Here is a 461373-nt window from a genome sequence, read left to right as displayed (position 1 = left end):
TCGGAAATGAAGGCGGCAGGCAGCATCACCGAGACCACCACCGACACGGTGGACGCATCGCTGTTGCGCGACTGGGCATGTACGGGGGCGCTCAGGAGGGCGGCGATCAAGACGCAGGAAAGCGTGAGGCGATGCAGCAGCGGGCTGTTCATGATGGACTCCTTGTTCTTTGACTGATGAGGGATGTGTGAATGACGGCTTGCTGGTCCGCCTTGGCGGGTCAGCGGGACGCACTGTAGCAATGCCCCTGCAGAACGTGGATCACCTCATCAGAAAGCGCAGTTCCTGTCGCATCCGGTATCGAAATACAATACCGGCCAAACATCGCGCGCCACGCGCATCACAAGGAGGAAGGACATGGCCCAGGCCGAATCGCTGGTCAATGCATTGAAGAATCTGCTCAAGGCGCGTGGCATCACCTATGCGCAACTGGCCAAGGGACTGGGCCTGAGCGAGACCAGCGTCAAGCGCATCTTCGCCGAGCGCAGCTTCACATTGGAGCGGCTGGATCTGGTCTGCACGCTGCTGGGCATCCAGATCAGCGACCTGGCGCGCATGGTGGTGGCCGAGCAGCCGGTGCCCTCGCGCCTGACCGAAGAACAGGAAAAGAAACTGGTGGCCGATCCCAAGCTGCTGCTGGTGGCCGTGCATGCCCTGCACCAGTGGACGCTGGAAGACATCCTCGCCAGCTTCGCCATGAGCAAGGCCGAATGCATCCGCCTGCTGGCGCGGCTGGACAAGCTGGGCATCCTCGACCTGCTGCCCAACAACCGCATTCGCGTGCGCGTCGCGCCGGACTTCACGTGGTTGCCGGGCGGGCCGATCCAGCAGTATTTCCGCGCGCAGTTGCGCAATGATTTCTTCAACTCCCATTTCGACAAGCGGGGCGAGAAGATGATCATGGTCAGCGGCACGCTCTCCGAGGAAAGCAATGCCGCCGTACAACGCGCCATGAACCGGCTGTCCTCCGACTTCCTCAGCGCGCATCAGCAGGATCTGTCGCTGCCGCTGGAACGGCGTCATGGCACGGCGCTGATCGTGGCCCTGCGGCCCTGGACACCGGCGCAATTCCGCGATCTGCGCCGCGTAGAAGACGAATAGGACGATTACTTCGCCACCGCCACCGGCCGGCCGCCCGGCGCATGATCGCGCCGCTCGGCCAGCACGCCCCACACCACCAGTGCCAGCAAGGCGATCCCGGTCAGGGCCGCAAAGGCCGCGCCATAACCGTAATGCTTGGCCACCACGCCGGCCAATGCCGGGCTCATGGCTGCACCGATGGACTGGATGGTCGTGACCGCACCCAGGCCGATGTTGATGTGGCCGCTACCCTGCAGGATGCGCGCCACCGAGCCCGGCAGGGCCACGCCCAGCAGACCCGCACCGACGCCATCGAGCATCTGCACCGGCAACAGCGCCCAGGCCGAATCCCATACCCCGGCCACCAGGCCGCGCACCGGCAACGCCAGCAGTGCCACGGTAATGAGCAGCCAATAGCCCTTGCGGTCGGCGAAGCGGCCCGCAAAGAGCGCCGTGGGAATCATCACCAGTTGCGCCACGATCACGGTCAGCGCCGTATAGAGCGCCGGATCGGCATGGCCGCGCGAGACCACCGACTGGCTCAGCAAGGGCAGCATGGCTGCATTGCCCAGGTGGAAGAGCATCATCGCCAGCGCCAGCAGCATCAGCGGGCGCGACCCGGCCAGCACGCGCCAGGTGGACACCTGCGGCTGGTCAGCGGCACGTTCGGGGTCGAGGCCACGGGCGACATCGTGGTCGATGTCCTCGGGACGGATGCGCGAGAGGCACACCAGCGACGCCATCGCCATCACCGCCATCAGCACGAACACCGCCGGCAAGCCCCAGAAGTAGCCGAGTGCACCGGCCAGCGCCGCCGAGAAGACATTGCCGCCGTGGTTCCAGGCCTCATTCTTTCCCAGCTGCGAAGGCAGGCCCTGCTGGCCGACGATGCCCAGCGTCAGGCCGGCAATGGCCGGTCCGATGATGGCCCCGACGATGCCGGTGCCGACCTGCGACACCGCCGTGATCGTGAAGCTGGGCGAGACCAGCAACAACAGCGAGCCCGCCACCACCAGCACCGAGCCGATGCCGACCACCAGCCGCTTGGCGCGCACCGCATCGGTCAGCGCCCCGGCGGGCGTGGTGGCCAACATGCCGGCAATGCCGCCCAGCGTCATGACATAGCCGATGTCGTCCGCGGCCCAGCCGTGACCCATCAGGAACACACCGAGGAAAGGACCGAGCCCGTCGCGCACATCGGCCAGGAAGAAGTTCAGCCTGGAGAGCCAGGCGATCGAGCCCGCTTTGGTGTTCATCCGATGGGCCCCTTGAAGATGAAGAAGGCACCCAGGCAGATGCAGCCGAAGCCGACCAGGTGATTGATGGTGAACTGCTCACCCAGGTACAGCACCGAGAAGATCGAGAACACCACCAGCGTGATGACCTCCTGCATGGTCTTCAGTTCGGCGGCGTTGTAGACCGAGTGGCCGATGCGGTTGGCAGGCACCGCGAAACAGTATTCGGCCAGGGCGATGCCCCAGCTGACCAGGATCACCAGGTACAGCGGCCGGTTCTCGAACTTGAGGTGGCCGTACCAGGCAAAGGTCATGAAGACGTTGGAGATGATCAGGAAAACAATGGGAAGGATTTTTGGCGACATGGTTCTTATTCTTTATCAGGTGGATGAAATGACACGCGGAGAATCGGGCAGACCGCCGGCCTGCCCTGCCGCAACCCCTTATCGGACGCGGCTGTACAGCGGTTGCAGGGAATCCGCGCTGGCCCCGACATCAATGGCCTCGATGGCGGTACCGAAACTGTTGCGGGTCCCCAAGCCATTGGCAGCAAACGGCGCGCCAGGTTCCAGCGGCGTGCGCAGACTGTCGGGGGCGAAGCGCACGATGCTGCCGTCATCCAGGATGACGCCATTGGCTTCGCCACGCGGGCCGGTCAGGACCATGGCGATCTTGCCGCGCACCGAGAGCTGGCGCAGTTGCGCAGCGCGCAGGTGCGGCGGCAGCGGCGGGTTGGCATCGAAGGCGGGCGGGCGGTCGATCACGGTCTGGCCGTTGGCCAGATTGACGATGGCATCGGCCTTGATCACGCCGGCCGCTTCAGCCTGGCCGAAGATGCGTACCGACTGGCCCGGCTTGACCGCGTTCTGCAGCGTCTGCGACAGGTGCGGCGGGAACTTGATCACGGTGCGCTCGCCCACCATCAGGCCATCGACTTCGCCGTAGGGATTGATCAGGAAGCGGCTCACGCGGCCTTCGGTGATGGGAGCCTGGGCGGTCATGGCGGCGTCATAGGTGGCGGGCGGGACCGGGGGTGCCATCGGGCCGGCGACCGGCGCGGCACCCGGCGGAGGCGGAGCAGGCGGCAAGGCCTGGGCTTGCGCCGCCATCATCGAACCCAACAGGGCCAGGGCCGAGAGCGCGGCCAGCGAACGGGGGAGGAAGGTGGAACGGTTCATGACAACTCCTTTGAGGTGAGAGGGGTACACCCTCTTTTGCAAACCCCGTGCCTGCCACGAATCCCATTTAAATCAATGACTTGCGAACTTCCCCTCAGGCACATGTGTCCGTTCCCGTGACACCTTGGCGTCCGCTGCCGGACACTGTCCGCGCCGCCGTCACATGTCTTCGCCCAGCACCGCCTGTCCCTGGCTGCTCAACAACTGGCCGAAGCGCTCGCCTATCCATTGCGCGGTACTCCCCAGCGGGCGGCCCGGCAGCCACAGCATCTGCACCGACAGCAGCGGCAGGGCCAGCGCCGGACAGCGCAGCGGCACCAGTGCCTTGGCATGATCGAAATATTCGGCGACGTTGACCGGCAGGATGGCCCAGCCCAGGTTGTCGGCCACCATCTCGGCGATGCTGTAGTGATTGTCGGAGCGCCACAGCTTGGGGCTGTAGACCGGTTCTTCGACGCCATCGGCCTGCAGGATCAGTTGCCGGTATTGCGCCAGGTCGGTCTTGCGCAGGCGTTCGCGTGCGGCCAGGGGATGGCGCGGCGAGACGAAGATGCCTTGCGCCACCGAGCCGATGTGGCGCTGGTCGAAGCCGCTGGCCACGCGTCCCCGGTCGAAGTGAAAGCCGATGTCGGCGCGGCGCTGCTGCACGGCTGCCACCACTTCGGCCGGGGTGCCATCGAGCAAGGTCAGTTCCAGCGCCGGCGCGCGCGCCGACAATTCCCGCAGCAGCACGCGCAGGGCGGCATAGGGCAAGGCCTCGTCCAGCACCATGGTCAGGCAGGCTTGATCGCCCAGCGAAAAGGACCGGGCCCGTTCGTCCAGCGCATCGGCCTGGCGCAGCACCTCGCGCGCTTCCTGCAGCATGGCCGCGCCGACCTCGGTGAGGCCGGCCTTGTGGGCCGAACGGTCAAAGAGCGTGACGCCGAGATCGACTTCCAGCAGCGCGATGGCCGTACTGACGGCTGATTGGGCCCGGCCCAGGTGGCGTGCGGCGGCGCTGATGGAGCCCTGTTCGGCTGCAGCGACGAACTGGCGCAGTTGATCGAGATTCCATTGCATGTGGCACTCCATCTGAATTATCGATAGATATTATCTTTGTCGATCTGCCCTGACGGTGGATCATACTGGTTTTCCCACAAGGAGATTCCATGCAGAAATCACATGACCTCACCTGGACCGTGCGCCTGCGTCCGCTGGAGCGCGAAGACCTGCGCTTCGTCCATCACCTGAACAACAATGCGACGGTGATGCGCTACTGGTTCGAAGAACCTTATGAAACCTTCGCCGAACTCTCGGCCCTGTTCGAGGCGCACATCCACGAGCAGAACGAGCGCCGCTTCATCGTCGATGCCGATGGCGACAGCAGCGGCCTGGTGGAACTGGTGGAAATCAACACCGTCCACCGCAGTGCCGAATTCCAGATCATCATCGCGCCCGCCTCCCAGGGGCGCGGGCTGGCCGTAGAGGCCACGCGGCTGGCGCTGGACTATGGCTTTTCAGTGCTGAACCTGCACAAGATCTACCTCATCGTCGACCGCGAAAACGAGAAGGCCGTGCATGTCTACGCCAAGGCCGGCTTCCGGCAGGAGGGTGTGCTGAAGGAGGAATTCTTCATGAACGGCCAGTACCGCGACGTGATCCGCATGGGCATCTTCCAGCGCGATCACCTGGCCCGCATGCAGGCCGAACCGGCGCAGGAACACGCCGCACCCGCCATCGTGGAGACGGCGGTGCATTGAACCGCGCTCACTGAACGCACTGAACTCACTGTTTGCGTCGAATTGATTTATCCACAGGAGAATCCAGCATGTCCGCTTACCTGACCCTGGCGGTGGCCATCGTGGCCGAGGTGATCGCCACCACCGCCCTCAAATCCTCACAGGGATTCACGCGCCTGTTGCCTGGCATCATCGTGGTGCTGGGCTATGGAGTGTCCTTCTATTGCCTGTCGCAGACCTTGCGCACCATGCCGACCAGCGTGGCTTACGCGATCTGGTCGGGCGTGGGACTGGTACTCATCACGCTGGCCGCCTGGCTGATCCATCAGCAGCGGCTGGACTGGCCGGCCGTGGCCGGCATCGCGCTCATCGTTGCGGGCGTGATGGTGATCAACCTGTTCTCGGCCAGCGCGGCGCACTAGCGCACATCAGCACATATCAAGCGCGCACTTCGCGCCGCATCGATTGCGGTGCCACCCCAAAGCCGCGCAGGAAGACTTCGCGCATGTGGCGGCGATCCCGGAAACCGGTCTCGCGCGCCACCACTTCCAGCGGATGGCGGCTTTGCTCGATCATCAGGCGCGCCGCTTCCAGCCGCAGGCCCTCGATGGCCTTGGCCGGGGATTGCCCGGTCTCCGCCGTGAATACGCGGGTGAACTGGCGCGCACTCAGGTTGGCCTGCTCGGCCAGTTCTTCCACCGTCAGCGCGCGCTTGAGATGGCGGCGCGCATAGTTCAGCGCATCCTGGATGCGATCCGTCTTGGGGGCCAGCGCCAGCATTTCCGAATGCTGCGACTGGCCACCGGCGCGATGCTGGTGCATTACCAGCTTGTGCGCCACGCTGCGCGCCACTTCCTCGCCCAGGTCCTTGCCGACCATGGCCAGCGCCAGGTCCAGCCCGGCAGTCATGTCGGCCGAGGTCCACAGCGGGCCATCGACGATGTAGATGCGATCGTCTTCGATCTGGATGTCGGGAAAGCGCGCACGCATCGCCGCAGCAAACGCCCAGTGCGTGGTTGCGCGGCGGCGTGCCAGCAGCCCCGACTCGGCCAGTACGAAACCGCCGGTACAGATGCCGGCGATGCGCCTGGCCTTCTTTGCCGCCCGTTGCAGGAAGGCGCGCTCCTCCTGGCTCGCCGGCGACTCAAGCGGATTGCCCACCCCGCACACCACCCAGGTATCGATGGTGGCTGTGGCAGCCGCCCTGGTGGTGCTCACGCGCATGCCCAGGGATGACGTGATCTCGCCACCCGCGACCGAATAGTTGTGCATGCGGTAGAAGTCGTGGCCCACGACCTTGTTGGCATATTCAAAGACCGACTGGGTGGCCAGGCCCATGACCTGGAAACCTTCGGTGAGCAGGTAGCCGATGTGGTGCATGTCCGGACTCCGTGATGATGTCTCAAAACACTACCATATACGTCATTCAGGAAGTCCGCAAGCGGCCTAAGATGCACTCCATCGACAACCCACACCGAAGGAGAACAGCATGAACCAGCCGCACACCCAAGTCCGTCGTGGTACCGCCCTCGTCACCGGTGCCTCATCCGGCATCGGTGCCATCTACGCCGACCGTCTGGCCCGCCTGGGCTACGACCTGATCCTGGTGGCCCGCAGCCGCGACCGCCTCAATACCCTGGCCGCGCGCATCACCACCGAAACCGCCCGTAACGTCGAAGTGCTGGAAGCCGATCTTGGCCAGGCTGCATCGCTGGCTCAGGTGGAAGAAAAACTGCGCAGCGATGCCAGCATCACCCTGCTGGTCAACAACGCCGGCATCGGTACCCACACGCCGCTGCTGCAAAGCAAGGTCGAGCACATGACCGACATGATCGCGCTCAACGTCACCGCACCGACCCGCCTGACCTATGCCGCCGTGCCCGGTTTCGTGGCCCGTGGCCGGGGCGCGGTGATCAACATCTCCTCCATCGTGGCCGTGGCGCCGGAAGTGCTCAATGGCGTCTATGGCGGCAGCAAGGCCTTCGTGCTGGCCTTCTCGCAATCACTGCATCATGAACTGGCTACCCAGGGCGTGCAGGTCCAGGCCGTGCTGCCGGGTGCCACCGCCACCGAGTTCTGGGCCATCGGCGGCCTGCCGGTGGAACACCTGGACCCGGCCATCGTGATGTCGGCCGAGCAGATGGTGGATGCGGCGCTGGTCGGCTTCCAGCGCGGCGAGCTGGTCACCATCCCCTCGCTGCATGACGAAACGGCCTGGACCCGTTTCGACAGCGCGCGCCAGCAGATGGCGACCCAGCTCTCTGCCAATACCCCGGCACCGCGCTATGCCGGTAGCGATCTCCACTGAGCAGCCCGCAAGGCCCCCGGTTCCTGCCTTTTTTGCCCTGATATGAAGCTTGCCGCCACGGCCCCCTGCGGGCGGGTGTGTGCGGCCTGTCCCAACTGACCTGGTGAAGGAAAATCATGAAACTCACCGCCGGCACCTGCGCACTGGCGGGCCTGCTGCTGGAGCAGCGCCTGCACCGGACCTAAGCGACTGCGCCGCCCTGCTCTTCCAGCTTGCGATACAACTGCTGACGCGAGATGCCCAGCCGGCGGGCGGCTTCGGCACGATTGCCGTTGGCCGCTGCCAGCGCGCGCTGCAGCATCACGCGTTCGACCTGCGCTATGGCCACGGCCAGCTCACCGTCCCAATCGATGGCGACGTCGCTGGCATTTTCCGTGACGCTGCGGTCGGCCAGGGCGATGTCTTCCGGTTCGATGCAGGCACCATGGCTCATCACCGCCGCGCGTTCCATGGTGTTGCGCAACTCGCGCACATTGCCCGGCCAGGCGTGCTGCAACAGGCGACGCGCGGCGGCAGGACTGATGCGCTTGGGGGCATCGCCGCCCTGCTGGCGCAGGAAGTGTTCGGCAATGGCGAGGATATCGCCGGGACGCTCGCGCAGCGGCGGCACCTTGATCGGCAAGACCTGCAGGCGATACCACAGATCTTCGCGGAAACGTCCCTCGCTGATTTCCTGCGGCAGGTCGCGGTGCGTGGCGGCGATCACCCGCACGTCCACCTTGACCGCCTGCTGGCCGCCGACCGGCGTCAGTTCGCGTTCCTGCAGGACACGCAGGATCTTGGCCTGGGTCGGCAGGGCCATGTCGCCGATCTCATCCAGGAACAGCGTCCCGCCATGGGCCTCCTGGAAACGTCCCAGACGCGCGGCGGTGGCCCCGCTGAACGCGCCCTTGACGTGGCCGAACAGTTCGCTCTCGATCAGCTCCGCCGGAATGGCCGCGCAATTGATGGCCACGAAGGGACGTGCGGCACGCAAGCCATTGCGATGCAGGGCACGCGCCACCAGCTCCTTGCCGGTGCCGGTCTCGCCCAGGATCAGCACGGTGGCGTCGCTGGTGGCAGCGCGCCCGATCTGCTTGAAGACCTGGCGCATGGCTTCGCTGTCGCCGACCAGGGCATTGCGCTCGTCACCGGTTGCGCTCTGCGTGACGCTGGCGTCTTCGGTTGCGGCCGGGCTCTGGCGCAGTGCGCGCTCCAGCGTTTCCACCAGGGCCGCGCGCGGCACCGGCTTGGTCAGGTGATCGAAGGCCCCCAGGCGGATGGCTTCGATGGTGTTGTCGCCGCTGGCGTAGGCGGTCAGCATGATGCAGGGGATGGCGGCGATGGCCGGGGCGCGCTGCAGGAAGACCAGGCCGTCTTCCTCGGGCATGCGCAGATCGACGATGGCGGCATCGACCGCATGCGCGGCCAGCAGGGTCAGGCCGGCAGCCGTACTGCCGGCTTCAAGGACTTCGTGGCCGAGGTCGCCGACGGTCTCGGCCAGGCTGCCGCGAAAGGCAGCATCGTCATCGACGATCAGGATGCGCGCCATGGCAACTCCATTTCAAAACGGGCACCGCGTTCGCTCGCGGCCAGGTGGATGACGCCGCCATGCGCATGCACGATCTCGCGCACCAGCACCAGGCCCAGGCCGGTGCCGCCAGTACGCTGGCTGACGAAGGGGTCGAACAGACTATCACGCAATTCCGCCGGCACGCCCGGACCATCATCGGCCACCCACAGCAGCAGTCGCCCGTCCTCGCGCAAGCGCGCACCCAATCCGATGTCGCCGCCTGCGGTGCAATGCGCCAGGGCGTTGAGCAGCAGGTTGTCCACCGCGCGCGCCATCTGCACCGGGTCCAGTGCGCTGGTGACAAGACTGCCGCCAAAGCTGGCGGCATCGATGGCCGAGGCCAAGCGCACCTGCTGGCGCTCGGCCAGTTCGGCGTGGGCCTGGCAGCGGGCCTCGATCCAGCTGGCCAGATCGACGGCCTGGCGCTGCACCTGGAACGGTTGCGCCAGTGCCAGCAGGCTGGCCACCAGCGTATCGAGCCGCTCGGTCTGGCTGACCACCATTTCGAGCGCGCCGGTCACGCGCGTCTCGCGCACCTGGGCGGGGGCGGCCAGGGCATTCTCGGCTTTCATGCGCATGGCCCCGATGGGATTGCGGATTTCATGGGCCATGCCGGCCGCCACCCGGCCCAGCGTGGCCAGCCGTTCGGCGTGGGCCAGCTGGCTGGCCAAGCGTTCGGACTGGCTGCGCCAGCGCGTGAGCGTGGCCCCCAGCCACACCCCGCTGATGATGACGAAGGCCAGCAGCAAGGCGCTGGCCACCAGCAACTGATTGAGCACGCTGGCGCTCATCACCGGCACGCGCTTGAGGGTCCACGCCGCCAGCGCCACCTTGCCCAGCGGCACCGGGCAGGCGGCGAACACCACCGCCTCGCGCAAGCCGGGCCGCACGTCGGTGACGGTCGTGCCGCCATCGAGGGCGCGCTGCGCAGTCGAGACGATGCGTTCCATTTCCGCACCCGGCGGATCACGTTTGATTCCGCTGCCGTCATAGGTCGGGAAGGCATAGGCCACGACGTCGCGCTGGGGATGCCAGAAACCGCCCTCCACCCCGGCCTGATCGCGCAGGGACAAGTCGATCACCGCCTGCATGATGGAGCTGCCGGGCAGGCCATCGCCATCGGCCGCCGTGCGGGACGCGCCGCTGCCGGAAGAGAGCGCATGGGCCAGGCCCGCGCTCATGGTGGCGCAGCTGACGGCGGCCTGGCCGGTGGCCTGGCTGATCTGCGAAGACGCGCCCTGGCGGCTCAGCTGCAGCAGCAGGAAGGCGAGAATGAGAGCGATCAGGGCGATGAAGGCCCACAGGATGACGAGGTCGCGCTTGATGGTGTTCTTGATGTTCAGGGAGCCTCCGGTGCGGCACAGATTCGGTTGACGACGCTCGCATTTGAACACGAAGCGGGCCACGCATTCTGCGATCAGACCGGCAGGGCTGCGCGGCGGTTCATCTTTTGTTGCAAGACAATCACGTTGCCGGCGATCAAGATGGAAGCGCTTTTTGCTTTATGCGTTAATTGCGCCTGGGGATTCGTGGGGGAACAAAAATCAAGCAGTTGAAGAAATACCTGGTCGTGGTATTGGGTATCGCCATGCTGATGGTGGTGGCCATGTGCGCCAGTACGCTTTATCAGAGCTATCGCCAGACTCGTCTTTCGGCGGTGGCCAACGCCGGCAACGTGACGCTGATCTCCCAGCGCGCCATTTCGCGCAACCTGGAGGTGCTGTCGCTGTCGCTGGATACGCTGGCCTACCGCTACCAGCATCCGCTGGGCGCACGCCGGCTGGAAGAGGCGCAGCGCTATGCCTATCTGTTCGGCAGCGCCGCCAGCGTCAGCCATATCGCGGTGATGGCCGTGATCGGCCCCAAGGGCGAGGTGCTGGCCAGTTCGCGCCGCCGCCCGGGCGAACCCGCTCCCAACTATGGCGACCGTGCCTATTTCACCGCGCACCGCGATGCGGACAATGTCGGCCTGTACGTCTCGCGGCCGATCCAGGCCAGCCTGGGCAATGAGCTGCAGGTGGTGGTGCTGTCCAAGCGGCTGTTCAATGACGATGGCAGCTTTGGCGGAGTCGTCGTCATGGCACTGGACCTGGCCTATTTCCGCGATCTGTTCGAGGGACTGTCGCTGGGTGCCGATGGCGTCATCTCGCTGTATTCGGATGATGGCGTGGCCTACATGCGGGTGCCGTATCGGGACGACGTCATCGGCCGCGATCTCAGTGGCAGTGCCAATTTTCAGCGCATCAAGAGTTCTCTCCAGCATGAGGAAGGCAGTTTCTTCGCGCGCGCCAACAGTGATGGCGTAGAGCGGCTCTATACCTTTCGGCGCATTCCCGACTCGCCGCTGATCGTCTTTGTCGGCTATTCGCAGGAGGCGATTTTCAAGAGCTGGCGCAAGACGCTCTATGCGGTGATCCTCTCGCTGTTCATCTTCACGCTGCTGCTGGCCTATCTGCTTTCGCACGTACGCCACGAGCTGCGCCGCCGCGTGAGCATCGAACGGCGGCTGGAAGAACTGGCCCTCACCGACGGCCTGACCGGCCTGCTCAACCGGCGCGCACTGGACGACGCCTTGCAGGCCACCTGGGAGCGCTGCCGGCGCAATCGCAATTCCACCTTCTCGGTGCTGTTCATCGATGTGGACTACTTCAAGCTCTACAACGACAGCTATGGCCACAAGCTGGGTGATGAGGTGCTGCGCGAAGTGGCGCAGGCCATCAACGAAAACCTGCCGCGCAATACTGACTGCGCCGGCCGTTACGGCGGCGAGGAATTCGTGGTGCTGCTGGAGCTGACCGAGGAACAGGGCGCGCTCCTGATGGCCCAGCGCCTGTGCGATGCGGTCTACAGCCGGCTGATCGTGCATGCCACCAGTCCCCTGCGCGTGGTCACCATCAGCGTGGGCGTGGCCACCCTGCAGCGCGGCCACCACCGCCGCGTGGAGGACGTGCTCAATGCCGCGGATGCCGCCCTGTACCGAGCCAAGCGGGATGGGAGAAATGCGGTGAGGGTCACCGGGGTGGAGTGAGGCAGGGGTGGCGAGCTCGTCATGTGACGATATTGCGCACCATCTTGCAAGCCGCGGCTTGCATGCAACTTGACATAACTTGACGCGGTGCGATGGTCTGCCTACCATCAGTCCACCATGCTCAATATCCCCTTGATCCTGCAATCGATGCAACAACGCGGCCTGACCAGAACCGCGTTGGCCACTGCCTGCGAAGTCAGCAAGGAAGCCGTGTCGAACTGGCTTTCCGGGCAATCTCTGCCCCGGCCACGCAAATTGCTGCGGCTGGCGGAGATTCTTCATATCGAAGTGACGCAACTGATGGCCCCCGATGATGAACCCGTCATCGCCTTTCGTACCACGGGTGGCCAGCGCGCCAGTGATGCTGCCAGGGAAGCTGCGGTTACGGCGGCAGAACATCTGCAGGAATTGCTGCCGCACTTGCCGCACCCCCGGCTGTTTTCCCCGGCGGTTCTGGAATCTCCCTCGCTGGAAGAAGCTTATCTGCTGGAAGCCACCCGCCAGGTACGGGACCGGCTGGGACTGGCCGATGATGCGCCAGTACAGCGCCAGGAGCTGCTAGCCCTGTTGCAAGGTTTCGGAGCCATCATGGTGCCGGTTTACTGGAACCGGCAACGGCACGGACATGAAAATGCTTTGAGCATCTACCTGCCGCGCAGCAAGACCACCTGGGTCTTCGTCAATCTGCATGCGTGTATCGGCACCTTCAATGCCTGGCTTGCCCATGAGTTGGGGCACTGCTACACCCTGCACCGGCTGGCTGCCGATGAGGGTGAACTCTTCGCGGAACGCTTCGCCCAAGCGCTGCTGTTTCCTCCCGCTGCGGCTGCACGGGCCGCAGCGGAATTGGGCAAGGTCTCGGGCGATGAGGCCTTGCGTCTGCTGGCCTGGTATGCAGGCAAATACGAGGTACCGATGTCCACCATCGTGGCCCGGGTCGATCTCTGGCTGGCGCACCAAGGCCGCAAGGTCAGCGGGCTCAAGCGCAAGCAGCGAGGCTGCGATGTGCATGGAGAGGGAAGACAGGAAACGCTCTCCGTCAGCGCAGCGCTGTTCGGCGCTGAACAGTTGCCAGCGGAGCACTATATCCGCACCGCCGCTGACTTCTTCCGTACCCCTGTATTCGAGGCGCTGGCGTGCTGGCAACGCCGGCAAGGCGGCGGCTCGCCAGCCTTCGTGGCCAGCGCACTCAATGTCGATATCGGCCACGCGGTAGAAATCTCGTTTGCCCTCTCCCCGGCAAGCGGCATGCTTGCGTCATAGTGCCTCGGCTGATTCGCCGAACAGCTCCAGATATCGCCTGCGCCAGCCAGCTGGAAGCAAGGTTTCCATGCGCACCCAGGTCGAGACTGTGTCGCGACGCTGTTGCGAACTCAAACGCCCGTGCTGCTCCAGCAAATGCAGAAGGGTCAGGGAATCAATACAGGCCTGGGGTGCTTCCTCACCCGCCGCCATGAGGTCTCTGATCAATTCTGTCAGCGCTTTCTCGTCAGTTGCGATCACGCCGCGCAGCACGATGCCTGTGGCCAGCAGCTCTGTATCCTCGCACGACAGCGGCGTCAGCCTGGCGCCGCGCGTGTTGCGATGCTGGACGAACAGCCTCGCGTAGACCGCAAGCGGTCCGCGCTGCGCTTCGACCAGACGCTTCTTGGGCTGTGTCAGGCGCAACGCACCCTGCTCCAGGTCCACCGAGCGCGGGGGAATACCGACCTGCGAGAAGATCTGGCCGAGCCGGGAATTGGCCTTGAATTCATCAATGAGAGACGCCAGTGTCAGCAGCCGATAGCCGCCTACCACCTGTCCCAACAGCGGAAGGACCGGCGAGCAATAGAGACGAAGGAAGCAATTGGTATCGAGCAGAAGTATGCGGGGACTCGGCGCTTTCGGCATGGAAGAGCAGGCAGATTGACGAGGAGAAACAGGAGTCAAAAAGTATAGCCAGCCATGCTGCTGTCCCCGGCTGCTCTACCCGCTTCATCCAGCAAAAACCGATGAATGTGGATGATGGACTCCGGTCGTCCTGCATTCCGGCGCTGAAAATGACGAAGGGCACCACATGCATGGTGCCCTTCGCTCATCCAACACGGCAGTGACTGCCGCCTCCAGTCTTTCAAACGATCAGACCTCGCTCACATCCAGCGGCGCTTCGGTCTTCTCGATCACTTCTTCCTTGGTCACGCCGGAAGCCAGTTCGATCAGCTTCAGGCCGCCCGGGGTCACGTCGATCACGCCCAGGTCGGTGATGATGCGGTTGACCACGCCCACGCCGGTCAGCGGCAGGTTGCAGTCGTTCAGGATCTTCTTGGAGGTGCTGCCATCCTTGGCCTTGGCCACGTGCTCCATCAGCACCACCACGCGGCCCACGCCGGCCACCAGGTCCATCGCGCCGCCCATGCCCTTGACCATCTTGCCGGGGATCATCCAGTTGGCCAGGTCACCCTTGGCCGAGACCTGCATCGCCCCCAGGATGGCGATGTTGATCTTGCCGCCGCGGATCATGCCGAAGGAGTCCGCCGAGCTGAAGAAGGACGAACCGGGAATGGTCGTCACGGTCTGCTTGCCGGCGTTGATCAGGTCAGGGTCGACCTGGTCTTCGGTGGGGAAGGGGCCGATGCCCAGCAAGCCGTTCTCGGATTGCAGCCACACTTCGATATCGTTCGGAACGTGGTTGGCTACCAGGGTCGGCAAGCCGATACCCAGGTTCACGTAGAAGCCGTCCTGCAGTTCCTTGGCTGCGCGCGCAGCCATTTCATCTCTGGTCCATGCCATTTTCTGTGTCTCCTTATGCGCGCACGGTGCGTTGTTCGATGCGCTTCTCGGGCGTGGCATTGACCACGATGCGATGCACGAAGATGCCGGGGGTGTGGATCTGGTCCGGATCGAGCTGGCCCACTTCCACCAGTTCTTCCACTTCCACCACGGTGACCTTGCCGGCCATGGCGACGTTGGGGTTGAAGTTGCGCGCGGTCTTGTTGAAGACCAGGTTGCCGGCCTTGTCGGCCTTGTGTGCCTTCACCAGCGACACGTCGGCCACCAGCGAGCGTTCCATCACGTAGCGCTCGCCGTCGAACTCGCGCACTTCCTTGCCTTCGGCCACCAGCGTGCCCACACCGGTCTTGGTGAAGAACGCGGGGATGCCGGCGCCACCGGCGCGCAGCTTTTCGGCCAGGGTCCCTTGCGGGGTGAACTCCAGTTCCAGTTCGCCGGCCAGGTACTGGCGCTCGAACTCCTTGTTCTCGCCCACGTAGGAGGCGATCATCTTCTTGATCTGGCGGGTGGTCAGCAACTGACCCAGGCCGAAACCATCGACGCCGGCGTTGTTGGAAATGGCGGTCAGGTTCTGCACGCCCGAATCACGCAGGGCGGCGATCAACGCCTCGGGGATGCCACACAGGCCAAAGCCGCCGACCGCAATGGTCTGACCGTCCTTGACGATGTCTTTCAACGCGGTGGCCGCGTCTGGATACACTTTGTTCACGAGTCTCCTTTCGGCTCTTGTCTTGCGAGCAGGGTTGCAAGCGGGCCGGCGGACATGCCGGCTTCAACAGGGATGGGCGCAGGGGCTTCTCTTGCGCAACGTCCGCAGACGTCGCCGGGCCCCGTTCGGCTCCAAATAGCGCCAATTATCATAGGGCAGCTGAAATAGGCCATACAATACGGTAAAAATACCTGGCGCAATGCAGCATGGTACCGTCAGACAGACGGTCCCGCCAGTTGCGAGGGACCAGCCAACCATTGCAGCAACTCATGACCCAGCCACTCCCCATCGATTTCGAACAGGTTTTCATGCACGCGCCCATCGGCATGTGCGTCTCGCACAATCGCGTGATCCAGCAGGCCAACCTGGCCATGGCCGACATGTTCGGCTATGAGGTCGATGCGCTGCGCCAGACTTCCTTCCAGGAGATCTACCCCACCGCCGACGAATTCGAACGCACCGGCCTGCGCCTGGTGCCCATCCTCAACGAAAAAGGTTTTTATTCGGACGAGCGCATCATGAAGCGCTCCAACGATGAAATGTTCTGGTGCCACGTCACCGGCCATGCGCTCAACCGCGACAACCCGCACGCGGCCGGTATCTGGACCTTTGAGGATGTCAGTGCAAAACGTCCCATCGCGCCCGGCCTGACCCCGCGCGAACGCGAGATCGCCGCACTGCTGGTGGAAGGCAAGACCAGCAAGCTCATCGCCCGCCAGGTCGAACTGAGCCCGCGCACGGTGGAAATGCATCGCGCCCGCCTGATGCGCAAGTTCGCCGCTTCCACCTCCTCCGAACTGGTGCACAAGCTGCTGAGCATCACGCCCTGATCACCCTTGATCAGAACGGCAGGCCCGCAAAACGCTGCGCCAGGAAATCGAGCATCGTGCGCAAGGTCGCCGGCATGTGCTTGCGCGAGGCATAGACGCCATAGATGCCCAGCTGCAAAGGCTCGTAATCGGGCAGCAATTGCACCAGCTGGCCGCTGGCTACCAGCGGCGCCACCGTATAGGCCGGCATGTGGCCGATGCCCACACCGGCCAGCACCGCCTGCAGCAACACCGTCACCTCATTGGCGCTGATCGTGCCGCCCACCGCCACGCTTTGCGTCTGCGTCTTCATCTTCGCGGCGGCAGCGCCCTTGCCCGCCCGGGCTTTTTTCTTTTTCGGATCGAACTGCCACAGGCTGCGCCCCACATAGGAATGCGTCAGGCAATTGTGCAAGGCCAGGTCTTCCACCTTGCGCGGCATGCCATGGCGCGCAAGGTAATCCGGCGTGGCGCAGATCACCGAGTGGCAGACCCCCAGCGGACGCGCAATCAGGTTGGGCTCCAGCCGGTTGGTCATGCGGATAGCCAGGTCGATGCGTTCTTCCACCAGGTTCACGGTGCGGTCCAGCGCCAGCAGGTCCACCGCCACCCCCGGATAGCGGCGGCCATACTCGACCACGGCCTGGATCAGCTGGGTCTGCGCAAAGGAGGTACTGGTCGTAATGCGCAGGAGCCCGCGCGGCGTTTCATCGGGCGTATCGAGAACATGGCGCATGTCCTCGGAATACTCCAGCATCTGGCGGCAGCGCGGCAGCAATTCATTGCCGGCGGGCGTGAGCGAGAGCCGCCGCGTGGTCCGATGCAGCAGGCGCGCACCAACCCAGTCTTCCAGCTCGGCCACGTAGCGCGACACCACCGGCCGCGACAAGTCCAGCTGCTCGGCCGCCGCCGACAGGCTGCCGCCATCCACCACCGTCACGAAAACCTGCATGGCCATCAGGCGATCCATCGGGGCCCCTTTTTCATTTGAACGATTTCAGAAACAAACTGTGATCGATTATGCTGTTTTTCGAAATCAAAAGCGATCCTATGATGGCGGCTCCTGACACCCATCCACCTCTTTCCGGAGTCGCCATGTTTTCCACCCGTCGCCTGCTGCGTCCCCTGCTGGCCATCGCTGTCACCGGCCTGCTGGCCTTCTCGGGCGCGGCCGTCCAGGCTGCCGCACCGCTCAAGCTCGACATCTACAATCCCGGCAAGCAAGCCATCTTCCCGGTCAGCTCGGTGCTGGTCACGGGTGAGCGCGAAGCGATCCTGGTCGATGCGCAATTCGGCCAGCGCGAAGCGCAGCAGGTCGTGGACAAGATCCGCGCCAGTGGCAAGAAGCTGACCACCATCTACATCAGCCACGGCGACCCGGATTACTACTTCGGCCTGGAAACCCTGCACTCCGCCTACCCGGACGCCAAGATCGTGGCCTCCGCGCCGACCGTGGAACACATCAAGGAAACGGCTGCCGGCAAGCTGGCCTACTGGGGCCCCAAGCTGGGTGACAACGCGCCCCGCGCCACCATCACGCCGGAAGTGCTCAAGGGCAAGACGCTGATGCTGGAAGGCCGCAAGCTGGAAATCGTCGGCCTGGACGGCCCGCAGCCAGATCGCAGCTTCGTCTGGATTCCCTCGCTCAAGGCCGTGGTTGGCGGCGTGGTGGTGGCCGGCAACATCCACGTATGGGTGGCCGATACGCAAAGCATGAAGTCGCGCCTGGACTGGCTCGGCACGCTGGGGCGCATCGAGAAGCTCAAGCCGGCCGTCGTCGTGCCCGGCCACTATGCCGCCGGTGCGCCGCTGGATATCGCCTCGGTGCGTTTCACCAGCGACTACCTGAAGGCCTTCGACCAGGAAGCCGCCAAGGCCGCCGATGGCAATGTCCTGATCGCCGCCATGAAGCAGCGTTATCCTGACCTGGGCGATACCGGCTCGCTGGAGCTGTCCGCCAAGGTCATCAAGGGCGAAATGAAGTGGCCCTGATCTGAACTGCATTGATCCGAAGCTGTTTGTCCTCCCTCTCCACCAGAAAGGAAACACCATGAAAATCGCACTCATCGGCGCCTCCGGCAACGTCGGCACCCGCATCGTGGACGAAGCCCTGCGCCGCGGCCACAACCTCATCGCCATTGCCCGCGACGCCGGCAAGATCGCCCAGCGTACCGGCGTGACTGCCGTCTCGGCTGACGTCAAGGACGCAGCTGCGCTGGCCACCGCCATCAAGGGCGCGGACGTGGTCGTCTCCAGTGGCCGCTTTACTGCCTTCGGTGCGGACGACCTCCTGCCGGCCCTGAAGGCAGCCGGCGTCAAACGTCTGGCCGTGGTCGGCGGTGCCGGCAGCCTGGAAATCGCACCGGGCAAGGCGCTCATCGATACCCCGGAATTCCCCGCCGAATACATGCCCGAGGCATCCGGTGGCCGTGACTTCCTCAATGCCCTGCGTGAAGAGACCGAGCTGGAGTGGACCTTCCTTTCGCCCTCGGCGCTGTTCATCGCCGGCGAGCGCACCGGCCAGTTCCGCCTGGGCCAGGATGCACTGCTGGTCGGTGCCGATGGCAAGAGCTGGATCTCCTACGAGGACTACGCCGTGGCCCTGCTGGACGAGCTGGAACAACCGAAGCACGTGCGTGCCCGTTTCACGGTAGGCTACTGATCCACTAAGCTTGACGGGCCTGACGGTGCAGAAAACGTCAGGCCCTGTGCCGATTCATTCAAGAGGAAATTGCATCATGACCACCCCCGCTGCCCCGCACGAGACCGTGCTTCACTACATCCACGATCCGCTGTGCGGCTGGTGCTACGGTGCCGCGCCGCTGGTGGCGGCGGCCCGCGCAGTGCTGCCGGTGCAGGCGCACGGCGGCGGCATGATGGCCGGCCGCAACCGTCGACGCGTGGATGCGCAACTGCGCGATTACGTGATGCCGCACGATCAGCGCATCGCGCAGATGACCGGACAGGCGTTTGGCGAGCCTTACTTCAACGGTTTGCTGCGCGATACCGAAGCGGTCTTCGACTCGGCCCCGCCGATTGCGGCCGTGCTGGCGGTACAGGCGCTCAAGGGCGAGGCCGCAGGACTGGACATGCTGGCAGCGATCCAGCGTGCGCATTACCAGCAAGGGCGGCGCATCTCCGAAGTGGCCACGCTGGTCGAACTGGCGCAGACGCTGGGCATCGAGCCCGCTGCCTTCACTGGCGAAATGCAGCGGATCGAACAGGAAGAGCTGGCCAATCACATCGAGGCCAGCCGTGAACTGCTCAACTATGTAGGCGGCCGCGGCTTCCCGACCTTCGTGCTGCAGCGGGGCGATACCCTGGAAGTGCTTGATACCGGGCGCTGGCTGGGGCAGCCGGAAGAGTGGGCGAGTTATCTGCGTGAAGAAACGGCCTCGTCGGGCGCGGCCGTTGCGGCAGCCGACAACGGGCTGGCGCAATGTGATCTGCAGACCGGCCGCTGCGACTGACCCGGCGTTCGTCCAGTCCTCCGACAAAACCTGCCGCACGCAAGCCTGCGCGGCAGGCACCTTCTGTCTCTCCTCGCCCCCCTCCTCTGGTTGCCGATCCGCCGTGTCAGGGCGCAATCGCATCCTTCTTCTGCCCCCGTCCAATCTTGTCCTGGCACACTTCCCTGCTTGACGCAGCCCGTCCATTGGGCGGTTTTTCTGAAGACTGCCGTTAAGTTTTCGGTGCTAATCAAACAAGCGCGTTTGCTCTACAGTGTGCGGTTTTCCCGGGGAAGGCGGCCGGCCCGCCGGGAAAAGAACAGCATCCCTTGTCTTCATCCTTAGTTCACGGCGGGCGGCGTTCCCACAGGAATCGCCCAACTCCACTGAATCAAGATCCGCACTTCCCGACGTTGCCTGTGGCATCAGAACGCCACATCGTCCACCCTTGCCTGCATGGGGTGGCGTCGGGAACGTACTACGAATAACTGCAAGTGTTCACTGGAGTGTGTATGGATTTCACCCGTCTGACGGTTTCTTCGCGCCTCAAGTTCGGCTTTGGTGGCGTGCTCGTGCTCATGCTTCTGATTGTCGGCATCTCGCTGAAAAAACTGGATGATGTGAACCAGCAACTGCTGTCCATCACCGAAGTCAACAATGTGGAGATCCTGCATCTCTCGACCATGCGTGCAGCGGCCTATGAGCAGTCGCTGGCCTCGCGCGGGATCGGACTGGCGACGACCCCGGAAGACATGAAACTCAACGCCGACAATCTGCAACGGCAGATCACCATCTATGCGCAAGCGGAAGCGGCACTGGCCAAGCTCTTTACGGAATTGCAAGAAACCACCGAGACCGAAAAGAATTCCCTCGTGGCGATCCAGAAGATGAGCAAGGAAATTCTGCCCGTCGTCTCGGGCCTGATCGAGTTGGCCAAGGCGCAAAAGAGTGAAGAACTCAAGCCTATCCTGGACGGTCCGCTGGGCAAGATGCAAGCGGAACGCCGCAAGGCGCTGGCCGAGCTGTCAGCATTCGAAGACAAGCTCAACGACGATGCCAAAAACGAGGCGCTGGCCGTCTATGCGGCCGCGCGCAGGCTGTTGATCGCACTTGGTGTACTGGCCCTGGCAAGCGGCATCGTGGCTGCCGTGCTCATCACCAGAAGCGTACTGCGCCAGCTGGGTGGAGAACCGGCGGTGGCCGCTGCGCTGGCGGCACGGATCGCGCAAGGCGACCTGCGCAGCGAGGTGGATGCCGACAGCCGTCTTCCCAACAGCCTGATGATGTCGATGAAGAGCATGAACGCCGGCTTGCGCGAGATCGTGCGGGAAGTCCGCTCCGGCACGGATGCCATTGCAACGGCCAGCAGCCAGATCGCTGCGGGCAATCTCGACCTTTCCTCGCGCACCGAAGAGCAAGCCAGCTCGCTGGAAGAGACGGCCTCGGCGATGGAACAGCTGACGGCGACGGTGCAACAGAACGCCGACAGCGCCGGCGAAGCCAACCGGCTTGCCACCGAAGCCTCGGTGGTGGCCGCCGAGAGCGGACAGCTGGTCAAGGATGTGGTGATGACGATGGCGGCCATCGAGGACTCGTCCAAAAAGATCGTGGACATCATCAGCGTCATCGACGGCATTTCCTTCCAGACCAACATCCTTGCCCTGAATGCAGCCGTGGAAGCCGCGCGCGCGGGCGAGCAAGGTCGTGGCTTCGCGGTGGTGGCGTCGGAAGTGCGCAGCCTCGCGCAACGCAGTTCGTCGGCAGCCAAGGAGATCAAGACGCTCATCGACGACTCGGTGGACAAGGTCGCCAGCGGCAGTGCGCTGGTCAACCGGGCGGGAGAGAGCATGAGCAATGTTGTCTCCAGCGTCGACCGGGTGGTGTCGGTGATCGGGGCCATCAGCGATTCCAGCGCCGAGCAGAGCAAGGGGATCCACGAGATCAACCATGCGATCTCGCAAATGGATCAGGTCACGCAACAGAATGCGGCGCTGGTGGAACAGGCCGCAGCAGCGTCGCAGGCACTGCAGGCGCAGGCGCGGCGGCTCAGTGGTGTGGTGGAAGTGTTTGCGATTGCCTGATGGCCCCGACACCGCACCTGCGAAAACAAATCGATCTGGCGGAAGCGTTCTTGCAGCGCGCCTCCGCCGGACTCAGATGGGCGGCATCACTGCCTCGGCAGTATGGCGCAAGATGTGAACCTTGCTCTGCGCGGCCCAATGTATCGCCCTCTCCTCTATGCCCGGCGACACGAAAAAGAAGTGGCAGGTGTCATCCCCGCTTTCGAGGAATGCGCACGCCAGCTCCGGCAATACGACATGCCATTCCCTATGTCTCAACGACTTGGCCCCGTTCGGCCTGCAGTAGTTCGTCAGCGCATCGCTTGAGTTGAAGGTGCGAAAAACGAGCCTGTCCTTTTTCCGTCCCCGCAACGCGTACGACAGCACCTCCGTCTCGGCGATCATCCTCTTGCAGAAGCTTTCCATGAGCGCATCCCTGCGCTTGCGCTCGTCGGGAGGGACCGCCTCCAGCAACTGGCAAGCTTCTTCTGGCGAGAGCCAATGGTCGAAGACTGATACCGAGATCACCTGGACTTGCGGGTCTTTCTCGTTTTCGTGAACCCGCGGCAACCACGCAAACCGGGCGGCCAGTTCTTGTTGACGATGACGAGGAACATTAAGGAGGCGACGGTGAGACATCGGTTTTCCTGAACCGCGGATCAGGCCTCGCACGGTACGCCAAGCGCACGCAATGCAGCCCGTGTAGCAGTCACATCCACGTGATGAATGCCCTGCCATCCCAGCGCCCGGCACCCATCGATATTCTTTTTCACATCATCGATGAAGACCAGCTCTTCGGGCTTGAGGCCCGGTAGGTGACGTGCATAGCGCTCCAATGCTATCTGGTAGATGCGCGGCTCAGGCTTGATGCAGCGTTCCTCACCGGAGACCACGATATCGCAGAACAGCTGCATGAAATCGTGGTGGTCGCGCGCATGCGGATAGGTTTCCGACGACCAGTTGGTGAGGCCGAATACCGGCACCTGCTGCGCATGCAGTTCGCGCAAGAGCGCTACGCCCTCCGGCAACGGGCCGCGCAGCATCTCGGTCCAGCGACCGTAGAAGGCACGGATCAGTGCTTCGTATTCGGGATGCTGCCGGACCAGATCCGCCGTCCCGTCCGCCAGCGTGCGGCCGCCGTCCTGCTGTACGTTCCAGTCGGGCGAACAGATGTGCGTGAGGAAATGGTTGCGCTGCTGCTCGTCGGCGATCAGCTGCTGATACAGGTGCTGCGGGTTCCAGTCGAAGAGCACGCCGCCGAAATCGAAGACGACGGCGCGGATGGGGCTTGGTGCAGAAAACGTCATGGTGAAAATCCTTGGCAACGGCCGGAAATGTGATGTCAAAACTCCCCTGGAACCATCAGGTCTTCGGGCAAGGGGCCCGGTACGGCAGCCAGCAATGGCTTGGGAATGAATTCCACCAAGTGCCTTTCATCAGCGGCCAGACAATCGTAAGCAAGGATGAACTGCGCCACATGCGCAAGATAATCATGCACCAGCCCGCGATAAGGTTCGCTGACTCGCTCCGGTGTGCTCCTGCCGAGTTGCTCGTACGCCCGCTGCAGGAATAAAGGAATGACGCAGTAATTCTTGCTCAGGTAGAGCGCCGTGACCTGATTCACGTGGCACACCAGCGGGTACGTCGCGCTGGACATGCGGTAGCACTGATCGGGCACAAGGCGTGGCGAATTGAGATAGTGCTGAAACTGCTTGATCGTTCGGCGAGCCTCTTTGGCTCCTTCATTCAGCGTTGGCATGGGGCTGGGTCAGCGAAAATGGATGGCCGTCATCTTATCGAAAATCACCGGCAAGGTAAGCACCGGCTTCCAAAACATCTCTCACTGCGCCTGCAGTAGTGATGAATCAGCATCAGGACAGGGAGAGTGCCCGGGCAATGAAGGCTGCTTTGGCCTGCCGATAAGCCTGCATGGGTTGTCCATCCCATTGCCTCTTGAGCTGATTGTAATCAGCTCTGAGCGCCGCATCTTGCCTGAGCAGACAGAGGAAGGCATCGAACATGTCGTAAGCGCTGTCGCGGACGATCAGTTGCAGCGCAAGATCCACGGAAGACGCCACTTTGTATCCCTGGATACAGTCGTCAGATAGCTGATCGGGATTGCGGGCGAAATGCTTGTCGAGCGTGGTCCTCGCCTCCTCGAACTTGTCCGCCGTCACCTTGACGGCAAAATCCAGATCCTGCTTTCCAATCACGCCTGGCACCGCCGTGCTACCGACTTCGCGCACCTCGGCATCGGGGAGACATTGCTGAAGCCAACGCACGATGCGCACGCGCTCGCGCCGCAGGCCGCGCAGGTCCGGGGCTTGAAGACGAAAGACAGCGTCCTCTTCAGCTGTGGCCCGCACCTCCTGCACAAGATTGAATGCTTCATCCAAAATCTGTATCGCAGCAAACCCTTCCGCCAGCAACGGCGGCTCGAAAAGATGGAAGACGTTGGCAATCGCGTCCTCCGGTATCACTTCGTCCTTGGGGCGATTCGCGTTGCGGGCCAGCGCAGTAGCCAGGCTGACGCGTACCCATACCGCCGAGACAGGTACGCCGGCCTCCTGCGCCACACCGATCACGCGCGCACGGCGCTGCGCGGTAGCAAACGTGGCGTCGACATGAATGCACTGCTGCGGCGATGCGAGCCGTCTGCCGACCCACGTTGATTTTCCCGAGCCCTGAACGCCCATCACCATGACGAGCTCGCGGGGTGCTGCCTTGAGCGACTCTGCCAGCTCGCTGTACAGGCGCTCCCAGGCAGCGGCATTGCGTTCCATCGTGAAATGGCGCCCGGCCTCGGTCTGCAGGTAATGATCGGGATTGAAGTGCCGCCGGTCCGCCGGATTGATCAGAGAATGCAGGACATGATCCCGCCATTGGCCATCAATCTTCAGATAGTCACGCGCACGCCCTTCCTGCTGGAATCCCAGGCGCTGCAGCAGGGCCTGACTGCGCCTGTTCTCGGTGCGCGTGTTGGCCATGATGCGATGCAGGCCAAGCTGCGAAAAGACATGGCCGATGGCCTGCGACAGGGCTTCCTGCATCAGGCCCCGGCCTTGCGCTGCGTGATCGAGCGAAAAGCCGAGATGGCAGGCCTGGAACGGGCCGCGGACGATATTGGTGAATCCGCACTCGCCCACCATGGCACCGGTCGCGTTGTCGAGCAGGACCAGGTGCAATGCCTGTCCGGCGTCCATTGCGCAGGCCATGTCGTGGATACGTTTTTCCATGCTGTCCAGGGTAAAGAAGCTGCCGGATCTTTCCGGCTCCCACGGTTTCAGGTGGAGTCTGTTGCGCACATAGTAGGCCAGCAATTCCGGCGCATCCTGATGCGACGGTGAACTCAGAGTCAGGCGAGATGTCCGGAGCATGATCGCGGTGTCCATTCAAGCCGTCTCCTGATCCGTGGCGCGCGCCTGCAACGCCTCCACCAAATAATCGATGAGCACCCGCATCTTGGGCGCGATATGGCGCGACGCCGGAAAGAGCAAATAGGCCAAGCCCTGATAGTTGCTATCGACAGTCCACGCCGGCAAAAGGCGGACGACACGCCCGGCCGCCAGGGACTCCCTGGCCACGAAATCCGGCACGCACCCCACGCCCAGGCCCGCTTCAATGGCCGCCAGCCGCATTTCGCTGTGATTGACCGCACATCGTCCAGTCACGATGATCTCTGCCGCCTGGGTGCCGGAAAGGAAACGCCAGCGATTATCGCGTTCCTCCTCCCCCAGCGTGAGGCAACTATGGCTCATCAGGTCTTCCGGGTGATGGATCGCGCCATGGCTTGCAAGATAATCCGGGCTCGCCAGCAGGCACTGGCTGACCGGCAGCAATGGCCGCGCCACCATGCCTGGCGGCGGCGTATCGGTCAGGCGGATGACCAGGTCGACACCTTCACGCAGCGGATCGACCAGCCGGTCCACCACCATCAGATGCACATCCACGTCCGGATAGCGGGCCAGGAATTGCAGCAGCACCGGCTGCAGCAGATGGCGGGAGACGGCCTTGGGGGCGCTCATCCTGACCAGCCCCCTGGGCGTGCCGGCATGGCCTTCGGCCGCCAGCATGGTGGCGCGTGCGGCGGCCAGCATCTTGCGTCCGTGCTCCAGCACGTCCAGTCCGGCTTCGGTCAGGCGCAACTGGCGGGTGGTGCGCTGGAACAGCGCCACGCCCATCATCTTTTCCAGACGGGCCACCTGGCGGCTCACGGCCGAGGGCGTCATGCCCTGCAGACGGGCCGCTGCCGAAAAACTGCCGGCGTCCACCACTTGCACGAACGTGACCAGCTCATGCAGTACCTCGGCCAACTCATTTGTTCTCATGCGGCACAACTCCTGTTCTTCGTTCCTGGCTAGTCAGGTCTCATCGGTCCCAAGACAATACACCAGCTCCGCCCAACGCCACGATGAGACCTCATGAACAAGACCTCCCTGCTGCACGCTCCCACCCGGCCGGCAACCCTGCTGCGACTCAATCCTGTTGAATGGGCGCTGCTGCTGGTCGCCGTGATCTGGGGCGGAAGCTACAGCGCCGCAAAAACCGCCACGGAGCAGTTGCCGGTACTGCAGTTCCTGGTGCTGCGGTTTGGCCTGACGTTTCTCCTGCTGGCACCTGCCTTGCGCAGCATCACTTCCGTTCCCGCGTGGAAGAGATCGCTGGCGGGGGCGCTCGTGTTGGGTATGGTCCTGCTGGCCATCTTCATCTGCGAGACTGTCGGCGTCTCGTTGACGACGGCCTCCAATGCCGCCTTCCTGATCAGCCTGTGCGTCGTCTTCACACCATGGTGCGAGTGGCTGCTGCTGGGCCAGCGGCCCGAGCGTTCGGCGCTGATTGCGTGCGCATTGTCGTTTGTGGGCGCTGCCTTGCTGGCATTCCAGGATGGCATCACGCTCTCGCACCTGAGCTGGGGCGACGCACTGATGGTAGTGGCCGCGCTCCTGCGTGGTGTGATGGTGTGCCTGACACGCCGCCAAGGCCTGCGGTTCGGCTTGCCGGCACTCACGCTGACGGCGGTGCAGATGGGTGTCATGACGGCGGGATCGCTGGTACTCATGGCGGTGCTGCCGGGTCAGCGCTGGATGCCCCTTCCGGCCAGCGCCTCCTTCTGGTGGGCGATGGCGTTCCTGGTCTTGCTGTGTACCATCGTGGCCTTCTTCGTACAGAACCATGCGGCCGCACGCACCAGTGCGTCACGGGTGGCCCTGCTGATGGGCAGCGAGCCGCTGTGGGGGGCGCTCATCGCGGTGGTGTGGATGCAGGAACAGATGTCCCTGCAGGGCTGGATGGGCGGCCTGCTGATCGTGGGGGCCACGGGGTGGGTGCTGCGGCCGCGTACCCATTCCACCTAGCGCAGCCTACAAGCCCCGCAAGAAATCAAACAACTCCGGCACATCCGCATACCCCACATTGAAGCGGAAGCTGGTCTTGTGCGGTGCCGACAGGTGAAAGAAATCCCCCGGTGCCAGCCAGATGCCCTTCTGCCGCGCCCGGTCCGCGATCTCGCGCGCTGACAGTTCGCAGCCCTCGATGGTGGCCCAGCTGAACATGCCACCGCGCGCTGCCGTGAAGGGCGTCAGGCCCACCTCGGTGAGCTTGGCATTCAAGGTGGACTGGGCATTGAGCAGCGTCGCATTGAGCGTCTGCACATGGCGCCGGTGATGGCCTTCGGTGAGCACGTTGTGCACCAGCCGCTCGTTGATCTCCGAATTGGTCAGCGTCAGGACCATCTTGGTATGCACGATCTGCCGCGCCAGTTCACGCTGGCAGGCGATGTAGCCCACACGCAGCGAAGGGGCGATGGTCTTGGAATAACTGCCCACGTAGATCACCCGCTGCAGTCCATCCAGCGCAGCCAGCATGGGATCGGTGGCCTGCCCCAGTTCACGGAAGATGTCGTCCTCCACCACCCAGAAACCATAGCGCTCGGCCGTCTGCAGCACGCGCATGGCGCAGGCCGGCGTGTAGGACGTGCCGGTCGGGTTCTGCAGCACGCTGGTGGTGAAGAACATCTTGGGATGATGCTGGCGCGCCAGCGTCTCCAGCATGTCCGTGTCCACCCCGCCAGGCGTACGCGGCACGCCGATTACGTTCAAGCCCGCCAGGCGCAGCATCGCAATCAGGTTGCAGTAGCCGGGATCATCGATCATCACCGTATCGCCCGGCTGGGTCATGGTGCGAATGATCAAATCCAGCGCCTGCGTGGCGCCATGCGTGGTCAGCACCTGCTCGATGCCCAGCTCCAGCGCCCAGTGGCCAAGAAACTGCGTGATGAGCTGGCGCAGCGGCGCGTAGCCATAGGGATGGCCATAGCCGACCTGCTGCGCACCGGGCGAGCGGATGATGCGGCGCTCGGCCTGGTGCAGGCCTTCGTCGTTGAGCCACTTGCCGGGCAGCCAGCCGCAGCCGGCCTTGATGGGCACGCGCTCATCGGCAAACATTTCCGAGAGCAGCCAGGCCGAGTCGATCACTGGCTCGGGCGGCACGAACACCGCACGCGCCCCGGATTGCCCGGGCCGCGCGGCCACGAAGAAACCCGCCCCGCGCCGGGCCTGCAGCATGCCGCGCGCCACCAGCTGCTCATAGGCCTCCACCACGGTGGAAGAGCCGATGTCGTGATGCTGCGCGAACTGGCGCACCGAAGGCAGGCGCTCGCCGGAGCGCAATTCGCCGCACTCGATCAGGCCAGCCAGGCCATCGGTCACCTGCTCCACCAGGCGGGCGGCTGTCTTGCGTTTCAAATCCAGTTGCAGCGGCGCGCTGGCGGGCTTGGCCATGGCGTCCTTTCTCAGAGTGTATCGGGCGGACCGGCGAGTGCATTGCTCCCGTCCACCAAAGTGTAAGCATAAATCCTGAACTGTATTGGTCACTGTCATGCTGCGACCGAACTACCCGAATCAAGCCGCATCCCGTATGGATACAGGGATATTCAAGAACCAGCCAGCGTGAGCGAAGCACACGCTTCTCACCGGACGGAGCAATACAGTTTGCCCCATAGACCAATACAGTTTCCAGTGAAAATCAAAAGTGTAGCTAACAATACGGGCGCTGTCTGGCAATAATCAAGCACTCCCGATTTTTTCCAGACATTTCCCTTTTTCACGGTGCCTGCCATGTCCAGCCAAGACCAAACGCATCCCTCCAGCCTGTCGGCCTACTGGATGCCCTTCACTGCCAACCGCAACTTCAAGGCCGCGCCGCGCATGCTGGTGTCCGCCGAAGGCATGCACTACCGCGACGATGCCGGCAACAGCATCCTGGACGGCACTGCGGGCCTGTGGTGCGTGCCGCTGGGCCACGCCCATCCCAAGATCGTGTCGGCCGTGCAGAAGTCCGTGGCCACGCTGGACTACGCGCCCTCCTTCCAGCTCGGCCACCCGAGCGCCTTCGAACTGGCCGAGCGCCTCAAGGCCTATACCGGCAACCGCTTCGCCAACGTGTTCTATACCGGCTCCGGCTCGGAAGCGGTCGATACGGCCCTCAAGATCGCCCTGGCCTATCATCGCGCCAAGGGCAACGCCACTCGCACCCGCCTGATCGGCCGCGAGCGCGGCTATCACGGCGTGGGCTTCGGCGGCATGTCGGTGGGCGGCATCGGCGGCAACCGCAAGACCTTCAGCACCGCACTGCTGCCGGGCGTGGACCACCTGCCGCATACCCACAACCTGGAAAAGAACGCCTTCACCAAGGGCGAGCCGGAATACGGCGCGCACCTGGCCGATGAGCTGGAACGCCTGGTCACCCTGCACGACGCCTCCAACATCGCCGCCGTGATCGTGGAACCGGTGGCCGGCTCCACCGGCGTGCTGATCCCGCCCAAGGGCTACCTGAAGCGCCTGCGCGAGATCTGCACCAAGCACGGCATCCTGTTGATCTTCGATGAAGTCATCACCGGCTTCGGCCGCCTGGGAACGCCCTTTGCGTCCGACTACTTCGATGTCGAACCGGATATCTTCACCACCGCCAAGGGCCTCACCAACGGCGTGGTGCCGATGGGCGCGGTGTTCGTCAAGAAGGAAATCCACGACGCCTTCATGAACGGCCCGGACGGCATCGAGCTCTTCCACGGCTACACCTACTCCGGCCACCCGCTGGCCTGCGCCGCCGGCCTGGCTTCGCTGGAAGTGTTCCAGACCGAAGGCGTGCTGGAAAATGCGCAAGCGGTGTCGGATTATTTCCAGGAAGCGGCGCATGCCCTGCGCGGCCTGCCGCACGTGATCGACGTACGCACCATTGGCCTCATCGCCGGCATCGAACTGTCCTCCATTCCCGGCCGCGTCGGTGCCCGCGCCTATGACGCTTTCGTGCGTGCCTTCAATGACGGCATCCTGATCCGCGTCACCGGCGACATCATCGCCCTGTCGCCGCCGCTGATCATCAACAAGCAGCAGATCGACGAACTGTTCGGCAAGCTGGCGGCCATCCTCAAGACCCTGGCCTGATCCCCTTCACCCAAGCAATGACGCAAGAAAGATTCATGGAAAAGATTGCACACTACATCGGCGGCAAGCGCGTCGATACCCAAAGCGGGCGCTACGCCGATGTCTTCAACCCGGCGCAGGGCGTGCCGGTGGCGCAGGTTGCGCTGGGCACGGCCGACGAGGTCGATGCGGCAGTGAAGGCCGGTGTGGCCGCCTTCCCGGCCTGGTCCAACACCCCGCCGCTGACCCGCGCCCGCGTGCTGTTCCGCTTCCTGCACCTGATCCAGCAGCGCGCCGACGACTTCGCCCGCATCATCGTGCGCGAGCACGGCAAGACCTTCTCGGATGCCCAGGGTGAAGTGGCGCGCGGCATCGAGATCGTCGAGTTCGCGGCCGGCATCCCGCAGATGCTCAAGGGGGAATACACCGACCAGATCGCCCGTGGCATCGACGCCTGGTCGATGCGCCAGGCGCTGGGCGTGGTGGCCGGCATCACGCCGTTCAACTTCCCGGCCATGGTGCCGATGTGGATGTTCCCCATCGCCATTGCCTGTGGCAACTGCTTCGTGTTGAAGCCCTCCGAGCGCGACCCGTCGGCGGCGCTGCTGATCGCCGACCTGCTGCAGGAAGCCGGCCTGCCCGATGGCGTCTTCAACGTCATCCAGGGCGACAAGGTGACGGTCGATGCCCTGCTCGATCATCCGCAGGTCAAGGCCATCAGCTTCGTCGGTTCGACCCCGATTGCCGAATACATCTATGCCCGTGGCTCGGCCAAGGGCAAGCGCGTGCAGGCCCTGGGCGGTGCCAAGAACCACATGGTGGTCATGCCCGACGCCGACATGCAGCTGGCCGTGGATGCCCTGATGGGTGCGGCTTACGGCTCGGCCGGCGAGCGCTGCATGGCGATCTCGGTGGCGGTGGCCGTGGGCAGCGCCGGTGATGAGCTGGTGGCCGCACTGGCCGAGCGCGCACGCAACCTGAAGATCAACGAAGGCATGGCCGCCGGTGCCGAGATGGGCCCGGTGGTAACAGCCGCTGCCAAGGAACGCATCGAAGGCCTCATCGGCCGTGGTGTGGAAGAAGGCGCGACGCTGGTAGTGGATGGCCGGGGCTACCAGGTCCCGGGTTTCGAGAAGGGCTTCTTCGTCGGCGGCACCCTGCTCGATCATGTGACGCCCGAGATGACGGTGTACAAGGAGGAGATCTTCGGACCGGTGCTGTGCGTGCTGCGCTGCCCGGACATCGCCAGCGCAGTCGAACTGATCAATGCGCACGAGTACGGCAACGGCGTGGCGGTCTATACCCGTGACGGCGGCGTGGCGCGCGAGTTCGTGCGCCAGATCGAAGTGGGCATGGTAGGGGTCAACGTGCCGCTGCCGGTGCCGATGGCCTTCAGCAGCTTCGGCGGCTGGAAGCGCAGTCTCTTCGGTGACCATCACATGTACGGACCGGAAGGCGTACGGTTCTACACCCGGGCCAAGGCGGTGATGCAGCGCTGGCCCAATACGGCCAGTGCCGGTGCGGAATTCGCGTTCCCGCAGATGAAATAAACAGGATCAACGGCATGAATTTTTCATGCCGTTTTTCTTTGGCGGGTGCGTATCATGAAGGGCCTGTCCCGCCCTGCCCAGACGGTGTTGGTGCAGAAAACGTCAGGCAAGGTGCAGAAACGATCAGCCATCCCCAGCCCGCAGGAAGTCAAATGCGGGCTTGCACCAAAAGCAGCAAACCTTAGAAAACCAGACCGTCGTGGCCGACCGGTGGAGACACACCGGCAGCACGGGAGAACGGCAAACCACATTTGGAGACACGCTCTGCGGAGCGGCAGGAGGAGCCCCATGACGGCTCACGCCATGCGGCGCAAAAGCGCGCTGCAACAGCGTTTACGGCTTGTCACGCCCCGTATTGCAGCGACTGCGCAAGACGGTGCGACCCTGTTGACCCACCCTTTTCCGCCGGTTCGTGGCGGAGGATTCCACACGTCCATGCAAATCATCCCTGCCCGGCTTTCCTTAGTTTTTCAGGAAGCACGGGCATGGAACTTGCGTTGACGGGCAGTACTGCAGCATTGCGCAATTCCATGGATGTCATCTGTCAATCGTAAGCTTCGAGGGAGAAACAAGCATGATCAGCCGTCGCAATTTCCTGAAACTGTCCGCACTGGCCGCACCCGGCGCATTGAGCTACCACGATGTGTTTGCCCAGGCCGAGAGCATTGCCTTCGGCTGTCCGGTGCCGATGTCCGGCCCCTTCGCCGCCAACGGCAAGTTCGCCGACATGGGCATGAAGCTGGCCCTGCAGAAATACGGCAAGGTGCTCGGCAAGAGCACCAGCTACGTGACCCTGGACACCGAAGGCAAGCCCGCCACGGCAGTGCGCAAGATGCAGGAGACCATCGAGAAGGGCACGCGCTTCTTCGCCGGCGGCATCCTCTCCGGCGAAGCGCTGGCCATGGGCAAGGAAGCCGACAAGGCCGGCGCAGTCTTCATCACCACCGCCGGGGCCGACGAGATCACCGGCAGCGATTGCAACCGCGCCACCTTCCGCTGGTCGGTACCGACCTTCGGGGCCATCGAACAGACCGTGCGTCCGCTGCTGGAGAAGCTGCCCAATGCCAAGCGCTGGTACACCATCACGCCCCAATACGTGTTCGGCGAAGGCCTGCTGTCGGCGGCCAAGAACATCTTCAAGGAAAAGGGCATCGAGCATGTGGGCAACAGCTACCACTCGCTGACCGAGAAGGAATTCTCCGGCTATCTCACCAATGCCATGGCGGCCAAGCCGGATGTGCTGCTGCTGCTCAACTTCGGTTCGCAATCCTCGGACACGCTGCGCCAGGCGGTCAGCTTCGGCATGAAGAACAACTGCACCATCCTCATGGCCTGGGCCTCGGGACTGGAACAGTTCGAGACCCTGGGGGCCGATATCTGCGATGGCGTCTACTTCGGTGCGCAGTACTGGCACGCCATCGATTCGCCCTTCAACAAGGAATTCGTCAAGCTGGTCAACGACAATCTCAAGATCGATCCCAACTACAGCCTGGCCGGTTCCTACATCTGTACCAAGATCATCCTGGACGCCATCATCAAGGCCAACAGCACCGATCCCAAGGCGGTGATCGCGGCCATGGAAGGCATGAAGTACGAGGGCCTGACCGGCACCGAGGAAATCCGCAAGGGCGACCACCAGGTCATCAAGAACTACTACCTGCTCAAGGGCAAGGCCAAGGCGAAGATGGCCAACAAGAATGACTATGCCGACATCGTTTCCTCCGGCAAGTCCTTCCTGCCGCTGGAGAAGACGCAGTGCAAGCTGTGATGTGGCGTTGATGGGATGCTGCATTCCGGCACTCCCCTTTCCGTTCGGACTGAGTAGCCGCGTCAGCGGCGTATCGAAGGCGTGGCTTCCCCTGTATTGACGACGGCGCGCCTTCGATACGACCCTGCGGGTCTACTCAGTTCGAACGGTGATTTGGCTTGACTGAACTTCCTTGTTCTTCTCACGAGGTTCCATGAACATCTATCTGCTGCAGATCGCCAATGGCGTGGGCATCGGCATGCTCTACTTCCTGCTGGCAGTGGGCTTGTCGATCGTCTTCGGCCTGCTGCGCTTCGTCAATTTCTCTCACGGTGCCTTCTTCCTGCTGGGCGCTTATCTCTGTTACGAGGCCACCAGCCGCGGCCTGGATTTCTGGTGGTCGCTCTTCATTGCCCCCGCCGCCGTGGGCCTGTTCGCCTGGGTGGTGGAGCGCTTCGTGCTGCGCCACGTGTACGCCCTGCCGCATCACTTCCACATCCTCTTCACGGTCGGCATGGCGCTGGTGATCCAGGAAGCGGTGATCTCGGTCTGGGGACCGCTGGGCAACAATGTCTCGCCGCCGGATCTGCTGCAAGGCGTGGTGATGTGGGGCGGCTTCGTCTATCCCAAGTACCGCCTCTTCGTCATCGGCCTGACCGCCGTCATGGCGCTGCTCCTGTGGTGGGTGCTGGAAGGCACGCGCCTGGGCTCGATCGTGCGGGCCGGGTCGGAATCGACCGAAATGGTCAGCCTCCTCGGCCTGAACATCCAGCGCATCTTCAGTCTGGTCTTCGCCCTGGGTGCCGCTACCGCCGGGCTGGCCGGGGCGCTGGCCGCACCGATACGCGGGGCCGATCCCTTCATGGGGGTCGAGGCGCTGGGCATCGCCTTCGTGGTGGTGGTGGTCGGCGGGCTGGGCAGCTTCTGGGGTGCGCTCATCGGCGGCATCCTGGTCGGCATCGTGCAGAGCGTGATGAGCACGGTCTGGTCCGAAGGGGCGCACCTGATGATCTACGTGGCCATGGCCGCCGTGATGCTGCTGCGTCCGAATGGATTGCTGGGCCGGCCCGGCGCGGCCTGAGGCCGCATTACGTCACCTGACGCCACCTGACGTTTTCTGCACAGAGGCTTTCATGAAACAGATTGCGCATTTCCGTTACACCCTGCTGGCCGCCGCCGTGGTGCTGTTGCTGCCGCTGCTGCTGCCTTCCGGCACGCTGGCCACCGAAGTGCTGGTGTTCGCCCTGGCCGCGCTGGGCTGCAACCTGCTGCTGGGCTATACCGGCCTGATGTCCTTTGGCCAGGGCATCTTCTTTGGCGTGGGCAGCTATACCACCGGCGTGGTGCTGCTGCAGTTGAAACTCGCGCTGCTGCCCGCATTGGCCCTGGCGGCCGTGGGCGGCGCGCTGGTAGCGCTGCTGGTGGGCTGGTTCTCGATCCGCCAGCGCGGCACCTACTTCGTGATGCTCACGCTGGCCTTCGCCCAGATGTTTTATTTCCTGGCCTATACGTTGAAGGACGTGACCGGCGGCGACAACGGCCTGCTGGACATCCCGCGTCCGCCGCTCTCTCTGTTGGGCTTCACGCTGCTGCCGACCGCTTCCTCGTGGCAGTACTACACGGTGGTGGCCATCCTGTTCGTGCTGGTGTTCTGGCTGCTGCAGCGCGTGGTCGATTCGGTGCTGGGCAAGACCCTGCTGGCGGTGCGCGAAAACGAAGCGCGCGCCTCGGCGCTGGGCTATGACGTAAGGCTGCTGAAGCTGGCGGCCTTCGTCATCTCGGGCGCGGTCACCGGTCTGGCCGGTGGTCTGCACGCGATGATGACCGGCGTGGCCCCTCTATCCAACATCGAATATCACACCAGTGAAGCGATACTCGTGATGACCGTCATCGGCGGCACCGGCAACCTGTTTGCCTCGGTGCTGGGCGCGAGCTTCTATGTGCTGGTGGGCAACTGGCTTTCCACGCTGTGGCCACGCTGGCTGATGCTGCTGGGGCTGCTGTTGATTGCGGTCAGCCTCTACATGCAGAAGGGCCTGTTCGGCCTGGCCGTGAAGTTGATCGATGCCGCGCGCGGCCGCAAGGATGACGCGGCGCAAGCCGCCACCGTGACCAAGGAGAAGCACTCATGAGCCGCCCCATCCTGCAAGCGGTCAACGTCACCAAGCGCTACGGCAAGTTCACCGCCGTCAACGGCATCACGCTGGACATCGAGGCCGGCACCGTGCATTCGGTAATCGGTCCCAATGGCGCGGGCAAGACCACGCTGTTCCATACCCTGACCGGCACCACGCCCATCACCGAGGGCAGCATCCTGGTCGAGGGCGAGGAAGTGGCGCACCTACCGGGCAATCGCCGGGTGCAGAAGGGATTGGCGCGCTCCTTCCAGGTGACCAGCCTGTTCCCCAACCTGAGCGTGCGCGAGAACCTGCGGCTGGCTGCGCAGGGCCGTTCGCCGCTGGCCGCACTCAATCCCTGGAAACGTGCCGAACAGTTCACTGCCGCATGCACACTGGCCGATGAGCTGGTGGCGCGCCTGTCCCTGCAGGCGGTGGCGGAGCGGGCCTGTGCAGAACTTTCACATGGACAGCAACGCAGGCTGGAGGTGGGCATGGCCATGGCCGGACGGCCCAAGGTGATCTTCTTGGACGAGCCGACCTCGGGCATGGGCATCGACGACATCGCCGAGATGAAACAGCTCATCCACGGACTGCGGCGCGACTACACGGTGGTGCTGATCGAACACAACATGGATATCGTGATGGATATCTCGGACCGCATCACGGTGATGCAGCTGGGCCAGATCCTGGCGCAGGGCAAGCCGGCCGAGATCCGCAGCGATGAACGCGTGCGCCGGGCCTATCTCGGCAGCATGATCACGGGAGGCAAAGCATGATCCTGCAAATGGAAGACGTTCACGGCTACTATGGCAAGAGCCACATCCTGCAGGGCGTGTCGCTGCAGGTCGATGCCGGGGAAGTGGTGACCCTGCTGGGACGCAATGGCGCGGGCAAGACCACGACCTTGAAAAGCATCGTCGGCGTGGTGCCGCCGGCGCAGGGACGCGTGCTGTTTGAAGGCCAGGTCATCAGCGGCCTGCCCTCCTACAAGATCGCGGCCCGCGGCGTGTGCCTGGTGCCGGAGCATCGCGGCATCTTCAAGCTGCTGACCGTGGAAGAGAACCTGACCATGGCCGCGCGCAAGGAATCCGCATGGGGTCTGGACGAGGTCTACACCATCTTCCCGCGCCTGAAGGAGCGCCGCAGGAATGGCGGCGGCCAGCTCTCCGGCGGCGAGCAGCAGATGCTGGCCATTGCACGCGCGCTGATGACGCATCCACGCGTGCTGATGCTGGACGAACCGGTCGAAGGCCTGGCCCCGGTAATCGTGGACGAGATCGTGGCGCAGCTGCGGCAGATCAAGGCGACCGGGATGTCCATCATCCTGGTGGAACAGAATCTGGAAGTGTGTACGCAACTGGCGGACCGGCATTACATCGTCGAACAGGGACGCATCGTCTACAGCGGCAGCAATGCCGCCTTCCTGGCCGATGATGGCGTGAAGGACCGTTATCTGGGCGTGAATCTGGCGGCATGATGGCTGCCGCGCACCAACCCGAACAAGGACTCGATATGGACATGAAAACACAAGCCTCCACCCTGCGCATCGACGGCACGCGCCTGTGGGATTCACTGATGGAACTGGCCCGCATCGGCGGCACTGCCAAGGGCGGCGTCTGCCGCCTGGCCCTGACCGACCTCGACAAGCAGGGCCGCGACCTGGTCACGTCCTGGGCGCGCGCTGAAGGCATGAGCGTGGTGGTGGACCAGATCGGCAACATCTTCATGCGCCGCCCGGGCCGCAACAATGCGCTGCCGCCGGTGATGACGGGCTCGCACATCGATACGCAGCCCACTGGCGGCAAGTTCGACGGCAACTACGGCGTGCTCTCCGGCATCGAGGTGATCCGCACCCTGAACCAGTACAACATCCAGACCGAGGCTCCCATCGAAGTGGCGGTATGGACCAACGAAGAAGGCTCGCGCTTCGTGCCGGTGATGATGGGCTCGGGGGTCTTCTGCGGGGCCTTCACGCTGGAGCATGGCTACAACGCCACCGATATCGACGGCAAGAAGGTGCGCGACGAACTGGAACGCATCGGCTACATCGGTGAGCAGGTCTGCGGCGACCATCCCATCGGTGCGTATTACGAGGCGCACATCGAACAGGGGCCGGTGCTGGAAAATGCCGATACCGTCATCGGCGTGGTGCCGGCGGTGCTGGGGCTGTCGTGGTACGACTGTACGGTGACCGGTTTTGAATCGCATGCCGGGCCGACCCCGATGGAAATCCGCAAGGATGCGCTGCAGGTATCGACCTTCATCATGCAGGAAGTAGTGGCCATCGCCAACCGCTATCCGCCTTACGGACGCGGCACGGTGGGCCAGGTGCAGGTGATGCCCAACAGCCGCAACGTGATTCCGGGGCAGGTGAAATTTTCCATCGACCTGCGCAACGTCAGCGAGGACTCGCTCACGCGCATGCATGAAGACCTGCTGGCCTACCTGGAAGCGATGCGCAAGAAGACCGGGCTGTCCATCGAACTGGAGCGGGTCTCGTACTTCCCGCCCTGCCCCTTCCATCCGGATTGTGTGGACAACGTGCGCGCGGCCTCGGCCGCACTGGGCTACAAGACCATGGACGTGGTCTCCGGCGCGGGACACGACGCCATCTATGCCGCACGCCTGGCACCGGCAGGCATGATCTTCGTGCCCTGCAAGGATGGGGTCTCCCACAACGAGATCGAAGATGCGCGCCCCGAGCACCTCGAAGCCGGCTGCAACGTGCTGTTGCAGGCCATGCTGGCCAGCGCGGGCGTGGTCGCCGACTGATCATTGCATGAATTTGGATTGATGCAAAAAACTGAACATGAAACCGAAAATCGTCATTGCACGCATGAATCACGAGACCAATACCTTCTCGCCGATTCCCACACTCCTTGAAGCCTTCGCCCCGCAATGGGATGCCGATGCGTATCGCGACCAGAAGGGTGCGCGCACCGCGATGGGCGCCTTCCTCGAACTGGCCGAACAGACCGGCGCCGAGATCGTCACGCCGCTGGCTGCATGGGCCAATCCCAGTGCGGCGGTGGCGGCCGATGCCTACACGGTGATGTGCGACGCCATCGTGCGTGCCATTGAAGGTGGCTGCGATGCCATCCTGCTGGACCTGCATGGCGCCATGGTGGCCGAGAACGCCGAGGATGGCGAAGGCACGCTGCTCGAACGCATCCGCCGCATCGCGCCCGATACGCCCATGGCGGTGGCGCTGGACCTGCATGGCAACGTCACGCGAAAGATGGTCACGCATGCCGATGTGATCGTCAGCTTCAAGACCTATCCGCACATCGACATGTTCGAGACCGGCGAGCATGCCGGCCGCCTGCTGCTGGCGCGGCTGCAGGGCAAGTCGCAGCCAACGATCGCCTGGCGCCAGGTACCGGTACTCTCGGCCACGCTGACCAGCAATACCTCGGCCTCGGCCATGCAGCGCGCCGTGGAAGCGGCCAAGGCGGCGGAGCAGGAAGCGGGCGTGCTGGCGGTGTCGGTGCTGGCGGGATTCCCGCTGTCGGATTTCCGCGATGCGGGGATGTCGGTGGTGGTGGTGACCGAGAACGACACCGCACTGGCCGATGCCGTGGCCGAGCGCATCGCGCGGCAGATCTGGAATGAACGTGACGACTTCGTCTATGACAGCCTGCCGCTGGCCGAATCGCTGGCGCAGGCCCGTGCACTGAGCGAGGGACCGGGACAAGGGCCGGTGCTGCTGCTGGATCACAGCGACAACGTCATGTCGGGCGGTACTTGCAACACTATGGACGTGCTGGAAGCCGCTCTGCAGGCGGGTCTCACGGGCATTGCCGTGGGCCCCGTGAGCGACCCGGAAGCGGTGGCGCAGCTGGTGCAGGCCGGGGTGGGTGCGACCGTCACGCTGGCCGTGGGCAACAAGGTGGACCTGGCTGCGCAGGGCATCAGCAAGACGCCGCCGGTTTATACCGGAAAGGTATCGGCCATCAGCGATGGCCGTTTCACCGTCACCGGGCCGATCTACACCGGTTCGACCTTGCAGATGGGGCGCAGCGTGCTGCTGGACATCGGTGCGGCGCGCATCGTCATCACCGAGGAGCGGGTCGAACCGTATGACCTCGGGGTCTTCACCAGCCTGGGCCTGGACCCGGCGCAGCAAGCCTTCCTGATCCTGAAGTCGCGCATGTATTGCCGTCCGGTCTTCGTGCCCATCAGCCGCGCGCTGGTGGAGTGCGATTCCGACAGCGGCGGCCCGACCAGCGCCAATTTCCGGCTGTTCCCGATCAAGAAGGTGCGGCGGCCGATCTATCCGCTGGATCCGGCCATGGACTGGTAACACGCACCGGGCTTGCGCTGCGGGCCGATGGGCTTTGCCGTAATACAACACCCCGGTATCGGGATATTCCCGAGTTGTGTCGTGCCGGGGAGGGCCTGTGTTAGCCTGCAAAGACAGCAAGGATGGGCTGCCCGTCCTTGCTGCCAGCGCCCGGCTCACGATCACAACAGAAAAACAGCACACCAGCCGCCGGTCGCCTCACTCAATCAGGGGAGACGGAATGAAAAACCTCAAGATCGGCGTACGCCTGGCCATCGGCTTCATTGCCTTGCTGATGTTGATGGCCGTGATGGTCGGCCTGGGCGTGTGGCGTCTGGGCAGTATCGGGGACGCCACCGACGAGATGACCCAGATTGCGCTGAAGAAAGAGCGCGATGCCGTACAGTGGCATGCGGCCATCAAGGAAAACGGCGTGCGCACCTTCGCCGTCATGAAGAGTGATGACGATGCCTTCCAGCAATACTTCCAGAAGCAGATCGATGCGCAATCGGCCAAGATCAGCCAGCTGCAGAAGCAAGTGGAAGCGGCCATCACCGATCCCGAGGAAAAGCGTCTCTTCGCGGAAGTCGGCAAGCTGCGGGCCGCCTATCGCGATACGCGGCAAAAGATCTTCGACATCAAGACCGCCGGCGACGATGCACGCGCCCGCGAGATGACCGATACCACGCTGGTGAAGATGATGGATGAGTACGCCGACAGCGTGCTGCGCTATGCCGATTACCAGAAGAAGGTGATCGACCAGGCCGCCACTGAGATCAACGGCGACTATCGTTCAGGCCGCAGCATGCTGCTGATGCTGGGTGCGCTGGAAATCGTGCTGGGCGCGGCACTGGCCTGGCTGCTCACGCGCAGCATCACGCGCCCGCTGAACCAGGCGGTGAGCATCGCGGAAACGGTGGCCGCAGGCGACCTCACCTCGCGCATCGAGGCCAATAGCCGCGACGAAACCGGCCAGCTGCTGGCCGCGCTCAAGTCCATGAATGGCAACCTGCAGGACATCGTGGGGCGCGTGCGTTCCGGCACCGAGACCATCAACGTCGCCTCGCGCGAGATTGCCACCGGCAACCTCGATTTGTCGGCGCGCACGGAACAGCAGGCCGGTTCGCTCGAAGAAACCGCATCGGCCATGGAACAGCTCACCTCCACCGTCAAGCAGAACGCCGACAATGCGCGCCAGGCCAATGCGCTGGCCGCATCGGCCTCACAGGTGGCCAGCCAGGGTGGTGCGGTGGTGGAGCAGGTGGTGGCGACCATGGGCGAGATCCACGCTTCGTCGCAGAAGATCGCCGACATCATCGGCGTGATCGATGGCATCGCCTTCCAGACCAACATCCTCGCGCTCAATGCGGCAGTAGAAGCGGCGCGCGCCGGTGAGCAGGGACGCGGCTTTGCGGTGGTGGCCTCCGAAGTGCGCTCGCTGGCGCAGCGCTCAGCGTCGGCGGCCAAGGAGATCAAGCAGCTGATCGGGGATTCCGTGGAAAAGGTCGGCGATGGCAGCCGCCTGGTGGCCCAGGCCGGTGACACCATGCAGGAGGTGGTGCACAGCGTGGCGCGCGTGACCGAGATCGTGCGCGAGATCACGCTGGCCAGCCAGGAACAGAGTGATGGCATCGAACAGGTCAACCTGGCCATCACCCATATCGATGAAGCCACGCAGCAGAATGCCGCACTGGTGGAAGAAGCGGCCGCGGCGGCGCGCTCCATGCAGGATCAGGCGGCCTCGCTGACCGAGGCGGTCAGCGTGTTTCGTCTCGATACCACCTTGGTAGCGGACGCGCCAGCGCGCCCTCAGTAATCGCTCAACGCGGCACGTCGCCTTCGACGGTGGTGCGATAGAGCGTGCGGCGCAGGTGTTGCGGGGTGATCGCGGCGTAGTGCTGGGTGCTGCGGTTGTCCCAGAACACCATGTCATGCGCCTGCCAGTGGTGCGTATAGACATTCTCAGGGCGCGTGATATGGGCGTGCAGTTCCTTCAAGAGCGCATCGCTTTCGTCACTGGGGATGCCGATGATGTGCGAGGTAAAGCCTTCGCTCACGAACAGGATCTTGCGGCCGCTTTCCGGATGGGTGATGACCACCGGATGCTCCACCGGCGGCACTTCATCGATCTGCTGCTGCGTCAGCGGCTGGCGCCACGGCGAGAGCTTGCGCAGGCGCTCGTAGCGGTAGACGTAGGAGTGCACGGCGCGCTTGCCTTCGAGCTGGGTCTTGAGCGCGGCGGGCAGGCTGTCCCAGGCGGCAGCGGTATTGGCGTAGAGCGTATCGCCGCGTTCAGCGGGCAATTCTTGCGAATGCAGCAGCGCGCCCAGGCTGGGCTTGGGCATGTAGGACAGGTCCGAGTGCCAGTCCGCGCCGGCATCGACCAGGCCGATGGGCTTGCCGTTCTCGACCACGTTGGAGACGATCAGAATTTCCGGATGGCCGGCCAGGTGGAAGCGGTTCAACACATGCACCTGCAGCGGACCAAAGCGGCGGCTGAAATCGATGTGCTGCTGCGGCGTGATGCGCTGCTCGCGGAACACCACCACGCCATGCTCGACCAGGGCGCCGCGGATGCGCGCCAGCTCTTGCGCCGAGACCGGCAGGTTCAGGTCCAGGCCAACGATTTCCGCGCCCAGCAGGGCGTCGAAAGGACGGATCTCGAAGTGTTGTTGCGTCTGCTGCGTGCGTTCCAGTGTGGCGACCGACATGGGGACTCCTGTGTAGGCGGTGCCAGCCCGGCGCATGTCCGGCTGGCCAAACGCTCATTACACTCCCCCGGCTACCCCGGAACAAGGAAGAAGAATTCATATCCTTATGCGGCAATCGAGATAGGGACTGCAGCAACCCCATTAAAATGGCGAGGATGAAACCGTCCGAGCCTTCTCCTTCACTTCACCCCGGAACCGCCCATCCTGCGGCACGGTCCCTGCCGCCACGCCCCGACGTCAGCGGCCTGAGCGCGGAAGAAGCCGCGGCACGCAAGGCGGCGCGCGACCAGCGCGATGCCCAGGTGCGTGGCGTGAGTTCGGTGGCCGAGATGCGTGAGGCCATCCGTGCGGCCAGTGCGGCGTTGCCCGTGGTGCATGAGATCGCGCGCATCGGGCCGCAGAAGACGGCGGCCTTCCGTGAACGGGCACGGGCGGGGTTGCCCTTCATCATGACGGGCATGGCCGGCCGCTGGCCGCTCTCGGCGATGTCGGTGCAAGCGCTGCGGGAACACTTCGGCCAGCTGCCGGTGCGGGCCCGCGTGGGCGACTACATCAACACCGCCTTCGCGCCGGACCGCGCCATGCAGGACATGACGCTGGTCGATTACCTGGAACAGGCGCTGGCCGATGAGAGCGGGCTGCCGCCCTATCTGGGCAATCTGGAATTGCGGGAATTGAATCGCCTGTGCCACTGGCCCAACTTCTTCGAGAAGATGGGGCCGCCGCGCTTCTGGATCGGCCCGGCCGGCTGCATCACGCCGCTGCATTGCGACTATGACGACAATGTCTTCGCGCAGGTATGGGGCAGCAAGCGCGTCTGGCTGGCACCGCCGCATCATGACCAGTATCTCTATCCGAAGGAGGCCAATGCCATCCTGTTCGGTTCTCCCTTCGACCCCGATCATCCGGACCTGGAGCGTTTTCCGCTGGCGCGCCAGGCGGCACTGGTGTGCTGCGAAGTGCAGCCGGGAGAGATGCTCTACATCCCGGCGGGTTGGTATCACCAGGTCAGTTCATTGACCTTCTCGCTGTCGAGCAATCGCTGGGCGCGGGGGCGGCCATTGGTGTTGGACGCCGCAGAATCGCCATGATCGAAACATTGACGAGATAAACGTCGATCATTTTCTAGCTTCCGCTTCTTTTTCTTCCCTTTACGCCTTCCGCAGATATTGGCCCCGCATGATGTGCGGCCTTGCTGCGGCCTGATGCAGACACGCTTCTGCACCTGTTTTCACTTCAACTTCACCAACAGTCCAGATCGCAGCTTCTTCCTGAAGACCTGACGACGAGGAAAACCGTGAAGTCCCAATCGCAACCCGCACGATCAACCAGGCGGCTCGCTGCGCCGACACCTGCGACATCAAGCACATGGACTACGTGAGCCGCCAAGCGCCAGCGGTGGCTGGCGGCGCTGATGTGCTGATCCAGCATCTGCACCGCCATTTCAGCGCTCATTCGGACAGTCGATGCCTGCTGTGGATCAATCCTGTGCTTCAAGATCCCTTCGACGCCGGCGAAGTGGAGCAAGACAGGCGCGTGCGCCTTCCTGTGGCGCATGCCAACTTCGACCCGCTGCTAGGGCCCTATCTGGTGACGCTGGATCTGGCGCGCCGTCACGACTCCGATCTGCTGGAACGCAGCGTGCAATGGGCTTGGGCCGACTGGACACTGGAGCAGCTACAAAGAATGCGTGGGCATTCGGTATGTGGATGGATCACCTGCTCCGTCAGTGCCGAGGATCTGGCCCGACATTGGGCTGCAAGCTGCTATCTCCACAGATGGAACGGACTGGACACCTTGCTGCGGTTTCATGACCCCGGGGTGCGCGAATGGCTTTGGCCCATGCTCGATGCTCAGCAACGCCACACCTTGCTTGGCCCGGCCCAGGCCATCTGGGCCATCGGACGGCAACACAGCTTGCTGGTTCAGGACCGTTCTCCAGAAGACCTCTCTGCCATCGACAGCGCGCCATCCATGATGCGCCTGAAACTGAGTGTCGACCAGTGGGCTGGCGTCAGTGACTTTGCCAACGTCCATGCCGCATGGCTGCAGCTGTGCTCGCAAGACAGCCTGTGGGCTGACCGGCTCGCCATGCAAGCCGGCTGGCCCCAGCGCACCTTCCACCGTCTGCAACATGCCAGCCGTTACGGTTTGCGCGACGCCCGTTGCCGCACCCTGTTTGCCAGACACGCGCTGGAGATTGGCATGGACTTCCATCTTGCCCCCTTGCTGGCCCCGGTATGGCTGAAGACGGCGGAGGGTGTGCCATATGGACGGGCTCTGGAAGACGTCATCCACGACCGCCCTGACCTGCTGGCAGGGATTTTTCGAAAGGCGCTTTGATCATGGCTTGTACCAATCCTCAGAATCCATCCTGCCCGAACTGCAACAAAAGCGGTCTGGCCATCCTGCCGGTACGCTATTGCGTGGTCCCCAAGGAGGTTGATGCATTTGTCCCCGCTCCGTTGGGCAACAAGGTCTTGACGGTTCCTCTGCGCAATCACAACTATGCGCTGCGCACCTTGAGACAGGGTTTCCTCTATCTCTTCCACGAGAAGCATCCCAGCGGCAGCCACATCAAATGGGAAGTCTTTGCGGTCTCCGAGGCCGGCACGCTATGGAAGATGCCATCGGCGAGCGCCATCCGGCTCGTCAGCGAGGAACCCCAGTGCGCGCGCAATGGGCACAATCTCCCGGCATCGGTCATCACGATCGAAGAGCCACAACACTGCAAGCGAGTCTGGCTGGCGTTTTCCGAGCATATGTGGAGTGCGGAGACACTGGCCGACTTTGAGCGTGACGTCAAACTCCGTGACCGCCGGATGCAGTGCTTGGAGCCGGCGACCTGGATAGCCGCTGGCGGCTATCGTCACGGGCTTGCCGCGAGCAAACGCAACATCGAGCAGATATTGGAATATCGCCCGCGGTATGACGCTGGCACGCTCAACAGAAGCGGCATGAGAAACATCAGCAAGCCGGCCAAGGATGGCAGCTACTTCAAGGAAGTACTCACGCGGGAAAGCACCGTCCATGTCTCCTTTTCCCGTGCGGATCAGAGCGAGACCATCGCTAGCCTGATGCAGCAGATCGGCAAGCAGGCAAAGGGAAAAGATCATCCGCCCATGATCATGGGGCTGTGGGATGCGGTAGGCATCGTGCATGAGCTCAATGGCTATCGCAATGACGTGGTCGGTTGGTCGGAAAAGTACGTGGACGAACTGGAGCAGCAGGTCTCGGCGATGATGACCATTGACGGCTTGCGGGAAGTACTGGGGGAACGCGCGGCTCAATTTCAAGAGGCGGTTCAGCAGGCACAGCCTATCAGGCAACCTGATACCGGGCCGATACGGGCCCGTGCCGCGACTCGTCCGATGCAGGAGCGGCAGAAGCTTGAGGAAATCTGCGACCTCATCGATGACTTGCGCATGACGGACATTTCGCCCCGGGTCATCGATCCTGACCATCTGCTCCACCGCGTCAATCGACTACCTGAACCGCAGCGTAGCGAAGAACTGGCAAAGGTGCGCGTGAAGGCTGACGAACTGGTGCGTGCACGGGGAAAAGCGGGCCGCAAGAATGTTGCCTACGCGCGTGCCGGTGCATGGAAAAAATATGAAAGCCGGCTGGACAAGCCGCTGCTGGAAAAATTCAAGAAGAACTACCAGGCTTTCCAGGACGAGGTCGCTCGCATCGCCGAGGAGCGGACGGAAGACCTGGTGCTCTGGCTGGAATCGAAGAGTCTGCTGGACGCCTTCAGCGAGTTTCATGGAAAGAACGTCCATGACGGCATGGTGTTTGACGATCAGGTCGGCCGTGCGCTCTTTGGCATGAACCACAGCCTGGTTGGTCAGCGCAAGATCGCCGCCTGGGTGGACGACATGCAGGCCACCGAGAGCAATCTGCTATGGAGGGCCATGGCGCTCAATCAGGTCGAAGCGATGCACGAACTCGATGCCTACCTGAAAGAGGCCAGCGCCCACAACGACAAGCAGGTGCTGGCGTCCAGCCTTGGCTGGGACACCGTCTTTCAAAAGAGCCTGAAGTCGGTAGCCGACGTCTACAAGAAGGCTAACAGCCTCTACGTCGCTAACGACAAGGCGGCCTCCGCGAAAGGGTCGATGGCCTTCGATGTCGCACTCAAGGCATATCCCACACGGGGCATCGATCGTCAGATCATGACGACGGGTGACGCCATCATGCGGCGATTCCGGATCGACAGCGCGCTCGATTATGGGGGCGAGAAAATGATCCAGCACCTTTTGAGCATCCGGGCGCTGGTGGATCCGGCGGACTCGCTGCAGCTGATACGGGTGCAATCGAAGGAAGAAGGCATTGCGCGACAGCAGACTATGGAGCGGCTGCGCACGGCCCGGACCTTCCTGATGGAAGACAAGCCGGAGATGAGAACGGTGCAGGCGGAGAAGTTGCGCGCGGCCTGGGAAGGATTCAAGAACAGCGGCACGCACACCAATGCCGTCAAGGACATCCGGTTGAACCTGCTGGTCATGTTCATCGAGGGGGGCAACTTCGCCAAGATGATGGGCGAAGTCCTGAAGAAGAATGACAAGAAAAGCTGGCTGGCGCTGGCCGCTTCAGGCATGACGATTACGGCGGGCCTGTTCGATATCACGGCGACGCTGGTGAAAGGGATTGCGCAGGATGCGGCAGGTGATTTTGACAAGGGCGCTTCGCTCTGGAGCTATCAGCGGTTGAAGTTGGCGGGGGGATTGTTGAGTGCCGGGGGATCGACGATTGGGGCTTATTTGGACTATGAGGAATTTGCTAAGGCTGCGGATAGAAAGCAGTGGGGAGTTAGCTTTTTATACGTATTGAAAACCGGCGCAGGAGTAGCTAGCACAATCATCTCCATAGCAACTGCATTCACTTACTCTGCCCCATATATACGTCATTTAACTACTAATTCAGTTCTTCTTCTCGCTGCAAAAAAGGTAGGTCAGAAGGAAGTTCCTTTACTTGTAGCAAGGGGTTTATTGATGACGATGGGAGGGGCGCTCTCTATCGGACTATTCGCCCTACAAGTCCTAATATGGATTTTCGCTGACGACGAGTTGCAAGTCTGGTGCTCCCTCTGCTCATTTGGAGAAAAGCGTGAGACCCCCGCTGGGTACGCGTCTAATAGGGAACAAATGCTGGCTCTCAACAAAGCCCTGGTGGAGCTTGCGCTAGCACCTCCTGCCAAGGAAGCGAATTCCGAGAGAGCTTGGGGATCTCTTGAAGATCCCACATTGGAAGAATTGCGGATATATTTTTGAAAGACAGAAATGACCGAATTTATAGACATCCCCAACGACGATGATTTTCAGAAATTGGCAGGCCATATAAAGAATTTCAGGAAGTCACGCGAGACAGCCAATTTCTTCTTCACTGCACGCGATCAGAGCAACATGCGCCTCGGAGCCATTCTGTCGGCCTTGATCGGTGACTCCGGGCAGGCGGCGACTCTGTCTAACTATGCCTCTTCCATGGAGGGCATCGGAGACTATGTTCAACTTGAGCTTGACGGGCGTACTCTCGGTGGATGGTTATGGGGAAGTCCTTTCAAGGACGGCGACTATGTAGAAGCCGCCGTCAGACGACAAGGAAACTGCTACGAGCTGTTCGCTTTGTATAAACCGGGGGAACGCACTATTGCCCTTTATCCCCATTGCATCAAAGGCACGCGTGCTTTCTTACGTAGCGCCGTAAGAAAGACCTTGGTTACCAACGCTCTCTTTCTCACAGCCATTTCCCTCATCATCCTTTTGGGCGGAAATCAGTCGCTGAGCTACCGGATAGAATTCATTTCTTCAATAGAAGCGAGGTGGGGATTCTTGCTTGCCATCGCACTCACCACTGGTATTTGCTTCGCCATACTTTGGAAATGGCTCCCCTTTGCAAAGCTCGCGGAAAAAATATTTCGTGCTCTAGATTTTCCGCGACCCGCCGAGGTCAATTTGTCGGAATCCACCAAGCGTCTAACCGCACAGGATGAGGATGACGAAGATGAGGAAGACAACGGCCTCTATTTTAAATATTAGAAGAGCCGGCTATCCGAGCACAAAGTTAAAAGTTGACCGCCTTTATAGACATCCCCAACAGCAATGATTTTCAGAAATTATCAGGGCATATAAAGAATTTCAGAAAGTCACGCGAGACAGCCAATTTCTTCTTCACCGCACGCGATCAGAGCAACATGCGCCTCGGAGCGATTCTGTCGGCCTTGGTCGGCGACTCGGGGCAAGCGGCGACTCTGTCGAACTATGCCTCTTCCATGGAGGGTATCGGCGATTATGTTCAATTTGAGTTGGAAGGACGTCGTGTCTATGGGTGGTTGTGGGGCAGCCCATTCAAAGATGGCGACTATGTAGAAGCTGTGATCAAGAAGCAAGGTGGCAGTTACGAATTGTTCGCTCTGTACAAACCAGCAGAACGAACTATCGCGCTTTACCCCCATTGCATCAAAGGAACCCTGAGACGGACCTTGTTTGCCAACGCTATTTTCATCACTGCGCTTTCTCTTTTATTTCTGTTTGGCGGAAAGCAGTCACTGGAGCAAGGAATCAAATTTATTTCCTCAAGGGAAGCCCTGGGGGGTCTCTTCCTCGGCATTATAATCACCTCGGGAATTTGCTTCACCATGCTTCGAAAATGGCTTCCGTTCGCCAAGCTGGCAGAAAAGATCTTTCGTGCGCTGGAGTTTCCATCACCCTCCGACATCAATTTGTGGGAGTCAACCAAACGGCTGAGCGCACCGGATGAGGATGACGAGGATGAGGAAGACAACGGCCTCTATTTCAAATATTAAAATCGCCCCCTCTTTCCAAGCCCCCAATAACAAACCCCACGCCCGTTGCCAGGCGTGGGGTTCATCCACCAACTTGTTGCGCTACCAGGCAACGGGCGTGAATCAGCCCGCCAGCTTCTTGCGCAGCAGTTCCGTCAATTGCGCCGGATTGGCCTTGCCGCGCGTGGCCTTCATGGCCTGGCCGATCAGGGCGTTGATGGCCTGTTCCTTGCCGGCGCGGAATTCCGCCACCGACTTTTCATTGGCCGCCAGCACCTGGTCCACGATGGCTTCCAGCGCGCCGCTGTCCGAAATCTGCTTCAGGCCCTTGGCTTCGATGATGTCATCGGCCAGGGAATCCTTGTCGGACCTGGCTTCCCACATGCCCGCAAAGACTTCCTTGGCGATCTTGTTGGAGATGGTGCCGTCGGCGATGCGCTTCAACAGCAGCGCCAGTTGTGCGGCCTTCACGGGCGCATCGGCGATGTCGGTGTCTTCGCGGTTGAGCGTGGAGGCCACGTCACCCATGAGCCAGTTGGCGGCCGGCTTGGCCTGGTCCTTGCCCGCGGCAGCCACCACAGCTTCGAAGTAGGAGGCCATGCCCTTGGATTGCGTAAGCACCATGGCATCGTATTCCGGCAGCGCATAATCGGCCACGAAGCGCTCGCGCATCGCGGCGGGCAGCTCGGGCATGGTGGTCCTGACGCGCTCGATCCACTCCTGCGAGATGGCCAGCGGCGGCAGGTCGGGGTCGGGGAAGTAACGGTAATCCTGCGCGTCTTCCTTGCTGCGCATGGAACGGGTTTCCTTCTTGTCCGGATCGTAGAGGCGGGTTTCCTGGACCACTGTGCCACCGTCCTCGATCAGCTCGATCTGGCGGCGCACTTCGTAGTTGATGGCCTCTTCCAGGAAGCGGAAGGAGTTCAGGTTCTTGATCTCGCAACGGGTGCCGAATTTCTCCTGGCCCACCGGACGCACCGAGACGTTGGCGTCGCAGCGGAAGGAACCTTCCTGCATGTTGCCGTCGCAGATGCCCAGCCACACCACCAGCGAATGCAGGGCCTTGGCGTAGCCGACGGCTTCGGCGGCGCTGCGCATCTCGGGTTCGGTGACGATTTCCAGCAAGGGCGTACCGGCGCGGTTGAGGTCGATGCCGGTCATGCCCTGGTAGTCCTCGTGCAGGGACTTGCCGGCGTCTTCTTCGAGGTGGGCGCGGGTCAGGTTGATGGTCTTGATCTCGGTCTTGCCGTCCTTCTCGACGGCGAAGGACATGGTGCCGCCTTGCACCACGGGGATCTCGAACTGGCTGATCTGGTAGCCCTTGGGCAGGTCAGGATAGAAGTAATTCTTGCGCGCGAACACCGAGCGCGGGGCGATGGTGGCGCCGATGGCCAGGCCGAACTGGATCGCACGTTCCACCGCGCCCTTGTTCAGGACCGGCAGCACGCCCGGCAAGGCCAGGTCCACCGGGCTGGCCTGGGTGTTGGGCTCGGCACCGAAGCGGGTCGAGCTGCCGCTGAAGATCTTGGATTGGGTCGAAAGCTGCGTGTGCGTTTCGAGGCCGATGACGACTTCCCACTGCATGATGTTGTCCTTGCGAATGCTGTTGTAGTTGACGAGAGCCAGCGATCAGGCCGGTTCGCGCAGGTGCCAGTCGGTGGCCTGCTGGAACTGGTGCGCCACGTTCAAGAGGCGCGCTTCGTCGAAATAATTGCCGATGATCTGCAGGCCGACCGGACGCTTGCCGTTCTTCTCGCCCTGTCCGAATCCGCAAGGAATGGACATGCCCGGCAAACCGGCCAGGCTGGTGGAGAGCGTGAAGATGTCGGCCAGGTAGTTGGCCACCGGGTCGTCGGTCTTGTCGCCCAGGTCCCAGGCGACGGTGGGCGAGACCGGGCCCATGATGACGTCGCACTGGCGGTTCTCGCCGGCCAGGGCGCGCTGGAAGTCCTCGGCGATCAGGCGGCGGATCTTCTGGGCCTGCAGGTAGTAGGCGTCGTAGTAGCCGTGCGAGAGCACATAGGAACCAACCAGGATGCGGCGCTTGACCTCGTCGCCAAAGCCTTCGGCGCGCGACTTCTTGTACATGTCAGCCAGGTCCTTGTAGTCGGCGGCACGGTGACCGTAGCGCACGCCATCGAAGCGCGACAGATTCGACGAGGCTTCGGCCGGGGCGATCACGTAATACACGGGAATGGACAGCTCGGTCTTGGGCAGCGAGATCTCGACCAGGGTCGCACCCAGCTTCTCGAACTCGGCCAGGGCAGCGCGCACGGCCGCTTCCACGTCAGCGGCCAGGCCGGCACCGAAGAATTCCTTGGGCACGCCGATGCGCAGGCCTTGCAGGCTCTGGTTCAGCGAGCGGGTGAAATCTTCCTTGGGGCGTTGCAGGCTGGTGGAATCGCGTTCATCGAAGCCGGTCATGGCGTTCAACAGCAGGCCGCAGTCTTCGGCCGTCTTGGCGATCGGGCCGCCCTGGTCCAGCGAGGAGGCGAAGGCGATCATGCCGTAGCGCGACACGCTGCCATAGGTCGGCTTGATGCCGGTGACGCCGCACAGCGAGGCCGGCTGGCGGATCGAGCCGCCGGTATCGGTGGCGGTAGCGGCCGGCGCCAGGCGCGCGGCCACGGCAGCGGCCGAGCCGCCGGAGGAGCCGCCAGGGATGGCGGTCTTGTCCCAGGGATTCTTGACCGCGCCATAGAACGAGTTCTCGTTGCTGGAGCCCATGGCGAATTCGTCACAGTTGAGCTTGCCCAAGGTGACGGTACCGGCCGCGTTGAACTGCTCCACCACGGTGGCATCGAAGGGGCTCACGTAGTCCTGCAACATGCGCGAACCCGCTGTGGTGCGCCAGTTGCGGGTGACGAAGATGTCCTTATGTGCAATGGGCACGCCGGTCAAAGGACCGGCATCATTGCCTGCCAGGCGTACATCGGCGGCCTTGGCCTGCGCCAGGGTGAGGTCGCGGTCCACATGCAGGAAGGCATTGAGGTCGCTGGCCGCAATGCGGTCCAGGAAAAGGGTCGCCAGTTCAGTGGCGGAAATCTTGCGCGCTTGCAGTTGCGCGGACAGTTCTTTGAGGGTGAGCTTGTGCATGGAGTCGGTTACGCTGCGGTCTTGCGGGCCGGCTGGGCCGGAAGCGGACGGTGGCTGGCGCGAAGCGCCGGATTCATTCAATGACCTTGGGCACCAGGTACAGGCCATCCTGGGTGGCCGGGGCCGGTTGCTGGTAGTCCTCGCGGCGATTGGATTCGGTCACGGCATCTTCGCGCAAACGCAGTGCCAGCGCCGGCTCGATGGCGGCGATCGGGTGCGACAGCGGTTCCACGCCGGAGGTATCGATGGCCCGCATCTGTTCCACCAGGGCGAAGATGCCATTGAGCTTGTCCAGGGTGGCATCGGCCTCGGCCGGGGTCAGCTCCAGTTGGGACAGTTTGGCGATGCGTTGGACGTCGGAAAGGACTAGAGACATGGTCGAAAGGACGCGCAGGGCGCGCCGCGTGATGTTGAAATTGGAAGACCCGTAGCCGCTGCGGCCGCAAGGCGTTTTCCGCAGCCTCGTTGCCGGGGCAAGTTCGCTTGCGCGGCGGGTCGACCGGGTCATGGCGTGAATCGCTTGAAAAACGGCAAACCCGCGCCAGATGGCGGCCGGAAGCTCCCGTAAAGCGGACGTTTTTGGCAAACTGGCTTGCTGGTTTCTCGAGAATTATAAGGTAGAATGTCGGATTAATGCCTTGCAGGCGCCTGATTTTCGCGTCGCCGCAGCATGAACGGACACCTCCCCCTATCAAAAAGCTAGGCGCCCCCTCGCGGGCGCATCAGGACAACTCATGTTTGGATTTCTCCGCAGTTACTTCTCCAACGATCTGGCGATCGACCTCGGCACCGCGAACACGCTGATTTACGCGCGCGGCCATGGCATCGTGCTGGACGAGCCGTCGGTGGTGGCGATCCGCCAGCAAGGCGGCCCCAACGGCAAGAAGACCATCCAGGCGGTCGGCAAGGAAGCAAAGCAGATGCTGGGCAAGGTGCCCGGCAACATCGAGGCGATCCGCCCGATGAAGGACGGCGTGATCGCCGATTTCACCGTCACCGAGCAGATGTTGAAGCAATTCATCCGCATGGTGCATGACTCCAAGCTGTTCCGCCCCTCCCCGCGCATCATCATCTGCGTCCCCTGCGGTTCGACCCAGGTGGAACGCCGCGCCATCCGCGAATCCGCACTGGGCGCGGGCGCATCCCAGGTCTACCTGATCGAGGAACCGATGGCTGCAGCCATCGGCTCGGGCCTGCCGGTCTCCGACGCCACCGGCTCGATGGTGGTCGACATCGGCGGCGGCACCACCGAAGTGGGCATCATCTCGCTGGGCGGCATGGTCTACAAGGGTTCGGTGCGCGTGGGCGGCGACAAGTTCGACGAAGCCATCGTCAACTACATCCGCCGCAACTACGGCATGCTCATCGGCGAACAGACCGCCGAAGCGATCAAAAAGGAAATCGGCTCGGCCTTCCCCGGGTCGGAAGTCAAGGAAATGGAAGTCAAGGGCCGCAACCTGTCCGAAGGCATCCCGCGTTCCTTCACCATCTCCAGCAATGAAATCCTGGAAGCCCTGACCGATCCGCTGAACAACATCGTCTCGGCCGTCAAGAACGCGCTGGAACAGACCCCGCCGGAACTGGGTGCCGACATCGCCGAAAAGGGCATGATGCTGACCGGTGGCGGCGCCCTGCTGCGCGACCTGGACCGCCTGCTGATGGAAGAAACCGGCCTGCCGGTGATCGTGGCCGAAGATCCGCTGACCTGCGTGGTGCGCGGCTCGGGCATGGCACTGGACCGCATGGACAAGCTGGGTTCGATCTTCTCGGCTGAATAAGCCGGCCGAAAGTCGCAGAACAGCCACAGCACCAAAGTACAGCAGTATCAAGGTACATGGGCCTGCCGGACAGCAGGCCCGGGCAGCAAAGCATGAACCGGCAGCGATGTACTGCCGGATGAGTGGGGAACCGAACCGTTCGATATGACGCCGTTCACACCGACCAGCCACAGGATGCGCACCCCGCGTGCGCACCCGATGCAGCGTCGGCGGGTACGGGGTCGCCAGAGCGCCTCGGCTCCCCTTTTTGTTACCGTTTTCGACGCAGGAAGTGAGTTATCCGCCTGCAGCCGGTCACCTGGTGTGACCCTGCAGTCGGCCTGACGCCATGGAAATCCCACCACTCTTCAAGCAGGGCGCTTCGGCCCGGGTGCGCGTGACCGTCTTTGCATTGATCTCGGTCGTGATGCTGGTGGTCGACGCCCGCATGCACGTGCTGGGCACGCTGCGCCAGGCGCTGGGCACGGCCCTCTATCCGTTCCAGACGGTGGCCATGGTGCCGCGCGACGCCTTCACCAATTCGTCCGAATACTTCTCTTCGCTGGCCTCGCTGCAGAAGGAAAACCGCGAGCTGCGCCAGCAGCAGATCGTCAACGCCCAGCTGATGCAGCAGGAACGCCTGCTGGCGGCCGAGAACGTGCAGCTGCGCAAGCTGCTGGACATGCAGCAGAAGGTGCCGGTCAAGTCCATCGTCGGCGAGATCCTCTACGATGCGCGCGATCCCTTCACCCGCAAGATCATCCTCAATCGCGGTTCGCAACAGGGCGTCACGGCCGGCCAGCCGGTCATCGACGAGGTCGGCATCGTGGGCCAGGTGACGCGGGTATTCCCGTTCTCCTCCGAAGTGACGCTGCTGACCGACAAGGACCAGGCCATCCCGGTGCAGGTACTGCGTAACGGCCTGCGCAGCGTGGCCTACGGCCGCGGCCAGACCGGCGCGCTGGACCTGCGCTTCATGCCGGCCAACGCCGATATCCAGAAGGGTGACGTGCTGGTGACCTCGGGCATCGACGGTGTCTATCCGCCGGGCCTGTCGGTGGCCAGCGTGGCGCTGGTGGAAACCCGTTCGGCGGACTCTTTCGCGCGCATCGTGTGCCGTCCGCTGGCCGGCATCGACCGTCATCGCCAGCTGCTGATCCTGCTGGTGGAACAGAACCTGCCGCCGCGTCCGGAGCCGGACGTGATCGATGAAAAATCGGCCAAGCTCTTCAAGCGCCGCCTGCGTGACAGCACCCGCGACAATAGCGCCGAGGATGCCAACGCCACGCCCAAGGACAAGCCCGCCGAAGACCGCAAGGGCGCCGCCAACGTGACACCGCCGGCCAAGCCTGCGGCAGCGGCCGCTTCAGCTACCCCGGCCGCGCCGGCTGCAGCAGCCGCCACCGCCAAACCGGCCGCCAAGGAATCCGCACGATGAACAACCAATACATCCTCCTGCCGGCCAGTCCGCTGTTCATCGCCTTCAGCCTCATCGTGGCGTTCGTGCTGAACCTGATGCCCTGGGGGCAGATGGTCGGCGTGCCCGACTTCGTGGCGCTGGCGCTGGTGTTCTGGAACATCCACCAGCCGCGCAAGGTCGGCATCAGCGTGGCCTTCATGATGGGCCTGCTGATGGATGTGAACGAAGCCACGCTGCTGGGCGAGAACGCGCTGGCCTACACCCTGCTGTCGTATTTCGCCATCATGATCCACCGCCGCGTGCTGTGGTTCCCGCTGCGCACCCAGGCGCTGCACGTGCTGCCGCTGATGCTGCTGGCGCAGGCGGTGCAACTGGTGATCCAGCTGCTGGTGACGGGCAAGTCGCCGGACTGGTTCTATTTCAGCGAGAGCCTGGTCTCGGCCCTGCTGTGGCCGGTGGTAAGCGTCCTGCTGCTGGCGCCGCAGCGCCGCGCGGTGGACCGCGACGAGAACCGCCCCATCTGAGGGGCCAGGTGCAAGCAGCATGACCGAATTCAAGAATACCGCGCATGAGCTGAGGCTGTTCCGGATGCGCCTGCTGGCTGCGAGCGTCCTGGTACTGGTGTGCTTCAGCCTGCTGCTGGCGCGCTTTTTGTGGCTGCAGGTGGTGCGCCACGACGCCTACGCCGCCCAGGCCGAGGAAAACCGCATCTCGGTGGTGCCCATCGTGCCCAACCGCGGCCTGATCCTGGACCGCAACGGCGTAGTGCTGGCGCGCAACTATTCGGCCTACACGCTGGAAATCACGCCCTCCAAGATCAAGACCAACATCGATGACCTCATCGATGAGCTGGGCACCATCGTGGAAATCCAGCAGCGCGACCGTCGCCGCTTCCGCCGCCTGCAGGAAGAATCCAAGAACTTCGAGAGCGTGCCCATCCGCACCCGCCTCACCGATGAGGAAGTGGCCAAGTTCACCGCCCAGCGCTATCGCTTCCCCGGCGTGGAAGTGCAGGCCCGCCTGTTCCGCCAGTATCCCTACGGCAAGACTGCTGCGCACGTGATCGGCTACATCGGCCGCATCAGTCAGCGCGATGCCGAACGCATCGCCGACTCCGACGACGAAGCCAACTACAACGGCACCGACTACATCGGCAAGGAAGGCCTGGAAAAGAGTTACGAAACCCAGCTGCACGGCACCACCGGCTACGAGGAAGTGGAAATCTCGGCCAGCGGACGCGCCGTGCGCTCGCTCTCGCGCACCCCGGCCACGCCCGGCAAGAACCTGATCCTGTCCATCGACATCGAGCTGCAGAAGGTGGTCGAAGAAGCCTTCGGCGACCAGAAGGGCGCGCTGGTGGCGATCAACCCGGCCACCGGCGACATTCTGGCCTATGTCTCCCAGCCCTCCTACGACCCCAACTTGTTCGTCGAAGGCATCGACCAGCAGAGCTGGGATGAGTTGAACAAGTCGCCCGACCGTCCGCTGCTGAACCGCCCGCTGTCGGGCCTCTATTCGCCTGGTTCGACCTACAAGCCCTTCATGGCGCTGGCTGCGCTGGAACTGGGCAAGCGCCGCCCGCAGGATGCCATCCGCGATCCGGGCTTCTTCGTGCTGGGCAATCACCGCTTCCGCGACGACAAGGAAGGTGGCCACGGCGTGGTGGACATGTACCGCTCCATCGCCATCTCCTGCGACACCTATTACTACATGCTGGCCAATGACATGGGGGTCAATGCCATCCATGACTTCATGAAGCCCTTCGGTTTCGGCCAGATCACCGGTATCGACCTGGAGCACGAGAAGCGCGGCATCCTGCCCTCTACCGAGTGGAAGCGCACCGCCTTCCGCAAACCCGAGCAGAAACGCTGGATCGCCGGTGACACCGTCTCGCTGGGCATCGGGCAGGGCTACAACAGCTTCACCCCGCTGCAACTGGCGCAGGCGACCTCCATCCTGGCCAACAATGGCGTGGTGATGAAGCCGCACCTGGTCAAGATCATCGAGGACGGGGTGTCCCACGAGCGCACAGAGACCGTGCCCAAGGAAAGCTATCGCATCCCGCTGAAGCAGGAAAACATCGACTTCATCAAGCGCGCCATGGTGGGCGTGGTCAAGGAAGGCACGGGCGCAGCCGCCTTCTGGGGCGCGCCCTACGAGTCGGGCGGCAAGACCGGGACGGCGCAGGTGGTCAACATCGCCAAGAACCAGAAGTATGATTCCAAGAAGCTTTCGCGCATCTACCACGACAACGGCCTCTACATCGGCTTTGCGCCGGCCGACGCGCCGCGCATCGCCATTGCGGCCGTCGTCGAGAACGGTGGCTGGGGCGCCGGCGTGGCCGCCCCGCTGGTACGCAAGGCCATGGATTACTTCATGCTGGGCAAGCGCCCCAATGAGCCGATCAAGTCGGTCGCGCCCGAGGCGGTGAGCCCGGATACCCCGGTCGAAGGTTCCACCTCCGAAGACGCCGGCAGCAGCAATACGCCGACGGTCCAGCCGGATGTGCAGGAATGAGGCCTGACATCGCAACAAGCAGTACGCACGAGGAGCCGGCATGAGCCTGCAACGTCCGCCCCTGTGGCAAATCATCAAGCCGCACCTGACGGTGTTCGACGGCGCGCTGTCGCTGATCGTGTTCCTGATCCTGTCGGTGGGCATCGTCACCCTCTATTCGGCTGGCATGAACTTCCCCGGCCGGGTGGAAGACCAGCTGCGCAACATCCTGGTGGCCTTCATCGTCATGTGGGTAGCCGCCAACGTCTCGCCCCAGCTGCTGCTGCGGCTGGCCGTGCCGGTCTATACGGTGGGGGTGACGCTGCTCATCGCGGTGGCGCTGTTCGGCATCATCAAGAAGGGCTCGCGCCGCTGGCTCAACATCGGCATGGTGGTGCAGCCTTCCGAGATCATGAAGATCGCCATGCCGCTGATGCTGGCCTGGTACTTCCAGAAGCGCGAAGGCATGCTGCGCTGGGATGCCTTCCTGGTGGCGGCGATCCTGCTGCTGATCCCGGGCTTTCTGATCATCCGCCAGCCTGACCTGGGCACCGGTCTGCTGGTGCTGGCGGCCGGCTTCTACGTCATCTTCTTTGCCGGCCTGCCCTGGAAGATCCTGCTGGGACTCTTCGTGGCAGGCGCGGCCAGCCTGCCGGTGGTGTGGTCCTTCATGCACGATTACCAGCGCCAGCGCGTCATGATGCTCATCGACCCGACCTCCGATCCGCTGGGCAAGGGCTTCCACATCATCCAGTCCACCATTGCCATCGGCTCCGGGGGCGTCACGGGCAAGGGCTGGCTCATGGGCACCCAGACCCACCTGGAATTCATCCCCGAACGTACCACCGACTTCATTTTCTCGGTCTATTCGGAGGAGTTCGGACTGATCGGCAACTGCGTGCTGCTGGTGCTGTACCTGCTCCTGATCGGGCGCGGCCTGATGATCACGGCCAATGCGCCTACGCTGTTCACGCGCCTCTTGGGCGGGGCGATCACGATGATCTTCTTCACCTATGCCTTCGTGAACATGGGCATGGTCAGCGGCATCCTGCCGGTGGTGGGCGTCCCGCTTCCCTTCATGAGCTATGGCGGCACCGCGCTGGTCACGCTGGGCCTGGGCGCAGGCATCCTGATGAGCATCCAGCGCCATCGCAAACTGGTTCAAAGCTGATCCGGACGCACACCCTTCTTGTTGCAGGAATGGCAAGTTTGCGAGGATTCGTGAACTTGCTGTACTGACGAGTTGTCAGCCTCGGTGCATTGCAGTCTGGTATCGTTGCGAACATTCCGGCCGGGACCCGCAAGCACCAGGCCCCGCGCATCGACTGTTGACCAAGGACAGCCCATGGAAACACCCACTCTAGACCATCACCACCCGCGCGCCTCCCTGGGCCGCGCCCTGCGCTGGGGCACGCTGCTGCTGCCCTTGCTGCTGGCCGCTTGCGGCACCACCCAGCAGGCCCCGCGCCAGACCGCCCAGGCACCGGCCACCCCCACCAAGTCCGCCAGTACCCGGCCCTCCAACGTCCCGGCGCTGCCGGCGGCGGGTTCGGGGCGCGGCGGCTACTACAAGGATGACGGCCCGGGCGATCACATCCCCGATGGCCTCCTGGACGTGGCCGATGCCGAACCCCAGGTGGAACCAGTCTCCAAGGCCGCCAGCCGGCCTTATGCGGTGTTCGGCAAGACCTACGTGCCGATCACGGACAACAACCAGCCCTTCATCCAGCGCGGCGTGGGCAGCTGGTATGGCAAGAAATTCCATGGCCAGAAGACCTCTTCGGGCGAACTCTACGACATGTACAAGATGACGGCCGCGCATCCCACGCTGCCCATCCCGTCCTACGCCCGGGTGACCAACCTGAAGACCGGCAAGCAGGTCATCGTGCGCATCAATGACCGCGGGCCCTTCCACTCCAGCCGCATCATCGACCTCTCCTACACGGCCGCGCTCAAGCTCGGCTACCTCGGCACCGGCAGCAGCGAACTGGAAGTCGAGCGCATCCTGCCGGAAGAAGCCCAGCGCATGGCCGATGCACGCCGCAATGGCGGCGGCACCACGCTGGCGGCGGCCGATCCGATCAACCGGGCTGCCGATACCGGGGCCGGTGGACAGGGTGTCTCCACCGGACCGGTGGAAATCAATACGGTCAGCGCGCAAAGCCTGCCACCGCAGCCGACCGTGGCGGCGGTACAGCCCATCAACGCCAGCACCAGCAGCGCCGCCGGTGGCGCGGGCATGGCCGGGGGCGGTGGCATCATCAATGCCGTGGCCAGCGGCTCGGCCCCTTCGCCGGCCATGCCGCAAGCGGTTCCGCTGACGGCCGGCTATTACCTGCAGTTCGGTGCCTACTCGCAGGAAGCCAATGCCCTGGTGGCGCGCGACAAGCTGCTGCCCAGCCTCTCCGGCATCGTCGACAGCATGCAGGCGGTGCAGGTCAACGGACTCTATCGCCTCTATGCCGGCCCCTACCCGACCCGTCCGGCAGCGCAGAACGCGGCCATGCTGGTGCGCCAGCGCAGTGCCGGCACGCCGTTCATCGTGGAGCGTTGAGCCGACTTCGGTTTTTGGGAATTTTCTTCACCCGCCCTGCAGAGGCATTTCAACGCAGGGCGGCGTGGCGGGCGATGCAGGGGTGGCCCCGCAAAAAACTTCATTTGATCGCCCGAACGGGCTGAGCCGGGGGCCTGTGCGGCTTCAGGCGTCCTCGTCCTCTTGTGCGCCTTGGCGGATCTGCAGGGCGCGTTCATACAAGGCATTCTTTTTCTGGCCGGTGATCTGCGCGGCCAATGCCGTCGCCTGCTTGACCGGTAACTCTTCCAGCAGGATGCGCAAGACGCGCTCGCCCTCGGCATCTTCCCCCTCGACCGGCCGCGCCCCTTCCAGCAAGACCACGAATTCACCGCGCTGGCGGTTGGCATCCTGCTCCAGCCAGGCCACGGCCTCGCCCAGCGGGCAGCGGTGGATGTGCTCGAAGAGTTTGGTCAGCTCGCGCGCCAGCACCACCTGGCGGGTGGGGCCGAAGACCTGCAGCATGGACTGCACGGTCTCGACGATGCGGTGCGGAGCCTCATAGAACACCAGCGCGGCCTGCAGCGCCACCAGTTCCTGCAAGGCGGTCTCACGCTGGCGGGTCTTGGCTGGCAGGAAGCCGACGAAGTGGAAGCGGGCATCGGTCAGGCCGGAGGCCGACAAGGCAGTCACCGCCGCCGAGGCACCGGGCAAGGCGATGACCTGGAACCCTGCGGCGCGCACGGCGTCCACTACACGGGCGCCGGGGTCGGAGATGGCCGGGGTACCCGCGTCCGAGACCAGGGCCACGCGCTGGCCGGCCTGCAGGCGTTCGATGATCTTGGCGGCGGCTTCGCGCTCATTGTGTTCGTGGGTTGCCAGCAACTGCTTGGAAAGGCCATAACGCTGCAGCAACTGGCTGGTATTGCGGGTATCCTCGCAGGCCACCGCGTCAGCAATGGCCAGCACATGCAGGCCGCGCAGGGTGATGTCGCAGACGTTTCCGATGGGCGTGGCCAGCACATATAATGCCGACACCGGATAGCTTTGCTGGGCGGCATCCTGCAGGATGGAGGCGGCGACGCTGGAATTCTGATTCATTGGAGGGGGCGGGATGTTCACAAGTTGGAAGAAAATGACCGCGCAAGCGGCCCTGCTGGCAGGCATGCTGGCACCATGGATGATCACGGCCAGCGCCGCAGCAGCCGACAGTGTACCTCTGCTGGCCCAGGCTGCCACGCCTGGTGCTGCCGACCCCGCCCCGCTGGCCCTGCCGCCGGGCACCTCCCCGGAGATGGAATCAGCCGCCATCGGCGCACCCGCTGTGCCGCCACCCCCAGCTACCCCGACACCCGTGCGCGTGGCCCTGCTGCTGCCCTCGCGCAGCGGTGCCTTCGGCGCGGCTTCCGATGCCGTGCGCACGGGCTTCCTGACCGCCTATTCGCGCCAGAAGGAAAATATCCAACTGGCCATCGTCGAAACCGGCGACTCCGCGCCTGACATGCAGCGTGCCTATGACGACGCATCCGCCAAGTTCGACATCGTGGTCGGCCCGCTCTCGCGCAGCGCCGTCACCGCCGTGGCGCAGAGCGGGCGCGTGAGCAAACCCACGGTGGCGCTGGCGCAGCCCGACATGAATGGCGAAACCGAATTGCAGTTGCCACCGCAGATGCTGGCCGTGGGCCTGTCCATCGACGAGGAAGCGCGCCAGGTCGCCAACTGGGTCGAGAAGGAAAAGGCCCCCGGCAAGATTTTCGCCATCTCCACCGGCACCGCCTGGCAGAAGCGCGCCGCCCGCTCCTTCCAGCTGCGCGCGCGCCAGCTCGGACTGCAGGTGGAAACACTGGAACTGAGCACGCCCTCCAACGCCCTCTCCGCGCCCGGCCTGGCGCAACTGGCCAAGCGCGTGGAGCAGGAAAAGCCGGCCCTGATCTTCGTCGCCCTGGATGCGGCGCAGACCGTGCAACTGCGCAGCGCCGTCGGCAACGAGCTGCCGCTGTACGGGACTTCGCAGATCAATCCCTTCACCCTCAAGCGTGACAACCCGAATGACAAGCTGCCCGAACTCGATGGCGTGCGCCTGATCGACATCCCCTGGCAGCTGCAGCCGGACAACGTGGCCGTGGCCCGCTACCCGCGTCCGGCGGTCAACGACAACGAGCGCCCCAATCCCGACCTGGCGCGCCTGTACGCGCTGGGCATCGATGCCTACCGGGTGGCCTATGGCATCGCCCAGAAGCAATCCGGCTTCGACATCGACGGCGTCACCGGCCGGCTGAACGTGAACATGGTCAGCGGCGGCACCACCTTCTTCCAACGCCAGGAAACCCAGGCCGTCTACCAGGATGGCTGGCCGGTGCCGATGGCCGACCAGTACTGAGGCCATCATGGCGCCAGGCAGCTCGCTGCGGCGCACGGCGCGCCAGCGCACCGGGGACGACGGCGAAGACCGGGCGCTGGCCTACCTGCAGGCACAGGGCCTGCAGCTGGTGCAGCGCAATTTCCGCTGCAAGGGCGGCGAGATCGACCTGATACTGCGTGAGGGCAGCACCATCGTCTTCGTGGAAGTGCGCGCCCGCGCCAGCAGCGCCTATGGCGGTGCGGCCGCCAGCGTCACGCCGCCCAAGCAGCGGCGCCTGCTGGTGGCCGCCCAGGTCTGGCTGCAAGGACAAGCGCGCCTGCCGGCCTGCCGCTTCGACGTGGTCACGCTGGAAGGCGGCCGGTTGCAGTGGCTGCGCAACGCCATCGAGGCCTGAACAGCGGACGGTTTGGCGCGACAGCGGGCGGCTGGAGTATCATGTGCGACCGGATTCCGGAAACTTCTCTTTACGAATTGCCCGGACTTGGCCGCGTTCAAGTCCTCTATAATCGCAGGCACTATGACAAATCCCCGCATCCTCGCCCATTTCCAGGAAAGCGCCGACCTGAAGATGAAGGCCGCCAGTGTTCTGGCCCAACCGATCGAACAGGCGATTGAACTAATGTTCACTGCACTGTCGAATGGCAACAAGATTCTTGCCTGTGGCAATGGCGGATCGGCCGCCGACAGCCAGCACTTCGCCGCCGAACTGGTAGGCCGCTTCGAACGCGAACGCCTGCCGCTGCCGGCCCTGGCGCTGACCACCGATACGTCCATCCTCACCGCCGTCGGCAACGACTACAGCTACCAGGAAATTTTCTCGAAGCAAGTCCAGGCCTTCGGCCAGGCCGGCGACATCCTGCTGGCCTTCTCGACCTCGGGCAATTCGGGCAACATCCTGGCCGCCATCGAAGTGGCGCACGAACGCGACATGCGCGTGGTGGCCCTGACCGGCAAGGGTGGCGGCAAGATCGGCAAGGTCCTGAACGACGCCGATGTGCATATCTGTGTGCCGCATGAACGCACTGCGCGCATCCAGGAAGTGCATCTGGTGTCGCTGCACTGCATTTGCGACGGTATCGACGTCGCGCTTTTTGGAGATGATGCGAATGAGTGATGCACGATCCTTGTTGACCCGTATGCGCCGCCCGCTGGCGGCCGTGGCCCTCGGCGGCATGGTGGCCCTGAGCCTGCAGGGCTGTTTTGCGGTGTTTGCCGGCGGTGCGCTGGCCACCACCTTCGCCGCCACCGACCGCCGCACCCTGGGCGCGCAGACGGAAGACAAGTCCATCCTGGTCAAGGGCGAAGCCCGCATTCCCGAAGTGGTGGCCTCCGGCTCCCACGTCAACGTGACGGCCTTCAACCGCAAGGTGCTGCTCTCGGGCGAAGTGCCGGACGAAGCCTCCAAGGCCGCCGCCGAGCGTGAAACCAAGGCCATCCAGAACGTCGACACGGTGTACAACGAACTGGAAGTGGGCCCGTCGTCCAGCTTCGGTTCGCGCTCCAGCGATGCGCTCATCACCAGCAAGGTCCTGGCCAGCCTGGTGGACGACAAGACGCTGTACTCCAGCGCCTTCAAGATCACCACCGAGCGCGGCATCGTCTACATGCTGGGCCGCGTGACCCAACGTGAAGGCCAGCGTGCGGCGCAGATCGCCAGCGGCGTCTCCGGTGTGAACAAGGTCGTGACCCTGTTCGAATACATCACCGAGGACGAACTGAAGGACTACCAGCGCAAGCCGGCCAGCGAGAACAAGGCCACCAGCTGATGGCAGCTGCGTAGCTGATGCAGGTCAAACCGCCGGCGAGTCCGGCGGTTTTCACGTGCAGGGGCCGCCCGCAGAATTCTGCGGCGAGGTCTATAATGCTTCAGTTCAACGAGGCTGCCGTATGCAGTGGCAGGCCTCTTCCCGCAGTCCGGATCCGGAGTTTCCCATGCAAGCACAGGCCAACGCGCCCAAGAGCGGTCTCATGATCAAGCTGGCAGCCGTCCTGGTGGTGGCCGCTGTCGCCGCCTTCGCCTATTTCAAGGTCAATGCCGGCAATGCCGCGCCCGACGTCACCTTCACCAAGCTCGATGGCCAGCAGGTGGCACTGAAGGATTTGCGCGGCAAGGTGGTCATGGTCAATTTCTGGGCCACCAGCTGCACCACCTGCGTGGGCGAAATGCCGCAGATGATCGACACCTACAACAAGTTCAAGGACCGTGGCCTGGACTTCGTGGCCGTCGCCATGAGCTATGACCCGCCCAACTACGTGCTGAACTACACCGAAACCCGCAAGCTGCCCTTCAAGGTCGCGCTGGACCCGCAAGACACGCTGGCCAAGGCCTTCGGCGACGTCAAGCTGACCCCGACCACCTTCGTTATCGGCAAGGATGGCAACATCATCAAGCGCTATGTCGGTGAGCCGCAGTTCGCCGAACTGCACCAGTTGCTGGAAAAGGCGCTGGCTGCCTGAGCCCGCAGCGCTCTTCCCCGCTTGCAAGCCGGCTCCGTGCCGGCTTTTTCATTTCTGATTGCAGGATGACAACTGCACGGAACATCCCCGTGCTTGCCGTAGTCCAAGATATTCATATCGTCGTCATGACAAGCGCTCGCGTGCCTCTGCCGACACCTTCACAACAAAGGAGGCTGACATGAAATTCCGGACCATTTTCCTCATCGTGCTGCTGGCGCTGGTCGCCATCTTCGCCGCCGTCAACTGGACGGCCTTTACGGCCACGACCACGCTCTCGCTGATCTACACCGAATTCCAGGCACCGCTGGGCGCGGTGATGCTGGGCGTGGTGGTGGTGCTGACGGCCTTCTTCCTGCTCTACATCCTGGCCCTGCAGACCAGCGTGATGCTGGAAAGCCGCCGCCTGACCAAGCAGCTGGAAGCCCAGCGCGCCCTGGCCGACCAGGCCGAGCATTCGCGCTTCAATGACCTGCGCGGCTACCTGAAGACCGAGCTGGAACAGCTGCAACGCCGCCAGACCGAACAGCAAACCCTGCTGGCACAGCGTCTGGATGCCTTGCAGCGTGACATCCACCAGCGCGTGGAACAGACCGAGAACGCCGTTGCGGCCCAGGTCGGCGAGCTTGATGACCGCCTGCAGCGCCAGCGCGTGACCACCGTGCCTCAGAATTTGGCATAAACCTTCCAACGCCCACGCAAAAAAGGCTGGAACCTCGCGGATCCAGCCTTTTTCTTCATTTAATGCCTTTTAGCGGCAGTTCCAGGGCACTTAGACGCCGTAACGGGTCCGATACGCTGCTACCGCATCCTTGTACTGGCTCAGGCGAGCATCGCCGCCGTTGGAGATGTACTCGAAGAGGTCATTGAGGTTGCCGATGGAGATGACCGGCATATCGTACTCGCGCGCCACTTCCTGCACGGCCGACAGTTCGGAGAGTGCGCCATCCTTGCCCGAGCGCTCCATGCGGTCCAGCGCGATCAGCACGGCGCAGGGGGTGGCACCGGCGGCGCGGATCATGTCCACCGACTCGCGCACCGAGGTGCCGGCCGAGATGACGTCATCAATGATGACGACCTTGCCCTGCAGCTTGGCACCGACAATGGTGCCGCCTTCGCCGTGGTCCTTGGCCTCCTTGCGGTTGAAGGCAAAGGGGACATTGCGGCCCATGCCGGCCAGCGCCACCGCGGTGGCCGAGGCCAGGGTGATGCCCTTGTAGGCGGGGCCGAACAGCATGTCATATTCCACGCCCGAATCCTGCAGGGTCTGGGCGTAGAAGCGGGCCACCTGGGCCAGGGTCGCGCCCTCGCTGAAGAGGCCGGCGTTGAAGAAGTAAGGCGAGGTACGGCCCGCCTTGGTGACGAATTCGCCAAAGCGCAGCACGCCGGCCGATACCGCGAATTCGATGAATTCCTGTCTCAAGTTGCTCACAATGCATTTCCCGGGAAGAGTCAAAACGGAAGGTGCGGACCGCGCCCGCTTGCCGCCAGGCAAGGCTGCGCGGTGGCAAAGCCTTCATCAGGCCGACATTTTAAATGATTCATCCTATCGGTTATGCTACCGGCCTGATTGAACACACTTCTGCAGCAAGCAAACAGGACATCCATGCCAAAAATCGTCTCCGCCAACCTCAACGGAATCCGTTCGGCCGCCAAGAAGGGCTTCTTCGAGTGGCTGCAAAAGGAAGCGCCGGACTTCGTCTGCGTGCAGGAACTGAAGGCCCAGGCGGCCGACATGACCGAAGACTTCCTGGCCCCGGCCGGCTATGTCGGCCATTTCCACTACGCCCAGAAGAAGGGCTACTCGGGCGTGGGCGTCTACAGCCGCCGCCAGCCGGATTCGGTGCGCATCGGCTTCGGCAATACCGAATTCGATGACGAAGGCCGCTATGTCGAATGCGACTACGGCGACCTGACCGTGATCTCGCTCTATGCGCCCTCGGGTTCGTCCAGCGAGGAACGCCAGGAAGCCAAGTTCCGCTTCATGGAAGCCTTCCTGCCGCACCTGATGGAGTTGGAAAAGAGCGGTCGCGAAGTGGTCATCTGTGGCGACTGGAACATCGCCCACAAGGAAATCGACCTGAAGAACTGGAAGAGCAACCAGAAGAATTCAGGCTTTTTGCCTGAAGAACGCGCCTGGATGACGCGCATCTTCGACCAGCTGGGCCTGGTGGACGTGTATCGCCGCCTGCATCCGGAGACCACCGGCGAAGCCTACACCTGGTGGAGCAACCGCGGCCAAGCCCGGGCCAACAACGTGGGATGGCGTATCGATTACCACGTCTCCACGCCGGGCATTGCGGCCAAGGCGGTCAGTGCGGCGATCTACAAGGAACAGCGCTTTTCGGATCATGCGCCGTTGACGGTGGTGTACGGCGACTAAGCAGCCGCCGAACCAGATCGGCCTCGCCAAGAAAAAGCCCTCGCACCGTAAAGTGCGAGGGCTTTTTCGTTTCTGGCGCCGGAGGATCAGGCGTCCGGAGCCGCAGCCTTTTTCGGCGTCGCCTTGCGCAGGGCCGGCTTCTTGGCCGCTGCCGCCTTGGTCTTGGTGGCCGTGGTCTTGGCCGCCGTCTTGGTCGCCGTCTTCTTGGCGGCCGGCTTGGCTACTGCCTCGTCGGCACCGTCATCGGCGTCCGCTGCTGCAGCCTTGCCCTTGGCGGGAGCTTTGGCCTTGCGTTCCTCGAACTCGAAGCTGATCTTGCCATCCTTGCCGCGCACCAGGAAGGCCTTGAAAGGCCGGCGCGTCCGTTGCGAGATGAAGCCCGGCAGCAGGTCGGTCTTGCCGTCGTTGAGGAGCTTGGCCATCTGCTCCGGCAGGATCTCCTGCTGCAGGATGATGCGGCTGCTGCGGAAGTCGCAGGCCTTGGGCTTGGCCACGGTCTTCTCGCAGACATAGGCCAGGCCCATTTCGTAGACGCCACTGCCGCACTTGGGGCAGGCGCCCAGCGGGGTCTGTTCGCTGAAGTCCACCGGCTCGCCGCCTTCGCCATCGGCCTGGTCCTGGCCGAAGTCGAATTCCAGCTTGAAGTTCTTGATCTCTTCGTCGCGCGAAATCTTCAGGATGGCCGCAAACGGACGGCCCATCTTGGAGCGGAAGCCCTGCAGCGGACCAATGGTGCGGTTCTGCAGCAGCTCTTCCACTTCGGCGATTTCGAACTGGCGGCCACCGGGCACCTTGCTCATCGAGAATTCGCACTTGGTGCAGGCGAAGCGACGGTAATTTTCCTTCACCACGCCACCGCAGTTGGGGCAAGGCGTCTGCAGGGTCGCGTAGTCGCCGGGGATGGTGTCGTTGTCGTATTCCTTGGCGCGCTTGACGATGATCTGGGTCATCTGCGCGATCTCGCGCATGAACTCGTCACGGCTGATCTTGCCGCGCTCCATCTGGGCCAGCTTGTGTTCCCACTCGCCGGTCAGTTCGGGTTCGGTCAGTTCATCCACACCCAGGCCATGCAGCAGCGTCATCAGCTGGAAGGCCTTGGCGGTAGGCATCATTTCGCGGCCTTCGCGCAGCAGGTACTTTTCGTTGAGCAGGCCTTCGATGATGGCCGCACGCGTGGCCGGCGTGCCCAGGCCCTTGCCGGCCATGGCTTCGCGCAGTTCATCGGAGTCCACCAGCTTGCCCGCGCCTTCCATGGCCGACAGCAGCGTGGCTTCGGTGTAGCGGGCGGGCGGCTTGGTGACCAGGCCATTGGCGGTGACCTTGTCGGTCTTGACCTTCTCGCCCGGGGCCACGGCCACCAGGTTGCCGCCGCCTTCCTTGTCCTTGTCGTCTTCCTCGACCTGCTTGCCGTAGATGGCCAGCCAGCCGGGGTTGATCATGACTTTGCCTTCGCTCTTGAACTGGTGGCCCGACACTTCCGTGAAGCGGGTGGTCACCTGGAACTCGGCCGGCGGGAAGAACACCGCCATGAAGCGGCGCGTCACCAGGTCGTAGAGCTTCTGTTCCGGCTCCGACAGGTTCTTGGGCACCTGGGTGGTCGGGATGATGGCGAAGTGGTCGCTGATCTTGGTGTTGTCGAAGATGCGCTTGTTCGGCTTGACCCAGCCTTGCTTGAGGATCTGCTTGGAGAACTGGTGGTAGTTGTTGTTCTCCGCCAGCGCCTCCATGGTGTCCTTGACCGTGTTGATGTAGTCCTCGGGCAGGTGGCGCGAGTCGGTACGCGGATAGGTCAGCACCTTGTGCTTTTCATACAGCGCCTGGGCCAGGCCCAGGGTGTTCTTGGCCGAGAAGCCGAAGCGCGAGTTGGCCTCGCGCTGCAGGCTGGTCAGGTCGAACAGGCCCGGCGACATCTGCGTGGTCGGCTTGGATTCCTCGGTGACATTGCCCGGCTTGTCGCGGCAGGCGGCCACGATGGAATCCGCTGCGGCTTTGCTCCACAGGCGCTCGGGACGCTTCTCGGGATCGGCTTCATCCTTCTTGTGGCCCTTGTCCAGCCAGCGGCCCTTGTAGATGCCGGCAGCGCAGACGAATTCGGCGTGCACTTCCCAGTAGTCACGCGGGATGAACTTCTTGATCTTCTCTTCACGCTCGACCACGATGGACAGGGTCGGCGTCTGCACGCGGCCCACGGTGGTCAGATAGAAGCCGCCCTCCTTGGAATTGAAGGCGGTCATGGCGCGGGTGCCGTTGATGCCGATCAGCCAGTCGGCTTCGCTGCGGCAGCGCGCGGCATTGGCCAGCGGGAGCATTTCTTCATCATCGCGCAGATGGGCGAAGCCCTCGCGGATGGCGCCGGGCGTCATCGATTGCAGCCACAGGCGCTTCACCGGCTGCTTGGCCTTGGTGTATTGCGCGATCAGGCGGAAGATCAGTTCACCTTCGCGGCCCGCGTCACATGCGTTGATGAGGGTGGTGACATCCTTGCGTTTGATGAGCTTGGAGAGCACCTTCAGGCGCGACTCGGTCTTGGCAATCGGATTGAGCGCAAAGTGCGGCGGAATCATCGGCAGGTGGGTAAAACTCCACTTGCCGCGCTTGACGTCGTATTCCTCGGGAACTGCGATTTCCAGCAGGTGACCGACGGCCGAGGACAGGATGTACTCGTCGGATTCGAAATACTCATCGTGCTTGGTGAAGCCGCCGAGCGTCTTCGCGATGTCGTTCGCGACAGAGGGCTTCTCGGCAATGATGAGGGTCTTGCTCATAGGTATGGGTCTCGATGGTGAGAGGTCAGTTGCTGGTGTGCTGCGGGAGTTGCATCAGCCTCACGTGGGGCCGGACTGCTCCGAAACAACACCATGCCATCCCAGGCGGTCAACGATAGGCGGCGGCAAGCTACGCAAGTGGCCGGCGTTTCATTGCCTGTGGACAACGGAATTTTTATATAGTAGCCAATATCGGGCCAATGCGGGGGAATGATAAGCGTGATGCAAATGAAACGGCAAGCACAAGGGCTTGCCGTTTCATTGATTCATGCGCTTTCGCCGGCTTTTATGTTCATTCATGCCGAAATGGCTTGAAATGAAGCAACAGCACGGGGATGCGGCGTCAGCACGTTGTCAGCAAGGCTCCCTCCCAGCCCTGTCGCTCGTGCCAGGCCGGTGCGTTCAGTGCAGCAGGCGCGGTTCGGTATCGTCTTCGTCGAGGAACAGCTCCTCGAACATCAGGCCGTCCGGTTCCTTGCCCTGGCTCCACAGCACCATCAATACGATGACCTTGAGTTTTTCCAGGGTGATCGGCGCTTCACCGGCGGCCAGGGCGCGCTCGATGACGATCTCGCGCTGGATCGGGTCCAACATCTTGGCCGATTCGAGGAACTGGATGAAACCGATGGCTTCCACGCCCAGAATGTCACTTTCCTGGGTCGCATAGATGCGCGTACCGAAGGAAAAGGCGGTCTGTCGGGGATAGTTGTCGGCGAATTCGTGATTGGCGACTTCAAGATCAGTCAGCCATCCGAGTGCCTGGGAGATTTCATCTTCTTCGAAACCGATCGCGGACAACTTTTTGACGAGCGCCTCGGGTTCGGGGCAGGCATCAGGGCGATAGTAGGTTTCGTACAGGTAAACGAGGACATCAAACATGTTCGTACTCTATCGCGAAGGTTATGAATGTACAAGTCAGCCAAGTCCAGTATGGCAGGATTTGCGGCGCTGCGGGGATAATTTCTTCACACGATGCGGCGATAACGTGCACCCGGCAGCAGGTCCACCCAACCCTGCAGTTCCAAGGTTAGCAAACTCCCTGCCAGGCCCGCTGCATCAAGGCCGCAGCGCAACGCGAGGGTATCGGCATCGACCGGGTCATGGCCCAGGCTCTGCAATAACTGTTGGCTTGCCGCATCGAGCTCATCCATGGCGCGCGATGAAGTTGCCTGCACGACAGCTTGCTGCTTCGGCAACGTCGACCAGCCGGGCAGCTCATCGAGAATATCCTGCGTGGTCTCGACCAGCTTGGCCCCTTGGCGGATCAGCTGATGGCAGCCTTTGGACAGCGGCGCGTGGATCGACCCCGGAATGGCAAACACATCCCGCCCCTGCTCGGCCGCCATGCGCGCGGTGATGAGCGAGCCCGACCGGGCCGCCGCCTCCACCACCAGCACGGCGCGCGACAAGCCCGAGATCAGGCGGTTGCGGCGCGGAAAGTTGGCTGAAAGCGGCGGCGTGCCCAGTGCATATTCGCTGACGATGCAGCCGCCCTCGGCGATGCGTTGTGCCAGCGCGCGATTGCGCTGGGGATAATCCAGATCGATGCCGGTACCGATGACGGCCACCGTCGAGCCCGGCCCGGCCAATCCGCCCGCATGGGCTGCGGCGTCGATGCCCAGCGCCAGTCCGGAGACGATGGTGATGCCCGCACGGCTGAGCTCCTCCGAAAACCGGCCCGCATGCTGCACGCCCTGGGCCGTGGCATTGCGGCTGCCCACCACCGCCAGCGCATTGCCCGCCAGCAGCGCCGGATTGCCGCGCACGTACAGCAGCAAGGGCGGATCGGCAATCTGCAGCAAGCCCGGCGGATAGCTTGCATCGGCCAGCGTGATGACGGATTGCCCCGGCACCTGCGCCCAGGCCAGCGTGGCGGCGATGCGCTCGCGCTGCTGTGCGGTCGGTGCGCACACCAGGCGAGCCGCCACCGCCGCTGGCACCACCGCCCGCACGGCCTCCTGATCGACCTGCCAGATACCCTGCGGCAAACCGAACACCGCCAGCAGCCGGCGCGCCAGCACCGGTCCGATGCCCTCGGTCATGGCCAAGCGCAGCCAGGCAGTCAGTTCTGTGGCCGGATCGGCAATAGTGTCGTGGAAAGGCTCTTGCATGAGGATAGATGAAGTGTTGTACATCGGCCGCCCGCTCAAGGCCGTGCGGCGCGGCTCTCCGGGCGGGCCTGTGGCGGGCTGTGATACACTTTTCCAAAAAACGGGAATCTCCTGGCCGCCGCGCCACGCCGCACAGGCCTGCCAGGACCGGCATTGTGCGGTGGCCGTGCTTGAAGCGTCGCGCTTCGGCCGCATTTACATGACAAATCCCGAAATGAATTTCCCGCACGCTCGCAAAATGACGAGATCCGGCCCGAACCAGGTCCCCCGAGACCGAACCCCAAGCTTACCGAGAACACACGTATGGCCCTGCTGAACATCCTCCGTTATCCCGATCCGCGCCTGCACAAGGTTGCCGTCCCCGTGACCGTCTTCGACGAGCGCATCAAGAAGCTGGTGGCCGACATGGCCGAGACCATGTATGCCGCCCCCGGCGTGGGCCTGGCGGCCAGCCAGGTGGATGTGCATGAACAGGTGGTGGTCATTGACGTCTCCGATGAAGGCAAGAACCTGCAGGTCTTCATCAACCCCGAGATCCTCTGGGCCAGCGAAGAAAAACGCGTCTATGACGAAGGCTGCCTGTCGGTGCCCGGCATCTACGATGGCGTGGAACGTCCGGCCCGCGTGAAGGTGCGCGCTTTTGATGCCGACGGCAAGGCCTTCGAGGTCGATGCCGATGAGCTCTTGGCCGTGTGCATCCAGCATGAGATGGATCACCTGAAGGGCAAGGTCTTCGTCGAATACCTGTCGCCGTTGAAGCGCAACCGCATCAAGACCAAGCTGCAGAAGGAAGAGCGCGAGATGAAGAAGAAGGCGGGCTGATACGCCGCCCGCATCTGAGATAAAAAATAACGCCGGCCGGGTCATCCCCGCCGGCGTTTTTCATTGATGCGTCACTTGCATCAATACCATCGATTGATGCAAGAAGGCTTACACCGCCACAAACCGATACACCCCATCCTCCCCCAGCAAGCGCTTGACCGCACCGTCATACCAGAGCTTGTGCAAGTGCGCCACCGCCTCCCCCAGCGCAAAGGACAGCTGATGCGTATCCAGCGGCCGCTTGAACATCACCGGCAGGATATCCACCCCCGTCTGCGGTGTGGCACAGGCCGCCAGCACTTCGGCCAGACGCTCGCGGTGATGGTCGTTCAACTGCTGGATACGGGTATGCAAGCCACGGAAGGGCTTGCCATGCGAAGGCAGCACCAGCACATCGCCCGGCAGGTGCGCGTATTTCGCCAGCGAATCCAGATACTGCTGCACCGGATTGCTCTCCGGCTCGATCGCAAACACCGACACATTGGTCGAGATGCGCGGCAAGACCATGTCCCCCGAAATGAGTACATTCAGCGCCGCGCAATACAGGGATACGTGCTCCGGCGAATGCCCGAATCCGGTAATGATTTCCCAGTCGCGTCCGCCGATGCGCACCGCGTGGCCATCCTGCATGCGGTGATACGCGTGCGGCACCGCCGGCACCAGGTCCTGGTAATACGTATTGCGCCCCTGCAGCGTCGCCACCGTCTCGGGATCCGCCAGGCCATGCCGCTGGAAATGCGGCGTGGCCGCCGTGCCCTCGGCCCCCGGCAAGGCCGCCGACATCACGCGCGCAAAAGCGTAATCACCGGTACTCATCCACAGCGGTGCCTGCCAGCGCTGGCACAGCCAGTCGGCCAGCCCTACGTGATCGGGATGGCAATGCGTGACCAGCACGCGCAGGATGGGCAAGCCATCGAGTTCTTCGGTGAAGATGCGCTCCCAGGCCGCGCGCGTGTCATCGGTGGCGATGCCGCAATCGACCACGGTCCAGCCGCGCTGGCGGCCTTGCGGGGTGTCGAGCTCGTCTTGCAGCAACCACAGGTTGATGTGATTCAGGGCAAAGGGCAGCCCCATGCGCAGCCAGCGCACGCCCGGCGCCACCTCCATGGTGTGGCCGGTGTCGGGCAGGGTGTCGCCGAAGGCGTAGTCGAGCTGGGATTCAAGAGCATTCATCAGTAAGCCTGGCGATCATCGTGAGGGGAGTCAAAGGCGTCGCACCAGCCCTGCATTTTTTGCTGGACGACAGGGCACAATATACTTTACGTTAACGTAAAGTGCCAGACCAACCCAATCCATCCCGTCCATGCCAACCTACACCATCACCGAACTGGCGGAAGAATTCGCGATCACGCCGCGCGCGATCCGGTTCTACGAAGACCACGGCATCCTCAATCCCAAGCGCGAAGGGGTGGGCGGTCGGCATCGCGTCTATCCGGCGCGCGAACGCACGCGCCTGAAGCTCACGCTGCGCGGCAAGCGCCTGGGCTTCACGCTGGCCGAAATCAAGGACCTGATCGACATGTACGAATCGCCCAAGGATACGCAGCCGCAGCTGCAGCGCTTCCTGGGCCTGCTGCAACAGCATCGCGAAAAACTGGAACAGCAGCGCGAAGACCTCGAACTGACCCTCTCCGAAATCGCCGCCCACGAAGAGGAATGCCGGCAACTGCTGGCCGATGCCAAACCGAAGAGCAAACGCAAGGCGGTAGCGGCCTGACGCAAACGGCATTTGCCGCCGCACAGATCGCCCTCATTGACGTTAACGTCAAGCAACAGAAAACGTTTTACACCACAACAAGAAACACCAAACACCCAACGAGGAGACACCCATGATCCACCTGCCCGGCCTCAATTTTGACCATGGCGAAGACATCGCCGCCCTGCGTGAAGCGGTTGCCGCCTTCGCCCAAACCGAGATCGCCCCGCGCGCAGCCGAGATCGACCGCAGCGACCAGTTCCCAATGGACCTGTGGAAGAAGCTGGGCGACCTGGGCGTGCTGGGCATCACCGTCGGCGAGGAATACGGCGGGGCCGGACTGGGCTACCTGGCGCACATCATCGCGATGGAAGAAATCTCGCGCGCCTCGGCTTCGGTGGGCCTCTCCTATGGTGCGCACTCCAACCTCTGCGTGAACCAGATCAAGCGCAACGGCAATGAAGAGCAGAAGCGCAAGTACCTGCCCAAGCTGATCTCGGGCGACTTCATCGGCGCACTGGCCATGTCCGAACCCAACGCCGGCTCGGATGTGGTGAGCATGAAACTGCGCGCCGACAAGAAGGGCGACCGCTACGTGCTCAACGGCAGCAAGATGTGGATCACCAATGGCCCCGATGCCGACGTGCTGGTGGTCTATGCCAAGACCGATCTCGACGCCGGGGCGCGCGGCATGACTGCCTTCCTGGTAGAGAAAGGATATAAAGGATTTTCCGTCGCGCAGAAACTGGACAAGCTCGGCATGCGCGGTTCCCACACCGGTGAACTGGTGTTCCAGGATTGCGAAGTCCCGGAAGAGAATGTGCTAGGCGGCGTCGGCCGTGGCGTCAATGTGCTGATGTCAGGCCTGGACTTCGAGCGCAGCGTGCTCTCCGGTGGTCCGCTGGGCATCATGCAGGCCTGCATGGATGTGGTGGTGCCCTACGTACATGACCGCAAGCAGTTCGGCCAGGCCATCGGCGAATTCCAGCTCATGCAGGGCAAGCTGGCCGACATGTATTCCACCATGATGGCCTGCAAGGCCTACGTCTATGCAGTGGGCCAGGCCTGTGACCGTGCCGACAGCGCCGACAAGGTGCGCGCCCTGCGCAAGGACGCCGCCGGTGCCATCCTCTACTCGGCCGAGAAGGCCACCTGGATGGCGGGCGAAGCGATCCAGTCGCTGGGCGGCAATGGCTACATCAACGAGTATCCCGTGGGCCGCCTGTGGCGCGATGCCAAGCTCTACGAGATCGGTGCCGGCACCAGCGAGATCCGCCGCATGCTGATCGGCCGCGAACTGTTTGCCGATACGCTGTAAGCACCCTCCCCTCTTTTGAAACTCCAAACAGAACGGACATCATGAGCACACCCATCGATTTCTACTTCGACTTTAGCTCGCCCTACGGCTACTTCGCTGCGGTCGAGATCGACAAGCTGGCCGCGAAATACAGCCGCACCGTCAACTGGCATCCCATCCTGCTGGGCCCCATCTTCAAGGCACTGGGCACCAATTCGCTGGCCAACATTCCGGTCAAGGGCGACTACTCGCGTCACGACATGGAGCGCACCGCGCGCTTCCACAATATCTTCTACAAAGCCCCGAGCCAGTTCCCCATCGGCACGCAAGTGGCTGCGCGCGCCACGCTGTGGGTGCAGCAGACCCAGCCGGCCAAGGCGGTGGACCTGATCAAGACCTTGTACAGCGCCTATTTCACCGAAGACATCGACATCAGCGTGCCCGAAAACGTGCTGCGCATCGCCGCCGACAACGGCATCGACCGCGCCGCGCTGGAAGCGGCGCTGGGCACGCCCGAACTGAAGGAGCAGCTGCGCGCAGCCACCGAAGCGGCCGGCAAGGCTGGCGTCTTCGGCTCGCCCTTCATGATCGTCGATGGCGAACCATTCTGGGGCTTCGACCGCTTCACCCAGCTGGAAGCCTTCCTCAAGAACGGAAAGATCTGATGAGCACCAAGAAAGACAAGTCCGGCCCCTGCCCCTGCGGCCAGCCCAGCTTCGAGAAATGCTGTGGCCGCTTCATCACCGGTGGCCAGGTGCCGGCCACGGCCGAACTGCTGATGCGCTCGCGCTATACCGCCTTCGCCCTGCGCGACGAAGCCTACCTGCGCGCGACCTGGTTCCCGGACACCTTGCCGGAAGAAGAACTGACCAGCGAAACCGACGTCAAGTGGATCGGCCTGGACATCAAGAAACACCAGCACGCCAGCGGCAGCGATGAAGCGACCGTCGAGTTCGTGGCGCGCTTCAAGGTGGGTGGCAAGGCGCACCGCCTGCACGAGATCAGCAACTTCGTGCGCCAGCCTGACGACAGCGGCCAGGCGCGCTGGTATTACGTGGATGGGCGCTTCCCGGAGGACTGACGTTTTCCGCACCATGCCCCGCTGCGCCAGCACCGGTGCGGCCGACAGCACAACAAGAAACTGAACAGAGAGACCAAACCATGCCGCAGATTGAAAGCAAGCTCAACCCGCGCAGCGAGGAATTCCAGCACAACCGCGATGCCATGCAGCGCATCGTCGACGACCTGCGCCAGAAGGTAGCGGCCATCGCCGAAGGCGGCGGCCAGGCCGCGCGCGAGAAGCACGTGGCACGCGGCAAGCTGCTGCCGCGCGACCGGGTGCAGAGGCTGCTGGACCCCGGCACGCCCTTCCTGGAATTCTCGCAACTGGCCGCCTACGGCATGTACCGCGAGAAAGACCGCGAAGGCAACCTCAAAGATGCCGCCCCCTCGGCCGGCATCATCACCGGCATCGGCCGCGTGGCCGGGCAGGAGTGCGTGATCGTCTGCAACGATGCCACCGTCAAGGGCGGCACCTACTATCCGATGACGGCCAAGAAGCACCTGCGCGCGCAGGAGATCGCCGAATTCAATCACCTGCCCTGCATCTATCTGGTCGACAGCGGCGGGGCCAACCTGCCCAACCAGGATGAGGTCTTCCCCGACCGCGACCACTTCGGCCGCATCTTCTACAACCAGGCCAACTTGTCGGCCAAGGGGATTCCGCAGATCGCGGTGGTGATGGGCTCCTGCACTGCAGGCGGTGCGTATGTGCCGGCCATGAGCGATGAGTCCATCATCGTCAAGGAGCAGGCCACCATCTTCCTGGCCGGCCCGCCGCTGGTCAAAGCGGCCACCGGTGAAGTGGTGACGGCTGAAGAACTGGGCGGCGGCGACGTGCACACGCGACTTTCGGGCGTGGCCGATCACCTGGCCCAGGACGATACCCATGCCCTGGCCATCGCGCGCAACATCGTCAGCCACCTCAACCGCCGCAAGCCGCAGCAGTTGGCCCTGCGCGAGAGCGTGGAACCCAAGTATCCGGCGCAGGAACTGTATGGCGTGATCCCGACCGATACGCGCAAGCCCTTCGACGTGCGCGAGGTCATCGCCCGCATCGTCGACGGCAGCGAGTTCGATGAATTCAAGGCGCGCTACGGCACCACGCTGGTGTGCGGTTTCGCGCACCTGCACGGCATGCCGGTGGGCATCATCGCCAACAACGGCATCCTGTTTTCGGAGGCGGCCGAGAAGGGCACGCACTTCATCGAACTGTGCTGCCAGCGCAAGATCCCGCTGATCTTCCTGCAGAACATCACCGGCTTCATGGTCGGCAAGAAGGCCGAGAACGAGGGCATTGCACGCCATGGTGCAAAAATGGTCACGGCCGTCTCCACCGCCAAAGTGCCCAAACTCACCGTCATCATCGGCGGCAGTTTCGGTGCGGGCAACTATGGCATGTGCGGCCGCGCCTTCTCGCCGCGCTTCCTCTGGATGTGGCCCAATGCGCGCATCTCGGTGATGGGCGGCGAGCAGGCCGCCAGCGTGCTGGCCACCGTCAAGCGCGATGGCATCGAAACGCGCGGTGGCAGCTGGAGCGCAGAAGAGGAAGCCGCATTCAAGGAGCCCATCCGCGCCCAATATGAAACCCAGGGCCATCCGTATTACGCTTCGGCGCGCCTGTGGGACGACGGCGTGATCGATCCTGCCGATACCCGCCAGGTATTGGCGCTGGGATTGTCGGCCGCCCTGAACGCACCCATCGAAGAGACCCGATTCGGCGTCTTCCGCATCTGAAGCGCGCCACCGAGGAGACACCATGTTCACCAAGATCCTGATCGCCAATCGCGGCGAAATCGCCTGCCGCGTGGCCGCCACGGCCCGCCGCCTGGGTATCGCCACCGTGGCCGTCTATTCCGACGCCGATGCGCAGGCCAAGCACGTTGCCGCCTGCGACGAGAGCGTCCACCTGGGCCCGGCGCCGGCCAAGGAAAGCTATCTCTGCGCCGACAAGATCATCGCCGCCGCACTCGCCACAGGTGCACAGGCGATTCACCCCGGCTACGGTTTCCTGTCGGAGAACGCCGGATTCGCCCAAGCCTGCGCCGATGCCGGCCTGGTTTTCATCGGCCCGCCGGCCTCGGCCATCGATGCCATGGGCTCCAAATCCGCCGCCAAGGCCTTGATGGAAAAGGCCGCCGTACCGCTGGTGCCGGGCTATCACGGCGAGCGCCAGGAGAGCGATTTTTTACGCGCGGAAGCAGACCTCATCGGTTACCCGGTGCTGCTCAAGGCCAGCGCCGGTGGCGGCGGCAAGGGCATGCGCGTGGTCGAACGCAGTGAAGATTTTGAAGCGGCACTGGCCTCCTGCAAGCGCGAGGCGATCTCCAGCTTTGGCGATGACCGCGTGCTGGTGGAGAAATACCTGACCCGTCCGCGCCATATCGAAATCCAGGTCTTTGCAGATGGCCATGGCAATTGCGTCTATCTGTTCGAGCGCGACTGCTCGGTGCAACGCCGCCACCAGAAGGTGCTGGAAGAAGCCCCGGCGCCCGGCATGAGCTGCGGCCGCCGCGCCGCCATGGGTGAGGCGGCCGTCGCGGCGGCCCGTGCGGTGGGCTACGTCGGTGCCGGCACGGTGGAATTCATCGCCAACCAGGATGGCAGTTTTTACTTCATGGAGATGAACACGCGCCTGCAGGTCGAGCACCCCGTCACGGAAATGATTACCGGACTGGACCTGGTGGAGTGGCAATTGCGCGTGGCCTCGGGCGAACCGCTGCCGCTGAAGCAGGAGCAGCTGCGCATCCAGGGCCATGCCATCGAGGCGCGCATCTATGCGGAGAATCCCGAGAAAGGCTTCCTCCCCGCCATCGGCACGCTCACCCGCATGCGCAGCGCTCCTGCGGTGGAATTCACGCTGGCCGCACCCGGTGCCACGCAACCGGCGCCCGTGCGCATCGACGCCGGCGTGCGCGAGGGCGACGCCATCTCGCCCTTCTATGATCCGATGATCGCCAAACTCATCGTCTGGGGTGCGGACCGTGATGCCGCGCTGCGCAACATGGCGCGTGCGCTGGCGCAATACCAGGTGGTCGGACTGGCGACCAACATCGGTTTCCTGCAGCGGCTGATTGCAGGCCAGGCATTTGCGACGGCCGATCTCGATACCGGCCTGATCGAACGCCATCGCGATTCACTCTTCCCTTCCCCGGTTGCGCCCACGGCCGACACGCTGGCGCTGGCCACCGCTGCCCTGCTGCAACAGGAGCAGCGCCATCAGGACAGCCGCGATCCCTGGGCACAAACCAGCGGCTGGCGACTCAATACCCGCCTGCAGCGCAGCCTGAATTTCGAGGATGACTCAGGCAACAGCGAAGTCCGGATCGACTACGCGGGCGACGGCCGGCAATGGCAATTGCAGATCGGCGGCAACACGCACACGCTGGCCCTGCATGCGGCCAACTCCGACAGCGTGCGCATCTCCCTGGACGGCCGTACCCTGCAAGCCGATGTGGCCTGGGAAGGCGAAGGGCTACACCTCTTCGATGGCCGCAGCCAGCACAGCCTGCGCCTGCTCGACCCGATGGCCCACGCCGGCCATGCAGAGGCCGAGGGCGGACGCCTGACCGCGCCCATGCCCGGCAAGATCGTCGCGCTGCTGGTGGACCAGGGCGCGAGCGTCACGCAGGGCACGCCGTTGCTCATCATGGAAGCCATGAAGATGGAGCACACCATCGCCGCGCCCTCGGCCGGCACCGTGGAAGCGCTGCGCTATGCCGTCGGCGACCAGGTGGCCGAAGGTGCGCAGCTGCTGGACTTCAAGGCCGCGTGAGCCGCGCGCCGTGAACACGTCCGTACTGCACCTGCCCCCCTCGCTGCACGTACTGGAGCGGGGCTGGCTGTCGTCCAACAACGTGCTGCTGTTCGGCCGCGATGAAGTCGCCATGATCGACAGCGGCTACGTTGCCCATGCCGAACAGACGCAGACGCTGGTGCGCCACGTCCTGCACCAGCGCGGGCGGGAGCGGCTCGATGTGCTGCTCAATACCCATCTGCATTCGGACCACTGCGGCGGCAATGCCGCCCTGCACGCCGCCTATGGCTGCCGCATTGCCATCCCGGCTGCCGAGGATGCCAAGGTGCGCCAGTGGGACGAAGACGCCCTGAGCTACCGCGCCACCGGCCAGCGCTGTCCGCGCTTTACGCACGATCAGCTGATCCGCAGCGGCGATGTACTGCGCCTGGGTGATCTCGACTGGACCGCCCTGGCCTCGCCCGGCCATGACCCGCATGCGCTGCTGCTGTATTGCGCGCAGGAGGGCGTGCTGATCTCGGCCGATGCCTTGTGGCGCAATGGCTTCGGGATCATCTTCCCGGAGCTGGATGGCGAATCCGGTTTCGAAGAGGCGCGCGCCACGCTGGAGCTGATCCGCAGCCTCGATGTGCGCGCCGTGATTCCCGGCCATGGCGCGCCATTCACCGAGGTGGACGATGCGCTGGAAAAGGCCTTCTCGCGGTTGGATTATCTGCAGGCCGATCCGCTGCGCAATGCGCACAATGGCATCAAGGTCCTGGTGAAATTCCTGCTGCTGGAACGCGGCCGGATTGCACTGGCGGACTTGCCGACGATGATGCGGGAGATCCCCTTGTTGCGCATCACCAATGCGCGCTTCCTGCAGATGGAGGATGCGGCCCTGGCCGACTGGTGCGTGGCGCAACTGCAGAAGGCGGGAGCCGCCGCCAGCGATGGCGTGTTCCTGCTGGATCGCTGAATGCGGGCCTGCGCGGCAGAGGGGGCGGGGGTGCTGTTATCATTTCCGGCTTGTCCTGCTGCCGGCCTTGCGCCTCCTAGTCAAACGCCATGAACGCCATGAACGAACCTGCTGCTGTCCTGCCCTCTTCCGCCCAACGTGTTGCCGACCTGCTGGCGGCGATGGGCCATGACAAACCGGTCACGATGCTGCCCTCGACCGGCCGCACCTCTGCCGAAGCCGCTGCGGCCGTGGGCTGCAGCGTGGCCGAGATTGCCAAGTCCATCATCTTCCGCCGAGTCTCTGACGGTGCGCCGGTGCTGGTCATTGCCAGCGGTGCCAACCGGGTGGACGAAGCCAAGGTCACCGCCCTCACCGGTCCGCTCGGCAAGGCCGACGCCAAGTTCGTGCGCGAGACGACCGGTTATGCCATCGGCGGTGTCTGCCCGATTGGCCACGTGGTCAAGCCGGTGATGCTGATCGATCAGGACCTGTTCAACTTTGACAGCGTCTGGGCGGCGGCCGGCCATCCGCATGCCGTCTTCAACCTCACGGCCGCGCAGCTGGAGAAGATGACCGGCGGCACGGTGGCCGATGTGCGGCTCGATGCCGCGCCAGCGGCCAGCTGAACTGTTCGACAGCCATCCACGCCATACAACAACCCCAACGGAGACCCGCATGATGAGCCTGCCCAAGAAAGTGAAGATCGTTGAAGTCGGACCGCGCGACGGTTTGCAGAACGAGAAGGAAACCATTTCCGCCGAGGTCAAGATCGAGCTGGTCAACCGGCTTTCGGCGGCGGGTTTTCCGAATGTGGAGGCGGCTTCTTTCGTCTCGCCCAAGTGGGTGCCGCAGATGGCCACTTCCAGCGAGGTGATGCATGGCATCACGCGCAAGCCGGGCGTGGTGTATTCCGCGCTGGTGCCCAACATGAAGGGCTTCGAGGCGGCGCTGGAGGCGGGGGTGGATGAGGTGGTGATTTTCGGGGCGGCCTCGGAGGCGTTCTCGCAGAAGAACATCAATTGCTCCATTGCCGAATCCATCGAACGTTTTGCCGAAGTGGCCAAGGCCGCCAAGGACCACCGCAAGCGCCTGCGTGCGGCGGTGAGTTGCGCGTTCGGATGTCCGTACCAGGGTGAGGTGCCCCTGGACTCAGTGGCCGACGTGGTGCGGCGTTTCCGCGAGCTGGGCTGTGACGAGATCGACATCGCCGACACCATCGGCGTGGCCACGCCGGGCAAGGTGCGGCCGGTGATGGAGACGGCGATCCGTGAATTCCATATCGAAGGTTTGTCGGGTCACTTCCACGATACCTATGGGCAGGCGCTGGCCAATATCTATGCCAGTCTGCAGACGGGCATCAGCATCTATCACGCGTCGGTGGCGGGGCTGGGGGGCTGTCCGTATGCCAAGGGCGCGACTGGCAATGTGGCGACCGAGGATGTGCTGTACATGATGAACGGGCTCGGGATCGAGACCGGGATTGATCTGGATGCGGTGGCCGAGGCGGGGCAGTTCATCTCGCAGCAGCTGGGGCGCAAGTCGGTGAGCAGGGTGGGGAATGCGTTGGCGGCTAAGCGGGTGGGGTGAGGGTTATTGGGAGGGGCCGAGATATTGGGGGCGGGATCGGCTTCTGTAACCTCTGCCGCTTGCGGGGTGTTGGGGATGAAGGCGCTAGCTGAGGCATTTGCTTTAGCTGCTTGGGGTGAGCAGGTTGGGCTGGGTCATTGCATTGGCTCATTTTAGTCATCGGTCCTCTTCTGGCTTTTCGGCAGTGATATTTTCTATTACTTCCGCTCAAGATAGTCTTCAGGAAACTTATAGCCTTCAGGGATATCTGGCCACGTGAATCTAGGATCTCGATACATCACCTTGTCGATTTCGTCTTCAATGCTTCTGTATAGATTTTTTAAATTCTGTGCAAAGAGCCTGGCTTCAAGAAGGGCCACATAAGCCGTCAGATGGTCATTCGATTTCCGCGCTATCCGATGAATCTCAAAATACGACAAGAGCTTAGATAAGTCGTAATCATGTTGCTCATCAAGTGATGTTTCATAATCGATAGACCATTCAAATTGACCGTCATCTTTTATCTCCTCATTCATTTCATCGATAGTTAAACCGATACTGGACGTCAACTCCAAAAACGCTGATTGAATCAAATCTAATCCATCTAGGTTTTTCATTTCAATTTTCTTCCTTGAGCAAGAGCCAAATCTCGCTTATTAAAATTAACAGTGCCATCCCAATCTTGGCTGCTAGGGAGATTTCGGTACAAATTCGCGCAGCAGATATCCATCTATTTCCCCTTCTTATCCATCAATAAATGGATTTCTAAGATCAAAGCGACTCTCGTCTAAAATCTCGCCCGAAAATGCGCCGACCACAGCCAAGTCCAACCGCTCATAGAATTCCAAAATCTCGGAATCAGTAAGATTTTGTATCTTGAAAATATCATTGGCATTGAAGTGGGAGGAAATAAGAGATGCAATCTTTACGTACAGTCGAACAACGGCCGTTGCGATTTCCCACTCCACTTTCCGGTGCTTCATTAGCGTCGCTATGTCTAGGAGATCCTTATGAAATTTCCAAAACTCTTGCTCATCCCATATCCCATACTCGACAAGCCTCTCGTAAAAGCTTCCTTCCCAACTAGCATTGCCAGGCAGGCTGCGAAATAAATTTTTATAACATTTATTCATTTGGTCACTCACCGGATTCTGAAACAGTGTTGCCCTCCGACGTACCCGACCGCTCGCAAGCCTCTTGCCGCCCGAGTGAGATTGGGTCTTTGGAGGACTAAGGGACTGACGTCGATGAGACCTCGTTGATCAACAGCCGCCGCTCATCACCAGATGTTCTGGAAATCTGTAGTCATCAGGGATCTCTGGCCAAGCAAATCTTTCATCGAAAATGCTGACCTTATGCGCATCAGCCTTGATATCTCCGAATAACTCCGATATCGATCGGGCATGAGTTCCAACATCTTTGAGGGCCTGGTAAGCGGCCAGCTGGTCACTCCTGTGAGTAGCAATACGGTGGACCTCTACGCTGAGGAAGAGCTGGTCAAGATATCGCTCCAGACGATCACCCAGTGAGGAGTTGTAGTCAATACGCCATTCGAAATGATCATTTTCATCCTTCGCTTTATCCATTTCTTCTCGCGTGTCGCCTATGCTTTCAGCCAATTCGATGAACGTCTTGCTGATTGCGTCGATTCGATCCTTTCCCATCACTACAATTTCTCCTGTCGCGCCTTTCGATAACATCAGTCCGTCGCGACCCGCAGTGTCATCAGGACCCTTCACGCGCTTCATTGTGTCAGCTCCGGCCGCCAACAAATGCTGAGGTATCTGATATCCCTCCGGGATAGAGGGCCAGAAAAATCTTTTATCTCCGTACAGAACCTTATCGACATCGTTCATGATCTCTTCGAAAACATCCTGCAATATAAGCGCATGGAGCCCAGCTCGCATCAGCGCGCAATAGGCAGTCAAGTCATCACCGGAGAGCCTTGCTCTATTAGAAAACTCAAATAAAGAAGTCAGCGCTTGCAAGTTCTTACAGAACTCCAAGCTTAAGGATGCGTCGTGATTAATTGACCAGTGGCATCGTCCGTGCTCGTCTTCCTCGGACATGATCTCTTCTTTAGTCAAACCTACGGATTGGACCAGTGACAAAAAGGTCGTCTGGACGACGTCTAAATTTATGACCGTGTTCATTTTGGTTGCGAGCAATTCAGAACTGAACGATAGCCACAGATGCTCTTTTTCAGTTGGAAACATACGTGGAGAAAACCCAGCCTATCAAGAATGGGGTGACAAACCAAAATGTTTAGGAAGTTCGTAGCCGTCTGGTATGCAAGGCCACGAAAATCTCTTATCCAGAACAGCGACCCTATCGACCTCGTCCTTAATGTTTAGAAAAAAACCGGAAACATTCTGGGCATGGATTCCACAATAGAGGAGCGTTATGTACGCCGCCAACAGATCGTTCTGCTGGATCGCGATTGCCGGAGGCGCTTGCCGTGAAGAGCAAGCCGTCAGTCCCAATGGAAAATCCGACCGATCCCGACGCACCGCTGTTGCGGCTGTGTTGCTCCGATGTCTCCTGCGCTGCCATCAGCCGGACCTCATTGGCGGCCTTCAGCGTAGCGTCCACGCCCGCCTTGATGTCACTGCCCTGGACGAGGATGTGGCCGTCACCACCCTCGCCATTGGCAGTGATGGCGACGCTTCCGCCAGCCGATACGCTTGAACCGCGCACCGTCTTGTGGGTCTGCTCCGATCTGCCTTGGCTGCTGCTCGCACCCAGGCTGAAGGCCAGGTTGATGCCGCCGGCCTTGTCGGCGGCATTGGCATCGCGGGCCGGCGTCTTCCCGGTGGCGGGATCTGTCGGCCCCGTCGCAATCTGATTGGGCTTGTCATTGATGGTCTTGCCCTGGCCCGCGATGACGGCGTCCGCCGCATTGGATGCCGCCAATCCTGCTGTGGCTGCGGCCAGGGCTTGCGTGCGCCGGTCCCTGGTCTTGCCCGCCGCCTCCGCCATCTGCTGCACCGTCTGCACCGCCGACAACACCGGACTGGTCACCGCCACCGTCACCCCTTGCTGGCGGAACTTGTCCTCGGTCACGGTGCGGCTGCTCTGCTGGGCAGCAAGAATGCTGACCGTCCGGGCCACGATGTCGATATCGCCACCCGGTGCCAGCACATCACTGCCCACCTGCGTATAGCGATTGCCCGCCACGATGCTGACATCGCCTGCCACGCTCCCTACCGTGGAAGCAGAGGCCGTCTGCTGCTGCCCATCCACATCGCGGCTCTGCATGCGGCTGCCCACCGTCACGCCGATGCCCGCCCCCATCACGCCACTGGTGGTTTCCTGCCGGAAGTTGCGCTGGGTGCTGCTCTCGCTTGCGGCAACAATGTTCACGTCACGGCCCGCCACAATGGTCGTGCCCTGCGTCGAAGCGATCTGGCTGCCTTTGACATTCACATCGTTGCCCGAGCGCACCAGCACCGTCTCGCCAGAGAAGGTACTGCCCGCCTCGCGGCTGGTGCTGCTGGCGTCATCGGTGCGCACCGTCCTGGCCGTCAGGATTCCGCTGCTGCTGCGCTGCCCCTGGTCGCGTGCGCTGGCCGAGACGTTGGCGGTGCCGATGTGGATGTCACGCCCGGCCTCGACTTGCAACGCGTTCTCCGCCACCACCTGCGCGCCCTTGCTCGTCACATCCTGCCCCGCCTGGATGCGGATGCTGTTGCCGCTGACCTGCGTGGCGACCTCCTTGTTACCGGTCACCACGGCGCGATTGATGCCGACCTCGCTGGTGCCGTGTGCACCGTTGGCGCGATCCACGAAGTTAGGCCCGGTCAAGCGACTGACCCAGTTGCTGCCGCCCTTGTCATCGGCCCAGCGGGTCTCCTGCCGGAAATATTCCTGCACGACACCAAGACGCACATCCCGGCCCGCCGCCAACACGGCGTCACCCGAGGCGGCAATGACGGCAGCATCGGCCTGCAGGTCGCGGCCAGCAAGCAGCACCACGTCCTTGCCACTCACGCTGGCCACCTGATCGATATTGCGTCCCGTGGTGATGGCATTGGCAGTCGTGACGCTGGTACTGCGAAGCACGACATCCCGGCCCGCACTCAGCACCAGCTTGTCGTTGGCATCGATGACGCCGCCGGCATTCTCGATATCACTCTGCGCCACAACGCGAACCGAGCCGCCCTCGATGCGCCCGCCGAGACTCCGGACGTTGTCCGCGCGCAGCGTCACACCCGATCGTGCGGCGATGGTGCCGCCGCGATTGAGGATGTCCTGCACGGTCTGGAAGGCAACCTCATTGCCGGCGATCAGGGTCTGGCGACCACTGACACGCAGGCTCGACGGCTGCAGATAGACCTGCGGCACCAGCACTTCCTGCTCACGGCCATCGGCCAGCATCACCCTCCGCTGTACCAGCCAGACGATGTCCGTTTTAAGCTGGGCGATCTGTGCTTCGGAGAGTGCGATGCCCAACGCATAGCGCTGGACCTGTGCCTGCTGCATCCCGGCTTGCATCAGCGCCAGGTATTGCGCCTCGTTGTTGCTGAAGCCGTTCAGATAGCGCTGGCCGGTGGCTTCCTGGATCTGCCGCTGGATCAGCTGTTGCTCGTAGAAGCCATCACCGAAACGCTGGTACCCCGGCGCAGGACCGAAGCGGTCCTGATACGCACGCACCAGGAAGTCGGACGACAGCCAGTTGCGCTGGCCGATGAAGCGCGGATCGGTCTGCACCAGGGGTGCGGCCACGCTGCTCTGATTGACCTGGTACAAGGCATTGGCCGGCAGGCTCACGTCGACGGCGGGAGCACGCAGGTCAGCCGTCTTGCCCGCATCCGGCAGCGCTTGGGCGGGAACGGTGGCGGGTGTGCGAGGAGTACGGTCGCGCGTGCTGCCTGCCTCGTGCTTGGCGCTCACATCAAGCGGGAATTGAGTTTCTATCGTTTGAGAGGCGTAGGGTGCGCTCTCATAACGACGCTCATCGGCCTTGAGCCAATGTTCCCTGATGAAGGTCTTCTCTGCCGTGCCGGTGGAGGTGACCGTCTGCCTGCCCATGGGGCCGGTGTTGTTGATGGCCGTTCCATTGACGGCATCTCCGGCCAGCAGGCCACCGGCGATGAACTGGCTGGCGTAGTTGTTGACCACACCGGCGGCCAGGGTCATCGCGCCGCCGGAGGTGATCATGCCGGGGGCGCTACGGGTCACGGTGGTGCGCTGGATCTGCTCGGTGCCGTCGTAGATGATCCACTCGCTCGCCATGCGGGCGTAGATGGAACGGTTGAATTTCAGGATCGCCTTGTCGAGCTTGTCGTGGTACGGAAACTGCGCATCACGGATCGCTTTCCATTCGCCGTACCGTCGCCGGTAGTCCGCATCTCGGCAGGAGTCTGGAACGCTGCAGAGTTTCGGCAGAGCGGGCTCCGGCGGTATGGGAGCGGTAGGCCGTGCCAGGCCGAACACATCCCATATCCTGTCCTCAGGCTGATAGACAAAGCGCTCCGGCTCTGCCTCGAAACTGGAGGACTCGGTACTGACGGCAGCAAGCGGGCGAAGATAGGCACGGTCAACACCCACGCCACTATCGGAAGTGTCGCGCCTGCGGACATATCGGCTGTAATCAAACGGCGGTCCGTAGCGAGCAAAGGGATATTCCGCCGACGGCAGCAGCAGGCGGAAGTTGTCCTCATCACCCATCGCGCGCCAGTTCTCCGGCGCGATGATCTGGCCGCTATCCTGATGGATCAGCCGCGCATGGTCACCGGAGACGAAATCCGGCGATCCCACCAGGCGGTAGTTGATGATCCTGCGTCCCGGCTTGCTCTCTTCGGCGATCTCGAAGTGCGCATTCCGGTTGTTGATCGCATCGGCCGCAATGGTGAGCGCGCCATCAGCATTGACAGTCGCGCTGGTGTTGTTGACCTCGCGCGCGCGTCCGGTCGCGCGATGGTCGCTGCCGATGGCACCGCCAATGGACATGTCGCCGACCGAATACAGCAGCGCCTGCTCGCTGTTGTAGAGCAAGCCGGTGCCGATATCCAGACGCTCACGTGCCGCGATGACGGGGGCTCTTTGTACGCCATCGATGATTTCCGGTGCGTTGTGCAGCACATCTGCAGCAAGCGCGACGCGGTCACCGTAGATGCGCCCGGCACCGAGGTTGTAGAGCGTGCCAGCCTGAATGCGCGTGGTGACGCCATCGACCAGGCCGCGGTTGATGAAGTCCTGGCTCGCACCGGCAGACAGCGAGACATCGCCGCCCAGTATCGAAGCACCCGCATGATTCTGGAATCCCCTGGCAGTCACGCGCAACGCTGCCCCTGCGGCCAGCGTGCCGTAGTTGCTGAAGCGGCCGCCGGTGCGCAGATCGAGATCGCCACCGGCAACGGTTTCCCCGCGCTGCTCCAGATCGGTGACCACATCGATACGCAGATTCCTGTGACTCAACAGCAAGCCCTTGCCGATCAGGGAGTGCGATGTGAGACTGAGGTCGCCGCCTGCGAGGATCCGTCCGCCCTCGTTGTCGATCACCAGCCTGCGGGTGCTGGCCAGGTCATTGACTGACAGCGTGCCTTGCGAAGACAGGAGTCCGCCGCGATTGTCCACGCTGTCGCTGGCGGCTATCTGCAATGACTGGCCGGTGCGGATGGCACCGTTGTTGTTGTAGAGCGCGCCCGTGGTAACACTTACGCTGCGGCCTTCGATGCCCTGATCCTTGCCCTGGGTGTCGTCGTTGCGCAGGCTCTGGCTCTGCAGCGTTATGTCTTCGTCGGAACGCATCAGGCCACGGCGGTTATCCATGTCGCCTGCTGACACCTCCACTCGCATCGCGCCCTTCGACTGCAACTGCCCGCCGCGATTGTCCACGCTGCCGGCCTCGATGCGCAGCCCACCACCAGTGGCGATATCGCCACCCTGATTGTCGAGGGTGCTCACTTGAAGACGGGCTTCGCCACCTGCCACCACAACACCCGCGCCATTGCCGAGCGCGCCGGCCTTGATGTGCAGATCCGTGCCGGCACGCACACCTTGATCCTTGCCCGAATGCTGGTTGTACAGTGCCTGGCCGTGGGTATCGATGTCCAGGCTCTTCAGGGCCTGCAACAATCCGCCCTCATTGTTGACTTCACCGCTGGAGAGCGTCAGCTTGCCCCTGGCGGCGATACTGCCGGCACGATTGTCGAGCTCTGCGCTCTCTGCCTTCAGGTCTTGCCGCGCAAAGAGTACGCCGCGCTGATTGTTGAAACGCCGGTTGCGCGCATCAATCAGCACCTCGCCGCCGCCCAGCGTGCCGTCGCTGTTGTCGATGCCAGTGGCCGTGATCTCCAGCCGGGTGTCGGCGAGGATCTTTCCTTGGTTACTGGTCTTTCCGTCTGTCGTCAGTTCGAGAGAACTCTCGGCCGAACGGATCCTGCCCCGGTTCTCCAGCGTGGCCGCATTGACGGTGAGCGTATCGTTGGCGCCGATCTCTCCGGTGTTGCTCAAGCCCTGCTGCAGCGAGAGCTTCATGGTGCCCTCGGCGGTGAACGTCCCGCTGTTGTTCAGGGCCGCCGCCTTCAATGAGACGGATGTCTTGGCCTCAACAGTACCGCTGTTGGTGATGCTTTCTCGGGTCTGTATGTCGACACTCTTGGCCAGCGAATAGAGTGCTCCGCCATTGACCAGAGAGGCCGTCCGGAAATCCACCGTGCCGTCTGCGCCAATCTTGCCGCTGTTGAGTGCAGCACCACCGATACGCATCAGCAAGCTACCGTGCGAGAACAGCTTGCCGCTGTTGTCCAGTGCATCGGCATCGATCTGGAGGGTGCTGCCGGCACCGACGTTTTTTTCGTTGGTGAATTTGCCGGTCACTTTCAGGGCGAGCAATTGGACTGCACTGAGCGTGCCGCGATTGTCGAGGGTAGCAGCCTTGAAGTCGGCACCGGCCCTGCTACCCATGGTGCCAGCATTGGTGAGGGCGGCGCTTGCGCTGGCGTTGAGTGCCGCTTCCCCGATGAAGCGCCCCTGGTTTTCAATCGCTGCCGCCTCGGCATCGAGTGCCCGTTTTGCTTCGATGCTGCCGCTGTTGAAAATACGTCCTGCCACACGCAACTGGACGGAATCGTGAGCTGAATAAAGATCTCCCCGATTGGTCAGCGTAGCGGCCTGTACCTCAAGCAGGGCATTGCTGCCGAGCTTGCCGCTGCTGTCCAGCGTGTCGCGGATACGCAGTGCAAGCGGGCCCGGTGTCACTACGTTGCCGGCATTTTCCATCGCTGCGGCAGCCAGCGTGATGCCTGCATCGCCGAACACGCTTCCTGCATTGCGCACCGCGCCGCTACTTTGCACGCTGGTACCGCCGGCACTGCCGATGCGGCCGCTGGCGGTGTTCTCCAGCGCGGCAGCGTGGATCCGCAACGCGCTATCCGATCCGATCACACCGCTGTTGCTCACCGCGCCTGCAGCCGTCATCAACGTATCGCCGCGCGCAGCAAGCGTCCCGGTATTTTCCAGGCGACCGGCTGAGGTGACGACCAGTTGTCCTTCCGTCGCCGCCGAGGTGCCACCATGATGCACACCCACGCCATGCTCGGTGGCGGTCAGGTAGATGTGGCCGGCATACATGCCGCCGACTTCGGCCACATCTACCGCACGCACCGGTGCTGCATCGGCGGCGGGCAAACCCGGCGTGATCTGAGCATGATCAGCGCTGACCGTATTGAGCCCGGTGGTGAGCCGGATCTGTTTGGCCCGCAGCTCCGCATGTACGCGCACTGCACGGGCGATGACGTCGGCATAGGCGGTATCACTGGCTTGCAGGCCGCGTCCTTCAAAGCTGATCACGCCGCCGTTCACGCGATAGCTTTCCAGATTGCCCTGCCGGATGACGGGCGTGCCGGTGGTCATGGTGGCGCGTTGGGCGTTGATGAAACCGCAGCCCGCGCAGGTGATGCCGGCAGGGTTGGCGATGATCACCTGCGCCGGGTTGCCTGCCACCTCGATGAAGCCGCGCAGGTAGCTGGGGTCCGTTGCATTGACCTGGTTGACGATGATCTGTGCGCCACCGCCGGGCATCCACGGATTGCCAGCGATATAGCCGCCCAGTTCGGACTTGCTGGAGCCACCCGCGTTATTGAGGATGACTCCGCGTCCATCCACATCAAAACGCCGGTAGCTGTTGACCGACAGGCCCTTGGCGTTGGGCTGCCGGATGTTCACCACGGGCACGCCGTTGGCGGCCTTGAGCACCATCGGCTGCTCTTCGCGCGGCGCGTTGCGGTCTACCAGGATCTGCGCATGTGCCACGCTTTGCCACGTCAGTGCCAGGGCCAAGACCAGCGTGCAGAACTGCCACGATGCCGGTGCCACCACACCGGCAGCCCCGCATGCCATCGGTGACCTCTGGCCGCTGGTGGTCGAGGCGGTTTCCGCGACCGCCATCAGCATGCCGCGATGACGGTTGAAGACCAACTGATAGCGCTGACGGTTCATGGATCGCCCCTTTTGCGAGATCGACCCGGACCGGATGCCTCATCGATTCGAGGCGCAGTCTATTTTTTTAGAGCGGATTAAAAAATCAGAAAAGTCTGATTTATGTGCAGACGATAAAAAGAGAAATTGCGATCTCCCAAATTGTTGAGTGATCGCCACACGCGTGCCCGGTGTTGTTTTGCTCGCCGACCATTTCCTTATGAATCGCTACCACTTCCTTTCTCCGCTGCTGCTCGGCGCGCTCTCCCTCCCGCTCTACAGCGCAGCACAATCTCCCGGCATCCAGCAAGAACAACTGCAGCGCGAACGAGAGCGCGTCTTGCGCGAGGCCCTGGAGCAAGCGCCCGATGTGCTCACGCTGGGCCTGACCCCTCCCGCTTCCACGTCGTTGGACTACCCCGAGGACGAACAAGCTTGCAGCCGCATCGACACGATCATCATGGAAGGAGATTCTGCGGAGCGCTTCCGGCCCGCCCTGGGCACGGTGATGAAGGCGGCCGGGGATGGTGGTGCCGCAGGCCGCTGCCTGGGCAGCCAGGGTCTGCAAATCCTGCTGGCTCGCGTGCAGGCCGACATCATCGCGCGCGGCTACACCACCACCCGCGTGCTGGCGCAGCCGCAGGATCTTTCAGCCGGGAGGCTGGTACTGACCGTAATACCGGGCAGGCTGCGCAAGGTGCGCATGGCCGAGGGAGCGGACACGCGCGGCAATGCTGTCACGGCACTGCCGCTGTCTGAGGGAGATCTGCTCGACTTGCGCGCCATCGAGCAAGGATTGGAAAACCTCAGGCGCGTGCCGACAGCGGAGGCCGACATCGAGATCACGCCCTCGGAAGAATCCGACGCGCAAGCCGGCGACAGCGATCTGGTCGTGCAATACCGGCAGGCCTTTCCGTTCCGCGTGTCAGCCTCGCTGGACGATGGCGGTGCGCGCACCACTGGCCGCTATCAGGCAGGCGTGACGGTGGCCTATGACAACTGGTGGACGCTCAATGATCTCTTCTACGCCAGTCTCACGCGCAGCCTGGGGCGCTATGGGGATCGCGGCAGCCGCAGCCATACCGTGCATTATTCGCTGCCCTTCGGCTACTGGCTGCTCTCGGCGACGCTCTCGGGCAGCCGTTATCACCAGACGGTGGAGGGCGCCTTTGAACCGGTGGTCTACAGCGGCCATGCCGAAACGAGCGAAGTCAAACTGTCGCGCCTCCTGCAACGCAATGCCACCAGCAAGAGCCATGTCGCAGGCCGGCTGTTGCTGCGCAAGTCCTTCAATTTCGTCGACCAGATCCCGCTGGCGCCGCAACAGCGCAGGATGACGGCATGGGAATGGAGCGTGAATCACCGCCACTTCATCGGACCGGCCGTGGCCGAGATCAACCTGAGCCATCGCCGTGCACTGGACCGGCAAGGCCGTGCGCCCGAGGACGAACTCGACCTGCCGCAGATCACCACGCGCTATGGACTGTGGCTGGCGGACGCAGCGATCAATGCGCCCTTCACGCTGGGCGCAGCACGCTTACGTTACAACGCAACGGCGCGCGCCCAATGGAACCGGGGCAAGCTGCCGGCGCAGGATCAGTTCGCCATCGGCGGACGCTATACCGTGCGTGGCTTTGATGGCGACATGAACTTGCAGGCCGAGCGCGGCTGGCTGCTGCGCAATGAGTTGTCCTGGGGGATGGGAGAAGGCGGGCAGGAAGTGTACGCCGGCGTCGATACCGGCGCGGTAGCGGGACCACTGACGCAAAGCCTGAGCGGGCGCCGCTTGAGCGGTGCCGTTTTGGGCTGGCGTGGCAACGTGGACAAGCTCGGCATGGAGCTCTTCATCGCTGCGCCACTGACCAGGCCACAGGGATTCCCCACCGGTACGCTGACCGGCGGGTTCAGCCTGCAATGGTCGTATTGAATGAAAAGAATGCCGCGCAGGATGGCGGGCAAGCGCCGCGCTTCACTGCTGGCGATAACGCCGCAGGCCGCGCACCGGCAGCTTGTCCGATTCGATGAGCGCCTTTTTCAGTGCACGCTTGTGCAGCAGCGCGCCCCCAATCAGTGCGACGGCGGCCAGGACGATGATGAGGACATTGACGAGATCAAAGTGTTGCATGATTCCCCCCTACGGCTAATAACGATAGATAGATGGAACGCGGGCATGGCCCTTCCGGCTGAGCCGGTCCGCAAGACGCCCCCGGTAGCGCCCTGCATGGCCTGTTTTTATTGCAGGCTTGTGGAAAACATAGCACGCATGAAGGGAAGACAGTAAATCATATAAATAATTTCCTGAAAATTTCACCTTCGCGCAACAAAAAGCACGACCGTTATATTTTGTCGCTTTTTGTCCTATAATCGCCGGACAAAAGCGGCATGGGGTCCTGCCCTGTTGCCTTGAGATAATGACAACCCAAGAGAGACGACCATGCCACCAGCCCCTGCTTACCCCAAAGCATTGCAAGATCTGCGCCTGCCCATCATCTGCTCGCCCATGTTCATCGCCAGCGGCCCGGCCCTGGTGGCAGCCCAGTGCAAGGCCGGGCTGGTCGGATCGTTTCCTGCCCTCAACGCGCGCCCGGCCGAGCTGCTCGACACCTGGCTAACCCAGCTGCAGGACGAGCTTGCCCAATGGCAAGCGGAACACCCGCAACGCAAGGCGGGACCGATCGCGGTCAACCAGATCGTGCACCAGTCCAATGACCGCCTGGCCCAGGACGTGGCCACCTGCGTGAAGCACCAGGTGCCCATCATCATCTCCAGCCTGCGCGCACCGCCCAAGGAAATGCTGGATGCCGTCCACAGCTATGGCGGCATCGTGCTGCATGACGTGATCTCGCTGCGCCATGCCGAGAAGGCCCTGGAAGCCGGTGTCGATGGCCTGATCCTGGTGGCCGCCGGTGCCGGTGGCCATGCAGGTACGCTCTCGCCCTTCGCGCTGGTGGGTGAAGTGCGCAAGATGTTCAAGGGACCGCTGGCCCTGTCCGGCTCGATCGCCACGGGCGATGCGGTGCTGGCAGCGCAGGCCATGGGCGCGGACTTCGCCTACATGGGCTCGCGCTGGCTGGCCACGCGTGAATCCAATGTCGACGACGCCTACCGCCAGGCCATTGTGGAGTCGACCGCCGCCGATGTGGTCTACACCAACCTCTTCACCGGCGTGCACGGCAACTACCTGAAGAAGTCCATCGTCAATGCCGGCCTCGATCCGGACAACCTGCCCGAAGCCGACAAGACCAAGATGAACTTCGGTTCCGGCGGCGGCAGCAAGGCCAAGGCATGGCGCGATATCTGGGGCGCAGGCCAGGGCGTGGGATTGATGGAAGATGTGCCGACCGTGGCCGAAATGGTGGATAGGCTGGAAGAGGAATATCGCGCCGCGCGTGCGCGACTGTCGCTGTGAGGCGACGCTTTTGCAGTAACGGATGAGCTTCTCGCCATCATGAGCGGCGTGAAAAACTAAGTAAAAGGCGGACCGCTACCCGGGTCCGCCTTTTTTTTCATGTGCGGCCATTCACAGCAAATGGGGAACGCAGCCAGTCCTGGCGCGTCCAAGCGGGCATCTGCTCTTTTCTTTCCGCGCCTTGTGCGCCGGCTTGTACGAATTGTCTGTCGGACAAAATCTTATTTTTCATCTCACTTTGTAACTCGCGGCACTTCTGTTGTGAGGCCCGGTCGTACTTGTTCGCTTCATGCAGATGCAAGGCGTGATGATGCGCTGTGGCCACTCTCACACGGCATCGCCCTGCGGCAAAAGAAGAGTCAACCATTCAATTGCGAGGACCACCACCATGACCAGCTTCCTGAGAACCAGAAAAGACCGTCACCCCAAACATGACAAGCCGCGCCTGCCGCATGAGCATGACCAGCATGCGGACCGCCAGGACGCCGCCAACAGCGGCCATGCCGTCGAGCGCCCCGAGATTCGCCAGGCATATGACGATATCCGCAAGGGCCAGGTCGATACCGACCTGCGCGGCACGGGCGGACTGGATGAAGTGAACAAACGGCCCGGCAGCCGCTCTGCCGAAGCGCCCCGCAAGGAGCGCGACGAGGGCTGAAGCCCCCTTCAAGTCCTGCCGCGCCGGTCCCGGACTGGCCGACGCGCAGGCTTCACAGACCGGATTGCACGATCCAGTCAGAGATGATCCCGAACAATTCCTGCGGCTTTTCCATCGGCGTCATGTGACCGCAGTCGCCGATGATCTCCAGGCGCGAGTGCGGTATCTGGCGCGCCATCTCTTCCGATTCCTCCACACTGCGCAGCTTGTCTTCGTCACTGCTGACGATGAGTACCGGGCACTGCAGCCGTTGCAGATCCTCGGCGTTGCTGTCGCGCAGGGTCTGCAGCTGGCGCAGGAACACCTCCTTGCCATTGGCCAGGGCCATGGCCTGCAGCCGGTCCAGCAGGCCGCGATCGGTGCTGCGCGCCGGATGCAGCGAAGAGGCCAGTGCGCGCGATGTCAGTCCCTTGAAGGGGGTGCGCCGGGCCAGCTCGATCTGCGCCAGTGTGCCCGCCGATTCGCGCTCGGTCTGCGGGCGCGATGAGGTATTGAGCAAACCCAGGCCCAGCACGCGTTCCGGTGCCTTGAGCGCAATGGCTTGGGCCACGAAGCCGCCCATCGAAAATCCGAACAGCACGAAGCGCTCCGGCGCCTGGCGCAGCACGGCGTCGGCCATGGCCTGGATGCCGATATCCTGGCCGAGGTCGCCGAAGGTCAGTGCACCCAGCGTGGACAGGTCGGCCTGCATGTCATCCCACAGGTGGGCATTGAGCATGAAGCCCGGCAGCAGGACCAGATTGCGCATCGTATTTTTTCCTTGCATCAGAGGTAGTAGAAGTGAAAAGCGGAGGCCTTACTGCAGCCACTGCGCGCGGCGGCTGGACCCGGCCATGGCCAGGCACAAGACGCCCAGCAAGGCCAGTGCAGCCTGCAATCCCCAGCCATGGGCGAGGAAGCCGAACACCGGCGGGCCGATCAGGCTGCCGCTGTAGCCCAGCGTGGCCACCGCCGCCAGGGCGCTGGAACCATGCCGTCCGGCAGCGCTGAAGACGAACGGGAAGACCGCGGCCACGCCGGTACCGGCAATGGCAAAGCCAAGAATGGCCAGCGTCATGCCGGGTGCCGCCACGGCCAGGGCGATGCCCAAGCTCGCGATGAGCGTGCCGACCCACACCACGCGGCGCGCGTCATAGCGGGCCTTGAGACGGTCGCCGATCATGCGCATGATGAGCATCATCCCGGCGAAGGCAGCATAGGCCAGGGGCGTGGCACCATCGCTGGCACCGATATGATCCTTCATGTAGATACCGCTCCAGTCGGCCACCGAACCTTCGACGATGGCGCCGCAGAAGGCGATCACGCCCAGCACCACCAGATGTCCGTGCGGCAGCGCGAAGAGCTTGCGTGCGGGATCGTGCTCGGGGCGGTCATCGGGCAGCGCTTCATAGCAGGCGTAGAGCGGATAGAGGAACAGCGCGGCCACCAGCAGGAAGTGCCAGATCGGTGCGATGCCCATGCCCGCCACGGCACTGGCGGCGAGCGCACCGGAGAAGGTGCCCACGCAGAACCAGCCGTGCAGCATGGACATGATGGGTCGGCCGGCGTCGCGTTCGGCCTGGGCGCCCAGCGCATTGATGGCGACGTCGAAGCAGCTGGACGCCGCACCATAGAGCGTGCAGATCAGCATGAGCGAGGCCACGTTCGGCGCCAGTCCCAGCAAGGGCAGCGACACCAGCAGGGCCAGCCCCGCGTAGAGCGTGCTGTGGCGCGCGCCGTAATGGCCGGTGATCCACGCGGCCAGCGGGAAGGAGCCGACCGCGCCGATGCCGCCACACAGCAGCACCAGCGCCAGCGTGGCCGCATCGAGCTGCAGATGGTCCCGGATGGCGGGAATGCGGGCCGCCCAGGTGGAAAACACCACGCCCAGCAACAGGAAGAAGAGCGGGATGGCAAACTTGCGCCAGATCAGGCGCAGGGCAGAAGACGGGCGGGAAGTGGACAGCTTTGTTGTCATCGATCAGTCAGGAATGTAAACTGCGCAGAATCATTTCTTTCCTGAAATGAGTTTCAATATTGCAGACCGCTATTATCCGACAACCGGGAAAACGCATGCACATGCGTCGTCGGACCAGCGGGTCGGGGCCTCCCCAAGAGGGGCTCATTCAGAGAAAAGGAACCGGCAAAGGTTCACGGCAGGTGCATCGCCTGTCACCCTCCATCGAGCAACACCTCTGAGCGACCGTGCACGCTGCCAGCGGCTGCAATCACGCAGGGACAGGAATGCCAGTTTCAGAACCGAACAAGATCTACCAGGAAGTCATCGATGCATTGATCGCCCTGCATCGGCTCACTGACGGCTATACGCCCAACCACGAGGACCAGACCGCCGAGCTGGCGGTGATGATCGGCCGTCATCTGGCCCTGCCGGCCGAGCGCATCGACGTGCTGCACATGGCCGCCCAAGTGCACGACATCGGCAAAGCCAGAATACCGCTCGATTTGCTGACCAAACCCGGCCGCATTACCGCTGACGAATACGGCGTGCTCAAGACCCACGTGCAGTTCGGTTACGAGATCTTGAACAAGATCAGCTTCCCCTTCAACCTTGCCGAGATCGTCTGGTGCCATCACGAGTACCTTGATGGCAGCGGCTATCCGCGCGGCATCGGCGGCGATGCGCTGCCGCTGGAGGCGCGCATCCTGACCGTGGCTGACATCGTCGAGTCGATGTCGGCCGACCGGCCTTACCGCAAGTCGCTGGGCATGGCAGTCGCCCTGGAAGAAATCCAGCGCCAGAGCGGGTCTCGCCTCGATCCCGTGGTAGTGGATGCCTGTCTGCATGTGGTGCAGCAACACAACTGGCGGCCGGTCACCACCTAGGGCCTGTTCACATTAAATCTGCGAGATGCGTTGCCCCCCAGAAGGCGGGGTGGCAAGCCGCGCGTCAGGGCTGGTGGTGGTGCCACCAGCCCTGACGTGCAACGCGGCCAGCGCGCCTTCTGGGGGCAACCCTCCGGGAGAGGCCGCCAAGCGTCGCCTGCCGTTGTTGCAGCTCCTTGCCGTGGCACCACCACGGCGCGTCGCCGCGCCTAGGCAGTCAACGCTTGGCGACCTCTCGCACTCGCAGATTAAATGTGAACAGGCCCTAGCCCGGCGCAGCGGTTTGACCGCTTCGGCTACACTGGCACCCCACACCACAACAAGACCGCCAGGAGACGCCATTCCATGCCCCCGCACGCCGCGCATGCGCCCTCGCCTTTCCTCCTGCGCCATCCCATCCTGACCGCCCTGGCCCTGTCGCTGGGCACGGCCGTGGCGCTGGGGGTGGCGCGTTTCTCCTATGCCCTGCTGCTGGCGCCGATGCGCAGCGACCTCGGCTGGCCTTACCTCATCGCCGGCGGCATGAATACCGGCAATGCCTTGGGTTACCTGCTGGGCGCGCTGCTGACGCCGCGCCTGATGCGCCGCTATCAGGCGCACCGCGTGCTGATCGCGGGGGCCTTCGCCACCGCCCTGCTGTCCTTCCTGCCGGCGCTGACCACGGACACGCTGCTGCAATTGCTGCTGCGGATAGTAACGGGTGTGACCAGTGCGCTCATCTTCGTCTCGGGCGGATTGCTGGTGAGCCGGCTGGCGGCCTTGCATGCGCAGCGCGCCGGCCTGCTGCTGGGCTTGTATTACGGCGGTACCGGCATCGGCATCGTGGCCGCCTCGCTGCTGGTGCCACCGGTAATGGAGGCCGCAGCCGCCCGGGGTGCGCCCCATCCGTGGCAATGGGCGTGGATCCTGCTGGGTGCGCTGGCGCTGGTGGCCAGCCTGGTCATGACGCTGCCCGCGCGGCTGATGCCGACCTCCCCGGCGCAGGCGGCAGGAGGCGGGGCTTGGCGTCCGCGCAGTTTGTTGTTCGGGCTGATCGGTTATTTATTCTTCGGTCTCGGGTACATCGGCTACATGACCTTCGTCATCGCCTTGCTGAAGGAAGAAGGGATGGCACCGGCGCGCATCACGCTGTTCTTTGCGCTGCTGGGCGCGGCGACCTTTGCGTCTTCACGCATCTGGGCGCGCATGCTGGACCGCTTCCGGGGCGGACAATCGCTGGCCATCCTCAACGGCCTGCTGTGCCTGGCCACGCTGCTGCCGGCCACGACGGCCGCGCCGGTGGCGGTGTTTGCCTCAGGGCTGCTGTTTGGCGGCTGCTTCCTGTCGGCCGTGGCGTCGACCACGGCCATGGTGCGTCACAACCTGCCGCCCTCGGACTGGCCAGCCGGCATCAGCGCCTTCACCATCATCTTTGCCGTGGGGCAGATCATCGGCCCATCCATCGTCGGATGGATCGCCGATGGTGCCGGCGGCCTGCAACGCGGCTTGACGTTTTCTGCACTGATGCTGCTGGCGGGGGCGCTGGTGGCGTGGCGGCAAAGGCCGCTGGGCGCGGGAGAAGGACGCACCGCAGGCGCTTGACGTTTTCTGCACATCGGACCGCGCGACCAACACCGGCGCGGCCCGCAGAGGGGACACTTACTGCTGGCCGAGATGGCGGCGCAATGCCTCCACCAGGGTGCCGCAATCCTCATCGGTGCCGATGGTGATGCGCAGGAACTGCTTGATGCGCTCGCTCTTGAAGTGGCGCACGATGATGCCGTCGCTGCGCAAGGCAGCGGCCAGCTCGGCGGCATCGCGCTGCGGATGGCGGGCGAAGACGAAGTTGGCCGCCGAGGGCAGGACCTCGAAGCCGAGTGCTTCCAGCTGCGTCACCAGTGCGGTGCGGCTGGCGATGACCATGTCGCAGGTCTTGCGGAAATAGTCCTCGTCCTCGATGGCGGCGGTGGCACCGGCAATGGCGGGGCGGTCCAGCGGGTAGGAGTTGAAGCTGTTCTTGACGCGTTCCAGCGCATCGATCAGGTCAGCATGGCCGACTGCGAAACCGACCCGCATGCCGGCCAGTGCGCGCGACTTGGAGAAGGTCTGCACCACCAGCAAATTGGGATAGCGCTGCACCAGCGGGATGGCGCTCTCGCCGCCGAAATCGATATAAGCCTCATCGACCACCACCACGCGCTCCGGGTTGCCCTGCAGGATGCGCTCCACTTCGTCCAGTCCCAGCAGGCAGCCGGTCGGCGCATTGGGATTGGGGAAGATGATGCCGCCGATGGCATCGCCATGGCCGAGGTAATCCTCGGTGCGCAGGGTGAAATCCTCGGCCAGCGGCACGGCGCGATAGTCGACTTGGTACAGGCCGGCATAGGTCGGATAGAAGCTGTAGGTGATGTCCGGGAACAGGATGGGCTTGCCATGTTGCAGCAGGGCCTGGAAGGCGTGCGCCAGCACTTCGTCGGAGCCGTTGCCCACGAACACCTCGCGCGCGCTGATGCCGTCGGCGGCATGGCGGCGGGCGATGGCCAGCTTCAGGGGTTCGGCGTCGGGATTGGGATACAGGCGCAGGTTGTCGCTGACCTCGCGGGCGATGGCCTGCAGGGCCAGCGGCGACGGGCCATACGGGCTCTCGTTGGTATTGAGCTTGACCAGGCGCGCGATCTTGGGTTGTTCGCCGGGGGTGTAGGGCGTCAGGCGGCTGACGATGGGACTCCAGAACTTGCTCATGAGAAATCAGCCCGGACCGGGCCACACAGAATTGAGGGAAAGCGCAGATGGTAGCAAACTTGCCGCCACCCGGCCGCAGACGCCTCAGAAATAAGGGCGGTAGCGCGGCTGGCGGGCCTGGTCATCCTGCAGCACAACGGACGGCCGGGGATGGCTGCTCAGCAGCGACAGGGCACGGCCGGCAATCTCGGGCGGCAGGCCGATCAGGTCCTGGCAGGCGCGCTGCAGGGCCGACAGCGAGGCAAACCCGGCGGCGGCGGGACTGGCACCGGCATCTTCCATCCGCGCCAGTTGCGCCAGTACCCAGACCACGCGCTGCTCGCGCACCAGGCTACGCAATGACTCGCCCTCGGCAAACAGCAAGGCACGCAGCCGGGCCGTGGAGATCTGCCACTCACCTGCGATGCGCTCGGCGCACCAGTCGGCGCAAGGCTGCGCAAAGATGGCGGCGGCAAGGCGGCGGGCGTGGGGCTTGCTGGTGTCGGCGGCGCGTTCCATATCGGCGCTGGCCTGTGCCTCCAGCGCCAGCGACCAGACTGCGGGGCGCATGCCTTGTGCCGTCACGCGCGGATGGGCGAGGCAGGAAAAACGCACGAAGGGCGGCACCGTGAAACTTTCGCCCTCCTGCAGCTCGACCGCTACGCCCCCGCTCTTCAAGGTGGCCGCCCCCTTCCAGACACGCACGCGCGCCGGGGCGGCGAAACGCAGTTCTCGCAGCAGCAGGTGATGATGGGTGATGATGGCCATGGAGGGGGCGATGCAGTCTCAATGCAGGGATGCTCGCCTGATCTTAAGCCGGCAGCGGGGGCCTGACTGTCATCGTGGTGACAGGCCGCTCACAGCGAGGCCATGCCGAAGGCGCGCAAGCCATCGAGATCGACCACGCGGATGCTCTGGTAGGAAATCTCCACCAGCCCCAGCTCAGCCAGGTGGCGCATGGCCTGGTTCACGCGCTGGCGCGACAATCCGGTCAAGAGACCAATCTCTTCCTGCGACAGTTCCAGCACCTTGGAAGTACGCGGATACAGCATCGGGTGGAACAGCTGTGCAATGGCCTGCGCCACGCGGGCATCGACATCAAGCAGGCGTTCGTTCTGGACCGTGGCGATGAACTGGCCCATGCGTTCGTTCAACTGGCCGATGACGAAGGCGTTGAAGGGCAGGCTCTCGGCCATGAGGCGGTGGAAGGTATCGGCCGGCACCAGCAGGATCTGTGACGCCCGGATGGCGATGACGTCATAGCGGCGCGGCTCGCGCTTGATGACGCTGCCCTCGCCGCACCAGCCGCCCTCGGGTACGCCCGAGAGCGTACTGCTGCGGCCATCGATGTTGTAGACCGCCAGCTTGATCAGGCCCTCATGCACCCCGATCCAGTATTGCGAGAGTTCGCCGCGCCGGGCCACGAAGGCATCGGCCGAAAAGCGCGTCAACTGGGTGGTGGCGGCGACCAGCGCACGATGTTCGCCGGCCAGCGCGGCGAACCAGTCGTATTGCTGCAGAAGCTGCGCCATCGGACTGCTCATGGGATAGTGAAAGAGGGAAGGAAACGGCAAACATTGTCGCATGTCAGCCTTGTCGTCGTGATGACAAAGCGCAAGGCCGCTTCGGTGCTACCCTAGTGCAGAAAATAACAGGCGGCTGATAAAAAATGCACAGGCCGCGCCCCTCATCCCCGCCGCAAGGAGACAGACATGGCAGATTTCGACACCGGCCTTGGCCGCAACGCCGCCAATTACGCGGCCCTCACCCCCATCGATTTCATCGCGCGCGCCGCCGCCGTCTATGGCCAGCGTCCCGCCATCATTCACGGCGCATTGCGCCAGGACTGGGACCAGACCTATCGCCGCACGCGCCGCCTGGCCAGCGCCCTGCAGCGTCTGGGCATCGGCAAGAACGACACCGTCTCGGCCATGCTGCCCAATACCCCGGCGATGGTGGAGGCGCACTTCGGCGTGCCCATGGCCGGTGCGGTATTGAATGCCCTCAACATCCGGCTCGATGCCGAATCCATCGTCTTCATGCTGCGCCATGGCGAAGCCAAGGTGCTGCTGATCGACAGCGAATTCGCCGCGCTGGCGCAGCAGTTGCGCACGCAATTGCCGGCGCTCAAAATCGTCGAGGTGTTCGACGTGCTGGGTCCGCCGCCGGTACCCGGCGAGCGTTTCGGCCATCTGGAATACGAAGCCCTGCTGGCCGATGGCGATGAAAATTTCGAATGGCAATGGCCCGCCGACGAATGGGATGCCATTGCGCTGAACTACACCTCCGGCACCACCGGCGACCCCAAGGGCGTGGTCTATCACCATCGCGGCGCGGCCCTGAATGCGGTCTCCAACATCCTCGAATGGGATCTGCCCAAGCATCCGGTCTACCTGTGGACGCTGCCCATGTTCCATTGCAATGGCTGGTGCTTCCCGTGGACCGTGGCCGCCCGCGCAGGCGTGAACGTATGCCTGCGCAAGTTCGACCCCAAGCTGGTGTTCGACCTGATCGCCGAACATGGCATCACGCATTACTGCGCCGCACCCATCGTGCATGCGGCGCTGGCCAATGCCCCCGAGGGCTGGCGTGCCGGCATTCGCGGTCCGGTCAAGGCGATGGTGGCCGGTGCGCCGCCGCCAGCGGCCGTGCTGGCCAAGATGGAGGCGATGCAGTTCGAGCTGACCCACGTGTATGGACTCACCGAAGTCTATGGCCCGGCGGCCGTGTGTGCGGAACAGGATGAATGGAGCACGCTGTCGGTGGATCAACGCGCGGTACAGAAATCACGCCAGGGCGTGCGCTATCACCTGCAGAGCGGGGTAACGGTACTCTCGCCGGACACCATGGAACCGGTAGCCGCCGACGGCGAGGAGATCGGCGAGATCATGTTCCGCGGCAACATCTGCATGAAGGGTTACCTGAAGAACGACAAGGCCACGCACGAAGCCTTTGCCGGGGGCTGGTTCCATACCGGTGATCTGGGCGTGATGAACGCGGACGGCTACATCAAGATCAAGGACCGTAGCAAGGACATCATCATCTCCGGCGGCGAAAACATTTCCAGCGTGGAAGTGGAAGACGTGCTGTACCGCCATCCGGCCGTGCTGGCCGCAGCGGTGGTGGCGCAACCGGATGAGAAATGGGGAGAGACGCCCTGCGCCTTCGTCGAACTGAAGGACGGGGCCAACATCGATGCGGCCGAACTGACCGAATTCTGCCGGGGCCACCTGGCGGGCTTCAAGGTACCCAAGGCGATCTACTTCGGTCCGCTGCCCAAGACCTCCACCGGCAAGATCCAGAAGTTCGAACTGCGCAAGCGCATGAAGTCGGACAGCGCAATCAACGTCTGAGGCGCTGTCCCATCACATCGCCTCAGGCCTTGCGCACGGCGATGTGATACAGGCCCCAGGGGCACTGGCCGAAGCGCTCCGGCAAGGGGCGCGCACTCATCTCGGGGAAGCTGTCGGCGTCATACACGGCCCACAGCGGACCGAGTCCGCCCAGCGGGATGGGCTTGCCATCCAGATGGGTGGCGATGATGAATCGATACTTGGCGATATCCTCGGCCGAGACCAGCACCGCATAGCCATCGACGGCGCGCAGGGCACAGTTCTGCACGGTGGCGGGACCTCCGACGGCGCGCAAGACTTCCGAGAGCAGCGGACCGCGCAGGCTGTGGCGGCGGCCATCGTATTCCAGCGTGGGATGGATCTCCACCGAAGGCAGCGCGGCGAGCGCGGCAAAATCGAAGGTGTGGGCCCGGTCGAACGCCAGCTTCTGCTTGGCCATCATCTGGTCCAGCGCCGGATCAAGCGGGCCGCGATTGGCCTTGCTGATGTCGCCGGTCACCGTGAGCAACACCGGACCTGCGGCAGCACCAGGCTTCTTGTCAGCGGCCAGCGCCGGGAGAGCCACGGGCGCGGCCAGCAGCGAGGCACCGAGGCCGAGGAACTTGCGTTTTTGCATGAATAACCCTCCTGATGGAGATGGATGGGACGTGCGGTGATGGCGGATTGTAATCAGTTTTTGCGCTTCGCTGCGCACCAACGACAACGGCCCGCCTCTAGGCGAAGCGGGCCGTTGGATTCAGCGCTGCATCACTGCAACTGCGCTTCAGTCACGCGGCGGACGGCCGCGCCAGTAGCCGGCCAGCAGCGACCCCGAGAGGTTGTGCCACACCGAGAACAACGCGCCCGGCAAGGCCGCCACCGGCGTGAAATACAGCTTGCCCAGGGCGGCCGCCAACCCGGAATTCTGCATCCCGACTTCGATGGCCAGCGTGCGGCAGACTGCTTCGTCGAAGCCCAGCAGGCGGCCACCCCAGTAGCCGCCCAGCAAACCCAGGCCGTTGTGCAGGATCACGCCCACCAGCACCACCAGGCCGACCGAAGCGATGCTGGCCTGGCTGCCCGCAACCACCGCCGAGATGATCAGCAGGATGGCCACCATCGACACCAGCGACAGGTAGGGCTCGATGCGGCGGATCAGCTTGCCCGCGAACAGGTTCAGCACCAGGCCGACCGCGATGGGGACCACCACGATCTGCACGATCGACATCAGCATGGCGTGGGCGTCGAAGTGGATGGAGGCATCCACGTAGAGCTCGGTCAGCATCGGCGTGGCGAACACCGACACCAGCGCGGAGAGCGTGGAGATCGTCACCGACAGCGCCACATCGCCGCGCGAAAGATAGATCATCACGTTGGAGGCGGTGCCGGAGGCGACACTGCCCACCAGCACCATGCCGGCGGTGAGATCGGGCGGCATGCGCAGCACCTTGGCGATGACCCAGGCGGCCAGCGGCATGACCAGGTAGTGCAGGATGATGCCGGCAGCCACCGGTGCGGGGCGCTTGATGATGCGCTTGAAGTCGTCCACGGTGAGGGTGACGCCCATGGTCAGCATGATGAGCGTCAACAGCTGGGTGATGTATTTGCCGATGGGCGTGAAGGTCGGCGGCGAGAAGTAGGCAGCGGCGGAAAGCAGCAGCGCCCACACGGGAAAGAGGCGGGTGGTGGTGGCAAGCATGGCAATGGATGAATGATGAATACAGGCCCGCGCATGAAGACGCTCATGCCGGGATGGCGCGTTTTTTATGTTCATTGCGCGGATGACGCACACTGCGGCGGAGAGACTTCGTGCACCAGGTCCGGTGGCGGCCTCTTCTCTATCCTCGATCACGCGCCTTATGGGCGCGGCAAGGGCGTGATTCTACCCGCGCAGGCCGATTCCTGCCGGCTCCCGGGCCGTGGGACGGCCTACTGGCGAATAAGATCACATTTGAAACTAAGCATCACCTTGGGCGGCATCACGCCGATCACGCCTTCCGAACGTTCGCTGCCGATGATGCGCGCACGGCGGCCCTGCTGACGGCACCAGTCATCGGCCTGCTGCAGACCCTGTGCCGCTACGCCGTCATTGCCGCGCCAGCGTGAACTGGCCACCAGCAGGTAGGTGTCCTTGTCGATCTGCGTGACCGGTTGCGAGGAGGCGCAGCCGGCCAGTGCGGCCCCCATCGCAAGGGACAGCGTCGGCATCAGGCGGATTGTCATCGGGGCTCCCTTAGTCTTGTGATCCACGATGGTAGCCAGCGCGATGGATGGCGTCATGCGTCCCTACAACTCTTTACCTCCGCTGACGATCCACTGCACGGACGAAAAAAAACGCCGCTGGAAGCAGCGGCGTTTTCCCGACCATTTCAGTCAAGCCATCAACGCGTAACCGGTTTGTAACGGATACGCTTGGGCTTGGCGGCTTCTTCGCCGAGGCGCTTCTTCTTGTCGGCTTCGTATTCCTGATAGTTGCCGTCGAAGAAGGTGACCTGCGAATCGCCTTCGAAGGCGATGATGTGGGTGGCGATACGGTCCAGGAACCAGCGATCGTGGGAGATCACCAGCACGGTGCCGGCAAATTCCAGCAGCGCATCTTCCAGGGCGCGCAGAGTTTCCACGTCGAGGTCGTTGGACGGTTCGTCCAGCAGCAGGACGTTGCCGCCCTGCAGCAGGGTCTTGGCCAGGTGCAGGCGGCCGCGCTCACCGCCGGACAGGTTGCCGACCACCTTCTGCTGGTCGCCGCCCTTGAAGTTGAAGCGGCCCAGGTAGGCGCGCGAGGGCATTTCGAAACGGCCCACGGTGAGGATGTCGGCACCGCCCGAGACATCTTCGAAGACCGTCTTCTTGTTGCCCAGGTCTTCACGCGACTGGTCCACCAGCGAGACCTTGACGGTGGGGCCCAGCACCAGTTCGCCGCTGTCCGGCGTTTCACGGCCGGCCAGCATGCGGAACAGGGTCGATTTACCGGCGCCGTTGGGACCGATGATGCCGACGATGGCACCGGCCGGAATCTTGAAGTTCAGGTTGTCGATCAGCAGGCGGTCGCCATAGCCCTTGCTGACGTTCTTGAATTCGATGACTTCATTGCCCAGGCGCTCGGCCACGGGAATGAAGATTTCCTGGGTCTCGTTGCGCTTCTGGTATTCGTATTCGGAGAGCTCGTTGAAGCGCGCCAGACGCGCCTTGCTCTTGGCCTGGCGGCCCTTGGGGTTCTGCCGGACCCACTCCAGTTCCTTGGCGATGGTCTTCTGGCGCGCCGATTCGCTGGCCTCTTCCTGCTTCAGGCGGGCTTCCTTCTGTTCCAGCCAGGAGCTGTAGTTGCCCTTCCAGGGGATGCCGTGGCCGCGGTCCAATTCGAGGATCCATTCGGCGGCGTTGTCGAGGAAGTAGCGATCGTGGGTGATGGCCACCACGGTGCCGGGGAAGCGTTGCAGGAACTGCTCCAGCCAGTCCACCGATTCGGCATCCAGGTGGTTGGTCGGTTCGTCCAGCAGCAGCATGTCGGGCTTGGAGAGCAGCAGCTTGCACAGCGCCACGCGGCGCTTTTCGCCACCGGAGAGCACGCCGATCTTGGCATCCCAGGGCGGCAGGCGCAGTGCGTCGGCAGCCATTTCCAGCTGCTGGTTCAGGCTGTTGCCGTCAGCGGCGGCGATGATGGCTTCCAGGCGCGCCTGCTCGGTGGCGAGGGCGTCGAAGTCGGCGTCTTCTTCTGCATAGGCGGCATAGACCGCATCCAGCTTGGCCTGGGCTTCGAAGACTTCGCCCAGGGCGCTTTCGACTTCCTGGCGCACGGTCTTCTCGGCGTCGAGCTGGGGTTCCTGCGGCAGGTAGCCGATGTTCAGGTTGGGCATCGGGATGGCTTCACCCTCGATTTCCTTGTCGATGCCGGCCATGATCTTGAGCAGGGTGGACTTGCCCGAGCCGTTCAGGCCGAGCACGCCGATCTTGGCGCCGGGGAAGAAGGACAGCGAGATGTCCTTGAGGATCTGCCGCTTCGGCGGCACGATCTTGCCGACGCGGTTCATGGTAAAGACGTATTGAGCCATGGTATGAGTTGCCAGTGAGAGGGAAACGATAGGAGGCGGCGTCAGGCGCCGCCGGCGCTGGGCTCTGCCGAGCTTTGCGCGCGGGTGCGCAGGTAGCGCCACAAGCCTTCGGCGGAGTATACCGCGAGCGCCACCCAGATCACGCAAAAGCCGATGGCGCGCGCCCCGGTGAAGGGCTCGCCGTAGATCAGCACGCCGCCCAGCAGCTGGATGGTAGGCGAAATGTATTGCATCAGGCCCAGCATCGACAAGGGGATGCGGCGCGCGCCATGGGCAAAGAGCAGCAGCGGCACCGCCGTGATCGGGCCGGACAGGGCCAGCAGGATCTTGGCTGTGGTCGATGCATGGGTGAAGGCATTGCTGTCACGCAAGGTATCCACGCCCAGGATGGCCAGCACCAGCGGCAGCATCAGCAAGGTTTCCAGCGACAGGCCTTCAAGCGCGCCCAGGTGCGCGGTCTTGCGCAGCAGGCCATAGAAGGCGAAGGTCAGCGCGATCAGCAGCGAGATCCACGGCAGGCTGCCGTTGGCGAAGGTCAGCCAGATCACGGCACCGAGTGCCAGGAAGACCGCCAGCCATTGCAGGGGACGCATGCGTTCCTTCAGGATCAGGTAGCCCATGAAGACGCTCATGAGCGGGCTCATGAAGTAGCCCAGGCTGGTATCGACGATGCGCCCGGCGTTGACGGCCCAGACATACAGGGTCCAGTTGCCGGTCAGCAGCAGGGCCGAGAGCAGGAAGCCCAGCACCACCATGGGCCGCTTGATGACCTCGCCCACCCAGCGCCATTGCCGCCGCCAGGCCAGCACGGCCACCAGGAACACGCAGGACCAGAAGAGGCGATGCACGACGATATCGAAGGAGGGAATCTCCTTGAGCAACTTGAAATACAGCGGGAACAGGCCCCACAGGACGGAGGCGCAAACGGCGTGAAGCATGGCGGATCAGCGTTTCCCGAGGATCAATGCAGGGCCGGCGTCACCGGCTCATGCTTGGCCACGAAGTGATACAGCAGGAAGGCACTGACGCCGCAGATGGCCATCACCGACACCAGCGGCAAGGCGGTACCGTCATGCCACAGGCTCATCACCACCCCCGAAAGCACGCCCATGCCGAATTGCAGCGTGCCCATCAAGGCCGCTGCGGTACCGGCCTGGCGGCCCTGGTGCTTCAACGCAATGGCAGTGGCATTGGGACCCGTGAAGCCATAGGCCGTCAGGAAACCGAAGAAACCGAACAGCAACAGCGGCAGGCTCTCCAATCCGGCCAGAACGGCCAGCACCACCGCCAGCGACAGACCGGCCGGTACCCACAGCACCTTGCCCAGCACGCGTTCGGCCGAGCGCTTGACCACCAGGCGCGCATTGATCTGCGAAGCGGCGATCAGCCCGATGGCGTTGGACGCAAACACGAAACCGAAATACTGCGGCTTGATCCCGTGCAGCTCGATCACCACGAACGGACCACCTGCGATGTAGGCGAACATGCCCGCCTGCACCAACCCTCCGCACAGCACGAAGGACATGAACTGGCGATGGCGCAGCAAACCCCAGTACTGGCGCAAGGTGCGGCCCAGATGCAGCGGTTCGGCACGGGAGACATCCACCGTTTCGGTAAGGTACTTGCGCGTGCCGAGCATGCACAGCAGGCCGAAGATCGTCAGCACCACGAAGATGCCGCGCCAGCTGGCGAAGACCAGCATCAGGCCGCCGATGAAAGGAGCGAGGATGGGTGCCAGGCCAAACACCAGCATCAGCATCGAGAATGCCTTGGCCGAACCCTCGGCCCCCATGCGATCACGCACCATGGCGCGCGGGATCACCATGCCGGCGCTGCCGCCCAGCCCCTGGAACAATCTCAGCACGATCAGTGTCTCAATGCTCTGTACAAAAATGCACAGCAGGGAGCATACGAAATACAAGGCGATCCCGAAGAACAAGGGCGGCTTGCGGCCGAAGCGATCCGACAGCGGACCATAGAACATCTGCCCGACGGCCAGGCCGACGAGGAAAGAAGCGAGCGTGAGCTGGACCAGGTTGGTGCCCACGCCGAGTTCCTTGGCGATGGCGGTGAAGCTGGGCAGGTACATGTCGATGGCCAGCGCGCCCAGCGCAGTCAAGGCTGCCAGGACGGCCAGCCATGGGGGAAATTTGCCCATGGAGAGCGAAGTATCTTTGTTGTGCATGTGGAATTCGATGAGACAGCTGCATCGCCGGCAGTGAGGGCGATGCAGGCAGGTTGCAGCAAGGTGAAGCGCGATCGCCCCGCAAGGCGTGAGGGCCACATTATAAGGGCCTGTTCATTTTCGTTCAGGCGGCACATCAAGGCGGGCGCAATTGCGCCGTGGCAAAAGCTGAACAAAGACAAGAAATGCGCACGCGGTTCGTGCAGGGCGATCTAAAAACTGGCACACTTGTTGTCATTGTTCTCATGTGCCAGGATCGTGCAAAGGGAGCGGCAGGTAGGCGCAACGCGGGCTGCAGCGGGTTACGTGACGCAGATCACCATGACTGCGCGAAGGTCAACGCGGCACCATGCGCATTGCTGTAAAACAAGAAAAGTTTAGCCGCAGGGGAAATCGATGCGTGGCCGATATACGCCATCAGTAACAGGCGTGCCTGATCCGGGTTGCCACTCCAGCTGCGGGCAGTCAGGCATGACAGGGTACGCCAAGCGCGGACTCGGAATCTTCATCGCGGGGGTGGCGTCAGCACTCCTGCTGACGGCTTGCGAGCGTGGCGACGACAGCGGCAGCGCTGCCACGGCCACCGCAGTCGCCGAACCGGTGGTGCTCACCGCGCTGGTCTGGGCACCCGACTGGTCCGAGGAAATGCATCGCGTGGCCGATGCCTTCTCGCTCAAGCATCCCGAGGTGCGGATCAACCTGCAATTCATGATCGGCAATTCCGTCGAGGAAAACCTCAAACCGCGCGCCGCCACCGACAGCCTGCCCGACATCGTCTCGGTCAACGCCAATCCGTATACGGCCACCCTGGCGGACCAAGGCTTGCTGGCCGACATCGGCGATACCCAGGCCTGGGGCAACATGCTGGAAGTCCTCCAACGCGAATGGACCTCGCCGGGCGGGCGGCGCTACGGCATTCCCTCGGGCGTGGCCACCACGCTGATCTACTACAACCGCGACATGTTCGACCGCGCCGGCATCACTGCGCCGCCAGCCGACTTTGAGTCCTTCCTGGCGGCCGGCGCCGCACTGCGCAAGGCCGGCCTGGTGCCGCTGGCGCTACCGGGTGGCTTCCCCAACATGCTGGGCAATGGTCCCTTCAGCTACGGCTTCGCCAACCAGATCGCAGCCAAGGTCCCCGACTGGCGCGCCCGCATCGCCAATGGCACCCTGCAGCTGGACAATGCTGACGGCGCGGCCATCTTTGCGCGCCTGCGCACGCTGGTGGACCAGAAGATGGTGCAGGCCGACTGTCTGCGCGCGGGCTACGACACGACCCTGCGCCAGTTCGCCGAAGGCCGCGCGGCGATGACCTTCCAGGGCAGCTGGGCCGCCGGCACGCTGATGAATGCGCGCGGCATGCGGGTAGGCGTGTTCGTGCCGCCATGGAATGACAAGGGCCAGCCGCTCAAACCGGTGCTGGGCAGCGAGACCGGTTTTGCGGTAGCCCAGCGCAGCGGCGCGCGGCAACGGCAGGCTGCGGTGCAGTTCCTGGACTTCCTCTACGGTCCGGGGATGCCGATCTGGCAAGCCAAGCGGCAGAACATTCCGCCGTTCCGCGTGATCGCGGCCGATGTGAAAGGCGATCCCGCGCTCTTCGCGCTGGTCGACCAGATGACGCGCGATGCCGCCGCCAGCAATGCCCCGGGACTGTATTACTCGGTGCTGCCGGTCAATACCATCGAGGTCCTGCATCCGCTCCTGCAGGCCGTGCTGTCGGGCAGCCAGACCCCGGCGCGGGCCGCGCGCCTGCTGCAGGATTCCATCACCGAACAGGCACGCCTGTCGGCCAGGTAAGGGAGCGCGTTCGATGAAAAAACGGCTCGACTTTTTCTGGCTGGGTTTCCTGCGCAAGATCGAAATCCGCTACCGGCTCATCAATTCCTTCATCCTGGTCTCGCTGGTGCCGCTGGTGATCTCAGGTCTGCTGGCCTATCGCGAAACCACCCGTGCCACCCAGGAGAAGGTACGCACCTACTCGGTCCAGGTGGTCAAGCAGATCTCGCAGAACCTGATGCTGCGCATGGAAAAGATCGAGGACACCAGCGAGGAGCTGGCGCTCTCCGACAAGCTGCAGCGCCTGCTGGGCGACTATTACAGCGGCGACGAAGCCACCAGTGCTGCGGCCCGCAGCGGGGTGGCGCGCGTACTGCTGGACACCTATGGCTCGCTGCCGGACGTGAACCAGAAATACCTGCTGGACCGCAAGCGCCAGGTCATCGATCCGCAGATCTTTGCGCCGCTGGCCAGCAACATCACCCGCGTGGCAGAGGAGGCGCCGGACCTCGGTGGACGCGGCTGGTGGACGCTCTACAACGGCGGCCATGGCCAGAAGAGCGTGGCCATGCTGCGCGAGATCCGCTTCACGGGCAACAATCGCGGCGCCGGCGTGCTCTTCATCGGCGTGCGCCCGAGCTACTTCTTCAGCATCTTCGAGGGCGTGGACCTGGGCTATGACTCCAGTCTCTTCATCGTCGATGCGAGCGATGGCACGGTGGTCGTGCAGGGGCGCGACACCAGCTTCAGCAGCGCCGACCCGGCCCTGCTGGAGGGCATCACGGCCAGCGTGGGACAACGCCGCACCAGCGATTTCATCGCCTATACACGTGCTGACAAGACACGCTACTACGCCGCCATCGCCCAGTTGCCGCACACCTCGTGGTGGGTAGTCAGCGCCACGCCAAGCGACAAGCTCAACGCCGACACCCGCTCGGTGCGCGACAAGATCATCGCCATCGGCCTGCTGTGCTTTGCCGCTTCGCTGTTCCTCTCGGCGCTGATCGCGCGCAGTATCAGCGTGCCCCTGCAGCGCCTGGTGGGCGCCATGAAGGAAGCCGGCAGCGGCGATACCACGGTGCGCGTGGAACAGGCCGGCGGCGACGAGATCGCCATCCTCTCGCGCAAGTTCAACGAGATGGCCGGCAAGCTGCAGCAGAACAAGGAAGAACTGGAAGATCAGGTCGCCCGCCGCACGCGCGAACTGGAGCTGGCCAACCGCAAGCTGGAAGCGCTGTCGGCCACCGATGGCCTGACCGGGGTGGCCAACCGGCGTCGCTTCGACGAGGTACTCGACAGCGAGCTGCGGCGCTCGGTGCGCTCCGGCCATGCGCTGGCGCTCCTGATGCTGGACGTGGATTACTTCAAGAAATACAACGACCGCTACGGCCACGTGGCAGGGGATGAGTGCCTGCGCATCGTGGCGCGCGTGCTGCAGAAGAGTTCGCGCCGCGCTACCGACCTGGTAGCACGCTATGGCGGCGAGGAGTTCTGCGTCATCATCGCCGAGAGCGATACCGCCCATGCCCTGCAGCAGGCCGAGCACATCTGCCAGGCCATCTTCGAACTCAAGCTGCCGCATGCCGATTCGCCCTTCGGCTACATCACGGCCAGCATCGGCGTGGCCTCGCTGCAGCCGGATGAGCACACCAGCGCCGAACAACTGCTGCGCGTGGCCGACCAGGCGCTGTATCACGCCAAGTACCAAGGCCGCAACCGCGTGGTGCTGGGCAGTGACGCGACCAGCAACCTGTGATCGGGTAGAGTCGCACGGACCGGCTCACCTGACGAAATGCTGACGTCGCGCGACGCTTTGCAAAGTTGCGTCAAGACGCCGCCGGCGGCCCTGAACCAATGTCATCGCGCTGCATCATATCGCTATGCCCACCATCACTTTGAGAAGAGAGGTATAGCAGATGAACCCGAGTCGCCAAGAAAAAAAACACTGGACCATCGATGACATCGACCTGAACCGCATCGACCGCGAGCGGGTGCGGCAGAATGAAGACCTGTTCTACCTGGTGGCCTGCGCTTCCTTCGTCGAAAGCGGTTCCGACCTCTACACCCACAACCTGGTGGAATTCTACAAAGGCGATGCCGAGGTCGAGACATGGTTGCGCGAGCAGTGGGAACAGGAAGAGCTGCAGCACGGCGCGGCCCTGCGCGCCTATGTCGAGCATGTCTGGCCGGAGTTCGACTGGCCGCGCGCCTACCAGGGCTTCCTCGACGAATATTCGCAATACTGCAAGGTCGAGCTGCTCGAACCGACACGGGCCCAGGAGCTGGCCGCGCGCTGCGTGGTCGAGACCGGCACCTCCACTTACTACCGGGCGCTGGCGCGGGCCACCGACGAGCCGGTCCTGAAGCACCTGGCCGGACTCATCGCCAATGACGAGGTCAATCACTACAAGCATTTCTACCAATACTTCCGCCGCTATCGCCGCCAGGAAAACATCGGCCGCTCGCGCGTCTTCGGCACCCTCAGCCGGCGCACCCTGGAACTGAAGAGCGAAGACGCCGATTGCGCCATCCGCCACGTGGTGATGGTGTACAAGCCGGAACTGGCCGCCGATCCGGCACGCGTGAAGGAACTGGCCTCGCGCATGAGCCGTACCGTGCGCGTCAATCTCAAGCCCGAAACCACCATCAAGATGATCATGCGGCCGCTGGAGTTGCCGGTGACCCTGCAGAACATGATCGAATTCCCCTTGCGCCAGTTCATGCAGCACGTGCTGTTGCGCTGATCCCGCGCCGCAGGGTGGTCCGCCAGGACCATCTGAACCACCCCAAGCGCCAGGCAGGCACCGCAATGGATCACGCCGCCTGGCGCTTCATCATTCACGATGTGCTCACTATTGTGAACAATCCGTCTCACCCCTCAGGAAGTTGAGCCACCTGCCGTAAACCCGCCTCCACTGGCGCTTTGCGCGGCGCACCAAGATCGCGCACAGCCGAGCGCCAGGCTGGTGAGTGTTGCCGCAGCGACATGAGACTGTCGACAATGGCGCTCGGCTTTGGTGCGCAATCCTGGCGTGCCTGACAACATTCTTCCCGCACCGCGCCCCTCCCCGCCCCGCTTTGATGCAGCCCGCAGGCCCTTGGCGGGGCATTGGCACGCAATCTGCTAAAGCGACTGGGCAGTGAAAAAAATCTTCCAAAACTTTTCTCGAGGGAGCACCACATGTCACGTCGTACCGTACTGAAAGCCACCGCTCTGGGCGCATTCGCACTGGCCGCATCCTCCTGGCTGCCTTCGGCCTTCGCTGCCGACACCATCAAGGTCGGTATCCTGCACTCGCTGTCGGGCACCATGGCGATTTCCGAAACGTCCCTCAAGGACGTGGCCCTGATGACCATCGACGAAATCAACGCCGCCGGCGGCGTGATGGGCAAGAAGCTCGAACCGGTGGTGGTCGACCCCGCCTCGAACTGGCCGCTGTTCGCCGAAAAGGCCCGCCAGCTGATCTCCCAGGACAAGGTCTCGGTGGTCTTCGGCTGCTGGACTTCGGTGTCGCGCAAGTCGGTGCTGCCGGTCTTCAAGGAACTGAACAGCCTGCTGTTCTACCCGGTGCAGTACGAAGGTGAAGAACTGGAGAAGAACGTCTTCTACACCGGTGCTGCCCCCAACCAGCAAGCCATTCCCGCCGTGGAATACCTGATGTCCAAGGAAGGCGGCGGCGCCAAGCGCTTCGTGCTGCTGGGCACCGACTACGTCTATCCGCGTACCACCAACAAGATCCTGCGCGCCTTCCTGCACAGCAAGGGTGTGAAGGATTCCGACATCGACGAGGTCTACACCCCGTTCGGCCACTCCGATTACCAGACCATCGTGGCCAACATCAAGAAGTTCTCCGCAGGTGGCAAGACGGCCGTGATCTCGACCATCAACGGCGACTCCAACGTGCCCTTCTACAAGGAACTGGGCAACGCCGGCCTGAAGGCGACCGACGTGCCGGTGGTGGCGTTCTCGGTGGGTGAAGAAGAACTGCGCGGTGTCGATACCAAGCCGCTGGTGGGCCACCTGGCCGCCTGGAACTACTTCGAATCGGTGAAGAATCCGGTCAACACCGCCTTCATCAAGAAGTGGAAGGAATACGCCAAGGCCAAGAACCTGCCCAACGCCGATACCGTCGTGACCAACGACCCGATGGAAGCCACCTACGTCGGCATCCACATGTGGGCACAGGCCGTGGAAAAGGCCAAGTCCACCGACACCGACAAGGTGATCGCCGCCATGGGTGGCCAGACCTACAAGGCACCGTCGGGCTACACGCTGGAAATGGACAAGACCAACCACCACCTGCACAAGCCCGTCATGATCGGCGAAATCAAGGCAGACGGTCAGTTCAACGTGGTCTACAAGACCAAGACCACCATCCGCGCGCAACCCTGGAGCCCGTACATCCCGGGCAACGAAAGCAAGCAGAAGAACTAAGCTTGCGGTTGTTGTTGTAGTTCATGGCGTTCTTCGGAGCGCCTTCGATACGCCGCGCTGCGGCTACTCAGTCCGAACGGGTTTTTGTTGCACAATCTACAGACCGTTCGCCCTGAGTAGCCGCGTCAGCGGCGTATCGAAGGCGCTCCGTCCGCCCCGATGCATCTCCCTCCACAAGAAAACCGCCCGACGACTCGCTCCGGCCAGCCTATTGACCGGCCCGCGCTTCGAGGCGCACACCGACCATGAAACCAGCCATCCAGTTCCTACGCGGGCTGCTCGCGACCTGGCTTTGCGTCCACGCCCTGGGGGCGTTCGCAGCCATCGATCCGGCCCTGCTCAAGCCCCTTGGCGGAGACGACCCCGACGCGCGCATCGACGCCGTCAACCAGATTGCCGCGCTGGCCAATGATGACGCGCTCAAGATCCTCAATGCCCTGAACAGCGACGCGCTCTACGTCACCCCCGCCGGTGACGTGCTCATCGTCGACGACGCCGGCAAGGCATTCAATCCGGCCACCGACCAGACCGGCCCGGCCCCCGATGACGCCGAAGGCATCACCGTCAACAACCGCCTGCGCGGTGCTGTCGATGGCGCGCTCTCGGGTCTGAAACTGCTCTCGCCGCAGCGTGACCAGCGCCTGGCCGCCGCCGGTGAATTGCTCAAGAATGCCGACCCGGCCCAGATCCCGCTGATTGAAAAAGCGCTCGCCAAGGAAAGCGATCCGCAGATCAAGGACGTGCTGCAGCAGGTGCAAGCCACCGCCAACCTGCATTCGGCCGACCCGGCGGCACGCCGCGCGGCCGTCAAGAAACTGGCCGAGACCACCAATGCCTCGTTGAAGCCGGTGCTGGAAAACATGCTGGCCAAGAATCCCGATGGCTCCTACGTCGAAGCTGATGAAGGCGTGCGCATCGAAGCAGTCCGCACGCTCTCCGCGCTGGACCGCCACCTGGCCATCGTCGACTTCGCCGGCAAGCTGTTCTATGGGGTCTCGCTGGGCAGCGTGCTGCTGCTGGCCGCACTGGGCCTGGCCATCACCTTCGGCCTCATGGGCATCATCAACATGGCCCACGGTGAGCTGCTGATGATCGGTGCCTACACCACCTACGTGTGCCAGCTGGTGTTCCGCAAGTTCTTCCCCGGCGCCATCGATGCGTATCTGGTGGTGGCACTGCCGGCCGCCTTCATCGTGGCCGCGGCCGTCGGCATCGCGCTGGAGCGACTGGTGATCCGCTGGCTCTATGGCCGTCCGCTGGAAACCCTGCTCTGCACCTGGGGCATCAGCCTGATGCTGATGCAAGGTGTGCGCTCCATCTTCGGTGCGCAGAACGTGGAAGTGGCCAACCCGAGCTGGATGTCGGGCGGGGTGACCGTGCTGGGTTCGCTGGTGCTGTCCTACAACCGCATCGTGATCGTGTTCTTTGCGCTCTTCGTGGTCTTCGCCGTGTGGCTGATCCTGAACAAGACCCGCCTGGGCCTGTTCGTGCGCGCCGTCACCCAGAATCGCCGCATGGCCGACTGCGTGGGCGTGTCCACCGGCAAGATCGACATGATGACCTTCGGTCTCGGTTGCGGCATCGCCGGTCTCGGTGGCGTGGCGCTCTCGCAGCTGGGCAACGTCGGTCCCGACCTGGGACAGGGGTACATCGTCGACTCGTTCATGGTGGTGGTGCTGGGTGGCGTGGGCCAGCTGGCCGGGACCGTCATCGCAGCCTTCGGCCTGGGCGAAGTCAACAAATTCCTGGAACCGATGGCCGGTGCCGTGCTGGCCAAGATCGCCATCCTGGTCTTCATCATCGTATTCATCCAGAAGCGTCCGCAAGGCCTCTTCGCACTCAAGGGAAGGAGCGTGGAATGAGCACCATGATCATGCGCCCCTCGCTGTTCAATCGCCCGTCCTGGACCGGCATCGTCATCTGCACCATCGTGCTGGCGCTGCTGCCGGTCTGCAACCTGCTGTTCCCCGCAGATAGTGCGCTGCACGTCTCCTCCTACACCGTCGCTTTGGTCGGAAAGTTCATGTGCTATGCCATGGCTGCGCTGGCCCTCGACCTGGTGTGGGGCTACACGGGCATCCTCTCGCTGGGGCATGGCGTTTTCTTCGCACTGGGCGGATACGCCCACGGCATGTACCTGATGCGCGCCATCGGCCGTGACGGCGTGTACCAGAGCAACCTGCCTGACTTCATGGTGTTCCTGAACTGGAAGGCCTATCCCTGGTACTGGTGGATGACCGACCACTTCTGGTTCTCCATGCTGCTGGTGGTGCTGGTGCCGGGTCTGCTGGCCTTCGTGTTCGGTTACTTCGCGTTCCGTTCGCGCATCAAGGGCGTGTATTTCTCCATCATCACGCAAGCGATGACCTTCGCCTTCATGCTGCTGTTCTTCCGCAACGATACCGGCTTCGGCGGCAACAACGGCTTCACCGACTTCAAGCGCATCCTCGGCTTCACCATCACTGCACCGGCCACCAAGGCGGTGCTGTACCTGGTGACGCTGGCGCTGCTGTTCGGTGCCCTGGTCCTGTGCCGCATGATCGTCACCTCCAAGCTGGGCCGCGTGCTGCAGGGCGTGCGCGATTCCGAATCGCGCCTCATGTTCATCGGCTACAACCCGCTGTGGTTCAAGCTCTTCGTGTGGACGCTGTCGGCCGTGATCTGCGGCATCGCCGGTGCCCTGTACGTGCCACAGGTGGGCATCATCAATCCTTCCGAGATGTCGCCGGCCAACTCCATCGAGATGGTGATCTGGGCGGCCGTCGGTGGCCGTGGCACGCTGATTGGACCGATCATCGGCGCCTTCACGGTCAATGGCCTGAAGAGCTGGTTCACTGCGGCCTTCCCGGACCTGTGGCTGTATGCGCTGGGGCTGATCTTCATCCTGGTCACGCTGTTCCTGCCGCAGGGCATCCTGGGCCTGGTGCAGAAATTCAAGAAACGCGATGCCGCGTCCGCTGAGGGCAGCGCATCCAAGGAGGCCGCATGAGTGCCATCGAACCCGGCAAGAATCCAGTCGCCATCGGCGGCCTGGGCGGCAACGTCGATACGCCCCGCGCCGACCACGGCGCATCCTACGAACGCATCAAACCCGAAGGCGTCGATACCACCCACGGTGCCATCCTCTATCTGGAAAACATCACGGTGTCCTTCGATGGCTTCAAGGCCATCAACAACCTGAACCTGGATATTTCGGTCGGTGAACTGCGCTGCATCATCGGTCCCAATGGCGCGGGCAAGACCACGATGATGGACGTCATCACCGGCAAGACCCGGCCCACCGCCGGCACCGCCTTCTTCGGCCAGACCATCGACCTGACCAAGATGACCGAATACGAGATCGCCCACGCGGGCATCGGCCGCAAGTTCCAGCGCCCGACGGTGTTCGAGCAGCACACCGTGTTCGAGAACCTGGAACTGGCGATGAAGATGGACAAGCGCGTCAAGACCACGCTCTTTGCGCGCCTGTCCTCGGAGCAGATCGGCAAGATCGAGGAAATCCTCAAGCTGATCCGGCTGAACGGCCAGGAACATCGCGTCGCCGGCCTGCTCTCGCACGGGCAGAAGCAGTGGCTGGAAATCGGCATGCTGTTGATGCAGGAGCCGCAGCTGCTGCTGCTGGACGAACCGGTGGCCGGCATGTCCGACGCCGAGACCGCGCGCACCGCCGAGCTGTTGAACGAGCTGCGCGGCAAGCATTCCATCATGGTGGTGGAACACGACATGGGCTTCGTCGAAGAGATCGCCCAAGGTGGCAAGGTGACCGTGCTGCATGAAGGATCGGTGCTGGCCGAAGGCAACATGCGCCAGGTGCAATCCAACGAACGCGTCATCGAAGTCTACCTGGGACGATAAGAGCGGAGACCATCATCCATGCTGCAAGTCAATGAACTGAACCAGTACTACGGCGCGGCGCATACGCTGCGCGGCGTCTCGCTCGATGTGCAGAAGGGCAAAGTCTTGTCCCTGCTGGGCCGCAATGGCGTGGGCAAGACCACGCTCCTGAAATGCCTGATGGGCGTGCTGCCGGTGGCCAAGGGCAACGTCAGCTTCGAAGGCCAGGACATCACCCGTCTCAAGCCGCACCAGCGCGCCAAGCTGGGCATCGCCTATGTGCCGCAGGGACGCGAGATCTTCGCGCGCCTGACGGTGGAAGAAAACATGCTCATGGGCATGGCCACGCTGTCGGGCCGCCGTGCCTCCACCATCAAGGGCGAGGTCTATGAACTCTTCCCGGTGCTGAAGGAAATGCTGCATCGTCGCGGCGGCGATCTTTCCGGCGGCCAACAGCAGCAGTTGGCCATCGCCCGGGCACTGCTGGCCGAGCCCAAGCTGATCATCCTGGATGAACCGACCGAAGGCATCCAGCCCTCCATCATCAAGGACATCGGCCGCGTCATCAGCCTGCTGCGCCAGCGCGGCGACATCGGCATCCTGCTGTGCGAGCAGTATTTCGACTTCGCCCGCGAACTGGCTGATACCTTCGTGGTGATGTCGCGCGGTGAAGTCGTGGCCGCCGGTACCCAGGACCAGATGGATGGCGAGGACGTCAAGAAGCATCTGGCGGTGTGACCGAAGGATGTCCAGCAGAAACCGTTCGGACTGAGTAGCCGCGCAGCGGCGTATCGAAGGCGCTCCAAGGTTGCGCCCGGCACAGCGCCTTCGATACGGCCCTGCGGGCCTACTCAGTCCGAACGGGGAGCGAGGCACAAGACGAAGCTGCGCATTTGCAGCGGGTCTGCTATAAAGTCGCATGTTCGCGGCCAGGCAGTCCGCTTGCACACGCCGCCTTCCACGCAATGAAGAACCAGGTATGAAACGACTCCCCGGCCATCCGGAACCCGCCAGCATGCCGGCCCCCGCGACACCAGGCGCGCCCCTGCGGCATGCGCCGGACCAGGCACGCCTGGCGCTGGGCTTTGCCGACGACAAGGGCAGCACGCGCCTCATGCGCCGCCAGCACTTCGGCCCCCTGCGCGTGCAGAAGCCGCTCTATCCCGAAGATCCCTCCATCTGCCACGCCATCATCGTCCACCCGCCGGGCGGCATCGTCGGTGGCGACCAGCTCTCCATCACCGCTGAAGCGGGCGAACGCGCCCATGTGCTGCTGACCACGCCCGGTGCGGGCAAGTGGTATCGCGCCAATGGCCAATCCTCGCGCCAGGCCGTCAGGCTCGACGCAGCAGCAGGAGCCACGCTGGAATGGCTGCCACAGGAAACCATCTTCTTCGATGGGGCCGACGTGCGCATGGAACATGAAGTGACCCTGGCCGCCGATGCGGCGTACCTGGGCGCGGAAATCCTCTGCTTCGGCCGCACCGCGTCGGGCGAAACCTTCAACACCGGTGCCGTCAGCCAGCGCACCAGCATCCGCCGCGGCGGCAAGCTGGTGTGGTTCGAGCAGGGCCGCCTGCAGGCCGAGGCAGGGGCCATGCAAGGCCCGCTGGCGCTGGACGGGCAGACCATCTGCGGCACCCTGATCGCCGTGGGCGATGGCATGGATGCGGCGCTCCTCGGACGGCTGCGCGAGACCATCGGCGCCCTGCAGCTGGAAGGACGCAGCGGTGCCACGCTGATGAAGCAGGTGCTGATCGCCCGCTACATGGGGCAATCCAGCCTGGTGGCGCGGCAGTGGCTGCATACGGCCTGGCATGTGCTGCGCCCGGCGGTCACCGGCAAGGACGCGGCCATTCCGCGCATCTGGAATACATGAACACGACGTAAAACGCTGCATCAGGAAAACTGAATCAAGCCTCGCCCTGCGTTATAGAACCTGAAGGCCGCCCAACGGCCAGGAGCCAACATGGAACTGACACCAAGAGAAAAAGACAAGCTGCTCATCTTCACCGCCGCGCTGCTGGCCGAGCGCCGCAAGGCCCGTGGCCTCAAGCTCAACTATCCGGAAGCGGTGGCACTGATCACCGCCGCCATCATGGAAGGCGCACGCGATGGCAAGACCGTGGCCGAGCTGATGTCCGAGGGCACCACCATCCTCACCCGCGACGATGTCATGGAAGGCGTGCCCGAGATGATCCCCGACATCCAGGTCGAAGCCACCTTCCCCGATGGCAGCAAGCTGGTCACCGTCCACCATCCGATTCCTTGAGGAGCGCGTCATGATTCCAGGCGAAATGCTGGTCGAACCCGGCGACATCGAACTCAATGTCGGCCGCCCCACCGTGACGGTGACGGTGGCCAACAGCGGCGACCGTCCCATCCAGGTCGGCTCCCACTTCCATTTCTACGAAACCAATCCGGCACTGCGCTTCGAACGTGAAGCGGCCTATGGCATGCGCTTGAACATCGCGGCCGGGACCGCAGTGCGCTTCGAGCCCGGTCAGGAACGCACGGTGGAACTGGTGGCGCTGGCAGGGGACCGCCGCGTCTACGGCTTCAATGCACTGGTGATGGGCAAGCTGAAGGCCCGGCATGGCAACGTCAAGAAGGGGCAAACCCAATGAGCAAGATTTCCCGTTCGGCCTATGCCGAAATGTTCGGCCCCACCGTCGGCGACCGCGTGCGCCTGGCCGATACCGCACTGTTCCTGGAAGTGGAGAAGGATTACACGGTCTATGGCGAGGAAGTGAAATTCGGCGGCGGCAAGGTGATCCGCGACGGCATGGGCCAGTCGCAGCGCCCCCATGCCGAGGTGATGGATACCGTCATCACCAATGCGCTCATCGTCGATCACTGGGGCATCGTCAAGGCCGATATCGGCATCAAGTCCGGCAAGATTGCCGGCATCGGCAAGGCCGGCAATCCCGACATCCAGCCCGGCGTCACCATGGCCATTGGCGGTGCCACCGAGATCATCGCCGGTGAAGGCATGATCGTTACCGCCGGCGGCATCGACAGCCACATCCACTTCATCTGTCCGCAGCAGATCGAAGAAGCGCTCATGAGCGGCGTCACCACCATGCTGGGCGGCGGCACCGGTCCGGCCGTCGGCACGGCCGCCACCACCTGCACGCCCGGCCCCTGGCACATTCATTCCATGCTGGCTGCAGCGGACGCCTTCCCGATGAACCTCGGTTTCCTCGGCAAGGGCAACGTCAGCCTGCCGCTGCCGCTGGAAGAGCAGATCCGCGCCGGTGCCATCGGCCTGAAGCTGCACGAGGACTGGGGCTCGACGCCTGCGGCCATCGACAACTGCCTGACGGTGGCCGACCGCATGGATATCCAGGTGGCCATCCACACCGATACGCTCAATGAGGGCGGGTTCCTGGAGCACACGCTCGCGGCCTTCAAGGACCGCACCATCCACACCTTCCACACCGAAGGCGCGGGCGGCGGCCATGCACCGGACATCATCGCGGCCGTGGGCGAGGGCAATGTGCTGCCGTCCTCGACCAACCCGACACGCCCCTTCACCGTCAATACCCTGGACGAACACCTGGACATGCTGATGGTCTGCCATCATCTGGACCCGGCCATCGCCGAAGACATCGCCTTTGCCGAATCGCGCATCCGCCGCGAGACCATCGCCGCCGAAGACATCCTGCATGACATCGGCGCGATCTCGATGATGTCTTCCGACTCGCAGGCCATGGGCCGCGTGGGCGAAGTCATCCTGCGTACCTGGCAGACCGCGCACAAGATGAAGGTGCAGCGCGGTTCGCTCAAGGAAGATACGTCGCGCAACGACAACTTCCGCATCAAGCGCTACATCGCCAAGTACACCATCAACCCGGCCATCACCCACGGCATCTCGCACGTGGTGGGCTCGCTGGAAGTGGGCAAGATCGCCGACATCGTGCTGTGGAAGCCGGCCTTCTTCGGAGCCAAGCCGTCGATGATCCTGAAGAGCGGCATGATCGCGGCCGCCCAGATGGGTGACCCCAATGCTTCCATCCCGACCCCGCAGCCGGTGCATTACCGGATGATGTTCGGCGCCTATGGCGGTGGCCTGAAGACCTCGATGACCTTCGTCTCGCAGGCGGCCTTTGATGCCGGCATCGGTGAACAGCTCAAACTCAACAAGCCGGTGGTAGCCGTGAAGAACATGCGCAACCTGCGCAAGCGCGACATGATCCACAACGGTGCCACGCCGAAGATGGAAGTCGATTCCGAGACTTATGAAGTGCGTGCCGATGGCGAACTGCTGGTGTGCGAACCGGCTGTCTCGCTGCCGCTGGCACAACGTTATTTCCTGTTCTGATTTTCTTTAGATTTTTTCATGCTCACTCTCAATACCAAGATAGCCCAGGCCGAGCAGATCGACGGCGAACTGGAACTGCCCTATGACCAGCGCGAGAAGAGCCGCCTGCGTGCCACCCTGCGTTCGGGGGAAGACGTGGCGGTGTTCACCGTGCGCGGTACGGTGCTGCGCGATGGCGACCTGCTGCGCGGCGATGATGGCCGCGTGGTCAGGATCATCGCCAAGGCCGAAGCGACCTATCGCGTCGATGCCGCCGATGCGCACCTGCTGCTGCGTTGCGCCTTCCACCTCGGCAATCGTCACACCCAGGCGCATGTGGGGCACGAAGGCGGCGTCGGTTTCCTGCGCATCCGCAAGGACCCGGTGTTGAAGGAAATGCTGGAAGGGCTGGGTGCGCGCGTCTCCGAAGAGCTGGCGGCCTTCGAGCCGGAAGCGGGGGCCTATGGCGGCGGCCATCACCATCATGGCGATGACCATCACCACAATCCGCTGGCACCGATTCCGCTGCGCCAGAAAATCCATCGTCCCGGCGACAAGAAGGAAGAGGGCTGACCCCATGCAAGCTGCCGCCTTGCTGCATCTGCTGCAACTGAGCAGCCCGTCCTTGCCGATCGGCGCCTACAGCTATTCGCAAGGGCTGGAGGCGGCCATCGAGTGTGGGCGCGTGGGCAGCGAAGCCACGGCCCGCGCCTGGATCGGCCATGCGCTGCATGAAGTGGTGGCACGTTTCGAGGCACCCATCTTTGCGCGGCTGGTAGCGGCCTTCGAGGCCCGTGATGCAGAAAAGGTCACCTTGTGGACCGAGCGCTTCATCGCGGCCCGCGATACGTCCGAGTTTCGTGCCGAAACCATTCAGATGGGCTATTCGCTGGGCAAACTGGCGACCGACCTGAAGCTGGGCGATGAGGCCTTGCTGGCCATCCTGCAGGCGCAGCCGGAACTGCCGCTGCCCTCCTCCCTGGCCTTTGCTACCGTGGCCCTGAAGGTGCCGCGCGAGGCGGCGGTGCTGGGCATGCTGTTCGCCTGGGCGGAGAACCAGGTGCTGGCCTGCGTGAAGACGGTGCCGCTGGGCCAGGTGGCGGGGCAGCGCATCCTGCTGTCGCTGCAGCCGGAACTGGAAAAGGCCGCGGCCACCGCGCTGACGCTGGAGGATGACGAACTGTGCAACTGGGCACCGGGCCTGTCGCTGCTGTCGATGCAGCATGAGGTGCAGTACAGCCGCATCTATCGTTCTTAATTATTGAATTGTCGAAATCGTTTATATCGTTTTCGTTCCAACACGACCAAGAGATCAAGAGACCAACCATGAGCAACTCCACTTCCAATCCGCTGCGCGTGGGCATCGGCGGCCCGGTCGGTTCCGGCAAGACGGCGCTGTGCGAAATGCTGTGCAAGCGCATGCGCGACCATTACGACATGGCCGTCATCACCAATGACATCTACACCAAGGAAGACATGGAAATCCTGCTGCGCGCCGATGCGCTGCCGGCAGAACGCCTGATGGGTGTGGAAACCGGCGGCTGCCCGCACACCGCCATCCGCGAGGATGCCTCCATCAACCTGGAAGCGATCGCCCGCATGAGCGCCGATTTCCCGGACCTGGACCTGATCCTGGTGGAATCCGGCGGCGACAACCTGGCCGCTACCTTCAGCCCGGAACTGTCGGACCTGACCATCTACGTGATCGACGTGGCCGGTGGCGAAAAAATCCCGCGCAAGGGCGGCCCCGGCATCACCCGCTCGGATCTGCTCATCATCAACAAGACCGACCTGGCTCCCTATGTGGGCGCAAATCTGGATATCATGGCGGCCGATGCCAAGCGCATGCGCGGCGAACGCCCCTTCGTGTTCACCAACCTGCGCAGTGGCGACGGGGTGGAGAAGGTCATCGAATACATCCGCAAGCAGGGCTTGCTGGACGAGAAGCCGAAGAACTGAACCTGAACCCTGTCACTTCCCCGATTCAAGAATCTGCCGTATCAGCCCAAGGAGAAAACATGTTGACCCTCTCGACCAAGACCCGCGCCCGCCTGGGCGTCCTGGCCGTCACCGCACTGGCGGCCGGCACTGCCCTGGCGCACCCCGGCCATCCGGGTTCCACCATGGATGCCTCGGCCAGCATGGCCGCCGGCTTCGCCCATCCGTTCTCGGGCATCGACCACCTGCTGGCCATGCTGGCCGTGGGCCTGTGGGCGGCACAGAACAAGCAGCGCGCCCTGTGGGTGCTGCCGCTGGCCTTCCCGCTGATGATGGTGGCTGGCGCGCTGCTGGCCTTCGCCGGCCTGCAAGTGCCGGCCGTGGAAACCGGTATCGCCGCTTCGGTGGCCGTGCTGGGCCTGCTGATCGCCTTCGCCGTGCGCCTGCCGCTGTGGGGCAGCACGCTGGTGGTGTCGGTCTTCGCGATGTTCCATGGCTACGCACACGGCGCTGAACTGCCGCACGGCAGCTCGGCCGCCCTGTACGGTGCCGGCTTCATCGCCGCCACCGCACTGCTGCATGCCGCCGGCCTCGGTATCGGCCTGATCGCGGGCAAGCAGATGGCTGACCGCGTGGTGCGCATCGGCGGCGTCGGTATCGCCGCCGTGGGTGCTTACCTGCTGGCTGCCTGAAGCAACTCGCCCGCTTCGGCGGGTGGTTCCTGACCGGAAGACTGGCCGCCGCGCGCGGCCAGCCAGGCGTCCAGCACGGCCTCGCTGCCCTTGGGGAAATGCAGGCCGAGCTTGGAACGCCGCCACAGGATGTCGGCCGCATTGGTGGCCCATTCGTGGCGCAACAAGTAGTCCACCTCGGCGGCATAGAGCCCGCCCAGGATTTCTTCTCCCATCTCTTCCAAGTTCTTTCTTCCTTCCAGCAGCGCATGCGTGCGGCTGCCATAGGCACGCGCATAGCGTTGCAACAATGCGGCAGGCAGCCACGGATACTGCTGCTGCAAGCCTTCCACGTAATGACCGAATTGGCGCACCGAGCGATTGGACGGCTGCGCCCCATACAGGTCGCCACCCGGCAGGCAGCCGTGTTCGGTCCACGCGCCACGCTGGTTGCCCAGTACCGGCGCGATCATATCCACCGCTTCCTCGGCCAGCTTGCGGAAGGTGGTGATCTTGCCGCCGAAGATGGAGAGCAGCGGGGCGCCTTGCGTGTTCAGGTCGAGCTGGTAGTCGCGCGTGACGGCCGAGGCGTCGGCGGCCGCATCTTCCAGCAGCGGGCGCACGCCTGAATACGACCACACCACGTCGGCCGGTGTAATGGGCTTGGCGAAATAGCGATTGGCCAGCTGGCAGAGATAAGCCGTCTCATCCTCGGAGATGGCCACGTCTTCTACCTTGCCCTGATACTCGATATCGGTGGTGCCGATAAGCGTGAAGTCCTGCTCGTAGGGAATGGCGAAGACGATGCGGCCATCCGGGTTCTGGAAGATGTAGGCGTGATCGTGTTCGAACAGGCGTGGCACCACGATGTGGCTGCCCTTGACCAGGCGCACCGACTTGCTCGAATGCACGTGGGCCGCACCGCCCAGGAACTGCGCCACCCACGGGCCGGCGGCATTGACCACGCAGCGCGCGCGCACCTGCATGGCATGGCCGTCTTCACGGCGCAGCACCGCTTGCCAGCCGTTGTCCTGGCGCGTGAGCGATTCGCAGCGGGTGCGGGTCATGATGTGCGCGCCTTTTTCGGCGGCATCCATGGCGTTCAACACCACCAGCCGGGCATCATCGACCCAGCCATCGGAATAGACGAAGCCACGCGTGAACTGCGCTTTCAATGGTGCCCCCGAGGCGTGGCGGCGCAGGTCCAGTGCACGCGAGCCCGGCAACAGTTCGCGTCGGGCCAGGTGATCGTAGAGGAACATGCCCAAACGGATCAGCCAGGCGGGGCGCTGTCCCTGGTCATGCGGCATCACGAAGCGCAGCGGCCACATGATGTGCGGGGCGCTGCGCAAGAGCACTTCGCGTTCGATCAGCGCCTTGCGCACCAGCCCGAATTCATAATGTTCCAGGTAGCGCAGGCCACCGTGGATGAGCTTGCTGGAGGACGACGACGTATGCTGCGCCAGGTCGTGCTGTTCGCACAGCGCCACCGACAGGCCGCGCCCGGCCGCATCGCGCGCGATGCCCGCGCCGTTGATGCCGCCGCCGACCACCAGCACATCGTATTGCGGAGGATAGGTGATGCCTTCCATGCCACGTGCTTTCATGCTGGCTCCCGGTCAGAGTATGCGCTTGCGGATTTGCGTGACCACCACTTCGGTCACGATCACGATGGCGAAGATGGAAACCAGCACCGTCGCCACGCGCGGCCACTGGAACAGGTTCAACGCGGTATCGAGCACCATGCCCACGCCACCGGCACCGACGATGCCCAGCACGGCGGATTCACGCACGTTGATGTCCCAGCGCAGCAGCACGATGGACATGAAGGCGGGCTTCAATTGCGGCCAGTAGCCATACCAGATCTCGGAGAACTTGCTCGCGCCCGACGCCTGCAGCGCCTCGATGGGGCCGCGCGGCATCTGCTCGATGGTCTCGCCGGCCATCTTGCCGACGAAGCCGATCGAGCGGAAAGCGATGGCCAGCGTGCCCGCCAGCGGACCGGGTCCGAAGATGGCCAGGAACAGCAGCGCCCACACCAGCGAATTGACCGAGCGGCTGGCCACCAGCACGATGCGGGCGAACAGGTTCAGGCCGCGATGGCGGGTCAGGTTGGGCGCCACCAGCAGGCCAAAGGGAATGGCCAGCACGATGGAGAGCAGGGTACCGAGCGTAGCGATGTGCAAGGTCTCGATCAGTCCGGCCTGGACGTCGCTGCTGAAGTAGGCCCAGTCGATGGGCCACATGCGGGCGAGCATGTCGCTCATCTGCTCGGGCGCATCGTAGAGGAACTCGGGGATGATCTCGATGTAGCGCAGCGATTGCACCACGGCCAGGGCGATGACCAGCCACACGGTGAAACGCAGGATGCGCTGCAGGGGCGTATGGCGCTGCCATTCGCGCTCGGCCGGGTTGAGCGCGGCAGCGGGGCGGGGGAGGACGGTATCAGACATTGAAAACCTTCTTGACCGAATTGGCCAGCAGTTCGCCGACGACGATGATGGTGATGATGGTGACCAGGATGGTGAGCACGAAGTCGTAATCGAAGCGCTGGAAGGCGGAGAACAGCACGCCGCCCACGCCGCCCGCACCGACGATGCCGACCATGGTCGAGTTGCGCAGGTTGGAGTCGAGCTGGTAGGTCGAGAAACCGACGAAGCGCGACATCACCTGTGGCAGCACGCCGAAGAGGATCACGTTCATGAAGGAGGCACCGGTGGCGCGGATGGCTTCGACCTGTTTGATGGAGATCTCTTCAATGGCTTCGGCAAAGAGCTTGCCGATGAAGCCGATGGACGCCACGATCAGTGCCAGCACACCGGCCAGCGCGCCAAAGCCCACGGCCTTGACGAACAGGATGGCCACGATCACCGGATGCAGCGAGCGGCATACCGACACCAGCGCGCGTGCAGGCCAGGAGATCCAGGAGGGCATCAGGTTGCGTGCGCCCATCAGGCCGATGGGCAGCGAGAACAGGATGCCAAACAGCGACGCCAGCACGGCAATCTGCAGCGTCTCCTTGATGCCGCCCCAGAGAATGTCGCCCTTGGAGAGATCGGGCGGAAACATGCGGCCCAGGAACTTGGCGCCATTGCCGAGGCCCGAAGAGAAACGCTCCCACGAGAAACCCAGTTGCGTGGCTGCGTAGATCGCATACAGGGCGATCAGCCAGATCACCACGCGGGTGGCCAGTTGCGGCTTGAAGGCCAGGCTCACGCGGGGCGTGGAGGAAGTGGAGGAGGTCGTCATGCCAGCCAGTCCTCGCCGCCGTAGATCTGTTTGAGGAAGTCATCCGACAGGTTCTCTGCATTGCCGTCGTAGACCACGTGGCCGCCGGACATGCCGATGATGCGGTCGGCATAGCGCTTGGCCAGTTCCACGTCGTGGATGTTGACGATGACCGGGATCTTCTGGGCGCGGCCCTGTTCCTTGAGCAGCGAGATGATCTCGAAGGAGGTCTTGGGGTCCAGCGAGGACGTCGGTTCATCGGCCAGCAGCAGGCGCGGGCGCTGCATCAGGGCACGGGCAATGCCCACGCGCTGGCGCTGGCCACCGGAGAGCGCGTCAGCCCGCTGGTTGGCGAAGTTGCCCAGGCCCACGGTATCTAGCAATTCAAACGCGTGCGCGATGTCTTCCTTGGCGAAGTTGCGGCGCCAGGCGGTGAAGGCATTGACGTAACCCAGTCTTCCGCACAACAGGTTCTCCATCACGGAAAGGCGTTCCACCAGGTTGTATTCCTGGAACACCATGCCGATGTGGCGGCGCTGTTCGCGCAGGGCGCGGCCGCGCAGTTCGGCCAGGTTCACGCGCTTGCCTTCGCCCTCGAACCAGATCGCACCACGGCTGGGATCGACCAGACGGTTGATGCAGCGGATCAGGGTGGACTTGCCGGTGCCGGAAGGGCCGATGATGGCGATCAGGCCGGCGTCGCCAATCTTCAGGTCGATGCCTTTGAGGATGGGATGACCGGGCTTGTATTCCTTGACCAGGCCCTGGATTTCGATGGCGTGTGACATGGGAGACGCTTTCTCTGGTGATGTTTCTGGTGGTGCGCGGCGGACTGCGGGATGCGAGGGGCCGCAGCCCCTGCCGATGGGCAGGGGCCGTGTTGCTTGTGCTGGATGGAATCGTCTTGCGGCATCCGGACCGGAGGTCACGGATGCCTTGCGGTGATGCTTACTTCTTGCCGGCGTTCTGCTTGTCGTAGGCGGCACGGTTGAAGGATTCACCGGCGGACTGGGCGACGAAGCGCACCATCTCGAAGTCCTTCTTGTAGTTGATCGGGTAGAAGCGATCGGAACCGGCGAAGGCCTTCTTGAGCTCATCGGTGAAGCGATAGTCGTAGAAGCACTTGAGCATCTTGTCGCGGAAGTTGGGCTCCAGGTCATGCGCATAGGCGAAGTCCTGGGTCGGGAATTTCTCGCTGTGCCAGATGACGCGGAAGTTCTCGGCCTTGATGACGCCACGCTCCACCATGCGGTCAAACACGTCGGAGGCCACGGCGGCAGCATCGTAGTCACCCGAGTTCACGCCCAGGATGGACTGGTCATGCTTGCCGGAGAAGATGACCTTGTAGTCCTTGTCCGGCGTCACGCCCAGCTTGGGGAACAAGGCCATCGGGGCCATGTGGCCGGAGTTCGACGAAGGCGCGGTGTGGGCGACCTTCTTGCCCTTGAGGTCGGTCATCTTCTGGATCGGGCTGTCCTTGCGCACGATCACGTTGAGGGTATAACCCTGATAACCCTTGGCGTCACCGATGACGGCAAACGGCACGGCACCGGCGATGTTGACGGCGAAGTTGGTCGGTCCCGGCGAGAAGCCGCCGACGTGCAGGCGGCCCGAGCGCATGGCTTCGATTTCAGCGGCGTTGGATTGCACCTGGAAGAAGACCACCTTCTTGGCGGTACATTGCGACAGGTAGTCGGTGAAGGGCTTGAAGATCTTGTCGTAGACGGCCGGATCTTCCACCGGGGTGAAGGTGAAGACCAGGGTATTGGGGTTCTTCAGCTTCTTGGGATCGGTGGGGGTGTCGGCGGTCAGGTCGTGATTGGCGTCGCAGTATTGCTGGTCGAGGTCGCCGCGATTGCTGCAGGTGTCCTGGGCGAAGGCGATGGCCGGAGCGGCCAGGGCGAGTGCCAACAGGGTCTTGATCAGACGTGGGGTCATGCTGTCTCCTGGAGATGGTTTTGGTCTTGGTGCCGGTCGCGACGGCGGTGTTGATCAGTGCGTGGCCGGCGATGTGCGGGAGTGTAGGCGAGGGGGACGGCTTTTGCCATGGGGCGATGCCGCCGAGGAGGGGGTTTCCTGTCAGCTGCCTTTCCAGTGGCTTTCAATCTGCTTTCAAAGCGTGCGGAGCCGGGGCTCGCGCCCCGCGTGGATTGGCGGTATAAAGGCGGCTGCACAACGATAACGACACGGGAGATCATGCATATCCTGCTGGTAGAGGATGACATCGACATGTCGCGCGCCCTGGTGCGCGCGCTGGAGCGGCGCGGCTTTCAGGTCACGCATTGCGGCGATGGCATCAGTGCGCTCTCGCACATCAAGGACGGGATCGGCGACCTGGTGGTGCTCGATCTCAATATTCCCGGACTGGACGGGCTGCACCTGCTGCAGCGCATCCGCTCGCAGGACATCGGTACCCCGGTGATCGTGCTGACCGCGCGCGGCGCGGTGGGCGATCGCGTAGTGGGCCTCAATGCCGGTGCCGATGATTACCTGGCCAAGCCCTTTGATCTGGATGAGCTCGATGCGCGTATTCGCGCGCTGCTGCGGCGGCGGACCAATGCCGATGACGGTGGGCAGCGCTGCGGGCACTTGCGCTTTGATCGGGCATCGGGGGCGTTCTATTGTGACGATGAGCCGCTGGAATTGACTCCGCGCGAGCATACGCTGTTGAAGGCATTGATCGCCAAGCCGGGACATGCGGTGACCAAGGAGAAATTGTTCAGGCTGGTTTTTCCGATGGAGGAGAACACGCAGCTCGAAGCCATCGAAGTGGTGGTGCACCGGGTGCGCAAGAAACTCATGGAGACCGGTGCCGAGATCATGACCCTGCGCGGGCTGGGCTATCTGCTGCGGGATCGGCAGCAGCAAGGTGGCGAGGGCTGAGGACGTGGCACATCTGTTTTCGCGGCGTCGGTCGGTGCGCGCCTATCTGTTGGCGTGGATCATTTCGCCGATTGCCCTGTTCATCGTCATCGATTCCTTCTCGCTTTATCGCAATACACTGGAGTCGGTCAATACCGCTTATGACCGGATGCTGATTGCCTCGGTGCATTCGATTGGCGATCTGCTGCGCATCGAGAATGGCGAGCTCAAGGCTTCGCTGCCTTATGCGGCGCTGGAAATTTATGAGGCCGATTATTCGAGCCGCATGATTTATCGCATCAATGGCCTGGACGGCAAGTTCTTCGAGGGCGATCAGGATCTGCCTTCCTACAAGGGGAAGGCGGACAAGGAAGCCATCTATCCGGCCCTGGCGCATATCTACGAAGATACCTATAACGGCGTGCCGGTCAGGGTGGCAGCGCTGTTCCAGCCGGTGGTGACCAATGATCCGCGCGGCGCCGCACTGGTGCAGGTAGCCGAGACGATGGAGAACCGCAGTGCGCTGGCGCGCAAGATTTTCTGGGAGACGCTGATCCGGCAGGCGGCCTTGCTGGTGGTGATCGTGTCGGTGACCTTGTATGTGGTGCGGCGTGCGTTGCAACCGGTGGATGCCTTGCGGCGGCAGCTTGATGAGCGGCCGGCGGATGATCTCTCACCGGTGGCGCCGCCGATGGCGCCACGTGAATTGCAACCGTTCATCGATGCCTTGAATCAGTTGATGGCGCGCTTGCGGCGGCTGCTGGATCATCAGCAACGTTTCGTGGCCAATGCCTCGCATCAGTTGCGTACGCCATTGGCCGTGCTCAAAACACAGTTGCAGTCGGGCTTGCGGGGCGATGCGCCGGCACCGGTGATCTGGCAGGAGATGTCGGGTACGGTCGAGCGGGCCACAACGCTGGCCAATCAATTGCTGTCATTGGCTAAGGTCGAGCAGATTCGCGGTCGCGGGGCGCAGGAGGTGTGTGACCTGGGCATGCTGGCGCGCGAGACGGCAGTGGATCTGTCGCCGCTGATTGCGGAGAAGGATCTGGACTTCGAGCTGGAGGGGGAGAAGATCCTCGTGATGGGTCATCCGTGGATGATCGGGGAGCTGATTTCCAATCTGCTGCATAACGCGATCCGGCATACGCCTGTGCATGGGAAGCTGGGCATTCGCATCAGTGCTCGGGAAGATGTGGCGGAGTTGCTGATCTGGGATAGCGGAGAGGGGATCGATGACCAGGCGATGGAGAACGTGTTCAAGGCATTTTCTTCCAATGTCTCATCAGCCGGAGGCTTGGGTCTGACCATCTGCGGAGAGATTGTCGATTCGATGCAGGCAACCATCAGCTTGCGCAATCGGATCAGCAAGGAGGGGGCGCTTGACGGCTTGGATGCACTGGTGCATTTCAGATCTGTTGCGGGGTGAGGCTGGTGTGGCAAGAATGTGGAGGGTGTGGAAAACTTAGTTTTTTGTCGGTCTCGTTCGTCACTCAGCACAGCATGGGCGGGACGCCTCGAATGCCTGTGTATAAGTTTTTGTACACTGTTTCCACTTAGTTCAGGTTGTGGACAAAGTAGCTTGCGTCGCATCCGTGGCGGAATTGGGGATAAGTTGATTGGTTTCCCACGGAGATGGTGTCATCACTCATTTGTTAGAAAAGCCGGCTTTGCCGGCTTTTCTTTTGGTGTTGGGTTATGTTGACCTGAGACGAATTTTGTAGCCACCGGCTAAGTGAGTTCTTTATGCTAACGCCAAGGAGAACTCAATGAAGAAGCGATTTACGGACGAACAGATCATCAGCATCTTGCGAGAAGCAGAGAGCAAGGAGATTGCGACGGTAGATCTGTGCAAGCGCCACAACATTACTGAGCAGACCTTTTACCGCTGGAGAAACAAGTTTGGCGGTATGGATGTCTCGGACGCGCGGCGGCTCAGAGATCTTGAATCCGAGAATGACAAGCTCAAACGCATGGTGGCGGAACAGTTGCTGGTGATTGATGGCTTGAAGGAGTTAAGCCGAAAAAAATGATGACCTCCGCGGGCCGGCGCGAAGCGCTGGAAGTCCTTACTCGTCGGGGGCTGTCGCAACGCAAGGCATGTCGTTATCTGGAACTGAGCCGGCGGGTAGCGGGTTATCAGTTGCTACAACCTGAAAAGGATCGGAGCCTGACGCAGCAGCTGATCGCGGCATCGCAAGAGGTCCCTCGATTCGGCTATCGGCGTATGTCTGCCTGGCTGGCATTGGGCGAGTCCCGAGTGCGACGGCTCTGGAGCGCGCTAAAACTGGGCATTCCACGAAAGCGCCCTCGCAGGCGTCGATGCGGCAACGACATTCGGCTACCTGGAGCAACCAAGCCCAATTCGGTCTGGAGCTACGACTTTGTTCATGACCAGATGGTGGATGGACGCTCATTGAAGATGCTGTGCGTGATCGATGAATACACCAGGGAATGCCTGGCCATCGAAGTTGCTGCCAGTTTGCGCTCCCAGGATGTCATCCTGACGCTCTCGCGACTGATGCGGTTACATGGAAAGCCAGCCTACGTTCGGTCGGACAATGGAGCCGAGTTCACAGCGGCCAAGGTCATGCGCTGGCTGCGGGATGCCTCCGTTGGCCCAGCCTTCATTGCGCCAGGCAGTCCATGGCAGAACGGATTTGTAGAAAGCTTCAATGGCAAACTGCGTGACGAACTGCTTAACCGGGAGTGGTTCCGCAGCCGGGCAGAGGCAAAAGTGCTGATTGAAAGATGGCGTCAGTTCTACAACGAGCGCAGGCCGCATAGCGCACATCAGTACCAACCTCCAGCTACGGTCCGTCGAGCCTGGCTGGAATCGAATATGATCGACAACCGACTCACTGCCTGACTGGCTACAAATTACCGACGCAGGTCAATGTCTCTAATACTCCAGGAAACTTGGAAAATGATCCATTACCTTGTTCTGCAACGGAATGACGTTGACTTGAGAAGCGCAAGACGTCACCCAGCAGGATCGCTGTGGACAATTCATCCACGGCCAGTTCAAGAGAAGTTGGCCCTGTGGAAAACATAAGCTGGCTTTTCCTGTTGCTGGCCTGTGGAAAAGACAAACCGCGCGCGGTGTTGGGCGGTTCGGAGGTGATATGAAGAAGGAGGGCAGGACGGCCCGATATGCGGACGATGCGTAGAGAGCGCCTGTGGAAAAGATGAAGCAAGGCGCTGTTTTTTCAGTGCGGCGGACTGAGCTGAGCCGAAGATACGCCAGGCCATCTGCATCAATCAACAGCCTGGCGCGTTTCATGGCTTCCAAGCCGAGAGGACAGCATCGGAACCTCTGGCCACACAGGGATTTACTTCGCCTGCCGACCAAATGAAAACCGAGCGCACAAAGCAAAAACCCTCGCTACTTGCGTAACGAGGGTTCTTGGGAGTAACAAGCCTGACGATGACCTACTTTCACACTGGTTGCAGCACTATCATCGGCGCGAAGTCGTTTCACGGTCCTGTTCGGGATGGGAAGGGGTGGTACCAACTTGCTATAGTCATCAGGCATAACTTGTAAAGTCAGTTGCTCTCGACGGAGCAGCAACCAACCCAAACTGGAAGAAGTATTTAGTAGATTCTTGGGTGTGATGCACTAGGGCAAACACAATATATGCTCAACTTGTCTATAACAGAGCTAATGTTATAGGAACAAGCCGCACGGGCAATTAGTATCAGTTAGCTTAACGCATTACTGCGCTTCCACACCTGACCTATCAACGTCCTGGTCTCGAACGACCCTTTAGGGGAATCTGAGTTCCCGGGAAGTCTCATCTCAAGGCGAGTTTCCCGCTTAGATGCTTTCAGCGGTTATCTCTTCCGAACTTAGCTACTCGGCAATGCCACTGGCGTGACAACCGATACACCAGAGGTTCGTCCACTCCGGTCCTCTCGTACTAGGAGCAGCCCCCTTCAAACTTCCAACGCCCACGGCAGATAGGGACCAAACTGTCTCACGACGTTTTAAACCCAGCTCACGTACCACTTTAAATGGCGAACAGCCATACCCTTGGGACCGGCTACAGCCCCAGGATGTGATGAGCCGACATCGAGGTGCCAAACTCCCCCGTCGATATGAACTCTTGGGAGGAATCAGCCTGTTATCCCCAGAGTACCTTTTATCCGTTGAGCGATGGCCCTTCCATACAGAACCACCGGATCACTATGTCCTACTTTCGTACCTGCTCGACTTGTCAGTCTCGCAGTTAAGCACGCTTATGCCATTGCACTATTAGCACGATGTCCGACCGTACCTAGCGTACCTTCGAACTCCTCCGTTACACTTTGGGAGGAGACCGCCCCAGTCAAACTGCCTACCATGCACTGTCCCCGATCCGGATAACGGACCAAGGTTAGAACCTCAAACAAACCAGGGTGGTATTTCAAGGTCGGCTCCACGCAGACTAGCGTCCACGCTTCAAAGCCTCCCACCTATCCTACACAGATTGGTTCAAAGTCCAATGCAAAGCTACAGTAAAGGTTCATGGGGTCTTTCCGTCTAGCCGCGGGTAGATTGCATCATCACAAACATTTCAACTTCGCTGAGTCTCGGGAGGAGACAGTGTGGCCATCGTTACGCCATTCGTGCAGGTCGGAACTTACCCGACAAGGAATTTCGCTACCTTAGGACCGTTATAGTTACGGCCGCCGTTTACTGGGACTTCAATCAAGAGCTTGCACCCCATCATTTAATCTTCCAGCACCGGGCAGGCGTCACACCCTATACGTCCACTTTCGTGTTTGCAGAGTGCTGTGTTTTTATTAAACAGTCGCAGCCACCATTTTATTGCAACCCTTTTGTCCTTCTGGCGCAGGCCAGTCAAACTACTTGGGCGTACCTTATCCCGAAGTTACGGTACCAATTTGCCGAGTTCCTTCTCCCGAGTTCTCTCAAGCGCCTTAGAATACTCATCTCGCCCACCTGTGTCGGTTTGCGGTACGGTCTCGTTAGACTGAAGCTTAGAGGCTTTTCTTGGAACCACTTCCGATTGCTTCGCGAACAAGTTCGCTCGTCTCACACCCTTGAATTACGCTGCCGGATTTGCCTAACAGCCTTCTTCGATGCAAAAACCGACTATTCCAACAGTCGGACAACCTTCCGCGATCCGTCCCCCCATCGCATCTAACGACGGTGCAGGAATATTAACCTGCTTCCCATCAGCTACGCATCTCTGCCTCGCCTTAGGGGCCGACTCACCCTGCTCCGATGAACGTTGAACAGGAAACCTTGGGCTTACGGCGTGCGGGCTTTTCACCCGCATTATCGCTACTCATGTCAGCATTCGCACTTCTGATACCTCCAGCATCCTTTACAAGACACCTTCACAGGCTTACAGAACGCTCTCCTACCATATCCTTGCGGATATCCGCAGCTTCGGTGACTGGCTTAGCCCCGTTACATCTTCCGCGCAGGACGACTCGATCAGTGAGCTATTACGCTTTCTTTAAAGGATGGCTGCTTCTAAGCCAACCTCCTGACTGTTTTAGCCTTCCCACTTCGTTTTCCACTTAGCCAATCTTTGGGACCTTAGCTGGCGGTCTGGGTTGTTTCCCTCTTGACGTCGGACGTTAGCACCCGGCGTCTGTCTCCCAAGCTCGCACTCATCGGTATTCGGAGTTTGCAATGGTTTGGTAAGTCGCGATGACCCCCTAGCCATAACAGTGCTCTACCCCCGATGGTGATACTTGAGGCACTACCTAAATAGTTTTCGGAGAGAACCAGCTATTTCCAAGTTTGTTTAGCCTTTCACCCCTATCCACAGCTCATCCCCTAATTTTTCAACATTAGTGGGTTCGGTCCTCCAGTGCGTGTTACCGCACCTTCAACCTGGCCATGGATAGATCACTTGGTTTCGGGTCTACACCCAGCGACTGAACGCCCTATTCGGACTCGATTTCTCTGCGCCTTCCCTATTCGGTTAAGCTTGCCACTGAATGTAAGTCGCTGACCCATTATACAAAAGGTACGCAGTCACCCCTTACAGGGCTCCTACTGTTTGTATGCACACGGTTTCAGGATCTATTTCACTCCCCTTCCGGGGTTCTTTTCGCCTTTCCCTCACGGTACTGGTTCACTATCGGTCGATTACGAGTATTTAGCCTTGGAGGATGGTCCCCCCATGTTCAGACAGGATTTCACGTGTCCCGCCCTACTTGTCGCAAGCCTAGTTCCACACCATCGATTTCGCATACGGGGCTATCACCCACTATGGCCGGACTTTCCATTCCGTTTTGCTATCGTTGATGCTAAATCTTGCAGGCTGATCCCATTTCGCTCGCCACTACTTTGGGAATCTCGGTTGATTTCTTTTCCTGTAGCTACTTAGATGTTTCAGTTCGCCACGTTCGCTTCGTTACCCTATGTATTCAGATAACGATGACCTTACGGCCGGGTTTCCCCATTCGGAAATCTGCGGATCAAAGCTTGTTTGCCAGCTCCCCGCAGCTTATCGCAAGCTACTACGTCCTTCATCGCCTGTAATCGCCAAGGCATCCACCATGTGCACTTATTCGCTTGTTCCTATAACGTTAGCCTCTTTTGCAAGAGCGTTATATGAAGCGTTGAGTTTTAGCGTTTGCCGTATTCCAAAGTAAGTCTTCTAATTGCTAAGATCACTTCGTAATACTTTGATTGATACAATCACACCCATTTTTACTTTCGCAAGAACCGAAGTCCTGGCGATCGTTTAAATGAATCTTTACTTCTTCCAGATTGTTAAAGAACAAAAACAGCCATTGATCGTAAAAGATCAAACCTAAATCACTACGTCTTGCGTTTTGCGACGCTGACTTAGGTTTGACATTTCTTGGTGGAGGTTGACGGGATCGAACCGACGACCCCTGCTTGCAAAGCAGGTGCTCTCCCAGCTGAGCTAAACCCCGAAACCTTGGTGGGTCTGGTTGGGCTCGAACCAACGACCCCCGCGTTATCAACACGGTGCTCTAACCAGCTGAGCTACAGACCCGCTTGGATCAGTATCAGTAGCCAGTCAGTGACCTTGTGTCACGGACCGCGCTTCACCAAATAACTGTTCTTGATTTACAGCCGATAAGTGTGGACGCTTAACTTCGTGTGCACTCTAGAAAGGAGGTGATCCAGCCGCACCTTCCGATACGGCTACCTTGTTACGACTTCACCCCAGTCACGAATCCTACCGTGGTGAGCGCCCTCCTTGCGGTTAGGCTACCCACTTCTGGTAAAACCCGCTCCCATGGTGTGACGGGCGGTGTGTACAAGACCCGGGAACGTATTCACCGCGACATGCTGATCCGCGATTACTAGCGATTCCAACTTCATGGAGTCGAGTTGCAGACTCCAATCCGGACTACGATACACTTTCTGGGATTAGCTCCCCCTCGCGGGTTGGCGGCCCTCTGTATGTACCATTGTATGACGTGTGAAGCCCTACCCATAAGGGCCATGAGGACTTGACGTCATCCCCACCTTCCTCCGGTTTGTCACCGGCAGTCTCATTAGAGTGCCCTTTCGTAGCAACTAATGACAAGGGTTGCGCTCGTTGCGGGACTTAACCCAACATCTCACGACACGAGCTGACGACAGCCATGCAGCACCTGTGTGATGGTTCTCTTTCGAGCACTCCCAAATCTCTTCGGGATTCCATCCATGTCAAGGGTAGGTAAGGTTTTTCGCGTTGCATCGAATTAATCCACATCATCCACCGCTTGTGCGGGTCCCCGTCAATTCCTTTGAGTTTTAATCTTGCGACCGTACTCCCCAGGCGGTCTACTTCACGCGTTAGCTGCGTTACCAAGTCAATTAAGACCCGACAACTAGTAGACATCGTTTAGGGCGTGGACTACCAGGGTATCTAATCCTGTTTGCTCCCCACGCTTTCGTGCATGAGCGTCAGTGTTATCCCAGGGGGCTGCCTTCGCCATCGGTATTCCTCCACATATCTACGCATTTCACTGCTACACGTGGAATCTACCCCCTCTGACACACTCTAGCCGTGCAGTCTCAAATGCAATTCCCAGGTTGAGCCCGGGGATTTCACATCTGACTTACACAACCGCCTGCGCACGCTTTACGCCCAGTAATTCCGATTAACGCTTGCACCCTACGTATTACCGCGGCTGCTGGCACGTAGTTAGCCGGTGCTTATTCTTCAGGTACCGTCATTAGTAATAGATATTAGCTACTACCGTTTCTTCCCTGACAAAAGAGCTTTACAACCCGAAGGCCTTCTTCACTCACGCGGCATTGCTGGATCAGGGTTGCCCCCATTGTCCAAAATTCCCCACTGCTGCCTCCCGTAGGAGTCTGGGCCGTGTCTCAGTCCCAGTGTGGCTGGTCGTCCTCTCAGACCAGCTACTGATCGTTGCCTTGGTAGGCTTTTACCCCACCAACTAGCTAATCAGATATCGGCCGCTCCAGGAGCATGAGGTCTTGCGATCCCCCACTTTCATCCGTAGATCGTATGCGGTATTAGCTAGTCTTTCGACTAGTTATCCCCCACTCTAGGGCACGTTCCGATATATTACTCACCCGTTCGCCACTCGCCATCAGGAGCAAGCTCCTATGCTGCCGTTCGACTTGCATGTGTAAGGCATGCCGCCAGCGTTCAATCTGAGCCAGGATCAAACTCTTTAGTTTAATCTCTGTTTTGTGCCATTTCTGGCTACCCCGAAGGGCATCGCTCTCTCAAAATACTGACAGGTAATTTCTTGCGAACTTACCTATATTTCTTGTGAGCATTTAATATTTAAAGTTTCCAGAACCGAGGCTCTGTCGCACTTCATTAAACGCCCACGCTTATCGGCTGTTAATTTTTAAAGATCTGTCTGTCGCAAACGCGCTTGGCGCTGTTTGCATCGCTGCGAATCGTTTTGTTCGTCAGCAGCAGAGAAACGAGATTATGTAGCAGTTTGTTTATCGCGTCAACTACTTTTTTGCGATTCGTTTTAAATCTTTTCGTCTCGCTTAACTTCGGCTTTGACTACTTCCATTTAAAACGTACTTCACACTGCTTCATGCCTCTTTGCTTTCCGGTTCAACCTGGTTCGCTTTTCAGCGGTCACCGTTGTTCCGGCCAGCTCGGTGAAGACTCATTCATACGTCAGGGTCTCACACGTATACTTAAAAGCAAAAACCCTCGCTACTTGCGTAACGAGGGTTCTTGGGAGTAACAAGCCTGACGATGACCTACTTTCACACTGGTTGCAGCACTATCATCGGCGCGAAGTCGTTTCACGGTCCTGTTCGGGATGGGAAGGGGTGGTACCAACTTGCTATAGTCATCAGGCATAACTTGTAAAGTCAGTTGCTCTCGACGGAGCAGCAACCAACCCAAACTGGAAGAAGTATTTAGTAGATTCTTGGGTGTGATGCACTAGGGCAAACACAATATATGCTCAACTTGTCTATAACAGAGCTAATGTTATAGGAACAAGCCGCACGGGCAATTAGTATCAGTTAGCTTAACGCATTACTGCGCTTCCACACCTGACCTATCAACGTCCTGGTCTCGAACGACCCTTTAGGGGAATCTAGTTCCCGGGAAGTCTCATCTCAAGGCGAGTTTCCCGCTTAGATGCTTTCAGCGGTTATCTCTTCCGAACTTAGCTACTCGGCAATGCCACTGGCGTGACAACCGATACACCAGAGGTTCGTCCACTCCGGTCCTCTCGTACTAGGAGCAGCCCCCTTCAAACTTCCAACGCCCACGGCAGATAGGGACCAAACTGTCTCACGACGTTTTAAACCCAGCTCACGTACCACTTTAAATGGCGAACAGCCATACCCTTGGGACCGGCTACAGCCCCAGGATGTGATGAGCCGACATCGAGGTGCCAAACTCCCCCGTCGATATGAACTCTTGGGAGGAATCAGCCTGTTATCCCCAGAGTACCTTTTATCCGTTGAGCGATGGCCCTTCCATACAGAACCACCGGATCACTATGTCCTACTTTCGTACCTGCTCGACTTGTCAGTCTCGCAGTTAAGCACGCTTATGCCATTGCACTATTAGCACGATGTCCGACCGTACCTAGCGTACCTTCGAACTCCTCCGTTACACTTTGGGAGGAGACCGCCCCAGTCAAACTGCCTACCATGCACTGTCCCCGATCCGGATAACGGACCAAGGTTAGAACCTCAAACAAACCAGGGTGGTATTTCAAGGTCGGCTCCACGCAGACTAGCGTCCACGCTTCAAAGCCTCCCACCTATCCTACACAGATTGGTTCAAAGTCCAATGCAAAGCTACAGTAAAGGTTCATGGGGTCTTTCCGTCTAGCCGCGGGTAGATTGCATCATCACAAACATTTCAACTTCGCTGAGTCTCGGGAGGAGACAGTGTGGCCATCGTTACGCCATTCGTGCAGGTCGGAACTTACCCGACAAGGAATTTCGCTACCTTAGGACCGTTATAGTTACGGCCGCCGTTTACTGGGACTTCAATCAAGAGCTTGCACCCCATCATTTAATCTTCCAGCACCGGGCAGGCGTCACACCCTATACGTCCACTTTCGTGTTTGCAGAGTGCTGTGTTTTTATTAAACAGTCGCAGCCACCATTTTATTGCAACCCTTTTGTCCTTCTGGCGCAGGCCAGTCAAACTACTTGGGCGTACCTTATCCCGAAGTTACGGTACCAATTTGCCGAGTTCCTTCTCCCGAGTTCTCTCAAGCGCCTTAGAATACTCATCTCGCCCACCTGTGTCGGTTTGCGGTACGGTCTCGTTAGACTGAAGCTTAGAGGCTTTTCTTGGAACCACTTCCGATTGCTTCGCGAACAAGTTCGCTCGTCTCACACCCTTGAATTACGCTGCCGGATTTGCCTAACAGCCTTCTTCGATGCAAAAACCGACTATTCCAACAGTCGGACAACCTTCCGCGATCCGTCCCCCCATCGCATCTAACGACGGTGCAGGAATATTAACCTGCTTCCCATCAGCTACGCATCTCTGCCTCGCCTTAGGGGCCGACTCACCCTGCTCCGATGAACGTTGAACAGGAAACCTTGGGCTTACGGCGTGCGGGCTTTTCACCCGCATTATCGCTACTCATGTCAGCATTCGCACTTCTGATACCTCCAGCATCCTTTACAAGACACCTTCACAGGCTTACAGAACGCTCTCCTACCATATCCTTGCGGATATCCGCAGCTTCGGTGACTGGCTTAGCCCCGTTACATCTTCCGCGCAGGACGACTCGATCAGTGAGCTATTACGCTTTCTTTAAAGGATGGCTGCTTCTAAGCCAACCTCCTGACTGTTTTAGCCTTCCCACTTCGTTTTCCACTTAGCCAATCTTTGGGACCTTAGCTGGCGGTCTGGGTTGTTTCCCTCTTGACGTCGGACGTTAGCACCCGGCGTCTGTCTCCCAAGCTCGCACTCATCGGTATTCGGAGTTTGCAATGGTTTGGTAAGTCGCGATGACCCCCTAGCCATAACAGTGCTCTACCCCCGATGGTGATACTTGAGGCACTACCTAAATAGTTTTCGGAGAGAACCAGCTATTTCCAAGTTTGTTTAGCCTTTCACCCCTATCCACAGCTCATCCCCTAATTTTTCAACATTAGTGGGTTCGGTCCTCCAGTGCGTGTTACCGCACCTTCAACCTGGCCATGGATAGATCACTTGGTTTCGGGTCTACACCCAGCGACTGAACGCCCTATTCGGACTCGATTTCTCTGCGCCTTCCCTATTCGGTTAAGCTTGCCACTGAATGTAAGTCGCTGACCCATTATACAAAAGGTACGCAGTCACCCCTTACAGGGCTCCTACTGTTTGTATGCACACGGTTTCAGGATCTATTTCACTCCCCTTCCGGGGTTCTTTTCGCCTTTCCCTCACGGTACTGGTTCACTATCGGTCGATTACGAGTATTTAGCCTTGGAGGATGGTCCCCCCATGTTCAGACAGGATTTCACGTGTCCCGCCCTACTTGTCGCAAGCCTAGTTCCACACCATCGATTTCGCATACGGGGCTATCACCCACTATGGCCGGACTTTCCATTCCGTTTTGCTATCGTTGATGCTAAATCTTGCAGGCTGATCCCATTTCGCTCGCCACTACTTTGGGAATCTCGGTTGATTTCTTTTCCTGTAGCTACTTAGATGTTTCAGTTCGCCACGTTCGCTTCGTTACCCTATGTATTCAGATAACGATGACCTTACGGCCGGGTTTCCCCATTCGGAAATCTGCGGATCAAAGCTTGTTTGCCAGCTCCCCGCAGCTTATCGCAAGCTACTACGTCCTTCATCGCCTGTAATCGCCAAGGCATCCACCATGTGCACTTATTCGCTTGTTCCTATAACGTTAGCCTCTTTTGCAAGAGCGTTATATGAAGCGTTGAGTTTTAGCGTTTGCCGTATTCCAAAGTAAGTCTTCTAATTGCTAAGATCACTTCGTAATACTTTGATTGATACAATCACACCCATTTTTACTTTCGCAAGAACCGAAGTCCTGGCGATCGTTTAAATGAATCTTTACTTCTTCCAGATTGTTAAAGAACAAAAACAGCCATTGATCGTAAAAGATCAAACCTAAATCACTACGTCTTGCGTTTTGCGACGCTGACTTAGGTTTGACATTTCTTGGTGGAGGTTGACGGGATCGAACCGACGACCCCCTGCTTGCAAAGCAGGTGCTCTCCCAGCTGAGCTAAACCCCCGAAACCTTGGTGGGTCTGGTTGGGCTCGAACCAACGACCCCCGCGTTATCAACACGGTGCTCTAACCAGCTGAGCTACAGACCCGCTTGGATCAGTATCAGTAGCCAGTCAGTGACCTTGTGTCACGGACCGCGCTTCACCAAATAACTGTTCTTGATTTACAGCCGATAAGTGTGGACGCTTAACTTCGTGTGCACTCTAGAAAGGAGGTGATCCAGCCGCACCTTCCGATACGGCTACCTTGTTACGACTTCACCCCAGTCACGAATCCTACCGTGGTGAGCGCCCTCCTTGCGGTTAGGCTACCCACTTCTGGTAAAACCCGCTCCCATGGTGTGACGGGCGGTGTGTACAAGACCCGGGAACGTATTCACCGCGACATGCTGATCCGCGATTACTAGCGATTCCAACTTCATGGAGTCGAGTTGCAGACTCCAATCCGGACTACGATACACTTTCTGGGATTAGCTCCCCCTCGCGGGTTGGCGGCCCTCTGTATGTACCATTGTATGACGTGTGAAGCCCTACCCATAAGGGCCATGAGGACTTGACGTCATCCCCACCTTCCTCCGGTTTGTCACCGGCAGTCTCATTAGAGTGCCCTTTCGTAGCAACTAATGACAAGGGTTGCGCTCGTTGCGGGACTTAACCCAACATCTCACGACACGAGCTGACGACAGCCATGCAGCACCTGTGTGATGGTTCTCTTTCGAGCACTCCCAAATCTCTTCGGGATTCCATCCATGTCAAGGGTAGGTAAGGTTTTTCGCGTTGCATCGAATTAATCCACATCATCCACCGCTTGTGCGGGTCCCCGTCAATTCCTTTGAGTTTTAATCTTGCGACCGTACTCCCCAGGCGGTCTACTTCACGCGTTAGCTGCGTTACCAAGTCAATTAAGACCCGACAACTAGTAGACATCGTTTAGGGCGTGGACTACCAGGGTATCTAATCCTGTTTGCTCCCCACGCTTTCGTGCATGAGCGTCAGTGTTATCCCAGGGGGCTGCCTTCGCCATCGGTATTCCTCCACATATCTACGCATTTCACTGCTACACGTGGAATTCTACCCCCTCTGACACACTCTAGCCGTGCAGTCTCAAATGCAATTCCCAGGTTGAGCCCGGGGATTTCACATCTGACTTACACAACCGCCTGCGCACGCTTTACGCCCAGTAATTCCGATTAACGCTTGCACCCTACGTATTACCGCGGCTGCTGGCACGTAGTTAGCCGGTGCTTATTCTTCAGGTACCGTCATTAGTAATAGATATTAGCTACTACCGTTTCTTCCCTGACAAAAGAGCTTTACAACCCGAAGGCCTTCTTCACTCACGCGGCATTGCTGGATCAGGGTTGCCCCATTGTCCAAAATTCCCCACTGCTGCCTCCCGTAGGAGTCTGGGCCGTGTCTCAGTCCCAGTGTGGCTGGTCGTCCTCTCAGACCAGCTACTGATCGTTGCCTTGGTAGGCTTTTACCCCACCAACTAGCTAATCAGATATCGGCCGCTCCAGGAGCATGAGGTCTTGCGATCCCCCACTTTCATCCGTAGATCGTATGCGGTATTAGCTAGTCTTTCGACTAGTTATCCCCCACTCTAGGGCACGTTCCGATATATTACTCACCCGTTCGCCACTCGCCATCAGGAGCAAGCTCCTATGCTGCCGTTCGACTTGCATGTGTAAGGCATGCCGCCAGCGTTCAATCTGAGCCAGGATCAAACTCTTTAGTTTAATCTCTGTTTTGTGCCATTTCTGGCTACCCCGAAGGGCATCGCTCTCTCAAAATACTGACAGGTAATTTCTTGCGAACTTACCTATATTTCTTGTGAGCATTTAATATTTAAAGTTTCCAGAACCGAAGTTCTGTCGCACTTCATTAAACGCCCACGCTTATCGGCTGTTAATTTTTAAAGATCTGTCTGTCGCAAACGCGCCTGGCGCTGTTTGCATCGCTGCGAATCGTTTTGTTCGTCAGCAGGGGGCGAACTATAGCAACGCATCCGGCAGCGCGCAAGTACTTTTTGAAAAATAGTTCAAAATAATTTAGAAGGATATGGGCCAGGCTCCGTCCGGTACGCCGAAAAGCCTTACCCAGCTTGGGCCTCGGAGATTCTGGCCAGGACCGAAAAAAACCAAAAGAATCCGGGCCATCCCTGGCGGGACGGCCCGGATTCTTTTTTACTGGTCTAAATAATTCAAATAATTACCGGATTTTCTGCAAACCCAGGCGGCTCTGCTTAACCCGCCTTCACGGTCAGGTCGCTCTTCACGTCTCGCACTCCCTCGACCCCGGCGACCAATTGCAAGGCATGCTGGCCCAGCTCGGCGCTCGGGACGGAGCCCTTCAGGGTGACCACGCCATCCTTGGTGCTGACCTTGATCTTCATGGAAGAGATCTGCTTGTCTTCCACCAGCGCCGCCTTCACCTTGGCGGTGATCACGGAATCGTCAATATAGGCTCCGGCCTTCTGCGCAGAGGGCGCATTGGTGCTGGCGGAATCCGCCGCGTGGACTGCCGGTGCGGCAGCGGCCATCACCATGGCGGCGGCCAGCAGTCGTGCTGCAAGTGAAGATGTCTTCATGAAGTTCTCCTTGTTCAATGAGGTGGACCTGGCATTGCCCTTCCCTTCACCGAGGCGGGCAACTCTGGTCTGTTCGTTCGCAAATGCCATGCCACCCCAAGCTATCCTCAATGACATCAGTGACTTATCGCGCGAACTCAGCAGTACGGCAGCAAAGATGAGCCGGCAAACCCACCATTTCCGTCGGCCGGACCCGACATCATGTCGCAGCGACAAGCGCAACTCCTTGATTTCAAACGACTCCATCCTGTCGCTCCATCACGACGGCCTCCTCGCCACCCCGGAATCGCCTTGGATCCAGTCCATTCTTCTGCAGCAGCCGGTAAAACTCGGTTCGATTGCGGTCGGCCAGCCGGGCTGCGTCGGAGACATTGCCATCCGTCAGCTTCAGCAGCCGCACGAGGTAATCCCGCTCGAATTTCTGCTTGGCCTCTGCATAACGCAGCAGATCCAGCGTCGGCACCCGCAATGCGCGCTGCACCAGCGACGCCGGGATCAGCGGCGCGGTCGACAACGCGCACACCTGCTCCACGACGTTATAGAGCTGGCGCACATTGCCCGGCCAGTGGGCCAGGCTGAGCACTTCCAGCGCATCCGGGGCAAAGCCCGTCAGGCGCTTGGGATAGCGCGCGGCGATGGTCTTGAGGAAATGATTGGCCAGCAGCGCGATATCCTCACGCCGCTCTTCCAGCGGCGGCAGGCTGAGCGTGACCACATTGAGCCGGTAATACAGATCGGCCCGGAAGTGCCCCTCATTCATGGCCACCTCCAGGTCGCGGTGGGTGGCCGAGATCACCCGTACGTCGACCTCGGCAGCCTGGTTGGCCCCCACCTGCCGCACGGTCTTTTCCTGCAGTACGCGCAACAGCTTGACCTGCAAGGCCAGCGGCATATCCCCGATTTCATCGAGAAACAGGGTACCGCCTTCCGCCGCCTGGAATAAACCTTCACGATGCTCTACAGCGCCGGTAAATGCGCCTTTCACATGGCCGAACAATTCGGACTCCAGCAACTGCTCGGGAATGGCACCGCAATTGACGGCAATGAAGGGCTTGTCCGCACGTGGACTGGCACGATGAATGGCGCGGGCCAGCACTTCCTTGCCGGTACCGCTGTCGCCACGGATGAGGATGCTGGCGTCGGAGGCCGCCACCAGCCGGGCCTCGGCCAACAGTTCATCGACCCGCTGGCTGCGGCTGATGATGTCGGCGCGCCAGGCTTCATCCGGCGTCTCCTGGGCTGGCGCGGACAGGCTCAGGGCCTGCGCCACCTTGTCCAGCAGGACATGGCCATCAAACGGCTTGGTGAGATAGGCGAAGGCCCCCTGCGTGGTGGCCTCGACGGCATCGGGAATGGTGCCATGGGCGGTGAGCAGGATCACCGGCAAGGCCGGATAGCGGCTGCGGATCTCGGCAAACAGCGCCAGCCCATCCATGCCGGGCAGACGCACGTCGGTGATCACCAGCGCCGGCAGCGCAATGGCCAGCTGGGCCAGGGCGGCCTCGGCGCTTTCCACGGCCAGGATGCGGTAGCCGCTGGCGTTCAGGCGCAGCGTCAGCAATCGCAGCAGGTCGGGATCATCGTCGACCAGCATCAGGGGGGCAGTCTTTCCCATCGGGACTCCAGTTCCAGTAAAGGGAACGGCCCCGGCGGGATGGCGGCACCCCGGGTCTTCAGGGATGCAGATTACTTGCCGCCAGCCGGCAGGGTCCGTTCGATGTTCTTGAGCGCTTCCAGCTTGTCGTTGAGCTGATCGACCTTGCGCTGCGCTTCCTTCAGTTGCACCGAGGACTTCTCGGCACCGTCGGCCACGCGGCGCAGGTCGGAATAATGTCCAACCAGCAACTGCACCAGAGGCTTGAGCTTCTCCGCTTCGACGCTGCGATCGGCCATGACGTTCCATAGCTGGGCTTCGGCCTTGGCCAGGTCGATGGCGTCGCGCGTCAAAGACAGGGCCATGGCGCGGCGCACATTGGTCGCCGGACCGGCCGGATAGGTATTGACACGCTGCAACTCGCGGCCCAGTTCGGCCGGCGTCATCTTGCGCAGTTGGGCGTTGTAGGCCAGCAGTTCGTCGATGTTGCTGGAGGATTGGATGAGCTGGACGGTCGACGTCGGTGCGGACGGCTGCGGTCCCACACACGCGGCCAGCACGACGGAACAAGCCAGGATCAGGATCTTATTTTTCATCAGGCAACTCGATTCGGAAATGCGCCCCGCCCTCACGCGGGACCAGATAGACCTTGCCGCTATGCGCCTGTACGTACTCGCGCACCACGGACAGCCCGATGCCATTGCCACGGCGGGCACCGGTGGGCTGATGCAAGCCCTGGTAGAAGGGTTCAAAGATGCGGGCGGTATCGGTCGGTGCCACGCCCGGCCCCTGGTCCAGACATTCCACCCGCACCATGCCCGGAGCCTCGCTCAGCAGGAAGCGGATGAAGCCGCCCTGCGGGCTGAAGCGCACGGCATTGGACAGCAGGTTGGCCAGCACGATGGCCATCTTCTCGGGATCGACCACCACGGTACGGGCCGCACCCTCGATTTCCACCTTCAGTTCGCGCGCCAGCCATTGCAGGCGCTGGTCGTCGATCACCTTGTGCAGCAGCGCGCGCAGGTCCACCGGCACCGGATGGATACGCTGGGCATCGAAGGAGACTTCGTTATAACGCAGCAGATCCTCGATCTGGGTCTGCAGCGACTGGGTATTCTGGCGCAGGATGCGAGCGATCTCGCGCTGGTTCTCGGTCAGTTGCCCGGCCACGCCGTCATCCAGCAGGGCCGCGCCTTCGCACAGCGCCGCCAGCGGGGTCTTCAATTCATGGGAGACATGGCGCAGGAAGCGCGACTTCTCCGCCTCCAGATCCGCCAGCCGTTGGCGCAGCCAGTCCAGCTGCTGGCCCAGGCGGCGGATGTCGGCCGGGCCGCGCACGTCGATGGGCTGGTCGAAGCGATTGTCGCCCAGCCGGCCAATGGCCTGCTCCAGCCGTGCCATCGGACGCGACAGCCAGAGTCCGAAGCAGAACGCCAGCAAGACCGCCAACACGATGGCCCCCACCACCTGGGCGGTGAGCAGCTGGCGCTGCTGCTCCAGCGCCGCCGATAAAGCATTGTTGCGGCGATCCACCTCGCGTCGGCTCTCCAGCGCGATGCGTTCATTGAGCGCGGGCAGGCGCGCAAAGTCCTGGAACAGCTTGGCCTGCTCGCCCTTGTCCTTGCGCGACTCCGCCTCCAGCACGCCGGCGGCTTCATCCACATACACGCCCCACTGGCTGAACAGGTCGCGCGGGGCCATCGGCAGCGAATCCGACAATTCACCCAAAGCCTGGCGCGCCTGCTCGCGCGCCTCGTTGAAACGATCATGGAAAGCGCGGTCATCCAGCACCAGGTACTGGCGCGCACTGCGCTCCATGGCCACGGTGCGCTCGGCCAGCCGCTGGGCGGATTCGGTCAGCTGCACCGCCTGGCGCGCCGTCTCGCGGCTGTTGGCCGACATGCGGTCCAGTGTGAAGAGGGCGTGGATGGACGTACCGCTCAGGAGCGCGGCGATCAGCAGGAAAGCCGCCAGCAGCAACTGCCGGAACGACAATCCAAGATAGCCGGGCTTGCGGCCGGCGGGCGACTGGGGCGGATGAGTGTGCTCGATGGCGTTGAACATGCGATTGATCTCGGTCCCACAAGACTTGCCTGGTTATCCGGCTGGCGCACTGCCCTCCGGCCCGAAACATGCCGACAGGAAACGCCGGCCACGCTGTTGCGGGCACACATTGTAATCATTTGTCGGGCGGCCTGCGATGCGGCGACGTTTCCCCATGGCAATTCCGCGAGCGCGACCTGCCACGGAGGACCGCAGGCGCGCCCGGAACGGCGTCGGCCTCAGTCTTGCGGACCGAGGAAATCCAGCAGCATCAGGGCGACCACCTTGGTGGCCTTCTTCAGGTCATCCAGCGCCAGGTTCTCATCGGCCTGCTTGGCATTGGATTCCATGAGCGTGCGCGGACCGGCCCCGAACAGCACCACCGGAATGCCTGCTTCACCATACAGGCGGGCATCGGTATAGAGCGCCGAACCATTGGTGGTCAGGGTCTCGCCCATGACCTGTTCGGCATTGCGCAGCAGGCTGTCCACCAGCTTCTCGTGACCCGGCAGCGGGCGCAGCGCACGCGCCAGCAGCAGGCGGCGGATTTCCACGCGGATGCCCGGCAGGCCGGCCACTGCGTCTTCGATCAGCTTGCGCACGCCAGCTTCGACCTGCGCCGGATCTTCCTCGGGAATCATGCGGCGGTCCATCTTCAGCACCACCTTGCCCGGCACCACATTGGTATTGGTACCGCCATCGATGCGGCCGACGATCATGGTCGGATGGCTGATGCCCGGGATGGAGGAGCGGATGTCCTTCAACCCCGGCAGCGCGCCATAGATCGCATTGAGAATGGCATTGGCCGCCTGCAGGGCATCATGGCCGGTCTCGGGCATGGAGCCGTGCGTGGCGCGGCCATGCACGGTCACCTCGAACTGCAGGCAGGCATTGTGGGCAGTCACCACGTTGTAGCTGAAGCCGGCCGCCAGCACGTAATCCGGACGGGTCAGTTTCTGTTCCAGCAGCCAGCCCGGGCCGAGCACGCCGCCGAATTCCTCGTCATACGTGAAGTGCAGTTCCACTGCGCCGCGCAGCGCTGCCCCCAAGGACTCCAGCGCGCGCGTGGCGAAGATATAACTGGCGAAGTCGCTCTTGGAAACCGCTGCCGCACGGCCATAGATGCGGCCATCCGCCACTTCGCCCCCATACGGGTCATGGGTCCAGCCTTCGCCCGGCGGCACCACGTCGCCGTGGGCGTTGAGCGCCAGGGTCGGTCCACCGTCGCCATAGGGACGGCGCACGATCAGGTTGGTGATGCTCTGCATGCCATAGTCGCGCACCTGGTCGGCCGGTACCGCGTGCTTCTCGGCCTGCCAGCCCCAGGACTGCACCAGCTCGGCCACCGCATCGGCGTGCGGGGCGTTGTTGCCGGGCGGGGTATCGGTGGGGATGCGGATCAACTGCTGCAGGACCCCGACCTCTTCCTCGAAATGCTGATCGATCCATGCGCACAGGCGCTCCGACAACTGCTGTTTGGACATGCTTGCCACTCCGTGATCAAAGGCACCAGCCGCGCTGGCGCAAACCGCCATCATAGCGCAGCCGCCCCGCGTGTGGCCGCCGCCTGCGCATCCGGGCGTTCCCCGCTATCATTGACCGGCGCTGCCTTGCGGGGTGGCGCGCATTCCAGGACCTCCAAGACAACCACGACAACAAGCGGCAGCACCAGCACGCTTGCACCGCCAACACCCAACCACACCATGTCCTCGCAGCCTTCCACTTCCGGCACGTCCGATCCTGCCCATCACATCGTCATCGCTGGCGAGGGCCTGCCGCCCGAGCAGCGCGGGCGCGCCATCCTGGCGCTGGGCATCGCGGTCGGCCTGGCCACGCTCGACACCGCCATCGCCAACACGGCCCTGCCCGCCATGGCATTGGACCTCAACACCACACCGGCAGCCTCGGTCTGGATCGTCACCGCCTATCAGCTGGCGATGATGGTGGCGCTGCTGCCGCTGGCGGCGCTGGGGGAAATCGTCGGTTACCGCCGCATCTATATCTGGGGACTGGTGCTCTTTACCGCGGCCTCGCTGCTGTGCGCGGTGGCCTGGTCGCTGCCCACGCTGGTGATGGCGCGCTTCCTGCAGGGACTGGGCGGGGCCGGCATCATGAGCGTGAACACCGCGCTGATCCGATTCATCTATCCGACCCGCTCACTGGGCCGTGGCGTCGGGCTCAATACCCTGATCGTGGCCATCGCCTTCACGGTAGGACCATCGGTCGCCTCCGGCATCCTCGCCATCGCACCCTGGCCGTGGCTGTTTGCGGTCAACGTGCCGCTGGGCGTGGCGGCCGTCATCCTGGCCCTGCCCTCGCTGCCGCATACCGCGCTGTCGACACACGCCTTCGACCTGCGCAGCGCCGTGCTCAATGCGGCTGCCTTCGGCCTGCTGATCCTGGCCATCGGTGAAGGCGCGCACCAGGCAGAGGCCAGCGTGGTCGGACTGGAACTGGGCGCCGCCATCGTCTGCGGCCTGTTCCTGCTCAAGCGCGAACTGTCGCATCCGGCACCGATGCTGCCGGTGGACCTGTTCCGCCATCCCATGTTCACGCTCTCGGCGATCACCGCCGTGTGTTCCTTCGCGGCACAGGGCCTCGCCTTCGTCTCGCTGCCCTTCTTCTTCCACCATGACCTGGGCCGCAGCCAGGTCGAGATCGGTCTCCTGATGACACCCTGGCCGGTGGCCGTGGCGATCATGGCACCGATCGCCGGACGGCTGTCGGATCGCTATCCGGTCGGCATCCTCGGCGGCGTCGGGCTGGCGCTCCTGTGTGCAGGGCTGCTATCGATGACCTTCATGCCGGCTGCGCCCACCGTATGGGAAATCAGCTGGCGCATGCTGCTCTGTGGCATGGGCTTCGGCTTCTTCCAGTCGCCCAATCTCAAGGCACTGATGACCAGCGCCCCGCCGCATCGCAGCGGTGGTGCCTCCGGCATCGTGGCGACGGCACGGCTGCTCGGCCAGAGTGTCGGGGCCGCGCTGGTGGCGCTGTGCTTCAACCTGTCGGAGACCCAGGGCTCGCGCTTTGCCCTCGGCTTCGGCGCCGCCTTTGCGGGGGTGGCCTGCATTGCCAGCTTCCTGCGTTTGCTCACCAGCAACCCTTATGCGCCGCCACTGAAAAAATAAGTTTTTCTCACCATTCCTCACAGCCACCGTCGGCCGGATTCTCAGGCGGTGGCTGCCTGTCTCGGTATTACATCAATTTTTCAACGATCTTCAGATCAAACATTTTCCGCACATAAACTTCCGTGCGGACGCAGGTAAAATTCGTCGGCAAGATGACGACAAGCCGCGTAAAACTGATGCCATTCTGTTACGATAGCCCGTCAGTGGAATGATGTTCACAGAACATCGCCGAGCTTCATTCCTTCAGACAACAGGCGTCCATTTCATCAGGGAAATCGAACCGCTTTCAGTACGGGAACCAGCGACAGGCACAGACCTGAATTCGATATGTTGAAATCCATCGCCTTGGCTCAATTACGGTTGGGCATGTACGTTCATTCCATCCCCGGCGGATGGATCAATCATCCTTTCTGGCGCAAATCCTTCAAGATCGAAACGCTGGAAGACCTGCAAACCCTGCGCGAGTGCCCGGTCGACGAAGTGACCATCGACACGGCCAAGGGCCGCGACATCGCCCCCGAACACGATATCGACGACGAGACCGGCGAGGCGGAGCAGGATGACGCCGCGCCCCCCGCCGAGATTGCCATCGCCCACCAGGGTGCCAGCGCCACGGTGGCCGTGCGCAAACCGGCCACCCGCACCGAGACGGCGGTAGAACGTGAACGCGCGGCGCGCATCATCTCCTCCTCCAAGTCCACCGTGCTCAACATGTTTTCCGAAGCGCGCATGGGCAAGACGGTCGACGTCAAGGATGCCGCCGAACTGGTGACCGAGATCACCTCCTCGGTCTCGCGCAATGCCGATGCGCTGATCAGCCTGGCGCGGCTGAAGACCACCGATGATTACACCTACATGCATTCAGTGGCGGTCTGCGCGATGATGATCTCGCTGGCCGACCAGCTCGGCATGACGCAGGAACAGATCAAGCAAGCCGGGATGGCCGGCCTGCTGCACGATGTGGGCAAGATGGCCGTGCCGCTGGATATCCTCAACAAACCCGCCAAGCTGACCGAAGAAGAATTCGCCTCGGTGCGCTCGCACACCGTACAGGGCCACAGCATCCTCAAACAGATCGAAGGAATTGGCGAAGCCGCGCTGGATGTCTCGCTGCATCATCACGAGAAGATCGACGGCAGCGGCTATCCGTTCAATCTCAAGGCCGACAGCATTTCCATCATGGCCAAGATGGGCGCGGTGTGCGACGTCTACGATGCCATCACCTCCAACCGTCCCTACAAGGCCGGCTGGGACCCGGCCCGCTCGATCCGCCACATGGCCGCCAGCGCCGGGCATTTCGATCCGATCACGATGGAAGCCTTCGTCAAGGCCATCGGCATCTACCCGACCGGCTCCTGCGTGATCCTGCAATCGGGCCGGCTGGGCATCGTGGTGGACCAGCGGCCGGAGCACCTGCTCACCCCGCGCATCAAACTGTTCTACTCGACCACCAGCCGCATGCCGCTCAAGCCGGAGATCATCGACCTGGCCCGTGGGGGCGACAAGATCGTGGCCTACGCCGATCCGGCCAAGTGGGGCATCCGCAGCCTGCCCAGCATCGACCTGGATTAGGCCTACGAAAATCACGCAGCCAAGAAAAAACGGCACCGCAAGGTGCCGTTCTCACATCCGCGCGAACCTGCGCCATCAATCGCGCTGGGCGAAGGCCGCCGTCGAGGCCAGCTCATTGAGCAGCGCCACGGTGGAACAGCTGGAAACATCGTAGGGATTGAGTTCGCCCGTGACCGAATACTTCAGCAACAGCGAGCGGTTGATCTTGTCCAGGCGGATCTTGCCCATGGTCCAGGAGGAGTACTGGCGCTCGTCGATCGATTCATAAGCCAGCAGGATCACGTCCTGATGACGGTCATCACGCAGCAGGCGGCCATACAGGCGATTGACCTGATCGCGCCCGCCTTCGAGCACCTGCACGAAGGTCGTGTCGCTGTAGCACAGCACGCCGGTGATGCCCTGCTGCGGATTGCGCTGGCGCGAGGCAGCCAGGATGCCCTCGATGGTCTCGTGGGTGATGGTCTCGCGCGAGCGGCTTGCGTAGATCAGACGAACCAGCATGATTAACCTCGTTGACGTTGGGAAATCAGCGCCAGGAATTCGCGGCGCAGGTTGGCATCACGCAGGAAGGAGCCGCGCATGACGCTGTTGATCATCTTCGACTCAACATCCTTGACGCCGCGCCAGTGCATGCAGAAGTGATCGGCTTCCATGACGATGGCCAGGCCATCGGGCTGCAGCTTCTGCATCAGCAGGTCGGCGGCCTGGGAGACCGCTTCTTCCTGGATCTGCGGGCGGCTCATGATCCATTCCAGCAGGCGCGCGTACTTGGACAGGCCGATCAGGTTGGAATGTTCATTGGGCATCACGCCCACCCACACCTTGCCCATGATCGGGCACAGGTGGTGCGAGCAGGCACTGCGCACCGTGATCGGGCCGACGATCATCAGTTCGTTCAGGCGCTCGATGTTGGGGAACTCGGTCACCGGAGGCGCCGCCTGGTAGCGGCCCTTGAAAACTTCGTTCAGGTACATCTTGGCCACGCGCTTGGCGGTGTCCTGGGTGTTGTGGTCGCTCTCGACATCGATCACCAGGCTCTCCAGCACCGCGGCCAGCTTGGACTGCACCTCGGCCTGCAATTGCTCCAGTTCGCCTTCCCGGATGAAGGCGGCGATATTGTCGTTGGCGTGGAAACGCACGCCGGCCGCCTTGATGCGCTGGCGGATGCGGGCCGATACCAGCTGCTCGTGCACGCTGGGCGCTGCAATCTCGGCGCTGGTGGCGGCCTGGTTCTTGTCTGTTGCCATGATGGAGTGCGATCACGCCAGGCGGGACCGCTGAGTTGGGGGTGGCGTCATTATGCACGGAAAAACGCAGACGCATTGAGGGCAAACCAGCGTCAAGCCCGAGTCAAAGCGATCACAGCAGCGCGGCTGTGGCGTGCCGTCCACGGCAGCGCCTGCGGCGAAAAAGGGGGCCGCCGGATTCATCCGTATGACCTCCGTGCCCCGTGTTTAATGCTCGTTCGCAGGAGCATTCATCTGCGCTTAATGCTGCCCAGCGCACGACTTAACCGCCATTGATGATTGTTTGCCGCACTTTACACGGGCCTAACCGCTGCTTACGCCTGCAGCCACCATCATCCCTGCACGCGCCGCCCGCGCGTTCATGCTTCCTGCGAGGTGGCTGCCCGCCTCAGGCAAGCAGCAGGTCAGAAGCAGGCAACAGCGGGCGGTGGCTCGTGCCGGGCATCCAGCCTGGCCGCCATCGGGGGAGTACCATGACATTCCAGTATCGCCTTGCCGGTGCCTGCGCACTGGCCGTTTCGCTATCGGTCTCGCTGTCGGCCTGCAACAGCCCGGCGCCCATGGTGACCGGGCCCACCAGCGTGCGGCCGGCCTATCAGGTGGCCAACGTGGAAAACAATGGTGCCATCTTCCGCGTCTCCAGCGCGCAGCTGTTCGAAGAGCCGACCACCTACAACGTGGGCGACATCATCAAGATCGACATCTCGGAATCCATCAGCAGCAGCAACAAGGCGGCCACCACCAACAGCCGCGACACCACGCTCACGCAAAAGGGCCCGGGTTCGGGCGCGCCGCTGGGCGGACTGTTCACGCAACTGTACGACGCCAATTATTCGGCCAACGGCAGCAATACATTCAAGGGCTCCGGCGACAGCAGCAATACCAACACCATGACCGGCACGCTGATGGTCTCCATCGTCGAAGTGCTGCCCAACCGCAACCTGGTGGTGGCCGGTGAAAAGCGCATCGGCGTCAACGGCAACACCAACACGCTGCGCTTCTCGGGGGTGGTGCGCACCCGTGACATCCGCGGCGGCATCGTGGCCTCCTCCAACGTGGCCGATGCGCGGCTGGAACAGGTCGGCGGTGGCTCCATTGCGGATGCCAGCACCGATGGCAACTTCTTCCGCCGCCTGCTGACCATCTGGTGATCGCGTGATGGTGTGATCGGGTACGCGCTGCAGGCGCGAGATCACCCGGTCTGCAAACGACAACGGCAAGCGCGCAGCTTGCCGTTTTTCATTGGAGGCGCAACAGCGTGACCGCCGAGCGCGCCGAGTGCGCCGTATTTCTTCTTCCGAATCCGCCTTCAGAATCCGTTGGCCGCGCTGCGCATGTTGTCCGGCGAATTGTCCGCCACCTGCGGATTGCCCGGGAACAGCGCATCGATCAGCGGTGCCAGCTTGTCACCCGCGCTGGCCCACTTGTCCTGGCCGAAGGAACCGAGCCGGTACTGCGCCGTGCCCAGCACGCGGCCTTCGCGGCGCAGGGTCAGTGCGGCATAGGTGAGATAGGGGGTATAGGCATCGGTGAAGACCTTGGTGTCCCATTTGACGTAGCCCACATAGCTCAGCGTCACCGGGCAGGCCAGCGACTGGGTACCGGCATCGTAGACCCGGCTCTGTACGCCGTGTTTCTGCAGCTCGCCCTGCAGGCCGGGCACGAAGTCGCTCAGCGCCACCGAGCCATTCCACTCGATGCAGACTTCGTGGATCGGGTCCTTGCTGTAGACGATGGGATTCTGTACCGAGTTGGGCGTCATCGCGCGCACGCTGGAGGCGGTGGAACCGACCAGGCCCACGGCGTCGACCAGGGCATTGCCGGACGTGACGATGCAGCCCGACAGCGATGAAGCCAGCAAGGTGGCAATGATGATGGTGCGCATGATGCTCTCCCCGAGCGCAATCCCTTGGCTTTCACGATCCCTGCATGGCGCAGGTGGCCGGGATTACAGGCTGCCCATCATAGCGGCGCATATTGCAGCCTCAGGACCGTTTTACCTTGATTTACGCTGACCCTGTGCAGGCTTAACAGCCACGTACGTCACGCAAATACAAGGCTTGGCGGGGACCTGCACAGTACTGGCACAATAGCCGCCTGTGCCATTTCATGTGCTGCCTTACAAGGAGACTTCCATGCCCTCGCTCATCATTCGTTCCCTGCTGGCCTCCCTCGCCTTCACCGGCCTGCTGCAGGCCGCCCAGGCCGATACCCTCAAATCCGACACCGAAGTGCGCGCCCTGGCCGACAAGGTCATGGCCCAGGCTGGTGCCGGCCGCACCGATGATGCCTATGGCCTGCTTTCGCCCTATGCGCTGGTGGACATCCGCGCCTTCGAGGGCGCACGCACCAGTGCACGCAGCGCGCGCGCGGCCATCGAAGCCCTGGTCGGCAATTCGGTCGGCTACGAATTCATCCGTTCCGAGAAGGTGGGCGAATCGCTGATCAAGCTCACCTACATCGAAAAAACCGAACGCCAGGCCATCCCGTGGATGTTCATCTTCTACAAGACGCCTGGCGGCTGGGCCGTGAGCAGCTTCAGCAATGGCGACAATGTGGATGCGCTGTTTGATCGCTGATCATTGATCAGCGATCGGCAGCGCTCCGCTCAGAACGTGCGCTGCGGCTCCAGGTCGGCGCTCTCGATGGCGCTGGCCACGCCCGAGATCTTGTCGGCGATGATGGCCGAGGACCCGCAGGCCGTGGTCCAGCCATTGGAGCCATGGCCGGCGTTGAGCCACAGGTTGGCATAGCGGGTGGCACCGATGAGCGGTGCGCCGTCCGGTGTCATGGGGCGCAGTCCGGCCCAGTACTCGACCTTGGCCAGATCGACGCCCTGTGGATAAAGATTCTTCAGCGACTTCAGCGCGGTGGCGCAATCGCGAGGGGTCACCCGCGTATCCCAGCTGCCGATCTCGGCCGTGCCTGCCGCGCGGATGTGATTGCCCATGCGGGTGATGGCGACCTTGTAGTACTCGTCCATGACACCGCTGTGCGGCGCGCTCTTGGGATCGGCCACCGGCACCGTGATGGCATAGCCCTTGACCGGATAGATCGGCAGGTCCAGCCCCAGGGGTTTCAGCATCGGTACTGACGCACTGGCGCAGGCGACCACGTAGGCATCGGCGCGCAAGGTACCAGTGGGCGTGCGCAGGCCGCTGACCTGGCCACCGGCCACCTCGATGGCCTGCACCTCTGTGGACAAGTGAAACTCCACCCCATGCGCCTGCAGCCAGCCGGCCAACGCGCGCGCAAACAGCGGGCAATTGCCGGTTTCATCCATCGGCAACAGCAAACCGCCCTTCAATTCATGACGGGCCGCATGCAAGCCCGGATCGAAGGCCACGCAGCCATCGGCATCCAGCAGCTCGAAAGGCACGCCGGCTTCCGCCAATACCTTGGTCGACAGCCCGGCATTGTCCAGCCCTTCCTGGGTGCGGAACAATTGCAGGTTGCCGCCGGTGGTCTGTTCGTAGCGGATATCGAGACGCTCGCGGATCTGTTTCAACTGGCCGTGGCTGTAGCGTGCCAGGCGCCCCATGCGGGCCTTGTTGACGGCATAGCGCTCGGGCGTGCATTGCGCCAGGAAGGTCTTGAGCCACTTCCACTGATGCGCATCCAGGCGCGGCGTGAAACGCAAGGCCGCCTCGATCCCCAGCCAGCTCTGCACCGACCACTTCAGCGACTTGGCCGGCATGCCGGGAGCCGCCCACGGCGTGGCATACGAGGGGCAGACATGGCCGGCATTGCCGACGCTGGTCTCGGCCGCCACCTCGGCGCGGCGTTCCACCACGACCACTTCATGGCCGCGCTCGCGGAGGAAATAAGCAGTGGTGACGCCGACGATGCCGGCGCCCAGCACGATGATGCGCATGGTCTCAGTTCAACTTCCGAAAAATGTAAATGATGTTAATGGAGCTAATGATATAAATGATTTAAACGATTTAAACCATTTTTGCATTACAGGGTGAGTCCGCCATCCACGTGCCACACCTGTCCGGTGACGTAGGAAGCCGCCGGACTGAGGAGGAAAGCGATCACATTGGCGATCTCCTGCGGCTGTCCCAGGCGCTGCAGCGGGATACGCGCCAGCGCCGCCTGCCAGGCGGCCGGGTCGATGGCCGACTTGGCCGGGTCGCTTTTCTGAACGTAGCCGGGCGCCACCGCGTTGACCGTCACCCCGGCCGCGGCCACCTGCACCGCCAGCGATTTCACCAGGGCCTCGATGCCCGCCTTGGCCGCCGCCGATGCCGGGAAGCCCGATTCCCCCAGGCGGAACACGTGGGCCACGAAGGAGCTCACCGCCACCACACGGCCCTGACCGCTGGCCTGCAGCGGCTCGCGGCAAGCCGTGATCAAGCGGAAAAAGCCACCCAGGAGCGCATCGAGCGAACGCGACCAGTCCGCCTCATCGAGTTCGCCAATGCGCTTGCGATCGGCAAAGCCGGCATTGGCCACCAGTGCATCGAGCCTTCCGTATTGCGTCAGCGCAGCGTCACGCAACTGCGCTGCGGTATGCGGATCGGCCAGGTCGCCCAGCGCCAGCGTGCACTGCGCGCCCTGCGCGCGGCATTGCTGCGCCACCGCCTGCAACTCCGGCGATTCGCTGCGGGCATGCAGGACCAGGGCGACATCGGGTGCCGCCACGGTGGTGGCCACCGCCGCGCCGATGCCGCGCGCGGCACCGGTGATGAGGATGACACGCACAGAAAGGGGAGAACTGGCAGCAGGAATGGAAGAAAAAGGGGACGGGTTCATGATCCAAAAGGTGAAACAGCACGTTCCCGCTGACCGGGAATTTGGCATAACACTTCACTTGCGCAATCCCGTCATTTTAGCCAAAGCCCGCATCTACGGGGGTTCCCGGCGCATGATGAGACGTTTTGTTCAGTTCGTGCTCCAGGCGTTCTCCTTTACAATGGCCGGGTTCGCGGCACGCCGCAGCGTCGGTTGCGGTCGCCTGCAATCCATGCGCGGGCAGTTCTTCCCACGTCCTCCCTCCTCCCGGTACCCGGCGCACAACTGCCCCGGAGGGATAGGGCATGGTTCGTGCCTGCGCTGCACACCCTGCCCTCCCCGGGCTCATGCAATTGGCAACCAAGGAAAATCGCAGATGTATCAATGGGACTTCGGCTCGCTCTGGCAATTCAGGAGCATCATCGGAATCGGCTTCGTCTATACCCTCTCCTACACCGTGGCCTGTATCGCGCTCGGCCTGCTGGTCGGTCTGGTGGTGGGGCTGGGCCGGCTGTCGTCGAACCCCTTCATTTCCGGCCCGCTGCGCGCCTTCGTCGAAGTGTTCCGCTGCACGCCGGTACTGGTGCAGCTGGTGTGGTTCTACTATGCGCTGCCGGTGCTGCTGGGCATCGAGATGTCGGCGGGCACGGCGGCCATGCTGTCGCTGGCGCTGTATGGCGGTGCGTTCTATTCCGAGATCATTCGCGGCGGCATCGTCTCCATCGATGTCGGCCAGTCCGAAGCGGGCTGGGCACTGGGCATGACGCGTTTCCAGCTGATGAAGCGCGTGATCCTGCCGCAGGCCTTCAAACGCATGACGCCACCGCTGGTGAACCAGTCCATCATGCAGCTCAAGAACACCTCGCTGCTGTCGGTGCTGGCCGTGCCCGACCTGCTGTACCAGGGCCAGATCATCGCCCACGAAACCTATCGTCCGCTGGAAATCTACACCCTGGTGGCGATCATCTACTTCGTGATCCTGCTGCCGGCCACCATCTGGGCCAAGCGCCTGGAAAACCGCCTGTCGGTCCAGCATGGTTGAGGAGAAGACGATGAACAACCAACACTCGGACGCGATGATCCAGATCAGCAATCTCAAGAAGGCCTTTGGCGAGCACGTGGTGCTCAAGGACATTTCCATCGCCGTGCCCCGTGGCAGCGTGGTGGCCATGATCGGCCCCTCGGGCTCGGGCAAGTCGACGCTGCTGCGCTGCCTGAACCTGCTGACCGTGCCGGACCTGGGCACGGTACGCATCGGCGAGCGCCACTTCGAATTCAATGGCCGCAAGTCGCGCCTGCCCAAGGACCGCGAGCTGGCCGCCTTCCGGGCGCGCACTGGCATGGTGTTCCAGCACTTCAACCTGTTCCCGCACATGACGGCGGTGGAAAACGTGATGGAAGGCATGGTCACCGTGCTGCGCACGCCCAAGGCCGAAGCGCGCGCCAAGGCCATGGCGCTGTTGCAGAAGGTGGGCCTGTCGGACCGTGCCGACATGTATCCGCAAAAGCTCTCCGGTGGCCAGAAGCAGCGCATCGCCATCGCCCGCGCGCTGGCCATGCAGCCGGACGTGATGCTGTTCGATGAAGCGACCTCGGCGCTGGACCCGGAACTGGTCGGTGAAGTACTCAACGTGATCCGTGGCCTGGCCGCCGATGGCATGACCATGATCCTGGTCACGCACGAGATCGCCTTCGCCCGTGAAGTGGCGGACCAGGTGGTGTTCATGCGCGATGGCGTGGTGGTGGAAGCCGGACCGCCGTCGCAGGTGATCGACAATCCGCGCGAGGCGGCAACGCAGGCTTTCCTGGCCCGCTTCAATGCCTGACCGGGAGTGATGGAGATGGCATCGAAACCGCGCTGACAGCAGCTTTTCAGCCGGACGAAAAAATGGCGCGCAGATTTCTCTGTGCGCCATTTTTTTCATCTGCCGTCGCCGGTCTCAGGCGCGGGCCTTATCGGAGATGATGCACCTCCTGCAAGCCATACACCGGTGTCGGAATACCCTCCATGCGCGCCTTCAGCTGCAGCGCCAGATACAGCGAGTAATGGCGCGACTGGTGCAGGTTGCCGCCATGGAACCACAGGGCTGGCTGCTGCGTGGGCTTCCACATGTTGCGCTGTTCGCCTTCCCACGGTCCCGGATCCTTGGTGGTGGCCGATCCCAGGCCCCAACACTTGCCGACCTTGTCGGCCACCTCGTGCGAGATCAGGTCGGCGGCCCAGCCATTCATGGAACCGTAACCGGTGGCATAGACGATCACGTCGGCCGGCAATTCGCTGCCATCGGACAGCAGGATGGAGTGTGCGCGGATCTCCTTGACGTCGACGCCGCTCTTGAGACGGATCTTGCCTTCGGCGATCAGCTCGGAGGCACCGACGTCGATGTAGTAGCCGGAGCCGCGCCGCAGGTATTTCATGAACAGGCCGGAATCGTCATCGCCGAAATCGAGCAGGAAACCGGCCTCTTCGAGACGCCGATAGAAATCCGCATCGCGTTCGCGGATCTTGTCGAACACCTGCTTCTGCATCGACGGCAAGACCTTGTAGGGGATCGACGCAAACAGCAGGTCGGCCTTGGCGGTGGTGAGGCCGCTGGCCACTGCGCGTTCGGAATAGAGATCGCCGAGGGCCAGTTCCATCAGTGAATCGGACTTGACGATGTGGGTGGAGGACCGCTGCAGCATGGTCACGTCCACGCCGTTCTCCCAGAGCGCCGCGCAGATGTCGTGCGCCGAATTGTTGGAGCCGACCACCACCACCTTCTTGCCGCGATAAGGATCGGGGCCGGGATGGCGCGAGGAGTGATGCTGATCGCCCCGGAAGTTTTCCGCTCCGGGAAACTGCGGCACATTGGGCTTGCCCGACATGCCGGTGGCCAGCACCAGCTGGGTCGGCTGCAGCACGACTTCCTTGCCTTCGCGCTCGACCACCACGGTCCACTTCTGCGTGGCCTCGTCGAAGCTGGCGGACTTGCAGACGGTGGAGCCCCAGTAGTTCAGTTCCATCACCTTGGCGTACATCTCCAGCCAGTCACCGATCTTGTCCTTGGGCGCGAAGACGGGCCAGTTCTCGGGGAAGGGAATGTAGGGCAGATGGTCGTACCACACCGGATCATGCAGGCACAGCGACTTGTAGCGCTTGCGCCAGCTGTCACCGGCGCGCTCGTTGCGTTCGATGATGATGGTCGGCACACCCAGCTGGCGCAGCCGCGCACCCAGCGCAATGCCCCCCTGCCCGCCGCCGATGATGAGGCAATACGGTTGCTGCTGGTAGCCCAGTTCGCGCGCCTCCGCTTCGCGTTCTTCCTTCCAGGTACGGCGCTGCGTATGCACGCCATGCACCGCCCCGCGCGGGCGGTTCACGCCCTTGGGTTCTTCGTGGCCCTTCAGTTCGGCGGCGGTGGTCAGCAGGGTCCAGATCTTGCCGTCGCGCAGGCGCAGGTAGCCCTTGCCGCGGGCGACGGCGGTCTCCAGCAGGATCCAGCCCTGGGTTACACCATCGGCTTGCGAGGGCGTCTCATCGGGATCGGGACGCAGCTGTATCGATCCCAGCTGCGGCAGCTGCGATTGCAGCATGGCGCAGATCTGGTCGCGGCCTTCCAGGGTCTTGATGTTCCAGGTGAAGGCAATCAGGTCGCGCCAGTAGCCGTCCTCCCCGAACAGGGCGGCGGCCTTGGCGGCATTGCCTTCGCGCAGGGCGGCCTGCAGGGTTTCCAGCAGGTGCGCGATGGTCTGGCTGGGGGTTTCTTCGGGCATGACAAGTCTCCTCTATCTCGACAATAGATCTCGTGGTTGGATGGGGGTGGCGGTTCTGTGACCGCCTGGGTGAAGCCTGCCGCGCTAACGTCGATGCGGCGGCAGGATGCGGTAGCGCGCCATGCGCCGGTACAGCGTGGCGCGTGACATGCCCAGCAACTGGGCGGCGTGCGGCGCACGCCATTTGCATTCAGTCAGGGCGGCGACGATCTGGTCGCGCTCCTGGCGTTCATCGGCTTCGATGGCGGGGCTCTCGCTGGTTGTGGCCACCGGCGTCGCCGCCGCATGGGCACGGGCCGGACGCACCGCACGCGAGACGGGTGCGCGTACGCGGCCATAGAGCGTGCTGCCGCCATGCAGGCGCAGCAGATGCAAGCCTTGCAGGGCGCGGCTGTCGAGCAGGCGTTCGAACTGCAGGTCGAAGATCTCGCCCATGGGGCGCGGCAATTGCTGCAATCCCGCGATGCATTCGCGCGCGCGGCGATTGGCCGCGATGATGTTGCCCAGGGCGTCGAAGGCGATGAGGATTTCCGGTTGCGCTTCCACGTAATGGCGGCTGCGATGGACCAGCAGCACCCAGGCGCAGGCCATGGCATTGAGGAAATAACCGTCTTCGATCAGGGTGGCGCTTTGCTGGACGATGCGGTTGACCAGGTTCTGGCTGTCGCGCGCATCGGGCGAGCGGATCGCCGATGCATCGAGCACGCCGATCAGCTCACCCGACGGCGAGAAGATGGGGGCGGCGCTGCAGGTCAGTGTGGTGAAGGCGGCGCGGAAGTGATCGCTCTTGTGGACCGTGATCGGCAAGGCATCCTGCAGCACGGCGGCCACTCCGCAAGTCCCCTCTTCGCTCTCGGACCAGCAGGAACCGAGATAGAGACCGGCCCGCTTGAAATCATGCCGGCGCTCGCGGTCCACGCGATAGTCGATGGTGGTGCCGCCGGCATTGGTGAGCATCACGCAGTAATCGGCTTCGCGCACGGTCTGGTGCAGCACCGACAGGCACTGCCCTGATGCCCGCAGGAAATCTTCCTCGCCCTGCTGGACCTGGCGCAGCTCGCCGGAACTCAGCACGCGCGGACCGCGCATGTCGGCCGGGTCGAGATGGTGCTGGTCGAGCGAACGCAGGTAAGACGAGCTCAGCCGTTGCAGGTAGGGACTGGCGGCAGGATCGGGCTGGCCGTCGAGCAGGCGGCGCACGCGGTCGAGATGGCTGACTTTCGCAACGTAGGGCATGGGGGCTCCTGGCTGGACGGCACTGCGCGGATCCATCGGCATCAATGCGGATCAGGGCGCAAACGACGGTGAAGCGATGGGTGATGTTGTAGCACAGCGTGCGCGGCGAGTTGTCCTGCGGCGCAGCATCGGGGGATGGTGAGACGCTTGTCTCAAGGCGCGAAGGGGGGCTCATGTCGACGCTGATCGGAGCATGAGGGGCGGTTCACAGGCCCCGGCCAGCAAGACAAAAGCCCGGCAGCGGCGTTCTTGTGCTTGCAAATTGTCAGCAAATATTTTTCTGCTTCATGATGCCGGCTTGCAGAAAGACGCTACCAGCGTGCGAGAGATGCTCCGCAAAAAATCGAGACCCTCCTGCAAAAATCTGCAATGGCCTCGACTTCAGGCAGGGCATCAGGCAAGTTCGCGGTTCTCCCCTTTCCCTGTCAGGAGGTTCATCATGCGTACTGCTGCCGTCGCAACCATCGTGGTCGAAGCCACCGCGCAAGAAGAGAAAATCATCGCTGCCAAGGCCCGCAAACTGGGGCTGCAGATCTCGGAGCTGATGTGTCTCGGTGCCCTGGCGTATGAGGCTGCGCAATGGGAAGAGGAGCTGGACACACTGGCCATTCTGGCGCAGGAAGCCGCCGAACGGGCCGGAGCCAGCGCCGATGCGTCGCTGGCCTTCATCGAGGCCAGCAATGCACGGCTGGCTGCGCTGGACGCATCCGCCCGGTCCTGGAGCTCCTGATGTTCGGCATTACCGGCCGTATCTGGAGCGCTCTGGCGACCGTCATCAAGCTGGAGGACAAGGTGACCCGGCAGAGCGAAGCCCTGCGTCAGCAACAGATACGGATAGAAAACCTTACCGAGCGCATGATCAAGCTGGAAACCCTGCTGGAGGTGGTGCTCCATGCCAGCGAGCTCAAGCGAATCAAATGATGCAATTGCATCGGAGGCGATCCAACCTGCCATGAAAGATGCTCCGCAAAAAATCGAGACCTCCCGGCAAAAAATCGTCATGACCTCGACATTGGGGAAGGCATCTGGCAACTTCGCGGCTCTCCCTTTTTCCCCTGACTGGAGGTTCACCGTGCCTGCCGCTGCCATCGCTCCCCACGTGCTCAAGGCTCATGCGAAAAACAAGAACGCCATCGCGCCCGAGCCCCGGTCGCAAGCCACGCCTGGCATCTCTTCAGGGTCGATCCGGGCACTCAAGGGCTGCGTGCGGCCGCAGCAGCGCCCCGTGTCTCTGCAGGAAATGGAGCAAGCCATTGCCCGGCGAGGCGGGGCCGCGCAATGATCGGCTTGGACACCAATGTGCTGGCCCGTTACTTCGCCCAGGACCATCCGCTGCAATCAGCCCAAGCGACGGCAGTGATCGAATCGCTGAACGAGCAACAGCCGGGCTTCCTGTCCCAGATCGCCCTGGCAGAATTGGTGTGGGTGCTGCATGCTGCCTACAAGGTGCGCAAGCCTCAATTGGTGCGCATCATCGAGAAGCTCCTGCTGGCCCCTGAAATTGTTGTCGAAAATTCCGAAAGCGCATCGCAGGCGCTTCACCGCTTTGCTGAATCGACAGCAGGATTTGCGGATTGCCTGATCGAACGCAGCGGCTACCAGGCTGGATGCAGCGATACGCTGACCTTTGATCGCAAGGCCGCCAGAACCGCCGGCATGCGTTTGCTGGGCAACTGAAACGTCTGCCCACAAGCGCCCTCCGACCCGCCAATAAAAAACCCGCACTGGCATTTCAGCGCGGGTTTTCTTTGTCTGCAGCGCGGCCGATCAGGCCGCCCGGCATCACAGCGGAATCTGCGCCGGCACATCCTCCGGCTTCACCCCGGAGAGCTTCTGCAGATTGCCCAGCACGGTCGGCTTGATCTTGCCGGCGGCGCGCTCGGCGGCGATCCACTTGTTGATGGTCTCGACCCAGGCCTTGTCCTCTTCCTTGGGCACGCCGATGTTGGTGGAGGTCGCTTCCAGCGGCTGCGGCACGGTCATCTTGCCCAGCGCAGGATTCTTCTTGAGGATGTTCAGGGCCAGCAGCCACACCAGCACCTGCGCATCGACGCGGCCGGTCTGCAGCGCCAGGGTGGCGTCGTCAGCCTTTTCCAGGCGCACGATGGTGGCGTTGGGACAGACGCGGCTGATCATCTGGTCATGCGAAGAACCGATGTCCACGGCGATTTTGACTTCCGGCTTGTTCAGGTCGGCCCAGGTCTTGAACTCCTTCTTGGAGACCACCGTGAAGGCGTTCAGGAACAGCGGTTCGGTAAAGCCGATCACTTCGCGGCGGGCCGGGGTCGGGTTCATGCCGAAGAACAGGTCGATCTTGTGCGTCTGCAGGTCCAGCACCGAGTTGCCCCAGGTGGTTTCGGTGATGTCCAGCTTCACGTTCAGGCTGGCCGCCAGGCTCTTGGCGAAATCGATCATGAAACCGCCCCACTCGCCGCTGGCCAGGTCCTTGTTGTAGTAGGGTGCGGCACCGCGCACGGCACCGATGCGCAGGGTCTTGGTCCGCTGCACGCGGGCCAGGGTCGGTTCCGTGGAGCCGGTCGCAGCGGCGGCCTGGGCGAAGACGTTGGGGATGGCAGTGGCGGCGGCAAGGCCGGCCACGCCGGTGATGAAACTGCGACGGTTGGTCATTCTCGGTTCTCCCTGATTTGGCGGATGGTACCGCTGCGCTGTGGTCGGCAGCATGGCACACGTGGTCTGCCACCCGGCCCTGGCCGGACGGCGTCGATGATTTTAGCCCAGCCGCAAGCCGCTCGCGCAGGCAAATGCCATGCACGTGGAGCCACATGGCCCTGGCTCCCAGCAGGCAGGAAATTATTTACGTGCACATGAAGTAGCCAGCGCCCTGACACGCCTGTACGAAAATTGACAGGTCACGCTATTTTTCGAACGCCATTGAAGATTTTTTTACAGCCACGCCATCCGGGTAAAACCGGGTAAGCCACCCCCAACGGCAGCCATGCCGCGCGTAGGCTTGCCCTGTCGTGTTGATGCCGCAGGGCAATTCTGCCGACGGCACGCGTCACGAGCACAACGGGGGATCTCATGCGCACTCAACGTCAACATCATCGCCGCCGCGCCAGCCTGGCCGCAGCCTGCCTCGGTGCCGCCGCCTTGGGCGGCTGCGCCAACTTCAGCGAAGTCAGCGCCGGGCGTGGCGATCTCTACACGGTCTCGGCCACGGGGGTGAGCTACACCATGTCGATTCCGGCCCTGACTTCGGCCGCGCGCGAGAAAGCGACCGCCTTCTGCGGCAAGCAGCAGATGCAGGCCGACCTGCGCCAGCTCATCCGTGGCTGGCGTCCGATGCAGGTAGAGCTGATTTTCCGCTGCCAGCCTGCTGGAACCAGCCTGCAGGCGCTGCTGGACTGAGCCCGCTGATCAGGCCGCCGGCAGATCGCGCGCACGCACCGGCTGTCCGTGCTCATCAAAGCCATCGGCCAGGCGCACGGCCGTCACACCCAGCGAGGCCACCGCATCGGCGGCATCGAACAGCACCGCCTGCAGATCGCCCTCGACCAGATGTTCAGAGCGGGCCAACGTGGCTTGGGCATTGCGCAGTACGACCTGCAGGGTGGTCTCGTCGTCCTCGTCCACCAGCGCGATGTAGGCACTCGCCTCTGCCGCCTGTGCAGCGGATTGCGCCAGACCGGCTTCCAGTTCGGAGAGCATCTGCAGGGTGCGGTATTCGCCATTGCCTGTGTGCTTGGCGCCATGGAACAGATCCTGGTACAGGAAGTGCAACTGGCACTGCGCCGCCTCGCCGGTTTGCCCGGTCAGGCATTGCTGCATCAGCGGCGTGATCTCTTCGCTCCACTGGCGGAAGCGTTGCGCGCGCGATTCGAAGTAGGCATCGGCGGCCGCTTCTTCCTGTGGAATCACATAGAAGGGATCAGTCACCTCCTTGAGCGAAAAGCCCAGCAGGAAGCGCAGTTCCAGCGCCTCATCGTCGGCCGCGAAATGGCTGGCCGGCCAGCCGCGCATGCTGCGCTCGATGGCCGGCACGCTCAGGATCTTCTTGTCGGTCAGTGAGGCAAAGGCATCGCGATTCATGGCCTCCACTTCACTGAAGCTCAAGGCGTTGATCTCTTCCGGATGATAGAGATGATGCACCAGCACCACGCGCGCCTTGGGACTTTCCAGTCCGGCTTTCTGGATGCTCTCGCGCAGGGTGTCGAAGGCATCGCCATCGGCCAATGCCTGCGCCTCGCGCAGGCCACCGCGCGTGCGGACCAGCAGGGGGATCAGGAAGGCATTGATCTCCAGTTCCTTCTCGCCACGGCGCAGCACAATGATGTCGGCGCCCTCTTCCACCACTTCACGCAGGAAAGCGTGGCCGCGCGGATCGTCGTAGCGCAGCTGTTCCAGCGCTTCGTAGAGGGTGTCGTCATCGCGCTCGCGCAGGGTATTGCGCACCATGCGTTCCAGTTCATCCTGGCCGACGCGGCGGCCTGCGCGGTCCGGCGCATCGGCGGCCACCGCACTGGCCAGCGCCACCATCTGCTGCACGCGCAGTTCATCTTCATCCAGGCTCTGCGAGGCCGCATGCGCCTGGTGCTGGCGACGGCGGGCGGCTTCGGTGGAGACGTGGGTCTTGGGCTTGTCGCGTGCCGGGCCCGCGGTCGCGGGCTTGGGGCCCGCCTTCGCGGCTGGCTTGGCGTGGCCCGGGGGGGCTTTCTTGGGGCCGGGGGAATGTGGTTTGCCGGTGGGGCGTTTGGTTTGATTCATTTTTTTCCTCGCTCAGTTCAGCGGTAACTTGTCGGCAGTATTGCGGCCAGGCAGCGTGGCCAGGAACATCCCGGCCAGGGCCACGGCGAAGGCGCCGGCCTGCAGGGCCGAGAGGCTTTCACCCAGGGCCAGCACGCCGACCACCGCGGCCGAGACCGGCAGCATCACGGTAAAGACGCCGGCACGCGCAGCCGGGACCACCTTCAATCCCGTCATCCACAGCCACACGGTCCAGACGCTGGCGGCCAGGGCATAGAACACCAGCAGCAGCCAGATGTTGACCGGCACGGTGGAGAAATTGAATTGCAGCGCGGTGTAGAAGCCCATGGGAGTCATCAGCAGCAGGCCCCACAGGTTGATGACGGCGCTGATGCGCTTGGGCGTGAGGACCGTGGTCAGCTTCTTGCCGATGACGGCATAGGCGGCCTCGCACAGCACCGCGCAGAACACCAGTACGTTGCCCAGCCAGGCGCTCTGCCCGCCGCTGGCGGCGGCCGCGCCATGGCTGTCCTTGGCCAGCGACAGCAAGCCGATGCCGATGGCCCCGCAGGCCACCGCGCCCCAGACGCGCAGGCTGATTTTTTCCTTGAGGAAGACCCAGCTCATCACCGCCACCACGGCCGGAATGGAGGACATGATCACGCCCGCCGAGACCGCATTGGTCATCGACACGCCGGTAATCATGCACAACGTAAAGAGGAAATTGCCGAGGAAGGATTCGAGGAAGACCAGCCAGCGCGACTGCGCGGAGAGCGGTTTTTCATCGGCCGGTTTTTTCAGCCAGCGCAGCATGGCGACCGCGCCGATGGCGAAGCGCAGCCAGGCCAGCAGGAACACCGGCAGCAGCGCCGCCAGCGGCTTGGTCAGCGCGACGTAAGCGCCGACCAGGGACATGCTCAGGATCAGGCAGCCATAGCCCATGGGGCGGCTGGGGGTGTAGCTCATGTTCGGTTCGGATATCGTGTCGAGGCCGGCGGTATGGACGACGCTGGCTCCGGTGAATGGAGCCAGCATTTTACCTGCTCGAACGAGGGGAACCGGATGAGGGCGTGCAGCCCTGTGGAAAAGAAAAGTGCGGCGAGCTCAATGCCAGAAAGTCTCGATGAGTTTTTTGACACCGCCCAATAGCAGAAGCAGCAAAACGAACCCAATCGTGCCAAGCTCAGCCACCAGCGCACCGGCGTGCATTTCGCCGTTTTTAAGATCCTGCCAAAGCTTGCGGAAAAATGACATGAGCGAATTCCCTCTCGTGAACGTTGAACCGGCCGCATGCGGACATGCGCCGGGACTTCACTATAAGGGCCGCTCTCTCGACGTTGATGCGTTTCAAAAACTTTTGCCGCGCCATCAAAACAAATCAACGCCCGGCAAGAACGATCGCACTCACCAAGCCGCCAGAATCCCTCCCTTGAACTCCGTCTCGATATACCGCTTCACTTCCGGCGACTGATACGCCTGCACCAGCTTGCCCAGCCAAGGCTGCGCACGGTCCTTGTCGCGCACGGCGATCAGGCAGGCATAGGGGCTGTCGCCGCTTTCCACGAGCAGGCTGTCGCGCGCCGGATTGAAGCCGGCCTTGGAGGCATAGTCGGCGTTGATGGCCGAGGCATCCAGGTCATCGAGCGTGCGCGGCAATTGCGCGGCGTCGATCTCGACGAACTTCCACTTCTTGGGATTCTCGGTGATGTCGATGGGCGTGGCATTGGTGCCGGTCAGCGGATCGATGCCCTCGCGCAGCTTGATGAGGCCCTGCTTCTGCAACAGCAGCAGCACGCGGCTCTCGTTGGCCGGGTCATTGGGAATGCCGATCTTTGCTCCCACCGGCAGGTCCTCCAGCTTGCGATACCTGCGCGAATAGATCGCCATGGGCCCGATCATGGTCTTGCCCTCGGCATAGAGCTTGTAGCCGCGCGCCTTGATCTGCGCATTGAGGAAGGGACGATGCTGGTAGCTGTTGGCATCGAGCTCGCCTGCGTCCAGCGCCGCATTGGGCTGGATGTAGTCGTTGAACTCGATGATCTTGACCTTGTAGCCCGGATTGTCACGCTCGAAGACGCGGCGTGCCTGCTCGAAAATCTGCGCATGCGGACCACTGGTCACGCCCACGCGAATCACCTGGTCGGTGGCGGCCTGGGCCGTGATGCTGGCGCTGGCCAGCACGCCGATGGCAAGGTGCGAAAGCCAGTTGGTGACGATCGATTTCATTGTTTTCCCCGGTTGAAAAAAGGCCAATGTAGCGAGCCCTCAACCGGTGCGGAAGGAATCATTTCCGCTTTGCTTATGTGCTGCGCGCATGTGCCTGCGCGCAGCCACCAGGCGATTTTCTTCAGGCGTGCTCGACCGCCGCTCCCGCCCGGAAACCCGCACCCACGTGCTCTTGCGGCAAGGTGGCACCGCGCTGGAAAAGTTTTTCACGCAAAGTTCCCTGGGCGTATTCGCGCTTGTAGGAACCGCGTTCCTGCAGGACCGGAATGACCAGGTTCACGAAGTCTTCGAAACTCTCCGGCGCGACCGTACGGGTCAGGTTGTAGCCGTCGATGCCGGTGTCTGCGACCCAGCTTTCCAGTTCATCGGCGATGCGGTCGGGCGCGCCCACGATGCTGGCATAACGGCCACCCAGTTCGAGCTGTTGCAGCAGCTTGCGCTTGGTCCAGTTCAGCTCCGGTTGCGTGACCACCTTGGTCAGCGATTCGATGGCATTGGTCTTGGCCGCGCGGATCGGTTCATCGAACTCATACTTAGAAAAATCGATGCCGGTGCCCGCCGAGAAATGCGCGAGCCCCGCTTCGGGACTGGCGTAGCTGGCGTATTCGCGGAAGCGCTCCTGGGCCTCCTCGTCAGTGCGGCCGGTCACCACCGTCAGGCCCATGAAGATCTTGATGGCGTCCGGATCGCGTCCCTCGCGCACCGCCCCGTCACGAATGCTCTGCACCAGCTTGCGCGTGGCGTCCTTGCTCTGGCTGGAGATGAACACGCATTCCGCATGGCGTGCACCGAAGGCCTGTCCACGTCCGGACGAACCGGCCTGGTACAGCACGGGCGTGCGCTGGCGCGACGGCTCGCTCAGGTGGATGCCTTCGACGTGGTAGTAGTCGCCGTGATGCGCGATCTTGTGCACCTTGGCCGGGTCAGCATAGACGCGGCGCGCGCGGTCACGCACCACGGCACCGTCTTCCCAGCTGCCTTCCCAGAGCTTGTAGACCACTTCCATGAATTCATCGGCGCGGTCATAGCGCTGATCGTGTTCCAGCTGTTCATGCAAGCCCATGGCGCGCGCGGCGCTGTCGAGATAACCGGTGACGATGTTCCAGCCCACGCGGCCACGACTTAAATGATCCAGCGTGGACATGCGGCGCGCAAACAGGAACGGGGCCTCATAGGTCAGGTTGGCAGTGACGCCAAAGCCCAGATGTTCGGTGACTGCCGCCATCGCCGAGACCAGCATCAGCGGGTCGTTCACGGGCAGCTGGATGGTCTCGCGCAGGGTGAGATCGGTATTGCCCTGGTAAACGTCATAGACGCCCACGATATCGGCCAGGAACAGGCCGTCGAACTTGCCGCGTTCCAGCAGGCGCGCCAGGTCGGTCCAGTAGGCGATGTCGGTGTAGTCCTGCGAGCGGTCGCGCGGGTGCGTCCACAGGCCGTGGTTGATGTGGCTGACGCAATTCATGTTGAATGCGTTGAGACGGATTTCCTTCTTGGCCATGCGGGCTCCTCAGATCGCGCCGTGGCGCGGCGGCTTCTTGCCATTCAGGACGTAATTGCCGATGGCGTGATATTTCCAGCGCACCGGATCATGCAGCGTATGGGTGCGGGCATTGCGCCAGTGGCGGTCGAGATTGTGTTCGGACAGGGTCGATTGCGAACCGGCCAGCTCAAACAGTTTGCTGCCGGCCGCCAGCGAGACTTCGGTGGTCAGCACGCGTGCCTCGGCCACCGCAATGGACGCCTCTGCGATGCTGTCTTCCGTGGGCGCGGCAGCGGCGGCATCGACCTTGCGGCCGGCGCGGCGCACCAGTGCTTCGGCGGCGTGCAGTTGAATGGTCAGGTCGCCCACTTCGCGAATGGTGAGCGGATCGTCGCCGGCGCGTTCCACACCGCTGTCAACCCAGGGCCGCGAGCGGGTGCGCACGAATTGCAGCAGGTCCGCATAAGCTGCGCGGGCAATGCCCAGATCGATGGCCGCGTGCTGGATCTGCGCCATCGGGCCGATCTGCGTGGGCCGCGAGAAGGCAGTGGCAAACCCGATCACGGCATCGGCCGGTACATGGACGTTCTCGAATACGGCACTGCCGCTGCCGGTGGTGCGCTGGCCGAAGCCGGACCAGTCATCGATGATGGTCAGGCCCGGTGCATGGCGCGGTACGATGGCCAGCTGCTGCACACCCTCTTCGTCGATCACCGAGGTCGGGACCCAGTCGGCATAGAGCGCGCCGGTGGCGTAGAACTTGCGGCCGTTGATGCGGTAGCCGGGGCCATGTTCGTTGCGACTCAGACGGGTCTTGCGGTCATGCGAGGTCTTGGTGCCGAGTTCGGCCAGGGCGTTGCCGAAGCGGTCGCCCTGCAGCACCCGGTCGAAGAAGAAACGTTTCTGCGATTCGCTGCCGTTGACGCGGATCAGTTCCACCGCATAGAAATGGTTTTGCGGAATCTGTCCGATGGAACCATCGGCCGCAGAGATGGTAGCGATGACTTCGGCCAAGGTCCCGTAGCTGACACCCGCACCGCCGTATTCCTTGGGCACGGTGATGCCCCACAGGCCCGAACGCACGTAGCGTTCCAGCTCGTCCCAGGGCAGCTTGCGCTCGCGGTCGCGCAGCGCGGCTTCGCGGCTGAAGTCCTCGGCCAGCTTGCGCGCGGCGGCGATGGCTTCGGCGTCGTCGCGGATGCGCGCCACCAGGCGCGGTGGCGTGCCCGACGGCGGCGGCAGGGAATCGAGCGTGGTGTGGGTGGCCTGGGCGGCAGCGGTCTGGGTCATGATGGTTCGCGTTCGAATGAGGGAAGGCAGGGTCCGGGCATCAGCTCCAGGAGTGGCGCGGCGGCGGCGTGCCGTTCAGGGCGTAATTGCCGACCGCAAAATATTTCCAGCGCACCGGATCATGCAGCGTGTGCACGCGCGCATTGCGCCAGTGGCGGTCGAGGTTGTGGCTCGCCAGGGTCGCAGCCGAGCCGGAGAGTTCGAACAGTTTTTCCGAGGCCAGCAGGGCCACTTCGGTGGACAGCACCTTGGCCTCGGCCACGGCGACCGAGGCTTGCGCCATCTGCTCGAAGCTGATCTTGGCGGACAGGCTGTCGAGCACGGCGGCCGCCTCTTCCAGCAGCGCTTCGGCCGCATGCAGGCGCAGGCTCAGGTTGCCGATGTCGCGCAGGATGTAGGGGTCGTCGCTGGCACGCTCCAGGCCGCTGTCCACATAGGGACGCGAACGGGTGGTGACGAAGGCGATGGTGTCCTGCACGGCCGCATGGGCGATGCCAGCATCGATGGCGGCCTGGATCAGCTGCGAGACCGGGCCGATGTTGTTGGGCTGCTGCAGCACGTCCTTCAGGGGCAGCACCTGCGACGCCGGCACGCGCACGTTGTCGAACACCACCGTACCGCTGGCCGTGGTGCGCTGGCCGAAGCTGGACCAGTCATCGATCACCCGCAGACCCGGCGCATCGTGGCGGCTGTAGACCACCAGCGGCTGGCCCTCATCATCGATGGCGCGGCTGGGAATCCAGTGCGCATAGAGCGCACCGGTGGAATAGAAACGCGTGCCATTGAGCAGGTAGCTACCATCACCTGCTGCGGTGTCGAGGGTCGCGCGGGTACGCACGTCGAGCACGTTCTTGCCGTTGCGCTCGGGACCGGCATTGCCCAGTCGCGCGCCTTCGAGCACCTCGTTGAAGAAGAAGCGCTGTTGCTCTTCGCTGGCGAGCTTGGCGATCAGGTTGAGATTGCCGAAATGATTTTGCGGAATCTGGCCGATGGAAGGGTCGGCCGCAGAGATCAACCGAAACACCTCGGCCACCGTCTGCCATGATGCGCCGATACCGCCATGGGAGCGCGGCACGGTGATGGCCCACAGGCCGCTGTGCGAAAAGCGTTCGATCTGGTCGAACGGCAGGATGCGCTCACGGTCGCGCTCGGCGGCGCTTTGCGCGAACTCGGCGGCCAGCTCGACGCCAACCTGCAGCGCCTGCGCTTCACTGGTTATGCGCTGGGCCTGGCGCAGGCCGGGACGGCGGACGGTTTCTAGGATGTGCGCGGACATGAACCACTCCTGAGGGATAGTGCGGGCAGCGCCGAATGGCGCGCGCGAGGGGTCTCATTAGAGCAAAGCGAGGGGGGAATCCGAACGAAGCATTGCGCATGTGCTTGCTTGTTTTTCGCATGCTGCAGAGAACGCGGATGCTTATGCGGAAATTGCATGGAGGTCCGGCAAGCCCGGCCATACTGTGTTTTCAACCAGTATCGGCGGCTGAAATGGAGTAGAATGCGCCGACGTTTTACCTTACGTCTTTATCAAGAAATACCGCCATGCTCACCCTCACCGAACTCGAAGATGCAATCAACTACTGGCGCCACCAGCGCCCGGCCAGCGGAGAGGAGTGCGCACTGTCCCCGGAAGTCAATGCCCTGGCGGGCTTGTACGCGATGATGATTTTCCATCGCCGCCATGAAGTGGACCTGGAGCAGATCGATGCCCAGGCGCGCCAGCTGATCGAGGCCTGGCTGGCCAGCTGAACTCCAGGTTTTTAGTACGTCCGCGTACAGTGACGGTCACTTCCGTGTAAGCGCGTTATCCTAGACTCCTTCTGAACATTCAGAACGTTCACGTTGTTCCCGGATCAATCCGGTATCCCCAGAAAGGAAGAACGATGCGCAAGGATCAGGATCAGTCGCCGCCCTCCCCCCGCCGCAAATCCGCCCCCGCCGCCGTGGCTGCCAAGCCGCGCGTGGCGCTGGTGCTGCAGGGAGGCGGTGCGCTGGGTGCCTACCAGGCCGGGGTCTACCAGGCCCTGCACGAGAATGACCTGACCCCCGACTGGGTGGTCGGCACCTCCATCGGTGCCATCAACGCCGCCTTGATTGCGGGCAACCCGCGCGAGACCCGCATCGCCCGCCTGCGCGAATTCTGGGAGACGGTGGCGCATCCGGACGTGTTCGACCTGCGCCAGGTCCCGGACGCCTTGCGCCCCTGGGCCACCCGCCTGACCACGCTCGATACGTTTCTGCGCGGCACGGCCGGCTTCTTCCGGCCGCGTCCGCTGAACCCCTTTGCGCTGGGCCTGCCTGTGCCGCCCGACGAAGCCAGTTTCTACAGCACTGCCGAGCTGGGCGAGACGCTCTCGCGTCTGGTCGATTTCGATTACCTCAACGGTCCCTCCGGCATCCGCATGACGGTCGCGGCGGTCAAGGTCACCTGTGGCACGCTGGTCAATTTCGATTCGCGCCAGCGGCCGCTGGGACCGGAACATGTCATGGCCAGCGGCGCCCTGCCCCCGGGCTTTGCGCCGGTGCGCATCGACGGCGAGCTGTACTGGGATGGCGGGCTGTATTCCAATACGCCGCTGGAAGTCGTGCTCAACGATGAGCCGCGTACCAACCTGCTCTGCATGATGGTCGACCTGTGGCATGCCGACGGACCGGAGCCGCGTACCCTGGAAGAGGTGCAGACGCGCGAGAAGGATGTCACCTTCGCCTCCCGTTCCCAGCGCCACATTGATGCCTACCTGCAGCAATACAAGCTGCGCCGCGCGGCCCACGCGCTCTACAAGCGCCTGCCGCCCGACATGCTGACCCAGCAGGACCGCCAGATGATGGCCGAACTGGGTGCCGACAGCACCATCCACATCGTGCGGCTGGCCTATGCCGGGCGCGACTGGAACATGGCCTCCAAGGACGTCAACTTCGCCAAAGGCTCGGTGATGTGGCGCTGGGAGCAAGGGTATCAGGATGGTCTGCGTGCCATCGCGCTGGGCAAGGGCTGTCCGTTTTCCGAAAGCGATACCGGCATCGTGGTCCACGACCTCCCCAGCGGCGACACCCACGTCCGCCCGGAGAAAACGACCGAACGTTCGGCTTGATCGCCCGCAAAGCCGCTGCTGGTTCGGCGTAGCAAAATGTCCACGCGGCGGACTATTTTTTGTGCGCCGCACAAATAACACTTGATTTCACCAAAGAAGTGCATAAAATAAGAATTGTTGCGGCGCACAAATCATGATTGTTGATTGATTCTGGTCGAAAGCCGCGCTCGAACGCCGATTGTTTTGATCGTCACGCTCGTCGGCAAGCTCATTTGTTCATATCACCTAGGAGATGCACATGTTTTCGTACCAAGATCAGTTTTCCGCCGCCACCAAGGCCAACCTGCAAGCCCACCTGGACCTCATCAACAACCTGACCGCCAAGGCCTTCGAAGGCGTGGAAAAGATCGTTGAACTGAACCTGTCGGCCACCAAGGCCACCCTGGAAGAAGCCACCGCTGCCGCCAAGCAGCTGGCCGCCGCCAAGGACCCGCAGGAACTGCTGTCGCTGGCCGCCGCCCAAGCCCAGCCGGGCGCTGAAAAGGCCACCGCCTACAGCCGTCACCTGGCCGGTATCGTGTCCTCGACCCAGGCTGAATTCACCAAGGCTGCCGAAGCCCAGATCTCCGAAACCAGCCGCAAGCTGTCGGCCCTGATCGACGAGATCAGCAAGAACGCGCCCCCGGGCTCGGAGCAAGCCGTCTCCATCCTGAAGGCCACCCTCACCAACGCCAACGCTGCCTACGAGCAACTGTCCAAGAACTCCAAGCAAGCTGTGGAAACGCTGGAAGCCAACCTGGCCAACGCGACCAAACAGTTCACCGCTGCTGCTGAAAAGACCGTCGCTTCGGCCCGCGCCAAGAAGTAATCTTCACTTCAGGCCGTAAAAACAAAACGCCGCCCCGGGTCACCGGAGCGGCGTTTTGCTTTGGGCGGTCCGGGAGGATCAGCCCTGTCCCACCATGTCCAGCGCCAGCGCTTCGGCCACGCGGATGCCGTCGATGGCCGCCGACATGATCCCGCCCGCATAACCGGCGCCTTCACCGGCCGGGTACAGGCCCTTGGTGTTGAGGCTCTGCAGGGTGTGGTCGTCACGCTTGATGCGGATGGGCGAGGAGGTCCGCGTCTCGATGCCGGTCAGCACGGCGTCATGCATGGAGTAGCCACGGATCTGCTTTTCGAAAGCCGGCAGCGCCTCGCGGATGGCATCGATGGCATACGTGGGCAGCGACGGGTTGAGGTCGCCCAGGGTCACGCCCGGCTTGTACGATGGCTCCACGCTGCCCAGCTGGGTCGAGGGACGATTGGCGATGAAGTCGCCCACCAGTTGCCCCGGCGCATTGTAGTTGCCGCCGCCGAGCTCGTAAGCGCGGCTTTCCCACTCGCGCTGGAAGGCGATGCCGGCCAGCGGATGGCCCGGATAGTCGGCCGGCGAGATGCCCACCACGATGCCGCTGTTGGCATTGCGCTCATTGCGCGAATACTGGCTCATGCCGTTGGTGACCACGCGGCCCGGTTCGGAGGTCGCCGCCACCACCGTACCGCCCGGGCACATGCAGAAGCTGTAGACCGAACGGCCATTGGAGGCGTGGTGCACCAGCTTGTAGTCGGCCGCGCCCAGGATGGGATGGCCGGCACCGGGACCGAAGCGGCACTTGTCGATCAGCGACTGCGGGTGCTCGGCGCGGAAGCCGATCGAGAACGGCTTGGCCTCGATGTAGACACCGCGCTCGTAGAGCATCTCGAAGGTATCGCGGGCGCTGTGGCCGATGGCCAGCACCACGTGGTCGGCTTCGATCTGTTCGCCGGTGTTCAGGGTCAGGCCACGGATCTGGCCGTCTTCGATCAGCACATCCTCGACGCGCTGCTCGAAGCGGAATTCGCCGCCCAACTTCTCGATCTTCTCGCGCATGAGCTGGATCATCTTGACCAGGCGGAAGGTACCGATGTGGGGCTTGCTGACGTACATGATTTCGGGCGGCGCATCGGCGGCCACGAATTCGGCCAGCACCTTGCGGCCATAGTGCTTGGGGTCCTTCACCTGGCTGTAGAGCTTGCCGTCGGAGAAGGTCCCGGCCCCGCCTTCACCGAACTGCACGTTCGATTCCGGTTTCAATTCGCGCTGGCGCCACAGGCCCCAGGTGTCCTTGGTGCGCTCGCGCACGGTCTTGCCGCGTTCCAGGATGATGGGATTGAAGCCCATCTCGGCCAGGATCAGCGCCGCAAAAAGACCGCAGGGACCGAAGCCGATCACCACCGGACGCTTCTTGATGCTCGCCGGGGCGCGCGTGACGTAGTGATAGGAGGTATCGGGCGTGGGGCCGACATTGGTGGTCTTCGCATGGCGTGCCAGGACCGCCGCCTCGTCCTTCACCTCGACGTCGATGGTGTAGTTCAGGGTGATGGCCGTCTTCTTGCGGGCATCGTAGCTGCGGCGAAACAGCGTGAAGGACAGCAGGTCGCCGGCCGGGATGCCCAGGCGGTCGAGGATGGCGGCGTTCAGTTCGTCTTCCGTATGGCTCAACGGAAGGGTCAGTTCAGAGATGCGCAACATGTGCGGGGACTTTCAACAAGACTGGGGATGCAGGAGGTGGCGCAGGCCACGATGGCCGGTGTGCTCACGGCGGAAGGCTGCGCGAAAGGCGACATTTTACTCCAGCCCGGCAGGCGCTCCCAGCCCGGCCCTGCCAGTTGCGCAGGTGCGACAGCCAAGATGGCCCGGGCTGCTAAACAAGTTGCATAACGCAATCATCTGGCGCAGCATTGATTGCACTTCGCAACCATTACCGGATCTTGCCATGGACTATGACGGCCTGCACTCTCCCCCGCGCGACCAGACCATCCGCCAGTTGCGCGAGCTGTCGCGCAAGCTGGTGCGGGAACTGGGCTTCATGCGCAGCACCCTGGCCGGCAGCGACCTGGCGCCCTCGGCGGTACACGCGCTCATCGAGATCGGCCTCAAACCCGGCTTGCAGGCGCGCGAGCTGGGCGAGCTGCTGTATCTGGACAAATCCAACACCAGCCGCCAGTTGGCCAAGCTGGAGGCACTGGGGCTGGTACGCCGCAGCCCGGTGCCGGGCGACGGGCGCGCCTACAGTCTGGCGCTGACCGAAGCGGGGCAGGCGCTGCGCAAGAAGATCGACAAGTTCGCCACCGACCAGGTCTCCGGGGCCCTGCGGCGCATCCTGCCGGAAGACCAGCAGGGCCTGGTGCGGGCGCTGGCGCTGTATTCCGAGGCCCTGTCGCGCGACAACCCCAATGCAGCAGCTCGCCCGGCCAAAGGCGCGGCATCGGAATTGAGCACCGGCTACCAGCCCGGCTGCATCGGCGATATCGCCAGCCTGCATGCGCGCTACTACGCCGCAGCGGCCGGCTTCGGGGTGTTCTTCGAACACAAGGTGGCCAGCGAACTGGGCAGCTTCGCACAAACCCTGCCCCAGGCCGGCAAGCAACTCTGGACCCACGTCGAACACGGGCGCTGCCTGGCCTCCATCGTGATCGATGGCGACCTGGAGCGCCGGCAAGCACACCTGCGCTGGTTCATCGTCGACGACAGCCTGCGCGGCAGCGGCGTGGGACGGCGCTTGCTGGAACAGGCCATGGCCTTTGTCGATGCCCATCGCCTGGCCTGTTATTTGTGGACCTTCCAGGGACTGGATGCGGCACGCCACCTGTATCTGTCGGCCGGCTTCGAACTGGCCGAGGAGTCGCCCGGCGAGCAATGGGGCAGCCGCGTGGTGGAGCAGCGTTACGAGCGCCCGGCGCGCAGGAAATGAGCGCTGCATGGCTGGCGGCATGTATCGGTGTGCCGCGATTTGTTACCGGATTCCCCCGCGCGGTGCTGCCTTCGGGGCTGCCATACGCAGCGCTGGCAGGTACGGACACAACTGGAAACACAACATTACAGTCTTAAAGAAGCCCGGCTCCTACAGTGGTTTTCACAGCGCGGCCCCGCTTGCGCTGCATCCACGCACCACCACCTTGCAGGAGTCCACCATGAAAACCAAGATCACTCGCCTCGCCTTAGTCCTTCTCACGACCCTCTCAGCGCTCGCTGCCACCGCAGCCCTGGCGCCTGCCGCGCAAGCGCAGGTAGTCGGCGTCGATGTGCGCATCGGCACGCCACCGCCCGCCCCGCGTTATGAAGTGGTGCCCGCCCCGCGCCACGGCTATGCCTGGGCACCCGGCTACTGGGCCTGGAACGGCCATCGCCACGTCTGGGTCGGCGGCCACTGGGAACGCATGCGCCGCGACTACGCCCGCTATGAGCCGGCGCACTGGCAACCGGGTCCGGGTGGCTGGGTGTTCATTCCGGGTCACTGGGTGCGTTGAGGCCGATCGCTGAATCCGCGCCGAAACGGGCCGGGTCCAGCGCTGCCACCAATTCGCGCGGCAGCGGCAAGGGCTCGCGCTCGATCATCGCGGCCAGCAACTCGGCCATCAGCGGTGCCCAGATCAGGCCGCGCGAGGCATAGCCCAACAGGCCATAGATCCCCGCCTCACCCGGCAAGGCACCGACCAGCGGCAAGCGGTCCGGCGCGATGCAGCGCTGACCGACCCGCCCAGGAAGATCCGCATCCGCCTGCGGCAGCGACATGTGTGCCGCGATCTGCGGCAGCATGTGCTGCAGGCGGGCCAGGTTCTCGGCATGGCTGTCGGCACGCAGCGCAGGATCGTCGAAGCGATCATAGCTGGCCCCCATGCACACCTGCCCGGCATAGGGACGCGTGAGGTAACCGTCACCACACAGCGCATGCGGCAAATCGGGGAAGCCTGTTGCAGGCAGGTGCGTGACCTGGCCGCGTACTGCATTGAGCGGCAAACCCGCCGCCTGCTCCAGCACGCGCGCCTGCGCGCCCGCAGCGAGGATCACCACCGGCGCTTGCGCGATCAGCAGGCCAGCGGCATCGAGCGCCTGCCATTGACCATCCACGCGTACCAGACGGGCGACGGCGCGATTGAAATGCGTGCGCACCTCGCCGTGCGACTGCGCCACCGCCAGCATGCGGCGGCACACCGAGGGCGGATTGAGCCAGCCCGCTTCCGGGAAGAAATAGCCGCCGCCCATGGTCGGCATGCCCAGTGCGCTTGCCGTCTCACCGGCGGACATCCAGCGCGCATAACGCGGCGGATACTGCCACTCCTGCGCGCCCTGCTCGAAGGAGATCGCCTGCTTGGCATCGCGGCCGAATTGCAGGATGCCGCAGCGCTCGCCACGAATGGCGGCGCGATCATCCAGACCGACCCCGCCCAGATCATCGAGACGCTGCGAGGCAAACAGGAAGGCCGCCCGTGTGAGCCGCGCCAGCGGGCTGTCATCGCGTGCCAGCGCGGGCATGAAGAGACCACCGTGATTGCCTGAAGCGCGGGTGGCCACCTCCGGGCCCGCATCGATGAGATCGACGCACCAGCCGCGTGCCGTGAGCCGCTCGGCCGCAGCGGTTCCGGCCAGCCCGGCCCCGATCACCAGCGCCTGCCGTGCATGCGGCAGGTCGCGCCGCAACGGCGTATCGGATGCCGCCACGTGCGTGGCCGGACGCGCCCAGGCCGGTGCATAACGCAAGGCCAGCGCGCCGTCCTGCGCCTGTCCATGGAAACCGACCTGACGCATCGCCGCTATCAGCGCCACATCGGCCGCCGCACCGAACACCAGCGCCCGCGCCCCGGTCCAGGCCAACCGCGCCAGGCGCTTGCAGGCATGCGCATGCCAGGATGGCGCGGCGGGATCGAAGCGGGTCGGGTCCGCATGCAGGTAGAACAGGTCTACCGGCGCTTCCAGCCGGGCCAGCTCTTCTTCCAATGCACCCCAGATCAGAGTCAGCGTGACGCGGCCTTCATCGAGCAAGAGGCGGTGCGTGCCCGGCAAGGGCAGCGGCCATGCAGCGCGCAAGGCCTGTGCATAAGTCAAATCTTCATGGAGGACATCGGCGGTCGGCGGATGCGGCAGGATCGCAATGTAGTGCAAATGTGCGGCGCCCTCCCCTTGCGCGCGCTGGCGGGCGAAGGCATGCCAGGTGGCGAAGAAGGACTGACCCAGCCCGAAATGCAGGTCCAGCACGGTGGCGCTGCGCTGTTCGCGCAGGCAGTCCGGAACGCCCTGCAGTGCGGCGGTGATGGTATCGGCCTCGGCGCGCCAGGCGGCCAGCAATTCAGGGGAGGCAAGTTGAAGAGGACGCGCAGGCATCGTGAAAAGCCCTGTGGATAAATCAGACAAGGCCGCCATTCTACGCCGCCCACCCCGTGCGGCATTGCGCCTTGACAAAGCAGGAGCGGCTCCGTAGGGTCTGTTCCCACCTCCGACGCCGGTCAACCCGCCACGCCATGCTCGCCATCTTCAACATCGTCTTCCCGATTTTTTCGTTGATCTTCCTGGGCTGGATGTGCCGCAAGCGCCGCATCCTCTCGGCGGGCGCGGCCAGCGAGCTGAACCGCTTCGTGATCTGGCTGGCGCTGCCGGCGCTGCTGTTCGATTCCATGTCGCGCCTCAAACCCGCGGACTTCGCCAACCTGCGCTTCATCGCCGTCTTCGCCATCGGCGTGGCGGTGGTGTTCCTGATCACCGCCGCGCTGCGCCTGCGCCAGAAGGCGGCCGCCCCTGACGTCATCATCGATAGCCTCGGCAGTTCCTATGCCAATACCGGCTTCATCGGCATTCCGCTGTGCTACCTGGCCTTCGGCAGCGACGGCCTGCCGCCCTCGGTGATCGCCATGGTGATGACGGCCTGCCTGCTCTTTGCGGTCGCCATCGTGCTGCTGGAAACCTGCCTGCATGCCCAGGCCGCCTTCGGCCAGACCGTGGCCAAGGTGGGCCGCTCGCTGCTGCGCAATCCCATCATGATCGCGCCCGTGGCCGGCATCATCGTGGCCCTGAGCGGGGTGGCCATCCCGCCGGGCGTGCAGCAGCTCTTCAAGATTCTGGGCGGTGCGGCCGGTCCTTGCGCGCTGGTCTCGCTGGGGCTGTTCCTGGCCCAGCCGGTGCGCACGGCGGGAGGCTCGCCGGTGTGGCTGCTGGTGGCCTTCAAGCTGCTGCTGCAGCCGGCCGTGACCGCCGTGCTGGCCTACTGGATCCTGCCCATGCCGCGCCTGTGGGCCGACAGCGCGGTACTGCTGGCGGCGCTGCCCATCGGTACCGGCCCCTTCATGCTGGCCGAGCTGTATCAACGCGAAGTCACTGCCATGTCGCGCGCCATCCTGTACTCCACCACCCTCTCGCTGCCCACCATCGCGCTCATCCTGGCCTGGATTGCGCATCATTGAGCCCAATATGAAAAAGGCCGCAGCGGCATTGCCGTGCGGCCTGATTCCAGAACAGCGCGTGAAGAAAAATTACAAAATCACCCGCTCTTCGCGCAGGATCTGCTCGAACTTCTCGGCCGCCACCGGCGGGCTGAACAGGTAACCCTGGATCTCGTCGCAGCCATAGTGGCGCAGGTAGTCCAGCTGCTCATCGGTCTCCACGCCTTCCGCAATCACGCGCAGTTTCAAGTGGCGCGCCAGCGAGATGATGGAGGCGGTGATGGCCGCATCATCGGCATCGATGGTGATGTCGCGCACGAAGGAACGGTCGATCTTGAGCACGTCGATGGGGAAGCGCTTCAGGTAGGCCAGCGACGAATAACCGGTACCGAAGTCGTCGATGGAAAGACGGATGCCCAGTTTCTTCAAGCCCGCCAGGATGCCGATGGCGTGCTCGACGTCGGTCATCATGAGGCTCTCGGTGAGTTCGATTTCCAGCGAGGCCGGCGGCAGGCCGGTGTCTTGCAGCACATCGGCAATCGAGGAGACCAGATCCTTCTGCAGGAACTGGCCGACCGAGAGGTTGACCGACACGCTGATGTCCTCATGCCCGGCCAGTTGCCACTGGCGGCACTGGGTGCAGGCGGTGCGCAGGACCCAGGCACCGATGGGCAGGATCAGGCCGGTCTCTTCGGCCAGGCCGATGAAGCGCGCCGGCGAGACCATGCCCAGTTGCGGATGCAGCCAGCGGATCAGCGCCTCGCTGCCCACCACGCGGCCCGAGGCCAGGTCCACCTTGGGCTGGTAGTGCAGCAGGAATTCGCCGTGATCCAGCGCATTGCGCAGGTCGCCTTCGATGCGCAGGCGTTCCAGCGCCTGCTCGTTCATGGCCGGGGTGTAGAACTGGAAATTGTTGCGGCCGGTCTGCTTGCCGCGATACATGGCGATGTCGGCATGCTTGATCAGCGTCTCGCCATCGGTACCATCGTTGGGGTAGCAGGCCACGCCGATGCTGCAGGTCATGAACAGCGTATGGCCGCCCAGCGTCACGGGGGCCGCCACCGCATCCATGATGCGTTGCAGGCTGCGGGTATCGAGCGAGAGTTCGTCCTGCTCCGGCAGGATCATGATGAATTCGTCGCCACCCAGCCGCGCCACGGTATCGGCTTCACGCACGGCCGCACGCAAGCGACCGGCCACCGTGCGCAGCAGGGTATCGCCGGCCTTGTGCCCGAGGGTGTCGTTGACGAACTTGAAGCGGTCCAGGTCTACGAACACCACCCACAAGGCCTGCTTCTGCCGCTCGGCCGTGCCGATGGCCTGCTCCAGATGATGGCGCAGCATGTGGCGGTTGATCAGGCCGGTGAGCGTGTCGCGGCTGGCCTGGAATTCCAGTTCGGCTTCATAGCGCTTCATCGAGGTGATGTCGTAGAGCGCCGCCACGAAATGCGTCACCACGCTACTCTCGTCGCGCACCGGGGCGATGTAGAAATCGTTCCACAGCTCCGAGCCATCCTTGTGATAGTTGCGCAATACAACATTGTGTTCGCGCTGTTCGCGCATGGCGATCCACACAGTCTCGAAACCTTCAGGATCGCTGTCGCGGCCTTCCAGGAAACGAATGCTCTTGCCCACCGCTTCACCGCTGCTGTAGCCGGTGATGCGGGCGAAGGCCGGATTGACGTATTCGATGGCGTAGTCCGGCTCCTGCGCCGAGAGGATCAGGATGGCATTGGCACTGGCCTCGATGGCCTGATGACGCAGGCGCAGCGCACGTTCGGCCAGGCGGCGCGCCTTGATGTCATCCGACAGCAGGGCATTGGTCGTGCGCAGCTCCGCGGTCTTGTCTTCCACCAGTTGCTGCACGCGGTGCGAACGCATCGACAGCGCCCGCATGTAGGCCGCGCCCAGCAACGAAGCGATCACGCCGACCAGGCCGATGAGCAGCGAACCGTAGTGGTCCGAGAAGACCGACCGTGGCGGGATGCTGATCTCCATGTGCCAGGTCTGGCCGGCGATGTCGAAGCTGGTGATGGTGGTGGAGGGATGGCGGAAGAAGCTGCCCGGCTTGATGACCTGGTCCATCCACTGCATGGCGCGGGGCTGGCTGTCGTGGCGGTAGACCAGGTTGGCCGGATCGGCCTGGGGTCCGACGTAGAGGCGCAGGCCGATCTCATGGTCGGACATCAGCCCGGCACCGTCGAGGATCTTCTGCACCAGGCCGTTGAGTTCCAGTACGGCGGTGGTATCGCCGACCAGCAGTGCGCGCCGGGCCGCCGTGTCGGTCGGCTGTACGCCACCACGATAGACCGGCTGGATCACCAGCAGGCCGCGCTCATCCGGGCCGGTCTGGGCCAGCCGGATCGGCGGCGTTGAAGAAGGATTCCCGCTGACCACGGCGGCGTCGAGCGCGCCCATGATGGCGGGATTGCGCGAGACATCCAGCCCGAGCGCCGCTTCATTGCCGGCCACCGGTTCCACGTAATCGACCACCAGATAGGTCGGCTGCTGCGAGGCGCGCACGGTGCGGTCGCCATCGAGCGCGGTGATTTCAAAGCCCGGCTTGGCCCCCTGGCGCAGAGCTTCGAAGACCAGGCGGTCTTCGTCGGCCACGAAGCGCTGCACGCTGAAGGCGCGCACATAGGGATAGCGTTCCAGCAGCGGCCGCGTGAAGCTCTCGAACTGTTCGCGCGTGGGATCGCCCACGGTGGCATAGAAATGGTTCACCACCGACTGTACCTGCACCGCCTCTTCCAGACCGCGCTGTATGGTGAAGGCGCGCAGGCCCGCCCGACGCTCGAAGTCGAGCTGGACGGCATCCTCTTCCAGATGGCTGGTCGCGACGAACACCGTCGCAGTGGCACACAAACCCAGCATCAGCGTGAGCGATGCCGACAACGTTGCCCCCAGCTTGTTGATCACACGCTGCATAAACGAATCGTTATATCCCTTAGGAGAGCCCGATCATAATCCGGGACTCCCCTTGTTATCGGTCAAAGCGCATTTATTTTTAACCGGACCAGCCTGCTCGCATGTTTCCACATGGGAACAAACGCATTTGTTCAGCGTGACCGGGCTCAATAAACCGATGGTGACTGGCGCTGCTCGCGTGCTTCGCGCTCAATCGCTTGGGCCTGCATGAAGGCATCGAAGGAACGCTCGATGGTCGCGCGCTCGACATCGCGGGTGATGAAGACGATGCGGCTGCGGCGGTCTTCCGAGGGCCACTCCGGCAGCGTGGCCGTGGGGTGGAAGATGTGCTGCACGCCGTGGATGACGGTCGGCTTGTCCTCGCCCTTGAGATTGAGGATGCCCTTGATGCGCAGGATGTTGGGGCCCTTGAAGCCGACCAGCAAACTCAGCCACTCATCGAAGAGCACCGGATCGATGGGTTCGTCGAAGGTAAAGCAGAAGGCGCGGATGTGGTCATCGTGACGATTGACGTCATGGGCGTGATCGTCATGGTGGTGCCCATGATGATCGTGGTGTCCGTGCTCGTGGCCATGGCCGTGGTGATGGTGCGCATGATGGGCGTGCGCCTCTTTCTCGGCGAAGGCTTCCTCGTTGAGCCAGCGCGCGACGTCAGGCATCTTCTCGCCGGGCTTGAAGAGGCCCGCGTCGAGCAGCTCGGCAGCAGCGATCTGGCCGACCTGCGGCTGCAGCTGGCGCGCGCCGGGATTGAGCGTGCGCAGGCGCGCCTGCAGGGCCGACAGCGTATCGGCATCCACCAGGTCGGTCTTGGTCAGCAACAGGCGGTCGGCGACGGCGGCCTGCTGGATCGCTTCCGGGTGATGGTCCAGGGTCGACATGCCATTGACGGCATCCACCGTGACGATCACGCCATCGAGGCGATAGCGCTCCGAGATGAAGGCATCGGTCATCAGCGTATGCAGGATGGGCGTGGGCGAGGCCAGGCCGGTGGTCTCGATGACGACACGGTCGAACTTGCGCTGGCCGCCTTCGGCGAAGCGCCAGGTGATGTCCTTCAAGGTCTTCTTGAGGTCGCCACGGATGGTGCAGCACAGGCAGCCGCTGCTCATCTCGACGATGGTCTCTTCCTGGCTGTGGGCCACCAGCAGGTGATCCAGGCCGATCTCGCCGAACTCGTTGATGATGACCAGGGTGTTCTTCATCTCCGGCTGGGTGATGAGATGGTTCAGCAGCGTGGTCTTGCCGCTGCCCAGGAAACCGGTCAGCAGGGAAACGGGGATCGGCGCGCTGCCGGCAGGGACGGATGGATTCATGGTGTAAGGACGGGGAGTAAGGACGACGCAGCCGTCATGCTACCTGATGCGCCAAGCGGGCTGCTTCCGCGAGACAAAAAAAAGACGGACCGCATGGGGTCCGTCCTGACGGCAAGCCGCGCCCGGCGGGAACCGGTGTCTTTACCTGGTTTTACCGCACGGCAGGAATTCACGCTCTGAATGGCCGCCTGCCGTGTATTCACCCGCGTGATGAATGCGCGTTACTCGTTGTCGTGCGCATCCAGCGGCACTTTTTCCGTCTTCTCTTCGGTCTTGGCCAGTCCCGGCAGCAGGTGGCCCAGCTTGCGCGCCTTGGTGCCCAGGTAGCCGATGTTGAAGGGATTGTGGTTGGCGATCAGCGCAATGCGCTCGGCCACGGTGATGCCGCTGTCTTCCAGCGCCTTGACCTTGCGCGGGTTGTTGGTCATCAGGCGCAGGCTGGTGATCTTCAGGTGCGCCAGCATGGGCAGCACGATGGTGTAGCGGCGCATGTCGGCGGGGAAGCCCAGGCGTTCGTTGGCTTCGACCGTATCGGCGCCCTGGTCCTGCAGGTGATAGGCGCGGATCTTGTTCAACAGGCCGATGCCGCGGCCTTCCTGGCGCAGATAGAACAGCACGCCACGGCCTTCCTTGGCGATCTTCTTGAGGGCCGCTTCCAGCTGGGCACCGCAGTCGCAGCGCTGGGAGAACAGGGCATCGCCGGTCAGGCACTCGGAGTGCACGCGGCCCAGGACCGGCTCGCCGTTGCCGACATCGCCCAAAGTCAGGGCCAGGTGTTCCTTGCCGGAAACTTCATCGTAGAAGGCGTGCAGTTCGAAGGTCGCCCAGGGCATGGGCAACTTGCACGAACTGACGAAAACCAGTTTTTCTTCCGGCGCGGCAGCGGCCGGTGCGATCGGTGAGGACATGACAACCTGCTTTCGAATCGAATGCTCAGAACCGCGTATCTTACCTTGCGCCCGGGTTTATTTCAGCGCGCGGGCCGCTCCGGTGAAGGCAATTGTCCAATTCGTGCAGGGAATTTGAACAGGCCGGGCCGGCCGCGTCATAATGCCAGCCAGTCCGGGACACACCGGACACGGTGCCAGCCCCAAGGGCGGCATCCCCTTGAAAGCCGGTCAACGATAACAAAGGGAGACAACCGTGCTGTTCGATTACGTCATCGCCGGTGGCGGCTCGGCGGGTGCCACACTGGCCGCCCGCCTGTCGGAAGATCCACGCGTCACGGTCTGCCTGCTGGAAGCCGGCGGCCAGGGCGACAGCCTTCTGGTGCGCACCCCGGCCGCCGTGGTGGCCATGCTGCCCGGCTACGGCAAGCTCAACAACTGGGCGCTGCAGACCACTCCCCAGGCCGGCCTGAACGGCCGCCGTGGCTACCAGCCGCGCGGCCGCGCCCTGGGCGGCTCCTCGGCCATCAACGCCATGCTCTACATCCGTGGCCAGCGCCAGGACTACGATGGCTGGGCCCAGGCTGGCTGCCCGGGCTGGGACTGGGAGTCGGTCCTGCCCTACTTCAAGCGCTCCGAGAACAATGTGCGCGGGGCCGATGCCTGGCACGGGGCCAGCGGCCCGCTGCAGGTCTCGGAACAGAATCGCCCGCGCCCGATCACGCGTGCCTTCATCGAGGCGGCGCAAGCACGCGGCTATCCGCTGTGCCAGGACTTCAATACCGGCGACAACGAAGGCGTGGGCCTGTACCAGGTCACGCAATTCCACACGTCCGATCATCGCGGCGAGCGCTGCTCGGCGGCGGCGGCCTACCTGCATCCGGTGATGGGGCAGCGGCCCAACCTGACCGTGCTGCGCCAGGTGCGCGCACAACGTGTCTTGTTCGAGGGCAAGCGTGCCGTGGGCGTGGCCTATCGCCAGCAGCAGCAAGAAGCGCAGGTGCGCGCCACGCGTGAAGTCATCATCGCCGCCGGGGCCTTTGGCTCGCCGCAATTGCTGCAACTGTCGGGGGTGGGCCGGCCCGAGGACATCCTGCCGCATGGCATCGCTCTGCATCACGCCCTGCCCGGCGTGGGCCAGAACCTGCAGGACCACCTCGATTTCACGCAAGGATGGACCACCCGCGACACCGACAACTTTGGCCTCGGCGTGGTCGGCGGCCTGCGCCTGCTGGGCCAGCTGCTGCCCTGGAAGCGGCATGGGGAGGGCCTCATCGCCACGCCCTTTGCGGAAGGCGCAGCCTTCCTCAAGACCCGGCCGGAACTGGAGCGGCCGGATATCCAGCTGCATTTCTGCATCGCCATCGTGGATGACCATGCAAGAAAGCTGCATGCAGGTTATGGCTTCTCCCTGCACATGTGCATGCTGCGCCCCCATTCGCGCGGGCGCGTGGGGCTGCAATCGGCCGATCCCATGGCCGACCCGCTGATCGATGCGGGCTATCTCTCCGACCCGCGCGACCTGGCCACCATGATCGCCGGGGCCCGCATCGCGCGCCAGATCGTCATGACCGAACCGCTGCGCCGCTATTGCCGGCGCGAACTCTTCGGTGGCCGCGAGGGCATGGATGACGCGGCCTGGGAAGCCATGATCCGCCAGCGTGCCGATACCATCTACCATCCGGTGGGCACTTGCCGCATGGGCGAGGATCAGATGGCGGTGGTCGATGCGCAATTGCGCGTGCATGGAGTGCAGGGCCTGCGCGTGGTGGATGCTTCGGTGATGCCCACGCTGGTCAGCGGCAACACCAATGCGCCCACCATCATGATTGCCGAGAAGGCGGCCGACATGATCCGCGCCAGCCAGGCCCATGCCGAGACGGCCTGACACTGTTCGATGACACCATGCAAGGATGCATCAATGACTGATACCACCGCTGCAGAATTGCAGCAGCTTTTCATCGCGCAGCAACAGGCGTTTGCTGCCGACAGTGATCCCTCGCACGCAGTGCGCATGGACCGGCTGGCGCGCCTGCAGGCGCTGATGGACGAGCACGAAGCGGCCCTGATCGCCGCCATCGATGCCGACTTCGGGGGCCGCTCGCAGCATGAAACGCGCATGGCCGAACTGTTCGTGCTGCGCGCCGGCATCAACCATGCGCAATCGCACCTGAAACGCTGGATGCGTCCGCAGCGGGTGGCCACCGCCCTGCACTTCCTGCCCGGCAGCAATCGCCTGCTGGCGCAGCCGCTGGGCGTGGTGGGCATCATCTCGCCATGGAATTACCCGCTGCAACTGGCGCTGGGCCCGGCGCTGGCGGCCCTGGCGGCAGGCAACCGGGTACTGCTCAAACCCTCGGAACTGACGCCCCGGCTCTCGGCCCTATTGGCCGAGCTGGTCGCGCGTTACTACGCCCCGGAGGAAATGGCCGTGGTCACCGGGGACGCCAGCATCGGACAGGCGTTTGCATCGCTGCCGTTCGATCACCTGTTCTTTACCGGATCGACCCAGGTCGGGCGCCAGATCGCGCAACTGGCGGCGGCCAACCTGACTCCGGTGACGCTGGAACTGGGCGGCAAATCGCCGGCCATTCTCGATGCCTCGTGCCGCTTGCCGGCCAGCCTGCAGCGCATCGCCTTCGGCAAGCTGCTCAATGCCGGGCAGACCTGCGTGGCGCCGGATTACCTGCTGGTGCCGCGTGGCCAGGCGGCCAGTGTGGCGCAGCAACTGGCCGAAGCGATGGGTCGGCTGTATCCGCGCCTGCACGACAATGCGGACTACACCGCCATCATCAGCCCGCGCCATCGGGCGCGATTGCAGGCGCTGGTGGAAGAGGCGCGTGCGGCGGGTGCGCAAGTGATCGAGGTGAACCCGGCCGGTGAAGACCTGGGCCGGAGCCGCAAGCTGGCGCCCACGCTGATCCTGGGCGCGACTGCGTCGATGCGGGTGCTGCAGGAAGAGATCTTCGGGCCGGTGCTACCCATCCTCGAATACGAAACACCCGAGCAAGCCATCGCCCATGTGCGGCAAGGTCCGCGCCCGCTGGCGCTGTACTGGTTCGGCGAGGATGCGGCACGGCGCGAACAGGTGCTGCGGCAGACCCATGCGGGCGGCGTGACCATCAATGATTGCCTGTGGCACCTGGTGCAGGAGGAGCAGCCCTTTGGCGGCGTCGGCGAAAGCGGCATGGGCGCGTATCACGGGCGCTGGGGTTTCGATACCTTCAGCAAGCGCAAGCCGGTGTTCCGGCAGGCGCGTTGGAACGGCGGGTCGCTCTTGCATCCGCCTTATGGAAACAAATTTGAATGGGTGATGGAGCTGATCAGGCGATTGAGCTGACGCGGCTCATCCGGGAGCAGGCAGCAGATCCAGATACAAGCGCAGCGAACGCTGCACGCTCTCGGCCACGAGGGTGGTGATGGCCGCATGGTCGCCGCTGACGCAGGCCTCATCAAGGGCGTCGTAATACGCCAGCCGGTCTTCCTTGCGGATGACCGCCGGGGGATAGCCGGATTTCATCAGTTCCAGGTTCAACAGCAGGCGGCCGCTGCGGCCATTGCCATCGATGAAGGGATGGATCTTCACGAAGCGCGTATGCAATTGCGCTGCACGTTCGACCGCATGCAGGCTGCCGGCCTGCTGATACCACGCCAGCAAGGCGCGCATTTCATCGTTGAGATGCAGGAAATCGGGCGGGGTGGTGCTGGCGCCGGCGATCACCACGTTCTCGCGGCGATAGCGGCCGGCTTCATCGGCATCGATCCCCTTGAGCACGAGACTGTGGATGTCCTTGATGTGCGCTTCGCTCAGGGGCTCGCAGCCGGCCACGACCTGCTCGACGAAGAGGATGGCATCGCGGTGATTGATGGCCTCGAAGTGCTCGCGCAGCGACTTGCCGCCGACGGTGATGCCTTCCAGTACCACCTTGGTTTCGCGCAGGGTCAGCGTGTTGCCCTCGATCGCATTGGAGTGATACGTCCACTCCAGTACCAGCTTGTCGCGCAGCGAGGCGACCGTGTGTTGCGGCAGCGGGCGTGCCGCATCCAGCCTGGCCTTGTCGGCATCGATCGCCTGGTACCAGAGAGGGTGCAGCATCGCTTGCGGGGGGATGGAAGCGGAAAGCAGCGGGTCAGACCAACCCGTGCGCCTGCTGATCCGCATGGTAGCTCGAGCGCACCATCGCGCCCACGGCGGCATGCACGAAGCCCATCTTGTAGGCCTCTTCCTCGTACATCTTGAAGGTGTCGGGGTGCACGTAGCGGCGCACCGGCAAGTGGTCGCCGCTGGGCATCAGGTACTGGCCGATGGTGAGCATGTCGACGTTGTGCGCGCGCATGTCGCGCATGACCTGCAGCACTTCCTCGTCGGTTTCGCCCAGGCCCACCATGATGCCGGACTTGGTCGGCACTTCCGGATGCAGGTCCTTGAAGCGCTTCAACAGGCTCAGCGAATATTCGTAATCCGAACCCGGACGCGCTTCCTTGTAGAGGCGCGGGGCGGTTTCGAGGTTGTGGTTCATCACGTCCGGCGGGGCCATCTTGAGGATTTCCAGCGCACGGTCCATGCGGCCGCGGAAGTCCGGGGTCAGGATTTCGATGCGGGTCTCGGGCGACAATTCACGTACACGCTGGATGCAGGCTGCGAAGTGCGCCGCACCGCCATCGCGCAGGTCGTCGCGGTCCACGCTGGTGATGACGACGTAGGACAGGCGCAGCTGGGCGATGGTCTTGGCCAGGTTTTCCGGCTCGTTGGGGTCCAGCGGATCGGGTCGGCCGTGGCCAACGTCGCAGAAGGGGCAGCGGCGGGTGCACTTGTCGCCCATGATCATGAAGGTCGCGGTGCCCTTGCCGAAGCACTCGCCGATGTTGGGGCAGGAGGCTTCCTCACAGACCGTCACCAGGTTGTTGGCGCGCAGGATGTCCTTGATCTCGTAGAAACGCGTGGTGGGCGAACCGGCCTTGACGCGAATCCAGTCCGGCTTCTTCAGCTTTTCGGCGGCGACCACCTTGATCGGGATCCAGGCGGTCTTGCCGGCGCCCTTCTGCTTGTCCAGCGGATTGGCGCGCGCCGAGCCGGTGGCATTGGAGGAAGAATCTGCTGCGGGAGTGAGTTCGGTAGTCATGTCGGTCGTTCCGGCCCCGGGCGCTCGCGGCGCGTGGGGCTCAAGCCATGCCCGCGAAGCGGGCGATCAGTTGGTCGGCAAGCAAGTCCTGGACAGCGTCCAGCCGGGCATCGGCAGCCCCGAGGGTCTGCATGTCCACGGTGGCCAGGCCTTCGTAGCCGCAGGGGTTGATCCAGGAAAACGGTGCCAGGTCCATCGCCACATTGAGCGAAACACCATGGTAAGTGCAGCCGTTGCCCCGTATCTTCAAGCCCAGCGCGGCCACCTTGGCGCCCTGCCAGGGGCCGTCGGCGGCGTAGATGCCGGGCGCCCCCTCCTTGCGTACACCGGCCAGATTATACGCCGCCAGCGTGGCGATCACCGCCTCTTCGATGTTGTGCACGAATTCGCGGGCGAACAGGCGCGCCCCGCTGCGGTTGCGGCGCAGGTCCATCAACAGGTAGATCACCACCTGGCCAGGGCCGTGGTAAGTGACCTCGCCGCCACGGTCGGTCTGGACAATCGGGATGTCGTGCGGATTCAACACATGGGCGCGGTCTGCACCCAAGCCCAGCGTGTAGACAGGGGGATGCTCGACGATCCAGAGCTGGTCGGGGGTATCGGCGGTGCGCGCATCGGTATAGGCGCGCATGGCGGCGAAGCTCGCCTCGTAGGGCTCGACGCCGCGCCGGACGATCTCGGGCCGGCGGGCGCCAGCCACGGGCGTGCTGGCGGTGGGCAGTGCGGTTTGCATGCCCGCCAGTGTAGCGAAATTCCTCTTTGCCCGTATCAGAACCAGCGGATCAGGCCGTGCGGCAGGAGCTTGGCAATACGTACCGTATCGTCGCTGGCCCCCTTGGGAGGCAAGGGAGTGACCGTGAATTCGGCCGCACCGTTGACCGCTTCGAAGATGGCCTCGCCGCGCTCGTGAAAATCAAAGCAGCGGCCGGCCTTGAGCCAGATATCCTCGCGGCAGCCGGCAATGGTCAGCCACACCAGTCCGGAGGTCACACGGATGCGCACGCCGCCCTGCAGGCGACGGGTCTGTACCTGGCCTTCCTGCAACTGGCCCGGGAGGCTGGGATCTGTGAATGAAATTGTCATGGCGCTGGCTCCTTTGCTCGACTGCCTGATTCGCCAGGCAAGCCGCGTCCCTGCCGCGATGCCCTGGAGGGTGCGGCTGCAAGGGGGGAAATGCCTGGAATGATGTGTGATGAGTCATCATTGTAGGAAAGCCCGCAAGCGCGGCAAAACGATATATATTGGTTCTCCTTGCTAATTGAATTCACAAGGAGCCGTCATGGCCGATTTGCGCAAGCTCCCCAACCTGGCCGCCCTGCGCGCCTTTGATGCGGCCGCCCGCCATGGCTGCTTCTCGCGTGCGGCTGAAGAAGTGCACGTCACGCCGGGGGCGATCAGCCACCAGGTGCGCGCATTGGAGGAAGACCTGGGCCTGCAGCTGTTCCATCGCCATGGCAAGCGCATTTCCATCACCGAGACCGCTGAACGCTTCGCCGCCACCATCCGCAAGGCCCTGGGCGAGATCGCGCAAGCGGCCGACCACCTGCGCAGCCAGACGCGCCAGCAGCGGCTGGTGATCTCGGCCACGCCCTCCTTCGCTTCACGCTGGCTGGCGCCGCGCCTGTGGAAGTTCATCGATGTCCATCCGGAAATCGAGGTGGTGCTGCAATCGGGCAGCCATCTGGTCGACCTGCGGCTGGACGGGGTGGACATCGGCATCCGCTTTGGCCGGGGCCAGTACGCGGGCGTGGTCACCGAGAAACTGAGCGAGGACTACTACTACCCGGTGGCCGCGCCCGGCTATCGCGGCAAGCAGAACAAGAAGCTGGTGCGTCCCGCCGACCTGGTGCACTGCACCCTGCTGCGCATGGACACGCGCGAATCCTGGCAACCGTGGCTGACCCTGGCCGGGCTGGACCTGCCCGAGCCGCGCGGCACGCTGGTGGTGGAGGATTCTTCGCTGACGCTGCGCCATGCGGTGGAGGGCAAGGGGGTGGCGCTGTCACGCCATACGATTGCCTGGCAGGAGATCGCCAGCGGCACCCTGGTGCGGCTGTTCGACGTGGCGCAGCTCAGCGAGGAGGCGCACTACCTGGTGCACCTGCCGGAAGGGCTGGAGAAGCCCGGGGTGGCGGCCTTCAGGAAATGGATCGTGGAAGAGATGCGGCAATTCCAGGCGCAGTCGGAATGGCCGGCCAAGGTGCAGAAAACGTCAACCCGCAAGAAGTGATGCGGCCATGAAAAAACCGGCGCGCCTTGCGGGCTGCGCCGGTTTTCGCGAGGAGACTATTGACCTCAGAGCACGAACTTGACCATCTCGTGCGTGGAGAGCGCGCGGTAGATGTTGTCGAGCTGGGTGCGGCTGGTGGCGCGCACGGTCAGGGTCAGCGACAGGTACTTGCCCTGGGTGGAGGGACGCATCTCGACCTTGCCCGCGTGAAACTCGGGGTCGTGCTCGATGACCATGGCGACGATGGTCTCGGCGAAGGCATCATGGGTGATCCCGACCACCTTGATGGGGAAGTCGCTGGGATACTCGATCAGGGATTCTTCAGGGGAAATAGTGGGCATAGTCATGGCAAACCGCCTTGGCGTTGTCCGCCTGGCGCTCCGGTTTCAATCCTCCCAGATGGGGATGAACAGGCCGGGTTCAAGCGGAGGTGTTGGGTGGGGAATGCCTGCATTCTACGCCATGCGGGCGGGGCGGCGTGCAGAAAACCGCAGCGCCACCCGCTGGTCATGACAAGCTGCAAATGTCTTACAGCCGCGCCTTGGCCGCCTGATACGCCGCATACACCTTGGCAAACACCGGCCCCGGCTGGCCGCTGCCGACCGGCTGGCCATCGAGCGTGACCACCGGCAGCACTTCCTTGCTGGCCGAGGAAATCATGAGTTCATCAGCCGCCAGCACTTCCTCACGCGTGATGCGACGCGACTCCAGCACGATGCCCTGCTCGGCGCACAGCTCTTCCATCAGGCCATAGCGGATGCCTTCCAGGATCAGGTTGTCCTTGGGCGGCGCGGAAATCTTGCCATCCTTGACCACCCACACGTTGGAGGACGACGCCTCCGACAGATAGCCATCACGGAACTGGATCGCTTCGGTCACCTGGTGCTCGGCCGCAAATTGCGCCGCCAGCACATTGCCCAGCAGCGACGTCGACTTGATCTGGCAGTTCAGCCAGCGGCGGTCTTCCATGCTCACGCAGGCCACGCCCTTCTCGATGGACGCAGCCGGCGGCAGGGCCATCGGATTGGTCATGATCAGCACCGTCGGCACCACCTCCTTGGGGAAGGCATGCACCCGCTTGGCCACGCCACGGGTGACCTGCAGGTAGATCATCTGGTCGTCCAAACCGTTGGCCTCGACCACCTGGTCGATGAGGGCATTCCAGCCGGCTTCGTCATGCGGATTCGGAATACCGATGCTGTCGAGGCTGCGGAACAGGCGCGCCAGGTGTTGCTGGCCACGGAAGGCCTTGCGGCGATACATGGGGATCACCTCATAGATGCCGTCGCCAAAGATGAAGCCGCGATCCAGCACCGGCACGCGGGCTTCCGAGAGGGGCGTGAGTTCGCCGTTGAGGTAGACGATGGGATCGTTCATGATGGGCTTTCCGGTAATCGAGAGTGATCGGGTGAAGGCGGCAACCGTGCCGCGATGAATCCATTCTGTCACGCAGCTTCCGGCGCCCCCATGCAAAAACGGTATAACGTCGCCCTGCCCTCACGCCGCTATCGGCAGCGCCTCCACACGATGTCCGGCCCCCTCGCCGGCGGCGGGCGGCACGAATTTCCAGCGCACGTCATGGAAGCGCGCCAGCGTCTCGCGGTGGGCGATGCTGATCACGGTCACGCCCGGCAACTCGCGCGGCAAGGCGGCATAGAGTGCTTCCTCGGTCTCGCCATCCATGGCGCTGCTGGCCTCGTCCAGGAACACCAGGCGCGGACGGTTCAGGAACACCCGCACGAATGCCAGGCGCTGCTGCTCGCCCGGTGACAGCGCCTGGCTCCAGTTGGCCGCCACGTCCAGCCGCGATGCAAGATGCGCAAGACGGCACAAACCCAGGTAACGCGTAATGAGTGCATCCTCGAAACTGCCCTCGGCGGCGGGATACGAGAGCGCTGCACGCAGCGTGCCGATGGGCAGGTAGCTGCGCTGGGGCAGGAACATCGCGGGCGCATCCTGCGGCAGCGCGATGCGGCCCTTGCCGTAAGGCCAGATGTCGGCCATGGCGCGGATCAGGGTCGACTTGCCGCAACCGGAAGGACCGCTGATGAGCACGTGCTCGCCCGACTCCACGCGTGCATCCAGGCGGCGCAGCATGAGGCTGCCATCGGGGAAGGACAGCTGCACGCCCTCCAGCGTCACCGCACTGCCGCCATGCTGCGTGACGGCCAGCGTGCGCGGCATGCCGGCAGCGCGTTCGACATCCGCGTGGAAGCCCGCCAGCCGGTTGATGGAAGCCTTCCAGCTGGCCAGCGTGGTGAAGGCATTGATGAACCACGACAGCGCATCCTGCACCTGTCCGAAGGCATCGCTGATCTGCATCAGCACCCCCAGCGAAATGGCCCCGGAAAAATAGCGCGGTGCCGACACCAGCATGGGGAAGATCACCGCGAACTGCCCGTAGAAATTCACGGCCACGTTGAGCTTCTTGGTCAGCCGCATGATGTTCCACCAGTTCTCGCGGATGTCATCCAGCCGGGCGGTCAGCTGTGCGCGCTCCTGCGGCTCGCCGCGATACAGGGCCACGGCCTCGGCATGCTCGCGTACGCGGATCAGTCCGAAACGGAAATTGGCCTCGAAGCGTTCCTGGTTGAAGCTCAATCCCACCAGCGGACGGCCGATCCACCACACCACACCGGAGCCGATGGCGGCATAGGCGATCACGAACCAGACCATGTAGCCGGGAATGACCCACGATTGCCCCAGCGCCGTAAAGGACAGCGGCCCGCTCACCGACCACAGGATGTGGATGAAGGAGAACAGCGTCACGCTGCTGGAAATGAAACCCAGCACCAGCGACAGCGTATCGCTGGTCAGCGCATGCAGGTCCTCGGCAATGCGCTGGTCAGGGTTGTCGGAGAGGCGGCCCTCCTGTCCCTGCTCGATGCGGTAGTAGGCGCGGTGCGCCAGCCAGCGGTCGAGGTAGCGCGTGCTCATCCAGTAGCGCCAGCGGATCTGCAGCGCCTGCTTCAGGTAGACGCTGTAGATGGCGATGGCCACAAAGACGAAGGCCAGCCCCGAGAACTGCCACAGCAGCGATTTGAACTGCGGATAGTCGCGCGACTGCAGCACGTTGTACATGTCGCGGTTCCAGGAATTGAGCCGCACGTTGATGTAGACCATGCCCAGGTTCAAGGCCAGGATGGCCAGCAGCAAGGCCCAGGCCTTCCACTTTTCTTCGGAAACCCAGAAGGGCTTGATGAGGCGCCATATCTCCGCGCGGGTCGCGCGATTGGCGTGGCTGGCCTGGCGGGCAGGTGTTTGTTCGGTCATGGCGAATCCTGTGGATGTTGTCCTCTTTGCTGCCCAGCTTGCCGCAAAAGACTTAACTCAGGCTTAAAGCTGCATCAGGAAGGCCCTGGAAAGCATTAAGGAACGCTTAATGCTTTTGCAATTGAGCATTAAGGGCTATGGAATGCATCGAAACAATCAATCCCGCACGCCCGTGAACAAGGCTAGACTGCGGTCTTCGCCGATATTGCCGTGCGTCAATGCTGCTCATGGCAGCAGCGTGCATGGCCAGCGGCCCCTCTTTCGGAGAATTCCATGCAGACCCTTCCCCCCAAGCGCCGCTCGCTCAGCGTGGCGGCCCAACTGGCACTGAGCTTTGCGCTGGTGCTGGCGATGATGCTGGTGCTGACGGTGGCCAGCATTTCCAAAGTCAATGCCATCGAAGGCAGCCTGGCCACGGTGAGCGAGGACAACAGCGTCAAGCAGCGCTATGCCATCAATTTCCGTGGCAGCGTGCACGACCGCGCCATTGCCCTGCGTGACCTGACGCTGGTGGGCGACGCCGAGGTCAAGGACGTGATTGCCCTGATCAACAAGCTCGATGTCGACTACCAGCAATCGGCCCGGCCACTCGATACGGTCTTCTCCACCATGAAGGTCAATGCGGATGAACGTGCCAGCCTGGAACGCATCAAGGCGGTCGAAGCCCGCACCATGCCGCTGGCCGCCAAGGCCATCGCCCTGCGCACCGCCGGCGATGTCGACGGCGCACGCCAGCTGCTGCTGACCCAGGTAAAACCGGCCTTCGTCGAATGGCTGGCCACCATCAATCACTTCATCGACCTGGAAGAACGCATGAGCCAGATCGAATCCGCCAAGGCCCGCAGCACCGCCCACGGCTTCCAGGCCTTCATCCTGGTGCTGCTGGGTGCCGCGCTGGTGGCCGGTGCCGTGCTGGCCACGCTGATCACCCGCAGCATCCGGGGTGCGCTGGGTGCGGAACCCGATGAGGTCAAGCAGCTGGCACTGGCGGTGGATCGCGGCGAGCTGTATCACGCCGCTGCCGCAAGCCGCGCCGACGACGGCGGCAAACGCCAGAGCATCATGGCGGCACTCTCCGAGATGAGCGGCAACCTGCGCAATACCGTGACCCATGTGCGCGATGCCGCCACCGGCGTGGCCACCATCAGCGCCCAGATCGCCGCCGGCAACAGCGACCTCTCGGCGCGCACCGAAGACCAGGCCGCCTCGCTGGAAGAAACCGCCTCGGCCATGGAGCAGCTCACCGCCACCGTGAAGCAGAACGACGGCCACGCCCGCGAAGCCAATCAACTGGCACGCAACGCCTCCGATATCGCCAAGCAGGGCGGTGCCATCGTGGAAGAAGTGGTCGATACCATGGCGGCCATCAACAGCTCCTCGCGCAAGATCGTCGACATCATCGGCGTGATCGACAGCATCGCTTTCCAGACCAACATCCTGGCCTTGAATGCCGCCGTGGAAGCGGCCCGTGCCGGCGAACAGGGACGCGGTTTTGCGGTGGTGGCCACCGAAGTACGCAACCTGGCCCAGCGCAGTGCCGCCGCCGCCAAGGAGATCAAGCAGTTGATCGATACCTCGGTCGGCAATGTGGACACCGGTACCCGCCTGGTGGAACGCGCCGGCGAGACCATGGAGCAGATCGTGGCCAGCGTGCAGCAGGTCACCGATGTGATGGGTGAAATCTCGGCCGCCAGCCACGAGCAGAGCCTGGGTATCGAGGAAGTCAACAAGGCCATCGCGCTGATGGATCAGGTGACCCAGCACAATGCAGCCCTGGTGGAAGAAGCCACGGCCGCCGTGGCCACGCTGCAGGAGCAGGCCGTGAACCTGACACGGGCAGTCGGTGTGTTCCAGCTGGATGCGCCTGATGCAGCAGGACTGGTGGCAACCCCGGCACCCGCGCCCGTGCTCAACACCGTGCAGGTCCCGCTGCGCGTGGTGCCCAAGCTGGAAGTGGTGCGCAAGGCTGCGTGATCCAAAGCAGCAGTCAGCGTGATTCGTCGCACGGCGCAAGCAGGCTGACTGCACAAGGGCGAGGCTCTACATTACAGCTCGCCCAGGAATTGCTCCACAAACCCGCGCATCTTCTCCTGGCGCTCCTGCGCCATGGCGGCACCGGCAGCCGTCTGGAATCCTTCCTGCAAACGGAACAGCTTGGCCGGGAAATGATCCAGCGCATAGCGCGTATCCTGCAGCGGCCGTTGCTGCGCCTGCGGATCGAGCGCTTCATAGAGGCTCGATCCCATCCTCCCCGCTACATAGAAACAGCGCGCCACGCCGATGGCCCCGATGGCGTCCAGCCGGTCAGCATCCTGCACGATCTTCGCCTCCAGCGTCAGCGGCGTGATCTGCGCCGAATAGCTGTGGGCCTGCACGGCATGGGCCACGCGCTGTGCCTCCTCCCGCGTCCATCCCAGTGACAGCAAAATCTCCTGTGCGCGTTGGGCAGAGAGCGTGGACGCCTGGCTGCGCAGCGGCGAATTCTTTTCCACCCGCACGCAGTCGTGCAGGATGACGGCCGCCAGCAGAATGCGCAGGTCGCCGCCCTCCTCGGCCTGCAGGCGGCGGGCGTTGTTCCATACGCGCAAGAGATGCGAGAGGTCATGCGAGCCATCGCCGGCGTCATCCTCGACCTGCGGCAACAATTGCGCGGCCAGCGTGTCGAAGGGGCGGAAGGCGGCGGCAACCTGGGAAAGATTCATGATTCAAACAGATACAAGGGTGACAATTCATCAGTATCGCAGATCAATCACAGGGACCGGAAAATGCGGCCGGGTTCACCATTCCGATTTTCCGACAAGTGTTTTCCCAGGGCTCTGCTACACGCAAGCCAGTCGCATGTGAGATGATGCGGCTTCCATCAATTTCGCGGCCTGACCCGGGATCACGATAGCGGCCCTGCTGCCGCAGCGATCTGCCCGCCGCGCATGAACGGCGTACCGCCACGCGCAATATTCCCTTCCGGTATGCCACAGTAACAACGCCCGACCGCGCCGCTACGCTGGTGGCTGCCTCGCTGGCAGTCTGCCTGTCGCACCGCCGTCGGCCCTGATCCGATTTTTGGAGTTCCCTGATGTTCAGCTGGTTTGAAAAACTGGTCCACCCCTACCCCGAGTCGCAGCCGATGCCGCCGCCGCGCGGCTTCATGCGCTTCATCTGGTTCTGTACCAAGGGCGTGCGGCCCTACATCGCCGCCATGACCTTGACGACGGCCATCATCGGCATCTTCGAGGCACTGCTCTTTGCTGCGCTCGGCCGCATCGTCGACTGGCTGTCCAAGATCGAGCCGGCGCAGCTGTGGGCGCAGGAAGGCCATACCCTGGTGTGGCTGGTGGTGATCCTGGCGGCCAGTCCGCTGCTGATCGCGCTGCAGACCATGTACAAGCACCAGACCCTGGCGGGCAATTTCCCCATGCTGCTGCGCTGGAATTTCCATCGCCTCATGTTGAGCCAGAGCATGAGTTTCTATCAGAACGAGTTCGCCGGACGTGTCGCCACCAAGGTCATGCAAAGCGCGCTGGCGGTGCGCGACTTCTGCATGATCGTGGGCGACATCCTGGTCTTCATCGCCATCTACTTCGCTACCCTGATCGGTGTGGTCGGCAGCTTCGACATGTGGATGCTGGCCCCCTTCTTCATCTGGCTGGCGGCCTTCGCGGTGGCCTTGCGCTACTTCGTGCCGCGCCTGTCGGCAGTGGCACGCAACCAGGCCGATGCGCGCTCGCTGATGACCGGGCGCATCACCGATGCCTATACCAACATCGCCACCGTGAAGCTGTTCTCGCATGCCGGGCGCGAGGCCGATTACGCCCGCAGCGCCATGCGCGAATTCCTCACCACGGTCAATCGCCAGATGCGTCTGGTGTCGAGCTTCGAGGTGGTCAATCACATCCTGAACATGGTGCTCATCATCGGTGCCACCGGGGTCTCGCTGTATCTCTGGACCCAGGGCAAGGTCGGTGTCGGTGCGGTGGCAGCCAGCACGGCAATGGCGCTGCGCCTGAACGGCATCGCGCACTGGGTGATGTGGGAAATGTCGTCGCTGTTCGAACACGTGGGTACCGTGCAGGATGGCATCAACACCCTGGCGCGTGCACACGAGGTCAAGGATGCGCCCGATGCCAAACCGATCAAGGTCAGCCAGGGCGAACTGCGCTTTGAGGGTGTGAGCTTCAGCTATGGCGGCTCGGCCCCGCGCCCGGTGGTGGACAAGCTGGACCTGGTGATTCGCCCCGGCGAAAAGATCGGCCTGGTGGGTCGCTCCGGTGCCGGCAAATCGACCATCGTCAACCTGCTGCTGCGCTTCTACGATATCGAGGGCGGCCGCATCACCATCGATGGCCAGGACATCGCCCACGTCACGCAGGACAGCCTGCGCGCGCAGATCGGCATGGTCACGCAGGATACTTCCCTGCTGCATCGCTCGGTGCGGGAAAACATCACCTATGGCCGTCCCGATGCCGGCGATGCCGAGATGATCCACGCCGCTGAACGGGCCGAGGCGCATGACTTCATCGGCACCCTGGCCGATGCCAAGGGCCGCACCGGTTACGACGCCCACGTGGGCGAGCGCGGCGTGAAGCTTTCCGGTGGCCAGCGCCAGCGTATCGCCATTGCCCGCGTGATGTTGAAGGATGCGCCGATCCTGCTGCTGGATGAAGCCACCAGTGCGCTCGATTCGGAAGTGGAAGCAGCCATCCAGACCTCGCTCTACAAGCTCATGGAAGGCAAGACCGTGGTGGCCATTGCGCACCGCCTCTCGACCATTGCGGCGATGGACAGGCTCATCGTGCTGGACCAGGGCCGTATCGTGGAGCAAGGCACGCACGCTGAATTGCTGGCCGCCGGTGGTTTGTATGCGCGCTTGTGGTCGCATCAGAGTGGCGGCTTCCTCGGTGAGGAGGAAGAGGATGCAGCCGTGATGGCGTGATGGCGTGATGCCGCAAAGGCGTAACGCCTGATTTTTATAAATGATTTAGATCATTTTTGGCTACTGCAAAAAAAATGGGCGCACTGTCGAGTGCGCCCATTTTTCTTTTCTGTCCGGCTTTATTGCAGATTGAACGATGCCGTTTTCACGTCCTTGGAGTCCAGCCCGATCTGCACCTGGAATTCGCCCGGCTCGGCCACGTATTCCAGCTTGGCGTTGTAGAAGGACAGCGCCTTGCGGTCGATGCTGAATTGCACCTCTTTCTCTTCACCCGGCTGCAGCATCACCTTGCGGAAATCCTTCAACTCCTTGACCGGACGCACCACTGACGCGGCCACATCGCGGATGTACAACTGCACTACAGTCGCACCCGCACGGCGGCCCGTGTTCTTCACCGTCACGCTGGCCTGTACCTTGCCATCCGCCGTCATGGTCGGCTGCGACAGGCGCACTTCGGAGAGCTTGAACTCGGTATAGCTCAGACCGTATCCGAACGGATACAGCGGGCCATTCGGCTCATCAAAGTACTGCGAGGTGTAGTTGCCCGGCTTGCCTTCGGTATAGGGACGGCCCACGCGCGGATGGTTGTAGTAACTCGGGATCTGGCCAACCGAACGCGGGAAGGTGATGGGCAGCTTGCCGGAAGGATTGACGTCGCCGAAGAGCAGGTCGGCAATCGCATTGCCGCCCTCGGTGCCGGTGTACCAGGTTTCCAGAATCGCCGAGGCATTCTCGCGCGCCCAGTTCAGATCCAGCGGCCGGCCATTCATCAGCACCAGCACCAGCGGCTTGCCGGTGGCCTTCAATGCCTTGAGCAGATCCAGCTGGCTCTGCGGCAGCGACAGCGAAGTACGGCTGGAAGATTCATGCGACATGCCGCGCGATTCGCCCACGGCGGCCACGATCACCTCCGCATTGCGCGCCGCCTTCACCGCTTCATCGATCATGGCCTTGGGGCTGCGTTTGTCCTGCACCACTTCCGGATCATCCCAGTTCAGGAAGTTGAGGTAATCGACGATGTGCTTGTCTTCGGTGATGTTGGCACCGCGTGCGTAGACCAGCTTGCCCTGCCCTCCCATCGCCGCCTGCAAACCTTGGCGCAGCGTGATGGTCTGCTTGTCCTTGCCGGCGGCGGACCAGCTGCCCAGCATGTCGATGTGCGAATCAGCCAGCGGGCCGACGAGCGCGATGCGTGCGTTCTTCTTCAGCGGCAGCGCAGCGTTGCGGTTCTCCAGCAGCACCATGGACTGCTGCGCCACTTCGCGCGCATCGCGGCGATGCAGGCGGCTGTCGGCATAGACATCAGCCGGATCATCGGCCGCACGGCCGATGCGCACATACGGATCCTTGAACAGGCCCAGGTCGTACTTGGCTCCGAGGATGTCGCGCACGGCGTTGTCCAGTTCCTGCTGAGAGACCTTGCCCGAGCGCACCAGCTCCGGCAATTGCTTGATGTAGACCTGGTCGGCCATGCTCATGTCGGTGCCGGCCTTCATGGACAGGCGCGCGGCTTCGGCATCGTTCTGTGCCACGCCATGATTGACCAGTTCGGTGATGGCACCGTGGTCAGATACGGTCAGGCCCTTGAAGCCCCAATCCTTGCGCAACAGGTCCTGCAGCAGCCAGGTGTTGGAGGTGGCCGGTGCGCCGTTGATGGAATTGAGCGCGACCATGACCGCTCCCGCGCCTGCATCGATGGCAGCGCGATACGGCGGCAAGTAGTCGTTGTACATGCGCTGCGGGTCCATGTTGACGACGTTGTAGTCACGTCCGCCTTCGACCGCACCGTACAGCGCAAAATGCTTCACGCTGGCCATCACGCGGTTGGCGGCGATGGGCTTGGTGTCGCCCTGCAGGGCGCGTACCGAGACCTCGGCAATGCGCGAGACCAGGTAAGGATCTTCACCAAAGCCTTCAGACGTGCGGCCCCAGCGCGGATCGCGGCTGATGTCGACCATGGGTGCGAAGGTCATGTCGATGCTGTCGGCTGCGGCTTCCTCGGCGGAGATGCGCATGGCGCGTCCGACGATGTCCATGTCCCAGCTGGAGGCCAGCCCCAGGCCGATGGGGAAGGTGGTGCGGTGGCCATGGATGACGTCATAGGCGAAGAACATCGGGATCTTCAGCCGCGAGCGCATGGCCCCGTCCTGCAGCGGACGGTTCTCGGGACGGGTCACGGAATTGAAGGTGCCACCGACGCGCCCGGCGGCCAGTTCCTCGGCCAGTTTCTTGGCGGGCATTTCAGGACCGATGCTGATCAGGCGCAACTGCCCGATCTTTTCTTCCAGCGTCATCTGGCGCAGCAGGTCGTCGATGAAGGCAGTCTTGTCGCCGAGCAAGGCGGGATTGGCTTGCGCGTGGGCGGCCGGGCCGGTGAGCGCGGCGCTGCAGGCCAGCGCGCACAGGGTCATGGCCAGGGCCAGGCGGGGACGGCGCGCGGACGCGGCTTGCCGCTCGGTAAGCTTGTGGGACACGGGTTTCCTCTCTCTTTTTTAAACTTTGGCGGCAGTCTGCCCTCTACTCTGTGACCTGCACAAGCGGGACAGCAGCCGGAGCGGCGGGAGCAATTATTGCTTGCGTTGTTTGATGCTTAGCCAGCCGGACGGTTCGCTATATTATTCTGTTTTGATGCCTGCGGGACACGCAGGCGCATGGCGGCGACCCGGGTTCCAACGTCCGCGCGCTGCTTCTTCATGGAGAAATGCATTGATCAGACATGGATTGAAATGGCCCCTGCTGCAGGGCCTGGTACTCGCGGCATCCCTGCTGACGGCCTCGGTACAGGCACAGAGCGCGCAGGGCTTCGACCTCAACCAGGCGGTGGCACGCGCGAAGGAACTGGCCGCCAAGCCCTATCAGAAGCCGGTGAGCAATCTCTCGCCGACCTTCGCGGCGATGCAGTTCGCCGATTACATGAAGATCCAGCCCAAGAGCGAGAAGTTCGAATGGCGCGACCAGAAGACGCCCTTCAAGCTGGCCTTCTATCACCAGGGCATGCAATTCAATGCCCCCGTAGCCATCCACGAAATCATCGATGGCCGCGTGCAGGACGTGGGCTACAGCACCGACCGCTTCAACTTCGGTGACCTGGCGCTGGCCAGGGACAGCACGGCACACCTGGGCTATGCGGGCTTCCGCGTGGTCTATCCCCTCAATCGCGATGACAAGGAAGATGAAGTCATGAGCGTGCTGGGCGCGAGCTACTTCCGCGTGATCGGCAAGGGACAGGTGTACGGACTCTCGGCACGTGGACTGGCGATCGATACCGCCATGATGAGCGGCGAAGAATTCCCGCATTTCACCGAGTTCTGGATACAGCGTCCGGCCCCGGGCGAAAAGCAGCTGACCTTCTACGCGCTGCTGGATTCGCCGCGTGCGACCGGCGCCTACAAGTTCACGCTCACGCCCGGCAAGGATGCCCTGCTCGATGTGCAGGCCCGCGTGTTCCTGCGCGCCGAGGTGGGCCGCCTGGGCATTGCGCCGCTGACCAGCATGTTCCTGTTCGGACCGAACCAGCAATCCTCGCGCCGCAACTTCCGTCCGGCCATTCATGATTCCAACGGCCTGGCGATCCACACGGGCAGCGGCGAGTGGCTGTGGCGTCCGCTGAACGATCCGCAGAACGTGGAAGTGAGTTCCTTCGAGGTCACCAATCCGCGCGGCTTTGGCCTCCTGCAGCGTGGCCGCGAATTCTCTTCCTATGAAGACCTGAAGGACCGCTACGACCTGCGTCCCTCGGCCTGGATCGAACCCAAGGGCGACTGGGGCAAGGGTGCCGTACAACTGGTTGAAATCCCGACCGCCGACGAGACCAATGACAACATCGTGGCCTACTGGGTGCCTGCACAACAACCGGCACGCGGCACGCCGCTGGCTTATGACTATCGCATCCACTGGACCATGGATGAACCCGCCATCCTCAACAATGAAGTGGGCTGGGTGAAGCAGACCTTCCATACCGATGGCGAACTCACGCAAGCCAACCTGATCCGCGCCTTTGATGGCACCACGGCCTTGCTGGTGGACTTCACCGGTGGGCCGCTGGGCTCCCTGCCTGCAGGGACGGCGGTACAGCCGCAGGTGAATGTTTCCAACAATGGCGAACTGATCGATGCCCAGCTGCAGCCCAATCCGGCCATCAATGGCTGGCGCCTGACGCTGCGGGTGAAGATTCGCAACGTGGCGCAGGCGGTCGAATTGCGCGCAGCGCTCACGGCCAACGGCAAGCCGCTCACCGAGACCTGGAGCTATCAGCTGCCGCCGCGTTCGGATGTGCAGCGGACTTTCTGATGTCGCCGTAAATTATTTATATCAATCAAAAAAGGGGCTGTTCCGAATGGAGCAGCCCCTTTTGCTTTGATGCGGAAAGATGATGCGATCAGCTCTCCACCGACTCCCCGCGCAGGCGCGCGATGACACCATCGAGCGCATCGAGGTCGTTGAAGTTGATGATCAACTGGCCCTTGTTGCGGGCACCGGTCTTGATGCTGACCTGGGTGGCCAGCAGGTCCGAGAGTTCTTCTTCCAGGCGCGCGATATCGCGCGACTTGTCCTTGGCTTCGCGCGGCTTGGCGGCCTGCTCGGCGCTGGCGCGGGTGACCAGCTTCTCGGCATCGCGCACCGACATGCGCTTGGCCACGATCTGGTTGGCCAGCTGGATCTGCGTCGCCGAATCGACGGCCAGCAGCGCACGGGCATGGCCCATGTCGATGTCGCCGGCCATGAGCATGGTCTGCACCGGCTTGGCCAGGTTCAACAGGCGCAGCAGGTTGGAGACCGCACTGCGCGAGCGTCCTACGGCCAGTGCCGCCTGCTCGTGGGTGAAGGCGAAATCGGTGATGAGGCGATGAATGCCCTGGGCTTCTTCCAGGGGATTCAAATCCTCGCGCTGCATGTTTTCGATCAGGGCCATGGCGGCCGTGGTCTGGTCGTCCACGTTCTTGACCAGCACCGGCACCTCGGTCAGCCCGGCGATCTTGGCCGCGCGGAAGCGGCGTTCGCCGGCGATGATCTCGTAGGTATCTTTCCCGTTCTTCTGGCCGATGGCGCGGATCAGGATGGGCTGCAGCAAACCCTGTTCCTTGATCGAGGCCGCCAGTTCATTGAGCGCGCCTTCATCCATGCGGGTCCGCGGCTGATACTTGCCGGCCTGCAGTTCGGTCACGGCCATCACCGTGGGCAGGCCCTGCGCAGCTTGCGCCTGGGCTTCTTCAGTGATGTCGGAGGAGCCGCCGAGAAGCGCGTCCAGTCCGCGTCCCAGACCCTTGGATTTTTTCGGTAGAGTTGCCATGCGATTGCCTGATGAAAACGATGCGTGATTACGGCGTTGGGAGGTGCTGCCATTGGAGCGTGAATTCAAGCGTCAATTCGCGTATGAATTCACGCCTGAATTCGCGCTGTGATCAGCGCCTGAATTACAGCGTCTTGATGCGTTCAACCATTTCCGCGCCGAAGGCGATGTAAGCCTGTGCGCCCTTGGACGAAGGATCGAAGGTCACCCCCGGCAAACCATACGAAGGCGCTTCAGCCAGTCGCACATTGCGCGGGATGACGGTCTTGAAGACCTTGTCGCCGAAGTGCTGTTCCAGCTGGTCCGAGACCTGCTGCGACAGCGTCATGCGCGGATCGAACATCACGCGCAACAGGCCAATGACTTTCAGCTCCGGGTTCAGCTTGGCGTGCACCTTCTTGATGGTGTTGACCAGGTCCGACAAGCCTTCGAGCGCGTAGTACTCGCACTGCATCGGGATGATGACGCCATGCGCCGAGCACAGCCCGTTCAGGGTCAGCATCGACAGCGCAGGCGGGCAGTCGATGAGGATGAAGTCATAGTCCTCGGCGACGGCGGCGAAGGCGATCTTCAGGCGCGCTTCGCGCTGTTCCAGCTCCACCATTTCCACTTCGGCACCGGCCAGTTCGCGGTTGGCGGGCAGCACGTCGAAGCCGCCGGCTTCGGAACGCTTGCGTACGGCGCGGATGTCGGACATGCCCAGCAGCACTTCATAGATCGAGCCTTCCAGCGTCGACTTGTTGATCCCCGCCCCCATGGTGGCATTGCCTTGCGGATCGAGGTCGGCCAGCAATACGCGCTGGTTCAGTTGTGCCAGTCCAGCCGCGAGATTGACTGCGGTAGTGGTCTTGCCTACGCCACCTTTCTGGTTGGCGACACAAAATATTTTTGCCATAGTTCGTTCTTATGAGTGCGTTATTGCGTGGTCAACTTGATGCCGAAACCGATCAGGAACACGCCGGCTGCCCGTGAAGCCAGCTTGGCGATGGTGCGATTGCGGGCCATGCGGCGCGCGGCGGCATTGCCGACGATGACCAGCAAGCTGCCATACAGGAGGGTGCAACTGCTGATGACTGCGCCCATCGTGAAGAAGGTCAGCGCGCCTTGCTGCGTGGCCGGATCCAGGAACAGCGGGAAGAAGGCCATGTAGAACACGATGGCTTTCGGGTTGAACAAGGTGACCAAAAAGCCGCGCCGGAAATCTGCGGCATTGGAAAAGGGTACGACTGTACCACCGCCCTCGCCTCTTGCAAACAGGAGACGTCCGCCCAGGTAGGCCAGATAGGCCGCGCCCAGGTATTGCAGGCCATGGAACAGCAAGGGATTGGCATGCAGCAAAGCGGCCACGCCGGCTGCAGCCAGGAACATCAGCACGATGTCGCCCAGCATGAGACCCGCCTGCGCCATGAAGCCGCCGCGCAAGCCGCCCTTGGCCGCGCAGGTGAGCACGCAGAAGGTACCGGGACCAGGCAGGAGCAGGAACACCATGGTGGCCGCAATCAGTTGCCAGATGTCGGTGATGCCGAGGGAATGAAAGATCGCCTGCATGGTGGGTCTCCTTGAATGTGAGCGGCCCGGGTTGCTGCCCGGGCCGCTCGCCTGATGTGAGGTACCGTGTTACGGCTTGCTCTTGACCACCCGCGCGGTATCGAACCCTTGCTTGGTGGCGTTGTTGAGTGCGTTCTCGTATTGCTCGTCACTGATGGTGGGCGTGCGCGAGAGGATCCACAGGTATTCGCGCGAGGGGCTGCCCACGGTGGCCAGGGTGTATTGATCGTCCAGGTCCATGATCCAGTAGTCACCCCACACCATCGGGATCCAGGACAGCCAGGCCGGCGCAAAGCGCACTTCCAGCTTGCTGTTGTTGCTGCCCGGGACCACCCGCGCCACGCCCTTGGCTTCCTCCGTGCCATCGGCCGTCTTGCAGCGGTTGACGACATCGATCATGCCATCATCGCGCGCGGAATACTCTGCGCTGGTGCCGGAAATGCATTTTTTCTGGAAGCTGTTGGGAATCTTGGCGATTTCGTACCACTTGCCGGCGTAACGCTTCAGGTCTACCGACGGGACCGTCTTGACCTCCTGGGCGGAGGCGGATGCCATGCCCAGGCCGCCATAGGCTGCCATCGAGACCATGGTGGCCACCAGGGCCAGTTTCAGTTTGTTCATCAGGTCGTTCTTTCCATGAAGATGAGATGCCGTTCGGCATCCAGGCCCGGTACCTGCAGGGGCTGCACTTGCTGCACCTTCCACCCCGCCGGCAACCGGTCGATTTCCTCTTGCGGCAGCACGCCCTTGAGCGCGATGTACTTGCCACCTTGTTGCAGGAGGTGGTTCGACCATGTGACGAAGTCCTTCAGTTCCGCAAAAGCACGCGAAGTGATGACATCGTATTGTTGCTCGACAGGCAACTGCTCCACCCGGGCATGCAGCACCGTCACATTGCCCAGGTGCAATTGCGCCTTCACTTGATTGAGGAAGGCGGTTTTCTTCGAGACCGTATCGACCAGGGTAATCTGCATCTGCGGCTGCGCCTCGGCCGCCCAGATGGCCAGCACGATGCCCGGCAGGCCACCGCCGGCACCCACATCCAGCACACGCTGGGCACCGGCGAAGGCCGACACCGCCGAGAGCGAATCGAGCAGATGGTGCGTCACCATCAGCGCCGGATCACGCAAGGCCGTCAGGTTGTAGACCTTGTTCCACTTGGCCAGCAGAGCCTGGTATGCCATCAGCTTGTCGATCTGGGCAGCGGAGAGCGCCAGGCCCATGGCCGTGGCGCCTTCCTTCAGGGTGCGGGTCAGATTGTTCAGGTCTGCAGTGTTGCTCATCCGTGATGCCTTGGTATTGATCTGGTTCGGGACGGGTGTCCGGTATTTTTCTTCACGCCGCCTGGTTGTCAGCGCCAGTAGCCTGTTTCAGGCCACCCTTCTTCAGGTGCACCAGCAGCAGCGACAGCGCCGCCGGGGTCACGCCGGAGATGCGGGAAGCCTGGCCCAGGGTTTCCGGGCGATGCTTGTTGAGCTTCTGGCGGACTTCGATGGAGAGTGCCTTGACGTCCATGTAGTCGAGGTCGGCCGGCAGCTTCAGGTTTTCATTGTGATCCTGGCGGCTGATCTCGTTGGCCTGGCGCGCGATGTAACCGGCGTACTTGACCTGGATCTCGACCTGTTCACGCACCGGGCCCTCTTCGATGCCGGGGCCGGCCAGCGCCTGGCCTTCGGTGCCGGTCAGGCCCATGAGGCTGTCATAAGTCACGTTGGGACGGCGCAGCAGGTCCAGCAGGTTGTATTCGCGCTCGATGGCCTTGCCCAGCACGCGCTCGGCTTCAGCCGCGGCCAGGATGCGCGGGTTCACCCAGGTCGACTTCAGGCGCTCCATTTCACGTGAAACGGCTTCGCGCTTGCGCTCGAAGGCTTCCCATTGTGCATCGCCGACGCAGCCGAGTTCGCGGCCGATTTCGGTCAGACGCAGGTCGGCATTGTCTTCGCGCAGCGAAAGACGATACTCGGCACGGCTGGTGAACATGCGGTACGGCTCCTGCACGCCCTGGGTGACCAGGTCGTCGACCAGCACGCCGAGGTAGGCTTCATCGCGGCGCGGGGTCCAGGCTTCACGGCCCTGGGTCTGCAGGGCGGCGTTGATGCCGGCCAGCATGCCCTGGGCGGCCGCTTCTTCATATCCGGTGGTGCCGTTGATCTGGCCGGCGAAGAACAGGCCCTGGACCTGGCGGGTTTCCAGCGAGGACTTCAGGCCGCGCGGATCGTAATAGTCATATTCGATGGCATAGCCGGGACGCAGGATGTGGGCGTTTTCCATGCCCTTCATCGAGCGCACCAGTTCCAGCTGCACGTCGAATGGCAGGCTGGTGGAGATGCCATTGGGGTAGAACTCGTGGGTGGTCAGGCCCTCGGGTTCCAGGTAGATCTGGTGCGAATCCTTGCTGGCGAAGCGATGGATCTTGTCTTCGATGGAGGGGCAGTAACGCGGGCCCACGCCTTCGATGACGCCGGTGTACATGGGGCTGCGATCCAGCCCGCCACGGATGATGTCGTGGGTGCGGCTGTTGGTATGGGTGATCCAGCACGGCATCTGGCGCGGGTGCATGGCGGCATTGCCCATGACGGAGAACACCGGTACCGGATCGAGATCGCCCGGCTGCTCTTCCAGGATCGCCAGGTTGATGCTGCGGCCATCGATGCGCGGCGGGGTGCCGGTCTTCAAGCGGCCCTGCGGCAGCTTCAATTCCTTCAGGCGCGCCGACAGCGAGACCGCTGGCGGATCACCGGCACGGCCGCCGGAATAATTGTTCAGGCCAACGTGGATCTTCCCGTCCAGGAAAGTACCGGCGGTCAGCACCACGGCACTGCCGGCGAAGCGGATACCGGCCTGGGTGATGGCGCCGACGACGCGGTCGCCTTCCAGCATCAGGTCATCCACCGCCTGCTGGAACAGCCACAGGTTGGGCTGGTTTTCCAGGCGCGAGCGGATCGCCGCCTTGTACAGGATACGGTCGGCCTGGGCGCGGGTAGCGCGCACGGCCGGACCCTTGGAGGAATTCAGGATGCGGAACTGGATGCCCGCCTCGTCGGTGGCAATTGCCATCGCCCCACCCATGGCATCGACTTCCTTGACCAGGTGGCCCTTGCCGATCCCGCCGATGGAGGGATTGCAGGACATCTGGCCCAGGGTTTCGATGTTGTGCGTCAGGAGCAGGGTTTTCTGGCCCATGCGTGCTGCGGCCAGTGCAGCTTCGGTGCCGGCGTGACCGCCGCCAACGACGATGACGTCAAATTGTGTGGGGAATAGCATGATGCGGGCCTCGCGTAGAGGTGAGAACAGAGGCGAGATTATAAGACCTTTTATCTGGCGGGGTCGGAGGCAGGGTCCGTAGCTGTTGGTTTACCGCACTTCCCTGCCCTGCCAGACACTATCGGTCGACCGATTCGATAGTCTTGGCTGATCAATGAAACATCGATGGGGATTGTTTCACGTGAAACAGCGGGCTGGGTTTTGTGGCTGAAGCAGGAATATGAATGAAAAAACGGAGCATCGCGCTCCGTCGTTTGGGTCGGGGGGTCGGATGTTTCACGTGAAACACCAGGTGAAGTTTTTTGCTCTATTTGAGGAAGGCGTCGTAACCCGACTTCAGGATCAATGCCCCCACAACGACCAGGAATAACTTGCGGACAAAGACGCTGCCATGCTTCATCGCCAGTCGTGTGCCCACCAACGAGCCACCGATGTTGAACACGGCCATCAGCAAACCCAATTGCCAGATGACGTGGCCACTGTACCCGAACCAGCACAGGGCTGCCAGGTTGGTTGCAATGTTGACGAACTTGGAGACGGCCGAGGCCGACAGGAAGTCATAGCTGAACACCCGCACGAACAGGAACACCAGGAAGCTGCCCGTACCTGGACCGAACACGCCGTCATAAAAGCCCACTGCCCCACCGATCAGCGCGGCGTAGATGATTTCCCGGGTGCCGCTCAGCGTGGGCGCATGGGTGGTGCCGAAGTCCTTCTTCTTCAACGTGTAGAGTGCAACGGCGATCAGGACGAAGGGCAAGGCCTTGCGAATCAGGTCGGTCGGGATATGGGTGACGACATAGGCCCCAAAGAAGGAAAAACCAAAGGCAGCCATCGCGGCTGGTGTCACGGTGCTCCACCTCACCGCGACCTTGCGCGCGAAGTTGATGGCAGCAGCACTCGTCCCCATTACCCCGGCCACCTTGTTCGTCCCCAGCAAAGTCGCCGGGGCCGTATTGGGAAAGACGGAGAACAGCGTCGGCACCAACACCAGTCCGCCTCCTCCCACCACGGCATCGATCAAGCCGGCAACGAAGGCCGCGCCACACAACACTACATAATCCAGCATCACTTGCCCTCCCCGGTCGACGTGAAGAAATGAACTGCAAGATCGGCAAAGGATGAAACAGGGCTGAACATGGGATGAGGGGGGATGGATAAACGGTGAAATGAAGAATGGATCAGGCGGGCCACATTCTACCGCCCTGCCCCGGCTGGCATCAGCCACAGAGATGACGCTTTGGGCACTGTTGCGGAACACATCCCTGCTGTTCTGGCTGGCCCGTCATGAAGACAAAAAATTACCGCCGGGAAATCACCCTCAGGTGACTTGCCGGCGGCAGATGAAGTTTTAGGCTTCAGCTAAAAACTAGTGCGATCCCTTGGCTTGCCCCTTCCCGGCCAAGGCCAGGATTTCGCCCACGATGCCTTTTCGGAACGCCAGCACGCAGACGATGAAGATGAAGCCGGTCACAATCGTCACCGAATCTCCCAAGGTATTGAACCAGTCGATGCTGGTGACATTGGCCAGCCAGGCACCGATATCCCCGAGCTTGTTCTCCAGCATGATGATGATGATCGCGCCGACGATGGGACCGACAATGGTACCCAGGCCACCGACCAGGGTCATCAAGACCACCAGGCCGGACATGCTCCAGTGCACGTCAGTCAGCGTCTCGAAGCCCAGCACCAGCGTCTTGGTGGCACCCGCCAGACCCGACAAGCCGGCCGACAGCACGAAGGCCAGCAGCTTGTAGCGCGCCACGTCATAGCCCAGCGAGATGGCACGCGGTTCGTTCTCCTTGATGGCCTTGAGCACCTGGCCAAACGGGGAATGGATGGTCCGCACGATCAGCGCAAAGCCTGCCACCGCGATCGCCAGCACGACGTAGTACAGGGTCATGTCGCTGCCCAGGTCGATCACGCCCAGCAGCTTGCCGCGCGGCACGCCCTGCAAGCCATCCTCGCCACCGGTGAACGGTGCCTGCAAGGCCACGAAGAACAGCATCTGCGCCAGCGCCAGCGTGATCATGGTGAAGTAGATACCCTGGCGGCGAATCGCCAACAGTCCCATCACCAGGCCGATCAAGGCACCGGTCAGGGTACCGATGATCAGGCCCAGTTCGGTCGGCAAACCCCACACCTTCAGCGACTGGCCGCACATGTAGCCGGCCCAGCCGAGGAAAGCCGCATGGCCGAAGGACAACAGGCCGGTGTAGCCGATCAGCAGGTTGAAAGCGCAGGCGAACAGCGCGAAGCACAGCATCTTCATCAGGAACACCGGGTAGATGCCGAACGGTGCCGCCAACAACAATATTAGTAAAACAGCAATTCCGATTTTCTTGTTCATGCCGGTCTCCGATTATTTCTCTTTGCCGAACAGGCCGGCCGGACGGACCATCAGGACGATGGCCATGATGATGAAGACCACGGTGGCCGACAGTTCCGGATAGAACACCCGGGTCAGGCCTTCGATCAGCCCCAGCACCAGCCCGGTGATGATCGAACCGAGGATGGAGCCCATGCCGCCGATGACCACCACCGCAAAGACGGTAATGATCAGGTTGGAGCCCATCAGCGGCGAGACCTGGATCACGGGCGCGGCCAGCACGCCGGCGAAGGCCGCCAGGGCCACGCCGAAGCCGTAGGTCAGGGTCACCATCAGGGGCACGTTGATGCCGAAGGCTTCCACCAGCTTGGGGTTCTCGGTACCGGCGCGCAGGTAGGCACCCAGGCGCGTCTTCTCGATCACGAACCAGGTGGCAAAGCAGATCACCAGCGAGGCCACCACGACCCAGGCGCGATAGTTGGGCAGCACCATGAAGCCGAGGTTGGTCGCGCCCTGCAGCAGGTCAGGCACCGAATACGGCTGGCCCGAGACGCCATAGATGGAGCGGAAGATGCCCTCGATCATGAGCGTGATGCCGAAAGTCAGCAGCAGCCCGTAGAGGTGGTCCAGCTTGTAGAGCCAGCGCAGCATCGTCTTCTCGATCACGATGCCGAACAGGCCCACCAGGATCGGTGCCACGATGAGCATGACCCAGTAATTGAGTCCCAGATAGGTCAGGCCCATCCAGGCCAGGAAAGCGCCCAGCATGTAGAGCGTGCCGTGCGCGAAGTTGATCACGTTGAGCAAGCCGAAGATCACCGCCAGGCCCAGCGAGAGCATGGCGTAGAAGGAGCCGTTGACCAGGCCCAGCAGCAGCTGGCTCAACAAGGCTTGCAGGGGTATGCCGAATAGTTCCATAAAAACCCGTTCATCCAGATGGGTGAAGAACGCCACCGCTTACAGCAAAAATCTGCCATCCCCGCGTGAACAGAAATGACAGATTTTGCTGGCTGTGCGATGGCCTTACTGCTTGATGCGTGCAGCTCGATGCGAAAGGATTACTTCCAGGCCGCGCACTTGGATTCGGCCTTGGTGGTCCACGCCTGCTCTGCCGGAATGGTCTGCACCAGCTTGTAGTAGTCCCACGGGTACTTCGAATCCGCCTGGGCCTTCACCTGGTACAGGTACATGTCGTGCACCACGCGGCCATCGGCGCGCAGGTAGCCGTTCTTCTGGTACAGGTCGTTGAACTTGGCCTTGCGCAGCGCAGCCATGACCTTGTCGGAATCATCGGTACCGATTTCCTTGACGATCTTCAGGTACTGCAGCGCGGCCGAGTAATCGCCGGCCTGCAGGGAAGACGGCATTTTCTTGCGCACGGCGAAGTAGCGCTTGGCGAAGGCACGGGTTTCCTCGTTGGCATCCCAGTACCAGCTGTCGGTCAGGTACAGGCCTTCGGTGTTCTTCAGGGTCAGCGAGTGCACGTCGTTGATGAACACCAGCAGACCCGCCAGCTTGGCCGTCTTGGTGATGCCAAACTCGTTGGCGGCCTTCACCGAGTTGATGAAGTCGCCACCGGCGTTGGCCAGGCCGATGATCTGGGCCTTGGAGCTCTGTGCCTGCAGCAGGAAGGAGGAGAAGTCGGAAGCGCCCAGCGGGTGCTTGACCGCGCCCACCACGGTGCCGCCGGAGGCCTTCACGACGTTGGCGGTATCGGCTTCCAGCGAGTGGCCGAAGGCATAGTCAGCAGTCAGGAAGAACCAGCTCTTGCCGCCCTGCTTCACCACCGCCGAACCAGTGCCCTTGGCCAGGGCCACGGTGTCGTACGCGTAGTGCACGGTGTAGGGCGAGCACTCTTCATTGGTCAGGCGGGCCGTGCCGGCACCGACCGAGAAATACACCTTCTTCTTTTCGGCTGCGACCTTGGCGCTGGCCAGGGCAGTGCCGGAGTTGGTGCCACCGATCAGCACATCCACGCCCTGCTGGTCGAACCATTCACGGGCCTTGCTGGCGGCCACGTCGGCCTTGTTCTGGTGGTCGGCCACGACCAGTTCGATCTTCTTGCCGTTGATGGAACCGCCCATGTCGGCGATGGCCATCTTGATGGCTTCCGCGCCACCCTGGCCGTCGATGTCCGAATACACGCCCGAGATATCGGTAATGAAACCGATCTTGATCACATCCCCCGAGATCTGTGCCGAAGCCGGCGCGGTCGCGAATGCCGCAGCGGCTGCGGTAACGGCCAGTGCCATTGCCTTGAGTTTCATTTTCATCTCCTCTGTTATGAAGCCCGCTTGATGATTTCGATGCGAGACAACTTGGTGGAACGGGGAGAGGATCTGCTCACCCCGCGGACGTACTTGTTGGCAGTACTTCTTAGTCGTGAAGCTGGTGATACCGGAAAAATCTGGAGGCCGCCCTCGGCAGTGCAGTGCAATGCCGAGGCGCGATGCTTAAACGCCGAGCAGTTCGTTCAGGGTCTGCATCTTCGCTTCCAGCTGGGAGGAAGCGAAGGATTCGACGATCTGGCCGTGTTCCATCACATAGAAGCGATCCGCCAGCGGCGCGGCGAAGCGGAAGTTCTGCTCGACCATGACGATGGTGTAGCCCTTGGCCTTGAGCGTGGTGATCATGCGGGCCAGGGCCTGCACGATGACCGGCGCCAGGCCTTCGGAGATCTCGTCGAGCAGCAGCAGGCGGGCACCGGTGCGCAGGATGCGGGCCACCGCCAGCATCTGCTGTTCACCACCGGACAGGCGCGTGCCCTGGCTGTTGCGACGTTCCTTCAGGTTGGGGAACATCTCGTAGATCTCGTCGATGGACATGCCCTTGTCGGTCTTGGAGACGAAGGGCGGCAGCATCAGGTTTTCTTCGGCCGAGAGCGAGGAGAAGATGCCCCGCTCTTCCGGGCAGTACCCCACGCCATAGTGGGCGATCTTGTGGGTGGCCAGGTTGATGGTTTCCTGGCCGTTGATCTTGATCGAGCCCTTGCGGGTACCGACCAGGCCCATGATGGAACGCAGCGTGGTGGTGCGGCCGGCGCCGTTGCGGCCCAGCAGCGTCACCACTTCGCCCTGGTGGACGTTGAGGTTGACGTTGTGCAGGATGTGCGATTCGCCGTACCAGGATTGCAGATCACTGATCTGCAGCACCAGCGGCGCGGAAGAAGAAGACGTCGTCATGGCAGCAGCATTCATGGTGGCGGTACTCATCAGTGAGCCCCTTGCAGTTCGGCCGAGGTGCTGCCCATGTAGGCTTCCATCACCTGCGGATTGCGCGAGACTTCTTCATAGCTGCCTTCGGCCAGCAGCGCGCCGCGTTGCAGCACGCTGATGCGGTCGCAGATGCCGGAGATCACGCTCATGTTGTGCTCCACCATCAGGATGGTGCGGCCGGCCGAGACCTTCTTGATCAGGGCGGTAACACGGTCCACGTCTTCGTGGCCCATGCCCTGGGTCGGTTCGTCCAGCAGCATCAGTTCCGGCTCCATGGCCAGGGTGGTGGCGATCTCCAGGGCGCGCTTGCGGCCGTACGGGAGGTCCACCGTGGTGGTGCGGGCAAAACTGGTCAGGTCCACTTCTTCCAGCAGCTGCATGGCGCGCTCGTCGAGCTGCTTCAGGCTCTCGCCGTTCTTCCAGAAATGGAAGGAGGTACCGAGCTTGCGTTGCAGGCCGATGCGCACGTTTTCCAGCACGCTCATGTGCGGGAAGACAGCAGAAATCTGGAAGGAACGAATGATGCCCTGGCGCGCGATCTGCGCAGGCGCATCCATGGTGATGTCTTTGCCGTTGAACAGGATCTGGCCCGAGGTCGGGACCAGGAACTTGGTCAAGAGGTTGAAGCAAGTCGTCTTGCCGGCACCATTGGGGCCGATCAAGGCATGAATGTGACCGCGCTCAATTTGCAGGTTGACCGCGCTTACTGCCGTGAAACCCTTGAATTCCTTCGTCAGGTTTCGTGTCTCCAGAATGACGTCTGTCATGGTCTCTTCTTTCCCTTTGATGCCCGCGCCGGTGGATCCGGTCGTCAAGGCCTGCCTGCTGCAGAACACTGAATCTTTGGGATTCAGGAACCGCTTTGTTTACCTGGCGAATCGAGAAGCTAGTTTTAATATTTGGCGCATAGTAGCCGGTTCGTACCATTCATACAATACGTATAAGTACCGTATGGTCCAGCGCCTGAGAATTGCCGTCTTATGCCCGGGAAAGCAGGCTGGACGCGACTTTCTCGGCGATCATGACAGTCGGGGAATTGGTGTTGCCGGAGGTGATGGAGGGCATCACGGAGGCATCGGCCACGCTCAATCCTGATACGCCACGCACCCGGCATTGGGCATCGACCACGGCCATGGCATCATCGCTGCGCCCCATGCGGCAGGTACCGACCGGATGGAAGATGGTGGTGCCCACTTCACCGGCGGCGCGATACAAATCGGCTTCACTTTCATACTGCGTGCCGGGCTTGTATTCCTCCGGGCGATAACGCGAGAGTGCGGGTGAGGCCGCGATGCGGCGAGTCAGGCGCAGAGCGTTGGCGGCGACCTTGAGGTCTTCTTCGGTAGAGAGATAGTTGGTGGTGATGCGCGGGGCCAGTGCGTGATCGGTCGAGCCCAGGCGTACATGGCCGCGCGAAGTCGGACGCAGGTTGCATACGCTGGCGGTGAAGGCCGGGAAGGCGTGAAGAGGATCCCCGAATTTTTCCAGCGACAGCGGCTGCACGTGATACTGCAAGTTGGCGCTGGCCTGCTGCGCATCGGACTTGGCAAAGGCACCCAGCTGCGAGGGCGCCATCGACATCGGGCCGCTTTGCAGGAGCAGGTATTCCAATCCGATCTTCATCTTGCCGACCAGAGTGGACGCCATGGCGTTGAGGGTCCTGGCACCATCGACCTTGAAGACCATGCGCATCTGCAGGTGATCCTGCAGGTTCTCGCCCACGCCTGGCAGCGCATGCACCACCGGGATCTGGTGCTGTTGCAGCAGCGCGGGATCGGCGATGCCCGACATCTGCAGGATGTGCGGCGAACCGATGGCACCGGCACAGAGGATGGTTTCCTTGGCTTCGGCAAACCAGGCACTGCCCCCGCCGGTGAATTCGACGCCGGTGCACACCGTCCCCTGCTCGCCCTGCTCCATGCGCAAGCGGCTCACGTGGGAGCCGGTCATGATGGTGAGGTTGCCATCCTTCATGGCAGGCCGCAGGAAGGCCTTGGAAGCGTTCCAGCGCACGCCGCGTTTCTGGTTGACGTCGAAGTAGCCAGAGCCCTCGTTATCGCCGCAGTTGAAGTCCTCGACCTTGGGGATGCCATTCTCGGCGGCCGCATCGCGGAAGGCATCGAGGATGTCCCAGCGCAGGCGCTGCTTCTCCACGCGCCATTCACCGCCGGCACCGTGGAACTGGCTGGCACCGAGGTGATAGTCCTCGCTTTTCCTGAACAGTGGAAGGACGTTCTGCCAGCGCCAGCTGTCGTCCCCCGTGACTTCGGCCCAGTGATCGTAATCACGCGCCTGGCCACGCATGTAGATCATGCCGTTGATGGAAGAGCAGCCGCCCAGCACCTTGCCGCGCGGGTAGATCAGGCTGCGGCCATTGAGGCCCGGATCGGCCTCGGTGCGGAACATCCAGTCAGTGCGTGGATTGTTGATGCAGTAGAGATAGCCGACCGGGATGTGAATCCAGATGTAGTCGTCCTTGGCCCCCGCTTCCAGCAGCAGCACCTTCTTGCCGGTCTGGCGCGAAAGCCGGTTGGCCATGACGCAGCCGGCGGTGCCGGCACCAATGATGATGTAGTCGTATTGCCCTGCCGATTGCATGGTGTCTCCGCTGGCTTGTTCTTGTGATCTTGTCGTCTGCCGCCGCCCCCTGCCACGGCAAGAGGCGGCCGGCGCCCTGCTTACTTCGCCACCGGCATGGTGAACTCAGCCCCCTTGCCGATGGTGGCGGACCAGCGCTGCATGATGGACTTGTAGCGCGTATAGAAGCGGATGCCCTCTTCGCCATAGGCATGGGTATCGCCGAAGAGCGAACGCTTCCAGCCGCCGAAGGAATGCCAGGCCATCGGCACCGGGATGGGCACGTTGATGCCCACCATGCCGACCTGGATGCGGCGCGAGAATTCATGCGCGGTATTGCCGTCGGCCGTAAAGAGCGAGACGCCATTGCCGTACTCATGCGCGTTGATCAGCTGCACGGCCGACGCGAAGTCCGGCACGCGCACCACGCACAGTACCGGACCGAAGATTTCTTCCTGGTAGATCTTCATCTCGGTCGTGACATTGTCGAAGAGCGTGCCGCCGATGAAGAATCCTTCCTCATGGCCCGGCACCTTCAGGCCGCGGCCATCGACCAGCAGCTTGGCACCGGCCTCCACGCCGCTCTGAATGTAACCCTCCACCTTGGCCTTGTGGGCGGCGGTGACCAACGGGCCCATCTCGGCGTCCTCTTCCATGCCGTTCTTGACCTTGAGTGCCTTCACGCGCGGGATCAGTGCATCCACCAGCTTGTCGGCCACGCTGCCCACGGCCACCGCCACCGAGATCGCCATGCAGCGCTCGCCGGCCGACCCATACGCCGCACCGATCAGGGCATCGACGGCCTGCTCCAGGTTGGCGTCGGGCATGACCACCAGGTGGTTCTTGGCACCGCCCAGTGCCTGGGCGCGCAGCGGGAAGGTGCCCGCACGCTCGGTGGCCTTGCGGTAGATGTATTCGGCAATCGGGGTGGAGCCGACGAAGGACACGGCCTGCACCTCCGGATGTTCCAGCAGCGCGTCCACGGCCACCTTGTCGCCCTGGACCACGTTGAAGACGCCATCCGGCAGGCCGGCGCGCTTGAACAGTTCAGCCAGCATCAGCGAAGGTGAAGGATCGCGCTCGGAGGGCTTGAGCACGAAGCTGTTGCCGGTCGCAATGGCAATCGGCGCCATCCACAGCGGCACCATCACAGGGAAGTTGAACGGCGTGATACCGGCAGTCACACCCAGCGGCTGGCGCAGGTTCCAGTTGTCGATGCCGCCGCCGATGTTGTCGGTGAACTGGGTCTTGAGCAATTGCGGGATGCCGGTGGCGAATTCGACGATCTCCAGGCCACGCGTGACCTCCCCTTTCGCATCCGAAAACACCTTGCCGTGCTCCAGGGTGATGGCCTTGGCCAGCGCATCGTGGTTCTGCTCGATCAGCTCCTTGAACTTGAACAGCACCCGCGCCCGCTTCAAGGGAGCCGTCTCGGCCCAGGCCGGTGCCGCCGCACTGGCGGCTGCCACGGCCGCATTGACTTCCTGCACCGAGGCCAGCGAGACCTTGGCGGTGGCAGCACCGGTGGCCGGATTGAAGACATCCTGGCTGCGGCCGCTCTCGGAGCGGGAAATCTGGCCATTGATGAAGTGATCGATGTGCGGGAGGCTCATAAGGTTTCCTTTGGTGTTTTCAATGAAGGTGGAAGGCGCTGTCTCCTGCTCCCTCCTGCAATCTGGCCAGTCCGTCACCCCGACGGACCCATGGCATGGATGAGCAAGAATAGTCGCCCACCCGCCGGACATCCAATGAGGAATTATCAAGAGCAATATAAAGATTGCTTATAATCTGGACTTTCTTGTACACACGCTACCCACAAGATCCTCACAGCCTGATCACAGGGATATCCACGGGTTTATCCACATCCAGGTTCGTGAATAAGAAGGATCAATTGCGGGAGAAGACGATGGATCTGACCCAGTTACGCGCATTTATCGCAGTCGCCCATGAGGGCAACCTGACCCGGGCCGCTGAAAAACTGCATCTCACCCAACCCGCAGTGAGCTTGCAGATCAAGGCCTTGCAGGAAAGTCTTGGCATCGGATTGTTCAATCGGAGTGCATCCGGCATGGTCCTCACCGCCGAGGGCAACACATTGTTGCCGCTGGCCGAGCGCGTCCTGTCCGATGTCCAGGCTTTACGGCGGCACGCGACCGACTTGCGATCAAGTGAAAATATCGTGTCCGGGACATTGGCCATCGGCACGATCCTGGATCCGGAGTTCATCCGGCTCGGGGCTTTCCTGAAGTTGCTGGTCGAGCGCCATCCGCAATTGTCGACTCAGCTGGCGCATCACATGTCGGGATCAGTCCTCAATGAAGTCCGGGCTGGCCATCTGGATGTGGGATTCTTCCTGGGCGACCCCGGCAAAGGTTTTCATGCGATGACGCTGACCTCGTTCAGCTACAACGTCATCGCGCCCGCGGGCTGGAAGAACCGCGTCTCGGGCAAGGGATGGAAGGAACTGGCGCGGCTGCCGTGGATCTGGACGCCGCCAGAATCCGCTCATCATCGTCTATTAAGCAAGATCTTCGCTCAACATCAGATAAAACCACAGACTGTAGCCTTGGTTGACCAGGAATCATCGATGCTGGATCTGGTGAAATCGGGGGTGGGATTGTCCTTGGCGCGTGAATCGATCGCGCTCAACCAGGCTCATGCGCATGGCTTGGTCATTGCAGATGCGGTCGAACTGTCGACTGAACTGAGCTTCATTGCATTAGAAAAAAGACAACATGAAGCAGCGATCAGGGCGGTTTTCCAACTGCTGCAACAAGTCTGGCAGAACTGAGCGCTCCAAGAAAGTTGCCGCATTGACATCTCATTGGGTTGCATTACAGCAATATCTTTCAGAAATCTCCTTCTTCCTGCCGAACCTAAAGGACTTTTCATCCGTATCAGGAGCTTGCCAAGGCCTTTTGGTGCGGTTTTTGGGGTTGAAAGCCAATTTTTTGGAAAGATGTCCACTGCGCACGCGCTTTCGGTTCTTTAATTCAGATGTGGATATATATAAGTAGTAGTAGTTGTTAACGTCGCCAAAAACTGTGGATAACTCGGTTTACACGAAAAAAATCAAGACTTTAGCTTTCTGATAAACGCTTGGTAAGCTTCTGCATTATCGAGGCACAGATTCTGGACAAAAATTCGGCCGTGGATAAATCGGCGAGATATACCCAAAACGCCCAGCGGATATGCAGAGACTTATCCACAGGCGGCCTCCAAACCCCGCAAAATTACGGCATGGACTCCAAAAAATCTTTCCTGATCGCAATTCAGCCTTCGGGTTTGCAATTTGAACAAGTCGCCGGACTCTCGGTGTTGCAATCAGGCTTGCGCGCCGGCATCCGGCTGCCCAATTCCTGCCGGAATGGCACTTGCCGGACTTGCATGTGCAAATTGTTCACAGGCGAGATCGCTTATCAGATCGAATGGCCCGGCCTGACGCGAGAAGAAAAGGCCGAAGGCTGGATCCTGCCTTGCGTGGCCGAGGCCCGAAGTGACCTGGTGCTCGACGTTCCAGCCGCCGTCGACCTGAAGGCTTGATGTTTTATCCACAGCGGTCCCCGGGACCGGTCGATTTTTAGCCGACAAAACCAGATTACCTCTCCCTGTGGATAAAAAAAGCCGCCCAAGGCGGCGAGGAGCCCGCTGGCAGCATTTCTTTTCCACAGCGCTCTGCACCCTGCGTTCTCTCTGACGGCGTCGCCCAGGACGTCATTCAATGCCGTTGCCGACGATCAGCTGTAAAAACACCCGCACAGCAAGCTTTTCCTGGTCGACAAGCGCCTTGATCCACGAACACTTTTGTTTTGCCCACAGCCGGTAGTGGTCCTGATGGCCTGCAAACCAAGCCGCGTCGCGCGCGAAAGCTCGCGCGCTTAGGCTTTAAATCTAAGCTGTTTATAAAATTAGTAGTGATGGTTAACGTCAGTCTTGCGTTGTGGATAACCTTGTTTACGTGTGAAAAATCAGCTGTTTACGAAAAGGACAACGCCTTGGGCAAGGTCTGTATGAAGTCATAACCGATCTTGGATAAAAATCCGCCTTTGGATAACTTTTTGACTTTTCCCCAAACGATGAAAAAGTTATTCAGAACTTTATCCACAGGCTGAGCGGAAATTGACGGATTCGCGTCGTGAAGGCAGGGAATTTCGGGATGTCACCGATTTCAGGCAATTCGACCCCGATTTAAGTCCTTGGCATGGGGGAAACAGGGGGCAGGAAGGGGGATTTCGGGAAATTTGCCCACAGGTGAAAAAAGCAAACGGGAGCCGAGGTCCACTGCGACTCATCCGAAATCACACCAAAAGCCAGCGGGCCAGGAAAGTTATCCCCTGGCCCGCCGGCTTTTTTCATGGTGTTTTGAGGCTGCCTATTTTTTAGGCGTCGACTTCAACGGCAGGGATTTTCCCGGTGGCGGGGCCTGCGGCGCCTTCTTCACTTCCTCCAGCAGCTGGCCACATTCGGCCTTCTGATCACCGTCGATATTGATGAGGGGCAGGATGGCCGTTACCGGTGCCAGCAGGCCGAGCGCCACCGCACCGCCAGCACGCAGTGCCAGCACACCCTTGTTCACGCCGACATCCGGATTCTTGAAGCTGCCCTTCACGTACAGCGGCGAGCGCAGCGAGATGATGCGCAAGCCCTTGCTGCGTGGATGCACGTTCAGGTCCAGCTGTTCGTGCTTCATGTCGATGCTGCCATCGACCACGATCAGGGCGTCTTCGGTGTCCAGCAGCAGGGTCTTCACATTCATGACGCCATCGCGCACCGGCAAGTCGCCGGCCAGGCAATTGAGCCTGACCTCCTTGTCGCCAAACAGCTTGCTGATGACCACGTTGCCCACGTTCAGGCCCGCCGCTTCCAGCAGGAATTTGCTGATCGCACCCTGGTTGACCAAGGTCTTCACTTCGCCATTGGCCGAACCCAGCATGGCGGCGACCGAATTGCCCGTTGCGCTCAGCTTCGCATCGCCGTTGATCTCGCCGAAGCTGGTGCGCGAGGCATCGAGCTGGGGATAGAGTTTCTGGATCTTCAGCTTGCGTGCAGAAAGCTTCATCTCGGACTTCATGCGTGCCGCCTGCCCATCCAGCCGGATGGTGGAGGTCAGGTTACCGCCGGCCACGCCGAAATTGAGGGGATCGAGCGTCAGCACCTTGTCCTTGAGGATCAGATGCGCCTGCAGGTCGCTGATGGGGAGTCCCTGCTGGCGCGTGATGCTTTTGCCGGTGAAGCGCACATCCGCATCCAGTGCGCCCCAGGCATCGGTACTGAAGGTCTTGACCGGCAACACCTTGTCGCCGGGCTGGCGCTCCTCGGCACCGCGCTGGGCTTTCTCCGCATTGGAGTCGGCACCGATCAGCGGCGCCAGATCATCAAAGCGCAGCACGTTGGAGGTCAGCGCCCCGGTCAGTTGCGGGCGTGCGCCCCCGGTCAGGTAGTCCAGGCTGCCGTTGAGATCGCTGTCGCCGACCTTGCCGCTGAAGTCCTGGTAATGCCACTCGCTGCGATCCGGGGAGATCTTGCCGATCAGGCGGCCCTCGGTGGCGAAGGGCGGCGTTTCCGGCAGCAGCACGCCGGTCAGGGGATAGAGATTGCCCATGCTGGCCCCGGCAATCGACAGCCGCAGTTCCAGCGCGGCCAGTTCGGCCGGCTTGGTCAGGGTGCCGCGCACGCCGATGGCGGTCTTGCCGACCTTCACCTGGGCCTGCAGCGGATACGGTTGCTGCTGGTCCTGCAATGACAGCACGCCGCCGGCCTTGCCTTCACCTGCAACCGGCGCGCCGTTGAAACTGCCGCTCAGCTTCCAGCCCAAGCCATAGACCTTTTCCTTGTCGGGATCGAGGGTGTCGATGTCGGCCTTGATGTTGATCTTTTGCACAGCGTCGTTGAGGGCCAGCTTGCCCTGGCGCAGGCTGATGCGGCCCAGTTGCAGCTGCCAGGCCGATGGAGTGCTGCTATCGGTTTTGAAAGTCCAGTTGTTCACAGCCTCGCGGTTGCGCAGCAGAGAAACTGAAGGATCCTGCACTTCCAGCGACGGCAGGGAAATCTTGTGCACCAGCAGCGGCAAGGGATTGAGCGTAAAAGTGACTTGTCGCACTGTCGCCATCTGGCCTGAGGACGCGAACGCTGCCGGATTGCCCAGGCGCAGATTCTCCGCCTGCAAGCGCGGCCACGGCACCCAGCGCGCCCAGAAGCCAGCCGGCGGCGTGGTCGGCTCAGGCCGTTGCCAGTGCAGGGAGAGATTGCCGTCGATGGCGAACTCGCGCCCGGTGGCGGCCGAGACGCGGGTATTGATCCAGGGCTTGGCCCGGTTCCAGTCGAAGGTAAGAATGAAAATGACCGCGGCGGCGATCACGAGGACGAGGCTGGCAAGCAGCCAAAGGAGGATTCTGGTCAGGCGCGGCATCGGGTCGGCTTCCCTGGTTGGGGTTATCAACAGGCACCGATGCGCGCGGACGGGGGCTTTCCGGGCGTCTGTCTCCTGGACGCCTGTGGATGAGTCAGTTCGGAAAAGCCGGGTATCGCACGCGCTGCATCAGCGCTTCATGTTGATACGACCGAATTCATCATGGGTTGTTGCAGACAAGTGCGCACGCAGCCACTTGTGGGCGGGATTGCGGGCGTCTCGTTCATGCCAGAGCATGTCGACATGCTCTTCCGGCGTCTGGAAGGGCAATTCCTTCACCACCAGCGCCTCAGCCATGCCGGTGGCCGCCACCAGGTGGCGCGGCAGCACGGTGATGAGCTCGGAGCTGGCCACGATGCGCCCGGCCGTGAAGAACTGGTTCACCGTCAGCAGGATCTTGCGCTCGCGGTTCATGCCCGCCAGCACATCATCAATGACCGCATGGGGTTTGCCGGACAGGCTCACCAGCAGGTGATCAGCGCTGCAGTAGCTATCCAGCGTCAGCGGCTGGCCGGCCAGCGGGTGGTTCTTGTGCATCACGCAGACGTACTGCCCGGTGTAGAGCCGCGCATGGCTGATCTGGCTCTTGGCCATGCCCTGCCCATCGGCCAGCTGCGCGGTCACGCCGGGGAAAAAGCCGACGGCCAGGTCGATGTCCCCCCGCAGCAGCATGGCGCGCGGGTCGCGGGTGGTCAGCGGCATCATGCGGATCTTGATGCGCGGAGCGTCGCGCATGATGGTGCGCACCAGCGAAGGCAGCCACAGCGCGGCCGTGGCATCCACCATGGCCATGCGGAAGGTGTTCTGGGCACGCGAGATGTCGAAGCTTTCCGGCGCAATCACCGCTTCCAGCTCGGACAGCGCCCGACGCACGGTCGGCCACAGTTCTTCGGCGCGCGGCGTGGGCTTGACGCCGTGGGCGGTGCGGATCACCAGGTCATCGTTGAGGGTGTCGCGCAGGCGGCGTAGCGCATTGGAGACAGCCGGCTGCGTCATGGCCAGCAAATTGGCGGCGCGCGTGAGGTTCTGCTCGGTCATGACGGCGTCGAATACGCGCAACAGGTTCAGGTCCAGGGTGAGAAAGCTCATAGGGCGGGCCTTTGCGGCGGTAAGGAGAGGCAGTATGGACGCCGGTGATCGCCGGCAGAAAGATTATTCACAGATTATATAACTGATATCCGAAACGGAAAGTGGGCAAACAAATGTGAGTTCACTACACTGCAATGCAACATAACACACAACGTCAAGGATCGAATCATGGCAACCATCGCACAAAGCACCAACAGCACCTTCAAGAGCAAGTTCGCCGCCGTCATGCGCAACATCTTCATCCACTTCGTCAAGGCCCACGAGCTGCAAGCCGTTGCTCTGGTCGCCGCCGAACAGGATCGCGCTACCGGTGCCCGCCAGCTGAACCGCATGGCCGACAAGTTCGAAGCCACCCAGCCGAACCTGGCTGCTGAACTGCGCTTCATCGCTTCGCGCGGTTAATCGAAGGTTTCTGCTTTACCAGATTCAAGTTTTACCGGTCGCGCATGACTTCTGCGTGACCTTGGCATCAGCCCCGAGCGGCCGATGCCGGTAGTGAAGGATTTCGGTAGTTCCCGGCGCGTACGGCGCTTATGTTGACGCTGATTCGATCAACGCGTCAGGACACCGATCCGTTGTCTCCTCCTCCCTCTTTAGGAAGGATTAACCCCGCAGGCTCAGCCTGTGGGGTTTTTTTTCGTGGGTCGGCTACGAGCCCCGTCCGGCGGGCTTCCTGCCTTTGCAGGCTTCATTTCCGGATGGCCGGATGTGAGCGTTTTGCCCGATTTCCCCATGTCAGATATTCAGCGCCCTCGGGCTTGGCGTCAAACGGCGTTGTAAATCCGCATCGGTTCCGTCAAGAAAGGTGTGTCGGAGCGACTGCATCGGCGGCCCCTGACCGGCTTGTCTCGCGCTTGACGCGGGTTCCAGGGCGATATGAAGAGTTTTGCATGCTGAAAGCCCTTTATTCACAAACGCTATAACTGATATGAGAACTCTAAAGTAGTCATACAGGGTCCGAACCATCATACTGCGACGCAACAACAGTGAACTTGAACGCCGCGCAGTCGTGTCGCGGCCTGATTATCAGAGGTAGAAATATCATGTCCTTCCTGAACCTGGCCTTTCCCGCAGAAGCAGCCCTGCCCTTCGCGCAGTCCTTCTTTGGTTTGATCGCGGCTTATGTCCGTCCGGCGCTGGGTCTGGGTGCACTGGTGACCCTGGTGATGGTGTTCAAGCCGCTGATCCTGGGGCTGGCGCAAGCCGCCGTGCTCCTGGTCAAGCCGCGCAAGTCGCTGGAGCAACGCATCCTGGCGCACAAGTTCAGCGGCAAGATGATGCTGAACCGCATGGCCAATGAATACAGCCTGTCCCAACCGAGTTTTGCCGCCGAACTGCGCAACATGGCCGCGCGTGACTGATCCAGTCCCCGCCTGACCGTAGTTCGAGGCCCACCGGCTTCTGGTCGTGTAGTAGAAGTTTTGTAGGTCGTACTGTGTCTCCTCCTCCCTCTTTAGGAAGGATTAGCCCCGCCAGCGCAAGCTCGCGGGGCTTTTTTTTGTCCACAGCCCGCGTCATGGCCGGCGGCAATCGTGATAACTTGTTCATCTGACTATCATCACAGCCTCACCGCAAGACATCATGTGCCAGCTTCTCGGAATGAACTGCAACACCCCCACCGATATCGTCTTCAGCTTCACCGGCTTTGCCACCCGTGGCGGGCTGACCGATCATCATCGCGATGGCTGGGGGATCGCCTTCTTCGAGGGCTCCGGGGTGCGCACCTTCGTGGATCACCAGGCCGCCGTGGAGTCGCCGGTGGCCGAGCTGATCAAGCGCTATCCGATCAAGTCGCAGCATGTCATCGCTCATATCCGCAAGGCCACGCAAGGCCGCGTCACGCTGGCCAACTGCCATCCCTTCGTGCGCGAGCTGTGGGGCCGCTATTGGGTATTTGCCCACAATGGTGACCTGAAAAACTTCACCCCCAAGCTGGACGGGCCTTTCCGGCCGGTCGGTACCACCGATAGTGAACTGGCCTTCTGCTTCATCCTGCAGGAGATGCGCAAGCGCTTCGGTGACACCCTGCCCTTGCTGGCCGACCTGCGCGTGGCGCTGCGCGAGATCGTCGACGGCATCGCCAGCCATGGCACCTTCAACATGCTGCTCTCGGATGGCTCGGCGCTTTATACCCACTGCTCCACGAATCTCTATTACATCGTCCGCCAGCATCCCTTTGCCAAGGCCAAGCTGTCCGACGAGGACCTCTCGGTCGACTTTTCCGAAGTCACCACCACCAATGACCGGGTGGCCGTGATCGTCACCCAGCCGCTGACCGACAATGAAGTCTGGACCCAATATCAGACTGGTGAAATGAAGGTCTTTGTCGATGGTGCCGTGGTCGACTGAGGCCGGCCTTTTTGTTTTATCCACAGCCGGTTTTTTCCTTCAGTTCATGTTGCCCACAGGGGAAATCAGGGACAGAATTCGTCCCGATTTCCGGTTTTGCACAGGCTGTTACAAAAAACATCGTCCCCAAGGATGAGCTTGTCTTGTCCACAAGCGGGCTACTCTGTCCCCCTATCACCCGCCCCTCAAGCGCCTTTGCGTGAACGTCACGAAGATGGCTGCTGCGCAGCCTGTGGATAGATGAGGTTTTTCAGGGCTTTTTGACGGTTCGCCTGTGGATAACTTAAGTTTACCGGAGTAAAATGCGTCCCTCGTTTCGCGCCCGGACGACTTCGTCCACAGGCCCGTCCTTTGGATGCGGCAGTCGGGCGCCGCAATCATCCGACAAGAAAGCTTCATGGAAAACTTCTGGCAGGCCTGCTCCCACAAACTTGAGCAGGAGCTGACGCCTCAGCAATACAGCGCCTGGATCAAGCCGCTGGTCCCGCTCGACTTCGAGGACGGGCTGCTGCGCATCGCCGCGCCCAACCGCTTCAAGCTGGACTGGGTCAAGACGCAGTTCGCCAACCGCATCACGGCGCTGGCCTGCGAGTTCTGGGACGCGCCCACCGAAGTGCAGTTCGTGCTGGACCCGCGCGGCAACCAGGGCCGCCGCCCGGCCGCCAATGCGCAAGCCAATGGCGGTGGCGCCAGCGGCCTGGGTTTGCCCAACCACGAGCAGCTGCACCTGGATCCGGAACCGGCCCAGCCGGTGCGCGCGGTTGCCCCGCGCCAGGAACAGTCGCGCATCAACCCGGTGCTGACCTTCGACAACCTGGTGACCGGTAAGGCCAACCAGCTGGCGCGCGCGGCCGCGACCCAGGTGGCCAACAACCCTGGCACGTCCTACAACCCGCTGTTCCTGTACGGCGGCGTGGGTCTGGGTAAAACCCACATCATCCATGCCATCGGCAACCAGGTGCTTGTGGATAACCCGGGCGCCAAGATCCGCTACATCCACGCCGAGCAATACGTGCGTGACGTGGTGACGGCCTACCAGCGCAAGGGCTTTGACGACTTCAAGCGTTATTACCACTCGCTGGACCTGCTGCTGATCGACGATATTCAATTCTTCGGCGGCAAGAGCCGCACTCAGGAAGAATTCTTCTACGCCTTCGAGGCCCTGATCGCGGCCAAGAAGCAGATCATCATCACCAGTGATACCTATCCCAAGGAAATCAGCGGCATGGATGACCGCCTGATCTCCCGCTTCGACTCCGGCCTGACGGTAGCCATCGAGCCGCCCGAGCTGGAGATGCGGGTGGCGATTTTGATGAAGAAAGCTTCCGCAGAAGACGTGGTGCTGTCCGACGACGTCGCCTTCTTCGTGGCCAAGCACCTGCGTTCCAACGTGCGCGAGCTCGAAGGCGCGCTGCGCAAGATCCTGGCCTACTCCCGTTTCCACGGCAAGGACATCACCATCGACGTGGTCAAGGAAGCCCTGAAGGACCTGCTCTCGGTGCAGAACCGCCAGATCTCGGTGGAAAACATCCAGAAGACCGTGGCCGATTTCTTCAACATCAAGGTCGCGGACATGTATTCCAAGAAGCGCCCGGCCAACATCGCCCGTCCGCGCCAGATTGCCATGTACCTGGCCAAGGAGCTGACCCAGAAGAGCCTGCCGGAAATCGGCGACCTCTTTGGCGGGCGCGACCACACCACCGTGCTGCACGCGGTGCGCAAGATCGCCGCCGACCGCGCCAAGAGCCCGGAATGCAACCACGAGCTGCACGTGCTGGAACAGACCCTGAAGGGTTGATGCGCGCAACACAGCACGGGCGCGAAAACGCCTGTGGATAAATCGACATGCCGCCCGCTTCCAGCGTGAACCGGGCGGCATTTCTTTTCCACAGGGCAGCGCGGCAAAACGATGATGAATTTCACCAAAATCGCCTGTGGATAATTGAAAAAAGCCGCCTTCGGCGGCATATGAAAGAAAAGACAACACGGCCTGTTGCCCATCCTTTTTTCCCTTCCAACGCCCTCGCCTGTCCCCTGCCGCACTACTCTGAAGAGGGGATGATTGGTACAATGGAAGGCGTTATTTCGCAGGCGGACGCAAGGGCCGGCCATGGAGCAGGAAATCCGCGAAGTATCACGGAAACATCGAATAAAACCCCGGGAAGTTCCGGCAAAAGTATTCAAATGTTCCAAACGTATAGCCAAGTGGTTCTGGCTGCCCGGGTTTGTCAGGCGCAGATGGACAATGCCGGGTCGCTGTATCACCAGCTCTTCGGGAACGGGTATCGGACCGGCAGCGGCCGGTCATGCACAAGCAGGAGCGTTGCGTATTTCAGGAAGTGAGTTCAGCAGTGCGTAGGCAGGTTGCACTGCAGGCAGCAGCTGTTTTTCACCAGAGGAGGAACACGCGCGACATGGGCATGACTGAACGCCGGCCAACGGCGCCCTTTAAACCACTATTAGCAAGGACAAACTGACTATGCAATTGGTTAAAACCCAACGAGACACGCTCCTGCGTCCTCTGCAGATCGTGAGTGGTATTGTCGAGCGTCGGCACACATTGCCGATTCTGGCCAATATTCTCATTCGCAAGGACGGCGAGAAGGTGTCTTTTCTGTCCACCGACATCGAAGTGCAGATCACCACGCACGCCGACGTCGGTTCGGGTAGCGAGTCCACGGCCACCACGGTCGCGGCCCGCAAGCTGCTCGACATCCTGCGCGCCCTGCCGGATTCCGGCGAAGTGTCGGTCTCCCTCTCCAACAAGCGTCTGACCGTGCAATCCGGCAAGTCCCGCTTTGCCCTGCAGACGCTGGCCGCCGAAGAATTCCCGACGGTGGCCCAGGCCGAGCACTACAACGCCCAGGTCAACCTGCCGCAGAAGACCCTGAAGCACCTGTTCAACATGGTTCATTTCGCCATGGCCCAGCAGGACATCCGCTACTACCTGAACGGCCTGTTGCTGGTAGTGGAAGGCAAGAACGTCATTGCGGTCGCCACCGACGGCCACCGCCTGGCCTTCTGCCAGGTCGAGACCGAGCAGGACTTCCCGCGCGAGGAAGTCATCATCCCGCGCAAGACCATCATCGAGCTGCAACGCCTGCTCGACGACAGCGATGACGAAGTCCAGCTGCAGATCGCCAACAACCAGGTCAAACTGACCTTCGCCGACATCGAGCTGATTTCCAAGCTGGTCGAAGGCAAGTTCCCCGACTACACCCGCGTGGTGCCCAAGGGCTACAAGAACAGCTTCACCATCAGCCGCGACCAGCTGCTGCGCTCGCTGCAACGCGCGGCCATCATGACCAGCGACAAGTTCAAGGGCGTACGCTGGGTGATCGCCCCTGGCAGCCTGAAGATCAGCTCCACCAATGCCGACCAGGAAGAAGCGGTCGAAGAACTGGAAATCGACTACGGCGGCGACACCGTCGACATCGGTTTCAACGTCAGCTACCTGCTGGACGTGCTCAACAACCTCAAGAACGACTACGTCAACATCGCCCTGGGCGATGCCAACTCGTCGGCCCTGATCACCATCCCTGACAACGCCGACTTCAAGTACGTCGTCATGCCGATGCGGATCTGAGCAAACCCGCTCCACGCGCACGAGGGGCCGTCCCAGACGGCCCCTCGGTTGCTTTTAAGAATTCCAAAGATTCGTCCCCAGAATTCCGTTTTTTGCAGCTCCCTAGTCGTTTGGCTAGCATTTTCAGAAGGTAACCATGTCCTCCAGCCCCGCAGACAACACCAATTCCGCGCAACAAAGCTATGGCGCTTCTTCCATCCAGATCCTGGAAGGCCTGGAGGCGGTGCGCAAGCGTCCCGGCATGTACATTGGCGACACCTCTGACGGCACCGGCCTGCACCACCTGGTGTTCGAAGTGCTGGACAACTCGATCGACGAAGCCCTGGCCGGCTATTGCAGCGAGATTCACGTCACCATCCACGCCGACAACTCCATCTCGATCACCGACAACGGCCGCGGCATCCCCACCGGCCTCAAGATGGACGACAAGCACGAACCCAAGCGTTCGGCGGCCGAGATCGTGATGACCGAACTGCACGCCGGCGGCAAGTTCGACCAGAACTCTTACAAGGTCTCCGGCGGCCTGCACGGCGTGGGCGTGTCCTGCGTGAATGCCCTGTCGAAGAAGCTGAAGCTGACCATCCGCCGCGACGGCAAGGTCCACGCGATGGAATTCGCCAAGGGCATCGTGCAGAACCGCGAACTGGAGATGGTGGATGGCGTGCAGGTCTCGCCGATCAAGGTCGTGGGTGAATCCGACAAGCGCGGTACAGAAGTCCACTTCTGGGCCGACGAAGAAATCTTCACGCACGTCGAATTCCACTACGAGATCCTGGCCAAGCGTATCCGCGAACTGTCCTTCCTGAACAATGGCGTTCATATCAAGCTGACCGACCAGCGTACCGGCAAGGAAGAGGACTTCGCCTTCGAAGGCGGCACACGCGGCTTCGTGGAGTACATCAACAAGAACAAGAGCATTCTCAACCCGACCATCTTCCAGGCCACCGGCGAGAAGCAATCCGACCAGGGCACGCTGGTGTCGGTGGACGTGTCGATGCAATGGAACGATGCCTTCAACGAGCAGGTGCTCTGCTTCACCAACAACATCCCGCAGCGTGACGGTGGCACTCACCTGACCGGCCTGCGTGCGGCCATGACCCGCGTCATCAACAAGTACATCGAAGAAAACGATCTCGCCAAGAAGGCCAAGGTCGAGATCTCCGGCGACGACATGCGCGAAGGCCTGACCTGCGTGCTGTCGGTGAAGGTACCGGAACCGAAGTTCAGCTCGCAGACCAAGGACAAGCTGGTCTCCAGCGAAGTGCGCGGCCCGGTGGAAGAAATCGTCGCCAAGACCCTGACCGACTTCCTGGCCGAGAAGCCGAACGATGCCAAGATCATCTGCGGCAAGATCGTCGAAGCCGCGCGCGCCCGTGAAGCTGCACGCAAGGCACGCGAACTGACGCGCCGCAAGGGTGTGATGGATGGTTTGGGTTTGTCTTCCAAGCTGGCTGATTGCCAGGAACGCGACCCGGCGCTGTGCGAGCTGTACATCGTCGAGGGTGACTCCGCAGGCGGGTCGGCCAAGCAAGGGCGTGATCGCAAGTTCCAGGCGATCCTGCCGCTGCGCGGCAAGGTCTTGAACGTGGAGAAGGCGCGCTTCGAGAAGATGCTTTCTTCCGAGCAGATCACGACGCTCATCGCCACCCTGGGCACCAGCATCGGTGCTGACGAATTCAATCCGGACAAGCTGCGTTACCACCGCATCATCATCATGACCGATGCGGACGTCGACGGCGCCCACATCCGCACGCTGCTGCTGACGCTCTTCTATCGCCAGATGCCGGCGCTGGTCGAACGCGGCCACATCTACATCGCCCAGCCGCCGCTGTACAAGGTCAAGGCGGGCAAGGACGAGCGCTACCTGAAGGACGACTTCGAGGAAGCGCAGTACATGATGCAGATCGCCCTGAACGATGCCGAGATCAAGCCTTCTGAAGGTGCTGCGCCGATCAGCGGCGAGGCGCTGGTGGAACTGGCACGCCAGTACAACACGGCCAACGCGATCATCATGCGCCTGTCGCGCGCCATCGATGAATCGGCGCTGAACGCCATCATGACCGGCGGCGTGGCCCTGAAGATGGACAACATCGAGCAGGCCACCGCCACTGCGGAAGAACTGAAGAAGGCCATCAACGACATCAACATCGACGTGCAGGCGCGCGTGGATGAGCATAGCGAGAAGGTGGCGCTGCATATCCATCGCCGCCAGCATGGCAACATCAAGGCGACCGTGATCGATGCGGACTTTGTGAGCGGTCCGGATTACCAGCAGTTGTCGACGGCGGCCGAGACCTTCAAGGGACTCATCGGCAAGGGCGCCATCGTGGCGCGCGGCCAGGGCGAGAAGCGCAAGGAATCGGTCATCACCGAATTCCGCCAGGCCATGTCGTGGCTGCGTGATGAGGCCGAGCGCGGCGTGAACAAGCAGCGTTACAAAGGTCTGGGTGAGATGAATCCTGAGCAGCTGTGGGAAACCACCATGGATCCGACCGTGCGCCGTTTGCTGAAGGTGCAAATCGAGGATGCGATTGCTGCGGATCAGATCTTCATGACCTTGATGGGCGATGATGTGGAGCCGCGTCGGGCGTTTATTGAATCGAATGCGTTGCAGGCGGGGAATATTGACGTTTGATCAGTCTGTAGCAGGAGCCATAACCTGAGATTTTGAGATGCATCCTTTGAGATATCAATTGAGCGTGTCTCTCAATAGTTCAGATCAATTATCGAAAAATACATCGGCCATTTCTTTGAAGTGGCCGATTGTTTGTTCAGCTAGATCGCATTTACAAATTCTGCGTGCTCCAGTGCTTCTTGCGCACCGTCACATCGAACGATAAGCCAATCCTAACCTGTCACAGCCTAGTAACAGCTCCTGATCAAGATCGAATGGCAACACTTCCAAGGTCAGTCCGCCACTAAAGTCGAACGTATCTAATGGGCTCGTGAAAGTCTCTGTGAGCGGATAGATCAAAGCCATTCGCCCGGCTCCCCCTAGATACTTCTGCCCATAGGCAAAGAGTTGGTAGAAATCAGATTGACTTAGACCGTATTTATCCCCGCGCCTGCCCGCATTCAATAACTTCCATTTAGTATCTAGAACCCAGCACTGACCGTTATCGTGGATGAATATATCCGGCTCGAGGCGGAATATCGGCTTTTCCTGGTGCTCACACAGCGACTGGCTGCGCGCTGGCGTACGTATTTCCATGTCAGGCATTAGCGCTGCCCGAAACCAACGCGCGACAAAACGCTCGAAAAGCTTCTCCATCGGAAAAAGCAAGCTTATACCTTGGTAATCACCAGCTACGGCCAGAGGCATCTGTTGGTTCAGAATCAATTCGCACCATGGTTTGATTGCCCGGTATTGTGCCAGGAGCCGATCCTGCCCCCACGCTCGAAAGTCTTTCTCAACCTGGCAACTGGCTGGAATTTGCGCTAGCCGAAAACTCATCTCTTGCGCCAAGCGCCAATGGTTCGCGTTTTGTGTGTTCTGACGCACGCGATCTAGTGCCAGCTTCAATAGCCGGTTCTCTGGTCGATCTGGCAAATACACTTCGTGCCGGATGTGGAAATGATGTTCTTTCCCTGGAAATTGCCGTAGTTGCTGAGGCAAGTTAAGTTGCCCACGCAAGAAAGGCAGTTCCTCTTCCATCCGTTGGTAATCGAACCGCAGACCGCGGCTTATCAGTGAATCTAGTTCCTCCAAATAGCGTCCGATCACCCAATCAGACAACGGCGCAACAAATAGCTGCAAAGACGCTGTGCCAACGTCGCGAGTGGGCAAATCCAGCAAGGCGAGTAACAGCTTGCGCAGCAGCATACGGGCCTCGAATAAGTTTCCGCCATCAGCATGATGCTTCGGAAGGATCTCTAGTACCGTGCCGCAGGGCGTCTGCACAACCCCAACAAAGCCATCCAACTTCAGCCGCTGTCGCCCTTCTATTTGCAGTAGCCGCGCACCACTGGCTGAATAGCGCTCGCTAAGTTGGCACAAATAGTCAAACGCAGACTTGCTAACCTGAGCACAATCAAGACTTGCGGAGACTGGCTCCGTACAGAGCCAGGCGTGCTCACGAACGCTAATGGTTTGAAATTCGCCGGAAGTAGTCACACAGAGGCGTCCTCATGGTCGATAACGCCTAAATAGCTTTGCTCGCACAAAAAGGCATCTTCATTGATACGCCAAAGATTTTTTGATTGAGTAACGTTGACTATGTCACCAAATAACTCGGCTACGTTAACCTCATTTTCGATCACGAAACGATAGGCCGCATTGCGCTTCCGATGATCGTTAAGAACCCACTGAATGCGCTGCCAATCATCAAAGAAATATTCCTTCAAGAGAGGAAGCACCTGGCCCCGGAAAATCTCTGCCAGCTTTTGCATCGAAGGATCCTCTCGCAGCGGCAGGAAGTAGGCATGGCCCAAGCAATGGTCGCGATCAAGTAAGGCCTCGATTCGTTGATTTATTACCGTAAGCAATATATCAATCAAGATGGTGTCGACCTCTACACCTTGCAGAAGTGCTGGGCACGGAGGCATCTCCTTGAACAGGAAACGTCGCCGCAAGGCTACATCCATGCCGGTCAACGACAAGTCGGCGGAGTTCATCGTGCCGATCAGATATACGTTAGCGGGTACGCTGAAAGGCTTTTTCGAGTAAGGCAGCAGAACCTCCAGTGCCTCGGCAGCACCTGTGCGTTTAGACGGTTCGATTAACGTAATAAGCTCACCAAAAATCCGCGAAATGTTGCCTCTGTTAATTTCATCGATAATTAACACGTAGGGTAGCTTTTCTACGTCTGTGGTAGACGCTAGGGATTCCGGCAACGTACCTGCTGCTCGTAGGGCGTTCTCTAGTTGTGGCCACTCGATTCGTGTGAGTGGATACACAGCTTGCAAAGTGAGCTGCTTCCCACCGTTCAGGGCTGTGATATCGAAATCCAGCTGCGTATTCAGCCAACGTACCGCGCGACGATGTACATAGTCTTCGCGCACGCCTTCAGGCACGCTCGAGGAATACTGATATTCCCCTACCACGACGCCTACTGCCCGCACGGAGGTTTTGCTACCAAGGCAGAGAACAATATCGCCGACTTGCATCTCATACGCGAAATTTTGCAGCGATGCCTGCTCTTTCGTTCCGAGATGCAGTGCCGGATCAGCTAAATTGACGTGCCGTACGTCCCCAACGTGTTTCCATCCAATACGGGCCTCGTTATTATCCAAACAGTATTGCCGAGTGCCATCTTTGCTGCTGGCCTCAGAGATAGAAATCTTCCATACTGTTGGCGCGAACCCGATACCAATGCGGACATCTGCTTCCTGGTTACGTTTGGCATCTACACACAATGCTCCGAATACACCATGTTCAACTGAATAGCTCAGCGCTCCAGCGTTCGCCTCATCATCTGTAACGGCACGAATTCCTTCAACGAAGTCCTCGTAGCTGAAGCTCTGATGGAAAGTTACAAATCGCACTCGCCGCTCGCGTTCAAATTCTGCGAACCGGGCCTTTAAGGCCTTACGGTCGCTCAGATTTGCCGAAAGAAACGTGGGATCCAAAATTGCCAACGCCGCGTCAATCGTGGCATAGGTCTTGCCGGTTCCAGGTGGCCCGTAGAGAATTTGATTCAACGGTTGCGACATGACACTGTCGTCGCATGAAAGTACCTGGGCCATTTTCTTGGCCTCCGTAGCATCGTCAAGTCCAGCATCGTCGGCCACGTCGTCTTCCTTCGCAGGAGCCAGGCCTAGTCGTTCACTGTAAAGTGCTTTCATGAAGCCAAACGGGGTCAGTCCGTAAACTGACTGGCGAGCCAGATCGAAGTATCTGCGCAGCAGCAGCATGCGAGTGACCGGTTGACGCTTGGGAGGTAGATCATCAGCTGGCCAACCTAGAACCTCCAGGAAATGTCCAAGATGGCGCGACGAGGAAATCGGTAGCGTCTCTTCAGGGTGATAGCACGCCAGCAGGCGTAGCTTGCGCCCGTCGCCCATCGTCATGAGAGGCTCGACGCCTGCACGCTGATAGAGTTGAGCATCGCTGTCGATCCAGCTAGGGTCCTGACTCATATCTGCCTGCGCGATACAGGCTTGGATGCGCAAGGTATAACGTAGGGCCTCCTCATCGCTAAGCGACCTCAACCGCCGGTGCTTGTACAGCGTGCCATCCTCTCTTTGAAAGTACAGAATATGGCCACGAGATGTTCCCGGCACATAACGTCCCATTAGCGGCTGAAGGCCTCGCTCAAGCCACCAGCAGAAGGATTCGCCGTCACCCTTACCCACGCAGTATTCCGCAAGGCTCAGCTGCGGCAATCGGCTAGCAGGGAATCGTGCCAAGAACTGTTTATATAATGGCTCTTCAGCAGAATTCCGAGTAGCCTGATCACCAAGCATAGACAACTCGTGGAGCAATTTCTGAAAGTTTCCATTGGTTTGCAGGCTGCTGTTGTTTGGGCCTTCCATTGAATTTTCCCCTTATTCTTTGTGTGGATGCTCTTGTTTTCGCAACATGGCTCAATTAACCCATAAATCTTTTCTATCCGAGTCAAGCTCAAGTGCTAGCTGCCTCATGTTGTCCCAAATTATTTCTGGTTGTAGCAGCTCCTGACTAGCTTCCTCTGCAGCCAAGACCAGAAGTGGTAAGGGGGCTTCATCAAAAAAGTGAATCATGTTTGTGCGATACCGATCTGGAACTTTTGCAGTTTTCAATATCTCTTTGAGCTTGTCAGCATTCAATTCTTGTTTGTATCTGACGCTCGAGGAGCGCGCTGCCATTTCGAGCCCCCGCTTGGTAAGCCGTGCGTGAGGAGTAGGCAGGTCAAAGGCTAAGCCAATAATCGCCATCATCCGACAAAGACTGTTGTGGCTAATGTCCTGCAAATTTCCATTCTCTAGTTCAACAACATCGGCTTCTTTGACTAGGGCGAGTCTCGCCAACAGCGCCTCTGTCATTCCAAGTGAACGCCGGCGCTTAGCAATAACCCGTCCGATTTGATAGATCCACATTCTGCGGCCTATACCTCAATCAATATGCAAACAGTTTCCTTAAGAAGCAGCCCTTTAACTGGGAGCTGAGCTTCTCCATTAGACCGGTCAAGGTTAAGAATAACTGCGTTCTACAAGAAGGCGTTTGAAACACCAGAAGCCATGTCGTTAGCAAACGACAGCAGGGCACCCGCTTTAGAAATCTGACGGCTCTCGATAAGGATGCCTACGATTTGCACTGCATCGACCACAATCTTTTTAAAGACGATGCAGGTAGCCTCGCTGCGACATCACATCACTTGCGGCCAAAGCCCAAGTCTCAGCCACTGCTATCAAATATTCCGACACTCGCCAAGTATCCCCCAAGTAGCCAGGCGCATGTGCCTGACCTAGCTTGTGGTTGAGGCCTAAGCCGCAAGTACATCAATGGATTGCGCGTGCGATGGGTTCCAAGCTCTGCGTTTCGCAGGATTGGACTGGCGGCGATTTGCAGAAATAATTTGAGGAGAGAGGTCTTCGATCAGATGCACCAGCGAGCTTGTAGCAGATGCGTTGCTCATTTCTGGCGTCGGAAAAAGGAAAGATGAGATCCAGGGGGGGCAATATCTCCATCGCTAGAGAGATCTACTTGGCGCACCCAGTCTTACCCCTGCGAAATTTGCTGCAGAGCGGTAAGATTCGTCATCCATCTTTCCCCTAAACCCACCCGGCCGACAGGGCTTCCGCCTGCTGCAAAACTGTCTGGACGGCGGCGTCCTGCAAATCAGGCGGATAGCCGTACTTGCGTAGGATACGCTTGACCAACACGCGCATCCGGGCGCGCGCCGAATCGCGATGTGCCCAGTCAACCGAGACATTGCTTTTCAGACTTACCAGTAATTCATGGGCGATAACTTTGAGATTGTCATCGCCAATTACTTGTAGTGCCGACTCATTTTCAGCCAGCGCGTCATAGAAGGCTATTTCTTCGTCGCTGAGTCCGGACTCCTCTCCGCGCTGTCGCGCAGCTCGAATGTCTTTCGCTAACTGGATGAGCTGCTGCAACACCTCGGCGGTTGTAATGGCATTAGCGTGGTAGCGCGCCACGGCCTCCTCTAGCCGTTCCGAGAAGGTCCGAGTTTCGACGATGTTGGCCTTACTTCGCGAACGGATACCATCGTTGATGAGCTTGCGCAGTGCTTCAAGTGCGAGGTTCTTCTTCTGCATCTGCTGTACTTCGGCAAGAAACTCGTCGGACAGAATGGAAATGTCCGGCGACTGAATGCCTGCGGCTTTCAGGATGTCTACGATCTCTGTGCTGACCACAGCTCGGCTGACGATCTGCTGGATGGCGAAGTCACGCTCCTGCGAAGTCACGCCTGAGCCAGCGCTCGATTTAACCAGTGCGGCGCGAATAGCTTGGAAGAAACCGACTTCCTCGCGGATGCTGCGCGCCTCGTCGGAAGCTGACGCTAGCGAATACGCCTTCGACAAGGACAGCACAGCGTCCTTATAACGCCGCTGAGCGTTCTTCTTGCCTTCCTCGGTGGTTTCCGCCGCTGCCCATCGTTGCTGCCTGTCCAGAATCCACTCGATGGCTCCGGCCATCGTCGCCAGTCGTTGTTGTGGCGTGCCGCTTAAGGCCGGGGCGTAGTCGAAGCCATGGTACATGTCACGCACCACTTCGTACTTCTCCAAAAGCACGGCCACCGCCTGCGATTCATCGACACCCGTAGTTTCTTGATCGCGTGCCGAATACTGCGCCAGCGCCGACTTCAAGCTCTGCGCGATGCCGATGTAGTCCACGATCAGCCCCGCAGGCTTGTCACGGAACACGCGATTGACACGAGCGATGGCCTGCATGAGCCCGTGGCCTTGCATCGGCTTGTCCACGTACATCGTATGCATGCAGGGGGCGTCGAAGCCGGTCAGCCACATATCGCGCACGATGACCAAATTGAGCGGATCTTTGGCATCGCGAGCACGCTTAGCGAGCAGGTCACGTCGCGCCTTGTTGCCGATGTGCTGCTGCCATTCGGGTGCGTCGCTGGCTGTGCCCGTCATCACGATTTTGATGGCTCCCGCATTGTCATCAGTGCTGTGCCAGTCTGGGCGCAACCTAGCAATCTCTTTGTACAGCGCCACGCAGATGCGGCGGCTCATGCATACCACCATTGCCTTGCCATCCAGCGCGGCCAGTCTGTTCTCGAAGTGTGCCACTAAATCCTTCGCCACCAGAGCGACGCGCTTTTCGCTACCGACTAGTTGTTCGACCGTCGCCCATTTCGCCTTCAGCTTTTCCTGTTCGGTAACCGCCTCGTCCTCAGTTAACGCTTCCACTTCAGCATCGAGCTTGGGCTTCTCACCCTCATCTAGTTCAATGCGCGCCAGGCGCGATTCGTAGTAGATTGGTACCGTCGCGCCATCCTCTACTGCGCGGCTGATATCGTAGACGTCAATGTAATTGCCGAACACGGCCGGAGTGTTCACGTCCGTCGCCTCGATAGGCGTACCGGTGAAACCGATGAAAGAGGCATTAGGCAGCGCGTCGCGCAGGTATTTGGCGAATCCGTAGGAGACCTCGCCGGTCTTGGCATCCACCTTCGCGCGAAAGCCGTATTGCGATCGGTGCGCTTCGTCTGCAACGACTACTACGTTGTGGCGTGTGGTCAGCGGCGCGTTCACCTCTCCAAATTTCTGCAAGGTGGTGAAGATCACACCTCCAGAAGCCCTGGCAAGCAATTGCTGCAAATGATCGCGGTTTTCAGCCTGCACCGGTGTCTGGCGAATCAGGTCGCGGCACATCGAGAAGGTGGTGAACAACTGGTCGTCCAGGTCGTTGCGATCGGTCAGTATGACAAGCGTCGGGTTCTCCATCGCCGGATGCTTCACCAGCCGCCCCGCGTAGAAAGCCATCAGCAGACTCTTGCCGGAACCTTGCGTATGCCAAATTACTCCCGCTCGCCGGTCGCCTTTGTGTTGTGTCGCTAAGCCGGACAATCCGTAGGATGCCGGCTCTTCGGCCACGCCCTGCTGCGAGTCGGCGGCACGAATCGTGGACGCGATGGCGCGGTTGACTGCGTGGTACTGGTGATAGCCGGCCACGATCTTCGCCAGTCCGTTGCCAGTTTCGCCGAACACGGTGAAGTTGCGCAGGACATCGAGGAACCGCTGTTTCTCGAAGATGCCCTCGATCAGCGTTGGAAGTTCCGGCAAGCCTTTCTCCAGGACGGCCGTACCATCCGTAGTGCGCCACGGCATGAAGCGTTCCAGATTGGCCGACAGAGACCCCACGCGGGCCGCGATACCATCCGATGTAACTAGCAGGGCATTGGTGTGAAATAGCGCTGGGATCTGCTGCTTGTAAGTCTGTAACTGGTTAAATGCGCCCGCTAGATGCGCACCTATGCTACCAGGTGCCTTCAGCTCTATCACCGCAAGCGGCAAACCGTTGACGAACAGCACCACGTCCGGTCTACGCTTGACTTGGCCGTGAATGACCACGAACTGCGGCACAGCTAGCCAGTCGTTGCGCTCAGGTGTATCGAAGTCCAGCAACGCCACCTTGTCTGCCGTCAGCACGCCATCGTCGCCGTAGTATTCCACGTCTACGCCCTCGGTTAGCAGCCTGTGGATTCGGCGGTTTTCTTCCAGCAAAGCGGGAAATACGGATTGGGACAGCTTGTGGATGGCATCAGCCCGTGCTTCCGATGGTAGGTGAGGATTGAGACGCAAAACGGCATCTGCCAACCGTCGGTATAGGAATACGATATCGTGACTTTCGCGCTCCGGCGCGCTGCCGTCCGGGCTGATGACCTCATCAGATGCAATCGCGTATCCCAGCCTGCGTAGTTGCTCTAGCAAGGCTTGTTCGATTTGGGCTTCAGACAAAAAAGCCATCAGGCTCCCTCTTGCTTTTCGTTTGCTTTCGCCACTGAGATGGGAACGCCGCGAGCGGCGTTCAGGGCTTCGATGTAGGCGTCCCGATCAAGCTGGTAAAGCAAACGGCTGACCGAAATGTTCAGGGAAAGGTATTCTTCTCCAGGCAACAGAACCCTTAGTTCTGAATTGCCCTCGTCGTCCGTTACCAATTCCAAGCCGATATTCGTGTCGATCAGTTGATTGAATGCCTCGAACCGCTCCCACGGCTCACGCGAACTGACAGGATCGCGCTGCGCCTCCAGATAGGCCTGGTGCAAGAACGCCACTAGTGCATCTGACGACAAGACCGCAGAGCGCCGATGATGTATAGACAGCTTGGCGAGGAATCCGTCCCGACCGTGGCTGACTGGCCCGGATTCATTTCGCAGATCGCCTAAGGCCGTCGTCAGCTTGTGATGTTGGGAGACCAGCTTCAAGAACTTGCTGTTCTGGTTCTCACCAAGCTTCAGCACTCGCACTGCCGCGCCGACCCATTCGCCGAAGTCGGGAGCCGCAGCTTTCGGCTTGACGGGTTGGGTGGGCGAATCCAGTTCGTCCACGATAATTCGACAGAACACCTCGACGATGGATTTTGCGCAGTCAATGCAAGCATCGTTCTCCTGCTCCAGGGTACGCTCGAGCGCCTCGAAGGTCTGCTGCAACATCGGCGCATCGCGCCAGTGCAAGCAGGCCTCGCGAATACCGGGATACCAGTCAGGACTCATTCCACCACCTTCAATTTGCCGGCTAGAAGGCACGGTAGCAACGTATCACGTAGGCTGGCGAGAGTGCGAATTCGCAGCGCATTGTTGATCTTCTGCTCGAACAGTGGTGCGATCACGACATCGTGCTTCGTCATCTGGTCAGGCGGAGGTACGGCAATTTTGGCAGCGGACAAATGTCCACGTTGGATGTGACCCATGGTCGTCGCCTTGCCGGCCGCGATCGCTCGGAAGTCCGATAGATGCTGACGCGTGGCAAAGTAATAGAACCACTTGGGCACTTCGCAAGAAGTAACCTTGAACAAGTGCTGGTTCAACGCGCCGCGCCCTCCCGTCCACACTTCGACTTCCAGCGTACCCGACCACGAAAACAGCACATCGCCATCTTGGACGATGTATTCTGGCCTGAGCTTGGTGCTTGCCTTGTCCGCGCCGCCGGTATTGCCGGCGCGCAGCTGCGCGATCTTGATAACAGGTAGATATTCAGTGTCACTTTCGGGCGGAAACTTTTGTAGCGCCAAGCCGTTGAGGTAGTCGGCAATTGCGTCAAGCGAGGCTACCCGCCATCCATTCGGGATCAAGCCCAGTTCCGATTCCTGCATGTCTTCAGGTAACACACCGTCGAAGTTCACGAAGCGAGACTTGAACTGTGCGGCGGCGATAGCTTCCAGCGTGGCGTTGCTTTGGCGCAGGTTGTTGATGCGGTCGTCCAGCGTCGCCAGAACTTCCGCCGCTGCGCGGCGAACTTCTGGCCGTGGCAACTCGAATTCATAGCTGGCAATGGATTGCCACGTAACGCGCTGGCGCCCCGATGTCCCTTCCATACGGGAGATTGCGAAGTTGCGAAACTCTGGGTCGCGGCACAGGTAGTAAACGAAATCGTTGTCCGCCGCATCGTGACCACAAAGCACAATGAATTCAGTCGAGCCTTCGCCGATGGTGCCCTCTGGGAGCACATTAACCTGTGCTGTCTTACCATTTTCGAGGCACGGCGTGATTCGCGCGAGAAGCGTATCGCCATTCTGAAAATGCGCTCCAGCGGCCTTTGCGATGCGCGTGTCAACGGCTGCAGGAGAAATATCTCTCCCACTCAAGGGCAACGCAGCCATTTCGATAAATGGTACGAATTCGCCTTTCTTAACTTTTCGGGTCGGGTTGATGGTAGCTAAATCAGAAAGCTTGGCCATAGCCTAATGCCTCCAATCTTTCACGGATGACTGCATCTAGTTCTAAACCCCGCTCTGTTTGCTCTAACAGCAGAGCGGTCATCCGCCGCATCTTGTCCTCGAATCCCTCTTCATCCTTGCCCTGCTCCTCCGCTCCTACGTAGCGTCCCGGTGTCAATGCGTAGTCGTGTTTGCGGATTTCTTCGAGAGTGGCTGACTTGCAGAAGCCGGGAATATCCGAGTATTCACCCGCATCGGTTTCGCCACGCCACGCGTGGTATGTGGATGCGATGCGGGAAATTTCTTCGTCGGTCAGTTCCCGCCGCGTGCGGTCCACTAGTACCCCCATCTTGCGGGCGTCAATGAACAGCACTTCGCCGCGACGATCTCGCAGTTTTGTCTTCTTCACCTGACCGTTGCTTCGCCCTTTGGCAAGAATCCATAGGCAAGCTGGAATTTGCGTGGAATAAAACAACTGACCGGGCATTGCAACCATACAATCCACGATCCCTGCATTCTCTGCAGCTTCAAGCATAGCTTTGCGAATTTCACCCTCGCCACTTTGCTGGCTGCTCATGGAGCCATTAGCAAGCACTACGCCGGCGACGCCTTGCGGTGCAAGGTGATGGAAAATGTGCTGCAACCACGCATAATTTGCGTTACCCACAGGTGGTGCGCCGAATTTCCAGCGCACGTCTTCGCGTAAGCGCTCGCCGCCCCAGTCAGAAATATTGAACGGCGGGTTGGCGAGGATGAAGTCGGCTTTCATTGGCGCACCATCATTGCCGCGCTGAGAGGCAAACTCATCCTTGTGGAAGCTGCCTTCATTATTCCAAAAAATCTTGGAATCAATGCCACGCACGGCCAGGTTCATCTTGCACAGGCGCCATGTGGTGTAGTTGCTTTCCTGTCCATAGATGGCAATATCTCCGATGCGACCGCCATGTTCAGTGACGAACCGCTCGCTCTGCACGAACATGCCGCCGCTGCCACAGCAAGGGTCATACACGCGCCCGCTATACGGCTCCAGCATTTCCACAAGTGTTTGCACTACGGAGCGAGGCGTGTAGAACTCGCCACCACGCTTCCCTTCGGCACCAGCGAACTGGCCAAGAAAGTATTCATAGACACGGCCTAGCACATCGCGGGATTTGTCACTGCCATCATGCAGAGCGATGCCAGAAATCAGGTCGATCAATTCGCCCAGCATCACCTTATTGAGTGCGGGGCGGGCATAGTCCTTGGGTAGTACGCCTCTGAGCGACTCGTTGTCTTTTTCTATGGCGCGCATCGCGTTATCAATCAGTGTACCGACGGTACTCTGCTTTGCGTTGGCTTGCAGATGCGACCAGCGTGCTTCCTTGGGGACCCAGAAGATGTTGTCAGCGAGGTACTCGTCCTTGTCCTCGGCGGCAGCGGCATCTTCGGCCATCAGTTTGGCGTGACGGGCCTCGAAGGCGTCAGAGATGTACTTGAGAAATATCAGGCCCAGTGCGACGTGTTTGTAATCACTGGGTTCCATGTTGCCGCGAAGCTTGTCGGCGGCTTTGAACAGTTCCGCCTCGAAGCCAAGGTTGCCGCCGTTATTGTAGCTCTGTGCCATTGTGTCCCGTCCTACATAAGTGCTGGATTGTCCAGCGCCAACAAAAATTTCATTGCCGGTCCTATTCATGAACAAACACCGCCAACAAGCTGGCAAGGGCGGAGCGTGCCTGCTCTTTGTCTGGGCTGCCCAACGTCATGCGCACTTGCTGCGCTAGGTCGTCCGCTGATGGCACTGACATCCCATTACCGATATGCGTCTCCCGCATACAGGCATTGATCACCCTGGCAGGTGGATCGTATTCCCCCCGCTCATACCGGCTCAACTGGGACTGTGAAACGCCCAAAACAGTGGCGAACTCCGCCTGGGTTCGCCCATTGCGGGCGGCCCGGATTAGGTCAGCAACGCTGTTGGTCATAGGGTATCCTGGTGGCAGAAAATATGCTTATAAAGCATTATAGATCACTGTTAATGCGTAGTGAGCATTTTTGTTAGAGGCCTTGAGCCATTGGCTCGGGCTCCAACCGCGAGAGGGGCGTCAAGAAGATTACGTTCACCGACCCAGGTAGGCGGCAGCGACTTTCGTTCGCTCATGCCCTAACTCGCGGCTGATGGGATGAGCGAACCAGGCGACCAGCCGTTGTGTTTCGTCAGCAAAGTACGGGGCCGGATGGTTTCCAGGCAACCAGCTGGTTGCCCGGCACGCTGGGCGGGTACCCGAGCAGAGTGTCGTAATTGAGAATCGCGGTGCTGTCGCTGCCGGGCCGCGCGCGGAATGTCGGCCAGGCGTTGCGCTCCAGTGGTGTCAGCCGCTCATTAACCTAGAGGGCTTTCGGGTGAGGATATTCGAGGTTTGGTGCGATATTGTATGGCTTCTATCGGTATCGCCAACTGCCCCAAGGAGCCGTCATCTCACTCTGGCGTCACCGCTGCCTCAGCCATTAACCCGAACTGCACACCTCCCGGTATTTCGGCTGAGACAGGGCGCAACATCATTGGTGTGCCAGCTCAGGGGGGAAACAAGTTGCCTTCAGCGCATGATACATTGGCTAACGTCGATGGCTAGGCTCACTGCATCTGACCAGGCCGTCCGCTGACGTATCGCATTGGAAACGGGAGAACGGGAAGCGTCCAAGCAAGGCCCTCTGCCGCTACCAATGGACACGCCTGGTAGTTGGGTCCAAGAATAGGTCCAAGCTCGTTGCCAGACCGCTATGACTAATTTGGAAGTCAACGGCGTGCCGCAGAAATGCCGCGTCTGCCTCGTCACGTGAGGTCGGATCCAACGACCTCCGATATCTCAAAAGAAGAAAGATGCTTTCGCCTACTGGCCAAAATACTGCTAACGGCCCGCCCTTTAAAGCAAACGTCGCGTTGAAAAGCGTCGATGATTTTTTTTCTAGGTGGGCCGATGTCAAGATCAGGCCCTATCAACGGATCAATTGCAAGCGCGATGGCGAAGCCGCGTGTCCCGCGAAACACCCGGCACATTATGCGAACCTCTTCGGATGATGGTTTCAAGTGAGCACTCGTGCCAGTTGTATTGCCAGCGACCCGATGCAAAACATCGGCCCATAGAGAAAACGCATAATTATCCAAATAAAATCGCTGTTCGTTCCAGCAAACTTTATTGAAGACTCGCTCAACGTACAGATTAAATAAGTCGTCTCCAATTCTTCGGCATTCAAAGTGATGGCCGAGCATAAGGAGCACACGAAGAGTGCTTCGCGCAAACTCAGGCGCCAAGTCGAAGTTACGCCGATCCAAATTCACGAACACCAGTACCGTCAGGCATGCGAGTGCATCCATGCTGGCTCTATTCTCAATTTTCTCCAGCAGTCGAGGCCAGCCATGATCCCGAATTCTGGTCCCGCCATCGAATACTAGTATTTGTAATTCTGGTTCTATTTGCCGTAACCACCTTTGCGCATGTACTGACCTTTGCGTGCTCTCGCGCAAAATCTCCCACAACACATGGTTTAACTCCTCACTGGATCCAGGCACCGACAACTCCACTCGCGCTACGAGTGCCGGCTTTGGTGTGTGGTCACCCTTCTTATAGGTTACCCAGGTGGACCGATTAAATAGGATCCCGTCTTTATTCCTTCCGAAACCGTCCGGGACGAACAGTCGCTCAAGCGCATAGGCACTAGTTAGACCGGTCGCTTGGCGAACACCTTCGTACCAATAAATCCGCCTTATCCTCTCAACAGGGTCGGCTTTGGACGCAGAATTTTTGGTCATGCTGACTTTTGTGACGGATTACTAAAGGTCGCGTTCATTGTGCAAAACTTAATATTTTCAAAGAGTTAGATTCATAAGCTATCAAAAAATAGAGTGACATACTACTCTCGGCGTCTATCTAGGCCTTCACCAGCGGAGTTGCTAGTATTTGATGTGACTAATCGTGACAGAGCGAATGACATGAATCCAACGCATATCAATGAGCCGCTGGCGGTCCTTTTGGATAGAGAATTAACAAGTCGATACGGCCCCATTGTGTCAAACGACAACCTACGGCTGGTGCTTGGATACTCGTCGATGGAGGCATTCCGTCAGGCCGTTTCACGCAAGACAATTCCTATCCCGGTTTTCGAGATCGAAAATAGGCGTGGCAAGTTTGCGCTTGTTAAGGATGTTGCCGCATGGCTTGCGGCTCAACGGGAGCGCGCTTTGAGCGACGATATAGCAATCATGAATGCCGCAGAGACGCCGGCGGCCGGTTCCACAATTACATCTGGAGGCGACTGATGACATAACCTCAATTCAATCGCGGGTAAAGTTGGGGTGCTAGAACGGCCAAAGCCCAAGAGTTGGAGCTCTTGGGCCTTGTATTTACTGCTTGGATATTGACTGATCCGGCACTGAGTATGGTCCTTCCTGAATCCACTGTCAACGCCTTGAACTCCTAATGGGCCGTTCAAGTGGATTCGCACGTCCCCTGATATTTCATTTTCGTGCTGGCTCCTTAAATTCGGGCGCTTGGCACGATACGCCTATGTTGCCCCGATGCGTCAGGGCAACACGTGTGTGGAATCTATCTGACAGGAGGTCACATGACAAAGCGCAAGTTCATCCATCGGTGGGCGCCTAGAAATAAATGGCAACCTGCAAGCCTGTCATGGAGTAATGCTATTGCGGCAAAAACTATGGTGAAGCAAGCAAGAGCTGCCTGGAGGCTGGTATGAAAAGCTCACCATCCTATGGCACTCGCAGTCGTCGAAATGCGGCGAATGTTGGAGTCCGGTTCACCGCTCGGACATACGGTAAAGCTCGCATCGGCACCTATGCAGAAAAAGCCGATGGCCACATTACCGTCGAATCCGACGCAGAACGACTGGTTGCACACATACTCAGCATCGACCCGCGTGTGCGCTCATTTAAGCAACAACCGTTCACCGTTGACCTGGTCAGTGAACGGCTGCTGTTCACGCGCGAAGAAGTATCCGAGGCACGTAGCATGCGTGGATGCCGCACCGGAGAGATGGAGTACACACCAGATTTTTCTGTGGTTCAGACCGATGGTCTGCTTTGTGCGTACGAAGTCAAAATTCAGGGCTACGAGGGCGACGACCAGTACTGGATGAAACTCGAGCGTGCGCGGAAAATCATGGAGGCTTACTGCTATCCGCTATCTACGGTGATTGTACCTGCGGACGAACGGCATCCAGTCATCGTCAACGCTCAACTGCTAAAACCAGCGTTAGCGCGTGCCCATACATATCTGACGCCGGACATCATCGAGCGAGTCGAGCGCTATTGCGAATCCGGCCCGGTGCTTCAACACGCACTGTGCACCAGCCTCCAGATTCCGACGGCGCTGATCCCGCCACTGCTTGTTACTGGGGTGCTGCAGGCAGACTTGGCACGCCACCATATTTTTGCAGCACTGGAGCTGTCAGCTGGATATGGTGATCTGAGTCACCTTTGCTTGATAGAGGAGCTGCGGCCATGATGTCCGACCTGCGCATTGGTGACAGACTTACGTTGCCTGGCAATCCGGATAGCTACTTGGAGGTACTGGACGCTCGTATCCATGCCGGCACCATTCATATTTTCGATGCAAATAAACGTGAGGCCCGCTATGTCGACGAATCCGGCATTCGGGACCGAATCGCAACTGGATGCCTGATATTGCGTCGAAAGGGGCTACCTCGCGTTGGGATCGCCGCCCAGTACGATAATCCGAAACTTCATGCCCAGGTTAGATTGCTTCAGGATGCACTTCGGCGTATCGATGCTATCTGCTCGAAATGGAAACTATCGTTTAATGCAGCGATTTCCCATGCTCGTGAAGCCTACGAGAAAGAAAACGCAGACAAACTAATTTCCTGCAGATTTCCATCCCGTCCGACCCTGTTCCGAGCGCATAAGAACCAACTACTCGGCCTGCCGGTTCTTAAAGGAGACAAAAATAAGGGCAATCGAACGGCTAGGTACTGGAGCCAACGCTGAACATGATGGAGATCCCCTCCCCGACTCAGCAGCTTTCTTTTCTGGATCATGTCCAACGCTTGTTTGACGAGGGCGAATTTTCGGCCACCTACAAGTTCGCGCTGCTGCAGTCGATTACCGAACTGGCTGTCGAGCATGGAGAAGATTCTGGCGAATGCCTTGAGCTTTCCCACGAGCTAATCGCTGACAAGTTCTTGGAGATCTACTGGCCGCAAGTCGCGCCCTATACCCGCGACGGATTGGCAGCCGTCCTGATCCAGAACAGTGGCAGACAGGCAGCAACGATTACGCTATTGCAGGAACTGCGCAGTCGACACGGCACGCTTCCTAAGGCCCGTGCGTCTGAGGACTGGGCGAAGGCCCTGCGCAAGACGGTAGTGCTGTTGAAGGAAATGCCTTTGTGGCGACTGCAGATACTTCGTCGGGAGCAAGTCCGATTTCTCTATGAGCCTGCTTCAGAAGCCGCAATACGCCTGCTGCCAGGCGTGATGTTCAATCTTCGGCGCTTCCATGGACTGCTCCATCAATTGAGCCGCCATGCGTGGATTCAGCACTTGCATGCCAATCCGCTCAATACCGCCGTGCTGGGCACGGGATCGGATCTGGAACAGCTCCTGTTTGGTGCTGATCGCGCCAACTTGCGCGCCGCGCGCCCGGTCCTGAACACCATACAGAAAGGCCAGTGCTTCTATTGCCAGCAATCTCTTCAGGAGAATGGCGAGGTCGATCACTTCATCCCCTGGTCACGTTATCCACGCAATCTGGGCGAAAACCTTGTTCTGGCGCATCGCCGCTGCAATGGTGATAAAAGAGATCTGTTGCCGGCTGCCATCCATCTCGCGAAGTGGCAGGAACGCAACCGTACGCATGGAGCGTATTTGTCCGAGCAGCTAGGCGCGGGCTTTGTTTGCGATGAGCCCGCCATGCGGCGTATTGCGTATTGGGCCTATCACCAAGCCTATGCAACCTCCTCCCAGTGTTGGTCCGGCGTCGGGCAGACTGGCCCATTGAGCCGCGATTACCAGCACCTCCTGGCCGGGCAAGTGTACTGAGATGATGCGGCTCAAGAACTTGAATTCGCCCGAAGCCGTTCGTGCGGCAATGAGCGAATACGACCGCCTTGGCAGAACCTACTTCCTTGAGAAGTACGGTTACGGCAAGTCACGCGATTACATGCTCCGTGATCGTCACTCAGGCAAGCTCTACGATGCAGCGGCCGTCGTGGCGGTGGCTTATGGCGTTGCATTTCCAGATACTGGTCCCCTCCGATCGGAGACCTTTTCTGAAGGTGGCGTTTCCGCTGAAGCGATTCTTCGTGAACTGGACTTCGAGGTAGTCAGGATCGGTCAGGACTGGACTGCTGAAGAGGTGGAGGCCACCGTTCGTGACTACTTTAATATGCTCCGCGCGGAGGCATTCGGGCTTCCGTATAACAAAGCCGAACACAATGAACACCTGCGCCGCCAGCTGACGACTCGCAGCAAATCTTCCATTGAGCTCAAGCACCAAAATATTTCGGCCGTGCTGGATCAGCTGGGACTACCCTATATTCGCGGCTACAAACCGCGGACCAATTTGCAGGAATTGCTCCGTCGCACCGTGATTACCTTCATCGACGCACAGCGTGGCGAGCTCGCCAAAATGATGGATAGTTTTGACGCACAAACCGAGCCCGCGCAACAGCAGTTTCGTGGCGTGCTCGTTGCTCGACCAACAGTGGAGCCAACGATACGTATGCCCAAGCGGCTGAGGCTCCCGCGCAAGTTGGACTACGCCGCGCGTGAAGAGCGTAACCGCCAATTGGGTCACGCTGGCGAAGCGTGGACGGTGTCGTTTGAAAAATTCAGACTCCATGACGAAGGACGTGATGATCTCGCAGGCCGGGTCGACTGGATCGCTGACCGTATTGGGGATGGCGCCGGGTATGACATCCTGTCGTATGAGTCCGTGGATCAGGCGCGATTCATCGAGGTGAAAACGACCAACGGCGGTCCGCTGACGTCCTTCATCGTGACCCGGAACGAATTGGAGTTTTCGGAAGAGGTCGGCGACGCTTTCTGTTTATATCGTCTCTTCGAGTTCGCTACTTCCCCCAAGCTCTTCATTCTACGCGGCACGATTTCATCCAATCTTGAACTGGAAGCCGTCGACTATCGCGCTCGGCTCAAGGCGACCGCCTGAGCCATTCCCATCAGCAAAAAATCTCAATTCCTCACGACCGCAATTCCACTCCCTGTCGGCTTCGCAGCCGATTACCCCATCGCTGCCCCCACACCACAAAATCCTCACCACCCCACACAAATCCTTGCGATTCCCTCCCCGCTTGCATAACATCATCTGAACAATTCGAGCTCCCCACCGCCATGAGTAGAGACAAGTCGAGCGCCCGAAGCGTAGTCGCGGTCTTTCTCGTCCTGGCGATGAGTCTGCTCTGCGCCGCCTCCGCCCGCGCCCAATCGCCTGCCGCCAATGCGCAAGTCATCGAGATCAAGCTCGCCGATCTCCATGAGGACAACCCCCTCATCAACTACCGCAAGGCCGTCCTCGAACTGGCCATGCGTGCCAGCAGCCGGCCCTTCTCCATCAAGGGCTGCCGCGTCGCCAATGTCGCCACCTCCGACCAGCGCTACGTGCAACTGATCCAGGCCGGCCAATACTGCAACCTCATCACGACCTCCGCCGGCAGCGGCATGACCCGCAACCTCGAACCCATCCCCTTCCCCATCTATCTGGGCGGCGGCGGCTATCGGGTGTTGCTGGCCAACCGCGAAAGCTTCGAACGCGCCCGGTCCATCCGAACCCTGGACGACCTGCGCGCCTTCACCATCGGCTCCGGCATCGGCTGGGTCGACACCAGCATCATGCAGGCCAACCAGCTCAAGGTGGCGCAAAGCAACTACCTGAACCTGTTCGAGATGCTCAAGGCCGGCCGCTTCGACTTCTACAACCGCTCCATCTTCGAAGCCACCAGCGAACTGGAAACCTATGATTCCGGCCATCAACTGGCCATCGTCCCCGACCTGGTGCTGTACTACCCGACCGATCTCTTCTTCTACACCTCCCCGGGGCGCGACGATATCCGCGATGCCCTGCTGGAGGGCCTGAAAAAAATCCATCGCAATGGCGCCCTGCTGGACCTGATCCAGAAACACAGTTCCACCCGGCAAGTGCGCCAGTCCATGCGCGGCACGCATCCGCGCGTGATCGAGTTGTACAACGACAGGCTCACCCCCATCGAACGCCAGGCCATCGAGACTTACAAAATGGACTGGTTCAAATAGTCCACGCCGCCCTTCCATCCACCTTCTGACCCGCACGGCCCGCCATGATCAAGAAGACCACCAGCCTCGGCCTCTACATCGCCTGTGCCATGCTGGTGGCCATGAGCCTGCCGGTCGTGGTGGCGCTGACCATCCTCAACGGCACGCGCGAGCAGCAGATCAGCCAGGAAATGACCGCCCTGGTCGATGAAAAAAGCCAGACCCTGGCCCACAGCCTGGTGCTCCCGGTCTGGAGCCTCGACCAGAACGACATGATGGCTCTGCTGCAAGGAAGCATGCTCGATACCCAGGTGGTCTCTGTGGAAGTGCGCGACCCCGAGGAGCGTGTCCTCGTGCGCAAGGAAGAACCGCTGCGCCGCGCCGGCAGCCTGCTCACGCGTACCCTGCCGCTGACCATGCAGCAGCCGGACCGCATGGTCACGCTGGGCAGCGTGCAGGTGGTGGTGTCGGACGCCCAGCTGCAGCGCAAGCTCGCCGCAGACAAGCGCTTCCAGACGCGGGTGCTGCTGGCGCAGGCAGTGGTGGCGCTGCTCATCATCGGCTTCCTGGTCTATCGCCGTATCCTCGCGCCCATCCGCAAGCTGACCGTCGCGGCCGGCCGCATCGAACGCGGGCACTTCGATACTCGTATCGCACTCACGCAAAAGGATGAGATCGGCCTCCTCGCTCACCGCATGGAAGCCATGCAGACCAGCCTCAAGAACCTCTTCGACGAACAGGCGGCGATCCTGGGCAATATCCCGGCGGGCGTACTGTTCGTGCGCGATGGACGGATCGCCTTCGCCAATGATGCTGCGCAGTCCATGCTTGCGCTCAATGGCGCGGGACTCACCACGCTGGCCAGTGCGCAGATCTTCGAGGATGCGCAGCAGCAAAGCCTCTACATCAACCACACCCTGCTGCGCCCACATGGAGCGACCGGCGAGATCGTGTTGCTCAAGCGTGCCGATGGCCGCAGCTTCCCGGCCGAACTGCATACCTCGCTCATCGATGGCACGGGTCAGAACGACCAGATCTGGGTCATCATCGATGTCTCCGAACGGTTGGAAGCCGAGAGCCGCATCGACCGCCTGGCCTTCTATGATCCTGTCACCGAGCTGCCCAACAAGAAGCTGTTCCTCGATCGCTTGCGCCGTGGCCTGGGACGGCAGCAGGCACATGGCCTGCCGCTGGTGGTGTTCTACATGGAAATGCATCGCGCCGATCTCTCGCACGGCCTGGTCAAGGCCGATGATGCAGACCGGCTCTTCAAGGAATGTGCGCGACGTCTGGGGGCCTGTGTCGCCGCCGACCAGACGCTGGCGCGGCTCGATGGCGAACGATTTGCGCTGGGATGCGATCTGCCGGTGAGCGAACTGGCCGAAGGCATCCGCTTCTGCGAAACGCTCGCACACCGCCTCATCGCCGCGCTGGCCGAACCGCAGGGCAGCACCGTGAGTTTCCCCTACTCTCTCAACATCGGCATCAACATCCTGCGCGGTGACGTGCAATCGGCCGAGGAAGCGGTGATGCAGGCCAAGCTGGCCATGGTGCAGTCACTGGCCGCAGGCCGCAATGTGTTCCGCTTCTTCGATCCGGCCATGCAGGCCCTGGCCAGCCAGCGCAGCGCACTGGAAGTGGAATTGCGCACGGCGGTGGCGCAGCATCAGTTCGTGGTGCATTACCAGCCACAGGTTACCTTTGAGGGCAAGGTGGTCGGGGCTGAGGCGCTGGTGCGCTGGAAGCATCCGATGAAGGGCATGGTGCCGCCGGCACTGTTCATTCCAGTGGCCGAAGAATTGGGATTGATGGAAGAGATCGGCCACCAGGTGCTGGAAGCCATCTGCCGCGATCTCGAAGCCTGGCAGCGCGAGGGTCTGGCCAGGGAGCTGGTGGTGGCGGTCAATGTGTCGGCGCAGGAATTCAAGGTGGACCACTTCGTGGCGCGCTTCCACGAAACCATTCGCCAGCACCGCATCAGCTCCAAGGCCGTGAAGGTGGAACTGACCGAAAGCATGATGATCGACAAAATCGATGAGGTCATCGAAAAAATGAATGACCTCAAGTCGCATGAGGTCTCGATTTCGCTGGATGATTTCGGGACCGGCTATTCGTCCCTGTCCTACCTGGGACGCTTCCCCATCGACCAGCTCAAGATCGACCAGAGCTTCGTGCGCAGGATGCAGGACGATGCAGCCACGGCCAGCATCATCCGCAGCATCATCATGCTGGGCCAGAGCCTGGGGCTGTCCATCATCGCCGAAGGGGTGGAGACGATGGAACAGCGTGACCTGCTGCATGCGCAGGGCTGCACGCTGTATCAAGGCTATTGGTACGGCCGGCCCATGCCGGGAGAACAGTTCACGGCGCTGCTGGAGGGCCGGCAGCGCGCGTCCTGAGCAGAGACCCAGGCAGGTGCGATCACGCGCCGCTGTAGAGCGAGGTGTCGAGCGCCTGGCCCTGGGTGCTGCTGTCGGAGACCGAAGGTTTGGTGCCGGTGTTCTGCATCGGCTCGCCCAGGCGCGCTGCTTGCAGCTCGGCGACGACATCGGCGCGCGTCTTGCTGCCCTGGAATTGCACCACCGGATAGTTGCTGCGGGCGTTCAGGTTGGCCTGATCGCGTGCGGCTTCCGTGGTCACGTTCGATTGAGCGAAGGCTGACAGGGAGAAGGCGGTGGCCAGTGCGCCGAGGACGAGGTGCGAGGTTTTCATGATCAGATTCCTTTGAGTGCGTTTTCACAAGATCCCTGGTGCTGCACAGGATGTGCGCTGCCAGGGATGGCGCGATCGCCGTGCTTGGTTGGCGAGTCGTTGGAATGGATTCTAGGGAGGGGGTCCGTACAGAAACATTGCCCAGTCATTACACATTTGTAATGAATGCCGCATCCGGCTGGGTCACAATACGCGCTTGTCCGTCAGGAATTCCGATCATGCACATCTTGTTGGTAGAGGACGAGCCCAAATCGGGCGAGTACCTGCGTCGCGGCCTGACCGAGTCCGGCTTCGTGGTGGACTGGGTGCAGACCGGTGTGGACGGCCTGCACAATGCGCGCACGCTGGACTACAAGCTGATCATCCTGGACGTGATGCTGCCCGGCATGAACGGCTGGGACATCCTGCGCGAACTGCGCCGCACGCATGACACCCCGGTGCTCTTCCTCACCGCCCGCGACGAAGTCGAAGACCGCGTCAAAGGCCTGGAGCTGGGTGCCGACGATTATCTGGTCAAGCCCTTCGCCTTCACCGAACTGCTGGCGCGCGTGCGCACCCTGCTGCGGCGCGGTCCCAGCCGCGAGGCCGACCTGATCGAGTACGAGGATGTGGTGGTGGATGTGATTCGCCGCAAGGTCACGCGCGCCGGACAGCGCATCGATCTCACCGCCAAGGAGTTTGCCCTGCTGCACATGCTGATCCGCCGTCCGGGCGAGGTGCTGTCGCGTCCGCAGATTGCCTCGCAAGTATGGGATATGAATTTCGACAGCGATACCAACGTGGTGGACGTGGCCGTGCGCCGCCTCCGCGCCAAACTGGATGAAGGATTTGACCAGAAGTTGCTGCACACCGTGTGGGGCATGGGTTACGTGTTCGAGGTGCGGCGGTGAGACGAGCTACCGCGTCGATGAGCCTGCGGCTGGTGGTGCTGTTCGGATTGCTGGCACTGGTGCTGTTCACGGCCGTCGGCAGCTATCTGTCGCACTCGCTGCACATGCAGCTGGAGGCGCGCGACGATGAAGAGCTGGCCGGCAAGTGCCGCTCCATCAATCACCTGGTCGAGCATGCGGCGTCACTGGAGGACATCCTCGCTCGCCGCCACCTGGTGCTGGACACCCTCTCCGGCCATGACCAGCTGCTGGTGCGCATCGCCCGCGCCGATGGCAGCACCCTGCTGGAAAGCCATGACCCCACGCGCACCTCGCCGGATGTGGACCTGTCCACCGTCAAGATCCGCAGCTGGGACCACATCGAGGCCTTGCGCATGGGCGACCTGCGCGCGCGCTACATTGCCAGCATGCCGGTCACTCGCTCGGGCGAAAAGGCCATCGTGCTGGTGGTGCGTACGGCCTCGGATCGCATGCTGCTGCTGGCGGACTATCGCGCCGATGTGTGGTGGGCGGCGGCCATCGGCACCGTGCTGGCAACGCTCTTGAGTTACTTCCTCGTGCGCAGCGGCTTGCGTCCGCTGCGCATGATGGCGGCACAGACGCGCGCCATCTCGGCCAACAAGCTCGATACCCGGCTCGATCTGCAGGGCGCGCCGCGTGAACTGCACGAGATCGTACACTCCTTCAACGACATGCTGGACCGTCTGCATCGCAGCTTCCAGCAACTGAGCCAGTTCTCCGCCGATCTTGCGCATGACGTGCGCACCCCGCTCAACAACCTGATGGTGCAGACCCAGGTGGCGCTGGGCAAGCCGCGCAGCCTGGATGAATACCAGGCCCTGCTCAGTTCCAACATCGAGGAATACGAACGCCTCTCGCGCATGATGGAGAGCATGCTGTTCCTGGCCCGCGCCGACAACGCCCACGTAGTGCTGCAGATCCAGCCGCTGGACGTGGCCGAGGAACTCAATCGCATCGCCGACTATTTCGAGGGCATCGCCGAAGACGCGCAGGTACGCATTGCGGTGGCCGGCAGCGGCATCCTGCACGCCGATGCCACCCTGCTGCGTCGTGCAGTGGGCAACCTGGTCGCCAATGCCATCCGCTATACACCGCCGCAGGGCGTCATCAGCCTGGAGGCCACCGTGGTGGCGGGCGCGACCCTGATCGGGGTGGCCAACCCCGGGCCGGGGATCCCGCCGGACCAGATCGAACGCATCTTCGACCGTTTCTACCGCGCCGATCCTTCGCGCAGCAGCGCCAGCGGTTCCAGTGGCTTGGGCCTGGCCATCGTGCGGACCATCATGGCGCTGCACGGCGGACAAGCCAGCGCAAGCAGCGAACCGGGACGACGTACCGTGTTCACTTTGCGCTTCCCCGAAGCTGCGGTAAACGTGCCGGACAAAGCGTGACACAGGTGGCGAACAGCGCGCGTGCACTGTACCGGGAAACGTGCAGAGCGATGTACAGATGAACGTGCAGAAAAACGAACAACAAAACGAACAACAAACCTTGCAAGAAGACAGTCAACAAGAGTCGAAAAGCGCAGCAGAAAGCAAACATGGCGCGCACGCGCCATGCAGCTTCAAGCCGGGATGCCGGGGTTCAGCGCGAATCCTCACTGGGCAGCGAAATCAGGCTGGTCCGCATGAGATCGGGCAATTCCATCTCCAGCGCGAGGGCCAGAGCCTCCATGTTGTCGACGGAAATATTCCTTTCCCCGCGCTCGACTTCGCTCAGGTAGGTGCGACTGATGTCAGCGCGGAAGGCCAGCTCTTCTTGTGACATCTCTTTAAGCCGGCGCACCCTGCGGACGTTCTGTCCGAAGATGACGCGGGCGCTCTGTGGAGTCTCTGATTTTTTCATGAGCGCAAGGATCAATGCGGCTAGGGGTGACGGTCGATTAGCTACAATTACAAACGCACAAACTATCGGTGACAATCACTTATACCCTCGAATGTCTTGGTGAATAATCGAAATTTATCGAGATTCCGATCCTAGTTTCAGCGCGTATTTTTCGAAATTGTTCTAGTGGCGATTCGAAATTTTTCAGAACTTCCCGCCTTGTTTTGACTCCTCGTCTCATGCTGCGAGCATGCAGCCGGAAATTTCTCACTCTCTGCCATGGATAAACAACAAGCCTTGCGCCGTACCAAGCGTCTAGCCCTGGGTTGTCTGCTGGGCTCGGCAGCGCTGTTCGTAGCCGCCTCGCTGGCAGCGCCCTCCACCTGGAGCGCGTTGCTGCGTGCCATGGCCGAGGCCGCCATGGTGGGCGCACTGGCCGACTGGTTCGCCGTCACGGCCCTGTTTCGCCGGATTCCGCTGCCGCTGCTGGCACGCCATACCGCCATCATCCCGCGCAACAAGGAGCGCATCGCCGACAACCTCGCCGTCTTCGTGGAAGAGAAATTCCTGAGTCCGCAGTCGCTGGCCGGACTGGTGCGCCGCCATGATCCGGCGCAGCGACTCTCGGCCTGGATGGCTGCGCCCGAGAATGCCGCGCGCCTGGGCGGCTACATGGCGCAGGCGGTCGGTGGCGTGCTCACGCTCACCGATGACCGCCGCATCCAGGCCTTTGTACGGGAAGCTCTGCAGACCGCGCTGGGCAAGCTGGACCTGTCGCGCTCGCTGGCCAGCATTCTGGATACGCTGACGCTGGATGGCCGTCACCAGCAGCTGCTGGACCGCGCCATCGTGGCCCTGGCCGAGCTGCTCAACCGCGAACAGACGCGTGCGTTCATCGCCGAGCGCATGGTGGAATGGCTGCAGCGCGAATATCCCAAAATTGAAAAATTGCTGCCCTCGAACTGGATCGGCGAGAAGTCCGCCGATACCCTCGCCGACATTCTGGACAAGCTGCTCACCGGCATCGCCGAGGATCCGCAGCACTCGCTGCGCCAGGCCTTTGATCGCCAGCTGGCCGGCTTCGTGGCGCGCCTGAAGAAAGACCCGGCCCTGCGCGAGCGGGCGGAGGAGATCAAGCGCGAGATCTTGCAGGGCGAGGCCGTCAACGCCTATGTGGGTAGCCTGTGGGACAGCCTGCGCCAGTGGCTGCGGCAAGACCTGGCGCGTCCCGATTCGGCCCTGCACGCCCAGGCCGGCGCGGCCATGCAGTGGATCGGGCGCGCCCTGCAGGAAGATGCCGAGCTGCGTGCCTCGCTCAACGCCCATCTGGAACAGGCCATCGCCAGCCTCAGTCCGGATGTGGCCCAGCTGCTCACGCGCCACATCAGCGACACCATCAAGCAGTGGGACACGGCCGAGCTGTCACGCCAGATCGAACTCAACATCGGTCGCGACCTGCAGTACATCCGTATCAACGGCACGCTGGTCGGGGGACTGATCGGCGCGCTGCTGTTCGGCTTGTCGTGGCTGATGCAGTGGCTGGTGCACGGAGTTTGAGCGGCCTCAGGAGGATTGCTCGGCACGCTCCTTCAAGGCCTTGCGCATGATCTTGCCGGTGGCCGTGGTCGGCAGCGCGTCGACAAAGGCAATTTCGCGCGGATATTCATGCGCCGCCAGCTGTGAACGGACATGCTGCTGCAGGGCCGCCACCAGTGCGGCGTCCGGGGCATGTCCTTCCTGCAGCACGACAAAAGCCTTCACTACCTCCGTACGCAGGGCATCTTTCACGCCGACCACGGCCGCGATCCGCACTGCCGGATGGCGCATCAGGCATTCCTCGATCGGAGCGGGGCCGATGCGATAGCCGGCACTGGTGATGACGTCATCATTGCGGCCCAGGTAGCGGATGTAGCCGGCTTCGTCCATGTTGCCCAGGTCACCCGTGAGCAGGAAATCACCGGCGAATTTTTCGCGCGTCGCTTCATCATTGCGCCAGTAGCGCAGGAACATCACCGGATCCGGCGCACGGATGGCGATATTGCCGACTTCGCCGCGCGGCAGGACGGCACCCTCTTCATCGACGATCTGCACATCGTGTCCCGGGACTGCACGTCCCATGCTGCCCGAGGCACTGGGGTAGAGCAGCGACGAGGACGATACGACGAGGTTGCATTCGGTCTGGCCGTAGAACTCGTTGATGGTCACGCCCAGCGCGCTGCGGCCCCAGGCGATCAGGTCATCGCCCAGCGTCTCACCACCGCTGGCCACGCTGCGCAGCGCAAAATCCCATTGCGCACGTGGATCCGGCGTGCCGCGCAGCATCTTCAACGCAGTCGGCGGGAAGAACACATTGCGGATGCCATGCCGCGCCAGCAATCCGAAGACGGTGGACGCATCGAATTTTTCCAGACGGCGCGCTACCACCGCCACGCCGTGATACAGCGACGGCAGCAGCACATCCAGCAGGCCGCCGATCCAGGCCCAATCGGCGGGCGTCCAGAAGCGGTCACCGGGCTGCGGGAAACTGTCGTGCGAGACTTCCACGCCCGGCAGATGGCCCAGCAGGACGCGCTGTGCATGCAGTGCGCCCTTGGCCTTGCCGGTGGTGCCGGAGGTATAGATGATCATGGCCGGATCATCGGCCAGCGTCGTGACCGGTTCGAACGTGGGCGAGGCCGCATGCAGGCGGTCCCAGAAATCGGTAGTCTGCGGCAGCACGATGTCGGACTGCTCCACGCAGAACACCACTTTCAGTGCCGGCAGTTCTCCGGCGAGATGGAGCTTGTCCATGCCCGATGCGTCGGTGACCAGGGCGGCGGCCTCGCTGTTGTCGAGACGATAGGCGATCGCGTCCGGGCCGAACAGGTAGAACAGCGGCACCGTCACTGCGCCCAGCTTGTAGGCGGCGATGTGAGTGATGACGGTCTCGATGCGCTGCGAGAGGTAGATCCCGATGCGGTCGCCGCGCCGGATGCCGGCCTCGCTCAGCACGTTGGCGAACTGGTCGCTCAGGATCTTGAGCTGGTCGAAACTCCAGGTGGTGACCTTGCCATCGCCGTCCTCGGCAATGATGGCGGGACGCCCGCTGCCATCCGCCCAGCGGTCGCAGGCGGCGTGGGCGATGTTGAAGACCTCGGGGATCTGCCAGTGGTAGGCGGCGGTGGTATCAGCACGGTAGTGGGCCGGGGTGATCACGGGGCGTGGCGCGATGTCTGGGGGCACGTCTTGTCTCCTGTCGGGTGGCTGTGGGCCAGGCCTGCATGGGGCCGGGCTCCGGATGGCCGGTCATGCCGGCACGCCGCCTATCATAGCGCCCTCGGGGCGGATCAGCATGGCACAACAAAATGACAGTCGCGCAATGCGACTGGTCGAACTCTGACGAGTTTGCCTGGCAACCTCGGCCACTTCCTCCAAGCGCGCGCAGCCCTCCTTTAGCATGGCTCTCCTCTCGCCTTCTGCCGTTTGATGCCGGCATCGCCCGGGTTCCGGGATGCTGCGCGGATGGCTATTCCAGCAAGGATGTCCGTATGCCCGACCGCACGTTTTCCGCGCTACTCCAACCATGGTCCCAACAGGCCCGCGCCCTTCGGCTGCGCTTGCCGCAATCGCACGTGGCCTTGCCTGACCAGTCCGGACATTGTCATGCCCATCGTATTCGTACCCGGCATCATGGGCACACGACTCAAGCTCAAAGGTCGCGACAAGGGCCCGGCGTGGTTTCCTCCGGAGGGCGGATGGGAAACCCTGGCGCTGGCGCTCAAGCATGTCGTCCGCACGGCGGCGGACCGACAGCGATTGCTCAATCCCGATAGTACCGAGGTAGACGAAGACGGCCCGGCCTTTCCCGACGACATCAGCAAGACACTGCTGGCCTTCGCCCCCGGCAAGAGCGACGCCGAGCGCATCAAATGGCGCGGCTGGGGGCAACTCCACGCGGACAGCTATCTGCCCATTCTTTCACTGCTGGAGACCAGCATGGCCCTGATCTTCGACCCTGCAAGCCAGGGGAAGAAGCTCACTTCACATTGGCAGGAACTCGTGATGGCACGACAGGATGCAGGCAAGCTGGGTGCGCAGAAGCCCTTCACGCCGCTGCAGGAAAAGCAGCTGCGGGAGGCTGCTGAACTGCTCTATCCGGTGCACGCAGTGGGTTACAACTGGCTGCAGAGCAACAAGGTATCGGCACAGCGACTGGCCAAGGAAATCGAACGCATCACCGCCTATTACCGCAGCAAGGGAAGAAGTTGCGAGCAGGTGATCCTGGTCACGCACAGCATGGGTGGTCTGGTCGCCCGCGCCTGTGCGGAGTTGCCGGGGATGGCCGAGCGCATCCTCGGCGTGGTCCACGGCGTGATGCCGGCCCTCGGTGCGCCGGCGACCTACAAGCGCATCCGGGCGGGCTTTGAGGGAGCCGGGCAGGTCGTCCTGGGACGCAATGCCGCCGAGTGCACGGCAGTGATGGCCAATGCCCCCGGGCCACTGGAATTGCTGCCGACGGCGCAATACAAGACGTGGAGCAATCGCGGGGAACGGCATTGGCTGCGGGTGAGTTACGTGGGTATCGGGCAGCGTGGAATGGCTGAGGAAATGGAAAACTTTCTGGGCGAGGGCGATCCCTACCGCCACATCTATCTCAACAATTCGTCGGATTGGTGGAAGCTGATTCGGGAGGATTTGATTGATCCGGCGGGTAAGGAGGATCGCGTACCCTCGCGCGAGGGAAAGCAGGTCACGGGTAACGCCTACTCATCGGACTTCAAGAGATTTCGCGACAACTTGGAAATCGCCGCCAAGCTTCATTCGCTGATCAAAGATCGCTATCACGCAAATACTTATGCGTATTACGCCAGCGATCCCGAACAGCCGGCGTGGAATGAAGTGCACTGGAAGATTCGGTCCTCCGTACCAAAGGATCCCGCGAACGGAAAGCTGGTAGCCGATGATTTGAACGGTTCCGTCACATTGCTCTTCGACGGAGGAAAACGACGTACTTTTCGAATACAGGAGGGGACGGGGAACGGTGATGGAACCGTGCCCGCCGAGTCGGCTGAAAGCGCGACAAAACATGTGATTCAGATGTTCAAGCATGGAGGCAAAGCCAATGGGCATGACAGCTACGAACATCAATACTCGTACAACGCTCCGATCGCTCAATCAGTCTGTCTTTACTCCATCGTCAAGATGGTGGCGGAATCAGACCTGATTAAACACGCTTTCACAGAGCCATGAGGTTTCGCAATTTCGTCATTCTTGTATTGGCCTCTTTGTGCCTTAGTACTACAAGACCACTCTATCTTCACTCTGCGCTATCAGGACCAATCACGATGCACGACAGCTCGAACAGCAAGACCACAAACCCTGTTACCACATTCTGTACAGGCAGGTTCCTGATTGACCTTCCCGCAGGATCACTATCGAGTGGTGGCAACTATCGTTATGACTTCGCGCATATTGATCGGCCCAAGACGATGAGCAAGGATGATTTCGAAAGAGATATTCTCGCTCGTCAAACACTGCTGCAAACAACGAGGCATGATTCAGGGGCTTCGATGTTGGTCGAAGCTATTCGGCCGGATGAGCAAAGCGCGATTCTGGTGTCGTGGAATCATGATGCCAGCACTTCCATGATGTCGATGACAGGGCACCGGTGGATTGAAGGTCTCGCTTTTTCGTTCGCGATGAAGGTTGATGACGATCACAAGGCCGAAGGTTTGAAAGCAATGCATGAGATTCTCGGCCGATTGCACTCTCGCTCCGATAACAACATCCCCACCGACCCCGGCTATTGCTTCGAAGGCGGCTTCATCGCCAACCCCGAATGGGAAAACGAAGAAGCCGGCATCGATATCGACATTGCCGGCCACCCGGATGCCTTCGTGTCCGTCTGGTTCTATCCCCTGGCGATGAGCAAGCACGACCGCCCGTTGCTGGAGCGCATGCATAGCGGACTGCAGACCCTGGGCCGTTTGGCCACTGCCGTGCGCGTGCTGCGCAAGGGAAACCGTCAGATCGGTCCCTACCAGGGCCAGGAATTCCTGGTCACCGTCCTCAACAGCGGCGGTGGGCGCAGCCACAGCTTCATCTGGGAAACCGAAGGCCAGGGCACGCTCGATACCCCCGCCATCAAGATCGAACTGACCACCGGCCATCACGACCAGAACAGCAATGCGCAACAAACCACACTGAACGATGCGCAAGCGCTGCAGCTGTGGGATGCCGTGCTGACGAGTTTCCGGCTGCGGCCAACGCAGGTAGCACCCGCATCAACTACGTCAGGTACGCCACCATAGCCGCCTGCAGCAACATTTCAGACCCCTCGCCCGACCTTCACCCTGGCCCCGCCTCCACTCTCACCCTGCTTGAAAGGAATCCACCATGCCCAACATCATCCGCCTCGGCGACGCCACTTCCCACGGCGGCAAGGTCACGCAAGTGAGCGCGACCCATTTCAAGGTAGGCGGCCTGCCGGTCGCGCGGGTCGGCGATGCCTGCAGCTGCCCCCGGCAGGGGCACGACAACTGCACCATCGCCGAGGGACACCCGCATCACAAGATCGATGGCATCGCCGTCGCCTACGGCGGCCACAAGACCAGCTGTGGTGCCACGCTCATCGCCAGTGCCGGCAATTTCAGCGCGCAATAGCGCTATCCCTTTCGTGCGATCTTGCGTGAACGGTCTCACGCACAGGCCAGCCGCGCCGCCGTGGGTGCCGCAACGCGCTTGTGCTCCGGTGCCCCGCCCTCCAGCTTGAACACCGACACCAGCCTTGCCAGCTGCGCCGCCTGATCCTGCAAGGATTGTGCCGCGGCTGCGGCTTGCTCGACCAGCGCGGCGTTCTGCTGGGTCACCTGATCCATCTGCACGATGGCCAGGTTGACCTGTTCGATGCCTGCACTCTGTTCCTGCCCGGCGGCGCTGATCTCGGTGACCACTTCACCGACCCGCTGCACGCTTTGCACCACGTCCTGCATGGTGCGTCCGGCTTGCTCCACCAGCCGGCTGCCATTGCCGACCCGTGCCACCGAGTCGGCGATCAGCCCCTTGATCTCGTGCGCGGCGGTCGCGGAGCGCTGCGCCAGCGCCCGCACTTCCGAGGCCACCACCGCGAAGCCGCGTCCCTGCTCGCCCGCGCGCGCCGCTTCCACTGCGGCATTCAGGGCCAGGATATTGGTTTGGAAGGCGATCCCGTCGATGACCCCGATGATGTCCACGATCTTCTTGGAGGACGCATCGATGGCCCCCATCGTATCGACCACCTGGCTGACCACCTCGCCGCCCTGGCGCGCGATATCGGAGGCCGATCCGGCCAGCTGGTTGGCCTGGCCGGCATGACTGGCGTTCTGCTTGACGGTGGCGGTGAGCTGCTCCATCGACGAGGCCGTTTCCTCCAGCGAGGCCGCCTGCTCTTCGGTACGCGAGGAGAGATCCAGATTGCCGCGCGCAATCTCGCTGCTGGCCGTGGCAATCGTATCGGTCGAGACCCGCACCTGGCTGACGATGTCCAGCAAGCGGTCATTCATCTTCTTGAGCGCACGCAACAGCATGCTGGTTTCATCGCGGCCTTGTGCCTCGATGGCCGAGGTCAGGTCACCGGCCGCCACCGTCTCGGCCACGCGCACCGCGCGATCCAGCGGCGCGGTGATGCTGCGCGTGATCATCCAGGCGATCGCCGCCGCAGCAGCCAGCCCGGCGGCCGCCAGCGCCAGCAGCAGCGTACGGGCCTGAACGTAATTGCTTTCGACTTCATCGCCGGCACTCTTCATCATGTCGTGCTGCTGCTTGATGAGGGCGTCGGCGGCGCTCATGGTGGCGCTCTGCACGGGCCGCACCTCGTCGATCAGCATGTCGATCGCACCTTCCTTGCCGCCCTGCTGCACCATGGCCAGCACCTTGTCGCGTTTTTCGAAGTAGGCGTTCTGGGCTGTTACCAGCTTCTTCAGTGCGGTGCGGCTGTCTTCGTCGGTAAGCAGCTTCTCCAGTTGTGCCAGGTCCTCGCGAATGGCACGGTCCGCACCGGTGATGCGGTCGTATTCGCTCTTGATCTGCGGTTCCCGCTTCAAGAGCAGAATGTTTCGTACCGAGCGCGCGATCAGGTTGAGCTGGTCGACGATATCGCCCGCCACTACGGTCTTGGGATACTTGTCGTGGATTACATCCTTCATTTGCCCGTTGAGCTGCCCCAGGCGGGCGATGCCGCTGGCCGCCATGGCCAGCATCAGCACCATCAGCAGACCGAAGCCCAGCCACAGGCGCGCACGAATGGTCACATTGGAAAGTTTCATGGAATTCCCCCTTGTTATCGTTGATTGTCGGCAGGCGAGCCACTGGCGCGGCGTAACTGGAAAGCAACTAATGCGTGGCAACAAGTTGCGGCCTGCCCGCTTCAGCATAGGTGACGGGAGGGAGGAATCCAAGCGCGGCCGATGCCACGCAGCAGGAGTGCGGCTGGTCTCAGCCCGGCGCGGCCATGACCTCCACCCGTAGCGCTTGCGGCGCAGGAGAAAAACCGAAGCGCACTGGCAGAAAGGCCTCGATCACCTCGGCGTTGGAGGCCATGTGCGGGCTCAGTTGCGTGGTGGTAAAGCGCCCCGCGCCGGCCAGTGCCAGCGGCAGCATCAGTTGATCGGCCAGATGCTCGCCGACCGCCGCATTGCTCTGCAGATAGCGCTGCATGGGTCCCAGGGCATCCAGAGCAACCTGTTCGGCCGGCCGGGATTTGGCACCATGGCCGCAGAACAACTCGTCCACATGCGCATGCGTCACATGCAATTCGACCAGATTGCCCGGACCATCGCAGTCGCTCAGGGCGATCACCTTGCAATGATCCTGCAAGCCCTCCACGGCTTCGCCCAGGACCTGCAACTCCCGCTTGCCGATGGCACTCGGCAGATTGGCCACCAGGGCGCGCGCCCGCGTCTGCAGCAGCGCGCCGCGCTCCTCCAGGACCAATCCCTGCAAGCCATGGCCCGCCTCCACCTGCAGGCGCACCTGGCCGCCACCGGCCGGATGGAATCCGTGCCGCAGCAACTCCAGCGTGACCGCGGCCCCCATTCGCCGCAACAGCGGCAGGAAGCAGTGCTGCAGGAAATCGGCCGATGGGGCCAGGGGATTGTGCGTGCCGCCGCTGACTTCAATGCAGAAGCGCCCCGCTGGCGCGGCCAGCATGGCGGGCAGCAGGGTTTGCAGGACCAGCGTGGTACTGCCGGCCGAGCCGATGGCGAAACGGAAATCGCCGCTGCGCACCGCACCGGGCACAAAGCGCAGTGCGCTGCTGCCGGGCTCGGCACCTTCCACGACGGCGTCGCACAAGGTGGCGGCGGCCGTCACGGCGGCCAGGTGCTGGCGCATCAGACCGGGTTTGGGGCGTTGCGCGCGGATCGCGCCGAGCTCGAACGGACGGCCGGTGATCATCGCCAGGCTCAGCGCACTGCGCAGGATCTGGCCGCCACCATGGCGGCCATCCAGGGTCAGAGGAGAGGACATGTTTGTTCTTTTCTTTCTTCGTATGTTGCGTTTTGTTGCTGTGCGCGAGCGGGCCTCACAGGCAGCGCACCCAGTGCGTAATACGCTCTCGGCGCGCTGTATTTCAGCCTTTCACGCAGACGATCTGGCGCAGCGTATGCACCACTTCCACCAGGTCTTGCTGGGCCGCCATGACGGCATCGATGTCCTTGTAGGCCATCGGGATTTCGTCGATGACGGCTTCGTCCTTGCGGCACTCCACACCTTCGGTGGCGCTGATGTGATCCTCTACCGAGAAGCGCTTCCTGGCCTCGGTACGGCTCATGGTGCGTCCCGCACCGTGGCTGCAGCTGTGGAAGCTCTCGGCCTCGCCCTTGCCGCGCACGATGAAGCTCCTGGCCCCCATCGAGCCGGGAATGATGCCCAGTTCGCCGGCACGGGCCGATGCTGCACCCTTGCGGGTGACCAGCACATCCTGGCCGAAGTGATGTTCCTTCTGCACGTAATTGTGGTGGCAGTTGACCGCCTCCACGTGCGTCTGGAAAGGCTTGGCGATCACGCTGCGTACAGCGGCGATCAGGTTCTGCATCATCACTTCACGGTTCATGCGCGCAAATTTCTGCGCCCAGCCCACGGCTTGCAGATAGTCGTCGTAGTGCGTGCTGCCCTCCTTCAGATAGGCCAGGTCGCGATCCGGCAGGTTGACCATGTGCTTGCGCATGTCCTGCTGCGCCAGTTCGATGAAGTGGGTGCCGATGGCATTGCCCACGCCGCGCGAACCCGAGTGCAGCATGAACCAGACTGCGCCCTCTTCATCCAGGCAGATCTCGATGAAGTGATTGCCCGACCCCAGCGTGCCCAGGTGCTTGTAGTGGTTGGTCTTCTCCAGCTTGGGCGTCTTCTGGCACAGCACGTCGAACTCATCCTTCAGCGTCTGCCATGCGGTATCGACCGGTGCCGGCGGATGTTCCCAGGAACCCTGATCGCGGCCGCGATGGCTGCGCGTGCGTGGCGAGGAACCGTGCGGCACGGCGCGTTCGATGGCACTGCGCAAGGGACCCAGGTTGTCCGGCAGGTCGGCGGCGCACAGGGTGGTCTTGGCCGCCATCATGCCGCAGCCGATATCGACCCCCACGGCGGCGGGAATGATCGCGCCCAGGGTCGGGATCACGCTGCCGATGGTGGAGCCCTTGCCCACGTGCACATCCGGCATGACCGCAATGTGCTTGTAGATGAACGGCATCTTGGCCGTATTGCCCAGCTGGGTTTTTGCCTCAGCTTCCACCGGCACGCCGCGGGTCCACATCTTGACCGGCTTGCCCTGCCCGGTGGCCAGGGTGTCGTAGGTCGCTGATGCGATGTTGTCGAGTTTGTCCATTTTCGTTACTTTCTTGCTGAACATGAGGGAAGGCGAGACGCGACAAGAGTGCCAGCGACGGGTTTTCCGTGAAGGTAGTCGCTTGCGCATTCGCGCCTCACCTGAAAAAGTCGGGGCTCCTGCCCCTCGGCGGCCCGGCAATTCCGGGCCGCCCGCTTCATTCCGACCAGATCGGCAGGATTTGCGCCGATTCTTGCGAACCGCCGTCCCGGAGTTGAACCGGGCTACCCAATGTAATCCTGCCAGCATTCGGAATGATCAGGACCACTCCCGCCCGACCAGAATGTGCGCGATACGGAGATGTAATCGCAACGGCATTCGGGCGGCAGTGGCAACCTGTCTTGCACCATCAAAGCGGTGTGGACGCGATCTCCTGCACCCAGTGTCCCGCCTGCATCTGTCCGGCCGCAAAGCTGGCCAGCAGTTTGAAGACCTCGTCGGAGAATCCGCCGATGTTGAGGATATCGTCCGACTCCGGTGCCTGGCTGGTGGCGTACGGCGCCAGATCGATGCAGACCAGGCGCGCCTTCGGATTGCGGCGCTTGAACTGCTGCCATTGGCGCATCGTTTCGGTCGCGCCGCTGGCGTGATGGCGCAGCCAGGACTCGTTGTCCGACACCAGCACCACCAGATCCGCACGCTGCTGGCGTTCGTTCAACCAGCGCAGCGGCGCACTGCAGTCCGTTCCGCCACCGCCGATACGCGCCAGCCGCGCGGCGTTGGCCATGACCTTGTCATGGGGAACCAACGGGCAAGGCACCACGCGCTGTTCGAACGGCAGCACGCAGGCCGCAGGATTCTTGCGCACGATGGCCGCGGCCAGCAATGCTGCCACGTCGATGCATCGCACCGCGCTGGTACCGCCGGCACGCATGCCGCTCACGGGGCTCGACATGGACCCCGACACATCCGGGCAGACCACGACCGAGCCTTCCAGCACCGGCACATTGGCCAGCGCGATTTCCATGGCGCTCTGCAAGGCGTCGCGCACCAGCTCCGGCACTGTCCCGGCAGCAGCCTGCCACGCGGCCATCAGCTGATACGGGAACACCCGTGCCGCGGCAATGGCCTGTGGATCACACAGCTTGGCGGCGATCAGCTCGGTCATGCCGGGCAGCTCGAACACGCCGTGGCGCGCGAAGCTGTTCAGGTTCATGCGCACCATGTGCCAGCCACCCTGCCGCGCCATCCCGGCCCATTCTTGCGTGCCCGGCTGCAAGGCAGTGAGCAACTGGAATGGCACCGCCGGTACCGGCTGGCTGCGGTCACGCTGATAGGCCCGCAGGGCACGCGTCAGCGGCGGCAGTGCGGCCTCATCAAACGGACGGCCGATCAGCCAGGCGAAGAACGCGGCGCGCCACGGTTCGGCCGGCTTTGGATGCACCATGCGGACCACGTCGGCCAGCGACGGCGACTGCCCTATACAGGCGGCCAGCAGTTGCTGCTCCGTGGCCTGGTTCAGCCAGGCCTGCACCAGCTTCTTGGGACGAGTGCCCAGCGACTTGCGGCCGGTCACGCCGGAACGCAGGATCTGTACGAAATTGCGCAGCATCTTGCCCTGATCCACCACGCCGGCAAATGCCGGTGCCAGTTCATCGACACCACGGGCCGCCAGTACGGCCAGCAGCAGCGCCGGCATGTCCTTCATGTAGCTGCGGCGCCGAGCGTACAGCGCGGTCTGGGCGATGAAGCGCGGGGCGATGTCCTGGCTCAGGTCCAGCACGGTGGCCAGTTGCGCTTCGGCACTGGCGTAGAAGGTGCGGTTCAGACAGCCGGTGGCCGCGTACTGCGCCAGGATGTGCTCCTTGCTCAAGGCATAGGCAGCGCCGCCGGCGTGATTCATCGCATCGGCTGCCGGCAGCAGGCGGCGCTTCAGGGTCTGGAACAGTTGCACATTCGCCATTTTCTTTTCCTCGTTGATCGCTTGGTCTTGTTCCCTGTATTGCAACGGGTGTGCCAGCTCGGACTAGATGTGCGGAAACTCCTTTTAACTCATTGAATTGATTGAATAAATCTGATTTTGGCCTGATTTCCCGAGATTTGCCTGTACCCGAGAAAAACAGGATAATTTATCCATCAAGATAAGAAGTTATCTAAAAATATGGCAAAGAAAAAAGTCGTCATCGGTTTCGCCGGTACCCAGCTCGACCACGGACGTGGTGCGCCGCGCTGGGAAAAATGGCGTCCGACCATCGCGCTGACGCAGTACCCGGACGTGGTCATCGACCGTCTGGAACTGCTCTACATCGGCGAGCGCCATCTGGGGCTGGTCGGCCAGATCGGGCGCGACATCGCCAGCGTCTCGCCTGATACCGTCGTGCGGCCGCATGATCTGCCGATCCAGGACCCCTGGGATTTCGGTGAGGTCTACGCCAACCTGCTCGACTTTGCGCGCGCCTATCCTTTCGACACGGACAACGAGGAATACTGGATCCACATCACCACCGGCACCCACGTGGTCCAGATCTGCCTGTTCCTCATGACCGAGGCGCGCTACCTGCCCGGCGTACTGTTGCAGACCTCACCGCCGCGCCGGCAGGCGGCAGGCTCTCCTGGCAGCTATGCCCTCATCGACCTCGACCTGTCGCGGTACGACCTGATCGCGCAGCGCTTTTCGAGCGAACAGCGTGAAGCGCTGGCCTTGCTGAAGTCCGGTATCCCCACGCGCAATGCGCACTTCAACCACATGATCGAGGAGATCGAGCGCGTGGCCATCCGCTCGCGCGCACCGATGTTGCTGATGGGGCCGACCGGGGCCGGCAAGTCCTTCCTGGCGCGGCGCATCTACGAACTGAAGAAGTCGCGGCATCAGTTGGAGGGCCGCTTTGTCGACATCAATTGCGCCACGCTGCAGGGCGACGGTGCTGCCTCCACCTTGTTCGGTCATGTGCGCGGTTCCTTTACGGGCGCAGCCCATGATCGTCCGGGCTTGCTGCGTTCGGCGCACAAGGGATTGCTGTTCCTCGACGAGATCGGCGAACTGGGGCTGGATGAACAGGCCATGCTGCTCAAGGCCATCGAGGAGAAGCGCTTTCTGCCGGTCGGTGCCGATGTCGAGGCGCAGAGCGATTTCCAGCTCATTGCCGGCACCCATCGCGACTTGGCGCGCGAGGTCGCGGCGGGCCGCTTCCGCGAAGACCTGTTTGCCCGCATCAACCTGTGGACCTATGCCCTGCCCGGCCTGGCCCAGCGCCGCGAAGACATCGAACCCAACCTCGACTACCTGCTCGACCGCTTCAGCGCCGAGCATGGACAGGTGGTGCGTTTCAACAAGGAGGCGCGGATGCGTTATCTGGCCTTTGCCGTGTCATCGGCAGCCAGCTGGTCGGGCAATTTCCGCGACCTGTCGGCGTCCGTCGTGCGCATGGCCACGCTGGCCGATGCGGGGCGCATCAACGATGCGCTGGTGGAGGAAGAGACTGCGCGCCTGCAGCGTCAATGGCGCGCCAGTGCGCAGCCTGCGTCGGGGGAGCAGGACGTTGATCTGGACGCCTTGCTGGGTGAGCACGCGCAAGCGCTGGATCTCTTCGATGCGGTGCAGTTGCGCGCCGTGGTCGCCGTGTGCCGCCGTTCGCGCTCGCTGTCGGAAGCGGGACGCACGCTCTTCGCGGTCTCGCGGGATGCCAAGGCAAAACCCAATGATGCGGATCGGCTCAAGAAATATCTGGCGCGCTTCGGCTTGGCTTGGGATGATGTGGCGTAGACGCAGAACCCGGAGCCACTAGCATGAACATCTCCCTGGAATCGCCCACCCTGCCAGAGGTCAGGCAGCTCATTGAAGCGCTGGACGCTTATCAGCAGCCCTTGTATCCGCCCGAAAGCCATCATGGCATTGATATCGATGCGCTGGCGGCCGATGATGTGCTGTTCGCCGTGGCACGTGATGAGCATGGCCAGGCGGTAGCTTGCGGTGCCATGCGACTGGAGGATGGCAGGGCCGAATTGAAGCGCTTCTTCACGCTGCCCGCACAGCGTGGAAAAGGAACCGCCCGGCAACTGCTGGCTTGGCTTGAAGCGCGGGCCTGCCAGCTTGGATACCGGGAATTCCTGCTGGAGACGGGCTATCTGCAGCACGCAGCCATTCGCTTCTATGAAAGCTGCGGCTATCTCCCGTGCGGACCCTTCGGTACTTACGTGGACGATCCCAACAGTGTTTTCATGCGCAAATGCGTCGCCTGATTCACTGCCCTTGCATCACCACATCCCGCAGCAACCGATCCAGTACCGAATATTCGCCCCGCGCATCCTTGTGCGGCGTGGGCACATGCTCCAGCCGCTGCAATTCCAGTTCGATGAAACGATTGATCTCGGGAATGGCCGCGCCCTCTTCGGCTTCGCCCGCGCGCCGTTTGATGACCAGCAGCGCATCGATGGCCGCGCGCAATGCCGCATCGCTCACGATCGCCTCGACCAGGTCGAGGAAACGCATCGGCACCGGCCCGCGCTGCTGCTCCACCCACAGCGCTGCCATCAAGGGCCGCAGTACGTAGAGATATTTTTTCAGGCGTACGCGCTCGCCCTGCAAGTACTCGCGGTAATTCTTGCGCGCCATCTGCAGGTAGTGATGGAACACGCGATCCGGACGATGTACCAGGTCGGCCGCCGCATTGATCTTGTCGACGAAGCTGACGTCGGCCCGGTAGACCACCGGCGACGACAGCCATTCCACCACCGTGGCGTTGCCGTTGTGAAGGAGGGCCAACGTCTTGCGCAGGTCCCAGCCGCTGACGTCATAGGTGGCATTGACGGGCAATTCGATCACGTCGCGGCCGGGGAAGACGGTGAGATACCAGTCGGGCCGGTGCACGTAGATGAAGCGCACGTCGTAGTCACTGTCCGGCGAGGCAAATCCCCAGCCCCGGCTGCCTGATTCGCAGGCGAACAGCACGCGCACCTGATGCTCGGATTCGATGCGCGTAAGCGTCTTGTCGATCTCGGCACGGATCTGCGGATCAATCGGATGTTCATGGTGCTGCCAGTCGGCGGCAGCGGCGGGTGAGGTGGCGTCCATGCCGTGGATCATAGCAGGCAGGACCGGGCGGGAAGGCAAGGCCCTGGTGTTTCTCAGTCCCCCAGATCGATCGTCCCCGCCAACCGCACTGCCTCCGGAGTCTCATACATGGCCACCATCCAGGCCTGATCGGCATCAGCGGCATGTGCATTGAGCGTAGCCGCAACGAACTGGATGGAAGCACGATCCAGACTGGCGTAGGGATCGTCCAGCAAGGTCAGCGTGGCGTGGGCCGCGAAGGCGGCCGCCAGGTAGACCTTGCGCTTGCTGCCGGTGGAGAGCATGAAGAGCTTTTTCTCCAAGTGCGGCGTCAGTGACAGACCTTCGGTGAGAGCCGGCAACAAGCCATGATCGAAATGCGGATACCGTTGCGCCAGGGCTGCAAAGACTTCCGGCGGCGTCATCTGGTCATAGGCCTCGGTCCGCGGATCGATGAAGAACACTTGCCGGCGGTAATTCTCGGGCTCGCCATCGAGTCGCAGACCATTCAACTCCAGCACGCCATCGCGCGCCGGCATCAAACCACCCAGCAGATTGAGCAGCGTGGTCTTGCCGCGGCCATCGCCGCCGCGCACCAGCGTCACGCCGGCCGTGATGCGGGCCGAGAAGTCCTGGAACAGGTCCAGGCCGGGATAGGAAAAATTCAGGCGCGATACCAGCAGCAGCGCTGCGCGGTCAGAAACTTGGGTCATCGGTGAGGGGCGTGGGGAATCGAAGGGAGAGCGGATTGCGCTCAGGAGCGCTGGCGGCGCGCCGCCTGGCGTTTGGCTTCCTCGGCGGCCTGCTTTTCCTTGCGGGCATCGGCCAGCATGGCCAGGGCCAATGCCAATGGCGGATACAGCAGGATCAGGCCGCTCCAGTCATGGTCCGACAGAAACATCAGCGCGGCAATGCATAGGTCGACCGCCATCAGGAACATCAATGGCCAACCCACGGGCGCACCCAGGAAGGTCTTCTGTCGCTTGTTCTTGAAATACAGTGCCATGCCGTTCACCCTGCTTTGTGTTTCGCTGCATGGCCGCCGGGCAGCGCCGCAGGGCGCATTGATGGGCGGGCAACATGCTGGCGATGGGTTGTCTCCTGCCCCGGATTATAAAAGATGTGGACCCGGGGAGGGAGCCGGCAGCACATCTTCCCATCCGGCAAAAATGGTCCAGCCTGTGGAAAAAATATAAAAAAAAAACGGTCCCGGCAAACGCCGGGACCGTTGTCCTTGGCAAGACCACCGCAGGGCGCCAACTCAACGGGCCTTGGCTGCCCCCGGCCACATGCGTACCACCAGGGCCAGCACGGCCGCCGCCACTGCCAGTGCCACCACCGCAATCCAGCCCCACTGTGCCAGCGCCAGGCTGCCCAGCGCCGCACCGGCGGCCATGCCGATGAACATGCCCACGAACAGCACCGCATTCAGACGGCTGCGGGCACCGGGTTCGATGCTGTAGACGATGGTCTGATGCGCCACCAGCGTCGCCTGCACGCCCAGGTCAAAGCCGATGGCGGCCAGTGCCAGCAAGACCAGTTGACCTTGCGTCGAGAACCACGGCGACAGCGCCATCGAGGCGAAGGACAGCGCCGCCAGGCTCACACCCAGACGGGTCACCAGCTCCGGACCTTTCTTGTCCGAGATGCGGCCCGCCAGGGGCGCTGCCAGCGCACCAGCCGCACCGGCCAGACCGAAGGCACCGGCCGCCGCACTGCCGAGGTGAAACGGTGCGCCATGCAGCATCACCGCCAGCGTCGACCAGAAGGCCGAGAACCCGACCGACAGCAAGCCCTGGGCCAGCGCCGCGCGGCGCAACGCGCCATGCTTGCGCACCAGCGTACCCAGCGAGCCCAGCAGTGCGCCATACGACAGATGCGTGGTCGGATGGAAACGTGGCAGCCCGCGCCACGCGGCCAGGCCGATCAGCGCGATGCTGGCCGAGGCCCCCACGAACATGGCGCGCCAGCCAAAGTGCTCGGCCACGAAACCGCTGACCACGCGCGACAGCAGGATGCCCAGCAGCAAGCCGGTCATGACGGTACCGACGATGCGGCCGCGATGCTGCTCCGGTGCCAGGGTGGCGGCGGCCGGGACGATGTCCTGCGCCAGCGTGGCCGTCAGGCCGATGGCCAGGCTGGCGGCCAGCAGGGTAGCGATGCCGGACGCCGCACCCGCCAGCAGCAGCGCCACCGTCAGGATGGCCGCCTTGATGAGGATGATGCGGCGGCGGTCATAACGGTCGCCCAGCGGTGCCAGCAGCAGGATGCCCAGTGCATACCCGAGCTGGGTCGACATCGGCACCATGCCCACGGCGCGCTCGGAGGCACCGATGTCATCGGCCAGCACGCCCAGCATGGGCTGCGAATAGTAGAGCGAAGCCACGGCCAGGCCGGCCCCGGTGGCCAGCAGGCCGATCAGCCCGGTCGACAGGCCGTGGGCAGGAGAGGAAGCCGCAGCGGGAGCGGCTGTATGCGTCTTGGGAATGCTGTTCATGATGGAACCTCAATAAGTGAGTCTGGCTGCCGGCCCGGAAAAATCCCCTTTCTGCCAGCGTTGGAACGGATTGTCCGCTTCCCGGCTCGCATCTGGTAGTAGCGCCTGCGGCAGAATTGTTATACGTTAGCCGTATGACCAAACCCCTCTCCCCTGCCCCCAGTTTCTCCGCCACCGGCCTGACGGACCGCATCGAGCTGATCCAGACCTTCGTGCGCATCGTCGAGGCCGGCAGCCTGTCGGCAGCAGCGGCCCAGCTCGCGACCACGCAACCCACCGTCAGCCGCCGCCTGCAGGCGCTGGAGCGCTCGCTGGGGGTGCGCCTGCTGCAGCGTTCCACCCACGCCATGAAGATGACCGAGGATGGCGAACGCTGCTACGAGCGCGCCAAGGAATTGCTGGCCGGCTGGGATGAGTTCGAAAGCGAATTGCGCGGTGCCCGCCAGCATGCTGAAGGCACGCTGCGGGTGGTGGTGCCGCACGCCTTCGGGCAGAAGCAGCTGATCGCGCCCTTGTTGCAGTTCATGCAGCGCCATCCGCGCATCACCGTGGAATGGCTGCTGCATGACCGTGCCGCCGATTTCATCAGCCAGGGCATCGATTGCGCCATCCAGGTCGGCGAAGTCAATGATCCCTCGGTGGTCGCCATCCACCTGGCCGAGGTGCCGCGCATGACGGTGGTGGCGCCGGCGCTGCTGCAGGGCCGCGCCCTGCCGCGCCAGCCTGAAGAGCTGGCGGATTTCCCGTGGATCGCCATTCCGGCTTTCTACCGCCGCGAGATCATGCTCACCCACGCCACCAGCGGCGAACAGCGCCAGGTGGCTTTCCGTCCGCAGCTGGTCACCGACAGCCTGTATGCGTTGCGCAATATCGCCATCGAAGGCATGGGCGTGGCGGTAGGCTCATCATGGGTATTGGCCGAGGATGTGGCCGCCGGCCGCCTGGTCCAATTGCTGCCGGAGTGGGAGCCGGCACCGCTGCCGGTGTCGCTGATGTACCCCTATGCACGTTTCTACCCGGCCCGGCTGCGCCACTTCATCGACACCATGAAGGAAGCGATGCCCTCCGTGGTGCACCAGGCCGTGGGACGGGGTGCGCTGCAGGGGTGATGCCCGCTGCCTATGAAGCCTTGGTCCCGACACGCTCCATCCAGGCAGCGATGTTGTCATCTAGGGAAATGCCTGAGGTTCAAGGATGAGTTAACCGCCTATAGTGGGCTCAACATCTAGTCCTGCGCGGCCGTGAATGCCAATGGCGGCTTCCGGCCCGGACAACGTTGGACAGGAATGATGTCCCCGCGCACAGGCGCGCAGACGCGCATTCGTATCGATCATCCAAAGCGGGGAACCAGAAAATGGCCATCGAAAAAGAGGATGACGCTCTTGCTGAGCATCATTCCCGATCGCTGATCCACCAGCTCAACCGGCTTGAGCAGATCATGGAAACCCTCACAGCGACGTTTGAAGAGATCGCACTTCATGCCGACATCCGGACCGGGGATTCTTTCAAATCCCAGGCTGCTGATGCCATTGCCAAGGCCATGAAGACCTGATGCCATTGCGCATCGGGTACGCGCTCGCACTTCTTTTTTAACTGTTTGCATCAAAGACCCCGCCGCCTCGTGCAGAGCGCTGCGGGTACGCTGTCGCGCATTCCGGTGCGCGGCATTTCAACGCAATGACATGAAAACCAACCAGCGATGCGCTGGCAACAATGGGGTGAGGAAAATGTTTGGATCAATGACCGTCGGTCGAAAACTGGGGCTGGCCTTTCTCAGCATGGTGGTGGTGTCGCTGGCGGTAAGCAGCCTCTTGCTGTTCAACTTCAACCGGCTCGAAAGGGCCAGTGCCATGAATGTCCATACCTATGAGGTCATGGGCGCGGCCGACGACATGCTGATCAACATGGTCAACATCGAGACCGGCATTCGTGGTTACGTGGCCTCCGGCAACGAGGCGTTTCTCGATCCCTACCTGGGTGGGCGCAAGGCGTTCAGCAAGGCTTTTGATCAGGCCAAGGCGCTGACCGCCGACAACCCGGTCCAGCAAAAGCGGCTGACCGAGATGCTGGAGTTGACCAACAAGATCGAAGAGGTCGACCAGACCCTGATCAGGTTGCGCAAGGAAGCCAATGCCAGCGCTTCCACCCAGGCTCTGCAAGCCTACTTCGGCGCGACCCACGACAAGGTTTTCATGGACCGCTTCCGCGGCCTGCAGAGTGAATTCGTGAAGGCCGAAGAATCGCTGCTCAAGGTACGCGGCGAGCAGGTCCGTGAGCTCAGCAGCGCCACCCTCGCGGTGCTCATCGGCGGCGGCGCGCTCACGGTACTGTTGGCCGTCGTCGCCGGCCTTGCGATCACCCGCAGTATCCTCAAGGCCCTCGGCGGAGAGCCGGCCGCCGCCGCGCTGGTCGCCCAGCATATCGCCGCGGGAGACCTGACGGTACCGGTTCCCCTGAAGCAGAATGACCGCACCAGCCTGATGGCCTCGCTGGCCAGCATGCGCGAGCAGCTCACCACCATCGTGCGTGGCATCCAGACCTCGGGGGAATCGATTTCGGTGGCCGCAGGCGAAATCGCCACCGGCAATACCGATCTGTCGCAACGCACCGAGCAGCAGGCGGCATCACTGGAAGAAACCGCGTCGAGCATGGAAGAGCTGACCTCCACCGTGCGTCAGAATTCCGACAACGCCCGGCAGGGCAACGTCGTGGCCGAGGATGCTTCCGCGCTGGCCCTCAAGGGTGGCGAAGTGGTCGGCCGCGTCATCTCCACCATGAACGAGATTTCCGACAGTTCCAGCAAGGTGTCCGAGATCATCACCGTCATTGAAGGCATCGCCTTCCAGACCAATATCCTGGCGCTCAATGCGGCCGTGGAAGCGGCACGCGCCGGTGAGCAGGGACGCGGCTTTGCCGTGGTCGCCAGCGAAGTACGCTCACTGGCCCAGCGCAGCGCCGCCGCCGCCAAGGATGTGAAGGACCTCATCGTGCTGTCGGGGGAACGCGTACAACGCGGCACTCACCTGGTCAGCGAAGCGGGCGGGACCATCGATGAAGTGGTGCAGGCGGTGCGCAACGTCACGCAGATCATGAACGAAATCTCCGCCGCTTCGCTGGAACAGACGGCCGGCATCGAGCAGGTCAACCAGGCGCTCGGCCAGATGGACCAGGTCACCCAGCAGAATGCGGCACTGGTGGAGCAGGCAGCTGCGGCGGCCCAGGCCATGTCTGAACAGGCAACCGAACTGCGCAGTGCGGTGGGGATCTTCAAGACCGCCGGCGGCGTGGTGCGGCCAGTGCCGGTGGTGCCTGCGGCTGCTGCCGCCAAGCCGGCCCCCAAGGCCGTGTCCAGACCGTCGCTTCCGGTGGCACCTGCGCGCGCCGCCAAGGCACAGCCGGCTGCCGGGCAAGGCCCTTCCTCCTCCTACAAGAAGGATGCTGGCGAGGGCGACTGGGAAACCTTCTGAGGGGCTGTCCCGCTGACGGGCCCGCGTATCAACGTGAAAATGCCTGCATCACGCAGGCATTTTTTTTGATGGCGCGTGGTGCACGTCAAGCATGACGCTGATCCATCCGCATGGTGCGCTGTTGCGCGTAATGCTGGTGCCAGGAGAACGCCTCGCCCAGCAGATGCGGCGTATGGCCACCGGCCCGGCAGGCGCGTTCGAAATAGTCGCGTAGCTGCGGCCGGTAATCCGGATGGCAGCACTGCTCGATCACCTTCACCGCGCGCTCGCGCGGTGCCAGGCCGCGCAGGTCGGCCAGTCCCCATTCGGTGACCAGCACGTCCACATCATGTTCGCTGTGGTCCACATGCGAGACCATGGGCACCACGCTGGAAATGGCTCCGTCCTTGGCCACCGACTTCGACACGAAGATCGATAGCTGTCCGTTGCGCGCAAAGTCGCCCGAGCCGCCGATGCCATTCATCATGTGGGTGCCGCCCACGTGGGTGGAATTGACGTTGCCGTAGATGTCGAATTCCAGCGCGGTATTGAGCCCGATGATGCCCAGTCTGCGCACCAGCTCCGGATGATTGCTGATCTCCTGCGGACGCAGCACCAGCTTGTCGCGATAGCGATCCAGGTTGGCCAGGAAATGCGCATACTTGGCCTGCGACAGCGTGATCGAGGAGGCGGAGGCAAAAGCCAGCTGGCCCGAGTCGAGCAGATCGATGGCGCTGTCCTGCAGCACTTCCGAATACATCACCAGATTGCGGAACGGTGACTCCACCAGCCCGTGCAGCACCGCATTGGCGATCGTGCCGATGCCTGCCTGCAGTGGCGCCAGCGTATGCGGCAGACGTCCGGCTTCCACTTCGCATTCGAGGAAATGGATCACGTGACGCGCAATGGCCCGCGTCTCATCGTCCGGCGGCAGCACCGAGGAGGGGCTGTCGGGCGTCTCGGTGAGCACGATGGCCACCACCTTTTCCGGATCGAAGGGAATGGTCGGATGGCCGATGCGATCGCCCGCTGCCGTCAGCGGGATGGGTTTGCGCTCGGGTCGTGCGGCCGGCAGGTAGATGTCGTGCAGGCCCTCCAGCGCCAGCGGCATGCTGGTGTTGAGTTCGATCACGATATGCCGCGCCTGCTCCACGAAGCTGGCCGAATTGCCGACCGACATGGTCGGTACGATACCCTCTTCGGTAATCGCCGCAGCTTCGATGACGGCGATGTCGACGCGCGAGGGCGTGCCGCTGCGCAATTGTTCGGCCGTCTCCGAGAGATGCTGGTCGATGAACATGACCTCGCCCGCATTGATCTTCCTGCGCAGTGTGGGATCAACCTGGAACGGCAAGCGTCGCGCCAGCAGGCCGGCCTCGGCCATCAGGCCATCGCTGCCATTGCCCAGAGAGGCCCCGGTGATGACGGTGAAATGCAGCTCTTCCTGCGCGGCGCGGTCGGCCAGCGCACGCGGCATGGCCTTGGCATCGCCGGCGCGGGTAAAGCCGCTCAGGCCGATGGTCATGCCGTTGTGGAAGAAGGTGGCCGCCTCGGCGGCGGACATGACTTTGCCGGCCAAGGCGGGCTGGCGAATGCGCTGGCTATCCATGAGAGTGTGCTCCTGCTCGGGTTCTTTAGGGAGTGAGAAGTGCATCCATGACGGACTTCTTGCATCTTGTTTGTCCCAAGTATAGGAGCCGGCAGGTATGCACTGTATGATTAAAATTCCGCCGTTCCAGTCGGAAAATGCATACTTCCCTGCCACCCTGAAACACCGCCGAAAGCCGCTGCCATGGACATCCGCGCCCTGCGCTACTTCACCGAGACGGTCCGCCTGGCCAGCTTCAGCCGCGCGGCCGATGCCTTGCACGTGACCCAGTCCACCGTCAGCAAGATGGTGCGCCAGCTGGAAGACGAGGTTGACGCCCCGCTGCTGGTGCGCGATGGCCGCCGCCTGCAGCTCACCGATACCGGACGCGTGGTGTATGAGCAGGGCCAGCAGATCCTGGCCTCCATGCAGCGGCTGGACGCCGAGGTGCGCGATACCAAGGCGCTGCGCTGCGGCCGTCTGGAGATCGGCATCCCGCCCATGATCAACATCCTCTGCACCCCGGTGCTGAAGGCCTTCCGCGAACGCCATCCCGAGATTGCCATCGTCCTGAAGGAAGACACCGGCCCGCAGATCGAAGAGCGCGTGGCCAATGGCGAACTGGAAATCGGCATGACGGTCCTGCCCGCTGATCCGGAACTGGAATTGCAGACCCTGCCGGTGGCGCGCTATCCCATGTGGGCCGTGGCCCAGGCCGGCCGCTTCCAGAAGAACCGCGCCACCCTGCGCTGCGCCCAGCTCGATGGCATGCCGCTGGTGCTGCTCAACAACGAGTTCGGCCTCACCCGCAGCCTGCGCGGCATGTTCGGGGAATTGGGCATCCGGCCCGAGATCGTGGCCCAGAGCGCCCAGTGGGACTGGCTGGTGGCCATGGCCCTGGCCGGCATGGGGGCGGCGCTGCTGCCCGAACCCTTCATCCACCGCCTCGCCACCGACCAGCTGCAGGCGGTGCGGCTGGTGGAGCCGGAAGTGCAATGGCAGGTCGCCTATGTCACACGCGGCGGCGGGTATCTCTCGCATGCGGCGCGGGCGTGGATGGCCTTGAGCGAGGAATTGTTTGCGGGTGGCCGCGTGCGCAGGTAAAGAGAAAAGAGCGTACCGGCGCGCCTCGGTGCAAAAAGCGTCAGCATTCCATTTTGGAATGGAATCGGTGAATTTAAGTCATGCCATGAATACAGCCAGATTCCTATACTGGACCTGCCGATACCTGCCGCCCCTCCTCACTCGTGAATTCGGAACCGGAATGACGTCTTGACGCCGTGAGTGCGCAGGTGTCGGCACTCTCCACGAGTGCCCTGCCCTCCTCCACCTGTCCGCTCGCCAGCACGATCATGCCGCCGCTCTTGTCGTCGCGTTTTTCCGTCCGTTTTTCCCTCTATCGATTCCTGCTGCTGCACTACTGCCGGCGCTGCCGCACCCGTGTCGAACGCTGGCGCCTGCAGTTCCCGCTGCGCCACGCCAACCTCTCCGAGGGCCTGCGTGCGGCCTGCGGAGCGGCGGCCATGCTGCTGCTGGGCGAGTGGCTGGGCAATCCCCTGTTCTCGTGGGCGGCCATCGGCGCCTTCCTGACCAGCCTGGCCGACAGCGCCGGTTCCAATCGCGCGCGCCTGGCCTCCATGGGCGGCTTCGCGCTGGCCTCGACGCTGGGCGGCATGATCGCCGCCAGCGCCGCCGGCTGGCGCGTGGAAGCAGGTTTGCTGACCATCATGGCCTGCGCCGGCGTGGCCGGCTTCTCGCGCATCTACGGTGCCGCAGCGGGTCTGGTGCTGATGCTGGCGGCGGGCGTCTCTGCCATCATGGCCGATGCGCCGGTGGTGCTGTGGCCGCTGGCGCAGAGCCATGTCCTGATCTATTTCGCCGGTTGCCTGTGGGCGCTGCTGCTGGGCTTGACGGTGTGGCGCATCCACCCCTTCGCCCCGGCGCGCCAGGCGGTGGCGCGCGCCTATGGCACGCTGGCTGAACTGGCCGCCCTCGCGGCCAATACCGATGCCGCCGATCCCGCCTATGCCGTGCATGCCGCCGATCTGGCGGCCCACACCCGCCGCCATGCGCGCTTCGATCTGGCCGCCGCCCATCGCACGCTCGATGCGGTGGCGGTCGAACGCACCGAGTCCCGTCGCCTCTACGAAAACCTGCTGGTGCGGCTGGCGCGCGCCGAGGCGCTCCTCGATGGCATCACCGTGCTGGCCGACCTGCAGCTGACGCATTACCAGCCCCTGCGTGCGCGTCAGCGCAGTGCCCGCGTGCTGGGTGCGATTGCGCGCCAGCTGCAGGCCATGCAGCGCGAGATGCAGCGCGGCGAGGCGATTGCCGCCGATGAAGATGCGCGCATCATGCTGCGCCTGCGCCAGCTGGTGGCGCGCCTGCCCAGCGGCACCGGGCGGCTGTTGCAGCAGCTCGATACCCCGCTGGCCCTGGGCGCGGACGATCCGGCCCGCCTCAAGCAGGCCGCCCGCGCCGGACATCAGGCGCGCCACGGCATGTCTGCCCTGCTGCACCGCCTGCGCGCACTGGGGCGCAAGGCCGCGCTGCACGTGCACGCCGGATCGGCGGAATGGCATCACGCCTGGCGCTGCGCGGCAGCGGCCGGGGCGACCTACCTCATCGTGCATCTGCTGGAACTGCCCTTCGGCTACTGGGCCACCATGGCCACCATGCTGGTCATGCAGCCCAGCATTGCCGACAGCTGGTCGCGCAGCATGGAGCGCGCCGTCGGCAGCGTGGTCGGCGGCGCGCTGGCCGTGGCCGTCTGCCTGGTGGTGCATTCGCCGCTGGGGCTGGCGCTGCTGGTGTTCTCGCTGACGGTACTGACGATGGCGCTGCGCCCGGTGAGCTATGGGCTGTATGCGACTTTTCTCACGCCGGTATTCGTGCTGGTGGCCGATGTCGGTGGCGATCCCGCGCATGAGCTGGCCAATGCCGCGCTGCGCGCGGGCAACAATGTCATCGGCGCGCTGGTGGCGGTGCTGGCCAGTTACCTGTTCTGGCCGCGCCGCCACGAGGCCGATCCACAGGGCCAGTTGCGCACCATGGCCGGTCTCAATCTGGCCTATCTGACGGCGGCACTGGCGGTGCACGACACCGCAGCCGACAAGGCCCGCCTGTCGTCGCTGCATGCGCATCGCCGCGCGGCCTGCGTGGCCAACGTCGAGGCCGGTCTGCTGTTGCAACGCCTGGCGCGCGAACGCGGCTGGCCCGAACGCGATCACGGGCGCGGCCGCACGGCGGTGGCCCTGTCGCGCCGCCTGGCTGCGGCGGCCAGCCATCTGTGGGCGCATCCGCAGCCGGTCGAAGCGTCCCTGCCGGCCTGGCTGCTTGCCCTGGCGCAAGCCCTGCAGGCGCAGGATGGGGCCGCATTGCACGCCCTCACGCGCCAGCGGCCGGCGCCGGTTGAGCTGGCCCAGGCAGCGGCGGTGGAAACCGCCTGCCTGCTGGTGGCGGCGCTGGAGGCCACGGCAGCCGCCGGTTTGGCGGCATCAAGCGGGCCCATGCCAGGAAATTGACGGAAACAAATTCCCCCATCCCTGTTCGAACCGGAAAAAGCGCCCCGCGCGTACCGCTTCAACAACACTCTGGATGGAAGGGAAAGGATGAGCCTGGATCTCGATTTTCTGTACAACATGAACGAGGGGCCGCTGCGCTCCGGCCTGATCGTATTGGGCGTGGCCTTGGTGGCGGTGGTCGTCGGCATCGTCCTGCACCGCATGGGCATCGCCCTGGTACGACGCCTGGCGCGCGGCCGGCCCTTTACCACCACGGCCACGACCGTCACCTTCAATGCCAGCCGCACCTGCGTGATCCTCTTCATGCTGCGCCTGGTGCTGGCCGGTGCGCCGGACAATACCCCCGGCCTCACGCGCATCTCCTACCTGACCTCGGTGGCCTTCATCCTGGCGCTGACCTGGTTCCTCATGCGCTGCGTGAAATCGGTCAGCACCACGGTGGTCAACCTCAATCCCTATGATGTGGCCGACAACCTCAAGGCACGCCGCATCCTCACCCAGACCCGCGTGCTCTCGCGCAGTGCCTACTTCATCATCGCCCTGCTGGGCCTGGCCTTCGTGCTGCTGACCTTGCCCGGTGCGCGCCAGTTCGGTGCCAGCCTGCTGGCCTCGGCCGGGGTGGCCGGTATCGTCGCCGGTATCGCGGCCAAGCCGGTGCTGGGCAATTTCTTCGCCGGCCTGCAGATTGCCTTTTCGCAACCGATCCGCATCGATGACGTGCTCATCGTCAAGGGGGAATGGGGCCGTGTGGAAGAGATCACGGGCACTTTCGTCGTGGTCAGGATCTGGGATGAGCGGCGCATGATCGTGCCGCTGCAATGGTTCATCGAGAATCCCTTCGAGAACTGGACCCACACCTCCTCCACCATCCTCGGCACGGTCTTCCTGTGGCTGGATTTCGCCGTGCCGACGAACGCCATCCGCGCCGAATTCGAGCGCGTCTGCCAGACCCTGCCGCTGTGGGACAAGCGCGTCTGCGTGATGCACGTGACCGATACCAGCGAACGCAACATGCAGATCCGCCTGCTGGTCTCGGCCCGGGATTCGGGCTCGGCCTTCGACCTGCGCTGCCAGATCCGCGAGCACATGATCGGCTTCATCGCCAGCAATTATCCGGAAGCCCTGCCCCGCCTGCGCGCCGAGGTATCGTCGCGCAACCAGCCTGAGGCACTGGACACCATCATCGATGGCGCGCCGGGAGAGAAAACCGGCTGAACAAAACGAAGCGGGCCGCACTTGCGTGGGGCCCGCCTGGAGGGGAATCTGGCGCGCCGGCTGGTCCGGGGCGCCTTTTTTGCGACCGCAACTTACTGATTCGAGATGGCCAGCTCGCCATTGGCGCGGGCCTGGACCAGTTCGGCGCGGACTTCATCACGGCTCTTGCCGGAAGCCACGGCCTTCACGTCCTGGTCACGATCACTCACCAGCAGCTGGCCATTGGCACGGGCCTGTTGCAGCTCGGCTACGACATCGGCGCGGGTCTTGGTGGAGACGAAACGGGTTTCAGCGGGGTATTGGGCTTCAGCCATGGCAGCACCGACGGCGGTGGTCAGCAGCAGGCCGGCAAACAGGTTCTTGGCAATGTTCCTGGTGTTCATGATGGGTTCCTTTTTCGTGAGAGAGGATGCGCACGTCAACCCGTTCCGGTGGTGGTGGATCAGTCATCGCGTGCTGTCATCTTGGTACCCAGTTTAGGGAAACACGGCACCGGGAAAAAGGTGAAAAACCGGAATTCATTGTTCCGCAAAATACTAACAATTCGATTTCTTCAGCGATCACCTCGTGGTCACATACCTGACTGATGAATGAGAGGCAAATGGTCGATAAAGTCGCGCAAGAAAAACTTAGAAACAGGAATGGACGTTTCTAAGACTTTGTTGCATAAAAAACTAAGTAAATGGGACTGCATGCGGTTCCACAAAAATGGCCAGCAAGCGATGAAGAGAGGAATGCGGAAGCGCAAAGGCAGGCGGGCCAGATTACCGGCGACCGAGGGGAGAGAACGTCGCTTTCATGAGGCCCGCCTGGGGAGAAACGCTGGCACCGGCGCGGCCGGTGCGAAGTGATGCCGATACGGAGACTGATGCGTCAGGGCTTACTGGTTGGAGATGGCCAGTTCACCATTGTTGCGAGCCTGGACCAGTTCGGCGCGCACTTCGTCGCGGGTCTTGGCGGAGGCCACGGCCTTGACGTCCTGGTCACGGTCGGTCACCAGCAGCTGGCCGGTGGCGCGGGCTTGCTGGAGTTCGGCGATGACTTCGGCGCGGGTCTTGGTGGAGACGAACTTGGTGTCGGGGACGCGCGAGGCTTCAGCCATGGCGGTACCGACGGCGGTGGTCAACAGCAGGCCGGCGAAGAGATTCTTTGCAATGTTCTTGGTGTTCATGATCGTTCCTTGGTGAGTGAGGAGATGAGCACGTCAACCTGGGCCGACGTTGGTGGTTCAGTCGTTGTGTGCTGTCATCTTGGTATCCAGTGTAGGCATCTGCGGCAAGTGGATAAAGAGGCCAAAACGGAATTCATCATTCCGAAATCCAGAACAAGCGGATGCAGAAAAACTTATAACTTGATATTCGCAAAACTTATAAATGTAAAAGTCGAAATTTAAGTTTTATGACAGTCGGTAAATTGTCGTTTTAAGTGCTTCTTCATAGGAGAAATGCCCTTCGAGACGAGGCAAATCGCCTTGCAGAAAACTTAGAAAATGGAATGAATGGAGCAGGCAGATTCGTGGTGGCGAAATTGCCTCCGTGCAGATCTGCAGAGGCCTGTTGAAGACGGGGGGCCGCAGGCAGGAAAGGCAGGCGGGCCGCACTACCGGCGACCGAGGGGAGAGAACGTCGCTTTCATGAGGCCCGCCTGGGGAGAGACTGTCGCACCGGGATCGCCGGTGCGTTTGCTGCGGCCCTGGCCTGGCGCGTAGGCCGGGTCAGGACGGGATGGTGCGGGTTACAGCGAAGGTGCCTGGGTGTTGCTGACGGCGGTGCCGTCCTGGCGGGCTTGTTGCAGCTCTTGCTGCACCTGCGCGCGGGTCAGGGTCGAGTGGAAAGGCTTTTCCACCGGATATTGATCGCTCACCAGCAGTTCACCATTGGCGCGGGCTTGCTTGAGCTCGGCGACCACGTCGGCGCGGGTCTTGGTGGAGACGAAGGGCTTGTCGACCGGATATTGGTCGGTGACCAGCAGCTCGCCGTTGGCGCGGGCCTGTTGCAGGTCGGCGATCACTTCAGCGCGGCTCTTGGTCGAGACGATCTGGGTCTCGGCAGGATACGGTGCCTCGGCCATGGCGGCGCCAACGGCGGAGGTGAGCAGCAGACCGGCAAACAGGTTCTTGGCAATATTCTTGGTGTTCATGATCGTTCCTTTGTGAGTAAGAAGATGAGCACTGCAACCTGTGACTACCCTTGTGGTTCAGTCGTTGTGTGCTGTCATCGTGGAACCCAGTTTAGGGATTTCCGCCGCCGGGAAAAACCGGATAAAGCGGAATACATCATTCCAGAAACGCGAACAATCAGTTTTTTCGAGGCTGTACCGTCGATTTTACGTCGCAACTGCACACGGGATTTTGACAAGAATTTGCATTTCTTCTTCTTGGATATTGGGATCAAGTTGTTGATTTAAAAGGGTTAAGACGAAATTTCTTTCATATCTGCCTTTTAGCTGGCCCTCCATCTTTTGCGCCGCCGCAAAGCTTTTTCTATTTCATCAATAGAGAATACCAATGACTTGTTCAACTATTTTGAGCAAGTTTTTCAGGCAGACGCTGTATACGTTACGATATAGTGAAGCCGGGTTCGCCAGCTTTTCCCTTCATATCACTCACAGGACCAGCCCGATGAAAACCGCCCTCGCCCTGCGTCACGTTGCCACCGAAGACCTGGGCCAGCTGGCCCCGCTGCTCACTGCCGGCGGTTACCAGATCCGCTATTTCGATGTCGGGGTGGAGTCCTTCATTGACGTTTCGCCGCTGGATGCCGAACTGGTCATCGTGCTGGGCGGACCGGTAGCGGTGTATGACAGCGAGTCCTATCCCTGGCTGCGCGCGGAAGTGGCGTGGCTGCGGGCACGCTTGCTGGAAGATCTGCCGACGCTGGGCATCTGTCTCGGCGCGCAGCTGATGGCGGCGGCCTTGCATGCGCGGGTGTACCCGGGCAGCTGCGGCAAGGAGATTGGCTGGGCCAGCCTGCAGGCGGGCCAGCATCTGGCCGAGACCCCCTAGCTGCAGGAACTGGTGGAACAGCAGACCCCCGTGCTGCACTGGCACGGCGACACCTTCGACCTGCCGCCGGGGGCGCGTCATCTGGCGTCGTCGGCGCTGTATCCCAACCAGGCTTTCGCCTGGGGGCGACATGGGCTGGCGCTGCAGTTCCATCCCGAGGTGGACATGCGCACGGTCGAACACTGGCTGGTGAGCCACGCCCACGAGATCGCCCACACCCGCAACCTCAGCCTGGCCACCCTGCGCGCCGATGCCCAGCGCCATGGCCGCCAGTTCGAGCGGGCGGTACGGCGCTTTTGGCAAGGCTGGCTGGAGAGCCTGCCCGCTCAGTCCCCGGCAGCGGAACAACGCCGCGCCTGAGGCCTCAGCGCGCGGCGGCCGCGGTGATCTTGCGACGGTCGACCCGCAGCAGCGGCGGCAGCGCTGCGGCCAGCGCATCGATCACGGTGCGCACGCGCAGCGGCAAGTGGCGCGTGGGCGGCCAGGCCAGGTGCATGTCGATGGTGGCGAAGGAAGCTTCGGGCATCAGCTTCACCAGCCGGCCGGCCTTCAGATGGTCGCGGATGAGCCAGCACGGCAGGTGGGCCAGCCCGGCCCCGGCGACGGTGGCATCGGCAATGGCTTCCAGATCGTCGAAACGCAGCCGGCTGCTGACGGTGGCGATGCGCACTTCGCCCGTTTCATCGCGGATGGGCCAGCCGCTGGTCTTGCCGTAGAGGATGCCGTGATGCCGCGCCAGATCCTTGAAGTGGCGCGGCCGGCCATGCTGCGCGAGATAGTCCGGCGAGGCATACAGCATCATGGTCTGCGCGCCCATCCTGCGGGCGACCAGGTCACTGGTGTCGGGCATGGGACCGCTGCGCAGGACCAGGTCCACCCCCTCTGCGATCAGATCCACACGGCGGTCCGTGAAGGAGGCCACGATGTCCAGCTGCGGCCAGCGCCGCGCCAGTTCCACCAGCACCGGGGCCACGCACAGTCGGCCGAACAGGACTGGTGTGCTGATGCGCACCTGGCCAGCGGGCTCGCGCTGGCCATCGCCGACCAGTGCCTGGGCGCTTTCCAGTTCTTCCAGTGCGCGCAGGCAGCGTTCATAGTAGGCGCGTCCCTCGGCGGTCAGGCTCTGGCTGCGCGTATTGCGCTGGAACAGGCGCACGCCCAGCCGTTCTTCCAGCCGCGCAATGCTCTTGCCGACCGCCGAGCGCGTCAGGTGCAGGCGTTCTGCCGCGCGAATGAAACTGCCCGCCTCCACCGCCTGAATGAAGACCGAGATGCCGCTGAAGCTGTCCATTTGTTTCCTCTGAGGCCTGCGAACTTGTCCGCAGTGCCAGGTGATTGGTGAATCTGATTCTACAAGCAAGAGAAAAAAGTCCGCCACAAGCCGGGGCGCAATTTTTCTACACTGGCGCTCTTCTTTTTCTCTCGATCATCAGGAGCCACCATGGACCACACCATGCGCCGCTGGCATCTCGGCCAGTTCGGCAAGCAACACCTGCAATTGCAGACCGTCGCCATTCCCCGGCCTGGCCCCGGCCAGATCCTGGTTCGCGTGGCCGCCGTCGCCCTCAACTATCGTGACAAGATGAACATCGACAACGGTACCGGTGGCGCGCAGGTGCAGCCGCCCTTTACGCCCGCTTCCGACATGGCCGGCGAGGTGGTGGCGGTGGGAGACGGTGTGCAGCGTTTCATTGCGGGCCAGCGCGTGATCTCCACGTTCTGGGGCGGCTGGCTCGATGGTCCCTGGCCGCAGGGCACGCTGGCACTGGGCGCGCCCGGTCCCGGCATGCTGGCCGAGTACGTGCTGCTGCAGGAAGACTGGGCCGTCGCCGCGCCATTGCACTTGACGGATGCGCAGGCCAGCACCCTGCCCTGCGCCGGCCTCACGGCGTGGATGGCGCTGGTGGAGCAAGGTCACTTGCACGCCGGGCAGACGGTGGTGCTGCAAGGCACGGGCGGCGTGGCGCTGTTCGGTGTGCAACTGGCGGCGGCGCATGGCGCGCGCACCATCCTCCTCTCGGGCGATGCCGGCAAGCTGGAACGCGCACGGGCGCTGGGTGCCACGCACGGCCTGCTGCGCAGCCAGCACCAGGAGTGGCAGCACGAGGTACGGGCCCTGACGGAAGGACGGGGTGCCGATCATGTGCTGGAACTGGTGGGCGGCGAGAACATCGGGCGCTCGCTGCAGGCCCTCAGGCAAGGCGGCCGCTTGTCGGTCATCGGCTTGCTGGGCGATGCGCAGTTGCAGACTTCGATCTTTCCGTTGCTGCTGGGCCGCCACACCATTCAGGGCATCGGCGTGGGACACCGCCGTGCGCTGGAAGACCTGGTGCGTGCCGTGGATCACCTGCGCCTGGTGCCGGTGGTGGAACAGGAATATGGATTCGCGCAGTTGCCCGAGGCACTGGCGCATCTGGAGCGTGGGCCCTTCGGCAAGGTGGTGGTGCGCGCGGATTGCTGAACGAAGCTGCCGTGATGCCCGCCGGAAAGTGAGTACAAGCCTTGCCGGGCGGGCAGTTCCCGCTTGTTACGATTGCTTGCAACGCTCACTGACGCTTGCACTTTCCTCCGAACCTTGTTGTGCGGGATGCGTTCAGAGCTTCACGCATGACGCAAATGGAGCTGAGCGGCAGGTCACGAAACCGCTCATCAATTTGCGGCATCGGGGAAGCTGAGAATCAGACCTTGTCCGACATAGCGCAACAGCAAGCCTGCCTATAGTGATGGACATGGATCAACGATCCAGCGCCCCGACCTTACTGAAAGCCTCGGGCTTTTTGATAAACACAACGCAAGGAGGTAAGCATGAAGACTCGTCACATCCTGATTTCGTCCCTGTTCATGGCCCTGGCCGGTAGCGCCATGGCCCAGAATGCACCGACCAACGGCAACGCCGTGGGTGCTGCACCGACTGCGCCGATGAGCGCCACCGCGACCACGCCGTCGGCTGTGCCGTCGAACGACCCGTTCGTTCAGAAGCGCCAGGCTGATGCCGACGCCAAGGCCGAGTACAAGGCGCAGAAGAAGGCTGCCAAGCAGGAGTACAAGGCCGACAAGAAGGCCGCCAAGGCCCAGTTGAAGCAGGAAAAGAAGGACTCCACTGCCCAGCGCAATGAAGCCCTGGCCACTTCGCCGGCCACCCCGACTGACAAGACTCCGTAATTTGACAGACTGAGGTCTTGAGGATTATCCCCGGCTGCGGCCGGGGATTTTTTTGCCGCAAATGAATAACTTGAGTGCTAGTTGCTCTGATGAGGAAGCGTATGCCGCGTGTCAATCCGAAGGTGCGGATCGCGCATACAACCAACTATTTCCTTTCGGACTGAAGGAACGACACGCTTAGCCCCTCAATATCAAAAGAGCTTTGTTGTGCGATACGTTCCTGAATACTTTTTCTGATTTCAACGAAAAGCGGCTCAACCTCTTTCTGAAGTTGTTCCCATGCCCCTTGTTGCATCTTCCAGTCTTCTACCTCACGCCCTACGTTCTTGGTCACGCTGGCCGACCAGAGAAGCTCCCTAATACCGTCAAATTGGCTGCGCAGATCTTCAGGCAAAAAGATACTGTTTCTCGCAGAGTATTTTTGAAATTCTCGGATGGCTTTTTCAGCTAGATTATTTTTAAAGCCATCGTAAATTTTCCTGTACTCTTTCTCCCGATAGTTTCCGGGTATACCGCGTAGATAGTTCTTGTCCGGCTTTCCCAAGAACGATATCTCATCGATGAATTCTTCCCATTCCTCGTCTGTCATCCTAGCTAAATTCGGATAGCTTTGTAATGGAGAGATGACCCACCTGAGAGTGTTAACCGCTTCGTCGAGCAGTCCCCAGGCTTCTGGAAGCACTTCGAATTCCTTCTGATGAAGGCGATTGATACCGCTGGCCGCGGTTTCGAGACGCTGCTTTAGTTTCGATAGCTCAATTGCATATGCATGCTCAAGAGTTTTTAGACGCTGAGCAAATTTGGTGTCCAGCCACTTTTCTCCAAGAGTCTTGAACAACCCAAATGCAATGAGTGCGGCGCTTCCTGCGTATACGAAAAGATTCGCAATGAACTTACCAATTTGCTCGTCCATCATTCCCCCTGAAAGTCAGATGATAAGCAATATTAGCTGAAGCAGCCGAAGTGAAATTGCCAGACTAGTTGCGTCCCTGCCGCCACAAGCGCCGCGCCAGCCAGGCCGCCGTCATCACCTGCAACAGCATGAAGGCGGCCACCGCATTCCAGCCCGAGTGTTCCCAGAACCAGCCACCGGCCGAACCGAGGACACTGCCGCCCAGGTAGTAGGACAGCAGATAGAGCGAGGCCGCATGGCCGCGGCCGCTGCTGGCCATGCGCCCGACCCAGCTGCTGGCGGCCGAATGCGTGGTGAAGAAACCGATGGTCAGCAGCACGATGCCCGTGATCACCAGCGCCAGTGAGGAGGTGCAGGTCAGGAACAGTCCGGCGCACGAGGTGGCGATGCCGGCCGCCACCAGCGGTGCGCGGCCATAGCGGTCGGCCAGCGAACCGGCCCAGGAAGAGGACACGATGCCGAAGATGTAGGCGCTGAAGATCAGCCCGGTCAGTGTGGCCGAGAGCGAGAACGGCGGGCTCATCAGACGGAAACCCGCATAGTTGTAAGACGTGGCGAAGATGCCCATGTTGAGCGCCGCGATGCCGAAGGTCAGCGGCAGGCGCGCATGGCCCAGATGGCGCTTCCACAGCGCGACGTGATCGCGCAACTGCATCGTACCGTTGCGCACGAAGTTGCGCGAGGCCGGCAGCATCAGCACGAAGGCCACCGCCAGCGCCAGATCCAGCGCGCCGATGGCCAGCATGGCATGACGCCAGCCGATGTGCTCGGACAGGGTGCTCATTGCTACCCGCCCCACCATCCCGCCAAAGGCATTGCCGCCCACATACAGCCCCATCGCATAGCCCAGCCCGCTGGCATCGATTTCTTCCGCGAGGTAGGCCATCGCCACCGCCGGTACGCCACCCAGTGCGATGCCCTCCACCGCACGCACCACCAGGATCAGCTCCCAGTTGGGTGCCACCCCGGCCAGCAGGTTGCAGCAGGCCGCGGTGGCCAGCGAGGCGAACATCAGTTCCTTGCGGCCGTAGCGTTCCGACACCATGCCCGCCAGCAGAATCGACACCGCCAGAAAACCGGTCGACAGCGAGAGTGCCAGCGATGCGCTCGCGGCACCGATGCCGAATTCCTGCGCGAAGGCGGGCAGCAGCGGCTGCACGCAATACAGCAGCGAGAACGTGGCGAAACCGGAACAGAACAAGGCCAGTACGATGTTGCGATAGGCGGCTGATCCGCGCACGGCCCCGCGCGGCAGAACGGTGGCGGGTTGCTTGACCGGCTTGCCGTGGAGGGCGCTGCTGCCGTTGGTGGAGGTATCGGAGACGGACTGCATGGCGATGCGCGCGCCAGGGATGGGCCGGCGCACGGGGTGTGTTGTGGAGGGAGGCAGTCTGGAATAATTCGGCTATATTGTCCAATATATGGCACCCACGCTCGCCATCTATAAAACAGATATCAGCCACTCTTCACAGGGCGCCCGACATGGAACTCCGACACCTCCGCTATTTCCTGGCCGTGGCCGAACAGCGCAGTTTCACGCGCGCCGCCGAGAAGGTCGGCATCGGCCAACCGCCGCTGTCGATGCAGATCAAGGATCTGGAAGCCGAGATCGGCGGTGCCCTCTTCCTGCGCACCTCGCACGGCGTGGAGCTGTCCGAGGTCGGCCGCGTGTTCCTGCCGCACGCACAGAAAGCGGTGGACGATGCCGAGCAGGCCTTGCGTGCCGCGCAGCAGGCGGCCAGCGGCGAAGTGGGTTTGTTGCGCATGGGATTTACTTCGTCGGCGGTATTTCATCCACTGGTGTCGCACGCCTTGCAGCAATTCCGCGAACGCCATCGCAAGCTGGAAATTTCCCTGAGTGAAGGCATCACCGAACAGCTGCTGGCCGATATTGCTGCCTCACAACTGGATGCGGCCTTCGTGCGCATCGTCACCACGCCCTCGGCGGAGCTGGGCGTGGTCGAGCTGCCGGCGGAAAAACTGAAGGTGGCGCTGCCGCGTTCGCATCCGCTGGCGCGGCGCAAGTCGCTGTACTTGCAGGATCTGGCCGGGGAGAATTTCATCATGGTCCCGCGCGGCAAGGGCTCGGCACTCTATGACAACATCTTCAGCGCCTGCCAGGCGGCCGGCTTCGACCCGCAGGTGATCCAGCTGGCCCCGCAACTGACCTCGGCCATCAATCTGGTGGCCGCGGGGCTGGGCATCTCCATCGTGCCCGAGGCGATCGAACAGGTGCAGCTGGCCCAGGTGCGCTATATCGACATCCGCGAGCCGGCACCGCGCGCGCAGCTGTCGCTGGCCTATCACCGGCAGTCGATTGCGGCCTCGCGCTTTGCGGCGCACTTGCAGCGTTCGCTCAAGCGCAGCGCGCCGGACAAGTGAGTTGAATAAACGTCCTAGTTGGACTTGAAGCGCCCCAGCACCGAGTTGGCCTGCCGCAGGAAGGCGCGCGGATGCGCTTCCACCAGCAGTTCCAGCGCGGGCAGCATGCGCTCCAGCGCGATGGTCAGTGCGATGTCGCTGATCTCCTCGCCCCACAGCACCTTCTGCACGAAGGCGGCCGGGCCGATCTCGGCGATCAGGCTCATGCTGATCTGGCGTTCCAGGGTGTCGGTGCGCGGCCCGAAGGTCTCGTCGAAGATGCGCAGGATGGCGTCTTCCAGGTCTACCGAGGGGGATGGATGGGCGGGGCTGGCATCGGCCTCGTCATCCTGGCTGCTGACTCCTGAGGGTGACGGGGCAATGGGTGCGGGCCTCTGGCTGTTGTCGATCAGTGCGCTGGCCTCGCCGGCCATGCGGCTCAGTTGCTGTACGTGCAGCGTCAATGCGCTGATTTCAGCCAGCAACGTGCGCAGCGGCATCGGCTGCGGCATGTCGGATCCGGCGGGCCCTGCTGGATGTGGAATCATCTTGTTGTTGTCACTCAGGCCGCCAGGCCTGGTCCCGTGCAAGCTGCTTGAATCGATCGCACCGGCCCGGCCACCCCCACGCGGCCCTTCCGGCTCCCAGTCATCCGGCCTGCGCAGCCGGTCATGCGTTTCCCTGGGAAACAAAAATAAGTATAGTGCGCTGCAAAAATTTACGCATGGAAATTTCAACGGGCTTCGGCGAAGAAGCGACATGATTGCCGAAATTATTGTTCAGATGATAAAAGAAAATGATGAAGTTGCGTTTCTTTCATTATCTTTAATCCAACACTTTGGAGAGGATTGCGCGGCGGTCGCTGCGGCATATCGCCGCAGCCGCGTCGGACAAGGCCGGGCGGGGCGCTGCCGGTCAGCAGCCGTCAGGCGTTCATCAGGGTGAAGGAATATAATGAGAATCGTTCCTGAATCCTGATCAGAAGAAAAACCATGCGTCTTACTGAACTAGCCAAGGGGGTCGGTGCCATCGTCGACCAGGTGACTGACCTTCAACCCGCCGATGCCGTGGCCGCGCGCCTGCGCGACCTCGGTTTCGTGCGCGGTGAACCGGTGCGGGTGGTGGCCAGCGCGCCCTTTGGCGGCGATCCCATCGTGGTCCAGATCGGCTCGACGCGATTTGCCCTGCGCCGTGCCGAAGCCGAGCGCGTGACGCTGGCTGCGGGAGCGGCGGCATGAGCAGCGCCGCCCTCAACATCGCCCTGGTGGGCAATCCAATTGCGGCAAGACCGCCCTCTTCAACCAGCTGACTGGCGCGCGCCAGAAGGTCGCCAACTACGCGGGCGTGACCGTGGAGCGCAAGTCGGGTGCCTTCACCGCCCCTTCCGGACGCCATGTACGTGTGATGGACCTGCCGGGCGCTTACAGCCTGCAATCGGTGAGCCCTGATGAACGCGTGACGCAGGCGGTGCTGGCCGGCCGCTATCCCGGCGAGACGGTGCCGGACCTGATCGTCTGCGTGGCCGATGCCACCAACCTGCGCCTGCACCTGCGCTTCGTACTGGAGGTGCGCCGCCTGGGCCGGCCCATGGTGCTGGCGCTGAACATGATGGATGCAGCCGCCCGGCGCGGTATCCGCATCGACGTGGCGGCGCTGTCGCAGCGCCTGGGCATGCCGGTCATCGAGACCATCGCGGTCAGGCGCGGCGGCACGCGCGCGCTGGTGGCGGCCATCGATACGCAGGCCCCCGTGCCCTCCCCGGCCGCCGGAGAACCGGATGACTTGCACGTGGAAGTGCGCGCCCTGCTGGCCGATACCGTGGTGATGCCGGCCCCGACCGACCGCCGCGATGATGCGATCGACCGCGTGGCCCTGCATCCTGTGTTCGGGGTGCTGTTGCTGGCGCTGACCATGTTCCTGGTGTTCCAGGCGGTATATGCCATCGGCAAGCCCATGACGGACGCCATTGCCGATGGTTTCGGCACGCTCGGCGGCGTGGTCGGCGAGTGGCTGCCGGAGGGGCCCTTGCGCGGGCTGGTCACCGATGGCCTGCTGGCCGGGCTGGGCACGGTGCTGGGTTTCCTGCCGCAGATCCTGGTGCTGTTTTTCTTCATCCTGCTGCTGGAGGAGTCCGGGTACCTGCCGCGCGCGGCCTTCGTGCTGGACAAGCTGATGGTCTCGGTGGGCTTGTCGGGACGTTCCTTCATTCCCCTGCTTTCCAGCTTCGCCTGTGCCATTCCCGGCATCATGGGCACGCGCAGCATCACCGATCCGCGTGACCGGCTGGCGACCATCCTGGTCGCGCCGCTGATGACCTGTTCGGCGCGCCTGCCGGTGTATGCCCTGCTGATCGGTGCCTTCATTCCGCATCGTCCGGTGCTGGGGATCTTCAATCTGCAAGGGCTGGCGCTGTTCTGTCTCTATGTGGCGGGGATTGCCGCCGCCATGTTGGTGGCCTGGGTGGCCAAGCGCATCGGCAATGCGCGCCAGGAGCGCGCGCTGTTGATGGAGCTGCCTTCCTATCGCCTGCCGAATGGGCGCGATATCGCGCTGGGCCTGTGGGAACGCGGTGCCATCTTCCTCAAGCGCCTGACCGGCGTGATGCTGGCGCTGACGGTGCTGATGTGGGCCATCTGCACCTTCCCCTCGGCACCGGAGGGCGCGACCCGCGCCGCCATCGATTATTCCATCGCCGGTTATATCGGCCACAGCCTGCAAATGCTGTTCGCTCCGCTGGGCTTCAACTGGCAGATCAGCCTGTCGCTGATCCCCGCCTTCGCCGCGCGGGAGACCGCCGTGGCCACGCTGGCCACCGTCTATGCGGTGGGCGGTGAAGAAGGCGCGGCGCTGCAAAGCGCGCTGGCTGCGCACATCTCGCTGGCCAGTGCGCTGTCGCTGATGGTGTGGTTCGCCTTTGCGCCGCAGTGCATGTCCACGCTGGCCATCATCCGCCGCGAGACGCAGTCCTGGCGCATGGTGGCGCTGTCCTTCGGCTACATGTTCGTACTGGCCTATGCCGCGTCCTTCCTGACCTACAACATCGCGAGGTGGCTGGCATGAATCACACGCTGTGGTGGCAATACGCGGTCATTGCCGCGCTGGTCACGGCCAGTGCGCTCTACATGCTGCGCAAGCTGGCACCCTCGGCAAGCTGGCGCTGGCAGGCGCGGCTGGCGAGCTGGCTGATGCGTCGTCGTGCGGGGATGTGGCAGGCACTGGGCCGGCGCTGGTTGCCGCCCGCCAAAAGCGGGGGCTGTGGTGGCGGTGCGTGTGATGGCTGTGGCGATAGCGGTGATGCCCTGCCGCCGCTGGAACAGAAGATCCGGTTCCATCGCCACCGCTGAACCCGAGATCCGGCGCGGCGGCGAGGCCTGCGGTCAGTGCAGCTCTTCGGCCTCGAAGCCGGCCGCGCGCAAGGCTTGCAGCACCTGGGCCAGATGCGGACGGCCACGGGTTTGCAGCACCAGTTCGATATCCACGTTCTGTGCGGCCAGGAGCGTAAAGGCGCGTTGATGATGGACTTCATCGATGTTGGCACCGGCCTCGGCGACGATGCCGGTGATGCGCGCCAGCGTGCCGGGCACGTCGCGTGAACTGACCTTGACGCGGGCCAGCCGTCCGGCGCGCACCATGCCGCGTTCGATGATGGCCGTCAGCAACAGCGGATCGATGTTGCCGCCCGACAGCACCAGCCCCACGCGCTTGCCACGGAAGCGGTCCGGATAGCGCACCAGCGCGGCCAGTCCGGCGGCACCCGCCCCTTCCACCAGGGTCTTTTCGATTTCCAGCAGCATCAGCACGGCCTGTTCTATATCGCCTTCATCGACCAGCAGCAGCTCGTCGGCTTCGCGCGCGATGATGGCGCGGGTCAGCGTGCCGGGCGTGCCGACCGCGATGCCTTCGGCGATGGTGCTGGCACCGACCGGGTGTTCCGTACCCTTGACGGCATTGACCATGGTCGGGAAGCGGCGTGTCTGCACGCCCACGATCTCGATCTCCGGCTTGATGGCGCGCGCGGCCACGGCCATGCCGGCCAGCAGGCCGCCACCGCCGATGGAGACCACCAGGCAATCCAGGTCCGGCACCGCCTTCATCATCTCCAGCGCAACCGTACCCTGGCCGGCGATGATGGCTTCGTCGTCATAGGGGTGGACGAAGGTCAGGCCCTCTTTCTCGGCCAGTTCGTAGGCGTGGGTGCGCGCCGCTTCCAACGTGTCGCCATGCAGCACGACATTGGCACCGAAGCCGCGCGTGCGTTCGATCTTCACGCCGGGCGTGAAGCGCGGCATCACGATGGTGGCTGGCAAGCCCAGCCGCTGTGCGTGATAGGCCACGCCTTGTGCATGGTTGCCCGCCGACATGGCGACCACGCCGCGCGCACCGCCTTCGCTGGCGGCGACGTCGACCATCTTGTTGCAGGCGCCGCGTTCCTTGAAGGAGGCGGTGAATTGCAGGTTTTCGAATTTCAGGAAGACCTGGGCGCCGACGATCTGGGACAGCGTGCGCGATTCCACACAGGGCGTCTCCAGGATCTGGCCTTGCAGCCGCAGGGCGGCGGCTTCGATGTCGTTGAGCGTTGTCATGCTGAGATTGTAGAGCCAATGGGATGATTTGTAGCAGTTCGGGCATGCAGCCGCTCAGGATGCCGCGAACGCAAAGTCATGGGCCGTTCTGCTTGCAAATTCGAAAATCCGTCGCGTAATTTTTTGCCTGGCCGATGATAACCAGTACCTGAGCAATTGCAGTCCAGACAACACAAAATTTCTTTGCGAGTGGCCATTGAAGTCCGTCGCTGCGCCGACTAGAGTAAAGACTCGTCGCGCCGCCAGCTGCTTCCACCAGGAGACAACAGCCAGCGCGGATGCGGCACCCGGAAGTGGCGCGCGCCCTTCCTTCTCACGCAGATCCGAACAGTCTCAGCAGTTCTCACCCAGGAGATACCCATGAGCATGGCCACCCGGCAACCGGATGTCCGATCGTCCCCGCCCCTGCCCTTCAGTCCCCTCGTTCCCCCGCGCGAACGCGCGCGCTACCACCAGCGCACCACACCCCTGCTGTTGAAACTGGTGGAACTGGATCCGCGCGAAGTCGTGGACGGCATCATGACCCCCAATGGCTTCCTGGCCGCCGAGGTCACGCCGGTGGGCCCGATGCGCGAGGCTTGCCCGCATTGCGAAGGCGTGGCGCTGCAGCTGGTGCTGCGGCATCACCATGTCAAGCGCAGCCATTTGTTTTGCCGCGCGTGCACGCGGGTGTATGACGCGTTGAACGAGAGCGGGCAGTCGGTGTTGACGGTGTGAAGCGAAGCATCCTCATGTGCAGGGCGCTGCTGGAAGGCAGCGCCCTGTTTTCATTGGGAGAATGCCTCCCCATCTCGCTGCCGAAACAGTAGAATCAGCCCCCTCAACGCAACAAAAGAGATGCCAATGGAATACGCGTACAAGCTGATGGCCTCCCCGGCCGGTTTGCTCAAGCTGGTGGCCAAGGGGGATCACCTGGCGGCCATCCTGTGGGAGGACGATGATTCCCTGCGCGTGCGCCTGGGTGAAATGGTGGAAGATGAAGACCGTCCGGTCCTGATCGAAACCGAACATCAGCTGCGCGAATATTTTGCCGGCGAACGCGAGAGCTTCGACATCCCGCTGCATTTCGAAGGCACCGAGTTCCAGCGCCAGGTGTGGTCGGCCCTGCTCGACATCCCTTATGGCCAGACCCGCACCTATCTCGATATCGCACGCCAGCTCGGCAACGACAAGGCGGTGCGCGCCGTGGGGGCTGCCAGTGGCCGCAATCCCATTTCCATCATCGCACCCTGCCATCGTGTCATCGGCACCGGCGGCGAACTGACCGGCTTTGCTGGCGGGCTGCACGTCAAGAAACTGCTGCTGGCCATCGAGGGCATTTCCACCGAGGGCCGCGATATCGGCCAGGTCATCGACCCGCGCCGCAAGGCGCAATCGCGGCGGCGCGAGGATCCGAACCAGCTGTCGCTGCTGTAAGTCCGAAAACGCAACTAACTTTCCTGCAACAGCCAGCATGGCCGTGCAGCATGCTCAGCGCTGCATGCCCCACTTCTTCACGGTCACGCGTTCCAGCGTATTGAAGACCAGGTTCTCTACCAGCAGGCCAATCAGGATCACCATGGCCAGCCCGGCGAAGACCTTGTCGGTATAGAGTTCGTTGCGATTCTGGAAGATGTACCAGCCCAGTCCGCCTTTGCCGCTGGTGGCACCGAAGACCAGTTCTGCAGCAATCAGCGTGCGCCATGCGAACGCCCAGCCGATGCGCAATCCCGCCAGGATGGAGGGCAGGGCGGCCGGCACCAGTACCTGCAGCACGAAGCCCAGGCCGCGCAGGCCATAGTTGCGGCCGGCCATGCGCAGGGTGTCCGAGACGCCCAGGAAGCCCGCATAGGTATTGACCGCCAGCGCCCACAGCACCGAATGCACCAGCACGAAGATCAGGCTGCCTTCGCCCAGCCCGAACCACAGCAGGGCGATGGGCAGCAGCGCAATGGCCGGCAGCGGGTTGAACATCGAGGTGAGCGTACCCAGCAGGTCGCGCCCGAATTGCGTCGACACCGCCAGCGTGGTCAGCACGAAGGCTGCCACGATGCCCAGCAGATAGGCCTTCAGCAGCACCTGCAGCGACAGCCAGGTCTTGCCGAACAGTTCGCCCGTCTTGAGGCCATCGATGAAGGCCTGCGCGGTCTGCAGGAAGGTCGGCAGCAGCAGGTCATTGTTCTGCCAGCGCGCGACGACTTCCCATATCAACGCCAGCAGCAGCAGGATGGCCCCCTTGCGCACCCAGCCCTGTTGCCAGATGCGCTGCGGCAGCGAGAACTGGCGCTGCAGTACCAGGCCGGGCAGGGGAGTCAGCGGCAGTTCGTATTCGTCGCGGATCGGGGGAGTCTGGGGCATGGCGTATTTCGGTCTTTAGTAAGAAAAACGGACATCGCTGAAATTGATGACCGGTGCCGCTGTGCTGGCCGCGCTGTTCTCGCCGCCTTCATCGAAGAGCAGGCGGTGAATGCGCTGAGCGGTCTGCTGGAAGCCCACGCCGCCGAGGCTGGACAAGTCGTATTGATGGCTGTTGATCTCGGCGCGCACGCGGCCCGGATGGGGCGAGAGCAGCAGGATGCGGTTGCCCACCACCAGTGCCTCTTCGATGGAGTGCGTCACGAACAGCAGGGTGAAGCGCACCTCATCCCACAGGGCCAGCAATTCTTCCTGCATCTTGCGGCGGGTCAGCGCATCGAGGGCGGCGAAGGGCTCATCCATCAGCAGCATCTTGGGTTGCATCGCCAGCGCGCGGGCAATCGCCACGCGTGCCTTCATGCCGCCCGAGAGCGTGTGCGGATAGGCATCGGCAAAGCGCGCCAGGCCCACCTTCTCCAGGTAATGGCGCGCGCGCTCGGCGGCTTCGCGCTTGCCCAGCGTGCGTGAGGCCAGCAGCGGAAACATCACGTTCTGCAGCACCGTCTTCCACGGCGGCAGCTGGTCGAATTCCTGGAACACCACGATGCGGTCCGGCCCCGGCTGATGCACCACCTGGCCATCGAGACGGATCTCGCCGCCAGCCGGTGGCAGGAAGCCCGCGACCGACTTGAGCAGGCTGGACTTGCCACAGCCCGACGGACCCAGCAGCACGAAGCGGTCCGCCGAATGCACGTCGAAACTGACTTCATGCGTGGCCTGCACCACGGCCGTGGCGGTACGGTATTGCAGGCTCACGCGGTCCACCTGCAGCAGCGGCTGCAGGCTGGCCGCGGCGCTCACGCTGGCGGTTTCAGCTGCCGGGTTGTGCATACGCTTCCTCGAAGAAGTAATCCTTCCAGCTGCTGGCGCGATTCTTCAGCACGCCCAGCGCATGCAGCTGCTCGGCATAGACGAAGGTGCGCTCGGGCGAGACGGTGAAGTTGATTTCCGGGTCTTCCACGATCTTGCGCACGAACGCCGGCGAGAGTTTGGACTTCTGCACGCGGATGAAGGTATCGGCTGCCTTGGCCTTGTTGTTGCGCACGAATTCGGCCGCTTCCACCAGCGCCTTGTAGAAGGCGCGGTAGGTCTTGGGGTTCTCGTCGTGGAATTTCTGCGTCGTGTAGAGCACGTTGAAGGTCGCCGGGCCGCCCATGATGTCGTAGGAGCTGATGACCTTGTGCACGTTCTTGTTTTCCAGCGCCTGGTACTGGAAGGGCGGGCTGGAGAAGTGCGCATTGATTTCCGAGCCGCCCGCGATCAGGGCCGCCGTGGCATCCGGATGCGAGAGGCTCACGCTGATGCTGTCGAAGCGCTTGAAATCTTCCTTGCCGAACACCTTGGCGGTCTCGATCTGCAGCGTGCGCGACTGGAAGCCGACGCCTGCGGCCGGGACGGCGATGCGGTCCTTGTCGCTGAAGTCCTTGATGGTCCTGACCTTGGGATTGTTGCTCAGCAGGTAGTTGGGCATGGAGCCCAGCGAGGCGATTGCCTTGACGTTCTGGCGTCCGCGCGTGCGGTCCCACAGCACCAGGGCCGGCGGCGCACCGGCCGAGACCACGTCCAGGGCGCCGGCCAGCAGGGCTTCGTTCATGCCGGTGGCGCCCGACAGGCTGGTCCACTCTACCTTAATGTCCACGCCTTCCTGCTTGCCGTATTTTTCGATCAGCTTCTGGTCCTGCACCACGTCGAGGATCAGGTAGCCGATGCCGAATTGCTGGGCGATGCGGATGCTGCCTTCGGCGCGCGCCACCAGCGGCGCGCCCAGCAGCGACAGCGCCAGGGTGGTGGTAAAGAGACGCCGCAGGCGCCCTTTGGAAGAGAGTCGTGTAGTCATGGTGTCCTGTGCGGTGGAGGTCGGCCGGGTTCGGTGGAGAATCCGGCAGTGGATGTGCGGTGTCGGCTTAGAACCGTCGTGGTGGTAAAACGCGGTTCTTTATTCGTTCGGAGTATATAAAGGGCAGGGGAGAAAGAAAAACTCGATTACCGCATATCGATATGCGGCCGCTGTATGGGCCGCAAAGCCTTGTCCCACGCCGGTTCCAAGCGATATGAAGGTTTTTTGCGGCAGTGCAATTCCGGAACCGCGTCCGTGCGCGGCTGTCAAGTTCCGCAAGCCAGGCGAGAGGCGCGCGCGCAACGTCAGGGTGACGTCTGCGGCATTTTGAGCGCACCACGGGTAGAGTGCGCTAAAGTACGCGTCCTGCCCGGACAGTGGCCAGCCCTCCCCGCCGAGGGTGGCGTCTGCCCCCAGAACCTGTCCGCCGGCACTCTATTTGAAGAAGCAAAGGGAGCAAGATGGGTTCATCTCATACCAATTCAGGCCTTTCCCTCCGGTCGACCAAATTCCACCTGATTACCCTGGCCGCGCTGGGTGTGGTGTTCGGCGATATCGGTACCAGCCCGCTGTACGCATTGAAGGAATGTTTCAGCCCCGACCACGGCATCGCCTTTTCTCCGGGCGCGGTGCTGGGCATCATCTCGATGCTGTTCTGGTCGATCTCCATCGTGGTCACCATCAAGTACGTGATGTTCGTGCTGCGCGCCGACAACAACGGCGAAGGCGGCGTGCTGGCGCTGATGGCGCTGTCGCTGCGCTCAGCCATCTCAGGTTCGCCGCGCGCCAAGCTGCTGATGATGCTGGGCGTCTTCGGTGCCTGCATGTTTTATGGCGACGTCGTCATCACGCCGGCCATCTCCGTGCTCTCGGCGGTGGAAGGGCTGGAGATCGCCGCGCCGAGTACGGCGCATGCGGTCATTCCGCTCACGCTGGTGATCGTGGTGATCCTGTTCCTGATCCAGCGGCATGGCACCAGTGTGGTGGGCCGCTTCTTCGGGCCGGTGATGTTCCTGTGGTTCTTCTCGCTGGCGCTGCTGGGCCTCTACAACATCGTCAAGGCGCCCGAGGTGCTGGTGGCGATCAATCCGTATTACGCCGTGCATTTCATGGCCGAGCATTCGCTGCAGGCCTTCATCGTACTGGGCTCGGTGGTGCTGGTGCTGACCGGGGCCGAGGCGCTGTATGCCGACATGGGCCACTTCGGCATCAAGCCGATCCGCTACGCGTGGCTGTTTACGGTCATGCCGTCGCTGCTGATCAATTACTTCGGCCAGGGCGCCAACCTGATCGCCAATCCGGATGCGATCAAGAATCCCTTCTACCTGATGATCCCCGATCCGCTGGTGCTGCCCATGGTGGTGCTGGCCACCTGCGCCACCGTGATTGCGTCGCAGGCAGTGATCTCGGGGGCCTTCTCGCTGACCAGCCAGGCCATCCTGCTGGGCTTCGTGCCGCGCATGCGCATCCTGCATACCTCCGAGGATGAACAGGGCCAGATCTACATTCCCCTGATCAACTGGATGCTGCTGGTGCTGGTGGTCGCTGTGGTGCTGGCCTTCAAGAAATCCGACAACCTGGCCGCCGCCTATGGCGTGGCCGTGACCACCACCATGGTGATCACCACCATGTTGCTGGGCGTGGTGATGCGCCACATCTGGAAGTGGCGCATGCCGGCCGTGGTGGTGGCCATCGGCTGCTTCATGGTGGTCGACGTGGCCTTCTTCGCGGCCAACCTGCTCAAACTTACCGAGGGTGGCTGGTTCCCGCTGGTCATCGGCGGCGCGGCCTTCTTCCTGCTGATGACCTGGTACTCGGGCCGCATGCTGCTGCGCATGCGCATCAAGGATGACGGCATTCCCATCGAGCCCTTCATCGAAGGCCTGCTGGCGCATCCGCCGCATCGCGTGGGCGGGACCGCCGTCTTCATGACCGGCAACATCGCTACCGTCCCGGTCGCGCTGCTGCACAACCTGAAGCACAACCGCATCCTGCATGAACGTGTGTTCTTCCTGAAGATCAGCATCTGGGACGTGCCTTACGTGGCCGACAGCGAGCGCCTGACCATGAAGGACCTGGGCGGCGACGTCTACCTGCTGCGCGCCGCCTTCGGCTTCAAGGAAGCACCGGAAGTGCAGAAGGTCATGACGCTGACCGAGCAGCAGTTCGGCCATCACTTCGACCTGATGGATACCTCCTTCTTCCTGGCGCGCGACACGGTGGTACCGAGCAAGCTGCTGGGCATGTCGCTGTGGCGCGAGCGCCTGTTCGCCTGGATGTACCAGAACGGTGCCAAGCCGTCGGACTTCTTCCACATCCCGGCCAACCGGGTGGTGGAGCTGGGCACCAAGGTGGAGATCTGAGCGGCATGGCACACGCCGCGTGATGCAGAAACAGGGCCGTCCTTCGGGGCGGCCCTGTTTTTTTGTGGAGTGCCCGGACCTATCGCGGGAGCAGGGTGATGGGCAGTGGCGAGGTCGGCTTGACCTCTTCCAGGCAGATCATGGAGCGCAGCCCGGCCACGCCGGGGACCTGCATCAGGCGGTCGGTGAGGAAGTGCGACAGGCTCTTGAGATCCTGCGAGACCACCTTGAGCAGGTAATCGAAGTCGCCCGAGATGGTGTAGCACTCGACGATTTCAGGAAAGGCCTTGATCACCTTTTCCACTGCGCGCACCTGCTTGAATTGCGCCCGGTCCAGCGACAGCGAGACGAAGGCCGTGACATTGAGCCCGACCTCGGCCGGTGCCACCAGGGCGGCATAGCGGCGGATCACGCCTTGCTCCTCCAGCGCACGCACGCGCCGCATGCACTGCGGTGGCGAGAGGTGGATGCGCTCGGCCAGGTCGACGTTGCTGATCTGGCCGTCGGCTTGCAGCAGTTCCAGGATCTTGATGTCGATCTTGTCCATGAGATTCATCGTCACGAAATAATATTTCGTCATCATGGCAAATCATGACGAAAAACGAAAGCCTGTTTCGCTTCGTTGTGGATAAGATTTCATCCATCGCCACTGCCGAGGCAGCCTTTGCACAAGAGGCTGATGCATCATGGTCAAGTACATCGGAACGTCGGACCTGCAAGCCCATCTGGCCACGCATCCCTTGCCGGAGGTGATCGGCGGCATGGTGCAGTATCTGCGCGAGGACTTCCTGCGCTGGCCGCAATTCGACAAGAGCGCGCGCGTGGCCAGCCACTCGGCGCGCGGGGTGATCGAGCTGATGCCCATTTCGGATGGACGCTGGTATGCCTTCAAGTACGTCAACGGCCATCCCGCCAATACGGCCCAGGGTTTGTTGACGGTTACCGCCTTTGGCGTGCTGGCCGAGGTGGCCAGCGGCTATCCGCGCCTGCTGTCGGAACTGACACTGACCACGGCCTTGCGCACGGCGGCGACCTCGGTACTTGCAGCACATCATCTGGCGCGCCCGGACAGCCGCAGCATGGCGCTCATCGGCAATGGTGCGCAGGCGGAGTTCCAGGCCATCGCTTTCCATACTCAGCTGGGCATCACGGAAATGCGGCTCTTCGATGTCGACCCGGCCGCCACGGACAAGCTGATGCGTAATCTGCGCGATTGGCCTGCATTGCGGCTGATCCGTGCGCGCAGCACGGCCGAGGCGGTGGCGGGGGCCGACATCGTCACCACCGTGACCGCCGACAAGCGCCGGGCAGTGATCGTGCATCCGGACATGATCGAAGCGGGCATGCACCTCAATGCGGTCGGCGGCGATTGCCCCGGCAAGACCGAACTGCATCGCGGCGTGCTGGAGAAAGCGCGCGTGGTGGTGGAATTCGCACCGCAATCGCGTATCGAAGGGGAAGTGCAGCAGATGCCGCCGGACTTTGCGGTGACCGAACTGTGGGAAGTGCTGGCCGGCAAGGCAGCAGGCCGCCGCGATGCCCATGAGGTGACGGTCTTCGATTCGGTCGGTTTCGCGCTGGAGGATTTCTCGGCGCTGCGCTACCTGGATGACCATATCGATGCGCATCACGCGCAGCAGATCGATCTGGTCCCCGTACTGGACAACCCCAAGGACTTGTATGGCTTGGCCATCCCCGTTCTTCCCTACAAGGAGCAGGCAAACGCATGAACAAGATCAGGATGATGGGCGCCCCCACCGATGTGGGCGCCAGCCGCCGTGGTGCCTCCATGGGACCGGCCGCCCTGCGCGTGGCCGAGCTGCAGCGCAGCCTGCAGCAGCATGGACTGGAAGTCATCGATGGCGGTGACCTGGGCGGTCCGGCCAATCCGCAGCAGCCGCCGGTACAGGGCTTGCGCCATCTGGAACAGGTGGTGCAGTGGAACCAGGCCGTCTTCGATGCCGTATCGGGCAGCCTGGCCGAGGGTGAAGTCCCGCTGCTCATGGGCGGCGACCACGCGCTCGCGGTCGGGTCGATCGCTGCCGTGGCGCGTCACTGTCGCACGCATGGCAAGGACTTGCGCGTGCTGTGGCTGGATGCCCATGCCGATGCCAACACCAGCCAGTCCACCCCGACCGGCAATATCCACGGCATGCCGGTGGCCTGTCTGCTGGGGGTGGGGCCCGAAGCGCTCATTCGCCTGGGGGGGCAGACGCCGGCCATGCAGCCGCAGCAGATCTGCCAGATCGGCATCCGCAGCGTGGACCGTGAAGAAAAGCGCCACCTGCGCGAACTGGGCGTGCGCGTCTTCGACATGCGCCACATCGATGAATACGGCATGCGCACCACCATGCAAGAGGCACTGGCCGGCATGGGCCCGGAGACCCATCTGCACGTGAGTTTCGATGTGGATTTCCTCGATGCCGCACTGGCACCAGGGGTGGGCACGGCGGTGCTGGGCGGGCCGACCTATCGCGAGGCCCAGCTGTGCATGGAGATGATTGCCGATACCGGCCGCCTCGCTTCACTGGACGTGATGGAACTCAATCCGGCCTGCGATGTGCGCAACCAGACGGCGGAGGTGGTGGTGGACCTGGTCGAAAGTCTGTTCGGAAAATCCACACTGATTCGCTGAGTTTGGCTGACGGCTCTCATCGTCTGCAATTGGAGGTTGAAGGATTGCGGGCAATGCCCGATCATTCAGGGTTTTGTCGCGTCCGGTGGGCGGGTGCAGGGTAATGACCCCGTATTCCCGCGTGCCGGGAAGCGCTCGCACGCCGGGGGCGACAGCGGGGTGCGCACGCATCTTGCTCTCCCGGATTACTCCTCCGTCAGAAAGAAGTCATCATGTCTCTCAAGAAATTCTTCATCGTGGCCGCCAGCGCGCTGGCCCTGTCCTGTGCTGCCGGCAGCAGCTTCGCAGCTGACCAGACCTACGTGGTCGGCGCCGGCGGTACCTATCGCCCGTTCGAATTCGAAACCCCGAAGAAGGAACTGGTCGGCTTCGACATCGACCTGATCAAGGCGATCTCGCAAGCTTCCAACTTCAAGATCCAGCTGGTGAGCACGCCCTGGGAAGGCATCTTCGCCACCCTCGGCCAGGGTGACCGCGACATCATCATCTCCGGCATCACCATCACCGACAAGCGCGCCCAGATGGTCGACTTCTCGCTGCCGTACTTCCCGGCCGAACAAGTCATCATCACCAACGCCGATGCCAAGATCGCCTCGCTGGCCGACCTGAAGAAGACGCAAGTGGCCGTGGTCAATTCCACCGCCGGTGACATCGTGGTCTCCGAAGAACTGGGCAAGGCCAGCACCGCCATCCACCGCTTCGACAACACCGTGCTGATGCTGGAAGAACTGTATCGCGGTGGCGTTGATGCGGCCGTGGGCGATGTGGGCGTGATCAAGTTCTACATCAAGAGCCATCCCGAGAAGAAATTCAAGGTGGTCGGCGACACAAAGTTCGTGCGCCAGTACTTCGGCATCGCCGTCAAGAAGGGCAACAAGGAACTGCTGGACAAGATCAACGCCGGCCTGAAGCAGATCGTCGCCGATGGCACCTACGCCAAGATCTACAAGACCTGGTTCGACGGCGAAGTGCCGACCCTGCCGCTGAAGTAAGCCTTCCGGTGCACCGGCCCAGAGGCCGGGCACTAGCCTGAAAGCGCCGCCCCGTGCCGTCTTGCGGGGTGGGCTGCTGGTGTTGCCGGATTCGCCGGTATCGCCTGTTCCGCTTTTTTCCGCTTCTCCGCTTTTCTCAACACCTCCGTTTGAACGGATTCATCATGCATTCCTTCTTCCAATGGGAAATCATCGGCGAGTACGCGCCGCTGTTCGTCGAAGGCACCTGGATGACCCTCAAGGCCGCGATCATCTGCGTGATCGCCGGCACCTGCTGGGGCCTGGTGCTGGGCGTGGGCCGCCTGGCCGAAGCACGCCATGGTTTCTGGAAATATTTTCTGTGCTACTGCGTGCAGTGGCCGATTCGCTTCTACGTCAGCTTCCTGCGCGGCACGCCGCTGTTCGTGCAGATCCTGCTGATCCACTTCGCGCTCATGCCGATGCTGATCAACCCCAGCGGCGGCCTGATCCTCTCGGGTGACCTGGCGCGTGAGATCCGCTCGCACTACGGTGCTTTCGCCTCGGCGGTGCTGGCCATCACGCTCAACTCGGGCGCGTATGTGTCGGAAATTTTCCGCGCCGGCATCCAGTCCATCGACCGTGGCCAGAGCGAAGCCTCGCGCTCGCTGGGCATGAGCTACCTGGGCACGCTGCGCCGCGTGGTGCTGCCGCAGGCCTTCCGCCGCATGCTGCCGCCGCTGGGCAACAATGCCATTGCCATCGTCAAGGATTCCTCGCTGGCCTCGGCCATCGGCCTGGCTGAACTGGCCTACGCGGCGCGTACCGTCTCCGGTGCCTACGCGCGTTACTGGGAGCCGTACCTGACCATCTCGGTGATCTACTGGGTCATCACGCTGGCGCTGGCGGCGCTGGTACGTCATCTGGAAGCACGTTACGGCAAGGGAGATGCACGATGAGCACGATGATCAAGGTCAACCAACTGCAGAAGCGCTTCGGCCAGGCGCACATCCTGCGCGGCATCGATTGCGAGATCCGCGCGCGTGAAGTGGTGTGCGTGATCGGGCCCTCGGGCTCGGGCAAGAGCACTTTCCTGCGCTGCCTCAACGGACTGGAAGAAGTCAGCGATGGCGACATCTTCATCGAAGGCGTCAAGCTCAATGACCCCAAGGTCAACCTCAATGCCTTGCGTGCGGAGCTGGGCATGGTGTTCCAGCGCTTCAACCTGTTCCCGCACATGACGGTGCTGGAAAACCTGATCATGGCGCCCATGCAGGTGAGGAAGCTGTCACGCCGCGATGCGGTCCTGGTGGCCGAGAAGCTGCTGCAGAAGGTCGGCCTGCTGGACAAGATCGATGCCTTCCCCAACCAGCTTTCCGGCGGCCAGCAGCAGCGCGTGGCGATTGCCCGCGCACTGGCCATGGAACCGAAGGTGATGCTGTTCGATGAACCCACTTCCGCGCTGGACCCGGAACTGGTGGGCGAAGTGCTGACCGTCATGAAGCAGCTGGCCGAAGAAGGCATGACCATGGTGGTGGTCACGCACGAGATGGGCTTTGCGCGTGAAGTGGCGGATCGCGTCTTCTTCATCGACCAGGGCGTCATCATGGAAGAAGGTCCGCCGCAGCAGGTGCTGGGTGAACCGGTCCATGAGCGCACGCGCGATTTCCTGCGCAAGGTGCTGTAAGCCATCACGCAGTGCGCCGCAAACGAAAACGCCGGGAGCAATCCCGGCGTTTTTCGTTGCAGGCTCAGTGATGCGCCCCCAGCACGATGGCTCCTGCCGCAATGACCGCACAGGACAGCACGCGCCGCAGCGTCAGCTTCTCGCCCAGGAACAGCGTACCGATCAGGAGTGCAAACAGCACCGAGGTCTCGCGCAGCGCCGAGACCATGCCCATGGGGGCGAGCGTCACGGCCCAGATCACGATGCCATAGGCCAGCAGCGACATCACGCCGCCCGCCAATCCGATCCAGGTGTCCTTGTGCGAGAGCACCACCGGCGAGCGTCCATGCTTGTACTGGTAGAGCAGGGCCAGCGGGATGCTGTCGGCGAGGAACAGCCAGCCCGCATAGGCGATGGCGTCGCCCGCCAGCCGCGCGCCGATGCCGTCGGTGATGGTATAGGCCGCGATGAAGGCTCCGGTCGCCAGGGCTGCCAGCGGGCCGGACAGGTGCTCGCGCTGGCGCATGGCGCGCAGGTTGGCCAGGCTGACGATGCCCAGTGAGACCAGGGCGATGCCGATCACCGTATAGATGCCCAGCTGCTCGCCTGCAAAGACCGCTGCCCCCAGCGCCACCAGCAAGGGTGAGGAGCCGCGCGCAATCGGATAGGACTGGCCGAAGTCGCCAATGCGGTAGGCGCGGATCAGGAACAGGTTGTAGCCGGTGTGCAGCAGGCCCGAGAGCAGGATGTAGAACCAGCTCTCCGCTTGCGGCCACGGTCGCCACAGCACCAGCGGGATCGCGCCCAGCCCCGCGCCCAGGGTCATGAGCGAGAGTGACGCCAGGCGGTCGTGACTGCTCTTGAGCAAGGCGTTCCAGGAAGCGTGCAGCAGCGCAGCGGCCAGGACCAGGGCGATGACGGGGAGCGTCATGCGCTGCGGCCCGTCAGTGCCTGCGCATCCAGATCGGCTGCGACGCGCCACAGCGAGTGGCCTGAGGCGAGATATTTGCGCTCGAAGGGCGTGATGGGCTGATCGGGTTGCCAGGCTTCGGTACGGAAAGTGCCGCCAGATAGCTGGTTCAGGGCCGAAGTGAATTCTTCGACATAAATCTGCCAATTGCTGCGGCATTCCAGTTGTCCACCCAGCGCCACGATGAAGGGAAACACCGGATGGCCCTGCCAGCGCCGGGCCAGGTGGCCGATCTTGGGCCAGGGATTGGGGTAGAGCAGGTAGTGCCGCGCCGGCCGCAGCCCGGTTTCATGCGCCAGCCGCCAGTAATCGACCAGGTCGGCGCGCACGAAGCAGAGATTCGCCGGTTCCGGACCATCCCAATGCGTGTTGCGGGCCAGGCGGTCGGCCGACTGGTCGATGCCGATGACGAAATGATCCGGGTAGCGCGCCGCCAGGTGCAGCGTCGACAAGCCCACGCCACAGCCGGTGTCGAGGATCAGCGGCGGCTCGCCCGCGGCGCGCCAGGCCGCCATGCTGGCATCGAAGGCGCGCTGGTTGTAATCGGTGACGGGTTTGCGGAACGGATGGGCGGGATCGGCGTGGCGCGCCACCAGGGTGGCCAGTTGCTCATGCACGCCGGTCTGGGCGCTGCTGATGGGGGATGAATTCACGACAAGGTGGTCAAGGCGGCAAAACGCCATTTTAATGGACGTCGCGTGCGCGCCGCTGATGGCAAGCTGACCAAAAGAAAACGCCGCGCGGGGGGCGCGGCGTCATTGCCTGTAAAGCGGGAGTGCTTGACCCGATCAGTGCAAGGTCATGGGATGACGCATCATCACGTCGTAACGGCTCAGGAAGTTGTCGATATCGTCCATGGTGGGTTCGGAGGCGATCAGTTCCTGGACATCCTTGCGGAACAGTTCGGCCGCCGGGCCATCGATGTAGATTTCACGCTGGCCGGACTTGTCCATGATCTCGTAGCCGCCGAAGCGCAAGGCTTCGTGGTCGGAATCGGCACCGAATTCGACGACGCTGTACTGCTCACTGTTGTAGATCAGGTTCATAGTGACTCCTTATGCTGGAATACTGCTTCGAAAAGGAAGTGGCGCCTTCACCGTAAATTTCAAGACCCTTCACCTGGGCCGCGCCTCGTGTGCATCTCTGCTACTTCGATACAGCTCCCTCGCGGAACGCCGCGTCGCTTGCGTTCCTGAGTCTGTTGACGGCAGTTTGTCCGAAAAACTTTGATGCCTGCCGTGTTGCCTTTCCGCATGCACGAAATCTTGCATGTTTCTTAATGATGCACCGTCACCTGCTGAAGATAGATGACAAGCTCGCCTGGAAGTTCATCGCGCTGCAGCAGGCCGGGTTGCGGCCTGGCAAGCCTCATCACGCCTTCAGCATGCCGCTGTCGGACGTAAAAGAACATCAGGAAATTTCTGACGCCGCCACACCCTGTGGCGGACTGCCCCCAAAATGTGATCAGACTACCAAAAGAAACGGGACCGCGCTGCGATCCCGTTGTCCTGGTGTTCATGCCGGTGCGGCTCAGTGATTCTTGCGTGCCAGCTTGCCTGGTTCCACCCCGAGCTGCTTGAGCTTGCGGTAGAGGTGGGTACGTTCCAGGCCGGTACGTTCGGCCACGCGCGTCATGCTGCCGTTTTCGCGCACCAGGTGGTATTCGAAGTAGGCGCGCTCGAAGGCATCGCGGGCTTCGCGCAGCGGCAGGTCGAAGGAAATATTGGCGGCATTGTCGGCCACCTGTCCGAAGGGTGCCGCGGCCGGCGTGCCGTGATGCAGCGATTCGCTGCCCAATGCGGGCGCGTAGGCGGCCACCGGGGCGACGTGTTCGGGGGTGTGCAGGCCGTCGGCTGCACCATTGGCCACGGCGGCCACCGGGGCCGGGCGATAGCTGGCCGGACGCACCGCTTCGCGGCTGTGTGACAGCCCTTGCTGCACGGCCTTGAGCAGCTTTTGCAGCGCGATCGGCTTTTCCAGGAAGTTCAGTGCGCCGATGCGAGTGGCCTCGACGGCAGTGTCGATGGTGGCGTGGCCGGACATCATGATGACCGGCATGGTCAACAGGCCATCGCGTTGCCATTCCTTCAGGAGCGTGACGCCGTCGGTGTCGGGCATCCAGATGTCGAGCAGCACGAGGTCGGGGACTCCGGCCTGGCGAAGCTCGCGTGCCTGCTGCGCGTTTTCCGCAGTGGTCACGACATGCCCCTCATCGCCCAGAATTTCTGAGAGCAATTCGCGGATACCCATTTCGTCATCGACGACCAGGATGTTAGCCATGTGCTGCTTTCCTCGCTGCTAGTTCATTGTCCAAGTTTTCGATCTTGTTCCGGGCCGGCGCGCTCGACGCGGCGTTAGCGAGCGTGCCTTGATGAACTGCCGGGTCCCTCCCGGCGACTTGCTGTCGAATCTTGACCCTGGGGACGGTTTCCTGAGAAAACTGTCTCTTAATCAATAGGTGCTAACTTTACCAGCAAAATTACAATTTTTGCGCCTCGGCCATCGGTCCGATTCTGGATATCGATGCGACCGCCATGTTCCTCGACGATTTTCTTGACCATCGCCAGTCCCAGGCCGGTCCCTCTGGCCTTGGAAGTGACGTAGGGTTCGAAGGCACGCGCCAGGATGGTCGGCGAGAAACCGGGACCGTTATCCATGATCGACAAACGCACGGCCGGCCGGCGCTGGCCGTCGGTGCCGGCGATGTCGATCTGTTCGGTCAGCACGTCGATGCGCGGCGCGCTTTGGCCGTCATCGGTCACGGCATCCTGGGCATTCTGCAGCAGGTTGTGGATGACCTGGCGCATCTGGGTGGCGTCGCCCATGACCTTGCTCATTTCCGGGGCCAGGCGCGCGTGGATCACGTCGCGGCCATCGCCGGCCAGGTAGAGGTTGAGGATTTCCTCGATCAGGGCATTCAGATCGAGCGCCACCGGCTTGGCCGGCGGGGTCTTGGCGTAGTCGCGGAAGTCGTCGACCATGCGCTTCATGGCCGTGACCTGGTTGACGATGGTGGTGGTGCCCTTGTCGAGGATGGCGGCATCGGCCGGCATGAGCTTGTCGGCCAGGCGATGCTGCAGGCGTTCGGCCGAGAGCTGGATGGGGGTCAGCGGATTCTTGATCTCGTGCGCCAGGCGGCGCGCCACCTCACCCCACGCAATCGAGCGCTGGGCCGAGATGACGTTGCTGATGTCATCGAACACCACCACGTAGCCGACGCCGTTTTCCACCGGCAGGTGCGAGCCACGCGCCAGCAAGGTCAGCTTGTCATGGTCGGGCTTGCCGCCTTGCTCGTCACCGGCATCCAGCACCGCGCCAGGCTGGCGCGACAGTTCGAACTGCCGCTGCCAGTGCAGGCCGTCGGCCCCTTCGCTGCTGTGCTGGGCCAGCTGTTCGGAGAAGGCGCGGATGACGGCTTGGGCAAACGGTGCCTGGCTGTCGATGGTTTGCAGCGGCGTGCCGATGTTGGCCGAGAAGTCGTAGCCCAGGATGCGGCGCACCGAATCGTTGGCGCTGACGATGTTGAATTGCCCGTCCAGCACCATCACCCCGGCCGACATGTTGGCCAGCACCGATTCCAGATAGGCCTTGGCGTTTTCCAGTTCGGCCCGGTTCTTTTCGACCGAGGTGCGCGCTTCCAGCAGCTGGCGCGTCATGGTGTTGAAGGATTGGGTCAGCGTGCCCAGCTCATCCGAGGTACTGACGATGGGGCGCGGCGAGAGGTTGCCTTCGGCCACCGCCTTGGTACCTTCGGCCAGCAGCAGCAGTGGCTTGGCGAGGTCGCTGGCGATCAGGAAGGCGCTGGCGATGGCGGCGAAAATGGCCAGCAGCAGGGTCAGTGTCAGCGTCACCAGGTAGATCTTGCGCAGGCCCGAGCGCGACACGGAACGTTGCTGGTACTCGTTGTAGGCCAGGCGCAGCGTCTCGGCATTGGTGGCCAGGTAATCCGGGACCGGCTGCAGGATCTGCAGGTAGCGCGTTTCATTCTGCAGCGACAATCCGCGGCTGGGAGCCGGAACCAGTACCACCACGTGCAGCCGCAGGTTGCCGTCGGTATCGGAGCCGCTGGGGGGGCGGGTGTCATCGCTTTCCACCGCCGAGAAGGCCCGCGAGACCCGCGCCTGGCGCATCGCCTGGCTGCTGGGCAGGATGGGCGTGAGCGAGCCGATGGAGCCGCCGACCGTACTCATCACCTGGCCATTGGCGTTGACGATGGTGATCTCCATGTTCTGGTCGCGCTGGCGCGAAAGGTAGGTCACCTGTTCGGAGTCGCTCATGTCGGAGAGCTCCTGAGCCATGCCGCGCGCGCGCGAGACCAGGTCCGACAGCGAGGAGTCCAGTGCATTGCGGCCCAGGTTCAGGCCCGATTCCAGCGCCGCTTCCATGCGCACGTCGAACCAGGATTCGATGGAGCGCGACACGAACTGCACCGACATCAGATAGATCACCGCCCCCGGCACGATGCCCACCAGGGCAAACATCAGCACCAGCCGCGCCAGCAGCTTGGAGCCGAACTTGCCGCGCCGGTAGCGTTTGTAGAGCCGGCCCAGCAGCAGCAGCACCAGGCCCAGCAGCGAGATGGCGGCCAGGCCGTTCAAGAACAGCAGCCACGGGTAGTGCTGCTCGAAGAGGGCGGAGTTTTCGGAGGCCGAGGCCAGCAGGAACAGCAGGACGCTGATGACGCCCCCGCCGACCACCAGCAGATAGCGTAAGGTGCGGCTCATTCGGGTTTGTAGTTGAATTCGATCCAGTCGGAGGACAGCCGCCAGTCATTGTTGTTGAGCGCGTTGACCTGGAAGGGCTTGGGCAGCTGCGCCACGTCCAGCCGCATGCGCAGGCCGACATGGTAAGTCTCGCCGGCCTTGAGCGTGTTGTTGTCGGCGATGATCCAGCGTGGCGGACGGCGGATCAGGGTCAGCGCGTCGTCCAGGTTGGTGAAGCTCTGCTGCAGCTGGCCGCTGATGGCGGTGTGATATTGCCGCGTCAGCACGTTGTAGGACAGGCGCAGGGTGCGGGTGGCCGCGACGCTGGTCTCGTCGAACCAGTACCAGCGCCGCCGGGTCAGCTGGACCTCGGTGGTGAAATACAGGGGCACGCCGCGCGAGAGCGCATCTTCCAGGCCGCGATTCAATTCGAAGTCATAGGACACCGAGAGCCGGTAGCCTTCGTCGCTGGCTTCGATGGCGGCCTGGTTGACGGTGATTTCAGCGGCCTGGACGGCCAGAGCGGAACAGGCCAGCAGCAGCGCCAGCAGCCATTGCAGCGCCGCGCGCAGCCGCCGCGGGAAGCCGGCATCGCGCGGGCGTGCGGACGTGGAAGTGGGGAAGGGGGCCGATTGCGTCAAATTCATGCACCAGGTTTTTGGAACAGCGCATAGAACAGGCCATCGTGATCGGCATCGGCACCGGCGGTCGGCAGCAGTTGACCTGGAGCGGGCAGCCGGATGGCATGGTTTTTCTGCGCGAAGGCGATCGCTTGCTGCTCCGATTCCTGGGGCCACAGCGAGCAGGTTACGAGCAGCAATTTACCATCCGGTCGCAGCATCTGCCAAAGCTTGTCCAAAATTTGCGCGGAAAGTGTTGCAAGCTGCGCGGTGTCGGTCTTGCGGCGCAGCCAGCGGATATCCGGGTGGCGGCGCACGATGCCGGAGGCGGTACAGGGCACGTCAGCCAGGATGCGGTCGAAGCCCTGGCCATCCCACCAGCCATCTTCCCGGGCATCGCCGGTGATCAGTTGCGCCTTGAGCTGCAGACGGTCCAGGTTTTCGGCGATGCGCTGCAGGCGGCGCGGATCGTGGTCCAGCGCCTGCAGTTCGATGTCGGCCAGTTCCAGCAGGTGGCCGGTCTTGCCGCCCGGCGCGGCGCAGGCATCGAGCACGCGCATGCCATCAGCTACCTCCAGCAGCGGCGCGGCCAGTTGGGCCGCCGCATCCTGCACCGAGACCACGCCCTCGGCAAAGCCGGGGATCTGTTGCACCGGGACCGGCTTGTCCAGCCGCACCGCGTAGGGCCCGACGGCGCGTGCGCCGATGCCGGCCTGCTGCAGGGTGGACAGGTACTGTTCCACGCTGGCGCGGCGGCGGTTCACGCGCAGGGTCAGCGGCGGCGGCTGGTTGCCGGCGTGCAGGATGGCCTGCCACTGCTCGGGATAGGCGCCCTTGAGGCGGTCGATCCACCAGGTCGGATAATTCCAGGTGCCAGGCGGGGTCTTGGTGGCCTGCGGCATGAGCGTCGCGCGTTCGCGCAGGAAGCGGCGCAGGATGGCATTGACCACGCCCTTGGCGAAACTCATCTCTTGGCTGATGGCGGCGGCCTCGACGGCCTGGTCCACCACGGTGAAGCTGTCGTAGCCCGCGTCTTCTTCATTGACCAGCAGTGCCAGGGCCGTCACCAGCAGGCCGTGCAGGACCTCCGGTTGCGGTGGCTTGTTGGCCAGCAGGCCCAGCAGGCTGTCGCTCAGCCCCAGGCTGCGCATGGCGCGATAGCTCAGGTCCTGGATGGCACCGCGTGCCGGCGGCGGGGCGTCGCTGCGGGAGAAGATCTGCGCCAGTGCCTGCGGCAGGGCGTGGCCGGCGCGTACGGCGGCCACTGCCTGGGCGGCATAGGCCAGCTGATAGGCCAGGGAATCGGCCTTGGCACCGGGAGGGAGGAGAGAAATCTGAATCACGTCTTTGCTGGCTCGGAAGATAAGGCGGCACCCCGTATTGCAACCCGGCAATGGTCGGAGCAAGGGGCGCGGGCCGCCAGTGTACCAGCGGCCAATGGTGCTCACACCTGCGCGATGCATTTTGGGTGGTGCAAGTGTCGGTCCGGCACGGCAGAATGCCGCCCGACAAGGACAAACGGCCGCCGCGGTGGATGTTCGCGGCAGCCGTTCGGCGCGGGTATGTCAGGGTGATGCAGGCAATCAAGCGTCAGGAAGTGTCAGGAGCGCAACGCGTCCGGGCTTCCTGCAGGCATCAGACGCCCCACAGGATGTCGTAATTGCCCTTCTTGGCTTCGCGCAGCATGTCCAGCAGCGGATAGGCGCGTGCCGAGAAGCTGACCGGCTCGATCTTTTCGTGGTTGTGGTCGTCGACGTCGGCGTTGTGGTGGGCGTTGACGTCACGCGCCAGCGCTTCGGCCGCTTCATGCGACTTGCTGGCGTTGATCTGCTGTTCCAGCAGAGTGATGGCGTCACCGGCCTCGGCGGCGGTGATCACGCCACGGGCAGGATCCTTGTGCAACAGGTCCAGAATGGGTTTGGCGTGCGACTCATACATCACCACATCGGCAGCCGCTTTTGATTTGAAGGTAATCAGCATATTTCCTCAGGGTCTTTGATTGATAACGTTTTTTGGGCAGGCCCGCCAAGGCGGGCGCGCTGGAAATGCGCTGCAGACTGCATCCGCATTTCTGCGGGAATGCCTGTTTGGAGAGTCAGGCAGGACAAGAATACCCCGGTAGCCGGAATATTGTCATCCGGCTCGGCCCCGCTCAGGTTGGTTTGAAAGAGCTGAAAAAGGTTTCAATATTTTCCTCGGTGAAGGCCTTTTGCTCCCCCACGATGAGAATCTGGTACACCCGCCGCTCACGCACCGCCAGCCGGGCGACCAGCCGCAGAGGGCGGCCGCGGGACACGCCCCGCGCGTCCAGGTCCAGCGTGCGCGCCAGGCCCGTGGTCTTGCCCGGCCACACCGGCGTGCCCTGCGGCTGGCCGCCGATGTTGTTGAGCAGGGCGGTGCGCATTGCTTCCAGCGCCCGGTTGGCCGCGGCCGCATCGGGCAGTTCGGCCGTTCCCACGGCGAAGGTGAGGCCGTCGACTTCGGCGGCGGTCATGCTCATGTCGACCTTGGGGCCGTCCAGGTCGACCGGGCGCGTCACGCTGGCCGGCTTGGCGGGCAGGAGCACCACGAAATGCGCGCCGTTGTCGCTGGCTTCACGCCAGTTGTAGCGCGGAGAGCAGGCCGCCAGGCACAGGCAGGCCAAGGACAGCAACAGCAGGGCAGGACGAAGGCGGCGCATGGGAAGGGTCCGGAACGGGGAGAGGGGCATCATATCAAAGCCGGTTTGAGGCACATATGAAGCAAATAGCGCGATTGTCCGATGGCCGTACGGCAATTCTTGCGGTATAAGAACGCATCGAAACGGAACCCTTTCCCGATATGAACCAAGATAACCAAACCGGCCTGCCGGAACTGACCCTGCGCGGGATGCTGCTGGGCGCGCTCATCACGGTGGTCTTCACCGCTTCCAACGTGTATCTCGGGCTGAAGGTCGGCCTGACCTTTTCCTCGGCGATCCCCGCAGCGGTGATCTCGATGGCGGTCTTGCGCCTGTTTTCCAATGCCAACATCCTGGAAAACAACATGGTGCAGACCCAGGCCTCGGCGGCCGGCACGCTCTCCTCCATCATCTTCATCCTGCCCGGCCTGGTGATGATGGGCCACTGGCAGGGCTTCCCCTTCCTGCAGACGCTGGGCATCTGCGCCGCCGGCGGCATGCTGGGGGTGATGTTCTCGATCCCGCTGCGCCGGGTGATGGTGGTGCAGAGCGCGCTGCCCTATCCGGAAGGCGTGGCGGCCGCGGAGATCCTGCGCGTGGGCAGCGCCGACGCCGAGGGCGGCGAGGAAACCCGGCGCGGTCTGCGTGACATCCTCTTCGGCGGCACAATTGCAGCAGCCTTCAGCGTGATCGCCAGCGGATTGAAGCTGTTTGCCGAAAGCATCAGCCTCTGGTTCACCGCCGGTGCTTCGGTGGTCCGCCTGACCATGGGCTTCTCGCTGGCCCTGGTGGGCGCGGGCTACATGATCGGCATCGTCTCCGGCATCGCCATCCTGATCGGCCTGGTGATCGCCTGGGGTGTGGCCGTGCCTTATCTCACCGCCGTCACCCCCCATGCGGCCGATGTCGCCCTGTCGGACTTTGCCAACGGATTGTGGAAGAGCCAGGTGCGCTTCATCGGTGCCGGCATGATCGGCGTGGCCGCAGTGTGGACCCTGGCCACCCTTTTCAAGCCCATGCTGGAAGGCGTGAAGGCCTCGCTGTCGACGCTCTCGCGCCGTCAGCAGGGCAGCACCGAGCGCACCGACCAGGACATGTCGCCGCGCTGGATCATCGTCATCAGCCTGGCCATGATTGCGCTGCTGGCGGTGGTGTTCGCGTCCTTCCTGTCCGAAGCACCGGTGTCGCCTGCGCTGTTCATCGGGCTGATCGTCTATGCGGTGGTGTTTGCCTTCATCTTCGGCTTCCTGGTGGCGGCGGCTTGCGGCTACATGGCCGGGCTGATCGGCTCCTCCTCCAGCCCGATCTCGGGTATCGGCATCGTGGCCGTGATCCTGGTGTCGGTCCTGCTGCTGGTCTCGGGCGCAGTCGATCCGCTGCTGGCCACGCCCGAAGGCAGCAAGCTGGCCATCGCGGTGGCGCTGTTCGTCACCGCGGCCATCATTGCGGTGGCGGCCATCGCCAATGACAACCTGCAAGACTTGAAGACCGGCCAACTGGTCGGCGCCACCCCCTGGCGCCAGCAGGTGGCGCTGCTGGTCGGTTGCGTGGTGGGCGCGCTCATCATCCCGCCGGTGCTGAACCTGCTCTACAACGCCTATGGCTTCACCGGTGCCCTGCCGCGCGCGGGCATGGATGCAGCCCAGGCCCTGGCGGCTCCGCAGGCGACCCTGATGACGGCCATTGCCACCGGTATCTTCACCCGCGAGCTGAACTGGACCATGCTGGGCGTCGGCGTGGCGCTGGGCATCGTGCTCATCGTGATCGACTGGCTGCTGGCCCGCCGTGGCGGCGTGGCGCGCTTGCCGGTCCTGGCGGTGGGTATCGGCATCTACCTGCCGCCGATGGTCAGCAGCGCCCTGTTCCTGGGCGCGGTGCTGGGCTGGCTGATCGAACGCGCCCTGCGCCGCCGCGCGCTGGCTGCCGGTGCGGACCCGGAAGCCTATGCCGACAAGCCGCGCCAGCGCGGCATCCTGGTGGCCTCCGGCCTGATCGTGGGGGAAAGCCTGGTGGGTGTGCTGCTGGCCGCCATCATCGGCTTTACCGGCAAGGATGCACCGCTGGCGGTGGTGTCGGGTGCGTTTGAATCGACCGGGCAGTGGCTGGGCCTGGTTGCGCTGGTGCTGGTGCTGATCGCGTTTGCGCGCCGCATCCTGCCGTCACGTTGACGTTAGCGAGAATGCGCTGCTGGTGGTACTTCAGTGCACCCACCAGTAGCGCAGGATATGAAAGAAAATCGGTGCCGAGAAACTGATCGAATCGACCCGGTCCAGCATGCCGCCATGGCCTTCAATCATGGCACCCCAGTCCTTGAGTCCGCGGTCACGCTTGATCGCCGACAGCACGAATCCCCCGAAGAAGCCCAGGATGTTGATGGTCAGCGCCACCAGCGCCGCCTGCCAGACATTGAAGGGCGTGATCCAGTACAGCGCAGCACCGACGGCGGTGGACGTCAGCACGCCCCCGACCAGGCCTTCCAGCGTCTTGGAAGGTGAAATCTGCGGGGCCAGCTTGCGCTTGCCGAACAGCTTGCCCCACACGTACTGGAACACATCGCTGGACTGCACCGTCAGCACCAGGAACACGATGAGCTGCAGGTTGCGGCCTTCGAAGCCCTCGATGGGCAGCGTCAGCAGGGCCGGCACGTGCGAGATGCAGTAGACGCAGATCATCAGCCCCCACTGCACCTTGGCCGCACGTTCCAGGAAGTGCTTGGTGTCGGTGGAGAGCGAGGCCGAGATCGGCAGCAGCAGGAAGGCGTAGACCGGGATCAGGATGGAGAACAGGCCATACCAGTCCATCCCGATGAGCACGTACTGCAGCGGCAGGAACACGAAGAAGCACCACAGCAGCGCGCGATGGTCGCCCACGCGGGTGTAGGTGACGGAAATGAATTCACGCAGCGCCTGCAGTGAGATGAAGGCAAACAGTACCACCACGCCGGTCTTGCCGATCCAGAACGCGATGGCCAGCGCGCCGATCATCCACCACCAGGCCTTGATGCGGGCATTGAGATTGTCGATGACGCTGCTGCTGCGTCCGGCCAGCCGCCAGCGTAGCAGGCCACCGACCGAGCTGGCCAGGGCGAGGACGGCGAACACGCCGCCAAACAGGGCGATGAGGGTATCTTGAGGAGTCATGGTCGTTCGTCGCGGATCATTCGGCCACGGGGGCCAGGGCGAGCAGGGCCTGGCGGGTGCGGGCCAGGAACTGTTCCTTGCTTTCGTCGGGGCGCAGCATCAGGGGCTCGCCGAAGCTGAGGGTGCAGAGCAGCGGCAGCGGCACCAGATGGCCTTTGGGCATGGCCCGGCCGAGGTTTTCGATCCATACCGGCACCAGTTCCACTTCCGGATGAGCGCAGGCCAGGTGATACAGCCCGCTCTTGAAGGGCAGCAGGCCCTCGTCCAGGTTGCGTGTGCCTTCCGGGAACAGGATCAGCGATTCGCCACCCGCCAGCACCTGGCCCATCACGCCGATGGGATCGGCGCGGCGGCCGGCCTGGCGGTCCACCAGCACGCCCCGGAACACCCGATTGATCACATAGCGCCGCACGGCACTGCTGAGCCAGTAGTCCGAGCCGGCCACCGGCCGGGTGCGCTTGCGCATGGCGCGCGGCAGCATGCTCCAGACCAGCACGAAATCACCGTGGCTGCGGTGGTTGGGATAGTAGACACGCAGCTTGCCGGGATCGGGCGCGGCAAACCAGCGGGCACGCACGCCCGTGAGGACGCGGGCGAAGGTGCAGATGGCGGAGGCGAAGAGGCGGTCGATCAGCATACAAATTCAGTTTTCAAGGATCAGGAAAGGAACATGAACACGAAACCGCCCACCCATGCGCCGACCTGCAAGGCCAGGCATCGGCACTGGTTGCGCAACAGCCGGCGCGCACCGGCCGTGCGCTCGGCAATTCCGCGTGCAGGCTCTGGTTGGCGCCCCAAGCCGCTTTCCTTGAGGGCCAGATCGAAGGCGGCCAGATCGTCCTGAGGCGCAATACCTTGCTGCCAGCGGCGCGCCCACGAGGCGAAGAGTGGCGCATCGAAGGCGCAGCGCAGCGCGAAACCGCATTCGGCGATGCCAAAGGCGATGGACATCGTCAAGGGTATCCAGAGGCCGGAAGTGTCCACCTGCAAGACCAGCAGGATCAGGGCCGCGATGGTGAGCATTCGGCTGAAGGCATCCACCGGACGGCTCAGGCCCAACAGCGCTGCGGCGATCTCGGCCTGATGCGCCGCCTTCAGAGCCGCTTGCTGGGTGTCGGGCGGGAGATCTTGATGGGCGGGGTCATTGGCGGCATCGCCCCCGGAACCCTGGCGCAGGTCAGGCATGACATTCTCCTTGAGCAGGCGTTGCTCGACCTCCCGCAGGCGTTCCCGCAGCGCCGCGTTGATGACCACCGTGGGGCGGCGTTCGGCCAATAGCGCAAGAGCAGAGTCCATGTCGGGGCAGCGTCCGCTCAAGCACAGCCAGGTTGCCACTGCAGCAGCGCTGCGCGAATAGCCCAGCGCACAGGCCACCAGCACGGGGCCATGGCTGCGCAGCGATTCGATGCTGCGAGCGGCTGCCAGCAATTGATCGGCGTCGGGGGCGACCAGGTCCAGCCAGGCATGGCCGGCATAAGCCCACGGACCGCGCGGGGCGGGCAATTCGGCGCAGAGGTCGCACAGGGCGGCGAACGGACCGGCGTGCATGTCGACGATATTCGGGAGCCGGCCCAGCCAGACATCTCCGGTGATGGCGTCAGGCTGCGGACGGCGGCGGGTCCACAGGCGGGCATTGATCCAGGCACCCAGTGCGTGGGGTGCCAGCAACCAGGCAGCGGCCAGCGAGCGGCGGCCGTCGTGCTTCTGGAAACCGGCGGCACCGGCATGGGCGTAATTCCACGCCACGATGGCCAAGGACAAGGCCAGCCAGCCTAGCGGGGCGGCCAGGGCGCGCACGAGAATCGCCAGCGCCAGTGCCAGCAAGGCTCCCAGCGCGTAGGCCAGCGCCAGACGCATGCGGCGCGCACTGCGCTGGCCGCTGCGACGCAGCGGCGTACCTCCCTCATCCGGCCACAGCCACAGGCAGAACAGGCCCAGCATGGCACCGGTCGGGATATCAATGAAGTGATGCTGCCAGGTCGTCAGCACGGACAGGCCGATCAACAGCGCCCAGCCATGGATCACCAACTGCCAGAACCAGTGGGTGCGCAGCCGGGCGAACTGGACCCAGATCAGCACCAGCAGTGCGATATGCAGCGAGGGGGCCTGGTTGAAGGGCAGGTCGAAGGCCGCCAATGAGGCGAAGAGCGCGCCAAACAGTCCATCGGTGGCCGGCCGCACGAAGGCAAAGCGCAGCGGGAAAGCCAGGAAGCAGGCCACCGCGATCAGCTGCGTCGTCAGCAGCCGCAGCGCGTGGCGATCGGTCTCGCGCGGGGTGCGGCAGCACAGGAAGGAAAATCCGTAGAGCAGGTCGATGGACCAATAGGGCAGGATGGTCCAGGGCAGGAAGGGAATATGACGCTCCCAGCCGTAGAAGAAGCTGGGCACGCTGGCGCGCGCGGCGGCTGCATGGTTGGCGAAGCCATAGCTGAGGAAGAACAGCGGCCCCAGCAACAGCAGCCAGGCCACGCCGCGCTTCCACGGCAGCGGCGTGGCCGGTGCTGCCGCGGGCAGCAGGCGGTCGGCCTGGCTCATGCGGCCTTGCGCCGGGCCAGCGAGACGGTAAAGATGCCCCACTGGTCGATGCGCTGTTCGATCTTCTCGAACCCCGCTTCGGCCACCAACTGGTCCATCTCGGCTTGCGTGCGGCGGCGCATGACCCAGGCCTGGCCGCCGCGATGGCTGGTCAGTGCGCGGGCGATCAGTTCCAGTTGCGGATGCCAGGGCTGGCCGGTGTAGACCAGATAGCCGGCCGGCGCGATGGCATCGGCCAGCCCGGCCAGGGAGGTGGCCACGGCATCATTGTCCGGGAACAGTTCGTACAGGCCGGAGACGATGCCCACCGTCGGGCGCGGCGTGACGGCGGCCAGGCTGGCGCGGTCAAAGGCGTCGCCTTGCTCGAAGCGGGCGATGTCGGCCAGGCCCTTGTCAGCTATCAGCGCCGTGCCTTGCTGCACGTTCAGTTCGCTGTAGTCGCGCAGCAGGATGGAGTGGGGACGCGGTCCCTGGCCCAGTGCTTCCAGCACGTAGCGGCCATGGCCGGCGGCGATGTCGAGCACGTGCAGCGGCTGTCCTTCCGCCTGCAGGCGGGCCAGGGCCGTACGCAGCAATTCCTCTACATGCAGCTTGCGCTGGCGGATGCCTTTCCAGCCGATCGCGTCCAGATACTGGCGATCGATGGCGCGGCCCAGCGGACCGACGCCTTCGGGGGTGTTGCGGTAGACGTAGTCGAGCGTGCTGCCCGAATCAAAACCGGTGCGATGCCCCAGCGCCACACCCTTGGAGAGCAGGCCGCCCAGCTTCATGTTGGCGCGGTAACCGGCCCAGTACAGCCCCTTCGGGCTGAGAGCGGGCAGCGGCGCGGACAGCTGGCGCGACTCCTCGAAGGTCGGGCCCTGGCGGTGCGACTGGCGCAGGTCCGGACGGGCCCAGGCTTGGGAGAATTGACGCAGGATGAATTCACGCGCCAGGTCGGTGGCGATCTTGCGGTCCTTCTCGCCGAAGGTGTCGTGATAGAAGCCGGGGAGGACGTGCTTTTCCTTCACTGGTGTGCCCAGGCGTGCGAAGAAATCGTGCTGGGGACCATGGTGCACCACCCAGTCCGCGCCGGATATGAGCAATTGCGTGGGAATGGTGATGGCCTGGGCATCGGCGACCACGCGTTCGGCCGCTTCATACAGCGCCAGCAGGATATTCACGGAGATCGGACGGCTGATCAGCGGATCGCTGTCGTAGGAGGCCTGGCGCTGCCGGTCGTGGGTCAGATACTTCGCCTTGACATAGCTGTTGACGAAGAAATTGCCACGCAGCTTCTGCTGCAGGGCCAGTCCCGGACGGGCGAAGGGAACATAAAGCTTCACCTTGAAGGCGGGCGAGGCCAGCACCAGGCAGCGTACGCGGGGCGCGTAGTCATGCGCCCAGGTCGAGACCAGCACCGCGCCCACGCTCTGGGCCAGCACGGCCATGTCTTCCTCGGCCACCTGCCACTGGTCGCGCAGATGGTGGATGAAGGTTTGCACGTCCCGCACCGAGTGCGCAAAGCTCGGGGAATAGCCGCGCGGGCCGGGCGAACGGCCATGGCCGCGCGCATCCCAGGCATAGAAATCGAAATCGGAGAGGCCGAGTTCATCGACCAGATGCTCCATGCGCCCGCCGTGCTCGTGGCCGCGATGGAACATGACGACAGCGCCCCGCCGCTGCGGGCCGGTGGCCGGCCAGCGGCGATAGAACAGGGATTGGCCGTCGTGGGTGGTGAACTGGTGTTCCTGGCAGGATCGTGTCATGGGTGGGGGGCGGCGCGCAGGCCGCTGCGGATGCGGTTGACGATATTGAGGAGGATGGCGGCGACAGCCAGCGGCAGCACCCAGAAGATCCAGCCCGGGAGGCTGCCGGCCAGTCCCAGCCACAAGCCCAGCGCGCCGAACAGGAAGGCGCGGTCGCTCTTGCCCATGGGGCCGTCGTACTGGCGCGGCGCACTGACCATGGGGCCGAGCGCCCCGGTCATCTCCGACACCGCCGACAGGAAGATCACTCCGCCCACGGTGGCCCAGCCAAACGGGGCCACCAGCGCAAAGGGCAGGTACAGGGCGGCATCGGAGACGACGTCGGTCAGCTCGTTGAGATAGGCCCCCAGCGCCGACTGCTGGCCGAATTCACGCGCCAGCATGCCATCGACGGCATTGAAGGCCATGCGCAGGAACATCCACAGCGGCAGCAGCAGGAACAGCGCCGGCCGCTGTGGCCCGGCCACGAACAGCAGCGCGCCCAGTGCCAGCGAGACCAGCATGGCCAGCACGGTGACCGCATTGGCCGTCACGCCGGCCTCGGCCAGGGCGCGCACCATTGGCCGCAAGAGCGCCTGAAAGCGGGGTTTGAGTTGATAGATGCTGATCATGCGGCACCTGCCGCACGGTCGTCGGGGAGGGAAGAGGGCATGGGGGATCGTCCTTGTTGTCGATTCTGATTTGTTATTTGTTGTATCGGGCGAAGCTCACCTTGGGCAACGCAATGACGATTTCTGTTCCCGGCTGATGCGAGCAGAAGTTGAAATCGAGTGAATGAAAGGGGAGTTCTCGTCGCCGTTCGAGGCGTGCGTTGACTGAATATCATCGGCTTTGGCGCCGTTGCCGCAGGCAGGCGAGGGAGAAGGCGACGTTGCGATGCGCTCCCGGTGAGCGCATCGTTACGTCGAGAAGTGAGGCGGGGGAGGGTCAGCGGCGCTGGATCAGCATATGGACGGCCAGTCCGGCCAGCACGCTGCCCATCAGCCAGCGCTGCAGGCGTTGCCAGTGTGGACGGCCAGCCAGCAGGCCCGAGATGGAAGCCGCAGAGAAGGTGATCACGGCGTTCATGCTGACGCCGACCACGATCTGCGTCAGGCCCAGGGCGAAGGACTGGAGCAGTACGCTGCCGTGCTCGGGCTGGATGAATTGCGGTAGCAGCGACAGATACATCACGGCGATCTTGGGATTGAGCAGGCTGGTCAGCAGACCCATGCTGAAGAGTTTGCGTGGGCTGTCCGGGGGCAGGGGGCGCAGGGCAAACGGCGATCGGCCGCCTGGCTTGAGGGCTTGCCAGGCCAGGTAGAGCAGGTAGAGCGCTCCCGCCAGGCGCAGCGCGTCGTAGGCCAGGGGCAGGGTCATCAGCAGGGCGCTGATGCCCAGCGCGGTACAGAGCATGTAGAACACCAGTCCCAGCGCGATTCCGGCCAGCGAGATCAACCCGGCCTTGCGGCCCTGGCAGACCGAACGCGAGACCAGATAAAGCATGTTGGGGCCGGGGGTGAGCACCATGCCCAGGCAGAGGGCGGCGAAGGCCAGCAGGGTGGAGACAGTGGGCATGGCGATGATCCTCTTTCGGTCGGCAGGTGGGGGCGGCAGTCGATGCCGTGTGAATTGCAAGGCTAAAGCCCGGCCGGCCGAGGGAGAAGATACAGACGGTGCTCTTGCATGGCGCAACAGGGGAATGCTCTTGTCTGCCGGGACAGATCCGTTGCCGCTCAATTGCCGGCCAGCGTCCGCCGGTATTGCACTGCCTCGGCCACATGCGCCTGTGTGATTACATCGGACTCCGCCAGATCGGCGATGGTGCACGCCAGTTTCAGCACCCGGTGATAGGCCCGCGCCGACCAGTTCAGCCGCAGCATGGCGGCTTGCAGCAGTTGGGCCGCCGCCACATCGAGCTGGCAGTGCCGGTCGATTTCGCTACCCCCCAGCTGGCTGTTGGGTTTGCCCTGGCGCTGGCGCTGTCGTTCAAAGGCGCGCGCGACCCGTTCCGCGATGGCCGCGCTGGTTTCACCCGGCTGCTGGACGGCCAGTTCGGCGGGGCTAAGGGCGTTGACGTGCAGTTGCATGTCGATGCGGTCCAGCAGCGGGCCGGACAAGCGCGCCTGGTAGCGCTTGACCAGTTCCGGCGTGCAGCGGCAGCGGCCCTGGCTGTCGCCATACTGTCCGCACGGACAGGGATTCATGGCCGCGATCAACTGGAATCGTGCCGGGAATTGCGCCTGCCGCGCCGCCCGCGAGATCACGATGTGGCCGGACTCCATCGGCTGGCGCAGCACATCCAGCACGCTGCGGGGATATTCGGCGATCTCGTCCATGAACAGGACCCCATGATGTGCCAGCGAGATTTCACCCGGCCTGGGCGAACTGCCGCCGCCGACCAGTGCCACGGCGGAGGCGGTGTGGTGCGGCGCCCGATAAGGCCGCTGCCGCCAGCGCGCGATGTCGAAACTGCCGCTCAAGGATTGCACTGCGGCGGATTCCAGCGCTTCGTCCTGCGTCATCGGCGGCAGGATCCCGGGAAAGCGGGTCGCCAGCATCGACTTGCCGGCACCGGGCGGGCCAACCAGCAGCAGGCTGTGCTGGCCCGCCGCGGCCACTTCCATGGCGCGCCGGGCCTGCAATTGCCCCTTGATATCGCTGAAATCCGGATAGGCCGCCCGCTTGCCGCCCGGCTGCGGCTGGTGCCGCTGCAGCCGGGCCGCGGGATCGCGCGTGCTGAAGTGGGTGCAGACGTCCAGCAAGGAGGTCGCCGGGAGGATTTGCGCCTCGGGCAGCAGTGCGGCTTCGTCGGCATTGGCGGCCGGCAGGATGAAGCTGCGCCGGTGGCCATCCTGCTGCTGCTCGCGCTGCATGGCGCAGGTCATGGCCAGCGCGCCGCGAATGGGCAGCAGCTGGCCCGACAGCGACAGTTCGCCGGCATATTCGTGGTCGTCCAGACGATCCGCAGGCATCTGTTCGGAGGCGGCCAGGATGCCCAGGGCGATGGGCAGGTCGGCGGGGGCCAGGTTGACGGTAATGCGGCGGGCGGGGAATTCAAACCGGGCGTTTTGCAGCGCCGCCCGGACGCGGTCCTTGGCTTCCTTCACCTCGGCTTCGGGGAGTCCGACGATGGTGAAGGCCGGCAAGCCATTGGCCAGATGCACCTCGACCGTCACCGGCGGGGCGCTCATGCCGGCCAAGGCGCGGCTGCGCAATACTGCCAGGCTCATCGCGATGAACCCGGCAGCTGGTCAGCAGAAAGAAGGGAAGGGGGAGGGAAAGAGAAAAGTGTCCGGGCCAGGGTCATGGATTCTGTTTTTGCTGAGCCTCAAGCTCGGCAACACGCGCTTCCAGCGCCTCCAGGCGGGCACGGGTCTTGGCCAGTACCTGGGCCTGGACGTCGAATTCCTCGCGCGTGACCAGGTCCAGCTTGGCAAAACCCTGACTCAGCATGGCCTTGACGTTCTTCTCGATGTCCTTGGCCGGAGAGTTCTCGATCGCCTTGTTGATCTTGGATTGCAGGTCTTCAAAAAATGGGGGCTTGTCCATGTCGGATCTCCTTGGCAGATAGCTGTACTGCAAGTTTAGCGGTTTCCCGCCCATCCTCCTACCGGGATGTCCCGCTGAGACCGCATTTTTGCCAACAGGTGCCGGCCAGCGCTTCAAAACGGGCAGAAAACGCGCTGAAATGCAGTGAATTTTCCTGCAGGAAATGCTCCGACTTGGTGATCTTTGCTTCGCCCGCCACCCGCGCACCAAAATGTGTTCGCCGCGTTTGATGCAGGATTGATAAAAAACCATCAATATCGCACCAGTAGCGTGCATTTGGGTGGCGCATGCACTATTTTGAAGCTGATCTCGAAAAAAATCGTTGCAAATCTCTGGTTTCACGCAAAAAGACAAGTCTGCCTTGCCGAACGGACATGGCACGGCTCCTGCTAATGAGTCTGGGCAAAGACAAAAAACCGACTTTATTGTTAAAACATAAACCAGAGGGAAAGTCATGAAGAAACTGATTCTTGCAACAGCCATCGCCGCATCCTTCGTTTCTACCGTGGCCCGCGCAGAAGACGCCAAGCCGGACAATGAACTGAGCTTCAACGCTGCCGTGGTGAGCGACTACCGCTATCGTGGCCTGACCCAGACCCGCTTTGATCCGGCCCTGCAGGTTGGCGCTGACTACACGCACAACCCGACCGGCCTCTACGCCGGGACCTGGCTGACCAACATCAAGTGGATCAAGGACGCGGGCACCCTGACCGGTACCGACACCAAGGGTGACGTCGAGTGGGACATCTACGGCGGCAAGCGCGGCGACATCGGCGGCGGCTTCACCTATGACGTCGGCGGCCTGTACTACTACTACCCGGGCAACACCCTGGCCAACAGCGGTGCCAAGAACGCCAACACCTTCGAACTGTATGGCCAGGTCGGCTACGGTCCGGCTTACTTCAAGTATTCGCAATCGCTGACCAACCTGTTCGGCGCCGTCAACAGCAAGTACAGCCAGTACTTCGACCTGGGTGCCAACATCGAGACCTACTACGGCGTGATGCTGGGTCTGCATGTCGGTCACCAGAGCGTGCGCGGCAACCCCAACGACTTCAGCTACACCGACTGGAAGATCGGCCTGTCCAAGACCTTCGACGAGGCAGCCGGCATCACCCTGGGCCTGGCCTACGTCGGTACCGACCTGAAGGACGGCGTGACCACCACCCCGGCATCGGATGGCGCCAAGAACGTCGGCAAGAACGGCTTCGTCTTCTCCATCAGCAAAACTTTCTAACAAGAGGTTCGTATGAAACTGATCACTGCGATCATCAAACCGTTCAAGCTGGATGAGGTGCGTGAAGCCCTCTCGGCCATCGGTGTGCAAGGCATCACCGTGACTGAAGTCAAGGGCTTCGGTCGTCAGAAAGGCCATACCGAGCTGTATCGCGGTGCCGAGTATGTGGTGGATTTCCTGCCCAAGACCAAGATCGAGGCCGCCGTGGACGACGCCATCGTCGAACGCGCCCTGGAAGCCATCGAGACCGCCGCCCGCACCGGCAAGATCGGCGACGGCAAGATCTTCGTCCAGGACTTGCTGGACGTGATCCGTATCCGTACCGGCGAGACCGGTAAAGACGCTCTGTAAAAAAGGGGAATTCTAATGAGCATGAAGAAAATGTTTTCCGGCGCGCTCGCCATTGGCGCGCTGTTGTTGGCGGTAGGTTTTACCGCTCCGGCCCAGGCGCAGGACGCGCCCAAGCCTGAAGCCGCAGCGGCCACCGCCGCTGCCCCGGCCGCTGCCGCTCCGGCTGCGCCCAAGGCTGAAGCAGCTGCCCCGGCTGCCGCTGCCCCTGCAGCGCCGGCCGCAGCCGCTGCTGCTCCGGCTCCGGTCCCCAACAAGGGCGACACTGCCTGGATGCTGGTGTGTACCGCTTTCGTCATCCTGATGACCCTGCCAGGCCTGGGCCTGTTCTACGGCGGCCTGGTGCGCAGCAAGAACATGCTGTCGGTGCTGATGCAGTGCTTCATGATCTTCTCGCTGATCTACATCCTGTGGTTCGTCTACGGCTACAGCATCGCGTTCACCGAGGGCAGCGCCTTCTTCGGCGGCTTTGATCGCCTGTTCCTGCACGGCCTGACCGGTGACTCCAACACCGCTACCTTCAGCAAGGGCGTGGTCATTCCGGAACTGGTCTTCGTCGCCTTCCAGGGTGCGTTTGCCGCCATCACCGTGGCGCTGATCATCGGTGCCTTCGCCGAGCGCGTGAAGTTCTCCGCCGTGATCCTGTTCTCGATCCTGTGGTTCACCTTCTCCTACCTGCCGATGGCCCACATGGTCTGGTTCTGGCCGGGTCCGGACGCCTTCACCGATACCGCCGCCGCTGAAAAGGCGACCGCCATCTCGGGCTGGCTGTTCCAGAAGGGCGCGCTGGATTACGCTGGTGGCACCGTGGTGCACATCAATGCCGCCATCGCCGGCCTGGTGGGTTCCTACGTGATCGGCAAGCGTATCGGTTTCGGCAAGGAAGCCTTCAAGCCGCATAGCCTGACCCTGACCATGGTCGGTGCCTCGCTGCTGTGGTTCGGCTGGTTCGGCTTCAACGCCGGCTCCGGTCTGGAAGCCAACGGCACTGCTGCCCTGGCCTTCGTCAACACCATCCTGGCCACTGCTGCCGCGGTCTTGTCCTGGAGCTTCGGCGAATGGATCGGCAAGGGCAAGCCTTCCATGCTGGGTGCTGCTTCGGGCGCCGTCGCCGGTCTGGTGGCGATCACCCCGGCGGCCGGCTTCGTGGGCGTCATCGGTGCCGTAGTCATGGGCCTGCTGGCCGGCCTGCTGTGCCTGTGGGGCGTGAGCGGCCTGAAGAAGATCCTGGGTTCGGACGATGCACTGGACGTCTTCGGCGTGCACGGCGTGGGCGGCATCCTGGGCGCCATCCTGACCGGCGTGTTCGCAGCGCCCAGCCTGGGCGGCACCGGCATCTACGACTACGTGGCCAACGCCGTTGCTCCGGATTACTCCATCGGCGGCCAGGTCTGGATCCAGTTCCAGGGCGTGCTGACCACCGTGATCCTGTCGGGTGTGGTTTCCTTCATCGCCTACAAGATCGTCGACGTCGTCATCGGCCTGCGTGTGACCGAGGAAGAAGAACGCGAAGGCCTGGACATCTCCAGCCACGGCGAATCGGCCTACCACTAAGCATCTGTCGTACTGAGTCTGCAGTATTCCTTCGGGGCTGGAAACGGCCTCTTTACAAGGCACCTTCGGGTGCCTTTTTTCATTTGCAGGCTTCACGACATGAAGAGGATGCAAGCTTGCCAGGGAGTCAAGCTGTCGTTTTTTTGCCATTTCCTTCAGGTAAAGCGGTTTCCTGATGCATTGCCGCGTCGCAGGGGGATAATTCCCGAGTATTTGAGTCGGACTCTTTAAAATGCCGCCATCATCGCCATGTGAACACTCCCGGCCACGCCTTTGCAGCGACCGTGGCCGGATCCCGGCTTTGCTGAAATGGCAACAGCGGCGTCTACTGCGTCGCAACACGGTTTCAGGAATCCGCTAAAATCGAAGCTCGCTGCCGGCATTTACATATTGTTAAGGTCTTTTATGGTCCCGCATCTCGTCACCGCTCTGAATGGTCCCCTGCTGGAGCTGGAGAAGAAAATCCTGGGTGCCACGCCGGCCATCGAACGCTGGTTCCGCATGGAGTGGCAGGAGCACACGCCGCCCTTCTATTGCTCGGTGGACCTGCGCAATGCCGGGTTCAAGCTGGCACCGGTCGATACCAACCTGTTCCCGGGCGGCTTCAACAACCTCTCGCCGGAAATGCTGCCGCTGGCGGTGCAAGCGGCCATGGCAGCCATCGAGAAATACTGCCCGGATGCGCGCAACCTGCTGCTGATTCCGGAAACCCAGCCCGGCAATACCTTCTACCTGCAGAACATCGGCCGCCTGATGCAGATCTTCCGCCAGACCGGGCTGAACGTGCGCCTGGGTACGCTGGCCCAAGGCGCAACGAAGCCGCAGCAGATCGAACTGCCCGACGGCACCCACATTACGCTGGAACCGCTGGAGCGCTCGGCCAACGGCCGCCGCTTGGGCCTGAAGAACTTCGACCCCTGTACGGTGCTGCTCAACAATGACCTCTCCAGCGGCATTCCCTCGGTGCTGGAAGGGCTGCATGAACAAAGCGTCCTGCCGCCGCTGCACGCGGGCTGGGCGCTGCGCCGCAAGAGCAACCACTTTGCCGCCTACGATGAAGTGGTGAAGAAGTTTTCCAAAATGGTCGAGGTCGACCCCTGGATGCTCAACCCGCTCTTCGCCAAGGTCAGCGACATCGACTTCCAGGAGAACACCGGCACCGACGCGCTGGCCGACAGCGTGTCCTCGCTGCTGTCGAAAATCCGCAAGAAGTACAAGGAATACGGCATCAAGGAACAGCCCTTCGTCTTCATCAAGGCCAATGCCGGCACCTATGGCATGGGCATCATGGCGGTCAAGGATGCCAGCGAGATCAAGGACCTCAACCGCAAGCAGCGCACCGGCATGCTGGCCGGCAAGGAAGGCCTGGAAGTCTCGGAAGTGATCGTGCAGGAAGGTGTGCACTCCTTCGAGCGCATCAACCAGGCCGTGGCCGAGCCGGTGGTCTACATGATCGACCGCTATGTGGTGGGCGGTTTCTACCGCGTGCACGCCGAACGTGGCGTGAACGAAAACCTGAACGCCCCCGGTGCGCATTTCGTGCCGCTGGCGTTCGCCCAGCAGCATGCCCTGCCTGACATGCATGCCAAGCCGGGCACGGCCGCGCCCAACCGTTTCTACATGTATGGCGTGGTGGCGCGACTGGCGCTGCTGGCCGCCTCGGTGGAGATGGAAAAGACCGACCCCAACCCGGAAGTTTATTAATATCGCGCCTTTGCCAGGCTCAACAGGACCCCAGCCTCATGAAAATCGCTTTCCTCGCCGATCCTCTGGATACGTTCAAGACGTACAAGGATTCCACCTTCGCCATGATGCGCGAGGCCGCACGCCGCGGACACAGCATCTACGCCTTCGAACAGGGCGACCTGGTGCTGGAAAACGGCCTGGTGACTGCCAATGCCTTCAAGATCACGCTGACCGGCGAGGCCGATGACTGGTACCGTGCCGACAAGCCGGCGTCGTCCTTCCTCTCCGAATTCGATGCGGTGATCGTGCGCAAGGATCCGCCCTTCGACATGGAGTACATCTACACGACGTACTTGCTGGAGCTGGCCGAGAAGCAGGGGGCGCGCGTATTCAACAAGCCGGCCGCCATCCGCAGCCACAACGAGAAACTGGCCATTGCCCAGTTCCCGCAGTACACCGCGCCGACCCTGGTCACGCGCGACGCCAAGCGCCTGCGCGCCTTCCACGACGAGCACCAGGACGTGATCCTGAAGCCGCTCGACGGCATGGGCGGCATGGGGATCTTCCGCGTCAAGGCCGATGGCATGAATCTGGGCTCCATCATCGAAACCCTGACCGACAACGGTCAACGCACGATCATGGCGCAGCGTTTCATTCCCCAGATCAGCGCAGGCGACAAGCGCATTCTCCTGATCGGCGGCAAGGTGGTGCCCAATGTGCTGGCACGCATTCCGCAGGGCAACGAGGTGCGCGGCAACCTGGCCGCAGGCGGTCTGGGCAAAGCGCAGCCGGCATCGGCTCGCGACATCGAGATCGGCGAGGCTTTGGGGCCGATCTTGTATCAACGTGGCCTGTTACTGGTAGGATTGGACGCTATCGGCGACTATCTCACCGAAATCAACGTCACCAGCCCGACCTGCTTCCAGGAAATTACCCAGCAGACCGGCTTTGATGTGGCGGCGATGTTCGTGGACGCGCTGGAGGCAGCCGCAGGGGCAGCAGAGGTTAGAGGGTCGGTCGGATAATGGGATCGACAGAGCATGACGGGCTGCTCGGGGAAAAGCGCGTCGCAACAGATGGCAACAATTCCATGGTTGGTATTCTTCTCTTGACGCACGCCCCGCTGGGGCAAGCTTTCCTGGCCGCCGCCACGCACGTTTTCCGCGGCCGCCCCGAACGGATGGAGGCGATCGACGTGATCGCCGACCAGAACCCGGCGGAAGTGCAAAAACTGGCCATCGAGGCGGTCGGACGCCTCGATGATGGCAGCGGCGTACTGGTCATCACCGATGTGATGGGCGGCACGCCCTCCAACTGTACGGGCTTCCTGTGCGGCTTGGGCAACGTCCAGGTGATCGCCGGCATCAGTCTGCCCATGCTGCTGCGGGCGCTGACCTACCGTAACGATACGCTGGATGTAGTGGTGGAAATGGCGCTGGCAGGGGGCCAGAATGGTGCGGTGCGGATCGACAACCGCATCCGGGTGGCGGCCTCGGCCTGAACCTTGCTTGCCCGGCTGCATCGAACCGCGCCAATACGATAAAAACGAAAGCAGAACATGATTCAAAGAGAACTCGAAATCGTCAACAAGCTGGGCCTGCATGCACGCGCCTCGGCCAAGCTGACCCAACTGGCCGGCAAGTTCAAGAGCGAAGTCTGGCTGACCTTCAACAAGCGCCGCGTCAATGCCAAGTCCATCATGGGCGTGATGATGCTGGCCGCTGGCAAGGGCAGCATCGTCACCCTGGAAACCAACGGCGCCGATGAGCAGGAATGCTTCACCGCCCTGGAAGCGCTGATCGCCGACAAGTTCGGCGAAGGCCAGTAAGCCCCTTCACCGCGCTGGCGGTATTGCGCCGCAACACTGCGGCGCGGCTGGAATGCTTCTTGCGATATGTCAAGGCCCGCGCATTTCCTGTGCGGGCTGAAACAATGTTCATATACGCTGCCTGTCCATCTGTCTTCAGTGTGTCGCGCCCGGTCCTGATTGCCAAACCGTACATTGTTCGGTAACTTGCTCCAGCTACCGCGCGCAGGCAACACGGCGGACTATAAGAAAACAGGCAGGAGATACGCGATGGCTTCATTCAGCTTACATGGAATCGCGGTGTCGCAAGGCATCGCCATCGGACGCGCGCACTTGATGGCGCCGGCCGCACTGGACGTCAAACACTACCTGATCGCGCCCGACCAGGTCGAGGCCGAGATCGACCGCTTGCGCAGCGCGGTCAAGGCGGTGCACCAGGAACTTCATATCATCCGCTCGGAATTGCCCAAGGATGCGCCGCCCGAGCTGGGCGCGTTCATTGATGTGCATTCGCTCATTTTGTCGGATCCGATGCTGGCCGAGGTGCCGCAGGACATCATCCGGCACCGCTACTACAACGCCGAATGGGCGCTGGTGACCCAGATCGAGGAATTGTCGGCCCAGTTCGACGAGATCGAAGACCCTTACCTGCGCGAGCGCAAGGCCGACATCCAGCAGGTCGGCGAGCGCATCCTCAAGATCCTGACCGGCAGCGCCACCCACCTGCCGCCCACCGGCGAGGCCGCCGCCAACATCATCGTGGTGGCCCACGACATCTCGCCGGCCGACATGCTGCAGTTCCGCGAGAGCGCCTTCGCCGGCTTCGTCACCGACCTGGGCGGTCCCAACTCGCACACCGCCATTGTGGCGCGCAGCCTGGCCATTCCGGCAGCCGTCGGCATGCACAATGCGTCGGTGCTGGTGAAGCACGATGATGTGCTCATCATCGATGGCGACGCCGGTGTGGTCATCGTCGATCCTTCCCCGCTGGTATTGGCGCAGTACCGCGCACGGCAGGAACGGCTGCTGCGCGAGCGGAAGAAACTTTCACGTCTCAAGAAAACCCCGGCCATCACCCAGGATGGCGAACCGATCACGCTCCTGGCCAACATCGAGCTGCCCAACGATGCCGCCAACGCCTTCGAGGCGGGCGCGATGGGTATCGGGCTGTTCCGGTCGGAATTCCTGTTCATGGGGCGGGCCGGGCATCTGGAGAAATTCCCCAGCGAGGATGAGCAGTTCGAATCCTACAAGCAGGCCGTCATCGCCATGAAGGGCAGGGTGGTCACCATCCGTACCCTGGACGTGGGGGCCGACAAGCCGCTGGACGAGGATGAGGAAACCGCCCTGAACCCGGCGCTGGGTTTGCGCGCCATCCGCTACTGCCTGTCCGAGCCGCAGATGTTCCTGACGCAGCTGCGGGCCATCCTGCGGGCGTCGGCCTATGGTCCGATCAAGCTGCTGGTGCCGATGATGGCGCATGCCTTCGAGATCGACCAGACCCTGGCCATGATCGAACAGGCCAAGCAGCAGCTGCGCGACCGCAAGCAGAAGTTCGATGAAGAGATCCCGGTCGGTGCCATGATCGAGATTCCGGCGGCCGCTTTGGCGCTGCCCTTGTTCATCAAGCGGCTGGACTTCCTTTCCATCGGCACCAACGACCTGATTCAGTACACCCTGGCCATTGACCGCGTGGACCATGAGGTGGCGCATCTCTACGATCCGCTGCATCCGGCGGTGCTGTTCCTGCTCTCGACCGTGATTTCACAAGGCCGCAAGGCGGGCATTCCGGTGTCGGTGTGCGGCGAAATGGCCGGTGACCTGAAATGGACACGCCTGCTGCTGGGCATGGGGCTGCTGGAGTTCTCCATGCATCCCTCGCAGATCCTGTCGGTGAAGAACGAGATCCTCAACAGCGACTTGCGCCTGCTGGAGCCGCAGGTCAAGAAGGTCCTGCGTGCCACCGAGCCCGCTGCCATCAGTGCGGCCATGGCGCAGTTGCAAGCCTTGCACGCCGAGCCGGCCGTGGCCGAAGCCAAGGTGGCGGCGCGCCGCCGCTAGCCGCAAGGGAGCCGGGCAGGGCCGTTTGACGGGCCTGCCCGACTTGGGTATTCTTACGCCACTGCGCCGATTTGAACGGTTTGACCAACTTCAGCTTGCGGGCGCCGGGATCCTGATCCCATCTAAATGCGGCTAAAGCGAGCTTGGATCAGCTGTTCCTCCCAAGACTGCCCCGCCCCATCGATGAGTGAGCCCGCAAGCACTGCTTCCGGGCTTTTTTGTTGCCCGCGCACGAGACTGGCCACGCCGCCCGGCGAAGCGACCGCCAATGCCGCTCCCCGGAGCCGGCTGGCGCCGAGTCACTTACGCAGAACAATCATGTCGATCGGAATCGTATCGCCCCAGGTCATGCATTTCGCCGAGCCGCTGCCGCTGCAAAGCGGTGCCGCGCTGGCGGACTACTCGCTGACCTATGAAACCTACGGCACCTTGAATGCCGACAAATCCAATGCCGTGCTGGTCTGCCATGCGCTCAATGCTTCACATCACGTGGCTGGCGTCTACGCCGATGCCCCGGACAACGTGGGCTGGTGGGACAACATGGTCGGTCCCGGCAAGTCGCTGGACACCGACCGCTTCTTCGTCATTGGCGTGAACAACTTGGGTTCCTGTTTTGGCTCGACCGGGCCGATGCATCCGAACCCGGCTACCGGCCAGCCCTATGGCGCAGACTTCCCGGTGGTGACGGTGGAAGACTGGGTCAACGCCCAGGCGCGCCTGGCCGACCGGCTCGGCATTGACTGCTTTGCCGCCGTCATGGGCGGCTCGCTGGGCGGCATGCAGGCGCTGGCCTGGAGCATGATGTATCCGGACCGCCTGCGCCACTGTCTGGTGATCGCCTCCACGCCCAAGCTGTCGGCGCAGAACATCGCCTTCAACGACGTGGCGCGCCAGGCCATCCTGACCGATCCCCAGTACCACGGTGGCGATTTCTATGCGCACGGCGTGGTGCCCAAAAATGGCCTGCGGGTGGCACGCATGGTGGGCCACATCACCTACCTGTCGGACGACGACATGGCCGAGAAATTCGGCCGTGACCTGCGCTCGGGCGAGTACCAGTTCGGTTATGGTGTGGATTTCGAGATCGAATCCTACCTGCGCTACCAGGGCGACAAGTTCTCGACCTACTTCGACGCCAACACCTATCTGCTCATCACCAAGGCACTGGACTACTTCGATCCGGCGCGCGAATTCGGTGGCGACCTGGCGCGCGCTTTCGCCCGCACGAAGGCCAAGTTCCTGCTGGTGTCCTTCACGACCGACTGGCGCTTCTCGCCCGAACGCAGCCGCGAGATGGTGCAGGCGCTGGTGGCCAACAAGCGCCGCGTGAGCTATGCCGAAATCGACGCCCCGCACGGGCATGACGCTTTCCTGCTGGACGATGCGCGCTACATGAAGGTGGTGCGCGAGTACTACGGAAGCATCTGGACTGAACTGCAGCAGGAGGGCCGCGCATGACTTTCGAACAATTGAGCGCGCTGCGCCCCGACCTGGCCTTCATCGCCCACTGGGTGCGCGAGAAGTCGCAGGTGCTGGATCTGGGCTGCGGCGATGGCGTGATGCTGGACTATCTGCAATCCGACAAGGGCTGCTCGGGTTATGGTGTGGAGATCGACGATGAGCAGATCCCCAAGTGCGTGGCGCGCAATGTCTCGGTGATTCAGCAGGACCTGAACGGTGGCCTGGCCATGTTCGAGGACAATGCCTTCGATACCGTGCTGTGCCTGTCGGCGCTGCAGATGGTCAAGGATGTGGAGGGGACCTTGCGCGAGATCGCCCGGGTCGGGCGCGAGGTGACGGTGTCCTTCCCCAACTTCGCCTACTGGCCGCACCGCGTGGCGCTGCTGCGCGGACGCATGCCGGTGTCCAGAAGCCTGCCCTACCAGTGGTACGATACGCCGAACCTGCGCTGCGCCACGATCAGGGACTTTGAGGCGCTGGCCAACGAGCTGGGCCTGGAAGTGCTGGAATGCGTGGCCCTCAAGGATGGCAAGCCCGTGCGCTACTTCCCGAACTGGCGCGGCAGCCTGGCGGTCTTCCGGCTGCGCAAGAAATAAGCTGAAATCGCATCGCCAAGTTTTTGCAAAGAGCTTCACCATGCCCCGCAGACGCCGGTCCGGCAGTGCCTATCGCTGGCGACCGGCGGTTTTTGTTTCATGTTTCGCGTTTTTCGAGCTGATCCGCCCATGACCGCACCCGCCGCTTCCTGGCAGCAATACCTGAACCGGCGCATGCTGATCTGCGTCTTCCTCGGATTCACTTCCGGCCTTCCGCTGTTCATCCTGCTGAGCCTGTTGCAGGCCTGGCTGGCCAAGTCCGGCTTGAACGTCAAGACACTCGGGCTGTTTGCGCTGGTGATGTTCCCCTACACCTGGAAGTTCGTCTGGTCGCCGCTCATGGACCGCTTCCACTTCGGCCGCATCGGTCGCCGGCGCGGCTGGATGGTGTTTACCCAGCTGCTGCTGTTCCTGGCTATCGGCGGCATGGGCATGCTCGATCCGCTCACTGACGTGAGCACGATTGCCTTCATGGCCTCGGTGGTGGCCTTTCTCTCGGCCAGCCAGGACATCGCCATCGATGCCTACCGGCGCGAGATCCTGCCCGAAGCCGAACTGGGCCTGGGCAGCGCCATCCACGTCAATGCCTACAAGCTCTCCGGCATGGTGCCGGGCGCGCTGTCGCTGGTGCTGGCCGACCAGATGCCATGGCCGACCGTGTTCTGGATCACTGCAGCCTTCATGCTGCCGGGGCTGCTGTGCTCGCTGGTGGTGAAGGAGCCCAAGGTCTACGGGACGCCACCCAAGAGCCTGACTGAAGCCGTGGTGCTGCCTTTCCGCGAATTCATCGCCCGGGGCGGCTGGGGCAATGCGCTGTGGGTGCTGGGCTTCATCTTCCTCTACAAGCTGGGCGACAGCATGGCCACGGCGCTGGCCACCAAGTTCTACATCGACCTCGGCTTCTCGATGACGGAGATCGGCGTGGTCTCCAAGACGACCAGCCTGTGGGCCAGCGTGGCCGGCGGCATCATCGGCGGCATCTGGATGGTACGGCTGGGTATCAATCGCGGGCTGTGGGTGTTCGGGGTACTGCAGGCGGTACCCATCCTCGGGTTTGCCTGGCTGGCCCACGTCGGTGCCAGCCTGCCGGTGCTGGCGGTGGTGATCGGGCTGGAAGCCTTTGGTGTGGGCCTGGGGACCACGGCCTTCGTGGCCTACATCATGCGTGAGACCGATCCGCGCTACACCGCCACGCAGTTTGCTTTGTTCACCAGTTTGATGGCCGTGCCTCGAACTTTTGTGAATTCTTCGGTGGGTTACATCGTCGCCGACACCGGCTGGTTAAATTTTTTTCTAATTTGTTTCGTTCTGGCCTTGCCTGGAATGCTGATGTTGCCTAGAATTGCGCCCTGGAATGAAAAGCCGGTTGAGTCGCAGACACAAAAAGCCTGAAGATTCGAAAAAACGTCGCGGGTCGTTCCTCTGAGCAATATCCGGCAGTTGATAAAATATTTTGCCCTGAAGCGAAAATTTAGTTGACAGTCTAGAGATGTTCCTCTATAGTTTTGAGTTCCCTGCACGGAGAGGTGGCCGAGTGGTTAATGGCAGCAGACTGTAAATCTGCCCTCTTACGAGTACGCTGGTTCGAATCCAGCCCTCTCCACCAATAGGCCGGGAGTCAAAGCAGTCTGCAGTACATACGCGATCGAAAGACGCGGCGGTTGTGAAGTGAACGTAGTTTCCTCGCGGGTGTAGCTCAATGGTAGAGCTGAAGCCTTCCAAGCTTAAGACGAGGGTTCGATTCCCTTCACCCGCTCCAAGTTTTGGTCCGGTTGCATGTTTGGTTGTTGTGCAGTCGGAAAAATGCCCTTGTAGCTCAGTGGTAGAGCACTCCCTTGGTAAGGGAGAGGCCACGTGTTCAATCCACGTCAAGGGCACCAGTTTCTCGTCGTATCGCTGACAAGTCAGTAATCAGTCGGGCGTGTTGCCTGGACATTCTCATCAAATTTAGGAGTCTAAGATGGCAAAAGGCAAGTTTGAACGGACCAAGCCGCACGTGAACGTCGGCACCATCGGTCACGTTGACCACGGCAAGACCACCCTGACCGCTGCAATCGCAACCGTTCTGTCGAAGAAGTTCGGCGGCGAAGCGAAGGCCTACGACCAGATCGACGCAGCGCCTGAAGAAAAGGCACGCGGCATCACCATCAACACCGCACACGTCGAATACGAAACCGCAAACCGTCACTACGCACACGTTGACTGCCCAGGCCACGCCGACTATGTGAAGAACATGATCACCGGCGCAGCCCAGATGGACGGCGCGATCCTGGTGTGCTCGGCCGCTGACGGCCCGATGCCCCAGACTCGCGAACACATCCTGCTGTCGCGTCAGGTTGGCGTTCCTTACATCATCGTCTTCCTGAACAAGGCTGACATGGTGGACGACGCTGAACTGCTGGAACTGGTGGAAATGGAAGTCCGCGAACTGCTGTCGAAGTACGAGTTCCCTGGCGACGACCTGCCCATCGTGAAGGGTTCGGCCAAGCTGGCGCTGGAAGGCGACACCGGTCCCCTGGGTGAGCAAGCCATCATGGCCCTGGCCGAAGCTCTGGACACCTACATCCCGACCCCGGAACGTGCCGTTGACGGTACCTTCCTGATGCCGGTGGAAGACGTGTTCTCGATCTCCGGCCGTGGCACCGTGGTGACCGGTCGCGTTGAGCGCGGCATCATCAAGGTCGGCGAAGAAATCGAAATCGTCGGTATCGCTGACACCCAGAAGACCACCTGCACCGGCGTGGAAATGTTCCGCAAGCTGCTGGACCAAGGTCAAGCTGGCGACAACGTTGGCGTGCTGCTGCGCGGCACCAAGCGTGAAGACGTGCAGCGTGGCCAGGTTCTGGCCAAGCCGGGTTCGATCAAGCCGCACAAGCACTTCACCGGCGAGATCTATGTTCTGTCGAAGGATGAAGGCGGCCGTCACACCCCGTTCTTCAACAACTACCGTCCGCAGTTCTACTTCCGTACCACCGACGTGACCGGTGCGATCGAACTGCCGAAGGACAAGGAAATGGTCATGCCGGGCGACAACGTGTCGATCACCGTGCAACTGATCAACCCGATCGCCATGGAAGAAGGTCTGCGCTTCGCTATCCGTGAAGGCGGCCGTACCGTCGGCGCCGGCGTGGTTGCCAAGATCTTCGACTAAGATCAAGCTGTAAAACACTTTGCCGCGGTGCGTAACGTATCGCGGCATTCGTGTCTCAATCGCGAGTTTTTGTAGGGGCGTAGCTCAATTGGCAGAGCGTCGGTCTCCAAAACCGAAGGTTGGGGGTTCGATGCCCTCCGCCCCTGCCACCGAATCTGGTGCAGGGTACTGAAAGTAAATATGTCTAGCCAGCCAGTTCAAACCGTCAACACCTCCAACGACAAGATCAAGATCGCATTGGCGATCGTGGCTGTGGTTGCAGGCGTAGTCGGTTTTTTTGTGTTGTCTGATCAGTCGACTCCGGTGCGCGCTGTCGCCCTGGTCGCCGGTCTGCTGGTGGCTGTGGCGTTTGCTTGGACGTCTGCACAAGGCCGCGGCTTCGTCGGTTTCGCCAAGGAATCCGTGCGCGAAACCAAGAAAGTCGTCTGGCCCACCCGCAAGGAAGCCATGCAGATCACGGCGGTGGTCTTCGCCTTCGTGCTGATCATGGCCATCTTCCTCTGGGGTACGGACAAGTTGCTCGAGTTCCTGTTGTACGACGTAATTTTGGGCTGGAAATAACATGAGCGATAGCACGCAAGACAGCGCACCGATTGGTGCGCAAAGCGTTTCAAGCGCAGGAAACAAGCGCTGGTACGTGGTGCATGCATATTCCGGCATGGAAAAGAGCGTGCAGCGCGCGCTGACCGAGCGTATCAACCGCGCCGGCATGCAAGAACAGTTCGGCCAGATCCTGGTGCCGACTGAAGAAGTCGTTGACATGAAGAATGGTCACAAGTCCGTGACCGAGCGTCGTTTCTTCCCGGGCTACGTCCTGGTCGAGATGGAAATGACGGACGAGACCTGGCACCTGGTGAAGAATACCGCCAAAGTGACCGGTTTCATCGGTGGCAAGTCGAATCGTCCGACTCCGCTGCCGCAGCGCGAAGTGGACTCGCTGCTCCGCCAGATGCAAGAAGGCGTCGAGAAGCCCCGTCCGAAGGTGCTCTACGAAGTTGGCGAAATGGTCCGTATCAAGGAAGGCCCGTTCACCGACTTCAACGGCAACGTCGAGGAAGTGAACTACGAGAAATCGCGCGTGCGCGTCTCGGTCACCATCTTCGGTCGCGCCACCCCGGTCGAACTCGAATTCGGCCAACTGGAAAAAGTCTGATCCCGCCCTCCGGAATCCCGCCTTTCCCTGTCAAGTTTTCAACGCCCGCTGGAGCGTACCGGACAAGTCATCGTCCGATCATCCAGTCATCCGAGGAGCCGCAGTAAGGAGCCGCAAGGCGAATGACACGGCGCTACAACTCAATCAATAAGGAGCCGTCATGGCAAAGAAGATTATTGGTTTTATCAAGCTGCAAGTGCCAGCTGGTAAAGCAAACCCGTCCCCCCCGATCGGCCCGGCCCTGGGTCAGCGCGGTCTGAACATCATGGAGTTCTGCAAGGCCTTCAACGCCCAGACTCAAGGTGTCGAACCCGGTCTGCCGATTCCGGTCGTGATCACCGCCTTCGCGGACAAGTCCTTCACCTTCGTGATGAAGACCCCGCCGGCGACCATCCTGATCAAGAAGGCTGCTGGTATCCAGAAGGGTTCCGCCAAGCCGCATACCGACAAGGTCGGCAAGATCACCCGCAAGCAAGCGGAAGAGATCGCAACCCAGAAGAAGCCGGACCTGACCGCTGCTGATCTGGAAGCTGCCGTGCGTACCATCGCTGGTTCCGCACGTTCGATGGGCATCACGGTGGAGGGTCTGTAATGGCTAAGGTATCCAAGCGCGTCAAGGCAATGAAGGAAAAGGTCGATCGTACCAAGGCCTATCCGTTCGACAACGCCGTTTCCCTGATCAAGGAATTTGCAACCGCCAAGTTCAACGAATCGATCGACGTCGCCGTCCAGCTGGGCGTGGACGCGAAGAAGTCGGACCAAGTGGTCCGTGGTTCGGTGGTGCTGCCTGCCGGTACCGGCAAGACCGTTCGCGTGGCCGTGTTCGCCTCCGGCGACAAGGCTGAAGCTGCCAAGGCAGCCGGCGCTGACGTGGTCGGCATGGAAGACCTGGCAGAGCGCGTGAAGGCCGGCGACATGCCGTTCGACATCGTCATCGCTTCGCCCGACACCATGCGTATCGTCGGTACCCTGGGTCAGATCCTGGGTCCCCGCGGCCTGATGCCTAACCCGAAGGTTGGCACCGTGACCCCGGACGTGGCAACTGCCGTCAAGAACGCCAAGGCTGGTCAAGTGCAATACCGTACCGACAAGTCCGGTATCATCCACGCCACCATCGGCCGCAAGTCGTTCTCCGACGCCGATCTGAAGGCCAACCTGCTGGCCCTGATCGATGCCCTGAACAAGGCCAAGCCGGCCAGCAGCAAGGGTGTGTACCTGCGCAAGATCGCTCTGTCGTCCACCATGGGCGCTGGCGTTCGCGTGGACCAGGCTTCCCTGGCTGCCTAAGCAAGCAATACAGTCCCCGTTTCCGTAAGGAAACGGGGCATCTCTTTGGGCTGTCGCAGTTGAGCGCAATCAGCAATCGATTGCGGCAGGCCTTCAAAGACCGTTGGGCGGAAGCCGGCAGCAACAAGCCGGACGAAGTTAAAAATGCTGGCCGCAAGTCCAGTGAACCCAACGCAGATGGTGAACCCGAGCAAGTTTCGTAGTCTCAGGCAGCATATTCAGTTTTGCCCTATGCTGCAGTGAACTCCTAAACGTCGGACGCCGTGTTCGAACCGGTGCAAGGCAAGCAGGCAGTGGCCTGTGTAGTGGCCGAGTACTATTTTTGGAGGTTGATCTTGAGTCTCAATCTGAATGACAAGAAGGCCGTCGTCGCCGAAGTTTCCGCAAAGGTAGCAACTGCGCAAACGATCGTCGTGGCCGAATACCGTGGCATCCAGGTTGGTTCCTTGACGCAACTGCGCGCACAAGCGCGTGCCCAAGGCGTGTACCTGCGCGTGTTGAAAAACACGCTGGCTCGTCGCGCTGTTGAAGGCACGAAGTTTGCCGACCTCGCCCCGCAACTGACCGGTCCGCTGATCTACTCGATCTCGGAAGATGCCGTGGCCGCTGCCAAAGTCCTGTCGGACTTTGCCAAGACCAACGACAAGCTGGTTGTGAAGGCAGGTAACTACGAAGGCAAGCAGCTGGACAAGGCTGCTGTGGCTTCGCTGGCAAACATCCCGTCTCGCGAAGTTCTGCTGGCCCAGGTCCTGGGCATGATGCAGGCTCCGGTGTCGGGCTTTGCGCGCGCTCTGGCTGCCCTGGCAGCCAAGAAGGAAGCCGAAGCCGCATGATGCACGGCCGCCTGAGGCGGCCCCGCTCTGCAGTTTCGATGCTTTCGCGTCACTACCAATCTGATGTTATTACCGAAATAAATTTAGGAGTTTCAAATGGCAATTAGCAAAGAAGACATCCTGGAAGCCGTTGGCGCGCTGTCCGTGATGGAACTGAATGATCTGGTCAAGGCATTCGAAGAGAAGTTTGGTGTTTCCGCTGCCGCAATGGCCGCTCCCGCTGCTGGCGGTGGCGCTGGTGCCGCTGCTGCTGCTGAAGAGCAGACCGAGTTCACCGTTGTGCTGGCTGAAGTCGGCGCCAACAAGGTCGGCGTCATCAAGGCCGTGCGTGAAATCACCGGTCTGGGCCTGAAGGAAGCCAAGGATCTGGTTGACGGTGCACCGAAGCCGGTCAAGGAAGGCATCGCCAAGGCTGACGCTGAAGCTGCCAAGAAGAAGCTGGAAGAAGCTGGCGCCAAGGCCGAACTGAAGTAATTCTCTTGCCTACCAAGGCGAGTCATTACTCCGGAGTCAAAGTGCAGAATCCCTTGAAAAAGGGATTCGGCTTTGGCTCCTTTGTCGTTTCTTATTTTTGCTGGTGATGTTGATGCGCCGCAGTATTCGTTGTCGGGAATATTAAGCGCGATCTCAGCAAAAAACTAGGGTAGACATTTGAAGATTTGAGTGCCGATGGCCCGGACTGCTTTGCCGGCAAGTCGCGCGGTCTGATCGAATCTTGAATTCTCTATCCTTCCTGTCACTCACGGAGTGTCCATGCACTACTCATTTACTGAGAAGAAGCGCATTCGCAAATCCTTCGCGAAACGCGCAAACGTCCACAACGTTCCGTTCCTGCTCGCGACTCAGATCGAGTCGTATCAGAATTTCCTGCAACCCGAACGTGCCGCATCGGAACGCAAGAATGAAGGCCTGCAATCGGCTTTCACCTCGATTTTCCCCATCGTGTCGCACAATGGCTTTGCGCGCCTCGAATTCCTGTCGTATGTGCTGGGCGCTCCGCCGTTTGACGTCAAAGAGTGCCAACAACGTGGCCTGACCTTCGCGTCCCCGCTGCGTGCCAAGGTGCGCCTGGTGATCCTGGACAAGGAATCGCCGACCAAGCCGGTCGTCAAGGAAATGAAGGAACAGGAAGTCTACATGGGCGAACTGCCCCTGATGACCACCACCGGTTCCTTCGTCATCAACGGCACCGAGCGCGTGATCGTGTCCCAGCTGCACCGCTCCCCGGGCGTGTTCTTCGAACACGACCGCGGCAAGACGCACTCGTCGGGCAAGCTGCTGTTCTCGGCCCGCATCATTCCTTACCGTGGCTCCTGGCTGGACTTCGAATTCGACCCGAAGGACATCCTGTTCTTCCGCGTCGACCGCCGCCGCAAGATGCCGGTGACGATCCTGCTCAAGGCCATCGGGATGACCTCCGAGCAGATCCTGGCGAACTTCTTCGTCTTCGACAACTTCAACCTGCACGCCGAAGGCGCGGACATGGAGTTTGTCTCCGAGCGCCTGCGCGGTGAAGTCGCACGTTTCGACATCACCGACAAGTCGGGCAAGGTGATGGTCGCCAAGGACAAGCGCATCAACGCCAAGCACGTGCGTGACATCGAAGCCGCCGGCATCAAGCACATCTCCGTGCCTGAGGACTACCTGCTGGGCCGCGTGCTGGCCAAGAACATCGTCGATCCGGAGACCGGTGAAGTCGTGGCCAGCGCCAACGACGAGCTGACCGAAGAACTGCTGGCCAAGCTGCGCGAAGCCAACATCTCGGCCATCCAGACCCTGTACACCAACGACCTGGACCAGGGCGGCTACATCTCGCAGACCCTGCGTACCGACGACACCGCTGACCAGACCGCTGCACGCGTGGCGATCTACCGCATGATGCGTCCTGGCGAACCGCCGACCGAAGAGTCCGTGGAAGCCTTGTTCAACGGCCTGTTCTACAGCGAAGACCGTTACGACCTGTCGGCCGTGGGCCGCATGAAGTTCAACCGTCGCGTCAGCCGCGACGAGCTGACCGGTCCGATGACCCTGTCCAATGACGACATCCTGGCCGTCATCAAGATCCTGGTCGAACTGCGTAACGGCCGTGGCGAAGTCGATGACATCGACCACCTGGGCAACCGTCGCGTGCGTTGCGTGGGCGAACTGGCCGAAAACCAGTTCCGCGCCGGCCTGGTGCGCGTGGAGCGCGCTGTCAAGGAACGCCTGGGCCAAGCCGAGGCGGACAACCTGATGCCGCACGACCTGATCAACTCCAAGCCGATCTCGGCTGCCATCCGTGAGTTCTTCGGTTCGTCCCAGCTGTCGCAGTTCATGGACCAGACCAACCCGCTGTCGGAAATCACGCACAAGCGCCGCGTTTCCGCCCTGGGCCCTGGCGGTCTGACCCGCGAACGTGCCGGCTTCGAAGTGCGCGACGTGCACCCGACCCACTACGGCCGCGTCTGCCCGATCGAAACGCCTGAAGGCCCGAACATCGGCCTGATCAACTCGCTGGCGCTGTATGCCCGCCTGAACGAATACGGTTTCCTGGAAACCCCGTACCGCAAGGTCGAGGGCAGCAAGGTCACCAACCAGATCGACTACCTGTCGGCCATCGAAGAAGGTCGTTACGTGATCGCCCAGGCGAACGCGACCATCGACGGCGAAGGCAAGCTGTCCGACGAACTGGTGTCGGCCCGTGAAGCTGGCGAAACCATCCTGGTCTCGCCGGAACGCGTGCAGTACATGGACGTGGCCCCGGGCCAGGTGGTGTCGGTGGCAGCCTCGCTGATTCCGTTCCTGGAACACGATGACGCGAACCGTGCACTGATGGGCGCCAACATGCAGCGCCAGGCCGTGCCTTGCCTGCGTCCGGAAAAGCCGCTGGTCGGCACCGGCATCGAGCGTACCGTGGCAGTCGACTCGGGTACCACCGTGCAAGCCCTGCGTGGCGGCGTGGTGGACTACGTCGATGCAGGCCGTGTGGTGATCCGCGTCAACGACGAAGAAGCGCAAGCTGGCGAAGTCGGTGTGGACATCTACAACCTGATCAAGTACACCCGTTCCAACCAGAACACCAACATCAACCAGCGCCCGATCGTCAAGATCGGTGACCGCGTGGCCAAGCATGACGTGATCGCCGACGGTGCCTCCACCGACATGGGCGAGCTGGCCCTGGGCCAGAACATGCTGGTGGCGTTCATGCCCTGGAACGGCTACAACTTCGAAGACTCGATCCTGATCTCCGAGAAGGTCGTGGCTGATGACCGCTACACCTCGATCCACATCGAGGAACTGTCGGTCGTTGCACGTGACACCAAGCTGGGTGCAGAAGAAATCACCCGCGACATCTCCAACCTGGCCGAGAACCAACTGGCCCGCCTGGATGAGTCGGGTATCGTCTACATCGGCGCCGAAGTCGAAGCCGGCGACACCCTGGTCGGCAAGGTCACCCCGAAGGGCGAGACCCAGCTGACTCCGGAAGAGAAGCTGCTGCGCGCGATCTTCGGCGAGAAGGCTTCTGATGTGAAGGACACCTCGCTGCGCGTGCCCTCGGGCATGGTCGGCACCGTCATCGACGTGCAAGTGTTCACCCGCGAAGGCATCCAGCGTGACAAGCGCGCCCAGCAGATCATCGATGATGAACTCAAGCGCTATCGCCTGGACCTGAACGACCAGCTGCGTATCGTGGAAGGCGATGCCTTCCAGCGTCTGGAGCGTCTCTTGATCGGCAAGGTCGCCAACGGCGGCCCCAAGAAGCTGGTCAAGGGCACCAAGCTGGACAAGGCTTACCTGGACGACCTGGACAAGTTCCACTGGTTCGACATCCGCCCGGCCGATGACGACATCGCCAACGCGCTGGAAGCCATCAAGGAATCCATCGCCGAGAAGCGTCACCAGTTCGACCTGGCCTTCGAAGAGAAGCGCAAGAAGCTGACGCAGGGCGACGAACTGCCTCCTGGCGTGCAGAAAATGGTCAAGGTCTACCTGGCCGTGAAGCGTCGTTTGCAGCCTGGCGACAAGATGGCCGGCCGTCACGGTAACAAGGGTGTGGTCTCGCGTATCCTGCCGATCGAAGACATGCCGCACATGGCCGACGGTACCCCCGCCGACATCGTGCTGAACCCGCTGGGTGTTCCGTCCCGTATGAACGTCGGCCAGGTGCTGGAAGTTCACCTGGGCTGGGCGGCCAAGGGTCTCGGCCTGCGTCTGGGCGAGATGGTGCAGGCGCAAGCCAAGGTCGCGGAACTGCGCAAGTTCCTGACCACCATCTACAACGAATCGGGCAAGAAGGAAGAACTGGATACCTTCAGCGATGAGGAAATCATCGAGCTGGTGACCAACCTGAAGAAGGGCGTGCCCTTCGCGACCCCGGTGTTCGACGGTGCGCATGAAGAAGAAACCCGCCGCATGCTCGATCTGGCCTATCCGGACCCGATCGCCAAGCAGCTGGGCATGACCCCGTCCAAGAACCAGGTCACCATGTATGACGGCCGTACCGGCGAAGCTTTCGAGCGCACCGTGACCGTTGGCTACATGCACTACCTGAAGCTGCACCACCTGGTCGACGACAAGATGCACGCTCGTTCCACCGGCCCGTACTCGCTGGTGACCCAGCAGCCGCTGGGCGGCAAGGCGCAGTTCGGCGGCCAGCGTTTCGGCGAAATGGAAGTGTGGGCACTGGAAGCTTACGGTGCCTCCTACGTCCTGCAGGAAATGCTGACGGTGAAGTCCGACGACGTGAACGGCCGTACCAAGGTGTACGAGAACCTGGTCAAGGGCGATCACGTGATCGATGCCGGCATGCCGGAATCCTTCAACGTGTTGGTGAAGGAAATCCGCTCGCTGGGTATCGACATCGACCTGGAACGCGAATGATGTAAAGGGGTGCGTGGCGCAGGCTGCGCACCCCGCCGGTTTTTCCGGCAAAACAAGAATTCAAGAATTCAGTAGTGACGCATCGCTCCACGGGCGATGTGAACGAATCAAGAGATTCAACAGATTCAAGAGATTCAAGCGAAGTACGGCAGTAAGCTGGGGAGGTCTGTCCCGGTATCGAGCGGCACCACGAAGCAGAGGCTTCGCTGGCTCTCCCGCCGATGCGAACAGGGTTAAGCAGGGTGAACCGGCCACACGTAAATTTAGTTTCTCACGCCAACCTGGAGTGATACATGAAAGCACTGCTCGATCTATTCAAGCAAGTCCAGCAAAACGAACAATTCGACGCGATCAAGATCGGTCTGGCTTCGCCTGACAAGATCCGCTCGTGGTCCTTCGGCGAAGTCAAGAAGCCGGAAACCATCAACTACCGTACCTTCAAGCCTGAGCGCGACGGCCTGTTCTGCGCCAAGATCTTCGGCCCCATCAAGGACTACGAGTGCCTGTGCGGCAAGTACAAGCGCCTGAAGCACCGTGGCGTGATCTGCGAGAAGTGCGGCGTGGAAGTGACTCTGGCCAAGGTGCGCCGTGAGCGCATGGGCCACATCGAGCTGGCTTCCCCGACTGCCCACATCTGGTTCCTGAAGTCGCTGCCGTCCCGTCTGGGCATGGTGCTGGACATGACCCTGCGCGACATCGAGCGCGTGCTGTACTTCGAAGCCTACGTCGTGACCGATCCTGGCATGACCCCGCTGAAGAAGTGCCAGATCATGTCCGAAGACGACTACGCCGCCAAGTACGAAGAGTACGGCGACGACTTCATCGCCTTCATGGGCGCCGAAGGTATCCGCGAACTGCTGCGCTCGATCGACATCGACCGCGAAGCGGAAACCCTGCGCCAGGAACTGAAGGACTCCAAGTCCGAAGCCAAGATCAAGAAGTACGCCAAGCGCCTGAAGGTGCTGGAGGCGTTCCAGCGCTCGGGCATCAAGCCCGACTGGATGATCATGGAAGTGCTGCCCGTGCTGCCGCCGGAACTGCGTCCGCTGGTGCCACTGGATGGCGGCCGCTTCGCGACCTCCGACCTGAACGACCTGTACCGCCGCGTCATCAACCGTAACAACCGCCTGAAGCGCCTGATGGAGCTGCGTGCTCCAGAAATCATCACGCGCAACGAAAAGCGCATGCTGCAGGAAGCGGTGGACTCGCTGCTGGACAACGGCCGTCGCGGCAAGGCCATGACCGGTGCCAACAAGCGCCCGCTGAAGTCGCTGGCCGAAATGATCAAGGGCAAGGGCGGCCGTTTCCGTCAGAACTTGCTGGGCAAGCGCGTGGACTACTCCGGCCGTTCGGTCATCGTGGTGGGCCCGCAGCTGAAGCTGCACCAGTGCGGCCTGCCCAAGCTGATGGCCCTGGAACTGTTCAAGCCCTTCATCTTCAACAAGCTGGAACTGATGGGTCTGTCGACCACCATCAAGGCCGCCAAGAAGCTGGTGGAAGCGCAAGAGCCGGTGGTCTGGGACATCCTGGAAGAAGTCATCCGCGAACACCCGGTCATGCTGAACCGCGCGCCGACCCTGCACCGTCTGGGCATCCAGGCGTTCGAGCCGGTCCTGATCGAAGGCAAGGCGATCCAGCTGCACCCGCTGGTTTGCGCGGCGTTCAACGCCGACTTCGACGGCGACCAGATGGCTGTCCACGTTCCGCTGTCGATCGAAGCACAGATGGAAGCCCGCACCCTGATGCTGGCCTCCAACAACATCCTGTTCCCGTCCAACGGCGAACCGTCGATCGTGCCGTCCCAGGATATCGTGCTGGGTCTGTACTATGCCACCCGTGAAGCCATCAACGGCAAGAACGAAGGCATGATGTTCCAGGACGTGTCCGAAGTCATCCGCGCTTACGACAACAAGGAAGTCGAGCTGGCTACCCGTATCACGGTGCGTATCGTGGAACACCCGAAGGATCCGGTCACCGGCGAATTCGTGCGTACCGTCAAGCGCTACGAGACCACCATCGGCCGCGCCATCCTCTCCGAGATCCTGCCCAAGGGCCTGCCGTTCTCGGTGCTGAACCGCGCGCTGAAGAAGAAGGAAATCTCCAAGCTGATCAACACGTCCTTCCGCAAGTGCGGTCTGCGTGCCACCGTCGTGTTTGCCGACCAGCTGATGCAGTCGGGCTTCCGCCTGGCGACCCGCGCCGGTATCTCCATCTGCGTGGACGACATGCTGGTGCCGCCGCAAAAGGCCACCCTGATCGCGGCTGCCGAATCGGAAGTCAAGCAGATCGAACAGCAATACTCCTCCGGTCTGGTGACCGCAGGCGAGCGTTACAACAAGGTTGTGGACATCTGGGGCAAGGCCGGTGACGAAGTCGGCAAGGCCATGATGGACCAGCTGAAGGTGGAAGACGTCATCACCCGCGAAGGCAAGAAGACCACTCAGGAATCGTTCAACGCGATTTACATGATGGCCGACTCCGGCGCCCGTGGTTCGGCTGCCCAGATTCGCCAGCTGGCCGGTATGCGCGGCCTGATGGCCAAGCCTGACGGCTCCATCATCGAGACGCCGATTACCGCGAACTTCCGCGAAGGCCTGAACGTGTTGCAGTACTTCATCTCGACGCACGGCGCCCGTAAGGGTCTGGCCGACACCGCGCTGAAGACCGCAAACTCCGGTTACCTGACCCGTCGTCTGGTGGACGTGACCCAGGATCTGGTCGTGATCGAAGACGATTGCGGCACCTCCAACGGTTCGGCCATGAAGGCGCTGGTTGAAGGCGGTGAAGTCATCGAAGCCCTGCGCGACCGTATCCTCGGCCGTGTGGCTGCGACCGACATCGTCAACCCGGAAGATCAAGCCACCCTGTTCGAAGCTGGCACCCTGTTGGACGAAGACAAGGTCGAAGAGATCGAACGCATGGGTATCGACGAAGTGAAGGTGCGTACTCCGCTGACCTGCGACACCCGCTATGGCCTGTGCGCCAAGTGCTATGGCCGCGACCTGGGCCGTGGCCTGCTGGTGAACTCCGGCGAAGCGGTTGGTGTGGTGGCTGCGCAGTCCATCGGTGAGCCGGGTACCCAGCTGACCATGCGTACCTTCCACATCGGTGGTGCGGCATCGCGTGCAGCGGTGGCCTCCTCGGTGGAAGCCAAGTCCAACGGCACCGTGCGCTTCACCGCAACGATGCGTTACGTGACCAATGGCAAGGGCGAACAGATCGTCATTTCCCGTTCCGGCGAAGTGCTGATCACCGACGACCTGGGCCGTGAGCGCGAGCGTCACAAAGTGCCGTACGGCGCCACCCTGATCGTCAAGGATGGCCTGACCATCAAGGCCGGTACCGCCCTGGCAACCTGGGATCCGCTGACCCGTCCGATCATCACCGAGTACTCCGGTACCGTGAAGTTCGAAAACGTGGAAGAGGGCTCCACCGTGGCCAAGCAGATCGACGAAGTCACCGGTCTGTCGACCCTGGTGGTCATCGATGCGAAGCGCCGTGGTCCTTCCTCGAAGGTCATGCGTCCGCAGGTGAAACTGCTGAACGAACAAGGCGAAGAAGTGAAGATCGCCGGCACCGAACACTCGGTGACCATCGGCTTCCAGGTCGGCGCGCTGATCACCGTCAAGGACGGCCAGCAAGTGCATGTGGGTGAAGTGCTGGCCCGTATCCCGACCGAATCGCAGAAGACCCGTGACATTACCGGTGGTCTGCCGCGCGTGGCCGAGCTGTTCGAAGCCCGTTCGCCGAAGGATGCCGGCATGCTGGCCGAAGTCACTGGTACCGTTGCCTTCGGCAAGGAAACCAAGGGCAAGCAGCGTCTGGAAATCACCGACATGGAAGGCACCAAGCACGAGTTCCTGATCACCAAGGACAAGCAAGTGCTGGTGCACGACGGCCAGGTGGTGAACAAGGGCGAAATGATCGTCGACGGTCCGGCCGATCCGCAGGACATCCTGCGCCTGCTGGGTATCGAAGCGCTGGCCCGCTACATCGTGGACGAAGTGCAGGACGTGTACCGTCTGCAGGGCGTGAAGATCAACGACAAGCACATCGAAGTGATCGTGCGCCAGATGCTGCGCCGCGTGCAAGTGGTGGAGCCGGGCGACACCAACTACATCACCGGTGAGCAGGTCGAGCGCTCCGAACTGCTGGACGAGAACGACCGCGTGACCGCCGAAGGCAAGATCCCGGCGACCTACGAAAACGTGCTGCTGGGTATTACCAAGGCATCGCTGTCGACCGACTCCTTCATCTCGGCCGCATCGTTCCAGGAAACCACCCGCGTGCTGACCGAAGCGGCGATCATGGGCAAGAAGGACGGCCTGCGCGGTCTGAAGGAAAACGTCATCGTCGGCCGCCTGATCCCGGCCGGTACTGGCCTGGCCTTCCACCGCGCCCGCAAGGAAAAGGATGCATGGGAAGCCGAAGAGCGCGCAGCACTGCTCGAAGCCGAACGTGCCTCCCGTTCCGACTTCGCCGACGAGGAAGTCTCCTCAACCGAATCCATCGGTGGCGGCGAAGGCGAAGCGTAAGCATCGCCGGCAAGGCATCAAGGGGTGGCCAGCTGGACCGGCCACCCCGGCAAAACAACAAGCTGCAAGAAAGAACGGCACCGGAAGCAATTCCGGTGCCGTTTTTTCGTTCATGGGGGGTGTTTGCCGGGGCATCACGGCCTTCATATCCCTGTTTGTCCCTACTGGCGGTAGGCCTTGCTGCTTGCGGCATTGCCAAGGATGAGTGAATCTTTTATCATCTCCAAATAATAATGATTCTCATCTTATTCCCGTCGCGTGGAATCAATCTTCATATCGATGACGACCTGTTTCCACAGGCCGTTTTTATCCAAGAGGTAGCCAGCCAGCGCTAGTAACCGAACCAGACCAAGGGGTGGTTACCAGTGTTTCCAAGCAAATCGAAGTGTGCAGCGGCCGTGTTCCTGGCGCTGCAGCAGTGGCTGTGTGCGAGTGCCTTTGCGCAATCGGCCGATGCCAATACCCAAAACGATACCGCTCGCGCGTCGGCGAGTGAATCCATCACCTTGGCGCAAGCCAGCGGCAAGAAGCTGCAGGACGTGGTGGTCACGGCCAATCGTTCCGGCAGCAGTGACCTCGATCACGCGGCCGCCACTGTCTCCGTCATCACCTCCGACGAGATCGAGGAGCACAACGCCAAGGACATCAAGGATGCCTTGCGCTACGAGCCGGGGGTGGAGGTGCGGCGCTCGGTGTATCGCATGTCCGGCATCACGGGGGCGACGGCCACCACCGGGCGTGGCGGCAATGAGGGCATCACCATTCGTGGCCTCGATGGCAATCGCGTGCTGATGCTGGAGGATGGCATCGTCATGCCGCGCGCTTTCAGCCAAGGCGTGGCCAGCGTGGGGCGGGGTGCGACTACGGACACCGAACTGTATCGCCGCATCGAAGTGCTGCGCGGGCCTGCGTCTTCGCTCTACGGCAGCGATGGGCTCACCGGCGCGGTCAACTTCATCACCAAGGACCCTTCCGACTTGCTGGACGTTTATGGCAAGTCCAGCTATTTCTCCTTCAAGCCTTCCTACGACTCGGTCGACAAGAGCTTTGGCGCGACCGCCAGCGCGGCCTGGGGCGGCCAGCAATGGCAGGGAATGCTGATCCTCAATGCGCGCCACGGCAACGAAAGCGACAACAAGGGGACCAACGACGTGCGCGGCAGCGCCCGCACCACGCCCGACCCGATGAGCACTACCAATCGCTCGGCCCTGGGAAAACTGGTCTTCAAGCCCAATGGCATCGACACCTTCAAGCTCACCCTGCAGGCTACCGAAGAGCGAGAGAGCGGGGACAGCCTCTCTGCGATCGGCAATGGTGTGACCGCCTACAGCACCAGCAGCAAGTCCACCGGCCAGCGCGTCACGCTGGCCTATGAACGCAACGATGCGGATCAGCCGTGGATACAGAAATTCAAGGCCAGCCTCACTTATCGCAGTGCCGACACCGACCAGCTCACCAATGAAGCCGGCACCAGCACGGCGACGATCGTGCGGCCGCGTTTCCGTGCGGTTTCCTATAGCGACCAGATGATCAGCGGCAGCCTGCTGGCCGAGAGCAACTTCGGCTCCGATCGCTGGCGGCACAAGCTGGTCTATGGGCTGGACCTGAGCCTGTCCACCTTGCAGACCAGCGCCGACGGCACCGGCTGGACCAGTTGCACCGGCACGCAGTATTGCCAGTACTTCCCCAAGACCGAGAGCACCCAGCTCGGGGCCTATGTGCAGGATGAGATGCGCACCGGCGCGCTGACCACCATCGCCGGCCTGCGCCTGGACAGCTATGAACTCAAGCCCAAGGCCAGCGCGAAATATGACGCCCAGGCCATCGCCAACGGGCAGCCTGCAGTGAGCAGCCGCGACAGCGCCTTTTCGCCGCGCCTGGCGTTCCTCTATGAAGTCACGCCGGCTTTCATCCCCTACATCCAATATGCGCGCGGCTTCCGTTCGCCTTCGCCGCAGGAGATCAATTCCTTCTTCAACAATACCGTCTATCGCCAGATCTCCAGTCCTGACCTCAAGCCCGAAACCAGCAACACGGTCGAAGTCGGCCTGCGCGGCAAGCTGGCGGCCGGGCCCGGAGCGTTGCGCTACAGTGCGGCGGCATACAAGGGCAATTACCGCAACTTCATCGACCTCGTGACGGTGGGCGGCAACCTCACGGCGGCCAACCCGACCATCTTCCAGTACCGCAATGCGGCCAAGGCCGAGATCCACGGGCTGGAAGGGCGGATCGATTACGCGCTCGACAATGGCTTCACCGTCAAGGGCGGGTTCGCCTGGACCAAGGGAACTACGACCACCAATGGCGTCGAGCAGGGACTGGAATCCGTGGCCCCGCTGTCGGTGGTGGCGGGCCTGCGCTATGAGCGTGCCCAGCAGTGGTTCGTGCAGAGCGACCTGGTCTACAACGCGGCCAAGAAGAAGGAAGACATTCCGACCGCCACCAACTTCGTCTCGCCCTCCTTCTTCGTGATGGATCTCTCGGGTGGCTATCACCTCACCCGCAACATGACCGTCACCGCCGGCATCCGCAACCTGTTCGACCGCAAGTACTGGAGCTGGACCGACATCCGCGGCTTGTCGCTGGCCGACAGCGCGGTCAACAAGGATGCCTATACCGAGCCGGGGCGCAGCTTCAACGTCAGCCTGAAGATCGCCTACTGAGTCGCCGGACCCATCCATCTCTCATTCATCCTGAAGGAATTCCATGAGCAAGCACATCATCGCCCGCCCCGCATTGCGCCGTACCTCCCTGGCCGTGTTGCTGGCCGCGACCTTGGCCGCTGCCGGCTGCGCGACTCAGCCATCCTTGTCCGAACGCTGGGCAGAGTTGCAGCGTTCGCAGCCAAAACTTCATACCCGAGATGCTGCACGTGAACTCGGTGTCAAAGAATCGGCCTTGCTGGCCACCCAGGTCGGCCGCAATGCTGTGCGCCTCAAGGGGGACCCGGCCGATATCGAGGCCCTGTTCGAGCGTCTGCCGGAGCTGGGCCGCATCAAGGCCATCACGCGCAACGAAGATGCCGTGCTGGAGCGCAGTGGCGAAGTCACGCCCGTCAAGCGGGATGAGCAGGGCAGGGTGATCCCCGGGACCGGCTTCGCGGGCGGCCCCATTGACCTGCGTTTTGCCACGGCCAAATGGGGCAGCGCCTTTGCGGTGGTGCAAGCGGGCCGGGATGGCAAGACCAGCCGCAGCCTGCAGTTCTTCGACCGCCAGGGTGATGCCGTGCACAAGGTCTATCTGGACAATGAGCAGCACGTGGCCCAATTCGATCGCCTGATAGCGGACTTCAGGCTGCCCGATCAACAGGCGGCCTTGAACATCGAGCCCGGCCCGGTGACGGCGACTACCCAGCCGGCTGCGCCACCCAGTGCCGAGGCGATCCGCGAACTGCGCCAGTCCTGGCATGAGTTGACCGACGTGCACCAATTCCCGCGCCTGCTGCGCGAGCTCAAGCTGACCCGCGAACAGGCACTGCAGCTCATTGGTCCCGACTCCGCCTGGCGCATCGCGCCGCAGGCGGCCCAGGCGCTGCTGGAAGACGCCAGGCAACGCCAGCAGCCCATCATGGTGTTCGTCAGCAATGGCGGCATGACGCAGATCTATAGCGGCCTGATCGGCAAGACTGCCGCGGCAGGGGACTGGTACAACGTCCTCGATCCGGATTTCAACCTGCACCTGCGCGCCAAGGCGGTGGATCACGGTTGGGTGGTGCGTCGTCCGACCGATCACGGCATGATCACCTCGGTGGAGTTCTATGACGCCCAGGGCAAGCAGATCGTCAACTTCTTCTCGCGCCGCGACCGCGGCCAGCCCGAGACGATGCAGTGGCGCAACATGGTCGAGGCGCTGCCGCGCGGCTGATCTTGCCACGCGGGCAATGGAAGAGCCGCACACAACTCTTGCATAACGGAAAACATTGCCAATTCGCCACCCGTAAACCGTGGCGAATTGGCCATAAACCGCGTCAAATCGGCACCGGAGCCCGCTTCGGGTTGACCCGCTAGACATTCCGGCGTACACTCGCGAGTTCTCGAATTTAGGCTCTCCCGGGCTTAAGCGTTCTTTGGTCTGAAACATCGCTTCTGCGACGCTACCCTCCCTTCCGGTCTTAAATCCGATTTGCGCATTGTCTTGCGCACAAGAGTTTCCTGTGTGGTTCCGGGCAACCGATTCCGGAACCTGTTTTCAATGTTGTACTTTGTTGGATTAAAACGATGCCAACCATCAATCAACTGATTAGCAAACCACGTGTCCGCGCGATCGTGAAGAGCAAGTCGCCGGCGCTGGAAAACAGCCCGCAAAAGCGCGGTGTCTGCACCCGCGTGTACACCACCACCCCGAAGAAGCCGAACTCGGCGCTGCGTAAGGTGGCCAAGGTGCGCCTGACCAACGGTTTCGAAGTCATTTCGTACATCGGCGGTGAAGGCCACAACCTGCAAGAACACAGCGTCGTGCTGATCCGCGGCGGCCGTGTGAAGGACTTGCCGGGTGTGCGTTACCACATGGTTCGCGGTGCACTGGATACCCAGGGCGTCAAGGATCGTAAGCAAGCTCGCTCGAAGTACGGTGCCAAGCGCGCCAAGGCAGCGAAGAAGTAATAATTGGTGTTTATCATGACGCTTTCGCGCGTCGTGTGAACAGACTCAGAGTCGGTCCAGGTTGGGCCGAGTAAGTGGAAGCCATGATGGCTCTCCGCGAGTGCAGGCGAAGTTGAAGCAGGGTTCGCCCACTCAACTGAAGATTGAAAGGAATCGAAATGCCACGTCGTCGTGAAGTCCCCAAGCGGGAAATTCTGCCGGATCCGAAGTTCGGCAACGTTGAAGTCGCCAAGTTTGTGAACGTGCTGATGCTGTCGGGCAAGAAGTCCGTCGCTGAAAACATCATCTACGGTGCCTTCGACTACATCCAGACCAAGTCGGGCAAGGACCCGCTGGAAGTGTTCTCTGCAGCCCTGAACAACTGCAAGCCGATGGTGGAAGTGAAGTCCCGCCGCGTCGGTGGCGCCAACTACCAGGTGCCCGTTGAAGTGCGTCCGGTGCGCCGTATGGCCCTGTCGATGCGCTGGCTGCGTGAAGCCGCCAACAAGCGCAGCGAAAAGTCGATGCCGCAGCGCCTGGGTGGTGAACTGATGGAAGCCGCCGAAGGCCGTGGTGGCGCCATGAAGCGTCGTGATGAAGTGCACCGTATGGCAGAAGCGAACAAGGCGTTCTCGCACTTCCGCTTCTAATCAAGACTGGGCCGGGACGTACCCTATCCGGGTGTTTCCAGGCCTGCATCTAAATTGGTTCGAGCCGAGCGTTTATTTGAAAAAAATGACGCTCGGTTTCGTGCATTAAAGACTTAGGAATAAATCATGGCTCGCAAGACCCCCATTGAGCGCTACCGCAACATCGGTATCTCCGCGCACATCGATGCTGGCAAGACCACCACGACCGAGCGCGTGCTGTTCTACACCGGTGTGAACCACAAGATCGGTGAAGTGCACGACGGCGCCGCCACCATGGACTGGATGGAACAGGAGCAAGAGCGCGGCATCACCATCACGTCCGCAGCGACCACCTGTTACTGGAAGGGCATGGCGAACAACTTCCCGGCCCACCACATCAACATCATCGATACCCCGGGTCACGTTGACTTCACCATCGAAGTGGAACGTTCGATGCGCGTGCTCGACGGCGCCTGCATGGTCTACTGTGCAGTGGGCGGCGTGCAGCCGCAGTCGGAAACCGTGTGGCGTCAGGCCAACAAGTACAAGGTCCCGCGTCTGGCCTTCGTCAACAAGATGGACCGTACCGGTGCCAACTTCTTCAAGGTCTACGAGCAGATGCGTGCTCGCCTGAAGGCCAACCCGATCCCGATGCAAGTGCCTATCGGCGCCGAAGAAAACTTCGAAGGCGTGATCGACCTGGTCAAGATGCGTGCGATCTACTGGGACGACGCTTCCCAGGGCATGAAGTTCGACTACCGCGACATCCCCGAGCACCTGAAGGCTGACGCGCAGAAGTGGCGTGAAAACCTGGTCGAAACCGCTGCTGAAGCATCGGAAGACCTGATGAACAAGTACCTGGAAGAAGGCGACCTGACCGAAGCCGAAATCAAGGGCGCGATCCGTCAACGCACCATCTCCGGCGAAATCGTCCCGATGATGTGCGGCACCGCCTTCAAGAACAAGGGCGTGCAAGCGATGCTGGACGGCGTCGTTGAATACCTGCCGTCGCCGGTGGACATTCCCCCGGTTCCGGGCCTGAACGAAGACGACGAGCCGGTCGTGCGCGAAGCCAAGGACGACGAGAAATTCTCCGCCCTGGCCTTCAAGATCGCTACCGACCCGTTCGTTGGCCAGCTGTGCTTCATCCGCTGCTACTCCGGTACCCTGAACTCGGGCGACACCGTGCTGAACTCGGTGAAGTCGAAGAAGGAGCGTATCGGCCGTATCGTTCAGATGCACGCCAACCAGCGTGAAGAAATCAAGGAAATGATGGCCGGTGACATCGCCGCCGTCGTGGGCCTGAAGGACACCACCACCGGTGACACCCTGTGTGACGACAAGGCAATGGTCGTGCTGGAGCGCATGGTCTTCCCCGAGCCGGTGATCTCGCAGGCTGTGGAACCCAAGACCAAGGCCGACCAGGAAAAGATGGGCCTGGCCCTGAACCGCCTGGCTGCTGAAGATCCGTCGTTCCGCGTGCGTACCGACGAAGAATCGGGCCAGACCATCATCGCCGGTATGGGCGAGCTGCACCTGGACATCATCGTTGACCGCATGAAGCGTGAATTCAACGTGGAAGCCACCGTTGGCAAGCCGCAAGTGGCTTACCGCGAAACCATCCGCAAGACCTGCGAAGAATCCGAAGGCAAGTTCGTCAAGCAGTCGGGTGGCCGTGGTCAGTACGGTCACGTCGTCCTGAAGATCGAGCCGCAAGAAGCCGGCAAGGGCTTCGAGTTCGTCGACGCGATCAAGGGCGGTACCGTTCCTCGCGAATTCATCCCGGCCGTTGAAAAGGGCGTGCGTGAAACCCTGAACACCGGCGTGCTGGCGGGTTACCCTGTCGTTGACGTCAAGGTCACCCTGTTCTTCGGTTCGTACCACGATGTGGACTCGAACGAAAACGCCTTCCGCATGGCCGGCTCGATGGCCTTCAAGGAAGGTTGCCGCCGCGCCAGCCCCGTCATCCTGGAACCGATGATGGCTGTCGAAGTGGAAACCCCGGAAGATTACGCCGGTACCGTGATGGGCGACCTGTCCTCCCGCCGTGGCATGGTCCAGGGCATGGATGAAATCGCCGGCGGTGGTGGCAAGATCATCAAGGCGGAAGTGCCCCTGTCGGAAATGTTTGGTTACTCGACCACGCTGCGTTCGGCTACCCAAGGCCGTGCAACCTACTCGATGGAATTCAAGCACTACTCCGAAGCGCCCAAGAACGTGATCGACGCAATCGTCACTTCCAAGGCCAAGTAAGTTGCAGGAATGGCGATCCCTTCCGAGTGGAGGGGATCGCTGGCTGGATCACCAGCCTTACATTGAATATTGAACATCGAACATATCGTTCTTTTGAAGGAAATTTAAAATGGCAAAAGGCAAGTTTGAACGGACCAAGCCGCACGTGAACGTCGGCACCATCGGTCACGTTGACCACGGCAAGACCACCCTGACCGCTGCAATCGCAACCGTTCTGTCGAAGAAGTTCGGCGGCGAAGCGAAGGCCTACGACCAGATCGACGCAGCGCCTGAAGAAAAGGCACGCGGCATCACCATCAACACCGCGCACGTCGAATACGAAACCGCAAACCGCCACTACGCGCACGTTGACTGCCCAGGCCACGCCGACTATGTGAAGAACATGATCACCGGCGCAGCCCAGATGGACGGCGCGATCCTGGTGTGCTCGGCCGCTGACGGCCCGATGCCCCAGACACGCGAACACATCCTGCTGTCGCGTCAGGTTGGCGTGCCTTACATCATCGTCTTCCTGAACAAGGCTGACATGGTGGACGACGCTGAACTGCTGGAACTGGTGGAAATGGAAGTCCGCGAACTGCTGTCGAAGTACGAGTTCCCTGGCGACGACCTGCCCATCGTGAAGGGTTCGGCCAAGCTGGCGCTGGAAGGCGACACCGGTCCCCTGGGCGAGCAAGCCATCATGGCCCTGGCCGAAGCCCTGGACACCTACATCCCGACCCCGGAACGTGCCGTTGACGGTACCTTCCTGATGCCGGTGGAAGACGTGTTCTCGATCTCCGGCCGTGGCACCGTGGTGACCGGTCGCGTTGAGCGCGGCATCATCAAGGTCGGCGAAGAAATCGAAATCGTCGGTATCGCTGACACCCAGAAGACCACCTGCACCGGCGTGGAAATGTTCCGCAAGCTGCTGGACCAGGGTCAAGCTGGCGACAACGTTGGCGTGCTGCTGCGCGGCACCAAGCGTGAAGACGTGCAGCGTGGCCAGGTTCTGGCCAAGCCGGGTTCGATCAAGCCGCACAAGCACTTCACCGGCGAGATCTATGTTCTGTCGAAGGATGAAGGCGGCCGTCACACCCCGTTCTTCAACAACTACCGTCCGCAGTTCTACTTCCGTACCACCGACGTGACCGGTGCGATCGAACTGCCGAAGGACAAGGAAATGGTCATGCCGGGCGACAACGTGTCGATCACCGTGCAACTGATCAACCCGATCGCCATGGAAGAAGGTCTGCGCTTCGCTATCCGTGAAGGCGGCCGTACCGTCGGCGCCGGCGTGGTTGCCAAGATCTTCGACTGATCGTCGGATCAGCAGTAGCAGTACCCCAGTAACACTAGTCGCATTTTTAACATCGCCGGGGATGATCCCCATCCCCGGTTCGTTCTTTAAAGGAAAATCATGTCGGTTCCTAGCCAAAAAATTCGTATCCGTCTGAAAGCTTTCGACTATCGTCTGATCGACCAGTCCGCACTGGAAATCGTTGACACCGCCAAGCGTACCGGTGCTGTCGTCAAGGGCCCGGTTCCCCTGCCGACCCGCATCCAGCGCTTCGACGTTCTGCGTTCGCCGCACGTCAACAAGACCTCCCGCGATCAGTTCGAAATCCGTACCCATCAGCGCCTGATGGATATCGTCGATCCGACTGACAAGACGGTTGACGCATTGATGAAGCTGGACCTGCCCGCTGGCGTTGATGTTGAAATCAAGCTGCAGTAATCAGCTGGCATAGTGTTGGAAAAGCGCACAACCTCGGTTGTGCGCTTTTGTTTTACGGGCTATAATGCTCGGCTTCGATGTGGGTTTTGCGTTTGCAAGGCCCATAATTTATGGTAGTACGAACATCAGCCCCGCCCAATCGCAGGCGGGAATGGAGAAAACAATGAGCCTGGGCCTTGTTGGTCGCAAGGTTGGTATGATGCGCATCTTCACGGAAGATGGGGATTCGATCCCTGTGACCGTGCTGGACGTGTCCAACAACCGCGTGACTCAAATCAAAACGCCTGAAGTGGATGGTTATTCCGCTGTTCAGGTGACCTTCGGTCAACGCCGCGCTTCGCGCGTGGTGAAAGCCGCCGCCGGCCACTTCGCCAAAGCTGGCGTCGAGGCAGGTACTGTCCTCAAAGAATTCCGTGTTGACGCTTCCAAGGCTGCCGAACTGAAGGCTGGCGACGTCGTTGGCATCGGCATGTTTGAAGCTGGCCAGAAAGTCGACGTGCAAGGCGTGTCGATCGGTAAGGGCTACGCCGGTACCATCAAGCGTTACAACTTCTCGTCGGGTCGCGCGACCCACGGTAACTCCCGCTCGCACAACGTTCCTGGCTCCATCGGTATGGCGCAGGATCCGGGCCGCGTGTTCCCCGGCAAGCGCATGACCGGTCATCTGGGTGATGTCAAGACCACCGTCCAGAACCTGGAAATCGCCCGTGTGGACGCAGAGCGTCAGTTGCTGCTGGTCAAGGGTGCCGTTCCTGGCGCCAAGAACGGTCAAGTGATCGTTTCGCCGGCAGTCAAAGTCAAAGCGAAGAAGGGGGCTTAATAATGGAACTGAAGCTCCTGAATGACCAAGGTCAAGCTGCTTCGAACGTCGCCGCACCGGATACCATTTTCGGTCGTGACTACAACGAAGCCCTGATCCACCAGGTCGTGGTTGCCTACCAAGCCAACGCTCGTAGCGGCAACCGCAAGCAAAAGGATCGTGAAGAAGTCAGCCACACCACCAAGAAGCCCTGGCGTCAAAAGGGTACTGGCCGTGCACGTGCCGGTATGTCCTCGTCGCCTCTGTGGCGCGGTGGTGGCCGTATCTTCCCGAACTCGCCTGACGAAAACTTCACCCACAAGGTCAACAAGAAGATGTATCGCGCAGGTGTCTGCTCGATCCTGTCCCAGTTGGCACGTGAAGGCCGCCTGTCGGTCGTCGAAGAGTTCGCCGTCGAAGCCCCGAAGACCAAGCTGCTGGCCCAGAAGTTGAAGGGCATGGGCATGGAATCGGTGCTGGTTATTACCGACAGCCTGGACGAAAAGCTGCTGCTGGCCTCGCGCAACCTGCCGGGCGTGCTGGTGGTCGAGCCGCGTCAAGCTGATCCCGTGTCGCTGGTGTACTTCAAGAATGTCTTGATCACCAAGCCGGCTCTGGCAAAGATTGAGGAGTTGCTGGCATGAACGCAATCGTGAAACATAGCGAAGAGCGCCTGATGAAGGTGCTGCTGGCACCGGTGATCTCCGAAAAGGCAACCTTTGTCGCCGAGAAGAACGAGCAAGTCGTCTTCCTGGTTGCCAAGGACGCCACCAAGCTGGAAGTCAAGGCCGCCGTCGAACTGCTGTTCAAGGTGGAAGTGGAATCGGTGCAAGTCGCCAACCGTCAGGGCAAGCAGAAGCGCTCGCGCAACGGTATGGGCCGCCGCAACCACACCCGCCGTGCTTTCGTCAGCCTGAAGCCGGGTCAAGAAATCAACTTCACCGAGGAGGCTAAATAATGGCACTCGTAAAAGTGAAGCCGACCTCGCCCGGTCGGCGCGGCATGGTCAAGGTCGTCAATCCCGACCTGTACAAGGGCCGTCCGCTGGCATCGCTGGTCGAAAAGAAGTCCAAGACCGCCGGCCGTAACAACAACGGCCACATCACCACCCGCCACATCGGCGGTGGTCACAAGCAGCACTACCGTGTTGTCGACTTCCGTCGCAACAAGGATGGTATTCCTGCCAAGGTTGAGCGTATCGAATACGACCCGAACCGTACCGCGCACATCGCACTGCTGTGCTACGCGGACGGCGAGCGCAAGTACATCATCGCTCCCAAGGGCGTGTCGGTTGGCGATCAGCTGATCAGCGGTTCTGAAGCTCCGATCAAGTCGGGCAACACTCTGCCGATCCGCAACATCCCCGTCGGTACCACCATCCACTGCGTGGAAATGCTGCCGGGCAAGGGCGCGCAAATCGCCCGTACCGCTGGCGCCGCTGTCGTGCTGATGGCACGCGAAGGCACCTACGCTCAGGTTCGTCTGCGTTCCGGTGAAGTGCGTCGCGTTCACATCGAATGCCGCGCCACCATCGGTGAAGTCGGTAACGGCGAGCACAACCTGCGCAAGATCGGTAAGGCCGGTGCAACCCGTTGGCGCGGTGTGCGTCCGACCGTTCGTGGCGTTGTCATGAACCCGGTGGATCACCCGCACGGTGGTGGTGAAGGCAAGACCGCCGCTGGCCGTCACCCGGTTTCCCCGTGGGGCCAGCAGACCAAGGGCAAGAAGACTCGTAGCAACAAGCGTACGACTTCGATGATTGTCTCGCGTCGCGGCAAGAAATAAAGGATAAAACATGACACGTTCATTGAAAAAAGGTCCTTTCTGCGACGCCCACCTGGTGAAAAAGGTTGAGGCTGCCCAGGCTACCAAGGACAAGAAGCCGATCAAGACCTGGTCGCGTCGTTCGACCATCATGCCGGACTTCATCGGCCTGACGATTGCCGTGCACAATGGCAAGGCACACGTGCCGGTCTATGTGTCGGAAAACATGGTTGGTCACAAGCTCGGCGAATTCGCGCTGACCCGTACTTTCAAGGGTCACGCTGCCGATAAGAAGGCTAAGAAATAAGGTCCTATGATGGAAACTAAAGCTACTCTGCGCGGTGTGCACCTGTCGGCCCAGAAAGGCCGCCTGGTTGCAGACCTGATCCGCGGTAAAAAAGTTGATCAGGCACTGAATATCTTGGCCTTCAGCCCCAAGAAGGGCGCGGTCATCATCAAGAAGGTTCTGGAGTCCGCTATCGCGAACGCCGAACACAACGATGGTGCCGACATTGACGAGCTGAAAGTCAAGACCATTTATGTGGAAAAGGGTGCGGTCCTCAAGCGCTTCACGGCGCGTGCTAAGGGCCGTGGTGATCGTATTTCCAAGCAGTCGTGTCACATTTACGTGACCGTCGGAAACTAAGGAGTCACGATGGGACAGAAGATTCATCCAACCGGTTTCCGTCTGGCGGTTACGCGTAACTGGGGCTCGCGTTGGTATGCAGGCAACAACAACTTTGCCGACATGCTCAACGAGGACCTGAAGGTCCGCGCTTACCTGAAGAAGAAGCTGAAGAACGCTTCGGTTGGCCGCGTGGTCATCGAGCGTCCGGCCAAGAACGCCCGCATCACCATTTACAGCTCCCGTCCGGGCGTTGTGATTGGCAAGAAGGGGGAAGACATCGAAGTGCTGAAGTCGGCACTGGCCAAGCTCATGGGCGTGCCCGTGCACGTCAATATCGAAGAAATCCGCAAGCCGGAAGCCGATGCTCAGCTGATCGCTGACTCGATCTGCCAGCAGCTGGAAAAGCGCATCATGTTCCGTCGCGCCATGAAGCGTGCGATGCAGAACGCCATGCGTCTGGGCGCCCAAGGCATCAAGATCATGTCGTCGGGCCGTCTGAACGGCATCGAAATCGCACGTACCGAATGGTACCGCGAAGGCCGTGTGCCTCTGCACACCCTGCGCGCCGATATCGACTATGGCTTCGGCGAAGCTGAAACCACCTACGGCATCATCGGTGTGAAGGTGTGGGTCTACAAGGGCGACCGCCTGGCAAACGGCGAATCGCCGGTGCTGGTTGGCGAACTGGAAGACGACAAGAAGCGTCGTGGTCCCCGTCGTGACGACGGCAAGCCGGGTGCACGTCCCCGCTCCAAGACTGGTGCTCCTGGCGCCGGTGCAAAGCGTGGCGGTGGTCGTCCTCAAGCTGCCGATGCCGGTGTATCGGCTGAGAAAGCAGGAGAATAATCATGCTGCAACCAGCACGTAGAAAATATCGTAAAGAACAAAAAGGTCGTAACACCGGCATTTCGCACACCCGCGGAACCGCCGTCTCGTTCGGCGATTTTGGTCTGAAGGCAACCGGCCGCGGCCGTATCACTGCCCGTCAGATCGAAGCTGCTCGTCGTGCGATGACCCGTCACATCAAGCGCGGTGGTCGTATCTGGATCCGCGTTTTCCCGGACAAGCCAATTTCCCAGAAGCCCGCAGAAGTGCGTATGGGTAACGGCAAGGGTAATCCGGAGTACTACGTGGCTGAAATCCAGCCGGGTAAGGTACTGTACGAGATGGACGGTGTGGACGAAGCCCTGGCGCGCGAGGCGTTCCGTTTGGCTGCTGCCAAATTGCCGCTGTCGACGACTTTCGTTGTTCGCCAAGTCGGTCAATAATTAGGAGCGGAACATGAAAGCATCTGAACTCCGCGGTAAGGACAAGGCAGGACTGGAAAAGGAACTGGGCGAGCTGTTGAAAGCTCAGTTCAGCCTGCGCATGCAAATTGCGACCCAGCAACTGAACAATACCGCACAGCTGAAGAAGGTACGTCGCGACATCGCACGTGTGAAAACTGTGATCAACTCGAAGGATGGCCAACAATGAACGATCAAGTGAAACAAGCGCTCAAGCGCACGCTGATTGGCAAAGTTGTGTCGGACAAGATGGATAAGACCGTCACTGTCGAAATCGAGCGTCAAATGAAGCACCCGCTGTACGGCAAGATCATCAAGCGCACCAAGAAGTACCACGCGCATGATGAGCAAAACACGGCGAAGGCCGGCGATGTGGTGGAAATCACCGAAAGCCGTCCGATCTCCAAGACGAAGGCGTGGACTGTGACCCGTGTGGTACAGGAAGCACAAATCGTTTAAGTAGCAAAGGTAGTACTTGCGTGCTCGATATTATGGTGCCATAATATCGAGCTCTTTCTTTGCAAAGTAAAGTTTGCAAAGAGAGGCTCAAGAGTAGCTCTATTCGTCCCCTAACTAGCGAGTTCGCTTGCTAACAGGACCAAGACTGACCGCCAGCGCATCCTGCGAAGCGGATTAAGTTGGGAAAGAAAATATCATGATTCAAACTGAAAGCCGGCTCGAAGTGGCCGACAACACTGGTGCGCGCGAAGTTCTGTGCATCAAGGTCTTGGGTGGTTCCAAGCGCCGCTATGCGGGCATTGGCGATGTGATCAAGGTTACTGTCAAGAGCGCAGCACCGCGTGGTCGCGTCAAGAAGGGTGAAATTTATAACGCTGTCGTCGTTCGCACCGCCAAGGGCGTGCGTCGTCAGGATGGTTCGCTGGTCAAGTTCGATGGTAATGCTGCCGTCCTGCTGAACGCCAAGCTGGAGCCCATCGGCACCCGTATCTTTGGGCCGGTGACTCGTGAGCTGCGTACAGAGCGCTTCATGAAGATCGTCTCCCTGGCGCCTGAAGTTCTGTAAGGAGTAGTCATGGCAAAGATTCGTAAAAACGATGAAGTCATCGTGTTGACCGGCAAAGACAAGGGCAAGCGCGGTGTCGTGACTGCTCGTGTGGACGCCGATTATGTCATCGTGGAAGGCGTGAATGTCGCAAAGAAGGCGACCCGTCCGAACCCGATGACGGGTGCAACTGGCGGCATCGTCGATAAGCTGATGCCAATTCATGTGTCGAACGTCGCGTTGTTCAACGCTGCGACCGGCAAGGCAGATCGTGTGGCTTACAAGGAAGTGGACGGCAAGAAGGTCCGCGCTTACAAGTCCAACGGCGAAGTCGTTAAGGTTTAAACATCATGGCACGTCTTCAACAGTTTTATAAAGATAAGGTCGTCGCCGATCTGACTACGAAGTATTCGTACAAGTCGGTGATGGAAGTTCCGCGCATCCTGAAGATCACCCTGAACATGGGTCTGTCCGAAGCAGTTGCGGACAAGAAGATCATCGAGCACGCCGTTGGCGATCTGACCAAGATCGCTGGCCAGAAGCCGGTGGTGACCAAGGCTCGCAAGGCTATCGCAGGTTTCAAGATCCGCGAAGGCTACCCGATCGGTTGCATGGTGACCCTGCGTGGCGCCCGCATGTACGAGTTCCTGGATCGTCTGATCACCGTGGCCCTGCCGCGCGTGCGTGACTTCCGTGGCGTGTCCGGTCGTGCGTTCGATGGTCGTGGCAACTACAACATCGGTGTGAAAGAGCAGATCATCTTCCCCGAAATTGAGTACGACAAGATCGATGCACTGCGTGGCATGAACATCAGCATCACCACGACTGCAAAGACCGACGACGAAGCGAAGGCGCTTCTCGCCGCATTTAAATTCCCGTTCAGAAACTGAGGATGCCATGGCAAAACTGGCACTGATTAACCGTGAACAGAAGCGCGCAGAAATGGTGAAGAAGTATGCTGCCAAGCGCGCCGAGTTGAAGGCTATTATCGACGACCAATCGAAGTCGGAAGAAGAGCGTTACGAAGCCCGCCTGAAGCTGCAGGCTCTGCCGCGTAACTCTGCTCCGACCCGCCAGCGCAACCGTTGCGCGCTGACTGGCCGTCCCCGTGGTACTTTCCGCAAGTTCGGATTGGGCCGTATCAAGGTCCGTGAAATCGCCATGCGCGGCGAAATCCCGGGTTTGACCAAAGCTAGCTGGTAATAGGAGAAGAAGCAATGAGTATGAGCGATCCTATCGCCGATATGCTGACCCGTATCCGCAATGCGCAAGGCGTGAACAAGACTACCGTCGTCATGCCGTCTTCCAAAGTGAAGGTCGCCATTGCCAACGTCCTCAAGGACGAGGGCTATATCGAAGATTTCGCCGTGGTTGCCGCTGATGGCAAGGCTGAATTGAAAATCGGTTTGAAGTATTACGCTGGCCGTCCGGTCATCGAGCGCCTGGAGCGCGTGTCCCGTCCGGGTCTGCGCATCTACAAGGGCAAGGACGATATCCCCAACGTCATGAATGGCCTGGGTGTGGCAATCGTGTCCACGCCGCGCGGCGTGATGACTGATCGCAAAGCACGCGCAACCGGTGTCGGTGGCGAAGTGATTTGCTACGTGGCCTAAGGAGTGCAAGATGTCTCGTGTAGGTAAAATGCCTGTTGCACTGCCGAATGGCGCGGAAGCGACCATCACTGCAGAGCAAATCACCGTCAAGGGCCCGCTGGGCTCCTTGACCCAACCGCTGACCAAGAAGGTCAAGGTGGTCAACAACAATGGCTCGCTGAGCTTCGAAGTGGCTGATGACAGCCGCGAAGCCAACGCGATGTCGGGCACCCTGCGTGCTCTGGTCAACAACATGGTCAACGGCGTCACCAAGGGCTTCGAAAAGAAGCTGAACCTGGTTGGCGTGGGTTTCCGTGCACAAGCACAAGGCGACAAGCTGAACCTGTCGCTGGGCTTCTCGCACCCCATCGTTCACCAGATGCCCGCCGGCATCAAGGTTGAGACCCCGACCCAGACCGAAATCCTGATCAAGGGTATCGATCGCCAGGTGGTTGGCCAGGTCGCCGCTGAAATTCGCGCGTACCGCGAACCCGAACCCTACAAGGGCAAGGGTGTGCGCTACGCTGACGAAGTGGTGACGCTCAAAGAAACCAAGAAGAAGTAATAGGGGTTGACGATGGACAAGAAACAATCTCGCCTGCGCCGTGCGACTCAGACTCGCGCCAAGATCGCAGAACTGAAGGTGAATCGTCTGGCTGTGCACCGTACCAACACGCACATCTACGCCAGCGTCATCGGCCCCGACGCCAACGTGCTGGCTTCCGCTTCCACCCTGGAAGCAGAAGTCCGCGCCCAGCTGGCAGGTCAGACCGGCAAGGGCGGCAATGCTGCTGCTGCTGCCCTGATCGGCAAGCGCGTGGCGGAGAAGGCTCTGAAGGCCGGTGTGACTGAAGTCGCATTCGACCGCTCCGGTTTCCGTTATCACGGTCGCGTCAAGGCGCTGGCTGAGGCTGCGCGTGAAGCCGGCCTGAAGTTCTAAGGATTATCGATCATGGCAAAAATGCAATCGAAAACGCAAAGCGACAAGCCAGATGACGGCATGCGCGAAAAAATGATCGCGGTCAACCGCGTCACCAAGGTGGTGAAGGGCGGCCGCATCATGGGTTTCGCAGCGCTGGCAGTGGTCGGTGACGGCGATGGCCGTATCGGCATGGGCAAGGGCAAGTCGAAGGAAGTGCCCGTTGCCGTGCAGAAGGCGATGGAAGAAGCTCGTCGCAAGCTGATCAAGGTGACCCTGAAGAACGGTACCGTGCAACACACCGTCATCGGCAAGCACGGCGCTTCGTCGGTGATGATCTCGCCGGCCAAGGACGGTACTGGCGTCATCGCCGGTGGTCCGATGCGCGCGATCTTCGAGGTGATGGGCGTGACCAACGTGGTGGCCAAGTCGACTGGTTCGACCAACCCCTACAACATGGTCCGTGCCACCCTGGACGGTCTGTCGAAGATGAACACTCCGGCTGAAATTGCTGCCAAGCGCGGCAAGTCGGTCGAAGAAATCCTGGGCTAAGGTGATCGAGATGGCTAACACAATCAAAGTCAAACTGGTCAAGGGTCTGATCGGTACTCGTCAGGACCACCGCGCTACCGTGCGCGGTCTGGGTCTGCGTCGTGTCAACTCGGTGTCCGAACTGGAAGACACCCCGTCGGTGCGCGGCATGATCAACAAAGTGTCCTATCTTGTGAAAGTTGTGTCGTAAGCCGCGGCTTGCGAACGGAGCGAATCATGCAATTAAACACTATCCAACCCGCAGACGGCGCCAAGCACGCTAAGCGTCGCGTCGGTCGTGGTATCGGCTCTGGCCTGGGCAAGACCGCTGGTCGCGGCCACAAGGGTCAGAAGTCGCGTTCGGGCGGTTTCCACAAGGTCGGCTTTGAAGGCGGCCAGATGCCCCTGCAACGTCGTCTGCCCAAGCGCGGTTTCAAGTCGCTGGCAACGCCTTACAAGGCTGAAGTGCGCCTGTCCGACCTGGAAAAGCTGCCCGTCGCCGAGATCGACGTGCTGGCACTGAAGCAAGCCGGCCTCGTGTCGGAACTGGCTCGTGTCGTGCGTATCATCAAGGCTGGCGAACTGACCAAGAAGGTAACCGTCAAGGGTCTGATCGCAACCGCTGGTGCCAAGGCCGCTATCGAAGCTGCCGGTGGTTCCATCGCTGAGTGATCCGGTCCCGGAGCATTAATTGGCAACTACTCCTCAATTAGCAAAAGGTGCCGCAAAAGGATTCCCCTGGGGTCGTTTGTGGTTCCTGCTGGGGGCGTTGATCGTTTATCGCATCGGTGCACATATCCCGGTTCCGGGTATTGATCCGACGCAGTTGGCGCAGCTGTTCAAGCAGAATCAGGGCGGCATTCTGGGCATGTTCAACATGTTCTCCGGTGGTGCCCTGTCGCGCTTCACGATCTTCGCACTGGGGATCATGCCGTATATCTCGGCATCGATCATCATGCAGCTGCTGTCGGTGGTTTCGCCGCAGCTGGAAGCATTGAAGAAAGAGGGTGAAGCCGGTCGTCGCAAGATCACGCAGTACACCCGTTACGGCACCCTGGTGCTGGCGACCTTCCAGGCGCTGGGCATCGCGGTGGCGCTGGAATCGCAAGCCGGCCTGGTGCTGGATCCGGGTCTGGCCTTCCGTCTGACCACGGTGGTGACCTTGATTACCGGTACGATGTTCCTGATGTGGCTGGGTGAACAGATCACTGAACGTGGTCTGGGCAATGGCATCTCGATCATCATCTTCGCTGGTATTGCGGCAGGTCTGCCGAATGCTCTGGGTGGCTTGTTCGAGCTGGTCCGTACCGGTTCGATGAACGCCCTGTCGGCAATCCTGATCTGCGTGATCGTGGCTCTGGTGACGTTCCTGGTGGTCTTCATCGAACGTGGCCAGCGCAAGATCCTGGTGAACTATGCGAAGCGTCAGGTCGGCAACAAGATCTACGGTGGCCAGAGCAGCCACTTGCCGCTGAAGCTGAACATGGCTGGCGTGATTCCGCCGATCTTTGCATCGTCGATCATTCTGTTCCCGGCCACGATCACCAGCTGGTTCACCTCCGGTGATACGTCGAATCCCTTCATTCGTTTCCTGAAGGATCTGGCGGCATCGATGGCTCCAGGCGAACCGATCCATGCCTTGCTGTATGCGGTGGCTATCGTCTTCTTCTGCTTCTTCTACACCGCACTGGTGTTCAACAGCAAGGAAACGGCAGACAACCTGAAGAAGAGTGGTGCTTTTGTTCCGGGTATCCGTCCGGGTGACCAGACAGCGCGTTATATCGACAAGATCTTGATGCGCCTGACCTTGGCCGGCGCCGTGTACATCACCTTGGTGTGCCTGCTGCCAGAGTTCCTGATCGCACGCTGGAAGGTACCGTTCTACTTCGGTGGCACATCGCTGCTGATCATTGTGGTCGTGACGATGGATTTCATGGCCCAAGTGCAGAACTATGTGATGTCTCAGCAGTATGAATCGTTGCTCCGCAAAGCTAATTTCAAGGGTGGCATGACACCGCGATAAGCGGGCTCATGCTCCAGGGAAGAAGACACGGAATGGCAAAAGACGACGTTATTCAGATGCAGGGCGAGATTCTTGAAAATCTGCCCAACGCGACATTCAGGGTTAAGTTGGAAAACGGTCACGTTGTACTCGGCCATATTTCCGGCAAGATGCGCATGAATTACATCCGTATCCTGCCCGGCGATAAGGTAACGGTGGAACTGACGCCTTACGATTTGAGCCGGGCACGTATCGTGTTCCGAACCAAGTAACAGTGAAACATTGAAAGAAAGAGGGCCACAATGAAAGTGCTCGCATCAGTCAAGCGGATCTGCCGCAACTGCAAAATCATCAAGCGCAATGGTATCGTTCGTGTGATCTGCACCGAACCTCGCCATAAGCAGCGCCAGGGTTAACTTAACGTTATTGATCGAGGAATAACGAATGGCACGTATTGCAGGGGTCAACATCCCCAACCATCAGCACACCGTAATCGGCCTGACCGCCATCTATGGTATTGGCCGTCCGCGCGCACAAGACATTTGCGCTGCTACCGGCGTTCCGACCAACAAGAAGGTCAAGGACCTGGACGATAACGAGCTGGAAAAGCTGCGTGACGAAATCGCCAAGTTCGTCGTGGAAGGCGATCTGCGCCGTGAGTTGTCCATGAACATCAAGCGTTTGATGGACCTGGGTTGCTACCGCGGTCTGCGTCACCGTCGTGGCCTGCCGGTTCGTGGTCAACGCACCCGCACCAACGCCCGTACTCGCAAGGGTCCGCGCAAGGCCGCTCAATCGCTGAAGAAATAATCCCGGCAGGCGCAAGCACTGGTCGGATTCAAGGAAGAAATTATGGCAAAGTCCCCCAACAACGCAGCAGCATCGCGTGTTCGTAAGAAAGTCAAGAAGAACGTTGCTGAAGGCATCGCGCACGTTCACGCTTCGTTCAACAACACCATCATCACGATCACCGACCGTCAGGGCAACGCTCTGTCGTGGGCAACTTCGGGTGGTGCTGGCTTCAAGGGTTCGCGCAAGTCGACTCCGTTCGCAGCCCAGGTCGCCGCTGAAAGCGCCGGCAAGGTTGCCATCGAATGCGGCATCAAGAACCTGGAAGTGCGTATCAAGGGCCCCGGCCCGGGCCGTGAATCCGCAGTGCGCGCTCTGAACAACCTGGGCATCAAGATCACCCAGATCCAGGACGTGACTCCGGTCCCGCACAACGGCTGCCGTCCGCCGAAGCGCCGTCGCATCTAAGTTGTAGTATAATCTTGCGCTTTCGCCTGTTCGTCAGGCAAAAGCGCAGGCAAATCACCCGCCAATCACCTTGGCGGGTTTTGTTCTTAAGACCACTGTCTGGCCGCATGCAGGTCAGACTAGCGTCCGGCAACATGGGACGTCATTGATAAAGGAAATACCGTGGCACGTTATATCGGACCGAAAGCAAAACTCTCCCGCCGCGAAGGCACCGACCTGTTCCTCAAGAGCGCACGCCGCTCGCTGGATTCCAAGTGCAAGCTGGATTCCAAGCCGGGTCAGCACGGCCGCACTTCGGGCGCCCGCACCTCCGACTACGGCAACCAGCTGCGTGAAAAGCAGAAGGTCAAGCGCATGTACGGCGTCCTCGAGCGCCAGTTCCGCCGCTACTTCGCTGAAGCCGACCGCCGCAAGGGCAACACCGGCGAAACCCTGCTGAAGCTGCTGGAATCGCGCCTGGACAACGTCGTCTACCGCATGGGCTTCGGCTCGACCCGCGCTGAAGCGCGTCAGCTGGTGTCCCACAAGGCCCTGACCGTGAACGGTCAAGTCGTGAACATCGCTTCGTACTCCGTCAAGGCTGGCGACGTCATCGCCATCCGTGAAAAGGCCAAGAAGCAAGTGCGTATCGCCGAAGCCCTGTCGCTGGCCGAGTCGAACGGTTTCCCGCAGTGGGTTTCCGTGGATTCGAAGAAGCTGGAAGGCACCTTCAAGTCCTCGCCGGACCGTAGCGAAATCGCTGCCGACGTCAACGAATCGCTGATCGTCGAACTGTACTCGCGTTAATTCGTAGTACCGCCGTACCCCTGTGCCCACCTCATGGTGGGCATTTTTCCGAACTGCCATCAGCCTTATCGGTGTAACGAGCCGAGGGTATTGAAAAGGACAATTCATGCAAAACAGTTTGTTGAAGCCCCGCATCATCGAAGTGGAAACCCTGGCCCCCGGTCACGCAAAGGTCGTGATGGAGCCGTTCGAGCGTGGTTACGGTCACACCCTGGGCAACGCGCTGCGTCGCGTCTTGCTGTCGACCATGAGCGGTTATGCTCCCACCGAAGTCACCATCGCTGGCGTCGTGCACGAGTACTCCTCGCTGGACGGTGTGCAGGAAGACGTCGTCGACATTCTGCTGAACCTGAAGGGCGTGGTCTTCAAGCTGCACAACCGTGACGAAGTCACCCTGACCCTGAAGAAGGAAGGCGAAGGCGCCGTCCTGGCTTCCGATATCGATCTGCCGCACGACGTCGAACTGATCAACCCGGATCACGTCATCGCCAACCTGACCGGTGGCGGCAAGCTGGACATGCAGATCAAGGTCGAGAAAGGCCGTGGCTACGTGCCGGGCAACGTGCGTCGCCTGTCCGAAGACACCAACAAGACCATTGGCCGCATCATTCTGGATGCGTCGTTCTCGCCGGTTCGCCGCGTGTCTTACGCCGTCGAATCCGCTCGTGTGGAACAGCGTACCGATCTGGACAAGCTGGTCATGAACATCGAGACCAACGGCGTCATCACCCCGGAAGAAGCGATCCGCCAATCGGCCCGCGTGCTGGTTGATCAACTGAACGTGTTCGCTGCTCTGGAAGGCACCGAAGCGACTGCAGAAGCACCGTCGCGCGCACCGCAGGTCGATCCTATCCTGCTGCGTCCGGTCGACGACCTGGAACTGACCGTCCGTTCGGCAAACTGCCTGAAGGCCGAGAACATCTACTACATCGGCGACCTGATCCAGCGCAGCGAAAACGAACTGCTGAAGACCCCGAACCTGGGTCGCAAGTCGCTGAACGAAATCAAGGAAGTCCTGGCTTCGCGTGGCCTGACCCTGGGCATGAAGCTGGAAAACTGGCCGCCGGCTGGTCTGGAAAAGTAATTCACGTCAACTGGCGGGCTGCGGTGCGAGCCGCACCGCCATTCTGGCTTGAGGCCGTACCTGAAGTATTCGTCGTATCCGTAGCAAAGAACTTTTATCCGATATTTACCGGTCCGCGGTCAGGACAGCCCAGCTGGCCTGCCGATAGAAGAACTGGATCAAAACTGTAACCTGAAAGGAAATTACCATGCGTCACCGTCACGGTCTCCGCAAACTGAATCGTACTTCGTCCCACCGTCTGGCCATGCTGCGCAACATGACTGTCTCGCTGCTGCGTCATGAAGCCATCAAGACCACCCTGCCGAAGGCCAAGGAACTGCGCCGCGTCGTCGAGCCGATCCTGACCCTGGGCAAGACCGACACCCTGGCCAACAAGCGCCTGGCCTTCAACCGCCTGCGCGATCGCGAAATCGTCGGCAAGCTGTTCTCCGAACTGGGCCCGCGCTACGCTGCCCGTAACGGCGGCTACCTGCGCATCCTGAAGATGGGCTTCCGCCAAGGCGACAACGCACCGATGGCCTTCGTTGAGCTGGTCGATCGTCCGGAAGTCACCGACGCTGCTGACGCACCGACCGCTGAATAATTCACCGGACGTTGCTTCACAAAGAAAAAGCCAGGCTCTGCCTGGCTTTTTTGTTTTGCGCGGCTGCATTTTCTTTCATCCGGCTGATGTGCGCCGTCACGCCTGGCCTCCGGATGTGGTTGAATACGGACTCTGCAAGGAGTCCTTTCATGTCCGCATCGCTGTTGAACCAGCCTTTGCTGGTACTGGCCAACCTGCCCGACCAGGCCTTGGCTGAACGCTTGTCCAATACGCTCGTGGAACAAGGTCTGGCCGCCTGCGTCAACATTCTGTCGCCTGTGCAGTCGGTCTATCGCTGGCAGGGCAAGATCCAGCGCGATACCGAGATCCCTTTGTTGATCAAGACGACCCAGGCGCGCTATCAGGAACTGGAGCAGGCGATTGTCCAACTCCATCCCTACGACGTGCCCGAGATCATCGCCCTGCCCATCACGGCGGGTCTGCCCGCGTATCTGGCCTGGATGCAGGATGAGACCGTCCGTCCCTTGCGCGTATAAGCTCAGAGCACTCCTTTCGAACGAGGAACACCGTTGAACCGCATCAACCGGCGCACGCGCCTGACAAGATATCCCCTGCTGATCGTATTGGCGCTGCTGGCCCTGCTCGGCCTGCTGGTGGCCAAGGCTGCCAAGGCGGCTGAGGATTACCTGCCGCCTGAACAGGCCTTCCAGCTCACCGGCCGCATGGTCGACGCCCAGACGCTGGAGCTGAGCTATCGGATTGCAGATGGCTACTACATGTATCGCGACCGCTTCCACTTCAGCGCCGAAGGCGCGACGCTGGGCGAGCCGCAATTCCCGGCGGGTAAACGCAAGTATGACGAAAACTTCCAGAAGGAAGTTGAAACCTTCCATCAGTCGGTGACTGCCCGGATTCCGGTCAGCGGCGCAGTGAAGGATTTTGTCATTTCGGCAGTATCGCAAGGCTGTGCCGACAAGGGCTTGTGTTATCCACCGATGACCTTGAAGTTGGCGATGTCGGCCCAGGATATTGGCAAGAACGTCACTCCGGCGGGCGTCAATGCGGATGCGCCCAGCACGGGCGGCAGCGATATCGATGGTATTGCCGCCGTGCTCAAGGGCGGCAAGCTGTGGAGCATCCTCTCGCTGTTCTTCCTGCTGGGCATCGGGCTGTCCTTTACGCCCTGCGTGCTGCCGATGCTGCCCATCCTGTCCTCCATCATCGTCGGACAGCAGCCGAGCGCCGGCGGCGGACGCGGGCGCAGCTTCCTGCTGTCGGTCGATTATTCGCTGGGCATGGCCCTGGTCTACACGGCATTGGGCGTAGCCGCCGGCATGCTGGGAGAGGGCTTGTCTGCTTATCTGCAGAACCCTTGGGTGCTGGGCGCGTTTGCCTTGCTGATGGCCGGCCTCGCATTGTCGATGTTCGACCTCTACACTCTGCAAGTCCCCGCCTCGATGCAATCCAGATTATCCACAGCCTCCGGTGGAGGCAGTGGCAAATGGGTCGGTGTCTTCCTGATGGGCGCGATTTCGGCGCTGATCGTTGGTCCCTGCGTGGCAGCGCCCCTGGCCGGGGCCTTGCTGTACATCAGCCAGACCGGCAACGTGGTACTGGGCGGTAGCGCCCTGTTTTCCATGGCACTGGGCATGAGCGTGCCGCTGCTGCTGGTCGGCGCCTCGGCCGGTGCCCTGCTGCCGCGCGCCGGCGCCTGGATGGATGCGGTCAAGCGCTTCTTTGGCGTATTGATGCTGGGCACGGCCTTGTGGATGGTGTCGCCGGTGATCCCTGCGTGGCTGCAGGTGGCTGGCTGGGCGGCGCTGGGCATCGGCTATGGCGCTTTCCTGCTCTGGACGCGTCCGGCTGGATGGATATCCCGGGCACTGGGCCTGGTGGTGGTCACGCTGGGCTTGCTGCAACTGATCAGCGTGGCCACCGGCGGGCGCGATCCGCTGGCGCCGCTCTCGCATCTGCGCGGCCAGTCAGCCGCCGCGCAGCCCACCGACTTCGTGCGCATCCGCTCCAGCGCTGAGCTGGATGCGGCCCTGAAGGAAAACGCCGCTGGCGAGCGCCGCCCGGTCATGCTGGATTTCTATGCCGACTGGTGCGTTTCCTGCAAGGAAATGGAACGCTTCACCTTCTCCGATGCGCGTGTGAAGGAACGTTTCGGCCAGATGCTGCTGCTGCAGATCGACGTGACCGCCAACAATGCCGACGACCGCGCCATGTTGAAGCGCTTCAATCTCTTCGGTCCGCCCGGCATCATGTTTTTCGATGCCGATGGCCGGGAACTGGCACAGCGCCGCGTGATCGGTTATCAGGATGCCGACCGGTTCATCTCTACGCTGCAACATCTGTAGTTCCACATGTCGCAAGGTAATTTGAAAAGCACTTTATAGTCGTTGGCCTGAGGCTGGCCTCGCGTTATAGTCAGCCTTCTGTTTTCATTCTGTCCACCAAGGAGACCACCATGACGCTGCGCCTGGGCGATACCGCACCGGATTTCGAGCAAGAATCCTCGATCGGCAAGATCAAATTCCACGACTGGGCGGGTGACTCCTGGGTCGTGCTGTTCTCGCACCCGGCCGACTTCACGCCGGTCTGCACCACCGAGCTGGGCCTGACGGCCAAGCTCAAGCCCGAATTCGACAAGCGCAACGTCAAGGCCATCGCGCTGTCCGTGGATGGTGCCGAGGCCCACAACCAGTGGATCAAGGACATCGAGGAAACCCAGCAGACCGTGGTCGGCTTCCCGATCGTGGCCGACGTCGACAAGAAGGTCGCGGGCCTGTACGACATGATCCATCCGAACCAGTCCGAAACGGCGACCGTGCGTTCGCTCTTCGTGATTGACCCGAAGAAGAAGGTTCGCCTTATCATCACCTACCCGATGAGCACCGGCCGCAACTTCGACGAGGTGCTGCGCGTCATCGATGCGCTGCAACTGACCGACGGTTACACCGTGGCCACCCCGGGCAACTGGAAGGATGGCGACGACGTCATCATCCCGTTGTCTGTCAAGGATGAGGAAGTCATCAAGCAGAAGTATCCGAAGGGCTACAAGTCGCCGCGTCCGTACCTGCGCATTACGCCGCAGCCGAACAAGTAAGCCTGGTCCGCTGTACGGTCCGAAAGCGCTTCTGAAGGAGCGCTTTCGGATGAGGCCTGAAGAACCCCGTGTTTGCGAACACGGGGTTTTTTTATGCGCAGAGGAATCGCACGTAGCTGGCCGAAGGTGCAATAGCCAAGCGTTCTGGCGAAGACTTGATAGAACGATTTCTAGAAGGTTTTTCGAGGACCGTAGACCTTTTCACCGTTTCGGCTCCGCCTGCTGTCCTGAGCCTTATCGAGCGCAAATGATGTTGATAACGTATGCCGTTTCGCCAACTTGGAGACGGTATGGGATGCAGGTCCATTTGCTGTGCAGTCGGCACGACTGCAAACGCTGACGCGGGAGTCGGCGCTGGCAAAAACGATGGCGCTTGCCGCCAATGCTGAACGTCGAGCAAGCTGCGGCCCTCCCTGATTTGCTGGCGACGACCGCTGAAAAACTCACTGACCGCCATACGGATCAGTTGGCCTTCGGATGGCGTCGCCGGCCTGATCGCCTGGCCAACCCGGCATTGGACTTCGCCGATCTTGCCGCTTACGACGACCGCATGCAGGCGTCGTTGACGGCGCTGGTTCACCTGGGAGAGCCAGCACGGCAACACTTCCACAATCTCCTTGAGGAACCGGTGCGCAGCGCCGAGCTGTTTGCGGTGACTTGTTACGCGCTGGCCACGCAAGACGCCGAGCTCTTCAGCGCCGCCAGTGCACTGACCACGGCGATCGCTGACCTGATGCCGGCGAAGGTGGCTGCGTTGCAGTGGGCACCGGACTCTGCGCTGCGCATATCGGCCATCGATTCGCTGTCCGTGGTGCAGCAACTGAGACTGGTGGGTCTGGGCTACCGCCAATGGCCGGACCTGGATGAACGCGTATTGGCTTGCCTGCGAGCGCAGCAATCCGATGCAGAGAGCGTCAGCGCGGCATTCCAACTGATCCGCAATCTCGGCCGAACCGACTTGGCACACACGGGCCTGCGCCACCTCGACGACGATCATCCTGCAGTACGCCTGGCGGCGGCGCAGACCTTGCTGATGCTCGGATCACCCGGTCACCATGGTCCTGCCTGCGCCACCTTGCAACCCCTGGCAGTGAGCGAGCAGGACGCAACTGCAACCGCCGCGTTGCGCGCCCTCGCTTTGCATGCGCCGGCCTACACCGAACCGGTATTGGCCCGGCTTGCCGCGATGCCGCAGCATCGCCGGCGCTACCTGATGGCCCTCGGATGGATGGGGCGAGCGGACGCCGTTCCTGGTCTGATGGCGGCCCTGGAGGACCGCCACCATGGCCGCGCCGCCGCCGCCTCGCTGGCACTCATCACCGGCTCCGATCCCGGTCGCGACGGCTGGTCAGGTCCCAAGCCTGAGCGTCGCCAACGTCCCCCAGAGCCGGGCGATCAACTTTCCGCACACCCCGATGACCACGAATTGCCTTGGCCGGACCCACCCGCCTTCGCTGCCTGGTGGCGCAAGCACAGCGAACGATTTGCCGCAGACCAGCGCTATTTCGCCGGGCGACCGCTCACGCCCGCTTGGCTTGCGGCGGTCCTGCGCACTGGTCCGCTGCCTTGGCGCACCTTGGCTGCCGAGCACCGCCAGCGCTTGCTCCACGCGCCCTTGTTTGCCACGGACTTGCCCGCCGACGTGCAGCGTCAGCGGCTTCATGAACTCAATTGAAGAGAGGAATGAAATCGCATGGAACAGGAACTCGAACTGTTGTTATCCAAATCAGAAGCCGACGCTGCAACTTCGGTTGCACCCACGTGTGAACCTCCCGCTCCGATGGCCGAAGAGCTGGTTTTCGAAGCCAGGCGGCAAATCACCTTGCGATGCGGGAAGTCCAGCATCACGCTCTATCCCAACGGAAAAATCGCGCTGCGCGGCGAATACATCCTGAGCGACGCGGAAGGTCTCAACCGCATCGTCGGCGGTCAGGTGGAGCTGAACTGAGCCATGTGGGCGCTCGACAATCGCACCCCCTTCGCGGCCGACAGCGGCTGGATTCGTGACAGTGACGGTGCCGAAGTCTGGATCGTCGTGGTCAAGGCCACCTATGACATTCTGCCCGACGGCGACACGCGCATCGCCTCCGAGCAGGTCCCGGTGCACAGCGGCCCCGTGCCCCACGATGATTTGCGCAGTCTGCGCTACGACATCGACCTCGGCCCGCCCAAGCCCGCCACCGACGTCCTCCTCAATGGCCACGCCTATGCACAAGGCACGCAGCCCGTGGAAGAACTCCATGTGGGCTTTCGCGTGGGCAGCATGAAGCGCTTGGCCAAGGTATCGGGAGATCGTTACTGGCGGCGCGGCATGCTGTTCACTTCGGCGAGCAAGCCTGTTCCTTTCATGCGCATACCGCTGGTGTATGAGCGCGCTTTCGGCGGCGATGCGCCGGATGCCGAACATGGCAGCACAAATCCCCTGGGCCGTGGTGTCACGCCAGACGCCGATGGGCGGGTCTGGTTGCCCAATGTCGAGCTGCTCACTCATCCCATCCACAAGCCAGGCGACAGGCCTGCACCCATGAGCTTTGGCCCGCTCCCCTGTCACTGGCCAGAGCGGCAGCAGTATGCCGGCACCTGTGACGAAGCCTGGCTGGAGCAACGCTACCCCCTGCCGCCGAAGGATCTTGATCCACGCCACTGGCAGCTGGCACCGGCCGCGCAGCAGGTAGACGGTCATCTGCGAGGTGGCGAGGAGGTGGTGCTGGTGAACCTCACCCCGCCCGGCTTTGCGGCTGACGGCAGGTTGTCGTTCAAGCTGCCCAAGCTCACCCTGGCCTTCCAGACCTACTTCACCGACGGCCACTCAGTGACCAGTCGCTCCAGGATCCACACCGTGATCCTGGAGCCCGATCATCCACGCGTGAGCATCGTGCACCACATGGCCTTGTCTTGCCATGAGCACATCAACCGGTTGGACAAGACACGCATCCTGCAAAAACGGCGTCCCCTCGATCGTCCGTTCAGTCCTGTTCACGCAGATCTGGAGTGGCCTGCCGGTGACGATCAGCAAGGAGCGAATCAATGAGCAACGCGGTGTTTATCCTGGGGGCTTCCTGCGTCTTTCCCTCCGGCCCCAGCCTCCCGCTGGCCGATGCAGCGCTACGCAGCCAGCTCTCGCTGCTGCAATACCACCCGCAGTACCTGGACAGCGCGGGTGCTGCGCCGCGCATCAGTTGCTTCCCCGACCCGCCATCGTTCGATGCCGCCCGTTGGGGCTGGCTTGCTCGCCACGCCCTGGCCCAACTCACGCAAAGCCTGACGTCGCAATCGCCCACATTGCAAGCCGCGCCCCGCCTGCTCTGGCTGGTGCTTCCCGACGCGGCCCGGCCATACATGCCAAGCGGCCTGGTGGCGCAAGTCAGCGCCGCCGTCGAGCACGAACAATGGCCGTGGCAGCGTACGCACCTGGTCTGCGGCGGGCACGCCGCCGGCATGGCCGCACTGATCGACGCCAGGCTGGCATTGGACGCCCAGCCCGACGCCCTGGCCGTGGTGCTGGCCGTCGAAGCGGGCCTGGGTCGCGAAGCCATGTACTGGCTCGACATGCAAGGGCTGCTGCATGGTGCCAGCGTGCCGCACCACGGCCAGCTGCGCCGCAACGCCTACGGGCGCGTGCCGGGTGAGGGCGCCGCCGCGATCGCCCTCAGTACCTCGCCGCAGCACGCCTCGTCAAGCTGGGGGCGCTTGCTGGGCTGCGCGACCGCCATTGAACCTGTGACTCATGCGTCGTCCCAGCCCTGTACAGGCCAAGGACTCGCCCAGGCGGCACGACAGGCGATCGAACAGGCGCACCAGCATGGCCCGGCCCGGATCGGCCATCTGTTCGCTGATCTGAACGGCGAGCCCTATCGCGCCGACCAGTTCGGTTTCACCGCCTTGCGCCTGGGCCGCGTGCTCACCCCGGACTGGCAGCGCAGCGTACCGGCGCTCGCCAGCGGCGACCTGCACTGCGCCAGCGCCGTAGCCCATGTCGCGCTGGCCGCCTACGGCCAGCTGATGCGGCCACAGGCCAACCCGACTCTGGTGCTCGCCAGTTCGGACGACACCCTGCGCGGCGCTGCCGTGCTGGCCGCCAATCCACCCATTGAGAACCTTCCGGAGATTCGCGCATGGCGATCACCATCAACGTCAACGGCCTGAGCCTGTGCCATCGCGGCAGTGGCGGAGTCAGCCACAACACGCTGCCCAATGTGTGCAAGACGCCCGACAAGGGCATCCCGCTGCCCTATCAGAACGAGGCCTACTCGCGCGACCTTGCCAAGGGGACCTTCAGCGTGTTCGCCGACGGCGGCCACAGCATTGCCAAGGATGGCAGCCAATTTGCCAGGAGTGTGTTCGACGAAGCCGGGTCGATGGGGGGCGTGGTCTCCGGCACCCATTCGGCCGAGACCGACTGGATCAGCCACTCTTTCGACGTATTCTTCGAGGGCAAGCCCGCTTGCCGGCTCACCGACAAGCTGTTCATGAACCACCGCAACACCGTGAACATGGCCGGGCTGAAGCAGCGTGATCTGCCCAAGCCGGATCAGGATTTCTTCGACGAGATTTGCGAGCTGGCCTGCGAGTGTTGGAACACCCACAAAAAAGGCGGGCCGCAGCCGCTGCCAAAGGGGCATACGTTTCAGGAATGCATGCGCAAGAAAATCGATGACAAGTACTACGGCGGTCCGGCCAATGCCCGCAACGGTCGTTATCCCAAGCCTGATGCCCGCATGTGGCGCGAAGTGTCCTTCGATCGCGGCAACAACTGGGAAATGATCGGCAGCAAGTCCAACCCGGGCCTGCCCAGCTCGCAATACCCGTGGGCCGATTCACGCCGTCTGGACATCGCCCGTATCGGACCGGATGGCAAGGTAATCAAAATCTTCGATGTGAAGTTTGGCAAAGATACGCTCTCAGACGACGCGGCCGATGACTACCGCAGTATTGCCGAAAGGCATGCCGGTAGCAAAAAGAACTTTGAGAAGTTCGAAGTTAATGAACGCTGTAACTGCGACGACGAGAATCCCCCTCAGCATCCAGTACCGGTCACTGCGTCCGAGCCGAAGAAAAGCCTCATCGACAAGTTTGGCGATGTGATCCACTCGACCACCGGTGTGCAGTTGACAGGAGGGCTGTTGGTGCTCGCGCTGATCATTTCCGAAGCTACGCGGCTCTTCCCACCTCGCAATGCCATCCCCATCCCTTGACCCCATCCCGCACTATCAACCAGGAATAACTTCACATGGACATCAACCAAGCCATTACCGAACTTATAGAACGAGAAGGCGGTATCTGCATTTTCGACAAGATTGCTTTCCCTCTGCCCTACAACACCGATGCTGTCGCCTGCAAATTCGGCCTGGGGGCCGAGCTTTATATGGTGCCGACTGATCAGCCCCTGTTACGCCAACGTGCTCTGGAATTCTTGGTGGATTATTGGAAGACTTTTCCGGACAAGGTAAACCGCTTTTTGGCCCGAGACACGACCCGCGCAGTCAAGTTCTCTGGCGACCCTCGCGGCCGTATTCAAGCCGATATTGACCTTCCACCGCTAAATGGTTACGGCGCGGCGCTCATGGGCATGGTGGACATTGGCATGAAGATTGACAACGTTAATCCGTACCGAGCCGATGTACTGGTCCGCCGCGCAGAACAACGCGAGCTTTCCTGTGTAACCGCTCATTTTCAAATCTGTAACGGCCAGGGCACCCCAAACTTCGAGGTGCTGCTCGCCGCGACACTGCGCTGGTGCGCTATTTGCCAGCCGGTACATGGTAGTGCAGGGTGTGCCTTCGTATTCGAGAACGACCAAAAGAGTGAGTACACCCAACAACTGTTCAAACGCTTTCCGGGGTTTGATTTCCAGGATGGAGGATGGTTCGCCTTGGAGGCCCGAGACGTTCATAACCGCATCAAATGTGTGAACTGGCTGACCGTGCTGTGTGATGCGCTGGTTGAAGAATTGGGAGGACGCGAGAAGATGCGTGCAGCGCTGGAGCCAGTGTGCAAGTTGCACGACTACCCCGGTGGAGTGGTAATTCAGGCCGGAGCCTCTCCCCAGATCGGCGACACTTGGCGTGATGAGGTTCCAGAAGCCTACAGGTTGGTAGCCTGCTATACCAAAGCGATACGGTTCGAGGCATACCGCGAAGGTTTGTTCCGCGTCCCGCAGGGTCTGGACGACAATGAAGAAACCCTCGCATGGATTCGGCGCTTCGATTGACATGGATTGGGTGAGAGGGCTGAAGGGGTAATTGCTCGCCCTCATGCGGCACCATCAACCAGGAGAATGAGACCCCCATGGACATCAATCAAACCATAGCTAAACTTGTGCAGAGCGAAGGCGGTATCTGCGTTTTTGACAAGATTGCTTTCCCTTTGCCCTACAACACCGAAGCCGTCGCCTGCAAATTCGGTCTCGGTGCCGAGCTGTTCATGTCGCCGACTGATCAGCGCCTGCTACTCCATCGCGCACTTGAGTTCTTGGTGGATTACTGGAAGACCTTTCCAGACAAGGTCGACCGCTTCCTGGCCGACGAAACGACTCGCACTGTCAAGTTCTCTGGCGACCCTCGTGTCCGTATTCAAACCGATATGGACCGTCAGCCGCAATATGGTTACAGCGCGGCGCTGATGGGCATGGTCGACATTGGCATGAAGATTGACAATGTGAATCCGTACCGTTCTGACGTGCTGGTCCGCCGCGCAGAAGAGAACAATCTTTCCTTCGTAAACGCCCATTTTCAAATCTGCAATGATCAGGGCGAGCCAAACTTCGAGGTGCTGCTGGCTGCCACATTGCGCTGGTGCGCTATTTGCCAGCCGCTACATGGCAGTGCCGGGTTTGTCTTTATATTTGAGAACGACCAAGAGAGTGAGTACACCCAACAACTGTTCAAACGCTTTCCGGGGTTCGATTTCCAAGATACGGGGGCGTTCTCGTTTCAGGCCCGAGAGATTCACAACCGCATCAAATGTGTGAACTGGCTGACCGTGCTGTGTGATGCGCTGGTTGACGAATTGGGAGGAAGCGACAGGATGCGTGCGGTGCTGGAGCCGGTGTGCAAGGTGCACGACTACCCAGGCGGAGTGGTGATCCAGGCTGGAGCCTTTCCACAGATCGGTGACACCTGGCGTGATGAGGTTCCGGAAGCCTACAGGTTGGTGGCCCGCTATACCAAAGCGATCCGGTTCGAGACATATCGCAGCGGTCTGTTCCGTGTCCCGCAGGGTCTGGACAAGAAAGAAGAAACCCTCGCGTGGATTCGGCGATTCGATTGAGTCGGGTTAGGTGAGAGGGCTGAAGCGGTAATTGCTCGCCCTCATACCGCACCATCAACCAAGAGAATGAGACCCCCATGGACATCAATCAAACCATAGCTGAACTTGTGCAGCGCGAAGGCGGTATCTGCATTTTCGACAAGATTGCTTTCCCTCTGCCCTACAACACCGATGCCGTCGCCTGCAAATTCGGCCTGGGGGCCGATCTGTATATGTCTCCCACTGATCAGCCCGTGCTACGCCAGCGTGCTCTGGAATTCTTGGTGGATTATTGGAAGACTTTTCCGGACAAGGTAAACCGCTTTTTGGCCCGAGACACGAGACGGGCAGTCAAGTTCTCTGGCGACCCTCGCGGCCGTATTCAATCCGATATTGACCTTCCACCGCTAAATGGTTACGGCGCGGCACTCATGGGCATGGTGGACATTGGCGTGAAGATTGACCATGTTGATCCGTACCGCGCCGACGTATTGGTCTCCCGCGCAGAAGAACACGAGCTTTCCTGCGTAACCGCTCATTTCCAAATCTGTAATGGGCAGGGCGAGCCAAACTTCGAGGTGCTGCTGGCCGCCACATTGCGCTGGTGCGCTATTTGCCAGCCGGTACACGGTAGTGCAGGGTGTGCCTTCATATTCGAGAACGACCAAAATAGCGAGTACACCCAACAACTGTTCAAACGTTTTCCAGGGTTCGACTTCCAAGATGGGGTGCAGTTTTCCCTGCAGGCCCGACAGATTCACAACCGCATCAAATGCGTGAACTGGCTGACCGTGCTGTGTGATGCGCTGGTTGAAGAATTGGGTGGGCGCGACAAGATGCGTGCGGCGCTGGAGCCGGTGTGCCAGGTGCACGATTATCCCGGCGGTGTGGTGATCCAGGCCGGGGCCACGCCGCAAATCGGCGACACCTGGCGTGATGAGGTTCCGGAGGCCTACAGGTTGGTGGCCCGCTATACCAAAGCGATCCGGTTTGAGACATACCGCAGCGGTCTGTTCCGTGTCCCGCAGGGTCTGGACAAGAAAGAAGAAACCCTCGCATGGATTCGGCGATTCGATTGACTCGGCTGAGTCAGCCCGGCGCCGCCACCCCGCGCCCAAATCCATCCACGAACAACCGCGCCACCGGCGACAGGAGCGTACCGCGCCGCGTCACCAGCTGATAGGGTTCGCTGCGCGTATGCAGCTTCAGCGGCAGGATGCGCGTCATGCCGAAGCGCGTGCAGAACTGCGCCACATCCACCGACAGCAGCGCCACGAAGTGCGGATTCTTCTGTAGCAGCGACAAGGTGGTGAAGGCCGAGGTGGTTTCCATCAGGTGCAGCGGGAAGCGCAGGTCGGCATCATGGAATTCCCGCTCCAGCGTCAGCCGCATCGGCATGTTGGCCGAATAGACCACCCAGCGCGAATCGGCCAGGTCTGCCAGCTGCAGGCTGCTCGCCTCAGCCAGCGGATGCTGCACGCTGGCCACCACGGCCAGCTCTTCCTCGTGGATGTTGAAGGCGTCATACAGGTCCGGGCGCTGGCTGATGCTGGTGCGGCAGATCGCCAGGTCCAGCCGCCCCTGGTCCAGCAGGCGCAGCAGGCGGGCGCTGGTGTCTTCCACGATCTCCACGGAGAGGGTGGGATGCGCCTCCAGCAATTGCGTGAGCGCATCCGTCAAGAGCGGTACCGCGCCCATGATAGTGCCCACCGCCAGCCGTCCACCATGGCCTTGCATGATGGATAACATTTCTTCACGCAGGTGGGTCAGGTCGGTCTGGATCAGCCGCGCATAGCGGATCACGCAATGGCCCAGCTCGGTGGCCTCGAGCCCGCGATTGGTACGGGTGAACAATTGCGCACCGAGCGTGCTTTCGATTTCCTGCAAAGCCTTGCTCGCCCCCGGCTGGGTCAGCGCCACCTGCTCCGCCGCCTTGAGCAGGGAACCATGGTCGGAGAGTGCGATGAGCAGCCGCAACTGCCGCAGGTGCAGGCGCGAAGTGATGGAGGCCAGCGAGGGCAAGGTGGTGTGCATGGAAGTGATCCCCAAAGAAGCCGCTAGTATGAGCGTTGGTTATACCCATATCAACAGCTCTCATTAGCCAAGCGCCCCTTGATGGCTTAGAGTCTGGCTTTCCAAAGCGGGACCCCCATTGGGGAGCGCCGGCTTCTGCAGGGTTTCGGAGCAAGCCCGCCGATGACGGACCCGGTGGAGACATCTATAAATCAAGGCTATGTAATGGCACTCATCAACTACATTACCCAGGTCCAGTTCGACTACGGCGCGCTGGCGCTGCTGCAGCAGGAATGCGACCGCCTGGGCATCAAGAAGCCGCTGGTGGTGACCGACCCGGGCATCCGCAACGCCGGCTTGCTGGACAAGGTCCTGACCCAGTTGAAGGACGGTGCCGGCAGCGTGGTCTATGACCAGACCCCGCCCAACCCCAATGAGGGTGCGGTGCGCGCTGCCGTGGCATTGTTCCGCGAGCATGGCTGCGATGGCATCGTGGCTGTTGGCGGCGGTTCCTCCATCGATCTGGCCAAGGGCGTGGCCGTCTGCGGCACCCACGAAGGCCCGCTGAAATCCTTTGCGCTCATCGAAGGCGGCCTGGCCAACATCACGGCCAAGACCGCCCCGGTCATCGCCATCCCGACCACCGCCGGCACCGGCAGCGAAGTCGGCCGGGGCGCCATCCTGATCCTCGACGATGGACGCAAGGTCGGCATCATCTCGCCGCACCTGGTGCCCAAGCTGGCCCTCTGCGACCCCGAACTGACCCTGGGCCTGCCGCCGCTGATGACCGCTGCCACCGGCATGGATGCCATCGCCCACTGCCTGGAAACCTTCATGGCCCCGGCCTTCAACCCGCCTGCCGACGGCATCGCGCTGGACGGCCTGTGGCGCGCCTGGGCGCACATCGAACGCGCCACGCGTGAACCGGGTGACCGCGAAGCGCGGCTGAACATGATGAGCGCCTCCATGCAGGGCGCCATGGCCTTCCAGAAGGGGCTGGGTTGCGTGCACAGCCTGTCGCACTCGCTGGGTGGCATCAATCCCAAGCTGCACCATGGGACCCTGAACGCGATCTTCCTGCCGGCCATCATCGCCTTCAACGAAAGCGCGCCCAGCATGGTCAAGGACAACAAGATGGCGCGCATGGCCCACGCCATGGGCCTGGCCAGCGGTGCCGGGATCGGCCCGGCCATCCGCGACATGAGCCGCCGCCTTGGCTTGCCGGCCGGGCTGCGCGAGCTGGGCGTGAGCGAATCCCTGTTCCCGCAGATCATCAAGGGTGCCCTGGCCGACCACAGCCACAAGACCAATCCGCGCGAAGCCTCGGAACAGGATTACCTGAACATGCTGCAGCAATCCATGTGATGGCCGACAATGAACAGCGCGTGCAGGCCACCAAGGGCCTGCTGCGCATTTCCCCCTCAGCTGCTCCTGCCTCGCGCGGGCGCAGCTTTCTTGCCTGACCCGGCCCCGGGCGGCATCAACGACACCAGCAGGAGCACAACGTGAGCGACAAGATCCTAGGACACAACTACATCGGCGGCCAGCGCAGCGGCCAGGGCGACGTCGCCCTGCACAGCGTGGACGCGGCCACCGGTGCCCTCTTCGAAACCCCTTTCCTGACTGCCACCGAGCACGAAGTCGCCGCCGCCGTGGATGCGGCCGAGAAAGCCTATCCGCTGTACCGCGCCGTTCCGGCTGAAAAGCGCGCGCTGTTCCTGGAAGCCATCGCCGACGAGATCGATGCCCTGGGCGACGACTTCCTGGCCGCCGTGGCCCGTGAAACCGCCCTGCCGGCAACCCCGCGCCTGGCCGGCGAGCGCGCCCGCACCAGCGGCCAGATGCGCCTGTTCGCCAAGGTCCTGCGCCGTGGCGACTTCTACGGTGCCCGCATCGATACCGCCCTGCCGCAACGCCAGCCGCTGCCGCGCCCGGACATCCGCCAGTACAAGATCGGCGTGGGTCCGGTGGCCGTGTTCGGCGCCAGCAACTTCCCGCTGGCCTTCTCGGTGGCCGGTGGCGATACCGCTGCCGCCCTGGCTGCCGGCTGCCCGGTAGTGTTCAAGGCCCACAGCGGCCACCTGGTCACTTCCGAACTGGTGGCCAACGCCATCGAGCGCGCCGTCAAGAAGACCGGCATGCCGGCCGGTACCTTCAACATGATCTACGGCGACCGCGTCGGTGCCCAACTGGTCAAGAGCGCCGGCATCCAGGCCGTCGGCTTCACCGGCTCGCTGCGTGGTGGCCGCGCCCTGTGCGACATGGCCGCCGCCCGTCCGCAGCCGATCCCGGTGTTTGCCGAGATGTCCAGCATCAATCCCATCATCCTGATGTCCGAAGCCCTGAAGCTGCGCGGTGACGCCATCGCCAAGGACCTGGCCGGTTCCGTCACGGTCGGCGTGGGCCAGCTGTGCACCAGCCCCGGCCTGCTGCTGGGCGTGCGTTCGCCGGAATTGACCGCCTTCATCGAGAAGCTGTCGGCCGCCTTCGGTGGCACCAACCCGGCCACCATGCTCAACAGCGGCGGCCTGACCCATTACAACGGCGGCGTAGCGCGCCTGACCCAGCTGCCGGGCGTGAAGGTCATCGCCACCGGCGGCACCAGCTATACCCAGGCCGTGCCGTACCTGTTCAAGGCCGACGCTGCCCTGCTGTTCTCCAAGGAAGCGCCGCTGGAAGAAGAAGTCTTCGGCCCCGCCACCGTGATCGTCGAGCTGGAAAGCCGTGAGCAACTGCTGGACTTCGCCGCCAAGATGAATGGCCAGCTGACTGCCACCCTGCAAGCCGAAATCGGTGACCTGCAAGGCAACCAGGACCTCATCGCGATCCTTGAGCAGAAGGCCGGCCGCTTGCTGTTGAATGGCTTCCCGACCGGCGTCGAGGTGTGCGATGCGATGGTCCACGGCGGTCCCTATCCGGCCACCTCGGATGCCCGCGGCACTTCGGTGGGCACGCTGGCCATCGAGCGCTTCCTGCGCCCGGTGTGCTACCAGAACTATCCGGACGCGATGCTGCCGGCCGCGCTGCAGAACGCCAACCCGCTGGGCCTGCTGCGCCTGGTCGATGGCGAACAGACGCGCGCTACCGTCGGCTGATCATCCACAAGCAGGACCGGACCGGCGAGGCACTGCCGGTCCCGCAAGACCTTCCCCGCACTCGATTGCGGGGTCGCAACAAGAATCACATTCCAGGACCCCCAAAGGAGGAGACCCCATGACCGCATTCATCCGGCGCGCCGCGCTGTCGGCCGCCTGTGCCCTGCTGGGCGCAGCCACCCTGCCATCCGCCCAGGCGGCGGGCGACACCATCAAGATCGGCTTCATCACCGACATGTCCGGCACCTATGCCGACTTCGACGGCCAGGGCGGCGTCGAAGCCATCCGCATGGCCATTGCCGATGCCGGCGGCACCATCAACGGCAAGAAAGTGGAACTGGTCTTTGCCGACCACCAGAACAAGGCCGACATCGCCGCCAACAAGGCCCGCGAATGGTTCGACCGCGATGGCGTGGACATGCTGGTCGGCGGCGTGAACTCGGCCGCCAGCCTGGCCATGGGCAAGGTGGCGGGCGAGAAGAAGAAGGTCTTCATCTCGGTCGGTGCCGGCACCACCCGCCAGACCAATGAGGAGTGCAATGCCTACACCGTCCAGTACGCCTACGACACCACGGCCCTGGCGCGCGGTACGGGCGCGGCCATCACGCGCCAGGGCGGCAAGTCCTGGTATTTCCTGACGGCGGACTATGCCTTCGGTACTTCGCTGGAGAAGGACACCAGCGAGGTCGTCAAGAGCAATGGCGGCAATGTCATCGGCGCGACCCGCGTGCCGCTGGCGACTTCGGATTTCTCGTCCTTCCTGTTGCAGGCGCAGTCCTCCAAGGCGCAGATCCTGGGGCTGGCCGTGGCCGGGGGCGATGTCATCAATGCCATCAAGGCCGCCAATGAATTCGGCGTGAACAAGACCATGAAGCTGGCCGGCCTGCTGATCTTCATCAACGATACCCATTCGCTGGGTCTGCAGATGACGCAAGGGATGTACCTCACCGATGGCTGGTACTGGGACTTGAACGATGAGAGCCGCGCCTGGGCCAATCGCTACTTCCTGAAGATGAAGAAGATGCCGTCCATGTTCCAGGCCGGTGACGCGTCGGCCGTGGGCCAGTACCTGAAGGCGGTCAAGGCCGTGGGCAGTACCGATGCCGACCAGGTCATGGACTACCTGCGCAAGAACCGCATCAAGGATTTCTTCACCAGCAATGGCGTGGTACGCCCGGACGGCCGCATGGTGCACGACATGTACCTGATGGAAGTGAAGAAACCTTCCGAATCCAAGCGCCCATGGGATTACTACAAGCTGGTGCAGACCATCCCCGGCGAGCAAGCCTACATGACCAAGGCGGAATCCAAGTGCGCACTGTGGAAGTGAGCGCACCGGCGCCATGAAGCATCAAGCCGGGTGGCGCTGGTGAAGCCGCCGCCCGCCAGGTTTTGAGCAAGAAGTCTGATGTGGATCGGACCATGTTCAACGCATCCCGGGTGACCGGGGTGCGTTTTTTTTCACCTGCCTGATCTGTCTGATCTGCCGATGGGCCGATCAGCCCTGCTTGAGCTTGCGTGCGATGTCCAGCGCGAAGTAGGTCAGCACGCCATCGGCGCCGGCGCGCTTGAAGGCCATCATGGCTTCCATCATGGTCTTGTCGTGGTCCAGCCAGCCGTTCTGGGCGGCGGCCTTGATCATGGCGTATTCGCCGCTGACCTGGTAGGCGAAGGTGGGCACGCGGAATTCATCCTTCACGCGGCGCACGATGTCCAGGTAGGGCATGCCGGGCTTGACCATGACCATGTCGGCACCTTCCTGCAGGTCCAGCGCCACTTCGCGCAGGGCTTCGTCGCTGTTGGCCGGATCCATCTGGTAGGTGGCCTTGCTGCCCTTGCCCAGGTTGGCGGCCGAGCCCACGGCGTCGCGGAAGGGGCCGTAGAAGGCCGAGGCGTATTTGGCCGAGTAGGCCATGATGCGGGTGTAGATGTGGCCTTGGGTTTCCAGCATGGCGCGGATGGCGGCGATGCGGCCGTCCATCATGTCCGAGGGTGCCACCACGTCCACGCCGGCATCGGCCTGGGTTTGCGCCTGCTTGACCAGCAGCGCGATGGTTTCATCGTTGAGGATGTAGCCGGTTTCGTCCAGCACGCCGTCCTGGCCGTGGCTGGTGTAGGGGTCGAGCGCCACGTCGCACAGCACGCCCAGTTCGGGGAAGCGGTCCTTCAGGGCGCGCACCACGCGCGGCACCAGGCCGTCGGGGTTGGTGGCTTCGATGCCGTCGGGCGTCTTCAGGGCCGGATCGATCACCGGGAACAGCGCCAGCACCGGCACGCCCAGCTTCACGCATTCCTCGGCCACCGGCAGCAGCGCATCCAGCGACAGGCGCTCGACGCCCGGCAGCGAGGCCACGGGGGTGCGCAGGTTCTGGCCCTCCTGCACAAACACGGGGTAGATCAGGTCGGCGCTGGTGATGACGTTTTCGGCCATCAGGGCGCGAGAAAAGGCGTCGCGGCGCATGCGGCGCATGCGCAGGGCAGGGTAGCCGGCGTTGGAACTGAAATCGGTCAAGGACATAGGTCAGCTTTCAAAAATTAGATGTTATTTGAGGCTATCTTGGAATAATTTCGAGGCAAATATCGCTATCTTCGGAGATTTGATTCCTTTGATTACAGATCTGCTCCAATTTCCGCGACTTGCATTATCTTGGCGGCAGGTGATTTTTTCACCTCCCGCTTCCCCTTCCCTCCCTGAGCGGGGCTGATCGCGCAAGCGAAAGGCGTTCTTCCCCGGAGAATTTCCCTGTTCTCCGGGGTTTTTTTATTCATGCGTTGTACTCCGTCTGGAAAGATCTTGCCTTGTCGGCGATCAGGCTTGCGGTGTGTTGGTGTCGGCGCTGCCAACACCTTCATTTGCCAGCGCAGCCGGGGCCACCGGTTCGGCCGTCTCAACTGGCTGGTTCAGGCCGGCCAGTTCCAGGATCTTGTCGTTGGCTTCGTCCAGACCGATACGCTTCAGCGCCGAGAACAGTTGGGCCGTGAACGGGAAGGGCTGGCCATCCGCATCCACATAGCTTTGCAGGAAGGTCTGGGCCTGGCGCAGGGCATTGGTGGATTCGTTGCGGTTGAGCTTGTCGGCCTTGCTCAGGATGCAATGGATGGGTTTGCCGGTGGGGGCGAACCATTCGATCATCTGGATATCCAGATCGGTGAAGGGACGGCGCGAATCGACGATCATCACCAGCGCCGCCAGTTGCTCGCGCTGGCGCACGTAATCACCCAGCAGGGCTTGCCAGTGATGCTTGGCCGAGCCGGAGACCTCGGCGTAGCCATAGCCGGGCAAATCCACCAGCATGGCGCGGATCTCGTCGGGGCGCGCCTCGTCATTGCGGTGCTGGCCGACGTGGGCGCCGCCCAGCGAGAAATAGTTGATGTGCTGGGTGCGTCCCGGTGTCTTGGAGGCGAAGGCCAGGCGCTTCTGGTTGCACAGCACGTTGATGGCACTGGATTTGCCGGCGTTGGAGCGGCCGGCGAAGGCGATTTCCGGCACACTGGTCTTGGGCAGGTCCCGCAGGTGATTGACGGTGGTGAAGAAACGGGCTTGCCAAAGTTGCGACATGGTGGGGGGAAATCCGAAAGAGGAGGGAAAAACGCGGAGAAGCTATTGTACAATGGCCCGAAACCCAGCGCCTCGTTGACGCCAAGCAAGCAAAAAATATGGCGGCCATTGGAGACAGGTCAAACAACAGGCATTTGGGCAGGGGGCAGCCAGCCGCCGAACGGGCAAAATCTCTCAATTCCACAATAAGTATTAGGGTGACGAATGAACCGTGCCTTTTCCCCACTGTTGTATACCGTTCTTGCTGCCGTGCTGGCAGTGTCCTCGGCGGCCCATGCGGCCGATGACAAGAAAGCCCCGATCAAGGCCGATCCGGCCAAGGGGGAAGCCCTCTACACCAATGGCGACAATGCCCGCAACATCGTGGCCTGCGTGTCTTGCCACGGCGCAGCCGGCAATTCGACCATCACCCAGAATCCCAAGCTGTCCGGCCAGCACGAGGCCTACATCGCCAAGCAGCTGCTCAACTTCCGTACCCCTGACCGCAACAACCCGGTGATGTCGCCGCTGGCCAAGGCGCTCTCGGATGAAGACATCCACAACGTCGCGGCCTACCTGGCTGCCCAGGCGCCCAAGCCGGGTGCCGCCAAGAACAAGGACACCATCGAGCTGGGCAAGCACATCTGGCGCGGCGGCATCGCCTCCAAGAACGTGCCGGCCTGCGCCGGCTGCCATAGCCCCAATGGCGCCGGCATCCCGGCCCAGTATCCGCGCCTGGCCGGCCAGCACCAGGATTACACGGTGGCCCAGCTGACCAACTTCCGTGGCGGAGCGCGCACCAACAGCGCCCAGATGACCGCCATCGCCGACCGCCTGTCGGACAAGGAAATCAAGGCCGTGGCCGACTACATCGCCGGCCTGAAGTAATCAGCCTGCCGCCACACGGCGCGGGAAGGAAAGAGGCGGCCGGCGTGCCGCCTTTTTTCATGCAGCTTGACGCACGTCGTGGTGAAACATCGTCCAACACGGCATGATCCCTCCCCGCCGGACCAGATAATCGCCCCGGCATACCCGGGCTACGCAGGCGCGTATCACGGACTTTCCCCCGGAGCGGTAAAATCCGGGTTCGCATCGCTTTGCCGACCGGCAAGGAGATCCCCCCAGGTAAGCGGAACCGGCAGGCCCGGTCCGGTAAGGCAGGAATATGACGACGGGCAGCAGTACCCAAGGAATCCAGATCAGGACTCGCCAGCGCTGGCTCGGCGAGGCCGTCGAAGTGGTCTCATCGATGCGCTTTGCGATCAGCCTCCTGACGCTGATTGCCATCGCCTCGGTGATCGGCACGGTGATGAAGCAGAACGAACCGATGCCCAACTACGTGAACCAGTTCGGTCCGTTCTGGTTCGAGATCTTCAACAAGGCCGGTTTGTATGCGGTGTATTCGGCCTGGTGGTTCCTGCTGATCATGGGCTTCCTGGTGCTGTCGACCTCGCTGTGCATCGCCCGCAATGCGCCGAAGATGTTGCGCGATGTGAAGAGCTGGCGCGACAACGTGCGCGAGCAGTCGCTGCGCAATTTCCATCACAAGCATGAATGGACGACTGCCGAAGCCCCGGCCGAGGCTGCGGCGCGGCTGCAGCGCCAGGTCGGCGCGCGCGGCTACAAGACCAGGCTGGCCGACAAGGAAGGCGGCACGCTGCTGGCGGCCAAGCAGGGGGCGGCCAACAAGTGGGGCTACATCTTCGCGCACGCGGCCATCGTCATCATCTGCCTGGGCGGCCTGCTCGATTCGGATCTGCCGATCCGCTTCCAGCAATGGTTCTATGGCAAGTCGGCCTTTGCCGGCAATGGCATCATTTCCGAGATCCCCGAACGCTATCGCCTGGGCCTGAACAACCCGACCTTCCGCGGCAACACGCTCATTCCTGAAGGCTCCAGCAGCAGCACCGCCATCATCCCGCAGAAGGATGGCGTGATGATCCAGGACTTGCCCTTCACCATCCAGTTGAAGCGTTTCATCATCGACTTCTACTCGACCGGCATGCCCAAGCTCTTCGCCAGCGAAGTGGTGGTGCGCGACCATGAAACCGGCAAGGAAACCGCCGCCACCATCAAGGTCAACGAACCGCTGATCTACAAGGGCGTGGCGATCTATCAGTCCAGCTTCGAGGACGGCGGCAGCAAGCTCAAGCTGGTCGCCTATCCGATGCGCGGCGGCAGCAACAGCCACTTCGACCTGGCCGGCGAGGTCAACGGCACCACGCCGCTGTCCTCCAGCAGCGGTGACTACACCATCGAGTGGAGCGGCTTCCGTCCCTTCAACGTCGAGAACATGCAGGCCGCCGCCTCCGGCCAGGCCTCCGGCTCGACCTCGGGCGATGCGCGCGCGGTCAACGTGGGCAAGAATGTCAATCGCGGCATCATGGACGGCCTGGACAAGCACCTCGGCTCCAGTGCCAAGAATGCCAACAGCAAGGACTTCAAGAATGTCGGCCCGAGCGTGCAGTACAAGCTGCGCGACAAGACCGGGCAGGCGCGTGAGTACTTCAACTACATGCAGTCCTTGCCCATCGATGGTGCCGACGTCTTCCTGGCAGGCATGCGCGAGCAGCCCGACCAGCCCTTCCGTTACCTGCGCATTCCCGCCGATGACAACGACAGCGTCGCCGAGTGGATGCGCCTGCGCGCGGCCTTGGCCAATCCGGCTTTGCGCCAGGAAGCCGCACGCCGCTATGCGCGGCAGGCCATCAGCAGCGGGCGCGAAGCCTCGCCCGTGTTGCGCGAGCAACTGGAACAATCGGCCCTGCGCGGGCTGACCATTTTTGCCGGCGACGGCAAGGTCTCCGGCTACATCGCCGTGACGCGCTTCCTGGAGCAACTGCCCGCGGCCGAACAGGAAAAGGCCGCCGACATCTTCATGAAGATCCTCAACGGCAGCATGTGGGAACTGTGGCAAGCTGCGCGCGCCCAAGAGGGTCTCGCTCCGGTGGCCAGCGACGAGAAGCACGGACGCTATCTGCAGCTGGCCATCAATGCCCTGGCCGATGCGGCCTTCTATCCGGCACCGGTGCTCCTGCAGCTCACGAGTTTCCAGGAGATCAAGGCCTCGGTGCTGCAGGTGACGCGTTCACCGGGCAAGAAGGTGGTCTACCTGGGTTGCCTGTTCCTGGTACTGGGCGTGTTCGCGATGCTGTACATTCGTGAACGGCGCCTGTGGATCTGGATCAAGCCCGGTCCCGATGGCCAGGGCAGCCAGGCCCTGCTGGCCATGAGCACGCAGCGCCGCACGCTGGACTTCGACAAGGAATTCGAACAGATGAAAGGCCGTCTGACCGGCGCGGGCCAGCCCACCCCCGGTCGCTCGGCCTGAACCCTTCATGCCGCCGGTAATGGCGGCGATCCCCCGGGCCATGGTCCGGGACAGCAGCAGTGGAGAACACAATGCAACTGACCCAAGCAAACCAGGCCTACGAGCAAGAGCAGGGCTTTTTCCGGCGGCTCAGTCTCGTCGACTGGATCTACGCCGCCGCGCTGGTGGCCGGATCGCTGTACGCCTTCGGGCGCTTCGGCAGCTATATGGATTATTACGAGAAGGCCGTGCTGCTGCTGGCCGCACCGACCTTCGCCTGGCTGGGCTGGCACTGGAAGCCGGTTCGCCTGCTGATGCTGGTGATCGCCGTGCTTTCGCTGGGGGCCATCGCCATGTATGGCGGCGCGCTGGAACTGGCGGACAAGAAATTCTTCCTCAAGTACATGCTCTCCAGCCAGTCCGCGATCCTGTGGATGAGCGCGCTTTTCGGCCTCTCCACGCTGTTCTACTGGGGCGGCCTGGCCACCACCGCCGGCACCGGCAGCGCGATCGGCTCGCGCCTGTGCTGGGCGGCCGTGGTGCTGGGCTTCACCGGCATGATGGTGCGTTGGTACGAGTCCTACCTGATCGGCCCGGACGTCGGCCACATCCCCATTTCCAATTTATATGAAGTTTTCGTCCTGTTCTGCCTGATTACGGCCCTTTTCTACCTGTACTACGAAGAACGTTACGCCACGCGCCAGCTGGGTGCTTTTGTGCTGACCGTCATCACGGCGGCGGTCGCTTTCCTGATGTGGTATACCGTCTCGCGGGATGCGGCCGAGATCCAGCCGCTGGTGCCGGCGCTGCAGAGCTGGTGGATGAAGATCCACGTGCCGGCCAACTTCATCGGCTACGGCACCTTCGCCCTGGCGGCGATGGTGGCGGTGGCCTACCTGCTGCGCGAGCGCGGCATCCTGGCCGATCGCCTGCCCACGCTGGAAGTGCTGGATGACGTGATGTACAAGGCCATCGCCGTCGGCTTTGCCTTCTTCACCATCGCCACCATCTTGGGGGCGCTGTGGGCCGCTGAAGCTTGGGGCGGTTACTGGTCGTGGGATCCCAAGGAAACCTGGGCCCTGATCGTCTGGCTCAACTATGCCGCCTGGCTGCACATGCGCCTCATGAAGGGCCTGCGTGGCCGCACCGCCGCCTGGTGGGCGCTGGTGGGCTTGCTGGTGACGACGTTTGCCTTCCTGGGAGTGAACATGTTCCTCTCGGGCCTGCATTCCTACGGCGAACTTTGATGGGTTTGGCGGCTCCTTGAACAGGGCGGCCAACGCCCCCGAACAACAAGGAGCAATGATGAAGCAGCCCCCTGCCGCGCCCGAACTGGTCATCTTCGACTGTGACGGCACCCTGGTCGACAGCGAAGTGGTGGCCGCCCGGGCCTGGTCCGAGTACGTGGCCACTTACGGCGTCACCCTCAGCCCCGACGAGGCGTTGGCGCGTTTTCGCGGCGTGAGCATGAAGTGGTGCATCTCGCACATCGAGCAATTGCATGGCCAGACCCTGCCTGACCACTTCGAGCAAGAGCTGCGCGACCTCATGGGCGGCATGCTGGAGCAGCACCTGCAACCCATCAGCGGTGCCGTCGAGATGGTGGAGCAGTTGCACCTGCCCTTTGCCCTGGCGTCCAACGCCCCGCATCACAAGATCGAGCTGTGCCTGCGCGTGACCGGACTGCTGCCGCATTTTGCCGGCCGCATCTTCAGCGCTTACGACGTGCAACGCTGGAAACCCGATCCCGCCCTGTTCCTGTTCGCCGCAGAACGCCTGGGCGTCCCGCCCCGGCGCTGCGCCGTGGTGGAAGACAGCCTGCCGGGCGTGCAAGCCGGGCTGGCAGCGGGCATGCGTGTGATCGCCTTGCAGGAGCATGGCGTGCATCCGGAGCTGCCCCCGGAAGTGGCGGTCATCACCCATCTGGCGCAATTGCGGGCGCAACTGGGCTGACCGCAGGGACAGTTCCGGCACCGTCCAATTTCGGTAAGATCTGCAAGAAACTTCATCTACGGACCCCATGCTCCGCTCCATCGACCGTGAACGGCAAATCATCTACTGCGACCGCGCCATCGAAGTGCGCCCGCTCGGCCTGCGCGAGGCCCCGGCGCTGTATGACGCGGTGCGCCAGTCGCGCGATGCCATCGGCCAGTGGGAAGCCTGGTGCACCCCTGACTACGGCCTGCTGGATGCCAAGCTGTTCCTGCAGCGCGCCATCGAGCAATGGCATGTACACGCGGCTTATGATTTCAACATCATCGATCGCAGCAACGGCCTGGTGATCGGCTCGGTGGCCATCAATCAGGTCAGCCAGCTGAACCAGATGGCCAACCTGGGCTACTGGGTGCGTGAGGGCTACACCGGCCGCGGCATCGCCGCCCTTGCCGCGCGGGCGGCGGCGGCTTTCGCCTTCTCCAGGACCGGGCTCACCCGCCTGGAAATCGTGGCCCAGGCCGGCAACCTGCGTAGCCAGAGGGTGGCGGAGAAGGCGGGTGCCACGCTGGAATGCCTGGCGCGCAATCGCCTGGTCTTTCATGGTGAGCCGCGCGATGCAAAGGTTTTTTCACTCGTACCGGCGGATCTCGGTCTGCCCGTGCCGGTGCACGGATGAGTTGTCGCAGCGGGTGATAAATATTCTTCTTGGTAATTTTTCGTCGTATTTTTGATGCGTCTCGTGAAGGAAGATACGTTTCGCAACATTTTTTTTCTCTTTTTTTTGTTCAGCAAAAGTGCGCAATCCTGCGCATTCTGACAGCGCTGTCAGCCTTGATGGTAGCGGGTTTGCGTCATTTTTTGCGCAGCCGCATGAATTTGCCGGCGAGCAGTAATTTCAATTTGGCTGACAAAATACTGACTTTTCGCGTATTCCAAAATGCCGCTCGGGCGTTACATACCTAAAGCACTGTCAAGAAACGCAGTGCTTGTGTATCTGGAGCAGTCTCCCGGAATCAAGGCAGCAGGCAACATCTTCCGGGGCGCTGCGTGTTCTTCCGAACAACAACTCAGGATGGAAGAACGTTGAGCGTCAGCGACGTAAGAGGAAATACGATGCAAGCCATACAACGCAACAAGACCACGAACAATAACCACGCCGGCCGCGCCGCCCAGCAATACGTCATGGGCGGGGAAGCGCGCAGTACCCGTCTGGCCAAGCGCCTGAAGGGCGCAGAAGCCGTCCCTCAGGACGATGACTGCAGCGCGCGCTACGACAAGATCTCCAAGCAGATGGATGACGCGCTCGAAGGCGGTTCGCCGCAACGCTTCAAGCGTCCCAAGATGGAAAGCGACATCATCGCGCGTTGAAGCAGGGCGGATTCAGGCAACAACCCGCCTGAATCCTCTCCGAATTCTCGGGCGATAAAAAACAGCCGGAGGCATTTCTGCTCCGGCTGTCATTTTCTCCGCTTCACTTTCAGGTGAGGTTTGGTGAATCTCCTGTCCCAGTGTGCGAGCGGGAGTGGCTGTCTTACAGGCTTTCTTCGCGCGGATCCCGCGCCAGCAGCCGGGCCACCATGTCCTGCACCGACACGCCGTCGAACAAGGCTGCCGCCACCGCATCGGTGATCGGCATCTCGATGCCTTTTTCGCGCGCCAGCGCCCGCACGGCCTGTGCGCAGCGCACGCCTTCGGCCACGTGGCCGAGTTCGGCGACGATATCGTCCAGTTTCTTGTTTTGAGCCAGTCCCAGACCGACGCGCCGGTTGCGCGAGAGGTCGCCGGTGCAGGTCAGGATGAGGTCGCCCACCCCTGAGAGTCCCATGAAGGTTTCTGCACGTCCGCCCAGCGCCACGCCCAAGCGCGTGATTTCAGCCAAGCCGCGGGTGATCAATGCTGCACGGGCGTTCAAGCCCAGTTGCAGGCCATCGGCCACGCCGGTGGCGATGGCCAGGATATTCTTGACCGCGCCGCCAATCTCCACCCCCACCAGATCATCGCTGGAATAGATACGGATGTTGTTGCCATGCACCGCCGCGACCACACGCTCGCACAGCGCCGCATCGGCACCGGCGATGGTCAGCGCGCAGGGCAGGCCGCGCGCCACTTCCTGGGCAAAGGAGGGGCCGGAGAGCACCCCTGCCGCCACGCCTGAACCGAGCACTTCCTGCACCACCTGGTGCGGCAGCAGGCGCGTGCCCTCTTCCAGACCCTTGCACAGCCACACCAGGTTGGGAATGGCATAGGCGCGCAAATGCTCCGCCAGCTCACGCAGGCCGGACACCGATGAGGCGGCAATGAGCAGCGAATCGGATGGGTCGTCGCAGACGTGGCGCACGGCGGCATCGAAGTCCGAACTCACCGCCAGTTCGGGCGGCAGCGCGAATCCGGGGAGGTAGAGGCCGTTTTCGCGTTGCTCGCTGGCGGCCTTCATGGCCTGGGCATTGCGCCCCCACAGCACGACCTTATGCTTGCGCGCCAGGGGAATGGCCAGCGCGGTACCCCATGCGCCAGCGCCCAGAATGGTGATTTTCATCTCAGGCCGCTCTTCGCTCAATCGCCCCAGACATCGCCGGCCTTCACGAAGCCGCTCTGGCCGTCGCGGTGGCGGACCTTGACCCAGCCGTTGTTGGGGCTTTCCAGCATCTCCAGCAGGACCGACTTGTCGGCCGTGAAGACCACCGGGCTGCCTTCATCGGCAGCATTGAAGATGCGCGCATTGGCCACCGACACCACCAGCATGCGCTTGGGCGTCAAGGCCTTGGAGGAGATCCAGGACAGCGTGCCGGCGGCATCCCTGACCTTGCTCCAGTCGCCATAGGTCAGCACCACCTCGACCGGCATGCCGCGCGGCGCGACATAGACGCGGCGGCCCTTTTCGGACGGGGCGTCATACATGATGGCGGGCGAGGCGCCGACCGACTTGAAGTCCAGGGCCAGGGCATCCTTGGCCATGAAGGCGCCGAGCAGGGTTGCGCAAAGAATCAGGGGCAGGCGTTTCATCGTGAAGGTCTCCGCAGAAGGGAAAGCGCCGCAGCACAGGCTGCGGCGGCTCGTTGTCGTGCCGGGCTGCCGCAGAGGATGCGGCCGGGCCGGCAGGCGGACAGGGGGTGAAACCCGATCAGTTGACGGCGGTGGAGCCGTTGTTGACCAGGGTCGCGCCTTGTTGCTCGGCCAGTGCCTGCAGGCGCTGCTGGTAGAACACCTCGAAGTTGATCTCGGCCAGGTGCACCGGCGGGAAACCGGCGCGGGTGATGGCGTCGGCGATGTTGGCGCGCAGGTACGGGTAGATGATGTTGGGGCAGCCGATGCCCAGCAGCGGGTCCAGCTGTTCGGCCGGCACGTTGCGGATCTCGAAGATGCCGGCTTGCTTGCCCTCGACCAGGAAGGCGACTTTGTCCTTGACCTTGGCGGTCACGGTGATGGTCACGGTCGATTCGAACACGCCTTCAGCCAGCGCTTCGGCACCGACGTCCACCGACACTTCGATCGAAGGGGCTTCCTGTTCCAGGAAGATGGCCGGGGAATTCGGCTGTTCCAGCGACAGATCCTTCAGGTAGACGCGCTGGATCTGGAAAACGGGTTGCTGTTGGGCTTCTTGGTTCTGTTCCGACATGGATCTCTTTCAGGTTCGGTGAATCGATAGGGGGGAGTGTGCTGCCCTGGCGTCAGGCTTGCAGCAGCGGGTCCAGCTTGCCGGCACGGTCCAGTGCGCTCAGGTCATCGAAGCCACCGACATGGGTGTCGCCGACATAGATCTGGGGCACGGTACGGCGGCCGGTCTTTTGCATCATCAGCTCACGCTGCTGAGGTTCGAGATCCACGCGGATCTTCTCGATCTGCGTGATTCCCTTGCTGGCCAGCAAACGCTCGGCCATCATGCAATACGGGCACACGGCGGTGCAGTACATGGTCACGGGAGCGCTCATTTTGCCTCCTTGGTGGTCAGCGGCAGGCCCTGGCCTTGCCAGGCGGCGATGCCGCCGTTCAAGCCGTAGACTTCGGTGAAGCCGGCCTTCTTCAGCGACGCTTCGGCACGGTTGGCCTGGGTGCCGGTCTGGCACACCACGATGACCGGGCGGCCCTTGAGCTTGTCGAGCTCGCCGATGCGCTGCGGCAACTCTTTCAAGGGAATGTTGCGGGCGTCGCGCAGGTGGCCGGTGGCGAATTGCTCGGCATCACGCACATCCAGCACCAGCACCTTGCCCTGGTTGAGCATCTGCGTGGCCTGCAAGAGGCTCAGCTTGTTGCCGCGCTGCTGCAGGTAGGGAACCAGCAGCGCACCGCCCGAGACCAAGGCCAGGGCGATCAGGAAAATATTGTCGATGATGAATTTCACGGCAGTCCAATGAGTTTACTGAATCCCGGCATTATAAAATAGAAGCATTCGCGGTTTGCATCCGGACCGAACAGTCTAGTTTAAGGCGTGCACCCGGTCTCGCGTAGTCGATCTTTGGGGCAGCCGCAGCGGTTTATCCATCATCAATACAAGTCCTGCTATGTACAAAATCGTATTCATGCGCCACGGCGAATCGACCTGGAACCTGGCCAACCGCTTCACCGGCTGGGTCGACGTCGACCTGACCGAAAAGGGCGTGGCTGAAGCCCGCCAGGCCGGCAAGCTGCTCAAGGAAGCCGGTTTCTCCTTCGACCTGGCCTACACCTCGGTGCTGAAGCGCGCCATCCGCACCCTCTGGACCACGCTGGACGAAATGGACCAGATGTACATCCCGATCAAGAACGACTGGCGCCTCAACGAACGCCACTACGGCGCCCTGCAAGGTCTGAACAAGGCCGAGACCGCCGCCCAGTACGGCGACGAGCAGGTGCTGGTCTGGCGCCGCAGCTACGATACCCCGCCCAACCCGCTGACCCCGGGCGAAGAGCGCGATGCCTTCGGCGACGCCCGCTACGCCGGCCTCTCGCGCGAGCAGGTGCCGCTGACCGAATGCCTGAAGGACACCGTGGCGCGTGTGCTGCCGGCCTGGAATGACTCCATCGCCCCGGCCATCCGCGCCGGCAAGCAGATCATCATCTCGGCCCACGGCAACAGCCTGCGTGCCCTGATCAAGTACCTGGACGGCATCAACGACAACGACATCGTCGGCCTGAACATCCCCAACGGCCAGCCGCTGGTCTATGAACTGGACGCCGACCTCAAGCCGATCAAGAGCTATTACCTGGGCGACCAGTCCGCCATCGAAGCAGCGCTCAAGGCCGTGGCCAATCAAGGGAAGTCGAAATAAAACTGCGTTGCTCCAGCAAGACGCCCGCCGCACAGGCGGCGTCCCTTTCCGGAAAGTGCATTCCACCGGCGCGCTCCGCCCTCCTGTCGGGCGCGCCGCGGGGAGTCTTTCGCTTGCTGGCGACGATGGCTTGCGGTCTGCTGCTGTGTGCCGCGGTGCAGGCCCAGCCGATCACCGAGCGGACCCGGCAGAAGCAGGCCGCCGAAAAGGAACAGGCCGACCTGCAACAGCGCCTGACTACGCTCAAGCGCGATATCGACCAGACCGAGACCGCCAAGGACAATGCCGCCGATGCCTTGGCCGCTTCCGAACAGGCGATCTCCAAAGCCAATCGTTCGCTGCGCGATCTGGCGCAGGAGCAGCAGGCCACTGAAGCGCGCCTGGCGCAGCTGGTCAAGCAGTTGAACGAACTGACCGCGCTGGTCAACGCCCAGCAGGCGCAGCTGTCCAAGCTGCTGCGCGAGCAATATGTGGCCGGCAACGAGGACCGCATCAAGCTGCTGCTCTCCGGCGACAATCCCAATCGCATCAATCGCGAGCTGCAGTACATGGGCTATGTCTCGCAAGCCCAGGCCAAGCTGATTGAAACCCTGCGTGTCAACCAGCAGGCGATCCGCGCCAACAAGGCCGAGACCCAGAATGCCAAGTTCGAACTGGATGAAATCGCCCAGGAAGAACAGGAACAGAAGAAGGTACTGGAACGCGAGAAGGGCCGCCGCCAGACCTTGCTTGCGCAGCTTTCCACCAAACTCAATGCCCAGCGCCAGGAAGCCGGCCGCATCGAGCAGGATCAGCAGCGCCTCTCCAGCCTGGTGGACAAGCTGGCGCAGATCATCGAGCAGCAGAAAAAGGCCGAAGCCGAAGCTCGCGAGAAACGTCGCCAGGAACAATTGGCCAAAGCCAAGGCCGAACGCGAGAAGCGTCTGGCTGAACAGCGTGCCCGCGCCGAGAAGCGCGCCGCCGAAGCGGCCAAGGCCGCCAAGGAAGGCAAGCCGGCGCCGAAGATGCCCGATCCGGCAGACGCCATCGATGATGACGAACCGCCGCAACAGGCTTCCTTGGGCCGCAACGACACGCTGCCCGAGCCGCAGGCGGACAATTTCGGCAAGCCCTTTGCCAGCCTGCGCGGACAATTGCATCTGCCGGTCAGGGGCGAGCTGGTATCGAAATTCGGTAGCCGCCGCGGCGACGGACCGACCAGCCGGGGCCTGTTCCTGCGCGCCCAGGAAGGCGCGGAAGTGCGGGCAGTGGCAGCAGGACGCGTGGTCTTCGCGGACTGGTTGCGCGGTTTCGGCAACCTGATCATCGTCGATCACGGCAACCAGTACATGACGATTTACGGCAACAACCAGTCGGTATTGAAACGCGCCGGTGACCTGGTCAAGACCGGGGAAACCATTGCCACTGCAGGCAACAGCGGCGGCAATGAGCAATCGGGTTTATACTTTGAAATGCGGTATCAAGGCCGCGCATTCGACCCACAGGGGTGGGTAACTTCTAGGTGACACATGGGCAGCAAACTCAAGAATATCGGTTTGATCGGGTTGGGCATGGTGGCAGGTGCCACTGCGATGATTCAGTTCGACGCCATCGCGCAAAAGAATGCAACGGCGTCGCTGCCCCTGGAGGAGCTGCGCCAGATGGCCGACGTGTTCGGTCTCATCAAGTCAGATTATGTCGAGCAGGTCGATGACAAGAAGCTGCTGACCGAAGCCATTTCCGGCATGGTCGCTTCGCTCGACCCGCACTCCGCCTATCTGGACAAGAAGGCCTACAAGGAGCTGCGCGAAGGGACCATGGGCAAGTTCGTGGGCCTGGGCATCGAGGTCGGCATGGAAGATGGCTACGTCAAGGTCATCTCCCCCATCGAGGATTCACCGGCCTTCCGCGCCGGGATCAAGGCCGGTGACCTGATCACCCGCCTGGACAGCACCCCGGTCAAGGGCCTGACCCTGGATGAAGCCGTCAAGAAGATGCGCGGCGAACCCAACACCAAGATCACCCTGACCATCGCCCGCAAGGAAGAAGACAAGCCCATCATCCTGACCATCACTCGTCAGGAGATCCGCGTGCAGAGCGTCAAGTCCAAGGTGGTCGAACCCGGCTACGCCTGGCTGCGCGTGACCCAGTTCCAGGAACCGACGGTGGACGACATGTCCAAGAAGCTGGCCGCCATCTACGCCCAGGAACCCAACCTGAAGGGCATCGTGCTGGATCTGCGCAATGACCCGGGCGGCGTGCTGCCGGGCGCCATCGGCGTGGCGGCGGCCTTCCTGCCCAAGGATTCGGTGGTGGTCTCCACCAATGGCCAGCTGCCGAGCTCCAAGCAGACCTTCTACGCCAAGCGCGAATATTACGCCGCCAACCCGCTGTCGGATCCGCTGTCGCGCCTGCCGGATGCCATCAAGAAGGTGCCGATGGTGGTCCTGATCAACAGCGGCTCGGCCTCGGCTTCCGAAATCGTGGCCGGTGCCCTGCAGGATTACAAGCGCGCCACCATCATGGGTACGCAGTCCTTCGGCAAGGGCTCGGTGCAATCGGTGATCGCGCTGCCGCCGGAGAAGAACACCGCCGTCAAGCTGACCACCGCCCGTTACTACACGCCCAAGGGCCGTTCCATCCAGGCGCGCGGCATCGTGCCGGACATCATGGTGGACGAGTACCCCGATGGCGACGGCCTGAACGGCCTGCGCCTGCGTGAAGCCGATCTCTCCAAGCACCTGACCAACGACACCGACAAGTCCGCCGAGGTCAAGGCCAAGGCCATGGATGAACAATCGGAAGAGCGCCTGATTGCCGCCGAGAAGAAGCGCAAGCCGCTCGACTTCGGCAGCAAGGACGACTTCCAGCTGACCCAGGCCCTGAACCAGCTGAAGGGCCTGCCGGTGAAGGTTTCCAACGCCAAGCCGGAAGTGCGCAATGAAGAAGGCAAGAACGACACGCCGGTGAAGGACGAGCGCAAGGACAACAAGGCGCCCGCCGAGAAGATCGACACCACCAAGTAATACGCCGCCTGCGGGCAGGCACATCGGGCCGCTAGCACTTGCCAGCGGCCCTTTTTTTCATCTCAACCATGTCGGATATGACGATGGATGACCAACAGCTGCTGCGCTACTCGCGCCACATCCTGCTTGACGAGATCGACATCGAAGGCCAGACCCGCCTGCTGCAAGGCCATGCGCTGGTCATCGGTGCCGGCGGCCTGGGCTCGCCGGCGGCCATGTACCTGGCGTCGGCCGGGGTGGGCCACATCACCCTGGTGGATCACGACACCGTCGATCTGACCAACCTGCAGCGCCAGATCATGCATACCACCGCGCGCGTGGGCCAGCCCAAGGTGGCGTCCGGGCGCGAAGCCTTGCAGCAGATCAACCCCGGCGTGCAGGTCACGGCGCTGGCCGAGCGGGTGGAAGGCGAGCGCCTGCAGGCGCTGGTGGCGGCAGCCGACGTGGTGCTGGACTGCAGCGACAACTTCGCCACCCGCCATGCGGTCAACCGCGCCTGCGTGGCAGCCGGGGTGCCGCTGGTGTCGGGGGCAGCGATCCGCTTTGATGGCCAGATCAGCGTTTTCGACCCGCGCCAGGAGGCCAGCCCCTGCTATGCCTGCCTGTTCCCGCCCGAGCGCGAGTTCGAGGAAGTGCAATGTTCCACCATGGGCGTGTTTTCGCCCCTGGTCGGCATCATCGGCACCATGCAGGCGGCCGAGGCCATCAAGCTGGTGGCCGGTATCGGCCGCTCGCTGGCGGGACGCCTCCTGATCCTGGATGCGCGCGAGATGGAATGGACCAGCATCGGCATCGGCCGCGACCGCCAGTGCCCGGTGTGTGCCCGGCGGCACGGATAGACGCGGGCGCTGTGGATGGCACGCATCGTCGCTTCCATCCCGCCCCGTTCTTCTGGTATAAACACGGATGGATGTTGCAATGCAAATAGCATGCAGCATGCGCCAGGCTGATGTTCCGAACGACGACAATTCACAAGCGCGATCAGCCCGCCCCGCCTAGCCCGTCACAGGGGAAGTCATGAACCGCTCCATGAACCGGAACGCCGCCCGAGGAGATGGCCAGCGGGCCGCCGCGCCAAAGGCTTGGCATACGGAATCGTTGGTGTACAATCCTTGACCGCGAAAAAGCGTACGCCATCGGCAGCGCGCCCCGGTCCTGACGGCTCGGACCTGCGCACTGATCGCGTCAACGTCAATCGAAGAGGTGCCAACGCGGCAAGGGAAGTGGATTCACAAGCGACCTGTTCCGGCAGCCGTGCATCAGCCGGGAATGGATATAGTTGAAAAACCCGTAGTATTGAAAGTAAGCGAAGTGGCAACCAAGACTCCCAAAACTACCCCTGCAGCGCAGTTGCTGACCGAGGAACAAATCCTCAAGATGGACGAGAAGGACTACATGAACGAAGCGCAGCTTGCTTTCTTCAAGGCCCGTCTCCAGCAGCTGGAAAAGGATCTGCTCAAGAACGCGGATGAAACCACCGAACACCTGCGCGAAACCGTGCTGGTGCCGGACCCGGCTGACCGCGCCACCATCGAGGAAGAACACGCGCTGGAACTGCGCACCCGCGACCGCGAGCGCAAGCTGCTCAAGAAGGTGCAGCAATCCATCGTCTCCATCGACAATGGCGAGTACGGCTGGTGTGAAGAAACGGGCGAACCGATCGGTATCCCGCGCCTGCTGGCGCGTCCGACCGCGACCCTGTCGCTGGAAGCCCAGCAACGCCGCGAACTGAAGCAGAAACTCTACGGCGACTGATCCTCGCCTCGCACGATGACGCCTGCGCCATGCGGTGCGCAGGCGCAGTGCCGCTGTCGTTTCCAACCTGGTCCCGCCTCATGCACCGTCTGCGCGCCCTGCGAAGCTACACCGTCATCGCCCTGCTGGCGATGTCGCTGTTGTTCGCGCAGATGCTGGGTTTCGTGCACGGTATTGCGCACGCCGGCTGGGAACCGGGGACGGTCCATTCGCTGATCAGCGAAGCCCTGTTCGACGAGGGCGAGGAGGCGCACGCCGAACTCGCTGCCGCCGACGGGCATGATGCCCATCACCACCACGCCCATGGCCTGCACCACTCCTGCGTGGCCTATGACGCCGCTGCCTTGTCGGCCGGTGTGCATGTCGATTTTCCTCCCCTTCCGTTGCTGCCGCCGGTGCGCGTGCTGGCCCTGTGGCTGGCCTTCGCGTCCTGGGACGCGCCGCTGAACTGCCATTTCTCCTCGCGCGCCCCGCCGCGCTGAACTCCTTCTCCCTGCAAGACCCGCATTACTGGTTACCGGTTGTCGCTCGCGCATCCGTGCGTGGCGCGGCGTCGTCCTGACGCCGCCGCTGCGTGCGATCGCGTGCCGACGGCCGGTGTATCCGCGCCGCCCCATCCACCCTCACGACAAGGCGGGCGGCGCTTCGCGCATAACAAGGAATTCACATGGCTCTTCAACGCCAACGCATCGCCTCGGCCGTCTTCTCGGCTCTGGCGGCCTGGTCCGCTTCGGCTTCGGCCCAGACGGCTGACACCACCGCGACCCCTGCAACCGCTGCCCAACCGGCGCTGCAACCCATCGTCGTCACTGCCACCCCCTTCGCCTCTCAGGAGGATGTACAAGTCCTCACGCCCGCCAAGGTCATCGCCGGGGACGAACTGCGCAACAAGCTCGGCAACTCGCTGGGCGACACCCTTTCGGGTGAACTGGGCGTGTCCGCCAGCGCCTTCGGTGCCGGCGCTTCGCGTCCCATCATCCGCGGCATGGAAGGTCCGCGCGTGATGATCCTGCAGAACGGCATGGGCGTCTCCGACGTTTCCACCGTCTCCAACGACCATGCGGTCGCCACCGAAGCCGCTACTGCCCGCCAGATCGAAATCCTGCGCGGTCCGGCCGCGCTGCTGTATGGCTCGGGCGCCATCGGCGGCCTGGTCAACGTGGTCAATGACCGTATCCCCACCGAGCTGGTCGGCAAGCCCACCGGCACCGTCGAAGGCCGCTACGGTACCGTCGATGGCGAAAAGAACACGTCCTTCTCGCTGGATACCTCGGCCGGCCAGATCGGCCTGCACCTGGACGGCAACTACCGCGATACCGACAATTACAAGATCCCCGGCAACGCCCGCCAGGGGGACAGCAGCAGCGCATCGGGCCGCCTGCCCAATTCCTTCACCCACGAGACCAGCCTGGGTGGCGGCATTTCCTATGTGACCAACTGGGGTTACGTCGGCCTGTCGGTGGCGACTCTGGACGATCACTACGGGATCCCGACCGATGAAAAATCCTTCATCGACCTGCACCAGAACCGCTACGACCTCGATACCGTCGTCAATCGTCCCTTCGCCGGCATCGAGAAATTCCGCTTCCGCATGGGGTACACCGACTACACCCACATCGAGAAGGCGGAGGATGGCACGCCCAACACGGTCTTCTCCAACCGCGCCCTGCAGACCCGCTGGGAACTGACGCACGCACCGCTGGCCGGCTGGCACGGCACCTTCGGCGTGCAGACCGAGCAAAGCAACTACTCGGCCCTCACGCCCGATACCGGGGTCTCCGAGCTGACTCCGCCCACGCGTTCGACCTCCTTTGCCGGCTTCCTGGTGGAAGAGCGGCAGTTCGGCCAGGTGCTGGCCAGCGCCGGCCTGCGCGCCGAGAGCGTGAGCCGCCGACCGGACAGCGGCAGCAGCAGCGACAGCGTCCGGCCGGGACGCGATTTCAGCCTGATCTCCTGGTCCACCGGCGGTCTGTGGACCTTCCAGCCCGGCTACGGCCTGGGCCTGACCTATTCCTTCGCCCAGCGCGCGCCGACGGTGGAAGAGCTGTACTCCAAAGGCCCGCATGAATCGACCTCCACCTACGACATCGGCGACAACCAGCTGAAGAAGGAAACTTCACACAACATCGAGTTGAGCCTGCAGAAAACCGAAGGACTGGTGCGCTGGAAGGGCAATGTGTTCCGCAACAAGGTCAACAACTACATCTACGGCCGTACCAACGGCCAGGTGAACGCTGCCGGCGCGGCCGATCCCGATGGCGAATTCACCCAGCGCTTCTGGTCGCAGGGCGATGCCACCATCCGCGGCGTGGAAGCCGAGGTCACGTACAACTGGAACGGCGAAGGGGTTTCCGGCCGGGTCTTTGCCGATACCTCGCGCGGCACGCTCGACAATCTCGGCAACCTGCCCCTGCAGCCGTCCACCCGCTATGGCATCGAGCTGGGCTACAAGACCGGTCCCTGGGCCAGTGGCGTGAAGGTCTTGCGCGCGCAGAAGCAGGATCGCCTGGCGTCCTTCGAAACCTACGAAACCCCGTCCTACACCCAGCTGGACGCCAACCTGTCCTATACCCAGCGTCTCAACGGCGTGAAGCTGACCTGGTTCGCACTGGCCCGCAACCTGCTGAACCAGGACATCCGTTTGTCCACCTCGGTGCTGCGCGAAACGGTACCGCTGGGTGGCCGCAACTTCATCGTGGGGGTACGCACCGCCTTTTGACCGATATGAATGAAACGCCAGCTGCCCCGGGCAGCGGCGTCACCGGGTGCCGGCGGGAGACTGCGCCTCCCGCCAGCGCAGCTTGCCCGGCCGTCTCCGCAAGGAGGCTGCCGGGCTTTTTTTCGCCTGTCGTTTGCGTATGAAGGAATGGGGCAATTTCCTGGTGCCGGCGGGAAATTCGGAACAGTATCGTTCACATAATTGACGAGATGGGTGAAAGCCGCCGTGATCAGCGGATAGGCAGGCGGATGGTGTTCTTCACTTCTTCCATCACCGCATAGGTATGCGTCTCGCGCACGCCCTTCAACTGCAGCAGCGACTTGCCCAGGAATTCACGATAGGCGTTCATGTCCTTGACCCGCGACTTGACCAGGTAATCGAAGCCACCGGCCACCATGTGGCATTCCATGATCTCGGGGATGCTCTGCACGCTCTTCTTGAATTCGGCAAAGACATCCGGCGTGGTGCGGTCCAGCACCACTTCGATGAAGACCAGCAGGGAGACATCCAGCAATTCCGGATTCAACTGCGCCGCATAACCCAGGATATAGCCGGCTTCCTGCAGTTTGCGAACCCGCTCCAGGCAAGCGGCCGGCGACAGATTCACGCGAGCGGCGAGGTCGACGTTGCTGATGCGGCCGTCGTTTTGCAGCTCCGCCAGAATTTTCTTGCTGATCTTGTCGAGTCCGGCCATGGTTTCTGAACTTTATTCAGTTAAAAATATATAGAGAAAATTTTATTCCGATTATAAGGGGAATAAGCGCGCCTAATATCAAGGAAGAGTCAATAGAATCCTCCCTCATAAAAAACATAACGTAATGCGGGCATGAAGCGAAGTTCACCTCGTTTCTGCGCGGATCACAGCAGTATCTCGACAACAGATTTGACGAGTTTTGTTTGCCAGGTCCAGCCTGCGCGCGGCGGTGAAAACCGGCCTGACGCGGTCGGCCCGGCATCAACGGAATGCACCGCTCCAGCCCACGAGGCGGGGGATGGCGCAAATCCTGCTTTTCCGGCGTTTTCAATGCAATCACCCACCGCAGTCTGACTTTCTAGAAGAGAGGAAACACCCCATGTTCAAGCGCGTCTCCGGACTCAACATCATCGCCGCCTCGCTGGCGCTGATCCCTGCTTTCGCCATGGCGCAGGAAACCCAGGTCGTCAAGATCGGTTTCTCCAGCCCGTTGACCGGTCCCCAGGCATCGGCCGGCAAGGACAACCAGGGCGGCCTGATGATGGCCGTCGAGCGTCTGAATGCGCAACCCATCACCGTGGGCGGCAAGAAGATCAAGTTCGAAGTCCTGGCCGAAGATGACCAGGCCGACCCCAAGCAAGGCGTGGCGGTGGCACAGAAGCTGGCTGACCAGGGCATCAAGGCCATCGTCGGTCCCTACAACTCGGGCGTGACCATTCCTGCTTCGCGCGTCTACAATGATGCCGGCATCGTGGTGGCCACCGTGGCCTCCAACCCCAAGATCACCCAGCAAGGTTTTGCCACCCTGTTCCGCGTGGCTGCCAGCGACAGCCAGCTGGGCGGCAAGATGGCCCTGTATGCAGCCAAGGAACTGAAACTCAAGCGCGTGGCCGTCATCGATGACCGCACCGCCTACGGCCAGGGCCTGGCCGAGGAATTCGCCAAGGTCGCCAAGGCCAACGGCATCGAAGTCATCAGCAAGGACTTCACCAACGACAAGGCTACCGACTTCACCGCCATCCTGACCTCCATCAAGGGCAAGAAGCCCGACGCCGTGTTCCTGGGCGGCTACGCTCCCCAAGGCGGCCCGATCAAGCGCCAGATGAAGCAGCTGGGCATTGACGTACCCCTGATGGGCGGCGACGGCATCTGTTCGCCGGAAATGGGTCGCCTGGGTGGCGATGCCATCGGTGAAACCGTCTACTGCACCCAGGGCGGCACCATGCTGGACAAGGCCAAGGATGGCAAGGTCTTCGCTGACGACTACCAGAAGAAGTACAGCCGTCCTGCTGAAACCTATGCAGTTTCCTTCTACGATGGCATGATGCTGATCGCGCAAGCCATGAAGCAGGCCAACTCGGTCGATCCGAAAGCCTTCGGTCCGGCCATGGCCAAGATCAGCTACAAGGGCGTGGCCGGCCAGTACGACTTCGACGCCAACCACGACCTGAAGCAATCGCCCGTGACTGTCTATCGCTTCAAGGATGGTCTGCCGGTTCCCCTGACCAGCTACTGATCGGTCCTTTCCCGGCCTGATCCTGCCGCCCGCAGTCGCGGGTGGCGCGCCAGGCCCTGATCCCAGCTCCACATTGCAGTGTCCCGCTTCCCGCCGGTTCCGACCGGCCGGGAGCGGCTTGCCGTACCCGCTTGCAGGGCCCATGTCCGGTCCGCAGAGTTACCCTCTGCCCAGGCGGACCCGCAGCATACCCGGAAGGAAGACCATGCTCAGCTATACCCGTACCGTCCAGACCATCGATGCCCACACCGGCGGCGAACCGCTGCGCATCGTGGTCTCGGGCCTGCCCAAGATCCCGGCCGGCACCATCCTGGAACAGCGCGCCTGGCTGCGCGAACATCGCGACGACCTGCGCCGCTTCCTGATGAACGAGCCGCGCGGCCATGCCGACATGTATGGGGCCTATCTGCTGCCCCCGGTCACGGCCGGTGCCGACTTCGGCGTCATCTTCATTCACAACGAAGGCTACAGCGACATGTGCGGCCACGGCATCATCGCGCTCGGCAAGGTGCTGGTCGAGATGGGCTACGTCGAACGTACGCAGCCGCAGACCCGCATCTGCTTCGATGCTCCGGCCGGCTTCATCGAAGCCTTCGTCGAGTGGGATGGCGTGCGCGCCGGCAAGGTCAGCTTCAACAACGTGCCCGCCTTCATTTATCGCCGCGACGTCGAAGTCGAGACGTCCGGGTTTGGCAAGATCACCGGTGACATCGTCTTCGGTGGTGCCTTCTACTACTACATCAACGCGGCGCAGGCCGGCCTCACCGTCAAGCCTGAACTGGTGCGCCAGCTGATCCAGCTGGGTGCCGAGACCAAGGCCGCCGTCATGGCCAAGGTCGCCATCGCGCATCCGCTGGAGCCGGGCCTCAATACGCTGTACGGCACCATCATCGACAGCGAACCCAATTTCCCCGGCGCGGACCAGTCCAACGTCTGCATCTTCGCCGACCGCGAAGTGGACCGCTCGCCCACCGGCACCGGTACCTCGGGCCGCGCCGCCCAGCTGTTCCTGCGCGGACAATTGGCGCTGAACCAGCACTACGTCAACGGCAGCATCGTCGGCAGCAACTTCGGCGTGCGCGTGACTGCTGCGACCAAGGTGGGCGACTTCGATGGCGCGCTCACCGAAGTGAGCGGCCATGCCCACATCATGAGTACCAACCAGTGGGTGCTGGAAGAGTCCGATCCCTTCCCGACCGGTTTCTTCCTGCGCTGACTTCCCCACAGGATTCCCATGCACATCCTCGATTCCCTCCAGACCGCGCAGGCACTGCCGTATTCCGCACTGGTCGATGCCCTCGCACGCGCCGCGCAGGAACTGGCCAGCGGTACGATTCGCGCCCCGGAACGCCAGGTCGTTCCCATTGATGCCAACAGCGTCTTGCTGGGCATGCCGGCCATTGCCGAGGATCTCTCGGTGACCAAGCTCATCACCGTGCATGGCGACAATGCGCGCCATCAGCTGCCGGCGATCCAGGGTGAGGTGATTGCCTTCGAAACCGATACCGGACGACGCCTGGCCTTGATGGACGGCCCGACCGTCACGGCGCGCCGCACCGCAGCCATGAGTCTGCTGGGCATTCGCACGCTGTTGCCGCGCACGCCGCAATCGGCGCTGTTGATCGGTACCGGCGCGCAGGCGGCGGCGCATGCCGATGCACTGGCGGAGGTGTTTGGTGTGCGTCAGTTCTGGGTGGCCGCGCGTGACCTCGCGCGTACCCAGGCTTTCTGCCAGGCCATCAGCGAACGCCATCCGCAAGTCGTGGCCAGTCCGCTCCCGGCACAGATGTTGCAACAGGATTTGCCGCGCACTGATGTGGTGATTGCCTTGACTACGTCGCGCGTGGCCGTGATTCCCGAACAGATCGCGGCCGATACGCTGGCCATCGGCGTCGGTGCCTTCAAGCCGGACATGGTGGAGTTCCCGGCCAGCCTGCTGCATGCACGCCGCATCGTGGTCGATGACCTGGCCGGCGCGCATCACGAAGCAGGCGACCTGATCCAGGCCAAGGTGGACTGGGCGGGGGTGGTCGGCATCGGCGATGTGCTGGCCGGCAAGACGGCGGTGAACACGCTCGACAGCGCGGGGGCGCTGCCGGTGTTCAAGACCGTGGGCCAGGCCGCGTGGGACCTGGCGGCAGCGCGCGTGATGCGCACCACACTGGGGATATGAAAATTGCGCGTGCATGCGCGCTTAATTTGATAAATAATTTACGCTTTTTTCGCGAACGCCCGTGCGTTTGCGGTTTCCTTGCAGTTTCCTGACGTTTCACAACAATCATCCTCCTGAAGGAGACACCGTTTCATGGACATTTTCATCCAGCAGATCATCAACGGATTGGTGCTAGGCAGCATGTACGCACTGATCGCCCTGGGCTACACCATGGTGTACGGGGTGCTGAACCTGATCAACTTTGCCCACGGCGACATCCTGATGGTAGGGGCCATGGTCGGCCTGTCGATCCTCAAATTGGTGCAGCAGGTTGCCCCTGACCTGCCGAGCATCGTCAAGCTGATCATTGCCATCGTCGGTGCCATTCCGGTGTGCGTGATCGTCAGCCTGCTGATCGAGCGCATCGCGTATCGTCCGCTGCGCAACGCGCCGCGCCTGGCACCGCTGATCACCGCCATCGGCGTATCGATCCTGCTGCAGACCTTCGCCATGATGATCTGGGGCCGCAGCCCGCTGCCGTTCCCGCAGATCATGCCCTCGACCCCGGTCAACATCGCCGGTGCCCTGATCTCGCCGACCCAGATCATGCTGCTGATCCTGGCCCTGGCCGCGATGATCGGCCTGGTGCTGATCGTGGAGAAGACCAAGATGGGCCGCGCCATGCGCGCCACTGCCGAGAACCCGCGCATCGCCGGTTTGATGGGCGTGGATGCCAACCGCGTCATCATCGTCACCTTCGCCATCGGCGCGGCACTGGCCGCGATTGCCGGCGTGATGTGGGCTGCCAACTATTCCACCGCACAATTCGCCATGGGCTTCGTGCCGGGCCTGAAGGCCTTCTCGGCGGCCGTGCTGGGTGGTATCGGCAACATCTACGGCGCCATGCTGGGCGGCATCCTGCTGGGCCTGATCGAGAGTCTGGGTGCCGGTTACATCGGCGACCTGACCGGCAACTTCCTGGGCAGCAATTATCAGGACATCTTCGCCTTCATCGTGCTGATCATCGTGTTGACCTTGCGTCCGTCCGGGATCATGGGTGAGCGTGTGGCGGATCGGGCCTGAGTTTTTAAGATTTAAAACCTTAAAAACTTAAAAACAGAAACTTAGAAACTTAAGAAATCGGAAGAGAACACTATGGCTCTCATGACCTTCGACATGAAGCGCAACCCCCAGCAGGCGCGGTTCAGCCTGCTGGCGCTGTTGGCGCTGATGATCATCTTCCCCATGATCGCCCAGCATTTCGGCAATTCGTGGGTGCGCATCATGGATATGGCGCTGCTCTACATCATGCTGGCCCTGGGCCTGAACGTGGTGGTGGGTTTTGCCGGCCTGCTGGACCTGGGCTACATCGCCTTCTATGCCATCGGTGCGTACACCGCCGGCCTGCTGGCCTCGCCCCAGTTCGCCGCCGTGATCGAGTCCTTCATCAATACCTATCCGGCCATCGGCAATTTCCTGGTCTGGCTGTGCGGTCCGCAGATCGTGCAGAACGGCATCCACCTCTCGCTCTGGCTGATCGTGCCGATCTCGGGCGTGCTGGCGGCGCTCTTCGGTGCGCTGCTGGGTGCGCCGACCCTGAAGCTGCGCGGTGACTACCTGGCCATCGTGACGCTGGGCTTCGGCGAAATCATCCGCATCTTCATGAACAACCTGAACGCGCCGGTGAACATCACCAATGGTCCGCAGGGCATCAACCTGATCGACCCGATCCGCGTGTTCGGTGTCTCGCTGGCCGGTGAACCGGGTTCGGGTTCGATGCTGAAGATCTTCGGCATGAACCTGCCCTCGGTGAACGCGTACTACTACCTGTTCCTGGTGCTGTGCATCTTCGTGATCTTCTTCTCGAGCCGTCTGCAGGATTCGCGCCTGGGCCGTGCCTGGGTGGCGATCCGTGAAGATGAAATCGCCGCCAAGGCGATGGGCATCAACACCCGCAACGTCAAGCTGCTGGCCTTCGCCATGGGCGCGTCCTTCGGTGGCGTGGCCGGTGCCATGTTCGGTGCCTTCCAGGGCTTCGTCTCGCCGGAATCCTTCTCCCTGACCGAATCCATCGCCGTGCTGGCCATGGTGGTGCTGGGCGGCATCGGCCACATTCCGGGCGTGGTGCTGGGTGGCGTGATCCTGGCCGCGCTGCCGGAAGTGCTGCGCCACGTGGTGGAGCCGCTGCAGATGGCCATCTTCGGCAAGGTGTGGATCGATGCCGAAGTGCTGCGCCAGCTGCTCTACGGCCTGGCCATGGTGATCATCATGCTGACCCGTCCGGCTGGCCTGTGGCCCTCGCCGCGCCATGAAGACCGTCCCGAAGTGGACCACACCCAAGTCGGTACCACCGGCGAAGTCAAAGCTTAATCTGGAGCACAGAACATGACACAAACACTGCTCAAGATCCGTGACGTCAGCAAGCGTTTCGGCGGCCTGCAAGCCTTGAATGGCGTGGGCATCACCATCGAGCGCGGCCAGATCTATGGCCTGATCGGCCCCAACGGCGCCGGCAAGACCACGTTCTTCAACGTCATCACGGGCCTGTACCAACCCGATACCGGCAGCTTCGAACTGGACGGCAAGCCTTATTCGCCGAGCGCCCCGCACGAGGTGGCCAAGGCCGGTATCGCGCGTACCTTCCAGAACATTCGTCTCTTCGGTGAAATGACCGTGCTGGAAAACGTGATGGTCGGTTGCCACGTGCGCACCAAGCAAAATGTCTTCGGTGCCGTGTTCCGCCACAAGGCCGCGCGTGACGAAGAAGCGGCGATCCGCGCCAAGTCGCAGCAGCTGCTGGACTTCGTGGGCATCGGCCAGTTCGCCAAGCGCACGGCGCGCCACCTGTCGTATGGCGACCAGCGCCGTCTGGAAATCGCCCGCGCCCTGGCGACCGATCCGCAACTGCTGGCGCTGGACGAACCGGCGGCCGGCATGAACGCGACCGAGAAACTGGCCTTGCGCGAGCTGCTGGTGAAGATCCAGGCCGAAGGTAAAACCATCCTGCTGATCGAACACGACGTGAAGCTGATGATGGGCCTGTGCAACCGCATCACGGTGCTGGACTACGGCAAGCCGATTGCCGAAGGCGTGCCGGCTGACGTGCAGAAGAACCCGGCGGTGATCGAGGCCTACCTCGGTGCAGGACATTAAGCGAGACCACAGAACATGACAACGAACATTCTCAAAGTCGACCAACTGAGCGTGGCCTATGGCGGCATCAAGGCCGTCAAGGGCATCAGCCTGGAAGTCAACGACGGTGAACTGGTCACCCTGATCGGCGCCAATGGCGCCGGCAAGACCACCACCCTCAAAGCCATCACCGGCACGCTGCCCAGCAGCAAGGTCGACGGCCACGTGTATTACATGGGCAATCCGTTGAAGGGCAAGAAGTCCTTCGAGCTGGTCAAGGACAAGCTGGCGATGGTGCCGGAAGGCCGTGGCGTCTTCACGCGCATGAGCATCCAGGAAAACCTGTTGATGGGTGCCTACACCAGCAATGACAAGGGCCAGATCCAGGCCGACGTCGACCGCTGGTTCGAGGTCTTCCCGCGCCTGAAGGAACGTGCGGCGCAGATGGCGGGCACTTTGTCGGGCGGTGAACAGCAGATGCTGGCGATGGCGCGCGCGCTGATGAGCCATCCCAAGCTGCTGTTGCTGGATGAGCCCTCGATGGGTCTGTCGCCGATCATGGTGGAGAAGATTTTTGAAGTGATCCGCAATGTGTCGGCACAGGGGATCACCATCCTGCTGGTGGAGCAGAACGCCAAGCTGGCGCTGCAGGCGGCGCATCGCGGGTACGTGATGGAGTCGGGCCTGATCACCATGGAAGGGCAGGCGCAGCAGATGCTGGATGATCCGCGGGTGAAGGCGGCTTATCTGGGTGAGGGATAAATCGATTCGTCAATTCGTAAATGATATAAATCATTTGTAATGGATCGAAGAAAAAGCGCAGCCGAGGCTGCGCTTTTTTTCGTATAAATCTGGTGCTTCGTTTGGATGGGATCACGTATATACATTGATGAGCGATCGCTATCGGCCAAACTCAATACTCTTGAGTGCTCGCATGAAGTCCCGATAATGCAGTTCGTTCGGCTCCCTGGGATTACGGTCCCGCGCAAGGCAGGTGGCGAACTCCAGGCTGTTTTTCTGATTGCCGATCAGGGCGATGAAACATCGTTGTGGCCGTTTCGGTGCCGCATCGCCCATCTCCTTTCTGGTCGGCTCCGTGCGCCGCGTCCAGAGATAGCCGGTCCAGTCCTTGCCGCGAAGTTTCTCCCGCTTGATCTCATCTGGCCGGGTTCCCCATAGAAAATCCACACCGTACTCGTTGAGCTGTATCGCATCGTCCCCCTGATCCAAGTCGCCAGTCCGCGCAGGGACGGCGATCCAGTCCGAGATGCCTGAAGCGAGGTAGTCCTGCGTCGATTGTCCCGAGAGAAAACCCTCCGTGAAGGCCAAGAGGCCAGGTCCCGGAAAGTCCTGCGGATAATGGCCTATCTGCAGCACCTTGGCGCCAGGGTAGCGGGGAAGGTCCGCACAGGTGATGAAGGCAGCACTGCGGGGGAGTTGCATGTCGATCAGACAGGTCCGACGAACATCATCGCGAACTTCACGTGCGAAGGCTTCGCGGTTTCCCGCCATGCTGGTGGTTGCCAGCGAGGCCGTGATCAAGAGCGAGCAAAAGATCAGACACATGTTCAACGATATTCTCCTGCATGGAAGAACGTTTTTCCCGTGCGGACCAAAGTCATTTTCTCGACAATTCCGGAGAAGGATCTTAGGGCTTCGTTGTGTATGAATTGTTGAAGAAAGTATTCAATGCCTGGAATTACGTATCCGCGTTCGTCGAGACCCCTCGCGCATCCAGCCGAACTGAATGACGCAGAAAAATGGATTTGCGAATCGCAATCTTCCAGTAGCTCCAATGGAAAATTTTCACGTTGCTTTGACTTGAAAGGAGTCGCCCAACTGGAGTCCGGCATAAGGAAACTAAGGAAGATCGCCATGAAAAATGCACTTGGACTCATTTATTCAACTGCCTTTGGAAAGGGAAAGATCTAAGGTGTCGAAAGTAATGCTGTAGATCATCTTCATGAAGTCATCCGCATCAAACTCAGCAGGGTCGGTTTTTTTTCCATTTCGGAAGATGCAGACGTCGGAAAAATGCAAGACCGTTGTTTCATTTCCCAAGATCGCTGTAAAACAAATGGTTGATTCAGAGAGACCCGGACAACCATCGTCCATCTGTTTCCTCTTGATTCTGCGGACAGGTTGCCATACATATCCACGCCAGCCATTCGCCTCGATTACCTTGATCGCGATGTCGTGCTTTGACTTGGCACAAAGCCTGGCTATGTGTTTCTCAGTCAGATCTGGCAGCGGGGAGGAGCTAGCGTTCGTCCTCGAACCGATGGGAAGAACATCTCCCGAGGCACCATTGCGCAGGTACTCATCCAGGGAATCATTTGACACGATGGCCTCGATGTAGCGCCCAAAACCATTATGGACAAACTGATTCCTGAAATAGGTTACGGTGACCAACGCGTCTTCCTCTTCACGGAGATCTCCGGAGCAAGCTATCGAATAGGCGGCTTCGGGAATCACCATGTTCAGCCTGCAGCGTTTTTCGCCGGATGTGGATAGCGTGCGTGGCGGACGATCCTCGGTTTGAGAGAGCGCAACTGTTGGAAAGCCGGCGGCCACGAAGGTGGCGATACAGGCAATGGTTGGCCAAATAGTCATTCGGGCGGCCTCTGAATCCAATTGGGTATTGTGGAAGGGATTTTTGCAACTCCCAATATCAAAAGCAGATCAGCCAACGCGGCTTGGCGAGCTGGGAAACGGGTCGTCTCGCCGTCGCCAGCGTAATCTTGCGTGGCGCCGCCCAGGTCACACCGGCATTGGCACTGACCACCTGTAACTGATCACCCGACTGCACATCGATGTCGCGCTGCGCTCTTTTTCTTGGTGACGACGTGCATCGCATGCATGAATCCTTTGATGGTGCCATTGGCAATGGCTAATGGCCAAACTCGATGCTCTTCAATGAGCGCATGAAGTCCCGATAATGCAGTTCGTTCGGCGCTCGGGGATTACGGTCTCGGGCAAGGCAGGTGGCGAACTCCAGGCTGTTTTTCTGATTGCCGATCAGAGCGATGAAACATCGTTGTGGCCGTTTCGGTGCCGCATCGCCCATCTCCTTTCTGGTCGGCTCCGTGCGCCGCGTCCAGAGATAGCCGGTCCAGTCCTTGCCGCGGATCTTCTCCCGCTTGATTTCATCTTGTTGGGTGGCCCAGAGAAAATCCACACCGTACTCGTTGAGCTGTATCGCATCATCTTCCTGATCCAGCTGGGCAGTACGAGCAGGGACGGCGATCCAGTCGGAGATGCCCGAAGCGAGGTAGTCCCGCGTGGATTGTCCGGAGAGAAATCCTTCCGTATTCGCCAGCAGCCCGGGGCCGGGAAAGTCTTCTGGATAATGGCCCATCTGAAGTACCTTGGCACCAGGATAGTGTGCAAGCGCAGTGCATGTGATGATGGGTGAGCTGCTCGGTGGACGCATCGAAAAATGGCAGGTTTCCTTGATCCTGCGTTGCTTGAACTTGAAAAGAGTAGCTGCGTTAGCGGCGGCCGCATGGACGTGACAGCTTGACGCGAGACACAGCATCAGGAGCGAAATCAGTATCTTCACCGATGAGGATTTTTGGAGGGATCCGGGAGACAGGTTTGGTTCTGTGTTCATGGAAGGGGAAAGTCTCATTGACTATCGAAAGTGATGCTGTAGATCATCTTCATGAAGTCGCCCACATCGAACTCTGCTGGGTCGGTTTTTTTTCCATTACGCGGCAAGCAGATGAGATCCGAGTACAGCGTCACGGTCGTATTCCCGATGATCAGGAGAAAGCATTCCTTGTCGATTGCATCGTAGGGACAATCCCGTACAAGGTCGCTCTTTTTCAGTCTGGATGATCTGCGCCAAAGGTAGCCTCGCCAGTTGTTGGCCGCGATCTTTTCTACCTGAACCTGTCTCATGCTCTTTACGCACAGGTCCTTCACTAATTGTTCGGTGAGATACAGTTCGTCGCCAGGGATTGATTCGCCGGTATCGTCATTTCTCTTGAGTTTTCCTTTTGCGCCGGATCCAACGAGCTTTTCTAAAGAATGATTGGTGATTCCCAAAGTAATCTGGCGAGCAAAGTCGTTATGCTCAAACTGATTCACGAAGTAGCTGATGCTCATCGCCCGGTAGGCATCGGTCAATTGCCGATCCCCACTGCAATTAACCCCGTCAATCGTATCGGCCAGAGTGAGTGCGAACCCGCAGCGATTCTGCATTTCCACATCCAGATAGATAGTTTCCTGGTAGATCGCTGCTGTGTCAGCGGAGAACGATATTGCTGCAAGCAGGGAGATTTTCGAGGCCGTTATAATCCAGCTCATTCTTTGTCCCTTCGCTGGGCTTGGATCTTCGTATTTTTCGTTTTTTTATAGTCTCCGAGTAGCTGCTCAAGATATGACAAATAGGCGAACCGTATTGCTAAATGCGTGTTGCCACCGTTCACAGCCTTTGTCACAAGCACACAACTCTCTTTTGAGAAGCCATTGTCCGTATGACGATTGATGTTGATCTTGATGTAGGACTTTGATACCCAATACTTCAACGCCGAATCAATCGTGTTATACGAGACGACAGCAATCAAGTCATTATGTTTTTCAGTCGTAAAGTCTATGCCGCGGTACTGCCCGTACTCGCTGTAGTTGGCTCGACCTGTTAGTTGAATCAACCCGCGCCCTTTAAATCGGTTTCCGTCGCCTAGTTGTGTATTGCCTAATTCCTTCGCCTTTTCTTTTACGACTTCGGGTCGATGCTTTTTATAGGCTTCGAGTTCGTACAGCGTCTTGGTTCCTTTGATATACACGAAGTGCAGCTTCCAAGCGGTACTGGATTTGTTGAGATAGTCTTGCTCGCATTCCTCTGGGGTAATGACTTCGTACATCGTTCTAAAATATCGCTCATTTCCTTTCTCGATGGCGGAAAAGAACAAATCTGACTCTTGCAGAACGTGACTAAAAAAATATGATGTACGTGTCGGTGACGCTGCTAGCAGATACTTTCGGGAAAGTAGATTCCAGTTTTTGTGGATATCTGCAGGCATCGTTCCCTTGTCCTTGATGGTGCCAGCAGTAAGCCTGGTCAGTGCTTCGTCCCAAGCCAGACCATAAGTAATATTGTCGACTTTTATCGCTCGTGGAATTATTTGCACCATTTCATCAAGGCACATCCATCCATTTCTTCTAAAGCTAAGTAAAAACTCACGCGGATTGAACCGCCACTTCGCCATCAATACCTCTTTGTGATCGATGCAAAGCGCCCTCGCATGTTTTTTGAATTGCTCAAATCCCTCGGCATTCAATCGCACCGGCACACCATTCTCACTGCGTGTCAGCCATGACCATCGCGCCTCCAGCCTGGCCGCATCCCACTCACTTTCCACCCTGCAGATCAAGCGCGAAAGCCGCTGACGTGCAGTCTGGTCATCCAGTGCCTTCAAGGCTTCCTGTTCCGTCACCTTGCCGTCGCCATCCAGATCCAGCCAGCGGGAGACGGCGTTGGCTGCGCATCGGCTATCCACGGATCGGGAATGCTCTTCTTCCCTGACGAGTTGCCAGTGCTGCCAGGGAGGGAAGTCGGCATCGCTGTATTTACGGATTCCCGCGCCATTCAGATTGACCCAGCCTTTTCCCGTTGGTAGCGCAATCTCCCGCCAGTGCGGTACATCGGACGGTACCAGCGGATCAGGCCCCACGATCCTGCCGAAGCGCAGCAGTTCGTAAACTGCGCTGGGCGCCGGACGCTTGCCTTCGGGATAGGCCAGGCTGATCTTGTTGGCACTGGCGTAGAGGAGATATTCCGCTTCCGGCAAGCGGAGGGATTGCCCTATCCGTTCCCCATCCGCACGATAGGTCGTGATGAGCAGGTCGCCACGCTGTGCGGGCGCGCCGTCGCCTTCGGCATAACGCAGTCCGACGATCAACACCTCCTTGCTCAACTGCAGCGTTTCAGTGTCCGGCGGACTCTGATTGCGCTTTGGTTCTTTGGAATAGAGCCGTGTGCCCGCCGGTATCAGAAAATACATCTCACCGAAGAGCACATCGGTGCGTCCATCGCGGCTCAGGTCCAGCTTGTTGTCGCTGCGTCCGATCAATTTTCCAAGGTTGACGTCATCGCAAGCGATCTCGAAGTGGATCAGTTTGCGTGAGCTGTCATGGCACTGGCCGGCCATCCCCAGCAGATCCTTGCGGTAGACTTTTTTGCCTGCCTTCATGCCAGGTTCCACTTGGCTCAGATGCATGTAGAGAGAATAGAAGACGATCTGGGTGGCCGCCGCACCCTCACCGATGTCGGTGTCATGGCGAATTACGACGCAACCATCATCGGTCCATCCCAGATAGTTCAGGGCATGTTCACGATTGTCGTTCTTTGGCGTGGCGCTACGACTGAAGATGACCGTGCCATCGGAAATGGCATGGACCCATTCCGTGCCCTTGGCGTGAGCTGGAGCCTGCACATGCAGGCCGCCATGCCAGTTGAGATCACGGCTGACAGGAAACAAGCCCTCGCCAGCCGGTGAGTCGGGCAAGAGCGTGTTCAGCCATGCTGCATCAGAGAGATTGCCAGGGCGGGGAGGCAGGAAGGGAGGGCTCAGCAGCATGGTGTCTCACTTTGAAAACGGTGACCGGTTGTTTTCCTGAAGAGGGGCTTTGGGTAGAAGAGGGAGTTCGAACTTCATGCGTGCGGCCCCCTCCAGCAGCTTTTGCCCCGCATGCACCGTCAGCGTCCCGGGACAGAGAACCGTAATATTCCCCCCATCAATGACGATGCTGGCCCCACCCGCCGTGGCCAGCATGATCTTGCGCGCCGCCGCCCAGGTCACGCCGGCATTGGCACTGACCACCTGCAACTGGTCACGCGCCTGCACGGTCAAGCTCCCCGCCTGCGCCTGCACATCGATGTCGCGCTGTGCGGCAATCATCTGCAAGCCGATGCCCTTCTCACCTGCAGCCGTAGCCCCGGCCAGCATACCGATGGCCTGCTGCGTACGCACCCGCAAATGCTGCCCGCTGACGTGCTGCGCATCCTGGCCGGCAATGAGGCTCACGCTCCCGCCGTTGGCCATCTGCAGATGCTGGCCCGCCACCACGCCCAGCCCTTCCTTCGCAGCGACCTGAATCAGCGGCGTGCTGCTGGCAGGCAGGTCCTCCTGGGCGATCTCGGCTTGCACGGCGATGGCCTTTTTGAGCGCATCAAGCCCTTCGGCCGTGCCTACGGTGCGATGCGTGCGCGCCGCTTCACCGAAGGTCTTGTTGAGCTGCGCCGCCTGCCGCACCATGGCCCGCTGCCCCATGTTGTCCCCCGCCGGGTCGCGACGGCTTGCGTGATGTTCCACCCGGTAGCTGGAGAACAGGAGGCCGCGTCCCGCACGCATCACGCCGTAGGCATCGGTGCGCAATTCCACGCCCGTGCCACGGAAGCTGCCACGATAATTGTCGGCACTGTGAATCATGTGCCCGAGATTGAGCTCGCTACCCGCCTGCGTGGTCTTGAGCTGGATGCGGCCACGGCGGTCGCTGTCGTCGAAGAGCAGCTGGTTGTACCCCCAGCCACCGAACTCCTTGGAGCGGATGCCCCATTGCGCGGCAGGATTGCGGTGCCCATCCAGATCCGCACTGGCGCCATGCCAGGTCGGCGCATGGCCGCCCGCCAGATTGCCCTGGCCGCTGGCCGCCGTATCGCTGGCCGATTGGAATACTTGGGTTTTTGCAGAAAACTTCACTTCGCCACCGGGCGTCGGCGGCTCACCCCCCTCCCCACGGCCGTTGTAGAGGGCCGCAAGCACAATCGGCCGCTCCAGGTCGTTATCGAGGAACTGCACCAGAACCTCCTGCCCGATGCGCGGCAGGAATTGCATCCCCATGCCCGGCCCGGCGCAGCGTTGGCCTACGCGCACCCAGCAGGTGGCCGCCGCATCCTCATGCCGTCCTTGCCAGTGGAAACGGATACGGATCCGTCCCAGGCGGTCGCAGCAGATTTCGTCGGGGCCATTGGCTTCGGTCTCGCCCCGATAGCCGACCACGATGGCACTCTGGCTGCCCTGCGCCATGGCATGAGGACGACGCGTCAGCCCCGTGCCATCGCCCAGGACAGGCCGCCAGACAATATCGGCGCGAATCGCTTCGAAGAGCTTGGCATGGCCCATGCGGCGTGCGAGATCGATCAGGCTGCGGTCCGGTGCCTGTATCTCGCCCACCGTGGCGACCTTGAGGCAGGCATGGAGGGCGTCTTCCAGCAAGATCGGCAGAGGACCGAACAACTCGGCCAGCGCCGCTTGCGTATCGGCGGGCAGGTTGTTGACGCCCACGCTGAGCACCGCCAGCACGGCGTATTCCTGCTCCTTGCCCGCCAGCGGCCCTTGTCTCAGGGTAAAGCGCGCTCCGGCCCGCAAGCTGCGCACCGTGCTGCGTCCAAGCCAGCGCTTGTTGCTGGCCTCGGCGGCTTCCATCATCAGGCGCGCATGGCGGTCGGCGGCGTCCTTGTCGTCGGTCACCGGGCCTGCGCTGTCATAGCTTTCCAGCCTGGGCGCATCGCGCCCGCCGAAGTCGTGATGCGTGGGGATGCTGGCGGTGATGGCTTGTTTGTTCCGGTAGTCATACGACAGCAGCGTGCAGCTGGCCGCCTGCAGGCTGCGACAGGCCGCCAGGGCCTGGATGCCATCCTGCTGATCCAGCTCCCTGGCACCCTGGAAGCGGATGCCATCATGGGCCGCGCTGGTGGGATCTTCCGGAAAGGCGCTGCGCGCCGTGCTGTCGGCAAAGATCACCAGGCGATGGCCTTGCGGACTGGGCGCATGTTCTTCGATGCGCCACGACAGTCCTTCTCCGGCCAGCAGACGGCTGATGAAATCGAGATGCGTCTGCCGGTACTGCACGGTGTAGCTGCGTGGCGGCACCCGAGCCAGATACGCCAGCGCATCAGCCGACCAGTGCCAGTCCGCGTGTTGCGGGAATTCGCGGAAGACGTCTTCGACCACTTCGATCAGGGTCTTGTCCTGCCAGACCCGGCTGGTGCTGGCCTGCGACAGCAGCCAAGGCCAGGGCGCCATGCGCAGCCGATAGCGGCCGAAGCCGCCGTCGCCACCCAGCTTGGCCACTTCAAGGATCAGGCCGGTCGAGCGGCACATGCCACCCTCCGCAAGCCGGCTGCTCAGCGTGGCCAGGCTGCCCAGCAGGGACCGGGCTGCCACCTCCGCATCCAGGCTCAGCACGATCAGCTCGGTGGCGCCGACCGCATGCAGGGACTCTACGGCCGCCCATGCTTCGACCAGGAAGCGGTCCTCGGGCTGGCCGGCGATCTCCAGACGATAGAGGCGCGTTGCCGCTGAGAAGGGGAGCAGACGAGAGAGCAACTGACTGGCGTGATCCATGACAAGCCCCAGAACAATGACGGGCCGTCATTCTTGTTCGGCAACTTCGTACTTCCAGAAAATCCAAGAAAATCTCAGGCAAAGCTCGAAAGGCACCGAAAAATGTTTCGAATAAATTGGGAATTGCCTCGCCAGGAGGGCAATGGCCCGGGCTCAGGCCAGCTCGGACCGTTCATCGCCCCGGAAGCCGCGACAGTACTGCGAAAGGCGCCATGGCGGCATCGATGTGGAAAATTAAAAATCGAATAAATGAAATAGTCCGAATTAAATATTGGCCGGAAGCATGAAATACAGAATTAATATTGGCATCAAGCACATAGAATCCGGTTGCCCATTTCCATCCCATTTCGACTCCAGACCATGACCACCGTCGCCTCCGCCGCCCCTGCGGCCTCCGCTTCCAGCCTGCCCTTTGGCACATTCCAGGCCGAGTTGCTGCCGGCCCCCAGTCCGCTGCGTGCGGCCATCACTGCCGCCTATCGTCGCGACGAGCGTGAGGCCGTGCAATGGCTGCTGCAGCAGGTGCAGGGCCAGCAGCCCTGGAAGGACGCCACCCAGCAACTGGCCAAAAAGCTGGTGCAGCAGGTGCGCGAGAAGCGCACCCGGTCCTCCGGCGTGGATGCGCTGATGCACGAATTCTCGCTGTCCTCCGAAGAAGGCGTGGCGCTGATGTGCCTGGCCGAAGCGCTGCTGCGCATCCCCGACCGCCAGACCGCGGACCGCCTCATCGCCGACAAGATCAGCAAGGGCGACTGGCGCAAGCACCTGGGCGAGTCGCCGTCGCTGTTCGTCAATGCCGCCACCTGGGGCTTGCTCATCACCGGCAAGCTGGTCTCCACCAGCAGCGAAAGCGGCCTCACGCAAGCCATCACGCGCTTGATCGGCAAGGGCGGCGAGCCGCTCATCCGCAAGGGCGTGGACCTGGCCATGCGCATGCTGGGCAACCAGTTCGTGACCGGCCAGACCATCGAAGAAGCGCTGGACAACAGCCGCGACAACGAAAAGCGCGGCTATCGCTATTCCTACGACATGCTGGGCGAAGCCGCCCTGACCATGCACGACGCCGATGCCTACTACCAGTCCTACGAGACCGCCATCCACGCCATCGGCCGCGCCTCCAACGGCCGCGGCATCAAGGATGGCCCGGGTATCTCGGTCAAGCTCTCGGCCCTGCATCCGCGCTATTCGCGCGCCCAGCATGCACGCGTGATGGGTGAACTGCTGCCGCGCCTGAAGCAGTTGCTGCTGCTGGCCAAGCAATACAACATTGGCCTGAACATCGACGCCGAAGAAGCCGACCGCCTCGAACTGTCGCTGGACATGATGGAAGAACTGGTGGCCGACCCCGACCTGGCCGGCTTCGACGGCCTGGGCTTCGTGGTGCAGGGCTACCAGAAGCGCTGCCCCTTCGTCATCGACTACCTGGTCGACCTGGCCCGCCGCAATGGCCGCCGCCTGATGATCCGCCTGGTCAAGGGCGCCTACTGGGACAGCGAAATCAAGCGCGCCCAGGTCGATGGCCTGGAAGGCTATCCGGTCTATACCCGCAAGGTGCATACCGACCTGTCCTACCTCACCTGCGCGCAAAAGCTGCTGGCCGCCACCGACGTCATCTATCCGCAATTCGCCACGCACAATGCCCACACGCTGGCGGCGATCTATCACTGGGCCAAGCAGCACCAGGTCGACAACTACGAATTCCAGTGCCTGCACGGCATGGGCGAGACCCTGTACGACCAGGTCGTCGGTGCCGAGAACCTGGGCAAGGCCTGCCGCATCTATGCCCCGGTCGGTTCGCACCAGACCCTGCTGGCCTACCTGGTGCGCCGCCTGCTGGAAAACGGTGCCAACTCCTCCTTCGTCAACCAGATCGTCGACGAGGCCGTGCCGCTGGACCGTCTGGTGGCCGATCCCATCGAGACTGTGCGCGCCCAAGGCGGCGTGCCGCATCCGGCCATCGCCTTGCCGCAGCAGCTGTATGGTCAGGAGCGCAAGAATTCTTCGGGTATCGATCTCTCCAATGAATCGCGCCTGCAGCAACTGGGTGAACTGTTCGTCTCCATGGCCCAGCGCCAATGGCAGGCCGCACCGCTGATCGCGGGCGAATTGGCTGCACAACCCGCACAGGCGGTGCGCAATCCGGCCGACCATCGTGAAATCGTGGGCCAGGTCAGCGAAGCCACCGTGGCCGATGTCGATATGGCGCTGACCGCCGCCACTGCTTACGCGCCGCAATGGCAATCGACCCCAGCCGCCGAGCGCGCCGCCATGCTCGAACGCGCGGCCGACCTGCTGGAAGAACATATCGCCGAACTGATGGCACTGGCCGTGCGCGAAGCCGGCAAGTCGCTGCCCAATGCGATTGCGGAGGTGCGTGAGGCGGTCGACTTCCTGCGTTACTACGCCATCGCTTCGCGTCACGACGGCAACGTGCTGGCCTGGGGCCCGGTGGTGTGCATCAGCCCGTGGAATTTCCCGCTGGCGATCTTCATCGGCGAGGTCAGCGCTGCGCTGGCCGCCGGCAACGTGGTGCTGGCCAAGCCGGCCGAGCAGACCACGCTGATCGCCCATCGCGCCGTGCAACTGCTGCACGAGGCCGGCGTGCCGCGCGCCGCCCTGCAATTGTTGCCGGGCCGGGGCGAGACCGTGGGTGCGGCATTGACCTCGGATGTGCGCGTCAAGGGCGTGATCTTCACCGGTTCCACCGAAGTGGCGCAGCTCATCAACCGCACCCTGGCCCAGCGCAAGCACGATGATGGCGACGGCAGCGGCGAACATGGCGATGTCCCGCTGATCGCCGAGACCGGCGGCCAGAATGCGCTCATCGTCGATTCCTCGGCGCTGGCCGAACAAGTCGTGCAGGACGTGCTGTCCTCCGCCTTCGACAGTGCCGGCCAGCGTTGTTCGGCTCTGCGTATCCTGTGCCTGCAGGAAGACATCGCCGACCGTACTCTGGAAATGCTCAAGGGCGCCATGGCCGAACTGCGCGTGGGCCGTCCGGACCGCCTTTCCACCGACATCGGCCCGGTCATCGATGCCGAGGCGCAGCAGAACCTGCTGGCCCACATCGAGCGCATGCGCAAGAGCGCGCGCGCCGTGCACCAGCTGCCGCTGGGCGAGGATTGCCGGCACGGCACCTTCGTGGCGCCGACCGTGATCGAGATCGACGACCTGGCGCAACTGCAGCGCGAAGTCTTCGGCCCCGTACTGCACGTGCTGCGCTATCGCCGCGATGCGCTGCCGCAGCTGATCGATGCCATCAATGCCACCGGCTATGGGCTGACCCTGGGCGTGCATTCGCGTATCGACGAGACCATCGATTTCGTGGCCCAGCGTGCGCACGTGGGCAACATCTACGTCAACCGCAACATCGTGGGCGCGGTGGTGGGGGTGCAGCCTTTCGGTGGCGAAGGCAAGTCCGGCACCGGTCCCAAGGCCGGTGGTCCGCTCTACCTCAAGCGCCTGCAGCGCCATGCGCAACTGCACGAGGAACTGACCCGCGCGCAACCGGCGCAAGTGCCCAATACCTTGCTGGACAGCCTGCTGGACTGGGCCCGCACCCATGGCCACGAGCGCCTGGCCGCCAGTGGCGAGCGCTATCACCGTGACAGCCTGCTGCAGCGCAGCCTGCTGCTGCCCGGCCCCACCGGCGAGCGCAATACCCTGGGCTTCGCCCCGCGTGGCCTGGTGCTGTGCGTGGCCGCCAGCGTCGGCACGCTCTTGAATCAACTGGCGGCGGCCTTTGCGACCGGCAATACGGTGGTGGTCGATGAGACCACTGCGGCGCTGTTGCCGGCCGGCCTGCCCGCGCCGGTGCGTGCGGCCATCCGCCGTGCCAGCCAGCTGGAGGCCGAAGCGCTGCAGGCCGCCCTGGTGGACAGCCACCAGGCTGCCGCATGGCGCGTGCGCCTGGCCGAGCGCGAAGGTGCGCTGGTGCCGTTGATCCTGTGCAGCGAAGACGGTGCCATTCCCCTGTGGCGCTTGCTGGCTGAGCGCGCGCTGTGCGTCAACACCACGGCCGCCGGCGGCAATGCCAGCCTGATGACGATTTCGGTGTAATCGCTCCCGCTGCCTCAGACGGGCACCCCGGCCTTGTGGTCAGGGTGCCCGTTTTTCTTGCGGGCGTACAATATTGCCCTCGATGGCGGCCCACCCGATGGCATGACTTGCAATCCGGCCGGCCAGCCCCATCTCGACAGGAATGCGGAACCGGTACGTCCCTCCGCTGCTCCCCGGCACATATTGAACAGAGGCAAGCATGGAACAATTTCACGGCACCACCATCCTTTCCGTCCGTCGCGGCAACCAGGTCGCGCTCGGCGGTGACGGCCAGGTGACGCTTGGCAACATCGTCATGAAGGGCAGTGCGCGCAAGGTGCGCAAGCTCTATCACGGCAAGGTCCTGGTCGGTTTCGCCGGCGGCACGGCTGACGCTTTCACCCTGCTCGACTTGTTCGAAGCCAAGCTGGAAAAGCACCAGGGCAACCTGATGCGCGCCTCGGTCGAGCTGGCCAAGGACTGGCGCACCGATCGCATGCTGCGCCGCCTGGAAGCCATGCTGCTGTGCGCGGACCGCGACACCACCCTGGTCATCACCGGCAATGGCGATGTGCTCGAACCCAATGACGGTATCGGCGCCATCGGTTCCGGCGGCAGCTATGCCCAATCGGCCGCCAAGGCCTTGTATGAGAATACCGAGCTGACCCCGGCCGAGATCGTCAAGAAGTCGCTGACCATCGCCGGCGAGCTGTGCATCTACACCAACCTGAACCACATCATCGAGACGCTGGACTAAGCCGCGCAGCGCGCGTTTCCTGCCTGTTTCTCCGATGAATCGTCACAGCGAAAAGATCACCACCATGAATATGACTCCCAAGGAAATCGTCTCCGAACTCGACAAGCACGTCGTCGGCCAAGCCCGCGCCAAGCGCGCGGTGGCCATCGCGCTGCGCAACCGCTGGCGTCGCCAGCAGATCGAGGAGCCGCTGCGCCACGAGATCACGCCCAAGAACATCCTCATGATCGGCCCCACCGGCGTGGGCAAGACCGAGATTGCGCGCCGCCTGGCCAAGCTGGCCGATGCGCCCTTCATCAAGATCGAAGCCACCAAGTTCACCGAAGTCGGCTACGTGGGCCGCGACGTGGACACCATCATCCGCGACCTGGTCGACATCGGCATCAAGCAGACGCGCGAGCTGGAAACGCGCAAGGTGCGCACCCGCGCCGAGGATGCGGCCGAGGATCGCATCCTGGACGTGCTGCTGCCCCCGGCCCGCGATTTCGGTTTTACGCCCGATGGCAATGCCAGCCCCGAGAAGGATGACAAGAACACCACTCGCCAGACTTTCCGCAAGCGCCTGCGTGAAGGCGCGCTGGATGATCGCGAGATCGAACTGGAATTGAATGACGCCGCCCCCTCGATGGAAATCATGGCACCCCCGGGCATGGAAGAAATGACCGAGCAGATCAAGTCCATGTTCTCGGGCCTGGGCAACCAGCGCAAGAAGGCGCGCAAGATCAAGATCAAGGAAGCCATGAAGCTGCTGATCGAGGAAGAAGCCGCCAAGCTGGTCAACGAGGAAGAGCTCAAGCAGAAGGCCATCGCCAATGTCGAGCAGAACGGCATCGTCTTCCTGGATGAGATCGACAAGATCGCCACCCGCTCGCAGAATGGCAATGCCGATGTCTCGCGCGCCGGGGTGCAGCGCGACCTGCTGCCGCTGGTGGAGGGCACGACCGTCAACACCAAGTACGGCATGATCAAGACCGATCACATTCTCTTCATCGCGTCGGGCGCGTTCCATCTCTCCAAGCCTTCCGATCTGATTCCGGAATTGCAGGGACGCTTCCCGATTCGCGTGGAGCTGGATTCGCTGTCGATTGCCGATTTCGAGCGCATCCTGACCGGCACCGATGCCTGCCTGACCAAGCAGTACGAAGCGCTGCTGGCCACCGAAGGCGTGAAGATCGAATTCGCCGACAGCGGCATCAAGCGACTGGCCGAGATCTCGCATACGGTCAATGAGAAGACCGAGAACATCGGTGCGCGCCGTCTCTATACCGTGATGGAAAAGCTGCTGGAAGAGATTTCCTTCACGGCGGGTGAGGCTGGTGTGGATGGGCTGCTCATCGATGCCGGGTATGTCAACGAGCGGCTGGGCGAGCTGGCCGTGGATGAGGACATGTCGCGCTACGTGCTGTAACGCGATGCTGTCATGATGCCCGCCGAGGCAAGGAGAATGCGATGGCCAACAAGACTTTGGGAACCCGGCAGAAGCTGAGTTTTCGCATCGAGCCATCACAATCCAAGCCACGCAATCCGGTGGCGCTGGCTGCCCAGCAGCGCGCCGGAGGTGCCGGTGCACATCGCAAGAATGCATCGGCGCAGCGTCAGCAATTGAAGTCGGAGCTGTTGAAGAAGCTGGCCGGTGAACCCAAGGAAGATAAGCAGGAGTGAGTGCAATGCATGGCTGTACAGTGATGGAACGCGATATTGCATCCAACCAGTCGCATTCGCCAGAAACGTACGAAAATGTACGGAAATGCGCAGCGAGTGACAAGAAGCCACGCTGGCTTGCTTAACAAGAACCCATTGGTTGTTGCCAGCAAGATGTATCAAAATGTTAGAAATGACGAAAAGCGCCGGTAGGGATACCGGCGCTTTTTCCTTGATGCAGGCCGATAGCGGGACAGTCCTGCCGCAGCACATCCGAAAGCGGCGATAAAAAAATACAACAATTGCCATTTCAATCTTTGGCTCCCGTCTAAAAAATGACTTCTATCGACCAAGGTGCAGTCATGGACGACGAGAAGCATTAATGTTTGCCCATCCGACTGCAAGTGCGGATCCTCAAGACTATTTTTAGAGAAGGACGTCACATGAAAAAATCTCTGCTGGCACTCGCCGTTCTGGGCGCGTTCGCAGGCGCAGCCAATGCGCAAAGCTCCGTCACGATCTACGGTATCGTCGATACCGGTGTTGTCTACCAAAGCAAGGTTGCCACCTCTTCCGGCGGCACTGGCAGCAAGTTCGGCCTGAACTCGGGCGTCATCCAGGGTTCGCGTATCGGCTTCAAGGGTGTTGAAGATCTGGGCGGCGGTCTGTCGGCCGTGTTCCAACTGGAAGCCGGCTTCAGCAATGACACAGGTGCGCTGGACGATTCCAAGACCAGCAACACCTTGTTCCGCCGCAAGTCGGTGGTAGGCCTGACTGGTGGCTTCGGTAGCGTGCTGGTCGGCCGTCAAACCGACTTCGCTGACACCATCTCCGCTTACACCGCCGTCAATGACTTCGGTGGCTGGGTCAGCAACTCCGGCTCCGGCCTGGATCGCCTGCAAGGCACCCGTACCAACAACTCGATCAGCTACACCACCAACAGCCTGAACGGCTTCACTGGTAACCTGATGTACGGCTTCGGTGAAACCGCTGGCCAGACCTCCGCGGGTCAAGCCTTCGGCATCGGCGGCAAGTACGACAACGGTCCGCTGGGTCTGGGTATCAATTACTACCAGTCCAAGGCTGGTTCGACCGCGGCTGACACCTCCCTGCTGAGCAGCAGCACCACCACCAGCGTAGCCAGCGAAAGCAACCTGGCTGGCAGCACCGCTCAGAAGGTCCTGAACGTGGCAGCGTCCTATCAGTTCGGCCCGGCTCGTGTGTACGGTAACTGGTCGCGCGTCAAGCAAGACCTGAACTCCCAGACCAACCTGACCGCAGCCGGCGTCGGTTCCCTGACCAGCATCTCCAACCGCACCCTGGCCAACTCCAAGAAGGCTGACATCTACGAAATCGGTACCGCTTACTCCCTGAGCCCGTCGCTGAAGCTGCTGGCTGCCGTGGATCACACCCGTGCCGACTTCGACGGCGTGTCGCAAAAGGCCAAGCTGACCCAAGTCAGCCTGGGTACCGACTACTGGTTGTCCAAGCGCACCGACCTGTACGCCTTCCTGGCTTACACCAAGGCTAGCGACCTGAACAACCCGGGCGTCTCCAACGCCACCGGCACCGATGGCAACCAAGGCGCTGTCGCCGTGGGTATCCGTCACAAGTTCTAATGTGAGTTGACCTGCGTCGTCTTTCCGGCGGCGCAGTGTGATGCACAAGTGAGCAAAAGAAGCGCCGCATGAGGTTCATGCGGCGCTTTTTTTCATGCTTCTTCTGATCGCGATTTTTATTAGTTTTGGCAATAGTCCATTTCGTTCTTCGCAGGAATGCAGCTGATTTCGCGCATGGCTCATCGGGCACTCGGATTTGGTGCAACGCTGCCCCCGAGCTTGCACAGGAAAGCTCATTTTTTGCATTGCAAAAAGCTCGCTTTCTGTTTGTCAAATCCTGACAAAAGCCTTACTGGTGGCCGATCTTGATGTCTGTAAAGAAAGCGTAATAAGCTCTCGGCCTTGCGCACTTTTTTGCGGCGCACTGCTCTAATAGCAGCACCATTTCGATGCGCATGGAGGTGGAACACTTCCATGGATCGCGTATCGCACCGCCCCACAACGGACTGGCGGACCGCATTCAAAACCTTAGTTTTTTGATGCACACCGGACTGACGCAGCTTGCTGCGCCAGCGGGGATTTTTTCGTCCGCGATTTCGTGATTGCGGATTTGCTGAGAAAGGAAAAGAACATGGCAACGAGAGAAGAGCTGGCCGTCATCAAGGCCGCCCGTGCCGGCGAATCGCGCGCGCAGCTGGCGCTGGGCCGACGCTACCTCGACGGCGGCAGCGGCCTGCCTCGCAGCAAGGGCACCGCCTTCTACTGGCTGCGCCGCGCCGCGCAACAGGGTGTGGACGATGCGTGGATGATCATCGGCCGCAACATCACCTACGATCAGGTCAAGGAATTATCTTCGCCGCAGGAAGCGGCCATCTGGTACGAGAAGGCGTTTGAAGCGGGCGTGCCGCAGGCCGGCGTGATCTTTGCGCGCCTGGTACTGGAACACACCGAACAGTTCGACAGCAATGCTCACGCGCGTGCCATCGCCGCGCTGTCCTTGTTGGCCAGCCGCGATGACCATGAGGCGCAATGGCTGCTGGCGCAGCAGATGCAGCGCCACGGCCAGCCCATGGTGCCCGGCCTGCCGGCTTCGGCAGTCGAAGAACGACTGGTGCGCGAAGCAGCACGTGCCGGCATCGAACAGGCGCAATACGCGCTGCTGGACAAGGCCTGGCAGCAAGGCCAGGGTGCGGCCTTCGCGCGCGGCGCGGCGGTGCTGGTCAAGCGCCTGATCGAGCGCAACAGCCAGGCGGTGGCGCAACTGGACAAGGAAGGCGATGCTACCGGTCTGGTGCAGCTCAATGCCGAGGAAGCCACGCTGCTGCTGCGCTATGGCCAGTGGCAGGCACGTGCGGCCGCGCCCGAGTTGCCGCAACTGATGCGCTTGTTTGAACTGGCAGCGCTGGCCGGAGAGGTCGAGGCGCGTCTGGAACTGGGACTGCTGTGCGCCAAGATCGACCGCGCCGGCAATCGCGTCTTCATGGAGCAGGGCCTGGCCAATTTCAAGAAGGCCTTGCACTGGCTGGTGCTGGCGGGAGAGGGCGGTTCGGCTCAGGCCTGGCATGCGCTGGCGCGCATCTATTCGCGCTCGATCTATTCGCAGCGCAATCTGCAGGTCGCCCAGCAATATCTGGAAAAGGCGGCGGAGTCCGGTCTGGTGGAAGCGCAGAGCGAGCTGGCGCAGATTTTCTGGCGCAATCGCCGCGATGATCCCATGCATGACGTCAAGGCCCTGTACTGGTGGCAGCAGGCGGCCGCCCAGGGCGAGGCCGGCGCAGCCGACGCGCTGCAGCCGTTCATGGCCGTGGAAGACGCGCAGTCATGGGCGGTGCAGGCGCGCGCCCAGCTCAGCGACAAGCTGCGCAACAGCAACCCCTTCCTGAGTGCGCGCATCGAACTGGCGGCCATCTTTGGCCTGACCAAGCCGGAAGCCTTGCTCATCGATATCAAGCAGGCCGATTATGGCCACTGTCTGGTGGTCGACATCTGCGCTCATCACGCGCGCAGCAAGCGCCGCCTGATCGCGGTGCAGACCGAAGCCCAGCGCGCCGCCATCAACCGCGTGAGCCGCCTCTTCGGTGACGTCGACTGTGGATTCAGCGGTCCGGAAGGCAACTACCGCCAGCGCCAGTACCGGCTGCGCACGGCCTTCCCGGATATCGCCTGAGATAGCGACAGGCTTGATCAGGCGGTAGTTGCCGCCTGATCGGTCTCCTCAATGCTGGCGGATGACCTGCTCGCCGTCGGCACCGCCGTCCGGGCCGGCCTGGCCGAAGGAATAGAGTTCGTAACTGGTGCCGTCGTCATCGGCACCGTACTGATAGGAATTGCCCCAGGGATCGCGCGGCAGGCGATCCACGTAGCCGCCGATGGGCCAGTTGCCCGGCACGGGTGCCCGGGTCGGCTTGATCACCAAGGCCAGCAGGCCCTGGGCGGCGCTGGGATAGCGGCCATTGTCCTGGCGATAGCGTTCCAGCCCGGCGGCGATGGCTTGCATGTCCTTCTCGGCGGCCAGGGCTTGCGGGCTGTGGTCGTGGTTGAAGCGCGTCACCAGCGGTGGCAGCAGCAGGGCGGCCGCCACGGCCAATACGGTCAGCGCCAGGATCCAGCGCAGGCGCGCCAGGCCGCGCTGCAGGAACAGGAAGGCAGGATGTCGGAGAGATCGACGCATGAATGCTGCAGTCTTATTGTTGTGGACGGTGCAAGCCGGCAGGGCGCAGGTTCAGGCGCACCGCCGCTGGGGCGGCAGGACGCGCAGGCCGGCGCCGCGCTGGCTCAGGGCTTGATGGTGACGGGAACGCCCGCCTGGCTGCTGACCACTTCCGACAGCGTGGCGTAAAGCTCGGTGCCATCGCGGGTGTTGAGCCAGTGGCTGCCGTCGAACTTGTAGTGGAAGCCGCCGGAACGCGCGGCCAGCCACATTTCCTGCATGGGGGCCTGGCTGTTGATGATGATCTTGGAGCCATTGTCCACGCACTCGATTTCCAGCACGTTGCCGCTGCGGCTGCATTCCACATCCAGGTCGCTGGCGTCGCAGGCGTCTTCCAGGGCCGTCTCGATGGCGTTGAGGGTGGCGTCAGCCAGGTCCAGGAATTCCGATTCGGTCATGCTACACTCCAAGTCATTCTAAGATTTCGATGTAATCCGTCATTTTATCGTGAAGTCACCCCATTCTCCCGTCCGTTGTGCAGCTTCCCTGGCGCTGTGCGCCGCCGTCCTGATGCTGGCCGGTTGCGGCCAGAAAGGCCCGCTGTACATGCCCAAGGTGCCGCCTGATCCCTTCGTGCGCACCCAGCCCGCCGCGCCGGCAGCGGCCCAGGACAAGGCAGGCACCCAGGAGGGTGAGGCCAAAGCCTCCGGCGACACCCCCGCCGCCGACGCTCCCAAACGATGATGCCTGGCTGAAACATCGCGCTGTACTGCGGCCGGTCCCCCGGCAATGAGGGCGGGGACTGCGCCGGATGATTCCACCGATTGCCTTTTTCCGCTGACTTTTCCGGATTCCCATGTCCCACTTTTCCTATCGCAACGGCGCGCTGCACGCCGAAGACGTCTCCCTGCAAGCCTTGGCCGATCAGTTCGGCACCCCGCTCTACGTTTATTCCAAGTCGGCGCTGGTGCAGAATTTCTCGGCCTATGCCGATGCCTGCCGCGCGGCCGGCCGTGCCGAGGGCGGCAAGGGTGGCGCACTGGTGTGCTACTCGGTCAAGTCCAATTCCAACCTGGCGGTGCTGAACCTGCTGGGCAAGCTGGGCTCGGGCTTCGACATCGTCTCCGGTGGCGAGCTGCTGCGCGTGGTGGCCGCCGGCGGCGATGCGCGCAAGGTGATCTTCTCGGGCGTGGGCAAGGGCCGCGACGAGATGAAGCTGGCGCTGGAACATGACATCCTCTGCTTCAACGTGGAATCCATCCCCGAAGTGGCGCGCCTGAATGAAGTGGCCGGTGCGCTCGGCAAGCGCGCCCGCATCTCGCTGCGCGTCAATCCCAACGTGGATGCCAAGACCCATCCCTACATTTCTACCGGCCTGAAGGAAAACAAGTTCGGCGTGGCCTATGAAGATGCGCTGAACTGCTATCGCGCCGCCGCTGCCCTGCCCAACATCGACGTGGTCGGCATCGACTGCCACATCGGCTCGCAGCTGCTGGACGACTCGCCGTTGCTGGAAGCACTGGACAAGATCATCGACATGGTCGATGCGCTGGAAGCCGAAGGCATCGCGATTCACCACCTCGACATCGGCGGGGGCATCGGCATCCGCTACGACGACGAGCAACCGGTGGCCATCGGCGACTACCTGGCGCGCGTGTTCGCCCGCGTCCACGCCTGGCGCGCCAAGAAGTACGACGGCCGCCCGATCCAGGTCATGTTCGAGCCGGGCCGCTCGGTGGTCGGCAATGCCGGCCTGTTGCTGACCGAGGTGCAATACCTCAAGCATGGTGAAGAAAAGAACTTCGCCGTGGTTGATGCTGCCATGAACGATCTGATGCGTCCGGCCATGTACGAAGCCTGGCATGGCGTGCAGACCGTGAAGGAAAACGCCTGCCAGCCCCGCATCTACGACGTGGTCGGTCCGGTGTGTGAATCCGGCGACTGGCTGGCCCGCTCGCGCGAACTGGCCATCCACGAGGGCGACCTGCTGGCCCTGATGTCGGCCGGTGCCTACGGCATGACCATGGCCTCCAACTACAACACCCGTGGCCGTGCGGCGGAAGTCCTGGTCGATGGCAGCCAGGTCCACCTGGTCCGTGCCCGTGAAAATCCGGCCGACCTGTTCGCGTTGGAAAAGATCGTGGACTGACGCGATTTATTGTCGGTCTGCCAAGCGGCAGTCCCGGAAACGGGGCTGCCGTTTCCTTTTGTGCATCATTCCGGGCGCGTTTATTGATAGCCCGGCAAGTCCCGCCTGGCTTGGCTGCAGATATTTTTTGCAGAGCCGCATTTTTGTTTTGCCTTTCAGAAATTTCGGCGCAAAATAGCCATCCGTCCGAAAAACAATCGAAGCATCAGAACATGCCTGGGGGCAGAGCTGCCCGCAACGCGAGACCTGGCAAGCATTCACGGACGTGAGGGAGCACATCAGGGCCACCGGGACGGTGGTCGCTAGCGTCATACAGGGGAATTCCAATGCAAGTTCTGGAACGGTCAGAGGGAGATCGCGACCGTCGCGTCGCCAGCGAGGGCGTGGCGCAGGCCGGCCATGGCGATCCGTCCGGCCAGCTCATACACAGCAGTCAGTCCAGTCACGCCAGCCAGTCGCCGGCACCGGCGCGCGCTGCGTCCGTGCAGCCTGACCTCAGCGAAGAGGAGCTGGAAGTCCGGGCCTCGCACATCACGGCTGCCGCTGTTGCCGCAGCCGCCGTCACGGCGGCGGTGGCCACCTCGGCCGGCACCGCCAGCCTGCCGTATGAAGACACCGCCACGGCGCCGGCGGCGCAGGAAGAGCCCGCAGCCCAGACCCGCCGTGGTCCGCGTGGTCCGCGCAGCGAACCGGAGCCGCGCGCGTCGACCCGTGGGGCCTTGCTGGTCTCGCTGCTGACACTGGCCATCATCGGCGTCGCTCTGTGGGTGGGGGCGCAATGGCCGCAACGCTCGCTCAAGCCGGTGATGCAGCAATTGCCGTCGCTGTCCAAGGCGGCCCCGGTGGACGCCGTGGCGCCGCCCGCCAGCCTGGACCATGCCGAGCCTGCCGCCAGCGATGCTGCCCCCGGCCCCGAAGTGATCGCCCAGCTGCAGCAGGAAGCCGAC

At 62.0% G+C, this 461373-nt stretch carries 411 protein-coding genes, 7 tRNA genes, 6 rRNA genes and 1 pseudogene (2 of these 425 cut by a window edge); 248 read left to right on the top strand and 177 right to left on the bottom strand.

Annotation, left to right across the window (positions count from 1 at the left end; translation table 11 throughout):
- Positions 1-152, bottom strand: partial view of a hypothetical protein gene (locus ACWHXP_RS21555; RefSeq protein ID WP_134134172.1) — the start only. It extends 259 nt beyond the left edge of the window; 152 of the gene's 411 nt are visible here — the first part of the coding sequence; its start codon is at positions 150-152; its stop codon lies beyond the left edge, outside the window.
- A gap of 205 nt (positions 153-357) precedes the next feature.
- Between ACWHXP_RS21555 and ACWHXP_RS21550 the strand changes: the two genes are divergently transcribed.
- Positions 358-1101: a helix-turn-helix domain-containing protein gene (locus ACWHXP_RS21550; protein ID WP_489635090.1), complete on the top strand. Its 744-nt coding sequence runs from the start codon at positions 358-360 to the stop codon at positions 1099-1101.
- 5 nt (positions 1102-1106) lie between these two features.
- On the opposite strand, the gene ACWHXP_RS21545 is transcribed toward ACWHXP_RS21550, so the two are convergent.
- The 4 genes from ACWHXP_RS21545 to ACWHXP_RS21530 form a co-directional block, all read right to left on the bottom strand.
- Entirely contained in the window at positions 1107-2336 is a 1230-nt protein-coding gene (locus ACWHXP_RS21545; protein ID WP_489624158.1) for an MFS transporter, read from the bottom strand.
- Positions 2333-2680 carry a DMT family protein gene (locus ACWHXP_RS21540; RefSeq protein ID WP_034335429.1) on the bottom strand — a complete coding sequence of 116 codons (348 nt, stop codon included), beginning with the start codon at positions 2678-2680 and terminating at the stop codon, positions 2333-2335. The genes ACWHXP_RS21545 and ACWHXP_RS21540 overlap by 4 nt, the downstream gene beginning before the upstream one ends.
- Before the next feature lie 78 nt (positions 2681-2758).
- Entirely contained in the window at positions 2759-3493 is a 735-nt protein-coding gene (locus ACWHXP_RS21535) for a hypothetical protein (RefSeq protein WP_121041193.1), read from the bottom strand.
- Between the two features lie 159 nt (positions 3494-3652).
- Complete coding sequence (locus tag ACWHXP_RS21530; protein WP_252696709.1) at positions 3653-4552, bottom strand: LysR family transcriptional regulator; 900 nt, start codon at positions 4550-4552, stop codon at positions 3653-3655.
- 89 nt (positions 4553-4641) lie between these two features.
- Here ACWHXP_RS21530 and speG point away from each other — a divergent pair, with 89 nt between their 5' ends.
- A complete protein-coding gene (speG, locus tag ACWHXP_RS21525; protein WP_489635091.1) occupies positions 4642-5232 on the top strand; it encodes a spermidine N1-acetyltransferase in 591 nt (196 codons plus the stop codon).
- Between the two features lie 68 nt (positions 5233-5300).
- Complete coding sequence (locus ACWHXP_RS21520; protein WP_034335425.1) at positions 5301-5633, top strand: DMT family transporter; 333 nt, start codon at positions 5301-5303, stop codon at positions 5631-5633.
- A gap of 16 nt (positions 5634-5649) precedes the next feature.
- On the opposite strand, the gene ACWHXP_RS21515 is transcribed toward ACWHXP_RS21520, so the two are convergent.
- Positions 5650-6591 carry a GlxA family transcriptional regulator gene (locus tag ACWHXP_RS21515; RefSeq protein ID WP_489635092.1) on the bottom strand — a complete coding sequence of 314 codons (942 nt, stop codon included), beginning with the start codon at positions 6589-6591 and terminating at the stop codon, positions 5650-5652.
- Between the two features lie 109 nt (positions 6592-6700).
- On the opposite strand from ACWHXP_RS21515, the gene ACWHXP_RS21510 reads away from it, so the two are divergent.
- The gene (locus tag ACWHXP_RS21510; protein ID WP_489635093.1) at positions 6701-7519 is read left to right on the top strand and encodes an SDR family NAD(P)-dependent oxidoreductase; all 819 of its coding nucleotides are present in this window, start codon (positions 6701-6703) and stop codon (positions 7517-7519) included.
- 181 nt (positions 7520-7700) lie between these two features.
- Here ACWHXP_RS21510 and ACWHXP_RS21505 read toward each other — a convergent pair whose 3' ends face one another.
- A complete protein-coding gene (locus tag ACWHXP_RS21505; RefSeq protein ID WP_121041207.1) occupies positions 7701-9050 on the bottom strand; it encodes a sigma-54-dependent transcriptional regulator in 1350 nt (449 codons plus the stop codon).
- On the bottom strand, positions 9035-10477 hold the full coding sequence (locus ACWHXP_RS21500; RefSeq protein ID WP_489635094.1) for a sensor histidine kinase: 1443 nt from the start codon (positions 10475-10477) through the stop codon (positions 9035-9037). Before ACWHXP_RS21500 ends, ACWHXP_RS21505 begins: the two co-directional genes overlap by 16 nt.
- A 107-nt stretch (positions 10478-10584) precedes the next feature.
- Here ACWHXP_RS21500 and ACWHXP_RS21495 point away from each other — a divergent pair, with 107 nt between their 5' ends.
- Both ACWHXP_RS21495 and ACWHXP_RS21490 read left to right on the top strand, forming a co-directional pair.
- Positions 10585-12099, top strand: coding sequence for a sensor domain-containing diguanylate cyclase (locus ACWHXP_RS21495; RefSeq protein ID WP_489635095.1), 1515 nt, complete (start codon positions 10585-10587; stop codon positions 12097-12099).
- 117 nt (positions 12100-12216) lie between these two features.
- Positions 12217-13362, top strand: a complete 1146-nt coding sequence (locus ACWHXP_RS21490) for a helix-turn-helix domain-containing protein (protein WP_489624162.1) — start codon at positions 12217-12219, stop codon at positions 13360-13362.
- On the opposite strand, the gene ACWHXP_RS21485 is transcribed toward ACWHXP_RS21490, so the two are convergent.
- From ACWHXP_RS21485 to ACWHXP_RS21475, 3 genes are all read right to left on the bottom strand, one after another.
- Positions 13357-13989, bottom strand: a complete 633-nt coding sequence (locus ACWHXP_RS21485) for a hypothetical protein (RefSeq protein ID WP_288069904.1) — start codon at positions 13987-13989, stop codon at positions 13357-13359. The two genes, ACWHXP_RS21490 and ACWHXP_RS21485, sit on opposite strands and share 6 nt — an antisense overlap.
- A 228-nt stretch (positions 13990-14217) precedes the next feature.
- Positions 14218-14868, bottom strand: coding sequence for a 3-oxoacid CoA-transferase subunit B (locus ACWHXP_RS21480; protein WP_034340601.1), 651 nt, complete (start codon positions 14866-14868; stop codon positions 14218-14220).
- Positions 14869-14881: 13 nt separating this feature from the next.
- Positions 14882-15577, bottom strand: coding sequence for a CoA transferase subunit A (locus ACWHXP_RS21475; protein ID WP_013236556.1), 696 nt, complete (start codon positions 15575-15577; stop codon positions 14882-14884).
- A gap of 269 nt (positions 15578-15846) precedes the next feature.
- Between ACWHXP_RS21475 and ACWHXP_RS21470 the strand changes: the two genes are divergently transcribed.
- Positions 15847-16407 carry a PAS and helix-turn-helix domain-containing protein gene (locus tag ACWHXP_RS21470; protein WP_034340603.1) on the top strand — a complete coding sequence of 187 codons (561 nt, stop codon included), beginning with the start codon at positions 15847-15849 and terminating at the stop codon, positions 16405-16407.
- A 10-nt stretch (positions 16408-16417) separates the two neighbouring features.
- Here ACWHXP_RS21470 and ACWHXP_RS21465 read toward each other — a convergent pair whose 3' ends face one another.
- Positions 16418-17356, bottom strand: a complete 939-nt coding sequence (locus ACWHXP_RS21465; protein WP_039783005.1) for a LysR family transcriptional regulator — start codon at positions 17354-17356, stop codon at positions 16418-16420.
- Positions 17357-17481: 125 nt separating this feature from the next.
- Between ACWHXP_RS21465 and ACWHXP_RS21460 the strand changes: the two genes are divergently transcribed.
- From ACWHXP_RS21460 to ACWHXP_RS21445, 4 genes are all read left to right on the top strand, one after another.
- Positions 17482-18378 (top strand): MBL fold metallo-hydrolase, encoded by an 897-nt coding sequence (locus tag ACWHXP_RS21460; protein ID WP_489635096.1) that lies wholly within the window; start codon positions 17482-17484, stop codon positions 18376-18378.
- 58 nt (positions 18379-18436) lie between these two features.
- Positions 18437-19048: an NAD(P)-dependent oxidoreductase gene (locus ACWHXP_RS21455; protein ID WP_039783000.1), complete on the top strand. Its 612-nt coding sequence runs from the start codon at positions 18437-18439 to the stop codon at positions 19046-19048.
- Between the two features lie 76 nt (positions 19049-19124).
- Positions 19125-19856 carry a DsbA family protein gene (locus tag ACWHXP_RS21450; RefSeq protein WP_489635097.1) on the top strand — a complete coding sequence of 244 codons (732 nt, stop codon included), beginning with the start codon at positions 19125-19127 and terminating at the stop codon, positions 19854-19856.
- Positions 19857-20347: 491 nt separating this feature from the next.
- Positions 20348-21916 carry a methyl-accepting chemotaxis protein gene (locus tag ACWHXP_RS21445; protein ID WP_034340624.1) on the top strand — a complete coding sequence of 523 codons (1569 nt, stop codon included), beginning with the start codon at positions 20348-20350 and terminating at the stop codon, positions 21914-21916.
- 72 nt (positions 21917-21988) lie between these two features.
- Here ACWHXP_RS21445 and ACWHXP_RS21440 read toward each other — a convergent pair whose 3' ends face one another.
- The 5 genes from ACWHXP_RS21440 to ACWHXP_RS21420 form a co-directional block, all read right to left on the bottom strand.
- Positions 21989-22534, bottom strand: coding sequence for a hypothetical protein (locus ACWHXP_RS21440; RefSeq protein WP_489635098.1), 546 nt, complete (start codon positions 22532-22534; stop codon positions 21989-21991).
- Between the two features lie 20 nt (positions 22535-22554).
- Positions 22555-23202 (bottom strand): HAD family hydrolase, encoded by a 648-nt coding sequence (locus ACWHXP_RS21435; RefSeq protein WP_489635099.1) that lies wholly within the window; start codon positions 23200-23202, stop codon positions 22555-22557.
- Between the two features lie 35 nt (positions 23203-23237).
- Positions 23238-23654, bottom strand: coding sequence for a hypothetical protein (locus tag ACWHXP_RS21430; RefSeq protein ID WP_134040184.1), 417 nt, complete (start codon positions 23652-23654; stop codon positions 23238-23240).
- A gap of 112 nt (positions 23655-23766) precedes the next feature.
- The gene (locus tag ACWHXP_RS21425; protein ID WP_489635100.1) at positions 23767-25287 is read right to left on the bottom strand and encodes a GNAT family N-acetyltransferase; all 1521 of its coding nucleotides are present in this window, start codon (positions 25285-25287) and stop codon (positions 23767-23769) included.
- Positions 25288-26223 carry a LysR family transcriptional regulator gene (locus tag ACWHXP_RS21420; protein ID WP_489635101.1) on the bottom strand — a complete coding sequence of 312 codons (936 nt, stop codon included), beginning with the start codon at positions 26221-26223 and terminating at the stop codon, positions 25288-25290. It lies immediately after the preceding gene.
- Positions 26224-26316: 93 nt separating this feature from the next.
- Between ACWHXP_RS21420 and ACWHXP_RS21415 the strand changes: the two genes are divergently transcribed.
- On the top strand, positions 26317-27249 hold the full coding sequence (locus tag ACWHXP_RS21415; protein WP_489635102.1) for a DMT family transporter: 933 nt from the start codon (positions 26317-26319) through the stop codon (positions 27247-27249).
- 6 nt (positions 27250-27255) lie between these two features.
- Here the strand turns inward: ACWHXP_RS21415 and ACWHXP_RS21410 are convergent, their stop codons facing one another.
- Positions 27256-28674 carry an aminotransferase-like domain-containing protein gene (locus ACWHXP_RS21410; RefSeq protein ID WP_489635103.1) on the bottom strand — a complete coding sequence of 473 codons (1419 nt, stop codon included), beginning with the start codon at positions 28672-28674 and terminating at the stop codon, positions 27256-27258.
- A gap of 336 nt (positions 28675-29010) precedes the next feature.
- Here ACWHXP_RS21410 and aptA point away from each other — a divergent pair, with 336 nt between their 5' ends.
- From aptA to ACWHXP_RS21360, 10 genes are all read left to right on the top strand, one after another.
- A complete protein-coding gene (aptA, locus tag ACWHXP_RS21405) occupies positions 29011-30339 on the top strand; it encodes an omega-aminotransferase AptA (protein ID WP_204726776.1) in 1329 nt (442 codons plus the stop codon).
- A 35-nt stretch (positions 30340-30374) separates the two neighbouring features.
- Positions 30375-31868 carry a CoA-acylating methylmalonate-semialdehyde dehydrogenase gene (locus tag ACWHXP_RS21400; protein WP_121041228.1) on the top strand — a complete coding sequence of 498 codons (1494 nt, stop codon included), beginning with the start codon at positions 30375-30377 and terminating at the stop codon, positions 31866-31868.
- A 574-nt stretch (positions 31869-32442) separates the two neighbouring features.
- Positions 32443-33636, top strand: a complete 1194-nt coding sequence (locus tag ACWHXP_RS21395; protein ID WP_121041230.1) for an ABC transporter substrate-binding protein — start codon at positions 32443-32445, stop codon at positions 33634-33636.
- A gap of 193 nt (positions 33637-33829) precedes the next feature.
- Positions 33830-34696, top strand: coding sequence for a branched-chain amino acid ABC transporter permease (locus ACWHXP_RS21390; protein ID WP_034340650.1), 867 nt, complete (start codon positions 33830-33832; stop codon positions 34694-34696).
- 52 nt (positions 34697-34748) lie between these two features.
- Entirely contained in the window at positions 34749-35747 is a 999-nt protein-coding gene (locus ACWHXP_RS21385) for a branched-chain amino acid ABC transporter permease (protein WP_489635104.1), read from the top strand.
- Complete coding sequence (locus ACWHXP_RS21380; RefSeq protein ID WP_034340654.1) at positions 35744-36511, top strand: ABC transporter ATP-binding protein; 768 nt, start codon at positions 35744-35746, stop codon at positions 36509-36511. Before ACWHXP_RS21385 ends, ACWHXP_RS21380 begins: the two co-directional genes overlap by 4 nt.
- Complete coding sequence (locus tag ACWHXP_RS21375) at positions 36508-37212, top strand: ABC transporter ATP-binding protein (protein WP_489635105.1); 705 nt, start codon at positions 36508-36510, stop codon at positions 37210-37212. Before ACWHXP_RS21380 ends, ACWHXP_RS21375 begins: the two co-directional genes overlap by 4 nt.
- 35 nt (positions 37213-37247) lie before the next feature.
- Positions 37248-38507: a Zn-dependent hydrolase gene (locus ACWHXP_RS21370; RefSeq protein ID WP_489635106.1), complete on the top strand. Its 1260-nt coding sequence runs from the start codon at positions 37248-37250 to the stop codon at positions 38505-38507.
- 37 nt (positions 38508-38544) lie between these two features.
- A complete protein-coding gene (locus ACWHXP_RS21365; protein ID WP_489635107.1) occupies positions 38545-40038 on the top strand; it encodes a M81 family metallopeptidase in 1494 nt (497 codons plus the stop codon).
- A 220-nt stretch (positions 40039-40258) separates the two neighbouring features.
- A complete protein-coding gene (locus tag ACWHXP_RS21360; protein ID WP_489637749.1) occupies positions 40259-41833 on the top strand; it encodes a methyl-accepting chemotaxis protein in 1575 nt (524 codons plus the stop codon).
- Positions 41834-41837: 4 nt separating this feature from the next.
- On the opposite strand, the gene ACWHXP_RS21355 is transcribed toward ACWHXP_RS21360, so the two are convergent.
- Complete coding sequence (locus ACWHXP_RS21355) at positions 41838-42728, bottom strand: TauD/TfdA dioxygenase family protein (RefSeq protein WP_489635108.1); 891 nt, start codon at positions 42726-42728, stop codon at positions 41838-41840.
- 155 nt (positions 42729-42883) lie between these two features.
- On the opposite strand from ACWHXP_RS21355, the gene ACWHXP_RS21350 reads away from it, so the two are divergent.
- The 5 genes from ACWHXP_RS21350 (at position 42884) to ACWHXP_RS21330 (ending at position 49533) form a co-directional block, all read left to right on the top strand.
- On the top strand, positions 42884-43819 hold the full coding sequence (locus ACWHXP_RS21350; protein WP_489635109.1) for a cupin-like domain-containing protein: 936 nt from the start codon (positions 42884-42886) through the stop codon (positions 43817-43819).
- A gap of 277 nt (positions 43820-44096) precedes the next feature.
- Positions 44097-45071, top strand: a complete 975-nt coding sequence (locus ACWHXP_RS21345) for a DUF4123 domain-containing protein (protein ID WP_489624178.1) — start codon at positions 44097-44099, stop codon at positions 45069-45071.
- Between the two features lie 2 nt (positions 45072-45073).
- Positions 45074-48001, top strand: a complete 2928-nt coding sequence (locus ACWHXP_RS21340; RefSeq protein WP_489635110.1) for a T6SS effector BTH_I2691 family protein — start codon at positions 45074-45076, stop codon at positions 47999-48001.
- Between the two features lie 9 nt (positions 48002-48010).
- Positions 48011-48766, top strand: a complete 756-nt coding sequence (locus ACWHXP_RS21335) for a putative type VI secretion system effector (RefSeq protein ID WP_489635111.1) — start codon at positions 48011-48013, stop codon at positions 48764-48766.
- Between the two features lie 32 nt (positions 48767-48798).
- Complete coding sequence (locus ACWHXP_RS21330) at positions 48799-49533, top strand: putative type VI secretion system effector (protein ID WP_489635112.1); 735 nt, start codon at positions 48799-48801, stop codon at positions 49531-49533.
- 102 nt (positions 49534-49635) lie between these two features.
- On the opposite strand, the gene gatB is transcribed toward ACWHXP_RS21330, so the two are convergent.
- The 3 genes from gatB to gatC form a co-directional block, all read right to left on the bottom strand.
- Entirely contained in the window at positions 49636-51096 is a 1461-nt protein-coding gene (gene gatB / locus ACWHXP_RS21325) for an Asp-tRNA(Asn)/Glu-tRNA(Gln) amidotransferase subunit GatB (protein ID WP_489624182.1), read from the bottom strand.
- A 45-nt stretch (positions 51097-51141) separates the two neighbouring features.
- A complete protein-coding gene (gene gatA, locus ACWHXP_RS21320) occupies positions 51142-52608 on the bottom strand; it encodes an Asp-tRNA(Asn)/Glu-tRNA(Gln) amidotransferase subunit GatA (RefSeq protein ID WP_034340678.1) in 1467 nt (488 codons plus the stop codon).
- 73 nt (positions 52609-52681) lie between these two features.
- Complete coding sequence (gatC, locus tag ACWHXP_RS21315; RefSeq protein ID WP_134134198.1) at positions 52682-52984, bottom strand: Asp-tRNA(Asn)/Glu-tRNA(Gln) amidotransferase subunit GatC; 303 nt, start codon at positions 52982-52984, stop codon at positions 52682-52684.
- Positions 52985-53342: 358 nt separating this feature from the next.
- Between gatC and ACWHXP_RS21310 the strand changes: the two genes are divergently transcribed.
- The 6 genes from ACWHXP_RS21310 (at position 53343) to ACWHXP_RS21285 (ending at position 60835) form a co-directional block, all read left to right on the top strand.
- On the top strand, positions 53343-54386 hold the full coding sequence (locus tag ACWHXP_RS21310) for a rod shape-determining protein (RefSeq protein WP_006465688.1): 1044 nt from the start codon (positions 53343-53345) through the stop codon (positions 54384-54386).
- 328 nt (positions 54387-54714) lie between these two features.
- Positions 54715-55803, top strand: coding sequence for a rod shape-determining protein MreC (gene mreC / locus ACWHXP_RS21305; RefSeq protein WP_489624183.1), 1089 nt, complete (start codon positions 54715-54717; stop codon positions 55801-55803).
- Positions 55800-56309, top strand: a complete 510-nt coding sequence (gene mreD, locus ACWHXP_RS21300; RefSeq protein ID WP_034340686.1) for a rod shape-determining protein MreD — start codon at positions 55800-55802, stop codon at positions 56307-56309. Before mreC ends, mreD begins: the two co-directional genes overlap by 4 nt.
- Positions 56310-56328: 19 nt before the next feature.
- Positions 56329-58302 (top strand): penicillin-binding protein 2, encoded by a 1974-nt coding sequence (mrdA, locus tag ACWHXP_RS21295; protein ID WP_489635113.1) that lies wholly within the window; start codon positions 56329-56331, stop codon positions 58300-58302.
- A 40-nt stretch (positions 58303-58342) separates the two neighbouring features.
- The gene (gene rodA / locus ACWHXP_RS21290; RefSeq protein ID WP_034340689.1) at positions 58343-59452 is read left to right on the top strand and encodes a rod shape-determining protein RodA; all 1110 of its coding nucleotides are present in this window, start codon (positions 58343-58345) and stop codon (positions 59450-59452) included.
- A gap of 174 nt (positions 59453-59626) precedes the next feature.
- Positions 59627-60835, top strand: coding sequence for a septal ring lytic transglycosylase RlpA family protein (locus ACWHXP_RS21285; protein ID WP_489624185.1), 1209 nt, complete (start codon positions 59627-59629; stop codon positions 60833-60835).
- A gap of 144 nt (positions 60836-60979) precedes the next feature.
- Here the strand turns inward: ACWHXP_RS21285 and rsmI are convergent, their stop codons facing one another.
- Complete coding sequence (gene rsmI, locus ACWHXP_RS21280; RefSeq protein ID WP_489635114.1) at positions 60980-61894, bottom strand: 16S rRNA (cytidine(1402)-2'-O)-methyltransferase; 915 nt, start codon at positions 61892-61894, stop codon at positions 60980-60982.
- 13 nt (positions 61895-61907) lie between these two features.
- Between rsmI and ACWHXP_RS21275 the strand changes: the two genes are divergently transcribed.
- From ACWHXP_RS21275 to ACWHXP_RS21250, 6 genes are all read left to right on the top strand, one after another.
- The gene (locus ACWHXP_RS21275; RefSeq protein WP_121041256.1) at positions 61908-63173 is read left to right on the top strand and encodes a penicillin-binding protein activator; all 1266 of its coding nucleotides are present in this window, start codon (positions 61908-61910) and stop codon (positions 63171-63173) included.
- A gap of 7 nt (positions 63174-63180) precedes the next feature.
- Entirely contained in the window at positions 63181-63549 is a 369-nt protein-coding gene (locus ACWHXP_RS21270; RefSeq protein WP_489624187.1) for a YraN family protein, read from the top strand.
- 123 nt (positions 63550-63672) lie between these two features.
- On the top strand, positions 63673-64269 hold the full coding sequence (locus ACWHXP_RS21265) for a phosphoheptose isomerase (RefSeq protein ID WP_259433701.1): 597 nt from the start codon (positions 63673-63675) through the stop codon (positions 64267-64269).
- A complete protein-coding gene (locus tag ACWHXP_RS21260; protein WP_489635115.1) occupies positions 64262-64921 on the top strand; it encodes a BON domain-containing protein in 660 nt (219 codons plus the stop codon). Before ACWHXP_RS21265 ends, ACWHXP_RS21260 begins: the two co-directional genes overlap by 8 nt.
- A 166-nt stretch (positions 64922-65087) precedes the next feature.
- Positions 65088-65612 (top strand): peroxiredoxin family protein, encoded by a 525-nt coding sequence (locus ACWHXP_RS21255; protein ID WP_034340016.1) that lies wholly within the window; start codon positions 65088-65090, stop codon positions 65610-65612.
- Between the two features lie 178 nt (positions 65613-65790).
- Positions 65791-66291, top strand: coding sequence for a LapA family protein (locus ACWHXP_RS21250; RefSeq protein ID WP_034340000.1), 501 nt, complete (start codon positions 65791-65793; stop codon positions 66289-66291).
- Positions 66292-66381: 90 nt separating this feature from the next.
- Here the strand turns inward: ACWHXP_RS21250 and pyrE are convergent, their stop codons facing one another.
- On the bottom strand, positions 66382-67041 hold the full coding sequence (pyrE, locus tag ACWHXP_RS21245) for an orotate phosphoribosyltransferase (RefSeq protein WP_008333588.1): 660 nt from the start codon (positions 67039-67041) through the stop codon (positions 66382-66384).
- Positions 67042-67215: 174 nt separating this feature from the next.
- Between pyrE and ACWHXP_RS21240 the strand changes: the two genes are divergently transcribed.
- Positions 67216-67992, top strand: a complete 777-nt coding sequence (locus ACWHXP_RS21240) for an exodeoxyribonuclease III (RefSeq protein WP_489635116.1) — start codon at positions 67216-67218, stop codon at positions 67990-67992.
- Positions 67993-68078: 86 nt separating this feature from the next.
- Here ACWHXP_RS21240 and ACWHXP_RS21235 read toward each other — a convergent pair whose 3' ends face one another.
- The 3 genes from ACWHXP_RS21235 to dprA form a co-directional block, all read right to left on the bottom strand.
- Positions 68079-70757: a DNA topoisomerase III gene (locus ACWHXP_RS21235; RefSeq protein ID WP_134134206.1), complete on the bottom strand. Its 2679-nt coding sequence runs from the start codon at positions 70755-70757 to the stop codon at positions 68079-68081.
- Between the two features lie 402 nt (positions 70758-71159).
- Positions 71160-71636, bottom strand: a complete 477-nt coding sequence (locus ACWHXP_RS21230; protein WP_034339991.1) for a Smg family protein — start codon at positions 71634-71636, stop codon at positions 71160-71162.
- A gap of 86 nt (positions 71637-71722) precedes the next feature.
- On the bottom strand, positions 71723-72868 hold the full coding sequence (gene dprA, locus ACWHXP_RS21225; RefSeq protein ID WP_489635117.1) for a DNA-processing protein DprA: 1146 nt from the start codon (positions 72866-72868) through the stop codon (positions 71723-71725).
- A gap of 303 nt (positions 72869-73171) precedes the next feature.
- Between dprA and def the strand changes: the two genes are divergently transcribed.
- On the top strand, positions 73172-73690 hold the full coding sequence (def, locus tag ACWHXP_RS21220) for a peptide deformylase (RefSeq protein ID WP_039790192.1): 519 nt from the start codon (positions 73172-73174) through the stop codon (positions 73688-73690).
- Positions 73691-73798: 108 nt separating this feature from the next.
- Here the strand turns inward: def and ACWHXP_RS21215 are convergent, their stop codons facing one another.
- Complete coding sequence (locus ACWHXP_RS21215; protein WP_121041269.1) at positions 73799-74863, bottom strand: MBL fold metallo-hydrolase; 1065 nt, start codon at positions 74861-74863, stop codon at positions 73799-73801.
- Between the two features lie 130 nt (positions 74864-74993).
- Between ACWHXP_RS21215 and ACWHXP_RS21210 the strand changes: the two genes are divergently transcribed.
- From ACWHXP_RS21210 to ACWHXP_RS21170, 9 genes are all read left to right on the top strand, one after another.
- Positions 74994-75407, top strand: coding sequence for a MerR family transcriptional regulator (locus tag ACWHXP_RS21210; RefSeq protein WP_008333608.1), 414 nt, complete (start codon positions 74994-74996; stop codon positions 75405-75407).
- Between the two features lie 112 nt (positions 75408-75519).
- Complete coding sequence (locus ACWHXP_RS21205; protein ID WP_039790199.1) at positions 75520-76704, top strand: isovaleryl-CoA dehydrogenase; 1185 nt, start codon at positions 75520-75522, stop codon at positions 76702-76704.
- Between the two features lie 41 nt (positions 76705-76745).
- On the top strand, positions 76746-77348 hold the full coding sequence (locus tag ACWHXP_RS21200; protein WP_489635118.1) for a 2-hydroxychromene-2-carboxylate isomerase: 603 nt from the start codon (positions 76746-76748) through the stop codon (positions 77346-77348).
- Complete coding sequence (locus ACWHXP_RS21195; RefSeq protein ID WP_034339977.1) at positions 77348-77764, top strand: YchJ family protein; 417 nt, start codon at positions 77348-77350, stop codon at positions 77762-77764. Before ACWHXP_RS21200 ends, ACWHXP_RS21195 begins: the two co-directional genes overlap by 1 nt.
- 80 nt (positions 77765-77844) lie before the next feature.
- Positions 77845-79479, top strand: coding sequence for a carboxyl transferase domain-containing protein (locus ACWHXP_RS21190; protein ID WP_134223911.1), 1635 nt, complete (start codon positions 77845-77847; stop codon positions 79477-79479).
- Positions 79480-79501: 22 nt separating this feature from the next.
- Positions 79502-81517 carry an acetyl/propionyl/methylcrotonyl-CoA carboxylase subunit alpha gene (locus tag ACWHXP_RS21185; RefSeq protein WP_489635119.1) on the top strand — a complete coding sequence of 672 codons (2016 nt, stop codon included), beginning with the start codon at positions 79502-79504 and terminating at the stop codon, positions 81515-81517.
- Positions 81518-81527: 10 nt separating this feature from the next.
- Positions 81528-82457 carry an MBL fold metallo-hydrolase gene (locus ACWHXP_RS21180; protein ID WP_489635120.1) on the top strand — a complete coding sequence of 310 codons (930 nt, stop codon included), beginning with the start codon at positions 81528-81530 and terminating at the stop codon, positions 82455-82457.
- A gap of 98 nt (positions 82458-82555) precedes the next feature.
- The gene (locus ACWHXP_RS21175) at positions 82556-83065 is read left to right on the top strand and encodes a YbaK/EbsC family protein (RefSeq protein WP_489635121.1); all 510 of its coding nucleotides are present in this window, start codon (positions 82556-82558) and stop codon (positions 83063-83065) included.
- A 52-nt stretch (positions 83066-83117) separates the two neighbouring features.
- Positions 83118-84026, top strand: coding sequence for a hydroxymethylglutaryl-CoA lyase (locus tag ACWHXP_RS21170; RefSeq protein ID WP_489625594.1), 909 nt, complete (start codon positions 83118-83120; stop codon positions 84024-84026).
- Positions 84027-84223: 197 nt separating this feature from the next.
- On the opposite strand, the gene ACWHXP_RS21165 is transcribed toward ACWHXP_RS21170, so the two are convergent.
- The 4 genes from ACWHXP_RS21165 to ACWHXP_RS21150 form a co-directional block, all read right to left on the bottom strand.
- The gene (locus tag ACWHXP_RS21165; RefSeq protein ID WP_310161487.1) at positions 84224-84622 is read right to left on the bottom strand and encodes a DUF6853 family protein; all 399 of its coding nucleotides are present in this window, start codon (positions 84620-84622) and stop codon (positions 84224-84226) included.
- Positions 84623-84748: 126 nt separating this feature from the next.
- Positions 84749-85150, bottom strand: a complete 402-nt coding sequence (locus tag ACWHXP_RS21160) for a hypothetical protein (protein ID WP_489635122.1) — start codon at positions 85148-85150, stop codon at positions 84749-84751.
- A 117-nt stretch (positions 85151-85267) separates the two neighbouring features.
- Positions 85268-86074, bottom strand: a complete 807-nt coding sequence (locus ACWHXP_RS21155; protein ID WP_489624199.1) for a hypothetical protein — start codon at positions 86072-86074, stop codon at positions 85268-85270.
- Positions 86075-86348: 274 nt separating this feature from the next.
- Positions 86349-93449 carry a two-partner secretion domain-containing protein gene (locus tag ACWHXP_RS21150; RefSeq protein ID WP_489635123.1) on the bottom strand — a complete coding sequence of 2367 codons (7101 nt, stop codon included), beginning with the start codon at positions 93447-93449 and terminating at the stop codon, positions 86349-86351.
- A 199-nt stretch (positions 93450-93648) separates the two neighbouring features.
- Here ACWHXP_RS21150 and ACWHXP_RS21145 point away from each other — a divergent pair, with 199 nt between their 5' ends.
- On the top strand, positions 93649-95355 hold the full coding sequence (locus ACWHXP_RS21145) for a ShlB/FhaC/HecB family hemolysin secretion/activation protein (RefSeq protein WP_489635124.1): 1707 nt from the start codon (positions 93649-93651) through the stop codon (positions 95353-95355).
- A 42-nt stretch (positions 95356-95397) separates the two neighbouring features.
- On the opposite strand, the gene ACWHXP_RS21140 is transcribed toward ACWHXP_RS21145, so the two are convergent.
- Positions 95398-95553 carry a hypothetical protein gene (locus ACWHXP_RS21140; protein ID WP_166675113.1) on the bottom strand — a complete coding sequence of 52 codons (156 nt, stop codon included), beginning with the start codon at positions 95551-95553 and terminating at the stop codon, positions 95398-95400.
- 309 nt (positions 95554-95862) lie between these two features.
- Here ACWHXP_RS21140 and ACWHXP_RS21135 point away from each other — a divergent pair, with 309 nt between their 5' ends.
- Both ACWHXP_RS21135 and ACWHXP_RS21130 read left to right on the top strand, forming a co-directional pair.
- Positions 95863-96837, top strand: a complete 975-nt coding sequence (locus ACWHXP_RS21135; protein WP_034339953.1) for an NAD(P)H-dependent flavin oxidoreductase — start codon at positions 95863-95865, stop codon at positions 96835-96837.
- Between the two features lie 388 nt (positions 96838-97225).
- Entirely contained in the window at positions 97226-97495 is a 270-nt protein-coding gene (locus ACWHXP_RS21130; RefSeq protein ID WP_034339950.1) for a hypothetical protein, read from the top strand.
- Between the two features lie 52 nt (positions 97496-97547).
- Here ACWHXP_RS21130 and ACWHXP_RS21125 read toward each other — a convergent pair whose 3' ends face one another.
- Together ACWHXP_RS21125 and ACWHXP_RS21120 are read right to left on the bottom strand one after the other, a co-directional pair.
- On the bottom strand, positions 97548-98243 hold the full coding sequence (locus ACWHXP_RS21125; protein ID WP_489624206.1) for an alpha/beta fold hydrolase: 696 nt from the start codon (positions 98241-98243) through the stop codon (positions 97548-97550).
- Between the two features lie 48 nt (positions 98244-98291).
- A complete protein-coding gene (locus tag ACWHXP_RS21120; protein ID WP_134223921.1) occupies positions 98292-99452 on the bottom strand; it encodes an MFS transporter in 1161 nt (386 codons plus the stop codon).
- 266 nt (positions 99453-99718) lie between these two features.
- On the opposite strand from ACWHXP_RS21120, the gene ACWHXP_RS21115 reads away from it, so the two are divergent.
- On the top strand, positions 99719-100318 hold the full coding sequence (locus tag ACWHXP_RS21115; protein ID WP_489635125.1) for an HD-GYP domain-containing protein: 600 nt from the start codon (positions 99719-99721) through the stop codon (positions 100316-100318).
- A 345-nt stretch (positions 100319-100663) separates the two neighbouring features.
- A complete protein-coding gene (locus ACWHXP_RS21110) occupies positions 100664-101899 on the top strand; it encodes a YbfB/YjiJ family MFS transporter (protein ID WP_489635126.1) in 1236 nt (411 codons plus the stop codon).
- A 57-nt stretch (positions 101900-101956) separates the two neighbouring features.
- Here the strand turns inward: ACWHXP_RS21110 and hisC are convergent, their stop codons facing one another.
- From hisC to ACWHXP_RS21095, 3 genes are all read right to left on the bottom strand, one after another.
- Entirely contained in the window at positions 101957-103039 is a 1083-nt protein-coding gene (gene hisC, locus ACWHXP_RS21105) for a histidinol-phosphate transaminase (protein WP_489635127.1), read from the bottom strand.
- Positions 103040-103123: 84 nt separating this feature from the next.
- A complete protein-coding gene (locus tag ACWHXP_RS21100) occupies positions 103124-103786 on the bottom strand; it encodes a hypothetical protein (protein ID WP_489635128.1) in 663 nt (220 codons plus the stop codon).
- 89 nt (positions 103787-103875) lie between these two features.
- A complete protein-coding gene (locus ACWHXP_RS21095) occupies positions 103876-104550 on the bottom strand; it encodes a Crp/Fnr family transcriptional regulator (RefSeq protein ID WP_088755430.1) in 675 nt (224 codons plus the stop codon).
- A gap of 180 nt (positions 104551-104730) precedes the next feature.
- Here ACWHXP_RS21095 and ACWHXP_RS21090 point away from each other — a divergent pair, with 180 nt between their 5' ends.
- Positions 104731-106371: an acyl-CoA synthetase gene (locus tag ACWHXP_RS21090; RefSeq protein WP_039790214.1), complete on the top strand. Its 1641-nt coding sequence runs from the start codon at positions 104731-104733 to the stop codon at positions 106369-106371.
- A gap of 22 nt (positions 106372-106393) precedes the next feature.
- Here ACWHXP_RS21090 and ACWHXP_RS21085 read toward each other — a convergent pair whose 3' ends face one another.
- The 6 genes from ACWHXP_RS21085 to ACWHXP_RS21060 all read right to left on the bottom strand — a co-directional run bounded on the left by ACWHXP_RS21085 (position 106394) and on the right by ACWHXP_RS21060 (position 112584).
- Positions 106394-106987 (bottom strand): putative pterin-binding protein, encoded by a 594-nt coding sequence (locus ACWHXP_RS21085; protein ID WP_489624211.1) that lies wholly within the window; start codon positions 106985-106987, stop codon positions 106394-106396.
- A gap of 147 nt (positions 106988-107134) precedes the next feature.
- Complete coding sequence (gene panS, locus ACWHXP_RS21080) at positions 107135-108049, bottom strand: ketopantoate/pantoate/pantothenate transporter PanS (protein ID WP_489624212.1); 915 nt, start codon at positions 108047-108049, stop codon at positions 107135-107137.
- A 230-nt stretch (positions 108050-108279) separates the two neighbouring features.
- The gene (locus ACWHXP_RS21075) at positions 108280-108630 is read right to left on the bottom strand and encodes a hypothetical protein (protein WP_489624213.1); all 351 of its coding nucleotides are present in this window, start codon (positions 108628-108630) and stop codon (positions 108280-108282) included.
- 101 nt (positions 108631-108731) lie between these two features.
- Entirely contained in the window at positions 108732-110399 is a 1668-nt protein-coding gene (gene ettA / locus ACWHXP_RS21070) for an energy-dependent translational throttle protein EttA (protein ID WP_039790218.1), read from the bottom strand.
- A 41-nt stretch (positions 110400-110440) separates the two neighbouring features.
- Positions 110441-111337 (bottom strand): EamA family transporter RarD, encoded by an 897-nt coding sequence (rarD, locus tag ACWHXP_RS21065; protein WP_121041301.1) that lies wholly within the window; start codon positions 111335-111337, stop codon positions 110441-110443.
- A 23-nt stretch (positions 111338-111360) separates the two neighbouring features.
- Positions 111361-112584: a Bcr/CflA family multidrug efflux MFS transporter gene (locus ACWHXP_RS21060; RefSeq protein WP_039790221.1), complete on the bottom strand. Its 1224-nt coding sequence runs from the start codon at positions 112582-112584 to the stop codon at positions 111361-111363.
- Between the two features lie 471 nt (positions 112585-113055).
- Between ACWHXP_RS21060 and ACWHXP_RS21055 the strand changes: the two genes are divergently transcribed.
- From ACWHXP_RS21055 to ACWHXP_RS20980, 16 genes are all read left to right on the top strand, one after another.
- Positions 113056-114381, top strand: a complete 1326-nt coding sequence (locus ACWHXP_RS21055) for an ABC transporter substrate-binding protein (protein ID WP_489635129.1) — start codon at positions 113056-113058, stop codon at positions 114379-114381.
- Between the two features lie 13 nt (positions 114382-114394).
- Entirely contained in the window at positions 114395-116116 is a 1722-nt protein-coding gene (locus tag ACWHXP_RS21050) for a sensor domain-containing diguanylate cyclase (protein ID WP_209534081.1), read from the top strand.
- Between the two features lie 160 nt (positions 116117-116276).
- Positions 116277-117104 carry a ferritin-like domain-containing protein gene (locus tag ACWHXP_RS21045; RefSeq protein WP_489635130.1) on the top strand — a complete coding sequence of 276 codons (828 nt, stop codon included), beginning with the start codon at positions 116277-116279 and terminating at the stop codon, positions 117102-117104.
- A 437-nt stretch (positions 117105-117541) separates the two neighbouring features.
- Positions 117542-118795 (top strand): urea ABC transporter substrate-binding protein, encoded by a 1254-nt coding sequence (gene urtA, locus ACWHXP_RS21040; protein ID WP_013236630.1) that lies wholly within the window; start codon positions 117542-117544, stop codon positions 118793-118795.
- 245 nt (positions 118796-119040) lie between these two features.
- A complete protein-coding gene (urtB, locus tag ACWHXP_RS21035) occupies positions 119041-120657 on the top strand; it encodes an urea ABC transporter permease subunit UrtB (RefSeq protein WP_489635131.1) in 1617 nt (538 codons plus the stop codon).
- Positions 120654-121784, top strand: coding sequence for an urea ABC transporter permease subunit UrtC (gene urtC / locus ACWHXP_RS21030; RefSeq protein ID WP_121041325.1), 1131 nt, complete (start codon positions 120654-120656; stop codon positions 121782-121784). Before urtB ends, urtC begins: the two co-directional genes overlap by 4 nt.
- A complete protein-coding gene (gene urtD, locus ACWHXP_RS21025; RefSeq protein ID WP_039790232.1) occupies positions 121781-122650 on the top strand; it encodes an urea ABC transporter ATP-binding protein UrtD in 870 nt (289 codons plus the stop codon). Before urtC ends, urtD begins: the two co-directional genes overlap by 4 nt.
- Before the next feature lie 18 nt (positions 122651-122668).
- The gene (urtE, locus tag ACWHXP_RS21020) at positions 122669-123367 is read left to right on the top strand and encodes an urea ABC transporter ATP-binding subunit UrtE (protein ID WP_008333719.1); all 699 of its coding nucleotides are present in this window, start codon (positions 122669-122671) and stop codon (positions 123365-123367) included.
- Between the two features lie 241 nt (positions 123368-123608).
- Positions 123609-124508, top strand: a complete 900-nt coding sequence (locus ACWHXP_RS21015) for an urease accessory protein UreD (RefSeq protein ID WP_489635132.1) — start codon at positions 123609-123611, stop codon at positions 124506-124508.
- A 90-nt stretch (positions 124509-124598) separates the two neighbouring features.
- Positions 124599-124901, top strand: a complete 303-nt coding sequence (locus tag ACWHXP_RS21010) for an urease subunit gamma (RefSeq protein ID WP_008333723.1) — start codon at positions 124599-124601, stop codon at positions 124899-124901.
- Positions 124902-124911: 10 nt separating this feature from the next.
- Complete coding sequence (locus ACWHXP_RS21005) at positions 124912-125256, top strand: urease subunit beta (protein ID WP_134223931.1); 345 nt, start codon at positions 124912-124914, stop codon at positions 125254-125256.
- Positions 125253-126953, top strand: a complete 1701-nt coding sequence (ureC, locus tag ACWHXP_RS21000; protein WP_121041331.1) for an urease subunit alpha — start codon at positions 125253-125255, stop codon at positions 126951-126953. The genes ACWHXP_RS21005 and ureC overlap by 4 nt, the downstream gene beginning before the upstream one ends.
- Positions 126954-126971: 18 nt before the next feature.
- On the top strand, positions 126972-127505 hold the full coding sequence (gene ureE, locus ACWHXP_RS20995) for an urease accessory protein UreE (protein WP_121041333.1): 534 nt from the start codon (positions 126972-126974) through the stop codon (positions 127503-127505).
- 4 nt (positions 127506-127509) lie between these two features.
- The gene (locus ACWHXP_RS20990) at positions 127510-128190 is read left to right on the top strand and encodes an urease accessory protein UreF (RefSeq protein WP_489635133.1); all 681 of its coding nucleotides are present in this window, start codon (positions 127510-127512) and stop codon (positions 128188-128190) included.
- 68 nt (positions 128191-128258) lie between these two features.
- Complete coding sequence (gene ureG, locus ACWHXP_RS20985; protein ID WP_013236640.1) at positions 128259-128891, top strand: urease accessory protein UreG; 633 nt, start codon at positions 128259-128261, stop codon at positions 128889-128891.
- Positions 128892-128950: 59 nt separating this feature from the next.
- The gene (locus ACWHXP_RS20980; protein WP_034339842.1) at positions 128951-129562 is read left to right on the top strand and encodes a HupE/UreJ family protein; all 612 of its coding nucleotides are present in this window, start codon (positions 128951-128953) and stop codon (positions 129560-129562) included.
- Here the strand turns inward: ACWHXP_RS20980 and glpD are convergent.
- From glpD to phnD, 5 genes are all read right to left on the bottom strand, one after another.
- Positions 129544-131148: a glycerol-3-phosphate dehydrogenase gene (gene glpD, locus ACWHXP_RS20975; protein ID WP_134134237.1), complete on the bottom strand. Its 1605-nt coding sequence runs from the start codon at positions 131146-131148 to the stop codon at positions 129544-129546. The two genes, ACWHXP_RS20980 and glpD, sit on opposite strands and share 19 nt — an antisense overlap.
- Positions 131149-131160: 12 nt before the next feature.
- Positions 131161-131994 carry a phosphonate ABC transporter, permease protein PhnE gene (gene phnE / locus ACWHXP_RS20970; protein WP_034339830.1) on the bottom strand — a complete coding sequence of 278 codons (834 nt, stop codon included), beginning with the start codon at positions 131992-131994 and terminating at the stop codon, positions 131161-131163.
- The gene (gene phnE / locus ACWHXP_RS20965; protein WP_121041338.1) at positions 131987-132790 is read right to left on the bottom strand and encodes a phosphonate ABC transporter, permease protein PhnE; all 804 of its coding nucleotides are present in this window, start codon (positions 132788-132790) and stop codon (positions 131987-131989) included. The genes phnE (ACWHXP_RS20970) and phnE (ACWHXP_RS20965) overlap by 8 nt, the downstream gene beginning before the upstream one ends.
- Entirely contained in the window at positions 132787-133557 is a 771-nt protein-coding gene (gene phnC, locus ACWHXP_RS20960) for a phosphonate ABC transporter ATP-binding protein (RefSeq protein ID WP_013236645.1), read from the bottom strand. Before phnC ends, phnE (ACWHXP_RS20965) begins: the two co-directional genes overlap by 4 nt.
- Before the next feature lie 160 nt (positions 133558-133717).
- Positions 133718-134707, bottom strand: a complete 990-nt coding sequence (gene phnD, locus ACWHXP_RS20955) for a phosphate/phosphite/phosphonate ABC transporter substrate-binding protein (protein ID WP_088755403.1) — start codon at positions 134705-134707, stop codon at positions 133718-133720.
- 258 nt (positions 134708-134965) lie between these two features.
- Here phnD and ACWHXP_RS20950 point away from each other — a divergent pair, with 258 nt between their 5' ends.
- The 3 genes from ACWHXP_RS20950 (at position 134966) to ACWHXP_RS20940 (ending at position 138500) form a co-directional block, all read left to right on the top strand.
- Positions 134966-135652 (top strand): response regulator, encoded by a 687-nt coding sequence (locus ACWHXP_RS20950; RefSeq protein WP_489635134.1) that lies wholly within the window; start codon positions 134966-134968, stop codon positions 135650-135652.
- A gap of 4 nt (positions 135653-135656) precedes the next feature.
- Positions 135657-137060: a sensor histidine kinase gene (locus ACWHXP_RS20945; protein ID WP_489624223.1), complete on the top strand. Its 1404-nt coding sequence runs from the start codon at positions 135657-135659 to the stop codon at positions 137058-137060.
- A gap of 340 nt (positions 137061-137400) precedes the next feature.
- A protein-coding gene (locus ACWHXP_RS20940; RefSeq protein WP_489634019.1) for an IS3 family transposase occupies positions 137401-138500 on the top strand; the annotation gives its coding sequence in 2 pieces (ribosomal slippage) (positions 137401-137653 and positions 137653-138500; 1101 coding nt in all).
- Positions 138501-139050: 550 nt separating this feature from the next.
- On the opposite strand, the gene rrf (ACWHXP_RS20935) is transcribed toward ACWHXP_RS20940, so the two are convergent.
- The 14 genes from rrf (ACWHXP_RS20935) to ACWHXP_RS20870 all read right to left on the bottom strand — a co-directional run bounded on the left by rrf (ACWHXP_RS20935) (position 139051) and on the right by ACWHXP_RS20870 (position 155997).
- A 5S ribosomal RNA gene (gene rrf / locus ACWHXP_RS20935) occupies positions 139051-139163 on the bottom strand.
- 139 nt (positions 139164-139302) lie between these two features.
- A 23S ribosomal RNA gene (locus ACWHXP_RS20930) occupies positions 139303-142175 on the bottom strand.
- Positions 142176-142543: 368 nt separating this feature from the next.
- Positions 142544-142620 (bottom strand) — tRNA-Ile (locus ACWHXP_RS20925).
- Positions 142621-142738: 118 nt separating this feature from the next.
- Positions 142739-144269: ribosomal RNA gene (locus ACWHXP_RS20920) — 16S ribosomal RNA — on the bottom strand.
- A gap of 536 nt (positions 144270-144805) precedes the next feature.
- Positions 144806-144918: ribosomal RNA gene (gene rrf, locus ACWHXP_RS20915) — 5S ribosomal RNA — on the bottom strand.
- 139 nt (positions 144919-145057) lie between these two features.
- A 23S ribosomal RNA gene (locus tag ACWHXP_RS20910) occupies positions 145058-147929 on the bottom strand.
- Positions 147930-148216: 287 nt separating this feature from the next.
- Positions 148217-148292 (bottom strand) — tRNA-Ala (locus tag ACWHXP_RS20905).
- Positions 148293-148299: 7 nt separating this feature from the next.
- Positions 148300-148376: transfer RNA gene (locus ACWHXP_RS20900), tRNA-Ile, on the bottom strand.
- A gap of 118 nt (positions 148377-148494) precedes the next feature.
- Positions 148495-150025 (bottom strand): 16S ribosomal RNA (locus ACWHXP_RS20895).
- Together the 16S, 23S and 5S rRNA genes with 3 tRNA genes alongside form the textbook arrangement of a ribosomal RNA operon.
- Positions 150026-150531: 506 nt before the next feature.
- Positions 150532-150876, bottom strand: a complete 345-nt coding sequence (locus tag ACWHXP_RS20890; RefSeq protein WP_121037519.1) for a BON domain-containing protein — start codon at positions 150874-150876, stop codon at positions 150532-150534.
- A 232-nt stretch (positions 150877-151108) separates the two neighbouring features.
- Positions 151109-152491: a sigma 54-interacting transcriptional regulator gene (locus ACWHXP_RS20885; protein ID WP_489624224.1), complete on the bottom strand. Its 1383-nt coding sequence runs from the start codon at positions 152489-152491 to the stop codon at positions 151109-151111.
- Positions 152492-152562: 71 nt separating this feature from the next.
- Positions 152563-153066: a hypothetical protein gene (locus ACWHXP_RS20880; protein WP_034339018.1), complete on the bottom strand. Its 504-nt coding sequence runs from the start codon at positions 153064-153066 to the stop codon at positions 152563-152565.
- Positions 153056-154534 carry a HAMP domain-containing sensor histidine kinase gene (locus ACWHXP_RS20875; protein WP_134137708.1) on the bottom strand — a complete coding sequence of 493 codons (1479 nt, stop codon included), beginning with the start codon at positions 154532-154534 and terminating at the stop codon, positions 153056-153058. Before ACWHXP_RS20875 ends, ACWHXP_RS20880 begins: the two co-directional genes overlap by 11 nt.
- A 218-nt stretch (positions 154535-154752) precedes the next feature.
- Entirely contained in the window at positions 154753-155997 is a 1245-nt protein-coding gene (locus ACWHXP_RS20870; protein WP_039790261.1) for a M20/M25/M40 family metallo-hydrolase, read from the bottom strand.
- A gap of 219 nt (positions 155998-156216) precedes the next feature.
- Between ACWHXP_RS20870 and ACWHXP_RS20865 the strand changes: the two genes are divergently transcribed.
- Together ACWHXP_RS20865 and ACWHXP_RS20860 are read left to right on the top strand one after the other, a co-directional pair.
- The gene (locus ACWHXP_RS20865) at positions 156217-157644 is read left to right on the top strand and encodes an MFS transporter (protein WP_121037510.1); all 1428 of its coding nucleotides are present in this window, start codon (positions 156217-156219) and stop codon (positions 157642-157644) included.
- A 327-nt stretch (positions 157645-157971) separates the two neighbouring features.
- On the top strand, positions 157972-159216 hold the full coding sequence (locus ACWHXP_RS20860; protein ID WP_489635135.1) for a cyclic di-GMP phosphodiesterase: 1245 nt from the start codon (positions 157972-157974) through the stop codon (positions 159214-159216).
- 75 nt (positions 159217-159291) lie between these two features.
- Here ACWHXP_RS20860 and ACWHXP_RS20855 read toward each other — a convergent pair whose 3' ends face one another.
- Both ACWHXP_RS20855 and folE read right to left on the bottom strand, forming a co-directional pair.
- Positions 159292-159717: a BLUF domain-containing protein gene (locus ACWHXP_RS20855; protein ID WP_034338998.1), complete on the bottom strand. Its 426-nt coding sequence runs from the start codon at positions 159715-159717 to the stop codon at positions 159292-159294.
- Positions 159718-159719: 2 nt separating this feature from the next.
- Positions 159720-160463 (bottom strand): GTP cyclohydrolase I, encoded by a 744-nt coding sequence (gene folE / locus ACWHXP_RS20850; RefSeq protein ID WP_039790264.1) that lies wholly within the window; start codon positions 160461-160463, stop codon positions 159720-159722.
- Between the two features lie 473 nt (positions 160464-160936).
- Between folE and ACWHXP_RS20845 the strand changes: the two genes are divergently transcribed.
- Positions 160937-161614 (top strand): flagellar basal body L-ring protein FlgH, encoded by a 678-nt coding sequence (locus ACWHXP_RS20845; protein ID WP_039790266.1) that lies wholly within the window; start codon positions 160937-160939, stop codon positions 161612-161614.
- A gap of 158 nt (positions 161615-161772) precedes the next feature.
- Here the strand turns inward: ACWHXP_RS20845 and ACWHXP_RS20840 are convergent, their stop codons facing one another.
- Positions 161773-162348 (bottom strand): hypothetical protein, encoded by a 576-nt coding sequence (locus ACWHXP_RS20840; RefSeq protein WP_034338990.1) that lies wholly within the window; start codon positions 162346-162348, stop codon positions 161773-161775.
- Positions 162349-162598: 250 nt separating this feature from the next.
- On the opposite strand from ACWHXP_RS20840, the gene ACWHXP_RS20835 reads away from it, so the two are divergent.
- Positions 162599-163042 carry a hypothetical protein gene (locus ACWHXP_RS20835; protein ID WP_259433740.1) on the top strand — a complete coding sequence of 148 codons (444 nt, stop codon included), beginning with the start codon at positions 162599-162601 and terminating at the stop codon, positions 163040-163042.
- 29 nt (positions 163043-163071) lie between these two features.
- On the opposite strand, the gene ACWHXP_RS20830 is transcribed toward ACWHXP_RS20835, so the two are convergent.
- Positions 163072-164337 carry a D-amino acid dehydrogenase gene (locus ACWHXP_RS20830; protein ID WP_489635136.1) on the bottom strand — a complete coding sequence of 422 codons (1266 nt, stop codon included), beginning with the start codon at positions 164335-164337 and terminating at the stop codon, positions 163072-163074.
- A gap of 86 nt (positions 164338-164423) precedes the next feature.
- Complete coding sequence (locus ACWHXP_RS20825; RefSeq protein WP_489635137.1) at positions 164424-165221, bottom strand: SDR family NAD(P)-dependent oxidoreductase; 798 nt, start codon at positions 165219-165221, stop codon at positions 164424-164426.
- A gap of 355 nt (positions 165222-165576) precedes the next feature.
- Here ACWHXP_RS20825 and ACWHXP_RS20820 point away from each other — a divergent pair, with 355 nt between their 5' ends.
- Complete coding sequence (locus ACWHXP_RS20820) at positions 165577-166242, top strand: amino acid ABC transporter permease (protein WP_008333808.1); 666 nt, start codon at positions 165577-165579, stop codon at positions 166240-166242.
- A 10-nt stretch (positions 166243-166252) separates the two neighbouring features.
- Positions 166253-167026 carry an amino acid ABC transporter ATP-binding protein gene (locus tag ACWHXP_RS20815; protein ID WP_039790274.1) on the top strand — a complete coding sequence of 258 codons (774 nt, stop codon included), beginning with the start codon at positions 166253-166255 and terminating at the stop codon, positions 167024-167026.
- A gap of 127 nt (positions 167027-167153) precedes the next feature.
- On the opposite strand, the gene ACWHXP_RS20810 is transcribed toward ACWHXP_RS20815, so the two are convergent.
- Complete coding sequence (locus tag ACWHXP_RS20810; RefSeq protein WP_489635138.1) at positions 167154-168956, bottom strand: NAD(P)-binding domain-containing protein; 1803 nt, start codon at positions 168954-168956, stop codon at positions 167154-167156.
- A gap of 84 nt (positions 168957-169040) precedes the next feature.
- Complete coding sequence (locus ACWHXP_RS20805) at positions 169041-170192, bottom strand: sigma-54-dependent Fis family transcriptional regulator (protein ID WP_489635139.1); 1152 nt, start codon at positions 170190-170192, stop codon at positions 169041-169043.
- Between the two features lie 439 nt (positions 170193-170631).
- On the opposite strand from ACWHXP_RS20805, the gene ACWHXP_RS20800 reads away from it, so the two are divergent.
- From ACWHXP_RS20800 to ACWHXP_RS20785, 4 genes are read left to right on the top strand one after another with little or no spacing between them, the layout of a single operon-like run.
- Positions 170632-170922 carry a hypothetical protein gene (locus tag ACWHXP_RS20800; protein ID WP_489635140.1) on the top strand — a complete coding sequence of 97 codons (291 nt, stop codon included), beginning with the start codon at positions 170632-170634 and terminating at the stop codon, positions 170920-170922.
- Positions 170922-171113: a hypothetical protein gene (locus tag ACWHXP_RS20795; RefSeq protein ID WP_489635141.1), complete on the top strand. Its 192-nt coding sequence runs from the start codon at positions 170922-170924 to the stop codon at positions 171111-171113. Before ACWHXP_RS20800 ends, ACWHXP_RS20795 begins: the two co-directional genes overlap by 1 nt.
- A gap of 31 nt (positions 171114-171144) precedes the next feature.
- On the top strand, positions 171145-171474 hold the full coding sequence (locus ACWHXP_RS20790; RefSeq protein ID WP_489635142.1) for a hypothetical protein: 330 nt from the start codon (positions 171145-171147) through the stop codon (positions 171472-171474).
- A gap of 17 nt (positions 171475-171491) precedes the next feature.
- Positions 171492-171869 carry a type II toxin-antitoxin system VapC family toxin gene (locus ACWHXP_RS20785; protein ID WP_489635143.1) on the top strand — a complete coding sequence of 126 codons (378 nt, stop codon included), beginning with the start codon at positions 171492-171494 and terminating at the stop codon, positions 171867-171869.
- A 105-nt stretch (positions 171870-171974) separates the two neighbouring features.
- Here ACWHXP_RS20785 and ACWHXP_RS20780 read toward each other — a convergent pair whose 3' ends face one another.
- Entirely contained in the window at positions 171975-172820 is an 846-nt protein-coding gene (locus ACWHXP_RS20780) for a transporter substrate-binding domain-containing protein (RefSeq protein WP_413458433.1), read from the bottom strand.
- 414 nt (positions 172821-173234) lie between these two features.
- Here ACWHXP_RS20780 and ACWHXP_RS20775 point away from each other — a divergent pair, with 414 nt between their 5' ends.
- Positions 173235-173561, top strand: a complete 327-nt coding sequence (locus ACWHXP_RS20775) for a hypothetical protein (protein ID WP_034338950.1) — start codon at positions 173235-173237, stop codon at positions 173559-173561.
- A 9-nt stretch (positions 173562-173570) separates the two neighbouring features.
- Here the strand turns inward: ACWHXP_RS20775 and ACWHXP_RS20770 are convergent, their stop codons facing one another.
- The 7 genes from ACWHXP_RS20770 to ACWHXP_RS20740 form a co-directional block, all read right to left on the bottom strand.
- Positions 173571-174917 carry a DUF2863 family protein gene (locus tag ACWHXP_RS20770; RefSeq protein WP_489635144.1) on the bottom strand — a complete coding sequence of 449 codons (1347 nt, stop codon included), beginning with the start codon at positions 174915-174917 and terminating at the stop codon, positions 173571-173573.
- A 12-nt stretch (positions 174918-174929) separates the two neighbouring features.
- Positions 174930-175862 carry a DMT family transporter gene (locus tag ACWHXP_RS20765; protein ID WP_489635838.1) on the bottom strand — a complete coding sequence of 311 codons (933 nt, stop codon included), beginning with the start codon at positions 175860-175862 and terminating at the stop codon, positions 174930-174932.
- A 138-nt stretch (positions 175863-176000) separates the two neighbouring features.
- Complete coding sequence (locus ACWHXP_RS20760; RefSeq protein WP_166675115.1) at positions 176001-176150, bottom strand: hypothetical protein; 150 nt, start codon at positions 176148-176150, stop codon at positions 176001-176003.
- Positions 176151-176300: 150 nt separating this feature from the next.
- Positions 176301-177122 (bottom strand): MetQ/NlpA family ABC transporter substrate-binding protein, encoded by an 822-nt coding sequence (locus ACWHXP_RS20755; protein ID WP_489635145.1) that lies wholly within the window; start codon positions 177120-177122, stop codon positions 176301-176303.
- Positions 177123-177243: 121 nt separating this feature from the next.
- Complete coding sequence (locus tag ACWHXP_RS20750) at positions 177244-178623, bottom strand: LLM class flavin-dependent oxidoreductase (protein WP_489635146.1); 1380 nt, start codon at positions 178621-178623, stop codon at positions 177244-177246.
- A gap of 9 nt (positions 178624-178632) precedes the next feature.
- Positions 178633-179895: an SfnB family sulfur acquisition oxidoreductase gene (locus tag ACWHXP_RS20745; RefSeq protein ID WP_209570004.1), complete on the bottom strand. Its 1263-nt coding sequence runs from the start codon at positions 179893-179895 to the stop codon at positions 178633-178635.
- A gap of 40 nt (positions 179896-179935) precedes the next feature.
- On the bottom strand, positions 179936-181171 hold the full coding sequence (locus ACWHXP_RS20740; RefSeq protein WP_489635147.1) for an SfnB family sulfur acquisition oxidoreductase: 1236 nt from the start codon (positions 181169-181171) through the stop codon (positions 179936-179938).
- A gap of 266 nt (positions 181172-181437) precedes the next feature.
- On the opposite strand from ACWHXP_RS20740, the gene ACWHXP_RS20735 reads away from it, so the two are divergent.
- From ACWHXP_RS20735 to phaP, 3 genes are all read left to right on the top strand, one after another.
- Positions 181438-181644 (top strand): DUF3717 domain-containing protein, encoded by a 207-nt coding sequence (locus ACWHXP_RS20735; RefSeq protein WP_034331418.1) that lies wholly within the window; start codon positions 181438-181440, stop codon positions 181642-181644.
- 134 nt (positions 181645-181778) lie between these two features.
- The gene (locus tag ACWHXP_RS20730; protein WP_489635148.1) at positions 181779-182987 is read left to right on the top strand and encodes a patatin-like phospholipase family protein; all 1209 of its coding nucleotides are present in this window, start codon (positions 181779-181781) and stop codon (positions 182985-182987) included.
- A 238-nt stretch (positions 182988-183225) separates the two neighbouring features.
- On the top strand, positions 183226-183795 hold the full coding sequence (phaP, locus tag ACWHXP_RS20725) for a TIGR01841 family phasin (protein WP_006463404.1): 570 nt from the start codon (positions 183226-183228) through the stop codon (positions 183793-183795).
- A gap of 78 nt (positions 183796-183873) precedes the next feature.
- On the opposite strand, the gene ACWHXP_RS20720 is transcribed toward phaP, so the two are convergent.
- Positions 183874-185481 carry an NAD(P)/FAD-dependent oxidoreductase gene (locus tag ACWHXP_RS20720; RefSeq protein ID WP_420105097.1) on the bottom strand — a complete coding sequence of 536 codons (1608 nt, stop codon included), beginning with the start codon at positions 185479-185481 and terminating at the stop codon, positions 183874-183876.
- 244 nt (positions 185482-185725) lie between these two features.
- Between ACWHXP_RS20720 and ACWHXP_RS20715 the strand changes: the two genes are divergently transcribed.
- Together ACWHXP_RS20715 and ACWHXP_RS20710 are read left to right on the top strand one after the other, a co-directional pair.
- A complete protein-coding gene (locus ACWHXP_RS20715; protein ID WP_489635149.1) occupies positions 185726-186703 on the top strand; it encodes a GNAT family N-acetyltransferase in 978 nt (325 codons plus the stop codon).
- A 220-nt stretch (positions 186704-186923) separates the two neighbouring features.
- Entirely contained in the window at positions 186924-187259 is a 336-nt protein-coding gene (locus tag ACWHXP_RS20710; protein WP_489635150.1) for a YXWGXW repeat-containing protein, read from the top strand.
- Here the strand turns inward: ACWHXP_RS20710 and mnmC1 are convergent.
- Entirely contained in the window at positions 187234-189111 is a 1878-nt protein-coding gene (gene mnmC1 / locus ACWHXP_RS20705; protein ID WP_489635151.1) for an FAD-dependent 5-carboxymethylaminomethyl-2-thiouridine(34) oxidoreductase MnmC1, read from the bottom strand. The genes ACWHXP_RS20710 and mnmC1 overlap by 26 nt on opposite strands.
- A 137-nt stretch (positions 189112-189248) precedes the next feature.
- Between mnmC1 and ACWHXP_RS20700 the strand changes: the two genes are divergently transcribed.
- Positions 189249-190184, top strand: coding sequence for an AEC family transporter (locus tag ACWHXP_RS20700; RefSeq protein WP_209585203.1), 936 nt, complete (start codon positions 189249-189251; stop codon positions 190182-190184).
- A gap of 69 nt (positions 190185-190253) precedes the next feature.
- Here ACWHXP_RS20700 and ACWHXP_RS20695 read toward each other — a convergent pair whose 3' ends face one another.
- The 3 genes from ACWHXP_RS20695 to ribA all read right to left on the bottom strand — a co-directional run bounded on the left by ACWHXP_RS20695 (position 190254) and on the right by ribA (position 195315).
- A complete protein-coding gene (locus ACWHXP_RS20695) occupies positions 190254-193094 on the bottom strand; it encodes a bifunctional diguanylate cyclase/phosphodiesterase (RefSeq protein ID WP_134137691.1) in 2841 nt (946 codons plus the stop codon).
- A 146-nt stretch (positions 193095-193240) separates the two neighbouring features.
- On the bottom strand, positions 193241-194407 hold the full coding sequence (locus ACWHXP_RS20690) for a CobW family GTP-binding protein (protein ID WP_039790314.1): 1167 nt from the start codon (positions 194405-194407) through the stop codon (positions 193241-193243).
- A 221-nt stretch (positions 194408-194628) separates the two neighbouring features.
- Positions 194629-195315, bottom strand: a complete 687-nt coding sequence (gene ribA, locus ACWHXP_RS20685) for a GTP cyclohydrolase II (RefSeq protein ID WP_039790315.1) — start codon at positions 195313-195315, stop codon at positions 194629-194631.
- Between the two features lie 235 nt (positions 195316-195550).
- On the opposite strand from ribA, the gene ACWHXP_RS20680 reads away from it, so the two are divergent.
- Together ACWHXP_RS20680 and ACWHXP_RS20675 are read left to right on the top strand one after the other, a co-directional pair.
- On the top strand, positions 195551-197182 hold the full coding sequence (locus ACWHXP_RS20680; protein WP_489635152.1) for a GMC family oxidoreductase: 1632 nt from the start codon (positions 195551-195553) through the stop codon (positions 197180-197182).
- Between the two features lie 33 nt (positions 197183-197215).
- The gene (locus ACWHXP_RS20675) at positions 197216-198634 is read left to right on the top strand and encodes a coniferyl aldehyde dehydrogenase (RefSeq protein WP_489635153.1); all 1419 of its coding nucleotides are present in this window, start codon (positions 197216-197218) and stop codon (positions 198632-198634) included.
- 6 nt (positions 198635-198640) lie between these two features.
- Here ACWHXP_RS20675 and ACWHXP_RS20670 read toward each other — a convergent pair whose 3' ends face one another.
- The 4 genes from ACWHXP_RS20670 to ACWHXP_RS20655 are packed head-to-tail and all read right to left on the bottom strand — an operon-like array spanning position 198641 to position 201500.
- Positions 198641-199390 carry a Fic family protein gene (locus tag ACWHXP_RS20670; RefSeq protein WP_489635154.1) on the bottom strand — a complete coding sequence of 250 codons (750 nt, stop codon included), beginning with the start codon at positions 199388-199390 and terminating at the stop codon, positions 198641-198643.
- Positions 199391-199424: 34 nt separating this feature from the next.
- A complete protein-coding gene (gene lipA, locus ACWHXP_RS20665) occupies positions 199425-200417 on the bottom strand; it encodes a lipoyl synthase (protein ID WP_008333855.1) in 993 nt (330 codons plus the stop codon).
- Between the two features lie 40 nt (positions 200418-200457).
- Positions 200458-201150, bottom strand: coding sequence for a lipoyl(octanoyl) transferase LipB (gene lipB, locus ACWHXP_RS20660; RefSeq protein ID WP_276842421.1), 693 nt, complete (start codon positions 201148-201150; stop codon positions 200458-200460).
- Positions 201151-201185: 35 nt separating this feature from the next.
- Positions 201186-201500, bottom strand: coding sequence for a DUF2917 domain-containing protein (locus tag ACWHXP_RS20655; protein ID WP_489624241.1), 315 nt, complete (start codon positions 201498-201500; stop codon positions 201186-201188).
- Positions 201501-201696: 196 nt separating this feature from the next.
- Between ACWHXP_RS20655 and gcvA the strand changes: the two genes are divergently transcribed.
- Positions 201697-202647 carry a transcriptional regulator GcvA gene (gene gcvA / locus ACWHXP_RS20650; RefSeq protein ID WP_489635155.1) on the top strand — a complete coding sequence of 317 codons (951 nt, stop codon included), beginning with the start codon at positions 201697-201699 and terminating at the stop codon, positions 202645-202647.
- 65 nt (positions 202648-202712) lie between these two features.
- Here the strand turns inward: gcvA and ACWHXP_RS20645 are convergent, their stop codons facing one another.
- The 3 genes from ACWHXP_RS20645 to ACWHXP_RS20635 form a co-directional block, all read right to left on the bottom strand.
- Positions 202713-202994 carry an HP0495 family protein gene (locus tag ACWHXP_RS20645; protein WP_017452757.1) on the bottom strand — a complete coding sequence of 94 codons (282 nt, stop codon included), beginning with the start codon at positions 202992-202994 and terminating at the stop codon, positions 202713-202715.
- Positions 202995-203175: 181 nt separating this feature from the next.
- Positions 203176-204024 carry a D-amino acid aminotransferase gene (locus ACWHXP_RS20640; protein ID WP_134137680.1) on the bottom strand — a complete coding sequence of 283 codons (849 nt, stop codon included), beginning with the start codon at positions 204022-204024 and terminating at the stop codon, positions 203176-203178.
- Between the two features lie 120 nt (positions 204025-204144).
- Positions 204145-205920, bottom strand: coding sequence for an ABC transporter ATP-binding protein/permease (locus tag ACWHXP_RS20635; RefSeq protein WP_489635156.1), 1776 nt, complete (start codon positions 205918-205920; stop codon positions 204145-204147).
- Between the two features lie 273 nt (positions 205921-206193).
- Between ACWHXP_RS20635 and ACWHXP_RS20630 the strand changes: the two genes are divergently transcribed.
- Positions 206194-207894, top strand: a complete 1701-nt coding sequence (locus ACWHXP_RS20630) for a methyl-accepting chemotaxis protein (protein ID WP_489635157.1) — start codon at positions 206194-206196, stop codon at positions 207892-207894.
- 71 nt (positions 207895-207965) lie between these two features.
- Here the strand turns inward: ACWHXP_RS20630 and ACWHXP_RS20625 are convergent, their stop codons facing one another.
- Complete coding sequence (locus tag ACWHXP_RS20625) at positions 207966-208622, bottom strand: HD domain-containing protein (protein WP_489635158.1); 657 nt, start codon at positions 208620-208622, stop codon at positions 207966-207968.
- A 371-nt stretch (positions 208623-208993) separates the two neighbouring features.
- Here ACWHXP_RS20625 and ACWHXP_RS20620 point away from each other — a divergent pair, with 371 nt between their 5' ends.
- Positions 208994-210850, top strand: coding sequence for an ABC transporter ATP-binding protein (locus tag ACWHXP_RS20620; RefSeq protein ID WP_489635159.1), 1857 nt, complete (start codon positions 208994-208996; stop codon positions 210848-210850).
- Between the two features lie 119 nt (positions 210851-210969).
- Here the strand turns inward: ACWHXP_RS20620 and bglX are convergent, their stop codons facing one another.
- A complete protein-coding gene (gene bglX, locus ACWHXP_RS20615) occupies positions 210970-213324 on the bottom strand; it encodes a beta-glucosidase BglX (protein ID WP_288067873.1) in 2355 nt (784 codons plus the stop codon).
- 259 nt (positions 213325-213583) lie between these two features.
- On the opposite strand from bglX, the gene ACWHXP_RS20610 reads away from it, so the two are divergent.
- On the top strand, positions 213584-215140 hold the full coding sequence (locus ACWHXP_RS20610) for a glucan biosynthesis protein G (RefSeq protein ID WP_489625517.1): 1557 nt from the start codon (positions 213584-213586) through the stop codon (positions 215138-215140).
- An 88-nt stretch (positions 215141-215228) separates the two neighbouring features.
- Here ACWHXP_RS20610 and ACWHXP_RS20605 read toward each other — a convergent pair whose 3' ends face one another.
- The 14 genes from ACWHXP_RS20605 to ACWHXP_RS20540 all read right to left on the bottom strand — a co-directional run bounded on the left by ACWHXP_RS20605 (position 215229) and on the right by ACWHXP_RS20540 (position 230686).
- Positions 215229-216140 carry a ParB/RepB/Spo0J family partition protein gene (locus ACWHXP_RS20605; RefSeq protein WP_034335237.1) on the bottom strand — a complete coding sequence of 304 codons (912 nt, stop codon included), beginning with the start codon at positions 216138-216140 and terminating at the stop codon, positions 215229-215231.
- A 124-nt stretch (positions 216141-216264) separates the two neighbouring features.
- Positions 216265-217035: a ParA family protein gene (locus tag ACWHXP_RS20600; protein ID WP_039789186.1), complete on the bottom strand. Its 771-nt coding sequence runs from the start codon at positions 217033-217035 to the stop codon at positions 216265-216267.
- A gap of 20 nt (positions 217036-217055) precedes the next feature.
- Positions 217056-217688: a leucine efflux protein LeuE gene (leuE, locus tag ACWHXP_RS20595; RefSeq protein WP_039789187.1), complete on the bottom strand. Its 633-nt coding sequence runs from the start codon at positions 217686-217688 to the stop codon at positions 217056-217058.
- A gap of 69 nt (positions 217689-217757) precedes the next feature.
- Positions 217758-218309: a lipocalin family protein gene (locus tag ACWHXP_RS20590; protein WP_121037416.1), complete on the bottom strand. Its 552-nt coding sequence runs from the start codon at positions 218307-218309 to the stop codon at positions 217758-217760.
- Entirely contained in the window at positions 218309-218971 is a 663-nt protein-coding gene (gene rsmG, locus ACWHXP_RS20585; protein WP_489635160.1) for a 16S rRNA (guanine(527)-N(7))-methyltransferase RsmG, read from the bottom strand. The genes ACWHXP_RS20590 and rsmG overlap by 1 nt, the downstream gene beginning before the upstream one ends.
- 52 nt (positions 218972-219023) lie before the next feature.
- Complete coding sequence (gene mnmG, locus ACWHXP_RS20580) at positions 219024-220952, bottom strand: tRNA uridine-5-carboxymethylaminomethyl(34) synthesis enzyme MnmG (protein ID WP_489635161.1); 1929 nt, start codon at positions 220950-220952, stop codon at positions 219024-219026.
- A gap of 307 nt (positions 220953-221259) precedes the next feature.
- A complete protein-coding gene (locus tag ACWHXP_RS20575; RefSeq protein WP_489635162.1) occupies positions 221260-222021 on the bottom strand; it encodes a sulfite exporter TauE/SafE family protein in 762 nt (253 codons plus the stop codon).
- 300 nt (positions 222022-222321) lie between these two features.
- On the bottom strand, positions 222322-223302 hold the full coding sequence (locus ACWHXP_RS20570) for a branched-chain amino acid ABC transporter permease (protein WP_121037407.1): 981 nt from the start codon (positions 223300-223302) through the stop codon (positions 222322-222324).
- Positions 223303-223314: 12 nt separating this feature from the next.
- Positions 223315-224199: a branched-chain amino acid ABC transporter permease gene (locus ACWHXP_RS20565; protein ID WP_034335261.1), complete on the bottom strand. Its 885-nt coding sequence runs from the start codon at positions 224197-224199 to the stop codon at positions 223315-223317.
- A gap of 140 nt (positions 224200-224339) precedes the next feature.
- Entirely contained in the window at positions 224340-225548 is a 1209-nt protein-coding gene (locus ACWHXP_RS20560) for an ABC transporter substrate-binding protein (RefSeq protein WP_489624248.1), read from the bottom strand.
- A 186-nt stretch (positions 225549-225734) separates the two neighbouring features.
- Entirely contained in the window at positions 225735-226493 is a 759-nt protein-coding gene (locus ACWHXP_RS20555; protein ID WP_371925508.1) for an ABC transporter ATP-binding protein, read from the bottom strand.
- Positions 226493-227263, bottom strand: coding sequence for an ABC transporter ATP-binding protein (locus ACWHXP_RS20550; protein WP_034335283.1), 771 nt, complete (start codon positions 227261-227263; stop codon positions 226493-226495). The genes ACWHXP_RS20555 and ACWHXP_RS20550 overlap by 1 nt, the downstream gene beginning before the upstream one ends.
- 211 nt (positions 227264-227474) lie before the next feature.
- The gene (locus tag ACWHXP_RS20545) at positions 227475-229094 is read right to left on the bottom strand and encodes a GMC family oxidoreductase (RefSeq protein ID WP_489635163.1); all 1620 of its coding nucleotides are present in this window, start codon (positions 229092-229094) and stop codon (positions 227475-227477) included.
- Between the two features lie 80 nt (positions 229095-229174).
- Positions 229175-230686, bottom strand: a complete 1512-nt coding sequence (locus tag ACWHXP_RS20540) for a CoA-acylating methylmalonate-semialdehyde dehydrogenase (protein ID WP_489635164.1) — start codon at positions 230684-230686, stop codon at positions 229175-229177.
- 293 nt (positions 230687-230979) lie between these two features.
- Between ACWHXP_RS20540 and ACWHXP_RS20535 the strand changes: the two genes are divergently transcribed.
- Positions 230980-231864 carry a LysR family transcriptional regulator gene (locus tag ACWHXP_RS20535; protein WP_489635165.1) on the top strand — a complete coding sequence of 295 codons (885 nt, stop codon included), beginning with the start codon at positions 230980-230982 and terminating at the stop codon, positions 231862-231864.
- 449 nt (positions 231865-232313) lie between these two features.
- A complete protein-coding gene (locus ACWHXP_RS20530) occupies positions 232314-232616 on the top strand; it encodes a 2Fe-2S iron-sulfur cluster-binding protein (RefSeq protein WP_489635166.1) in 303 nt (100 codons plus the stop codon).
- A gap of 829 nt (positions 232617-233445) precedes the next feature.
- Here the strand turns inward: ACWHXP_RS20530 and ACWHXP_RS20525 are convergent.
- Positions 233446-235482, bottom strand: coding sequence for an AsmA family protein (locus tag ACWHXP_RS20525; RefSeq protein ID WP_489635167.1), 2037 nt, complete (start codon positions 235480-235482; stop codon positions 233446-233448).
- Positions 235483-235611: 129 nt separating this feature from the next.
- Positions 235612-236571, bottom strand: a complete 960-nt coding sequence (locus tag ACWHXP_RS20520) for a LysR family transcriptional regulator (RefSeq protein ID WP_034330421.1) — start codon at positions 236569-236571, stop codon at positions 235612-235614.
- Positions 236572-236739: 168 nt separating this feature from the next.
- On the opposite strand from ACWHXP_RS20520, the gene ACWHXP_RS20515 reads away from it, so the two are divergent.
- The 7 genes from ACWHXP_RS20515 (at position 236740) to gyrB (ending at position 245141) form a co-directional block, all read left to right on the top strand.
- Positions 236740-236973, top strand: a complete 234-nt coding sequence (locus tag ACWHXP_RS20515) for a hypothetical protein (protein WP_034330420.1) — start codon at positions 236740-236742, stop codon at positions 236971-236973.
- A gap of 641 nt (positions 236974-237614) precedes the next feature.
- A complete protein-coding gene (locus ACWHXP_RS20510; RefSeq protein WP_034330301.1) occupies positions 237615-237932 on the top strand; it encodes a hypothetical protein in 318 nt (105 codons plus the stop codon).
- 220 nt (positions 237933-238152) lie between these two features.
- Entirely contained in the window at positions 238153-238920 is a 768-nt protein-coding gene (locus ACWHXP_RS20505) for a class II glutamine amidotransferase (protein WP_489635168.1), read from the top strand.
- Between the two features lie 397 nt (positions 238921-239317).
- Positions 239318-240718 (top strand): chromosomal replication initiator protein DnaA, encoded by a 1401-nt coding sequence (gene dnaA / locus ACWHXP_RS20500; RefSeq protein ID WP_039782909.1) that lies wholly within the window; start codon positions 239318-239320, stop codon positions 240716-240718.
- A 47-nt stretch (positions 240719-240765) separates the two neighbouring features.
- On the top strand, positions 240766-241263 hold the full coding sequence (locus tag ACWHXP_RS20495) for a hypothetical protein (RefSeq protein ID WP_489635169.1): 498 nt from the start codon (positions 240766-240768) through the stop codon (positions 241261-241263).
- Positions 241264-241399: 136 nt separating this feature from the next.
- Positions 241400-242506, top strand: coding sequence for a DNA polymerase III subunit beta (gene dnaN, locus ACWHXP_RS20490; protein ID WP_489635170.1), 1107 nt, complete (start codon positions 241400-241402; stop codon positions 242504-242506).
- 136 nt (positions 242507-242642) lie between these two features.
- Complete coding sequence (gene gyrB, locus ACWHXP_RS20485) at positions 242643-245141, top strand: DNA topoisomerase (ATP-hydrolyzing) subunit B (protein ID WP_121037393.1); 2499 nt, start codon at positions 242643-242645, stop codon at positions 245139-245141.
- A 189-nt stretch (positions 245142-245330) separates the two neighbouring features.
- On the opposite strand, the gene ACWHXP_RS20480 is transcribed toward gyrB, so the two are convergent.
- The 9 genes from ACWHXP_RS20480 to ACWHXP_RS20440 form a co-directional block, all read right to left on the bottom strand.
- Positions 245331-246620, bottom strand: a complete 1290-nt coding sequence (locus ACWHXP_RS20480; RefSeq protein WP_489635171.1) for an McrC family protein — start codon at positions 246618-246620, stop codon at positions 245331-245333.
- Positions 246617-248980, bottom strand: a complete 2364-nt coding sequence (locus ACWHXP_RS20475) for an AAA family ATPase (RefSeq protein ID WP_489635172.1) — start codon at positions 248978-248980, stop codon at positions 246617-246619. Before ACWHXP_RS20475 ends, ACWHXP_RS20480 begins: the two co-directional genes overlap by 4 nt.
- Positions 248981-249031: 51 nt before the next feature.
- Complete coding sequence (locus ACWHXP_RS20470) at positions 249032-249523, bottom strand: helix-turn-helix domain-containing protein (protein ID WP_489635173.1); 492 nt, start codon at positions 249521-249523, stop codon at positions 249032-249034.
- A gap of 675 nt (positions 249524-250198) precedes the next feature.
- Positions 250199-253381: a type I restriction endonuclease subunit R gene (locus tag ACWHXP_RS20465; protein WP_489635174.1), complete on the bottom strand. Its 3183-nt coding sequence runs from the start codon at positions 253379-253381 to the stop codon at positions 250199-250201.
- Positions 253381-254127 (bottom strand): abortive infection family protein, encoded by a 747-nt coding sequence (locus ACWHXP_RS20460; protein WP_489635175.1) that lies wholly within the window; start codon positions 254125-254127, stop codon positions 253381-253383. The genes ACWHXP_RS20465 and ACWHXP_RS20460 overlap by 1 nt, the downstream gene beginning before the upstream one ends.
- Positions 254124-255311: a restriction endonuclease subunit S gene (locus tag ACWHXP_RS20455; protein ID WP_489635176.1), complete on the bottom strand. Its 1188-nt coding sequence runs from the start codon at positions 255309-255311 to the stop codon at positions 254124-254126. The genes ACWHXP_RS20460 and ACWHXP_RS20455 overlap by 4 nt, the downstream gene beginning before the upstream one ends.
- Complete coding sequence (locus ACWHXP_RS20450) at positions 255295-256893, bottom strand: class I SAM-dependent DNA methyltransferase (protein ID WP_489635177.1); 1599 nt, start codon at positions 256891-256893, stop codon at positions 255295-255297. Before ACWHXP_RS20450 ends, ACWHXP_RS20455 begins: the two co-directional genes overlap by 17 nt.
- 61 nt (positions 256894-256954) lie before the next feature.
- Entirely contained in the window at positions 256955-257251 is a 297-nt protein-coding gene (locus tag ACWHXP_RS20445; RefSeq protein ID WP_489635178.1) for a helix-turn-helix transcriptional regulator, read from the bottom strand.
- Between the two features lie 848 nt (positions 257252-258099).
- Positions 258100-259077 (bottom strand): hypothetical protein, encoded by a 978-nt coding sequence (locus ACWHXP_RS20440; RefSeq protein ID WP_489635179.1) that lies wholly within the window; start codon positions 259075-259077, stop codon positions 258100-258102.
- A 180-nt stretch (positions 259078-259257) separates the two neighbouring features.
- On the opposite strand from ACWHXP_RS20440, the gene ACWHXP_RS20435 reads away from it, so the two are divergent.
- From ACWHXP_RS20435 to ACWHXP_RS20405, 7 genes are all read left to right on the top strand, one after another.
- Positions 259258-259584 carry a hypothetical protein gene (locus ACWHXP_RS20435; protein WP_438602686.1) on the top strand — a complete coding sequence of 109 codons (327 nt, stop codon included), beginning with the start codon at positions 259258-259260 and terminating at the stop codon, positions 259582-259584.
- 433 nt (positions 259585-260017) lie between these two features.
- A complete protein-coding gene (locus ACWHXP_RS20430) occupies positions 260018-260788 on the top strand; it encodes a hypothetical protein (RefSeq protein WP_489635180.1) in 771 nt (256 codons plus the stop codon).
- Positions 260785-261288 (top strand): hypothetical protein, encoded by a 504-nt coding sequence (locus ACWHXP_RS20425; RefSeq protein WP_489635181.1) that lies wholly within the window; start codon positions 260785-260787, stop codon positions 261286-261288. Before ACWHXP_RS20430 ends, ACWHXP_RS20425 begins: the two co-directional genes overlap by 4 nt.
- 2 nt (positions 261289-261290) lie before the next feature.
- Positions 261291-262340, top strand: a complete 1050-nt coding sequence (locus ACWHXP_RS20420; protein ID WP_489624255.1) for an HNH endonuclease — start codon at positions 261291-261293, stop codon at positions 262338-262340.
- 1 nt (position 262341) lies between these two features.
- Positions 262342-263469 (top strand): protein NO VEIN domain-containing protein, encoded by a 1128-nt coding sequence (locus ACWHXP_RS20415; protein ID WP_134220965.1) that lies wholly within the window; start codon positions 262342-262344, stop codon positions 263467-263469.
- A 239-nt stretch (positions 263470-263708) separates the two neighbouring features.
- A complete protein-coding gene (locus ACWHXP_RS20410; protein WP_489635182.1) occupies positions 263709-264569 on the top strand; it encodes a hypothetical protein in 861 nt (286 codons plus the stop codon).
- A gap of 44 nt (positions 264570-264613) precedes the next feature.
- Positions 264614-266947: a putative bifunctional diguanylate cyclase/phosphodiesterase gene (locus ACWHXP_RS20405; protein WP_489635183.1), complete on the top strand. Its 2334-nt coding sequence runs from the start codon at positions 264614-264616 to the stop codon at positions 266945-266947.
- 22 nt (positions 266948-266969) lie between these two features.
- On the opposite strand, the gene ACWHXP_RS20400 is transcribed toward ACWHXP_RS20405, so the two are convergent.
- Positions 266970-267260: a DUF4148 domain-containing protein gene (locus ACWHXP_RS20400; protein ID WP_489635184.1), complete on the bottom strand. Its 291-nt coding sequence runs from the start codon at positions 267258-267260 to the stop codon at positions 266970-266972.
- A gap of 218 nt (positions 267261-267478) precedes the next feature.
- On the opposite strand from ACWHXP_RS20400, the gene ACWHXP_RS20395 reads away from it, so the two are divergent.
- Entirely contained in the window at positions 267479-268150 is a 672-nt protein-coding gene (locus tag ACWHXP_RS20395) for a heavy metal response regulator transcription factor (RefSeq protein WP_034331353.1), read from the top strand.
- A complete protein-coding gene (locus ACWHXP_RS20390; protein WP_489635185.1) occupies positions 268147-269562 on the top strand; it encodes a heavy metal sensor histidine kinase in 1416 nt (471 codons plus the stop codon). The genes ACWHXP_RS20395 and ACWHXP_RS20390 overlap by 4 nt, the downstream gene beginning before the upstream one ends.
- Before the next feature lie 193 nt (positions 269563-269755).
- Here ACWHXP_RS20390 and ACWHXP_RS20385 read toward each other — a convergent pair whose 3' ends face one another.
- The gene (locus ACWHXP_RS20385) at positions 269756-270016 is read right to left on the bottom strand and encodes a helix-turn-helix domain-containing protein (RefSeq protein WP_121037375.1); all 261 of its coding nucleotides are present in this window, start codon (positions 270014-270016) and stop codon (positions 269756-269758) included.
- Positions 270017-270274: 258 nt separating this feature from the next.
- On the opposite strand from ACWHXP_RS20385, the gene ACWHXP_RS20380 reads away from it, so the two are divergent.
- Complete coding sequence (locus tag ACWHXP_RS20380) at positions 270275-271552, top strand: DUF445 domain-containing protein (RefSeq protein ID WP_489635186.1); 1278 nt, start codon at positions 270275-270277, stop codon at positions 271550-271552.
- A 6-nt stretch (positions 271553-271558) separates the two neighbouring features.
- Here ACWHXP_RS20380 and ACWHXP_RS20375 read toward each other — a convergent pair whose 3' ends face one another.
- Positions 271559-273217 carry an acyl-CoA synthetase gene (locus tag ACWHXP_RS20375; protein ID WP_489635187.1) on the bottom strand — a complete coding sequence of 553 codons (1659 nt, stop codon included), beginning with the start codon at positions 273215-273217 and terminating at the stop codon, positions 271559-271561.
- A 420-nt stretch (positions 273218-273637) separates the two neighbouring features.
- Here ACWHXP_RS20375 and ACWHXP_RS20370 point away from each other — a divergent pair, with 420 nt between their 5' ends.
- From ACWHXP_RS20370 to ACWHXP_RS20360, 3 genes are all read left to right on the top strand, one after another.
- Positions 273638-275224 (top strand): esterase/lipase family protein, encoded by a 1587-nt coding sequence (locus ACWHXP_RS20370; protein WP_489635188.1) that lies wholly within the window; start codon positions 273638-273640, stop codon positions 275222-275224.
- Positions 275225-275319: 95 nt separating this feature from the next.
- The gene (locus tag ACWHXP_RS20365) at positions 275320-276285 is read left to right on the top strand and encodes a T6SS immunity protein Tli4 family protein (RefSeq protein WP_489635189.1); all 966 of its coding nucleotides are present in this window, start codon (positions 275320-275322) and stop codon (positions 276283-276285) included.
- An 85-nt stretch (positions 276286-276370) separates the two neighbouring features.
- Positions 276371-276637, top strand: coding sequence for a PAAR domain-containing protein (locus tag ACWHXP_RS20360; RefSeq protein WP_489624267.1), 267 nt, complete (start codon positions 276371-276373; stop codon positions 276635-276637).
- A 35-nt stretch (positions 276638-276672) separates the two neighbouring features.
- On the opposite strand, the gene ACWHXP_RS20355 is transcribed toward ACWHXP_RS20360, so the two are convergent.
- The 4 genes from ACWHXP_RS20355 to ACWHXP_RS20340 all read right to left on the bottom strand — a co-directional run bounded on the left by ACWHXP_RS20355 (position 276673) and on the right by ACWHXP_RS20340 (position 282738).
- Positions 276673-278277, bottom strand: a complete 1605-nt coding sequence (locus ACWHXP_RS20355) for a methyl-accepting chemotaxis protein (RefSeq protein WP_489635190.1) — start codon at positions 278275-278277, stop codon at positions 276673-276675.
- A gap of 169 nt (positions 278278-278446) precedes the next feature.
- Positions 278447-279478: an RNA 3'-terminal phosphate cyclase gene (gene rtcA, locus ACWHXP_RS20350; protein ID WP_489635191.1), complete on the bottom strand. Its 1032-nt coding sequence runs from the start codon at positions 279476-279478 to the stop codon at positions 278447-278449.
- A 103-nt stretch (positions 279479-279581) separates the two neighbouring features.
- Positions 279582-280835, bottom strand: coding sequence for an RtcB family protein (locus ACWHXP_RS20345; RefSeq protein WP_489635192.1), 1254 nt, complete (start codon positions 280833-280835; stop codon positions 279582-279584).
- Between the two features lie 349 nt (positions 280836-281184).
- Positions 281185-282738, bottom strand: coding sequence for a vWA domain-containing protein (locus ACWHXP_RS20340; protein WP_489635193.1), 1554 nt, complete (start codon positions 282736-282738; stop codon positions 281185-281187).
- Positions 282739-282936: 198 nt separating this feature from the next.
- Between ACWHXP_RS20340 and rtcR the strand changes: the two genes are divergently transcribed.
- The gene (rtcR, locus tag ACWHXP_RS20335; protein ID WP_489635194.1) at positions 282937-284538 is read left to right on the top strand and encodes an RNA repair transcriptional activator RtcR; all 1602 of its coding nucleotides are present in this window, start codon (positions 282937-282939) and stop codon (positions 284536-284538) included.
- A 23-nt stretch (positions 284539-284561) separates the two neighbouring features.
- Positions 284562-285014 carry a GNAT family N-acetyltransferase gene (locus tag ACWHXP_RS20330; protein WP_121037335.1) on the top strand — a complete coding sequence of 151 codons (453 nt, stop codon included), beginning with the start codon at positions 284562-284564 and terminating at the stop codon, positions 285012-285014.
- A gap of 1 nt (position 285015) precedes the next feature.
- Here the strand turns inward: ACWHXP_RS20330 and ACWHXP_RS20325 are convergent, their stop codons facing one another.
- From ACWHXP_RS20325 to ACWHXP_RS20310, 4 genes are all read right to left on the bottom strand, one after another.
- Complete coding sequence (locus tag ACWHXP_RS20325; protein ID WP_489635195.1) at positions 285016-285846, bottom strand: nucleotidyltransferase domain-containing protein; 831 nt, start codon at positions 285844-285846, stop codon at positions 285016-285018.
- A 53-nt stretch (positions 285847-285899) separates the two neighbouring features.
- Positions 285900-286538 (bottom strand): ABC transporter ATP-binding protein, encoded by a 639-nt coding sequence (locus ACWHXP_RS20320; protein WP_489635196.1) that lies wholly within the window; start codon positions 286536-286538, stop codon positions 285900-285902.
- Between the two features lie 41 nt (positions 286539-286579).
- Positions 286580-286831 (bottom strand): hypothetical protein, encoded by a 252-nt coding sequence (locus ACWHXP_RS20315; protein ID WP_034333872.1) that lies wholly within the window; start codon positions 286829-286831, stop codon positions 286580-286582.
- A gap of 255 nt (positions 286832-287086) precedes the next feature.
- The gene (locus ACWHXP_RS20310; RefSeq protein ID WP_039788464.1) at positions 287087-288322 is read right to left on the bottom strand and encodes an MFS transporter; all 1236 of its coding nucleotides are present in this window, start codon (positions 288320-288322) and stop codon (positions 287087-287089) included.
- Between the two features lie 134 nt (positions 288323-288456).
- Here ACWHXP_RS20310 and ACWHXP_RS20305 point away from each other — a divergent pair, with 134 nt between their 5' ends.
- From ACWHXP_RS20305 to ACWHXP_RS20295, 3 genes are all read left to right on the top strand, one after another.
- Positions 288457-289431, top strand: a complete 975-nt coding sequence (locus ACWHXP_RS20305) for a LysR family transcriptional regulator (RefSeq protein ID WP_489635197.1) — start codon at positions 288457-288459, stop codon at positions 289429-289431.
- Between the two features lie 245 nt (positions 289432-289676).
- On the top strand, positions 289677-289874 hold the full coding sequence (locus ACWHXP_RS20300) for a hypothetical protein (RefSeq protein WP_245202309.1): 198 nt from the start codon (positions 289677-289679) through the stop codon (positions 289872-289874).
- Between the two features lie 175 nt (positions 289875-290049).
- Positions 290050-291789, top strand: a complete 1740-nt coding sequence (locus ACWHXP_RS20295; RefSeq protein WP_489635198.1) for a methyl-accepting chemotaxis protein — start codon at positions 290050-290052, stop codon at positions 291787-291789.
- 85 nt (positions 291790-291874) lie between these two features.
- On the opposite strand, the gene scpC is transcribed toward ACWHXP_RS20295, so the two are convergent.
- Positions 291875-293377 carry a succinyl-CoA:acetate CoA-transferase ScpC gene (gene scpC / locus ACWHXP_RS20290; protein WP_489635199.1) on the bottom strand — a complete coding sequence of 501 codons (1503 nt, stop codon included), beginning with the start codon at positions 293375-293377 and terminating at the stop codon, positions 291875-291877.
- 183 nt (positions 293378-293560) lie between these two features.
- Between scpC and ACWHXP_RS20285 the strand changes: the two genes are divergently transcribed.
- The 3 genes from ACWHXP_RS20285 to ACWHXP_RS20275 all read left to right on the top strand — a co-directional run bounded on the left by ACWHXP_RS20285 (position 293561) and on the right by ACWHXP_RS20275 (position 298095).
- Positions 293561-294460, top strand: coding sequence for a LysR substrate-binding domain-containing protein (locus ACWHXP_RS20285; RefSeq protein WP_039788456.1), 900 nt, complete (start codon positions 293561-293563; stop codon positions 294458-294460).
- A 176-nt stretch (positions 294461-294636) separates the two neighbouring features.
- Positions 294637-296880, top strand: coding sequence for an FUSC family protein (locus ACWHXP_RS20280; protein ID WP_489635200.1), 2244 nt, complete (start codon positions 294637-294639; stop codon positions 296878-296880).
- Between the two features lie 87 nt (positions 296881-296967).
- Entirely contained in the window at positions 296968-298095 is a 1128-nt protein-coding gene (locus ACWHXP_RS20275) for a mechanosensitive ion channel family protein (RefSeq protein WP_121037321.1), read from the top strand.
- A 92-nt stretch (positions 298096-298187) separates the two neighbouring features.
- On the opposite strand, the gene ACWHXP_RS20270 is transcribed toward ACWHXP_RS20275, so the two are convergent.
- From ACWHXP_RS20270 to ACWHXP_RS20260, 3 genes are all read right to left on the bottom strand, one after another.
- Positions 298188-298478, bottom strand: a complete 291-nt coding sequence (locus ACWHXP_RS20270; RefSeq protein ID WP_204726267.1) for a DUF4148 domain-containing protein — start codon at positions 298476-298478, stop codon at positions 298188-298190.
- Positions 298479-298975: 497 nt separating this feature from the next.
- Entirely contained in the window at positions 298976-299266 is a 291-nt protein-coding gene (locus ACWHXP_RS20265; RefSeq protein WP_034332278.1) for a DUF4148 domain-containing protein, read from the bottom strand.
- 563 nt (positions 299267-299829) lie between these two features.
- A complete protein-coding gene (locus tag ACWHXP_RS20260; protein ID WP_204726266.1) occupies positions 299830-300234 on the bottom strand; it encodes a DUF4148 domain-containing protein in 405 nt (134 codons plus the stop codon).
- A 481-nt stretch (positions 300235-300715) separates the two neighbouring features.
- Here ACWHXP_RS20260 and ACWHXP_RS20255 point away from each other — a divergent pair, with 481 nt between their 5' ends.
- Both ACWHXP_RS20255 and ACWHXP_RS20250 read left to right on the top strand, forming a co-directional pair.
- Positions 300716-301099 (top strand): glutamine amidotransferase-related protein, encoded by a 384-nt coding sequence (locus ACWHXP_RS20255; RefSeq protein ID WP_489635201.1) that lies wholly within the window; start codon positions 300716-300718, stop codon positions 301097-301099.
- A gap of 12 nt (positions 301100-301111) precedes the next feature.
- Positions 301112-301459, top strand: coding sequence for a type 1 glutamine amidotransferase family protein (locus tag ACWHXP_RS20250; RefSeq protein ID WP_489635202.1), 348 nt, complete (start codon positions 301112-301114; stop codon positions 301457-301459).
- A 4-nt stretch (positions 301460-301463) separates the two neighbouring features.
- Here the strand turns inward: ACWHXP_RS20250 and ACWHXP_RS20245 are convergent, their stop codons facing one another.
- Positions 301464-302390 (bottom strand): LysR family transcriptional regulator, encoded by a 927-nt coding sequence (locus ACWHXP_RS20245; protein ID WP_489635203.1) that lies wholly within the window; start codon positions 302388-302390, stop codon positions 301464-301466.
- Between the two features lie 150 nt (positions 302391-302540).
- Between ACWHXP_RS20245 and ACWHXP_RS20240 the strand changes: the two genes are divergently transcribed.
- The gene (locus tag ACWHXP_RS20240; protein ID WP_489635204.1) at positions 302541-303560 is read left to right on the top strand and encodes a zinc-dependent alcohol dehydrogenase family protein; all 1020 of its coding nucleotides are present in this window, start codon (positions 302541-302543) and stop codon (positions 303558-303560) included.
- 344 nt (positions 303561-303904) lie between these two features.
- Complete coding sequence (locus tag ACWHXP_RS20235; protein WP_034332285.1) at positions 303905-304261, top strand: flagellar biosynthesis protein FlhF; 357 nt, start codon at positions 303905-303907, stop codon at positions 304259-304261.
- A 145-nt stretch (positions 304262-304406) separates the two neighbouring features.
- Here the strand turns inward: ACWHXP_RS20235 and ACWHXP_RS20230 are convergent, their stop codons facing one another.
- Together ACWHXP_RS20230 and ACWHXP_RS20225 are read right to left on the bottom strand one after the other, a co-directional pair.
- Positions 304407-305174, bottom strand: a complete 768-nt coding sequence (locus ACWHXP_RS20230) for a hypothetical protein (protein WP_489635205.1) — start codon at positions 305172-305174, stop codon at positions 304407-304409.
- Positions 305175-305238: 64 nt separating this feature from the next.
- A complete protein-coding gene (locus tag ACWHXP_RS20225; protein ID WP_489635839.1) occupies positions 305239-306507 on the bottom strand; it encodes an MFS transporter in 1269 nt (422 codons plus the stop codon).
- A gap of 149 nt (positions 306508-306656) precedes the next feature.
- On the opposite strand from ACWHXP_RS20225, the gene ACWHXP_RS20220 reads away from it, so the two are divergent.
- Positions 306657-307556, top strand: coding sequence for a LysR substrate-binding domain-containing protein (locus ACWHXP_RS20220; protein WP_121037300.1), 900 nt, complete (start codon positions 306657-306659; stop codon positions 307554-307556).
- A 14-nt stretch (positions 307557-307570) separates the two neighbouring features.
- Here the strand turns inward: ACWHXP_RS20220 and ACWHXP_RS20215 are convergent, their stop codons facing one another.
- Positions 307571-308047 carry a hypothetical protein gene (locus tag ACWHXP_RS20215; RefSeq protein WP_489635206.1) on the bottom strand — a complete coding sequence of 159 codons (477 nt, stop codon included), beginning with the start codon at positions 308045-308047 and terminating at the stop codon, positions 307571-307573.
- A gap of 247 nt (positions 308048-308294) precedes the next feature.
- Here ACWHXP_RS20215 and ACWHXP_RS20210 point away from each other — a divergent pair, with 247 nt between their 5' ends.
- The 4 genes and pseudogenes from ACWHXP_RS20210 to ACWHXP_RS20195 all read left to right on the top strand — a co-directional run bounded on the left by ACWHXP_RS20210 (position 308295) and on the right by ACWHXP_RS20195 (position 310879).
- On the top strand, positions 308295-308480 hold the full coding sequence (locus ACWHXP_RS20210; protein WP_134220994.1) for a hypothetical protein: 186 nt from the start codon (positions 308295-308297) through the stop codon (positions 308478-308480).
- 47 nt (positions 308481-308527) lie between these two features.
- On the top strand, positions 308528-308773 hold the full coding sequence (locus ACWHXP_RS20205; RefSeq protein ID WP_034332290.1) for a FeoA family protein: 246 nt from the start codon (positions 308528-308530) through the stop codon (positions 308771-308773).
- Positions 308770-310595, top strand: a pseudogene (gene feoB / locus ACWHXP_RS20200) (ferrous iron transporter B). Before ACWHXP_RS20205 ends, feoB begins: the two are co-directional and overlap by 4 nt.
- Positions 310592-310879 carry a DUF6587 family protein gene (locus ACWHXP_RS20195; protein WP_489635207.1) on the top strand — a complete coding sequence of 96 codons (288 nt, stop codon included), beginning with the start codon at positions 310592-310594 and terminating at the stop codon, positions 310877-310879. Before feoB ends, ACWHXP_RS20195 begins: the two are co-directional and overlap by 4 nt.
- Before the next feature lie 33 nt (positions 310880-310912).
- Here the strand turns inward: ACWHXP_RS20195 and ACWHXP_RS20190 are convergent, their stop codons facing one another.
- Positions 310913-312118 (bottom strand): threonine ammonia-lyase, encoded by a 1206-nt coding sequence (locus tag ACWHXP_RS20190; RefSeq protein WP_034332296.1) that lies wholly within the window; start codon positions 312116-312118, stop codon positions 310913-310915.
- Between the two features lie 360 nt (positions 312119-312478).
- Here ACWHXP_RS20190 and ACWHXP_RS20185 point away from each other — a divergent pair, with 360 nt between their 5' ends.
- Together ACWHXP_RS20185 and ACWHXP_RS20180 are read left to right on the top strand one after the other, a co-directional pair.
- Entirely contained in the window at positions 312479-312835 is a 357-nt protein-coding gene (locus ACWHXP_RS20185; protein ID WP_489635208.1) for a hypothetical protein, read from the top strand.
- Positions 312836-312961: 126 nt separating this feature from the next.
- Positions 312962-313534, top strand: a complete 573-nt coding sequence (locus tag ACWHXP_RS20180) for a methylated-DNA--[protein]-cysteine S-methyltransferase (protein ID WP_489635209.1) — start codon at positions 312962-312964, stop codon at positions 313532-313534.
- 54 nt (positions 313535-313588) lie between these two features.
- Here ACWHXP_RS20180 and ACWHXP_RS20175 read toward each other — a convergent pair whose 3' ends face one another.
- Genes ACWHXP_RS20175 through ACWHXP_RS20165 form a run of 3 tightly spaced genes read right to left on the bottom strand, consistent with a single transcriptional unit; the run spans position 313589 to position 316349 of the window.
- A complete protein-coding gene (locus ACWHXP_RS20175) occupies positions 313589-314455 on the bottom strand; it encodes an ABC transporter permease (RefSeq protein WP_252697523.1) in 867 nt (288 codons plus the stop codon).
- A 15-nt stretch (positions 314456-314470) separates the two neighbouring features.
- Complete coding sequence (locus ACWHXP_RS20170; protein ID WP_489635210.1) at positions 314471-315343, bottom strand: ABC transporter ATP-binding protein; 873 nt, start codon at positions 315341-315343, stop codon at positions 314471-314473.
- On the bottom strand, positions 315324-316349 hold the full coding sequence (locus ACWHXP_RS20165; RefSeq protein WP_489635211.1) for an ABC transporter substrate-binding protein: 1026 nt from the start codon (positions 316347-316349) through the stop codon (positions 315324-315326). The genes ACWHXP_RS20170 and ACWHXP_RS20165 overlap by 20 nt, the downstream gene beginning before the upstream one ends.
- A gap of 461 nt (positions 316350-316810) precedes the next feature.
- Between ACWHXP_RS20165 and ACWHXP_RS20160 the strand changes: the two genes are divergently transcribed.
- Positions 316811-318712 carry a potassium transporter Kup gene (locus tag ACWHXP_RS20160; protein ID WP_134221000.1) on the top strand — a complete coding sequence of 634 codons (1902 nt, stop codon included), beginning with the start codon at positions 316811-316813 and terminating at the stop codon, positions 318710-318712.
- Between the two features lie 79 nt (positions 318713-318791).
- Here the strand turns inward: ACWHXP_RS20160 and ACWHXP_RS20155 are convergent, their stop codons facing one another.
- Complete coding sequence (locus ACWHXP_RS20155) at positions 318792-319259, bottom strand: Lrp/AsnC family transcriptional regulator (protein ID WP_489635840.1); 468 nt, start codon at positions 319257-319259, stop codon at positions 318792-318794.
- 139 nt (positions 319260-319398) lie between these two features.
- On the opposite strand from ACWHXP_RS20155, the gene ocd reads away from it, so the two are divergent.
- The 5 genes from ocd to ACWHXP_RS20130 all read left to right on the top strand — a co-directional run bounded on the left by ocd (position 319399) and on the right by ACWHXP_RS20130 (position 323984).
- On the top strand, positions 319399-320442 hold the full coding sequence (ocd, locus tag ACWHXP_RS20150; protein ID WP_489635212.1) for an ornithine cyclodeaminase: 1044 nt from the start codon (positions 319399-319401) through the stop codon (positions 320440-320442).
- Positions 320439-321347 (top strand): arginase, encoded by a 909-nt coding sequence (rocF, locus tag ACWHXP_RS20145; RefSeq protein ID WP_489635213.1) that lies wholly within the window; start codon positions 320439-320441, stop codon positions 321345-321347. Before ocd ends, rocF begins: the two co-directional genes overlap by 4 nt.
- 212 nt (positions 321348-321559) lie before the next feature.
- Positions 321560-322339 (top strand): basic amino acid ABC transporter substrate-binding protein, encoded by a 780-nt coding sequence (locus ACWHXP_RS20140; protein ID WP_489635214.1) that lies wholly within the window; start codon positions 321560-321562, stop codon positions 322337-322339.
- A gap of 164 nt (positions 322340-322503) precedes the next feature.
- Positions 322504-323256 carry an amino acid ABC transporter permease gene (locus ACWHXP_RS20135; protein WP_034332175.1) on the top strand — a complete coding sequence of 251 codons (753 nt, stop codon included), beginning with the start codon at positions 322504-322506 and terminating at the stop codon, positions 323254-323256.
- A 5-nt stretch (positions 323257-323261) separates the two neighbouring features.
- Positions 323262-323984 carry an amino acid ABC transporter ATP-binding protein gene (locus ACWHXP_RS20130; RefSeq protein WP_034332173.1) on the top strand — a complete coding sequence of 241 codons (723 nt, stop codon included), beginning with the start codon at positions 323262-323264 and terminating at the stop codon, positions 323982-323984.
- A gap of 64 nt (positions 323985-324048) precedes the next feature.
- On the opposite strand, the gene ACWHXP_RS20125 is transcribed toward ACWHXP_RS20130, so the two are convergent.
- The 10 genes from ACWHXP_RS20125 to ACWHXP_RS20080 all read right to left on the bottom strand — a co-directional run bounded on the left by ACWHXP_RS20125 (position 324049) and on the right by ACWHXP_RS20080 (position 332936).
- Complete coding sequence (locus ACWHXP_RS20125) at positions 324049-324894, bottom strand: DMT family transporter (RefSeq protein WP_489635215.1); 846 nt, start codon at positions 324892-324894, stop codon at positions 324049-324051.
- Positions 324891-325586: a tRNA (guanine(46)-N(7))-methyltransferase TrmB gene (trmB, locus tag ACWHXP_RS20120; protein ID WP_489635216.1), complete on the bottom strand. Its 696-nt coding sequence runs from the start codon at positions 325584-325586 to the stop codon at positions 324891-324893. Before trmB ends, ACWHXP_RS20125 begins: the two co-directional genes overlap by 4 nt.
- Positions 325587-325721: 135 nt before the next feature.
- Positions 325722-325979 (bottom strand): BTH_I0359 family protein, encoded by a 258-nt coding sequence (locus tag ACWHXP_RS20115; protein ID WP_034332163.1) that lies wholly within the window; start codon positions 325977-325979, stop codon positions 325722-325724.
- Positions 325980-326209: 230 nt separating this feature from the next.
- Complete coding sequence (locus ACWHXP_RS20110) at positions 326210-326452, bottom strand: hypothetical protein (RefSeq protein ID WP_489635217.1); 243 nt, start codon at positions 326450-326452, stop codon at positions 326210-326212.
- An 11-nt stretch (positions 326453-326463) separates the two neighbouring features.
- Positions 326464-327213, bottom strand: coding sequence for a response regulator (locus ACWHXP_RS20105; RefSeq protein WP_489635218.1), 750 nt, complete (start codon positions 327211-327213; stop codon positions 326464-326466).
- A gap of 167 nt (positions 327214-327380) precedes the next feature.
- Positions 327381-329657 (bottom strand): sensor histidine kinase, encoded by a 2277-nt coding sequence (locus ACWHXP_RS20100; RefSeq protein ID WP_134221006.1) that lies wholly within the window; start codon positions 329655-329657, stop codon positions 327381-327383.
- Complete coding sequence (locus ACWHXP_RS20095) at positions 329654-330283, bottom strand: DUF4390 domain-containing protein (protein WP_489624295.1); 630 nt, start codon at positions 330281-330283, stop codon at positions 329654-329656. Before ACWHXP_RS20095 ends, ACWHXP_RS20100 begins: the two co-directional genes overlap by 4 nt.
- Positions 330280-331599 (bottom strand): 16S rRNA (cytosine(967)-C(5))-methyltransferase RsmB, encoded by a 1320-nt coding sequence (gene rsmB / locus ACWHXP_RS20090; protein ID WP_121037248.1) that lies wholly within the window; start codon positions 331597-331599, stop codon positions 330280-330282. Before rsmB ends, ACWHXP_RS20095 begins: the two co-directional genes overlap by 4 nt.
- A gap of 292 nt (positions 331600-331891) precedes the next feature.
- Positions 331892-332236 carry a DUF1840 domain-containing protein gene (locus ACWHXP_RS20085; RefSeq protein WP_039790503.1) on the bottom strand — a complete coding sequence of 115 codons (345 nt, stop codon included), beginning with the start codon at positions 332234-332236 and terminating at the stop codon, positions 331892-331894.
- Between the two features lie 172 nt (positions 332237-332408).
- The gene (locus tag ACWHXP_RS20080) at positions 332409-332936 is read right to left on the bottom strand and encodes a hypothetical protein (protein ID WP_034334974.1); all 528 of its coding nucleotides are present in this window, start codon (positions 332934-332936) and stop codon (positions 332409-332411) included.
- Positions 332937-333076: 140 nt separating this feature from the next.
- On the opposite strand from ACWHXP_RS20080, the gene ACWHXP_RS20075 reads away from it, so the two are divergent.
- Positions 333077-335083: an OPT family oligopeptide transporter gene (locus ACWHXP_RS20075; protein ID WP_489635219.1), complete on the top strand. Its 2007-nt coding sequence runs from the start codon at positions 333077-333079 to the stop codon at positions 335081-335083.
- A gap of 30 nt (positions 335084-335113) precedes the next feature.
- On the opposite strand, the gene ACWHXP_RS20070 is transcribed toward ACWHXP_RS20075, so the two are convergent.
- The 9 genes from ACWHXP_RS20070 to ACWHXP_RS20030 all read right to left on the bottom strand — a co-directional run bounded on the left by ACWHXP_RS20070 (position 335114) and on the right by ACWHXP_RS20030 (position 344158).
- A complete protein-coding gene (locus ACWHXP_RS20070; protein WP_121037242.1) occupies positions 335114-336055 on the bottom strand; it encodes a phosphatidate cytidylyltransferase in 942 nt (313 codons plus the stop codon).
- A 16-nt stretch (positions 336056-336071) separates the two neighbouring features.
- A complete protein-coding gene (locus tag ACWHXP_RS20065; RefSeq protein ID WP_489635220.1) occupies positions 336072-336692 on the bottom strand; it encodes a lysophospholipid acyltransferase family protein in 621 nt (206 codons plus the stop codon).
- 20 nt (positions 336693-336712) lie between these two features.
- Positions 336713-338590 (bottom strand): phosphatase PAP2/dual specificity phosphatase family protein, encoded by a 1878-nt coding sequence (locus tag ACWHXP_RS20060; RefSeq protein WP_489635221.1) that lies wholly within the window; start codon positions 338588-338590, stop codon positions 336713-336715.
- On the bottom strand, positions 338587-340338 hold the full coding sequence (locus tag ACWHXP_RS20055; protein ID WP_489635222.1) for a bifunctional alpha/beta hydrolase/class I SAM-dependent methyltransferase: 1752 nt from the start codon (positions 340336-340338) through the stop codon (positions 338587-338589). The genes ACWHXP_RS20060 and ACWHXP_RS20055 overlap by 4 nt, the downstream gene beginning before the upstream one ends.
- On the bottom strand, positions 340335-340949 hold the full coding sequence (locus tag ACWHXP_RS20050; protein ID WP_489635223.1) for a CDP-alcohol phosphatidyltransferase family protein: 615 nt from the start codon (positions 340947-340949) through the stop codon (positions 340335-340337). Before ACWHXP_RS20050 ends, ACWHXP_RS20055 begins: the two co-directional genes overlap by 4 nt.
- A gap of 316 nt (positions 340950-341265) precedes the next feature.
- Positions 341266-341895, bottom strand: a complete 630-nt coding sequence (locus ACWHXP_RS20045; protein WP_489635224.1) for a LysE family translocator — start codon at positions 341893-341895, stop codon at positions 341266-341268.
- 158 nt (positions 341896-342053) lie between these two features.
- Positions 342054-343550: a YifB family Mg chelatase-like AAA ATPase gene (locus ACWHXP_RS20040; protein ID WP_489635225.1), complete on the bottom strand. Its 1497-nt coding sequence runs from the start codon at positions 343548-343550 to the stop codon at positions 342054-342056.
- A 73-nt stretch (positions 343551-343623) separates the two neighbouring features.
- Entirely contained in the window at positions 343624-343869 is a 246-nt protein-coding gene (locus ACWHXP_RS20035) for an accessory factor UbiK family protein (RefSeq protein WP_121037228.1), read from the bottom strand.
- Positions 343870-343927: 58 nt separating this feature from the next.
- A complete protein-coding gene (locus ACWHXP_RS20030; RefSeq protein WP_489635226.1) occupies positions 343928-344158 on the bottom strand; it encodes a hypothetical protein in 231 nt (76 codons plus the stop codon).
- A 165-nt stretch (positions 344159-344323) separates the two neighbouring features.
- Between ACWHXP_RS20030 and ACWHXP_RS20025 the strand changes: the two genes are divergently transcribed.
- The 70 genes from ACWHXP_RS20025 to ACWHXP_RS19680 all read left to right on the top strand — a co-directional run bounded on the left by ACWHXP_RS20025 (position 344324) and on the right by ACWHXP_RS19680 (position 405248).
- Positions 344324-345106 (top strand): TorF family putative porin, encoded by a 783-nt coding sequence (locus ACWHXP_RS20025; protein WP_034334997.1) that lies wholly within the window; start codon positions 344324-344326, stop codon positions 345104-345106.
- A gap of 12 nt (positions 345107-345118) precedes the next feature.
- Positions 345119-345457 (top strand): P-II family nitrogen regulator, encoded by a 339-nt coding sequence (locus ACWHXP_RS20020; protein WP_006713297.1) that lies wholly within the window; start codon positions 345119-345121, stop codon positions 345455-345457.
- Positions 345458-345472: 15 nt separating this feature from the next.
- Positions 345473-347008 (top strand): ammonium transporter, encoded by a 1536-nt coding sequence (locus ACWHXP_RS20015; protein ID WP_134134532.1) that lies wholly within the window; start codon positions 345473-345475, stop codon positions 347006-347008.
- A 405-nt stretch (positions 347009-347413) separates the two neighbouring features.
- A complete protein-coding gene (gene gshA, locus ACWHXP_RS20010) occupies positions 347414-348712 on the top strand; it encodes a glutamate--cysteine ligase (RefSeq protein ID WP_034335012.1) in 1299 nt (432 codons plus the stop codon).
- A 38-nt stretch (positions 348713-348750) separates the two neighbouring features.
- Positions 348751-349719: a glutathione synthase gene (gene gshB, locus ACWHXP_RS20005; protein WP_489624351.1), complete on the top strand. Its 969-nt coding sequence runs from the start codon at positions 348751-348753 to the stop codon at positions 349717-349719.
- A gap of 65 nt (positions 349720-349784) precedes the next feature.
- Positions 349785-350195, top strand: a complete 411-nt coding sequence (locus tag ACWHXP_RS20000; protein ID WP_008334083.1) for a PTS sugar transporter subunit IIA — start codon at positions 349785-349787, stop codon at positions 350193-350195.
- Positions 350196-350252: 57 nt separating this feature from the next.
- Positions 350253-350522 carry an HPr family phosphocarrier protein gene (locus ACWHXP_RS19995; RefSeq protein ID WP_489624352.1) on the top strand — a complete coding sequence of 90 codons (270 nt, stop codon included), beginning with the start codon at positions 350253-350255 and terminating at the stop codon, positions 350520-350522.
- 249 nt (positions 350523-350771) lie between these two features.
- Positions 350772-352562 (top strand): phosphoenolpyruvate--protein phosphotransferase, encoded by a 1791-nt coding sequence (gene ptsP, locus ACWHXP_RS19990; RefSeq protein WP_489624353.1) that lies wholly within the window; start codon positions 350772-350774, stop codon positions 352560-352562.
- A 318-nt stretch (positions 352563-352880) separates the two neighbouring features.
- A complete protein-coding gene (gene metX / locus ACWHXP_RS19985; protein ID WP_034337477.1) occupies positions 352881-354020 on the top strand; it encodes a homoserine O-succinyltransferase MetX in 1140 nt (379 codons plus the stop codon).
- Complete coding sequence (metW, locus tag ACWHXP_RS19980; protein ID WP_034337480.1) at positions 354017-354619, top strand: methionine biosynthesis protein MetW; 603 nt, start codon at positions 354017-354019, stop codon at positions 354617-354619. Before metX ends, metW begins: the two co-directional genes overlap by 4 nt.
- A 129-nt stretch (positions 354620-354748) precedes the next feature.
- Positions 354749-356011, top strand: coding sequence for an AmpG family muropeptide MFS transporter (locus ACWHXP_RS19975; protein ID WP_039790490.1), 1263 nt, complete (start codon positions 354749-354751; stop codon positions 356009-356011).
- A gap of 128 nt (positions 356012-356139) precedes the next feature.
- Positions 356140-356225 (top strand) — tRNA-Tyr (locus ACWHXP_RS19970).
- A 79-nt stretch (positions 356226-356304) separates the two neighbouring features.
- Positions 356305-356378 (top strand) — tRNA-Gly (locus tag ACWHXP_RS19965).
- A 46-nt stretch (positions 356379-356424) separates the two neighbouring features.
- Positions 356425-356499: transfer RNA gene (locus ACWHXP_RS19960), tRNA-Thr, on the top strand.
- A gap of 80 nt (positions 356500-356579) precedes the next feature.
- The gene (gene tuf, locus ACWHXP_RS19955) at positions 356580-357770 is read left to right on the top strand and encodes an elongation factor Tu (protein WP_008334097.1); all 1191 of its coding nucleotides are present in this window, start codon (positions 356580-356582) and stop codon (positions 357768-357770) included.
- 73 nt (positions 357771-357843) lie between these two features.
- A tRNA-Trp gene (locus ACWHXP_RS19950) sits at positions 357844-357919 on the top strand.
- Positions 357920-357950: 31 nt separating this feature from the next.
- Positions 357951-358331, top strand: coding sequence for a preprotein translocase subunit SecE (gene secE, locus ACWHXP_RS19945; RefSeq protein WP_013232176.1), 381 nt, complete (start codon positions 357951-357953; stop codon positions 358329-358331).
- Between the two features lies 1 nt (position 358332).
- On the top strand, positions 358333-358923 hold the full coding sequence (nusG, locus tag ACWHXP_RS19940) for a transcription termination/antitermination protein NusG (protein ID WP_034333546.1): 591 nt from the start codon (positions 358333-358335) through the stop codon (positions 358921-358923).
- Positions 358924-359083: 160 nt separating this feature from the next.
- Positions 359084-359515, top strand: a complete 432-nt coding sequence (gene rplK, locus ACWHXP_RS19935; RefSeq protein ID WP_007875265.1) for a 50S ribosomal protein L11 — start codon at positions 359084-359086, stop codon at positions 359513-359515.
- A complete protein-coding gene (gene rplA / locus ACWHXP_RS19930) occupies positions 359515-360210 on the top strand; it encodes a 50S ribosomal protein L1 (protein ID WP_008334113.1) in 696 nt (231 codons plus the stop codon). Before rplK ends, rplA begins: the two co-directional genes overlap by 1 nt.
- Before the next feature lie 335 nt (positions 360211-360545).
- Positions 360546-361043 (top strand): 50S ribosomal protein L10, encoded by a 498-nt coding sequence (gene rplJ / locus ACWHXP_RS19925; RefSeq protein WP_006465496.1) that lies wholly within the window; start codon positions 360546-360548, stop codon positions 361041-361043.
- A gap of 96 nt (positions 361044-361139) precedes the next feature.
- Positions 361140-361517 (top strand): 50S ribosomal protein L7/L12, encoded by a 378-nt coding sequence (gene rplL / locus ACWHXP_RS19920; protein ID WP_034333536.1) that lies wholly within the window; start codon positions 361140-361142, stop codon positions 361515-361517.
- Positions 361518-361796: 279 nt separating this feature from the next.
- Positions 361797-365903: a DNA-directed RNA polymerase subunit beta gene (gene rpoB, locus ACWHXP_RS19915; RefSeq protein WP_034333534.1), complete on the top strand. Its 4107-nt coding sequence runs from the start codon at positions 361797-361799 to the stop codon at positions 365901-365903.
- A 293-nt stretch (positions 365904-366196) separates the two neighbouring features.
- Positions 366197-370438 (top strand): DNA-directed RNA polymerase subunit beta', encoded by a 4242-nt coding sequence (rpoC, locus tag ACWHXP_RS19910; RefSeq protein ID WP_039790487.1) that lies wholly within the window; start codon positions 366197-366199, stop codon positions 370436-370438.
- 365 nt (positions 370439-370803) lie between these two features.
- The gene (locus ACWHXP_RS19905; RefSeq protein WP_489635227.1) at positions 370804-373101 is read left to right on the top strand and encodes a TonB-dependent hemoglobin/transferrin/lactoferrin family receptor; all 2298 of its coding nucleotides are present in this window, start codon (positions 370804-370806) and stop codon (positions 373099-373101) included.
- Between the two features lie 43 nt (positions 373102-373144).
- Positions 373145-374302, top strand: a complete 1158-nt coding sequence (locus tag ACWHXP_RS19900) for a hemin-degrading factor (protein WP_489635228.1) — start codon at positions 373145-373147, stop codon at positions 374300-374302.
- A 353-nt stretch (positions 374303-374655) separates the two neighbouring features.
- Positions 374656-375039: a 30S ribosomal protein S12 gene (gene rpsL / locus ACWHXP_RS19895; RefSeq protein WP_006465490.1), complete on the top strand. Its 384-nt coding sequence runs from the start codon at positions 374656-374658 to the stop codon at positions 375037-375039.
- A 158-nt stretch (positions 375040-375197) separates the two neighbouring features.
- Complete coding sequence (gene rpsG / locus ACWHXP_RS19890; RefSeq protein ID WP_006465489.1) at positions 375198-375668, top strand: 30S ribosomal protein S7; 471 nt, start codon at positions 375198-375200, stop codon at positions 375666-375668.
- A gap of 126 nt (positions 375669-375794) precedes the next feature.
- Positions 375795-377900 (top strand): elongation factor G, encoded by a 2106-nt coding sequence (gene fusA, locus ACWHXP_RS19885; RefSeq protein WP_013232184.1) that lies wholly within the window; start codon positions 375795-375797, stop codon positions 377898-377900.
- Positions 377901-378009: 109 nt separating this feature from the next.
- A complete protein-coding gene (gene tuf, locus ACWHXP_RS19880) occupies positions 378010-379200 on the top strand; it encodes an elongation factor Tu (protein ID WP_008334097.1) in 1191 nt (396 codons plus the stop codon).
- Positions 379201-379299: 99 nt separating this feature from the next.
- Entirely contained in the window at positions 379300-379617 is a 318-nt protein-coding gene (gene rpsJ / locus ACWHXP_RS19875; RefSeq protein WP_006464935.1) for a 30S ribosomal protein S10, read from the top strand.
- A 151-nt stretch (positions 379618-379768) separates the two neighbouring features.
- Positions 379769-380437 (top strand): 50S ribosomal protein L3, encoded by a 669-nt coding sequence (gene rplC / locus ACWHXP_RS19870; protein WP_013232185.1) that lies wholly within the window; start codon positions 379769-379771, stop codon positions 380435-380437.
- 2 nt (positions 380438-380439) lie between these two features.
- Positions 380440-381060 carry a 50S ribosomal protein L4 gene (gene rplD, locus ACWHXP_RS19865; RefSeq protein WP_006464933.1) on the top strand — a complete coding sequence of 207 codons (621 nt, stop codon included), beginning with the start codon at positions 380440-380442 and terminating at the stop codon, positions 381058-381060.
- Entirely contained in the window at positions 381057-381374 is a 318-nt protein-coding gene (rplW, locus tag ACWHXP_RS19860; protein WP_006464932.1) for a 50S ribosomal protein L23, read from the top strand. The genes rplD and rplW overlap by 4 nt, the downstream gene beginning before the upstream one ends.
- Positions 381374-382201, top strand: a complete 828-nt coding sequence (gene rplB / locus ACWHXP_RS19855) for a 50S ribosomal protein L2 (RefSeq protein WP_006464931.1) — start codon at positions 381374-381376, stop codon at positions 382199-382201. Before rplW ends, rplB begins: the two co-directional genes overlap by 1 nt.
- Positions 382202-382211: 10 nt before the next feature.
- Positions 382212-382487: a 30S ribosomal protein S19 gene (gene rpsS / locus ACWHXP_RS19850; protein ID WP_006464930.1), complete on the top strand. Its 276-nt coding sequence runs from the start codon at positions 382212-382214 to the stop codon at positions 382485-382487.
- Between the two features lie 6 nt (positions 382488-382493).
- On the top strand, positions 382494-382826 hold the full coding sequence (gene rplV, locus ACWHXP_RS19845; RefSeq protein ID WP_008334132.1) for a 50S ribosomal protein L22: 333 nt from the start codon (positions 382494-382496) through the stop codon (positions 382824-382826).
- Positions 382827-382835: 9 nt separating this feature from the next.
- Positions 382836-383654 carry a 30S ribosomal protein S3 gene (gene rpsC / locus ACWHXP_RS19840; protein ID WP_008334135.1) on the top strand — a complete coding sequence of 273 codons (819 nt, stop codon included), beginning with the start codon at positions 382836-382838 and terminating at the stop codon, positions 383652-383654.
- A gap of 2 nt (positions 383655-383656) precedes the next feature.
- The gene (gene rplP, locus ACWHXP_RS19835) at positions 383657-384076 is read left to right on the top strand and encodes a 50S ribosomal protein L16 (protein WP_008334136.1); all 420 of its coding nucleotides are present in this window, start codon (positions 383657-383659) and stop codon (positions 384074-384076) included.
- 13 nt (positions 384077-384089) lie between these two features.
- Entirely contained in the window at positions 384090-384284 is a 195-nt protein-coding gene (gene rpmC / locus ACWHXP_RS19830; RefSeq protein ID WP_006464926.1) for a 50S ribosomal protein L29, read from the top strand.
- Positions 384281-384553: a 30S ribosomal protein S17 gene (gene rpsQ / locus ACWHXP_RS19825; RefSeq protein ID WP_034333526.1), complete on the top strand. Its 273-nt coding sequence runs from the start codon at positions 384281-384283 to the stop codon at positions 384551-384553. The genes rpmC and rpsQ overlap by 4 nt, the downstream gene beginning before the upstream one ends.
- A 196-nt stretch (positions 384554-384749) precedes the next feature.
- Complete coding sequence (rplN, locus tag ACWHXP_RS19820) at positions 384750-385118, top strand: 50S ribosomal protein L14 (protein ID WP_006464924.1); 369 nt, start codon at positions 384750-384752, stop codon at positions 385116-385118.
- A gap of 9 nt (positions 385119-385127) precedes the next feature.
- On the top strand, positions 385128-385442 hold the full coding sequence (gene rplX, locus ACWHXP_RS19815; protein ID WP_034339785.1) for a 50S ribosomal protein L24: 315 nt from the start codon (positions 385128-385130) through the stop codon (positions 385440-385442).
- A 5-nt stretch (positions 385443-385447) separates the two neighbouring features.
- Positions 385448-385987, top strand: a complete 540-nt coding sequence (rplE, locus tag ACWHXP_RS19810) for a 50S ribosomal protein L5 (protein ID WP_006464922.1) — start codon at positions 385448-385450, stop codon at positions 385985-385987.
- A gap of 7 nt (positions 385988-385994) precedes the next feature.
- Positions 385995-386300, top strand: coding sequence for a 30S ribosomal protein S14 (rpsN, locus tag ACWHXP_RS19805; protein ID WP_008334139.1), 306 nt, complete (start codon positions 385995-385997; stop codon positions 386298-386300).
- Positions 386301-386314: 14 nt separating this feature from the next.
- The gene (gene rpsH, locus ACWHXP_RS19800) at positions 386315-386710 is read left to right on the top strand and encodes a 30S ribosomal protein S8 (protein ID WP_006464920.1); all 396 of its coding nucleotides are present in this window, start codon (positions 386315-386317) and stop codon (positions 386708-386710) included.
- 10 nt (positions 386711-386720) lie between these two features.
- Positions 386721-387254, top strand: coding sequence for a 50S ribosomal protein L6 (rplF, locus tag ACWHXP_RS19795; RefSeq protein WP_008334141.1), 534 nt, complete (start codon positions 386721-386723; stop codon positions 387252-387254).
- A 12-nt stretch (positions 387255-387266) separates the two neighbouring features.
- Positions 387267-387629 (top strand): 50S ribosomal protein L18, encoded by a 363-nt coding sequence (gene rplR / locus ACWHXP_RS19790; RefSeq protein WP_008334143.1) that lies wholly within the window; start codon positions 387267-387269, stop codon positions 387627-387629.
- A 12-nt stretch (positions 387630-387641) separates the two neighbouring features.
- A complete protein-coding gene (gene rpsE / locus ACWHXP_RS19785) occupies positions 387642-388160 on the top strand; it encodes a 30S ribosomal protein S5 (protein ID WP_006464917.1) in 519 nt (172 codons plus the stop codon).
- 10 nt (positions 388161-388170) lie between these two features.
- A complete protein-coding gene (gene rpmD / locus ACWHXP_RS19780) occupies positions 388171-388350 on the top strand; it encodes a 50S ribosomal protein L30 (protein ID WP_006464916.1) in 180 nt (59 codons plus the stop codon).
- Positions 388351-388376: 26 nt separating this feature from the next.
- A complete protein-coding gene (gene rplO / locus ACWHXP_RS19775; protein WP_008334147.1) occupies positions 388377-388811 on the top strand; it encodes a 50S ribosomal protein L15 in 435 nt (144 codons plus the stop codon).
- A gap of 19 nt (positions 388812-388830) precedes the next feature.
- Positions 388831-390162: a preprotein translocase subunit SecY gene (gene secY, locus ACWHXP_RS19770; protein WP_013232188.1), complete on the top strand. Its 1332-nt coding sequence runs from the start codon at positions 388831-388833 to the stop codon at positions 390160-390162.
- Between the two features lie 32 nt (positions 390163-390194).
- The gene (infA, locus tag ACWHXP_RS19765; RefSeq protein ID WP_005663428.1) at positions 390195-390413 is read left to right on the top strand and encodes a translation initiation factor IF-1; all 219 of its coding nucleotides are present in this window, start codon (positions 390195-390197) and stop codon (positions 390411-390413) included.
- A gap of 30 nt (positions 390414-390443) precedes the next feature.
- On the top strand, positions 390444-390557 hold the full coding sequence (gene rpmJ, locus ACWHXP_RS19760) for a 50S ribosomal protein L36 (RefSeq protein WP_013232189.1): 114 nt from the start codon (positions 390444-390446) through the stop codon (positions 390555-390557).
- A gap of 28 nt (positions 390558-390585) precedes the next feature.
- A complete protein-coding gene (rpsM, locus tag ACWHXP_RS19755; RefSeq protein WP_006464912.1) occupies positions 390586-390951 on the top strand; it encodes a 30S ribosomal protein S13 in 366 nt (121 codons plus the stop codon).
- Positions 390952-390993: 42 nt separating this feature from the next.
- Positions 390994-391398, top strand: coding sequence for a 30S ribosomal protein S11 (gene rpsK, locus ACWHXP_RS19750; protein ID WP_006464911.1), 405 nt, complete (start codon positions 390994-390996; stop codon positions 391396-391398).
- 162 nt (positions 391399-391560) lie between these two features.
- On the top strand, positions 391561-392184 hold the full coding sequence (gene rpsD / locus ACWHXP_RS19745) for a 30S ribosomal protein S4 (protein ID WP_008334157.1): 624 nt from the start codon (positions 391561-391563) through the stop codon (positions 392182-392184).
- 106 nt (positions 392185-392290) lie between these two features.
- Complete coding sequence (locus ACWHXP_RS19740; RefSeq protein ID WP_006464909.1) at positions 392291-393268, top strand: DNA-directed RNA polymerase subunit alpha; 978 nt, start codon at positions 392291-392293, stop codon at positions 393266-393268.
- 187 nt (positions 393269-393455) lie between these two features.
- Positions 393456-393851: a 50S ribosomal protein L17 gene (rplQ, locus tag ACWHXP_RS19735; protein ID WP_008334167.1), complete on the top strand. Its 396-nt coding sequence runs from the start codon at positions 393456-393458 to the stop codon at positions 393849-393851.
- Between the two features lie 149 nt (positions 393852-394000).
- A complete protein-coding gene (gene cutA / locus ACWHXP_RS19730) occupies positions 394001-394348 on the top strand; it encodes a divalent-cation tolerance protein CutA (protein ID WP_489624357.1) in 348 nt (115 codons plus the stop codon).
- A 33-nt stretch (positions 394349-394381) separates the two neighbouring features.
- Positions 394382-396172 carry a protein-disulfide reductase DsbD gene (dsbD, locus tag ACWHXP_RS19725; RefSeq protein ID WP_489624358.1) on the top strand — a complete coding sequence of 597 codons (1791 nt, stop codon included), beginning with the start codon at positions 394382-394384 and terminating at the stop codon, positions 396170-396172.
- Between the two features lie 110 nt (positions 396173-396282).
- Entirely contained in the window at positions 396283-396921 is a 639-nt protein-coding gene (locus ACWHXP_RS19720) for a peroxiredoxin (RefSeq protein ID WP_006464905.1), read from the top strand.
- A 382-nt stretch (positions 396922-397303) separates the two neighbouring features.
- Positions 397304-398596: a hypothetical protein gene (locus ACWHXP_RS19715; RefSeq protein WP_489635229.1), complete on the top strand. Its 1293-nt coding sequence runs from the start codon at positions 397304-397306 to the stop codon at positions 398594-398596.
- An 18-nt stretch (positions 398597-398614) separates the two neighbouring features.
- Complete coding sequence (locus ACWHXP_RS19710; protein WP_489635230.1) at positions 398615-398869, top strand: hypothetical protein; 255 nt, start codon at positions 398615-398617, stop codon at positions 398867-398869.
- 3 nt (positions 398870-398872) lie between these two features.
- Positions 398873-399952, top strand: a complete 1080-nt coding sequence (locus ACWHXP_RS19705; protein ID WP_489635231.1) for a DUF2169 family type VI secretion system accessory protein — start codon at positions 398873-398875, stop codon at positions 399950-399952.
- An 8-nt stretch (positions 399953-399960) separates the two neighbouring features.
- Positions 399961-401067: a beta-ketoacyl synthase gene (locus tag ACWHXP_RS19700; protein ID WP_489635232.1), complete on the top strand. Its 1107-nt coding sequence runs from the start codon at positions 399961-399963 to the stop codon at positions 401065-401067.
- The gene (locus ACWHXP_RS19695; protein ID WP_489635233.1) at positions 401037-402116 is read left to right on the top strand and encodes a DUF4150 domain-containing protein; all 1080 of its coding nucleotides are present in this window, start codon (positions 401037-401039) and stop codon (positions 402114-402116) included. The genes ACWHXP_RS19700 and ACWHXP_RS19695 overlap by 31 nt, the downstream gene beginning before the upstream one ends.
- Positions 402117-402151: 35 nt before the next feature.
- Complete coding sequence (locus tag ACWHXP_RS19690; RefSeq protein WP_489635234.1) at positions 402152-403132, top strand: type VI immunity family protein; 981 nt, start codon at positions 402152-402154, stop codon at positions 403130-403132.
- A gap of 77 nt (positions 403133-403209) precedes the next feature.
- Positions 403210-404190 (top strand): type VI immunity family protein, encoded by a 981-nt coding sequence (locus ACWHXP_RS19685; protein WP_489635235.1) that lies wholly within the window; start codon positions 403210-403212, stop codon positions 404188-404190.
- A 77-nt stretch (positions 404191-404267) separates the two neighbouring features.
- Complete coding sequence (locus ACWHXP_RS19680; protein ID WP_205703739.1) at positions 404268-405248, top strand: type VI immunity family protein; 981 nt, start codon at positions 404268-404270, stop codon at positions 405246-405248.
- A 10-nt stretch (positions 405249-405258) separates the two neighbouring features.
- On the opposite strand, the gene ACWHXP_RS19675 is transcribed toward ACWHXP_RS19680, so the two are convergent.
- Positions 405259-406203 carry a LysR family transcriptional regulator gene (locus ACWHXP_RS19675; protein ID WP_134221055.1) on the bottom strand — a complete coding sequence of 315 codons (945 nt, stop codon included), beginning with the start codon at positions 406201-406203 and terminating at the stop codon, positions 405259-405261.
- A 204-nt stretch (positions 406204-406407) separates the two neighbouring features.
- Here ACWHXP_RS19675 and ACWHXP_RS19670 point away from each other — a divergent pair, with 204 nt between their 5' ends.
- The 3 genes from ACWHXP_RS19670 to ACWHXP_RS19660 all read left to right on the top strand — a co-directional run bounded on the left by ACWHXP_RS19670 (position 406408) and on the right by ACWHXP_RS19660 (position 410607).
- A complete protein-coding gene (locus ACWHXP_RS19670; RefSeq protein ID WP_489635236.1) occupies positions 406408-407547 on the top strand; it encodes an iron-containing alcohol dehydrogenase in 1140 nt (379 codons plus the stop codon).
- A gap of 140 nt (positions 407548-407687) precedes the next feature.
- Positions 407688-409277 (top strand): aldehyde dehydrogenase (NADP(+)), encoded by a 1590-nt coding sequence (locus ACWHXP_RS19665; RefSeq protein ID WP_489635237.1) that lies wholly within the window; start codon positions 407688-407690, stop codon positions 409275-409277.
- Between the two features lie 118 nt (positions 409278-409395).
- Positions 409396-410607 (top strand): ABC transporter substrate-binding protein, encoded by a 1212-nt coding sequence (locus tag ACWHXP_RS19660; protein ID WP_204726241.1) that lies wholly within the window; start codon positions 409396-409398, stop codon positions 410605-410607.
- A gap of 168 nt (positions 410608-410775) precedes the next feature.
- On the opposite strand, the gene hemB is transcribed toward ACWHXP_RS19660, so the two are convergent.
- Both hemB and yihA read right to left on the bottom strand, forming a co-directional pair.
- Positions 410776-411795, bottom strand: coding sequence for a porphobilinogen synthase (hemB, locus tag ACWHXP_RS19655; protein ID WP_489624365.1), 1020 nt, complete (start codon positions 411793-411795; stop codon positions 410776-410778).
- 291 nt (positions 411796-412086) lie between these two features.
- Positions 412087-412836 (bottom strand): ribosome biogenesis GTP-binding protein YihA/YsxC, encoded by a 750-nt coding sequence (yihA, locus tag ACWHXP_RS19650; protein ID WP_034340536.1) that lies wholly within the window; start codon positions 412834-412836, stop codon positions 412087-412089.
- Between the two features lie 204 nt (positions 412837-413040).
- On the opposite strand from yihA, the gene ACWHXP_RS19645 reads away from it, so the two are divergent.
- The 6 genes from ACWHXP_RS19645 (at position 413041) to ACWHXP_RS19620 (ending at position 419428) form a co-directional block, all read left to right on the top strand.
- A complete protein-coding gene (locus ACWHXP_RS19645; protein WP_039789612.1) occupies positions 413041-413703 on the top strand; it encodes a c-type cytochrome in 663 nt (220 codons plus the stop codon).
- A 277-nt stretch (positions 413704-413980) separates the two neighbouring features.
- Complete coding sequence (locus ACWHXP_RS19640; protein WP_489635238.1) at positions 413981-416146, top strand: cytochrome c biogenesis protein ResB; 2166 nt, start codon at positions 413981-413983, stop codon at positions 416144-416146.
- Positions 416147-416217: 71 nt separating this feature from the next.
- The gene (gene ccsB / locus ACWHXP_RS19635) at positions 416218-417372 is read left to right on the top strand and encodes a c-type cytochrome biogenesis protein CcsB (protein ID WP_489635239.1); all 1155 of its coding nucleotides are present in this window, start codon (positions 416218-416220) and stop codon (positions 417370-417372) included.
- A 58-nt stretch (positions 417373-417430) separates the two neighbouring features.
- Positions 417431-418078, top strand: coding sequence for an HAD family hydrolase (locus ACWHXP_RS19630; protein WP_489635240.1), 648 nt, complete (start codon positions 417431-417433; stop codon positions 418076-418078).
- A 67-nt stretch (positions 418079-418145) separates the two neighbouring features.
- Positions 418146-418736 (top strand): GNAT family N-acetyltransferase, encoded by a 591-nt coding sequence (locus ACWHXP_RS19625; protein WP_489635241.1) that lies wholly within the window; start codon positions 418146-418148, stop codon positions 418734-418736.
- Between the two features lie 437 nt (positions 418737-419173).
- Positions 419174-419428 carry a hypothetical protein gene (locus ACWHXP_RS19620; protein ID WP_034340521.1) on the top strand — a complete coding sequence of 85 codons (255 nt, stop codon included), beginning with the start codon at positions 419174-419176 and terminating at the stop codon, positions 419426-419428.
- A 163-nt stretch (positions 419429-419591) separates the two neighbouring features.
- Here the strand turns inward: ACWHXP_RS19620 and ACWHXP_RS19615 are convergent, their stop codons facing one another.
- The 5 genes from ACWHXP_RS19615 to ACWHXP_RS19595 form a co-directional block, all read right to left on the bottom strand.
- Complete coding sequence (locus ACWHXP_RS19615) at positions 419592-420596, bottom strand: NAD(P)H-dependent glycerol-3-phosphate dehydrogenase (protein ID WP_489635242.1); 1005 nt, start codon at positions 420594-420596, stop codon at positions 419592-419594.
- Positions 420597-420613: 17 nt separating this feature from the next.
- A complete protein-coding gene (locus ACWHXP_RS19610; protein WP_039789605.1) occupies positions 420614-421063 on the bottom strand; it encodes an SH3 domain-containing protein in 450 nt (149 codons plus the stop codon).
- Positions 421064-421181: 118 nt separating this feature from the next.
- On the bottom strand, positions 421182-421676 hold the full coding sequence (secB, locus tag ACWHXP_RS19605) for a protein-export chaperone SecB (RefSeq protein ID WP_013232209.1): 495 nt from the start codon (positions 421674-421676) through the stop codon (positions 421182-421184).
- Positions 421677-421728: 52 nt separating this feature from the next.
- On the bottom strand, positions 421729-421989 hold the full coding sequence (grxC, locus tag ACWHXP_RS19600; RefSeq protein WP_034340510.1) for a glutaredoxin 3: 261 nt from the start codon (positions 421987-421989) through the stop codon (positions 421729-421731).
- Positions 421986-422399, bottom strand: coding sequence for a rhodanese-like domain-containing protein (locus tag ACWHXP_RS19595; protein ID WP_489624370.1), 414 nt, complete (start codon positions 422397-422399; stop codon positions 421986-421988). The genes grxC and ACWHXP_RS19595 overlap by 4 nt, the downstream gene beginning before the upstream one ends.
- Before the next feature lie 160 nt (positions 422400-422559).
- Between ACWHXP_RS19595 and gpmA the strand changes: the two genes are divergently transcribed.
- From gpmA to ACWHXP_RS19560, 7 genes are all read left to right on the top strand, one after another.
- On the top strand, positions 422560-423306 hold the full coding sequence (gpmA, locus tag ACWHXP_RS19590; protein WP_489635243.1) for a 2,3-diphosphoglycerate-dependent phosphoglycerate mutase: 747 nt from the start codon (positions 422560-422562) through the stop codon (positions 423304-423306).
- Positions 423307-423431: 125 nt separating this feature from the next.
- On the top strand, positions 423432-424811 hold the full coding sequence (locus tag ACWHXP_RS19585) for a murein hydrolase activator EnvC family protein (protein ID WP_489635841.1): 1380 nt from the start codon (positions 423432-423434) through the stop codon (positions 424809-424811).
- A gap of 3 nt (positions 424812-424814) precedes the next feature.
- A complete protein-coding gene (locus ACWHXP_RS19580; protein WP_039789587.1) occupies positions 424815-426311 on the top strand; it encodes a S41 family peptidase in 1497 nt (498 codons plus the stop codon).
- Between the two features lie 83 nt (positions 426312-426394).
- Positions 426395-427150 (top strand): HesA/MoeB/ThiF family protein, encoded by a 756-nt coding sequence (locus ACWHXP_RS19575; protein WP_209580341.1) that lies wholly within the window; start codon positions 426395-426397, stop codon positions 427148-427150.
- A gap of 430 nt (positions 427151-427580) precedes the next feature.
- Positions 427581-428066: an RNA polymerase-binding protein DksA gene (gene dksA / locus ACWHXP_RS19570; RefSeq protein ID WP_182993485.1), complete on the top strand. Its 486-nt coding sequence runs from the start codon at positions 427581-427583 to the stop codon at positions 428064-428066.
- A gap of 80 nt (positions 428067-428146) precedes the next feature.
- Positions 428147-428548, top strand: a complete 402-nt coding sequence (locus ACWHXP_RS19565) for a hypothetical protein (RefSeq protein ID WP_489635244.1) — start codon at positions 428147-428149, stop codon at positions 428546-428548.
- A 185-nt stretch (positions 428549-428733) separates the two neighbouring features.
- Entirely contained in the window at positions 428734-430785 is a 2052-nt protein-coding gene (locus ACWHXP_RS19560) for a TonB-dependent receptor (RefSeq protein WP_489624371.1), read from the top strand.
- 229 nt (positions 430786-431014) lie between these two features.
- Here the strand turns inward: ACWHXP_RS19560 and ACWHXP_RS19555 are convergent, their stop codons facing one another.
- Positions 431015-431479, bottom strand: coding sequence for an Lrp/AsnC ligand binding domain-containing protein (locus ACWHXP_RS19555; RefSeq protein WP_008334229.1), 465 nt, complete (start codon positions 431477-431479; stop codon positions 431015-431017).
- Positions 431480-431858: 379 nt separating this feature from the next.
- On the opposite strand from ACWHXP_RS19555, the gene ACWHXP_RS19550 reads away from it, so the two are divergent.
- From ACWHXP_RS19550 to ACWHXP_RS19520, 7 genes are all read left to right on the top strand, one after another.
- A complete protein-coding gene (locus ACWHXP_RS19550) occupies positions 431859-432995 on the top strand; it encodes a branched-chain amino acid ABC transporter substrate-binding protein (RefSeq protein WP_489624372.1) in 1137 nt (378 codons plus the stop codon).
- Positions 432996-433200: 205 nt separating this feature from the next.
- Complete coding sequence (gene lhpH, locus ACWHXP_RS19545) at positions 433201-434211, top strand: trans-3-hydroxy-L-proline dehydratase (protein ID WP_209580336.1); 1011 nt, start codon at positions 433201-433203, stop codon at positions 434209-434211.
- Between the two features lie 18 nt (positions 434212-434229).
- Positions 434230-435168 (top strand): delta(1)-pyrroline-2-carboxylate reductase family protein, encoded by a 939-nt coding sequence (locus tag ACWHXP_RS19540; protein ID WP_489635245.1) that lies wholly within the window; start codon positions 434230-434232, stop codon positions 435166-435168.
- Positions 435169-435300: 132 nt separating this feature from the next.
- Complete coding sequence (locus tag ACWHXP_RS19535; protein ID WP_489635246.1) at positions 435301-436230, top strand: branched-chain amino acid ABC transporter permease; 930 nt, start codon at positions 435301-435303, stop codon at positions 436228-436230.
- 72 nt (positions 436231-436302) lie between these two features.
- A complete protein-coding gene (locus ACWHXP_RS19530; protein ID WP_402704373.1) occupies positions 436303-437517 on the top strand; it encodes an ABC transporter permease subunit in 1215 nt (404 codons plus the stop codon).
- Between the two features lie 15 nt (positions 437518-437532).
- On the top strand, positions 437533-438300 hold the full coding sequence (locus ACWHXP_RS19525) for an ABC transporter ATP-binding protein (RefSeq protein WP_034338203.1): 768 nt from the start codon (positions 437533-437535) through the stop codon (positions 438298-438300).
- A 15-nt stretch (positions 438301-438315) separates the two neighbouring features.
- Positions 438316-439041 (top strand): ABC transporter ATP-binding protein, encoded by a 726-nt coding sequence (locus ACWHXP_RS19520; protein WP_034331852.1) that lies wholly within the window; start codon positions 438316-438318, stop codon positions 439039-439041.
- Positions 439042-439179: 138 nt separating this feature from the next.
- On the opposite strand, the gene ACWHXP_RS19515 is transcribed toward ACWHXP_RS19520, so the two are convergent.
- From ACWHXP_RS19515 to ACWHXP_RS19490, 6 genes are all read right to left on the bottom strand, one after another.
- Complete coding sequence (locus ACWHXP_RS19515; RefSeq protein ID WP_489635247.1) at positions 439180-439845, bottom strand: hypothetical protein; 666 nt, start codon at positions 439843-439845, stop codon at positions 439180-439182.
- Between the two features lie 336 nt (positions 439846-440181).
- Positions 440182-440892 (bottom strand): hypothetical protein, encoded by a 711-nt coding sequence (locus ACWHXP_RS19510; protein WP_489635248.1) that lies wholly within the window; start codon positions 440890-440892, stop codon positions 440182-440184.
- 277 nt (positions 440893-441169) lie between these two features.
- A complete protein-coding gene (locus tag ACWHXP_RS19505; RefSeq protein ID WP_489635249.1) occupies positions 441170-441892 on the bottom strand; it encodes a hypothetical protein in 723 nt (240 codons plus the stop codon).
- Between the two features lie 14 nt (positions 441893-441906).
- Complete coding sequence (locus ACWHXP_RS19500; RefSeq protein WP_151201172.1) at positions 441907-442590, bottom strand: hypothetical protein; 684 nt, start codon at positions 442588-442590, stop codon at positions 441907-441909.
- The gene (locus tag ACWHXP_RS19495; protein WP_489635250.1) at positions 442587-444863 is read right to left on the bottom strand and encodes a hypothetical protein; all 2277 of its coding nucleotides are present in this window, start codon (positions 444861-444863) and stop codon (positions 442587-442589) included. The genes ACWHXP_RS19500 and ACWHXP_RS19495 overlap by 4 nt, the downstream gene beginning before the upstream one ends.
- A gap of 6 nt (positions 444864-444869) precedes the next feature.
- Positions 444870-447632 carry a type VI secretion system Vgr family protein gene (locus ACWHXP_RS19490; protein WP_489635251.1) on the bottom strand — a complete coding sequence of 921 codons (2763 nt, stop codon included), beginning with the start codon at positions 447630-447632 and terminating at the stop codon, positions 444870-444872.
- A 360-nt stretch (positions 447633-447992) separates the two neighbouring features.
- Here ACWHXP_RS19490 and putA point away from each other — a divergent pair, with 360 nt between their 5' ends.
- From putA to ACWHXP_RS19460, 6 genes are all read left to right on the top strand, one after another.
- Entirely contained in the window at positions 447993-451691 is a 3699-nt protein-coding gene (gene putA / locus ACWHXP_RS19485; RefSeq protein WP_489635252.1) for a trifunctional transcriptional regulator/proline dehydrogenase/L-glutamate gamma-semialdehyde dehydrogenase, read from the top strand.
- 199 nt (positions 451692-451890) lie between these two features.
- Positions 451891-452427: an ATP-dependent protease subunit HslV gene (gene hslV, locus ACWHXP_RS19480; protein WP_006464149.1), complete on the top strand. Its 537-nt coding sequence runs from the start codon at positions 451891-451893 to the stop codon at positions 452425-452427.
- A 64-nt stretch (positions 452428-452491) separates the two neighbouring features.
- Positions 452492-453835 (top strand): ATP-dependent protease ATPase subunit HslU, encoded by a 1344-nt coding sequence (gene hslU, locus ACWHXP_RS19475; RefSeq protein ID WP_121043060.1) that lies wholly within the window; start codon positions 452492-452494, stop codon positions 453833-453835.
- 41 nt (positions 453836-453876) lie between these two features.
- Positions 453877-454089 carry a hypothetical protein gene (locus ACWHXP_RS19470; RefSeq protein ID WP_121042369.1) on the top strand — a complete coding sequence of 71 codons (213 nt, stop codon included), beginning with the start codon at positions 453877-453879 and terminating at the stop codon, positions 454087-454089.
- A 422-nt stretch (positions 454090-454511) separates the two neighbouring features.
- The gene (locus tag ACWHXP_RS19465; RefSeq protein WP_489635253.1) at positions 454512-455687 is read left to right on the top strand and encodes a porin; all 1176 of its coding nucleotides are present in this window, start codon (positions 454512-454514) and stop codon (positions 455685-455687) included.
- A 571-nt stretch (positions 455688-456258) separates the two neighbouring features.
- On the top strand, positions 456259-457794 hold the full coding sequence (locus ACWHXP_RS19460) for a tetratricopeptide repeat protein (protein WP_489624380.1): 1536 nt from the start codon (positions 456259-456261) through the stop codon (positions 457792-457794).
- Positions 457795-457842: 48 nt separating this feature from the next.
- Here the strand turns inward: ACWHXP_RS19460 and gspG are convergent, their stop codons facing one another.
- Positions 457843-458298, bottom strand: coding sequence for a type II secretion system major pseudopilin GspG (gene gspG / locus ACWHXP_RS19455; RefSeq protein ID WP_034331869.1), 456 nt, complete (start codon positions 458296-458298; stop codon positions 457843-457845).
- A 104-nt stretch (positions 458299-458402) separates the two neighbouring features.
- Complete coding sequence (cyaY, locus tag ACWHXP_RS19450) at positions 458403-458735, bottom strand: iron donor protein CyaY (RefSeq protein WP_034331871.1); 333 nt, start codon at positions 458733-458735, stop codon at positions 458403-458405.
- A 49-nt stretch (positions 458736-458784) separates the two neighbouring features.
- Between cyaY and lptM the strand changes: the two genes are divergently transcribed.
- From lptM to ACWHXP_RS19435, 3 genes are all read left to right on the top strand, one after another.
- Positions 458785-459021 (top strand): LPS translocon maturation chaperone LptM, encoded by a 237-nt coding sequence (gene lptM, locus ACWHXP_RS19445; protein WP_121042375.1) that lies wholly within the window; start codon positions 458785-458787, stop codon positions 459019-459021.
- A 112-nt stretch (positions 459022-459133) separates the two neighbouring features.
- Entirely contained in the window at positions 459134-460426 is a 1293-nt protein-coding gene (gene lysA, locus ACWHXP_RS19440; protein ID WP_489635254.1) for a diaminopimelate decarboxylase, read from the top strand.
- 326 nt (positions 460427-460752) lie between these two features.
- Positions 460753-461373: the 5' portion of a phage tail protein gene (locus ACWHXP_RS19435; RefSeq protein WP_489635255.1), read on the top strand. Its footprint extends 327 nt past the window's final position; the window shows 621 of its 948 coding nt (coding positions 1-621); it begins with the start codon at positions 460753-460755; its stop codon lies off the right edge, out of view.

Source organism: Herbaspirillum sp. Her2 (assembly GCF_057961375.1).
This window is presented reverse-complemented; position numbering and strand designations above follow the sequence as displayed.

Excerpts from the sequence above, each read along its gene's own strand:
- ACWHXP_RS21550 (WP_489635090.1), top strand. The coding sequence starts at position 358 with ATGGCCCAGGCCGAATCGCTGGTCAATGCATTGAAGAATCTGCTCAAG.
- ACWHXP_RS21545 (WP_489624158.1), bottom strand. The coding sequence starts at position 2,336 with ATGAACACCAAAGCGGGCTCGATCGCCTGGCTCTCCAGGCTGAACTTC.
- ACWHXP_RS21540 (WP_034335429.1), bottom strand. The coding sequence starts at position 2,680 with ATGTCGCCAAAAATCCTTCCCATTGTTTTCCTGATCATCTCCAACGTC.
- ACWHXP_RS21535 (WP_121041193.1), bottom strand. The coding sequence starts at position 3,493 with ATGAACCGTTCCACCTTCCTCCCCCGTTCGCTGGCCGCGCTCTCGGCC.
- ACWHXP_RS21530 (WP_252696709.1), bottom strand. The coding sequence starts at position 4,552 with ATGCAATGGAATCTCGATCAACTGCGCCAGTTCGTCGCTGCAGCCGAA.
- speG (WP_489635091.1), top strand. The coding sequence starts at position 4,642 with ATGCAGAAATCACATGACCTCACCTGGACCGTGCGCCTGCGTCCGCTG.
- ACWHXP_RS21520 (WP_034335425.1), top strand. The coding sequence starts at position 5,301 with ATGTCCGCTTACCTGACCCTGGCGGTGGCCATCGTGGCCGAGGTGATC.
- ACWHXP_RS21515 (WP_489635092.1), bottom strand. The coding sequence starts at position 6,591 with ATGCACCACATCGGCTACCTGCTCACCGAAGGTTTCCAGGTCATGGGC.
- ACWHXP_RS21510 (WP_489635093.1), top strand. The coding sequence starts at position 6,701 with ATGAACCAGCCGCACACCCAAGTCCGTCGTGGTACCGCCCTCGTCACC.
- ACWHXP_RS21505 (WP_121041207.1), bottom strand. The coding sequence starts at position 9,050 with ATGGCGCGCATCCTGATCGTCGATGACGATGCTGCCTTTCGCGGCAGC.
- ACWHXP_RS21490 (WP_489624162.1), top strand. The coding sequence starts at position 12,217 with ATGCTCAATATCCCCTTGATCCTGCAATCGATGCAACAACGCGGCCTG.
- ACWHXP_RS21485 (WP_288069904.1), bottom strand. The coding sequence starts at position 13,989 with ATGCCGAAAGCGCCGAGTCCCCGCATACTTCTGCTCGATACCAATTGC.
- ACWHXP_RS21480 (WP_034340601.1), bottom strand. The coding sequence starts at position 14,868 with ATGGCATGGACCAGAGATGAAATGGCTGCGCGCGCAGCCAAGGAACTG.
- ACWHXP_RS21470 (WP_034340603.1), top strand. The coding sequence starts at position 15,847 with ATGACCCAGCCACTCCCCATCGATTTCGAACAGGTTTTCATGCACGCG.
- ACWHXP_RS21465 (WP_039783005.1), bottom strand. The coding sequence starts at position 17,356 with ATGGATCGCCTGATGGCCATGCAGGTTTTCGTGACGGTGGTGGATGGC.
- ACWHXP_RS21460 (WP_489635096.1), top strand. The coding sequence starts at position 17,482 with ATGTTTTCCACCCGTCGCCTGCTGCGTCCCCTGCTGGCCATCGCTGTC.
- ACWHXP_RS21455 (WP_039783000.1), top strand. The coding sequence starts at position 18,437 with ATGAAAATCGCACTCATCGGCGCCTCCGGCAACGTCGGCACCCGCATC.
- ACWHXP_RS21450 (WP_489635097.1), top strand. The coding sequence starts at position 19,125 with ATGACCACCCCCGCTGCCCCGCACGAGACCGTGCTTCACTACATCCAC.
- ACWHXP_RS21445 (WP_034340624.1), top strand. The coding sequence starts at position 20,348 with ATGGATTTCACCCGTCTGACGGTTTCTTCGCGCCTCAAGTTCGGCTTT.
- ACWHXP_RS21440 (WP_489635098.1), bottom strand. The coding sequence starts at position 22,534 with ATGTCTCACCGTCGCCTCCTTAATGTTCCTCGTCATCGTCAACAAGAA.
- ACWHXP_RS21435 (WP_489635099.1), bottom strand. The coding sequence starts at position 23,202 with ATGACGTTTTCTGCACCAAGCCCCATCCGCGCCGTCGTCTTCGATTTC.
- ACWHXP_RS21430 (WP_134040184.1), bottom strand. The coding sequence starts at position 23,654 with ATGCCAACGCTGAATGAAGGAGCCAAAGAGGCTCGCCGAACGATCAAG.
- ACWHXP_RS21425 (WP_489635100.1), bottom strand. The coding sequence starts at position 25,287 with ATGGACACCGCGATCATGCTCCGGACATCTCGCCTGACTCTGAGTTCA.
- ACWHXP_RS21420 (WP_489635101.1), bottom strand. The coding sequence starts at position 26,223 with ATGAGAACAAATGAGTTGGCCGAGGTACTGCATGAGCTGGTCACGTTC.
- ACWHXP_RS21415 (WP_489635102.1), top strand. The coding sequence starts at position 26,317 with ATGAACAAGACCTCCCTGCTGCACGCTCCCACCCGGCCGGCAACCCTG.
- ACWHXP_RS21410 (WP_489635103.1), bottom strand. The coding sequence starts at position 28,674 with ATGGCCAAGCCCGCCAGCGCGCCGCTGCAACTGGATTTGAAACGCAAG.
- aptA (WP_204726776.1), top strand. The coding sequence starts at position 29,011 with ATGTCCAGCCAAGACCAAACGCATCCCTCCAGCCTGTCGGCCTACTGG.
- ACWHXP_RS21400 (WP_121041228.1), top strand. The coding sequence starts at position 30,375 with ATGGAAAAGATTGCACACTACATCGGCGGCAAGCGCGTCGATACCCAA.
- ACWHXP_RS21395 (WP_121041230.1), top strand. The coding sequence starts at position 32,443 with ATGATCAGCCGTCGCAATTTCCTGAAACTGTCCGCACTGGCCGCACCC.
- ACWHXP_RS21390 (WP_034340650.1), top strand. The coding sequence starts at position 33,830 with ATGAACATCTATCTGCTGCAGATCGCCAATGGCGTGGGCATCGGCATG.
- ACWHXP_RS21385 (WP_489635104.1), top strand. The coding sequence starts at position 34,749 with ATGAAACAGATTGCGCATTTCCGTTACACCCTGCTGGCCGCCGCCGTG.
- ACWHXP_RS21380 (WP_034340654.1), top strand. The coding sequence starts at position 35,744 with ATGAGCCGCCCCATCCTGCAAGCGGTCAACGTCACCAAGCGCTACGGC.
- ACWHXP_RS21375 (WP_489635105.1), top strand. The coding sequence starts at position 36,508 with ATGATCCTGCAAATGGAAGACGTTCACGGCTACTATGGCAAGAGCCAC.
- ACWHXP_RS21370 (WP_489635106.1), top strand. The coding sequence starts at position 37,248 with ATGGACATGAAAACACAAGCCTCCACCCTGCGCATCGACGGCACGCGC.
- ACWHXP_RS21365 (WP_489635107.1), top strand. The coding sequence starts at position 38,545 with ATGAAACCGAAAATCGTCATTGCACGCATGAATCACGAGACCAATACC.
- ACWHXP_RS21360 (WP_489637749.1), top strand. The coding sequence starts at position 40,259 with ATGAAAAACCTCAAGATCGGCGTACGCCTGGCCATCGGCTTCATTGCC.
- ACWHXP_RS21355 (WP_489635108.1), bottom strand. The coding sequence starts at position 42,728 with ATGTCGGTCGCCACACTGGAACGCACGCAGCAGACGCAACAACACTTC.
- ACWHXP_RS21350 (WP_489635109.1), top strand. The coding sequence starts at position 42,884 with ATGAAACCGTCCGAGCCTTCTCCTTCACTTCACCCCGGAACCGCCCAT.
- ACWHXP_RS21345 (WP_489624178.1), top strand. The coding sequence starts at position 44,097 with ATGGACTACGTGAGCCGCCAAGCGCCAGCGGTGGCTGGCGGCGCTGAT.
- ACWHXP_RS21340 (WP_489635110.1), top strand. The coding sequence starts at position 45,074 with ATGGCTTGTACCAATCCTCAGAATCCATCCTGCCCGAACTGCAACAAA.
- ACWHXP_RS21335 (WP_489635111.1), top strand. The coding sequence starts at position 48,011 with ATGACCGAATTTATAGACATCCCCAACGACGATGATTTTCAGAAATTG.
- gatB (WP_489624182.1), bottom strand. The coding sequence starts at position 51,096 with ATGCAGTGGGAAGTCGTCATCGGCCTCGAAACGCACACGCAGCTTTCG.
- gatA (WP_034340678.1), bottom strand. The coding sequence starts at position 52,608 with ATGCACAAGCTCACCCTCAAAGAACTGTCCGCGCAACTGCAAGCGCGC.
- gatC (WP_134134198.1), bottom strand. The coding sequence starts at position 52,984 with ATGTCTCTAGTCCTTTCCGACGTCCAACGCATCGCCAAACTGTCCCAA.
- ACWHXP_RS21310 (WP_006465688.1), top strand. The coding sequence starts at position 53,343 with ATGTTTGGATTTCTCCGCAGTTACTTCTCCAACGATCTGGCGATCGAC.
- mreC (WP_489624183.1), top strand. The coding sequence starts at position 54,715 with ATGGAAATCCCACCACTCTTCAAGCAGGGCGCTTCGGCCCGGGTGCGC.
- mreD (WP_034340686.1), top strand. The coding sequence starts at position 55,800 with ATGAACAACCAATACATCCTCCTGCCGGCCAGTCCGCTGTTCATCGCC.
- mrdA (WP_489635113.1), top strand. The coding sequence starts at position 56,329 with ATGACCGAATTCAAGAATACCGCGCATGAGCTGAGGCTGTTCCGGATG.
- rodA (WP_034340689.1), top strand. The coding sequence starts at position 58,343 with ATGAGCCTGCAACGTCCGCCCCTGTGGCAAATCATCAAGCCGCACCTG.
- ACWHXP_RS21285 (WP_489624185.1), top strand. The coding sequence starts at position 59,627 with ATGGAAACACCCACTCTAGACCATCACCACCCGCGCGCCTCCCTGGGC.
- rsmI (WP_489635114.1), bottom strand. The coding sequence starts at position 61,894 with ATGAATCAGAATTCCAGCGTCGCCGCCTCCATCCTGCAGGATGCCGCC.
- ACWHXP_RS21275 (WP_121041256.1), top strand. The coding sequence starts at position 61,908 with ATGTTCACAAGTTGGAAGAAAATGACCGCGCAAGCGGCCCTGCTGGCA.
- ACWHXP_RS21270 (WP_489624187.1), top strand. The coding sequence starts at position 63,181 with ATGGCGCCAGGCAGCTCGCTGCGGCGCACGGCGCGCCAGCGCACCGGG.
- ACWHXP_RS21265 (WP_259433701.1), top strand. The coding sequence starts at position 63,673 with ATGACAAATCCCCGCATCCTCGCCCATTTCCAGGAAAGCGCCGACCTG.
- ACWHXP_RS21260 (WP_489635115.1), top strand. The coding sequence starts at position 64,262 with ATGAGTGATGCACGATCCTTGTTGACCCGTATGCGCCGCCCGCTGGCG.
- ACWHXP_RS21255 (WP_034340016.1), top strand. The coding sequence starts at position 65,088 with ATGCAAGCACAGGCCAACGCGCCCAAGAGCGGTCTCATGATCAAGCTG.
- ACWHXP_RS21250 (WP_034340000.1), top strand. The coding sequence starts at position 65,791 with ATGAAATTCCGGACCATTTTCCTCATCGTGCTGCTGGCGCTGGTCGCC.
- ACWHXP_RS21240 (WP_489635116.1), top strand. The coding sequence starts at position 67,216 with ATGCCAAAAATCGTCTCCGCCAACCTCAACGGAATCCGTTCGGCCGCC.
- ACWHXP_RS21235 (WP_134134206.1), bottom strand. The coding sequence starts at position 70,757 with ATGAGCAAGACCCTCATCATTGCCGAGAAGCCCTCTGTCGCGAACGAC.
- ACWHXP_RS21230 (WP_034339991.1), bottom strand. The coding sequence starts at position 71,636 with ATGTTTGATGTCCTCGTTTACCTGTACGAAACCTACTATCGCCCTGAT.
- dprA (WP_489635117.1), bottom strand. The coding sequence starts at position 72,868 with ATGCAAGAGCCTTTCCACGACACTATTGCCGATCCGGCCACAGAACTG.
- def (WP_039790192.1), top strand. The coding sequence starts at position 73,172 with ATGGCCCTGCTGAACATCCTCCGTTATCCCGATCCGCGCCTGCACAAG.
- ACWHXP_RS21215 (WP_121041269.1), bottom strand. The coding sequence starts at position 74,863 with ATGAATGCTCTTGAATCCCAGCTCGACTACGCCTTCGGCGACACCCTG.
- ACWHXP_RS21210 (WP_008333608.1), top strand. The coding sequence starts at position 74,994 with ATGCCAACCTACACCATCACCGAACTGGCGGAAGAATTCGCGATCACG.
- ACWHXP_RS21205 (WP_039790199.1), top strand. The coding sequence starts at position 75,520 with ATGATCCACCTGCCCGGCCTCAATTTTGACCATGGCGAAGACATCGCC.
- ACWHXP_RS21200 (WP_489635118.1), top strand. The coding sequence starts at position 76,746 with ATGAGCACACCCATCGATTTCTACTTCGACTTTAGCTCGCCCTACGGC.
- ACWHXP_RS21195 (WP_034339977.1), top strand. The coding sequence starts at position 77,348 with ATGAGCACCAAGAAAGACAAGTCCGGCCCCTGCCCCTGCGGCCAGCCC.
- ACWHXP_RS21190 (WP_134223911.1), top strand. The coding sequence starts at position 77,845 with ATGCCGCAGATTGAAAGCAAGCTCAACCCGCGCAGCGAGGAATTCCAG.
- ACWHXP_RS21185 (WP_489635119.1), top strand. The coding sequence starts at position 79,502 with ATGTTCACCAAGATCCTGATCGCCAATCGCGGCGAAATCGCCTGCCGC.
- ACWHXP_RS21175 (WP_489635121.1), top strand. The coding sequence starts at position 82,556 with ATGAACGAACCTGCTGCTGTCCTGCCCTCTTCCGCCCAACGTGTTGCC.
- ACWHXP_RS21170 (WP_489625594.1), top strand. The coding sequence starts at position 83,118 with ATGAGCCTGCCCAAGAAAGTGAAGATCGTTGAAGTCGGACCGCGCGAC.
- ACWHXP_RS21165 (WP_310161487.1), bottom strand. The coding sequence starts at position 84,622 with ATGAAAAACCTAGATGGATTAGATTTGATTCAATCAGCGTTTTTGGAG.
- ACWHXP_RS21155 (WP_489624199.1), bottom strand. The coding sequence starts at position 86,074 with ATGTCCGAGGAAGACGAGCACGGACGATGCCACTGGTCAATTAATCAC.
- ACWHXP_RS21150 (WP_489635123.1), bottom strand. The coding sequence starts at position 93,449 with ATGAACCGTCAGCGCTATCAGTTGGTCTTCAACCGTCATCGCGGCATG.
- ACWHXP_RS21145 (WP_489635124.1), top strand. The coding sequence starts at position 93,649 with ATGAATCGCTACCACTTCCTTTCTCCGCTGCTGCTCGGCGCGCTCTCC.
- ACWHXP_RS21140 (WP_166675113.1), bottom strand. The coding sequence starts at position 95,553 with ATGCAACACTTTGATCTCGTCAATGTCCTCATCATCGTCCTGGCCGCC.
- ACWHXP_RS21135 (WP_034339953.1), top strand. The coding sequence starts at position 95,863 with ATGCCACCAGCCCCTGCTTACCCCAAAGCATTGCAAGATCTGCGCCTG.
- ACWHXP_RS21130 (WP_034339950.1), top strand. The coding sequence starts at position 97,226 with ATGACCAGCTTCCTGAGAACCAGAAAAGACCGTCACCCCAAACATGAC.
- ACWHXP_RS21125 (WP_489624206.1), bottom strand. The coding sequence starts at position 98,243 with ATGCGCAATCTGGTCCTGCTGCCGGGCTTCATGCTCAATGCCCACCTG.
- ACWHXP_RS21120 (WP_134223921.1), bottom strand. The coding sequence starts at position 99,452 with ATGACAACAAAGCTGTCCACTTCCCGCCCGTCTTCTGCCCTGCGCCTG.
- ACWHXP_RS21115 (WP_489635125.1), top strand. The coding sequence starts at position 99,719 with ATGCCAGTTTCAGAACCGAACAAGATCTACCAGGAAGTCATCGATGCA.
- ACWHXP_RS21110 (WP_489635126.1), top strand. The coding sequence starts at position 100,664 with ATGCCCCCGCACGCCGCGCATGCGCCCTCGCCTTTCCTCCTGCGCCAT.
- hisC (WP_489635127.1), bottom strand. The coding sequence starts at position 103,039 with ATGAGCAAGTTCTGGAGTCCCATCGTCAGCCGCCTGACGCCCTACACC.
- ACWHXP_RS21100 (WP_489635128.1), bottom strand. The coding sequence starts at position 103,786 with ATGGCCATCATCACCCATCATCACCTGCTGCTGCGAGAACTGCGTTTC.
- ACWHXP_RS21095 (WP_088755430.1), bottom strand. The coding sequence starts at position 104,550 with ATGGCGCAGCTTCTGCAGCAATACGACTGGTTCGCCGCGCTGGCCGGC.
- ACWHXP_RS21090 (WP_039790214.1), top strand. The coding sequence starts at position 104,731 with ATGGCAGATTTCGACACCGGCCTTGGCCGCAACGCCGCCAATTACGCG.
- ACWHXP_RS21085 (WP_489624211.1), bottom strand. The coding sequence starts at position 106,987 with ATGCAAAAACGCAAGTTCCTCGGCCTCGGTGCCTCGCTGCTGGCCGCG.
- panS (WP_489624212.1), bottom strand. The coding sequence starts at position 108,049 with ATGCTTGCCACCACCACCCGCCTCTTTCCCGTGTGGGCGCTGCTGCTT.
- ACWHXP_RS21075 (WP_489624213.1), bottom strand. The coding sequence starts at position 108,630 with ATGACGCCATCCATCGCGCTGGCTACCATCGTGGATCACAAGACTAAG.
- ettA (WP_039790218.1), bottom strand. The coding sequence starts at position 110,399 with ATGGCTCAATACGTCTTTACCATGAACCGCGTCGGCAAGATCGTGCCG.
- rarD (WP_121041301.1), bottom strand. The coding sequence starts at position 111,337 with ATGCTTCACGCCGTTTGCGCCTCCGTCCTGTGGGGCCTGTTCCCGCTG.
- ACWHXP_RS21060 (WP_039790221.1), bottom strand. The coding sequence starts at position 112,584 with ATGCACAACAAAGATACTTCGCTCTCCATGGGCAAATTTCCCCCATGG.
- ACWHXP_RS21055 (WP_489635129.1), top strand. The coding sequence starts at position 113,056 with ATGACAGGGTACGCCAAGCGCGGACTCGGAATCTTCATCGCGGGGGTG.
- ACWHXP_RS21050 (WP_209534081.1), top strand. The coding sequence starts at position 114,395 with ATGAAAAAACGGCTCGACTTTTTCTGGCTGGGTTTCCTGCGCAAGATC.
- ACWHXP_RS21045 (WP_489635130.1), top strand. The coding sequence starts at position 116,277 with ATGAACCCGAGTCGCCAAGAAAAAAAACACTGGACCATCGATGACATC.
- urtA (WP_013236630.1), top strand. The coding sequence starts at position 117,542 with ATGTCACGTCGTACCGTACTGAAAGCCACCGCTCTGGGCGCATTCGCA.
- urtB (WP_489635131.1), top strand. The coding sequence starts at position 119,041 with ATGAAACCAGCCATCCAGTTCCTACGCGGGCTGCTCGCGACCTGGCTT.
- urtC (WP_121041325.1), top strand. The coding sequence starts at position 120,654 with ATGAGCACCATGATCATGCGCCCCTCGCTGTTCAATCGCCCGTCCTGG.
- urtD (WP_039790232.1), top strand. The coding sequence starts at position 121,781 with ATGAGTGCCATCGAACCCGGCAAGAATCCAGTCGCCATCGGCGGCCTG.
- urtE (WP_008333719.1), top strand. The coding sequence starts at position 122,669 with ATGCTGCAAGTCAATGAACTGAACCAGTACTACGGCGCGGCGCATACG.
- ACWHXP_RS21015 (WP_489635132.1), top strand. The coding sequence starts at position 123,609 with ATGAAACGACTCCCCGGCCATCCGGAACCCGCCAGCATGCCGGCCCCC.
- ACWHXP_RS21010 (WP_008333723.1), top strand. The coding sequence starts at position 124,599 with ATGGAACTGACACCAAGAGAAAAAGACAAGCTGCTCATCTTCACCGCC.
- ACWHXP_RS21005 (WP_134223931.1), top strand. The coding sequence starts at position 124,912 with ATGATTCCAGGCGAAATGCTGGTCGAACCCGGCGACATCGAACTCAAT.
- ureC (WP_121041331.1), top strand. The coding sequence starts at position 125,253 with ATGAGCAAGATTTCCCGTTCGGCCTATGCCGAAATGTTCGGCCCCACC.
- ureE (WP_121041333.1), top strand. The coding sequence starts at position 126,972 with ATGCTCACTCTCAATACCAAGATAGCCCAGGCCGAGCAGATCGACGGC.
- ACWHXP_RS20990 (WP_489635133.1), top strand. The coding sequence starts at position 127,510 with ATGCAAGCTGCCGCCTTGCTGCATCTGCTGCAACTGAGCAGCCCGTCC.
- ureG (WP_013236640.1), top strand. The coding sequence starts at position 128,259 with ATGAGCAACTCCACTTCCAATCCGCTGCGCGTGGGCATCGGCGGCCCG.
- ACWHXP_RS20980 (WP_034339842.1), top strand. The coding sequence starts at position 128,951 with ATGTTGACCCTCTCGACCAAGACCCGCGCCCGCCTGGGCGTCCTGGCC.
- glpD (WP_134134237.1), bottom strand. The coding sequence starts at position 131,148 with ATGAAAGCACGTGGCATGGAAGGCATCACCTATCCTCCGCAATACGAT.
- phnE (WP_034339830.1), bottom strand. The coding sequence starts at position 131,994 with ATGTCTGATACCGTCCTCCCCCGCCCCGCTGCCGCGCTCAACCCGGCC.
- phnE (WP_121041338.1), bottom strand. The coding sequence starts at position 132,790 with ATGACGACCTCCTCCACTTCCTCCACGCCCCGCGTGAGCCTGGCCTTC.
- phnC (WP_013236645.1), bottom strand. The coding sequence starts at position 133,557 with ATGTCACACGCCATCGAAATCCAGGGCCTGGTCAAGGAATACAAGCCC.
- phnD (WP_088755403.1), bottom strand. The coding sequence starts at position 134,707 with ATGACCCCACGTCTGATCAAGACCCTGTTGGCACTCGCCCTGGCCGCT.
- ACWHXP_RS20950 (WP_489635134.1), top strand. The coding sequence starts at position 134,966 with ATGCATATCCTGCTGGTAGAGGATGACATCGACATGTCGCGCGCCCTG.
- ACWHXP_RS20890 (WP_121037519.1), bottom strand. The coding sequence starts at position 150,876 with ATGAAGACATCTTCACTTGCAGCACGACTGCTGGCCGCCGCCATGGTG.
- ACWHXP_RS20885 (WP_489624224.1), bottom strand. The coding sequence starts at position 152,491 with ATGGGAAAGACTGCCCCCCTGATGCTGGTCGACGATGATCCCGACCTG.
- ACWHXP_RS20880 (WP_034339018.1), bottom strand. The coding sequence starts at position 153,066 with ATGAAAAATAAGATCCTGATCCTGGCTTGTTCCGTCGTGCTGGCCGCG.
- ACWHXP_RS20875 (WP_134137708.1), bottom strand. The coding sequence starts at position 154,534 with ATGTTCAACGCCATCGAGCACACTCATCCGCCCCAGTCGCCCGCCGGC.
- ACWHXP_RS20870 (WP_039790261.1), bottom strand. The coding sequence starts at position 155,997 with ATGTCCAAACAGCAGTTGTCGGAGCGCCTGTGCGCATGGATCGATCAG.
- ACWHXP_RS20865 (WP_121037510.1), top strand. The coding sequence starts at position 156,217 with ATGTCCTCGCAGCCTTCCACTTCCGGCACGTCCGATCCTGCCCATCAC.
- ACWHXP_RS20860 (WP_489635135.1), top strand. The coding sequence starts at position 157,972 with ATGTTGAAATCCATCGCCTTGGCTCAATTACGGTTGGGCATGTACGTT.
- ACWHXP_RS20855 (WP_034338998.1), bottom strand. The coding sequence starts at position 159,717 with ATGCTGGTTCGTCTGATCTACGCAAGCCGCTCGCGCGAGACCATCACC.
- folE (WP_039790264.1), bottom strand. The coding sequence starts at position 160,463 with ATGGCAACAGACAAGAACCAGGCCGCCACCAGCGCCGAGATTGCAGCG.
- ACWHXP_RS20845 (WP_039790266.1), top strand. The coding sequence starts at position 160,937 with ATGACATTCCAGTATCGCCTTGCCGGTGCCTGCGCACTGGCCGTTTCG.
- ACWHXP_RS20840 (WP_034338990.1), bottom strand. The coding sequence starts at position 162,348 with ATGCGCACCATCATCATTGCCACCTTGCTGGCTTCATCGCTGTCGGGC.
- ACWHXP_RS20835 (WP_259433740.1), top strand. The coding sequence starts at position 162,599 with ATGCCCTCGCTCATCATTCGTTCCCTGCTGGCCTCCCTCGCCTTCACC.
- ACWHXP_RS20830 (WP_489635136.1), bottom strand. The coding sequence starts at position 164,337 with ATGCGCATCATCGTGCTGGGCGCCGGCATCGTCGGCGTCACCACTGCT.
- ACWHXP_RS20825 (WP_489635137.1), bottom strand. The coding sequence starts at position 165,221 with ATGAACCCGTCCCCTTTTTCTTCCATTCCTGCTGCCAGTTCTCCCCTT.
- ACWHXP_RS20820 (WP_008333808.1), top strand. The coding sequence starts at position 165,577 with ATGTATCAATGGGACTTCGGCTCGCTCTGGCAATTCAGGAGCATCATC.
- ACWHXP_RS20815 (WP_039790274.1), top strand. The coding sequence starts at position 166,253 with ATGAACAACCAACACTCGGACGCGATGATCCAGATCAGCAATCTCAAG.
- ACWHXP_RS20810 (WP_489635138.1), bottom strand. The coding sequence starts at position 168,956 with ATGCCCGAAGAAACCCCCAGCCAGACCATCGCGCACCTGCTGGAAACC.
- ACWHXP_RS20805 (WP_489635139.1), bottom strand. The coding sequence starts at position 170,192 with ATGCCCTACGTTGCGAAAGTCAGCCATCTCGACCGCGTGCGCCGCCTG.
- ACWHXP_RS20800 (WP_489635140.1), top strand. The coding sequence starts at position 170,632 with ATGCGTACTGCTGCCGTCGCAACCATCGTGGTCGAAGCCACCGCGCAA.
- ACWHXP_RS20795 (WP_489635141.1), top strand. The coding sequence starts at position 170,922 with ATGTTCGGCATTACCGGCCGTATCTGGAGCGCTCTGGCGACCGTCATC.
- ACWHXP_RS20790 (WP_489635142.1), top strand. The coding sequence starts at position 171,145 with ATGAAAGATGCTCCGCAAAAAATCGAGACCTCCCGGCAAAAAATCGTC.
- ACWHXP_RS20780 (WP_413458433.1), bottom strand. The coding sequence starts at position 172,820 with ATGACCAACCGTCGCAGTTTCATCACCGGCGTGGCCGGCCTTGCCGCC.
- ACWHXP_RS20775 (WP_034338950.1), top strand. The coding sequence starts at position 173,235 with ATGCGCACTCAACGTCAACATCATCGCCGCCGCGCCAGCCTGGCCGCA.
- ACWHXP_RS20770 (WP_489635144.1), bottom strand. The coding sequence starts at position 174,917 with ATGAATCAAACCAAACGCCCCACCGGCAAACCACATTCCCCCGGCCCC.
- ACWHXP_RS20765 (WP_489635838.1), bottom strand. The coding sequence starts at position 175,862 with ATGAGCTACACCCCCAGCCGCCCCATGGGCTATGGCTGCCTGATCCTG.
- ACWHXP_RS20760 (WP_166675115.1), bottom strand. The coding sequence starts at position 176,150 with ATGTCATTTTTCCGCAAGCTTTGGCAGGATCTTAAAAACGGCGAAATG.
- ACWHXP_RS20755 (WP_489635145.1), bottom strand. The coding sequence starts at position 177,122 with ATGAAATCGATCGTCACCAACTGGCTTTCGCACCTTGCCATCGGCGTG.
- ACWHXP_RS20750 (WP_489635146.1), bottom strand. The coding sequence starts at position 178,623 with ATGGCCAAGAAGGAAATCCGTCTCAACGCATTCAACATGAATTGCGTC.
- ACWHXP_RS20745 (WP_209570004.1), bottom strand. The coding sequence starts at position 179,895 with ATGACCCAGACCGCTGCCGCCCAGGCCACCCACACCACGCTCGATTCC.
- ACWHXP_RS20740 (WP_489635147.1), bottom strand. The coding sequence starts at position 181,171 with ATGTCCGCGCACATCCTAGAAACCGTCCGCCGTCCCGGCCTGCGCCAG.
- ACWHXP_RS20735 (WP_034331418.1), top strand. The coding sequence starts at position 181,438 with ATGCTCACCCTCACCGAACTCGAAGATGCAATCAACTACTGGCGCCAC.
- ACWHXP_RS20730 (WP_489635148.1), top strand. The coding sequence starts at position 181,779 with ATGCGCAAGGATCAGGATCAGTCGCCGCCCTCCCCCCGCCGCAAATCC.
- phaP (WP_006463404.1), top strand. The coding sequence starts at position 183,226 with ATGTTTTCGTACCAAGATCAGTTTTCCGCCGCCACCAAGGCCAACCTG.
- ACWHXP_RS20720 (WP_420105097.1), bottom strand. The coding sequence starts at position 185,481 with ATGTTGCGCATCTCTGAACTGACCCTTCCGTTGAGCCATACGGAAGAC.
- ACWHXP_RS20715 (WP_489635149.1), top strand. The coding sequence starts at position 185,726 with ATGGACTATGACGGCCTGCACTCTCCCCCGCGCGACCAGACCATCCGC.
- ACWHXP_RS20710 (WP_489635150.1), top strand. The coding sequence starts at position 186,924 with ATGAAAACCAAGATCACTCGCCTCGCCTTAGTCCTTCTCACGACCCTC.
- mnmC1 (WP_489635151.1), bottom strand. The coding sequence starts at position 189,111 with ATGCCTGCGCGTCCTCTTCAACTTGCCTCCCCTGAATTGCTGGCCGCC.
- ACWHXP_RS20700 (WP_209585203.1), top strand. The coding sequence starts at position 189,249 with ATGCTCGCCATCTTCAACATCGTCTTCCCGATTTTTTCGTTGATCTTC.
- ACWHXP_RS20695 (WP_134137691.1), bottom strand. The coding sequence starts at position 193,094 with ATGCAGCGTGTGATCAACAAGCTGGGGGCAACGTTGTCGGCATCGCTC.
- ACWHXP_RS20690 (WP_039790314.1), bottom strand. The coding sequence starts at position 194,407 with ATGAATCCATCCGTCCCTGCCGGCAGCGCGCCGATCCCCGTTTCCCTG.
- ribA (WP_039790315.1), bottom strand. The coding sequence starts at position 195,315 with ATGTCCTCACCGATCGCACCGGCCGCTGCCGCGCCGGAAGAAAAACTG.
- ACWHXP_RS20675 (WP_489635153.1), top strand. The coding sequence starts at position 197,216 with ATGACTGATACCACCGCTGCAGAATTGCAGCAGCTTTTCATCGCGCAG.
- ACWHXP_RS20670 (WP_489635154.1), bottom strand. The coding sequence starts at position 199,390 with ATGCTGCACCCTCTCTGGTACCAGGCGATCGATGCCGACAAGGCCAGG.
- lipA (WP_008333855.1), bottom strand. The coding sequence starts at position 200,417 with ATGACTACCGAACTCACTCCCGCAGCAGATTCTTCCTCCAATGCCACC.
- lipB (WP_276842421.1), bottom strand. The coding sequence starts at position 201,150 with ATGCAAACCGCACTGCCCACCGCCAGCACGCCCGTGGCTGGCGCCCGC.
- ACWHXP_RS20655 (WP_489624241.1), bottom strand. The coding sequence starts at position 201,500 with ATGACAATTTCATTCACAGATCCCAGCCTCCCGGGCCAGTTGCAGGAA.
- gcvA (WP_489635155.1), top strand. The coding sequence starts at position 201,697 with ATGGCCGATTTGCGCAAGCTCCCCAACCTGGCCGCCCTGCGCGCCTTT.
- ACWHXP_RS20645 (WP_017452757.1), bottom strand. The coding sequence starts at position 202,994 with ATGACTATGCCCACTATTTCCCCTGAAGAATCCCTGATCGAGTATCCC.
- ACWHXP_RS20640 (WP_134137680.1), bottom strand. The coding sequence starts at position 204,024 with ATGAACGATCCCATCGTCTACCTCAACGGCGAACTCACGCCCCTCTCG.
- ACWHXP_RS20635 (WP_489635156.1), bottom strand. The coding sequence starts at position 205,920 with ATGACCGAACAAACACCTGCCCGCCAGGCCAGCCACGCCAATCGCGCG.
- ACWHXP_RS20630 (WP_489635157.1), top strand. The coding sequence starts at position 206,194 with ATGCAGACCCTTCCCCCCAAGCGCCGCTCGCTCAGCGTGGCGGCCCAA.
- ACWHXP_RS20625 (WP_489635158.1), bottom strand. The coding sequence starts at position 208,622 with ATGAATCTTTCCCAGGTTGCCGCCGCCTTCCGCCCCTTCGACACGCTG.
- ACWHXP_RS20620 (WP_489635159.1), top strand. The coding sequence starts at position 208,994 with ATGTTCAGCTGGTTTGAAAAACTGGTCCACCCCTACCCCGAGTCGCAG.
- ACWHXP_RS20605 (WP_034335237.1), bottom strand. The coding sequence starts at position 216,140 with ATGGCAACTCTACCGAAAAAATCCAAGGGTCTGGGACGCGGACTGGAC.
- ACWHXP_RS20600 (WP_039789186.1), bottom strand. The coding sequence starts at position 217,035 with ATGGCAAAAATATTTTGTGTCGCCAACCAGAAAGGTGGCGTAGGCAAG.
- leuE (WP_039789187.1), bottom strand. The coding sequence starts at position 217,688 with ATGCAGGCGATCTTTCATTCCCTCGGCATCACCGACATCTGGCAACTG.
- ACWHXP_RS20590 (WP_121037416.1), bottom strand. The coding sequence starts at position 218,309 with ATGAACAAACTGAAACTGGCCCTGGTGGCCACCATGGTCTCGATGGCA.
- rsmG (WP_489635160.1), bottom strand. The coding sequence starts at position 218,971 with ATGAGCAACACTGCAGACCTGAACAATCTGACCCGCACCCTGAAGGAA.
- mnmG (WP_489635161.1), bottom strand. The coding sequence starts at position 220,952 with ATGCTATTCCCCACACAATTTGACGTCATCGTCGTTGGCGGCGGTCAC.
- ACWHXP_RS20575 (WP_489635162.1), bottom strand. The coding sequence starts at position 222,021 with ATGCTGGATTATGTAGTGTTGTGTGGCGCGGCCTTCGTTGCCGGCTTG.
- ACWHXP_RS20570 (WP_121037407.1), bottom strand. The coding sequence starts at position 223,302 with ATGAACAAGAAAATCGGAATTGCTGTTTTACTAATATTGTTGTTGGCG.
- ACWHXP_RS20565 (WP_034335261.1), bottom strand. The coding sequence starts at position 224,199 with ATGGAACTATTCGGCATACCCCTGCAAGCCTTGTTGAGCCAGCTGCTG.
- ACWHXP_RS20560 (WP_489624248.1), bottom strand. The coding sequence starts at position 225,548 with ATGAAACTCAAGGCAATGGCACTGGCCGTTACCGCAGCCGCTGCGGCA.
- ACWHXP_RS20555 (WP_371925508.1), bottom strand. The coding sequence starts at position 226,493 with ATGAGTACCGCCACCATGAATGCTGCTGCCATGACGACGTCTTCTTCT.
- ACWHXP_RS20550 (WP_034335283.1), bottom strand. The coding sequence starts at position 227,263 with ATGACAGACGTCATTCTGGAGACACGAAACCTGACGAAGGAATTCAAG.
- ACWHXP_RS20545 (WP_489635163.1), bottom strand. The coding sequence starts at position 229,094 with ATGCAATCGGCAGGGCAATACGACTACATCATCATTGGTGCCGGCACC.
- ACWHXP_RS20540 (WP_489635164.1), bottom strand. The coding sequence starts at position 230,686 with ATGAGCCTCCCGCACATCGATCACTTCATCAATGGCCAGATTTCCCGC.
- ACWHXP_RS20535 (WP_489635165.1), top strand. The coding sequence starts at position 230,980 with ATGGATCTGACCCAGTTACGCGCATTTATCGCAGTCGCCCATGAGGGC.
- ACWHXP_RS20530 (WP_489635166.1), top strand. The coding sequence starts at position 232,314 with ATGGACTCCAAAAAATCTTTCCTGATCGCAATTCAGCCTTCGGGTTTG.
- ACWHXP_RS20525 (WP_489635167.1), bottom strand. The coding sequence starts at position 235,482 with ATGCCGCGCCTGACCAGAATCCTCCTTTGGCTGCTTGCCAGCCTCGTC.
- ACWHXP_RS20520 (WP_034330421.1), bottom strand. The coding sequence starts at position 236,571 with ATGAGCTTTCTCACCCTGGACCTGAACCTGTTGCGCGTATTCGACGCC.
- ACWHXP_RS20515 (WP_034330420.1), top strand. The coding sequence starts at position 236,740 with ATGGCAACCATCGCACAAAGCACCAACAGCACCTTCAAGAGCAAGTTC.
- ACWHXP_RS20510 (WP_034330301.1), top strand. The coding sequence starts at position 237,615 with ATGTCCTTCCTGAACCTGGCCTTTCCCGCAGAAGCAGCCCTGCCCTTC.
- ACWHXP_RS20505 (WP_489635168.1), top strand. The coding sequence starts at position 238,153 with ATGTGCCAGCTTCTCGGAATGAACTGCAACACCCCCACCGATATCGTC.
- dnaA (WP_039782909.1), top strand. The coding sequence starts at position 239,318 with ATGGAAAACTTCTGGCAGGCCTGCTCCCACAAACTTGAGCAGGAGCTG.
- ACWHXP_RS20495 (WP_489635169.1), top strand. The coding sequence starts at position 240,766 with ATGCCGCCCGCTTCCAGCGTGAACCGGGCGGCATTTCTTTTCCACAGG.
- dnaN (WP_489635170.1), top strand. The coding sequence starts at position 241,400 with ATGCAATTGGTTAAAACCCAACGAGACACGCTCCTGCGTCCTCTGCAG.
- gyrB (WP_121037393.1), top strand. The coding sequence starts at position 242,643 with ATGTCCTCCAGCCCCGCAGACAACACCAATTCCGCGCAACAAAGCTAT.
- ACWHXP_RS20475 (WP_489635172.1), bottom strand. The coding sequence starts at position 248,980 with ATGGAAGGCCCAAACAACAGCAGCCTGCAAACCAATGGAAACTTTCAG.
- ACWHXP_RS20470 (WP_489635173.1), bottom strand. The coding sequence starts at position 249,523 with ATGTGGATCTATCAAATCGGACGGGTTATTGCTAAGCGCCGGCGTTCA.
- ACWHXP_RS20465 (WP_489635174.1), bottom strand. The coding sequence starts at position 253,381 with ATGGCTTTTTTGTCTGAAGCCCAAATCGAACAAGCCTTGCTAGAGCAA.
- ACWHXP_RS20460 (WP_489635175.1), bottom strand. The coding sequence starts at position 254,127 with ATGAGTCCTGACTGGTATCCCGGTATTCGCGAGGCCTGCTTGCACTGG.
- ACWHXP_RS20455 (WP_489635176.1), bottom strand. The coding sequence starts at position 255,311 with ATGGCCAAGCTTTCTGATTTAGCTACCATCAACCCGACCCGAAAAGTT.
- ACWHXP_RS20450 (WP_489635177.1), bottom strand. The coding sequence starts at position 256,893 with ATGGCACAGAGCTACAATAACGGCGGCAACCTTGGCTTCGAGGCGGAA.
- ACWHXP_RS20445 (WP_489635178.1), bottom strand. The coding sequence starts at position 257,251 with ATGACCAACAGCGTTGCTGACCTAATCCGGGCCGCCCGCAATGGGCGA.
- ACWHXP_RS20440 (WP_489635179.1), bottom strand. The coding sequence starts at position 259,077 with ATGACCAAAAATTCTGCGTCCAAAGCCGACCCTGTTGAGAGGATAAGG.
- ACWHXP_RS20435 (WP_438602686.1), top strand. The coding sequence starts at position 259,258 with ATGAATCCAACGCATATCAATGAGCCGCTGGCGGTCCTTTTGGATAGA.
- ACWHXP_RS20430 (WP_489635180.1), top strand. The coding sequence starts at position 260,018 with ATGAAAAGCTCACCATCCTATGGCACTCGCAGTCGTCGAAATGCGGCG.
- ACWHXP_RS20425 (WP_489635181.1), top strand. The coding sequence starts at position 260,785 with ATGATGTCCGACCTGCGCATTGGTGACAGACTTACGTTGCCTGGCAAT.
- ACWHXP_RS20420 (WP_489624255.1), top strand. The coding sequence starts at position 261,291 with ATGATGGAGATCCCCTCCCCGACTCAGCAGCTTTCTTTTCTGGATCAT.
- ACWHXP_RS20415 (WP_134220965.1), top strand. The coding sequence starts at position 262,342 with ATGATGCGGCTCAAGAACTTGAATTCGCCCGAAGCCGTTCGTGCGGCA.
- ACWHXP_RS20410 (WP_489635182.1), top strand. The coding sequence starts at position 263,709 with ATGAGTCTGCTCTGCGCCGCCTCCGCCCGCGCCCAATCGCCTGCCGCC.
- ACWHXP_RS20405 (WP_489635183.1), top strand. The coding sequence starts at position 264,614 with ATGATCAAGAAGACCACCAGCCTCGGCCTCTACATCGCCTGTGCCATG.
- ACWHXP_RS20400 (WP_489635184.1), bottom strand. The coding sequence starts at position 267,260 with ATGAAAACCTCGCACCTCGTCCTCGGCGCACTGGCCACCGCCTTCTCC.
- ACWHXP_RS20395 (WP_034331353.1), top strand. The coding sequence starts at position 267,479 with ATGCACATCTTGTTGGTAGAGGACGAGCCCAAATCGGGCGAGTACCTG.
- ACWHXP_RS20385 (WP_121037375.1), bottom strand. The coding sequence starts at position 270,016 with ATGAAAAAATCAGAGACTCCACAGAGCGCCCGCGTCATCTTCGGACAG.
- ACWHXP_RS20380 (WP_489635186.1), top strand. The coding sequence starts at position 270,275 with ATGGATAAACAACAAGCCTTGCGCCGTACCAAGCGTCTAGCCCTGGGT.
- ACWHXP_RS20370 (WP_489635188.1), top strand. The coding sequence starts at position 273,638 with ATGCCCATCGTATTCGTACCCGGCATCATGGGCACACGACTCAAGCTC.
- ACWHXP_RS20365 (WP_489635189.1), top strand. The coding sequence starts at position 275,320 with ATGCACGACAGCTCGAACAGCAAGACCACAAACCCTGTTACCACATTC.
- ACWHXP_RS20360 (WP_489624267.1), top strand. The coding sequence starts at position 276,371 with ATGCCCAACATCATCCGCCTCGGCGACGCCACTTCCCACGGCGGCAAG.
- ACWHXP_RS20355 (WP_489635190.1), bottom strand. The coding sequence starts at position 278,277 with ATGAAACTTTCCAATGTGACCATTCGTGCGCGCCTGTGGCTGGGCTTC.
- rtcA (WP_489635191.1), bottom strand. The coding sequence starts at position 279,478 with ATGTCCTCTCCTCTGACCCTGGATGGCCGCCATGGTGGCGGCCAGATC.
- ACWHXP_RS20345 (WP_489635192.1), bottom strand. The coding sequence starts at position 280,835 with ATGGACAAACTCGACAACATCGCATCAGCGACCTACGACACCCTGGCC.
- ACWHXP_RS20340 (WP_489635193.1), bottom strand. The coding sequence starts at position 282,738 with ATGGCGAATGTGCAACTGTTCCAGACCCTGAAGCGCCGCCTGCTGCCG.
- rtcR (WP_489635194.1), top strand. The coding sequence starts at position 282,937 with ATGGCAAAGAAAAAAGTCGTCATCGGTTTCGCCGGTACCCAGCTCGAC.
- ACWHXP_RS20330 (WP_121037335.1), top strand. The coding sequence starts at position 284,562 with ATGAACATCTCCCTGGAATCGCCCACCCTGCCAGAGGTCAGGCAGCTC.
- ACWHXP_RS20325 (WP_489635195.1), bottom strand. The coding sequence starts at position 285,846 with ATGGACGCCACCTCACCCGCCGCTGCCGCCGACTGGCAGCACCATGAA.
- ACWHXP_RS20320 (WP_489635196.1), bottom strand. The coding sequence starts at position 286,538 with ATGACCCAAGTTTCTGACCGCGCAGCGCTGCTGCTGGTATCGCGCCTG.
- ACWHXP_RS20315 (WP_034333872.1), bottom strand. The coding sequence starts at position 286,831 with ATGGCACTGTATTTCAAGAACAAGCGACAGAAGACCTTCCTGGGTGCG.
- ACWHXP_RS20310 (WP_039788464.1), bottom strand. The coding sequence starts at position 288,322 with ATGAACAGCATTCCCAAGACGCATACAGCCGCTCCCGCTGCGGCTTCC.
- ACWHXP_RS20305 (WP_489635197.1), top strand. The coding sequence starts at position 288,457 with ATGACCAAACCCCTCTCCCCTGCCCCCAGTTTCTCCGCCACCGGCCTG.
- ACWHXP_RS20300 (WP_245202309.1), top strand. The coding sequence starts at position 289,677 with ATGGCCATCGAAAAAGAGGATGACGCTCTTGCTGAGCATCATTCCCGA.
- ACWHXP_RS20295 (WP_489635198.1), top strand. The coding sequence starts at position 290,050 with ATGTTTGGATCAATGACCGTCGGTCGAAAACTGGGGCTGGCCTTTCTC.
- scpC (WP_489635199.1), bottom strand. The coding sequence starts at position 293,377 with ATGGATAGCCAGCGCATTCGCCAGCCCGCCTTGGCCGGCAAAGTCATG.
- ACWHXP_RS20285 (WP_039788456.1), top strand. The coding sequence starts at position 293,561 with ATGGACATCCGCGCCCTGCGCTACTTCACCGAGACGGTCCGCCTGGCC.
- ACWHXP_RS20275 (WP_121037321.1), top strand. The coding sequence starts at position 296,968 with ATGAGCCTGGATCTCGATTTTCTGTACAACATGAACGAGGGGCCGCTG.
- ACWHXP_RS20270 (WP_204726267.1), bottom strand. The coding sequence starts at position 298,478 with ATGAACACCAGGAACATTGCCAAGAACCTGTTTGCCGGCCTGCTGCTG.
- ACWHXP_RS20265 (WP_034332278.1), bottom strand. The coding sequence starts at position 299,266 with ATGAACACCAAGAACATTGCAAAGAATCTCTTCGCCGGCCTGCTGTTG.
- ACWHXP_RS20260 (WP_204726266.1), bottom strand. The coding sequence starts at position 300,234 with ATGAACACCAAGAATATTGCCAAGAACCTGTTTGCCGGTCTGCTGCTC.
- ACWHXP_RS20255 (WP_489635201.1), top strand. The coding sequence starts at position 300,716 with ATGAAAACCGCCCTCGCCCTGCGTCACGTTGCCACCGAAGACCTGGGC.
- ACWHXP_RS20245 (WP_489635203.1), bottom strand. The coding sequence starts at position 302,390 with ATGGACAGCTTCAGCGGCATCTCGGTCTTCATTCAGGCGGTGGAGGCG.
- ACWHXP_RS20240 (WP_489635204.1), top strand. The coding sequence starts at position 302,541 with ATGGACCACACCATGCGCCGCTGGCATCTCGGCCAGTTCGGCAAGCAA.
- ACWHXP_RS20235 (WP_034332285.1), top strand. The coding sequence starts at position 303,905 with ATGAAGACTCGTCACATCCTGATTTCGTCCCTGTTCATGGCCCTGGCC.
- ACWHXP_RS20230 (WP_489635205.1), bottom strand. The coding sequence starts at position 305,174 with ATGGACGAGCAAATTGGTAAGTTCATTGCGAATCTTTTCGTATACGCA.
- ACWHXP_RS20225 (WP_489635839.1), bottom strand. The coding sequence starts at position 306,507 with ATGCAGTCCGTCTCCGATACCTCCACCAACGGCAGCAGCGCCCTCCAC.
- ACWHXP_RS20220 (WP_121037300.1), top strand. The coding sequence starts at position 306,657 with ATGGAACTCCGACACCTCCGCTATTTCCTGGCCGTGGCCGAACAGCGC.
- ACWHXP_RS20215 (WP_489635206.1), bottom strand. The coding sequence starts at position 308,047 with ATGCCGCAGCCGATGCCGCTGCGCACGTTGCTGGCTGAAATCAGCGCA.
- ACWHXP_RS20210 (WP_134220994.1), top strand. The coding sequence starts at position 308,295 with ATGATTGCCGAAATTATTGTTCAGATGATAAAAGAAAATGATGAAGTT.
- ACWHXP_RS20205 (WP_034332290.1), top strand. The coding sequence starts at position 308,528 with ATGCGTCTTACTGAACTAGCCAAGGGGGTCGGTGCCATCGTCGACCAG.
- ACWHXP_RS20195 (WP_489635207.1), top strand. The coding sequence starts at position 310,592 with ATGAATCACACGCTGTGGTGGCAATACGCGGTCATTGCCGCGCTGGTC.
- ACWHXP_RS20190 (WP_034332296.1), bottom strand. The coding sequence starts at position 312,118 with ATGACAACGCTCAACGACATCGAAGCCGCCGCCCTGCGGCTGCAAGGC.
- ACWHXP_RS20185 (WP_489635208.1), top strand. The coding sequence starts at position 312,479 with ATGAGCATGGCCACCCGGCAACCGGATGTCCGATCGTCCCCGCCCCTG.
- ACWHXP_RS20180 (WP_489635209.1), top strand. The coding sequence starts at position 312,962 with ATGGAATACGCGTACAAGCTGATGGCCTCCCCGGCCGGTTTGCTCAAG.
- ACWHXP_RS20175 (WP_252697523.1), bottom strand. The coding sequence starts at position 314,455 with ATGCCCCAGACTCCCCCGATCCGCGACGAATACGAACTGCCGCTGACT.
- ACWHXP_RS20170 (WP_489635210.1), bottom strand. The coding sequence starts at position 315,343 with ATGCACAACCCGGCAGCTGAAACCGCCAGCGTGAGCGCCGCGGCCAGC.
- ACWHXP_RS20165 (WP_489635211.1), bottom strand. The coding sequence starts at position 316,349 with ATGACTACACGACTCTCTTCCAAAGGGCGCCTGCGGCGTCTCTTTACC.
- ACWHXP_RS20160 (WP_134221000.1), top strand. The coding sequence starts at position 316,811 with ATGGGTTCATCTCATACCAATTCAGGCCTTTCCCTCCGGTCGACCAAA.
- ACWHXP_RS20155 (WP_489635840.1), bottom strand. The coding sequence starts at position 319,259 with ATGGACAAGATCGACATCAAGATCCTGGAACTGCTGCAAGCCGACGGC.
- ocd (WP_489635212.1), top strand. The coding sequence starts at position 319,399 with ATGGTCAAGTACATCGGAACGTCGGACCTGCAAGCCCATCTGGCCACG.
- rocF (WP_489635213.1), top strand. The coding sequence starts at position 320,439 with ATGAACAAGATCAGGATGATGGGCGCCCCCACCGATGTGGGCGCCAGC.
- ACWHXP_RS20140 (WP_489635214.1), top strand. The coding sequence starts at position 321,560 with ATGTCTCTCAAGAAATTCTTCATCGTGGCCGCCAGCGCGCTGGCCCTG.
- ACWHXP_RS20135 (WP_034332175.1), top strand. The coding sequence starts at position 322,504 with ATGCATTCCTTCTTCCAATGGGAAATCATCGGCGAGTACGCGCCGCTG.
- ACWHXP_RS20130 (WP_034332173.1), top strand. The coding sequence starts at position 323,262 with ATGATCAAGGTCAACCAACTGCAGAAGCGCTTCGGCCAGGCGCACATC.
- ACWHXP_RS20125 (WP_489635215.1), bottom strand. The coding sequence starts at position 324,894 with ATGACGCTCCCCGTCATCGCCCTGGTCCTGGCCGCTGCGCTGCTGCAC.
- ACWHXP_RS20115 (WP_034332163.1), bottom strand. The coding sequence starts at position 325,979 with ATGAACCTGATCTACAACAGTGAGCAGTACAGCGTCGTCGAATTCGGT.
- ACWHXP_RS20110 (WP_489635217.1), bottom strand. The coding sequence starts at position 326,452 with ATGAACACCAGGACAACGGGATCGCAGCGCGGTCCCGTTTCTTTTGGT.
- ACWHXP_RS20105 (WP_489635218.1), bottom strand. The coding sequence starts at position 327,213 with ATGGCTAACATCCTGGTCGTCGATGACGAAATGGGTATCCGCGAATTG.
- ACWHXP_RS20100 (WP_134221006.1), bottom strand. The coding sequence starts at position 329,657 with ATGAGCCGCACCTTACGCTATCTGCTGGTGGTCGGCGGGGGCGTCATC.
- ACWHXP_RS20095 (WP_489624295.1), bottom strand. The coding sequence starts at position 330,283 with ATGAATTTGACGCAATCGGCCCCCTTCCCCACTTCCACGTCCGCACGC.
- ACWHXP_RS20085 (WP_039790503.1), bottom strand. The coding sequence starts at position 332,236 with ATGCTGATTACCTTCAAATCAAAAGCGGCTGCCGATGTGGTGATGTAT.
- ACWHXP_RS20080 (WP_034334974.1), bottom strand. The coding sequence starts at position 332,936 with ATGCGCCGCCTTCGTCCTGCCCTGCTGTTGCTGTCCTTGGCCTGCCTG.
- ACWHXP_RS20075 (WP_489635219.1), top strand. The coding sequence starts at position 333,077 with ATGAACCAAGATAACCAAACCGGCCTGCCGGAACTGACCCTGCGCGGG.
- ACWHXP_RS20070 (WP_121037242.1), bottom strand. The coding sequence starts at position 336,055 with ATGACTCCTCAAGATACCCTCATCGCCCTGTTTGGCGGCGTGTTCGCC.
- ACWHXP_RS20065 (WP_489635220.1), bottom strand. The coding sequence starts at position 336,692 with ATGCTGATCGACCGCCTCTTCGCCTCCGCCATCTGCACCTTCGCCCGC.
- ACWHXP_RS20060 (WP_489635221.1), bottom strand. The coding sequence starts at position 338,590 with ATGAGCCAGGCCGACCGCCTGCTGCCCGCGGCAGCACCGGCCACGCCG.
- ACWHXP_RS20055 (WP_489635222.1), bottom strand. The coding sequence starts at position 340,338 with ATGACACGATCCTGCCAGGAACACCAGTTCACCACCCACGACGGCCAA.
- ACWHXP_RS20050 (WP_489635223.1), bottom strand. The coding sequence starts at position 340,949 with ATGATCAGCATCTATCAACTCAAACCCCGCTTTCAGGCGCTCTTGCGG.
- ACWHXP_RS20045 (WP_489635224.1), bottom strand. The coding sequence starts at position 341,895 with ATGCCCACTGTCTCCACCCTGCTGGCCTTCGCCGCCCTCTGCCTGGGC.
- ACWHXP_RS20040 (WP_489635225.1), bottom strand. The coding sequence starts at position 343,550 with ATGAGCCTGGCAGTATTGCGCAGCCGCGCCTTGGCCGGCATGAGCGCC.
- ACWHXP_RS20035 (WP_121037228.1), bottom strand. The coding sequence starts at position 343,869 with ATGGACAAGCCCCCATTTTTTGAAGACCTGCAATCCAAGATCAACAAG.
- ACWHXP_RS20030 (WP_489635226.1), bottom strand. The coding sequence starts at position 344,158 with ATGCGCCACCCAAATGCACGCTACTGGTGCGATATTGATGGTTTTTTA.
- ACWHXP_RS20025 (WP_034334997.1), top strand. The coding sequence starts at position 344,324 with ATGAAGAAACTGATTCTTGCAACAGCCATCGCCGCATCCTTCGTTTCT.
- ACWHXP_RS20020 (WP_006713297.1), top strand. The coding sequence starts at position 345,119 with ATGAAACTGATCACTGCGATCATCAAACCGTTCAAGCTGGATGAGGTG.
- ACWHXP_RS20015 (WP_134134532.1), top strand. The coding sequence starts at position 345,473 with ATGAGCATGAAGAAAATGTTTTCCGGCGCGCTCGCCATTGGCGCGCTG.
- gshA (WP_034335012.1), top strand. The coding sequence starts at position 347,414 with ATGGTCCCGCATCTCGTCACCGCTCTGAATGGTCCCCTGCTGGAGCTG.
- gshB (WP_489624351.1), top strand. The coding sequence starts at position 348,751 with ATGAAAATCGCTTTCCTCGCCGATCCTCTGGATACGTTCAAGACGTAC.
- ACWHXP_RS20000 (WP_008334083.1), top strand. The coding sequence starts at position 349,785 with ATGGTTGGTATTCTTCTCTTGACGCACGCCCCGCTGGGGCAAGCTTTC.
- ACWHXP_RS19995 (WP_489624352.1), top strand. The coding sequence starts at position 350,253 with ATGATTCAAAGAGAACTCGAAATCGTCAACAAGCTGGGCCTGCATGCA.
- ptsP (WP_489624353.1), top strand. The coding sequence starts at position 350,772 with ATGGCTTCATTCAGCTTACATGGAATCGCGGTGTCGCAAGGCATCGCC.
- metX (WP_034337477.1), top strand. The coding sequence starts at position 352,881 with ATGTCGATCGGAATCGTATCGCCCCAGGTCATGCATTTCGCCGAGCCG.
- metW (WP_034337480.1), top strand. The coding sequence starts at position 354,017 with ATGACTTTCGAACAATTGAGCGCGCTGCGCCCCGACCTGGCCTTCATC.
- ACWHXP_RS19975 (WP_039790490.1), top strand. The coding sequence starts at position 354,749 with ATGACCGCACCCGCCGCTTCCTGGCAGCAATACCTGAACCGGCGCATG.
- tuf (WP_008334097.1), top strand. The coding sequence starts at position 356,580 with ATGGCAAAAGGCAAGTTTGAACGGACCAAGCCGCACGTGAACGTCGGC.
- secE (WP_013232176.1), top strand. The coding sequence starts at position 357,951 with ATGTCTAGCCAGCCAGTTCAAACCGTCAACACCTCCAACGACAAGATC.
- nusG (WP_034333546.1), top strand. The coding sequence starts at position 358,333 with ATGAGCGATAGCACGCAAGACAGCGCACCGATTGGTGCGCAAAGCGTT.
- rplK (WP_007875265.1), top strand. The coding sequence starts at position 359,084 with ATGGCAAAGAAGATTATTGGTTTTATCAAGCTGCAAGTGCCAGCTGGT.
- rplA (WP_008334113.1), top strand. The coding sequence starts at position 359,515 with ATGGCTAAGGTATCCAAGCGCGTCAAGGCAATGAAGGAAAAGGTCGAT.
- rplL (WP_034333536.1), top strand. The coding sequence starts at position 361,140 with ATGGCAATTAGCAAAGAAGACATCCTGGAAGCCGTTGGCGCGCTGTCC.
- rpoB (WP_034333534.1), top strand. The coding sequence starts at position 361,797 with ATGCACTACTCATTTACTGAGAAGAAGCGCATTCGCAAATCCTTCGCG.
- rpoC (WP_039790487.1), top strand. The coding sequence starts at position 366,197 with ATGAAAGCACTGCTCGATCTATTCAAGCAAGTCCAGCAAAACGAACAA.
- ACWHXP_RS19900 (WP_489635228.1), top strand. The coding sequence starts at position 373,145 with ATGAGCAAGCACATCATCGCCCGCCCCGCATTGCGCCGTACCTCCCTG.
- rpsL (WP_006465490.1), top strand. The coding sequence starts at position 374,656 with ATGCCAACCATCAATCAACTGATTAGCAAACCACGTGTCCGCGCGATC.
- rpsG (WP_006465489.1), top strand. The coding sequence starts at position 375,198 with ATGCCACGTCGTCGTGAAGTCCCCAAGCGGGAAATTCTGCCGGATCCG.
- fusA (WP_013232184.1), top strand. The coding sequence starts at position 375,795 with ATGGCTCGCAAGACCCCCATTGAGCGCTACCGCAACATCGGTATCTCC.
- tuf (WP_008334097.1), top strand. The coding sequence starts at position 378,010 with ATGGCAAAAGGCAAGTTTGAACGGACCAAGCCGCACGTGAACGTCGGC.
- rpsJ (WP_006464935.1), top strand. The coding sequence starts at position 379,300 with ATGTCGGTTCCTAGCCAAAAAATTCGTATCCGTCTGAAAGCTTTCGAC.
- rplC (WP_013232185.1), top strand. The coding sequence starts at position 379,769 with ATGGAGAAAACAATGAGCCTGGGCCTTGTTGGTCGCAAGGTTGGTATG.
- rplD (WP_006464933.1), top strand. The coding sequence starts at position 380,440 with ATGGAACTGAAGCTCCTGAATGACCAAGGTCAAGCTGCTTCGAACGTC.
- rplW (WP_006464932.1), top strand. The coding sequence starts at position 381,057 with ATGAACGCAATCGTGAAACATAGCGAAGAGCGCCTGATGAAGGTGCTG.
- rplB (WP_006464931.1), top strand. The coding sequence starts at position 381,374 with ATGGCACTCGTAAAAGTGAAGCCGACCTCGCCCGGTCGGCGCGGCATG.
- rpsS (WP_006464930.1), top strand. The coding sequence starts at position 382,212 with ATGACACGTTCATTGAAAAAAGGTCCTTTCTGCGACGCCCACCTGGTG.
- rplV (WP_008334132.1), top strand. The coding sequence starts at position 382,494 with ATGATGGAAACTAAAGCTACTCTGCGCGGTGTGCACCTGTCGGCCCAG.
- rpsC (WP_008334135.1), top strand. The coding sequence starts at position 382,836 with ATGGGACAGAAGATTCATCCAACCGGTTTCCGTCTGGCGGTTACGCGT.
- rplP (WP_008334136.1), top strand. The coding sequence starts at position 383,657 with ATGCTGCAACCAGCACGTAGAAAATATCGTAAAGAACAAAAAGGTCGT.
- rpmC (WP_006464926.1), top strand. The coding sequence starts at position 384,090 with ATGAAAGCATCTGAACTCCGCGGTAAGGACAAGGCAGGACTGGAAAAG.
- rpsQ (WP_034333526.1), top strand. The coding sequence starts at position 384,281 with ATGAACGATCAAGTGAAACAAGCGCTCAAGCGCACGCTGATTGGCAAA.
- rplN (WP_006464924.1), top strand. The coding sequence starts at position 384,750 with ATGATTCAAACTGAAAGCCGGCTCGAAGTGGCCGACAACACTGGTGCG.
- rplX (WP_034339785.1), top strand. The coding sequence starts at position 385,128 with ATGGCAAAGATTCGTAAAAACGATGAAGTCATCGTGTTGACCGGCAAA.
- rplE (WP_006464922.1), top strand. The coding sequence starts at position 385,448 with ATGGCACGTCTTCAACAGTTTTATAAAGATAAGGTCGTCGCCGATCTG.
- rpsN (WP_008334139.1), top strand. The coding sequence starts at position 385,995 with ATGGCAAAACTGGCACTGATTAACCGTGAACAGAAGCGCGCAGAAATG.
- rpsH (WP_006464920.1), top strand. The coding sequence starts at position 386,315 with ATGAGTATGAGCGATCCTATCGCCGATATGCTGACCCGTATCCGCAAT.
- rplF (WP_008334141.1), top strand. The coding sequence starts at position 386,721 with ATGTCTCGTGTAGGTAAAATGCCTGTTGCACTGCCGAATGGCGCGGAA.
- rplR (WP_008334143.1), top strand. The coding sequence starts at position 387,267 with ATGGACAAGAAACAATCTCGCCTGCGCCGTGCGACTCAGACTCGCGCC.
- rpsE (WP_006464917.1), top strand. The coding sequence starts at position 387,642 with ATGGCAAAAATGCAATCGAAAACGCAAAGCGACAAGCCAGATGACGGC.
- rpmD (WP_006464916.1), top strand. The coding sequence starts at position 388,171 with ATGGCTAACACAATCAAAGTCAAACTGGTCAAGGGTCTGATCGGTACT.
- rplO (WP_008334147.1), top strand. The coding sequence starts at position 388,377 with ATGCAATTAAACACTATCCAACCCGCAGACGGCGCCAAGCACGCTAAG.
- infA (WP_005663428.1), top strand. The coding sequence starts at position 390,195 with ATGGCAAAAGACGACGTTATTCAGATGCAGGGCGAGATTCTTGAAAAT.
- rpmJ (WP_013232189.1), top strand. The coding sequence starts at position 390,444 with ATGAAAGTGCTCGCATCAGTCAAGCGGATCTGCCGCAACTGCAAAATC.
- rpsM (WP_006464912.1), top strand. The coding sequence starts at position 390,586 with ATGGCACGTATTGCAGGGGTCAACATCCCCAACCATCAGCACACCGTA.
- rpsK (WP_006464911.1), top strand. The coding sequence starts at position 390,994 with ATGGCAAAGTCCCCCAACAACGCAGCAGCATCGCGTGTTCGTAAGAAA.
- ACWHXP_RS19740 (WP_006464909.1), top strand. The coding sequence starts at position 392,291 with ATGCAAAACAGTTTGTTGAAGCCCCGCATCATCGAAGTGGAAACCCTG.
- rplQ (WP_008334167.1), top strand. The coding sequence starts at position 393,456 with ATGCGTCACCGTCACGGTCTCCGCAAACTGAATCGTACTTCGTCCCAC.
- cutA (WP_489624357.1), top strand. The coding sequence starts at position 394,001 with ATGTCCGCATCGCTGTTGAACCAGCCTTTGCTGGTACTGGCCAACCTG.
- ACWHXP_RS19720 (WP_006464905.1), top strand. The coding sequence starts at position 396,283 with ATGACGCTGCGCCTGGGCGATACCGCACCGGATTTCGAGCAAGAATCC.
- ACWHXP_RS19715 (WP_489635229.1), top strand. The coding sequence starts at position 397,304 with ATGCTGAACGTCGAGCAAGCTGCGGCCCTCCCTGATTTGCTGGCGACG.
- ACWHXP_RS19710 (WP_489635230.1), top strand. The coding sequence starts at position 398,615 with ATGGAACAGGAACTCGAACTGTTGTTATCCAAATCAGAAGCCGACGCT.
- ACWHXP_RS19705 (WP_489635231.1), top strand. The coding sequence starts at position 398,873 with ATGTGGGCGCTCGACAATCGCACCCCCTTCGCGGCCGACAGCGGCTGG.
- ACWHXP_RS19695 (WP_489635233.1), top strand. The coding sequence starts at position 401,037 with ATGGCGATCACCATCAACGTCAACGGCCTGAGCCTGTGCCATCGCGGC.
- ACWHXP_RS19690 (WP_489635234.1), top strand. The coding sequence starts at position 402,152 with ATGGACATCAACCAAGCCATTACCGAACTTATAGAACGAGAAGGCGGT.
- ACWHXP_RS19685 (WP_489635235.1), top strand. The coding sequence starts at position 403,210 with ATGGACATCAATCAAACCATAGCTAAACTTGTGCAGAGCGAAGGCGGT.
- ACWHXP_RS19680 (WP_205703739.1), top strand. The coding sequence starts at position 404,268 with ATGGACATCAATCAAACCATAGCTGAACTTGTGCAGCGCGAAGGCGGT.
- ACWHXP_RS19675 (WP_134221055.1), bottom strand. The coding sequence starts at position 406,203 with ATGCACACCACCTTGCCCTCGCTGGCCTCCATCACTTCGCGCCTGCAC.
- ACWHXP_RS19670 (WP_489635236.1), top strand. The coding sequence starts at position 406,408 with ATGGCACTCATCAACTACATTACCCAGGTCCAGTTCGACTACGGCGCG.
- ACWHXP_RS19660 (WP_204726241.1), top strand. The coding sequence starts at position 409,396 with ATGACCGCATTCATCCGGCGCGCCGCGCTGTCGGCCGCCTGTGCCCTG.
- hemB (WP_489624365.1), bottom strand. The coding sequence starts at position 411,795 with ATGTCCTTGACCGATTTCAGTTCCAACGCCGGCTACCCTGCCCTGCGC.
- yihA (WP_034340536.1), bottom strand. The coding sequence starts at position 412,836 with ATGTCGCAACTTTGGCAAGCCCGTTTCTTCACCACCGTCAATCACCTG.
- ACWHXP_RS19645 (WP_039789612.1), top strand. The coding sequence starts at position 413,041 with ATGAACCGTGCCTTTTCCCCACTGTTGTATACCGTTCTTGCTGCCGTG.
- ACWHXP_RS19640 (WP_489635238.1), top strand. The coding sequence starts at position 413,981 with ATGACGACGGGCAGCAGTACCCAAGGAATCCAGATCAGGACTCGCCAG.
- ccsB (WP_489635239.1), top strand. The coding sequence starts at position 416,218 with ATGCAACTGACCCAAGCAAACCAGGCCTACGAGCAAGAGCAGGGCTTT.
- ACWHXP_RS19630 (WP_489635240.1), top strand. The coding sequence starts at position 417,431 with ATGAAGCAGCCCCCTGCCGCGCCCGAACTGGTCATCTTCGACTGTGAC.
- ACWHXP_RS19625 (WP_489635241.1), top strand. The coding sequence starts at position 418,146 with ATGCTCCGCTCCATCGACCGTGAACGGCAAATCATCTACTGCGACCGC.
- ACWHXP_RS19620 (WP_034340521.1), top strand. The coding sequence starts at position 419,174 with ATGCAAGCCATACAACGCAACAAGACCACGAACAATAACCACGCCGGC.
- ACWHXP_RS19615 (WP_489635242.1), bottom strand. The coding sequence starts at position 420,596 with ATGAAAATCACCATTCTGGGCGCTGGCGCATGGGGTACCGCGCTGGCC.
- ACWHXP_RS19610 (WP_039789605.1), bottom strand. The coding sequence starts at position 421,063 with ATGAAACGCCTGCCCCTGATTCTTTGCGCAACCCTGCTCGGCGCCTTC.
- secB (WP_013232209.1), bottom strand. The coding sequence starts at position 421,676 with ATGTCGGAACAGAACCAAGAAGCCCAACAGCAACCCGTTTTCCAGATC.
- grxC (WP_034340510.1), bottom strand. The coding sequence starts at position 421,989 with ATGAGCGCTCCCGTGACCATGTACTGCACCGCCGTGTGCCCGTATTGC.
- gpmA (WP_489635243.1), top strand. The coding sequence starts at position 422,560 with ATGTACAAAATCGTATTCATGCGCCACGGCGAATCGACCTGGAACCTG.
- ACWHXP_RS19585 (WP_489635841.1), top strand. The coding sequence starts at position 423,432 with ATGGCTTGCGGTCTGCTGCTGTGTGCCGCGGTGCAGGCCCAGCCGATC.
- ACWHXP_RS19580 (WP_039789587.1), top strand. The coding sequence starts at position 424,815 with ATGGGCAGCAAACTCAAGAATATCGGTTTGATCGGGTTGGGCATGGTG.
- ACWHXP_RS19575 (WP_209580341.1), top strand. The coding sequence starts at position 426,395 with ATGGATGACCAACAGCTGCTGCGCTACTCGCGCCACATCCTGCTTGAC.
- dksA (WP_182993485.1), top strand. The coding sequence starts at position 427,581 with ATGGATATAGTTGAAAAACCCGTAGTATTGAAAGTAAGCGAAGTGGCA.
- ACWHXP_RS19565 (WP_489635244.1), top strand. The coding sequence starts at position 428,147 with ATGCACCGTCTGCGCGCCCTGCGAAGCTACACCGTCATCGCCCTGCTG.
- ACWHXP_RS19560 (WP_489624371.1), top strand. The coding sequence starts at position 428,734 with ATGGCTCTTCAACGCCAACGCATCGCCTCGGCCGTCTTCTCGGCTCTG.
- ACWHXP_RS19555 (WP_008334229.1), bottom strand. The coding sequence starts at position 431,479 with ATGGCCGGACTCGACAAGATCAGCAAGAAAATTCTGGCGGAGCTGCAA.
- ACWHXP_RS19550 (WP_489624372.1), top strand. The coding sequence starts at position 431,859 with ATGTTCAAGCGCGTCTCCGGACTCAACATCATCGCCGCCTCGCTGGCG.
- lhpH (WP_209580336.1), top strand. The coding sequence starts at position 433,201 with ATGCTCAGCTATACCCGTACCGTCCAGACCATCGATGCCCACACCGGC.
- ACWHXP_RS19540 (WP_489635245.1), top strand. The coding sequence starts at position 434,230 with ATGCACATCCTCGATTCCCTCCAGACCGCGCAGGCACTGCCGTATTCC.
- ACWHXP_RS19535 (WP_489635246.1), top strand. The coding sequence starts at position 435,301 with ATGGACATTTTCATCCAGCAGATCATCAACGGATTGGTGCTAGGCAGC.
- ACWHXP_RS19530 (WP_402704373.1), top strand. The coding sequence starts at position 436,303 with ATGGCTCTCATGACCTTCGACATGAAGCGCAACCCCCAGCAGGCGCGG.
- ACWHXP_RS19525 (WP_034338203.1), top strand. The coding sequence starts at position 437,533 with ATGACACAAACACTGCTCAAGATCCGTGACGTCAGCAAGCGTTTCGGC.
- ACWHXP_RS19520 (WP_034331852.1), top strand. The coding sequence starts at position 438,316 with ATGACAACGAACATTCTCAAAGTCGACCAACTGAGCGTGGCCTATGGC.
- ACWHXP_RS19515 (WP_489635247.1), bottom strand. The coding sequence starts at position 439,845 with ATGTGTCTGATCTTTTGCTCGCTCTTGATCACGGCCTCGCTGGCAACC.
- ACWHXP_RS19510 (WP_489635248.1), bottom strand. The coding sequence starts at position 440,892 with ATGACTATTTGGCCAACCATTGCCTGTATCGCCACCTTCGTGGCCGCC.
- ACWHXP_RS19505 (WP_489635249.1), bottom strand. The coding sequence starts at position 441,892 with ATGAACACAGAACCAAACCTGTCTCCCGGATCCCTCCAAAAATCCTCA.
- ACWHXP_RS19500 (WP_151201172.1), bottom strand. The coding sequence starts at position 442,590 with ATGAGCTGGATTATAACGGCCTCGAAAATCTCCCTGCTTGCAGCAATA.
- ACWHXP_RS19495 (WP_489635250.1), bottom strand. The coding sequence starts at position 444,863 with ATGCTGCTGAGCCCTCCCTTCCTGCCTCCCCGCCCTGGCAATCTCTCT.
- ACWHXP_RS19490 (WP_489635251.1), bottom strand. The coding sequence starts at position 447,632 with ATGGATCACGCCAGTCAGTTGCTCTCTCGTCTGCTCCCCTTCTCAGCG.
- putA (WP_489635252.1), top strand. The coding sequence starts at position 447,993 with ATGACCACCGTCGCCTCCGCCGCCCCTGCGGCCTCCGCTTCCAGCCTG.
- hslV (WP_006464149.1), top strand. The coding sequence starts at position 451,891 with ATGGAACAATTTCACGGCACCACCATCCTTTCCGTCCGTCGCGGCAAC.
- hslU (WP_121043060.1), top strand. The coding sequence starts at position 452,492 with ATGAATATGACTCCCAAGGAAATCGTCTCCGAACTCGACAAGCACGTC.
- ACWHXP_RS19470 (WP_121042369.1), top strand. The coding sequence starts at position 453,877 with ATGGCCAACAAGACTTTGGGAACCCGGCAGAAGCTGAGTTTTCGCATC.
- ACWHXP_RS19465 (WP_489635253.1), top strand. The coding sequence starts at position 454,512 with ATGAAAAAATCTCTGCTGGCACTCGCCGTTCTGGGCGCGTTCGCAGGC.
- ACWHXP_RS19460 (WP_489624380.1), top strand. The coding sequence starts at position 456,259 with ATGGCAACGAGAGAAGAGCTGGCCGTCATCAAGGCCGCCCGTGCCGGC.
- gspG (WP_034331869.1), bottom strand. The coding sequence starts at position 458,298 with ATGCGTCGATCTCTCCGACATCCTGCCTTCCTGTTCCTGCAGCGCGGC.
- cyaY (WP_034331871.1), bottom strand. The coding sequence starts at position 458,735 with ATGACCGAATCGGAATTCCTGGACCTGGCTGACGCCACCCTCAACGCC.
- lysA (WP_489635254.1), top strand. The coding sequence starts at position 459,134 with ATGTCCCACTTTTCCTATCGCAACGGCGCGCTGCACGCCGAAGACGTC.